This window comes from Lysinibacillus sp. YS11, assembly GCF_002896375.1.
GTDB lineage: Bacteria > Bacillota > Bacilli > Bacillales_A > Planococcaceae > Lysinibacillus > Lysinibacillus capsici.
This window is the reverse complement of sequence record NZ_CP026007.1, coordinates 2,844,133-3,305,505: the sequence shown is the minus strand read 5'-3', so window position 1 is coordinate 3,305,505 and position 461,373 is coordinate 2,844,133. Positions and strand designations below refer to the sequence as shown.

Annotated in this window: 481 protein-coding genes, 1 tRNA gene, 1 other RNA gene, 11 pseudogenes, 4 riboswitches and 7 other annotated features (2 of these 505 cut by a window edge); of the genes and pseudogenes, 401 read left to right on the top strand and 93 right to left on the bottom strand. The window is 37.4% G+C overall.

The features are described from left to right. From LBYS11_RS16555 to LBYS11_RS16545, 3 genes are all read left to right on the top strand, one after another. Positions 1 to 921, top strand: the 3' portion of a protein-coding gene (locus LBYS11_RS16555) for a protein adenylyltransferase SelO (protein ID WP_103118616.1). Its footprint begins 537 nt before the window's first position; 921 of the gene's 1,458 nt are visible here — the last part of the coding sequence; its start codon lies beyond the left edge, outside the window; it ends in the stop codon at positions 919 to 921. 108 nt (positions 922 to 1,029) lie between these two features. Continuing rightward, positions 1,030 to 1,191: a DUF2639 domain-containing protein gene (locus tag LBYS11_RS16550; RefSeq protein ID WP_103118615.1), complete on the top strand. Its 162-nt coding sequence runs from the start codon at positions 1,030 to 1,032 to the stop codon at positions 1,189 to 1,191. Between the two features lie 59 nt (positions 1,192 to 1,250). Then, on the top strand, positions 1,251 to 1,949 hold the full coding sequence (locus LBYS11_RS16545) for a YqjF family protein (protein WP_103118614.1): 699 nt from the start codon (positions 1,251 to 1,253) through the stop codon (positions 1,947 to 1,949). On the opposite strand, the gene LBYS11_RS16540 is transcribed toward LBYS11_RS16545, so the two are convergent. Together LBYS11_RS16540 and LBYS11_RS16535 are read right to left on the bottom strand one after the other, a co-directional pair. Then, positions 1,946 to 2,596 carry a hypothetical protein gene (locus LBYS11_RS16540; protein WP_048393689.1) on the bottom strand — a complete coding sequence of 217 codons (651 nt, stop codon included), beginning with the start codon at positions 2,594 to 2,596 and terminating at the stop codon, positions 1,946 to 1,948. The two genes, LBYS11_RS16545 and LBYS11_RS16540, sit on opposite strands and share 4 nt — an antisense overlap. A 93-nt stretch (positions 2,597 to 2,689) precedes the next feature. Next, a pseudogene (locus LBYS11_RS16535) lies at positions 2,690 to 3,444 on the bottom strand (SDR family NAD(P)-dependent oxidoreductase). Positions 3,445 to 3,665: 221 nt separating this feature from the next. Here LBYS11_RS16535 and LBYS11_RS16530 point away from each other — a divergent pair. Then, positions 3,666 to 3,739: transfer RNA gene (locus LBYS11_RS16530), tRNA-Arg, on the top strand. Positions 3,740 to 3,833: 94 nt separating this feature from the next. On the opposite strand, the gene LBYS11_RS16525 is transcribed toward LBYS11_RS16530, so the two are convergent. The 3 genes from LBYS11_RS16525 to LBYS11_RS16515 form a co-directional block, all read right to left on the bottom strand. Continuing rightward, on the bottom strand, positions 3,834 to 5,009 hold the full coding sequence (locus tag LBYS11_RS16525) for a tyrosine-type recombinase/integrase (RefSeq protein ID WP_103118613.1): 1,176 nt from the start codon (positions 5,007 to 5,009) through the stop codon (positions 3,834 to 3,836). A 1-nt stretch (position 5,010) separates the two neighbouring features. After that, positions 5,011 to 5,499 carry an ImmA/IrrE family metallo-endopeptidase gene (locus LBYS11_RS16520; protein ID WP_103118612.1) on the bottom strand — a complete coding sequence of 163 codons (489 nt, stop codon included), beginning with the start codon at positions 5,497 to 5,499 and terminating at the stop codon, positions 5,011 to 5,013. Between the two features lie 106 nt (positions 5,500 to 5,605). Beyond that, positions 5,606 to 6,007 carry a helix-turn-helix domain-containing protein gene (locus LBYS11_RS16515; protein ID WP_103118611.1) on the bottom strand — a complete coding sequence of 134 codons (402 nt, stop codon included), beginning with the start codon at positions 6,005 to 6,007 and terminating at the stop codon, positions 5,606 to 5,608. Positions 6,008 to 6,160: 153 nt separating this feature from the next. On the opposite strand from LBYS11_RS16515, the gene LBYS11_RS16510 reads away from it, so the two are divergent. From LBYS11_RS16510 to LBYS11_RS16225, 58 genes are all read left to right on the top strand, one after another. Further along, positions 6,161 to 6,397, top strand: coding sequence for a helix-turn-helix transcriptional regulator (locus LBYS11_RS16510; RefSeq protein ID WP_369823915.1), 237 nt, complete (start codon positions 6,161 to 6,163; stop codon positions 6,395 to 6,397). Positions 6,398 to 6,449: 52 nt separating this feature from the next. Continuing rightward, positions 6,450 to 6,728, top strand: a complete 279-nt coding sequence (locus tag LBYS11_RS16505; RefSeq protein ID WP_199768270.1) for a helix-turn-helix transcriptional regulator — start codon at positions 6,450 to 6,452, stop codon at positions 6,726 to 6,728. 207 nt (positions 6,729 to 6,935) lie between these two features. Next, positions 6,936 to 7,748: a BRO-N domain-containing protein gene (locus LBYS11_RS23140; protein ID WP_158651967.1), complete on the top strand. Its 813-nt coding sequence runs from the start codon at positions 6,936 to 6,938 to the stop codon at positions 7,746 to 7,748. Then, positions 7,748 to 7,984 (top strand): hypothetical protein, encoded by a 237-nt coding sequence (locus LBYS11_RS16495; protein ID WP_103118610.1) that lies wholly within the window; start codon positions 7,748 to 7,750, stop codon positions 7,982 to 7,984. Before LBYS11_RS23140 ends, LBYS11_RS16495 begins: the two co-directional genes overlap by 1 nt. Positions 7,985 to 8,000: 16 nt before the next feature. After that, a complete protein-coding gene (locus tag LBYS11_RS16490; RefSeq protein WP_103118609.1) occupies positions 8,001 to 8,357 on the top strand; it encodes a hypothetical protein in 357 nt (118 codons plus the stop codon). Positions 8,358 to 8,537: 180 nt separating this feature from the next. After that, the gene (locus LBYS11_RS16485) at positions 8,538 to 9,056 is read left to right on the top strand and encodes a helix-turn-helix domain-containing protein (protein ID WP_103118608.1); all 519 of its coding nucleotides are present in this window, start codon (positions 8,538 to 8,540) and stop codon (positions 9,054 to 9,056) included. Beyond that, positions 9,053 to 9,295, top strand: coding sequence for a hypothetical protein (locus tag LBYS11_RS16480; RefSeq protein WP_103118607.1), 243 nt, complete (start codon positions 9,053 to 9,055; stop codon positions 9,293 to 9,295). The genes LBYS11_RS16485 and LBYS11_RS16480 overlap by 4 nt, the downstream gene beginning before the upstream one ends. Positions 9,296 to 9,736: 441 nt before the next feature. Then, positions 9,737 to 11,764, top strand: a complete 2,028-nt coding sequence (locus LBYS11_RS16475; protein WP_103118606.1) for a coiled-coil domain-containing protein — start codon at positions 9,737 to 9,739, stop codon at positions 11,762 to 11,764. A 2-nt stretch (positions 11,765 to 11,766) separates the two neighbouring features. Then, positions 11,767 to 12,495 carry a phage recombination protein Bet gene (gene bet / locus LBYS11_RS16470; protein ID WP_103118605.1) on the top strand — a complete coding sequence of 243 codons (729 nt, stop codon included), beginning with the start codon at positions 11,767 to 11,769 and terminating at the stop codon, positions 12,493 to 12,495. Continuing rightward, the gene (locus LBYS11_RS16465; protein ID WP_103118604.1) at positions 12,495 to 13,196 is read left to right on the top strand and encodes an MBL fold metallo-hydrolase; all 702 of its coding nucleotides are present in this window, start codon (positions 12,495 to 12,497) and stop codon (positions 13,194 to 13,196) included. Before bet ends, LBYS11_RS16465 begins: the two co-directional genes overlap by 1 nt. A 234-nt stretch (positions 13,197 to 13,430) precedes the next feature. Next, on the top strand, positions 13,431 to 13,841 hold the full coding sequence (locus LBYS11_RS16460; RefSeq protein ID WP_103118603.1) for a hypothetical protein: 411 nt from the start codon (positions 13,431 to 13,433) through the stop codon (positions 13,839 to 13,841). 15 nt (positions 13,842 to 13,856) lie between these two features. Continuing rightward, positions 13,857 to 14,771, top strand: coding sequence for a DnaD domain-containing protein (locus LBYS11_RS16455; RefSeq protein WP_103118602.1), 915 nt, complete (start codon positions 13,857 to 13,859; stop codon positions 14,769 to 14,771). Next, the gene (zapE, locus tag LBYS11_RS16450; protein WP_103119102.1) at positions 14,752 to 15,531 is read left to right on the top strand and encodes an AFG1/ZapE family ATPase; all 780 of its coding nucleotides are present in this window, start codon (positions 14,752 to 14,754) and stop codon (positions 15,529 to 15,531) included. Before LBYS11_RS16455 ends, zapE begins: the two co-directional genes overlap by 20 nt. 14 nt (positions 15,532 to 15,545) lie before the next feature. Then, positions 15,546 to 15,749, top strand: a complete 204-nt coding sequence (locus LBYS11_RS16445) for a hypothetical protein (RefSeq protein ID WP_158651966.1) — start codon at positions 15,546 to 15,548, stop codon at positions 15,747 to 15,749. A 15-nt stretch (positions 15,750 to 15,764) separates the two neighbouring features. After that, positions 15,765 to 15,950, top strand: coding sequence for a hypothetical protein (locus LBYS11_RS16440; protein ID WP_103118600.1), 186 nt, complete (start codon positions 15,765 to 15,767; stop codon positions 15,948 to 15,950). 3 nt (positions 15,951 to 15,953) lie between these two features. Continuing rightward, complete coding sequence (locus LBYS11_RS16435) at positions 15,954 to 16,166, top strand: hypothetical protein (protein WP_103118599.1); 213 nt, start codon at positions 15,954 to 15,956, stop codon at positions 16,164 to 16,166. Beyond that, positions 16,159 to 16,347, top strand: coding sequence for a hypothetical protein (locus LBYS11_RS16430; protein ID WP_103118598.1), 189 nt, complete (start codon positions 16,159 to 16,161; stop codon positions 16,345 to 16,347). Before LBYS11_RS16435 ends, LBYS11_RS16430 begins: the two co-directional genes overlap by 8 nt. Then, positions 16,344 to 16,748: a YopX family protein gene (locus tag LBYS11_RS16425; protein WP_103118597.1), complete on the top strand. Its 405-nt coding sequence runs from the start codon at positions 16,344 to 16,346 to the stop codon at positions 16,746 to 16,748. The genes LBYS11_RS16430 and LBYS11_RS16425 overlap by 4 nt, the downstream gene beginning before the upstream one ends. Next, positions 16,745 to 17,251: a single-stranded DNA-binding protein gene (gene ssb / locus LBYS11_RS16420; protein WP_103118596.1), complete on the top strand. Its 507-nt coding sequence runs from the start codon at positions 16,745 to 16,747 to the stop codon at positions 17,249 to 17,251. Before LBYS11_RS16425 ends, ssb begins: the two co-directional genes overlap by 4 nt. A 25-nt stretch (positions 17,252 to 17,276) precedes the next feature. Beyond that, positions 17,277 to 17,588, top strand: a complete 312-nt coding sequence (locus LBYS11_RS16415) for a hypothetical protein (RefSeq protein ID WP_103118595.1) — start codon at positions 17,277 to 17,279, stop codon at positions 17,586 to 17,588. Beyond that, entirely contained in the window at positions 17,560 to 18,375 is an 816-nt protein-coding gene (locus LBYS11_RS16410) for a DNA adenine methylase (protein WP_304481696.1), read from the top strand. The genes LBYS11_RS16415 and LBYS11_RS16410 overlap by 29 nt, the downstream gene beginning before the upstream one ends. 9 nt (positions 18,376 to 18,384) lie before the next feature. Continuing rightward, positions 18,385 to 18,810 carry a DUF1064 domain-containing protein gene (locus tag LBYS11_RS16405; RefSeq protein ID WP_103118593.1) on the top strand — a complete coding sequence of 142 codons (426 nt, stop codon included), beginning with the start codon at positions 18,385 to 18,387 and terminating at the stop codon, positions 18,808 to 18,810. A 245-nt stretch (positions 18,811 to 19,055) separates the two neighbouring features. After that, positions 19,056 to 20,297 carry a DNA cytosine methyltransferase gene (locus LBYS11_RS16395; protein ID WP_103118591.1) on the top strand — a complete coding sequence of 414 codons (1,242 nt, stop codon included), beginning with the start codon at positions 19,056 to 19,058 and terminating at the stop codon, positions 20,295 to 20,297. 139 nt (positions 20,298 to 20,436) lie between these two features. Beyond that, positions 20,437 to 20,877 (top strand): hypothetical protein, encoded by a 441-nt coding sequence (locus LBYS11_RS16390; RefSeq protein ID WP_103118590.1) that lies wholly within the window; start codon positions 20,437 to 20,439, stop codon positions 20,875 to 20,877. A 195-nt stretch (positions 20,878 to 21,072) separates the two neighbouring features. Continuing rightward, positions 21,073 to 21,477 carry a hypothetical protein gene (locus tag LBYS11_RS16385; protein ID WP_103118589.1) on the top strand — a complete coding sequence of 135 codons (405 nt, stop codon included), beginning with the start codon at positions 21,073 to 21,075 and terminating at the stop codon, positions 21,475 to 21,477. A 3-nt stretch (positions 21,478 to 21,480) separates the two neighbouring features. Further along, the gene (locus tag LBYS11_RS16380) at positions 21,481 to 22,038 is read left to right on the top strand and encodes a hypothetical protein (protein ID WP_103118588.1); all 558 of its coding nucleotides are present in this window, start codon (positions 21,481 to 21,483) and stop codon (positions 22,036 to 22,038) included. After that, entirely contained in the window at positions 22,038 to 22,613 is a 576-nt protein-coding gene (locus LBYS11_RS16375) for a hypothetical protein (protein WP_103118587.1), read from the top strand. The genes LBYS11_RS16380 and LBYS11_RS16375 overlap by 1 nt, the downstream gene beginning before the upstream one ends. 742 nt (positions 22,614 to 23,355) lie before the next feature. Next, complete coding sequence (locus LBYS11_RS16365) at positions 23,356 to 23,703, top strand: hypothetical protein (protein ID WP_103118585.1); 348 nt, start codon at positions 23,356 to 23,358, stop codon at positions 23,701 to 23,703. A gap of 160 nt (positions 23,704 to 23,863) precedes the next feature. Continuing rightward, positions 23,864 to 24,637 (top strand): phage terminase small subunit, encoded by a 774-nt coding sequence (terS, locus tag LBYS11_RS16360; RefSeq protein WP_103118584.1) that lies wholly within the window; start codon positions 23,864 to 23,866, stop codon positions 24,635 to 24,637. Continuing rightward, positions 24,634 to 25,899, top strand: coding sequence for a PBSX family phage terminase large subunit (locus LBYS11_RS16355; RefSeq protein ID WP_103118583.1), 1,266 nt, complete (start codon positions 24,634 to 24,636; stop codon positions 25,897 to 25,899). Before terS ends, LBYS11_RS16355 begins: the two co-directional genes overlap by 4 nt. A 12-nt stretch (positions 25,900 to 25,911) precedes the next feature. Continuing rightward, on the top strand, positions 25,912 to 27,330 hold the full coding sequence (locus LBYS11_RS16350; RefSeq protein ID WP_103118582.1) for a phage portal protein: 1,419 nt from the start codon (positions 25,912 to 25,914) through the stop codon (positions 27,328 to 27,330). Next, on the top strand, positions 27,327 to 28,343 hold the full coding sequence (locus LBYS11_RS16345; protein ID WP_103118581.1) for a phage head morphogenesis protein: 1,017 nt from the start codon (positions 27,327 to 27,329) through the stop codon (positions 28,341 to 28,343). Before LBYS11_RS16350 ends, LBYS11_RS16345 begins: the two co-directional genes overlap by 4 nt. A gap of 142 nt (positions 28,344 to 28,485) precedes the next feature. Further along, complete coding sequence (locus tag LBYS11_RS16340; protein WP_103118580.1) at positions 28,486 to 28,707, top strand: hypothetical protein; 222 nt, start codon at positions 28,486 to 28,488, stop codon at positions 28,705 to 28,707. A gap of 206 nt (positions 28,708 to 28,913) precedes the next feature. Beyond that, the gene (locus LBYS11_RS16335) at positions 28,914 to 29,591 is read left to right on the top strand and encodes a DUF4355 domain-containing protein (protein WP_103118579.1); all 678 of its coding nucleotides are present in this window, start codon (positions 28,914 to 28,916) and stop codon (positions 29,589 to 29,591) included. A gap of 30 nt (positions 29,592 to 29,621) precedes the next feature. Next, positions 29,622 to 30,485: a phage major capsid protein gene (locus LBYS11_RS16330; RefSeq protein WP_103118578.1), complete on the top strand. Its 864-nt coding sequence runs from the start codon at positions 29,622 to 29,624 to the stop codon at positions 30,483 to 30,485. Positions 30,486 to 30,498: 13 nt separating this feature from the next. Further along, positions 30,499 to 30,654, top strand: a complete 156-nt coding sequence (locus tag LBYS11_RS23135; RefSeq protein ID WP_158651965.1) for a DUF7302 family protein — start codon at positions 30,499 to 30,501, stop codon at positions 30,652 to 30,654. An 8-nt stretch (positions 30,655 to 30,662) separates the two neighbouring features. Then, positions 30,663 to 30,989, top strand: a complete 327-nt coding sequence (locus LBYS11_RS16325) for a head-tail connector protein (RefSeq protein WP_103118577.1) — start codon at positions 30,663 to 30,665, stop codon at positions 30,987 to 30,989. Next, positions 30,976 to 31,296: a phage head closure protein gene (locus LBYS11_RS16320; RefSeq protein ID WP_103118576.1), complete on the top strand. Its 321-nt coding sequence runs from the start codon at positions 30,976 to 30,978 to the stop codon at positions 31,294 to 31,296. Before LBYS11_RS16325 ends, LBYS11_RS16320 begins: the two co-directional genes overlap by 14 nt. A gap of 15 nt (positions 31,297 to 31,311) precedes the next feature. Then, a complete protein-coding gene (locus tag LBYS11_RS23130; protein WP_158651964.1) occupies positions 31,312 to 31,449 on the top strand; it encodes a hypothetical protein in 138 nt (45 codons plus the stop codon). After that, positions 31,442 to 31,867, top strand: coding sequence for an HK97-gp10 family putative phage morphogenesis protein (locus LBYS11_RS16315; protein ID WP_103118575.1), 426 nt, complete (start codon positions 31,442 to 31,444; stop codon positions 31,865 to 31,867). The genes LBYS11_RS23130 and LBYS11_RS16315 overlap by 8 nt, the downstream gene beginning before the upstream one ends. Beyond that, positions 31,864 to 32,286: a DUF3168 domain-containing protein gene (locus LBYS11_RS16310; RefSeq protein WP_066036388.1), complete on the top strand. Its 423-nt coding sequence runs from the start codon at positions 31,864 to 31,866 to the stop codon at positions 32,284 to 32,286. Before LBYS11_RS16315 ends, LBYS11_RS16310 begins: the two co-directional genes overlap by 4 nt. Positions 32,287 to 32,296: 10 nt before the next feature. Then, entirely contained in the window at positions 32,297 to 33,073 is a 777-nt protein-coding gene (locus tag LBYS11_RS23125) for a phage major tail protein, TP901-1 family (RefSeq protein WP_158651963.1), read from the top strand. Positions 33,074 to 33,137: 64 nt separating this feature from the next. After that, complete coding sequence (locus LBYS11_RS16300) at positions 33,138 to 33,641, top strand: tail assembly chaperone (protein WP_103118574.1); 504 nt, start codon at positions 33,138 to 33,140, stop codon at positions 33,639 to 33,641. Positions 33,642 to 33,697: 56 nt separating this feature from the next. After that, positions 33,698 to 33,919, top strand: coding sequence for a hypothetical protein (locus LBYS11_RS16295; protein ID WP_103118573.1), 222 nt, complete (start codon positions 33,698 to 33,700; stop codon positions 33,917 to 33,919). Positions 33,920 to 33,932: 13 nt separating this feature from the next. Then, positions 33,933 to 37,967, top strand: a complete 4,035-nt coding sequence (locus LBYS11_RS16290; RefSeq protein ID WP_103118572.1) for a hypothetical protein — start codon at positions 33,933 to 33,935, stop codon at positions 37,965 to 37,967. Between the two features lie 3 nt (positions 37,968 to 37,970). Beyond that, a complete protein-coding gene (locus LBYS11_RS16285; RefSeq protein WP_103118571.1) occupies positions 37,971 to 38,891 on the top strand; it encodes a phage tail domain-containing protein in 921 nt (306 codons plus the stop codon). A gap of 11 nt (positions 38,892 to 38,902) precedes the next feature. Then, the gene (locus LBYS11_RS16280; RefSeq protein ID WP_103118570.1) at positions 38,903 to 40,741 is read left to right on the top strand and encodes a collagen-like triple helix repeat-containing protein; all 1,839 of its coding nucleotides are present in this window, start codon (positions 38,903 to 38,905) and stop codon (positions 40,739 to 40,741) included. A gap of 23 nt (positions 40,742 to 40,764) precedes the next feature. Beyond that, positions 40,765 to 41,076 (top strand): hypothetical protein, encoded by a 312-nt coding sequence (locus LBYS11_RS16275; RefSeq protein ID WP_103118569.1) that lies wholly within the window; start codon positions 40,765 to 40,767, stop codon positions 41,074 to 41,076. After that, on the top strand, positions 41,073 to 41,252 hold the full coding sequence (locus LBYS11_RS16270; RefSeq protein ID WP_103118568.1) for a hypothetical protein: 180 nt from the start codon (positions 41,073 to 41,075) through the stop codon (positions 41,250 to 41,252). Before LBYS11_RS16275 ends, LBYS11_RS16270 begins: the two co-directional genes overlap by 4 nt. A gap of 162 nt (positions 41,253 to 41,414) precedes the next feature. After that, the gene (locus LBYS11_RS16265) at positions 41,415 to 41,756 is read left to right on the top strand and encodes a hypothetical protein (protein WP_103118567.1); all 342 of its coding nucleotides are present in this window, start codon (positions 41,415 to 41,417) and stop codon (positions 41,754 to 41,756) included. 129 nt (positions 41,757 to 41,885) lie between these two features. Continuing rightward, positions 41,886 to 42,395: a hypothetical protein gene (locus LBYS11_RS16260; protein WP_103118566.1), complete on the top strand. Its 510-nt coding sequence runs from the start codon at positions 41,886 to 41,888 to the stop codon at positions 42,393 to 42,395. 108 nt (positions 42,396 to 42,503) lie between these two features. Further along, positions 42,504 to 44,333 carry a phage tail protein gene (locus LBYS11_RS16255; RefSeq protein ID WP_158651962.1) on the top strand — a complete coding sequence of 610 codons (1,830 nt, stop codon included), beginning with the start codon at positions 42,504 to 42,506 and terminating at the stop codon, positions 44,331 to 44,333. A gap of 25 nt (positions 44,334 to 44,358) precedes the next feature. Then, the gene (locus LBYS11_RS16250) at positions 44,359 to 44,553 is read left to right on the top strand and encodes a hypothetical protein (protein ID WP_103118564.1); all 195 of its coding nucleotides are present in this window, start codon (positions 44,359 to 44,361) and stop codon (positions 44,551 to 44,553) included. A gap of 132 nt (positions 44,554 to 44,685) precedes the next feature. Beyond that, complete coding sequence (locus tag LBYS11_RS16245; RefSeq protein ID WP_103118563.1) at positions 44,686 to 45,093, top strand: phage holin family protein; 408 nt, start codon at positions 44,686 to 44,688, stop codon at positions 45,091 to 45,093. Beyond that, on the top strand, positions 45,090 to 45,800 hold the full coding sequence (locus LBYS11_RS16240) for a peptidoglycan recognition protein family protein (RefSeq protein WP_103118562.1): 711 nt from the start codon (positions 45,090 to 45,092) through the stop codon (positions 45,798 to 45,800). Before LBYS11_RS16245 ends, LBYS11_RS16240 begins: the two co-directional genes overlap by 4 nt. Positions 45,801 to 46,047: 247 nt before the next feature. Beyond that, complete coding sequence (locus LBYS11_RS16235; protein ID WP_103118561.1) at positions 46,048 to 47,010, top strand: hypothetical protein; 963 nt, start codon at positions 46,048 to 46,050, stop codon at positions 47,008 to 47,010. 22 nt (positions 47,011 to 47,032) lie between these two features. After that, positions 47,033 to 47,392, top strand: coding sequence for a hypothetical protein (locus LBYS11_RS16230; protein ID WP_103118560.1), 360 nt, complete (start codon positions 47,033 to 47,035; stop codon positions 47,390 to 47,392). A gap of 73 nt (positions 47,393 to 47,465) precedes the next feature. Continuing rightward, a complete protein-coding gene (locus LBYS11_RS16225; RefSeq protein WP_103118559.1) occupies positions 47,466 to 47,864 on the top strand; it encodes a hypothetical protein in 399 nt (132 codons plus the stop codon). 34 nt (positions 47,865 to 47,898) lie between these two features. Here the strand turns inward: LBYS11_RS16225 and LBYS11_RS16220 are convergent, their stop codons facing one another. Together LBYS11_RS16220 and LBYS11_RS23120 are read right to left on the bottom strand one after the other, a co-directional pair. After that, positions 47,899 to 48,102 carry a hypothetical protein gene (locus LBYS11_RS16220; protein ID WP_103118558.1) on the bottom strand — a complete coding sequence of 68 codons (204 nt, stop codon included), beginning with the start codon at positions 48,100 to 48,102 and terminating at the stop codon, positions 47,899 to 47,901. Between the two features lie 232 nt (positions 48,103 to 48,334). Continuing rightward, a complete protein-coding gene (locus LBYS11_RS23120) occupies positions 48,335 to 48,484 on the bottom strand; it encodes a hypothetical protein (protein ID WP_158651961.1) in 150 nt (49 codons plus the stop codon). A 138-nt stretch (positions 48,485 to 48,622) separates the two neighbouring features. On the opposite strand from LBYS11_RS23120, the gene LBYS11_RS16215 reads away from it, so the two are divergent. The 10 genes from LBYS11_RS16215 to LBYS11_RS16165 all read left to right on the top strand — a co-directional run bounded on the left by LBYS11_RS16215 (position 48,623) and on the right by LBYS11_RS16165 (position 53,893). Next, on the top strand, positions 48,623 to 48,844 hold the full coding sequence (locus LBYS11_RS16215) for a hypothetical protein (RefSeq protein ID WP_103118557.1): 222 nt from the start codon (positions 48,623 to 48,625) through the stop codon (positions 48,842 to 48,844). Positions 48,845 to 48,987: 143 nt separating this feature from the next. Next, a complete protein-coding gene (locus LBYS11_RS16210; protein WP_103118556.1) occupies positions 48,988 to 49,209 on the top strand; it encodes a transcriptional regulator in 222 nt (73 codons plus the stop codon). After that, positions 49,206 to 50,465 (top strand): Y-family DNA polymerase, encoded by a 1,260-nt coding sequence (locus tag LBYS11_RS16205; RefSeq protein ID WP_103118555.1) that lies wholly within the window; start codon positions 49,206 to 49,208, stop codon positions 50,463 to 50,465. Before LBYS11_RS16210 ends, LBYS11_RS16205 begins: the two co-directional genes overlap by 4 nt. 12 nt (positions 50,466 to 50,477) lie before the next feature. Then, on the top strand, positions 50,478 to 50,816 hold the full coding sequence (locus tag LBYS11_RS16200) for a YolD-like family protein (RefSeq protein ID WP_103118554.1): 339 nt from the start codon (positions 50,478 to 50,480) through the stop codon (positions 50,814 to 50,816). Next, positions 50,809 to 51,162: a YhjD family protein gene (locus LBYS11_RS16195; protein WP_103118553.1), complete on the top strand. Its 354-nt coding sequence runs from the start codon at positions 50,809 to 50,811 to the stop codon at positions 51,160 to 51,162. Before LBYS11_RS16200 ends, LBYS11_RS16195 begins: the two co-directional genes overlap by 8 nt. Positions 51,163 to 51,239: 77 nt before the next feature. After that, complete coding sequence (locus LBYS11_RS16190) at positions 51,240 to 52,139, top strand: ATP-dependent DNA ligase (RefSeq protein ID WP_233732129.1); 900 nt, start codon at positions 51,240 to 51,242, stop codon at positions 52,137 to 52,139. A 160-nt stretch (positions 52,140 to 52,299) separates the two neighbouring features. Then, complete coding sequence (locus LBYS11_RS16185) at positions 52,300 to 52,659, top strand: hypothetical protein (RefSeq protein ID WP_103118552.1); 360 nt, start codon at positions 52,300 to 52,302, stop codon at positions 52,657 to 52,659. Then, complete coding sequence (locus tag LBYS11_RS16180; RefSeq protein WP_103118551.1) at positions 52,647 to 52,826, top strand: hypothetical protein; 180 nt, start codon at positions 52,647 to 52,649, stop codon at positions 52,824 to 52,826. The genes LBYS11_RS16185 and LBYS11_RS16180 overlap by 13 nt, the downstream gene beginning before the upstream one ends. A 521-nt stretch (positions 52,827 to 53,347) precedes the next feature. Beyond that, complete coding sequence (locus LBYS11_RS16170; protein ID WP_103118549.1) at positions 53,348 to 53,512, top strand: YvrJ family protein; 165 nt, start codon at positions 53,348 to 53,350, stop codon at positions 53,510 to 53,512. Between the two features lie 51 nt (positions 53,513 to 53,563). Next, positions 53,564 to 53,893 carry a sigma factor-like helix-turn-helix DNA-binding protein gene (locus LBYS11_RS16165; RefSeq protein ID WP_103118548.1) on the top strand — a complete coding sequence of 110 codons (330 nt, stop codon included), beginning with the start codon at positions 53,564 to 53,566 and terminating at the stop codon, positions 53,891 to 53,893. A gap of 354 nt (positions 53,894 to 54,247) precedes the next feature. Here the strand turns inward: LBYS11_RS16165 and LBYS11_RS16160 are convergent, their stop codons facing one another. Next, positions 54,248 to 55,150 (bottom strand): LexA family transcriptional regulator, encoded by a 903-nt coding sequence (locus tag LBYS11_RS16160; RefSeq protein WP_103118547.1) that lies wholly within the window; start codon positions 55,148 to 55,150, stop codon positions 54,248 to 54,250. A gap of 170 nt (positions 55,151 to 55,320) precedes the next feature. Between LBYS11_RS16160 and LBYS11_RS16155 the strand changes: the two genes are divergently transcribed. From LBYS11_RS16155 to LBYS11_RS16145, 3 genes are all read left to right on the top strand, one after another. Next, complete coding sequence (locus tag LBYS11_RS16155; protein ID WP_103118546.1) at positions 55,321 to 55,584, top strand: 6-phosphofructokinase; 264 nt, start codon at positions 55,321 to 55,323, stop codon at positions 55,582 to 55,584. A gap of 22 nt (positions 55,585 to 55,606) precedes the next feature. Next, complete coding sequence (locus LBYS11_RS16150; protein ID WP_103118545.1) at positions 55,607 to 56,398, top strand: Rha family transcriptional regulator; 792 nt, start codon at positions 55,607 to 55,609, stop codon at positions 56,396 to 56,398. A gap of 153 nt (positions 56,399 to 56,551) precedes the next feature. Then, the gene (locus LBYS11_RS16145) at positions 56,552 to 56,770 is read left to right on the top strand and encodes a hypothetical protein (protein ID WP_103118544.1); all 219 of its coding nucleotides are present in this window, start codon (positions 56,552 to 56,554) and stop codon (positions 56,768 to 56,770) included. A 22-nt stretch (positions 56,771 to 56,792) separates the two neighbouring features. On the opposite strand, the gene LBYS11_RS23315 is transcribed toward LBYS11_RS16145, so the two are convergent. The 4 genes from LBYS11_RS23315 to LBYS11_RS16125 form a co-directional block, all read right to left on the bottom strand. After that, positions 56,793 to 57,764 carry an SHOCT domain-containing protein gene (locus LBYS11_RS23315; RefSeq protein ID WP_199768268.1) on the bottom strand — a complete coding sequence of 324 codons (972 nt, stop codon included), beginning with the start codon at positions 57,762 to 57,764 and terminating at the stop codon, positions 56,793 to 56,795. Positions 57,765 to 58,454: 690 nt separating this feature from the next. Then, the gene (locus LBYS11_RS16135; protein ID WP_255409671.1) at positions 58,455 to 58,796 is read right to left on the bottom strand and encodes a tyrosine-type recombinase/integrase; all 342 of its coding nucleotides are present in this window, start codon (positions 58,794 to 58,796) and stop codon (positions 58,455 to 58,457) included. Positions 58,797 to 59,286: 490 nt separating this feature from the next. Continuing rightward, on the bottom strand, positions 59,287 to 59,775 hold the full coding sequence (locus LBYS11_RS16130; protein ID WP_103118542.1) for an ImmA/IrrE family metallo-endopeptidase: 489 nt from the start codon (positions 59,773 to 59,775) through the stop codon (positions 59,287 to 59,289). Positions 59,776 to 59,882: 107 nt separating this feature from the next. Continuing rightward, positions 59,883 to 60,284, bottom strand: coding sequence for a helix-turn-helix domain-containing protein (locus LBYS11_RS16125; protein ID WP_103118541.1), 402 nt, complete (start codon positions 60,282 to 60,284; stop codon positions 59,883 to 59,885). Positions 60,285 to 60,431: 147 nt separating this feature from the next. On the opposite strand from LBYS11_RS16125, the gene LBYS11_RS16120 reads away from it, so the two are divergent. The 23 genes from LBYS11_RS16120 (at position 60,432) to LBYS11_RS16015 (ending at position 78,140) form a co-directional block, all read left to right on the top strand. Beyond that, positions 60,432 to 60,695: a helix-turn-helix domain-containing protein gene (locus LBYS11_RS16120; RefSeq protein ID WP_103118540.1), complete on the top strand. Its 264-nt coding sequence runs from the start codon at positions 60,432 to 60,434 to the stop codon at positions 60,693 to 60,695. Positions 60,696 to 61,486: 791 nt separating this feature from the next. After that, the gene (locus LBYS11_RS16115; protein ID WP_199768267.1) at positions 61,487 to 62,062 is read left to right on the top strand and encodes a replication protein; all 576 of its coding nucleotides are present in this window, start codon (positions 61,487 to 61,489) and stop codon (positions 62,060 to 62,062) included. Further along, complete coding sequence (locus LBYS11_RS16110; protein WP_199768266.1) at positions 61,989 to 62,384, top strand: DnaD domain protein; 396 nt, start codon at positions 61,989 to 61,991, stop codon at positions 62,382 to 62,384. The genes LBYS11_RS16115 and LBYS11_RS16110 overlap by 74 nt, the downstream gene beginning before the upstream one ends. A 323-nt stretch (positions 62,385 to 62,707) precedes the next feature. After that, on the top strand, positions 62,708 to 63,040 hold the full coding sequence (locus LBYS11_RS16105) for a helix-turn-helix domain-containing protein (protein ID WP_103119098.1): 333 nt from the start codon (positions 62,708 to 62,710) through the stop codon (positions 63,038 to 63,040). 543 nt (positions 63,041 to 63,583) lie between these two features. Next, positions 63,584 to 64,033 (top strand): phage tail terminator family protein, encoded by a 450-nt coding sequence (locus tag LBYS11_RS16100; RefSeq protein ID WP_103118538.1) that lies wholly within the window; start codon positions 63,584 to 63,586, stop codon positions 64,031 to 64,033. Beyond that, positions 64,014 to 64,235, top strand: a complete 222-nt coding sequence (locus LBYS11_RS16095; RefSeq protein WP_233732126.1) for a hypothetical protein — start codon at positions 64,014 to 64,016, stop codon at positions 64,233 to 64,235. The genes LBYS11_RS16100 and LBYS11_RS16095 overlap by 20 nt, the downstream gene beginning before the upstream one ends. 1 nt (position 64,236) lies before the next feature. Further along, on the top strand, positions 64,237 to 65,559 hold the full coding sequence (locus LBYS11_RS16090; RefSeq protein WP_103118537.1) for a phage tail sheath subtilisin-like domain-containing protein: 1,323 nt from the start codon (positions 64,237 to 64,239) through the stop codon (positions 65,557 to 65,559). A 13-nt stretch (positions 65,560 to 65,572) separates the two neighbouring features. After that, complete coding sequence (locus tag LBYS11_RS16085; protein ID WP_103118536.1) at positions 65,573 to 66,088, top strand: phage tail tube protein; 516 nt, start codon at positions 65,573 to 65,575, stop codon at positions 66,086 to 66,088. Between the two features lie 67 nt (positions 66,089 to 66,155). Beyond that, a complete protein-coding gene (locus LBYS11_RS16080) occupies positions 66,156 to 66,590 on the top strand; it encodes a phage tail assembly chaperone (RefSeq protein ID WP_103118535.1) in 435 nt (144 codons plus the stop codon). A 605-nt stretch (positions 66,591 to 67,195) separates the two neighbouring features. Beyond that, a complete protein-coding gene (locus LBYS11_RS16075) occupies positions 67,196 to 69,121 on the top strand; it encodes a tape measure protein (RefSeq protein ID WP_103118534.1) in 1,926 nt (641 codons plus the stop codon). Further along, on the top strand, positions 69,114 to 69,797 hold the full coding sequence (locus LBYS11_RS16070; protein ID WP_103118533.1) for a LysM peptidoglycan-binding domain-containing protein: 684 nt from the start codon (positions 69,114 to 69,116) through the stop codon (positions 69,795 to 69,797). The genes LBYS11_RS16075 and LBYS11_RS16070 overlap by 8 nt, the downstream gene beginning before the upstream one ends. Beyond that, on the top strand, positions 69,790 to 70,752 hold the full coding sequence (locus LBYS11_RS16065) for an XkdQ/YqbQ family protein (RefSeq protein ID WP_103118532.1): 963 nt from the start codon (positions 69,790 to 69,792) through the stop codon (positions 70,750 to 70,752). The genes LBYS11_RS16070 and LBYS11_RS16065 overlap by 8 nt, the downstream gene beginning before the upstream one ends. Before the next feature lies 1 nt (position 70,753). After that, positions 70,754 to 71,068, top strand: a complete 315-nt coding sequence (locus LBYS11_RS16060; protein ID WP_103119096.1) for a DUF2577 domain-containing protein — start codon at positions 70,754 to 70,756, stop codon at positions 71,066 to 71,068. Further along, positions 71,068 to 71,478 carry a DUF2634 domain-containing protein gene (locus tag LBYS11_RS16055; RefSeq protein ID WP_103118531.1) on the top strand — a complete coding sequence of 137 codons (411 nt, stop codon included), beginning with the start codon at positions 71,068 to 71,070 and terminating at the stop codon, positions 71,476 to 71,478. Before LBYS11_RS16060 ends, LBYS11_RS16055 begins: the two co-directional genes overlap by 1 nt. After that, the gene (locus LBYS11_RS16050) at positions 71,478 to 72,536 is read left to right on the top strand and encodes a baseplate J/gp47 family protein (RefSeq protein ID WP_103118530.1); all 1,059 of its coding nucleotides are present in this window, start codon (positions 71,478 to 71,480) and stop codon (positions 72,534 to 72,536) included. The genes LBYS11_RS16055 and LBYS11_RS16050 overlap by 1 nt, the downstream gene beginning before the upstream one ends. After that, entirely contained in the window at positions 72,529 to 73,140 is a 612-nt protein-coding gene (locus LBYS11_RS16045) for a putative phage tail protein (RefSeq protein ID WP_103118529.1), read from the top strand. Before LBYS11_RS16050 ends, LBYS11_RS16045 begins: the two co-directional genes overlap by 8 nt. Positions 73,141 to 73,155: 15 nt before the next feature. Further along, positions 73,156 to 75,834, top strand: coding sequence for a phage tail protein (locus LBYS11_RS23790; protein ID WP_233732124.1), 2,679 nt, complete (start codon positions 73,156 to 73,158; stop codon positions 75,832 to 75,834). Next, positions 75,831 to 76,466, top strand: a complete 636-nt coding sequence (locus tag LBYS11_RS16035; RefSeq protein WP_103118528.1) for a hypothetical protein — start codon at positions 75,831 to 75,833, stop codon at positions 76,464 to 76,466. The genes LBYS11_RS23790 and LBYS11_RS16035 overlap by 4 nt, the downstream gene beginning before the upstream one ends. Position 76,467: 1 nt before the next feature. After that, complete coding sequence (locus LBYS11_RS16030; protein WP_103118527.1) at positions 76,468 to 76,749, top strand: hypothetical protein; 282 nt, start codon at positions 76,468 to 76,470, stop codon at positions 76,747 to 76,749. A gap of 1 nt (position 76,750) precedes the next feature. Then, on the top strand, positions 76,751 to 76,918 hold the full coding sequence (locus LBYS11_RS23115; protein WP_158651958.1) for a hypothetical protein: 168 nt from the start codon (positions 76,751 to 76,753) through the stop codon (positions 76,916 to 76,918). 64 nt (positions 76,919 to 76,982) lie between these two features. Beyond that, complete coding sequence (locus LBYS11_RS16025; protein ID WP_103118526.1) at positions 76,983 to 77,183, top strand: hemolysin XhlA family protein; 201 nt, start codon at positions 76,983 to 76,985, stop codon at positions 77,181 to 77,183. 1 nt (position 77,184) lies between these two features. Continuing rightward, entirely contained in the window at positions 77,185 to 77,442 is a 258-nt protein-coding gene (locus LBYS11_RS16020; protein ID WP_103118525.1) for a phage holin, read from the top strand. Beyond that, on the top strand, positions 77,439 to 78,140 hold the full coding sequence (locus LBYS11_RS16015) for a peptidoglycan recognition protein family protein (protein ID WP_103118524.1): 702 nt from the start codon (positions 77,439 to 77,441) through the stop codon (positions 78,138 to 78,140). The genes LBYS11_RS16020 and LBYS11_RS16015 overlap by 4 nt, the downstream gene beginning before the upstream one ends. Before the next feature lie 252 nt (positions 78,141 to 78,392). On the opposite strand, the gene LBYS11_RS16010 is transcribed toward LBYS11_RS16015, so the two are convergent. Further along, entirely contained in the window at positions 78,393 to 78,947 is a 555-nt protein-coding gene (locus tag LBYS11_RS16010; protein WP_103118523.1) for a hypothetical protein, read from the bottom strand. 272 nt (positions 78,948 to 79,219) lie between these two features. Further along, positions 79,220 to 79,390 (bottom strand): hypothetical protein, encoded by a 171-nt coding sequence (locus LBYS11_RS23310; protein ID WP_199768265.1) that lies wholly within the window; start codon positions 79,388 to 79,390, stop codon positions 79,220 to 79,222. A gap of 574 nt (positions 79,391 to 79,964) precedes the next feature. On the opposite strand from LBYS11_RS23310, the gene LBYS11_RS16000 reads away from it, so the two are divergent. From LBYS11_RS16000 to LBYS11_RS15985, 4 genes are all read left to right on the top strand, one after another. Further along, positions 79,965 to 80,486 (top strand): DinB family protein, encoded by a 522-nt coding sequence (locus LBYS11_RS16000; RefSeq protein WP_103118521.1) that lies wholly within the window; start codon positions 79,965 to 79,967, stop codon positions 80,484 to 80,486. A gap of 504 nt (positions 80,487 to 80,990) precedes the next feature. Continuing rightward, complete coding sequence (locus tag LBYS11_RS15995; protein WP_158651957.1) at positions 80,991 to 82,871, top strand: lipoteichoic acid synthase; 1,881 nt, start codon at positions 80,991 to 80,993, stop codon at positions 82,869 to 82,871. Positions 82,872 to 83,194: 323 nt separating this feature from the next. Beyond that, positions 83,195 to 83,407, top strand: a complete 213-nt coding sequence (locus LBYS11_RS15990) for a hypothetical protein (RefSeq protein ID WP_103118519.1) — start codon at positions 83,195 to 83,197, stop codon at positions 83,405 to 83,407. A 240-nt stretch (positions 83,408 to 83,647) separates the two neighbouring features. Beyond that, entirely contained in the window at positions 83,648 to 84,286 is a 639-nt protein-coding gene (locus tag LBYS11_RS15985; RefSeq protein ID WP_103118518.1) for an NAD(P)H-binding protein, read from the top strand. A gap of 664 nt (positions 84,287 to 84,950) precedes the next feature. Here the strand turns inward: LBYS11_RS15985 and LBYS11_RS24145 are convergent. Beyond that, positions 84,951 to 85,148 (bottom strand): YjcZ family sporulation protein, encoded by a 198-nt coding sequence (locus LBYS11_RS24145; protein WP_048395072.1) that lies wholly within the window; start codon positions 85,146 to 85,148, stop codon positions 84,951 to 84,953. Between the two features lie 388 nt (positions 85,149 to 85,536). Here LBYS11_RS24145 and LBYS11_RS15970 point away from each other — a divergent pair, with 388 nt between their 5' ends. Together LBYS11_RS15970 and LBYS11_RS15965 are read left to right on the top strand one after the other, a co-directional pair. Beyond that, on the top strand, positions 85,537 to 86,067 hold the full coding sequence (locus LBYS11_RS15970) for a sigma-70 family RNA polymerase sigma factor (RefSeq protein WP_048395075.1): 531 nt from the start codon (positions 85,537 to 85,539) through the stop codon (positions 86,065 to 86,067). After that, entirely contained in the window at positions 86,068 to 87,063 is a 996-nt protein-coding gene (locus LBYS11_RS15965; protein ID WP_103118517.1) for a DUF4179 domain-containing protein, read from the top strand. A gap of 181 nt (positions 87,064 to 87,244) precedes the next feature. Here LBYS11_RS15965 and LBYS11_RS15960 read toward each other — a convergent pair whose 3' ends face one another. The 3 genes from LBYS11_RS15960 to LBYS11_RS15950 all read right to left on the bottom strand — a co-directional run bounded on the left by LBYS11_RS15960 (position 87,245) and on the right by LBYS11_RS15950 (position 91,416). Continuing rightward, positions 87,245 to 88,735, bottom strand: coding sequence for a serine hydrolase domain-containing protein (locus LBYS11_RS15960; protein ID WP_103118516.1), 1,491 nt, complete (start codon positions 88,733 to 88,735; stop codon positions 87,245 to 87,247). 170 nt (positions 88,736 to 88,905) lie between these two features. Beyond that, the gene (locus LBYS11_RS15955; RefSeq protein ID WP_103118515.1) at positions 88,906 to 90,030 is read right to left on the bottom strand and encodes a hypothetical protein; all 1,125 of its coding nucleotides are present in this window, start codon (positions 90,028 to 90,030) and stop codon (positions 88,906 to 88,908) included. 381 nt (positions 90,031 to 90,411) lie between these two features. Beyond that, positions 90,412 to 91,416: a nucleoid-associated protein gene (locus LBYS11_RS15950; protein WP_048395084.1), complete on the bottom strand. Its 1,005-nt coding sequence runs from the start codon at positions 91,414 to 91,416 to the stop codon at positions 90,412 to 90,414. A 361-nt stretch (positions 91,417 to 91,777) separates the two neighbouring features. On the opposite strand from LBYS11_RS15950, the gene LBYS11_RS15945 reads away from it, so the two are divergent. The 4 genes and pseudogenes from LBYS11_RS15945 (at position 91,778) to LBYS11_RS15930 (ending at position 96,165) form a co-directional block, all read left to right on the top strand. Continuing rightward, complete coding sequence (locus tag LBYS11_RS15945) at positions 91,778 to 93,307, top strand: spore germination protein (protein ID WP_199768264.1); 1,530 nt, start codon at positions 91,778 to 91,780, stop codon at positions 93,305 to 93,307. 21 nt (positions 93,308 to 93,328) lie between these two features. Then, positions 93,329 to 94,425: pseudogene (locus tag LBYS11_RS15940) on the top strand (spore germination protein). Further along, complete coding sequence (locus LBYS11_RS15935) at positions 94,422 to 95,612, top strand: Ger(x)C family spore germination protein (protein ID WP_103118514.1); 1,191 nt, start codon at positions 94,422 to 94,424, stop codon at positions 95,610 to 95,612. Before LBYS11_RS15940 ends, LBYS11_RS15935 begins: the two are co-directional and overlap by 4 nt. A 91-nt stretch (positions 95,613 to 95,703) precedes the next feature. Beyond that, the gene (locus LBYS11_RS15930) at positions 95,704 to 96,165 is read left to right on the top strand and encodes an SAM-dependent methyltransferase (protein WP_103118513.1); all 462 of its coding nucleotides are present in this window, start codon (positions 95,704 to 95,706) and stop codon (positions 96,163 to 96,165) included. A gap of 67 nt (positions 96,166 to 96,232) precedes the next feature. Here LBYS11_RS15930 and LBYS11_RS15925 read toward each other — a convergent pair whose 3' ends face one another. After that, entirely contained in the window at positions 96,233 to 96,928 is a 696-nt protein-coding gene (locus LBYS11_RS15925; RefSeq protein ID WP_048395095.1) for a response regulator transcription factor, read from the bottom strand. A gap of 126 nt (positions 96,929 to 97,054) precedes the next feature. Here LBYS11_RS15925 and LBYS11_RS15920 point away from each other — a divergent pair, with 126 nt between their 5' ends. The 7 genes from LBYS11_RS15920 to LBYS11_RS15895 all read left to right on the top strand — a co-directional run bounded on the left by LBYS11_RS15920 (position 97,055) and on the right by LBYS11_RS15895 (position 102,874). Then, a complete protein-coding gene (locus tag LBYS11_RS15920; RefSeq protein ID WP_103118512.1) occupies positions 97,055 to 98,680 on the top strand; it encodes a flavin-containing monooxygenase in 1,626 nt (541 codons plus the stop codon). Positions 98,681 to 98,700: 20 nt separating this feature from the next. Further along, a complete protein-coding gene (locus tag LBYS11_RS15915) occupies positions 98,701 to 99,432 on the top strand; it encodes an SDR family NAD(P)-dependent oxidoreductase (RefSeq protein ID WP_103118511.1) in 732 nt (243 codons plus the stop codon). Positions 99,433 to 99,463: 31 nt separating this feature from the next. Continuing rightward, the gene (locus tag LBYS11_RS15910; RefSeq protein ID WP_103118510.1) at positions 99,464 to 100,417 is read left to right on the top strand and encodes an alpha/beta hydrolase; all 954 of its coding nucleotides are present in this window, start codon (positions 99,464 to 99,466) and stop codon (positions 100,415 to 100,417) included. 136 nt (positions 100,418 to 100,553) lie between these two features. After that, the gene (locus LBYS11_RS15905; RefSeq protein WP_048395101.1) at positions 100,554 to 100,970 is read left to right on the top strand and encodes a YugN family protein; all 417 of its coding nucleotides are present in this window, start codon (positions 100,554 to 100,556) and stop codon (positions 100,968 to 100,970) included. 151 nt (positions 100,971 to 101,121) lie between these two features. Next, positions 101,122 to 101,283, top strand: coding sequence for a hypothetical protein (locus LBYS11_RS23300; protein ID WP_167444838.1), 162 nt, complete (start codon positions 101,122 to 101,124; stop codon positions 101,281 to 101,283). A gap of 44 nt (positions 101,284 to 101,327) precedes the next feature. After that, entirely contained in the window at positions 101,328 to 102,404 is a 1,077-nt protein-coding gene (locus tag LBYS11_RS15900) for a PQQ-dependent sugar dehydrogenase (RefSeq protein WP_103118509.1), read from the top strand. Between the two features lie 50 nt (positions 102,405 to 102,454). Continuing rightward, positions 102,455 to 102,874: a universal stress protein gene (locus LBYS11_RS15895; RefSeq protein ID WP_054550012.1), complete on the top strand. Its 420-nt coding sequence runs from the start codon at positions 102,455 to 102,457 to the stop codon at positions 102,872 to 102,874. Between the two features lie 61 nt (positions 102,875 to 102,935). Here the strand turns inward: LBYS11_RS15895 and LBYS11_RS15890 are convergent, their stop codons facing one another. The 7 genes from LBYS11_RS15890 to LBYS11_RS15860 all read right to left on the bottom strand — a co-directional run bounded on the left by LBYS11_RS15890 (position 102,936) and on the right by LBYS11_RS15860 (position 110,209). Continuing rightward, positions 102,936 to 103,793 (bottom strand): DUF6612 family protein, encoded by an 858-nt coding sequence (locus LBYS11_RS15890; RefSeq protein WP_048395106.1) that lies wholly within the window; start codon positions 103,791 to 103,793, stop codon positions 102,936 to 102,938. A gap of 246 nt (positions 103,794 to 104,039) precedes the next feature. Beyond that, entirely contained in the window at positions 104,040 to 104,324 is a 285-nt protein-coding gene (gene qoxD, locus LBYS11_RS15885) for a cytochrome aa3 quinol oxidase subunit IV (protein WP_004226585.1), read from the bottom strand. Further along, the gene (qoxC, locus tag LBYS11_RS15880; RefSeq protein WP_016991860.1) at positions 104,324 to 104,923 is read right to left on the bottom strand and encodes a cytochrome aa3 quinol oxidase subunit III; all 600 of its coding nucleotides are present in this window, start codon (positions 104,921 to 104,923) and stop codon (positions 104,324 to 104,326) included. Before qoxC ends, qoxD begins: the two co-directional genes overlap by 1 nt. 1 nt (position 104,924) lies before the next feature. Next, complete coding sequence (gene qoxB / locus LBYS11_RS15875; protein ID WP_048395108.1) at positions 104,925 to 106,868, bottom strand: cytochrome aa3 quinol oxidase subunit I; 1,944 nt, start codon at positions 106,866 to 106,868, stop codon at positions 104,925 to 104,927. A 61-nt stretch (positions 106,869 to 106,929) separates the two neighbouring features. After that, positions 106,930 to 107,835, bottom strand: a complete 906-nt coding sequence (qoxA, locus tag LBYS11_RS15870) for a cytochrome aa3 quinol oxidase subunit II (RefSeq protein WP_103118508.1) — start codon at positions 107,833 to 107,835, stop codon at positions 106,930 to 106,932. An 826-nt stretch (positions 107,836 to 108,661) separates the two neighbouring features. After that, entirely contained in the window at positions 108,662 to 109,504 is an 843-nt protein-coding gene (locus LBYS11_RS15865; RefSeq protein ID WP_103118507.1) for a DUF2785 domain-containing protein, read from the bottom strand. Positions 109,505 to 109,744: 240 nt separating this feature from the next. Beyond that, positions 109,745 to 110,209, bottom strand: a complete 465-nt coding sequence (locus LBYS11_RS15860; protein ID WP_103118506.1) for a hypothetical protein — start codon at positions 110,207 to 110,209, stop codon at positions 109,745 to 109,747. 213 nt (positions 110,210 to 110,422) lie between these two features. Here LBYS11_RS15860 and LBYS11_RS23785 point away from each other — a divergent pair, with 213 nt between their 5' ends. The 18 genes from LBYS11_RS23785 (at position 110,423) to LBYS11_RS15775 (ending at position 132,974) form a co-directional block, all read left to right on the top strand. Then, a complete protein-coding gene (locus LBYS11_RS23785; protein ID WP_233732121.1) occupies positions 110,423 to 110,881 on the top strand; it encodes a CDC27 family protein in 459 nt (152 codons plus the stop codon). A gap of 77 nt (positions 110,882 to 110,958) precedes the next feature. After that, positions 110,959 to 111,405 carry a DUF3196 family protein gene (locus LBYS11_RS23780; protein ID WP_233732118.1) on the top strand — a complete coding sequence of 149 codons (447 nt, stop codon included), beginning with the start codon at positions 110,959 to 110,961 and terminating at the stop codon, positions 111,403 to 111,405. 119 nt (positions 111,406 to 111,524) lie between these two features. Continuing rightward, the gene (tig, locus tag LBYS11_RS15850; protein ID WP_048395116.1) at positions 111,525 to 112,814 is read left to right on the top strand and encodes a trigger factor; all 1,290 of its coding nucleotides are present in this window, start codon (positions 111,525 to 111,527) and stop codon (positions 112,812 to 112,814) included. 682 nt (positions 112,815 to 113,496) lie between these two features. Continuing rightward, positions 113,497 to 114,768 carry an ATP-dependent protease ATP-binding subunit ClpX gene (clpX, locus tag LBYS11_RS15845; protein WP_036075657.1) on the top strand — a complete coding sequence of 424 codons (1,272 nt, stop codon included), beginning with the start codon at positions 113,497 to 113,499 and terminating at the stop codon, positions 114,766 to 114,768. 230 nt (positions 114,769 to 114,998) lie between these two features. Further along, positions 114,999 to 117,323 (top strand): endopeptidase La, encoded by a 2,325-nt coding sequence (gene lon, locus LBYS11_RS15840; RefSeq protein ID WP_048395119.1) that lies wholly within the window; start codon positions 114,999 to 115,001, stop codon positions 117,321 to 117,323. Positions 117,324 to 117,327: 4 nt separating this feature from the next. Next, positions 117,328 to 117,909 (top strand): ribosome biogenesis GTP-binding protein YihA/YsxC, encoded by a 582-nt coding sequence (gene yihA / locus LBYS11_RS15835; protein ID WP_054550015.1) that lies wholly within the window; start codon positions 117,328 to 117,330, stop codon positions 117,907 to 117,909. A 135-nt stretch (positions 117,910 to 118,044) separates the two neighbouring features. After that, entirely contained in the window at positions 118,045 to 118,218 is a 174-nt protein-coding gene (locus tag LBYS11_RS15830) for a YjfB family protein (RefSeq protein ID WP_081011007.1), read from the top strand. 143 nt (positions 118,219 to 118,361) lie between these two features. Next, positions 118,362 to 120,023 carry a hypothetical protein gene (locus tag LBYS11_RS15825; protein WP_103118505.1) on the top strand — a complete coding sequence of 554 codons (1,662 nt, stop codon included), beginning with the start codon at positions 118,362 to 118,364 and terminating at the stop codon, positions 120,021 to 120,023. Between the two features lie 183 nt (positions 120,024 to 120,206). After that, positions 120,207 to 121,655 (top strand): S-layer homology domain-containing protein, encoded by a 1,449-nt coding sequence (locus LBYS11_RS15820; RefSeq protein ID WP_004226619.1) that lies wholly within the window; start codon positions 120,207 to 120,209, stop codon positions 121,653 to 121,655. 18 nt (positions 121,656 to 121,673) lie between these two features. Continuing rightward, positions 121,674 to 124,592 carry a vWA domain-containing protein gene (locus tag LBYS11_RS15815; RefSeq protein WP_103118504.1) on the top strand — a complete coding sequence of 973 codons (2,919 nt, stop codon included), beginning with the start codon at positions 121,674 to 121,676 and terminating at the stop codon, positions 124,590 to 124,592. A 197-nt stretch (positions 124,593 to 124,789) separates the two neighbouring features. After that, positions 124,790 to 126,154: a glutamyl-tRNA reductase gene (gene hemA, locus LBYS11_RS15810; protein WP_048395129.1), complete on the top strand. Its 1,365-nt coding sequence runs from the start codon at positions 124,790 to 124,792 to the stop codon at positions 126,152 to 126,154. A 182-nt stretch (positions 126,155 to 126,336) separates the two neighbouring features. After that, positions 126,337 to 127,164: a cytochrome C assembly family protein gene (locus LBYS11_RS15805; RefSeq protein ID WP_004226624.1), complete on the top strand. Its 828-nt coding sequence runs from the start codon at positions 126,337 to 126,339 to the stop codon at positions 127,162 to 127,164. A gap of 18 nt (positions 127,165 to 127,182) precedes the next feature. Continuing rightward, positions 127,183 to 128,115 (top strand): hydroxymethylbilane synthase, encoded by a 933-nt coding sequence (gene hemC, locus LBYS11_RS15800; protein ID WP_066036512.1) that lies wholly within the window; start codon positions 127,183 to 127,185, stop codon positions 128,113 to 128,115. After that, positions 128,105 to 128,866, top strand: coding sequence for a uroporphyrinogen-III synthase (locus LBYS11_RS15795; RefSeq protein WP_103118503.1), 762 nt, complete (start codon positions 128,105 to 128,107; stop codon positions 128,864 to 128,866). The genes hemC and LBYS11_RS15795 overlap by 11 nt, the downstream gene beginning before the upstream one ends. Then, positions 128,863 to 129,843 carry a porphobilinogen synthase gene (gene hemB / locus LBYS11_RS15790; protein WP_048395134.1) on the top strand — a complete coding sequence of 327 codons (981 nt, stop codon included), beginning with the start codon at positions 128,863 to 128,865 and terminating at the stop codon, positions 129,841 to 129,843. Before LBYS11_RS15795 ends, hemB begins: the two co-directional genes overlap by 4 nt. Beyond that, the gene (gene hemL / locus LBYS11_RS15785; protein WP_048395136.1) at positions 129,844 to 131,136 is read left to right on the top strand and encodes a glutamate-1-semialdehyde 2,1-aminomutase; all 1,293 of its coding nucleotides are present in this window, start codon (positions 129,844 to 129,846) and stop codon (positions 131,134 to 131,136) included. It abuts the gene before it with no gap. 546 nt (positions 131,137 to 131,682) lie between these two features. Then, complete coding sequence (locus tag LBYS11_RS15780; protein ID WP_048395138.1) at positions 131,683 to 132,129, top strand: SRPBCC family protein; 447 nt, start codon at positions 131,683 to 131,685, stop codon at positions 132,127 to 132,129. 170 nt (positions 132,130 to 132,299) lie between these two features. Then, complete coding sequence (locus tag LBYS11_RS15775) at positions 132,300 to 132,974, top strand: valyl-tRNA synthetase (RefSeq protein WP_175400699.1); 675 nt, start codon at positions 132,300 to 132,302, stop codon at positions 132,972 to 132,974. Here the strand turns inward: LBYS11_RS15775 and LBYS11_RS15770 are convergent. Next, positions 132,951 to 133,145 carry a hypothetical protein gene (locus tag LBYS11_RS15770; RefSeq protein ID WP_036124009.1) on the bottom strand — a complete coding sequence of 65 codons (195 nt, stop codon included), beginning with the start codon at positions 133,143 to 133,145 and terminating at the stop codon, positions 132,951 to 132,953. The genes LBYS11_RS15775 and LBYS11_RS15770 overlap by 24 nt on opposite strands. 102 nt (positions 133,146 to 133,247) lie before the next feature. Further along, positions 133,248 to 133,505, top strand: a binding site (T-box leader). 80 nt (positions 133,506 to 133,585) lie between these two features. Between LBYS11_RS15770 and LBYS11_RS15765 the strand changes: the two genes are divergently transcribed. The 22 genes from LBYS11_RS15765 (at position 133,586) to LBYS11_RS15660 (ending at position 152,612) form a co-directional block, all read left to right on the top strand. Beyond that, on the top strand, positions 133,586 to 136,231 hold the full coding sequence (locus tag LBYS11_RS15765) for a valine--tRNA ligase (RefSeq protein ID WP_048395142.1): 2,646 nt from the start codon (positions 133,586 to 133,588) through the stop codon (positions 136,229 to 136,231). Between the two features lie 258 nt (positions 136,232 to 136,489). Beyond that, the gene (locus LBYS11_RS15760) at positions 136,490 to 136,888 is read left to right on the top strand and encodes a hypothetical protein (protein WP_048395144.1); all 399 of its coding nucleotides are present in this window, start codon (positions 136,490 to 136,492) and stop codon (positions 136,886 to 136,888) included. A gap of 134 nt (positions 136,889 to 137,022) precedes the next feature. After that, entirely contained in the window at positions 137,023 to 138,303 is a 1,281-nt protein-coding gene (locus LBYS11_RS15755) for a bifunctional folylpolyglutamate synthase/dihydrofolate synthase (RefSeq protein WP_199768333.1), read from the top strand. Then, positions 138,300 to 139,550: a bifunctional folylpolyglutamate synthase/dihydrofolate synthase gene (locus LBYS11_RS15750; protein ID WP_103118500.1), complete on the top strand. Its 1,251-nt coding sequence runs from the start codon at positions 138,300 to 138,302 to the stop codon at positions 139,548 to 139,550. The genes LBYS11_RS15755 and LBYS11_RS15750 overlap by 4 nt, the downstream gene beginning before the upstream one ends. Positions 139,551 to 139,718: 168 nt before the next feature. After that, positions 139,719 to 140,363 carry a hypothetical protein gene (locus LBYS11_RS15745; protein ID WP_103118499.1) on the top strand — a complete coding sequence of 215 codons (645 nt, stop codon included), beginning with the start codon at positions 139,719 to 139,721 and terminating at the stop codon, positions 140,361 to 140,363. Positions 140,364 to 140,461: 98 nt separating this feature from the next. Next, positions 140,462 to 141,055 carry a Maf family protein gene (locus LBYS11_RS15740; RefSeq protein WP_103118498.1) on the top strand — a complete coding sequence of 198 codons (594 nt, stop codon included), beginning with the start codon at positions 140,462 to 140,464 and terminating at the stop codon, positions 141,053 to 141,055. A 33-nt stretch (positions 141,056 to 141,088) separates the two neighbouring features. Beyond that, positions 141,089 to 141,760, top strand: a complete 672-nt coding sequence (gene radC / locus LBYS11_RS15735; RefSeq protein ID WP_175400705.1) for a RadC family protein — start codon at positions 141,089 to 141,091, stop codon at positions 141,758 to 141,760. A gap of 580 nt (positions 141,761 to 142,340) precedes the next feature. After that, positions 142,341 to 143,360, top strand: a complete 1,020-nt coding sequence (locus LBYS11_RS15730) for a rod shape-determining protein (protein ID WP_048395153.1) — start codon at positions 142,341 to 142,343, stop codon at positions 143,358 to 143,360. Between the two features lie 13 nt (positions 143,361 to 143,373). Beyond that, positions 143,374 to 144,288: a rod shape-determining protein MreC gene (gene mreC / locus LBYS11_RS15725; RefSeq protein WP_048395155.1), complete on the top strand. Its 915-nt coding sequence runs from the start codon at positions 143,374 to 143,376 to the stop codon at positions 144,286 to 144,288. After that, positions 144,288 to 144,812, top strand: coding sequence for a rod shape-determining protein MreD (gene mreD, locus LBYS11_RS15720; RefSeq protein WP_054550026.1), 525 nt, complete (start codon positions 144,288 to 144,290; stop codon positions 144,810 to 144,812). Before mreC ends, mreD begins: the two co-directional genes overlap by 1 nt. 27 nt (positions 144,813 to 144,839) lie before the next feature. Further along, positions 144,840 to 145,508 carry a septum site-determining protein MinC gene (gene minC / locus LBYS11_RS15715; RefSeq protein ID WP_004226657.1) on the top strand — a complete coding sequence of 223 codons (669 nt, stop codon included), beginning with the start codon at positions 144,840 to 144,842 and terminating at the stop codon, positions 145,506 to 145,508. Position 145,509: 1 nt separating this feature from the next. Continuing rightward, the gene (minD, locus tag LBYS11_RS15710; RefSeq protein WP_004226660.1) at positions 145,510 to 146,307 is read left to right on the top strand and encodes a septum site-determining protein MinD; all 798 of its coding nucleotides are present in this window, start codon (positions 145,510 to 145,512) and stop codon (positions 146,305 to 146,307) included. A gap of 93 nt (positions 146,308 to 146,400) precedes the next feature. Then, positions 146,401 to 146,955 carry a peptidoglycan DD-metalloendopeptidase family protein gene (locus LBYS11_RS15705; protein WP_016991889.1) on the top strand — a complete coding sequence of 185 codons (555 nt, stop codon included), beginning with the start codon at positions 146,401 to 146,403 and terminating at the stop codon, positions 146,953 to 146,955. Further along, positions 146,945 to 147,556 (top strand): zinc metalloprotease, encoded by a 612-nt coding sequence (locus LBYS11_RS15700; RefSeq protein WP_048395158.1) that lies wholly within the window; start codon positions 146,945 to 146,947, stop codon positions 147,554 to 147,556. Before LBYS11_RS15705 ends, LBYS11_RS15700 begins: the two co-directional genes overlap by 11 nt. A 45-nt stretch (positions 147,557 to 147,601) precedes the next feature. Continuing rightward, positions 147,602 to 147,679, top strand: a sequence feature (ribosomal protein L21 leader region). A 14-nt stretch (positions 147,680 to 147,693) separates the two neighbouring features. Further along, entirely contained in the window at positions 147,694 to 148,002 is a 309-nt protein-coding gene (rplU, locus tag LBYS11_RS15695) for a 50S ribosomal protein L21 (protein ID WP_004226667.1), read from the top strand. 16 nt (positions 148,003 to 148,018) lie between these two features. Further along, positions 148,019 to 148,375, top strand: a complete 357-nt coding sequence (locus LBYS11_RS15690; RefSeq protein ID WP_016991891.1) for a ribosomal-processing cysteine protease Prp — start codon at positions 148,019 to 148,021, stop codon at positions 148,373 to 148,375. Then, a complete protein-coding gene (rpmA, locus tag LBYS11_RS15685) occupies positions 148,372 to 148,671 on the top strand; it encodes a 50S ribosomal protein L27 (RefSeq protein WP_016991892.1) in 300 nt (99 codons plus the stop codon). Before LBYS11_RS15690 ends, rpmA begins: the two co-directional genes overlap by 4 nt. Positions 148,672 to 148,848: 177 nt before the next feature. After that, on the top strand, positions 148,849 to 149,376 hold the full coding sequence (locus LBYS11_RS15680) for a Spo0B domain-containing protein (RefSeq protein ID WP_048395160.1): 528 nt from the start codon (positions 148,849 to 148,851) through the stop codon (positions 149,374 to 149,376). 5 nt (positions 149,377 to 149,381) lie between these two features. After that, positions 149,382 to 150,671 (top strand): GTPase ObgE, encoded by a 1,290-nt coding sequence (obgE, locus tag LBYS11_RS15675; protein WP_054550027.1) that lies wholly within the window; start codon positions 149,382 to 149,384, stop codon positions 150,669 to 150,671. A gap of 24 nt (positions 150,672 to 150,695) precedes the next feature. Then, positions 150,696 to 151,151: an ACT domain-containing protein gene (locus LBYS11_RS15670; RefSeq protein ID WP_004226679.1), complete on the top strand. Its 456-nt coding sequence runs from the start codon at positions 150,696 to 150,698 to the stop codon at positions 151,149 to 151,151. A 165-nt stretch (positions 151,152 to 151,316) separates the two neighbouring features. Beyond that, positions 151,317 to 152,195, top strand: a complete 879-nt coding sequence (gene pheA / locus LBYS11_RS15665; RefSeq protein WP_048395164.1) for a prephenate dehydratase — start codon at positions 151,317 to 151,319, stop codon at positions 152,193 to 152,195. Between the two features lie 24 nt (positions 152,196 to 152,219). Further along, on the top strand, positions 152,220 to 152,612 hold the full coding sequence (locus LBYS11_RS15660; protein ID WP_048395166.1) for a thiol-disulfide oxidoreductase DCC family protein: 393 nt from the start codon (positions 152,220 to 152,222) through the stop codon (positions 152,610 to 152,612). A gap of 140 nt (positions 152,613 to 152,752) precedes the next feature. On the opposite strand, the gene LBYS11_RS15655 is transcribed toward LBYS11_RS15660, so the two are convergent. Continuing rightward, entirely contained in the window at positions 152,753 to 153,271 is a 519-nt protein-coding gene (locus LBYS11_RS15655) for a transcription repressor NadR (protein WP_103118497.1), read from the bottom strand. 141 nt (positions 153,272 to 153,412) lie between these two features. Between LBYS11_RS15655 and LBYS11_RS24090 the strand changes: the two genes are divergently transcribed. The 7 genes from LBYS11_RS24090 to yajC all read left to right on the top strand — a co-directional run bounded on the left by LBYS11_RS24090 (position 153,413) and on the right by yajC (position 159,857). Then, positions 153,413 to 154,453: a LysM peptidoglycan-binding domain-containing protein gene (locus LBYS11_RS24090; RefSeq protein WP_103118496.1), complete on the top strand. Its 1,041-nt coding sequence runs from the start codon at positions 153,413 to 153,415 to the stop codon at positions 154,451 to 154,453. Beyond that, the gene (locus tag LBYS11_RS15645) at positions 154,443 to 155,321 is read left to right on the top strand and encodes a phosphotransferase (RefSeq protein ID WP_313872351.1); all 879 of its coding nucleotides are present in this window, start codon (positions 154,443 to 154,445) and stop codon (positions 155,319 to 155,321) included. Before LBYS11_RS24090 ends, LBYS11_RS15645 begins: the two co-directional genes overlap by 11 nt. A gap of 111 nt (positions 155,322 to 155,432) precedes the next feature. Continuing rightward, positions 155,433 to 156,053: a Holliday junction branch migration protein RuvA gene (ruvA, locus tag LBYS11_RS15640; RefSeq protein WP_004226690.1), complete on the top strand. Its 621-nt coding sequence runs from the start codon at positions 155,433 to 155,435 to the stop codon at positions 156,051 to 156,053. An 18-nt stretch (positions 156,054 to 156,071) separates the two neighbouring features. Continuing rightward, on the top strand, positions 156,072 to 157,076 hold the full coding sequence (gene ruvB / locus LBYS11_RS15635) for a Holliday junction branch migration DNA helicase RuvB (protein ID WP_004226692.1): 1,005 nt from the start codon (positions 156,072 to 156,074) through the stop codon (positions 157,074 to 157,076). 17 nt (positions 157,077 to 157,093) lie between these two features. Further along, the gene (queA, locus tag LBYS11_RS15630) at positions 157,094 to 158,134 is read left to right on the top strand and encodes a tRNA preQ1(34) S-adenosylmethionine ribosyltransferase-isomerase QueA (RefSeq protein ID WP_048395176.1); all 1,041 of its coding nucleotides are present in this window, start codon (positions 157,094 to 157,096) and stop codon (positions 158,132 to 158,134) included. A gap of 57 nt (positions 158,135 to 158,191) precedes the next feature. Beyond that, on the top strand, positions 158,192 to 159,337 hold the full coding sequence (tgt, locus tag LBYS11_RS15625; protein ID WP_016991901.1) for a tRNA guanosine(34) transglycosylase Tgt: 1,146 nt from the start codon (positions 158,192 to 158,194) through the stop codon (positions 159,335 to 159,337). Between the two features lie 253 nt (positions 159,338 to 159,590). Beyond that, positions 159,591 to 159,857 carry a preprotein translocase subunit YajC gene (yajC, locus tag LBYS11_RS15620; protein WP_004226696.1) on the top strand — a complete coding sequence of 89 codons (267 nt, stop codon included), beginning with the start codon at positions 159,591 to 159,593 and terminating at the stop codon, positions 159,855 to 159,857. A gap of 73 nt (positions 159,858 to 159,930) precedes the next feature. Here yajC and LBYS11_RS15615 read toward each other — a convergent pair whose 3' ends face one another. Beyond that, positions 159,931 to 160,782: a polysaccharide deacetylase family protein gene (locus LBYS11_RS15615; protein ID WP_103118495.1), complete on the bottom strand. Its 852-nt coding sequence runs from the start codon at positions 160,780 to 160,782 to the stop codon at positions 159,931 to 159,933. Between the two features lie 138 nt (positions 160,783 to 160,920). On the opposite strand from LBYS11_RS15615, the gene LBYS11_RS15610 reads away from it, so the two are divergent. Then, the gene (locus tag LBYS11_RS15610; protein WP_004226699.1) at positions 160,921 to 161,556 is read left to right on the top strand and encodes a DUF421 domain-containing protein; all 636 of its coding nucleotides are present in this window, start codon (positions 160,921 to 160,923) and stop codon (positions 161,554 to 161,556) included. Here LBYS11_RS15610 and LBYS11_RS15605 read toward each other — a convergent pair. After that, positions 161,553 to 163,070, bottom strand: a complete 1,518-nt coding sequence (locus LBYS11_RS15605) for a putative polysaccharide biosynthesis protein (RefSeq protein ID WP_004226701.1) — start codon at positions 163,068 to 163,070, stop codon at positions 161,553 to 161,555. The genes LBYS11_RS15610 and LBYS11_RS15605 overlap by 4 nt on opposite strands. A 93-nt stretch (positions 163,071 to 163,163) precedes the next feature. Here LBYS11_RS15605 and LBYS11_RS15600 point away from each other — a divergent pair, with 93 nt between their 5' ends. Both LBYS11_RS15600 and secDF read left to right on the top strand, forming a co-directional pair. After that, complete coding sequence (locus tag LBYS11_RS15600; protein WP_004226703.1) at positions 163,164 to 163,472, top strand: post-transcriptional regulator; 309 nt, start codon at positions 163,164 to 163,166, stop codon at positions 163,470 to 163,472. A gap of 346 nt (positions 163,473 to 163,818) precedes the next feature. Further along, complete coding sequence (gene secDF / locus LBYS11_RS15595) at positions 163,819 to 166,086, top strand: protein translocase subunit SecDF (protein WP_103118494.1); 2,268 nt, start codon at positions 163,819 to 163,821, stop codon at positions 166,084 to 166,086. A 105-nt stretch (positions 166,087 to 166,191) separates the two neighbouring features. On the opposite strand, the gene LBYS11_RS15590 is transcribed toward secDF, so the two are convergent. Further along, the gene (locus LBYS11_RS15590; protein ID WP_103118493.1) at positions 166,192 to 167,880 is read right to left on the bottom strand and encodes a methyl-accepting chemotaxis protein; all 1,689 of its coding nucleotides are present in this window, start codon (positions 167,878 to 167,880) and stop codon (positions 166,192 to 166,194) included. Between the two features lie 320 nt (positions 167,881 to 168,200). Then, positions 168,201 to 168,442, top strand: a binding site (T-box leader). A gap of 98 nt (positions 168,443 to 168,540) precedes the next feature. Here LBYS11_RS15590 and LBYS11_RS15585 point away from each other — a divergent pair. The 8 genes from LBYS11_RS15585 to LBYS11_RS15550 all read left to right on the top strand — a co-directional run bounded on the left by LBYS11_RS15585 (position 168,541) and on the right by LBYS11_RS15550 (position 177,306). Continuing rightward, positions 168,541 to 169,869: a chorismate-binding protein gene (locus LBYS11_RS15585; RefSeq protein WP_103118492.1), complete on the top strand. Its 1,329-nt coding sequence runs from the start codon at positions 168,541 to 168,543 to the stop codon at positions 169,867 to 169,869. Then, complete coding sequence (gene trpD / locus LBYS11_RS15580; RefSeq protein ID WP_103118491.1) at positions 169,869 to 170,897, top strand: anthranilate phosphoribosyltransferase; 1,029 nt, start codon at positions 169,869 to 169,871, stop codon at positions 170,895 to 170,897. Before LBYS11_RS15585 ends, trpD begins: the two co-directional genes overlap by 1 nt. Then, positions 170,897 to 171,688: an indole-3-glycerol phosphate synthase TrpC gene (gene trpC / locus LBYS11_RS15575; RefSeq protein WP_103118490.1), complete on the top strand. Its 792-nt coding sequence runs from the start codon at positions 170,897 to 170,899 to the stop codon at positions 171,686 to 171,688. Before trpD ends, trpC begins: the two co-directional genes overlap by 1 nt. After that, the gene (locus LBYS11_RS15570) at positions 171,685 to 172,299 is read left to right on the top strand and encodes a phosphoribosylanthranilate isomerase (RefSeq protein ID WP_054550039.1); all 615 of its coding nucleotides are present in this window, start codon (positions 171,685 to 171,687) and stop codon (positions 172,297 to 172,299) included. The genes trpC and LBYS11_RS15570 overlap by 4 nt, the downstream gene beginning before the upstream one ends. Beyond that, complete coding sequence (trpB, locus tag LBYS11_RS15565; protein WP_103118489.1) at positions 172,299 to 173,510, top strand: tryptophan synthase subunit beta; 1,212 nt, start codon at positions 172,299 to 172,301, stop codon at positions 173,508 to 173,510. Before LBYS11_RS15570 ends, trpB begins: the two co-directional genes overlap by 1 nt. Next, complete coding sequence (gene trpA / locus LBYS11_RS15560; protein WP_103118488.1) at positions 173,507 to 174,298, top strand: tryptophan synthase subunit alpha; 792 nt, start codon at positions 173,507 to 173,509, stop codon at positions 174,296 to 174,298. Before trpB ends, trpA begins: the two co-directional genes overlap by 4 nt. 141 nt (positions 174,299 to 174,439) lie before the next feature. After that, positions 174,440 to 176,770 carry a single-stranded-DNA-specific exonuclease RecJ gene (gene recJ / locus LBYS11_RS15555; RefSeq protein WP_103118487.1) on the top strand — a complete coding sequence of 777 codons (2,331 nt, stop codon included), beginning with the start codon at positions 174,440 to 174,442 and terminating at the stop codon, positions 176,768 to 176,770. Between the two features lie 23 nt (positions 176,771 to 176,793). Beyond that, the gene (locus LBYS11_RS15550) at positions 176,794 to 177,306 is read left to right on the top strand and encodes an adenine phosphoribosyltransferase (RefSeq protein WP_004226730.1); all 513 of its coding nucleotides are present in this window, start codon (positions 176,794 to 176,796) and stop codon (positions 177,304 to 177,306) included. A gap of 39 nt (positions 177,307 to 177,345) precedes the next feature. Here LBYS11_RS15550 and LBYS11_RS15545 read toward each other — a convergent pair whose 3' ends face one another. Continuing rightward, complete coding sequence (locus LBYS11_RS15545; protein WP_009373748.1) at positions 177,346 to 177,804, bottom strand: MarR family winged helix-turn-helix transcriptional regulator; 459 nt, start codon at positions 177,802 to 177,804, stop codon at positions 177,346 to 177,348. 184 nt (positions 177,805 to 177,988) lie between these two features. Between LBYS11_RS15545 and LBYS11_RS15540 the strand changes: the two genes are divergently transcribed. The 7 genes from LBYS11_RS15540 to LBYS11_RS15505 all read left to right on the top strand — a co-directional run bounded on the left by LBYS11_RS15540 (position 177,989) and on the right by LBYS11_RS15505 (position 186,553). Then, entirely contained in the window at positions 177,989 to 179,239 is a 1,251-nt protein-coding gene (locus LBYS11_RS15540) for an MFS transporter (RefSeq protein ID WP_103118486.1), read from the top strand. Positions 179,240 to 179,352: 113 nt separating this feature from the next. Continuing rightward, entirely contained in the window at positions 179,353 to 180,444 is a 1,092-nt protein-coding gene (locus tag LBYS11_RS15535) for a carbohydrate kinase (protein ID WP_009373750.1), read from the top strand. 4 nt (positions 180,445 to 180,448) lie between these two features. Continuing rightward, positions 180,449 to 181,363 carry a pseudouridine-5'-phosphate glycosidase gene (locus LBYS11_RS15530; RefSeq protein ID WP_048392113.1) on the top strand — a complete coding sequence of 305 codons (915 nt, stop codon included), beginning with the start codon at positions 180,449 to 180,451 and terminating at the stop codon, positions 181,361 to 181,363. 205 nt (positions 181,364 to 181,568) lie between these two features. After that, a complete protein-coding gene (locus tag LBYS11_RS15525; protein ID WP_048392114.1) occupies positions 181,569 to 183,764 on the top strand; it encodes a RelA/SpoT family protein in 2,196 nt (731 codons plus the stop codon). 32 nt (positions 183,765 to 183,796) lie between these two features. Next, a complete protein-coding gene (gene dtd, locus LBYS11_RS15520; RefSeq protein WP_048392115.1) occupies positions 183,797 to 184,237 on the top strand; it encodes a D-aminoacyl-tRNA deacylase in 441 nt (146 codons plus the stop codon). A 71-nt stretch (positions 184,238 to 184,308) separates the two neighbouring features. Continuing rightward, on the top strand, positions 184,309 to 184,524 hold the full coding sequence (locus LBYS11_RS15515) for a DUF2642 domain-containing protein (RefSeq protein WP_004226745.1): 216 nt from the start codon (positions 184,309 to 184,311) through the stop codon (positions 184,522 to 184,524). Between the two features lie 622 nt (positions 184,525 to 185,146). Beyond that, positions 185,147 to 186,553 carry a YfcC family protein gene (locus LBYS11_RS15505; RefSeq protein ID WP_054550044.1) on the top strand — a complete coding sequence of 469 codons (1,407 nt, stop codon included), beginning with the start codon at positions 185,147 to 185,149 and terminating at the stop codon, positions 186,551 to 186,553. Between the two features lie 43 nt (positions 186,554 to 186,596). Here the strand turns inward: LBYS11_RS15505 and LBYS11_RS15500 are convergent, their stop codons facing one another. Continuing rightward, on the bottom strand, positions 186,597 to 188,183 hold the full coding sequence (locus LBYS11_RS15500; protein ID WP_054550045.1) for an N-acetylmuramoyl-L-alanine amidase family protein: 1,587 nt from the start codon (positions 188,181 to 188,183) through the stop codon (positions 186,597 to 186,599). A gap of 164 nt (positions 188,184 to 188,347) precedes the next feature. Continuing rightward, positions 188,348 to 188,590: a binding site (T-box leader), on the top strand. Positions 188,591 to 188,821: 231 nt separating this feature from the next. On the opposite strand from LBYS11_RS15500, the gene hisS reads away from it, so the two are divergent. From hisS to LBYS11_RS15420, 15 genes are all read left to right on the top strand, one after another. After that, positions 188,822 to 190,090 carry a histidine--tRNA ligase gene (gene hisS, locus LBYS11_RS15490; RefSeq protein ID WP_103118485.1) on the top strand — a complete coding sequence of 423 codons (1,269 nt, stop codon included), beginning with the start codon at positions 188,822 to 188,824 and terminating at the stop codon, positions 190,088 to 190,090. A gap of 65 nt (positions 190,091 to 190,155) precedes the next feature. Then, positions 190,156 to 191,925 carry an aspartate--tRNA ligase gene (gene aspS / locus LBYS11_RS15485; RefSeq protein WP_004226768.1) on the top strand — a complete coding sequence of 590 codons (1,770 nt, stop codon included), beginning with the start codon at positions 190,156 to 190,158 and terminating at the stop codon, positions 191,923 to 191,925. Between the two features lie 139 nt (positions 191,926 to 192,064). After that, a non-coding RNA gene (gene ssrS, locus LBYS11_RS15480) (6S RNA) lies at positions 192,065 to 192,264 on the top strand. A 551-nt stretch (positions 192,265 to 192,815) separates the two neighbouring features. Then, positions 192,816 to 193,538 carry a GntR family transcriptional regulator gene (locus LBYS11_RS15475; RefSeq protein WP_004226770.1) on the top strand — a complete coding sequence of 241 codons (723 nt, stop codon included), beginning with the start codon at positions 192,816 to 192,818 and terminating at the stop codon, positions 193,536 to 193,538. Between the two features lie 4 nt (positions 193,539 to 193,542). Next, entirely contained in the window at positions 193,543 to 194,262 is a 720-nt protein-coding gene (locus LBYS11_RS15470) for a sugar isomerase domain-containing protein (protein ID WP_103118484.1), read from the top strand. A gap of 18 nt (positions 194,263 to 194,280) precedes the next feature. Then, on the top strand, positions 194,281 to 194,559 hold the full coding sequence (locus LBYS11_RS15465) for an HPr family phosphocarrier protein (protein ID WP_016991626.1): 279 nt from the start codon (positions 194,281 to 194,283) through the stop codon (positions 194,557 to 194,559). A gap of 87 nt (positions 194,560 to 194,646) precedes the next feature. Further along, complete coding sequence (gene eis / locus LBYS11_RS15460) at positions 194,647 to 195,822, top strand: GNAT family N-acetyltransferase (RefSeq protein ID WP_103118483.1); 1,176 nt, start codon at positions 194,647 to 194,649, stop codon at positions 195,820 to 195,822. Positions 195,823 to 196,048: 226 nt separating this feature from the next. Further along, positions 196,049 to 196,360 (top strand): PTS sugar transporter subunit IIB, encoded by a 312-nt coding sequence (locus tag LBYS11_RS15455; protein WP_103118482.1) that lies wholly within the window; start codon positions 196,049 to 196,051, stop codon positions 196,358 to 196,360. Between the two features lie 18 nt (positions 196,361 to 196,378). Then, positions 196,379 to 196,699, top strand: coding sequence for a PTS lactose/cellobiose transporter subunit IIA (locus tag LBYS11_RS15450; protein ID WP_004226783.1), 321 nt, complete (start codon positions 196,379 to 196,381; stop codon positions 196,697 to 196,699). Between the two features lie 47 nt (positions 196,700 to 196,746). Further along, positions 196,747 to 198,072, top strand: coding sequence for a PTS sugar transporter subunit IIC (locus LBYS11_RS15445; RefSeq protein ID WP_103118481.1), 1,326 nt, complete (start codon positions 196,747 to 196,749; stop codon positions 198,070 to 198,072). 24 nt (positions 198,073 to 198,096) lie between these two features. Next, positions 198,097 to 199,179 (top strand): DUF871 domain-containing protein, encoded by a 1,083-nt coding sequence (locus LBYS11_RS15440; RefSeq protein ID WP_103118480.1) that lies wholly within the window; start codon positions 198,097 to 198,099, stop codon positions 199,177 to 199,179. Positions 199,180 to 199,479: 300 nt separating this feature from the next. Then, the gene (locus LBYS11_RS15435; protein ID WP_048392126.1) at positions 199,480 to 200,241 is read left to right on the top strand and encodes a tRNA threonylcarbamoyladenosine dehydratase; all 762 of its coding nucleotides are present in this window, start codon (positions 199,480 to 199,482) and stop codon (positions 200,239 to 200,241) included. Between the two features lie 141 nt (positions 200,242 to 200,382). Continuing rightward, positions 200,383 to 200,769, top strand: a complete 387-nt coding sequence (locus tag LBYS11_RS15430) for a hypothetical protein (protein WP_103118479.1) — start codon at positions 200,383 to 200,385, stop codon at positions 200,767 to 200,769. Positions 200,770 to 200,978: 209 nt separating this feature from the next. Further along, positions 200,979 to 201,497, top strand: a complete 519-nt coding sequence (locus LBYS11_RS15425; RefSeq protein ID WP_048392128.1) for a hypothetical protein — start codon at positions 200,979 to 200,981, stop codon at positions 201,495 to 201,497. Positions 201,498 to 201,790: 293 nt separating this feature from the next. Continuing rightward, on the top strand, positions 201,791 to 202,507 hold the full coding sequence (locus LBYS11_RS15420) for a hypothetical protein (protein WP_103118478.1): 717 nt from the start codon (positions 201,791 to 201,793) through the stop codon (positions 202,505 to 202,507). 81 nt (positions 202,508 to 202,588) lie between these two features. On the opposite strand, the gene LBYS11_RS15415 is transcribed toward LBYS11_RS15420, so the two are convergent. Beyond that, entirely contained in the window at positions 202,589 to 203,875 is a 1,287-nt protein-coding gene (locus LBYS11_RS15415) for a replication-associated recombination protein A (protein WP_103118477.1), read from the bottom strand. Between the two features lie 203 nt (positions 203,876 to 204,078). On the opposite strand from LBYS11_RS15415, the gene cymR reads away from it, so the two are divergent. The 5 genes from cymR to LBYS11_RS15390 all read left to right on the top strand — a co-directional run bounded on the left by cymR (position 204,079) and on the right by LBYS11_RS15390 (position 209,477). Then, entirely contained in the window at positions 204,079 to 204,498 is a 420-nt protein-coding gene (gene cymR, locus LBYS11_RS15410; RefSeq protein ID WP_004226809.1) for a cysteine metabolism transcriptional regulator CymR, read from the top strand. 275 nt (positions 204,499 to 204,773) lie between these two features. Continuing rightward, positions 204,774 to 205,922, top strand: coding sequence for a cysteine desulfurase family protein (locus tag LBYS11_RS15405; RefSeq protein ID WP_048392131.1), 1,149 nt, complete (start codon positions 204,774 to 204,776; stop codon positions 205,920 to 205,922). 78 nt (positions 205,923 to 206,000) lie between these two features. After that, positions 206,001 to 207,125, top strand: coding sequence for a tRNA 2-thiouridine(34) synthase MnmA (gene mnmA, locus LBYS11_RS15400; RefSeq protein ID WP_048392132.1), 1,125 nt, complete (start codon positions 206,001 to 206,003; stop codon positions 207,123 to 207,125). A 74-nt stretch (positions 207,126 to 207,199) separates the two neighbouring features. Then, entirely contained in the window at positions 207,200 to 207,859 is a 660-nt protein-coding gene (locus LBYS11_RS15395) for a tetratricopeptide repeat protein (protein ID WP_103118476.1), read from the top strand. 172 nt (positions 207,860 to 208,031) lie between these two features. Beyond that, positions 208,032 to 209,477 carry an MDR family MFS transporter gene (locus tag LBYS11_RS15390; protein ID WP_048392134.1) on the top strand — a complete coding sequence of 482 codons (1,446 nt, stop codon included), beginning with the start codon at positions 208,032 to 208,034 and terminating at the stop codon, positions 209,475 to 209,477. An 89-nt stretch (positions 209,478 to 209,566) separates the two neighbouring features. On the opposite strand, the gene LBYS11_RS15385 is transcribed toward LBYS11_RS15390, so the two are convergent. The 4 genes from LBYS11_RS15385 to hisA form a co-directional block, all read right to left on the bottom strand. Continuing rightward, positions 209,567 to 210,316, bottom strand: a complete 750-nt coding sequence (locus LBYS11_RS15385; RefSeq protein WP_048392669.1) for a GTP pyrophosphokinase — start codon at positions 210,314 to 210,316, stop codon at positions 209,567 to 209,569. A gap of 88 nt (positions 210,317 to 210,404) precedes the next feature. Next, positions 210,405 to 210,668 carry a hypothetical protein gene (locus tag LBYS11_RS23770; RefSeq protein WP_233732116.1) on the bottom strand — a complete coding sequence of 88 codons (264 nt, stop codon included), beginning with the start codon at positions 210,666 to 210,668 and terminating at the stop codon, positions 210,405 to 210,407. Between the two features lie 193 nt (positions 210,669 to 210,861). Beyond that, positions 210,862 to 211,149: a hypothetical protein gene (locus LBYS11_RS15375; RefSeq protein ID WP_048392136.1), complete on the bottom strand. Its 288-nt coding sequence runs from the start codon at positions 211,147 to 211,149 to the stop codon at positions 210,862 to 210,864. Then, positions 211,146 to 211,913, bottom strand: a complete 768-nt coding sequence (hisA, locus tag LBYS11_RS15370; RefSeq protein ID WP_103118475.1) for a phosphoribosylformimino-5-aminoimidazole carboxamide ribotide isomerase — start codon at positions 211,911 to 211,913, stop codon at positions 211,146 to 211,148. Before hisA ends, LBYS11_RS15375 begins: the two co-directional genes overlap by 4 nt. Positions 211,914 to 212,102: 189 nt before the next feature. On the opposite strand from hisA, the gene LBYS11_RS15365 reads away from it, so the two are divergent. The 17 genes from LBYS11_RS15365 to LBYS11_RS15285 all read left to right on the top strand — a co-directional run bounded on the left by LBYS11_RS15365 (position 212,103) and on the right by LBYS11_RS15285 (position 230,027). After that, positions 212,103 to 214,535 carry an SF1B family DNA helicase RecD2 gene (locus LBYS11_RS15365; RefSeq protein ID WP_103118474.1) on the top strand — a complete coding sequence of 811 codons (2,433 nt, stop codon included), beginning with the start codon at positions 212,103 to 212,105 and terminating at the stop codon, positions 214,533 to 214,535. Positions 214,536 to 214,658: 123 nt separating this feature from the next. Beyond that, positions 214,659 to 216,092: a 4-hydroxyphenylacetate 3-monooxygenase, oxygenase component gene (gene hpaB / locus LBYS11_RS15360; protein ID WP_103118473.1), complete on the top strand. Its 1,434-nt coding sequence runs from the start codon at positions 214,659 to 214,661 to the stop codon at positions 216,090 to 216,092. 57 nt (positions 216,093 to 216,149) lie between these two features. Beyond that, a riboswitch (M-box (ykoK) riboswitch) is annotated at positions 216,150 to 216,315 on the top strand. A gap of 245 nt (positions 216,316 to 216,560) precedes the next feature. Further along, positions 216,561 to 217,517, top strand: a complete 957-nt coding sequence (corA, locus tag LBYS11_RS15355; RefSeq protein ID WP_103118472.1) for a magnesium/cobalt transporter CorA — start codon at positions 216,561 to 216,563, stop codon at positions 217,515 to 217,517. A gap of 76 nt (positions 217,518 to 217,593) precedes the next feature. Then, positions 217,594 to 217,809 (top strand) — a binding site (T-box leader). A gap of 87 nt (positions 217,810 to 217,896) precedes the next feature. Beyond that, on the top strand, positions 217,897 to 220,557 hold the full coding sequence (alaS, locus tag LBYS11_RS15350; RefSeq protein ID WP_103118471.1) for an alanine--tRNA ligase: 2,661 nt from the start codon (positions 217,897 to 217,899) through the stop codon (positions 220,555 to 220,557). Positions 220,558 to 220,645: 88 nt separating this feature from the next. Beyond that, on the top strand, positions 220,646 to 220,912 hold the full coding sequence (locus LBYS11_RS15345) for an IreB family regulatory phosphoprotein (protein WP_004226839.1): 267 nt from the start codon (positions 220,646 to 220,648) through the stop codon (positions 220,910 to 220,912). Between the two features lie 2 nt (positions 220,913 to 220,914). Then, complete coding sequence (ruvX, locus tag LBYS11_RS15340; protein ID WP_004226840.1) at positions 220,915 to 221,331, top strand: Holliday junction resolvase RuvX; 417 nt, start codon at positions 220,915 to 220,917, stop codon at positions 221,329 to 221,331. An 18-nt stretch (positions 221,332 to 221,349) separates the two neighbouring features. Continuing rightward, positions 221,350 to 221,658: a DUF1292 domain-containing protein gene (locus tag LBYS11_RS15335; protein ID WP_004226842.1), complete on the top strand. Its 309-nt coding sequence runs from the start codon at positions 221,350 to 221,352 to the stop codon at positions 221,656 to 221,658. Between the two features lie 344 nt (positions 221,659 to 222,002). Next, positions 222,003 to 222,530: a DUF1292 domain-containing protein gene (locus tag LBYS11_RS15330; protein ID WP_048392142.1), complete on the top strand. Its 528-nt coding sequence runs from the start codon at positions 222,003 to 222,005 to the stop codon at positions 222,528 to 222,530. Positions 222,531 to 222,679: 149 nt separating this feature from the next. Further along, complete coding sequence (mltG, locus tag LBYS11_RS15325; RefSeq protein ID WP_048392143.1) at positions 222,680 to 223,807, top strand: endolytic transglycosylase MltG; 1,128 nt, start codon at positions 222,680 to 222,682, stop codon at positions 223,805 to 223,807. Between the two features lie 286 nt (positions 223,808 to 224,093). Beyond that, positions 224,094 to 224,726, top strand: a complete 633-nt coding sequence (locus LBYS11_RS15320; protein ID WP_054550064.1) for an O-methyltransferase — start codon at positions 224,094 to 224,096, stop codon at positions 224,724 to 224,726. 5 nt (positions 224,727 to 224,731) lie between these two features. Continuing rightward, positions 224,732 to 225,664 carry a peptidase U32 family protein gene (locus LBYS11_RS15315; protein WP_048392145.1) on the top strand — a complete coding sequence of 311 codons (933 nt, stop codon included), beginning with the start codon at positions 224,732 to 224,734 and terminating at the stop codon, positions 225,662 to 225,664. 14 nt (positions 225,665 to 225,678) lie between these two features. Next, a complete protein-coding gene (locus LBYS11_RS15310; RefSeq protein ID WP_103118470.1) occupies positions 225,679 to 226,959 on the top strand; it encodes a peptidase U32 family protein in 1,281 nt (426 codons plus the stop codon). Continuing rightward, positions 226,959 to 227,597: a uridine kinase gene (udk, locus tag LBYS11_RS15305; protein WP_004226858.1), complete on the top strand. Its 639-nt coding sequence runs from the start codon at positions 226,959 to 226,961 to the stop codon at positions 227,595 to 227,597. The genes LBYS11_RS15310 and udk overlap by 1 nt, the downstream gene beginning before the upstream one ends. A gap of 175 nt (positions 227,598 to 227,772) precedes the next feature. Then, positions 227,773 to 228,261, top strand: coding sequence for a transcription elongation factor GreA (gene greA, locus LBYS11_RS15300; RefSeq protein WP_016994160.1), 489 nt, complete (start codon positions 227,773 to 227,775; stop codon positions 228,259 to 228,261). A gap of 143 nt (positions 228,262 to 228,404) precedes the next feature. Beyond that, on the top strand, positions 228,405 to 229,067 hold the full coding sequence (locus LBYS11_RS15295; RefSeq protein WP_103118469.1) for a YrrS family protein: 663 nt from the start codon (positions 228,405 to 228,407) through the stop codon (positions 229,065 to 229,067). Positions 229,068 to 229,127: 60 nt separating this feature from the next. Continuing rightward, positions 229,128 to 229,820, top strand: coding sequence for a 5'-methylthioadenosine/S-adenosylhomocysteine nucleosidase (gene mtnN, locus LBYS11_RS15290; RefSeq protein ID WP_016994157.1), 693 nt, complete (start codon positions 229,128 to 229,130; stop codon positions 229,818 to 229,820). 51 nt (positions 229,821 to 229,871) lie between these two features. Then, a complete protein-coding gene (locus tag LBYS11_RS15285) occupies positions 229,872 to 230,027 on the top strand; it encodes a hypothetical protein (RefSeq protein ID WP_026023469.1) in 156 nt (51 codons plus the stop codon). Between the two features lie 123 nt (positions 230,028 to 230,150). Here LBYS11_RS15285 and sigK read toward each other — a convergent pair whose 3' ends face one another. Both sigK and pssA read right to left on the bottom strand, forming a co-directional pair. Next, entirely contained in the window at positions 230,151 to 230,858 is a 708-nt protein-coding gene (gene sigK / locus LBYS11_RS15280; protein WP_004226867.1) for an RNA polymerase sporulation sigma factor SigK, read from the bottom strand. An 86-nt stretch (positions 230,859 to 230,944) separates the two neighbouring features. Then, the gene (pssA, locus tag LBYS11_RS15275; RefSeq protein ID WP_048392670.1) at positions 230,945 to 231,445 is read right to left on the bottom strand and encodes a CDP-diacylglycerol--serine O-phosphatidyltransferase; all 501 of its coding nucleotides are present in this window, start codon (positions 231,443 to 231,445) and stop codon (positions 230,945 to 230,947) included. A 136-nt stretch (positions 231,446 to 231,581) separates the two neighbouring features. On the opposite strand from pssA, the gene LBYS11_RS15270 reads away from it, so the two are divergent. The 12 genes from LBYS11_RS15270 (at position 231,582) to LBYS11_RS15215 (ending at position 241,285) form a co-directional block, all read left to right on the top strand. Then, positions 231,582 to 232,364 (top strand): phosphatidylserine decarboxylase, encoded by a 783-nt coding sequence (locus tag LBYS11_RS15270; RefSeq protein WP_048392148.1) that lies wholly within the window; start codon positions 231,582 to 231,584, stop codon positions 232,362 to 232,364. 36 nt (positions 232,365 to 232,400) lie between these two features. Then, positions 232,401 to 232,922: a YqeG family HAD IIIA-type phosphatase gene (locus LBYS11_RS15265; RefSeq protein ID WP_016994153.1), complete on the top strand. Its 522-nt coding sequence runs from the start codon at positions 232,401 to 232,403 to the stop codon at positions 232,920 to 232,922. Beyond that, a complete protein-coding gene (yqeH, locus tag LBYS11_RS15260) occupies positions 232,919 to 234,022 on the top strand; it encodes a ribosome biogenesis GTPase YqeH (protein WP_054550069.1) in 1,104 nt (367 codons plus the stop codon). The genes LBYS11_RS15265 and yqeH overlap by 4 nt, the downstream gene beginning before the upstream one ends. A gap of 32 nt (positions 234,023 to 234,054) precedes the next feature. Beyond that, on the top strand, positions 234,055 to 234,885 hold the full coding sequence (gene aroE, locus LBYS11_RS15255) for a shikimate dehydrogenase (protein ID WP_066036475.1): 831 nt from the start codon (positions 234,055 to 234,057) through the stop codon (positions 234,883 to 234,885). Between the two features lie 5 nt (positions 234,886 to 234,890). Beyond that, positions 234,891 to 235,193, top strand: coding sequence for a ribosome assembly RNA-binding protein YhbY (gene yhbY / locus LBYS11_RS15250; protein ID WP_048392151.1), 303 nt, complete (start codon positions 234,891 to 234,893; stop codon positions 235,191 to 235,193). Positions 235,194 to 235,202: 9 nt separating this feature from the next. Next, positions 235,203 to 235,793 (top strand): nicotinate-nucleotide adenylyltransferase, encoded by a 591-nt coding sequence (locus LBYS11_RS15245; protein WP_103118468.1) that lies wholly within the window; start codon positions 235,203 to 235,205, stop codon positions 235,791 to 235,793. Next, the gene (yqeK, locus tag LBYS11_RS15240) at positions 235,762 to 236,334 is read left to right on the top strand and encodes a bis(5'-nucleosyl)-tetraphosphatase (symmetrical) YqeK (RefSeq protein ID WP_103118467.1); all 573 of its coding nucleotides are present in this window, start codon (positions 235,762 to 235,764) and stop codon (positions 236,332 to 236,334) included. Before LBYS11_RS15245 ends, yqeK begins: the two co-directional genes overlap by 32 nt. Then, a complete protein-coding gene (gene rsfS, locus LBYS11_RS15235) occupies positions 236,331 to 236,675 on the top strand; it encodes a ribosome silencing factor (RefSeq protein ID WP_004226890.1) in 345 nt (114 codons plus the stop codon). Before yqeK ends, rsfS begins: the two co-directional genes overlap by 4 nt. Beyond that, positions 236,676 to 237,413 (top strand): class I SAM-dependent DNA methyltransferase, encoded by a 738-nt coding sequence (locus LBYS11_RS15230; protein ID WP_048392154.1) that lies wholly within the window; start codon positions 236,676 to 236,678, stop codon positions 237,411 to 237,413. Between the two features lie 279 nt (positions 237,414 to 237,692). Then, positions 237,693 to 238,319 (top strand): helix-hairpin-helix domain-containing protein, encoded by a 627-nt coding sequence (locus tag LBYS11_RS15225; RefSeq protein WP_103118466.1) that lies wholly within the window; start codon positions 237,693 to 237,695, stop codon positions 238,317 to 238,319. A 105-nt stretch (positions 238,320 to 238,424) separates the two neighbouring features. Then, complete coding sequence (locus tag LBYS11_RS15220; RefSeq protein ID WP_004226897.1) at positions 238,425 to 238,994, top strand: ComE operon protein 2; 570 nt, start codon at positions 238,425 to 238,427, stop codon at positions 238,992 to 238,994. A 14-nt stretch (positions 238,995 to 239,008) separates the two neighbouring features. Next, the gene (locus LBYS11_RS15215; RefSeq protein WP_103118465.1) at positions 239,009 to 241,285 is read left to right on the top strand and encodes a DNA internalization-related competence protein ComEC/Rec2; all 2,277 of its coding nucleotides are present in this window, start codon (positions 239,009 to 239,011) and stop codon (positions 241,283 to 241,285) included. Positions 241,286 to 241,313: 28 nt separating this feature from the next. Here LBYS11_RS15215 and LBYS11_RS15210 read toward each other — a convergent pair whose 3' ends face one another. Next, positions 241,314 to 241,451 (bottom strand): YqzM family protein, encoded by a 138-nt coding sequence (locus LBYS11_RS15210; RefSeq protein ID WP_004226902.1) that lies wholly within the window; start codon positions 241,449 to 241,451, stop codon positions 241,314 to 241,316. 165 nt (positions 241,452 to 241,616) lie between these two features. Here LBYS11_RS15210 and holA point away from each other — a divergent pair, with 165 nt between their 5' ends. Next, the gene (gene holA, locus LBYS11_RS15205; protein WP_048392157.1) at positions 241,617 to 242,627 is read left to right on the top strand and encodes a DNA polymerase III subunit delta; all 1,011 of its coding nucleotides are present in this window, start codon (positions 241,617 to 241,619) and stop codon (positions 242,625 to 242,627) included. Positions 242,628 to 242,722: 95 nt separating this feature from the next. Here holA and rpsT read toward each other — a convergent pair whose 3' ends face one another. Continuing rightward, positions 242,723 to 242,971: a 30S ribosomal protein S20 gene (gene rpsT, locus LBYS11_RS15200; RefSeq protein ID WP_004226906.1), complete on the bottom strand. Its 249-nt coding sequence runs from the start codon at positions 242,969 to 242,971 to the stop codon at positions 242,723 to 242,725. A 163-nt stretch (positions 242,972 to 243,134) separates the two neighbouring features. Here rpsT and gpr point away from each other — a divergent pair. The 10 genes and pseudogenes from gpr (at position 243,135) to LBYS11_RS15145 (ending at position 255,970) form a co-directional block, all read left to right on the top strand. Continuing rightward, a pseudogene (gene gpr / locus LBYS11_RS15195) lies at positions 243,135 to 244,150 on the top strand (GPR endopeptidase). 120 nt (positions 244,151 to 244,270) lie between these two features. Then, positions 244,271 to 245,125: a stage II sporulation protein P gene (gene spoIIP, locus LBYS11_RS15190; protein WP_225340378.1), complete on the top strand. Its 855-nt coding sequence runs from the start codon at positions 244,271 to 244,273 to the stop codon at positions 245,123 to 245,125. 593 nt (positions 245,126 to 245,718) lie between these two features. Then, positions 245,719 to 247,613 (top strand): annotated as a pseudogene (locus tag LBYS11_RS15185) (acyltransferase family protein). Between the two features lie 518 nt (positions 247,614 to 248,131). Further along, complete coding sequence (gene lepA, locus LBYS11_RS15180; protein WP_004226914.1) at positions 248,132 to 249,958, top strand: translation elongation factor 4; 1,827 nt, start codon at positions 248,132 to 248,134, stop codon at positions 249,956 to 249,958. 783 nt (positions 249,959 to 250,741) lie between these two features. After that, complete coding sequence (locus LBYS11_RS15170) at positions 250,742 to 251,083, top strand: DUF2834 domain-containing protein (RefSeq protein ID WP_081011009.1); 342 nt, start codon at positions 250,742 to 250,744, stop codon at positions 251,081 to 251,083. A 133-nt stretch (positions 251,084 to 251,216) separates the two neighbouring features. After that, complete coding sequence (locus LBYS11_RS15165) at positions 251,217 to 251,852, top strand: AAA family ATPase (RefSeq protein WP_103118463.1); 636 nt, start codon at positions 251,217 to 251,219, stop codon at positions 251,850 to 251,852. Positions 251,853 to 252,163: 311 nt separating this feature from the next. After that, positions 252,164 to 252,880, top strand: coding sequence for a hypothetical protein (locus tag LBYS11_RS15160; protein WP_048392161.1), 717 nt, complete (start codon positions 252,164 to 252,166; stop codon positions 252,878 to 252,880). A gap of 874 nt (positions 252,881 to 253,754) precedes the next feature. Further along, positions 253,755 to 253,994, top strand: a complete 240-nt coding sequence (locus tag LBYS11_RS15155; protein ID WP_036076270.1) for a hypothetical protein — start codon at positions 253,755 to 253,757, stop codon at positions 253,992 to 253,994. Between the two features lie 507 nt (positions 253,995 to 254,501). Further along, on the top strand, positions 254,502 to 254,891 hold the full coding sequence (locus LBYS11_RS15150) for a tautomerase family protein (RefSeq protein ID WP_036076271.1): 390 nt from the start codon (positions 254,502 to 254,504) through the stop codon (positions 254,889 to 254,891). A gap of 215 nt (positions 254,892 to 255,106) precedes the next feature. Then, positions 255,107 to 255,970: a GH25 family lysozyme gene (locus LBYS11_RS15145; protein ID WP_103118462.1), complete on the top strand. Its 864-nt coding sequence runs from the start codon at positions 255,107 to 255,109 to the stop codon at positions 255,968 to 255,970. 131 nt (positions 255,971 to 256,101) lie between these two features. Here LBYS11_RS15145 and LBYS11_RS23995 read toward each other — a convergent pair whose 3' ends face one another. The 3 genes and pseudogenes from LBYS11_RS23995 to LBYS11_RS15135 all read right to left on the bottom strand — a co-directional run bounded on the left by LBYS11_RS23995 (position 256,102) and on the right by LBYS11_RS15135 (position 257,528). Beyond that, entirely contained in the window at positions 256,102 to 256,236 is a 135-nt protein-coding gene (locus LBYS11_RS23995; RefSeq protein WP_004226973.1) for a hypothetical protein, read from the bottom strand. Positions 256,237 to 256,592: 356 nt separating this feature from the next. Next, positions 256,593 to 257,137, bottom strand: a pseudogene (locus LBYS11_RS15140) (GNAT family N-acetyltransferase). A gap of 13 nt (positions 257,138 to 257,150) precedes the next feature. Then, a complete protein-coding gene (locus LBYS11_RS15135; RefSeq protein WP_233732095.1) occupies positions 257,151 to 257,528 on the bottom strand; it encodes a hypothetical protein in 378 nt (125 codons plus the stop codon). A 107-nt stretch (positions 257,529 to 257,635) separates the two neighbouring features. Between LBYS11_RS15135 and LBYS11_RS15130 the strand changes: the two genes are divergently transcribed. From LBYS11_RS15130 to LBYS11_RS15100, 7 genes are all read left to right on the top strand, one after another. Then, positions 257,636 to 258,388, top strand: coding sequence for an SMI1/KNR4 family protein (locus tag LBYS11_RS15130; protein ID WP_103118460.1), 753 nt, complete (start codon positions 257,636 to 257,638; stop codon positions 258,386 to 258,388). A gap of 58 nt (positions 258,389 to 258,446) precedes the next feature. Beyond that, the gene (locus LBYS11_RS15125) at positions 258,447 to 258,785 is read left to right on the top strand and encodes a cupin domain-containing protein (protein WP_103118459.1); all 339 of its coding nucleotides are present in this window, start codon (positions 258,447 to 258,449) and stop codon (positions 258,783 to 258,785) included. An 86-nt stretch (positions 258,786 to 258,871) separates the two neighbouring features. Further along, a complete protein-coding gene (locus LBYS11_RS15120; RefSeq protein ID WP_036076277.1) occupies positions 258,872 to 259,555 on the top strand; it encodes a VOC family protein in 684 nt (227 codons plus the stop codon). 69 nt (positions 259,556 to 259,624) lie between these two features. Then, positions 259,625 to 260,035, top strand: coding sequence for a GNAT family N-acetyltransferase (locus LBYS11_RS15115; RefSeq protein WP_036076278.1), 411 nt, complete (start codon positions 259,625 to 259,627; stop codon positions 260,033 to 260,035). An 18-nt stretch (positions 260,036 to 260,053) separates the two neighbouring features. Next, complete coding sequence (locus tag LBYS11_RS15110; RefSeq protein WP_103118458.1) at positions 260,054 to 261,043, top strand: zinc-dependent alcohol dehydrogenase family protein; 990 nt, start codon at positions 260,054 to 260,056, stop codon at positions 261,041 to 261,043. A 260-nt stretch (positions 261,044 to 261,303) separates the two neighbouring features. Then, complete coding sequence (locus tag LBYS11_RS15105) at positions 261,304 to 262,326, top strand: DUF1835 domain-containing protein (protein ID WP_054550087.1); 1,023 nt, start codon at positions 261,304 to 261,306, stop codon at positions 262,324 to 262,326. Between the two features lie 50 nt (positions 262,327 to 262,376). Then, positions 262,377 to 262,805 (top strand): GatB/YqeY domain-containing protein, encoded by a 429-nt coding sequence (locus LBYS11_RS15100; protein ID WP_048392170.1) that lies wholly within the window; start codon positions 262,377 to 262,379, stop codon positions 262,803 to 262,805. 81 nt (positions 262,806 to 262,886) lie between these two features. Here LBYS11_RS15100 and LBYS11_RS15095 read toward each other — a convergent pair whose 3' ends face one another. From LBYS11_RS15095 to LBYS11_RS15075, 5 genes and pseudogenes are all read right to left on the bottom strand, one after another. Then, positions 262,887 to 264,584, bottom strand: a complete 1,698-nt coding sequence (locus LBYS11_RS15095) for a methyl-accepting chemotaxis protein (protein ID WP_103118457.1) — start codon at positions 264,582 to 264,584, stop codon at positions 262,887 to 262,889. Then, positions 264,568 to 266,211, bottom strand: coding sequence for a pyridoxal phosphate-dependent decarboxylase family protein (locus LBYS11_RS15090; RefSeq protein WP_048392172.1), 1,644 nt, complete (start codon positions 266,209 to 266,211; stop codon positions 264,568 to 264,570). Before LBYS11_RS15090 ends, LBYS11_RS15095 begins: the two co-directional genes overlap by 17 nt. 336 nt (positions 266,212 to 266,547) lie before the next feature. Next, the gene (locus LBYS11_RS15085; RefSeq protein WP_103118456.1) at positions 266,548 to 267,690 is read right to left on the bottom strand and encodes an FAD-dependent monooxygenase; all 1,143 of its coding nucleotides are present in this window, start codon (positions 267,688 to 267,690) and stop codon (positions 266,548 to 266,550) included. A gap of 22 nt (positions 267,691 to 267,712) precedes the next feature. Further along, on the bottom strand, positions 267,713 to 268,300 hold the full coding sequence (locus tag LBYS11_RS15080) for a TetR/AcrR family transcriptional regulator (protein ID WP_048392174.1): 588 nt from the start codon (positions 268,298 to 268,300) through the stop codon (positions 267,713 to 267,715). 132 nt (positions 268,301 to 268,432) lie between these two features. Then, positions 268,433 to 269,139, bottom strand: a pseudogene (locus tag LBYS11_RS15075) (polysaccharide deacetylase family protein). Between the two features lie 142 nt (positions 269,140 to 269,281). Between LBYS11_RS15075 and LBYS11_RS15070 the strand changes: the two are divergent. The 13 genes and pseudogenes from LBYS11_RS15070 (at position 269,282) to LBYS11_RS15010 (ending at position 284,517) form a co-directional block, all read left to right on the top strand. Then, the gene (locus LBYS11_RS15070) at positions 269,282 to 270,481 is read left to right on the top strand and encodes a DHH family phosphoesterase (protein WP_103118455.1); all 1,200 of its coding nucleotides are present in this window, start codon (positions 269,282 to 269,284) and stop codon (positions 270,479 to 270,481) included. 103 nt (positions 270,482 to 270,584) lie between these two features. After that, on the top strand, positions 270,585 to 271,433 hold the full coding sequence (locus LBYS11_RS15065) for a DUF4179 domain-containing protein (protein ID WP_048392177.1): 849 nt from the start codon (positions 270,585 to 270,587) through the stop codon (positions 271,431 to 271,433). A 64-nt stretch (positions 271,434 to 271,497) separates the two neighbouring features. Then, positions 271,498 to 272,681: pseudogene (gene chrA, locus LBYS11_RS15060) on the top strand (chromate efflux transporter). Between the two features lie 172 nt (positions 272,682 to 272,853). After that, positions 272,854 to 273,999: a radical SAM family heme chaperone HemW gene (hemW, locus tag LBYS11_RS15055; RefSeq protein ID WP_103118454.1), complete on the top strand. Its 1,146-nt coding sequence runs from the start codon at positions 272,854 to 272,856 to the stop codon at positions 273,997 to 273,999. A gap of 89 nt (positions 274,000 to 274,088) precedes the next feature. Beyond that, entirely contained in the window at positions 274,089 to 275,117 is a 1,029-nt protein-coding gene (hrcA, locus tag LBYS11_RS15050) for a heat-inducible transcriptional repressor HrcA (RefSeq protein WP_004227036.1), read from the top strand. A gap of 17 nt (positions 275,118 to 275,134) precedes the next feature. Beyond that, positions 275,135 to 275,707: a nucleotide exchange factor GrpE gene (gene grpE, locus LBYS11_RS15045; protein WP_004227038.1), complete on the top strand. Its 573-nt coding sequence runs from the start codon at positions 275,135 to 275,137 to the stop codon at positions 275,705 to 275,707. Between the two features lie 75 nt (positions 275,708 to 275,782). Further along, entirely contained in the window at positions 275,783 to 277,624 is a 1,842-nt protein-coding gene (dnaK, locus tag LBYS11_RS15040; protein WP_048392179.1) for a molecular chaperone DnaK, read from the top strand. Between the two features lie 233 nt (positions 277,625 to 277,857). Continuing rightward, positions 277,858 to 278,976 (top strand): molecular chaperone DnaJ, encoded by a 1,119-nt coding sequence (dnaJ, locus tag LBYS11_RS15035; RefSeq protein ID WP_016995416.1) that lies wholly within the window; start codon positions 277,858 to 277,860, stop codon positions 278,974 to 278,976. A gap of 21 nt (positions 278,977 to 278,997) precedes the next feature. Next, positions 278,998 to 279,939, top strand: a complete 942-nt coding sequence (gene prmA, locus LBYS11_RS15030) for a 50S ribosomal protein L11 methyltransferase (RefSeq protein WP_004227050.1) — start codon at positions 278,998 to 279,000, stop codon at positions 279,937 to 279,939. A gap of 81 nt (positions 279,940 to 280,020) precedes the next feature. Then, complete coding sequence (locus LBYS11_RS15025) at positions 280,021 to 280,758, top strand: 16S rRNA (uracil(1498)-N(3))-methyltransferase (protein WP_054550094.1); 738 nt, start codon at positions 280,021 to 280,023, stop codon at positions 280,756 to 280,758. A 279-nt stretch (positions 280,759 to 281,037) separates the two neighbouring features. Beyond that, positions 281,038 to 281,838 carry a CsxC family protein gene (locus tag LBYS11_RS15020; protein WP_048392182.1) on the top strand — a complete coding sequence of 267 codons (801 nt, stop codon included), beginning with the start codon at positions 281,038 to 281,040 and terminating at the stop codon, positions 281,836 to 281,838. A 310-nt stretch (positions 281,839 to 282,148) separates the two neighbouring features. After that, a complete protein-coding gene (locus tag LBYS11_RS15015) occupies positions 282,149 to 283,624 on the top strand; it encodes a BC_2427 family protein (protein ID WP_233732093.1) in 1,476 nt (491 codons plus the stop codon). A gap of 125 nt (positions 283,625 to 283,749) precedes the next feature. After that, entirely contained in the window at positions 283,750 to 284,517 is a 768-nt protein-coding gene (locus LBYS11_RS15010; protein WP_054550096.1) for a CsxC family protein, read from the top strand. Between the two features lie 217 nt (positions 284,518 to 284,734). Here LBYS11_RS15010 and mtaB read toward each other — a convergent pair whose 3' ends face one another. Further along, positions 284,735 to 286,084 (bottom strand): tRNA (N(6)-L-threonylcarbamoyladenosine(37)-C(2))-methylthiotransferase MtaB, encoded by a 1,350-nt coding sequence (gene mtaB / locus LBYS11_RS15005; RefSeq protein ID WP_048392185.1) that lies wholly within the window; start codon positions 286,082 to 286,084, stop codon positions 284,735 to 284,737. Between the two features lie 313 nt (positions 286,085 to 286,397). On the opposite strand from mtaB, the gene deoC reads away from it, so the two are divergent. The 4 genes from deoC (at position 286,398) to LBYS11_RS14985 (ending at position 288,282) form a co-directional block, all read left to right on the top strand. Then, positions 286,398 to 287,069 carry a deoxyribose-phosphate aldolase gene (deoC, locus tag LBYS11_RS15000; protein ID WP_048392186.1) on the top strand — a complete coding sequence of 224 codons (672 nt, stop codon included), beginning with the start codon at positions 286,398 to 286,400 and terminating at the stop codon, positions 287,067 to 287,069. 135 nt (positions 287,070 to 287,204) lie between these two features. Continuing rightward, complete coding sequence (locus tag LBYS11_RS14995; RefSeq protein WP_004227061.1) at positions 287,205 to 287,432, top strand: spore coat associated protein CotJA; 228 nt, start codon at positions 287,205 to 287,207, stop codon at positions 287,430 to 287,432. After that, a complete protein-coding gene (locus tag LBYS11_RS14990) occupies positions 287,425 to 287,688 on the top strand; it encodes a spore coat protein CotJB (RefSeq protein WP_016994107.1) in 264 nt (87 codons plus the stop codon). Before LBYS11_RS14995 ends, LBYS11_RS14990 begins: the two co-directional genes overlap by 8 nt. 24 nt (positions 287,689 to 287,712) lie before the next feature. Next, positions 287,713 to 288,282 (top strand): manganese catalase family protein, encoded by a 570-nt coding sequence (locus LBYS11_RS14985; protein ID WP_004227065.1) that lies wholly within the window; start codon positions 287,713 to 287,715, stop codon positions 288,280 to 288,282. Between the two features lie 51 nt (positions 288,283 to 288,333). On the opposite strand, the gene LBYS11_RS14980 is transcribed toward LBYS11_RS14985, so the two are convergent. After that, positions 288,334 to 288,990: a potassium channel family protein gene (locus LBYS11_RS14980; protein ID WP_004227067.1), complete on the bottom strand. Its 657-nt coding sequence runs from the start codon at positions 288,988 to 288,990 to the stop codon at positions 288,334 to 288,336. Positions 288,991 to 289,015: 25 nt separating this feature from the next. After that, positions 289,016 to 290,353, bottom strand: a complete 1,338-nt coding sequence (locus LBYS11_RS14975; protein ID WP_103118453.1) for a TrkH family potassium uptake protein — start codon at positions 290,351 to 290,353, stop codon at positions 289,016 to 289,018. 116 nt (positions 290,354 to 290,469) lie between these two features. Then, a riboswitch (cyclic di-AMP (ydaO/yuaA leader) is annotated at positions 290,470 to 290,611 on the bottom strand. Positions 290,612 to 290,863: 252 nt separating this feature from the next. Between LBYS11_RS14975 and rpsU the strand changes: the two genes are divergently transcribed. From rpsU to recO, 13 genes are all read left to right on the top strand, one after another. Next, complete coding sequence (gene rpsU / locus LBYS11_RS14970) at positions 290,864 to 291,037, top strand: 30S ribosomal protein S21 (RefSeq protein ID WP_004227078.1); 174 nt, start codon at positions 290,864 to 290,866, stop codon at positions 291,035 to 291,037. A 312-nt stretch (positions 291,038 to 291,349) separates the two neighbouring features. After that, a complete protein-coding gene (locus LBYS11_RS14965) occupies positions 291,350 to 292,678 on the top strand; it encodes an NfeD family protein (protein WP_048392188.1) in 1,329 nt (442 codons plus the stop codon). Positions 292,679 to 292,681: 3 nt separating this feature from the next. Then, positions 292,682 to 293,686 carry a flotillin-like protein FloA gene (gene floA, locus LBYS11_RS14960; RefSeq protein ID WP_016994103.1) on the top strand — a complete coding sequence of 335 codons (1,005 nt, stop codon included), beginning with the start codon at positions 292,682 to 292,684 and terminating at the stop codon, positions 293,684 to 293,686. Positions 293,687 to 293,711: 25 nt separating this feature from the next. Beyond that, positions 293,712 to 294,188 (top strand): hypothetical protein, encoded by a 477-nt coding sequence (locus LBYS11_RS14955; RefSeq protein WP_054550098.1) that lies wholly within the window; start codon positions 293,712 to 293,714, stop codon positions 294,186 to 294,188. Positions 294,189 to 294,242: 54 nt separating this feature from the next. After that, on the top strand, positions 294,243 to 294,503 hold the full coding sequence (locus LBYS11_RS14950; RefSeq protein WP_048392190.1) for a hypothetical protein: 261 nt from the start codon (positions 294,243 to 294,245) through the stop codon (positions 294,501 to 294,503). Beyond that, positions 294,493 to 295,605 (top strand): sporulation protein YqfD, encoded by a 1,113-nt coding sequence (locus LBYS11_RS14945; protein WP_103118452.1) that lies wholly within the window; start codon positions 294,493 to 294,495, stop codon positions 295,603 to 295,605. The genes LBYS11_RS14950 and LBYS11_RS14945 overlap by 11 nt, the downstream gene beginning before the upstream one ends. A gap of 2 nt (positions 295,606 to 295,607) precedes the next feature. Beyond that, positions 295,608 to 296,564 carry a PhoH family protein gene (locus tag LBYS11_RS14940; RefSeq protein ID WP_016994096.1) on the top strand — a complete coding sequence of 319 codons (957 nt, stop codon included), beginning with the start codon at positions 295,608 to 295,610 and terminating at the stop codon, positions 296,562 to 296,564. A gap of 224 nt (positions 296,565 to 296,788) precedes the next feature. Further along, a complete protein-coding gene (locus tag LBYS11_RS14935) occupies positions 296,789 to 298,909 on the top strand; it encodes an HD family phosphohydrolase (protein ID WP_004227107.1) in 2,121 nt (706 codons plus the stop codon). Between the two features lie 8 nt (positions 298,910 to 298,917). After that, positions 298,918 to 299,391, top strand: a complete 474-nt coding sequence (gene ybeY / locus LBYS11_RS14930; RefSeq protein ID WP_048392192.1) for an rRNA maturation RNase YbeY — start codon at positions 298,918 to 298,920, stop codon at positions 299,389 to 299,391. Then, positions 299,392 to 299,742 carry a diacylglycerol kinase family protein gene (locus tag LBYS11_RS14925; protein WP_048392193.1) on the top strand — a complete coding sequence of 117 codons (351 nt, stop codon included), beginning with the start codon at positions 299,392 to 299,394 and terminating at the stop codon, positions 299,740 to 299,742. It begins immediately after the preceding gene. Positions 299,743 to 299,801: 59 nt separating this feature from the next. Beyond that, the gene (locus LBYS11_RS14920; protein WP_081011012.1) at positions 299,802 to 300,215 is read left to right on the top strand and encodes a cytidine deaminase; all 414 of its coding nucleotides are present in this window, start codon (positions 299,802 to 299,804) and stop codon (positions 300,213 to 300,215) included. Then, the gene (era, locus tag LBYS11_RS14915) at positions 300,202 to 301,119 is read left to right on the top strand and encodes a GTPase Era (protein WP_004227129.1); all 918 of its coding nucleotides are present in this window, start codon (positions 300,202 to 300,204) and stop codon (positions 301,117 to 301,119) included. Before LBYS11_RS14920 ends, era begins: the two co-directional genes overlap by 14 nt. A 218-nt stretch (positions 301,120 to 301,337) precedes the next feature. Further along, positions 301,338 to 302,123 carry a DNA repair protein RecO gene (gene recO / locus LBYS11_RS14910; RefSeq protein ID WP_048392194.1) on the top strand — a complete coding sequence of 262 codons (786 nt, stop codon included), beginning with the start codon at positions 301,338 to 301,340 and terminating at the stop codon, positions 302,121 to 302,123. A gap of 24 nt (positions 302,124 to 302,147) precedes the next feature. Here the strand turns inward: recO and LBYS11_RS14905 are convergent, their stop codons facing one another. After that, positions 302,148 to 303,548, bottom strand: coding sequence for an S-layer homology domain-containing protein (locus LBYS11_RS14905; RefSeq protein ID WP_103118451.1), 1,401 nt, complete (start codon positions 303,546 to 303,548; stop codon positions 302,148 to 302,150). A gap of 826 nt (positions 303,549 to 304,374) precedes the next feature. On the opposite strand from LBYS11_RS14905, the gene LBYS11_RS14900 reads away from it, so the two are divergent. Then, positions 304,375 to 306,105 (top strand): HD-GYP domain-containing protein, encoded by a 1,731-nt coding sequence (locus LBYS11_RS14900; protein WP_233732089.1) that lies wholly within the window; start codon positions 304,375 to 304,377, stop codon positions 306,103 to 306,105. A gap of 44 nt (positions 306,106 to 306,149) precedes the next feature. Here the strand turns inward: LBYS11_RS14900 and LBYS11_RS14895 are convergent, their stop codons facing one another. After that, on the bottom strand, positions 306,150 to 307,535 hold the full coding sequence (locus tag LBYS11_RS14895) for a glycine--tRNA ligase (RefSeq protein ID WP_004227145.1): 1,386 nt from the start codon (positions 307,533 to 307,535) through the stop codon (positions 306,150 to 306,152). A gap of 427 nt (positions 307,536 to 307,962) precedes the next feature. Here LBYS11_RS14895 and LBYS11_RS14890 point away from each other — a divergent pair, with 427 nt between their 5' ends. The 11 genes from LBYS11_RS14890 to LBYS11_RS14840 all read left to right on the top strand — a co-directional run bounded on the left by LBYS11_RS14890 (position 307,963) and on the right by LBYS11_RS14840 (position 317,592). Beyond that, complete coding sequence (locus LBYS11_RS14890; protein WP_004227151.1) at positions 307,963 to 308,595, top strand: transcriptional regulator CcpN; 633 nt, start codon at positions 307,963 to 307,965, stop codon at positions 308,593 to 308,595. Positions 308,596 to 308,610: 15 nt separating this feature from the next. Beyond that, positions 308,611 to 309,423: a pyruvate, water dikinase regulatory protein gene (locus LBYS11_RS14885; protein WP_004227157.1), complete on the top strand. Its 813-nt coding sequence runs from the start codon at positions 308,611 to 308,613 to the stop codon at positions 309,421 to 309,423. A 206-nt stretch (positions 309,424 to 309,629) separates the two neighbouring features. After that, positions 309,630 to 311,462 (top strand): DNA primase, encoded by a 1,833-nt coding sequence (dnaG, locus tag LBYS11_RS14880; protein WP_081011013.1) that lies wholly within the window; start codon positions 309,630 to 309,632, stop codon positions 311,460 to 311,462. A gap of 32 nt (positions 311,463 to 311,494) precedes the next feature. Beyond that, positions 311,495 to 312,622 carry an RNA polymerase sigma factor RpoD gene (rpoD, locus tag LBYS11_RS14875; protein ID WP_004227165.1) on the top strand — a complete coding sequence of 376 codons (1,128 nt, stop codon included), beginning with the start codon at positions 311,495 to 311,497 and terminating at the stop codon, positions 312,620 to 312,622. A 246-nt stretch (positions 312,623 to 312,868) separates the two neighbouring features. After that, the gene (locus tag LBYS11_RS14870) at positions 312,869 to 313,435 is read left to right on the top strand and encodes a hypothetical protein (RefSeq protein ID WP_004227167.1); all 567 of its coding nucleotides are present in this window, start codon (positions 312,869 to 312,871) and stop codon (positions 313,433 to 313,435) included. 462 nt (positions 313,436 to 313,897) lie between these two features. Further along, a complete protein-coding gene (gene cccA, locus LBYS11_RS14865; protein WP_016993532.1) occupies positions 313,898 to 314,260 on the top strand; it encodes a cytochrome c550 in 363 nt (120 codons plus the stop codon). Between the two features lie 162 nt (positions 314,261 to 314,422). Then, complete coding sequence (locus tag LBYS11_RS14860) at positions 314,423 to 315,115, top strand: tRNA (adenine(22)-N(1))-methyltransferase (protein WP_048392198.1); 693 nt, start codon at positions 314,423 to 314,425, stop codon at positions 315,113 to 315,115. A gap of 1 nt (position 315,116) precedes the next feature. Further along, positions 315,117 to 316,238: a Nif3-like dinuclear metal center hexameric protein gene (locus LBYS11_RS14855; RefSeq protein WP_054550102.1), complete on the top strand. Its 1,122-nt coding sequence runs from the start codon at positions 315,117 to 315,119 to the stop codon at positions 316,236 to 316,238. 14 nt (positions 316,239 to 316,252) lie between these two features. After that, the gene (locus LBYS11_RS14850) at positions 316,253 to 316,477 is read left to right on the top strand and encodes a hypothetical protein (RefSeq protein WP_048392200.1); all 225 of its coding nucleotides are present in this window, start codon (positions 316,253 to 316,255) and stop codon (positions 316,475 to 316,477) included. A gap of 112 nt (positions 316,478 to 316,589) precedes the next feature. Further along, on the top strand, positions 316,590 to 316,838 hold the full coding sequence (locus LBYS11_RS14845) for a DUF2164 domain-containing protein (protein WP_048392201.1): 249 nt from the start codon (positions 316,590 to 316,592) through the stop codon (positions 316,836 to 316,838). A gap of 214 nt (positions 316,839 to 317,052) precedes the next feature. Next, positions 317,053 to 317,592, top strand: coding sequence for an NADPH-dependent FMN reductase (locus tag LBYS11_RS14840; protein WP_048392202.1), 540 nt, complete (start codon positions 317,053 to 317,055; stop codon positions 317,590 to 317,592). A gap of 65 nt (positions 317,593 to 317,657) precedes the next feature. Here LBYS11_RS14840 and LBYS11_RS14835 read toward each other — a convergent pair whose 3' ends face one another. Then, positions 317,658 to 317,837 carry a hypothetical protein gene (locus tag LBYS11_RS14835; RefSeq protein ID WP_054550103.1) on the bottom strand — a complete coding sequence of 60 codons (180 nt, stop codon included), beginning with the start codon at positions 317,835 to 317,837 and terminating at the stop codon, positions 317,658 to 317,660. 261 nt (positions 317,838 to 318,098) lie between these two features. Here LBYS11_RS14835 and LBYS11_RS14830 point away from each other — a divergent pair, with 261 nt between their 5' ends. Next, a complete protein-coding gene (locus LBYS11_RS14830; RefSeq protein WP_048392204.1) occupies positions 318,099 to 318,725 on the top strand; it encodes a hypothetical protein in 627 nt (208 codons plus the stop codon). Positions 318,726 to 318,798: 73 nt separating this feature from the next. Here LBYS11_RS14830 and LBYS11_RS14825 read toward each other — a convergent pair whose 3' ends face one another. The 3 genes from LBYS11_RS14825 to LBYS11_RS14815 form a co-directional block, all read right to left on the bottom strand. Continuing rightward, positions 318,799 to 319,335 carry a tubby C-terminal domain-like protein gene (locus LBYS11_RS14825; protein WP_103118450.1) on the bottom strand — a complete coding sequence of 179 codons (537 nt, stop codon included), beginning with the start codon at positions 319,333 to 319,335 and terminating at the stop codon, positions 318,799 to 318,801. 154 nt (positions 319,336 to 319,489) lie between these two features. Then, a complete protein-coding gene (locus tag LBYS11_RS14820; RefSeq protein WP_048392206.1) occupies positions 319,490 to 320,749 on the bottom strand; it encodes a dicarboxylate/amino acid:cation symporter in 1,260 nt (419 codons plus the stop codon). Between the two features lie 262 nt (positions 320,750 to 321,011). Next, the gene (locus LBYS11_RS14815; RefSeq protein WP_048392207.1) at positions 321,012 to 322,061 is read right to left on the bottom strand and encodes a TRAP transporter substrate-binding protein; all 1,050 of its coding nucleotides are present in this window, start codon (positions 322,059 to 322,061) and stop codon (positions 321,012 to 321,014) included. Between the two features lie 150 nt (positions 322,062 to 322,211). On the opposite strand from LBYS11_RS14815, the gene LBYS11_RS14810 reads away from it, so the two are divergent. Together LBYS11_RS14810 and LBYS11_RS14805 are read left to right on the top strand one after the other, a co-directional pair. Beyond that, positions 322,212 to 323,753 (top strand): ATP-binding protein, encoded by a 1,542-nt coding sequence (locus LBYS11_RS14810; protein WP_167444839.1) that lies wholly within the window; start codon positions 322,212 to 322,214, stop codon positions 323,751 to 323,753. 17 nt (positions 323,754 to 323,770) lie between these two features. Next, positions 323,771 to 324,472: a response regulator gene (locus tag LBYS11_RS14805; RefSeq protein ID WP_016993520.1), complete on the top strand. Its 702-nt coding sequence runs from the start codon at positions 323,771 to 323,773 to the stop codon at positions 324,470 to 324,472. A 47-nt stretch (positions 324,473 to 324,519) separates the two neighbouring features. Here the strand turns inward: LBYS11_RS14805 and LBYS11_RS14800 are convergent, their stop codons facing one another. The 4 genes from LBYS11_RS14800 to LBYS11_RS14785 form a co-directional block, all read right to left on the bottom strand. Then, positions 324,520 to 325,488 carry a 4-hydroxy-3-methylbut-2-enyl diphosphate reductase gene (locus LBYS11_RS14800; protein ID WP_048392210.1) on the bottom strand — a complete coding sequence of 323 codons (969 nt, stop codon included), beginning with the start codon at positions 325,486 to 325,488 and terminating at the stop codon, positions 324,520 to 324,522. 76 nt (positions 325,489 to 325,564) lie between these two features. Next, complete coding sequence (vrrA, locus tag LBYS11_RS14795) at positions 325,565 to 326,059, bottom strand: VrrA/YqfQ family protein (RefSeq protein ID WP_004227219.1); 495 nt, start codon at positions 326,057 to 326,059, stop codon at positions 325,565 to 325,567. 161 nt (positions 326,060 to 326,220) lie between these two features. After that, entirely contained in the window at positions 326,221 to 326,928 is a 708-nt protein-coding gene (locus LBYS11_RS14790; RefSeq protein WP_004227221.1) for a response regulator transcription factor, read from the bottom strand. Next, on the bottom strand, positions 326,921 to 329,626 hold the full coding sequence (locus tag LBYS11_RS14785; protein WP_103118449.1) for a sensor histidine kinase: 2,706 nt from the start codon (positions 329,624 to 329,626) through the stop codon (positions 326,921 to 326,923). The genes LBYS11_RS14790 and LBYS11_RS14785 overlap by 8 nt, the downstream gene beginning before the upstream one ends. 373 nt (positions 329,627 to 329,999) lie before the next feature. Between LBYS11_RS14785 and kdpA the strand changes: the two genes are divergently transcribed. From kdpA to kdpC, 3 genes are read left to right on the top strand one after another with little or no spacing between them, the layout of a single operon-like run. Then, entirely contained in the window at positions 330,000 to 331,694 is a 1,695-nt protein-coding gene (gene kdpA, locus LBYS11_RS14780; RefSeq protein ID WP_103118448.1) for a potassium-transporting ATPase subunit KdpA, read from the top strand. 15 nt (positions 331,695 to 331,709) lie between these two features. Beyond that, positions 331,710 to 333,773, top strand: a complete 2,064-nt coding sequence (gene kdpB, locus LBYS11_RS14775) for a potassium-transporting ATPase subunit KdpB (RefSeq protein ID WP_103118447.1) — start codon at positions 331,710 to 331,712, stop codon at positions 333,771 to 333,773. A gap of 11 nt (positions 333,774 to 333,784) precedes the next feature. Continuing rightward, positions 333,785 to 334,429, top strand: coding sequence for a potassium-transporting ATPase subunit KdpC (gene kdpC / locus LBYS11_RS14770; RefSeq protein WP_103118446.1), 645 nt, complete (start codon positions 333,785 to 333,787; stop codon positions 334,427 to 334,429). A gap of 50 nt (positions 334,430 to 334,479) precedes the next feature. Here kdpC and LBYS11_RS14765 read toward each other — a convergent pair whose 3' ends face one another. Then, entirely contained in the window at positions 334,480 to 335,535 is a 1,056-nt protein-coding gene (locus tag LBYS11_RS14765; RefSeq protein WP_048392215.1) for a 2,3-butanediol dehydrogenase, read from the bottom strand. A gap of 293 nt (positions 335,536 to 335,828) precedes the next feature. Here LBYS11_RS14765 and LBYS11_RS14760 point away from each other — a divergent pair, with 293 nt between their 5' ends. Continuing rightward, the gene (locus tag LBYS11_RS14760) at positions 335,829 to 337,130 is read left to right on the top strand and encodes a DEAD/DEAH box helicase (RefSeq protein ID WP_048392216.1); all 1,302 of its coding nucleotides are present in this window, start codon (positions 335,829 to 335,831) and stop codon (positions 337,128 to 337,130) included. Positions 337,131 to 337,142: 12 nt separating this feature from the next. Next, positions 337,143 to 338,036, top strand: a complete 894-nt coding sequence (locus tag LBYS11_RS14755; protein WP_048392217.1) for a deoxyribonuclease IV — start codon at positions 337,143 to 337,145, stop codon at positions 338,034 to 338,036. A 43-nt stretch (positions 338,037 to 338,079) separates the two neighbouring features. On the opposite strand, the gene LBYS11_RS14750 is transcribed toward LBYS11_RS14755, so the two are convergent. Continuing rightward, complete coding sequence (locus LBYS11_RS14750; protein WP_004227236.1) at positions 338,080 to 338,316, bottom strand: Nif11 family protein; 237 nt, start codon at positions 338,314 to 338,316, stop codon at positions 338,080 to 338,082. Between the two features lie 165 nt (positions 338,317 to 338,481). Between LBYS11_RS14750 and LBYS11_RS14745 the strand changes: the two genes are divergently transcribed. Genes LBYS11_RS14745 through LBYS11_RS14735 form a run of 3 tightly spaced genes read left to right on the top strand, consistent with a single transcriptional unit; the run spans position 338,482 to position 340,530 of the window. Next, the gene (locus LBYS11_RS14745; RefSeq protein ID WP_103118445.1) at positions 338,482 to 339,228 is read left to right on the top strand and encodes a metal ABC transporter ATP-binding protein; all 747 of its coding nucleotides are present in this window, start codon (positions 338,482 to 338,484) and stop codon (positions 339,226 to 339,228) included. Between the two features lie 13 nt (positions 339,229 to 339,241). Continuing rightward, complete coding sequence (locus tag LBYS11_RS14740; protein ID WP_048392219.1) at positions 339,242 to 340,105, top strand: metal ABC transporter permease; 864 nt, start codon at positions 339,242 to 339,244, stop codon at positions 340,103 to 340,105. Next, positions 340,102 to 340,530, top strand: a complete 429-nt coding sequence (locus LBYS11_RS14735) for a Fur family transcriptional regulator (RefSeq protein ID WP_103118444.1) — start codon at positions 340,102 to 340,104, stop codon at positions 340,528 to 340,530. The genes LBYS11_RS14740 and LBYS11_RS14735 overlap by 4 nt, the downstream gene beginning before the upstream one ends. A 64-nt stretch (positions 340,531 to 340,594) precedes the next feature. Here the strand turns inward: LBYS11_RS14735 and LBYS11_RS14730 are convergent, their stop codons facing one another. Together LBYS11_RS14730 and serC are read right to left on the bottom strand one after the other, a co-directional pair. Then, entirely contained in the window at positions 340,595 to 340,978 is a 384-nt protein-coding gene (locus LBYS11_RS14730) for a hypothetical protein (protein WP_048392221.1), read from the bottom strand. A gap of 279 nt (positions 340,979 to 341,257) precedes the next feature. Continuing rightward, positions 341,258 to 342,346, bottom strand: a complete 1,089-nt coding sequence (serC, locus tag LBYS11_RS14725; RefSeq protein ID WP_103118443.1) for a 3-phosphoserine/phosphohydroxythreonine transaminase — start codon at positions 342,344 to 342,346, stop codon at positions 341,258 to 341,260. Between the two features lie 395 nt (positions 342,347 to 342,741). On the opposite strand from serC, the gene LBYS11_RS14720 reads away from it, so the two are divergent. Both LBYS11_RS14720 and LBYS11_RS14715 read left to right on the top strand, forming a co-directional pair. Further along, a complete protein-coding gene (locus tag LBYS11_RS14720) occupies positions 342,742 to 343,278 on the top strand; it encodes a hydrolase (protein ID WP_103118442.1) in 537 nt (178 codons plus the stop codon). A gap of 304 nt (positions 343,279 to 343,582) precedes the next feature. Then, complete coding sequence (locus tag LBYS11_RS14715) at positions 343,583 to 344,002, top strand: hypothetical protein (protein WP_233732086.1); 420 nt, start codon at positions 343,583 to 343,585, stop codon at positions 344,000 to 344,002. Between the two features lie 32 nt (positions 344,003 to 344,034). Here the strand turns inward: LBYS11_RS14715 and LBYS11_RS14710 are convergent, their stop codons facing one another. Together LBYS11_RS14710 and LBYS11_RS14705 are read right to left on the bottom strand one after the other, a co-directional pair. After that, the gene (locus LBYS11_RS14710) at positions 344,035 to 344,547 is read right to left on the bottom strand and encodes a PCYCGC motif-containing (lipo)protein (RefSeq protein WP_016993502.1); all 513 of its coding nucleotides are present in this window, start codon (positions 344,545 to 344,547) and stop codon (positions 344,035 to 344,037) included. 79 nt (positions 344,548 to 344,626) lie between these two features. Further along, entirely contained in the window at positions 344,627 to 346,921 is a 2,295-nt protein-coding gene (locus LBYS11_RS14705; RefSeq protein ID WP_103118440.1) for a YhgE/Pip domain-containing protein, read from the bottom strand. Positions 346,922 to 347,116: 195 nt separating this feature from the next. Here LBYS11_RS14705 and LBYS11_RS14700 point away from each other — a divergent pair, with 195 nt between their 5' ends. The 5 genes from LBYS11_RS14700 to cyoE all read left to right on the top strand — a co-directional run bounded on the left by LBYS11_RS14700 (position 347,117) and on the right by cyoE (position 351,044). Beyond that, positions 347,117 to 347,587, top strand: coding sequence for a thioredoxin family protein (locus tag LBYS11_RS14700; protein WP_066036434.1), 471 nt, complete (start codon positions 347,117 to 347,119; stop codon positions 347,585 to 347,587). Between the two features lie 104 nt (positions 347,588 to 347,691). Continuing rightward, on the top strand, positions 347,692 to 348,393 hold the full coding sequence (locus LBYS11_RS14695; protein ID WP_103118439.1) for a tetratricopeptide repeat protein: 702 nt from the start codon (positions 347,692 to 347,694) through the stop codon (positions 348,391 to 348,393). A 137-nt stretch (positions 348,394 to 348,530) separates the two neighbouring features. Continuing rightward, positions 348,531 to 349,088, top strand: coding sequence for a hypothetical protein (locus LBYS11_RS14690; protein WP_066036433.1), 558 nt, complete (start codon positions 348,531 to 348,533; stop codon positions 349,086 to 349,088). Positions 349,089 to 349,126: 38 nt separating this feature from the next. After that, a complete protein-coding gene (locus LBYS11_RS14685) occupies positions 349,127 to 349,780 on the top strand; it encodes an alpha/beta hydrolase (RefSeq protein WP_103118438.1) in 654 nt (217 codons plus the stop codon). Between the two features lie 313 nt (positions 349,781 to 350,093). Next, positions 350,094 to 351,044 carry a heme o synthase gene (gene cyoE / locus LBYS11_RS14680; RefSeq protein ID WP_048392234.1) on the top strand — a complete coding sequence of 317 codons (951 nt, stop codon included), beginning with the start codon at positions 350,094 to 350,096 and terminating at the stop codon, positions 351,042 to 351,044. Between the two features lie 69 nt (positions 351,045 to 351,113). Here cyoE and LBYS11_RS14675 read toward each other — a convergent pair whose 3' ends face one another. The 6 genes from LBYS11_RS14675 to LBYS11_RS14650 all read right to left on the bottom strand — a co-directional run bounded on the left by LBYS11_RS14675 (position 351,114) and on the right by LBYS11_RS14650 (position 355,601). Beyond that, entirely contained in the window at positions 351,114 to 351,848 is a 735-nt protein-coding gene (locus LBYS11_RS14675; RefSeq protein ID WP_048392235.1) for a metallophosphoesterase, read from the bottom strand. A gap of 260 nt (positions 351,849 to 352,108) precedes the next feature. Then, positions 352,109 to 352,558 (bottom strand): helix-turn-helix transcriptional regulator, encoded by a 450-nt coding sequence (locus LBYS11_RS14670; RefSeq protein WP_009370152.1) that lies wholly within the window; start codon positions 352,556 to 352,558, stop codon positions 352,109 to 352,111. Positions 352,559 to 352,696: 138 nt separating this feature from the next. Continuing rightward, on the bottom strand, positions 352,697 to 353,101 hold the full coding sequence (locus LBYS11_RS14665; protein WP_004227282.1) for a hypothetical protein: 405 nt from the start codon (positions 353,099 to 353,101) through the stop codon (positions 352,697 to 352,699). Positions 353,102 to 353,191: 90 nt separating this feature from the next. Continuing rightward, positions 353,192 to 354,526, bottom strand: coding sequence for a hemolysin family protein (locus LBYS11_RS14660; protein ID WP_103118437.1), 1,335 nt, complete (start codon positions 354,524 to 354,526; stop codon positions 353,192 to 353,194). A 32-nt stretch (positions 354,527 to 354,558) separates the two neighbouring features. After that, on the bottom strand, positions 354,559 to 354,900 hold the full coding sequence (locus tag LBYS11_RS14655) for a MerR family transcriptional regulator (protein WP_233732834.1): 342 nt from the start codon (positions 354,898 to 354,900) through the stop codon (positions 354,559 to 354,561). A 215-nt stretch (positions 354,901 to 355,115) separates the two neighbouring features. Further along, positions 355,116 to 355,601, bottom strand: a complete 486-nt coding sequence (locus LBYS11_RS14650; RefSeq protein WP_233732832.1) for a hypothetical protein — start codon at positions 355,599 to 355,601, stop codon at positions 355,116 to 355,118. A 198-nt stretch (positions 355,602 to 355,799) separates the two neighbouring features. On the opposite strand from LBYS11_RS14650, the gene LBYS11_RS23990 reads away from it, so the two are divergent. The 3 genes from LBYS11_RS23990 (at position 355,800) to LBYS11_RS14640 (ending at position 358,773) form a co-directional block, all read left to right on the top strand. Further along, on the top strand, positions 355,800 to 355,928 hold the full coding sequence (locus LBYS11_RS23990; RefSeq protein ID WP_255349862.1) for a hypothetical protein: 129 nt from the start codon (positions 355,800 to 355,802) through the stop codon (positions 355,926 to 355,928). A gap of 85 nt (positions 355,929 to 356,013) precedes the next feature. Beyond that, entirely contained in the window at positions 356,014 to 356,187 is a 174-nt protein-coding gene (locus LBYS11_RS23110) for a hypothetical protein (protein WP_158651956.1), read from the top strand. 498 nt (positions 356,188 to 356,685) lie between these two features. After that, positions 356,686 to 358,773, top strand: a complete 2,088-nt coding sequence (locus LBYS11_RS14640; protein ID WP_103118435.1) for a methyl-accepting chemotaxis protein — start codon at positions 356,686 to 356,688, stop codon at positions 358,771 to 358,773. Positions 358,774 to 358,833: 60 nt separating this feature from the next. Here LBYS11_RS14640 and LBYS11_RS14635 read toward each other — a convergent pair whose 3' ends face one another. From LBYS11_RS14635 to LBYS11_RS14620, 4 genes are all read right to left on the bottom strand, one after another. Further along, positions 358,834 to 359,406, bottom strand: a complete 573-nt coding sequence (locus LBYS11_RS14635) for a 5' nucleotidase, NT5C type (protein WP_048392241.1) — start codon at positions 359,404 to 359,406, stop codon at positions 358,834 to 358,836. Positions 359,407 to 359,418: 12 nt separating this feature from the next. Further along, entirely contained in the window at positions 359,419 to 360,534 is a 1,116-nt protein-coding gene (gene ispG, locus LBYS11_RS14630) for a flavodoxin-dependent (E)-4-hydroxy-3-methylbut-2-enyl-diphosphate synthase (protein ID WP_004230987.1), read from the bottom strand. A gap of 96 nt (positions 360,535 to 360,630) precedes the next feature. Continuing rightward, on the bottom strand, positions 360,631 to 360,975 hold the full coding sequence (locus tag LBYS11_RS14625; RefSeq protein WP_004230996.1) for a hypothetical protein: 345 nt from the start codon (positions 360,973 to 360,975) through the stop codon (positions 360,631 to 360,633). Between the two features lie 52 nt (positions 360,976 to 361,027). Beyond that, on the bottom strand, positions 361,028 to 361,546 hold the full coding sequence (locus tag LBYS11_RS14620; protein WP_103118434.1) for a DUF1189 family protein: 519 nt from the start codon (positions 361,544 to 361,546) through the stop codon (positions 361,028 to 361,030). Between the two features lie 194 nt (positions 361,547 to 361,740). On the opposite strand from LBYS11_RS14620, the gene LBYS11_RS14615 reads away from it, so the two are divergent. From LBYS11_RS14615 to LBYS11_RS14600, 4 genes and pseudogenes are all read left to right on the top strand, one after another. Further along, positions 361,741 to 363,372, top strand: coding sequence for a Na/Pi cotransporter family protein (locus LBYS11_RS14615; protein WP_103118433.1), 1,632 nt, complete (start codon positions 361,741 to 361,743; stop codon positions 363,370 to 363,372). A 62-nt stretch (positions 363,373 to 363,434) separates the two neighbouring features. Further along, positions 363,435 to 363,914, top strand: coding sequence for a DUF456 domain-containing protein (locus tag LBYS11_RS14610; protein WP_004230999.1), 480 nt, complete (start codon positions 363,435 to 363,437; stop codon positions 363,912 to 363,914). 175 nt (positions 363,915 to 364,089) lie between these two features. Beyond that, positions 364,090 to 364,695, top strand: a complete 606-nt coding sequence (locus LBYS11_RS14605; protein ID WP_016995356.1) for a superoxide dismutase — start codon at positions 364,090 to 364,092, stop codon at positions 364,693 to 364,695. Between the two features lie 280 nt (positions 364,696 to 364,975). Then, positions 364,976 to 367,179: pseudogene (locus LBYS11_RS14600) on the top strand (peptidoglycan D,D-transpeptidase FtsI family protein). Positions 367,180 to 367,527: 348 nt separating this feature from the next. On the opposite strand, the gene LBYS11_RS14595 reads toward LBYS11_RS14600, so the two are convergent. Continuing rightward, complete coding sequence (locus LBYS11_RS14595; protein WP_009370174.1) at positions 367,528 to 367,719, bottom strand: hypothetical protein; 192 nt, start codon at positions 367,717 to 367,719, stop codon at positions 367,528 to 367,530. Positions 367,720 to 367,962: 243 nt separating this feature from the next. Between LBYS11_RS14595 and LBYS11_RS14590 the strand changes: the two genes are divergently transcribed. The 9 genes from LBYS11_RS14590 to LBYS11_RS14550 all read left to right on the top strand — a co-directional run bounded on the left by LBYS11_RS14590 (position 367,963) and on the right by LBYS11_RS14550 (position 376,889). Further along, positions 367,963 to 368,937, top strand: a complete 975-nt coding sequence (locus tag LBYS11_RS14590) for a PstS family phosphate ABC transporter substrate-binding protein (protein ID WP_004231003.1) — start codon at positions 367,963 to 367,965, stop codon at positions 368,935 to 368,937. A 64-nt stretch (positions 368,938 to 369,001) separates the two neighbouring features. Next, entirely contained in the window at positions 369,002 to 369,949 is a 948-nt protein-coding gene (gene pstC / locus LBYS11_RS14585) for a phosphate ABC transporter permease subunit PstC (protein ID WP_048392245.1), read from the top strand. Between the two features lies 1 nt (position 369,950). Beyond that, positions 369,951 to 370,829, top strand: coding sequence for a phosphate ABC transporter permease PstA (gene pstA / locus LBYS11_RS14580; RefSeq protein ID WP_048392246.1), 879 nt, complete (start codon positions 369,951 to 369,953; stop codon positions 370,827 to 370,829). 12 nt (positions 370,830 to 370,841) lie between these two features. Beyond that, positions 370,842 to 371,675 (top strand): phosphate ABC transporter ATP-binding protein PstB, encoded by an 834-nt coding sequence (pstB, locus tag LBYS11_RS14575; RefSeq protein WP_048392247.1) that lies wholly within the window; start codon positions 370,842 to 370,844, stop codon positions 371,673 to 371,675. Positions 371,676 to 371,688: 13 nt separating this feature from the next. Next, positions 371,689 to 372,348: a phosphate signaling complex protein PhoU gene (gene phoU / locus LBYS11_RS14570; RefSeq protein WP_048392248.1), complete on the top strand. Its 660-nt coding sequence runs from the start codon at positions 371,689 to 371,691 to the stop codon at positions 372,346 to 372,348. A 177-nt stretch (positions 372,349 to 372,525) separates the two neighbouring features. Beyond that, complete coding sequence (locus LBYS11_RS14565; RefSeq protein WP_048392249.1) at positions 372,526 to 373,398, top strand: vWA domain-containing protein; 873 nt, start codon at positions 372,526 to 372,528, stop codon at positions 373,396 to 373,398. A 77-nt stretch (positions 373,399 to 373,475) separates the two neighbouring features. Continuing rightward, positions 373,476 to 374,546, top strand: coding sequence for a mechanosensitive ion channel family protein (locus tag LBYS11_RS14560; protein ID WP_048392250.1), 1,071 nt, complete (start codon positions 373,476 to 373,478; stop codon positions 374,544 to 374,546). Positions 374,547 to 374,585: 39 nt separating this feature from the next. After that, positions 374,586 to 374,796, top strand: a binding site (T-box leader). A gap of 138 nt (positions 374,797 to 374,934) precedes the next feature. Beyond that, positions 374,935 to 376,320, top strand: coding sequence for an anthranilate synthase component I (trpE, locus tag LBYS11_RS14555; protein ID WP_103118432.1), 1,386 nt, complete (start codon positions 374,935 to 374,937; stop codon positions 376,318 to 376,320). Further along, positions 376,317 to 376,889 (top strand): anthranilate synthase component II, encoded by a 573-nt coding sequence (locus tag LBYS11_RS14550; protein WP_048392252.1) that lies wholly within the window; start codon positions 376,317 to 376,319, stop codon positions 376,887 to 376,889. Before trpE ends, LBYS11_RS14550 begins: the two co-directional genes overlap by 4 nt. A gap of 46 nt (positions 376,890 to 376,935) precedes the next feature. Here the strand turns inward: LBYS11_RS14550 and LBYS11_RS14545 are convergent, their stop codons facing one another. Continuing rightward, entirely contained in the window at positions 376,936 to 377,418 is a 483-nt protein-coding gene (locus LBYS11_RS14545) for a hypothetical protein (protein WP_103118431.1), read from the bottom strand. A gap of 3 nt (positions 377,419 to 377,421) precedes the next feature. Further along, complete coding sequence (locus tag LBYS11_RS14540) at positions 377,422 to 377,874, bottom strand: hypothetical protein (RefSeq protein ID WP_231595624.1); 453 nt, start codon at positions 377,872 to 377,874, stop codon at positions 377,422 to 377,424. Positions 377,875 to 378,023: 149 nt separating this feature from the next. Between LBYS11_RS14540 and rpmG the strand changes: the two genes are divergently transcribed. The 5 genes from rpmG (at position 378,024) to tyrS (ending at position 383,110) form a co-directional block, all read left to right on the top strand. After that, a complete protein-coding gene (gene rpmG, locus LBYS11_RS14535) occupies positions 378,024 to 378,173 on the top strand; it encodes a 50S ribosomal protein L33 (protein ID WP_008408521.1) in 150 nt (49 codons plus the stop codon). A gap of 112 nt (positions 378,174 to 378,285) precedes the next feature. Next, positions 378,286 to 378,879, top strand: a complete 594-nt coding sequence (locus LBYS11_RS14530) for a 5-formyltetrahydrofolate cyclo-ligase (protein WP_048392254.1) — start codon at positions 378,286 to 378,288, stop codon at positions 378,877 to 378,879. Then, the gene (locus tag LBYS11_RS14525) at positions 378,872 to 379,081 is read left to right on the top strand and encodes a YqgQ family protein (RefSeq protein WP_004231021.1); all 210 of its coding nucleotides are present in this window, start codon (positions 378,872 to 378,874) and stop codon (positions 379,079 to 379,081) included. The genes LBYS11_RS14530 and LBYS11_RS14525 overlap by 8 nt, the downstream gene beginning before the upstream one ends. A gap of 280 nt (positions 379,082 to 379,361) precedes the next feature. Then, positions 379,362 to 381,257 (top strand): LTA synthase family protein, encoded by a 1,896-nt coding sequence (locus LBYS11_RS14520; protein WP_048392681.1) that lies wholly within the window; start codon positions 379,362 to 379,364, stop codon positions 381,255 to 381,257. A 255-nt stretch (positions 381,258 to 381,512) separates the two neighbouring features. Beyond that, positions 381,513 to 381,754 (top strand) — a binding site (T-box leader). Positions 381,755 to 381,895: 141 nt separating this feature from the next. Next, positions 381,896 to 383,110, top strand: coding sequence for a tyrosine--tRNA ligase (gene tyrS, locus LBYS11_RS14515; protein WP_103118430.1), 1,215 nt, complete (start codon positions 381,896 to 381,898; stop codon positions 383,108 to 383,110). Positions 383,111 to 383,165: 55 nt separating this feature from the next. On the opposite strand, the gene LBYS11_RS14510 is transcribed toward tyrS, so the two are convergent. Further along, positions 383,166 to 383,345, bottom strand: a complete 180-nt coding sequence (locus LBYS11_RS14510) for a DUF2759 domain-containing protein (protein WP_004231029.1) — start codon at positions 383,343 to 383,345, stop codon at positions 383,166 to 383,168. 169 nt (positions 383,346 to 383,514) lie between these two features. Here LBYS11_RS14510 and LBYS11_RS14505 point away from each other — a divergent pair, with 169 nt between their 5' ends. Beyond that, positions 383,515 to 384,159 carry an MBL fold metallo-hydrolase gene (locus LBYS11_RS14505; RefSeq protein ID WP_103118429.1) on the top strand — a complete coding sequence of 215 codons (645 nt, stop codon included), beginning with the start codon at positions 383,515 to 383,517 and terminating at the stop codon, positions 384,157 to 384,159. A gap of 75 nt (positions 384,160 to 384,234) precedes the next feature. On the opposite strand, the gene LBYS11_RS14500 is transcribed toward LBYS11_RS14505, so the two are convergent. Together LBYS11_RS14500 and LBYS11_RS14495 are read right to left on the bottom strand one after the other, a co-directional pair. Beyond that, on the bottom strand, positions 384,235 to 384,477 hold the full coding sequence (locus LBYS11_RS14500) for a DUF2626 family protein (protein WP_004231035.1): 243 nt from the start codon (positions 384,475 to 384,477) through the stop codon (positions 384,235 to 384,237). A 117-nt stretch (positions 384,478 to 384,594) separates the two neighbouring features. Continuing rightward, complete coding sequence (locus LBYS11_RS14495) at positions 384,595 to 385,305, bottom strand: helix-turn-helix transcriptional regulator (protein ID WP_048392257.1); 711 nt, start codon at positions 385,303 to 385,305, stop codon at positions 384,595 to 384,597. Between the two features lie 327 nt (positions 385,306 to 385,632). Here LBYS11_RS14495 and comGA point away from each other — a divergent pair, with 327 nt between their 5' ends. The 24 genes and pseudogenes from comGA (at position 385,633) to LBYS11_RS14390 (ending at position 408,225) form a co-directional block, all read left to right on the top strand. Then, positions 385,633 to 386,652 carry a competence type IV pilus ATPase ComGA gene (gene comGA / locus LBYS11_RS14490; RefSeq protein WP_103118428.1) on the top strand — a complete coding sequence of 340 codons (1,020 nt, stop codon included), beginning with the start codon at positions 385,633 to 385,635 and terminating at the stop codon, positions 386,650 to 386,652. Beyond that, entirely contained in the window at positions 386,627 to 386,989 is a 363-nt protein-coding gene (locus LBYS11_RS23765) for a hypothetical protein (protein ID WP_233732080.1), read from the top strand. The genes comGA and LBYS11_RS23765 overlap by 26 nt, the downstream gene beginning before the upstream one ends. A gap of 56 nt (positions 386,990 to 387,045) precedes the next feature. Beyond that, on the top strand, positions 387,046 to 387,699 hold the full coding sequence (locus LBYS11_RS23760; RefSeq protein ID WP_233732076.1) for a type II secretion system F family protein: 654 nt from the start codon (positions 387,046 to 387,048) through the stop codon (positions 387,697 to 387,699). 10 nt (positions 387,700 to 387,709) lie between these two features. Then, on the top strand, positions 387,710 to 388,048 hold the full coding sequence (comGC, locus tag LBYS11_RS14480) for a competence type IV pilus major pilin ComGC (protein WP_103118427.1): 339 nt from the start codon (positions 387,710 to 387,712) through the stop codon (positions 388,046 to 388,048). Next, a complete protein-coding gene (gene comGD, locus LBYS11_RS14475) occupies positions 388,048 to 388,485 on the top strand; it encodes a competence type IV pilus minor pilin ComGD (RefSeq protein ID WP_048392261.1) in 438 nt (145 codons plus the stop codon). Before comGC ends, comGD begins: the two co-directional genes overlap by 1 nt. Beyond that, a complete protein-coding gene (locus tag LBYS11_RS14470; protein ID WP_054549142.1) occupies positions 388,478 to 388,795 on the top strand; it encodes a hypothetical protein in 318 nt (105 codons plus the stop codon). The genes comGD and LBYS11_RS14470 overlap by 8 nt, the downstream gene beginning before the upstream one ends. Then, positions 388,788 to 389,213 carry a competence type IV pilus minor pilin ComGF gene (comGF, locus tag LBYS11_RS14465; protein ID WP_054549143.1) on the top strand — a complete coding sequence of 142 codons (426 nt, stop codon included), beginning with the start codon at positions 388,788 to 388,790 and terminating at the stop codon, positions 389,211 to 389,213. Before LBYS11_RS14470 ends, comGF begins: the two co-directional genes overlap by 8 nt. Before the next feature lie 16 nt (positions 389,214 to 389,229). Then, on the top strand, positions 389,230 to 389,391 hold the full coding sequence (locus LBYS11_RS14460) for a hypothetical protein (RefSeq protein ID WP_225340350.1): 162 nt from the start codon (positions 389,230 to 389,232) through the stop codon (positions 389,389 to 389,391). A gap of 20 nt (positions 389,392 to 389,411) precedes the next feature. After that, positions 389,412 to 389,927, top strand: a complete 516-nt coding sequence (locus LBYS11_RS14455) for a shikimate kinase (RefSeq protein ID WP_103118426.1) — start codon at positions 389,412 to 389,414, stop codon at positions 389,925 to 389,927. Positions 389,928 to 390,071: 144 nt separating this feature from the next. After that, a riboswitch (glycine riboswitch) is annotated at positions 390,072 to 390,164 on the top strand. A gap of 248 nt (positions 390,165 to 390,412) precedes the next feature. Then, positions 390,413 to 391,516 carry a glycine cleavage system aminomethyltransferase GcvT gene (gene gcvT, locus LBYS11_RS14450; RefSeq protein ID WP_054549144.1) on the top strand — a complete coding sequence of 368 codons (1,104 nt, stop codon included), beginning with the start codon at positions 390,413 to 390,415 and terminating at the stop codon, positions 391,514 to 391,516. A 25-nt stretch (positions 391,517 to 391,541) separates the two neighbouring features. Next, on the top strand, positions 391,542 to 392,888 hold the full coding sequence (gcvPA, locus tag LBYS11_RS14445; RefSeq protein WP_004231057.1) for an aminomethyl-transferring glycine dehydrogenase subunit GcvPA: 1,347 nt from the start codon (positions 391,542 to 391,544) through the stop codon (positions 392,886 to 392,888). After that, positions 392,881 to 394,344, top strand: a complete 1,464-nt coding sequence (gene gcvPB / locus LBYS11_RS14440; protein WP_048392265.1) for an aminomethyl-transferring glycine dehydrogenase subunit GcvPB — start codon at positions 392,881 to 392,883, stop codon at positions 394,342 to 394,344. The genes gcvPA and gcvPB overlap by 8 nt, the downstream gene beginning before the upstream one ends. A 398-nt stretch (positions 394,345 to 394,742) precedes the next feature. Next, positions 394,743 to 395,510, top strand: a complete 768-nt coding sequence (locus tag LBYS11_RS14435) for a macro domain-containing protein (RefSeq protein WP_048392266.1) — start codon at positions 394,743 to 394,745, stop codon at positions 395,508 to 395,510. Positions 395,511 to 395,540: 30 nt separating this feature from the next. Continuing rightward, positions 395,541 to 396,488, top strand: coding sequence for an ADP-ribosylglycohydrolase family protein (locus LBYS11_RS14430; protein ID WP_048392267.1), 948 nt, complete (start codon positions 395,541 to 395,543; stop codon positions 396,486 to 396,488). A 29-nt stretch (positions 396,489 to 396,517) separates the two neighbouring features. Beyond that, positions 396,518 to 396,676 (top strand): SMI1/KNR4 family protein, encoded by a 159-nt coding sequence (locus tag LBYS11_RS23755; RefSeq protein ID WP_233732072.1) that lies wholly within the window; start codon positions 396,518 to 396,520, stop codon positions 396,674 to 396,676. A 12-nt stretch (positions 396,677 to 396,688) separates the two neighbouring features. Further along, positions 396,689 to 396,901 (top strand): hypothetical protein, encoded by a 213-nt coding sequence (locus tag LBYS11_RS23750; protein ID WP_233732069.1) that lies wholly within the window; start codon positions 396,689 to 396,691, stop codon positions 396,899 to 396,901. A 277-nt stretch (positions 396,902 to 397,178) separates the two neighbouring features. After that, complete coding sequence (comX, locus tag LBYS11_RS14420; protein ID WP_048392269.1) at positions 397,179 to 397,337, top strand: competence pheromone ComX; 159 nt, start codon at positions 397,179 to 397,181, stop codon at positions 397,335 to 397,337. After that, positions 397,328 to 399,667, top strand: a complete 2,340-nt coding sequence (locus LBYS11_RS14415; protein ID WP_103118425.1) for a sensor histidine kinase — start codon at positions 397,328 to 397,330, stop codon at positions 399,665 to 399,667. The genes comX and LBYS11_RS14415 overlap by 10 nt, the downstream gene beginning before the upstream one ends. 264 nt (positions 399,668 to 399,931) lie before the next feature. Further along, complete coding sequence (locus LBYS11_RS14410; protein WP_103118424.1) at positions 399,932 to 402,781, top strand: hypothetical protein; 2,850 nt, start codon at positions 399,932 to 399,934, stop codon at positions 402,779 to 402,781. Between the two features lie 153 nt (positions 402,782 to 402,934). Continuing rightward, complete coding sequence (locus LBYS11_RS14405; RefSeq protein ID WP_233732065.1) at positions 402,935 to 404,041, top strand: hypothetical protein; 1,107 nt, start codon at positions 402,935 to 402,937, stop codon at positions 404,039 to 404,041. Continuing rightward, positions 404,038 to 404,235, top strand: coding sequence for a hypothetical protein (locus tag LBYS11_RS23745; RefSeq protein WP_233732059.1), 198 nt, complete (start codon positions 404,038 to 404,040; stop codon positions 404,233 to 404,235). The genes LBYS11_RS14405 and LBYS11_RS23745 overlap by 4 nt, the downstream gene beginning before the upstream one ends. 300 nt (positions 404,236 to 404,535) lie before the next feature. Continuing rightward, positions 404,536 to 405,755, top strand: a pseudogene (locus LBYS11_RS14400) (MFS transporter). Between the two features lie 19 nt (positions 405,756 to 405,774). Then, entirely contained in the window at positions 405,775 to 407,190 is a 1,416-nt protein-coding gene (locus LBYS11_RS14395) for a M20 family metallopeptidase (protein WP_103118423.1), read from the top strand. A gap of 69 nt (positions 407,191 to 407,259) precedes the next feature. Then, complete coding sequence (locus LBYS11_RS14390) at positions 407,260 to 408,225, top strand: glutaminase (RefSeq protein ID WP_103118422.1); 966 nt, start codon at positions 407,260 to 407,262, stop codon at positions 408,223 to 408,225. 33 nt (positions 408,226 to 408,258) lie between these two features. Here LBYS11_RS14390 and LBYS11_RS14385 read toward each other — a convergent pair whose 3' ends face one another. Then, a complete protein-coding gene (locus LBYS11_RS14385) occupies positions 408,259 to 409,596 on the bottom strand; it encodes an amino acid permease (RefSeq protein WP_048392275.1) in 1,338 nt (445 codons plus the stop codon). 151 nt (positions 409,597 to 409,747) lie between these two features. Then, positions 409,748 to 409,824, bottom strand: a riboswitch (glycine riboswitch). Positions 409,825 to 410,336: 512 nt separating this feature from the next. Then, entirely contained in the window at positions 410,337 to 410,723 is a 387-nt protein-coding gene (locus LBYS11_RS14380) for a rhodanese-like domain-containing protein (RefSeq protein WP_004231073.1), read from the bottom strand. A 263-nt stretch (positions 410,724 to 410,986) separates the two neighbouring features. Here LBYS11_RS14380 and LBYS11_RS14375 point away from each other — a divergent pair, with 263 nt between their 5' ends. From LBYS11_RS14375 to LBYS11_RS14365, 3 genes are all read left to right on the top strand, one after another. After that, positions 410,987 to 411,766 (top strand): lipoate--protein ligase family protein, encoded by a 780-nt coding sequence (locus LBYS11_RS14375; RefSeq protein WP_081010955.1) that lies wholly within the window; start codon positions 410,987 to 410,989, stop codon positions 411,764 to 411,766. A gap of 200 nt (positions 411,767 to 411,966) precedes the next feature. Next, positions 411,967 to 414,537 carry a vitamin B12-dependent ribonucleotide reductase gene (locus LBYS11_RS14370; RefSeq protein WP_066036346.1) on the top strand — a complete coding sequence of 857 codons (2,571 nt, stop codon included), beginning with the start codon at positions 411,967 to 411,969 and terminating at the stop codon, positions 414,535 to 414,537. Between the two features lie 412 nt (positions 414,538 to 414,949). Then, on the top strand, positions 414,950 to 415,102 hold the full coding sequence (locus LBYS11_RS14365) for an IS3 family transposase (RefSeq protein ID WP_081010949.1): 153 nt from the start codon (positions 414,950 to 414,952) through the stop codon (positions 415,100 to 415,102). 87 nt (positions 415,103 to 415,189) lie between these two features. On the opposite strand, the gene LBYS11_RS14360 is transcribed toward LBYS11_RS14365, so the two are convergent. Next, entirely contained in the window at positions 415,190 to 418,150 is a 2,961-nt protein-coding gene (locus LBYS11_RS14360) for an S-layer homology domain-containing protein (protein WP_103118421.1), read from the bottom strand. Positions 418,151 to 418,639: 489 nt separating this feature from the next. Between LBYS11_RS14360 and LBYS11_RS23740 the strand changes: the two genes are divergently transcribed. From LBYS11_RS23740 to LBYS11_RS14315, 8 genes are all read left to right on the top strand, one after another. Further along, positions 418,640 to 418,933 (top strand): hypothetical protein, encoded by a 294-nt coding sequence (locus tag LBYS11_RS23740; RefSeq protein ID WP_233732055.1) that lies wholly within the window; start codon positions 418,640 to 418,642, stop codon positions 418,931 to 418,933. 17 nt (positions 418,934 to 418,950) lie between these two features. Further along, positions 418,951 to 419,115 carry a hypothetical protein gene (locus LBYS11_RS23735; protein ID WP_233732050.1) on the top strand — a complete coding sequence of 55 codons (165 nt, stop codon included), beginning with the start codon at positions 418,951 to 418,953 and terminating at the stop codon, positions 419,113 to 419,115. 10 nt (positions 419,116 to 419,125) lie between these two features. Beyond that, a complete protein-coding gene (locus tag LBYS11_RS23730; protein ID WP_233732048.1) occupies positions 419,126 to 419,263 on the top strand; it encodes a hypothetical protein in 138 nt (45 codons plus the stop codon). Positions 419,264 to 420,226: 963 nt separating this feature from the next. Next, positions 420,227 to 421,153: an alpha/beta hydrolase fold domain-containing protein gene (locus LBYS11_RS14340; protein ID WP_048392280.1), complete on the top strand. Its 927-nt coding sequence runs from the start codon at positions 420,227 to 420,229 to the stop codon at positions 421,151 to 421,153. A 424-nt stretch (positions 421,154 to 421,577) separates the two neighbouring features. Then, a complete protein-coding gene (locus LBYS11_RS14330) occupies positions 421,578 to 422,018 on the top strand; it encodes a LytTR family DNA-binding domain-containing protein (RefSeq protein WP_103118420.1) in 441 nt (146 codons plus the stop codon). 10 nt (positions 422,019 to 422,028) lie between these two features. Then, a complete protein-coding gene (locus tag LBYS11_RS14325; RefSeq protein WP_048392282.1) occupies positions 422,029 to 422,496 on the top strand; it encodes a DUF3021 domain-containing protein in 468 nt (155 codons plus the stop codon). Beyond that, positions 422,489 to 423,211, top strand: coding sequence for an ABC transporter ATP-binding protein (locus LBYS11_RS14320; RefSeq protein ID WP_066036343.1), 723 nt, complete (start codon positions 422,489 to 422,491; stop codon positions 423,209 to 423,211). Before LBYS11_RS14325 ends, LBYS11_RS14320 begins: the two co-directional genes overlap by 8 nt. Further along, the gene (locus LBYS11_RS14315; protein ID WP_103118419.1) at positions 423,208 to 423,942 is read left to right on the top strand and encodes an ABC transporter permease; all 735 of its coding nucleotides are present in this window, start codon (positions 423,208 to 423,210) and stop codon (positions 423,940 to 423,942) included. Before LBYS11_RS14320 ends, LBYS11_RS14315 begins: the two co-directional genes overlap by 4 nt. A 36-nt stretch (positions 423,943 to 423,978) precedes the next feature. Here LBYS11_RS14315 and LBYS11_RS14310 read toward each other — a convergent pair whose 3' ends face one another. After that, positions 423,979 to 424,950 carry a DUF1385 domain-containing protein gene (locus LBYS11_RS14310; RefSeq protein ID WP_199768263.1) on the bottom strand — a complete coding sequence of 324 codons (972 nt, stop codon included), beginning with the start codon at positions 424,948 to 424,950 and terminating at the stop codon, positions 423,979 to 423,981. A gap of 112 nt (positions 424,951 to 425,062) precedes the next feature. Between LBYS11_RS14310 and LBYS11_RS23725 the strand changes: the two genes are divergently transcribed. The 14 genes from LBYS11_RS23725 (at position 425,063) to accC (ending at position 433,764) form a co-directional block, all read left to right on the top strand. Then, positions 425,063 to 425,263: a hypothetical protein gene (locus LBYS11_RS23725; protein ID WP_233732045.1), complete on the top strand. Its 201-nt coding sequence runs from the start codon at positions 425,063 to 425,065 to the stop codon at positions 425,261 to 425,263. Next, positions 425,212 to 425,487, top strand: coding sequence for a hypothetical protein (locus LBYS11_RS23720; RefSeq protein ID WP_233732043.1), 276 nt, complete (start codon positions 425,212 to 425,214; stop codon positions 425,485 to 425,487). The genes LBYS11_RS23725 and LBYS11_RS23720 overlap by 52 nt, the downstream gene beginning before the upstream one ends. Positions 425,488 to 425,609: 122 nt before the next feature. Then, complete coding sequence (gene aroQ, locus LBYS11_RS14300; protein WP_004231111.1) at positions 425,610 to 426,044, top strand: type II 3-dehydroquinate dehydratase; 435 nt, start codon at positions 425,610 to 425,612, stop codon at positions 426,042 to 426,044. 2 nt (positions 426,045 to 426,046) lie between these two features. Then, positions 426,047 to 427,108, top strand: coding sequence for a M24 family metallopeptidase (locus LBYS11_RS14295; RefSeq protein ID WP_081010950.1), 1,062 nt, complete (start codon positions 426,047 to 426,049; stop codon positions 427,106 to 427,108). Positions 427,109 to 427,125: 17 nt separating this feature from the next. Then, on the top strand, positions 427,126 to 427,683 hold the full coding sequence (efp, locus tag LBYS11_RS14290; RefSeq protein ID WP_004231115.1) for an elongation factor P: 558 nt from the start codon (positions 427,126 to 427,128) through the stop codon (positions 427,681 to 427,683). A gap of 194 nt (positions 427,684 to 427,877) precedes the next feature. Continuing rightward, a complete protein-coding gene (locus tag LBYS11_RS14285) occupies positions 427,878 to 428,885 on the top strand; it encodes an NAD(P)H-dependent flavin oxidoreductase (protein WP_048392287.1) in 1,008 nt (335 codons plus the stop codon). A 90-nt stretch (positions 428,886 to 428,975) separates the two neighbouring features. Beyond that, positions 428,976 to 429,185: a hypothetical protein gene (locus tag LBYS11_RS14280; protein WP_012295089.1), complete on the top strand. Its 210-nt coding sequence runs from the start codon at positions 428,976 to 428,978 to the stop codon at positions 429,183 to 429,185. A gap of 5 nt (positions 429,186 to 429,190) precedes the next feature. Beyond that, a complete protein-coding gene (locus LBYS11_RS14275) occupies positions 429,191 to 429,568 on the top strand; it encodes a hypothetical protein (RefSeq protein ID WP_016994741.1) in 378 nt (125 codons plus the stop codon). Between the two features lie 12 nt (positions 429,569 to 429,580). Then, positions 429,581 to 430,492, top strand: coding sequence for a stage III sporulation protein AE (locus tag LBYS11_RS14270; RefSeq protein ID WP_004231121.1), 912 nt, complete (start codon positions 429,581 to 429,583; stop codon positions 430,490 to 430,492). Between the two features lies 1 nt (position 430,493). Beyond that, entirely contained in the window at positions 430,494 to 430,637 is a 144-nt protein-coding gene (locus LBYS11_RS23295; RefSeq protein WP_004231124.1) for a hypothetical protein, read from the top strand. 95 nt (positions 430,638 to 430,732) lie between these two features. Further along, on the top strand, positions 430,733 to 431,119 hold the full coding sequence (locus LBYS11_RS14265) for a hypothetical protein (protein ID WP_233732821.1): 387 nt from the start codon (positions 430,733 to 430,735) through the stop codon (positions 431,117 to 431,119). Then, entirely contained in the window at positions 431,120 to 431,674 is a 555-nt protein-coding gene (locus tag LBYS11_RS14260) for a SpoIIIAH-like family protein (protein ID WP_004231131.1), read from the top strand. Between the two features lie 201 nt (positions 431,675 to 431,875). Continuing rightward, entirely contained in the window at positions 431,876 to 432,382 is a 507-nt protein-coding gene (gene accB, locus LBYS11_RS14255) for an acetyl-CoA carboxylase biotin carboxyl carrier protein (RefSeq protein ID WP_103118417.1), read from the top strand. 14 nt (positions 432,383 to 432,396) lie between these two features. Then, the gene (accC, locus tag LBYS11_RS14250) at positions 432,397 to 433,764 is read left to right on the top strand and encodes an acetyl-CoA carboxylase biotin carboxylase subunit (RefSeq protein WP_004231135.1); all 1,368 of its coding nucleotides are present in this window, start codon (positions 432,397 to 432,399) and stop codon (positions 433,762 to 433,764) included. Positions 433,765 to 433,940: 176 nt separating this feature from the next. On the opposite strand, the gene LBYS11_RS14245 is transcribed toward accC, so the two are convergent. After that, on the bottom strand, positions 433,941 to 434,348 hold the full coding sequence (locus LBYS11_RS14245) for a hypothetical protein (RefSeq protein WP_103118416.1): 408 nt from the start codon (positions 434,346 to 434,348) through the stop codon (positions 433,941 to 433,943). A 103-nt stretch (positions 434,349 to 434,451) separates the two neighbouring features. On the opposite strand from LBYS11_RS14245, the gene LBYS11_RS14240 reads away from it, so the two are divergent. Both LBYS11_RS14240 and LBYS11_RS14235 read left to right on the top strand, forming a co-directional pair. Then, a complete protein-coding gene (locus tag LBYS11_RS14240; protein WP_103118415.1) occupies positions 434,452 to 434,778 on the top strand; it encodes a nucleoside triphosphate pyrophosphohydrolase in 327 nt (108 codons plus the stop codon). Between the two features lie 111 nt (positions 434,779 to 434,889). After that, positions 434,890 to 435,300 carry an Asp23/Gls24 family envelope stress response protein gene (locus tag LBYS11_RS14235; RefSeq protein WP_004231142.1) on the top strand — a complete coding sequence of 137 codons (411 nt, stop codon included), beginning with the start codon at positions 434,890 to 434,892 and terminating at the stop codon, positions 435,298 to 435,300. Positions 435,301 to 435,396: 96 nt separating this feature from the next. On the opposite strand, the gene LBYS11_RS14230 is transcribed toward LBYS11_RS14235, so the two are convergent. After that, positions 435,397 to 436,566 (bottom strand): MFS transporter, encoded by a 1,170-nt coding sequence (locus tag LBYS11_RS14230; RefSeq protein WP_048392291.1) that lies wholly within the window; start codon positions 436,564 to 436,566, stop codon positions 435,397 to 435,399. 124 nt (positions 436,567 to 436,690) lie between these two features. Next, entirely contained in the window at positions 436,691 to 437,593 is a 903-nt protein-coding gene (locus LBYS11_RS14225; protein ID WP_103118414.1) for a MerR family transcriptional regulator, read from the bottom strand. A gap of 384 nt (positions 437,594 to 437,977) precedes the next feature. Here LBYS11_RS14225 and nusB point away from each other — a divergent pair, with 384 nt between their 5' ends. From nusB to LBYS11_RS14145, 15 genes and pseudogenes are all read left to right on the top strand, one after another. Further along, positions 437,978 to 438,361, top strand: a complete 384-nt coding sequence (gene nusB / locus LBYS11_RS14215; RefSeq protein WP_004231146.1) for a transcription antitermination factor NusB — start codon at positions 437,978 to 437,980, stop codon at positions 438,359 to 438,361. Positions 438,362 to 438,392: 31 nt separating this feature from the next. Further along, complete coding sequence (gene folD, locus LBYS11_RS14210) at positions 438,393 to 439,247, top strand: bifunctional methylenetetrahydrofolate dehydrogenase/methenyltetrahydrofolate cyclohydrolase FolD (RefSeq protein WP_054549163.1); 855 nt, start codon at positions 438,393 to 438,395, stop codon at positions 439,245 to 439,247. A gap of 129 nt (positions 439,248 to 439,376) precedes the next feature. Beyond that, positions 439,377 to 440,192, top strand: coding sequence for an undecaprenyl-diphosphate phosphatase (locus LBYS11_RS14205; RefSeq protein WP_048392294.1), 816 nt, complete (start codon positions 439,377 to 439,379; stop codon positions 440,190 to 440,192). Positions 440,193 to 440,422: 230 nt separating this feature from the next. Then, on the top strand, positions 440,423 to 441,781 hold the full coding sequence (gene xseA, locus LBYS11_RS14200; RefSeq protein ID WP_103118413.1) for an exodeoxyribonuclease VII large subunit: 1,359 nt from the start codon (positions 440,423 to 440,425) through the stop codon (positions 441,779 to 441,781). After that, the gene (xseB, locus tag LBYS11_RS14195; RefSeq protein WP_008179899.1) at positions 441,778 to 442,011 is read left to right on the top strand and encodes an exodeoxyribonuclease VII small subunit; all 234 of its coding nucleotides are present in this window, start codon (positions 441,778 to 441,780) and stop codon (positions 442,009 to 442,011) included. The genes xseA and xseB overlap by 4 nt, the downstream gene beginning before the upstream one ends. 3 nt (positions 442,012 to 442,014) lie before the next feature. Beyond that, positions 442,015 to 442,896 (top strand): polyprenyl synthetase family protein, encoded by an 882-nt coding sequence (locus LBYS11_RS14190; RefSeq protein ID WP_103118412.1) that lies wholly within the window; start codon positions 442,015 to 442,017, stop codon positions 442,894 to 442,896. A gap of 163 nt (positions 442,897 to 443,059) precedes the next feature. Next, a pseudogene (gene dxs, locus LBYS11_RS14185) lies at positions 443,060 to 444,960 on the top strand (1-deoxy-D-xylulose-5-phosphate synthase). Then, entirely contained in the window at positions 444,960 to 445,778 is an 819-nt protein-coding gene (locus LBYS11_RS14180; protein WP_054549166.1) for a TlyA family RNA methyltransferase, read from the top strand. Before dxs ends, LBYS11_RS14180 begins: the two are co-directional and overlap by 1 nt. Positions 445,779 to 445,878: 100 nt before the next feature. Beyond that, complete coding sequence (ahrC, locus tag LBYS11_RS14175) at positions 445,879 to 446,328, top strand: transcriptional regulator AhrC/ArgR (RefSeq protein ID WP_004231170.1); 450 nt, start codon at positions 445,879 to 445,881, stop codon at positions 446,326 to 446,328. Between the two features lie 33 nt (positions 446,329 to 446,361). Next, a complete protein-coding gene (recN, locus tag LBYS11_RS14170; RefSeq protein ID WP_054549167.1) occupies positions 446,362 to 448,053 on the top strand; it encodes a DNA repair protein RecN in 1,692 nt (563 codons plus the stop codon). 122 nt (positions 448,054 to 448,175) lie between these two features. After that, positions 448,176 to 449,123 carry a SpoIVB peptidase S55 domain-containing protein gene (locus LBYS11_RS14165; RefSeq protein WP_048392300.1) on the top strand — a complete coding sequence of 316 codons (948 nt, stop codon included), beginning with the start codon at positions 448,176 to 448,178 and terminating at the stop codon, positions 449,121 to 449,123. A 384-nt stretch (positions 449,124 to 449,507) separates the two neighbouring features. After that, positions 449,508 to 450,298: pseudogene (spo0A, locus tag LBYS11_RS14160) on the top strand (sporulation transcription factor Spo0A). A 303-nt stretch (positions 450,299 to 450,601) separates the two neighbouring features. Continuing rightward, the gene (locus LBYS11_RS23715; RefSeq protein ID WP_103118411.1) at positions 450,602 to 450,781 is read left to right on the top strand and encodes a hypothetical protein; all 180 of its coding nucleotides are present in this window, start codon (positions 450,602 to 450,604) and stop codon (positions 450,779 to 450,781) included. 278 nt (positions 450,782 to 451,059) lie between these two features. Next, positions 451,060 to 452,631, top strand: coding sequence for a flagellar assembly protein A (locus LBYS11_RS14150; RefSeq protein WP_048392301.1), 1,572 nt, complete (start codon positions 451,060 to 451,062; stop codon positions 452,629 to 452,631). Continuing rightward, the gene (locus tag LBYS11_RS14145) at positions 452,624 to 453,352 is read left to right on the top strand and encodes a glycerophosphodiester phosphodiesterase (protein WP_103118410.1); all 729 of its coding nucleotides are present in this window, start codon (positions 452,624 to 452,626) and stop codon (positions 453,350 to 453,352) included. The genes LBYS11_RS14150 and LBYS11_RS14145 overlap by 8 nt, the downstream gene beginning before the upstream one ends. Before the next feature lie 47 nt (positions 453,353 to 453,399). Here LBYS11_RS14145 and LBYS11_RS14140 read toward each other — a convergent pair whose 3' ends face one another. Then, positions 453,400 to 453,636: a DUF2627 domain-containing protein gene (locus LBYS11_RS14140; protein WP_004231186.1), complete on the bottom strand. Its 237-nt coding sequence runs from the start codon at positions 453,634 to 453,636 to the stop codon at positions 453,400 to 453,402. 395 nt (positions 453,637 to 454,031) lie between these two features. Between LBYS11_RS14140 and LBYS11_RS14135 the strand changes: the two genes are divergently transcribed. The 6 genes from LBYS11_RS14135 to LBYS11_RS14110 all read left to right on the top strand — a co-directional run. After that, complete coding sequence (locus tag LBYS11_RS14135) at positions 454,032 to 455,126, top strand: Leu/Phe/Val dehydrogenase (protein WP_103118409.1); 1,095 nt, start codon at positions 454,032 to 454,034, stop codon at positions 455,124 to 455,126. A 177-nt stretch (positions 455,127 to 455,303) separates the two neighbouring features. Further along, positions 455,304 to 456,731, top strand: coding sequence for a dihydrolipoyl dehydrogenase (gene lpdA, locus LBYS11_RS14130; RefSeq protein ID WP_103118408.1), 1,428 nt, complete (start codon positions 455,304 to 455,306; stop codon positions 456,729 to 456,731). A gap of 86 nt (positions 456,732 to 456,817) precedes the next feature. Beyond that, entirely contained in the window at positions 456,818 to 457,834 is a 1,017-nt protein-coding gene (locus tag LBYS11_RS14125) for a thiamine pyrophosphate-dependent dehydrogenase E1 component subunit alpha (protein ID WP_048392305.1), read from the top strand. Then, on the top strand, positions 457,834 to 458,817 hold the full coding sequence (locus tag LBYS11_RS14120) for an alpha-ketoacid dehydrogenase subunit beta (protein WP_016993882.1): 984 nt from the start codon (positions 457,834 to 457,836) through the stop codon (positions 458,815 to 458,817). Before LBYS11_RS14125 ends, LBYS11_RS14120 begins: the two co-directional genes overlap by 1 nt. Positions 458,818 to 458,987: 170 nt before the next feature. After that, a complete protein-coding gene (locus LBYS11_RS14115; protein WP_048392306.1) occupies positions 458,988 to 460,331 on the top strand; it encodes a dihydrolipoamide acetyltransferase family protein in 1,344 nt (447 codons plus the stop codon). A gap of 121 nt (positions 460,332 to 460,452) precedes the next feature. Further along, positions 460,453 to 461,373 carry the 5' portion of a methylmalonyl-CoA mutase family protein gene (locus LBYS11_RS14110; protein ID WP_103118407.1) on the top strand. Its footprint extends 783 nt past the window's final position, so the window shows 921 of its 1,704 coding nt (coding positions 1-921); its start codon is at positions 460,453 to 460,455; its stop codon lies off the right edge, out of view.

The following is a 461,373-nucleotide window of genomic DNA, read 5'->3' as shown; positions in this document are numbered from 1 at the left end:
CATTTGCGGGTAGGGACATTTCAATATGCTGCGCAATGGGGGACAGATGAGGAGCTACAGCTTTTAGCTGATTATGCAATAGAACGACATTACTCAGCTAATATTGGCAATCAAAATCGTTATCTTTATTTGTTAAATGAAGTCATAAAGAAACAAGCCTCCCTTATAGCAAAGTGGCAGTTAGTGGGCTTTATCCATGGCGTCATGAACACCGATAATATGACCATTAGCGGTGAAACCATTGATTATGGTCCTTGTGCATTCATGGACATCTATGATCCTGCGACTGTGTTTAGCTCGATTGATCACCAAGGACGCTATGCTTATGGAAATCAGCCCAATATCGGTGGCTGGAATTTAACGCGCTTAGCAGAGTCCTTACTACCTTTAATTGATGATGATCAAGAAAAGGCCATTCAACTGGCACAAGAAACGCTACAACAGTATCCAAAATTATATGTAGAAAATTGGTTGGAAGGAATGCGTGCAAAGCTAGGCATTTTTAATGAGGAGCAAGAGGACATCAAGCTTGTTGAAGAGCTTCTTCAGCTTATGCAGCAATACCAAGCTGATTATACGAATACATTTATCGCCTTAACGTTTGAGCAATTGGAGGATTCGCTATTTAACGCATCAGCTTTTAAGGACTGGCATCACAAATGGCAAGCTCGATTAGCGAGACAGCCGCAAACAAAAGACATGTCACAGCAATTAATGCGTCAACATAATCCAGCTGTTATTCCGCGTAACCACAGGGTAGAAGAAGCTTTGGAAGCGGCTGTAGAACGAGGCGATTATAGTGTGATGAACAACCTACTAAAAGTCCTAGCTCAGCCTTATGCCCATAATAAAGAGCAACAAGAATACGCTTCATTACCTGAACCGACGAATCAACCATATCGTACGTTTTGTGGCACATAAGTAAAAACGAGAGTTATTTATTCTCTCGTTTTTTATTTGTATAAAGGCACTCTACCGTATTCAAACGCATATTCTATGTATGAATAAAGATAAAGGAGAATAGGGTCGGTGCATAAATATTCAAAGGGTTGGTTTGTCAAAGTATTGCGTGCTCATGGAATAATGGTTCATCCTCAATTTAAAAGTCATTTAGGCTTATATAAGGAATCTGAATTACGAAATTTATATTATCGTTATGTCGAAATAAAGTCTGCTGAGCAAAATCAATAGACCGTTTGTTTGAATAACTCCTTTCTAGGAAAAACTAGTGATTAGAAAGGAGTTTTACGATGTGGATGATGACTCAAACATGGCAAGATGTTCTATTTTTACATTGGCCGATAGACCCTCAAGAACTCGAAAAACATGTACCTAAAGAACTGAAGCTTGATCTCTTTGAACAAAATGCCTGGCTTAGTGCTGTCCTTTTTAAAGTTTATCGACATCGGCTACGCTTTCTACCACCTCTTCCTGGGATGAATACCTATTTACAATTGAATGTCCGAACATATGTGGAGTATAACGGCGTGAAAGGCATCTATTTTTTTCATTTAGATGTGACGAATTATTTCCTATCAAAAATCACTGCAATTGGGAGCTTGCCATATCGCCATTCCAACATCCTAGTAAAACAAAGAGGAAATCACTATTCATATACAAGCCATTACAAAGCATGTGACGAAAGATTGAGGGTTATTTATACAATAGGAGACAAGACCAATACTAATTTTGACCGATGGATTGTAGAGCGCTACCATTCATGGGCGAAATGGAAGGATACACTTTTTCGCCTTGATATTCACCACTCTCCATGGGAATTAAAAAGAGCCAACGTAACGATTGAAAGTAATACATTAGCCTCTTTTATGAAGGGGAAACTTCAGGGCATGCAGCCTCGTGCTCATTATGCTAAAAACAAAACGGCGAGAGTTTTTCCTCCAGCAGTTGAGCGTAAAATGGTCATAAATCCATCAAGATTTTTGCATTAAAAGAGGTAACAAAATTGCATAACGATGGCGCTGGCTATCATATCTGACATCGCAAGTGCCTCTGCTTCAATTTCATCAAATACCTCTACATCAGCCTGATAATCTTTTTGTATCATCGTGACAGCTTCATTTTTCGTTAAAGCTAAATGCGTATAAAACATTTTTTGTACGGCCTCTCTAGTTAGGTATGGATTGATTGTATGCAAAAAGAAAGCAATATCATCTGCATTACGATACCATTCCCTCTCTTTAGCTTCCGCTGTGGTAGCGTCACCTTTCGCAGCAGCTGTCACTAATTGAGCCGCAATTACCAGATGCTCTTTAATTAAAGCTGCATAACGATCCGCCACGGAGTCACCATAAAAGGGGCGTAAACAATTCCCTAAATCGGTTGCATTGCGTAGCAAACGCTGCTGCACAAAGGGTAAATCAGGCAAATTAAACACAATGCTAATAATAGTCATCCGTGTCCAATTCACATGCTCCATCCAAAGTAAGCGGTTCATAGCCATAAAGTCTGCTTCGCCTTTACTAATACAGCGTCGGTAATCATTTGACTGTAAAAAGTGACGAATCGGAGCCGTATACTGCGTATAGGGAGCATGATACAGCTGGCTTAATGAAAAACCATTTGAATAGGGGTACAAGGCTTCACTCCTTCTTGTTCTTTCTCCTACAGTAGCATACTCTAAGGAATCTCGGAGTATGAAGAACAAGAAAGAAAAGAAGAGACAACAAAATTACGCCTCATACATCATTTTCTTCGTCATGCCACCATCAACTGTAAGATTAATACCTGTCACAAAGTTATTGATTGGGTTTGTTAAATAGAGACAAGCCTGTGCAATATCTTCAGGCAGACCAACCCTTCCTGACAAATGCTGCGCATGATCGATTGGCCGTAGTGCCTCGTAATCACCTGTTTCAATCCACCCAGGTGAAATACAATTCACTGTAATTTGATCTGGCCCTAAAGATCGTGCTAAAGCATGTGTTAACGCTATGATACCGCCCTTTGTAGCCGCATAAGCTTATAAGCTTCTGTATGAGGCTCTGACATTTCAGCTCGCGTTGAGGCCAGCGAAACAATGGAACCACCCTTTGCATTATGCCGCATCACTTTTGCAGCCTCCCTGGCACAGAAAAAGGTAGCCGTTAAATTCGTCTGCAACAAATCCTGCCACTCATCAAACGTCACCTCATAGGGAGATTGATGCTGAAACTTCCCAGCATTATTAATTAATATATGAATGGTCCCATATTGCTCAACAGCTCGCTGCATTAAATGGATGATATCCTGTTCCTTTGTCACATCCGTTGGAACAAATAATGCAGAGTAGCCTTGAGCAAGCATATCCTTTTCTAACTGTTGACCTAAGCCTGCATTTAAATCAGCAATCACCACTTTTGCACCTTGTTGTGCATATGCGAGCGTAATACCCTTACCAATCCCTTGTGCACCACCTGTAACAATAACGACTAAATCTTTAAACATCCGCATACCTCCTACTTTTTTATCGCCAATAGTGTAGCAAATATTTTGCTATCCGTCCTGTTAAGTGGGTGAGGAAATGGTATAATGGATGCTGTGGCAACATATGATAAAATATATGAGGCAAACCTTGCCTGCATAGTAAAATTAATGTTGACATTATGCTATAAAGTACATATAATAAATATTGTCCTTCCTATGGAATACATAAGAAACGACATCATGTCTCAGTAGCTCAGCTGGATAGAGCAACGGCCTTCTAAGCCGTCGGTCGGGGGTTCGAATCCCTCCTGGGACGTCAAACAAAGCCTTACAGCCACAACGGTTGTAAGGCTTTTTGTTTTTATGCATTAATATGAATAGCCTTAAAATTTGCCCATAATTTGTCCAAATCAATCCTTTTTATTAAAAAGCTTATCAAAGTGAGCACTAGCTCGTTGATCAGTTTCTTCTAATAAATGACCATAAGTATTCATTGTAGTCGTAATACTTGAATGTCCCAAACGAGCTTGAATAACTTTCGGGTGTTCACCTTCATGAATTAATAGGGTAGCCGAAGTATGGCGAAGGTCGTGAAAACGAATAGTCTCCAAATCAGTATTTCTTTTCATGAAACGTTCCCACCACTGACTTATTGAATCAGGTCTATATGGTTTGCCAAATTCGTTAGAGAAAAGGAAATTGTGTTCTTTCCATTCTCGTTCATCACCAGCCTCTTCAAGTTGATATCTTTTAACTGCTGCAAGGGTAACAAGATTGCTCATAATGTTTGGAGGAATAGAAATCGTTCTTTTTCTTTTTCCCTTTGTCTCTTTCAGTACAATACCATCACCTTTAACGTTAACAAGAGCTTGTTCTATTAATAGGGTATTATTTTCAGGATTCAAGTGTTTTTCTTCCAAAGCAACTATCTCACCTTGTCGTGCAGCACTTACAATTGCTAATTCAACTAATAACCTTCTTTCTGGTGAAGCGTTCTTTCTTAAGCGATCAAATAAAATTAAAATTTGATTTTGACTATATGCTTTTCCTTCTTTGTATTTTAGTTTAGGTAAAGGTATGTCTTTGCAAGGGTTGTTTTCGATAATTTCCCAATCTAAAGCAACTGACATTATGCTAGAAAAAGCCTTGTATATATTGTGTACCGTTGATGGTGCGAGAGGTCCAGTATTACCATCTCTTCTTTTATTATTTTTCTGAAGTTCATTAACAAAGAAAATAATATCTACTTTTTTTATTTCTCTTACTTTCATATCTCCAAAAATAGGAAGTATTCGGTTTTCTAGATGATTACAATTATCTCTAAACCCTCTAATACTATAATGTTGTTCAGCATACTCATCTCTCCAGCGAGGATAAAGATCGTTTAAAGTGATAGTGTCCAAATTATTAAAATATACTTCTTTATTTCGCAGTAACTCTTCTTCAAATAAAATTAGCAAACGTTTTGCTTCCTTTTCGCTTTTCGCTTCAACGGTTTTATATTTACGAACACGCTTTTTCCCTCTATAGCCTAAGTCTGCATATAATGAGTATTTGTTTTTCCCAATTTTTTTTACATACCCCATACTAGTAACTCCTTTCTATTAGAGTACAATTGTTAAAAAAATGATTGTTTAAGTAATGATTCAGTCTCTTTTCAGCGAAGTCATATTCAACTTTGAAAAGTAGACAAATTTTAATAATCGCCAATTCTTCATCTATAGGAAGACTAATTTTATTTAACATAAAAGTAGGAACAGAAGCTTGTAACGCAAAATTATTAGCTTTCCATTCCTGATACTCTCTAAATAAAGGGTGAGTTTTTGTTTGATTGCCAGAATGCGAGATTACATGGCCTAATTCATGACAAAATTCTTGCCATTGTTCTTGCTTAGATAATCTTGAATCTATGATTATTATATTGTCGTAACTTACTGAATCTATTGGTAAGTAAATTACGGTGAAGCCAAGCTTCGAGCCAATTATCCGCGGATTTAATTGGGAAGGTTTAGTTACCCCAATACTAGTGTATAAATCGCGAATGTAATCTTCTAAATGAGTATAAACAAACGTCATAACATCCCTCTTTTGCAAACATATGTTCTCTTTATGTTAACAAAAAAATCCACCACTGAAAAGGCGAATTTTTAAATGTCTGGAAAGTCTACATAAGAATGTAAAATCACTTCTTATTTTCTCGTTGCTTTTTCCATACCTCGTAATAAACTTCGAATTGTTCCAAGGCATCAAGTAAATTTTCTGGTTGGTTTTTAAAAAACAAATTCTCTCTAGTTAAGAAGAAATTAATAACTTCTTTTTGGTATGTGCTTAGATTGTTGTAGTCATCATCTGAGATTCCAGCTAATTTATAATCTACAGGGTTAGGATTATCGGTAACTCCTAGTAAATAGTCAGTTGTAACATCGAGTATTTTTGATAATAAAACAAGCATTTCGTTCGAAGGCGTGCTATGTCCATTTTCATAGTTACTAATTGTACCTTTAGTTGTTTGAAGTTTTCCGGCTAACTGTTCTTGCGTAAGTTTTTTGGCTTTCCGAGCAGCCTTTAATCTATGGTTAAACATCATAATCACCTCACTATGTACAAGTAAATTGTACTATCAAATAATGAATATAACTATCTTGAAAATAAAAAGTATAAGAATATCATACTTTTGTGTTGACGTATGAAAATCTTGTTGTTAATATAAAAGTACAAGTTAGTCATACAAAAGGAGGTGAGTGGTTTGAAAAACTTGAACTTGATAAGTGCTAGAAAGAACAAAAACCTTACTCAAGCAGAATTAGCCAAATTATTGAAATGCGTTTCCAAAGCAGCTATATCTAATTGGGAAACAGGTTACTCTAAACCCCGTTTAGAGGTGGCAATGGCAGTATCAAAAATTTTAGAAAAAGATGTAGTCTTTTTATTTGGTTATAATGTACAAGATTCTTGTACTAAAAAACTGGCCTAAATGTCTATATATCATCAGTTGATTTTTATATAACTCGAAAAGAGGTGTTTAGATGGGTTGGAGTATGACCAAACCAAAAAGAAAAAAACGTAATAAAAAGATTAATCCAACTGAGGAATTCAGAAACCTCAAAGGACCTAAACGTGAATGCTTAATTGCTGCGAGAAAAGCTAAAGGGTTAACGCAAGCTCAACTTGGAAAATTAGTTGGATGTTCAACAGCGATGATAGCTCATCTTGAAAATGGCCGTGGAAATCCGAGTTTGGATATTTCGATGGAGTTGGAAAAAGTTTTAGAAACACATTTTTTTGAATTGTTTCCTGATTTATAAAAAACACTTGACATGATATTTATTGATTTTTTCCAATCTGTATACAAATCAGTATAAATAGCTATAAACATTAGAGTTTAAAATTCTAACACTTTATATGAATTTTAAAACTCAACTAAATCGATATAAGTTTATATTTCCTTTTTATAACAAAAATGGATATCAATCAATTCTTATAATGGTAATTACAACAAAGGAGGAATTGAAATGAATCAATTACAAGTTTTCAAAAACGAATTATTCGAAGTTGGTGCAAAAACAGAAGGAGACGCAATTTTATTTAACGTTGAGCAAGTAGCAAGGTGTCTTGGAATTACTACGACTGTTCAAGGAAAAGAATACATTAGATGGGGACGTGTAAATGAGTACCTTCCAAGTTATTTGCCAGATGTGGCAAAAGGTGATTTTATCCCTGAATCATTGGTCTACAAACTAGCTTTCAAAGCTTCAAATGACGTAGCTGAGAAATTCCAAGATTGGTTAGCGATTGAGGTTATCCCATCACTTCGAAAAACAGGTAGTTATTCAATTGATACTACTCAGCTAAGTCCTGAACTACAAATGTTTAATCATCTATACAAGGCAATTGCTTCAACAGAATTGAAACAGCGTGAACAGGATGAAAGGCTTGAAAAAATAGAATATCAGCAAAATCAACTAGAACGAGAACAAGAAAATATTTCTCAAATTGTTTCCCTCGATCTAACGGAGTGGAAGGACAAGGTTAATGTCATTCTTAACAAAATTGCTTTAGCTCGCGGAGGCGGTGAACAATATCGCCTAGTACGAAACGAAAGCTATGAGTTGTTAGAAAAACGGGGTCATTGTCGTTTAAATATTCGTTTGGAGAACCGGAAAAAAGAAGCCCTATCAAACGGAATCATTTCTAAAGCTAAGATTGAAAAGTTTAAAAAGATTGATGTAATTGCTGGTGATCCTAAACTGATTGAAATCTACTTAGCTATCGTGAAAGAGATGGCTATAACTCACAAAATTAAGGTAGAAGGGTTGGGTGCCTAGTGTTAGAACTCATCAGAAAAAATATTTTACTCACAGATCAATTTGCAATAGAAACAGATACAAATATTGATAGTGCTTTATCTGTTGTATCCATAAATACAGTAGATGGAAATGAAGCTGATGGATTCACAGAAAACACAGGTATTACTTTAAGTCTTAACTATGAAGAATTAGATGAAGTCATCTTCATTTTACAACAAGCTAGTGACGCTCTTAAACGCTCAGAAAATCGATAGAGTAGGAGGTTAAAAAATGAATCTAACTATCGACGAATTAAAAGACGCCTTACTCAATGCAGAATTAGTTGACTTTCTTCAAAAAGCATATAAGCAGGGTGTAGAGGATGGACGAGAGATAGAAAAAGCAAAATTCGAAAATTCTCTACCACCAAACTTAAAAAAAGAAGATGTAGCTAAAATATTCAACTGCGAATTACCAACAGTAGAAAAAATAATTCGAATGGATGGTTTTCCAAAATGTCTTGCATTAAGTGCTCGTTATCCTCGGGACAAAGTGTTGGCATGGAAAAACAATAATGTATCATACATGAACTCGCGTCTTGGTATTTACGTGAGTGAAAATGAAAGACTTAGATTATTAAGAGCATAGGAGAGGCCAGGGCAAATGGCCTCAAGATAAATCAAACTACCAATCTAGTAGAAATCTAAGAGGTAGGGGCAAATCTACCTCTTAACCATTATTATACACAAATTACTGAAACTTGATGGTTGCAACCAAGTTAACTTTAGACTGAAATGTGACCTTAATTTAATAGAAAGGGTGGTAAATGTGAATGTCACTGAAAATACTGTTGGGGGAGTAATCAAGGAATTGAGGGGTGGCGAAACTCAATTGAGCCTCGGGTTGGACATAGGTGTTGGAAGGGAACGGCTTTCTCGATATGAAAATGGCCGTGCTAAAGTGCCATCGGATATTAGTAGAACACTGGTTAATCGGTTTGATAATCCGAAGCTTGCTTTAGCAGTGCAGCATGAGTACACAGGAACAGGACCTATTTACTTGAACGGCCCAAACGTAGACCTCCATCGCTGTAGTGTACGTGAGAAAACAATTGAAGAACTCCAAGAAGCCTTAGATGCCATAACTAGTACAAGCTTAGCCAAACCAAGTGATGCAATCGAGCATTATGAGCGAAAAAACATTATGGACATGATCGAAGAGGCGGTTGAGGCAGCTACAGCACTGGCTAACTTTATTGCTGTAACCACAGAGCACCTTGGGATTAGTTACACAGGGGTTTGGATGGACCATTACAAATATCTTCAAAAGGTAGGATTTATTAAATGAATATAGATGAACAAATTGAGCGTGAAATCAGATGTATCGATGATCTAACAGATGTAATCAAACTACATGTAAAAGCAGGTCGTATCAACATAGCAAAACAACTAGAACGAGACCTACATAATTCGTTGAATCAACTAGAAAAACTTCATAAGAAAAAAGAGTTATGGGCAACGGTTGCTGATTTAAACCAGCGAGGAATACTTGTTCAGGTGGTGAAGAAACTTGCGCATCAAGCCTAGAGCGTGGCGACACATGACATTGAAACAGAGGTTAATATATGTACATTTCTTCTGTGATAAGAGGGTGTTGGAGAAGTTAAATGGCAATAAAAAAGCTGCTTAATCGAGCGAAGATTAAACAGCGAGACAACATATACAAATCTATTATATCACAAGTTTTGACGTTTGCGAGAGTTATCTCGCTCTCGTCAAGCAGCTTACAGCACCGTCTCCCTACGGTTATGCTTTGCCACTGTAAGTTGCTTGATGGGATTAGCAATCTATTTAAAAAACCTAGCACAGTACGCCATGACCATTTGCGAGCGACAGCCGATAGGCCCCAGTTGCGACGACAGTTTTGTAAGTAGATTGGTGGTTATCCATCAAAATAAAAAACCACTGCGCGAACAGTGGTCTGCAAAAACAATATTTATATCATTCTACCACAGGAGGGCAAAGGATATGAAGAAAATTGAGTTAGTTGTATTAAAACTACGTGATTTCAAGGGCATTAAATCGCTAGACATTCAATTAGATGGTGGTAACGCACAGATTTTTGGTGATAACGAGGTAGGTAAAACAACAACGTTTGATGCGTTTTTATGGCTACTGTTTGATAAAGACAGCAACAACAAAAAGGATTTTGCTATTAAAACATTAAATGGTGATGGATCCGAACAACATAACCTCGAGCATACAGTCGAAGGAACATTTTTAGTAGATGGAGTACCAATCACTTTAAAGAAAATCTACAAAGAGGTTTGGACTAAAAAACGTGGTGCTGCCAACAAAGAATTTACAGGCCATACCGTAGATTACGCGGTAAATGATGTACCTCTAAATAAGAAAGAGTACACAGCGAAAGTTGCTGAAATCGTTGAAGAAGAAGTGTTCAAACTTTTAACATCACCAACTTATTTTAACCAGATGAAATGGCAGGATAAACGTAAGCTACTTTTAGAAATATGCGGTGATACTTCAGACGAGGAAGTAATCGCATCTAACGCTTCACTAGTAAAACTGAACGACTTATTAAATGGCAAGTCGCTAGAGGATATGAAGAAAATCATTGCCAGCAAGAAAAAGCACATCAATGAAGAACTGGAGAAGATTCCAGTACGTATTGATGAAATCAATAAAATGATGCCAGAAACAATGGTAGATGTTGAAACAATGCGTCAACAGGTGTCTAAGATTGAGGCGAATATTGAGGAATTACAGGAACAAAAAATCCGCGTGAAGAACGGTGCATCAGTACTTGATAAACAGCGCCAGTTACTAGAGTTAGAAATGAAACTTAGTGATATCAAACGTTCATTCGAAGCTGATAGTATGCAAGAAGTGTATAAGGCTCAAGCCAAGTTGCAAGAAGTTCAAGGAAACACTCAGATCATTAATAGCAAACTGCAACAGGCTGATAACAATCGGAAATTTAAAGTAGATGAAGCTAATCGTATACAAGATGAAATCGGACGTTTAACGAAAGAGATGGACCATCTACGTGAGAAGTATTTTGCAGTAGAAAAAGAACAGTTCCATTTTGAAGATAACTGTGAATGTCCAACATGTAAGCAATCTTTACCTATTGAACAAGTAGAGGCTGCTCGTAATGAAGCTCAAGCACAGTTTAATGAATTTAAAACAATTCGCTTGAAAGATATTCAACGTGAAGGTGGCATTCGTAGGGAAAAGGTTGCTGAATTAAATGCACGCTTAACTACCTTAAATAATGAACATGATGTCATTTTAGCAGAAATGAACAAGTATCAAGATGATTTAGTGGTACAAGACAAAGAGTTGAAGAAAGCTCAAAAGGCACTTGAAACAGCACAATCATCAGTGAAGGACGTTACAACGACTGATGAATATAAATCTATTAATTTACAAATAGAAGCATTGCAGGCTGAAATTAAACAGTTAAACGAGCATGCTTACGAGGCAGTTGCTGGTATCGACGAAGAAATTGATAAGCTCAATCTTGAGCGCAAAGAGTGCAATAGCGCTATTGCTCAACACGCAAATATTGAAGCGAGTAAGGAACGCATTATCGAGCTGGAAGATCAGCAAGTAAAACTTGCTCAAGAGTATGAAAAGCTAGAGCAAACAACCTTCTTAATAGAAGAATTTATTCGTACAAAGGTAAACATGCTAACGGAACGCATTAATAGCAAGTTCAAATATGCACGTTTCAAACTGTTTGATACACAAGTAAATGGCGGTTTAAATGAGGTATGTGAAACAACTTTCAAGGGTGTACCATACGGCACAGGCCTTAACAATGCAGCGAAAATCAATGTCGGCCTAGACATCATCAATACACTATCTGCTCATTTCGGTATCCAAGCACCTATTTTCGTGGATAATGCCGAGGCTGTAACCAAGTTTATTGATGTGGATACTCAACTTATTAGTTTAGTAGTTTCAGAGAAGGACAAGCAGTTACGAGTTGAAGTCGAAGGTCAACAACCAATACTTAAGGAGGCAATTTAAAAATGACAAATGCAGTAATGACGTCGCCTATCAAATTTGAAGTAAATGGTGAAGAAGTAAAACTATCAGGCAATACAGTAATGCAGTATCTAGTACGTGGTAACGGAAGTGTAAGTGAACAAGAAGTAGTTATGTTCATGAATCTTTGTAAATTCCAAAAGCTAAATCCATTTTTAAATGAAGCATATTTAATCAAATTTGGTTCAAGTCCAGCACAAATTATTGTATCAAAAGAAGCGTTCATGAAACGTGCGGAGGGTCACGATAAATACGAAGGATTTGAGGCAGGAATCATTGTTGAGCGAGATGGTCAATTAGTCGAAGTTGAGGGTGCTGTGAAGTTAGATAAGGACAAGCTTATTGGTGGATGGTGCAAGGTGTACCGAAAGGACCGAAAAGTGCCTGTTATTACAAAAATAGATTTCAAAGAGTTTAGTAAAAATCAAGCTACGTGGAAAGATATGCCGATGAATATGATTCGTAAATCGGCAATTGTAAATGGTCTACGTGAAGCATTCCCAGAAAGTTTGGGAGCAATGTACACAGAAGAGGATAAGGGTGCACAATCTGTTGAAATGAATGTAGAACAAGAAATAAAGCAAAATGCTAACACTGAGGACCTTGATATTAAATCAGAAGATCCAAGTTTGACGCCTGAACACAAAGAGATTATCGATGCCACTTTTGAAGAAGTGTTTCCAGAAGAACAAAGCGATGGACCAGGGTTCTAATGATTCAAATCAAAACTCTAGCAACTGGCAGTAAGGGAAATTGCTATCACATTACAGATGGTAGCACCCCTCTACTCCTAGAGTGTGGTATCAGCTTCAAACAGATACAGCAAGGCGTTAATTTCGAGACTTCTAACCTTGGTGGCGTATTAGTTACCCATGAACACAAAGATCACTGTAAAGGCGTGGAATCGGTGTTAAATCGGGGGCTTGATGTTTATATGTCACAAGGTACTAGAGAGGCATTATCGCTTGATCATCATCGGATTAAAACGGTTAAAAGCAAAGAACAATTTAGAGTAGGTTCATGGACCATATTGCCGTTTGATGTGCAGCACGATGTAAATGAGCCGTTAGGTTTTTTACTACAGTCAGACAACGGTGGCAAGCTGTTATTTGCTACTGATACCTACTATGTGAAATACCGGTTCAAAGGCTTAACTCACATCATGATTGAGTGTAATTATGATCAACAAACATTAGATGAAAATGTCGAGAGTGGCCGTATTCATCCAGCTATGAAAAAGCGTGTTATGAAGTCTCATTTCAGTTTAGAAAACTTATTAGAGTTTTTTAAAGCTAGTGACTTATCAAAGGTCGAAGAAATACACCTACTGCATTTATCTGATGGCAACAGCAACATAGAGCGCATCTTTAAAGCAGTAGCAAGGGCAACAGGCAAGATGATTTTTATACCGTAGGAGGTTGTGATTTTGAGTAATGTGATTAAAGAAGCAGTTCAGGTAGCTCGAAAGGAATACATTTGTGACGATTGCCAAAAGCCTATCGAGAAGCGTTCTAAATATACTTACCTTTTCGGTTCGGCTTTCAAAGGAGAAAGACCATATAGTATTAGGCTTTGTCAAAAGTGCAAACCGATCACTGAATAAGTCTGTGATTAAAAATTTGAATATTGAAAATATGGAGGGTGAACCATGCAAATATTTCAACAAAACATCTTCGGTGGCGAGGATGAAATTATTTCTACTGTTCCTGTCATTGTATTAAAACATCGTGATAAAGAAGGACGTTACCTTGCAGCAGATATTGATGTAGCAGATTTCAGTGATCCAGATGGTGATATAACGATGGATGATATTCAAGATGCTTTCATCATTGTTCGTAATGATCGTCAAAAGCCAGGGCAACCAGAAATAGATGAAGTAATAGCACATTCGGAGGCACATAAGGCATACATGCATGAAAAATTTGGTGATAGAGCTTTTATCAGCTACGACGTCGCAAAATGGCTTGAAACATATGAGCCAGTCAACATTGATATGCCAGTAGATAAATTTAATGAGGCTGCTTACGCGAACGATTGGGAGCCGATTAAAACGTACTAGGAGGGGTGAGGGCAAATGGCTAAATACAGAAATGTACACACAACGTTTTGGGATGACGGCTTTGTATTGGATCTTACACCAGAGGAGAAATACTTCTATCTGTATTTGATGACGAATGGCAATACAACACAATGTGGCATCTACGAATTGCCATATAGAGTCATAGAAATGCACACAGGATATAACCGAGAAACGGTTCAGAAGCTACTACAAAGGTTCGTAGAGTATGGAAAGATCACTTACAACGAATCAACAAAAGAAATCATGTTAAATAACTGGGCAAAGTACAACTTTATCAACTCACCGAAAGTGAAAAAATGTATCGAAAAAGAGCTGCTTGCTGTGAAGCATATACCTTTTGTAAGAAGCTATGTAACCTCTTTGGAACAGTTAGGATACCGTATCGATACCGTATCAATACTGTTAGAAGAAAAAAGTGAGCCAAAAGTACTTAACACTAGTAATGGCGAGGGTTCGATACCGTATCCATACCATATCAATACCACTTCCATAGACTATAGGGAAGAAGAAGAACAAGAACAAGAAGAAGAACAAGAAAGAGAAGAAGAAAAAGAACAAGAACAAAAGAGTAGTCAGTCGGTTTCTTCTCAATATGATTTTGCTAGATTAGTTGAATTTACAAATCAAAACATTACACCTGTTCTTCCAACAATAGCTGAACACCTTGGTTACATCTTGGATGATTACAAAGATGTGGATCTAATCCTAGCTGCTTTACAAAATGCAGTATTAAACAATGCTCGTAACAAAATTAAATATGCAGAAGGTACGTTAATCAACTGGCGTAAAGACATGATCACTACTTATCAGCAATTGCAGTTGAAAATGAAGGAGGCTCAACGAGATGCAAGGAATAGCCAAAACTATGAACGACATAGTAACGAAGAATATGACGGCTTCTCACTCTAGCGAAATATGCAGTCATTGCGGAAATGAAATCAAGGCGATTCCAGTTGAGGTCCTTGGTAGAACTCGTTGGGTGCAACCTGTATGCCAATGTGAGCAGGACATTAAAAAGGCAGAGGTTGAACGTTTGATACGAGCCAAAGAAGAAAATGAGGTACGCACTTTATTCTCTATCAGTAATATTGGTGATAAATACTTGAATGCTAGTTTTGAAAACTTCCTTATGCGGCAAGGATCTGAAAAAGCTTTTAAGGCAGCTAAATATTACGCTGAACATTTCGAAGAATTTGGCGCTGAATCTCTCTTGTTGTGGGGCGATGTAGGGAATGGTAAAACCCATTTAGCTGCAGCAGTACACAATTATTTAACTGCTCAAGGTAAGGTAATAGTTTTCATATCCATGCCGGAGTTACTAAGCAAAATCAAAGCTACTTTCAATCGCGACAATAACGAGAGTGAACAGCAGATTATGAAAGCATTGATGATATGTGACTTGTTGATTATCGACGACTTAGGGGCAGAAAAAATAAGTGATTGGGTGCTAGAAACTATGTTCCAAATATTTGACGGCCGTAGTCGTAGAAAAAAACCTATTCTAGCAACATCAAATCTCAATCCAAAAGATTTACCAGAGCAAATAGGCAAGAGGATACCTGATAGATTAATCGAAATGTCGCAACCAGTTAAAAATGAGGCTACTAGTTTTCGTAGAGAAATCGCTAAAGGTCGCTTGAGTAAATTCAATGCAATTTTAAATCAGTGAGGGGCAACAGCCCCTTGATGGAGGGTGAAGGGATGGATAAAAAATATCGATACTTTGTATCGTTTTCTCATAATACTGGCTTTGCTAATGCAGAGATAAGACGAACAACACCGATTCAAAACATTGGCGACATTGTTGAGGAAGGTAGAAATCTTGAACGAAAAAATTATTTTCCTGATAAATCGGTTGTAATCATTAGTTTTCAACTATTTGAATGAAGTGGAGGTCTTGGGATGGACTTTTGGAAGCTTGTAAACGATGTAGCAAAGGCAGCTAATGAACTTCACAGAGAGCAACTTGAAAGAGAAATGGACAAGCTTATGAGCGAAATTGAAGCGTTTAACATCGCAAATGCCATCGACATAGCTTTGGAAACTGGCAACCGTGAGGCTTTTAACAAATTAGTGGGGAGTGAATGAGGGATGAAGAAAAAACCACTACCTGAAGCTAGAGAGTTATCGGGTATCGAATTAGCAATGATTGCTATAAATCTAGAAAAACAGAAAGAGGAAATTGAACGACTTCGTAAAGCACTAGAAAAAGTCATGGAAGTTGAAGCACCTATCATGGAAGGTTGGGAAACACCAGCTTACAAAATTGCTCGAGAAGCTTTGGGTGGTGAAGCTCATGAATGAACAATTCCTAATCGACCAGATCATCCTGTATTTAGGGCAGTTCCAGTGCTTTGGAGGCAAACAAAACGAAACTATGGCATATAACCGTTTGGAGCAATTGAGGGTCCTAGTTGGTTTGAAAGATGCCGAAGAGGCTACGGATTATCTCATTATGAAAATGGAAGGGGCTATGGCTGCATGAGTAGAGAGATTAAGTTTCGGGCGTGGGATTCTGAATTAAAAATCATGGTGTATTCAAACGAATTATATGGGCATGTCGAATACAATTGCAATCCAGTAAGGGCTGTAAACATTATTCTGAATGAGGATGACCACGGATTGCAGTATATGCAGTACACAGGCTTAAAGGACGCAAACAGCAAGGAGATTTATGAGGGGGACATTGTAAGAGTAAATAAACTAACTTATGAAACTTCAGGAGTATTACCAGAAAATCTACTTGTTAAGTATTACGGTGGGATGTTTCAGTTCTTCAGAGGCGAAAATGACTGCTTAATGGGCTTGCATTTGCTGTATTTAGATGATGGCGAAGTCATTGGCAACATCTATGAACACAAGCACCTATTGGGGGTAACAGCATGATTAACCGAGTCGTTTTAGTTGGCCGACTTACAAAAGATCCTGAATTACGCTACACACCGAACGGAATTGCATCATGTCGCTTCACAGTGGCAGTTAACAGACCATTCAAAAATGAAGGGGAGCAACAGGCAGATTTCATCCCTTGTATGGCATGGCGTAAACAAGCTGAGAATCTAGCCAACTTCATGAAGAAAGGTAATTTAATAGGTTTGGAAGGGCGAATCCAAACAGGCAGCTATGAGGGGCAGGATGGTAAGCGTGTTTTTACAACAGACGTTGTAACAGACAGCATCCAATTCTTAGAGCCAAGAAACAGCACAGGAGGCGCACAGAGCACACCAAACTATCAATCTAGTACAAATACAGGTGGAACGAATCAAAATCCACCACAGGGCAATTATGGCGGTAATAATAACCAGCCAAGTTATACGAGAGTGGATGAAGATCCATTTGCTAATAGTAAGGGACCGATTGAGGTTAGTGAGGATGATTTACCATTTTAAGGAATAACGGGATTGAGGTGAGCTGATGGAGCAAATCGAATTTGACCTAGGATTACCAGAGGAACCACCGCAGAATAAACAAATCGAACCCAATGGTATGTGTCGTAAATATGGTTATGGACCAGAGAATGCAACATGTAAAACATGTTACTACTTGGAGAAAAAACAACATGAACGTGACTCCAAAACACATTGGTATAAATGTTCTCTGCAAAGGACTGGTAACGGATACGGACCTGATATGAGGCTTAAATATAAAGCTTGTAGGAAGTATGCGGAGAGTATGATTACGAGGAAGGTGAATGAACATGAAAAGAATTCTAAATTACGTGGGTAGCAAGTGGAACTTAGCAGAATGGATAGTAAGTCAAATGCCAGAGCACAATGTGTATCTTGAAACTCACTTTGGTAGTGGTGCCGTGTTATTCAACAAGCAACCCTCAAAAATAGAAACAGTGAACGACATTGATGGCAATATCGTGAATCTATTCAAAGTCATTCGAGAACAACCGGAACAGCTAGCTAAACATATTCAACTCACTCCATATTCAAGACAAGAATACATTTCATCTTTTGAGGCATTACAAGGCCGGTTAAGTGACTTAGAAAGAGCTAGAGTATTCCTTGTTCGTTGTTGGATGGCCCGTGGAGGTAAAACAAGCGACCGTACAGGCTGGCGCCACAATGTAGACTCAACAACATTTAGTGCATTACCTGATTGGCGTAAGCTACCAGATGTCGTTTTAGAAGCAACGGAGCGATTACAAAATGTCCAAATTGAAAATTTAGATGCTGCAACATTAATAGGCCGTTACAACAAAGAGGATTGTTTGATTTACAGTGATCCGCCGTATTTATTAAGCACACGTACAAAACGACACTATGCACATGAAATGACAAATGAGCAACACGAAACATTACTTCTGGCTTTAAATAAGCATCAAGGTTTTGCCATGATTAGTGGCTACAACAGCGATATGTACAATGACATCTTACGAGGTTGGACAAGAATTTCGAAGATGGCCACAACTGAAGCTGCAAAAGAAAAATGTGAAAGTTTGTGGCTCAACCCTCAAATAATTGAGCGTGGATATATACAAGAAACACTTTTTGGAATTGTGTAGGAGGAAAACATGAGCAAAGCAAAATACGGAAACAAAAAAGTCGTACATGATGGAATTACATTCGATTCAGCGATAGAAGCAAGGTATTACGATTACTTGAAACATCAACAAGCACAAGGCGTTGTGACAGCCTTTGAATTACAGCCAAGGTTTGTATTATTGCCCAAGTTCGAAAAGAACGGTAAGAAATATCGTGAGATTGGTTACAATGCGGATTTTACTGTTCATTATGCAGATGGCCATACAGAGGTAGTTGATATTAAGGGAATGGTTACACAGCAATTTGAATTGAGGAAGAAGTTATTTGAATATCGTTATCCGCATGAATTAAAGCTTCTAACGTACTCGAAGATTGATGGTGGTTGGATTACTCATGATGAACTTAAAAAGGCTAGGAAAACACGTAAAGAGGCTAAAGTAGGGTGCTGGAAGTGAACGCGGTTCGCAAGGAAGTTAAACAACGCAGAGCCAGGCTAATCAATCAGCAGGACCACATAGCTTTTCTCAAATGCAAAGGGTGTCCGAAGCGAAAAGCTTATGATCCAAGTAAGAAATGCAGAGGATGCAAGGTTTATAGAGAACTAAGGAGCATCGGAAAAGAGCTTGAGCAGATTAGTCTTTTGCGTAGGTGGGCTAGGTGAGTATTTGAAAGATATTGTGCAGTAAAGGAGGTAGCTAATGTGAAGCAATTAAGCTTATTTAGAGAAATAATTGTAGACAATTTCGCTGGTGGTGGAGGAGCAAGTACAGGTATTGAAATGGCAACAGGAATGAGCGTAGATATTGCAATTAATCATGATCCTGCTGCTATTGAGATGCACAAGTTAAATCATCCAGATACAGAGCATTATTGTGAATCGGTTTGGGATGTAGACCCTAAAGAAGCATGTAGAGGTCGTAAAGTAGGGCTTGCTTGGTTTAGTCCAGATTGTACTCACCATTCAAAAGCAAAAGGTGGCACACCAGTTAAACAAGAAATAAGAGGTCTTGCGTGGGTTACTGTTAGGTGGGCATTAGCAGTTAAGCCTAGAGTAATCATGTTGGAAAATGTAGAGGAATTTAAAGATTGGGGACCAATAGAAAATGGTAAACCTATTAAGGAATTGAAGGGGAAAACATTTCAAAGTTTTGTGAAAGCACTTGAGTCATTAGGCTACGAGGTAGATTTTAGGGAATTGCATGCATGTGATTATGGTGCACCTACTATTCGTAAGCGATTTTTTATGATTGCTAGATGTGATGGTAAAGCTATCGAATGGCCAAATCCAACACACGGAGATCCTCAATCGCCAGCTGTGCAATTAGGAAGATTAAAACCTTGGCGTACAGCAAGTGAAATAATTGATTGGAGTATAGGCGCACCATCTATATTTGAAAGAAAGAAACCACTAGTACCAAACACCCTAAAACGTATTGAAAAGGGTTTGCAGCGCTTTGTAATTGATGCAAAAAAGCCCTTTATGGTTCCAGATGAACATAAAGCAGCCTTTTTAATCAGTTATTATACTGAGCAATCAGAAAAAGAGGTTAGAGGATTGTCATTAAACACACCACTTCACACAATCACAGCTGGTGGTAATAGATTTGGACTTGTGACAGCTTTTTTAACCAAATATTACGGACAAAGCACAGCACAGGGACTAAGTGAACCTTTGCATACAATCACTACTAAAGATCGTTTCGCATTAACAGCAGTTCGCACTAATGGCTACCATGTTATTGACATCGGATTACGTATGTTACAACCGCATGAGTTATTTGCTGGACAAGGCTTTCCAAGTAACTATCAGCACCCAGGTAAGAAAGTAGAGCAGATTAAGAGGGTAGGAAATAGCGTGCCGCCACCCTTTGCTGACGCATTAGTGAGAGCTAATTTACCTGAAATGTGTGCAGGTAGCAGTCGTTATGCAGTTGGAGTATAGAGGTTACTGCACAATATGAGGAATATACGCAGTAAATAAAAAAGCCGCAGCGTTTGCAGACGCTACAGCTCGAATTGGTACATGCCCTTTTAAGACAATCTGGTACAAGCATTATAACACACTTAGGAGGGCAAACCTAATGGGCAAACAAGGGCAAATTAAAGTAACTAAAGAGAATTTACTTCAGTGGATTGAAAATTATCGATGGATGGTTGAAACCATTGAAGAAGCAAGACAGCCAGTTGCAAAGGTTGATAATAACAGTTACATTGGGGCGAAAACGGCTATGTATGGTATTGAGGCAACATTGCCGAAGGCAAGTGGAGGTACAAGTGATCCAGTGTATACAGAAGTACAACGCAGAGTTTATGCACTTAATTATCGCATTAAGGAATATGAGCAAAAGATTGCGGAAGTGCAAGTGCGTATACCACTAGTAACCGGAGACAGGGAGATTGAGGTCCTCCATAGATTGCTGGATGGTGATAGCATGCGTGCTATTGGTAAGCATATGAGATTATCTAGCACTACAATATTTAGGGTTAGAAATGACATTTTGAATCAGATGATAGTGCAATAAAGTAGGAATAATTCTTTAAGGTAACTAACAACCTTGGGAAACTTATTTATATAGGTTTCCCAAGGCTTTTTTATTTTCAGTAATAACATTTTTCGATAACAGAGTAAATTTCATCAATAAATTTTCAAAAGTAACTCTCAGTGGTGTATAATTAGTCTAGGGAAGGTTTATCATATGTTTTAGGAGAGAACAAACATGGCAAAGCTAACTAATTTCGTTTTTTGTGAAAACGATGAAAATTTTAGAAGTCAGAGTGGGGTTTTTAGTCCACTAGATATTGTAGAAGTTAACACTGATGAATTTTCTTTAAATATTGTTTTTACTGTATGTGATTACTCTTTACTAGAGGATAATACTTGTAGAATAATAGTCAAAGATCCTCAAAACAATGATTTCTTTGATACAGACTTCATACATGTTCCTAACGACACACCAGGAAGTGTTGATAACAAAGAAGTGTTTATGGGCTTTACTTTGGGGGTATCATTCAATAACTTACCTTTCAAAGGTTCTGGTTTTTATTCTGTAGAAGTATTATTTAATGAGGAAAAACTTAATACATTCCACATACCTGTAACTTTTTTAAAGGAAGGTGAGTAATATATGGTAGCAACAATAGCGTATAAAAAAGAAAGAACTGTTAACACTTTTATTAAAGCTACTGCTGTTATTGCTTTTTGCAATGTAGTTAGTCTATGCTCACCAGCAGCTACACCACAAAATGTTAAAACTTCAGTTAGTGAAAGTGTAGGAAAGTATAATTCGAGTTTTGATAGTCAGATGACAGCACATGCGCATATTATGTCATCAAAAAACCAACCAAAGTTCGTTGTTTCTCAAAGTCCGTCTATTGTGAAGGGGATGAAAGCCATGGCTGAAAAGAAGAACATCGCTTCTCAAAGTCAACTAGCTTCTAACTTTTCAGATTTTCGCGAGAAAGTTATTAATTACGAAAGAGAAGAACCTTCTGTAGAAATTAATAAGGTGCGTCTCAATGTGCCCTTCCGAGAAGTTAAAAGAACTGTTGTATTATCTTCGAATGGTATAGAGGATAATCTGAATTATGAAAGAGAAGAGCCTTCTTTCCCAGTGAATAAAACAAGAATTAATATTCCTTTTAAGGCAATAGAAAATGTTGAGATGGGAAGTGACCTTTCATAATGTCTTCTCTTTACCATCTAGGAAAGTCAACTGAATTAATTACACAGGGAGATATTTTATTTGATGTTCCTATTATTACAATTGGAATTAATCACATAGAAAGTCTTCCTGATTTTACTTTTGAAAATTTAGAAAAACATTCGGAAGTTCTTGTTGAAACAAAAAATTTGATTGTTATGAGTCAAGCTTGTGACTTAGCAAATGAGCCAGAAAGAGGTAGGAAACCTATTGAATCAGTGATTTGTGCAAGCATCTATCCTATTAATGCTTATTCAAAAAATTTAGTTTCCGAAACCAATTCCGGACGTAGACCAGGATATTTTATCTTACATAAGGAACATGAAGTGTTAGATAAGTCATATATAATTGATTATTCTAAATTACATACCTTGCCTTATGCGTTTTTAGATGCTTTTGCTAAAAAACAAACTAAAAGGTTACGACCAACGAATCCATATTTAGAACAAATTTCTCACCATTTTGGGAATTTCTTTTCAAGAGTAGGGTCTGACTTTGAAAGAAGTAATAAAGAAATTTTGCAAGAGTATGATGATTTAGGAACTTCTAAAAAATAATAATTTAAGAGAGAGGAAAATAGCTTGACTTCATAAGTTTCGTGAAGTCAAGCTATTTTCCTCTTAAATTAATTGACTGATGTCTCATGTAAGTTGTTGCTTACTTGCAGATGTAGAGCATTAAATAAATTATTACTTTTCTTGACATTGGAACAAATGTAACAGAAGGAACAAATGTAATATATGTACGAAAGTTTGTGATAGAAAAAATGTATTGTAAACTCGGAGGTAGGTTCGGTGCGGTAAAGGTTTCCTCCCTTGGTATTTATAAAATCCTAAATATTAGGAAAAGACAGACCGACGACCGACCCGCGCTGAACAAACTTGTTCGGAGCAAGACATACATGGCCGGCCCATATTTTTTAAGAGATATAGGGAACAGGCAAATAAAACTGAAGAAGTGGTTTATATGTGAACTTCGTCCACTTTCCATAATTTCAGTCAAACTTACTACATCAACAAGTGCACGGAAATGCACTCTAAAATTAGAACACAATTCGTTACAAAATAACGTGGTGTCGCTCTACCACGAGTCGGAAAAGAGCACTCGACAATTTACCACAATATTTAAGCTTTCATCTTCGGATGGAGGCTTTTTCTTTTGCTTTGAAAACTGCATCAAACAGCCAAAACACTATGAGTTGAGAGGGCAGAGTTTGGTGTGGTTTTGAGAGTGGAATTTGTAGAAAATTGTTCCAATTTGTTACCTCCCGGCTTATGATTAAGTGGGAGGTGAAGATCAATGAATCTTATAGAAGCTATATCAAATTTATCAGATCAAAGTGCTGATAAAACAGAAAAATTATCATATCTAGTATTAAAAAGTAAGGATATAAATGGTGGGTTGGGTTTTGAAGAAGAAATCAGAGAGATATGGATAAGCAAAGGCTCGTGGGAAATAAGAAAATATACTGAGCAAACAATCCAACCTGATAATGGACAAACCATTAGTAAGAAAAAAAATGTGAGCGAAAGTACCATTAGTGATGAAAGGTTATTAGAACTGATTACCAACGGCAACCTGGATATTCACGAGGTATCTGAATTACTAAAAAATATAATTAAAACTCTTAATTTGCCAAGACTATAAGAAAAACATCCTTCGGGGTGTTTTTATTTTGCCCTGAAAAGTGAGTATCGAGCAGAGTTTTCCTCCCCTTTGATTCGTCGGTACTTACTTTTGAGAGTGAAATATATAGGTCAGGTTCATCGTGAACCAGACATGATTCTGGAGGTGGTGTTTATGAGATATGGCTAGACAAAGAGATCCTAGAAGAGATGAAGCACTTAAGATATTCAAACAACATAATGGCGACATAACCAATCGAGCAATAGCTGAACAATTGAATGTACCAGAGAAAACAATATCAGCGTGGAAAAGTCGTGATAAGTGGAATGTAGTACTACAAACAAATGAATGCAGTACTACAAATGAAACTACAATTAACAATGATGCAGAAGAAGTCATAAACGACAAACCTCCCAAGAAGGATGGGCGAGTGAAGAAGAGGAGTGGTAACCCAAATCCGCAAAATCAATTCACCAAACGGAACAGGGCTGCTATGATTCATGGCTTGCGAAGTAAGTTCCTTTTTGATGAACAAGTTGAAATCATGGAGGCTTTACAAGACTTCGATGTAGTTGACCAGTTATGGTTGCAAATTGAATTGAGCTTTGCTGCTATCATTCGTGCTCAAAAGATTATGTGGGTTGAAGATCCGTTTGACCATCTGAAAGAAATCAGTGGTGAGATGGATGCAGAGGGCATGAGCAAGACAGATTACAAAGTCATCTATGCTCATGAACGCTATGAATCTTACATTAAGGCTCAAACAAGGGCATTTGCTGAACATCGTAACTTGGTTAAGCAGTTTATGGACCTTACAACAGAGGATGATGAACGTAGGCTTAAACTGGAGCAGATGCAGTTGAACATTGATAAGACGAAAGCAGAAATTGAAAAACTTGATAATAAAGAAGATGGACCTATTGAGATTGTCATCAAACGAAAGGGTGAGGATTGATGGAGAAAGAAATTAATCCTCGATTTGACGATTTCCTTTTCGACTGGAGTTGCAAAACTCAACTTTTAGTCGGAGGGTATGGTTCTTCGAAGTCCTATCATGTAGCACTTAAAATACTTTTGAAATTACTTGAAGAAAAACGTACAGCTCTTGTCGTTCGTGAAGTTTACGATACACACAGAGATAGTACGTTTTCTTTGTTTACTGAAATCATTGAGGATTTAGGTTTATCTGGCAAGATAAAGACGAGTTCATCACCTATGACTGTGAAGTTCCCGAATGGCTCTAAGATAATCTTTCGAGGAATGGATAAACCTGAAAAGCTAAAATCTATCAACAACATTTCTCTCATTTGGTTGGAGGAATGTAGTGAAATTAAATATGCAGGTTTTAAGGAATTACTAGGCCGTTTACGACATCCAACATTGGCCCTGTTTATTATTCTTTCCACTAATCCAGTATCAAAAGGGAATTGGGTGTATAAGCATTTCTTTAAAAACGAGTTGGAAGACTACTTTGTCTTAGATGATGAGGAACTTTACAAGCTAAGAACCATCATAGTGAACAACACATATTATCACCACTCAACAGCAGATGATAATTTGTTTTTGCCAGCAAGCTATATCGAACAACTTGATGAAATGGAGTCATATGATCCTGATCTTTATAGAATTGCGCGTAAAGGGCGTTTCGGAGTCAACGGGGTATTAGTGTTGCCACAGTTTGAGACAAAGCCTCATGACGAGGTAATGGCTGAAATAGCCAATATTAGAAAACCAATACGAAAGAACGGCATGGACTTTGGATTTGTTGATTCCTACAATGCACTATTACGCATGGTTGTAGATCATGAGAATAAGTGGCTATACATCTACTGGGAGTATTACAAACGAGGCATGACCGATGATAAAACTGCTGATGAACTTGAGGAAGAAGGGTTAAAGAAATCAATAATTAAAGCTGATAATGCGGAGCCAAAAACAATTGCTTACTACAAGCAGCGAGGCTTTCGTATGTTTGCTTGTAAGAAGCTAACGCGTATTGAGAACACAAAGAAGATGAAACGTTTCAAGCGTATCATTTGTTCAGATGCTTGTGTAAATACAATTCGAGAGTTGAAGGAGCTAACCTTCAAGAAAGATCCTAAAACAGATGAAATCTATGAAGACGAATTTAATATTGATCCACATACATTTTCGGCAATGTGGTATGGGCTGGATGATTACGATGTTGCCAGCGTGAAAGGGGTCAATTCAAAATAAGGGGGTGGTACAGTGAACGAATACATTGCTTATATCGATGCGAAGGGTGTTACACCTCTATTACTTGATAAGCTAGTAGAAGAAACCAAGGCTGAACGAAACAAGCGATTACTCAACTACAATCGATACAAAGCTGAACTGTCAGCAGTACCGATTTTAACACGTAAACCAACCGATTATGCGCAAGGTAATGATCATGTGGTTCGTGTTGATGACAAAGTAAACAATACACTCAATAACCCTTTAGACGCTGAAATAGTAGATACAAAAGTTGGTTACATGTTCGGTAATCCAATTTCATACGTAGTAGACAAACAAGCTCAAGGCCTTGATAAATTATCAGAGGCGATTGAGCTTTTTAATTTGCGTAATTCTGTTGATGATCTTGATAGTGAGTCAGGCAAGAAAACAGCTATTTGTGGCTATTCAGCACGACTGCTTTACATTGATACGGACGGAAATGAACGAGTTACGACAATTGATCCATGGGAAACAATCATTCTTTCTGAAACAGCAGACGTTAGTGAACCAAAATACGCTATTCGATATTTTAAAAGTGCTGAACTTGATGCTGATGGTGAAAAAGTAGAAATTGAGCAGCTGGTCTTTTATGATGCAACAACTGAAAGACTCTACACTCGCACTGATACTGATTCACCTTTTGCTTTGAAAAATGAAAGAAAGCATTTATTCGACTATTGCCCTTTATTCGGAGTTCCAAATAACGAGGAACTACAGGGTGATGCAGACAAGGTGTACAACCTCATCGATGCTTATGATCGAACTTTATCTGATGCTTCAAACGAGATTGAACAGTTTCGGTTGGCTTACCTGGTGCTTAAAGGTATGGGGATGGATGACGAAGACGCCAAGAAGGTTGCTCGAACAGGCATTTTCGAGTTAATGGGTGAGAATGACGACATTAAATATCTAACCAAAGATGTTAACGATCAAATGATCGAGAACCATCTGGATCGCTTAGAAGAGAACATCATGCGCCTAGCTAAGAGTGTAAATTTCAGCGATGAATCGTTTGCTGGTAATGCTAGTGGCGTAGCAATGAAATACAAATTAATGGCACTTGAGAACAAATGTAAGACGATGGAGCGAAAGTTCACGACTGCTCTTCGCTACCAATTCAAAGTGCTATGTAGCGCATGGGCCAAAAAAGGTATTTGCTCAAAGGATGATTACTTGAAAGTTTGGTATGAATACAAACGCAACATCCCTATTGATTTGCTGTCCGAGGCTCAAGCTTCTCAAGCTTTAAAAGGGTTAGTGTCAGAACGTACTCGCCTTTCTAAGTTGTCAATTGTTGATGATGTGGAGTATGAACTTCAAGAAATGCAGAAAGACGCACAATTGTTTGGCAACGAGCTTGAACCATTGAACGAGGATAACGAAGATCCGAAAGAAGTTGATGAGTCATGAATCAACAGGAAATCAATCGTATCTTAGATGATTTAGAAGCTAAAGCTGAGAGGGACATTGAGATTGTTTTTGCGAGACGATTAAAGACTATTCTCGCTCAAATGTTAGAGATGCATCGTAAGTTTGGCAGAAATGGAGAAGCTACTTGGACTGACGTTAACAAATATAATCGCTTCAACCAAGAGATGAAGTTAATTGCTCAACAGTTGAACGCTGATTACAAAGAGATTATTAAGCTCATACAAACTTCGCAGGAGCGTCTTTACATCGAGAGATACTTATTGATGGCTTACCTCTTACAACAGTCTACAGGTGAGGAAATGGGCTTTAAAACACCATCTGCTGAGGTGATTCAAGCAGCGTTAACTAATCCTGTTGAGTTTTTGACGTTGCCAAAGATATTCGAGGCACATAGAAACGAAATAATCAGACGTTTGAACATCGAGATAGCGCAAAGCTTGCAGGCTGGTGAAGGCTACACAGATATGGCGATACGAATTGAACAAGCTATGGGATGGACGAGAAAAAAAGCCATTCTAGTAGCTCGTACTGAAGGTGGCCGTGTGAGATCACAGGTTGATTTAGCTATTGAGGAACAGGCGAGCAAGACAGCGCGGCTAACTAAGGTTTGGATGTCCTCACTTGATACCAGGGTAAGGAAGTCTCATAGAAAGCTAGACGGGCAGAAAGCTGATAAAGATGGTTATTTCCATTACGGATCATGGAAATCCAAAGCTCCTAGGTTGTGGGGTATTGCATCGTTGGATATACAGTGTCGTTGCCACACGATTTACATGGTGAATGGCAAGTTACCAGAATACAGGCGAGGCAGAGACTACATGGATGATACTTACCAAAAGCAATTGGCCACACGTATTGATGCTTATATGTCTGATCAAGGTCTAACTTATAGACAAGCTTTTAACAAAGCGTATAAACAGGTTAAACCGCCGAGTGTAACGGTGCCATTTATGAGTTATGAAGAGTGGAAGAAAAAATTTAGCGCAAATTGAAGTTTGAAAGTTTCTCAAGGGTAATCAAAATTATTTTGTAATTAAGTAAGGAAAGTTATATAAGAATTTTAATCGTGTGGTAAAATAAACCATAATAACGTATTGAAATAACAAAAAAACATTTAATTAGGAGGTGCATTTTATGAATCATAAAAAGAATAATAAATTCCAAATTTTAGCGATATTGCTGATGATATCATTATTGGTTGCGGCTTTTGTTATTTTTTACTCAGGTCATTACATGGTGGGTTCAGCCTTATTTGTGGTTTTTATGCTTATTTTGAATGGTATTAGTAGTTGGAAGAAAATGAAAAATGATGAGTACATTCATATGAAAAATTATAAAAATAACGAGAAATGGTAATTAAACTGCTTATTCTGCTTGTTCAAAACTTGGTTTTTTCTCATGATATTAATCAAAAATTGTTATAAACCTACACAAGTCATTCACTTTGAATGGCTTTTTATTTTTGTCTTTCCTCTCGCAGACGCAATAAAGAACGAGAACAAATACACTATTGAACAGTTTAGGGATTCTTACGGATAACTAAATTGGGCAAGGAGGAAAACATGAAATATTATCAAAATCCATTCAATTTAAGAACTCTATTACCTTTAGATATTCAAATGCTTGCGGGAGAAGGAGATCCTAATCCCGAGCCAACGCCTGAACCTACACCGGAGCCAGCATCAGGAGGAAACGGTCAAGGGGCTACATTGACACTTGAATCAGTTCAATCATTTCTAAACGACAATGATGAGGGTAAGAAATGGCTTCAATCATTTGCTGATACTCGAGTAACTGATGCAATTAAAACGTACGAAACTAAAACTCTTCCAAAGAAATTAGAAGATGAGATTTCCAAGCGTTACCCACCTGAATCGGAGGAAGCAAAACAGTTACGCGATTTAAAAGCACAATTTGAGCAATCTCAAAAAGAAGCAGCGCGTGAAAAGCTATTTAATCAAGCGTTATCTACTGCTACTGAAAAGAGCTTGCCAGCAAAATTAGTAGAGTTCTTTGTTGGTGAGGATGCAGATAAGACAAATGCTAATTTAGGCATCTTAGAAGCTGAATTTATTGCTGCTGTACAAGCAGAAGTTGATAAACGCTTCAAAGACGGAGGAACGCCACCACCACCAAAAGGCGGTCATCCTACTGCATTGACGAGAGAGGCAGTACTGAAAATGACTCCTGAAGAAATCAATGCAAACTGGGATGAAATCGTTAAAAACAAATTACTATAAACCGATTATCGGTAAGGAGGAAATAACAATATGGCAATTACAAACTTTATTCCAATAATCTGGTCAGCTCGCCTATTACACAACTTACAAAAATCTTTAGTATTCGGACAAGCTGGTGTAATCAATCGTGATTACGAAGGTGAAATTAAGGCTTATGGTGACACTGTAAAAATCAATGGTATTGGTGCTGTAACAATCGGTGACTATACTAAAAACTCTAATATGGGTGATCCAGAAGAGCTAACAGATCACACTCGTTCACTACAAATTACTGAATCAAAATTCTTCAATTTCCAAATTGATGATCTTGATAAAATTCAACAAAACCCAAAATTAATGGATGCTGCAATGGCTGAAGCTGCTTATGCACTTTCGAATGTTGCTGATCAATTTATTGCATCACATTATGTACATGCTACGAATACTATTGGTACTGATGCAACACCAATTGAAGTAACAAAAGAAAATGCTTACGAGTATTTAGTGGATCTTTCAACAAAGCTTGATGAATCAAACGTACCAACACAAGGACGTTTTGCTGTTTTACCACCTTGGTTTGAAGGTTTATTGTTAAAAGATGATCGCTTTGTGGGTTCTGGAGCTCTACCGGCTGACGAGCGTTTATTAAATGGTGTAGTAGGACGTGCAGCAGGCTTCTTATTAATGAAATCTAACAATGCTCCTACTGTTGCTGCAGATACTGGAGTGGTTGCAAACTCAAAGATCATTGCAGGACATAATATGGCGTGGACGTATGCTGAGCAAGCCGCACAAGTAGAGGGATACCGTCCAGAAAAACGATTTGCGGATGCAGTGAAAGGACTTCACCTATACGGTGCCAAAGTGACACGTCCTGAAGCTCTAGCAGTGTTATCAGCTAAACGTCCACAATAAGGAGGGGTTTTAAGTGTTTGTTAAAAATTTGAAAACAGAAATTACATGGGCGGTCACTGAGGAACACGGTGCCCGTCTTTTACGTACTGATGAATTTGAAGAGGTGGAAGCACCTAAGAGTAAACGTGCTCCAGCTAAGAAAACGGAATCAGACGAACCAGAAAAGTAGGTGGTCTTATGTGGGAACCAACACAAGAAGAATTAGATCAACTAAAGCAAATGAATAACATAACAGGAGCTAAGCATGATGGATTTTATCGTGCAATGGCTCCTATTTTATTTGATGTAGCGAAAGACCATTGTAATGGAAAGTGGGAACCATCAGAGATGCCACAGGGAGTTAGATTGTTCATTGCTAAAGCCATACAGTTTAATACCCAAACAACTGGTCTAAAAGGGCGTGTAATGGGGACTGTCTCGTATAGTTACGACACCGAGTTTCCTAAAGCAATTTGGACATATCTAAGGCCATATAAGAGGGTGAGATTCCATGCATTACGATGAATTTCCTCATGAGGTTGAAGTAGTTCAGAAACGTAAGGTATCCGATGGTGCAGGTGGCTTTAAAACAGAATGGTTTCCAGTAGATACTATGGAGGCATTTGTGGATACACCAACATCTAAAGAGAGATTATTGGCGCATCAAGTACAAAATCCTCTAGATCGCTTTATGTATTACCCTTATCGCACTGACTTAAAGTCTGATATGCGACTTCGGTATGAAGGTGAAATCTATGCCTTTGCAGGACTTCCTGAAGATCAAGGTGGTCAACATGAAATTATGCGTGTTGCTTTGAAATTAGTGACATAGAAAGGGGATGGACAAATGGCTAGCAGTATCTTTAATACCGCTGTATCTGTAAAAATGGTTGTTGAATCTGGAACACATAAAAGTGAAGTTGAGATTTTTAAAAATAAAGTTACCATTCAAGCTAAAGTCATTGAGATGAAGAAAGATGGTTAGAATTACTTACTCAGGTCGCCAATTAATGAGGGCTGCACAAAGGTTTGAAGAAGGACTGTTGGATAAAGTATCTGACATCGTATATGAGACAGCTAGATTAATAAAATCTCAAGCTCAGGCGCTTGCTCCAGTGGATGATAGTGGCCTTAAAGATTCTATTGAAATGAAAATGCTAGGAAAGTACAACGCTGAGGTTACTGTTGGCGCAAACTATGCAATTTGGGTTGAATTCGGTACTGGTATCTATGCTCAGGGTCCAGGAGGAAGTCGTGCTAAGAAAATCCCTTGGGTATATTACAGCGAAAAGTTAGGACATTGGGTTACTAGTAGTGGTAACAGAGCTCAACCTTTTTGGGGCCCTGCATTTGATGCTGGTGGTGAATACTTTAAAACAGAAATGCGGAGGTTGGGACTATGAGTTATTTTATACTTCCGTTTTATGAAATACAGACAGCAATTTATCAAAAGTTAAAAGCGAGCCCACATTTACAGGCGCTTGGAGTAGAGGTCTATGATACACCTGATGAAAACACACCTTATCCTTACGTAACGATTGGAGAGCCATACAGCAATCCACTTGATACAAAGACAAATAATTGCGAGCAAGTTAGCTTCACGATTCATGCATGGCGAAAAGACAATGATGAATCAACAGGGAAACGAATCCTATATGAAATTCTTAGCGCTTGTCAGCAGGCTTTAATTACACGAAGGTATTCTATAAATGGTTTTACAGTATTAGATGTTACTAGGAACGGGGCGCAAGTGTTTGATGATGTAGAAGTAGGGCTTAAACATGGCGTGTTAACAGTGCGCTACAAAGTACAAATTAATTAGGAGTGATACAATGGCACGTTTAAATGGTAAAGATAGCTTATTGCTAGTACAACCCACTGATAACGCATTAGGTGCAGAGGGTTTTTTAATTGGAGATCAAACCGAACATACACATTCTTATGAGCGTGAGTTAACGGATGAACAAACGAAATTCGGACGTATCTTAGGTCCTGGACAGTTATCTGAATCACTGGATGTTACCTTTTACGGAAATCCTGATGACCCTGGACAAACAGCAGTATTAGAATCAATTCAAAAGGGCACACAACTAAAAATTTGGGAAGTTCAAAAGCATCTCAATAAGAATGGAAAGCACAATTCTTTATTTGCGTACACATACGTAGAATCATTAGAAAAATCAGCGCCCACAGATAATTTCTTGGAAATTTCAGCAACTTTACAGGTTCTGAATACAACTAAGAAAGGTGAATTAAATCCATTACCAGATGATGTACTTAACTTCGGTGATTATGATTTCGAGGCTCCTGGTGAAAAAACTGGTGAGTTCAACGGTGAAGAAACAACAACACCAGTTGCTGTTACAGGTCTATCAGTAAATCCAACAACGTTAACAGTTTCTGAAGGCAGAACTGAAAGTATTGTGGCTAATGTTGTACCTGTTAATGCCACAAATAAATCTGTGACATATACATCAAGTGATGAAGCGATTGCTACTGTGAATGTGCAAGGTGTTGTAACAGGTGTAGCAGAAGGGTCAGCTACAATTACAGCAACAACAGTAGATGGTGGATTTACAGCAACAACAGCAGTGACAGTAACTGTATAAATGAACGAGAGGGCTAATCAGCTCTCTTTTTTAATTGAAAACAAACAGAAAAGGATGATTATAAATGGCTCAATTATTAATTGGTGAAAACACTCTTACAGCGAAGTTTACTTTTGCTTTTAAAAATAAGGCGGATAAAGAATTTAATGATTTAGATGCACACGGTAACCGTCCAGGTGGATTTAATCAGATCTACCAAGGCTTATTGCAATTTGATTTAGATGCTTTACGCGCATTTTGGATGTGTGGACTTGCTCATTTATCTAAACAGCCTAGCAAAGCAGAAATTGAAGCAGCTCTAGAAAAGCGAATCGAAGAGGATGGCGATGTAGAACCATTATTCCAAGAAGCTTTCCGAGAAATTGATGAATCGGGTTTTTTCAAAAAAGCTGTCAAGACATATTGGGAGAACTTAGAGCTATTCGACAAGATTGCATCCGAGGAAGAAAAAGAACAAGCAGAAATGGGAATCGAAATGCTGAAAACAGCGAGAGCCGAATTATTAGAGAACAAACAGATCGAGTTAGCGAAATCCGACAAATCTATCGAGATGCAGCAAGATATTTAAGGGTCTATGATCCAGAGTTAATTCTATCTTGGCGTCCCAGCGAGTTTAGAGCTTTCTTGGAAGGGGCTCAAGATGCTCGTATTGATCATTATCAAACATTGGCTGATGCAGCCATGTTTAATCGTGTAGCAACTAATAAGCCACGCATTAATCCTAAGAGCGACTTGTTTGATGCGGATAAAGTAAGAAAATCCATGAATCAAAAAGAAGTAGATCCAGAAGTTAAGAAACGGAAACATGCAAAAGCGATGGCAGCATTGAAAAACTGGAAGCCATAGAAGGGAGAATGCTATGAACGGAAACTTCACTGCTCAAATAGGGGCTCGTATAACACAGTTTATGGCTCGTATGAGGCAAGTTCGCGAGGCCATTCGCACTTCGGCAAATGATGTACGTGTAGAAATTGGTGCGGATATATCCGAATTTAACCGTCGAATGGCTGAAATTCGAGCTCGTATAGCAGCGCTTGTACGAGATAAAGTAGTCGTCAAAATTGAGGCGCGAATAGAAAACTTCCAAAGAAAAATACAACGTATTGCCACAGATATTCGTGCCTTTGGCGAGCTCATGCAACACACGTTACAAGGTTCAATAATTGCCGTTCTACCGATGATTGCACCACTCCTAGCTAACATAGGTGTAGCTATTGCTAATCTTGGTCCAATGATCGGTACATTAGCTGGTTCCACTTTTGCTTTAGCAGGGGCGTTTGCAAGTGCTGGTGTAGCAGCAGGAGCCTTCGCGGCAGTTGCAATTCCAACAATCAAAAAATTATTTGACGAAAACGCACAATTAAATTCAGCTCAAAAGAATGCCAAAGCTTCTTTTGACAACATGAAATCAACCTATCAGGGACTTGTAAAAGAAACTGAAAAGCCAGTGTTAAATGCTTTTACGAGTGCAATGCAGGCTACAAATACATTACTTACAAAGTTAAGACCATTGTTTATATCCAGTGCTCAAGCAGTATCTAGCTTGATGACACAACTTAACACAGCTATTGGTACGCCACCAATTCAAAAATTCTTGGATTATTTAAACACTACAGGCGCACCGATGTTAAAAACAGTGACTCGTTCAATGGGGAATTTACTTCAAGGCGTATTCTCCATGCTGACTGCATTTGCACCGTTAACAGCCTCAACAGCCAAAGGCTTCGAAGAAATGACAGCACGCTTTGCTGAATGGTCCAATGGTTTATCAGGAAGTTCTAAATTCCAATCCTTCATGGATTATGTGAATACCAATATGCCGAAGATTCGAGCAATCTTCCGAGATGCTACAGCTGGGCTTATTTACTTCTTTGCAGCATTTGGTGGTTCATCGAGTGATATGATGACTGGTTTAGCTAATATGATGGCTCGATTTAAAGAATGGTCGGCGAGTCTATCTCAAAATCAAGGATTCCAAACATTCTTATCCTATGTGCAACAGACAGCGCCTAGTGTCCTGCAATTAATTGGTAACTTGACTAAGTTTCTAGTGAACTTAGGGATCGGTATGGCTCCTGTTGGTGCAGGACTAATGAACATAGTCAATAACATCTTAGAGTTCATGAATAGTGGAATGGAAAGTAATCGAGTTATTGGTGTACTTTTAGCTAGCTTCATTTCAATTGGCGGAGTATTACTAGCTGTAGTTCCGAATGTAATTGCATTCAGAGAGCTTTTCAAAGGATTAGGACCAGCGATTATAGGTGGTATCGGAAAGGCGCTACCATTTATAACAGGATTATTCACTAATTTTGGCGGAACCATGGCTATGATTGGCGCGAAAATTACTAGTGTCGCTAAATTGATAGGAGTTGCATGGGGTTTTATCACCAGTCCAATCGGACTTGTCATTATAGCTATCACAGCATTTATTGCTATTTTGGTTAAAACCTATAAAACAAACGAAGAATTTAGAGCTAAGGTTGACGAAGTATGGAAAGCGATCAAAAGTGTTATTTCCTCGGTTCTAAAAGAAATACAATCAACGATCGTATCTATCTGGAGCAAAATCACAAAGTTCTGGCAGGATAACCAAGAGAGCATTAAACAAATCGTTGATACAGTTTGGAAAGCAATTGGAGTAGTAATCAATTGGGCAATGAGTAATATCATCGCTATCTTCCAAGTAGCATGGCCAATAATTTCTGGAGTAGTAAAAATCGCTTGGAATCTAATTAAATCTGCTGTTGAAATCGGCATCAATTTAGTGATGGGCATTATCCAAACAGTTATGCAATTAATTAACGGTGACTGGAAAGGTGCTTGGGAAACTATTAAACAGACAGCATCAGGCATCTGGAGCTCCATTGAATCATTCTTCCGAAACATTAACCTATTTGAAATTGGTAAAAACATTATCCAAGGGTTGATTAAAGGTATCAACTCAATGTGGGAAAATGTTAAGAAAACTGCTGCAGGTATTGCTGATTTAATTCCTGATTGGTTAAAGAAAAAGTTAGGTATCCATTCCCCTTCAAGGGTTATGGCAAGTGTGGCTAAATGGATTCCTGCGGGTGTAGCAAAAGGAGTATATTCAAACCTTGATTACGTAAAACAATCTGCTGAAGCTATGTCAAAAGCTGCTATACCGAACTTTCAACAAACTGTAAAAGCTACAACCAATATGATGGATACTGCTAAGAAAATCCTTGCATCCAAGACAAGTGAAATTGAAAAGGAAATCAAAACAGTTGAAGCAGAGTATGCGAAGAAAAGAGCAGAGGCTACTAAGAAATCGAACAACAAGATAGCTGAGATCAATGCTAAAGCCAATGACAAAAAGAAAAAGCTAACGGCTGCTCAACAGCGCCAAATCTTGAAATTGCATGATGATGAAAAATCGGCTCTCGATAAGTTCGAAAAAGAAAAAGCTAAAAAGATTGATGCTATTCGCGCTAAGTCAGCAAAAGAGCAGTACGATAAGTTGAAAGAATACGCAGAGCATCAAGTGGGATTAGAAAAATGGTCTACTAAGGAACAAGCTGCTTACTGGCAGTATGCGACTAGTTTGTTCAAAGAAGGTACAGAAGAACGCATCAAAGCTCAAATCGAGTACAACAAATCGATGGCTGAGTTAACAACTGAGCAATTTAATAAAGAAAAAGATTACGTTGAACGTCGTAAGAAATACAACTTGATGTCATTGACTCAAGAGCTTGCTGCATACGAAAAGTATGTCAAAGCGTATAAAGTAGGTAGTGAGGAACGTATCTACTATGAGGACAAAATAGCAGAGACAAAGCAGGCGATTCACGACCGACTGATTGCATTAAACGAAGAATACATTGGCAAGATTAAAGATGTCCAACAGGCTGAAATAGATGGCGTAAAAGAACTTCAAAAAGCTTACCAAGATGCTGAAGATGCACGTACTAAAGAGATTACTAGTGCGATAAGCATCTTTGATGAATTTGAGCGTAAAACAGATGTGTTTGGTTCCAAACTGATTGAAAATTTACGCAGCCAAGTAGACGCAATGCGTGACTGGGCAACAGATCTTCAAATGTTAGCCTCTAAAGGTATTGATAAAGGCTTACTCGCTGAGTTACAAGCTCTTGGTCCTAATGCACAAGCAGAGATTACTGCATTAAATAAACTTTCCACAGGTGAACTAAATGAGTACGAAAATCTTTGGAAAGAAAAAACGCAGATTGCTAGGCAACAAGCTCAGTTTGAATTAACTGGTCAACGAAAAGACATGACAGATCAAATTGAAAAGCTCCAAACAGAAACAAAATCTAAGCTAGAGCAATACCAAACCGAATGGGTTGAACAAGTCAAACAAATTCGTGAAGGTACGAAAAATGAGTTTAACCCAATGATCAGTAGCATGAAAGAGATTGGTATCAATGCTATTGAAGGTTTACGTAATGGACTAGCTAGTCAAGTGCCAGCTTTACAAGCTCAAGCTAATGAGATAGCAAATACCATTGATAAAACGATTCGTAAAGCGTTACAAATAAAATCTCCATCAAGGGTCCTCGAAAAATCAGGAGTATTTTCCGGACAGGGCATTATTCAAGGCCTAGCAAGCACAAAAGGCATGTTAGAAAACACTGTAAGAAGCCTAACGGATATAATGCAAACTGATATTTCAGCAGCATCTATCGGGCTTTCTACAGCTCTAAATGGTGGTATGGATTCACACTTGTTAAACAGCTACGAGCTAACATCCAGCCAAGATCAAATCGGAGTCTTAAAACAGATTGCTGCATTAATTAGCAAATTGGACTTTGTTGTGGAATTAGATGGTGACGTCATTAGTGAATATGTTGATAGAAACCAAAGTAACAGGGTTTCATCCAGAAGAACAACTATTGGTAAAGGGGTGTAGTCAATGGACACATTAATCGAATACAGTACAGGGGCTACACTCTCCCTTGTCAAAGAAGGATACATCACACAAGATATGTTGATTAGACCGATTGACCAGAAAGCATCTAGTGTTGATGTGGATGGGCGACCAGGGGTAGTACGAGAATCAGTCAACCATGGCACAAGAGTTATCATTTTATCGATTATGTTCCTAGCAACTGATGAATTAGATTTTGCTCTAAGACGCGATAAATTGTTTTCAATTTTTAGCGACTTGGAGCCTTTTTATATCTACGAAGGACGGCCAACGTATAAGACTAGTACTTACGAGTTTGAATTACCGGGGCAAACTTGGGGCGAGAATAAACAGTTACCTACCAATATCGAGATATTAAAAGGTAAACGATACAAAGTGATTCGTACCAATATGAATGAGGTTGAACAGAACGGATTGATTGGAAAGGTTGATATAGAATTTGAGACCTATCAATTACCCTATGCTGAATCGGCAGGTACCACGTTAGATGCTTGTACATTTGATCGTGATGTTTGGCAAACAGGCCAAGGATTAGTTGCTGTGGATCCAACGACATTAAAATATGTATTCCAAAACGAAATGTCTTTTCAAATTTACAATGCTGGTGATGTGCCACTAAAAACTAACTTGCGAGATATGCTCTTTGAAATAGAGTTCCGGGGTGCTAGTAATAACCTAAGTATCAGGAATATTACGAACAGCACTCAATGGCAATACAACAGCTCTAGTGGCCCCAATGATGTAATAAAACTCGAAACACCAACACGGTTTACTAAAAACGGTAACAGTATTTTTAAAGATACAAATAAAAAAGTACTAATTTTAAATCCAGGTTGGAACACCATTCAAATTTCAGGTGCATCGCAATTTCTAATATCATTTAAATTCAAATTTTATTACAAGTGAGGAGGGCTACAATGGCACGTATGCGTGTTATCGGTTCATCTTTTGATAAAGGATACCGAGACGATTTAAATTATAATTTCGGGCTGTTAGAAGCCTTAATTGTTGAAGTCAATGGTTTGACCGATAACTTGAGAGAGGAAATGCTTGAAAAGATTTATAACCTACAGCAACAAATTGATATGCTGACTGGTGAGAATATCGGGGAATTACTAGAGCGCCTAAACGATTCCATTCAACAAGCATTAACTGCCGCACAAGAGGCTAGAACAGCTAAAACAGCAACAGAAGAAGCGACAGCTTTAGCTACAACAGCCACAGAGTTAGCAAATGCTAGTTCATTGCTTGCAGAAGAAAAAGCTAATTATGCCAACGAAAAAGCTGTACTCGCTCAAGAGGCAGCAGATAACGCCAATCAAGAGGCTTCTAACTTGTCGCAGTTAAAGATTGATGTTGTACAGGCTACACAAGATGCAAATACAGCTACTGGTAACGCAAATCAAGCGACGCAAGCAGCGCAAACAGCTACTGATGCAATAAATGTAGTTTTACCAAATGTAACAGGGTTAGTGAATCTAAAGGAATGGTCCATAGAAACACAGTACAAAAAGAACAACTTCGTCACTTTAGAAGGTAACGGTTATATGGCCTTACGTGACAATAAAGGTGTTAAACCACCTTCATTTCCTGTCCTGTCAAATGCTGATTGGGCGATGTTTGTTCAAAAGGGAGAGAAAGGTGAGCAGGGTACAGGGGTAAGGATTTTAGGAACTCTGCCAGATGAAAGCTCTCTGCCTCCAATCGGGGAGCCAGGGGATGCTTATTTAATTAATGGGAACTTATATGTTTGGTCAGATACCACAAACGACTGGACTAATGTTGGTACCATCAAAGGTCCTAAAGGAGATACTGGACCTCAAGGACCAGAAGGACCTCAAGGGCTACCAGGTAAGGACGCTGATCTAACTGAAGTTAATCAAGAAATAGCAAATATAAAGCAAACAGTCACTGACAATCAGCAAGTAGTTACTGAACATTTGGGACAAATTGCAACTACTGAAAAGTTAGGGCATATAAAACCAGATGGTGAAACAATCACTGTAGACCCAGTTACAGGCGTAGCAAGTGCGACTGTTGCCAATATTGATACTAAAGCTTACTCAGGCGACCTTAACAACTTGACGGAGAACGGATACTACTCTGTTCCAGCAAACACGCCTAACGCTCCGACTTCTTCGACACCGTGGCTGGTAGAAGTGGCAGTATCTGCTGACGCTACCTATGTAGTCCAAACGGCTCGTCATGGAGGTAGTAATAACTTACGTGAAAACGTGTTTCAGAGGGTAGCAGTGAAAGATGGTTCAGGTCAATTCATATGGGGCACAGTTACCAGTGGTATGTCAGGATACTTAGGTAACTGGAAAATAGTTAGTATGAATATTTCAGATGCTATTGATTCAGAAACACCGTTGACGGGAGCTTCATCTAAAGCAGTTAAACAACTTAATGATTCAAAGGCAAACAAAATACAAGAGACCTCATTTAGTCCTTCCCTTCAAAATGGTTGGCTTGCTTCGAGCACTCCAAAATTATATAAAGATGAATTTGGAGTGGTACATTTAACAGCAGAAATTCACAGTGGAACAACAGCATCTGGTACTACCATGCTTACATTACCAGTTAACTATAGACCAAATAACTTAAGTAATATTGTTTTTATGGGTATTACCTATGCAAATAACAGTGGAACCTCACCAGTTAGCGCTATTAACTTCTTCGTATCAAATGGTGAATTTAAAACGTTATATACGGCACAAAAATATGTCTTAATAGACATATCATTTAGGGTTTAAGTAACTAATAAGGAGGATAAACAGTGTTAAAACAAGTGTATGAAATTGATATTAACGGACATATTGCTGAAATTTATGTAGCTGAATTTGATGAAAGTGGTAATCCAGTGGAGGAGTTAGCTAAGGATAAAATTGTAAAAGACCCACCTCATGGTTTATATCGCGCCAAGTGGAACGGTACAGAATGGGTCGAAGGTGAAACACTAGAAGAAAGAGCTGAACGTGAATCTCAACTATTATTAGAATCTCTAAAGCCTTCTCCATCACAAATAGCTGATTCAGAATTAGAAATTAAGATACTAACCACTCTTACTGAATTGGGGGTTATACAATGACAGAAGAAAAACACCTAGAAGGATTGACGTTAGTACAAAAACGGTTGGTTAAAGCTTATGCTACAAGCGTCATGGGTGAAGTAAGGACGGTTGCAGAAGTTAAACCAACAGAATTACAGCACTATGTAAAGTTGGAAATAGCAGAGCGTGAAATTGCTGTATTAGTAAATGAATAACCGAAGATTTCCATACAGCTGTTGTGGATTACATTTTAGAATACTGAAGGAGTATAAATGCAGTCGTTGACTAGCGCTATTTTTATTTACTACTAAAGAAGGAAACAGTTACTATTTGACGAATTAAGGTAGTAATAAAATGCATAGAGGGGATTTATTATTTTGGGCGATACAGCATATAAGGTTTATTCTAGTTATCTAGATGATAACAGTTATTTTACATTATCTAAAACTTCTAGTTTACATGTAGTTTGTAAAAGTGAAGGTAAATTAATTTACGATGACTATGTTGATGTGAAATTAACTCACAATGAGATGGATGGATATTTAGGAGTAAGTATATTCTGGGATGAATATGAAAATACAGTAGGGGGGTTATTTTCTAATAGATACTATGAATTGAAATTTTACGCATCTGCAGAAAAATTGCATATCAATGGTAAGAATCAATACGGTGCAACAATTAGTATTATTGTGTCATTACCACCAAGATTAAGAATTTAGGATTATTAAGACAGGAGTCTGTTTATTACTTATTTGTTCCATAGAAAACGCAAGCAAAGGCTTAGCGTTATTCTTTTATGATATACTTTTTATTGGAATGCAATATTATTTCTATTAGGGGTGTATCTAATGGTTACAGCAGTTGAATCATTAAAACGTTTAGAAAACACATATTTTTCTATGTCAAAATCACTTGTCAAATTAAAAGAAGCATTATCAACTGGAAGAGATAATGAAATATATTATGAGTTAGGTAACACACTACAGTGGATGATGATTGCAGAAGAGTGGATTTGGAAGAACGATGAAACTTTCTTTCACAAAACAAATAGACATGCAGACGGAAAATTATTGAGAGGATTAAGACATGCTTATAATTTAGTTAAACATGATTATATGTGTATCCAATCTCATACAACTAAAGTAATTCCTAAGTTTTCTTTCCCATTTACCATTCCAGAAGAAGGTATAGAATTTGGAGAAATACAATTTGTTTGGGCGAAGAATGAAGAATTCCAAGGAGATAGTCCAAAACAAAGGGATACCTATCATACCTTCTTAGTTAATGTGAATATTATGGAGACAATCGAACAAGTAAAACCTTATCTTGAAAATGAAATAAGAAAATATATTGGATGATTTTTAAATCGCAAACATTTAACAGTCAAGAGTACTATTTTCATTTGATAATTTAAGTGTTCCATATTGTTCAGTAAACGCTACTCAAATGAGTAGCGTATTTTTATTGTGAAAGAAGGTGATGCGATGCTATCAATCACTAACTATGAAGGTACTCTTACAGAAGCTTTGGTATGCAAAGGTAAGCCAGTTGTAAGAAAAAACATTGATGGAGTATTTGAACTGACCTTAGATGCAAGTGAACGTGATAACCCTCATTCATTTCAACTGATCACAGAGGAAAGTATCATCGATGCTGGAGGCTTTCAATTTAGGATAAAGCAGCTACAACGAAAATCGAGAGGAAATGTGAAGTCAGTTCTTGCACAGCATATCTTTTTTGATAACATCTGGCGCAGGCAAGAGGGCACCAACGGAGGGCATAAAACCTTTAATGAATTTGCCACCTTTGCATTACGTGATACAGGTTGGACCTTCACGAGTGGTTTTAATGAAGATGGCTTTATAGATGCTTTTGGTAATGACAATATCGTAAAATTAGTAAATCAAATATGTGAAGCATTTGAATGTGAATATGAAATCACTTCAAACAGCAACATCCATTTTAGCAAAATGCTTGGCCCAGACAACGATTTCATCTATCAATATGGTGACAATATCGTTGAACTATCTAAATCAGTGAATACGGACAATCTAAGGACGCGTATCAGTGCTAAAGGTAAAGATAATCTAGTTGTACGATACACGTCACCACAGGCTGCTAAATGGGGTATTCGTGATGCCGATGACATGAACGATGAACGTTTTTCAGATTCAGAGAATTTGATGGATAAAGCGCGAAAGTCGTTAAAAGATCAACCAGAAATATCAATTGAGTTGGATTCGATAGAGTTACTGGATAAACAGCTTGGGGAACGTATATGGCTCATTTACGAGCCCTGGGATTATGAAATGCAGACTCGTATTTTAGAGGTCACTCAAGTAATCGATGAAGAAACAGATGATTTTAAGACTGTGGCCGTTGTGATCGGTAATGCTCTACCTCAAACATTATCAGATGAATTAACTGAAACACAGGAAATCTTAAACGAATCAATAAAAGAGTATCGTTCCGCAATTACTCAAACTGACTCACATATACGATTAGAAGTTGAGCGTATAGATCAAAGTATAGCTGCTATTGATATTAAAGCTGACAACATTAACTTGAGCGTGAACAACCGTATTACTAACGAGGTGGCGCAACTCAACATCAGAGCTGACAGCATAACCGCAGAGGTTTCTAAGGTTGAAAGAAAGGCGGATAGTACACAGACGCAGGTATCGTCTTTGTCTATCGAGGTTGGTCAAATATCAACAAGAGTGTCTAATGTTGATTCAAGATTAGGGACAGCTGAAAGTAGTATTACGCAACAGGCATACCAGATTACTCAAAAAGTAAGTAATACTGATTACAACGGTAATACAATAGCCTCATTGATAAATCAAACATCAACAACGATTACGATTCAGGCTTCTAAAATCAGTTTGGTTGGTGCTGTAAGTGTTCTTTCTGATATAAGTGGGAACTTAGGGACGATTTATGCCGGAAGGATAGAAGGTGCCACAATTGACATTAGCACTGATGCTACGGTAGGGAATAATTTATATCTAGGAAAATATGGTGGTGGTTCTAAATCGGTTGTATTCGGTTCAGGTTCCGTTATCCAGTACACAGGTAGTTACCTTGAATTATCATCATCAAACGTAAGACTGAATGGTACTAGCAATGAAATGAATGGTCAGAATACGATTTATGGTTCCTTATATGTACCACAAACAACATCAGTGTCAGGGCTAGCTCGTGCTAATTCATCAGGTATAGGTATCTCGTATTCGAATAAAAGGTTATATGTGCAAGTCAACGGCACGACACAAGGGTATGTCGATTTAACATAATTCAACTTTAAAGGAGATTGATATCATGGATTATCAAGTACAACTAAACAACGGACAAGCAATTAACTTAACGAATGCGGAGTTTGATACATCTGCATTTACGGCTACACTCAATGATCAAAAAATTAATTTTGTAAATATCGGTGGAGCTATCATTAATAAACACATCATAGTTAGTGTGTTACCGACATCAGCTACAGAAACAGAAACGCAAGCATAGGCTTAGCGTTATTTTTTATGGTTTCTTTATGCTGTGAGAGCAATATCGAGATGGGCAACGGTTCATGATACTGAATCTCAATGCGTCTCATGGCTTTTTATTTACACAAAAAAGGGCAAAGGTCGTGGATAAATGGAACAATCATTCAAATTTTTACTTAGCACAGTAGGCGGAGTAGTATCGTGGCTTGTAGGCGGTTGGGGCTTATTAATGACAGTATTACTAATTCTTAATGCAATCGATTTTTTATCAGGTATGGCGGCTAACTGGGGAACGATTAATAGTAAGCGCGGCTATCAAGGAATCATTAAAAAGGGCATGATGTGGGTTTGGATTGTAGTAGCAAATCTAATCTATTTAGTACTACAAGATCAAGGCTTTTCAATCGGACAAATTATTCCTGATGCCGTGGTACTAATGTTTATTTTGAACGAATTAGTGAGCTTAGGAGAAAATTCAGCAAAGCTAGGTGTAGACATGCCAGCGCCAGTAAAAAAGGCTTTAGAAATCTTTAATGCTAAGGAGGAAAAAGCTAAATGACATATGCATTTAAGCAGACCTTATTACCTTCAAGCAAATACTCTATCAAGGCGCCATACAACATGGCGCCTCAATATATTACTGTTCACAACACAGCCAATGATGCTCCAGCTGCTAACGAAATTGCTTACATGATTAATAACAATAATCAAGTATCTTATCATGTTGCTGTAGATGATAAAGAAGTCATTCAAGCTATTCCTTTCAACCGAAGTGCTTGGCATTGTGGAGATGGTGGAGGTAGTTCGGATCCTAAGGCATCAAAGAAAGGCAACCGTATTTCTATTGGAATAGAAATCTGCTACAGCAAAAGTGGTGGTGTTCGTTATGGAATGGCTGAAGAAAATGCAGTTCAGTACATTGCAAAATTATTGAAGCAATATGGCTGGGGCATTGAGCGAGTGAAGAAACATCAGGACTGGAACGGTAAGTATTGTCCGCACCGTATATTGGCAGAAGAACGTTGGACTAGTTTCTTGAAACGGATTGAAGAAGCAATGAAGCCAATGGAAATACAAAAACCAAACGAAAAGGATGATGAAGCAATGAGATTCACAAACGAGACAACTAAAGCTGCTGTACGTGACTACATTAAACAGGCCGTAGATAAACGCAAGATTGATAAAACGTGGCTTGATAAATTCGATGCTGGTATGTTAACAACTGGAGATTTTGAAGGGTTGAAAATCATTATTTCACAAAGATAAAATCTATTAAATAATGAAATGACCAGATATTTTCAAATATCTGGTCTAGATTTTAATTATAAATACATGGTTAAATTGCTAAAAATAAGTAAATAGTGGTATTATGTCTCTAATAAATAAAAAAAAGATACATTTACCCGAATGTATCTTTGGTGTTGCTATAGAAATTATCCTAAATAAGATTATATCATGTTTTTGATGATTTGTCGATTCTATGGCCACCTGTTAAGAAGAGAGGCAGGATAAAATGGCAAAATTCAATAATATTCCAAAGAAATATTTAAATCAATTTGCAAAATTGAATAAGGTTACTTCAAGATCAAAATTCCCTGAAGAAATTGAAGAAGAGTTAATACAGAAAGGGAAAGAAGAAGAGTTGATATATTTAAATGAGCAATTTAAATTTCCAACTAACTATCTATCTATATGCCAAGTCGAATCCAATTTCCCGGAGAAATCCGAAACGCCTGAAAAATTCATTAGTACCCTTGTAAACGAAGGCATAATATTGAATTCACAAATAAACACAGAATGGCAACCTCCTCTAACCCCGCAAATAAAAATTTGTGCAATTAGACATGAAGGTAGTTCTGTATATATTAAATTAGTAGAAGAACGAGTTACTACTAGAAAATCGGGTTATAATTCAATAACAACTTCATATGCATTTCTTACTTCTATGGTTATTCATTTTGGGCCTGAAGAGTTGATTGAACTTCGTTGTTCCCCAAAAGATGCCAAGAAATATATTGAATACATCCTGAAAGTAATGGGATTTGCGGCACCATATAAATTCTTCATGGTACCTAAACTAACAAGGGCTGCTGCAGACGAATTGTGCGCATTGTTATCTGCTGGTGTAGCATCAAAGCAGATTTCCTTACCTTCAACTGTGGGTAGCTTGAAATTTAATGCAAAAAAGAGTATAAATTTAGATAACGATAAGGAATTTAAATCCATAACTGCTGCAATTGAAGAATTAGGTTTACCTACAGACGATACCATGGATATTCAATGCTTTTACTCATATACTGATCAAAAAACCAATATAGTTGTAGAAGTGAAGTTTGAAGTTAATATTAAGTCTAGTTACTTTAAGTTTACAGCTGCGGTTCCAGAAGTGGTTGTGGACCATGTATTAGATACGTTGGTTATCGTCAATAATGGTAATGTTCTGACTACAACAGAAGAGCAAGTTAAACAAGCTTAGTAAATTTTAGGGGGGATTTTGAATGGTTTTATCTTACTTGGATATAAATGAAATTTTAAGTCGATGGGCATCAAAATCTCCACCTGTAATTGATTTTACTGTTGAAAATGTACTATATGCTCTAAATTTGGATGATAGTTATTACGAAAAAGTATATAAGTATTTAATGAGTAAAAATGGCTTCGAGGTAATAGCAAAAAAAATCTTACTTTGTCCTAATAATCATAAATGTGATGAATTCTTACTAAATGAACCAATTGATGATGAGTATTTTGACTGTTATTCTTGTGATGAAAATGATTTTGAGCCTGAAAATTTCTTATTAGCATTCTCATTTACAAATGATTTTATTAAAGATGCTTTAAAAAAAAGAACCAAGTGATCCAGATGAACCAATTGAACCAAGAGTATTCAATGGTTTAGGTAATAATAAGACCATAGCTGAATTAATTAGAATGGGATTATTAAAAGATGAAGGGAGCTCAGTTTTTATCATGGTAAATAATGACAATAGAAAGTTTACAGTGAATAGTTCACCAAACTCTGCAATTAGTTTAGGAGATAACTCTACTAACATAGTAAATAACAACAATAATGGGGTATCAGAAGACTTATTAATGCAATTGTTTAAAGAAATTGATGCTTCCGAATTAAAAAGTGATGAAAAAAGTGAATTGAAAGAATTAGTAGAAGCTGCACAAGATGCAAGTGAAGCTGAGAATCCTAAAAAATCAGTAATTAAAAGCATGATAGATGCATCAAAAGGTATCATAGATACAGTAACTAACTCACCATCTTTAATCGAAGCATATACTAAATGGGTTAGTTTTTTACAAAATCCTCCAACACTTTAATCAGAATTGTAAGGTACAAGAATGACCAAGACAGCTAAACGCCGTCTTGGTCTATTTTGATTTCATTTAATATTTGTTTACGTTCTAAAATTAACTCCATAAACTCGTCTAAATCTTCCTCTAAAGCATGATTTTTAATAAAACTACGTGCCCTTGATCGCGCACTAATATATTTTGAACGCTCTTTGTTCTTCTCCTGCCAACGTTTATTAGCTTCAGTCTGCGAATTTTTCTCCATTTTAACCCTTCCTTTTTTTGAAATACACTACAACATTTAATATGACCAAGATCAAACAAAGTGAGTAAATGACAATCATAGATACATCAAAGAAGCCCGGTTGTTTCCAATTCACCATATTAATCAAAGCGTAAATAGCGAATGCAAAAGCAGCTACATATCCGATATTTTTCATAATACAATGGATGTGATAAGATTATAGGGAAGGAGGGGCTAACCTCCTTCGCTTTGGCTATTTGCGACGTTTCTTCTTGGTAGAGGGGCGTCGCTTTTTATTTTGCTTACCTGTTCGCATGTCTTGAATATTTTTTGCTGAGCCTGTCAGTAAATTAATTACTGTAGCGACTGCGACTAGATAAGCTAAAACCTTATCATAATCCACTTTGTTCACCTCCTTTCTATACTTTAATTATACTAGTACTAGTATATATAGTCAACACAATATTCCATTTATTTTCCTGTAAATTAGGAAGGGATTTAACTTAATATGTAGAAATATCTGTAAAAAGGGGTGTGGATAATGAATTACGATATAATTGTACCAGTTAAATTTCTATTCAAACGTAAGCCTGACAATGTACCAATTATAGGTTTATCAAGCTTGCATTTAACACACGAAGAACATGATGCACTAACAGATGATATGGCTCTAAAACTTTTAAGGGAACAGGGTTACAACGTAATCAGAATGATCCAAAGAGATGAGAATATTATAGCTGTCAATTTCAAAGAAAGAATTTGAAGGTTATCAAATATGATAGCCTTTTTTATTTCCAGAAATTTTATCTTGTCAAAATACAAACATCTGTTCTATTATGTATACAAACAAGTGTTCTTGTATAAATTATAAATGGGGAACATTTCACGTATTAGGAGGAAACATTGATGAGAGAACAACTGGTTAAAGCTATGCAGCGTAATCAATTAGTAAACATGATGTATGTATCTAAAAATGGGTCTATAACAAAAAGGCGAGTTAAGGTTATAAAAATCGTTGGTGATTCATTTCAGGCATTCTGTTTCATGAGACAAACAAAGCGTACATTTTTAATCAGTAGTGTTCTTGCTGTTGTTCCAGTTGTTTATAAGGAGCGTGGCGTTGTATGAACTACGAGAATATGCCGAATCGACCAATCATTTGTATCGATATGAAAAGCTTCTATGCCAGCTGTATCGCCATGCTAGAGGGGTTGGATATACTAAAGGACCCAATTGCAGTTGTCGGCAATTTTAGTCAACCAGGTAGTGTGGTGCTGGCTGCATCACCAGTCATGAAAGAACGATTCAAAATTAAAACAGGGAATCGACGCTACGAAATTCCCAAACATCCTGACATTAAACTATTTGAGCCAAAAATGAGCTTCTTTTTGCAAATGTCAATGACCATCACAAAACTTATCGCTAACTATGTACCTGTGGATGCTATACATGTTTATAGTGTGGATGAAAGCTTTGTTGATTTAACAGGTACTGAAAAATTGTGGGGCACAGCTGAAGAAACTGCCAAAGAAATTCAGCGAGCTATACTTGATCAATTTAATATACAAAGTGCTATAGGTATGGGTCCTAACATGTTAATGGCTAAATTAGCGTTGGATTTAGATGCTAAAAAAACAGGCTTCGCTAAATGGACTTATGAGGACGTACCAACAAAGTTATGGCCTGTAAGACCTTTGTCAGAAATGTGGGGCATAGGTAAGCAGATGGAAGCTAATCTAAATAAGATGGGCATTCAAACGGTTGGTGGATTAGCTAATGCTGATTTAGATGAATTAGAAAAGCAGTTTGGTGTTATGGGCAATCAATTGTATCATCACGCATGGGGAATAGATCTGTCTAAACTCGGTGAACCTTTAGTCAAGAATCCTTCACTAAGCTTTGGAAAAGGGCAAATGCTGATGAGGGACTATCACACTCGTAATGAAATATCAGTAGTACTTTTAGAGATGTGCGAGGATGTGATGAAACGAGCACGGGATGCAGGTTTTGTTGGCCGCACCATCAGTCTTGGCTTATCATACAGTCGTAATGCAATGACAAAAGGATTCCATCGTTCTAAAACAATCAAGGTGCCAACTAATGAAACACTTGAAATGTATAAAGTCTGCATTGAATTACTCGATGAACATTTTGCTGGAGAACCAGCGCGCCAGTTATCTGTCCGTATTTCCAATCTAGATCGCGAGCACAGTATCCAATTAGATTTATTCGATGAGCGAAAACCTCAGAGACAATTAATTGGCCCTACCATGGACGCCATAAGGAATAAATTTGGGGCTACAGCATTATTACGAGCCGTGTCATATACAAGTGCTGGTACAGCTATTGGACGTGATCGCTTACTTGGTGGGCATTTAGCGTAAGGAGTGATTTAGATGATAAAAGACAGAGGTAATATTAAGTGGGCATCCATGATGATGCCTGAACATTTGGATGGACTTAGGGATTACAAAAAAGGCTTCACAGAGCAGCCTAGAGAACTAGCTGATTGGGAACTCGAAGAAATACAACAAACAATTGATCAAGCGTATAGTCAACAACTAGACATTAAATTAGAAGTATGGAAAGACAACAGAATCATACAATGGACTGGAACTATCAAAACAATTAATTTTAATACTAATGAACTCTTACTTGACACACTACTTAAAACAAAACGAATTTCAATTCAAAACATACAGTCAGCTCAATTAGAAGCTGATTATTATGATTAAACCTGACCAACGCCAGCTTTTACACAAATACTTACTAATTGAACTAGCAGTGAGGTCCTTACAGATTGATTATCAAAAAACAGAGCAATTTAAAATGAAAGTTGTATTTCTTCCGCTGATGGATTCCCTTTTAAAAAATTTGCGCCAAGAATATTTTGATCTCAAAAGGCAACTGGCGCAACAAAAGATACGGGTCATAGGATGGACTAATGTAGATGAATATTTCAGTGACGTACAAATAGCAACAGCTGGTAATGATGTTGTACTTAGGTATGCAAACCAAGCGTTGAAGACCCAAGTGGAAAAGTTGTTGATTAATCATATTAATAAGAAGATGAAATTGTAATTGCCATCAATCCCTTGATTTACATGTATTCTTGTCTTAACTAACATGAGATAATGTAGATTAAGGAGGGATATACAATGTTATTTACTCCAATAAAACCAATGTTACTTCAGATGGGTAACAACAATGAAATAGATGACAATCCTGAATGGATTTACGATATAAAATGGGATGGTTGGCGCATCCTTTTGCATAAAGAAGGGGATAGAGTCGAGGCTTTTACCCGTCATGGTAATAATGTGACAGCTAAGTTTCCTGAACTTCAAGAGGTTGGCCGTTCAATTCAGTCACATACAGCAATTATTGACTGTGAAGGTGTAGTTCTTCGAAATGGTGTATCTGTATTTGATGATTTTGCATTCAGGGGCAGACTTTCTAATACGAGTAAGATTCAGCAGGCTACTTTAACTCACCCAGCTACATTCATTGCTTTTGATGTACTAGCGACTGATAAAACTCATACAAACAAGCCATTAGTTGAGCGTAAGGAAATACTGTCGTCGATTATTGAACCATCAAGCAATTTACTTGTCACACCATCAATTGGGGGCAACGGTAGCAATATCTTTCAGTTAACTAAAGAACGTACCATGGAGGGTATTGTAGGTAAGCGAAGTAATTCAACATACAAAACTAATCATAGATCGCATGATTGGTTAAAATATAAACACTTTAAAATCATAGATACTGTTATCTTAGGCTATAAAGAAAATCCATTTACAATGTTGGTGGGTACTCAAATTAACGGTAAGTACAAACCACTCGCAAATGTAGAATTTGGATTAAAGCCAGAAGAAAAAACTGCATTCAGAGAAATAGCTAAACAAATCGTTACCAAAGTAGAACGAGATATGATGTGGGTGGAACCCATACTGTGCTGCAAAGTTCAATATCTTGAGAAAACAAATACTGGGTCACTACGAATTGTATCCTTTAAAGGATTTAATTTTGATAAAGTACCTGAAGAAATATACTAAAAACCAGGAACTCGAATGAGTACCTGGTTATTTTTTTGCTTATATAGAGTTTTGATAGATATTAACTGGAATAATTATGTATTTTTTACAGAGTTTTAGGCATCATGGAAAGCCTATTATTAAGATGTACCAATTAAACAACACAAGGAGGAAATTATTTATGTCAATTAATAATGGAAATACTGATTTTAATTTAAGCGTTTCACAAACAGGCGAGAAGAGTTTAAAAGTATCATGGAGTCGTAGTGGTGGTATTGGTTATAATGGTCGTATCGACGTCCAACGTCCTGGTGATGGTCAAATTGTTTATTCTAAGACATATAACCAAGATGTTAAAAAGGGATCTTTCACATTTGAAGTTCCGTACTTTGGCGAATATAAAGTTCATATTAAGTCTAACAATGGTCAAACATACGACTTTATTTATCGCAATGTATTCTTAAAAGCTGTAAAGGAAAAGAAATACACATACAAAGCAGCGGATGTGAAAAAGTTGAAGATGGTGAAATGTTCCTATTAGGAGTTATCACAGGTATTGGAATGTATGCTGCGATGTTGGGTTCTGTTATTTCTATATACTTTGGTACAAGACAAGCTGCATCAACAAAAATTACATTCCCTAAACCACGAGTAGGTGATACTCTGACGACAACCTATACACCTGTTATAGGGGGGTACAAACAGTAGTCAAGTTTGTTCAAAAACCTTATAAAGATAAATTTGGTAATTCATTTAGTGGTGGTACTTACACTTCAGCGCCAACAGTTGCTAAATATATCACTTATCCAAAATAAATAAAAGAAAAGCACTTAATGATTAATTAAGTGCTTTTGCTTTTTTTAATCGATTAAAATTAAAAGCTATGTCAATAATCAAAATTATAAAAAGTACAATAGAACCATTTAAAGTTATTGAAGGTAGAGGTAATATTACATCTCTAATCAGTATTAACCAAATAGTTGTTGATATTATAACGAATGAATCTAATAAAATAACCATTAAATGTTTATGCTCTTTAAAAATAAAATTAAATACTATTAACCTTACTAAAATTGGTGTGGTTAAGAAGTAAAACGAATAAATCTGTGTTATTTGTTCTGGGCTCACATTATCTCTCCCTTAAATGTAAAAATTTGAAAACAACATTAAGTATACAGTATAATAAAGTTGAGTAAAAGAGAACCTATGTTCTCGTGGAGGTGGTTTGCATGGAGTATGTAGAGTTATCTAAATCAATAATGGAATTGGGCTTTCCAGTTGTTGTTTCTACATTTTTACTTGTTAAATTGGACAAGAGTATGAAAAACATAGAAATTGCTATTGTTAATTTAACAAATGAACTTAAGAACTCAAGATCCAGGAGTAAGGGCTAAACAGAGGCTAAATCAAAAAGGGCAAACATATAGGGCAAGGGGAAATTGGATATGAAAACGAACGCTCGTGAAGTTGATAAATTAGTAGAAGAACATCTAAAAATGTACCCTTACATTAGTAAAGAAAGAGTAGGGGAATTGACTATAGATCAAAGAATAGCAATATGTATTGATGAATTGTTAAGCATATTGCCAGAAAAAGAAGTTGCATTTATAAACTATAGGTACATAAATGGGTGGACAATAGTTAAGGTAGCCCAAGAAATGAATTACAGCCAGCAGATGATTTATGTTATTCGAAAAAAAGTGCTGATGAAAATCTATCTTGGAATAAGTCATTTACTTAATAACGAGGAAAAGTGTGTGATGAAAGAACGTTAGTCATAGAGTTTGTCAAAGAATCAATTTGCCTATTTGGCTATTTTTTTATCATTGTAAAAGAACGTATGTTCTTATCATTGAGTATATCTTTAAAGAAGTTTAAAATGGCATCTAAAAAAATCTGTCTGAGAAAAGGATGTTAGAATACTTTCCTGGTGGTGGAGGATTGTAAATTGATTACGATTTTTGTTTTAAAAAAACTGCTTCAATTAAGGAAGCAGTTAACAAAAGATTGTTGACTTATAACAAAGGATTGTTAGGAGTGATTAAAAAAATTTCTATGATTTCTTAAGACTTTGAGATTCAAACTATCAAGATAGAAGAGGTTAAATATAGTAAACAATAGTAGATTTTTTATTGTTCATTGGGATTGAATTCAACCGAAACTACAGTTCCAATAAATTCTATATCTTTTAAATCGTTTATTATCATAGGAGGGATTTCGGAATTCTCAGCCTGCAAAGTTATACTATCACCTTGTAAAAATACACGTCTAATATAAATTTCTTCTCGATAAACTAGAGCATAAAGTTTTCCAGATTCAATATTATCTATATTTTCACTTTCTTCTGACTCAGTTTCAATTAGTTTTATCAATACTTTGGAACCTTTGTTGATCTTTACATTTATCATACTATCATCGTGATAAATGATATAAATATATTCACCAAAAGGAATTTTATTGGCTGCAATCCATTCATGATAGGCTTCATCTTTAATGGTATCCCAAACTTCAATGCGACTAAGAGGTTTTTCTGTATAGATTTTAATTGTCTTTTCTATACTGTCAGATGGTACTCCAGTAGATAAACCTATATCTTCAAGAAAATCAGGGCGTGCTACAATCATACGATTAAATTTATTTATTATAAAATCTAAGCGATCTTCTATAGGAAGGTTTTTAAGATTTTCATAAATATTTTTCACCTGTTCTAATTGATCTGACTCAGAGAAGAACGAAGCAACTATAGCTGTGTATGTGTCTATCTTGTCAACATAATTAGATATAAGTTCTTGAACTTCTTTAGGTGCTTTTTCTATATAGCCAGCAGTGATTAATTTGTCCGGATCTCCTCCTAAAACTTCAGCTAAAGCTCTATTAACCTTTTCTGACGCAGGGGGTCTTGTACCATTTTTTAATTTGCTTATATAGGATCTATCTATTGGATGATTTTTCTCTTTCATTTGTATAGATATTTCGCCTAAACTCATTTTGCTTTCATCTATATATTTTGAAAGTAAATCTGCATAATTCAAATCGTTCACTCTCCTTAATCATTAATAATAAAGAGTGTTGACATTAAATTCAATAGGTAGACAAGTAAGTCACAAATGGATGTTGACTTATTTGTCACTAGCTGGTACTATTTAGTCAAATGAAAAGAGTGACTTTTTTGTCACTAGTGACTTTGAAAGAGGTGAAAAAGGTGAGTTATCATAAAATAGTTAGTGAATCTATTGCTGAAAAGCAGATGTCTCTAAAGTATATTTCGAAAATGATGAAGAACTATGGGGTTGTTGTAGATCCTTCTTATTTATCCAAACTTAAAAATGGTAAAAAAACGCCAGCAAGTGAAGAAGTTAATAATGCTCTAGCAAAAGTGTTAGACATCGATCCTATGGAATTGAAAGTAGCAGCTTATCGAGAAAAAATCCCAAAAGAAGTTTTAGAAAGATTATTAATTTCTTAGAGAATTGGAGGAAAACTTTTATATGAGTCAATTAAAAGTAGTTTCATTCAACGGTCAATTAGTAACAGATAGTCGAGATGTGGCCGAAATGGTAGGAATAAGACATTCCGATTTATTAGAAAAAATCGGAGGAAGCAAAAAGGTTACAGGATACATTACACATTTAACAAACGGAAAATTCCGTTCGTCTGATTTTTTTATCACACATAACTATACAGATGAAAAAGGAGAAATCCGTCCTTGCTATTTGCTTACACGAAAAGGTTGTGACATGGTAGCCAATAAAATGACTGGAGAAAAGGGTGTTCTATTTACTGCTATGTATGTCACTCGATTTGAGGAAATGGAGCAAGTTTTAAATCATTCTACACAGTTTAACAAAAACGCTGTAGATTTTGAAAAACATCTAATTGGTGTAAAATATGCCACTGAAATATTGCGTGTAGACGAGCCATCAAAAATCAAAATGCTTGAAGCTGCACATAACCAGCACGGCGTGCCAACAAATCATCTACCTGTATATGTTGAAAATGAAGAGTTAAAGAAACCGATTTCCGAATTACTTAAGGAATATAACTTAGGTATAAGCGCAGTTAAGGCAAACAAAATCCTTCTTACCGTTGGAATCCTTGAGATTAAACATCGACCATCATCAAAGGGTGGAAAAAAAGAATTTAAGTCTGTTACAGAAAAAGGAAAATATTATGGCTTGAATGCAATCAGCCCTCAAAACCCAAAAGAAACACAGCCATTGTATTATCCATCTAAGTTTGGTGAGTTAATTCCAATTCTAACAGGCCAAGGTGTATCATAAATGTCTGAAGTAAATAAAAAATCACAATCTAAGCGCCAACTTAGATCGTGATATGAATTTGAGTAACATCTACTCATACATCTTATTGTCTAATAGATTGTAACATATTGATGTTACTTTATGAAGTAGATGTTACTCCCATAGGAGGAGCATATGAATGAAACACAAGACAAACCACGTTCTTTAACATCTTTTACATCAATGTTTGAAGAAATTAGAAACACTCAAGGTATCGATCTATTAAGATACGACTCTCTAGATGAATTCTTAATAGCATTCCTCACAAGTACCGAACAACACTTTAATACAGTACATATACCTAGCGAATTAGTATATGTAAACCAAATATATGAGAAAACGAAAATGGTTTAAACTTAGCAAATCACTTAGGGATTTAGATACCCAATAATTGCTTTTTCTTTGCATCAAATTCTTCCTGAGTTAAGATTCCTACATCTAAGAGTTCTTTTAGTTTAATCAATTCTTCTGTAGGGATTGATGTTGTGGGAGGGGGAGTGACAGTTGCTTGGTTAGTCTCTTCCTCTTCAGCAAGAATTAATAATGAAAGCTTTTCAAGGTCCTTCTTATCACACTTAATGACTAGAGGTACTTTTTCTCCGTTTTCACGCTTTAAGAAAAGTGTGGCTACTGATTTATCTTTCCCGATATTAGCCCCCATGGCTCCAGCTATAGCTCCAGCATTGCCAAATTTACTGCCAATTACTGTCCAACCAACTATACTAGAGGCACTCTTTTGGACATTTTCTACTCGTTCCCATTTCACAAGTTTAAACGTTTCAGCATCATGATAATCAACTGATATCTCCACAGTACCAGGCTTGGCTTGTGCTAACTTATAGCCTGAACCATTTTGTTTTAATTGTTCTTTTCCATTAAGTATTTCTATGTTCATCTTGATTGTTTTCATAACGCGAACAATTTCTCTAGTTTCTGTATCATTCTTTTCACTTGGAGTATCCGAAATGATGCCAAGTTTATCTTGTAGATCTTTTAAGAATCGTTTACCCAAATCATCTGAAAGGATGTTGATTGAAATAGCTTCAGTATTATAGGCAAAGCTTATTTCAGTAGAAGTAATCTTTTTATTGGTAGTAAATTTATGGATATCATTGAAATTAAAGCCGATAAATTTCTTTTGTTTATCAGTAGTTAAAAATCTCTTTGAAGTTAGAACTCCAAGATATTGTTTGAGTCCACCAATACCACGCACAAGAATAGCGACACCTTCTACGATTTCATCATCATCTACTTGTTCACCAATAAGGTTAATCTCTTTTTTGAAATTATTTAAAAGTACCCAACCTTCTGGTTTTAGATATTCTTTTATTTGTTCTACTGCATACATATTTTTATTTCCTCCTTCCTTATAGCTTGTTGGTAATACAATAAAATTGTATCAATATTGGTAAGGGTTGTCAGCACAGCTTATATATTTGCCCAAAATTTGCCCAAACAGAAATAAAACTAGATAAGTAGATAAAAGATTTGTGAACAAGTTTAATATAGAAGCAATTAAAACCGTTATTTTAATAGGCTTATATAAGCTTATATTAATGTATAAATGAGGTACGACAGCCTTCTAAGCCGTCGGTCGGGGGTTCGAATCCCTCCTGGGACGTCAAACAAAGCCTTACAGCCACAACGGTTGTAAGGCTTTTTGTTTTTATGCAAGAATGTATAATTCTTTATTTGGTGCCCAAGAGGTGCCCAATCAATCTTTATCATCAAAAAGTTTATCAAAGTGGGAACTGGCTCGCTGATCCGTTTCTTGTAAAAGATGTCCATAAGTATTCATGATAGTTGTGATATAAGATTGACCTAATCTAGATTGAATGACTTTTGGATGTTCACCAGCATGAGTTAATAGGGTAGCCGAAGTATGTCTTAAATAATGGAACGAATTCTAGGCATATCTAGATTCCTTTTCATAAAACGATCTCACCACTGACTTATTGAATGAGGTCGATAAGGTTTGCCAAACTCATTTGAAAAAAGAAACGTATGCCCTACCCATACTGATTCTCGCTAGCCTCTTCTAGTTGATATTTTTTCCCTGCAGAAGCGTAAATAAATCATTCACAATATCTGAAGGAATAGTAACTACTCGTTTTCTTTTACCTTTTGTTTCTTTTACGATAATCCCATCTCCAGTTAAATTAACTAAAGCTTGTTCTATTAATAAGGTATTGTTTTCTACGTTTAAATGTTTTTCTTCAATGGTAACCAGTTCACCTTGTCGAGCAGCACTTACCACAGCCAGTTCAACTAACAATCGCTTTTTTGCAATCTCTCTATTATTTAACTGTTCAAACAATAATTTAACTTGTTCCTCGCTGTAGGCTTCACCTTCTCCATATTTGAGTTTTGGTAGTTTTATATTTTTACAAGGACTCTCTTCGATTAAAATCCACTCAACAGTTACATTTATAATGCTAGCGAATCACACTTGTAAATATTATGGATAGTGGGAGGGGCTAACTCGCTTTCTTTGCCGTCTAATCTCCGTTTTTTCTTCTGTAAATCACCTACAAAAAACACTACATCTACTTTAATTTGATATCACCAAAAATAGTAAGAATGCGTTTCTCTAAATACGTACAGTTATCATGAAATGATTGTGCACTATAATGTTGTTTAGCATAATTATCTTTCCATCGTGGAAAAAGGTGATTTAATGTAATAGATTCAATATCCTAAAATAAAAATCCTTATTTTGCTTCATTTTTTCTTCAAACAGTATTAATAACAGCATCGCTTCATTTTCGTTTTTGGCTTCTACATTTCTGGTTCTTCTAATACGGCGATATAACCTAAATCTGCGATAAGTATGAATTTATTCTTACTTATTTTTCGTACATATCCCATTGCTAACAGCTCCTTTCAAGAAGAGTACAATTGCTAAAAAAATGATTATTAAAATAATGATTAAGCCTTTTTTGCGCGAAATCGTATTCAACATTAAATAGTAGACAAATTTTATTAATAGCCTTTTCTTCATTTATAGGAAGCTTGATTTTATTTAGCATGAATGTTGGTACACATGCTTGTAGAGCAAAATTATTTGCTTTCCATTCCTGATACTCTCTAAACAAAGGGTGTGTTTTTGTTTGGTTCCCAGAATGTGAGATCACATGGCCCAACTCATGGCAAAATTCTTGCCATTGTTCCCGCTTGGATAAACGTGAGTCTATGTAAATGATGTTGTCATAGCTTACTGAATCGAAAGGTAAGTAAATGACTTTAAAACCAAGTTTAGGACCTATTATTCTTGGATCTAATTGTTTTGGACTGGTCACATTAATGCTAGTGAATAAATCTTTTATGTAATCTTCTAAATGAGTATAAACGAAAGTCATAACATCCCTCTTTTGCAAACATACGTTCTATTTATGTTAACAAAAAAATCCACCAATGAAAAGGTGAATTTTTTAAATGTATGGAAATTGTACTTAAAAATGTAAAATTACTTTTTGTTCTCTTGTTGCTTTTTCCATACTTCGTAATAAACCTCGAATTGTTCTAAAGCATCAAGAATATTTTCCGGTTGGTTCTTGAAAAATAAATTCTCTCTTGTTAAAAAGAAATCAATAACTTCTTTTTGGTATGCACTTAGATTGTAATATGCTTCATCTGTAATGCCAGCTTGTGTATGTAAAGCATTCTTATTTTCAGTTCTACCAAGAAGATAATCTACAGATACATCATAAAAGTCAGCTAATTTACTTAAAGTTTCAAAGTCAGGTTGTGTGGAAGATGTTTCGTAACGAGCATATGTTGATCTATTGATTGTAAGGAGGTCAGTTAATTCTTTTTGAGATAAACCTTTTTCAGTGCGCAATCTTTTTAATATCTCGCCATATTTCATACAGTACGCTCCTTTCTATTCTTTATATTATAGGTGAATTTTTTGCACAATAAATATTTTGTGAAAAAAATACACAAAAAAATAAGTTGACTGTGCAAAAAATGCACTTTATAATTTGTGTAATAAATGCACAAAGGAGGTAATGACATGTTTCATGAAATTATAAAGGGACAACGAAAAGACTTAAATTTATCCCACGAACAAGTTTCTTATATGGTGGGTATTGACCGCTCATATTACACCAAAATAGAGAATGGTCTAAAACCAAGTGTGAAAGTTGCACAAGCCATTGGAAATGTATTAGGTATAGATTGGACCATTTTTTTTGCTGAGAAAAGTGCGGAAAATGCACATATAAAACACAGTAATACAAAGTGGGTTATTATGAAGCAATTACAAAAATTTAATTGAACAGGTAAATATACATTATGTTGTAGTGAAAATGGAAGGTGAAGCAAATCTATTTGACGTTGAGCAATTCGTAAAGTGAAAAGGTAAAGATTATGTTAGTAGGGGACTTACTAAAGTGTATCTTCCAAGTAATTTACCAGATGTGGTAAAAGGTAATTTTTTCTGAAAGCTTGGTGCTTTTAAAGTTATTGCTGAACAGTCCAAAATTGGTTAGTAATTGGGGTTATTCCAGCTATTAGTGAACTGGTTGAAAGACTTGGAAAATTTGAATATCAACAAAAGAAATATAAATGAAAACTAGAAAACATTTCTAAAATTGTTTAACTCAATTCAATCGAATAGAAGGACATGGTTAACGTTATTGTAAACAAAGTTACCTTAGATATAGTAGGGGGTGAACAGTACTTTTGTAGCCATTTAGGACAATGTAAGATACACGTTCTTTGTAACAGTATCTTAAGGAGAATATTAAGAAAGCAGAAGGAGTGATAGCGTGAAAGCTTTAATAAAAGAGAAATTCCAATGGTACTCTCTGTCTGACTAACCTTCTACCTTGATTTTTGGTAGCTTCATAGTATGTGAAGATGTTTATTTCGAAGTTTTTAATGCATGCAATTTTATGGATTATTTGGCTGCTGGATATAGGATATATCAACATACACCATGAGTATTCAGAAATTATTATTTATGTGGAAAAACATTATCATTTTACTTACACAATAAATTCCACTCGTATGCAATAGAAAGGATTAAAAATTTAAAAATTATGATTTAAGGAGATGTGAAGACAAATGGCTAAATACAGACATGTACACACAACATTTTGGGATGATGGCTTTGTATTAGATCTTACGCCAGAGGAGAAATACTTCTATCTGTATTTGATGACAAACAGTAATACAACACAATGTGGCATTTACGAGTTACCTTACAGAGTAATAGAAATGCATACAGGGTACAACCGTGAGACAGTACAAAAGCTATTACAAAGGTTCTTTGAATACGGAAAAATAAATTACAACGAATTAACGAAAGAAATCATGTTAACTAACTGGGCAAAATACAATTTTATAAATTCACCTAAAGTAAAGAAATGTATCGAAAAGGAGCTGCTTGCTGTAAAACATATCCCATTTGTTAAGAGCTATGTTACCTCATTAGAACTGTTCGGATATAGTATCGATAACGTATCAATACTGTTAAATGGATTGAATGAGCAGGAAGAACCCCAGCCTATTAATGATATAGGCTCGATACCATATCAATACTATATCGATACACCTTCTAAAGAGTTTGGGGAAAAAGAAAAACGAAAAGAAAAAGAAAAGAAAAAGAAAAGAAAAACAAAAACAAATAGCAGAAGGTGAAATAATCAGTCATTTGTCAGTTACTGAGGAACAATTAAAATTTCTAATACAATTCTATGATAAAAACATACAAAGAGCTTCTGGTTATATTTGTGAACGTATAGAAGACATGGTACGAAAAAATAATCCAGCGCTTGTTTATGAAGCCATGAAAATTACCGCACTACAACAACCACACAAAGCAATGCAGTATACAGAACGAATTTTAGCAAACTGGCGAAAGGACTTTATAACGAATGTTGAGCAACTAAAGGCCAAGAATGAAAGAGAGAAACAATCTACCCAATATTCTTATCAAAACCTAAATGTCGAAAAGAGATAGTGCCAGAGTGGTTTACCAATCGTAATAATAAAGAAGATTTACCAGCTTCATCTGTTGAATCTAATAACAACACGCTAGATTTTGAAGTGGAGAGACTAAAGATATTAGAAATTCTTGGTAAATAGGGGTGTATGTGCTATAGCTGAAAGCATGATTGGAGTAGGTAAAGATATTAATTGGACGAATAGAATATAAAAATCAAAAGCGCGGTAATTTAATCAGTGGAGGATAAAACTATGTTAAAAGAAAAAACACAACTAAATCGGTACCAACTAGACCAGGCAATTAAGAAATACCATGACAACATGTGTAAGTACATGAGAATGAAGGAAGAATTGGAGTCATTAACAACTGCTGCTTCTACAGTTAAGTATGGTTTTGAGGCAACAATGCCTAAGGCTATTGGAAATAAAAGTGACCCAGTTTATGCTCATGTACAGATGAAAGCTTTACGAGAGGGGCGTATTAACAAGATCCAAAATGAACTGCTATTGGTTCAAAATTTAGCTGATAAAGTAACTGGAGACCTTGAACAGGAAGTACTTTTCTGGTTACTAGAGGGTATGTCATTCCGTTGGATTGGTGCCAAGCTTAATATAAGTCATACTAGTGTTCAGCGAGTGAGGGAAAGAGTTTTAGATATGATGTTGAAGTAACCAAAAAGTAACTTCTTTTCAGAAATCATTAGCTATAATTTAACGGAAATAAGGAACTTTTTTTGTATATTTTCCCCTAAACTAATGCGACTTAATAATATTTGACCTTTAAATTTAATTTTACCTGTCAAATGTTCCAAGTGTGACAGATGTTCCAAACGTTCCAAACATATCATTTTTAGTAATTGTTAGTGTAAACTCGGAAGTAGGACGACGTGATAAGGATTTCCTCCTTGGAATCTTTAAAAACCATAAATTGTTTGGAAAGACTTACCGTCGATCGTCCATTGCCCTATAAGTTTGTTAGTGGCATGACTAGGCCGGCTAGATTTTTCAAGGGATGAGGTATCTTAATTAATCTAAAAGGCTAAAACAAAAAGGAGTGGTTTTAATTGGGGGATTTGTAAAAAAGACAATGGAGAGGGGACCTGTCTTAACATGGACAATTCCTAAAACGTCTGAAAGTGAGTCATTCATGTGTATTTTGATGCAGTAATGCCACATTCGATTGTAAACGAATGAACATGTTGAAGGAGGTTCTCAATGGAAATTAATGATATCCAGAACGGTATATCCGTTAAGCTCCAGGAAGCTTTCGGAGCAGATTATAAAAAATATATTGATGAATTACCGCAGGGGTTTAATACACCTGCTTTTTTAATTCAATTTTTGAGCTTAGAGCATATTCGGCAAATGGGTGGTCGATGGAAAGTAACAACACTTTTTAATGTGAAGTATTACCCTAAAAATGGCATATCCGAGGCTTCTAATATGACATTGAAAGTTCAAAAAGCAATAAAAGAAATAACACTGTTAAACGATTCTTTACTGTGTGGTTCTGGAGCAACTAGCGAAGTAATTGAAGGAATTGGTAATAATTATATTCGTTTCAGTTTCTTCTTACAAGAAGTAGAAGAGAAAGTTTTTATGGGGTCATTAGATCATTATATTAACAAAGAAGAGGTGGTATCAGTTGGCGAAAATAATTCATAAGGTGGTTGAGCCGATGGATAGCAAAGATGTCAAAAAGGTAATTATGTCTAAACTACCTAAATTCACAAAAGAACAACTTGCAAAAAGTCAAAAATATATTTATCGCCGTGATGCACTCAATGCATTACTAGAAGCAGAAAAAACATATTCATTCGCTCAAGTGGATGAAATACTGAAAAAATTCGATAGGGGAGGTAATTAATATGGCGTTAGGTGGAGGGATATTTTTAACACAAAATAAAGTATTACCAGGGACATATCATAATTTTATTAGCTCTACTCGTGCATTTGTAAATCTAAGTGATCGCGGTTACGTTGGTTTGCCAATTGCACTTGATTGGGGCCTAGATGGCGAAGTATTTGCTGTAACACAAGAGGATTTGCAAAAGGATTCTCGCAAAATCTTTGGTTATGAATATACGGATTCAAAATTGAAAGGTATCCGTGATGTATTTAAAAATGCCAACACTGTTTATTTGTACAAACTTGCTGTGGATGCAGAGGCAGCTACTAATAATTTTGCCACAGCTAAGTACAAAGGTGCACGAGGTAATGATATCACGATTATTATTCAGGCTAATGTTGATGAGCCGTCGAAATTCGATGTTAAGACATTACTAGCTAATGTTTTAGTAGATGAACAAATTGCGGTTTCTACTGCTGCAGACTTAATCGCAAATGATTTTGTCGTATTTAAAACGAATGCGACATTAGCTGTTACAGCAGGGACACCATTAGCAGGAGGCTCCAATGGCTTGGCCATTACAGGTGGAGTACATCAAGAAGCACTTGATGCTTTAGAAGCATACGGTTTTAATACTCTCGGCTGTTTATCATCCGAAAGCTCAATTAAATCGCTGTATGTTGAGTATACAAAGCGTATTCGTGACCAAGTCGGTGGTAAGTTCCAACTTGTAGGTCATAAACTTGGCAGCACTGACCATGAAGGTATTATTGACGTACAAAACGATGCTAATGGTACTGATGAAGAAGTGTTCGGTGCCGTATATTGGGCAACTGGCGCACAAGCTGGAGTACTTATAAATAGGTCAAATACTAATAAAAAATACAGTGGTGAATTTACACTTGATATGTCTGAAACCAAGACACAATCACAACTCTCAACTTTATTGAAATCTGGTAAATATGTATTCCATCGTGTAGGTGATGACATTTGCGTACTTGAAGATGTGAATACATTTACGTCATTCACAGTTGATAAAAACGAGGATTTCAGTATGAATCAAGTTATTCGTGTGCTTGATCAACTTGCCATCGATACTGCTCAATTGTTTAACACTCGCTATCTTGGACAGGTGCCAAATGATCAAGATGGCCGTATTTCTTTATGGAACGACATTGGTAGTCATCGCATGGAAATGCAACGTATTAGAGCAATCCAAAATTACAACAAAGACGAACTAACCATTACACAAGGTAATTCCAAGAAAGCTGTTATGGTAAATGAAATCGTGAATCCTACAGTTGCGATGTCACAACTTTACATCACAACAACAGTAGAATAGGGGGAAACAGAAGATGAAACCAAACAAAACATTAATTTCACTGAATCTACAATATTTTGCTGATGCTACCATGCACGCTCGCAATGCCATTCATGGTGCTCAAGGTCGAGCATACGTGACGATTGAAGGAAATAGATACTTATTCGCTCAATTAATTAACATAGAAGCCCGGATGGATAAAACTAAAACCCAAGTACCTATTATGGGGCGCGTATCCAAGGGTAACAAAGCTACTGGTGCAGAGTTTACAGGCAGTGCTACATTCCACTTTAATACTTCAATATTCCGTAAGTTATTAAAGCGTTACAAAGACACAGGGGAGGATATTTATTTTGATATCCAAGTGACGAATGAAGATGGCTCAGCGTCAGTAGGTCGTCAAACAACAATCCTGATTGACTGTAATATGGATGGAGGCATTATCGCTGCATTAGATGCAGATGCGGAGTATCTGGAGGATTCCATTGATTTCACTTTCGAGGATTGGGATATGCCAGAAGAATTTACAACTTTACAAGAAATGTTATAAGAAGAGAGCTCATTATGTGGGCTTTTTTAAATTTAAAATATAAATAATAAGGATATGGTGATTAAATATGTCAAACTTAACTGCATTTTTTGCCCACAATAAAAAGCAAAATGAAAACATTAAGCATGCTATTTCAAAGAAATTCGTGGATGAGCAAGGTAATCCAATTGAATGGGAGTTCGCACCAATTTCGCCAGAACGAGACGCTGAATTAAAATCAGAATCCACTAAGCGTTCTATGATTACGCAAGGAAAGCGTAAGGGACAGTATAATACTGATTTTGACCATTTTAAATACCAACGTTTATTAACTGTTGAATCTATTGTTTATCCTAATTTAAACGATAAAGAGCTGCAGGATTCTTATGGTGTAATGGGTGCAGATGCTTTACTTGGAAAGATGCTAACAATCGGTGAAATGGCAGATGCCTCGGCTGTGGCACAGGAAGTCAATGGGTACCAAGCTGAGCTAGAGGATATGGTCGAAGAAGTAAAAAACTAATAGACGACGGTGATGGTGATGCTAATATAATGCACTGGTGGGTGCAAAAGATGCGTCGTCTTCCGTCTGAATATATGTCTCTATCCTTGACAGACAAAGCCTGTATTATAGCATCTTTACAAGTCAAAATCGAAGAAGATAAGAAGCAAGAGCGCGAGGCAAAACGAGGGTCTAGAAGAAGAAGGAAGCGTTAGGAATTAGCTAATCTTTCTGTATTAATGTTTCTATATAAGAGGGAATATTGATGTAAAGGTGTTTGTTTATCTACTTATGTTATGTCTGTTTTTGCTGTGGTGTGTTGATATAATTCAATAATCAACTCATCCGACAAGGTAATTGGTGAAGTAAAAGATGATGAGCAAATTGAAAGAAGAACAAACTAAAAATGGAAAATATAAAATTCAATAGATTTGTGAATTATTTAAATTAATGGATTTGGAAGTTACTTTGGAGTCTTGAGAATTTAACCATGCAGAATTATGTAGTTGAAGCAACAGAAAGCATACAACTTTACATTGAAAAGTGAAAAGATAAATTATTAAACAATAGCCATAAAAAAGCATCCTTCGAGTAGGGTGCTTTTTTTAATAAAGAGGTGAGAGTTCATGGCTACAATCCGTAAGGCAATTCAAATTGAAGATCGTTTAAGTAAACCAATTAAAGCCATGCATCATATGGTTTCTAGGATGGTCAATCAATTGGAAGTTATGCATGTTGCTTCAGGGCAAATGATGGATACCTCAAGTGTTCAACTAGCTCAAAGAGAATTAGCTAAAACTGCTGAGCAATTTAACATAGTTGAAAACGAAATTCGTAAGGCTGATAATTCTCTACAAAATTTTAGCAACAACATTAGGGATGGAACTATTGCAGTTGATGGGTTATTAAATAAAGTCAAGGAGTTAGTAGGTAAATATTTAGATTTTCAAGTAGTGGGGAGAGTACTCTTGTCCAACGAGACTAATACCACATCTAGGTTAATCAATAATGATTTACAAACTACCGAGCAACCATTTACACAAGCAATGGGAAGTGGAAACCTTCAAGGAGAAGATTTAAACACCGTATTTCAGTCTACGTCAAGTGGTGCCCAAAATACTACGAATTACCTTGGTATTTTAATCGATAAAATACGAGAAATAGGAAGTAGTGGAAAGATTTCTGCAGAGAGTATAAGGAATGCTGTGCTTGGGATGGCTATTGATGGACTATTAGCGAAATTAAGTGAAATTGCAAAAAGCGATCCATTTAAGGAGCTCATGCAAAATGTAACCATTGCTATGGAGAAATTATCTTCAGTTGTCTCCAGTACATTGAATTTTTTTATACCCGATGGGAGTTTAAAGGATAGTTGGTCGTTTATAGTTCCTATAATAAGTACTGTTGCAGCAGCAATGTTGGTATATGAATCTGCTTTACTACTAGTAAAAGCAGCCGAAATGGCCAGTGCGCTTTGGACTGGTCTAAGAACGCTTGCAATTGGGCTATTAACTGCAACTACATGGACGAATGTATCTGCAACATTAGCTGCAACAGCCGCAGCATGGGGCTTAAATGCGGCGATAGCAGCCAATCCAATATTTATTTTAGTAATAGCCATCGTCATTCTTATTGGTCTTTTCTATTTAGCGGTAGCCGCTTTCAATTATTTTGCTGGGACCTCGGTTAGTGCTACAGGAATAATAGCTGGGGCATTCATGTTTTTATATGCTTTTATTTATAATATAATCGCCTTTTTTTGGAATATATTTGCTTCGTTTAATGAATTTCTTGTTAATAGTACGAAAAATTCAACTTACTCTGTAAAACGATTATTTTATAATCTAGCAACTTTGGTTTTAGACCTTGCTATTTCCATGTCACAAGGTTGGGATCAGTTTGCTACAAATTTCGTTAATGCCATCATAGATGCAGTCAATTGGGCCATACAAGCTTGGAATTGGTTTATAAGTTTATTACCAGATAGTGTTGTATCTTACGTTGGTTTAAAAATGGGTACTGAGTTTAGCCATCGTGAGTCCATAACAAGTGATCTAAAAAGTCTTAAAGGAGTTTTAGACAACTGGATTGGTGAAGCTCCTGATAATTATTGGGAAGCTCCTAAAATGGAATTTAAAAATTTAAGTAAGGCTTGGGATACAGGCTACAATTGGGGAGAAAATTTATTTAAATCTGGAGAAGAAAAAAAAGACAATAATCAAGAAGATAAGATAAAAAATGACATTGATAAAGCATTAGCGTTAGGTGACAAACTTGATAAAGGTAATGAGTTAGGTAAGAAAACAGCAGACAATACCGAGAAGGCAACTGAAGGTATTAAAATAATGAATGAGGATTTAAAGTATCTTCGTGATATAGCTGAACGTGAAGCAATCAATCGTTATACAACGGCAGAAATCAAAGTAGATATGAAAAATGAAAACCGTATTAGCAGTGAATTAGATATTGATGGTATTATTGATAGATTTGGTCAACGTGTTGAAGAAGTTTCAGGAATGTTAGCAGAAGGAGGTTCAATTGAAGATGTATAATTTTTTTCTAGACAGTATACAGTTTCCTATTGCACCTTCTGAACTATCTCTGAAGATTAATGGAAGAAACGAAACTACTGTGTTAATGAATGAAGGAGAAGTAAATGTCATAAAAAAAACTGGGCTAACGAATATAGATTTTGAGGTATTACTGCCTAACGTCAAATATCCGTTTTCTGTTTATCCGAGTAGTTTTCAACCAGCGGCATTTTATCTGGATAAACTAAAGAAATTAAAAAACTCCGACAAACCCTTTAAGTTTGTAGTTAATCGTATGATGCCAAATGGCAATCTACTTTTTGACACCGATATGATCGTGACACTTGAAGATTATGAAATACTAGAATCTGCTGAAAACGGCTTTGATGTCAATGTACGAATCCAGTTAAAGCAGTATCGAGATTATGGTAATAAAAAAATCAATTTGAAAGCTGCTACAAAAACCGATAGTAGTACATCTACATCCAAGACGGCAACTAAAGCTGTAGTAGAGCAGAAAAGGCCAACAACAGGCAAAGAAACACCAAAAACACATACTGTAAAATCAGGCGAAACATTGTGGGCCATTGCTAAGAAGTATTTAGGTGATGGCTCTAAATACACTGAATTAGCAAAAATCAATAATATCAGCAATCCTAACGTTATTAGAGCAGGGCAGGTGATAAAACTTGGCTAAATCACAATTGTATATATCGAGTAAAGGGCAACTGTATGAATGTGCTGTAGAGGAAGGAATTGTATGGGAAACACACCGGAAAGGTACACCAGGTAAATTAACGTTCAATGTGATTAAAGATGATGTACTTAGTTTTCATGAGGGTGATGAAGTTCGTTTCAAATATGATGGTCATAAGATATTTTACGGATTTGTTTTTACCAAGAAGCGTACAAATAATAGGGTTATAACTGTTACTTGCTACGATCAGCTGCGCTACTTTAAAAATAAAAACACGTATGAGTATTCCAAAAAGACGGCTGCCCAAGTACTTCAAATGATTGCAAAAGACTTTCGGTTAAAGACTGGCACGGTAGATAATACAAAGCATGTTATCCCTGCTATGGTCGAGGATAACCAAGAGCTTTTTACCATCATGGCAAATGCATTAGCTGAAACAACGCTCAATACTAAAAGGTTATATGTACTGTATGATGACTTCGGAGTTTTGAATTTACGTGAAGCTAGGACACTTAAAACAGATTTGCTGATAGATCAAGAATCAGGTGAGTCATTTGAATACACGACATCCATTGACGAAAATACGTACAACAAAATTAAATTAGTACGCGAGAATAAAAAGACAGGTAGGCGTGATGTCTACATCGTTAAAGATGGAAGCCATATTAATCAATGGGGTGTACTTCAGCTAACTGATAGCCTTGGAGAAAAGGATAACGGCAAAGCTAAAGCTGATGGGATGTTAAAGCTTTATAACCAAAAAACACGAAAGTTACACATCAATAAAGTATTTGGAAATCCAATTATACGAGGTGGTAGTCAAGTAGCTGTTCAGTTGTACGTTGGAGACTTAACTGTGGCCAACTTCATGATGGTTGAAACAGTGAGGCATACCTTCAAAGAGTCTGATCATCGCATGGATTTAAAATTGATTGGTGGTGATTTCATTGCATAGTATGGAGGACATATTAAAAGAAATCCAAAAGCTAGTTTTGGGTGTTATCAATGCTCAAAAGCTCACTACGGTTGTTTATGGCACTGTTTTAAGTATAAACCCATTAGAAGTCCAAATTGATCAAAAGTTGACACTTAGAGAGGAACACCTAAAACTAACTCGCGCTGTAATGGATCATGAGGTAGAAATGAGTGTGAATGGTGGAACTAAGCAGATTTATAAAGTTTATAACGGCCTAAAACAAGGTGACAAAGTGACGATGTTCCGTGTTCATGGAGGACAACAATTTTTAATCATAGATAAAGAGGTGGTTTGATGATTCCACAAAATGGATTTGAAGAAGAATTAACAGCAGATTTTGAGGAAATGGTTCAACCCTCTCGTACCTACAAACTGGATTTAGAACGAAAGCGCATTATCGGCTATGCAGATGGACGAGAAGCCATTGAACAGGCTATATATAAAGCGTTAAGTACAGAGCGCTATGACCATTTAATTTATTCATGGAATTACGGTGCTGAAATAGCAAAACTGTTCGGCCAGCCTATACCCTATGTGTATAGCGAACTAAAAAGTTTGATAACAGAAGCATTAACACAAGATGATCGCATTCATAGTGTTGATGCTTTTTCTTTTAGTCATGTGAAGCATAAAGTACATGTTCAATTAACAGCTCATACGATTGTGGGAGAAATTGAAGTTACAAAAGAGGTGGTGGTTGCATAATGTTTGAGCATCAAAGCTATGAAGTGATTGTTGAACGTATGTTAGAGCGAATCAGTAATGATGTAGATAAACGGGAAGGTGCCATTATCTATGATACAGGAGCAATGACAGCGAAAGAACTTCAAGAGATGTATATAGCGTTAGACAGTATTATTTTAGAGACATTTCCTGAAACAGCATCCCGTCCAAATTTAATAAAAAGAGCAGAAGAATACGGTGTCTATCCTTATAAAGCAACCAATGCCATATTGAAAGGTGTGTTCAGCAAAGATATTCCTATTGGGTCTCGATTTTCACTTGGTGAATTAGATTATATAGCCATCCAGCGAATTGCTCCAGGTGTTTATGAAATGCAATGCGAGACAACAGGCGTGATCGGTAATACACAGTTCGGTGCCTTAATTCCAATTGAATACATTGATGGTCTTGAGACAGCAGAACTAACAGAGCTATTCATACCTGGTGAAGATGAAGAACCTACGGAGGATTTCCGTAGACGTTTTTTCCTCACTCGAAAGCAAATACCGTATGGAGGCAATCGGGATGATTATATCCAAAAAGTTATGAGCATTCATGGTGTTGGAGGTGTTAAGCCATATCGTACTCCAGCAGGTGGAGGTACAGTCGGAATAACCATTATTAATTCAGATTTTAACCCTCCAACAGCTTCATTAATTGAGGAAGTGCAAACGATATTAGATCCAGTTGTGAATAGTGGAGAAGGGCTAGGAGTTGCTCCATATGGTCATCGGGTAACGGTGAGTGGAATTGAAACAGTTACTACTGATATTTATTTAAAATTAGTCATCACCAATGTGACAATAGGGCAACTTCAAAATGAGGTGGAAGATGCAATTAGAGATTATTTCTTTTCACTCAGAAAAGATTGGCAAAATGCAAATTTTATAATTGTTAGGCAGCTACAAATCGAATCTAGATTGTTAGATATTGTTGGAATTAGCGATGTATTGGAATCAACAATTAATGGACAAGATAGTAATTTCAATTTAGCTCACAATCAAGTTCCTGTACTTGGGACGGTGATTTTGGATGCTTGATAATCGAGTCGCACGAAATTTGCCAGATATTTATGATGGCATTAAAGAAACAGATGAACTTACAGAGACAGTAGCCGTTGAATTAGACAACTTGGATGTCGCACGTAAACAAGTAGAAATAGAACAATTTATTATGACAGCCAGTGAAAAGTTCTTACGAATGCGTGAGCGAGGATATGATATTCTTGCCGATCCTTCAACAGAGTCATTAGATTTCCGTAGACGACGATTAATTGTAAGACAGTCAACGAGGTTACCAATTACTCAAAGAAAGGTCCACGAGATACTAACAGAACTAGTAGGGCATTCAAATTTTGAAGAATATTTAGATGCTGAAATTTGTACAACCACTTTTGTTTTTGATGCGACGGATGCCACTTTAAATAGAGAAATTGATTTAACACTTGAACAGATTATTCCATTAAATATGGATTTAAAAGTTGCAAGACGTTTGATGACAAATTTATTCTTGCCAAGTTACCTCTCAACAGGTTCAGAGATAACTTTATACCCAATGAATATCGATAATCTAGAATCTTATACACAAAGTAATAGTTTAGTAGGTGTTCAAACAGCATCTACAATTACTCTTACACCATTTTAAGAAAGGAGTGATATTGTGGCTCAAGCACAATATGGAACACTAATAACCAATATCGGGCTGGCTAAAATAGCAAATGCACAAGTCACCCAGTCGAAAGTAGGTTTAGAAAATATCGCACTAGGTGATGGAAACGGTGCACATTATGTACCCACACAAAACCAAACTGCTCTAGTTAATGAAGTTTGGAGGGGTCCTGTTGCAGACGTATCAATTGATACGAAAAATAATAACAGGATTACTGTTAAGGCAGTTATTCCAGTAACCGTTGGAGGATTTACTATACGTGAAATTGGCGTATTTGATAACGAAGGATTTTTGATTGCAGTTGGCCAATATCCTGAAAAATACAAACCACAATTAATTGAGGGTGTGGCAGAAGAAACCATAATTCATTTTGTTATCGAAACAAATAACGCTAATGTTGTTAAGTTAAATATTGATCCAACTGTAATTATTGCTAGTCAGGAGTATGTAGACAAAAAGTTTAACTATCTCGATTCACGAATTGGTGATACAAGTAAGCTGGAAACAGATTATAAAAAGGATACGGTTGGTGCAGTTAATGAAATTCAACATGAATTAAATGATATAGTGGAAAGTTTGGGTTTTCATGAGCCCATTTCTGAAGTTATAGAGCGTGGAGCGAATGAAATTAATGCACCTGTCAAAACCCTTTGCTCTGTGGTAGGGCTAGAAGGTCGTACGATTACCAACTATGCCCCGTTATTCGATGGTGGTACATGGGTGTTAACAGAGAACACAGCAACGACAACGATAATGGTTGTACGACCGAACAAGTTGTCGGTTACAGTGAACGATATTACAAAGCCGATTGCTACTGCATGGTCCTATATTACGGGTCTTGTACCAGGTAAGACATACATCATGTCTATGATTAGTACATTTAATGCGTATATTGACTATTACACAGCGAACGGGCTTCATTCACGTGTACCTGTGTATATCAACGGCGTGTCCCAATCATTCACAGTACCAACAGACACGTCCATTATAAAAATAGCACTTTCGATTTTAGAACCTGATACTGGGCGTAAAACAGGCACATTTACAGCAGAAAATGTACAGATTAACGAAGGTAATACAGCCCTACCCTTTGTCGCAAATATGCAGGGTATTACAAACCCGACAATAGAAAACATTCGCGATAACTTGATACCTGCGTTCCACATGGGCGGTGCAGTTCACGTACCTGGTTGGATGTATTTAACAGTGATCGACCATACAGTGACGTCATGGGAAGCTACCTCAAACCCCCGCGTACTTGTACCCGTCGTGCCTGGTACAAAATACACGTTTTCTTGTATACGTAACGCCCAGGTAAAGATCACGACCAACAAGGGCAGCCATTTAGACGCCGATCAACTTACAACTTTATTCGAGGAAAGCACGGTACAAAATGGGAACATGAACTGTACGTTTACGGTACCCGCAGGGATTAACTTTATTCGTATTGTATTTATGACAACTGCGGGTGGCTATGTATCTAGTCCTATGATGGTCAAAGGCTCAACACCAGCTGCGTACAAGCCACAGGTACGCGAAGCATTGACCGTGAAAACGACTTTGCATACAGGCGAGTCGTTAAAAGTCGACGTGGCGGGGCAACTAGTCAAAACGAAGAAATACGAAACGATAGAGCTGGGGGACGTCAACGCTAGATATATCGGTATACAAACAGGGCTACACCTCGTAGACATTGCCCTGGGGCTAGTAGGTAACGACATACCTGCTACCTTAATTAAGTTTAATGGTGCTGTTTGTAAGCAACTTAACTACACTACAGGTAATAGCGGCAATGATACCTTTTATCTAGACTCACGTATAGCTACCGTTGACGGCGGCGAACTGCGAATCTCCATAGCGGACACAGAAAGTGGCTGGGGACCTACCTACCAACCGACACCCGCCGAAATTAAGGCGTACTTCATGGGCTGGAAAATGTACGCGGACGGAGCTGGCGGCAGAAATGAACTGTATGAAACCGCGAAGGGCAATAAGTATTGGTACCCTATTTCCCGTGTAAACGATACATTTGATTCTGCCTACCGAACAGTTAGCACAGCACCTACAACATTTGCTAACAACAAAGCAAGCTGGCAACCTTACAAGCTATGTTACTTACTCAAAACGCCTGTATCAGAGGTCGTAGCCACAGCTGGAAGCCTAACACTAGACGAAGGCGAAAACATGCTAGTCGTTAGCGAGGGGCGTATCGTACGTGAAGTAACGAAGCCGTACCATTACAAAACGACAACGCCAGATGGCACCGTGTACAATCGTTACGAGATCAATACACGGACACAAAGCTCACTAGCTTACAATACTGCTAACATTCTACAGGTCTACAAAAACGGAAAACCTGACTACGCCTGGAAAATCGAGTACGTAGCCATTGCAGGGTCTGTACGGGCATTACTCGAAGCCGATCTTTTCGACCCAGCTGCAGTGTACACAGTGACTTACCAACCACTGGAGCCGTACCGAGTATCAGTACCAACGAACGCTATAACAATTGAATATGCAGACAAATTAGGCGGTGTTATACAATCGCTTGTTACTACAGCAGCAAAGTTAGGAGCACAAGCATCAAATATGCAAAATAGCCCAAGTTTCCGTTTCGGTAAAGACGAAGGCGGACTATACATTATCATTGACGAGGATGTGATTACATGACAACAGGTGTGAAAACATATTTAGGTGGCGGCAAGGTAATGAAGTCACAAACATTTACCGCAAGCGGCACGTTTACAGTACCCGCAGGCGTAACTGAAGTGTACCTAACAGGCGGCGGAGCAGGTGGTGGCGGTGGTGCTAGTACAGGTACTTCGGGAATCGCGGCAAGTGGAAGTGCTGGTGGAGTAACTTCGTTCGGTACGTTATTATCGCTGAATGGCGGTGGCGGTGGTATTTCTGGCGATTGGGGTAACGTAGCAGGAGGTCTTGCTGGTGGTCCTGGCGGTCAAAGTGGTCAAGGACCTTATAACGGTTACGTAACTGCGGCTTTTGGGGTAGGTAACGGCGGGAATAGTGGACCCTACCACGGCGGGTACGGCACACAGTATACAAGCGCAGCCCCAAAAAATGGTTGCTATTGTTCTGGTGGAGGGGGTGCCGCGGCATCTAATAACACATCAGTAGCCACGGGCGGCGGTGGCGGTCATTTTGTATACGACCACAAAGTATCAGTGACGCCTTTGGCAAGTATAGCGGTAACTATTGGTATTGGTGGTAACGGCGGCAATGCTGGTGGCTACATTGGAGGCAAAGGCGGAGATGGAATACTAACAGTGAAATGGTGGGAATAACATGAAACGATACGCACAAATATTATGGGGCAAAGCGCATTGGATTTTTGAAGCAGAGACAGTTCCAGAGTTTGCGCCTGATATTGTCATTATTGACATTACAGACAAACCAGAGATACAAGAGGGCTGGGACTACGACGAGGAAACAAGGGATTTTACTGCACCAGTTGTACCTGAGCCAACACCAATAGAACCAACACCAACTTTAGAGGAAATGCAGGCCAAAACATTACTTAATACAGAATATCTAGTTTCAAGAAGTGAATTATTAGGAGGAATGTAGAATGTCAGTCTATGAACTATGTAAATTTTTAATTGATCGCAAACGTTATGAGTATGAGGCTATGTTAAATAAGGTGAATGTTTTTTATGCTAATAACCAATTGAAAGATGATGAATATACAGGGTTACTAACTGTAATGGATGAACAGAAAACGCAAGCAGAGGCTTAGCGTTATTTTTTATGCCTTCACAGGTAGATGTGAGGGCTTTTATATTGATTTCCGAGGTGAACTAATGGATGAACAACGTATTGGGAAGTTAGAACATGATATGAATGATGTGAAAACTCGCTTAGCCGTTGCTGAATCAAATATCAGGGAAATTAGAGAAGATATTGGTGGAATTAAAGATAATACAACTTGGATTTTAAGATTAGTTATTGGTGGACTAGTGGGAGCATTGTTGACCTATATTATAAAAGGAGGAACGATTTAAAATGAAAATTAACTGGAAAATACGTCTAAAACACAAGCCATTTCTTTTTGGGACATTTTCGTTATTACTGTTATTAATTCAACAAATCGGAGCGCTTTTTGGGTATAATACAACGATTTACAATGAACAAGTAACAGATATCTTCAATACTGTGCTTGCCTTGTTAGTTTTACTTGGCGTAGTGAGTGATCCAACAACGCCAGGACTAAATGATAGCGAAAGAGCGATGGGATATAACAAAAAGGATGGTGTGAAATGACATCCACAATTGAAAAACGCTTAATGTCAGGACTACCTAATAAGGCTTTAACGGCAGTAAAATATGTCATTGCCCATGAATCAGGTAATATTAATAACACAGGTCCAAATGCTTTAGAAAATGAAATTGTTTATATGAACCGTAATAAAGCTAATGCTTTTACGTCTCACTGGGTAGGTGGAGGAGGACGTATCGTGCAAATTGCGCCAGTTGGCAGATTACAGTATGGTTGTGGTCCAAAAGGTAATCCACTTAGCTATGCACAAGTTGAATTAGCGAGGACAGCAGATAAAGAACAATTTAAAAAGGACTATGCTGCTTATATTTGGTTGTTACGTGAACTTGCTAAAGAGGCTGGAATACCTGTTGTATTGGATGGAGCAGGCAACGGTATTAAGTCACATCGATGGATTACAGATAATCTTAAAGGCACAACACATAGAGATCCGTATTCGTATTTAGCGAGTATGGGGATTACCGAGGCGCAATTCAAGCTACACATTTTAAATGGTTTGGAGGAAGTAAAAGTGACGCAAATTACAGAAGCGAAAGTTATGCTTAATGATACAAAAACTATTCCGGCAGTGATTATAGATGGTAGGACACACGTTCAAGTACGAGAGCTAGCCGATCTTTTAGGGTTAAAACTCGTTTATAACAATGAGAGCAAAACAACAAAATTGTATGAAGTAAAATAATTGTAATTTTAAAGCCCAAGTACTCATTTGAAAGTGAGTACCTGGGCTTTTTTTGTTTAATATTCCCTTACTTCAAATGAAGCGATTTTAGTGAATTGCATAATTTAAAGGAATAAGCAGGAGTGAAGGTGCTCCTCATCACTTTCACTCCTATTTTATCTTTAGGAAAGGTTGCTGAGGTGATACTTTACGATACATAGTGTATTAAATATAAAACAAGACTGTCCAGAGACAGTCCTGCTAAGAATGTTTTTAAAATAAACTAGAAAAGAAATTTTTCGTAGTGCTAACAATTGAATTAAAAGTAGAGGAAATGAAATTAATAGCAGCACTTATTGCATTTTTTACAGTTTCCACAACAGTAACAAAAACATTTAAAACTTTATCCATAATATCTTGTATAAAGGCACCGACTTTATCAGCAATAGTAAGGATGAGTGTTTGAGCTGCAGGATGCTCTTCACCAAAATCTATCAACGAATCATAGTATTTATTGATCATGTCTTCGGATTTTTTTAAAGCTTCCTCTTTTTTCTTCCGCATATTTTCAAAAAAAGCTGTTTGATTTTTATCATTCTCTAACTGCTTAACATTTTCTTTTAAGTCTAATTCTTCTTGCACATAAAAACTATTAACGTTCTCCTGATATTCTTGTGTTAGTTTTTGTAATTCATCAGGTGCGTCTGATAATGAAGGAGCTTGAAGTCCAATGAACGCTGCTAAAGAAAATTCATTGGTTTGCTCTCCCGTATAAGCATCTCTCATTTGATTCATAATACTACTAAAATTTTTTACTGCTACTGTCATAATTATTCCTCCTAGTAATTTAATTGTTGAAACAACTATAGATTATCAATAAAAGGTTAAAATTAGGTTAAAAAACATAAATTTACTTTTTTGTTTTAATATATAATATACTGGCTATAAGATAAGTTAATTAAAATAATATGTATTTAATAATAGTAGAAACACCACTCCATGATGGGTGGTCTCAATCTTTATATAGGGTTACATGATGTGGAGAAAATTAAAAAAGACCATCTCTAATAGAGTGGTCAAAAATACTAACTTGTCTTACATTATAATGAAGTTGACTTACCTTTTTTCTCATCCATAATAAGATCTTCTTCACGTTGTGGGCGAGGGGCTTCCGTACGCCCATTAGGTTTTTTTGGGTCTGCTCCACTAGTAAATGATTGTTTTGTTGGCTCGTCTGTTGCAAACTCTGTATTTTTTTTGTCTCGTTTCATGTCGACACCTCCTAAAGATATTATTTATCTTATCCAATAAAATATCCCTTGTTTATTTCAGATCATCCCAAGACTATGTAAGGAAAATTTGGTAGGGAATTTCTGATGTTTGGTTTTTGCATAAAATAATTGATTTTTTAGAAAAAATGAATTTTTATGTTAAAATAAACCAAAGAAAACATTTTAGAAAAGTATCGGCGCTTTGATTGGAGGTTGAACAGGTGGATGAGAAGAAGAAGGGGAAATTACAAATCCTCTTAATAATTTTAATGATATTACTTTTGGTTGCAACGTTTGTTTTATTTTTCATAGGTAAATATATGTTGGCATTTATTTTATTTGGAATTTTTATGCTAATACTAAATTTTATTAGTAGCTGGAAAAACCTAGATAATGCAGATTACGTTTATAGGAAAATACATAAGAGTAACCAGAAGTGGTAATTACTAGACATTTAGCTTAGTTACTTGTAGTGCTTATTTGGATATCTGAAAAGAGCAAAGAAGGGATCCTCACTTTATATGAAGAAATAGTGAGTTATAATATTTTTTTCAACAACTACGGAGGTGCTTTTTTGCAAACATTTTTTAAATATAATTGGCTAGTTCGGGAAGATTGGTTTCGTTGGTGTGAAGAGTTGACTGAAGAAGAACTTTTGCAAAACCGAACTGGAGGAATGGGCAGTATATTACACACACTCTTCCATATCATTGATGTTGAATGGAGTTGGATTCGTCTTTTACAGGGGAAAACAGACTTTCAGGAGAGCTTTGATGAATATAATAGCTTGGAAAAGGTTCGTAAATTGGAAGCTGCATTTCATTTAGACGTCGAAAGCTTTGTAAATCAATGGGATGACAGTATGGAAGAGCGTATTCTTCATATTCCATTAGCAAATGGTAGTATGGAGACGCATACATGGGGTGAAGTCATTCGTCATACCATTGCACATGAAATTCACCATATAGGACAATTATCAATTTGGGCAAGGGAAATGGGGAGAGCGCCTGTTTCTGCAAATCTAATCAGAAGAGGTCTTTCTTCATCATTGAAAGATTCAGTAGGTGCTCAAATAAATAAAGAAACGTTTAAATAGAATGAGAGACACTGTAGAAATATATATATGCTAGAAAAATGTTGCAATAATATCCAATTGTTTATTAGCAAAAAGTGAATAGCGTACCAGAGTATCTTCCAATTCATTTGAATGGAAGATTTTTTGATGCCCAAATGAGAAAAATTGCGAGGCAGATTTCATAAAGGCATTTACTTACGGCTTATAATATCCAGTAAATTTTAGTTAAAAACTAATGTTTACTGGGTATTTTTTGGACAATATATAGGTTAATTAGAAATATTTATATGAAGAATAGCTAACAACTTGACAGAATTTTAAATGGGGAGTACTATACATTGGTCGCGAAAAAAGCTATTGTAACGTAACATTTTTTAAAGTGCCATACAGTACTTATCAGTTAAGTTCATATATATCTAGATTTTAATTTAATCAGTAAAAGGTAGGTGCAAAAATGAAAAATCTAGCAAATAAAAAGATAACCTATTACAAAACTTTTTAGGAATTTATATAGTAGCAGTATTAATGTTATGGATTAAAACATACATCTCTCAACTATCACAATTTGACTTAGGTGTAGAAGGAATCATTCAACAATTCCTTTTACTAATAAATCCGCTGGGCTCAGCAATGCTATTTCTAGGATTTTCATTTTTATTTAAAGGAAAAAGAAAATACACATCACTCGTTGTTGTCTACACTTTGATGTCTATTGTTTTATATGCCAATATTGTCTATTACCGATTCTTTAGTGATTTCATTACATTACCTACACTTTCTCAAACGCAGAACTTTGGAGATTTAGGCGGCAGTGTTCTTTCTTTATTAAAGCCTTATGATATCTTGTTCTTTGTGGATGTAATGGTTATGTTTTATCTACGATTCTCTAAAAAAATCCAAAAAGATACCAAACGTTTTGGCTATAAAAAAGGAATGGCAATCATTGCCTTTGCATTAGCGGTATCAATCCTTAATTTAGGACTAGCTGAAACTAATCGTCCTCAATTATTAACACGAGGTTTTGATAGAAACTATATTGTGAAATATCTAGGGATGTATAACTATACGATTTATGACTCAGTTGAAACGATGAAAGCTTCTTCTCAGAGAGCTTTGGCAGATAGTAGTGATATTACTGAAGTAATTAACTATACAAAATCAAACTACGCCAAACCGAATGCCCAATATTTTGGTGCAGCAAAGGGAATGAACGTTATCTATTTACATTTAGAATCATTCCAAAACTTTTTAATCGACTATAAATTAAATGGTGAAGAAGTAACACCATTTTTAAATTCATTAGCAAAAGATAAGAATACATTGTATTTTGATAATTTCTTCCATCAAACAGGTCAAGGGAAAACGTCTGATGCAGAATTTATGCTTGAAAATTCTTTATTTGGATTACCACAAGGATCTGCTTATATTACAAAAGCACAAAATACGTATCAGGCAGCTCCTAGTATTTTAAAAGATTATGGTTATACATCAGCTGTATTCCATGGTAACAACGGAAGCTTCTGGAATAGAAATGTAATTTATAAATCATTTGGCTTCGACAAATTCTTCGATGCTAGTTACTATAACACAGGTACTTCAGAGGACATGGCTGAATATGGTTTGTTAGATAAACCATTCTTTGAACAATCTCAAAATCTTTTAAGCTCCTTACCACAACCTTTTTATACAAAATTAATTACGGTAGGGAATCACTATCCATATAAAATGAATCAAGATTTAGTGACAATTGATAAAGCCAATACGGGAGATGCAAGCGTTGATAATTATTTCCAAACAGCTCGTTATGCAGACGAAGCAATTCAACAGGTCTTCCAGCAATTAAAGGAATCAGGATTATATGATCATTCAATGATTGTTCTTTATGGTGACCATTACGGTATTTCCGATAATCATAATAAAGCGATGGAACAAGTCATTGGAAAAGAGATTACACCATATGAAAGTGCTAATTTACAACGTGTACCATTATTTATACATGTTCCAGGCATACAAGGTGGGATCAACCATAGCTATGGTGGCCAAACAGACCTACTGCCAACGTTATTGCATTTACTAGGAATTGATTCACAACAATTTGTTCAATTTGGTTCAGACTTATTATCAGAAGAGCATGATGAAATTGTACCATTTAGAAATGGCGATTTTGTCAGTCCTACTATTTATTCAATTAATGAAAAATATTATGATAATAAAACAGGCTTACCATTAGACGACAGTCAATTAGAGGAAGCAAAGACGATTAAAAATGAAGTAGATCATAAATTGGCGTTATCTGATAGAGTCGTGAATGGTGACTTATTGAGATTCTATACGCCAACAGGTTATACGCCAGTTGATCCTTCTCAATATAATTACTCTCCTGATGAAAATGTAGAGTCTAAATAATTTAAGGCAGTTCAAGGAATTGTGTACGATATCAAAGTCTATAGGATATCATACCATTACCTTGAATTGCTTTTTTATTGGTCATTTTTGAATAAGTATGGCAATACCAAGGTTTTATATTCTCCTTAAGGTTCAAATAGAAACTTGGACTAACGGAAAAAGCGATTCAAATCCTTTAATAGTAAGGATTTGAATCGCTTTTATTAGTAAGGAGAGGAAAGAACAAACATGATGGCACTCATCATCCTTACTTATTTCTTTTTAAAGAATAATTTATATGAAAAAAGGAAAGAAATAGGTGTAAATTGTAGGAGTTGATTGTGATGGAATTTTATAAGGATATTGTCATTTACTGTTACAGTTGTCGTAAAAGGACTGTGTTTACATGTAAAGATACGCATGAAAAAAAGGGTGTCGATAGTCACTGCAGTGAATGTACAGGTATTTGGTTTGAATGGCAAAACCGAGCTGTCGAGAGAGAAATGGAGAAGTGGATTGCCTATAATAAAGACTTAGTAAATAATATAAACCACTGATCTAGTTAAGCTGAATACACCTAAAAAGTGTAATTATCAAGTTAGTACGATGAGGCGTTGAAGTGCCATTTTCTTTTAAGAGAGTGGTTCTTTTTCTTTTGCTTAGACAAAAGCTCTAGCTAGAATAAACAAAATTACTATTTCTTTATCTCATTTGATAAAGAGAGGTGAATAATAGAATTATTGAATCTAAACCATGATTTGCCCGTATACATATTATTATGATAATTAGGGGGCATCATGGACGTTTATAAAAAGATAGCAATTATCGGTGGAACAGGTAAAGCGGGGCGTTACATTGCTTCTAAAGCATTAGAGAAAGGGTATCACGTGCGGATGCTTGTTAGAAACCCAGAAAAGTTAGTTTTCAGAGACAGTAGGATTGAGGTAATAGAAGGAAATGTACAAAATATCGAGGATCTTCAAAAGCTATTAAAAGATTGTCAAATCGTTATCAATACTTTTGGTCAACCCATGAAAGAAAAACCAATTTATAGTAAAGTAACGGAAAATATATTGGGAGTCATGTCTGATTTACATATGGATCGTTATATTGGGGTAACGGGTGGATCGCTAACCATTGCTGGAGATACAAAGAGTATTATAAATAGAATGGGTGCAAAGATATTTGAAATTATTTATTCAAAAATGATGGTAGATAAGAAAAAAGAATGGCATCTCCTTAGCAATAATCAAGTTATCAAATGGACACTAATTCGGCTTCCATTTATCGTAGAGGGACATGAAGTAGGGTTCATAAAGGAAAATCTTGGAGATATGCCAGGTACAAAAATAACAAATCGGGATACAGCTACATTCATCATTAACCAAATAGAAAATCAAAAGTATGTACAAAAAGCACCGTTTATCTCCAATTAATCTAATTTAAAGGAGAATGCCACTTGGAGAGGGATAGGGTCAGCGCCTCAACTAAATGACTTTATCCCTTTTGAATGCCCAACAAAATTTTCCTTTGCCTCAATCGTATTGGTACAAAAAATCAAATGACATCCTTTTGAGCAGTTTTTTAATTAAAACCTTCTCCAATAAACCTTCCAACTCCTCTCAACAACCAATAAATGATTCTAAATGGGAGGAAAAGTAATTCTGGTATCCAAATTAGTACATCAAGAAATAAGTCAATTAATGAATATTGATCTTTACGTCTCTTATCTCTTCTCTTTTGTTTTTCCTTCCTTGCAACCATTCTCTCACATTACTCGACCCCTTTTACAATGGCTTTTTCTTAAGTAAGTATACGTTTCATGGTTTTAGGTGGTTTCATTTTTAAAAAACTTTATGATGTAAAAGCTGATATGGGGCGTAAATGGAAGTAAAAATGTTGGCTTATTATATTTCTTTAGCGATGTGTATTACCGCAAATGTGGGAAATGGAGAATTTAAAATTAAATAAGGTGAAAGACAAGCAGGTTTAAAAAAGGGTCACTAGGCTGGAAGTGACCCTCTTTGCTGTGGATGTATCGACATTAATGTGAGCTGCTATTAATGAAGATCATCCCTTTTTCATGTTTATCAATAAATATTAATATTCTTTTTGCACGAATGTTGCTCCGACAATAATCAGAAGAATGAATAGCACAACGATTAAAACAAATGTTGAACTATTGTTTTTGCCGCCATAGTCCATGCCACAACAACCCATACTATAACCGCCGCTATAGTCATTACCATAGCCTCCATAACAACAATTGAAATTACCCATGTTTCCAAAGTATCCCATCAAGATCTCTCCTTTCTTCAGTTTATTGTATGAATGCCGTTGAAAGAGAAAAGGGTATTCGTCTAATGAATCGTATTTAGGTAATTTTAAAGAGAATTTTGGGTGAAGGATGAGTATCACTAAACCCTTGATAGGATGAAACTCAAAGGCGCTTGTTACAGCCTGATGATTAGTTGTCAATCCAGTCCATAAGATAAAAAATAATTTTTTGATGCATGATGATGGAGCGGGTTTGAAACAGTAAGTCTATGTTTTTCCGTTTCTATTTTTAGCTACAATGTGTTGCGGAAAGGAATCATTTGTTTTTTTATTTAAATAATGTGAGAGTTTTCTTTCATTTGCTCGTTATTACTTGTAGAGAAGAAAGGAAAGGAGGTTTTCTAACTTCGTGTATTCATTAATTAATCAGCTACAAAAAAAGGATGAACAAGCTTTAAGAGAAGTGATTAACAAATATGGAGGTTATGTTAAAGCCATTGTAGTGAAAGTGTTACAGCCCAATCAAACAGCTATTGAAGAATGTATCAACGATGTATTTCTAACCATTTGGCAAAAGAGTATTCAATTTACTGGCGATGAGATTGATTTTAAAAAATGGATTGGCGTTATTGCAAAATATAAAGCGATTGATACATATAGAAGCCTTCAAAATAAGCCTAAAACAGTCGAGTTACTTTCATCAATTTCAAATAGCAAGGATCTACCAGAAAGAATCGTCGAACAAAAAGTACAAAAAGAGCAACTATTTATCAGTATTTTAAATTTAAGTAAAAACGATCAGGAAATTTTTCTCTTGAAATACTACTTAGGATATTCCAACGGAGAAATCGCTGAGATATTTGGTCTATCTAAATCAGCTGTAGAAAATCGTTTATATCGAGGTAAGTTAAAGTTAACAGAAGAGCTGGGAGGTATCTAAATGAATGAAAAGGACTTCATCGAAATAGATATTGAAGAGATTGAACCAATTGAATTATCTGATTGGGAAAAGATTAATATTGAAAAAAGTGTTTTACGGTCATCTTCAACCAAGAAGTATGTATTTAAAAAATGGAAGTGGGTTAGTATTGTCGCCATGCTCACATTTATTTTTGCTAGTAGCAGCATTTGGCTACCTGTAGTGGCTAATCGAGTACCAATTGTACAGCAACTATTAAATAGCAATGATAATCCCCAATTACAAGTATTTAGTGATAATGCATCAACCATCAATCAAATAGACGAAAGTAACGGAACCTCCATTGAATTAGCTGAGGCTTTTTTCGATGGAACGATTGTATCGGTTAGTTATGAAATGAAACACGAACAATCGATAGATGAACCCCCTCTATTTTGGAAGGGCGATTTAGAAGTCAACGGAAACAAGTTAGACGTACTTAGTCATCAAATCGTTAAAAAGAATGAGGCTACTTGGATTGGTATGTTTACAGCGAGAATTTCAGACAAAGTAATTGATGAAAAGGTAAATGTTCAATGGCGTCCTCAAGATTTTATAGGTATGGAAAATACGACTCTTGTAGAAGGAGCTTGGGACTTTCAGTTAGAACTTACACCAACCCGAGCGTATTCAAGAAAAGTAAATATACCATTTGGTAATGATCAATACCAGCTATTATATAATCAAATAACAGAGGGAAAATATATAACCACTCTTTATTTTGAGGGAAATCTTGACTGGGAGACAGAATTTTTAATGGTAGACATAGAAGATAATCTTGGAAATGTATATGAAAAGGTAGGAGCAACAACTATTAAAAGCGGTTCTGGGCGAGTAAATGGTTATGTTGAGGTTTTTATACCTGATTCTGATATTCGAACGCTAATCATTACGCCAACTATAAGAATTGTTGACGAAAAAACATTAGAGCGGAAAGAGCTTGTTCCGCTCCCAAGTATTAATATTTCTCTAAAATGATATGGTCTGTTCCTACAACTTGTTTTCAAAGGGCTGAAGGAATCAATTCTTACCTTCAAAGATGGATGTGTTAGCAATGAATGATATAGGTCAGCATCTTTACCATTAGCTCATATTACGCAGTGTTCAGTCAAAATAGAGCTATTAATTGTAGCTAAATATCTTTTAAGCTATTAAATTTTTAATTCTTCCTTTTAGTACCAATCATCATAAAGCCTAATAATAAATATAGAAGACTGGCCGAAATGGAGCTATACAACAGGAATGTAATAGAAGTTGGTGCCCAAACTTTAATAAATGTCCAATTTAAGCCGCCAAGTACTATGTTAGGCGTGATAAATAGTGCTGTCAGCATTGTCGCCACAAGTATAGTATGGGCAGATAATAACAATATTCTTTTGTAATTTAGATTTGCCATACTACGTTGTTTTTTATAAAGGCTGCGTATATTTTGAACGAATAGATAACAGAAAATAATGCTGATTGCGATGATGATAGCACATATGATTGTTACAATTTTATCTAGCTTTTGATAGCTGCTGATATGTTGCATGTCAATCGTTTTGCCCTCCCATAAATCCATGACACCTTGTCCAATCGCTGTTGTAGAGCTTGTATTCATATTGGCTAAAATAGCCACGCCGATTTGTTCGTCAGGTTGCAAAATGAAATACGAGGAAAAGATTGGATTCTCACCAGCATGGTAGATATATGACTTTGTGTCCTTTTTCACAACTGCCCAACCGTTTGCATAGTAAGTATTCGTATCAAAAGGCTCCACTGTTAGATCTGGAGTATGCGATTCTTGAATTAAATTGTTACTGATTGAATAGATATCACTGTTTCCTACCTGTAATTTTAACCATCTGGCTATATCATTAGCGTTACTGATGATATAACCAGCGGGGATATTGCCACGATAGATAGGTGGTATGTATCGCTGCTCTCTCATTAGACCTATTTTATAGCCAGAAGCCATATGTGTGGAATGTACTTGGTGAATTCCTACAAAAGATTGATGCATACCAACAGGTTGTAAAATTTTCTGTTGAATATACTGATCGAATGGCTGTTTTGTAACTTGTTCAATGACGAGGCCTAAGACATCATAGTTGATGGTTGCATATTCAAAAGAACTCCCTGGTTGACGATTTAGTGATTGATCCAGCAGTGTTTTAACTGTTAATTCAAGGGCATTATCCGCTGTGCTTTCTGGGATTTGAGTAATGGAATTTGAGGGAATTCCGCTAGTATGAGACAATAGCTGCTGTATTGTCACAGCCTGATCCTCGCCTTTATAGGTTAATGATAACCAAGGGATATACTTTCGGACATCATCTGATCGTTTTAACAAACCTTGTTTTTCTAATTGTAAAATAGCGAGTCCTGTAAATGCCTTAGACGTGGAGCCTAACTCAAAAAGAGTATCAGAGGTAACAGGAGTTTTTGTTTTCGTATCTGCAAAGCCAAAGCCCCGTTGATAGACGGTTTTCCCTTTATCAACAATAATTACTGAAATTCCTGGGATTTTACTAATGGTTTGCTGCTCCTTAATAAACTGATCAATTTTACTAATTGTATTATTTGATGCTGCGTGTCCAAATCTGGGTGTGAACGTAAAAAATAGTAACATTACTGTCATCATCACCGATTTCTTCATGAATAATGTCATGTTGTTTTTCTCCTTAGAACGTAATGTGCTTGTGACAACATGGTTTACTGTAACAAGAAAAATAAGGGTAAACCATCGATTAACATGACTATTTCCGGGATAACATGACAAATTTGTCACTTCAAAAAGGGCCACTCCTAAAACCAATAGGAGAGCCCTTGAAATTTTATTTAATTTGTTTCTGGCTCTGGCGTAAAATCTTGACCGTTAAATGTTAATTTAGATGGTGAGATAAGAATTTCTCTGTTCGCTTCGTAGTAAGGGTCTAAAACTTTATAAAAGGCTTCCCATTGCTCGCCAGCTTTTTCATCTTCACCCTTTTGTTCAAGGGCAACTGCTTCTTCATAGTGTTGTTTTAATTTTGCGTAATCTGCATTACTAATGCTGAATTCGATATCTGCCATATATTCCTCGAAGGGAACTGGTTTAAAGTGTGGGCGAAGTATTTCATAGAATTCATCCCATTTCTTCATAGCCAATTCTTCGTCTTTATCTTTTTCAGCTTTTTGTGCCTCTTCATAGATTGTTTTAAGTTTTGCAAGTTCCTCTTTTGTTAAATCGACGTTCATATCCGCCATATACTCTTCAAAAGTTAAAGGTGGATATAATTCTTGGTAATAAGGTTCAAGAATAGTGAAAATTTTATCAATGTTTTCTGATGCCTCATCCGTTTTATTTTCTTTTACATACTTAATCCAGTTACTATAAAGTGTTTTTAGCTGTTCTTTATCTTGTGCTTTGATAACAATATTTTTTTCAGCGAATGCGGCTTCATTAATAAATTCTTCAAAAGGCTCAGGTTGCCAATTTGCTAATTCGTAAGGTCTTGTGATGTTATCCATCGCCTCATAGATTCGTTCCATTTCCTCATAATTCTCTTCTTTTTCAGCCTTTTTCATGTCAGAAAAGAGTTTCTCTAGTTGGACTAATTCTTCTTTTGTTACTTCTTTAGGTAAGCTTTTTTTATAGACGGCAAAGGTAAAGAAATCTGAGTAATCTTTCACAATACTACCCTCAACTAAAATTTCCTGACCCTCTGCTAGCTTTAACTGCTCAATTTGTTTATCTGAGAAATTGTGTAAACTGATGTAGTAGTTTTTTCCATCTGTTCCTTTAAGGGTAATGCTGCTACCATCAAAATATTTAATGGTACCTGTTATTTTTTGTTCTATTTGAATCGTTACATTATTTGTTGTATCAACAGCTGTTGCACCAGCTTGAAGCGGTGTTAATACAGCCATCCCAAGTGTTAATGCTGAAGCTAATAGCCATGTTTTTTTAGCAGGTTTTTTCATATTTATCAATTCTCCTTTAGGTTAACTTCTGTTACCAATTATTAGACGTTTTACCAATTGAAAAAGTTTTAACTTTTTGAAAAAAATTTTAAGAAATTAAAGAGTGGAGGATTCATGATAAGACACACTGTTTTAGTATCTGTAGTCTTTGAAAAATAGCTATTATTTACAGCACAGACCATGCAAAGGGTTGATTATCGAAGCAAAGATTTACAAGGATTAGTGCGCTTCCAGAGAAAATTCATGGGCACGAACTAAGGCATTATTGCAGCTGATACTGTTTTAAGCTCTTTTTCTCCTTATTGAAGATTTTAGGAGAGACGCTGTCATTCTAATGTTTAATCTCATAAGATAACTTGCATCCGTTTAATCCAAGCTCTTCTACTGTTCATCCTGGAAATAGATTTTATAGAATTTGCGATTCGTTGCCTCATCATAGCCAACTTCAATTAATTCATCTATTTGGTCGATATGTTGAATATTTACTTGGATTTCAATATTGGAATCCAGTTTGATTTTACGTTTGTATTTCTTTTCAGCTTTTTCTAGCGCACTATCAGAAATGATAGTCTCATAGGGTTTGACCGAATTAATGATGATATCTTTTTGAGTAGTGTCCGCTTGCTCAAAAACAGTTTCAATATAATGATTTACTTGAAACTCCTCTTCATTTCTAAAGTAATCCAGTGTTTTATTCAAGAGCCCAAGTTTTTCTGTGCTTGTATAATTTTCTTCCTTTAAAATGAATTTTTTACATTCTGTTAATGCTAAATTGGTTTTATAATAATGTTCATCCGCTGCCTTAATTTTTAAAAATCGTTCTTGCCAATAAACAATATCTTCTTTACGTTTTGTTTTAATATACACGGCAGGAGATTGATCTGGTCCCATATCAACAATAATAGCCATATTATTAATTTTCTTAACGTTAATGCCATCCACTCCGTTCACGATCATTTGATTGTGTTCATTTTTCACATCTAAAAACATTTCTTTTTCATCAATTTTGACAATAGCGATAATCTTTTTAGCCTCATTTAATAGAAAACAATTTTCAAAAAGGCCAATAAACAGTTCTCCGCTTTTGATGTTAGGATGCTGTGACACACTATGTAAGTGTTTGGCAATATTTTGTGAGTGTTCTAGGAAGTTACTTCCCTGTTCGAAAATAGCTCTTGAATACGTAAAAACTTCATTGAGTGCAATATTGCTTTCATGGAAAAATTCATATTGCTGTTCCACATCAATTTTACTAAAAGCGAGCTGTGTAAAGGCTGCTTCTAACATGACCTCAGGTTGTGTAAAAACTTCTTCTCCTAAAATAAGCGTCTCACTCAAAAAATGCAGACTATATTGTGTTAATTTACTTTCACTGACTTCTAGCATAAATTTCACCTTCTAATTTTTCATAGTAGCTAGTATACCATAAGCTAAAGATTGCTTTTATAAGTACCAGTACTCATTTAAGGCTGGTTTTTTTATGGTCACCGAATGTTAGTGTCTTATTATGAAAGAATGTTGAGGATTGGAAGTTTAAAATACTGCTGCTTAGATAAAGATAAAAACATGTAGGGATACTCTGTACAAGTGTACTAAAGAGGGTGATCAATATGTGGGAAAAGATGATTTCCTACATGCCACATTGGCAAGTTTTTTTACAAGGCTTTTTAGCGTTTTTTATTCCATATTTAATTTATAAATTGTTCCATGTTTTTTATTTGTTAATAAGAGCAATGGCAAAATTGAGATGAAAGAAAATAGTGAACAAGTTGAGATGGTACACATACCTATTCAAAAAACGTTAGAGCAATTTACAGGAGATTTTAATAAAGATCTTTTACAAATGAGGAAAGAACTTGGCCATAATTGGGATATTCATTTTAGAGAATTTCAAATAGGAAATACGGATAATCGTGCAGCGATCGTTTTTCTTAAAGGATTATGCGATAAAGAATTAATTGACAAACATATTTTGAAATCATTAATGAATGGACATGCAGAAAAGTCGTCTGTTTTAAGAGGTCATGAATTACAACAATCGATTAGAAATGAAATCCTACCAGTGAGTGAACTGCTAGAGGAATCGAAAGTCATGAAAGCTGTTGGGAAAGTATTAACTGGTTCCACTGTATTAATTGTGGATGGCATACAGAATGTATTTATCATTGGTACGGCACATGGCAAAACTCGAAATCTTGAGGAGCCTGTTTCTGAAGCAATGGTACGTGGACCAAGAGTGGGCTTCACGGAAAAATTAAGTGTGAATACCTCTTTATTAAGACAGCATGGTGAGAATCGAAATTTATCGATTATCGAGATGGAAGTAGGCGAACGTACGAAAAAAGAGTTGGTTTTAGCCTATATAGATGAAATTGTGCAGCCTAATCTTGTCAAAGAGGTGAAGGAACGAATTGAAACAATCCATTTGGATGATGTTGCTGAATCGGGATATATTGAGCAATTGATTGAGGATGATTATCTCAGCCCATTTTCGCAAGTGCAAAGTACCGAGCGTCCTGATCGGGTTATTGCTGCTTTACTAGAGGGACGAGTCGCAATTCTTTTAGATGGAACTCCCTTTGCATTAATTGTGCCAGTCACGTTTAATATGCTACTGCAATCACCAGAGGATTACTATGAACGTTGGTTATCGAGCTCACTTATTCGCTTGCTTCGCTATTTTGCTGCAGGCATCTCTTTATTTGGCCCATCCCTGTACATTGCTTTTGTATCGTTTCATCAAGGCTTAATTCCCACTAAACTAGCGCTGTCCATGATGGCAACAAGGCAGGGGGTACCGTTTCCAGCATTGATTGAAGCCCTCATTATGGAAGTCGCTATTGAGATATTACGAGAAGCAGGACTTCGTCTACCAAAGCCGATTGGTCCGACAATGGGGATCGTTGGAGGACTTGTTATTGGAGAAGCCGCCGTACAGGCAGGAATTGTTAGTCCAATCATGGTCATTGTGGTTGCATTAACAGCAATTTCCTCTTTTGCTATCCCTCAATATAATGCTGGTATCACGCTAAGAATGCTACGTTTTGTGGCGATGTTTTCCGCAGCTTTATTTGGACTATATGGCATCATTCTATTTTTCTTATTCCTTTGCAGTCATTTGGTAAAGCTAAAGAGCTTCGGTGTATCATATTTGAGCCCAACTATTCCGTATCGAGCAGGTGATTGGAAAGATTTTATGGTGCGAATGCCGTTAAAGATGATGAAGCATCGTCCTAGATTGTTAAAGCCAAAAGATTCGGTCCGCAAAGGGGAATAAGAGAAAGGGAGCAAAACAGCCATGAACAGCAGTATGAAAGATAAAATAACGACGTCACAAGCAGTTGTTATTATTATTAACTATATTCTTGCCACTGGGATTCTTACTTTACCTCGTGCATCTGTAGAAAAAGTAAAAACGCCAGATGTTTGGATTAGTGTATTTTTAGGTGGAGTCGTTGCAATGATTGCAGGTGTAATCATTGTGAAGCTAAGCCAGCAATACCCTGACAAAACATTTTATCAATATAATCAAGATATCATAGGGAAGTGGTTAGGCTGGTTTATAAGTGCGTGTGTAATTGCCTACTTTTTTACCATTTCTGCCTTTGAAGTTCGCATCATGGCTGAAGTAACTTCTCTCTTCTTATTAGAAGGAACCCCCACTTGGGCGATTATTTTGCCTTTTTTATGGGTTGGACTTTACTTAATAAGCGGTGGCATCAACACAATCGCTCGCTTATTTGAAATCATTTTTCCTATTACCTTTGTTATTTTTTACTTGTGGCCTTTTTAAGTTTAGGGATTTTTGAAATCGATAATTTGAGACCAGTACTCGGTCTGGGCGTTGTTCCGATGTTAAAGGGAATAAAAACAGCGACACTAGCATTTTTAGGGCCTGAAATTATGCTACTACTTGTGGCATTTATGTACCCCTCAGATAAATCAAAGGCTGTAAAGGTTGTACTGGCGGGTATAGCCATACCCTTGCTCTTTTATGTCATCACGGTTGTGATGGTCATTGGTGCTCTATCCATTGAGGGTGTTTTAACAAGGACTTGGCCAACAATTGAATTAATGCGAAGTTTTGAAATCCCTGGTTTAATTTTTGAACGCTTTGAGTCATTTCTTCTTGTAATTTGGATTATGCAAATCTTTGCTACCTTTACGATTACTTATTATGCCGCTACTTTAGGATTAGCCCAACTGTTTAAGAAAAATATGCATCCCTTCTTATACGGGCTACTTCCGATTATTTACATTATTGCGATGACACCTAAAAATATTAACGATCTATTTACATTTGGCGATAAGATTGGTCATGCTGCATTAATTTTATTTGGTGTAGTACCGATAACCTTACTCCTTATTTCGAAATTGAAAGGAAAGAAAGCATGAAGCGAATTCAGTGTTGTGTACGTTTACTTCTAGTTGCAACGGTAACCTTACTTCTTACTGGCTGTTGGAGTAGTAAAGAGATTGAGGATTTAGGCCTTATTGTAGGTACATCATTGGATTTAGAAACGGGTGATGTTTCCTCTGAAGAGCAACAAGATGCTAGGTATGCAAACAGACAGTTGCTAACAATTACCAATCAATTTGTTACGTCAGAGACTACGGTTTCTGGAACAAAAGAGGGAGCATTGCCAGAAAAAGCGTATAAAAATGTTTCTGAGACAGGTGATGCGGTGTTACCAACTTTACGAAATATGCTGTTAAAGGTTGATAAACGTTCCTTTGCTGAACATTCCAAAGTAATTATTATCGGTGAGGAATTAGCTAGTACTATCAATCTTCAACAAACGTTGGATTTTTTTCTAAGAGAATTAGAAATACGGCCGAGTGGACTGCTCTTTATTGCTCAGGATCAGGCAAGTCAGGCACTTGAAACAAATGAACCAACTAAAATTCCTGCCTTTCAATTAGTAGAAATGATGGAGGGACATGAAAGGACGACAAAAATTTTGCCTCCGATGACCGTAGCCAAACTAGAGGGGAAGCTGTATTCAGACTCTAGCTTTTTATTGCAAAATGTGAGTACGGAAAATGGAGAAGTAAAATTTGCAGGCGCTGCTATCATTGAAGGAAAAACCAAAAAGCTACGAGGATTTTTAAATGAGAGTGACCTAGAAGGAATTGCATGGATGTCTGGCGATGCGAAAGGTGGCCTTGTCAAAGGCTTTGATGAGGAGTCAGGAGCACCTATTGTGTATGAAATTATTTCAGCTAAAAGTAAAATTATTCCACATGTAAAAGGGGATCAAATCTCCTTTACGATAAAAATTCAATCAGAGGGAAGAATTGCTGAACATTGGGTTCTCTCCGATAAAGCATTTGACAATCAATTTTTGAAAAAAGCAGAGAAAGTATTTGAAAAAGAGATAGAGCGATTAGTGAGGAAAGCACTAGATAAAACGCAACATGAATTTCAAACAGATGTTTCTGGGTTTGGCAATAAACTAAGAATCGATTACCCGAAAGTATGGCAAAAAAGAAAAAAAGAATGGGATCAAACGTTTAGTGAGGTTCCTATTATATGTGAAGTGAATGTTTCCATTAAGGATTATGGCACGTCGGGTGATTAACATGGTTAATCATCTTTTTTTCTGTCCATTTAGTCTATACTGAAATGAAAGGACATATAGTAGATATTCGAAAAGATGGGGGATAAAAGACATGCAATATACTATTCAATCAATCGCTACCGTTCGTAACAATCGGCAAATGTTAAAAGATGATCATTGGGGAGAGATTATTTCAACTATTGAACTTGCTGATCATATCCAAGAGGCGTCCTTAAAAGGAATAGAAGATTTTTCTCATCTAGAAATTATTTTTTATTTTGATAAGGTTTCAGACGATCAAATTCAATATGAGACAAGACATCCGAGAAATAATCATGATTATCCAGAGGTTGGCATTTTCGCACAAAGAGGTAAAAATAGACCCAATAAATTAGGAAGTACAATCGTTGCCTTGTTAGAGGTCAAATCAAGAGGATTAATCGTTCAAGGGCTAGACGCCATAGATGGCACACCTATACTAGATATAAAGCCTGTAATGAAAGAATTTTTACCTAAAGAGGATGTTAAACAGCCATCGTGGTCAATAGATTTAATGAAGGCCTACTGGGCGTAATAAAATTGTTAAAGCGAAGACAATTGTGGGTTACTAAAAAAGGGGAGTAGCGTGCTCCCCTGATTTTTTAAAGAATGATTCCTTCTTGATAAAGAATGCTAATGGCATGAGAGCGATTTTTGGCACGCAATTTTTTGATAGCAGATTTTACATATTGTGTAATGGTTAATTCACTTAACTGCATAACATCTGCTATTTCCTTTGTACTATCTCCCTGCGCTACCTGTCTCATTACCTCTAATTCACGCTTGCTCAGAAAGCCCTCTTTTTTGCTATTTCTAGCTTGTATGATAAGCTGTCCAATCATGTTTCCAAAGGTGGTCATGTCATCTAACAGCTTATCATTTATATCGATTTCCTCTTCTAATTGAGTACTACAAATATAGCCAAAAACATATGACCCAATGAAAATAGGGACAATTAAAAACGTATTATTTTGCGAGGGAATAGAATATTTCATACTGATATTTTTTAAATAGTCCATTCCTGTGCAAAATTTAGCCTTCTTATCTTCAATAGCAGCATAAATAATAGGGAAACTACGAATCTCCTCACGAATTTCACCGATATGACTACCACCCGATTCATTTAAAAAAATGATTCCTTCTGCTACAAAGCCTATTGGAGAATACCTCAATAAATAGGCATCCTTGATAGGAAAAGCATCTAAATATACCTGCAAAATGTGTATCAACAGCTCTTCATGGTTGGCATAACTTTGTACTGTGTCGAAACGTTTTTGAATGGTATAAAGATTGGACATGACCTATCCCCTTTTTTAAGTATATACTACGCTTAAAATAAGGAATTTTCAATATTTTCTGTAAGTTGTAGTATTTAAGCTAAGTAAAGCCATATTTCTCTATTTTGGCGTAAGGAGGAGCAACAGGTGAGTAGTCAAAGAATTAAAGAGGTGGATGCAGTTGTTCTAGGTGCTGGGTTTGCAGGTCTGTATATGCTACATCAGTTGAGGAGTAAAGGCTTTTCAACCATTGTATACGAGGCTGGAGATGGTGTAGGTGGTGTTTGGTATTGGAATCGTTATCCTGGTGCTAGATGTGATATTGAAAGCATCTATTATAACTACACATTTTCAAAAGAATTATATGAAGAATGGACTTGGACATCTAGATTTCCAGAGCAAGCGGAAATATTACGCTACTTAAATTACGTAGCCGATCGTTTTCAATTGCGATCAGATATCCAATTTAATACAAGAGTCACTGCAGCTCATTTTGATGAAAAACGACATAAATGGATGATTCATCTAAACGATGGGCAGTACATTTTAACAAGGTACTTTATTACAGGAATAGGCTGTCTATCTGCAGCAAATGTTCCTAACATCCAGGGGTTGCAACAATTTAACGGAAAATGGTATCACACGGGGCATTGGCCACATGAAAAGGTTGATTTTACTGGGAAGCGTGTAGGAATTATTGGGACAGGCTCAAGCGGGATTCAGGCAATACCTGTTATTGCAAAAGAAGCAGAGCAGTTAACGGTGTTTCAACGCACTCCACAATATACGATTCCCGCTCGTAACCATGCATATGAAGAGGACTTTATCAAAGAAACGAAGAAAAATTTTGAAGCGATAAAACGTTCCATGAGAAATTCGGTTTCAGGTACACCTTTTGCACAAAATCAGCAATCTGCAATGGAAGAACCTGATGATAAGAGGCAGGCGGTTTTTGAGAAAGCTTGGGCACAAGGTGGCTTTGCCTTCTCAGCTACTTATCATGACTTGTTAACGAATGAACAGTCCAATGAAAAAGCGGCAGAATTTATTCGCTCCAAAATACGACAGATTGTGAAAGATCCTGTGGTTGCAGAAAAACTATGTCCTAAGTATATGTATGGCACGAAAAGACAGGTTTTAGATAGCGATTATTTTGAAACCTATAATAGGGAGAATGTTTTACTGGTTGATGTCAAAGAATCGCCTATTCAAAAAATAACAGGAGAAGGTATTCAAACGGCGGATAACCATTTTGATTTAGAGATTATCATTTTTGCGACAGGCTATGATGGCATGACAGGGCCATTATTTAAGATTGATATCCGAGGAAGGAATGGCGTGTCATTAAAAGAGAAGTGGAAGGATGGGGCAGCTGTTCAAACCTATCTTGGACTCACAACAGCAGGTTTTCCTAATTTATTTATGATTACGGGACCAGAAAGCCCTTCTGTTCTCGTGAACATGCCGATTGCTATTGAGCAGCATGTCGAATGGATTGCCGATTGCATGCATTATTTGCGTGAGCATGACATTGATCTTGTGGAACCAACGATAGAAGCAGAGGAAGCTTGGAGCACACATTGTCGAGATGTCGCTAATGCAACACTCTACGTCAAAGGTGATTCCTGGTATACGGGAGCCAATATTGAGGGCAAACCTCGAAGTTTTTTAATCTATCTAGGAGGATTTGATTATTACACAAAACATTGTAATGAGGTGGCTCAAAACAATTATGTAGGCTTTAAGTTAATGAAATTAAAATCAATATCATAGTTTGTGAGAGGGGAGCATATATCAATATGGAGCAACAAGTAGTCATTATTACAGGTGCTGGAAGTGGTATAGGAAGAGAGACTGCAAAATTGCTTGCCACTATGGGCAAAGCATTAGTTTTAGTGGATTTTGATGAAAAAAGTGGACAAGACACACTACATGCTGTTAAGGAATATCACCAACAAGCAATTTTTGTCCAAGCTGATGTTTCACAAAGCAATGATGTCAAAAAATATGTGGACGCTGCAAAAGAAACATTTGGCAGGATTGATGCTTTTATCAATAATGCAGGTGTTTTAAGCCCACCTACACTACTGGGAGATTTAGAAGAGGAAACGTTTGATAGAATAATCTCGGTCAATCTTAAAGGGGCGTTTCTCGGCTTAAAGTATGTATTAAAAGAAATGGAGCAACAGCAATCAGGTGTCATTGTGAATACATCCTCAGCAGCTGGTATACAGGGACAACCCTATCTAGGTGGTTATGCGGCAAGTAAGCATGGTGTAATTGGATTAACTAAAACGGCAGCCATGGAATATGGACCTAAAGGGATTCGAGTGAATGCAATTTGTCCCGGTGGCGTGATGACAAACATGACAAAGGGATTGGCATCAAGTCCAGAAGAAAATGGACCATTACGTAGATTAGCAAACCCTACTGAAATCGCAAATGTAATCGCTTTCTTAATTTCGCAGGAAGCTTCTTATGTGAATGGTGCTGTCGTCCCAATTGATGGCGGTTTAACATCGTAAAAACATTTTAAATAAGAGAGGAAGGATTTTAATGGAACATCGTATTGATTCAGAACTAAAAGAAACGTTAGCAATTTTTCCCCCATTAGATTTGGATAATGTACAAGCTACAAGAGAAGGAATGGCAGCCGTTGCTGTACCAGCTCCAATTGAAGAGCACATCATAGTAGAAAATAAAGTCATTCAAGGGCCTGATAATAATGATTCTCTTCGTCTTCGTATTTATAAGTCAAAAGAGCAAAAGGAAATATACCCAGGCCTGCTATGGATTCATGGTGGAGGTTATGTCTTAGGAGCACCAGAGGGTGATGATGTGCTTTGTCAGCGTTTTGTCAATGAAGCGAATTGTGTTGTAGTATCTGTAGACTATCGACTTGCGCCTGAACATCCTTATCCAGCTCCGCTTGAAGATTGCTATACAGCGTTAAAATGGGTAGCAGATCATGCGGATGAATTAGGGATAGATCCTACCCGTTTAGGGATTGCTGGAGCAAGTGCTGGTGGTGGGCTCACAGCTGCACTTGCACTACTTACACGCGATCGAAATTATCCGAAGCTTAGTTTCCAAATGCCGCTCTATCCAATGATTGATGATCGCAATAATACCCCATCTTCATTAGAAATTACGGGACATATGATCTGGAACCACTCACTCAATCAAAAGGGATGGGAAATGTATTTGAATGGAGAAAATGGTAGCGACAATGTAGCACCATATGCTGCCGCAGCTAGAGCGGATGATTTATCAGGTTTACCATTTACTTATACATGTGTTGGTCAACTTGATCCATTTCGTGATGAGACTTTACAATATGTAACCAAGCTATGTCAGGCTGGAGTAGATGTTGAATTCCACTTATACCCAGGCTGCTATCATGGCTTTGAGAGTATTGTTCCTACAGCCGCAGTCAGTCAAAGAGCTGTCACAGAGTATGTAGAAGCTGCTAAATATGTGTTACATCGAAATATTTCAGTGCCTTTATAAAAAATTTACGAAAATCCCGAAACCATAATCTACTCAGGTTTCGGGATTTTTTTGTTCAGCAAAATGATCTCTTAGCTAGTTTGTAATATCGTATTTTAGGTTAAACTTTTATCGAGTGAAAGGAGGAGAAGATAAATTGTTACAATTTGATTCAAAAATCGTTGGAAAAGAGATAGGATTTGGCTATTTACGAGATAAAATTGCCGATCGGGGTTTCACGATCGGCGGGAATTGGGAGTACTATAAAGGAAGCTTTGACTCGGTTTTATGGAAAGAGGCAGGAGAAACTATTTATTTACGTGTCCCTTTTATCGTCACATCAGGAGAGCTTGATAATGAAGATGCTCAAATTCGTTTTCAAAAGCCATTTGTCATTAAGCATGTTGAGAATATTGGTCTAGATTATGATGAGGGCTCCTTACTAGATGCAACTGGTGTTAGTCAATTTCAAACTCCGCTTGATAAAGATGGATACATTCATGATAAAAGTAGATGGATTCAAGCAGGTGAACAAGCTGTGGAAGAAAAAGTACTACCATTTTTCATTCATTAGTTAGATAAATTTAAATAGCTGCTGCAAGAAATTATATGTCTTTTATCCTTATTATTTTGGGAACATATAATCAAAAATATAAATAGAATTGTCGTAAGAATTTTCCAACATTATAATGATATTAGCACGTACTACTATATGAGGTGAGTTTATGGATAAAATAGCTATAGATGATTTTCAGCATTCCTATCAGAAATTGCACCAAGAACGACTCATCCATCGTAAAGAAGCCTTTCTAGAGGTGTTAGAGAAAACAAGAACATTTGGTGAAATAATCCTGTTTGAAAGTATAAAAAGTAAAAGAGGCGTCTAGGTGGCGTCTCTTTCTATTTTTCATAAATGAGAGGATGATTAATCATGGGACGTTACATACCTTTAATACTGCTAACGATGGTTCTATGTGTTGCTTGTACGTCAACGAAGGATAATAACGATAATAGGTTAGAAAGTGAGGAAAATCACGCTATAGATGCCATGAATTCCTCTATCGAAATAATAGCAGATCAATTGCAGACACCTTGGTCGATTCAAAAAAGTGGAGATGTCTTTTATATAGCAGAAAGGCCAGGAAGTATTGTAAAGATTGCGGAAGGGGGCGTTGATAGGCAGCAGATTATCCTGAAAAAGGAGCTATCAACTGCTCCAGAAGCTGGTATGTTGGGATTTGTGTTAGCACCTAATTTTCCTACTAGTCAAGTTGCCTATGCGTATTATACGTATGTCGAGGAAGAGGAACAATTTAATCGAATTGTTACGTTAACGTTTAACGATAATAAGTGGCTCGAACAGAATCTTATTATGGATCGAATAAAGAGTGGTACATACCATCATGGGGGACGTTTGAAAATAGGTCCTGACGGCAAGCTGTATGCAACGGTAGGAGATGCAACACAACCTTCTTTAGCACAGGATGTGGAAGCTTTAGAAGGGAAAATTTTGCGCATCAATTTGGATGGCACCATACCGAATGATAATCCTTTTCCTCAATCCTATATATACAGCTATGGACATCGAAATCCACAAGGCTTAACATGGTCTAATGATGGTACGATGTATGCCAGTGAGCATGGCAATGCAGGAAATGATGAAATTAATATCATTGAGAAGGGGAAGAATTATGGCTGGCCTCTTATTGAAGGAATGGAGAAAGAGCAGGGGATGATAACACCTCTTTTTACATCCGGTTCTTCTAACACATGGGCACCATCAGGCATTGCTATTGTAAATGATCAATTATATGTCGCTGCCTTAAGAGGCACAGCAGTCCTAGCTTTTGATATAAATAAGAACAAACACAATGAATTACTATCAGAATTTGGTAGAATTCGTGATGTCTTTGTGGATGAAAAATTTCTTTATTTTATTAGCAATAATACAGATGGTCGTGGAAATCCGCAACCTCAGGATGATAAACTATATCGAACGCCATTGTGATATAATATTTGAGAAAACATGGAATGGTAGGATGAATGGGGAGGACAAACATGGCAAACTATCTTAAGATCGCAGTAGCAATTGATTTCTCAGAACAATCATTAAAAGCATTGGATCGAGCTAGTCAATTAGCAAAGGAACACAATGCTATTTTGCAATTGGTGAATGTCATTGATACAAAATCGTTTGGAGCAGTTTCAGCATATGACTTAAAATATGCCGAGGAATTGAAGAAGGAAAACATTCTTAAAATGGAAAAGCTAGAAAAAGAGGCATTACAGACAGGAGTCAAAGAGGTCGAATCCATTGTAGAAACAGGTTCACCAAAAGGCATTTTAACACAGTTACCTCAGGTTGATTTAATTGTTTGCGGTGCAACTGGATTAAATCGTATGGAGAAAATGATGTTAGGCTCTGTGGCAGAGAAAGTCGTACGTCATGCGCTTTGTGATGTGTTGATTGTTCGTTAGTTGTTAAAATAGTTGAGAGTAAAAGAACCTGCTTGTGCTAGTAGACAAGCAGGCTCTTTTTTTATTGGAATGTTTGAGCGTTATCAATAATGCTTTGAGGTATATCGATTGTTTTTAGATGATTAAATTCAGTATACGTAACGACTGATTTTGTATTCATTAACAATTCGTCACCTTCTACGGCCATTTTTAAGTCAAAATTCATATCCATTTTGTTCGTATCGAAAGTCTCTTTATCGATGTGTAGTACGTAGTTAATTTTTTCAATTGATAGTTGATCCATTGGATTTTCTTCTAGACCCATTTCTTGCATAGACTTATTAATCTCAGAATCGATTAGTTCTTTGAATTTATCGCCTTTTGCATCTAATGTAAGGACGTATTCATCATCCGTTTGTTCAAATGTAAAGTCCTTAATGAATTTTTTCAATTGTTCTAGCTGTTCCTTCGCATCAGCAGAAGCCGCCGTTTGATCTAATATAGCATCAAAGTTCTCATCAGGGAGCTTTAACCAGCTATCTGTTGTCGAATCCTTCATAAATAAGCCTGCATCTTTTTTCATATACATTTCAATTGGCATGTCCATTGTTTCTTTACCTTCATTCATCATATCAGGCATTGTCATAGATCCTGATAAATGCATTGCAAGTGGATCAACGATGATATCCATCTCCATTTTGGAGTCGATTGAAAACTCCATTGCTTCTTCACCAGACCCAACCTTTGTCACCTGTGTCATATCCATTTTAGCACTTGCACTTTGAATATCAGCCTGGCGATCTACTGCTTTGTCATACACTTGTTCTAAAGTGAGTTTGCTTTTATTAGTTGTGTCTTTCGTAGGCGTAGCGCTTGAATTACAAGCGGCAAGTGTCAACGCTAGTGTTCCGACTGCTAATACTTTAAAAATTTTCTTCATTACTTTCATCTCCTATTCTTGGTAAAAAACACTATCTACTACTATACGCACTAAAAAGGAAAAGTTTCATAAATTGTTAGAAAAGAACTACTTTTTTATTAAAAAAATAACATTACTCCTACTTTTGTAATCTTTAAACGCGATAATTACCAAATGAATAGGGATAAAACAAAAAAGCTGTCATGAACTTATCGTACAAGGACGATAAGTACAGACAGCCTTTTGCTTACACCATAGTGTAATGGATCAATTATAACCCCAGATCATAGCAAATAATGTACCAATGATTGTCACAACACCTACGAATACTGAGTATAAAATTGTTGTATATAACGTTTTTTTATCTTCAGATTCACCGATGTGCATGAATAATACTAATTGTACAGTTGCCTGTGCAAGAGCAGTTACTAGTAAAATTCCAAATGCCATATTAAGAGACATATCAAATTTTACAACTGCTAAAGCTACGATTGTTAGTAATAGTGAGAAGCCGAAGCCCATCACATGTTGTTTTGGGAATAATTCCTTCATCAGCTAATCAGTCCTTTCAAGTAGACGAAGCTGAAGATGAAAATCCAAACAACGTCTAGGAAATGCCAGTACAGTGAGAAGATAAACGCTTTATTAGCCGTTTGTGGGTTTAAGCCACGTTTCGCTACTTGGATTAAAATAGCTACGCCCCAGAAGAAACCAAATGTTACGTGGGCACCGTGCGTTCCAAGTAAAGTCATTAATGACGATAAGAATGCGCTTGTTTGAATCGTCGCACCTTCGTGTACATATGTGACAAATTCATCAATCTCAATAGCTAAGAAGCCAAGGCCTAGTAATAGAGTGATGATAAAGAATGTCATCATCGCTTTTTTACGACCAATACGCATTGCATGAACACCAAGACCAATTGTGAAACTACTTGTTAATAATAAGAATGTTTCCCATAGAACGGGAGTTAATTCGAAAATCTCGGCACCATCTGGTCCACTACCTGTACGTGTATGAAGTGTGAAATACACAGTAAATAAAGTGGCAAATAACACGATTTCGGCGCCAAGGAAAATCCAAAAACCAAAGATTTTTAGACGGTTTTCCTCTGTACTATATTCTAATGGAAGTGAAGAATCGATTTTCATATTATTTATCACCTCTCAAGCTTTTCTCAGTTGCCATTACTTCCTCAACTGAAATGTAACGACCATGATCTTTTTCAAATGAACGATGGATCATGAAGCCAAATACACCAAGCATACTGATGATGGCTGGAATCCATAGATTAAATACAGCGAAGAATGCTGCAAGGAAGAAGAATCCACTCATCCAGAATGGTGTGCCTGTATTATTTGGCATGTGAATTTTTTCGATTGTACCTGCCGTAATATCGCGACCTTCTTTTTTCGCGAACCAGAACTCATCTAAGCGAGTAACGGTAGGCACTACGGCAAAGTTATATTCTGGTACTGGAGAATGAGTAGCCCACTCAAGTGTACGACCATCCCAAACATCTGCCTTTTCATTACGAGGCATATGCTTCCAGCTATAGTAAATATTGTAGACGATTAATGCAAAGCCGACTGCAAGTCCTAGAGCACCAACGAACGATAACATGTTCAATGGACCATAACCAGTAGACTCAGAATAAGTGTACATACGACGAGCATATCCATCTAAACCTAAAATGAATAGTGGGAAGAACGTTACGTTGAAGCTGATGGCAATAAACCAGAAACCAGCTTTCCCTAATTTTTCATTTAGACGGAAACCGAACATTTTTGGCCACCAGTAGTGGTAACCTGCAAGGACACCAAATACTGTACCTGGAATTAATACATAGTGGAAGTGGGCAACTAAGAACATCGTATTATGATATTGGTAGTCAGCACTTGCCATCGCTAGCATTACCCCTGTAACCCCACCAATTGTGAAGATAGGAATAAAGCCAAGTGCATAAAGCATCGGTGTTGTAAATTGAATTTTCCCGTGCCTCATTGTGAGTAGCCAGTTGAATATTTTAACCCCAGTAGGAACGGCGATTGCCATTGTTGTAATAGAGAAAACACTGTTTACCATTACACCATGACCCATTGTATAGAAGTGGTGGGCCCAAACTACGAATGATAGTAGGGAAATGACCACCATACTCATCACCATTGATTTGTAACCGTATAAGTTTTTACGTGCGAATGTTGCAATGATTTCTGAGAAAATACCGAAAGCAGGTAGGATAACGATATAAACCTCAGGATGTCCCCAAACCCAGAAAAGGTTGGCCCAAAGCATATCCATACCACCGTCTTGCATCGCAAAGAATTTTGTGCCGAATTGACGGTCAAACATCATAAGAGCAAGCGCTACAGTTAATACTGGGAACGCGAATACGATAATAATGTTTGTAATTAAAATTGACCAAGAAAACATTGGCATTTTCATTAATGTCATACCAGGAGCACGCATTTTAATGATCGTCGTGATAAAGTTAACACCTGTCATTAAAGTACCAATACCTGATAATTGAAGGGCTAAAGAATAATAGTTATTCCCTACAGTCGGACTAAAATCCGTACTTGCAAGAGGGAAGTAGGCTGTCCAACCAGCGTCTGGTGAACCACCGATAATGAATGATAAGTTTAATAAACCAGCACCTGCTGCAAATAGCCAGAAGCTGACAGCATTTAGACGTGGGAAAGCAACGTCACGTGCACCGATTTGAAGTGGAATGACAATGTTCATTAAGCCGATAACAAATGGCATCGCCATAAATAGAATCATTAATAAACCGTGTGTTGTGAAAATTTCATTATAGTGTTGTGCATCAAGAAGTCCGTTATCTGGAACGGCTGTTTGTGCACGCATTAATAGTGCATCGATACCACCGCGGAATAGCATTAATAAAGCTACTGCGATATACATAATCCCGATTTTTTTATGGTCAACAGTTGATAGCCAGTTTTTGTAGAAATAGCCCCATTTTTTGAAATAAGTAAGGCCTGCTACGATAACCACTGCACCAACTACGATACTAATAGCTGCCGCTAAAATCATCGGTTCTTGCATTGGATGGAATAATTCTTCCATACTCATTGGATGCGCTCCTTTCAGAATTAAAAATTAATGTCTCGATTCGTTCAACGATAAAATCAAATTAATGACCAGAATGTTCATTATTCATGTCTTCTTCAGACATGTCCCCATGATCCATTTCATCCATATTCATGTGTTTGCCATGTTCCATTGGAGCTGGTCTAAAGTCTAAGTGTGTAGATGAGAAGCTTTGGCGACCAACATGTTCTGCCTCTAAAAGCTCATCAAATTTTTCTTCTGTTAATGGTGCCTCTTTCGCTTTAACATCAGCAACCCATTTATCGAAGTCTTCTTGTGTCATAGATTGTGCTTCAAATTCCATTTCTGCAAAGCCACGTCCATTAAAGTTAGAGTTACGTCCCATAAATGAACCAACTTCATCTGCTGCAAGGTGAATTGTTGTTAACATATCACTCATAGCATATTTTTGACCTGCTAATTGAGGAATCCAGAAACTTGTAATTGGACCAAATGAGTAAAGCTTAAATTCGATTGGACGATCCACCGGAATGTTTACATAGTTAACTGTTTCAACACCTTCTTCTGGATAACTAAAGTGCCATTTCCAGTTTGATGATGATGCATAAATCACTAAAGGCTCCTTATCGTCATAACCTGCTGGTTGAGCTTCTACTGTAGATGTTGTTCTTACTGTCACAACAGCTAAAAATGCTACGATAATAATTGGAATTACTGTCCATGTAATTTCAAGCAGATGACTTCCTTCTTCATGAGGAGGCTCATAATCTGCAGCTGCTTTTGATGCACGATATTTTGTAAGCATAAAGGCTAAAAGCACATACACGACTAGCAATATAAAGGCCATTGTAATAATGGATAAGATAATTGTGTTTGATAATGTTTCAGCATTAGGTCCTTTTGGATTGAACACTGTTAATGGTTCACATCCAGCAAGAAGAGCAATCGCACTAAATGCTACTAACATTAAACTTAATTTTTTCTTCATGTTTGACTCCTTTCTATAGAACGGCTATTCATAAAATTCATGTGTTTTTTGTCAGTGTCACATTTACAAATAGTTGATACTGAGGTCACCTCTTTTATCTTGGCGTATCAATCAACAACATAAGAAATTACAATGGCATGGTTCAATATGAAACATAAAATCTAGTGTTGATTGATCTGATGCAAGCGTTAGCAAAATCAATGATTTGCGCAATCGTTTAAATACATACTTGGTTAACTACGATTGTCACAATCTCTCGTTGTTTGCACATTGGATTATACGCCCTGTTTTTAAGAAAAAACATAATTTTGTTATGAAAATGATAGTATAGCGGTATTGAATTTGAACATTTTTTGAACAAAAATCGTTATTTTAGTATTGGTATTTATAGGTTTTATTTATTAAACACTGTGGAAACGTTGAAAATACTGCATTCCTGATGTTTACCTAAGTAAATAATTTAAAATGTGAAAAATGGTATTTCACATTTTAGACGCTGTTTTGTAATAAAATCATTGTCATACCAGACCTATTGGGATTTTTTATTTGCCTTTTATCCAAAAAAGGAGTAGATGCAATGACGTTTTATGGAAACAATAGGTTGAATTTTCAATGAAAGGAATGAGCGAGGAGGGAATAAATGGAGTGAAATATTAATTATGTTAATATAATAACAGGTTTTCTTTAATATCCTTATTTTTACTTCATTTGTTTTATTTGAAAAGTAAAAAGCAAACTAAGCCAGTTCTTAGTTTGCTAGTATTTTAGAAAAAATTTATGTTATCAAGAATTAAGCGGTGTAATTCAGCATTTTTAAAATTACCTGTCAATCACCAAGCTTCAGCCATTTGGCTACTTGTCCATAAATCGTATTTTGAAGCTGTGGAGCTTTATTATTCATTTTCAAAGAAAAATACAGTGTTTTCATAAAGTTTAAGGTACAAGTTCTTCCACTAAAGAAGAGCTCATTATAACCTTGTGTCATTAAATGCATTTCAAATTTATCAAAAGCCTGCTCAACAAATTCCATCAGTGCTTCCTCTGAGTAATTTTGAAGCAATAATGCATCCACTATATTAATTAAACGTTCCTCTTCATCGTTAACAAAGACTGTTTCTTTCCAAGTGACAAGTTTTAATGCATGTAAAATGGATGGTGCATACTGTAAATCGAATTTTGGATGTTTTATTGTTGTTGTAGCTAAATCTGCACCATGTGCAATACTGTGTGCCCATCCTTTTCCCTGAACATATCCTCTCATATCCTGTTCTAATAACAAATAACGGCCAATTTTTTTAAAGAACACTTGTAGGTATTCATCTCTTAAAACAAGTAATTCAGCGTCCTTTGCAAGAAGACCTGCAACTAGTAAAGCAGAAAAAGAACGAGTAAAGACACTATCCTCTGTTTTATCTCCGATATGTAAATATAAAAAATCCTCACCTGTAACTGTATCAAACAAATATTGAAGTTGTTGAGAACTCAATAAATTATCACTTAGTAAATCAACAAAGGTGCGATAAATGAGCTGGTCTCGTAATTCGGCATCAACTGAGCCAATATGGGCTAACATCTCCTGTAATAGCCAATCACTATGTTGGAACATAAATGTCTGACGCTCAGACAGTGTCATTGTAGAAAAAGACTGTAATGTTTCTTTAATATCCATGTAAAAAAGCCCCCAACTTATTTTTGTATTTTATATTATAGCGCCATTTCATTTCGAAGGGATAAATTTGAAACCTTCATTTTAATCAAGCACAGTTAGAATGTCCTCTTTAAAACATAATTTTTACAATATTATTTCCAGAAACTATAGAAAGTTGTTATGATAGAAACGCAATAAAATGGTAAAACTAAAATGTGAACAATAAAAAAGACATACCTATTTAAGTATGTCTTTGTCTAGCTAAATAATGACTGCTGATTTAATGCCAATTGGCCATTCAGTGAGCGTGTGTTGATTTGTCTTTAACTCGACAAGAATATTGGCATTTTTGATTGCATCAATGAGCCATTCACTATAGTGACGATTTGGTTCAGGATGTTGTAAAATCTGCTGCATATCTTTTTTATCAACATGTAGCAGCTTGTAGTTACATTCAATGTTTACTTTTTGAGGAATAATGGAAAGAGACTCGTTTTGATGACCAAGTGCAATAGATCCAGGAATACACCCTTGAATTTTTAAAATATAGGTGCTGGCTTCTTGTGTGTAGACATCTATTTTGGTGCGTGTTAAAAGTTCAAATTCTATCGGCTTATCTTGAAAAGGGCCGTCCGTTGTAGAAATTGAAATGACTTTAATCGATAATGCCTCGAATGCAGATGAGATACAATGATCAAATTCTGTAATTGTATCAAGTAATTGCATGGATTCCACTCCTTGTTAAGAACTTGATTTTCTTGATGCAGACAACAAAGGGGAAGCGTCTGCGAATTGTGATAAATTTTAGACTATTCTAATTATAATACAATTTATTACAAAATATGAATTCAAAAGCAATAATTTTTTGTTAAAAACAAGAAACTGGGATTTTTTTAGTAAATAGCAGAAATGAAAAATTAGAATAATGAGGTGAGAAAAATGACAAAAAGAAAGCGTCATGTCATTAAACATGACAATGTTGTTGTTTTTCCGGGCGCTGTCCAAACATTAATACGTGAAGGACATATGTTTGCTGAAAATTTTCAGTATGAAAAAGCGGTGGCAAGCTTTGAAAAGGCATTTGTGTACGAAGCTGGGGATGAATTTGCTCTTAGTGCTTATGCTTTCGCTTTGTATGAATTAAAGGACTATAGCAAGACAAAGGATGTTTGTGAGCAATTATTTTCAATGGGTACGTCATTTTATGTAGAAATCATGGAATTGTACATTACCGTATGCATGCAGTTAAAAGAATACCATCAAGTAGAGTCATTAATTTCAACGCTACTTGAAGAAAATGTTTTGCCTCAGGATCAAATTGAAAAATTTGAACGCTTAAAAAATTTGAATAGTGAAGTGTCTAAGAATCTAGAAAAAAAGAAAATGCACAACGTTTAATAGAAGAACAAGAATATGACCTTGAGAAATTTAGGGCACTTAGTCCAAATGAGCAATCCATTCGCTTACATCGACTTATGGATACAAATGTAAGACAATTAAAAGAGCCGTTGAAAGAGATTATTGAATGTTCCACGATCCATCCGTTTGTCCAGAGTCTAGCACTTATATTATTAGTAGAACAAGAAGTAGCTATCAATGTTACAGTAGCCAAATTTAATCAAACCAAAGTTGTTAATCCTACTGAATTAGTATTGCCTAACCAGCTACCGCAGTATGGAGAAATAAAAAATATACTAGAAGTGAAGCTAGAACAAGACCCATCGACTTTGGAAATGGTACAATATTTAATGGCAAAGCATGCCATTGTAACGTATCCATTTGAATGGCACCCGTTCGAAGCAGATGATGTTGCCTATAGTTATATTGATTTTGTCTTAGCGATGCTTGGAAATGTACAAGAAATGGACTATGAAATCATTGACTTTTTACAAATGTTAGAAAAGCTAACAGAACTACATTAGGTATGAAATAAGTTGAAACTATACACATCTATGTTATACTAAAATGGTTGTCAAAATCGTAGTTACGAATGAATTGTCTAACATCTTAAACTTGATTATTTATTTGGAGGTATTTATACATGTCAGCAAAATGGGAAAAACAAGAAGGTAATATCGGTACTCTTACAATCGAAGTACCTGCTGCAGAAATCGACGCAGCAATGGACCAAGCGTTCAAAAAAGTTGTAAAACAAATTAACGTACCAGGTTTCCGTAAAGGTAAAATGCCTCGTAAAATGTTTGAACAACGTTTTGGTATCGAATCTCTATACCAAGATGCATTAGAAATCATCGTTCCTGAATCTTATGCAAAAGCAATTGATGAAGCTGGAATTATGCCAGTTGATTACCCAGAAATCGCTGGTACAGAAAACTTTGTACACGGTCAAGATTTCACATTCACTGCACAAGTAACAGTGAAACCAGAACCAAAGCTAGGAGACTATAAAGGTCTAGAAGTATCTAAACTTCCAGTAGAAGTAACGGATGAAGAAGTAGATGCACAAATTCAAGATCAATTAGCTCGTAAAGCAGAGCTTGAAATCAAAGAAGACGAAGCAATCGTAGAAGGTGATACAGCTGTGATCGACTTCGAAGGTTTCGTTGGCGAAGAAGCTTTTGAAGGTGGTAAAGGTGAAGACTATCCACTAGAAATCGGTTCAGGTTCATTCATTCCAGGTTTTGAAGAGCAATTAGTTGGTGTTAAAGCTGGCGAATCTAAAGATGTTGTTGTTACATTCCCAGAAGAATATCATGCAGCTGAATTAGCTGGTAAAGAAGCTACTTTCAAAGTAACTGTGAAAGAAGTTAAAACAAAAGTTCTTCCTGAGTTAAATGATGAATTTGCAAAAGAATTAGATCCAGAAGTTGAAGGCGTTGAAGCTTTACGCGCTAAAATTAAAGAACAAACTGCAGCTCAAAAAGAAACAGAATCAGATGCAGCTCTTCGTGATGAGCTTGTAGAAAAAGCAGCTGAAAATGCGGACTTTGAAGTACCAGCAGGTATGATCAACTCTGAAACTGATCGTATGTTACAAGAATTTGGTCAACGTTTACAAATGCAAGGTATGAATCTAGACCTTTACTACCAATTCTCTGGTCAATCAGAAGAAGACTTACGTGGCCAAATGAAAGAAGAAGCTGAAAGCCGTGTGCGTGTATCATTAACACTTGAAGCAATTGCTGAAGCTGAAAAAATTGAAGCATCTGAAGCTGATATTGAAGCAGAATTAGAAAAAATGGCTGCTCAATTTAACATGACAAAAGATCAAATCACAAGTGCTTTAGGTGGAACAGCAGTACTTGAAAATGACATCAAAATCCAAAAAACAGTTGAATTTTTAGTAGAAAACGCTAAAATTACTGAATAAGATTTTGTGTAATTAGATAGCCCAAAAAAAACAAGGTACGGCATTCATCCGTGCCTTGTTTTATCACATAAACTCTTAGCAATCAGTCCCCTTAACATTTAATTCACTTTATACTTCACTTATACATAGTATTGTTTTAGTTTTTATCTTCATTCAGCAGATGTTTTTGTATCCAAAGTATTATGTCAGGTACAAAAAACTCCCATCTCACATAGATGGCGAGCTGTAAGCCTTTTAACCTTTTTAGTGTGTGTTTAAACCACGACTGAATGAAGATAGTGCCTGCTGGCAGGCGGCAAGGATTTAGATGAAGTCCTGGCGCTATTAGAGTCAAGGCGAAATTGATACGATGCTAAACTTAACTTCATTCAGAAAGGTTCTAACTAAATAAAATTTATTTTTTGAGTGATATACCCTTGGTTGATGAATGTAGTAGATTTATAAATAGAGATCAGTAGTTTGTAGTGTGTCGGAAGTGAATAAATGTAACTTTATAGCAGTATAAGGTGGCGAAGTAAGCAGGTTCCTATAGCATGCTTCGAAAGACAAATGAAGTAAAGTACATGACGATGCGTTATAATCTACACATGCATAATTACTGAGGCGTAAATGATGCAGACAATTTATTTGATAAAGGTTCAATAATCTTGTAAGATTGTTGCTTGAATAGGGGTGAAACATATTGTTCAAATTTAATGATGAAAAAGGCAATTTAAAATGCTCATTCTGTGGAAAACCACAAGAACAAGTGCGTAAATTAGTTGCAGGTCCAGGTGTTTATATTTGTGATGAATGTATCGAGCTTTGTTCAGAGATCGTTGTAGAGGAACTAGGTGTAGAAGAGGAGATCGAATTCCAAGATATCCCAAAACCGAAAGAAATCTTAACGATTTTAGATGAGTATGTAATTGGACAAGAGCGTGCTAAAAAAGCATTGGCAGTCGCAGTTTACAATCACTATAAACGTATCAATACGAATAGTAAAATTGATGATATTGAATTAGCAAAATCGAACATTGTGTTAATCGGCCCAACTGGTAGCGGTAAAACTTTATTAGCTCAAACGTTAGCACGTATTTTAAATGTTCCATTCGCTATTGCGGATGCTACCTCCTTAACTGAAGCAGGTTATGTTGGTGAGGACGTTGAAAATATTTTATTAAAGTTAATCCAATCAGCTGATTATGATATCGAACGCGCTGAAAAAGGGATTATCTATATTGATGAAATTGACAAGGTTGCACGTAAGTCGGAAAATCCATCTATTACACGAGATGTTTCCGGCGAAGGTGTTCAGCAGGCACTCCTAAAAATTCTTGAAGGAACAGTTGCAAGTGTTCCACCACAAGGAGGACGAAAACATCCTCATCAAGAATTCTTACAGATCGATACAACCAATATTCTTTTCATTGTTGGCGGTGCATTTGATGGTATTGAAACCATCATTAAACGACGTCAGGGTGAAAAAGTAATAGGATTCGGTTCAGATCCGAATAAAGTAGATGTAGATGAAGGTTCTATCATGTCCAAGCTGATTCCTGAGGATTTATTGAAATTTGGTTTAATACCAGAGTTCATTGGTCGATTACCTGTACTTGCGAGTCTGGAGCAATTAAACGAAGCAGCACTAGTACAAATTTTAACAGAGCCGAAAAATGCACTAGCCAAGCAATATCAAAAAATGCTTGAATTAGATGGCGTTGAGCTTGAATTTGATGAAGATGCTCTTGTGGCAATTGCTAAGGAAGCAATTGAACGTAAAACAGGTGCGCGTGGTCTTCGTTCAATTATTGAGTCAACAATGCTTGATGTAATGTACGAATTACCTTCACGTGAAGACGTGAAAAAATGTATCATTACAGCAAAAACAATTACGGATAAAGAAAAACCGAAATTGCTTCTTGAAGATGGCACTGAACTCGATGAAGGTAGCGACACTAAAACTTCAGCATAATGAATAGACGTGGCTGTCTACCGTTGTGAGATAGAGAGTAATTAGCTGACTTCGATTGTGCAATATTCGCACATATCGACAGTCAGCTTTTTATTCATTCCTACATAAAGCCAGCTGTAACTTGAAGAAATTTTTGGCTCGCTTCAATATCTAGTGTGAATCAACTTTTTAAACACATACTAGTAGCGCGGGATGTTAACATGAAAATTTTGACGGAGGTGAATGCCCGCATGGTGACAATACAAAAAACAACAAATGTACCATTATTGCCTTTGCGTGGACTTTTAGTATTCCCATCGATGGTGTTACATATTGATGTGGGTAGAAATCGTTCTGTAGCGGCGCTTGAGCAGGCAATGTTAGAGGACCAAATGATTTTATTGGTAACACAAAAAGAAATGCACGATGAACAACCTGAAGAGCAAGATTTGTATTCAGTTGGTACAATTGCTTATGTCAAACAAATGCTTAAATTACCAAATGGCACGTTACGTATCCTTGTAGAAGGAGTTGCTCGTGCAACGTGGAAAAACTATCGTGCGTTAGAGAAGTATACGGTTGTCGATATTGAAATTAAAGAGGAGTCAACGGAAAAAGATGTAGAAACACAAGCATTGATGCGGACATTGTTGACGTATTTTGAAAAATATGCAAAATCCTCCAATAAAATTACAACTGAGACGATCAATACTGTAACGGATATTGAAGAGCCTGGCCGTTTAGCTGATATTATTGCTTCTCATTTGCCGTTTAAAATTGCCGACAAGCAAGAAGTATTGGAAATGCTAAGCGTTAAAAAACGACTAGATCATTTAATTATTCGCTTGCATGATGAACAGGAAGTATTGGATCTAGAAAAGAAGATTAATTCCAAAGTAAAGCAGTCAATGGAGCGTACGCAAAAGGAATATTATTTACGTGAGCAAATGAAAGCTATCCAAACGGAGCTGGGAGATCGCGAAGGGAAAACTGGAGAAGTTGCAGAATTACGGAAGCGTATCGACGAAGCTGGTATGCCAGAAACAACAAAGGAAGCAGCACTGAAAGAATTAGATCGCTATGAAAAAATACCTGGAGCTAGTGCTGAGAGCGGTGTTATTCGCAATTATATTGATTGGCTTATTTCATTACCGTGGACAAATGCTACAGAGGATCGCATGAATATTGCCCATGCTGAAAATATTTTAAACCGAGATCATGATGGATTAGAAAAAGTCAAAGAACGTGTTCTAGAATATTTAGCAGTACGTCAGCTGAAAAATTCACTGCGAGGACCTATTTTATGCTTAGCAGGGCCTCCAGGTGTTGGTAAAACATCATTAGCTCGCTCCATTGCCGAAAGTTTAGATCGAAAATTTATTCGTATTTCTTTAGGTGGTGTTCGAGATGAATCGGAAATTCGCGGACATCGACGTACGTATGTTGGTGCAATGCCAGGACGTATTATTCAAGGAATGAAAAAAGCAGGTACCATTAATCCAGTATTTTTATTAGATGAAATCGATAAAATGTCGAATGATTTTAGAGGTGACCCTGCAGCAGCTATGCTTGAAGTTTTAGATCCTGCACAAAATAATACATTTAGTGATCATTATATTGAGGAACCATATGATCTATCTAATGTGTTATTTATTGCAACTGCCAATGATTTAAGTAGCATCCCAGGACCATTATTAGATCGTATGGAAGTAATTTCTATTGCAGGCTATACTGAAATCGAAAAAGCTCAAATTACAAAAAATCATCTCATACCAAAGCAGCTTAAAGAGCATGGCTTGAAAAAAACGCAAGTGGTAATCAAAGATGAAGCAGTCACTGATATTATACGTTATTATACTCGGGAAGCAGGAGTTCGCGGTTTAGAACGACAAATCGCTACGCTTTGCCGTAAAATTGCCAAAGTAATTGTATCTGGTGAGAAAAAACGCGTAACGGTTAGCTCAAAATCATTACAAGATTTACTTGGTAAACATCGTTTCCGCTATGGACAGGCTGAAAAGGAAAATCAAGTGGGTGTCGCTACTGGACTTGCTTATACAACAGTTGGTGGAGATACATTACAAATTGAAGTTTCTTTAACACCAGGTAAAGGGAAGTTACAACTAACTGGTAAGCTTGGTGAGGTAATGAAGGAATCTGCTCAAACAGCCTTATCCTATGTTCGTACGAAGATGGAACACCTTAATGTGGATGCCGAATTTTTTGATACACATGATATTCATATCCATGTGCCAGAGGGTGCAGTACCTAAAGATGGACCTTCAGCTGGTATTACAATGGCAACAGCTATCGTTTCGGCTATTTTACATCGCCCGATTCGCCGCGAGGTAGGTATGACAGGTGAGATTACCTTGCGTGGCCGTGTATTGCCAATCGGCGGCTTAAAAGAAAAAACATTAAGCGCTCACCGTGCAGGATTAACGACAATCATTTGTCCAAAGGATAATGAACGTGATATAGAGGATATTCCTGATAGTGTACGCGAGCAACTAACATTTAAACTAGTGACATCGGCTGATGAAGTTTTAGCCTATGCGCTGGACGGAGGTTTTTAAAAAAATGAAAGTCCATAATGTCGAAATGGTCATTAGTGCGGTACGACCAGACCAATATCCAGAAGATGGACTGCCAGAATTTGCATTAGCAGGTCGTTCGAATGTAGGAAAGTCTTCCTTCATAAATCGAATGATCGGACGTAAAGCTTTAGCACGTATTTCATCTAAGCCTGGTAAAACACAAACCCTTAACTTTTATAAGATTGAAGAACAGCTATTTTTTGTAGATGTTCCAGGGTATGGTTATGCAAAGGTTTCTAAAACAGAGCGTGAGGCATGGGGAAAAATGATCGAGCGCTATTTTACAGGACGCCAGGAGTTAAAAGCAGTCGTACAAATTATAGATTTGCGACATCCTCCGACAGCTGATGATCGTATGATGTATGATTTTTTAAAGCATTACAATATTCCTTGCATTATCATTGCAACGAAGGCAGATAAAATTCCAAAAGGTAAATGGGATAAACATAAGAAAATTGTCAAAGAGACACTGGAGATGGAAAAAAGTGATCCACTTATTGTCTTCTCATCAGAAACGGGTCTTGGCTTTGAGGAAGCTTGGAAAACAATCGAAAATAAAATGTAATAAAAAACATCTATTGTATCTAAACCGTTAGGACAATAGATGTTTTTGTATTTTCAATCGAGTGGTGTAGAAAATTAGGGAAAATACTTGATGATGAAACTATTTGTCCGATAAATTAGATAGGAGGTGGACTAGATGGATATCGCAGCTTTATCGATGGCAATGAACCAAGCAACACTTATGCAAAATGTATCTTTAGCTGTTACGAAACAGGCAATGGAAATGCAACAGCAAAATACAGAACAGTTAGTTGAAATGTTAGATGCTCCACATCCAACAGCCGGACATACAATTGATATTCAAGTATGAAGTAGGCAAGGTAGCTTGAAGTTAAAAGCTACCTCAACTTTTGTTTTTAGAAATAAATTCAAGAAGGCCTAAAATGTAACTTTTCGAATAAGAAAAACTACCAATAATACGATATACTAATAATTAGTAAGGAGGCAGGTTTTTTGAAAAAATATTTATACATACTGATGATTACGTTACTGATGATAGTTGGTTTTTCCTTTAATCAATCTGCTAAAGCAGCCCAACTAGTGACAGGGACATTTGTTGATGTAACGTTTTCGGAATATACGAAGCCTGATGGTACGATAGAAAAGCAACTTAGTAAAATTACATTGGAAAATGATCGTGGACGAACAGTATCCTTTAATATTAATAAAAATACTAGATTATATATTAATAATACGTCTACAACGATTGAGGGTTTTAAGATGGGGATGGAAGTCGAGGCTGAAATTTCTCTTAGAAGTGTTGTTGAACTTCGCGGTACCTCTCATACACCAACAGAAACAAATGTACCATCAACAGGAAGCAGTAACGGTAAAACAACTGCTGGTGTCGTCACGAGTATTGATCCAAATGGTTTATTTATCATGGTAAAACCAGATGTTGGCGCAGAAACGACATACTATTTAAACAAAGAAACCAATTATCAAAAAGGTTCTTCTGCAACAGATATTAGTGCATTATACGTTGGGGATCGAGTTAAATTAAGTTTCAAAAATAAAACTTCCTCAATCATATCAAAGGTAGCTATCAGTGAAACAGGTACGCTCGTTGAAAACTTATATAAAGGCGAGATACAAGCGGTCAATCCTAATGCCAACAAGCTTACCGTGAAAAATCAGCATGCCTTTGTAAACTGGCAATTTGGCTCTCAAACAACAAATGATCTTTCAACTATGCCTTTTACATCCAAAGTACCAATCTATGTTGGGAATACAAAAGTCGAGAAAGGTCAGCTGAAAAATTATATAGGTAGCGAAGCATACTATGCGACCGTTAAACAATTTGGTAAGGAAGTAATCGAGAAAATTGTCGTATTAAAAAATAATGAAAGAACATATTACGAACCAATGCTGTCTGTTGATACAGATTACCAACTACTGAAACTGAAAACAGCAGGAACAATGTATTTCCATAATGGAACTATTTTAATTCGAAATGGACGATTAATTGAACCTACTGGTCTTATGGCATATGGTACTGCTTTTGTCGTGGCTGATGGTGCTACTCGTGATCACTATGCCCAAGTAATACAAGTTACAAGTGATAGCTTCATGTCACCTAATCTCGCAGGTCATGAATTATATTATGGACGCTTATCTCAAGCAGATGGATATGTAATTGAAATTGACGATGCGATGAAGATTGAATCAAATGTTTTCAAGAAAGCAGATCGTACTGTACTGTCAGTTAGTAATTCAACGAAAGCCATGGTAGATGACGGCAATAAAACATATAGTGTCATGCCAGATATTGAACTTTACTTATCTGAGGGAGATTATGGTTATTTCTATGTGAAGGAAGGCCATGTACAAGCTCTTCATATTTTAGACAAGGCTAAACCTGTTGCCCCTCTAATGCTTGCAGGGAAACTACAGTCTGTAAAATCTACGTATCCTGCAGTCATTAATGTCAAGAGTGTTAGTCAATGGCAAAATGGTCGTTGGTATGAAGCGGGTGAAATGGTTAATATGAATATTGACCAAGCGACACTGATTAAAGCAGGTAAGGTGATTCAAGCTTCTGACTTACAGCCATCTGATCGTTTAGTTGTATTATCAGATCGATTTGTTAAAGCTCATTTTATTTTGGTAGATTAGCATAAATATTAAACTAAAAAATCTGCGAGTCTCATGCGAATATGTTTCATAATCGAAAGATGAAGAAGTTACTTCGAATAGGCTAAATTGTGTATATATTCGCAAGACGAGCAGATTTTTTAGTTATATTAGAAACAAGCTTCATTATGCACGCAAATGCACAGTGAAAGAGAGGAAAAGCGAATGCAAAAAAAATTATCTAAAATAATGTTTCTAGTCCTTGCTGTCTTTTTGATTGGAACAACTATTCCATTCAATGCATCAGCCGCTTCATTAGAAACAACAGGTGCTGTAAAAAACGAATATACATATGAAGAAGCTGTGTTCCTTTCAGGGACACCTGTTATTTTTAAAGGGACAAGTAAAGATATTAAAATTGCTCAAAAAGAATCAAAAGGTAAATTAACTGAAACGTATAGCATGAAATTAACAGCAAGCAATGGCGCAACATTGACAAGAAATATTGCCTATGAATCAGATGTAGTGGATTATGCAGTTCTTGGTCAAAAAACATCCAACGGTGAAGTGAAGAAATACACTGAAAAAATCACAATTGGCGCCATTACTTATTCCTTAGTCGATTATCAATTTTCACAAGGAACAGTTACTGATAATCGTGCAGCCTCTGATTATTACTCAGGAAATATTATTTCTAGAAAAACCTATGCTTTTGAAACAGGAAAAGGAAAAAATGCTGTTCAAAACACAGTAACAATTGAAACAGATAGTCGACATGCAGGCTATGAGAACTTCTGGGGTGCGACAGAAACTCAAATCACGGAATCTGTTTATTCTTATAGTGATGGTAAAACAAGTCATGTGAAAAATCGTTTATCTACAAGTAAATCACGTGTTTTAAATTATGAGGAAAATCTCGGTAGCTTAGGGAGTTTTGAAGGTGGATATGCAGTCGTAAGTGAAAAGGATGTTATTTCTGAATATACATACGACCTATCTTCAGGACAAAAAGGTACACTTGATTTAGATACAGAGTACATGCCGACAATTGAACGTCTTATCATTCCTAAATTCAGAGATTTAACAACCCATTATGCGAAAGAAGCAATTGAAAAACTTTATTCTCTAGGTATTTACTCAGATTCAAGTAACTTCTTTTCTCCTAATACACCAATGAAACGTATTGATTTTACGACGGCTATTGGTAAAGCGGTTGATTTACGTGTGTTTGAAGAAAAGAAATCAAAAAAGACACCTACTACAAGTGTTTTTAAAGACTTGAAGCGTTCTATCAAAGATTACGGTTATATTGAATCAGCGTTAAATAAAGGAATAATCAAAGGTGTATCAGCTGACTACTTTAAGCCAGATAATGCTATTAATCGCGCACAGGCTGCAACTATCTTTGTCCGTGCCTTAGGACTTGAAAATAGAGCACCTGATCCTGGTTACTTAACTAAATTTACAGATGACAAACAGATTCCAAATTATGCGAGAGATGGCATCTATATAGCGAATGAACTTGGCTTAATGATTGGTGATGCTGCTGGTCGTTTTAATCCAAATAAACCACTAACGCGTGCAGAGGCGTCAGTTGTTTTAGAACGATTCTTGAAATATTTAGAGGATGACTTAAAACAAAACTATCGTGATGACATATTGTTCTTTAACTAAAGAAAGGATGGAACAAAAATGACATATGTAAAAAAAGCATTGCTTGCTATGCTTTGCTTCATGCTTCTACTGATGACAGCTACACCTACTGTTACGCAAGCAGCTACAACAATTAGAGATGTTCCAACAAATAGCAATAATTATAAAGCTATTTCATGGGCGGTCGATAATGACCTGATGTCCTTAAATAGTGCAAGTAACTTTTTACCAAATGATCAAGTGACAGATCGCGATCTTGTTCTGATGTTTGCCAAACTAGATCGTAACTATGCTTTATCTTATATTGATAGTGTTGCTTATAATTTCTATAGTGATTTTTATTTACCATTTAATGGTACACATGTAAATACGAATCGAACAAAAGCTGTAACACGTGGCCAATTTGCCCAAATTTACGCGGCTTTTAAAGGCTTAGATTTAGATGAGCCACAGGCAGTTCAATATTTATATTCAAATGATTTATCTACAAGCTCTACAGGCAAAAACACTTTCGCTAGCTTTAATCCATCCACAAAACTAACACGGGGTGATGTTGCTGTATTTTTCTATCGTGCTGTTCAAAATAGCACTTTCGCAGTACAAGGATTAAAACGTAGTCCAGCTGGTCGTGATAATGATAGCATTACGTTACCACCTGGTTTTATGGGATCTAGTAGTGCTGATTTTGAAGAGCCAAAGGATAATTCAAATGATTTTACTGGACCAAATAATGTTAATAATGCATTGCAGAGTATCTTGGTGGAAAAGCCTGATTTAATTGCAAATAATGTGGATACAACACTAGTTACAGTTTCTTTAAAAGCTTGTAATGGTGATCCTATCGCTGATGATAAATCTTATTCATTCCGCGTGAAGGCATCCTACGGAAATATTGTTGATACTTCAGGTGAAGCAGTTGACATTGTCCAATCGGATGGTTCAACGGTATCTGCTATAGTGGTAGCACCAAAATTAACTAAATCAGTACGTGATACAATAACTTTTGAGCTGATTAATAATACGGATCCAGCAATGAAGTGTCTTGTTGGTGAGAAACTAAACGCAGAAGTGCGTTATGCACCACAGCCTGAATTGCGTATTGATTACCAAGTATACGACCCAGCAAATACAGATGATAATGGGAGCGTGATTCCTGAATTTCCAAAAAGTGAAGATATTCCAGAGTTCTTTACGCAAAACTTAATTGATGTTTATAGCCCAGTTCCTCTAAATGCTAATTCAGATAAAAAATTATTTAGTATTGGGCAGCAAACAAATGTGAAGGACGTTTTAGGGAATGTGCAAAACATCTATTTGCGTTACGGTGGATCTGATCCTAAATATCCGGCATTAGGTTATGAAAATGCTATTCTTCAATTTGAAAACTATGATATTTCTGTTCACTTATTTGAGGAACTTTTAAAGACACGTTTTGAGAACTCTGTTACAACGCCAGCTAAAACGGAAATAATGTATTTAATTGCTGACGATGGTCGTCCTATTTATCGCGTTCAGGGCATTGATGATGATATTGCCTCACAGGTAGAGAACATTAATCCAGTCGGCGCCATTATTCAGCTTATGAAAGAAATGCCAGATGAAAAAGATTTAACATTAGAACATTATGATAGTGTTATGAAGATTTATTCGATCTTCACTAACTTAAGTAACTATGACCGCACGGTATTATTAAAATACCAAGGCGGTAAATTACTTGGACAAGTAGAGGCGTTTAAAAAACGAGTAGAGGCCCTCAAGGAAAGTGCGGATGCTGCATCAAGACCATCAGGAAAAGATCGTTATACAAAAGTAATGGTGACTTTAGTGCGTCCTGGTGGAGAGCCTATTACAGATTATCAAGGGACAGTCAAAATTAAGTATGACGGAGTAGAAAAAACAGCTTCATTCATTACGAACACTTCTGATCCATTAAATAATACAGGGAATCCAGGTACTGCTGTAGCCTACTTTGATTCAGTTATATATGGCAAATCTAAAGTGGAAGCAAGACTTGTAAATCCAATAGATCCTCGCTATGCAACGTCCTTGAAGGGTTTAAAAGATAAAACAGTGACGAAAGATATTTTTACGAATCCATACTTCAGTAAAAACTCTTGTTCTTTAGCAACAGAAATTGCCTATGTAGTGGATTATTCTTCTTCCATGAAGGCTGTTGATCCAACAAATTATCGTGGGAAGAAAATGATTGAACTAATCAATCAATTAAAGGCTAAAAATAACATAGTCATTGAAACCAATACAAAAGCGACAGTACTTGGAGAAGGTACAACAGAAAATGTGTTGAAAAAAGATCTTTATAAAGCATCGAAAGATAAGGGTGCAACCGATATTTTTGCAGGCATCGATATTGCTTTAACAAAATTCTCGAACGATTCGAAAACATCCAAAGCGATTGTCGTTGTATCTGATGGTAAAACGAGTAAATCAAAAATGACAAAAGTTATAAATGAAGCGAAAAAGCAAGGTGTCAAAGTATACACAGTAAGTATGGGCAAAAAATCACAAGTAAATGACGCCACTTTAATGCAATTATCTTCAGAAACGGGCGGAACGTACTTCCATGCAATTGATAATTTGCAATTGCATCAAGTCTTCCAGAAGTTAATTGATACAATTTTATGTAAAACGCAAGCTTCAAGCTGTATCAATCCAGAAGATTTATTTGAAGAGACAAGTGTTTCGCTACGAAAAGGTTATATTACAATGAGTGCTCGAGTTGATGGTAACTGTCAAAACGTTGCGAAGATGAATGTACGTTTTAATTCAATCAGTGGAGATGTCCAGTTTGATTTGCAAAAGCGTAGTGATCAAGTGTATATGTTAACAAAAACTGTTCAAACTATGCAGGACTTTAAAGTCAATGATGAGATTGAGTTTATAGCATACGATAAAGATGGAAATATGATTGCAATAAAGACTGTTACAATAACAAATTAATGAGAAAACTGCCTCCGATAATTGGGGCAGTTTTTTAATTTGAAACAACACGTATAATTTGTTACACTTAGTTTATAATAATTCTAATGTAGATGACGAATTGCAGTTCTTCATGACATGTTCACAAATTATTGATGAACTCTTGTCGAACTGTGCTATAATGAGATTTGTGAATTAGAACGTGTGAGGTGTTATTCATGCATACCATCGTAGTAGGCTTGAATTATAAAACAGCGCCTGTTGAAATACGTGAGAAGTTATCATTCATTGAGAGTGAACTGCCACAAGCAATGGAAGCGCTGCAAAAGCAAAAAAGTATATTAGAGAACGTAATTGTTTCGACATGTAATCGTACAGAAATATATGCTGTTGTGGATCAATTGCATACTGGACGTCATTTTGTGAAACAATTTTTAGCCAACTGGTTTGATTTGCCTGTGGAGACATTTTCTTCGTATTTAACGATTCGTGAAGAAGATGAGGCAGTCGAACATTTATTTAAAGTGACAGCTGGAATCGATTCAATGGTTCTAGGTGAAACACAAATTTTAGGGCAAGTAAAAAAAAGCTTTTTAAGTGGACAAGAGATTGGCACAACAGGAACGGTATACAATCAGCTATTTAAACAAGCAGTAACATTTGCAAAGCGTGCTCATAATGAAACAGCGATTGGTGAGAATGCGGTATCCGTTTCCTATGCGGCCGTAGAATTAGCAAAGAAAATTTTTGGCTCATTACAACGCAAGCATGTAGCTATTTTAGGTGCAGGAAAAATGGGGGAACTTGCAATTGAGAACCTTTACGGTAGTGGTGTAGGGAAAGTTACTGTCATTAACCGTACATTTGAAAAAGCAGAAAGCTTAGCAGCTAAATTCCATGGTGAAGCTAAATCAATGAAGGAATTACAATGTTCTTTGTTAGAAGCGGATATTTTAATTACTTCAACAGGTGCTACTGATTATGTTATTGATTACGAGCTAATGCAATTCGTGGAACGTTTACGTAAAGGAAAACCATTATTCATGGTAGATATAGCGGTTCCTCGTGATATTGACCCACGAGTTGGCGACCTACCAAATGTATTCCTATATGATATTGATGATTTACAAGGTATTGTCGAAGCGAACTTAGCAGAGCGTGAACGTGCTGCTGCTGATATTACTAATATGATTGGCGAAGAAGTTGTGCAATTTAAAGACTGGGTAGCTACTCTTGGGGTAGTGCCAGTCATCTCAGCATTACGTAAAAAAGCAAATCGTATTCAACAAGAGACTATGACAAGTATCGAAAATAAAATGCCAGATTTAACGGAACGTGAACGTAAAATTTTAAGCAAACATACAAAATCTATTATCAATCAATTGTTAAAAGAGCCAATCTTGCAAGCTAAAGAAATGGCTAATTCTCCAAAAGCAAATGAACAGTTACGTTTATTCCAACAAATTTTTGGTATAGAGGATGCTGTGGAAGCTGAAGTTCATGAGATGACAAAGCAAGAGCTTGAGCGCAAAGAACGCGCACAGGTATCTCAGACTTCTACTGAACCAAAGTACTCTTTCTAAATTATCTATTGCGCTCACGTAGAAAGCTGTGATTGTACATGGGTGTTACGCGCAATTGGATTTTCTACTGATATTACATGAGGCGTTTTCGTATCTGTATGGTAAACTAAGGATACGAAAACGTTTTTTTGTTTTCTATGCTAAAATAGTTTATTAATTTCACGACAAAGAAGGGATGTCTATTGGCTGATTTGACCATGACGAGGCTCTATGAAGTGATGATCGTCTTGTATGCGATCAGTCTAGTTTTTTACTTTACTGATTATTTTTATAAGCAAGTACGTGCAAGACGCATTGCTTTTTGGCTTGTTTCATTTGTATGGATGATTCAAAGTGCCATTATCATTTTAACGTTTGTGGAAACGAAGCGTTTTCCGATTTTATCCTTGTCTGAGGGAATACTTTTTTATTCCTGGTTACTCGTGACGTTATCCATTATCCTTCATTGCATAGCAAGGGTGGATTTACCTGTGTTTATTATTAATATACTAGGATTTTTATTCGCTAGTATATTTACTTTTATGCCGAAACGTCCTACAGGAGCTGTCGGGGATACTTTAATTTCAGAGATGCTTTTTATTCATATATCATTTGCAATATTGTCTTATGCAGCGTTTACATTAACATTTGTGTTTGCCATTTTGTATCTCGTTCTATATCGATTGCTGAAAAAGAAAAAGTGGTCGCATTTATGGACTAGATTGCCTTCCTTGCAGCAGACAAGCAGCTGGATGAATATTTCATTTTTCATTGGAATTCCGATGTTATTTATAAGTTTAATATTAGGGTTTGAATGGGCACTATTAACATTAGAGAGTCTTTCGATTTTCGATGCGAAAATCATAGGGTCCTTCATTATTTTAATTTTGTATTGTTTTATCCTATATGTGAATCGCAAAAGCAAGCTGACAGGTACAACTTATGCATGGGTACATATTTATGCCTATCTATTAGTTGTTGTAAACTTCTTCTTAGGTAGTAGTTTATCGCGATTCCATTTATGGTATTAGAAGAAAGGTTGGAGACTGTTGAGAAAAATTATTGTAGGTTCTAGGAGAAGTAAATTAGCGCTAACGCAAACAAATTGGTTCATTAATGAATTAAAAGCGGCTGGTGCACCATTCGAATTTGAAGTAAAAGAGATTGTAACAAAAGGTGACCAAATTTTAGATGTACAGCTTTCAAAAGTAGGTGGGAAAGGGTTGTTTGTAAAAGAAATTGAACAAGCCCTTTACGATAAAGAAATTGACTTTGCTGTTCATTCTATGAAAGATATGCCTGCTGTATTGCCAGATGGGCTAGTGATTGGTTGTATTCCTCCACGTGAAGATGCTCGTGATGCATTTATTTCGAAAGGGCATGTTAAATTTGCTGACCTTCCTGCGGGAGCAGTCGTTGGGACAAGTTCTTTACGTCGTAGTGCTCAGCTTTTAACAGTACGTCCTGATATCGAAATTAAATGGATTCGTGGAAATGTTGATACACGCTTAGCTAAGCTTGAAACAGAAGAATATGATGCCATTATTTTAGCAGCGGCTGGTTTGAAACGCCTTGGGTGGAGTGATGATGTAGTCACTGAGTTTTTACCTGTCGAACAATGTCTACCAGCTGTAGCGCAAGGCTCTCTTGGCATTGAATGTCGTGCCGATGATGCGGAGCTTTTAGCCGAATTAGGTAAGTTGACTGATTCATTCACTTGGCAAGAAGCACATGCAGAACGTGCATTTTTAGCTGCAATGGATGGTGGTTGTCAAGTTCCGATTGCTGGTTATGCCACTTCAAATGGGGAAGAAATTACATTAACAGGCCTTGTTGCTGCTCCAGATGCATCTGTTGTATATAAGGAAACAGTAGTTGGCACAGATGCACAAAAAATTGGAGAAGAACTAGCTGCTAGTTTAACAAAACAGGGAGCTTTCGATTTAATTCAGCGTGTAAAGGCAGAGCAAGATGCCCAGTAATTTACCTCTAAAGGGTAAAACCATACTTTTAACAGGCACATCTAAGACAACGACCATTGTGGAAAATATAACAGCTTTAGGTGGACATGCCATCGTAGCCCCATTAATTGAAACTTGTGAACGATTAGATAGCAAGGATCCTGAACTATTGAACCGTGCTAAGCAATACGATTGGTTGATTTTTACTAGTCAAAATGCTGTAGAAGCTTTTGCTAGTAAAATGCTTCGACATCAATTTAATGCAAGTCATTTCAAAGGAAAAATAGCTTCCATTGGAACTAAAACAACAACAGCATTAGAAAATTTAGGATTTCAAGTGAGCTTTATGCCTTCCATATTTAGTGCTGATATTTTCGTTAAAGAATTTCCGAGTGTAGCGGGTGATCAACCTAGATGTCTGTTTATTCGAGGAGAAAAGGCGAAAAGTACGCTGAAGGATGGATTGCCTTTTGAATTAAAAGAATGGACAGTCTATGAAACGATAGAACGACATGATCAAACATCTGTTATTGTCAGTTGCATCCAGCAACATCAAAATGTTACAGTGATTTTTGCTAGTCCTTCAGCAGTTGACGTGTATGCAATGGAAGTTGTGCCACATATTGGCTGGGAAGCAGCTCACATTGCAGCCATCGGCCATATTACGGAAGCAGCTCTTGAACAATACGGTGCTACTGTGGATATTATGCCAAGCGTTTATACAATGCAAGCAGTCATCGAAGAAATTATGAAAGTAGGGGACAAATCATGACAAAACTACAATTTCAAAGACACCGTCGTTTGCGTGCCAATGCAACGATGAGATCAATGGTAAAAGAAACATACTTACATAAAGAGGACCTGATCTATCCTATTTTTGTAATAGAAGGCGAAAATATTAAAAATGAAGTACATTCAATGCCTGGCGTTTTTCAATTTTCATTAGATAAACTAGAGGCAGAGGTGGATGAGGTTGTAGCATTAGGTATTCCTGCAGTTATTTTATTTGGCTTGCCAGCTGAAAAGGATGCGGTTGGAACAGGTGCATTTCATGATCATGGCATTGTGCAAGAAGCGACTCGACTCATTAAAACACGTCATCCTGAGTTGTTAGTCATCGCGGATACATGCTTATGTGAATTTACGGATCATGGACATTGTGGCTTAATTGAGGGCGATCAAATTTTGAATGATCCTTCATTAGATGTTTTAGCTCGCACGGCGATATCACAAGCAAAAGCTGGCGCTGATATCATTGCTCCATCAAATATGATGGATGGCTTTGTAACGGCAATTCGCGCTGGTCTGGATGAAGCTGGTTTTGAACATATCCCGATTATGTCCTATGCAGTCAAATATGCATCCAGTTACTATGGACCTTTCCGTGATGCTGCAGATGGTGCTCCGCAATTTGGTGATCGTAAATCCTACCAAATGGATCCATCAAATCGTCTAGAGGCATTCCGTGAAGCGGAGTCAGATATCGAAGAGGGCGCAGATTTCCTAATTGTCAAGCCTGCCCTTAGCTATTTAGATATTATTCGAGACATGAAAAATAACTATCCATTACCGCTTGTTGCGTATAACGTTTCAGGTGAATATGCAATGATTAAAGCGGCTGCTATAAATGGTTGGATTGAAGAGAAAAAAGTTGTGCTTGAAACATTATTAGGCATGAAACGTGCAGGCTCTGATTTAATCATTACGTATCATGCAAAAGATGCTGCACGTTGGTTGGAGGAGAAATAAATGACACGTTCTTACGAAAAATCAAAACAAGCCTATGCTGAAGCTGTTCAATTAATGCCGGGCGGTGTAAGTAGCCCAGTACGTGCATTTAAATCAGTAAATATGGACCCGATTTTCATGGAATCTGGCCATGGGGCAATCATTAAAGACATTGATGGCAATGAATATATTGATTATGTATTGTCTTGGGGTCCGTTAATTTTAGGACATACACATCCAGAGGTAGTGAAAGCAATTGCAGATACAGCTGCGAAGGGTTCTTCCTTCGGTGCTCCAAGCTATACAGAAAATCGCTTAGCTCAATTAGTATTAGACCGTTTACCAGGAATGGAAATGATTCGCTTTGTTTCTTCTGGAACAGAGGCTACTATGTCTGCATTACGTGTAGCACGTGGTGTGACAGGACGTGATAAGATCTTAAAGTTTGAAGGGTCTTATCATGGTCACGGTGACTCCTTATTGATTAAAGCTGGTTCTGGTGTTGCCACATTAGGCCTACCTGATAGCCCTGGCGTACCTGCAGATATCGCCCGCAATACGTTGACAGTTGCCTATAATGATTTAGAAGGGGCAAAAGTGATTTTTGAGAAATTTGGCACAGAGTTAGCTGCAGTCATTGTGGAGCCAGTAGCAGGAAATATGGGTGTTGTACCTCCACAACCAGGTTTCTTAGAAGGTTTGCGTGCACTTACTTCAGAGCACGGTGCATTATTAATCTTTGACGAAGTCATGACAGGTTTCCGCGTAGATTATGGCTGTGCACAAGGGTATTTTGGGGTAACGCCTGATATGACTACTTTAGGTAAAGTCATCGGAGGTGGTCTCCCTGTAGGCGCATTCGCTGGGAAAAAAGAAATTATGGAGCAAGTAGCACCAGCTGGACCAATTTATCAAGCAGGAACATTATCGGGGAATCCGTTAGCGATGACAGCTGGTTATGAAACGTTATCCCGTTTAGACCATGGTACGTATGATTACTTTAAAAAATTAGGGGATCAGCTTGAGGCTGGTTTCCGTGAAGCAGCAACTAAATATAATATCCCGCACACTGTTAATCGTGCAGGCTCTATGATTGGCTTCTTCTTCACGAATGAAGATGTCATTGATTTTGCTTCTGCTAAAACATCAGATTTACAATTATTCGCTGAATATTTCCGTCTAATGGCAGAGGAAGGTATTTTCTTACCTCCTTCTCAATTTGAGGGACTATTCATCTCAACAGCTCACACGGAAGAGCACATTGCGACAACAGTGGCAGCATTCCATAAAGTATTTGCGCAATTAGCGCAATAAAATTTGATAGAGCATGCTAGAATTATTTCTAGCATGCTCTTCTGCTGTTGAAAAACAAAACCATCACTAGAATTTTTGCGAAAGGGGAAAATGGTTTCCGTTGTAGGCTACTTGCTTTCCTGTGGCTCACCTCTTTAGCTATCCCACGGGATTCAAGCACCTTCCACTTCACCCCATAAAAATGATTCTTAATAGCAAGGTTTTCAAATAAAGTAAAAGTGTTCACTACTCATTTTATGGAGAGGTGTTGTCACTCACGGACGCCTCATGGAAAGGACGCTGGCGGAACGGAAATCAACCCTCGCCTTGCAAGATTGCTTTATATCCCATTGACAATACCTTTTTTAATCGATTAAGCAGAAGGCATTATAGTGCTTGAGGAATACATGAGTAAAAAGGAACAATAGCATATATTTACTAGTAAGTACGCTCAACTATACTGGATGAAGGACCTGCTTTTGTCAAAATTACATCTTTCAGCATAGCCAAATTGTGGGCGATATCGTTTATAATATAGCTATTCATAAAAGAAAGTAGTGAATTGATATGGCAACAGGCACACACACGGTCGAAGTACCCGTAGGGATTGAACATGTATGGGATTTCGTTAGTGATATGGAAAAATGGGCAAAGCTTGTCCCTGGTTATAATGCACATGAAATGATTGATGAGAAACACTCCACTTGGACTTTTAAAGGCAATGTTGGCGTTTTGAAAAAAACAGTTGAAGTAGAAATTACAATCTTAGAATGGATAGCACCATCAAAAGTTACATTTGAATTAAAGGGGCTTTCTGATAACTTCACAGGAAATGGCTATTTCCTCGCAGAAAGTATCGACGCTGAAAATACTAAAATGACAGGATTCTTAGAAGTCATTGCAGGCGGGTTAGCTGGCCCTGTTCTCAATCCGATTTTTAAACCGATCGTACCAAAGGCAACTCAAATGCTAACAGATCGTGTAGCTAATAAAATTAAATTAGTAAATGTTTAATGATACGAACATCCATGGGAATGGCATGCTAGACTATTACTTCTAGCATGCCATTTTTTTAGTAGTATCTATTTTTAACTCTGTTCAAATGGCAACATCCTAGCATACTATCCTTCAAATCGTCATATGATGCAAAGGGAGGGATTATTATCGAATACAAAACTTGGAATATGCGCGAAACATTTTGTTTTCCTGGATATGGCTGCCCAACTGAAATAGCAGCTGTTCAAATTAAGCCACAGTGGCAGGCAATGCAGTTAGAGGATTCTTTGCGACTTATGGGCATCTATCATATCACCGCACACGTTCGCTTTGATTTTCAAGATATGCAAGCATTTGCAGAAAATGAAGATTTAATTACAATTGATGCCCTTGATATTCAAGGAGATACTGGTTATTTTGAGTATGCCGTTCCTTTACATGTGGATTTACCAAAAGAATCAGATGTCAAAGATTTAATGGTCAAGGATATTCGCCCTAGTCTAACAAATCAGATGTGTCAGCTTGAGTGGACAGTCACAAGCGCTTTCAATGAGTATGAACCTGTTGTTGAAAAAGATGTGTTAGACAATCCGCACCTATCAACACATGCTTTCGAACAAGAGGAGACATTGGCTGCAATTGAAGAAAGTGTTCAAGTGAAACAACCTGCCGCAGTAGCAGCAGCTTCACGCCAAGAGAATTCTACAACAGTTGACCAAAAAGCTGTATTAAGAGAATCCTCAAGCCATATTGTTGTACGCGAATCCAGTACTTGGCATGAAGTGCCTTCTATGATTTGGGATCTAACAGAAGAATATACACCGCTTAAAGTTCGTGTTTCAAATGATGTCTTTCAAAAGTAAATAGCAGAGAAGTAGCAGGAGTAATAAGAAGACTAAATCACCTGATGTTGGCACAATAATGACACGGATAAACTGAAAAGCACAAATCGGCACGATGATGGTTCTGCAATAAAAACGAACTTGTCGTAGCCAAGGTGGTAAAAGCCAAGGGTTATACTTGCGTCGTCGCATTTGAATTGTCACTTCCTTTTCTATTTACTTTCCTCTTACTAAAAGATGACTAAATCACTTGAAAAATGACACGATCCTGCGGTACAATAAGGAAAATCAAATACAGATGCTATGATAGGGAAGAGTAAATTTTGACTACATTTTCAGAGAGGAAACGGTAGCTGAGAAGTTTCTATTTGTACGAAATTGAAGGTAGCCCTTGAGCAGCTTTAGTGAACTAATAGTAGTTAAAGCCGGTTAAACACCGTTACCGAATTGAGAGCCAGTAGAATAGGCTGAGAAAATATGTTATTTAATATTTATCTTAACCCTGCTGGAATTAAAGGTGGTACCGCGAACTAAAACTCCTTCGTCCTTTTAGACGAGAGGAGTTTTTTTATTGGGTAAAAAATAAATAGTATTTCTTTACCAACAGTTTTCAAACAATAGGAGGAGTCAATATGACAGAAAACATTTCAATGCCAACTAAATATGACCCACAGTCCATTGAAGCTGGTCGCTATGAATGGTGGTTACAAGGGAAGTTCTTCGAGGCACAGCCTGAAAGTGGGAAAAAGCCCTATTCAATCGTTATTCCACCACCGAACGTAACAGGTAAATTACACCTTGGTCATGCTTGGGATACAACATTACAAGATATTCTCATTCGTATGAAACGCATGCAAGGCTATGATGCCCTATGGTTGCCAGGTATGGACCATGCTGGTATAGCAACACAGGCAAAAGTAGAAGCCAAGCTGCGTGAGGATAATATTACACGTTATGATTTAGGACGTGAAAAATTCCTCGAAAAAACATGGGAATGGAAAGAAGAGTATGCTGGACATATTCGTGATCAATGGGCAAAGCTTGGTCTTGGATTAGATTATACACGTGAACGTTTCACATTAGACAAAGGTCTTTCAGATGCCGTAAAAACAGTTTTTGTTCAGTTATATGAAAAAGGTTTAATTTATCGTGGTGAACGTATTATCAACTGGGACCCAGCAGCAAAAACAGCATTATCTGATATCGAGGTAATTTATCAGGATGTGCAAGGTGCCTTCTATCATATGAAATATCCATTAGCTGATGGCTCTGGCTATGTAGAAGTTGCTACAACACGTCCCGAAACAATGCTTGGTGACTCTGGGGTAGCTGTTCACCCGAACGATGAGCGTTATCAGCACTTAATTGGTAAAAACGTTATTTTACCGATTGTAGGTCGCGAAATTCCAATTGTTGCTGATGAGTACGTTGATATGGAATTTGGTACTGGGGTTGTAAAAATGACACCAGCCCATGATCCGAACGACTTTGAAGTTGGTAATCGTCATAATCTAGAGCGCATTCTAGTAATGAATGAAGACGGCACAATGAATGACCTTGCTGGCAAATATAAAGGAATGGATCGCTTCGAATGCCGCAAGCAAATTGTTGCTGATTTACAAGAAGCAGGTGTGTTAATTCGCATTGAAGAGCATATGCATTCAGTAGGACACTCTGAACGTTCTGGTGCTGTTGTTGAGCCATATCTTTCAGCACAATGGTTCGTTAAAATGCAACCACTTGCTGATGCTTCCCTAGAGCTGCAAAAGGACGAAGAAGGGAAAGTAAACTTTGTTCCTGCTCGTTTTGAAAACACATATTCCCGCTGGATGGAGAATATACGCGATTGGTGTATTTCTCGTCAATTATGGTGGGGCCATCAAATCCCAGCCTGGTACCATAATGAAACAGGCGAAATATACGTAGGTAAAGAAGCCCCAGCAGATGCAGAAAACTGGACGCAAGATGAAGATGTACTAGATACATGGTTCTCTTCAGCACTATGGCCGTTTTCTACTATGGGTTGGCCAGATGAAGCAAATGAAGAATACAAACGTTACTATCCAACAAATACATTAGTAACAGGCTATGATATTATTTTCTTCTGGGTTTCTCGAATGATTTTCCAAGGCCTTGAGTTTACAGATCAACGTCCATTTAAAGATGTGCTAATTCATGGTTTAGTACGTGATGGTGAAGGGCGTAAAATGAGTAAATCACTTGGCAATGGTGTTGATCCAATGGATGTCATTGAACAATACGGTGCAGATTCATTACGCTACTTCTTAGCTACTGGTTCATCACCTGGTCAAGATTTACGCTATACAACTGAAAAAGTTGAAGCAGTATGGAACTTTGCCAATAAGATTTGGAATGCATCACGTTTTGCGCTTATGAATATGGATGGTATGACATATGATGAGATCGATTTAACTGGTGAAAAATCTGTAGCTGACAAATGGATTTTAACGCGCTTAAATGAAACGATTGAACGAGTAACCTCTCTTGCAGAGCGTTATGAATTCGGCGAAGTTGGCCGTGAATTATACAATTTCATTTGGGATGATTTCTGTTCTTGGTATATTGAAATGGCAAAATTACCACTTTACGGTGAGGATGAAGCAGCTAAAAAGACAACTCGATCTATTTTAGCTTACGTACTAGATCAAACAATGCGTCTTTTACATCCATTTATGCCTTTCATTACAGAAGAAATCTGGCAGCACTTACCACACGAAGGTGAATCTATTACAGTGGCAGCATGGCCAACAGTACGCACAGATCTTCATTTTGCTGATGAAGCAGATAATATGAAGCTCCTAATGGATATTATACGTTCAGTACGTAATATTCGTGCGGAAGTAAATACACCGATGAGCAAAAAAGTACCGTTATTTATTTCAGCGAAAGATGCAGCAACAGCAGCTGTACTTAAAGATAATCAAGCATATCTAGAAAAATTCTGTAATCCTGACACTTTAACAATTGGTGAAGGTTTAGAGGCCCCAGGACAATCAATGACTGCTGTTGTGACAGGAGCACAGGTATTCCTGCCTCTTGTTGGACTGATCAATCTTGAGGAAGAAATTGCCCGTCTTGAAAAAGAATTAGAGAAATGGGCAAAAGAAGTAAAGCTTGTTACAGGTAAATTATCGAATGAGAAGTTTGTATCGAAAGCACCGGAAGCGTTAGTCAACGCAGAACGTGAGAAATTAGCAGATTACGAAAGCAAGCATGCAGTTGTGTTAAAACGTTTAGAAGAATTAAAAAATATGTAAAGACGAAGCAATGGATGACGAAAAAGTCATCCATTGCTTTTTTTTATGTAGAGCTAAAGATATACATTGAATTAGGAAAAAATATATAGTATTATTTTAAATAAATTGGTCTAATAGATGATGTGCAGCGCTGAACTAATAGGAAACAAAACCTAATTTCATGTTATTTAGCCGTGAAAAACCAAATCTAAATAGATGGTTTTTTAGATAGACAGTCTTTATTAGTAAAGAAAATAAGAGCCAATGGAGGTGTTGAGAATGTCAGGAAATATTGCAACCATTATTACAAAAGTCAACAAAGCATGTGATGAATTAGACTTTGTAAGCGCGAGAGTATTGATCGAAACGAATCTCTTAAAATTATCCGAAGCAAAGTATTATCGTTTATTGAATACAAGTGGCCGTGTCCTGATTAAGCACATATTAGCAAATAGTAATCCCCAACAGGATAGCACTAAATTATCACGAACAGATTTATTAACGATCCAAAAAATTAATGAATATTGCTCAGATTTTGATATATCGATGCTAAAAAGAACGTTAAAAAATGCTTTTGACTTAGTGCAACGCCCAGATGTTCATCCATTATTAAATAGTGATGCAAAAACCATTTTAAATAATATGGGTGCTTTATTAGGTGCTCACAAAGTACACTAAAATAATATTAATACGAACACGCAGTTGCTAGCTGCGTGTTTTTTGTATTTTGTCATTTTGCTATGTTATTAAACGTTACTTGTACTAAAATAAAGATATTGCAGTAAGAAGGAGTGTTTCTTTTGTTTAACACAATGAACGAATGTACAAAATTTATTTTTACATTAAAAGCAGTTGATCATAAACGTGCGCCACTTGTCCTTATGCGGGAAGTACTAGGACATTTAGATGAACCTCACAACAAGCTAAGAGTAATCCATGTAGCAGGTTCAAATGGTAAAGGTTCTACGGTGAACGCATTAAGAGAAATGCTTCAACATGCAGGCTACACTGTAGGGGCATTTACGTCTCCACATTTAGAGCGAGTTAATGAACGTATGACCATTAACGGCCACCAAATTTCGGATGAGCAATTTCTCTACTATTTCAATAAACTTGCGAAAATTATAGAAGAACACTACAATGGTGAATTTCCAAGCTTTTTTGAGGTAGTTACACTCATTATGTTTCAGTATTTTGCACATGAAGGTGTAGATATAGCGCTTATTGAGACAGGGCTTGGAGGGCGTTTGGATGCGACAAATGTCGTAACACCGCTTTTAGCTATTATTACAACGATCTCGTTAGAGCATACAGCCTTTTTAGGCGACACTTTCGCAAAGGTTGCCGCTGAAAAAGCTGGCATCATCAAGGAAGGCATACCAGTTGTTGTAGGTGTTCATAATGAGGAGGCATTGGCTGTCATTAAAGCCACGGCAGAGGAACGACATGCGACGTGCTATGTTTTAGGTCAAGACTTCATGGTGACAAATAGTTGGCAAAGTACTGACTATCAGCATTTTACATATGAAAAGGACCCTGTCTTGATGAAGGATGTACCATTAAAAATGGCTGGTCAACATCAAATAAATAATGCAAGTTTGGCAATCACAGCCATACTAACATTACGTGAGCAGGGGGCAATTGTCATTACTGATGATTCTATTTGTCAAGGTCTACAATGTGCGCAATGGGCAGGCCGCTTTGAGCAATGGCCGAATCAAATTGTGCTAGATGGTGCTCATAATTCAGAGGGGACAGCTGCTCTGATCCAAACACTAAAAAATGTCTATCCAAGAAACAATTATCACTTTATTTATGCGGCATTAGCAGATAAGGATCATGCTAACAGTATAGAACTAATGGATGCTGTTGCCACCTCGATCACTTTTACACAAATAGATCTACCGAATGCAATGCCTGCTGAAAGCTTAGCGACGTTGTCGACTCATGCAAATAAAACGGTTCATACAGAATGGCTAAAAAGCCTTCAAACACTATTACAAGAACGCCAAAAAGAGGATATTGTTGTCATTACAGGCTCATTATACTTTATAGCACAAGCTCGACAGTGGCTACAGGAGGAAGGACGATGATCCCAAACTTTGATCATTATAAAGAGAAATGGCAGGTTAAAAGTGATGATATCATTAAACCAGGTCTTACAGCGATTGAAGAGGCTTTATCATATTTAGGTAATCCTGAGCAAACTTTGCGTGTTGTCCACTTAGCGGGTACAAATGGCAAAGGCTCTACGTTAACATTTCTAGAGGCAATTGCACAAGAACATGGCTTACGCGTGGGCAAATTTATGTCACCATGTATCGTTGATGTTCATGACCAAATTCAAATAGCTGGTCAACCTATAACCGAGGCTGAAATGGATCAAGTTTTCCAACAGATGCATGAGGCTGGGCTGAGTGGCAAACTAACCGATTTTGAATTGCTGACGGTGGCGGCATTTTTACATTTTGTCAATGGGCAGGTGGATATTGCGCTGATTGAAGCGGGAATGGGTGGTTTATTGGATAGTACAAATGTGGTAACACCTATTGTCTCTATTATCCCAAGTATTGCTTTAGAGCACACAAAGTTTTTAGGGGATACACTTGAAAGCATTGCACACCATAAAGCAGGTATTATTAAACAACAACGTCCAGTTATTATTGGTGATTTGCCTGATGAGGCGAAGCGAGTTGTGGATGCAGTAGCCGTTCGAAAAAAAGCCACTCTATTTGCATTAGGTCAGCATTTTGCCATTAAGCAAACAACTGATGGAGAAAGCTATATGAATGACGTACAGCAGTTCCAAATTGCGAACCTGAATCGTTCTATGAAGGGGACACATCAGGGAAACAATATGGCTCTCGCCATTACAGCATTTTTTGAAGTGGCGTCAGAATTAGACGTGTCTATTGATCAAACAGCTATTCGTCAAGCTGTGCAAAAGGCCTCTATTTTGGGACGCTTTGAAGAAATAATGCCTTTCGTTATATTGGATGGTGCGCATAATCCTGCAAGTGCTGAAAAATTAATAGAAACGATTCAGTGTGAATATCCAAATGAGCAGATAACATTTGTCGTTGGCATACTAGCAGATAAAGATGTTCAGCAGATTCTCGGAATTCTAGAGCAGGTGAGTGATGACTTTTACTTCGTCGATTTTGCTAATTCACGAGCAATGCCAGCCCATCAAATGGTCAAACTTTCTCATGCAACATCGAAAACAACCTTGCTTGACTATGCATCCTTTATACAGGCACAATCACATAGACAGCAGAGAACCATTGTAGCAGGCTCGTTATATTTATTAACAGAGGTTCGTCATAGATTAAAACAATGAAATAACTAGGGCTCTTGATAGGGAGTCCTAGTTTTTTTATGGCTGCAAATTTAGGATTGCAATGAGTTCCGTATCAAAAAATAATAAATTCGCATTTACCCTTTGGAATGTACATATAATATCATATGATGTTGGCATAGATAGGTGGAAGGATGAGGTGATAGTTGAATGAAAATTGTAAGTCATGTGATGAAAAAACAAATATTTCGAGCAATGATTATTGGTGGATTTGTTGGTCTATTAGGTGTAGCAATTTTTCTGGGCGTTTTACAAGCCAGCACACAGTTACCTTTAAAGAAAAATGGTAGTGAAGTGGCAAATAATCAATCACAAACAGAAACGATTCCAACTGCCGGGGAGACAACCAATACATCTAATGCATCGATGTTTTATGCAAGCCAAGCTGGCGTGTATTCAAACTATGAGAGCGCAAGTTCATTTGTTGCTGAGTATCCTGCCTTAAAAGAGAGCGCGATCGTTCAAGTTGATGACAAGTTTTATGTGTGGACAAGCATGGTGACGGAGGAAAGTCAGCTAAAATTTTTACAGGACCCCGCAACCTTTAAAAAGGCATTTAGCGTCAGTGGTGAAAGCTGTAAAGAACCTACCTTGGCAGAACTTCCAACTGCTTTAGCAGATAAAAATGCCGCAAAATTAAATTTTAAGGAAAATGGCAAGGACTCAACGCTACCTGAGGATTGGCAGTCCATTGGCGCAGCGGCCTCTACTATTTCCAGTGATATCAACATCATTCGTCTGCATGTTTTTGCACATTACCAATCTAAAAATACGTGTCTTCAAGTGAAGTTTTAACAATAAATAATAATGAAATCTTCATTATCTTGTTTTTTTGAAAATTTTCAAATTGTGCATTCTTCTGTATCATAAGGATAAGGAGGAATGATCAGATAATGTTAAAAACAAATCATAAGCTTGTCCTTGCTTCTGCTTCCCCTAGGCGCAAGGAATTGCTTAACATGCTAGCACTCCCGTTTGAAGTCTTGACAAGTGAAGTGGAAGAAACAAGTGTACAAGCTCATACAATGCAGGATTATGTAAAAGGAGTAGCTTTATTGAAGACGCGTGATGTAGCTAAAAAAGCAGCTAATGCCACGATTATTGGTGCAGATACAATCGTTGTTTACAATCAAGAGCTACTACATAAACCTAAAACGCGTGAGGAAGCTATTTCTCATTTATTGCGTTTGTCAAATAACAAGCATAGTGTGATGACTGCGGTCGCTATAATCGAACCGAATGGAAAGGAAACGACCTTTGTGGAAGAGACTACAGTTGTTTTCCACCGTCTATCGCAGGATTTAATCGAAGCTTATGTTGATTCAGGAGATCCTTTTGATAAAGCGGGTGGTTATGGCATTCAAACGATTGGTACACTATTAGTTAAAAGAATTGAAGGAGATTATAACAATGTTGTAGGTTTACCACTTGCAACTTTGTTTTCGCAATTGGTGGATCTACAGATAGTCCAATTTGCGAAGGAGTGAATATTTTTGCTAGAAGACGCTTTACCAACTTTGATGATACGTGATGTCAATATAGAGGATCGCCCCCGTGAACGGCTATTACGACAAGGGGCTGAAAGTTTATCGAATCAAGAGCTACTCGCTATTTTATTGAGGACAGGCACAAAGGAAGAATCTGTGCTTGTTCTTGCAAATAGGGTGTTAAATGTTTTTGAACGACTCCATCATTTGAAGCATGCAACCATCGAAGAAATGATGGCTATTAAAGGAATAGGCGAGGTGAAAGCCATTCAATTAATGGCTGCTGTTGAACTTGGTAGAAGACTGGCTCAAAAACATAATGATGAGAAATTCACAATACGTTCTCCACAAGATGCAGCAACTTACTTAATGCCTGATATGACCTCGCTTAATCAGGAGCATTTTGTAGTGCTTTTTTTAAATATAAAAAATCAAATTATTCATAAGCAAACGATTTTCATTGGCAGTTTAAATGCATCCATCGTTCATCCTAGAGAAATATTTCGAGAAGCTGTCAAAAGGTCTGCCGCTTCTATTATATGTGCCCACAACCATCCAAGTGGGGTGCCAACACCGAGCACGGAGGACATTGAAGTAACAAAGCGAATTGTTGAAGCAGGCTATATTATAGGGATAGAGTTAATTGATCACGTCATCATCGGCGACCATCAATATATTAGTTTAAAGGAAAAAGGATATTTTTAACTCTGCATACAATATGCAGAGTTTTTTATGATGAATTCAATTTGTTGTATAGAAGATTCTATTACTATAAATGACCTTAATTATAACCAGTCATAAAATTTTTGTATTTTTTTGTGGTATATTGGCGAACCTTTTTTCTTACATAACGTTAATGTATTCATAGAAAAGCAATTATCTTCACAAAAATTGGTAGCCTGATACACATTGTCTTATGGGAATAAAAATTATATGCTAATCTATACGTACTATTTTTAGTTTAAGAGGGAATTAAAATAGTATCTTTTCTGTGAGATGAAGTATGTGATACTACAAATTCTTGCGTTTTTCCGTTATAATGAACGGTATGAATTTTATCTTTATTCAGGGAGGACTCCCATCAAAATTGGTGGTGAGGTGAATGAGTGTGTAGTTTTTTCATAGGTGTAAACTACCAACTGATGGAGATAAAAAAATTTGACAGGTGTTATGGACGTTGAAAGGAGTCAATTGTGTATTTACACAATTCAATTTCCTATACATTGTCGTCAAATATATTGGATGTCAACGAAAGTATGGCTTATATAGAAAGGGAGTACACAATTTGTTTGGACTAGGAAGCAAAGATGTCGGGATTGACCTCGGCACAGCGAATACATTAGTGTTTATTAAAGGAAAGGGAATCGTATTACGTGAACCTTCAGTTGTAGCAAAAAATACAAAAACAGGGGATATTGTTGCCGTTGGTAATGATGCGAAAAATATGATTGGTCGAACACCTGGCTCAATCGTAGCGATTCGTCCAATGAAAGATGGCGTTATTGCTGACTTCGATATTACAACAGCAATGATTGAGTATTATTTAAAAGAAGCATGTAAAAACTCTGGAGGCAACTGGAAAAAACCAAATGTTATGATTTGTGTACCTTATGGTATTACTTCAGTGGAGCAGCGTGCTGTTATTGATGCTGCACGACAAGCAGGTGCAAAAGAGGCGTTCACAATCGAAGAGCCATTTGCAGCAGCAATCGGTTCAAATCTTCCTGTATGGGATCCTACAGGGTCAATGGTTGTTGATATCGGTGGAGGTACAACAGAAGTTGCCGTTATTTCATTAGGTGGTATTGTAACGAGTGAATCTGTACGTGTTGGTGGTGATGCAATGGATCAATCCATCATTTCGTATATCCGTAAAACGTATAATTTAACAATTGGTGAACGTACAGCGGAAGCCGTAAAAATGGAAATTGGTACGGCATTGGCAGAAGGACCAGAAGCACGAATGGATATTAGAGGACGTGACCTGTTAACAGGTTTACCGAAAACAATTGAAATTTCTTCACAGGAAATTTCTGAATCATTACGTGAAGCGGTTTCCTCTATTATTGACGGTGTTCGTAAAACATTAGAACAAACACCTCCAGAATTATCTGCTGATGTAATGGAGCGCGGTATTGTATTAACTGGTGGTGGGGCACTGCTAACAAACTTAGACAAAGTAATCAGTCAAGAGACAAATATGCCAGTATTCATTGCAGAAGATCCTTTAGACTGTGTAGCGATTGGTACAGGTAAGGCATTAGATCATATCGACTTAATTCGTCAACAACAAGTTAAAGGGTAAGGAGGTTTAGGCAATGCCACACTTTTTTTTCAATAAGAAAGTAATTTTGCTGCTCATAGGCATGGTTTTTCTTGTGGCATTGATTAGCTTCTCATTACGTGATCGGACGAATGCAACTTTACCAGAGCAAATTATTAAAGATACTGTCGGTTTCGCACAATCGCTTGTTGCGAAGCCGGCGAATTATATTAATGGTGTTTTTAATAGTATTGACTCCCTCTTAAACACGTACGAAGAAAATAAACGTTTAAAAGCACGCTTAGAAGATTTTGCAGTTGTACAAGCTGAGGCTACGGATTTAAAATCAGAGAATAACAAGCTTCGAGAGCTTTTGGATAAAACTGAGAGCTTAAAGGCATTTAATCCAATTCAAGCAACAGTGATTGCTAGAAATCCTGACCAGTGGGAAGAGAAAATTATTTTAGATAAAGGGTCTTCTCATGGAGTCAAAAAAAATATGGCAGTTATGACAGCGAAAGGGTTAGTGGGGAAAATTACCCTAGTTACACCTTTCACATCTGAGGTAGAGCTTTTAAATACAAATAATCCAAACTATCGTGTTTCCGCGATGGTGCTAGGAGAAAAAGAAGCATACGGTTTAATCGAGGGCTTTGATGAAGAACGTAATGAACTCATTATGAAGCGAATCGATTCTAGCATGAAGGTGAAAGAAGGCGAGCAAGTAGTTTCTTCAGGTCTTGGTGGTATTTTCCCTAAGGGAGTGCCGATAGGAGAAATTACGGAAGTTAGTACAGATGACTTTGGTTTAACGAAAATGGCGTATGTCAAACCATCTGCTGATTTTTCAATTTTAGAGCATGTTGTGATTGCCAAGCGAACATCCACAAGTATTGATGGATCAGATGGCAATGCAACGAATGAGGATTTATCGAATCCGCAAGAGGCAAGTGAAGAGGAGGCGGAGTGATGGTTCGATTTCTCATCCCCTCTGTAGCGGTTTTACTATTCCTGTTAGAACCAGAATTTGCTATGCTTTCCCCGATTGAAATTAAAGGGGAAGTCTATTTTCTGGTACCGCGTTTTTTAATCTTATACCTTATTTTTATATCCATCTATTACAGCCGTCAACGTGCGGTAATGTATGGACTTTTTTTTGGTGTCTTGTATGATGTGTTTTACATTGATATTATTGGATTATATTCAGTACTTTATCCACTTATATGTTTTTTGGCAGGGTCTATCGTGAAAGTTATACATCAGCACTTAGTTGTAACAACTACAATTTCAGTTATACTAGTAGCGATTTTAGAATTTATTCTCTATCAATTCTTTTTCCTAATCGATTTTACAGCAATTCCTTTAGCGGATTTCTTACGTTCACGACTACTACCAACAATCATTGCGAATGCTTTATTTTTAATGATTCTTGGGTGGGCCTTCAAGTATCTAATTAATGCGCGTGTCTTACAGAGAGCACGTGAGGTTTCTTAACAAAGAACAACGTGAGGTGAGGCATTCATGAAAAAACAGTTAGTTAATATGAAGGGAACGAAGGACGGTTTTGTACTACGCCTAGACGACCAATGTGCGTATGGTGAACTAGTGGAAGAATTAAAGAATAAGGTTTTAGAGGGCGGTATCGATGGTAAAGTTGATGTACAATTATACTTAGGCTATCGATACTGTACTGAAGAACAATTAAATGAACTTATAAAAATTATAGAAGAAACAGAACAGCTTATTGTATCGAAGGTGCAAAGTGAAGTACTGACTGTCCACGAAAGCAACCAGAAGATGTTTGAAAGCCAACAAGATACATATATAGGAGTGGTCAGATCAGGCCAAATTCTGCGTTCATCCGGGGATATTACCATCATAGGAAATGTCAATCCAAACGGTCGTGTTGAGGCTGGAGGTAATGTATATGTCCTAGGTAGACTTAAAGGGATTGCACATGCTGGTATGCAAGGCAATAAAGAAGCAATCATTGCAGCTTCTCGATTTGAAGCCACGCATATCATGATTGCCGATCAAGTTCAGGTAATGTCAGATGAACATGTAAAAGCGATTAATCAAGTAGAAATGACTTGTGCATTTATTGGCTACGATGGACGCATTACGTACGATCAAATTCATGCCTTAAAAAATATTCGACCATTGTTAAATGTGTCTAAGGGAGGAAGCTAGTGTGGGAGAAGCGATCGTCATAACTTCAGGTAAAGGCGGTGTCGGTAAAACAACGACAACGGCTAACCTTGGGACTGCATTGGCTCTACAAGGTAAAAAAGTATGTTTAGTGGATACAGATATTGGCCTACGTAATTTAGATGTGATTTTAGGCCTTGAAAATCGTATTATTTATGACCTAGTCGATGTGGTGGAAGGACGCTGTAAAATTCATCAAGCATTGATTAAGGATAAACGCGTAGATGAGAAACTATTTTTATTACCTGCTGCTCAAACAACAGATAAAAATGCTGTTACCCCTGAGCAAATGAAGAGCTTAGTAGAGGAATTGAAAAGAGACTATGATTATGTATTAATCGATTGCCCAGCGGGAATTGAGCAAGGCTACCGTAACGCTGTTGCTGGTGCAGATCATGCGATTGTTGTCACAACACCTGAAATTTCTGCTGTTCGTGATGCAGATCGTATTATTGGTTTACTGGAGCAGGAAGAGATAACAGCACCTAAACTCATCATTAATCGTATTCGACAACATATGATGAAGAGCGGTGACACACTGGATGTTAATGAAATTACAACTCATTTATCTATTGATTTATTAGGCATTATTATAGACAGTGAAGGTGTCATTTCATCTTCTAATAAAGGTGAACCAATTGTAATGGACCCCTCAAATAAAGCGTCATTAGGCTATCGAAATATTGCCCGTCGTATTCTTGGTGAATCAGTGCCATTAATGGCTATACAAGATGAGCAAAGAGGGATGTTTTCAAAACTTAAAGCCCTTTTCTCAAAATAAATTAAAACCTTTTCGTGCAATTGTACGAGAAGGTTTTTTCTTGTGCATGTTTGGACATGCAATCACATATAGTGAGGAAAAAAGGATGAGGGCTTGTTTAAAAAATGGAAATGGTTTGTCACGATACTTCTTGTGGCGGCGATCATGCTTGTAATTCGTTTAGAGGACCAGGGTGTAGTGGATACACCTGTTCGGAAGCTTGTTACAACCTCTGCTGATTTAACGTATTTAAGTGAGCTCGGGCAAAGCTGGTTCGAAAAAGAAAAAGAGACCATCATGGTTTCTAGTGATGTAGGGCAAGCAGATCTTTTAACATTTGCGAATGCCCAAGTATTTAAAGAAGGCTATCTATTGCAGTATGATGTTGGCTTACCTATCTATGCTGGTCAAAATGGATTAGTCGTTTTTACTGGCCATACAAAGTACACAGGTAAAACCATGACCATCAGTTATGAAGATGGTACAACCGTTTCCTATGGTATGTTAGATAGTTTAGCTCAACTACCATACACATCTATTCAAGCAAATGATTTAATTGGCATGAAAGAAGCGGGTCAACTTTATGTGTCCATCGAAAAGGGAGATGCCCATTATGATTTAGAGCAAATTGTACAATGGCTTGAAACGACGGAGACCAATGAGGATTAAATTACATCTTCTGTGTATCCCTCTCGTATTTGTCATGATTTTTAGTGGCCAATTAGCCTATTACGCGATCATTCTGTTTTCCTTACTGTGGCATGAGGCTGGTCACTTAGTTGCGGCAGTAATGTGTGGAGTGAAGGTGAAATCCTGCGTAATTACACCATACGGGGGAGAAATTCAATTTGAAAATCCAGCGGTTGTGCAAGCTTCGTCACTCCTATGGATTGCATTAGGAGGGCCAATCGCTACGATTATTGGGATTGGCCTCGCTTTTTTTATGCCTGATTTACTCGCTACTAAGCTTATAAATGTACAACTCGTGTTATTGGCTGTCAATATTGTACCCATCATACCGTTAGATGGTGGAAGGATATTGTTAGCCTGCCTATTTTTAAAATATCCAAGAGCTCACGTGATAGAGCTATATTATTGGTTATCATTCATCGTAGCTACTATACTATTACTTGTCACTTTCAAGTTCTTGCCACAATCTATTTTTTTAGCCATCATAAATTTATTCATTTGGTTGCAAGTGTTGAAAGAATGGCGTTATCGAAAATACCGAGTTGCTTTTGAAAAATATGTTATGAATAGATTGACTTGAAAAAATTCGTGTGGTAATATTTTAATGTTATTGTTTGTAGCACCCGTGCTACTACAACCGCTCTGTAAAGGTTTAAGTGTCTAGTAAGATCACCTTATGAAACAGGCGAGTCTGAGTCTAAGAGGAGGTGCAGTAAAATGTACGCAATTATTGAAACTGGTGGTAAACAAGTCAAAGTAGAAGCTGGTCAAGAAATCTATGTTGAAAAGTTAGGCGTAGAAGCTGATGAGGTTGTAACTTTTGATAAAGTTTTATTCGTAGGTGGCGAAAACGTTAAAGTTGGCGCTCCATTCGTAGAAGGCGCTACTGTAACAGCTAAAGTTGTTAAAGAAGGCCGTGCGAAAAAAATCGTTGTTTTCAAATTGAAAGCTAAAAAGAACTACCGTCGTAAACAAGGTCACCGTCAACCTTACACAAAATTAGTTGTTGAAGCAATCAACGCTTAATTGTGAGGTATAGCGAATGATACAAGTTACGATTCATCACGATGAAAATAGACATGTGTCAGCATTCGAATTTTCAGGACATGCTGGTTATGATGAATCTGGTAAGGATTTAGTATGTGCAGGAGCATCAACTATAGCCATTGGTACAGTGAATGCTATTTATGCATTATTACAAATTCAGCCAGAAATCGAACAAGCTGCTGAAGGTGGAGGCTATCTCAAGGTAGATTTACCATCAGACATAGAGCCTGAAGTAGATGCAAAACTACAGTTAATTGTTCAAGTAATGACTGCCCAAGTGTATTCTATGGTGCAAAATTACGGACAATACATCCAAATCAACTACAACCAAGTAGGAGGTGGAACTCGATGAAATTATTATTAGCATTAGACCTTCAACTTTTTGCATCGAAAAAAGGGGTAGGTTCTACTAAAAACGGACGTGACTCTGAGTCTAAACGACTTGGTGCAAAACGTGCTGATGGCCAATTCGTAACAGGTGGTTCAATTCTTTACCGTCAACGCGGTACAAAAATTTACCCAGGTACAAACGTAGGTCGTGGTGGTGACGATACACTATTTGCTAAAGTTGACGGCGTTGTTAAATTTGAACGTTTAGGTCGCGATCGCAAACAAGTATCTGTTTATCCAACAACACAAGAAGCTTAATCTTTTATAAGATAACATAAAGCGGAGGACTGCATTTATTGCAGTCCTTTTTTTGGCTAAATTTCAAAAAAGCCGATTGGACGCAATGACACCAAGGTATAATTGATTAAAGAATTAAGGGAAAAATACAGCAAAACTTGTTATACTAGTAAGGATAACTTTATTGGAGTGAATGGGATGAACAATCAATCACTAACCATTAGTGAAGTATTACGTTTTGCAAATCATGATTATGTGAATCAACTGCAACTGATTCGCATGAATTTAGATTTAGGTAGAATCGAGGAATCGAAAAAACTTATTCAACATTATTCAGAACAATTACGAGTATTTTCTATCCTCAATCGACTACAATTACCACAAACAATTGAATGGCTTCAAACAGCAGGATGGCGTTACCCATCATTAGCTTGGAAGCTAAGCGGTGAGATAAAAAAGCCTGTGACCAATGATATTGATCAGGAAGTTGTAGATTATTTAAACAAAACAGTTATGCATGTTTATGATACATTAGATCCATTTACAGAGCAGATCCTAACGCTTGATGTACGTGTTGACGATCATACATTTGCCGTGACATTCACGCTAAATGGGTTATGGAGTGCTGATGCATTCACCGAAAAAGGTTTGAAACAATTCGACATTCAAACAATTGAGCAGACAACTACACGCTGGCAATATGTCTTGAGTGCAAATAGGGAGTGAACTAAATGTTTGTCGATCACGTAAAGATTTATGTTAAAGGTGGAGATGGCGGAGACGGTATGGTAGCCTTTCGCCGTGAAAAATATGTACCAAATGGTGGTCCAGCTGGTGGAGATGGTGGACACGGTGGTAACGTTGTATTTGAAGTAGAAGAGGGCTTACGAACATTAATGGATTTCCGCTATAAACGCCATTTTAAAGCACCTCGTGGCGAGCATGGGATGAGTAAAGGCATGCATGGTAAAAATGCGGAGGATTTAATTGTTAAAGTACCACCAGGCACAGTGGTTATGAATGAAGAAACAAATGCCGTTATTGCTGACTTAGTCGAGCATGGGCAAAGAGCAGTTATTGCGAAAGCAGGCAGAGGTGGACGAGGTAATTCTCGCTTTGCTACACCTGCCAACCCGGCGCCAGAACTTTCTGAAAAAGGTGAGCCAGGACAAGAATTAAATGTTATATTAGAGTTAAAAGTTTTAGCAGATGTAGGGTTAGTTGGTTTCCCAAGTGTTGGTAAATCAACACTTTTATCTGTTGTTTCCGCGGCTAAGCCAAAAATTGGTGCTTATCATTTCACAACAATTGTACCGAACTTAGGCATGATTGAAACGGATGACCATCGAAGCTTTGCAATGGCTGATTTACCAGGGCTTATTGAAGGAGCACATCAAGGAGTTGGACTAGGTCATCAATTTTTACGACATATCGAACGTACACGCGTTATCGTTCATGTCATTGATATGTCAGGGATGGAAGGCCGCGATCCATATGAAGATTATTTAACAATTAATGAAGAGCTAAAACAATATAATCTTCGTTTAACAGAGCGTCCACAAATTATCGTAGCCAATAAAATGGATATGCCAGATGCAGAAGAGAATTTACAAGCATTCCGTCAGAAGGTTGGAGAAGACGTTCAAATTTTCCCAATTTCTGCTGTTTCACGTCAAGGTTTAAAAGAGCTACTTTTTGCCATTGCCGATCTATTAGAAGTAACGCCTGAATTCCCACTATATGATGATCTAGAGGAGCAATCAGACGCAACCGTAATGTACAAGCATGAGGCAAAAGGTGAAGATTTCGAAATCACACGTGATGATGATGGTACATTTATTATTAGTGGTTATGCAATTGAGCGTTTATTTAAAATGACAGACTTTAGCCGTGAGGATGGTATACGTCGTTTTGCTCGTCAATTGCGTGCAATGGGTGTGGACGAGGCTCTGCGTGAGCGTGGAGCGCAAGATGGCGATACAGTACGCCTACAAGAGTTTGAATTTGAATTTGTCGATTAAGACATGAGTTTTAGGGGGAAGCGTATGAAGAATGTTGCGAATCAGCGATATTATTTAGTTCGTGAGGATGTTTTAACGGATGCAATGCAAAAAACTTTGGAGGCGAAACACTTACTATCAAGTGGTTCAGTATCTTCCATTTGGGATGCGGTAAAGCAGGTGGATTTATCGCGAAGTGCGTTTTACAAATATCGTGATGCGGTTTTTCCTTTTCATTCAATTGTGCAGGAACGCATTTTAACAGTCTTTTTACAGCTTCAAGATAGAAAAGGAACACTTGCCAAGCTTTTAGAAACTGTGACAATTACACATTGTAATGTCTTAACGATTCATCAAACAATCCCTATTCAGGGACGTGCGAATGTTACATTGTCATTAGATGTAACAAGCATGACTTGTGATCTTGATGATCTTATTCAGCAATTAAAACGCTTAGATTTTGTGGAATCAGCGGAAGTGATTAGTTCTGGAGCATTATAATCACAGAGAGTGTTCAATCCTTTAATTTTTGACAAAATGACAAACATCGTGTTGAATAACCCCAATGGGTAAAGATACGATAACAAAGCTCAAATAAGGAGCTGTCCCAAGCGTTTTTCATCACGAGGGACTGCTCCTTATTGTGCCATAAAGGAGGTATTTGCAATGACAAAGCAACAATGGGAAAATCGAATCGCCTATCTAGGACCAGAAGCATCATTTACATACTTAGCGACAAAGGCTACTTTTCCAAATGAGTGGCTCGTACCGTGTGCCACGATTCCAGAATGTATAGAGGCTGTTGCAGAGGGAAAGGTAGATTTAGCTGTCGTGCCGCTAGAAAATGCTCTAGAGGGCTCTGTATCATTAACATTAGATTACTTATTCCATGAGGCAACACTTTATGTAACTGGAGAGTTATTGCTGAAAATTCAGCAGCATTTAATGGTCAATAAAGCGCAGAAGGATGATTGGCAGTCAATCGAAGGTGTTTATTCTCATCCGCATGCACTAGCTCAATGTCATAAATATTTATTTTATCGTTTTAGTCATGTACCATTACATCAAACAACTTCAACTGCAGCAGCAGCAAAATATGTATCAGAGAATCCACAAGAGTGTATAGCGGCAGTCGGTAATGCAGCCGCAGCTGAAAAATATGGTCTTGAAATAGTGGAGCAGAATATCCATGATTTTCATTTTAATCATACACGATTCTTTGTACTGTCTAAGCAAAATAAACGATTGCCACAAGAGCTATCAGATGGGCAAGCGAAAACAACATTTATGATTACCTTACCAACAGATCGTTCAGGTGCATTACATCAGGTGCTTTCTGTTTTTGCATGGCGTCAGCTAAATTTAAGTAAAATCGAATCACGTCCATTAAAAACTGGATTAGGTGATTATTTCTTTATGATTGATGTATTAGCAGATGAAAAGGAACCGATGATGCGTGGGGCAATGGAAGAATTAGCTGCGCTAGGCTGCAAAGTAAAGTCACTGGGTACCTATTTTACTTATGTAACATCAGACGAAGCATAGTAATGTGAAGGAGGAGGAAAGAAGATGGGTGGGATTATTTTATTCGATGGTGTCTGTAATTTTTGTGATAGCACTGTTCAATTTATCATCAAACATGATCAAGCTGGCTATTTTCAATTTGCATCGCTGCAAAGCGAGGCTGGTCAATCGCTTCTCACTCAATATCATATACCAAAGAATATAGATAGTGTAATTCTTATTGAACAAGGGAAAGTGTCTGTTGAATCTACCGCTGCGTTAAACATTTGCCGTAAATTTGATGGATTGTGGCCTTGTTTCTACGCCTTCATTCTTGTACCACCATTTATTCGCAATGCATTATATCGATTATTTGCAAAGCAACGCTATCGTTTGTTTGGAAAAAAAAGTGAATGCTTATTGCCTACGCCTGCTCAACGTCAAAGATTTCTTTCCTGATAGGGAAATACTTGCCTTTAAGAGAACAATAGCTCCGGACGGAAGCCCGCGCTTAACGAGACAATACCAGCATTAAAAACAGAAAGCACCGTTTGAAATCAATTTTTCAGACGGTGCTTTTACTATTCATTGATCTGACACTAAGTAGCCCTTTTTTGTAAAGCTCCCTCAATTAATGTTAAAACTTCAACAGAGGGTGCTGTGATGACATGTAGATGGATGCCGCCAGTGAGAGCAGATAAATAGTTGGCCTGTGTTGCATTCACACGTTCGATAAATTGTTTCACCTCATGGCGGTTGGATACCATGATAGAGGCTGTCAGTTCACCATATATTGGATGTTCGACAATGACATTTTTGACGGTTCCGCCACAGTCTACAATCGTCATTAATTCATCTTCCGTCTGCTCTGATGTATGCAAGCAAGGGAATGTTCGTTCAACGGTTTGCTGTATTTGTTCTTGATGCATATAAAGATAACCTTGGCTTGTGGCAATAATGGGCTCATTTCTTGCCTTTAATAAAGTCATATCATTGACGATTACTTGTCTAGAAACATTGGCGAACTTTGCTAAGTCTGTCCCAGTTATAGGTGCTTTATTTTTTTTTAATTGCGCTAATAGTTGCAGTCGGCGTTCTTCGCCTAACATTTTTTTCATAAGAGATCACCCCTGCTCGTAATAAAGGAATCAGCGTTCCTTATGAATTAGTGTACCATGAAGCTTTTCTAACTTGCTGAAATTTTTGTATCCAAATGAAACATTGAACATATGATACGTAGAGAGGAAGGGAGGAAAAAATTGCGTATTCATATTGTTCAAAAGGGAGATACATTGTGGAAGATTGCGAAAGAGTACGGCATTTCGTTTGAAGATTTGAAGCGGCTCAATGTCCATCTTGCCAACCCAGATTATATTGTTCCAGGCATGGAAATTATATTGCCTGAAAAAATAAACAAAGAGCCGCATAGAGATTCACATAAAGAAATGCCGAAAAAGGAAACACAAGTGCATAAGGAGACACCAAAGGAAAGTCCTAAAAAAGAGGTACAGCGACCAATGCCACCACCACCGCCAATTGTACCGCCACCACCAGCTCCTATGCCAATGCCAGAACCACAAATGATACCGATACCAATACCGATGCCAATGCCAATGCAGATGCCACAACAGCCGATGTGGGTACCGCAGCCTGTGGAAATGAATTGGCACCAGCAATTGGTGATGCCACAAATGGAGCAAAATGTTACAACACCACCTGTACAAATACAGCCACCACCACCGCCAGCACCTACACCGCCACCACCGCCTGTAGCTAAACCAAAGCCAATGCCACAACCAGCACCACATCCACCAATGCATATCATGCCACAAATGCCTGCCGTACCACATTGTTCAAGTTGCCATCAGCCAATCTATCATCAGATGTGGTGGCCGATGCCAATGCAGCCGCAGGTCGAGCATTATACGATGCCACAGCAGCCAATGTCCTATGACATGCCAGATCATAAAGTAGGTGGAATGGAAGACTTTTTAGAGTCCACATCACCATTCTTCCATACGCAAGATCACCAAAAGCCACAAATGGATATGATGCCCGATATGAATATGGGGCAATCCTGTGGTTGTGGCACACAACCAATGATGATGCCTGATATGAACATGGGTCAATCTTGTGGCTGTGGCACACAACCAATGATGATGCCAAATTGGCAAATGGACCCTTGTCATTGCCCGCCACCACCATGTCCGACACATTGTCCACCACCATGCCCATCAGCAGCAGGTCCTTGGATGTCTCCGCATTATTTCCCAGGCGGGATGACGCCTTATCGATGGTGAAAAAGCGTATATTGTAGAAGAAGTAAAGCCAAATATTTGGAAATATAAATATCGATCGAAAAATTATTTTGTCAAACGTGCAAAGCAAGTGGAAATTGCGGAGAAGGTAAGAACCATTCATCGCCAATTAGGACGTATGGAACCTTCTTTGATCCTACCATTAGTTCAGAGCGATGATGAGCAGTTAATTGTGCAAATGTGGCAAGAAGGAAGCCACGGTGCTAACTTTGCGCATAAAAAAGATCGTAAGGAATCTCTTAGACTACTAATCGCTTTACATGACACACATAAAAAGATTGCTTGGCAGCGCGTGCCAGGCTTGCATACCTACTCACAGCTTTTAAAATGGCAAATGCGTCATATGCGTTTTAAAAGTAGAAGAAATGAGTTTCGAACATTTTTAACGAAAGAAGAAATTGATCAAATATTGCATTATAGTGATAAGTCATTACAATTGATTGCATTGGAAGATGCACCTGAAAAAGAGATTACGCTACTGCATGGGGATGTAGTTCATCATAATTTTTTATGGTGCTCCGATGGACAATTACGTTTAATTGATTTTGATTTAGCGCACCTTGGTGAAGCGGATGACGAGTATATTTTATGGTTACATCGTGTGTTACCTGCTGTAGATTATGATCTTGGAAAGATTTTTGCAGAGTTACCTGAGCTGAAACGACTGGATAAAAGAAAGCTTCATCGCTTGAAATACCCAAATGAGTTATTACGAGAATGGCTGTTTGCTATAGATTTACCACTAGAGCAACAGCTAGTATTTTTAGATTATTTAGTACCATTTACAAAACGAGCCCTCACCTATTGGCCAAAACTGTGGTACGATATTGATAGATTTGTCAAGAAATGACCGTCAATTGGCGGTCATTTTTGTCTGCGAACGGAGTTTAGACGCTACTTTTTGTCGAGCATTCGTTCGCTATATGCTATAATCGAAGACGATGATTGTGAGGGATTATAGATGTATGATTATTTAAAAGGACAAATTACTCGTATTACACCTGAATTTATTGTGCTGGAACAACAGGGGATTGGGTGGCAACTTAATACGCCCAATCCATTTGCTTTTCGAACATCTGCCCTTGAGCAACAGATATATGTTCATTTGCATGTGCGAGAGGATGCGCAAGTTTTATATGGCTTCCCTAACCTAGATCAGCGTGAGTTATTCCGTAAGCTTATTTTAGTGTCAGGAATAGGACCAAAGGGCGCTTTAGCGATTTTAGCTACAGGTAATCCACAACAGGTTATTAGCGCAATTGAGCGGGAGGACGAAGCGTTTTTAGTGAAGTTCCCTGGAGTTGGTAAAAAAACAGCACGTCAAATGATCCTCGACTTGAAGGGTAAACTTGGTTCATTATTAGATACACTTGAATTACCTAGTGCAGAAGATGAATTACCTTTGTTTGGTGTGAATGCCTATAAACATGAATTAGAAGAAGCCCTACTTGCCTTAATGGCTCTTGGCTATTCTGAAAAAGAGCTAGAAAAAATTAAACCACAGCTAGAGGATAACGATAAACTTGAAACGACAGATGCCTTTATGAAACAAGCATTGCAACTACTGCTAAAATTAAAATAAGGAAAGGAGGAAAGGTGCATGTCTGAACGTATGATGGCAAGTGAAGCAGGGAGCTATGATGAGCAGTTTGAGTTATCTTTACGTCCTCAAAAATTAGCACAGTATATTGGGCAACATAAAGTAAAGGAAAACTTACAAATATTCATTGAAGCGGCAAAGCTTCGCCAAGAAAGTTTAGATCATGTGTTGTTATATGGACCTCCAGGACTTGGTAAAACGACCTTAGCGGCTGTTATCGCAAATGAGATGAATGTTAACGTACGCATGACAAGTGGCCCTGCGATTGAGCGTCCAGGAGATTTGGCAGCTATTTTAAGTTCACTAGAGCCTGGGGACGTTTTATTTATTGATGAAATTCATCGACTGCCCCGTGCTATTGAAGAAGTATTATATCCAGCAATGGAAGACTTCTGCTTAGATATTGTGGTAGGAAAAGGTCCTGAAGCACGTTCTGTACGACTTGATTTACCTCCCTTTACCCTTGTAGGTGCAACAACAAGAGCGGGTGCTTTATCAGCTCCTCTAAGAGATCGCTTTGGTGTGTTGCTGCGCCTAGAATATTATGATGACCGATCGCTTGCTGAAATTGTTGTGAGAAGTGCACATTTATTTGAGGTAGAAATAGAGCAAGTAGCAGCAATGGAAATGGCGAGACGCTCACGTGGAACACCTCGAATTGCCAATCGTTTATTGAAACGAGTGCGAGATTATGCACAAGTGCTTGGAGATGGTATGATAACGGAGGGTCTTGCACAGCAAGCATTAGAGCTGTTACAAGTAGATCCTAGAGGGCTTGATCATATTGACCATAAACTTGTAACCAATATGATTGAGCGATTCCGAGGAGGCCCAGTAGGCTTAGATACTCTTGCTGCATCAATTGGTGAGGAACGGGTTACGATAGAAGATGTATACGAGCCTTATTTGATGCAAATTGGCCTTATTCAACGTACCCCGAGAGGAAGAGTAGCCACACATTTAGCTTACGAACATTTTGGATATGAGTATCCCCAACAAACATAAAGAAGGAAGTTATTTTCATGCGTGTAGAAGATTTTGATTTTGAATTACCAGAGGAGCTTATTGCCCAAACACCATTAGTGGATCGTACAGCAAGTCGATTAATGGTCGTGACACCGGGCTCAAATAAAGTGGAGCACCACCATTTTGCCCATGTATTAGACGAGCTACATGCTGGAGACTGTCTTGTACTAAATGATACAAGAGTTTTACCTGCTCGTTTAATGGGTGTAAAAGAAGAAACAGGTGCACATATAGAAGTATTGCTACTGAAGCAAATGGCTGGTACAGATGAGTGGGAAACACTTGTAAAACCAGCAAAGCGTGTAAAAGTAGGAACAGTCATCACATTTGGTGACGGTTTATTAACAGCTACATGTACAGGTGAGCTTGAACATGGCGGACGTACATTTGAATTTCAGTATAATGGTATTTTTTATGAAATATTAGAGCAACTTGGTGAAATGCCATTACCTCCCTATATTCGTGAAAAACTAGAGGATAAGGATCGTTATCAAACCGTTTATGCCAAAGAGCGTGGTTCTGCTGCAGCGCCTACAGCTGGGCTGCATTTTACAGAGGAGCTATTAGCTCAAGTGAAGGCTAAAGGCGTAGAGGTTGTCTTTATTACCCTACATGTCGGTCTTGGCACTTTCCGTCCCGTTAGTGTAGACTCGATTGAGAACCATGAAATGCATGCAGAATTCTATAGTGTTACAGAACAAGCAGCAGATACAATTAATCGCGTAAAGCGTAACGGTGGCAAGGTAGTAGCTGTTGGGACAACCTCTACTCGTACATTAGAGACAATTGGTTCTAAATATGAGGGAGAAGTGCGAGCAGAACAAGGTTGGACGTCTATTTTCATCTATCCAGGCTACAATTTTACGGTGGTGGATGGGTTAATCACAAACTTCCATTTACCAAAATCAACACTAGTCATGCTTGTTAGTACGCTAGCTACTCGTGAGACCATTTTAAGTGCTTATCAGCAAGCTGTAGAAGAAAGATATCGCTTCTTTAGTTTTGGTGATGCAATGTTTATACGTCCCAAAAAATAATAGTGGATAAAATCGGAGTACTGTTTTTACTTCAGATAAGAAAGGATTATTTATTTTATGACACAACCAGCAATTCGATATGAACTACTTCATACATGTAAACAAACAGGAGCACGTCTTGGCATCGTCCATACACCACACGGCTCCTTTGAAACACCAGCATTTATGCCTGTTGGCACACAAGCAACGGTGAAGACCATGTCACCAGAAGAATTAAAAGAGATGAATGCCGGTATTATTCTGTCCAATACGTACCATTTATGGCTTCGTCCAGGTAATGATATTGTCAAAGAAGCAGGCGGACTTCATAAATTTATGAACTGGGATCGTCCAATTTTAACGGATTCAGGTGGTTTCCAAGTATTTTCACTTAGTCAATTCCGGAAAATTGAGGAGGAAGGAGTTCATTTCCGTAATCACCTCAATGGAGATAAATTATTTTTGAGCCCGGAAAAGGCAATGGAAATTCAAAATGATTTAGGCTCTGATATTATGATGGCCTTTGATGAATGTCCACCATATCCTGCGACACATGACTATATGCTGAAATCAGTTGATCGAACAACTCGTTGGGCAAAACGCTGTAAGGAAGCACATCAGCGTCCAGAGGAGCAAGGTTTATTTGGCATTATTCAAGGTGGAGAGTACGAAGATTTACGCCGCCGCTCAGCAGAAGCGTTAGTAGAACTAGATTTCCCAGGCTATGCAATTGGTGGATTATCCGTTGGAGAACCAAAAGATGTGATGAACCGCGTTTTAGAATTTACTACGCCAATGATGCCTGAAAATAAACCTCGTTATTTAATGGGTGTTGGCTCACCAGATTCTTTAATTGATGGGGCAATTCGTGGGATCGATATGTTTGACTGTGTACTGCCAACACGTATTGCACGTAATGGAACACTGATGACATCAGAAGGACGTCTAGTAGTGAAAAATGCAAAATATGCACGTGACTTTGGGCCGATTGATCCGAACTGTGACTGCTATACATGTAAAAATTATTCTCGTGCCTATGTTCGTCACCTTATTCGCACGGAAGAAACGTTCGGTATTCGTTTAACATCCTATCATAATCTACACTTCCTATTAAAATTGATGGAGCAAGTACGTGAGGCAATTCGTCAAGATCGCCTTGGTGATTTCCGTGAAGAGTTCTTTGAAAAATACGGCTTTAATGGGCCAGATGCAAAAAACTTTTAAACTAGACGAATAGGATCATTACATGCGCTAAATTAAAAAAGGACATTAGGCATCCCCTAATGTCCATAATCAATAGCAATAGTTTTGCAAATCATTCAAAACTTTGTAAAAAGTGAATATTTCTAGCAAAATATTGTCAATCATAGAAAAAATATTAGTAATTGAGAAAATTTTTGGGCTTGTCCATCGCTTTTTAATGGTGGAATAGTCTATACTAAAAAAGTGAGATTTGGAAAGGGGGCAAGATGCTATTATGGATCAATTATTAGGATTAGCACCAATATTATTAATGTTCGTTGCAATGTGGTTTATCTTAATCCGTCCAGCTAAAAAAAGACAGCAGGAAACACAAAATATGCAAAGTAGTTTGCAACGTGGAGATAAAGTCATTACAATTGGTGGTTTACACGGTGTTATTGATGCAATTGAAGACACAGCAGTGACATTAAAAATTGCTGACAATGTACGAGTGAAATTTGACCGTCAAGCAATTGGACGAATTGTCAATGACAATCAGTAACAAAGAAGAAAAGGCTTACAATAGGCGATAGCTATATTGTAAGTCTTTTTTATACAATATTAGAAGGCAGTGTTTAGATGTTTTTTGCAGTTGTAGTTTTTAATTTATGAATGAATGCCTCACCAGTATCATTGCCATTAATCGTTATTCGGCTTAACGTAAATAGGGAATCGCCTTTTTTCACATGTTTATTTTGTATGACAAAGGCCATCTTAAAGCCAGCTTCCTTGGCTAATTTGATGGTGGAGGGTGAGTAAATCCCATAAGGATAGCTTATTGCTATTGGTTCATATCCTAACTTTTCTTTGATTATTTTTCTTGAATGAATAAAATCATTTCTTACCCTTTCTTCATATTCAACCTGACTCTCTAGTTGCCCATTTACAATACTAGGACCAAATACTGCGCCATTTAGTTTACCATTTTTTGAAGGTAATTTATAATGTAAGTCCCAAGTATGACTCTGGATTGTAATATAATCCCTCATTTCCTTTAATTGATCCCAACTCATCTTTGCTGTTTCATTTGGATAGTAATTGTTTCCATTCATCTCTAGGATTCGGCTTGCAATCACAAAGATTTCTGCATGCATATCATATTTTTTCAATATCGGGTAAGCTTTTTCATAATTACTAAAATACCCATCGTCAAAAGTAATTAACACAGGCTTTTGAGGTAACGGCGCTTGGTCGTTTAAGTAATCATATAATTGCTGAGCAGAAATGGCCTGATAGCCTTCCATTTTAAGTAATTTCATTTGATTTTCGAAGCTTTTGGGTGAAATAACTGTAGTATTGTTTATATTGTCCTCTAAATGATGGTACATAAGAATAGGTATTTCCTGTTCTTGATACCCGTAAATAGGATAAGGTCTAATAAGAAAAAGGATATAAACAAAAACGAAAACGATTATTTTTTTTGTCATGTCCTCACCTTGTTTGCATGTTTATTGTGATAAGCATCTAAGCTCTATGTTAGTGTGTACGAACAAGTAGGGACTATTCCTTGAAAACTGTATAAAAAACAATAAGTAAGGTCACCTTGATAGTATGGGGGTGTTTATATGGAAGAATATTACCATATTATTTTTAGAACTTGCTTTTTGTATGTGTTTATCATCATCGTTTTCCGTTTAATGGGTAAACGAGAAGTAGGTGAATTATCAGTCATCGATTTGGTCGTATTTGTATTAATTGCAGAAGTAGCGGCCTTTGCGCTAGACGATTATAAAAATCCTCTCTTTAATGCCATACTACCTATCATTATTTTGCTCTTTATTCAAATATTAAGTGCCTTTTTGTCATTAAAGTTCAAAAAAATACGTGACCTAGTGGATGGTGACCCTGCTTTATTAGTAAAAGACGGTGTTATTTTAGAGAGTGAGATGAGAAAACACCGCTATAATTTAGATGATTTATGTCAGCAATTACGAGAAAACGGAATTGCATCTGTGACAGATGTAGCCTTTGCGTATTTAGAGCCTTCAGGCAATCTTTCTGTCTATAAAAAAGATGAAAAAGCCTTTGTGTATCCATTGATTATCGACGGTGATATCCAAGAAAGACATTTATTTACCATGCATAAAGATGTGGAATGGCTAATGGGTGAGCTGGCAAAAAATAATATTACTGACAGTGAAACAGTATTTTTTTGTATTTGGGAAGACAATAAGCTGCATATTCAATTAAAGGAATCCTAGACTTTCTTCGCCAATTTTTTAATGTAACGGAAATCTGTAATACGCAACTGATTGGTAAATAATAAAAAGGTAAATAGCAAAAATAATGTCACACCACTACTTAAAATAAATGGTAGTGATAGTATTGGAATAAGGAAATACTGGGCGACGCAAACAGCAATAAAACAACTATAAGGCACGACAAACATTCTGAAGCCAGCACGCAGGTTTTTACGTTGTCTAACTGTTGCAATATGCAAGAATGACGTTAGTAATACCCCAAAGCCAATAGCTACAACGGCTCCTTTTTCTTGGATACCTGGTTGAGAGGCAAGTACAAACATCACGAAAAGTTTACCTAGCCCACCATAGATGGAGTTCATCATGGCAGCTCTTGCCTCACCAATTGCCTGTAAGATGGAGTGTAGAGGACTTTGAATATAATAAAAATAAAAAATAGGTGCTAAAATTTTAACGTACCCACGATTTTCTTCTAAATGGAAAAGCTTCATCGCTAATTCATCTCCATGCACAAAGAAATACGTAGCAGCAAAGCAACCCACTAGCGAAGACAATCTTAGGGACACCGAAATTCGTTCCTGTAATAGCGGGATGTGCTGACGAGCGACGGCATCACTAACAGCTGGAATGAGCACAATCGATAAGGCTGTTGATACAAACGCAGGAAATAACAGTAATGGCACCAAAACACCGGAGATGACACCATATAAAATAGTGGCAGCAGAAGCGGTTAAACCGGCCACAGTTAAAGCTTTTAAAAAGATAATCGGCTCTAAAAACCAAGTGAAAGAACCAAAAAGCTTACTGCCTGCAGAGGGAAGGGCAATACGTAACATTGGTGAGGCAGGATACCCTTCAATTTTAGTTTTTCGTGTCAGTAATTTCTTTTTGGAAACGATATAGTGTAGCCATAAATACAAGAATGCTACAACTTCGGCTAGCAGTGTTATGCCCATTGCCGCCGCAGCCGTGACAGCAGCATTATTGTAATTAGCCACATAGGGTAGCATTAAAGTAATGAAGCTAATACGTACAATTTGTTCGATCATTTGTGCCCATGCTGTCGGTGTAATCTTTGCAACACCTTGTAAATAGGCACGTAATAAGCCAGATCCAACTGATACTGGTACAGCAAAGAGTGCAATCCATAGTGTAAATGTTGTCTGTTCATTATGTAATAGAGTTGTTGAAATATATGGTATTGTTAGTGCAACGAGTGGCATAAAAATGATCATGCCAATGAATGACCAAAGAATGGCTGTACGCATGACACCAAAGATGTTCTCACGTTTATTTTTTGCTAGTAATTCAGCCACTATTTTAGCCACAGCGATAGGTAGTCCTAGTTGAATGAGTGAGATGAAGAAAATAAACGCTGGATAGACGGTCATATAAATACCGACAGCCTCTTCACCAGCAATCCGCATAAATTGCATTCTATAAAAGAAGCCAAAAAGTTTAGATAAAAAAATCACAAACATTAAAAATAATGTACCTCGTACAAAAGAACTCATGCCATCCGTCCCTTCTCAAGCCGCAAAAATTCATTTACACTATTTGTATGCAAGCATGTCTTACGTTACGACTTTGATTGGAGATGATTCAAAATGAGTATGCAATATGAGCAACTATTTGAAAAGATTCGTCCGGCAATTGATAGTAAGATAGCAGAGTTCCAGCATTATCAATATAATGCTATTACAGCCGAAGAACTCTGGCGCTACTGTATTGAAAAAAAATGGCGTAAAAAGAAAGTTGAGCAACTACGTTTACATGAAGTCATTTCTACCATTTTTTCGGTATCACCATCTGATATCGTCTCATTTAATCAAGTAGAGTTTTTACAAAGTAATAATTGGTTTGAAGAAGTCAATACAGACGAGTTACAATTACTGCTTGGTCCAGTCAGAACGTAATCAATGATGTGTCAAATTTTACAATAATTCTAAGAATCCTATACGTGTTGAATTGACACCAAGCGCAACCTGTTTCATAATAAGTGTGTTGCGCTTTTTTTATTTTGAATAAGTTCTTACTTACATAAGTCTTCATTGCTTTTATTGACATTTAGAAGGCTAGTACCTAATAATACTAAGATAAACTTGCGCGTTATGAACGATTGAAATAAGTAAAGCAACCTTTTTGAAGCACAGGTAACACGATTCTAGATGAAAAGGAGGATTAAACGTTTCAAAAGGTATTGCTAGTTACTTGTTTGGCGTGTAAGGACAGCCCTTACACCAATTCGAGGAGGATTTATTGATGAAACTAAAAAGTCGTATAGTTGCATTCCTACTGATTATCGTGCTATTGGCAGCAGGTATTAGTACGACTGTAACCGGCGTCTTAAAGGACATCAAGCTTGGTCTTGACTTACAGGGCGGGTTTGAAGTGCTTTACGAGGTAAATGAATTAAAAGAAGGACAAAAAATTACACCAGAAATTGTCACAGCAACATCCACTGCACTTGGTGAACGTGTAAATACGATGGGGGTTAGTGAACCGAGTATTCAGGTTGAGGACAAAAATCGTATTCGTGTGCAATTAGCTGGTGTTGAGGATCAGGAATCGGCACGTAAGTTATTGTCTACTTCTGCGAATTTAACATTCCGTGATGTTGATGATAATTTATTATTAGATGGAGACGATTTGAAAGCTAACGGTGCTAAAGGCTCTTTTGACCAACAAAATCGTCCGATTGTATCCTTAACTTTAAAAGATGCGAAAAAATTTGCTGATATAACAAGTAAAATTGCAGCAAAACCCGCAGGTCAAAATTTACTGGTTGTATGGTTAGACTTTGAAGAGGGTGTCGATTCCTATAAAGCGGAATCACAAAAAGCAAAGCCTCGCTATGCATCTGCAGCAACAGTTAGTCAAACATTAAATACAACAGATGTTATGATTAGCGGTAATTTCTCTGTTGAAGAAACAAAAAATTTAGCAGATATTTTAAATGCTGGGGCATTGCCTGTAAAGCTAGATGAAATTTATTCAACTTCTGTTGGTGCTCAATTTGGTGATGCAGCACTGAAAAGTACGATTTTTGCTGGTATTGTCGGCGTAGTAGTTATTTTCTTATTTATGCTATTCTACTATCGTTTACCAGGCTTTATTTCCATCATTACACTGGTTGTGTTTACATTCCTAGTATTAGTGGTCTTTGACTGGATTAATGCGGTATTAACACTCCCAGGTATTGCGGCCATTGTCCTGGGTATAGGGATGGCAGTAGATGCCAATATTTTAGCGGCAGAACGTATACGTGAAGAGCTACGAGTGGGTTATTCCGCTAAACAAGCCTTCCAAATTGGTTCTAAACAATCTTTATCAGCCATTGTCGATGCGCAGTTGACAACTTTATTAGCTGCAGCAGTATTGTTCCAATGGGGAACAAGCTCTGTTAAAGGATTTGCTACAACATTAATTATTAGTATTTTATTGAGCTTCTTAACAGCAGTTTGGGGCTCACGTGTCCTATTAGGACTACTTGTAAACAGTGGCTATTTCAACAGTCCTGCATGGTTTGGTATTGCAAAATCTAAACAGCATAGTCTAGATGAAAATATTGGTACATTAGATTTATCAACGAAATTCGATCGATTTGACTTTGTTCACAACCGTAAGAAATTCTATACGTTCTCATTAGCCATTTTAGTGGCTGGTTTAGTGGTTCTTGGCATCTTCCGCCTTAACCTAGGTATCGATTTCTCAAGCGGTACTCGTGTCCAAATTGAATCGAATCAAACATTAACAAAAGAAGAAGTGTCCAAATATCTAGATAGCATTGATTTTTCATCAGAAGATATCATACTCTCTGGTGAGAAAAGTAATACAGCAGTCATTCGCTATAAAGATGACCTTACACAAGCAGAAATTTTAGAATTTAAAAAAGAAGCTGGCGAAAAATATGGTCATGAACCAGCTGTAAGTACTGTATCGCCTACAGTTGGTAAGGAACTTGTAAAAAATGCGATTAAGGCTTTATCTCTTGCAGCAATAGGGATTATCATTTATGTAGCAGTTCGTTTTGAATGGCGCATGGGTATTGGTGCAATTGTTTCATTATTGCATGATGTATTCTTAATTGTTGCCGTCTTTAGCTTCATGCGTTTAGAAGTAGATATTACGTTTATTGCGGCTGTATTAACAATTGTTGGGTATTCCATCAATGATACGATTGTTACCTTTGACCGTATGCGGGAAAACTTAGATCGTTATGATACCATTAATGACCGTGAAGTATTGGCGAATATCGTGAATAAATCGCTACGCCAAACAATGGGTCGTTCGGTTAATACAGTATTAACTGTAATTATCGTTGTTGTAGCCCTATTAATTTTTGGTGCACCATCTATTCAAAACTTCTCTATCGCGTTATTGATTGGTTTGATTACAGGTATGTATTCTTCAATCTGTATCGCAGCTCAAATCTGGTATTCATTAAAAATTCGTGAAATGAAAAAATCAGATGGGAAGCTACGTAAAAAAGAGAAGAAACAATGGGGTACAGACGAGCCTACTGTATAATATAATGAGCAGAGAATGGAAAACATATGGTTTTCTATTCTCTGCTTTTTTCATGCAAAAAAACTGCTGCCTTTTATAAAAAGCAGCAGATTTTTCATATTGTATTTACAATTTAAATTGCTGGATTAAGCCTTGTAGCTGTTGCGCATTTTCACTTAATTCTTCTGCGACAGTATTTACCTGCTGCATGGTCGCAACTTGCTCGTCAAGAGATTCTGCAATCATATGAGAATTCGTTGCTGATTCGTTAGAAACATTGGCAATTTCCGTGACAGAAGCTGCAACCTGCTCTGCACTAGCAGAGATTTCTTCAGATGTGGCAGAAATCTCTTCAATTTGCTCTGTGAATGCAGCAACAGCAGAGGTGATGGAGTAGAAAGCATCTCCAGCCTCATGAATTTTGGCTACGCCGTCCTTTACAGAAGCTAAACCATTGTCTACTGATGCTGCTACATTTTGCGTATCTGTTAGAATTTCTTTTGTAATAGCAACGATTTGATTGGCAGATTGATTCGATTCCTCAGCAAGTTTTCGTACCTCATCCGCAACGACTGCAAAACCTTTCCCATGTTCTCCTGCTCTTGCTGCTTCAATAGCTGCATTTAGTGCCAGTAAATTTGTTTGTTCTGAAATTGCTGTAATCACTGTTGTAATTTGCCCAATTTCTTCTGATTGCTTATTTAGTTTTTGCGTTAATGTTGCAATATCAGAAGTTGCTAATGCGATCATATTCATCTGTTCTTTTGCTGTTGCAATCGTTGCACCACCTGTATGGGCAAGCTGAGTCAGATTTTCTGCATTGTGATGAAGACTTTGAGTCGCCTCTGCAATGCGTTGGACACCTGATGCAGTTTCATCCATTGCCACAGCACTTTGCTGAGAGGCACTAGCAGAAGAAGTGATATGTGTTACATTATTTTGAATTCGTTGAGCAATATTATCGGAAGTTGCAGTTACTTCTTCAGTGCTAGCAGAAAGCTCTTCTGAAACAGCCGATAAATGGGATGCACTATCTTGAATGTTAGTCATTAAACCAGCTAGATTTTGTTTTAATGTATTGACTGCATTGGCAAGTGTACCGATCTCATCTTTTGATTGATGGTCAAGCTCAGCAATTGTTAAATCACCTTGTGCTAATGTATCTGCTGCTCCAATAACCTTGCGTAGGGGCAGGACAATGGAGGCTTTGACCATATGCATAAAATATAAACCAATAATAATACTTGCAAGGAGAAGGCTAATAGCAATGATAATAGCGCGTGAAACGGTTTGATTAACAGATTGATCAACATTTTGAAGCTGTTCATCGTGATAAGCTAATAATTCAGTTGTTAACTTAAAAATGTCCTTATTGTATTTTGTAACATCATTATTGATGATAGAGAGTGCTAGATCCGTGTTGCCACTATTAAACGCTTGTAAAGCTTTCTGTGAATTTGATAGTAACTCTTTTTGCAATTCCGTGATTTGCTGCATAATATTTTTTGTATAATCTGATCGAACAATAGTAGAAAGTTCATGAACTGTTTCAGGTAACAACTTTTCATAGCGCTCTAAATTGGCCTTAGCTGTATCGTCCTTCTTATTTAAAATATAGGAACGTAAAAATAAACCTTGAGAAGCAAGTTGTTGTTGGATTTTATCTGTTAATTGGATTTGCACCATCCGATGCTTCAATACTTCTTCTAAATCATTCTGTGTTGTTTTAAATTGAATAAATGATACGATGCTTGAGATAAAAAGTAAACATGTTAAGGAAATGAATCCTATATTTAATTTTTTGCGAACGGACATAAACTTCCTACTTTCTTTTATTATATGGAAAAAATTGATGTTCTGAAATTACTATAACTTGATATATTTACATGGTCAATAGTCAAGGAATTTTCAATCGTAGGAAATCTTATTCTCCAATAAGTTTTTATAGAAGGATAATATACCTACTTTTGATTCCTCTGATAAAATAGGTATTTCAACTTTTTTCGTCAGAATTGATTGACAATAGTATTGGATTGGCATAGAATTAAGGCTAACTTTTTGTTCGGTCAAGGTAGAAGATCTCGGGAGCGAGGTCAGCCACAGAACAGATGAGCTGAGTTTAGATGAGAATAGCTGAGAAATTGTTGAATAAGAGTAGTAGCCTAAGTGTGTAATAAAGAGAGTCAGTGGCTGGTGTAAACTGATTTACAGCTTATGTGAATGGACTTATGAGAGTCGCTTATAAAAAAGCGAACGTGATTCCCCACGTTATAGGGGTGCTTTCAAGGTATGGTTTACCATAGCCATGATGTAAAGCACAAAAGTGAGAGCATATGCTCTAATATGAGGTGGCAACGCGGTCATAATCGTCCTCTGCAATTAGGAATAATCCTTTTTGCAGAGGGCTTTTTTATTTTCATTCAGCATTCGTCTAGACATTAGCTAAAGGAATCTTTGAAAAAGGAGCAAATAGCTATGCAAATAACGAGTTCAAGAACAAAAATGAAAACGATCAATGGCGATTCTTTAACACCTATTTTGATTTTTAGGCGTTTACAGGGAAAACATAAATTTTTATTGGAAAGTTCTGCCCAACACGAAGGAGCTGGAAGATTTTCCTTCATTGGTGCTAATCCACGAAAAACATATAAAGGTGTGGGCCAAGAAATCCAAGAGGTTTCCTATAAAACAGGAAAAACATACGTGCATCAAGGGGAACTTTTTGTTCTTCTTAAACGCCTCATGCCACGTATTTCCAATACGACGCAATTTCCATTTTCAGGTGGTGCCGTTGGATATATAGGCTTTGGCGGTACAACGATGTTCGTAGATAAAAAAATAGAACTGCCTGATGCTTATTTTCATGTCTATGAAACGATTATTGTCTTCGATCATCAAACAGATGAAGTGACATTGATTCATACAAATATAGATGCAGAAAAGCAGGAACCTGATTTGGAAGAATTGGCTCAACAAATAGTAAACGGGCATATCAGTGACGAAGCATCTTATCGTTATCAACCGCTTGATGCTACAACAAATGAATCATTTGCAACGGTTTTACAGACAATGCAAGCCAACTTACATGATGACATAACAAGGGTAGTTTTGCCGAACCGCCATGTAGCCAACTTTCAAGGTGATACGTTGGCTTTGTATCGACAGCTACGTAAAAAAAAGCCTGCAGCCTATATGTATTATATAGAATTTCAGGATCATGTTGTGTTAGGTACTTCTCCTGAAAGTCTAATCCGAGTAAAAGGTGAAAGCGTTATTGCGACTCCTACAGAGGGAACATATCCGCGAGGGGAAACAAAAATTGAAGAACTAGAAAATGAACGCAAATTATACAACCATGAAAGCATTAGGCAATCACATGCACTTCTTGTTAGGGCTATTCAGCAAGAATTACAGTCGGTTTGTTTCCGAGATTCTGTTCAGGTCATGGAGGCTATGCGTATCCAGCGGTCCAAAAAGGCACTGCACATGACGACTAGGGTGGAAGGAAAGCTTTTACCAATGCTTCATGCCCTGGATGTTTTAGCAGCAACCATATCCCCACTTTCAGCAACGGAGCATCCGTATGCAGCTGGTTATTTTGGTGCTCTCGGCTTTATTGGATTTAATGGTCATTTGGATTTTGCCTTAACAGGTCAATCTATTGTAGTTAAACAGGATACCATGCATTTGCAAGCAACAATAACTGTTACCAAATATACAAATGTGCAAAACGTTTTACATCAAGTGCAAGAGGAAGAACAGGCATTTTTACAGTTACTGGTGAACAATGGGGGGCAAAACTAATGGAAAGATTACAAGGGAAAGTACTGCAGGGAACACATCTCATGTACGAAGAAATGCTACAGGCAGCGCAATGGTTATTTCAGGATGATACTCCTAAAGAAGAAATAGCAAGCTTTTTAACAGCTTTAGCTGCGAAGGGAGAAACTGCACATGAAGTAGCCGCATTAGCAACTATTATGCGATCTTTTGCTCTTGATATAGCCGTAAAAGAAGGTAGCTATATGGATAATTGCGGTACAGGTGGAGATGGTCTTCATACTTTTAATATCAGTACAGCTTCTGCTTTCGTGTTAGCTGGGGCAGGTGTCAAAATTGCCAAGCATGGGAACCGTAAAATCTCTTCCTCCTCTGGTAGCTCAGATGTGCTAGAGGCACTAGGTATTCATACAGCTATTTCCATCCCACAAACAGCCCATTTGCTAGAGCGAGAGGGAATCGCTTTTATTTATGCACCGAATGTTCATCCGAAATTAAAGAGAATTGGTGAAGTTCGCCGTTCATTAGGAAAACCGACAATCTTTAATCTTGTTGGTCCTTTAACAAATCCGGTCCCATTATCCACACAATTTACAGGCATTAATCGACCGAATTTTGTCATGGAATATGCCTCAGTCTTACAAATGCTTGGACGTGAGCGGGCCATTGTCGTCTCAGGACCACAAGGCTTAGACGAGGCTTCATTAGCAGGTCAAAATACATTGGTTTTAGTAGATAAAGGAGATTTAATTCCCTTTTCCCTAAATGCAGAAGATGTCGGTCTTCAAATGGCCCCTTTAGAGGCCATCCGTGGTGGCAATGCAGATGAAAATGCGGTGATTATGCAAAAAATATTGGCTGGGGAACGGAGTCCTTATTTAGATACAGTACTATTAAATGCTGGCATCGGCTTATTTGGCTATGGTCAAGCGGAAACCATCAAAGAGGGTGTAGCTATGGCAAAGGAAAGTATTTTTAGCGGGAGAGCACAACAAAAATTAGAGGCGGTTGTAACATATAGCATGCAAATTAAAGAAGTGGAGGTAGGGTAATGAATATACTCAATAAAATATTACTGCAAAAAAAGATTGAGGTAGGTGCTTTATTAGAGCAGCCAGATCCTTTAGCAAACTTTACAGAAACGCCACGTCGCTCGTTCATTGAATCATTGTGTCAAGCTCATACACTGCAAGTCATCGCGGAAATGAAGCGTGCTTCCCCTTCAAAAGGGTTAATAGCTGGCGGAGCAGACCCAGTTGCTCAAGCAAAAGTCTATGCACTAGCAGGAGCAGCAGCTATTTCGGTCTTAACAGACAAGGAATTTTTTAAAGGCTCCTTTGAAGATTTAGCAGCAGTTGCTGGTGCAGTAGATACACCACTTCTTTGTAAGGATTTTATGATTGATCGAGTGCAGATTCGATTTGCCAAGGCGGCAGGTGCATCCATTATTTTATTAATTGTGGCAGCCTTAACAGACGATGCCTTACGTGATTTATATAGCTATGCAACGGGCTTAGGCCTAGAGGTTTTAGTGGAAGTACACGATTGTGAAGAGCTTGAACGCGCTCTTGCGGTAGATGCAAAGTTAATTGGCGTTAATAATCGTGATTTACGTACCTTTGAAGTAAGCCTAGAGCGTACCAGAGAAATTGCTAATGTGTTTCCATTTGATGAGAATCGAGTATTAATTAGTGAGAGCGGTATATGGACGCAGGACGATGCGAAGCTAGTAGCCTCGATGGGGGCTAGTGGTGTCCTGGTAGGTGAAGCTTTGATGAGGAGTGGAGATGCGGGGCAAGCACTACGAGATTTGCAAGTAAGTAAAGAGGGGGCATCGGTATGACAAAGGTCAAAATTTGTGGTCTACAGGAGCAAGAACATGTCAAAACAGCTGTTCATGCTGGTGCAGATGCTATAGGGTTTGTTTTTGCACCGAGTAAACGCCGTGTATCCATTGAGCAAGCCCAACAGTTAGCGAAGCATGTACCACAAGGCGTTTTAAAAATAGGTGTCTTTGTGAATCCAACGTCAGCCGAATTAAAGGAAGCAGTAGAGCGAGTGCCATTAGATTATGTGCAATATCATGGGGAGGAAACGCCAGCATTTATTCAGGAGCAAGGTTATCCCGCCATAAAGGCATTATCGATACGAGAAAAAGAGGATGTTCAAGCGGCTGCTAGCTATCAGGTAGATTATTATTTATTTGACGCGCCTGGTACAGAGTTTAAAGGCGGGAGTGGTCACACTTTTGATTGGACACTCCTTGAGCAAGTAGGGATTCCCAAAGAAAAATTACTATTAGCGGGTGGTCTCAATGTAGACAATATTGAAGCGGCTATTACGGATGTAGGGCCTTTTATGGTGGATGTTTCAAGTGGTGTAGAAACAGATGGAAGCAAGGATTCTACCAAAATACAAGCTTTTTTACAGGCAGTAAAGAGGGGGAGCAGATGATGGGAATATCAATAGCAAATAGTGTACCGACAAAAGAAGGGCGTTTTGGACAATTTGGTGGTCGGTTTGTGCCCGAAACATTAATGACAGCCTTGCTTGAATTAGAAGCTGCTTATGAGCAAGCATTACTAGACCCTGCATTTACAGAGGAGCTGTCCTATTATTTAGAAGACTATGTTGGCCGCGAAACACCGCTCTATTACGCAGAAAATTTAACGAAGGCGCTAGATGGAGCAAAGATTTATTTAAAGCGTGAAGATTTAAACCATACAGGTGCACATAAAATTAATAATGCGATTGGGCAAGCACTTCTAGCCAAACGCATGGGTAAAAAGAAAATCGTTGCTGAAACAGGAGCTGGGCAGCATGGTGTGGCAACAGCTACTGCATGTGCATTATTAAATCTAGAATGTGTTGTATTTATGGGAGCAGAAGATATAAAACGTCAGCAGTTAAATGTCTTTCGTATGGAGTTGCTTGGCACAAAGGTTCAATCGGTGGAAAGTGGTTCTAAAACATTAAAGGATGCTGTGAACGCTGCCCTACGTTACTGGGTGACAAATGTTGAGGATACCCACTATATTTTAGGCTCTGCCTTAGGTCCTCACCCATTCCCAAAAATTGTTCGGGACTTTCAGCGTGTCATTGGAGTAGAAACAAGAAGGCAAATCGTGCAAAAAGAGGGGCGTTTACCTGATGCAGTTGTTGCCTGTATTGGAGGTGGCAGTAACGCAATCGGTATGTTTCACCCATTCGTTGATGATGAATCAGTTGCCTTATACGGTGTTGAAGCAGCAGGAAGTGGTCTTGAAACTGGGAAGCATGCTGCTGCCATCGCAGGTGGACAATTAGGTGTATTACATGGCGCCTATATGTATTTATTACAGGATGAAAACGGCTTTGTCCAAGAAGCACATTCTATTTCAGCTGGGTTAGATTATCCAGGGAAAGGACCAGAGCATTGTTATTTACATGATATTGGTCGAGCTCAATTTGACTCCATCACAGATGCTGAAGCACTGGAGGCACTACAATTATTAAGCCGAACAGAAGGGATACTGCCTGCACTTGAAAGTTCTCATGCCATTGCTTATACGGCAAAACTTGCAAAGACCATGTCAAAAGATCAGATCATTGTTGTGTGCTTATCTGGTCGAGGAGATAAAGATGTTCACACAGTTCGAGCAGCACTAGGAGGGGATGTAAAATGACAACTTTACAGCAAGCGATCGATCAGGCAAAAGCTGAAGGTCATAAAGCTTTTATACCTTATATCATGGCAGGTGACGGAGGGCTAGAGACCATTAAGCCAACTATTTTAAAACTGCAGCAATTAGAGGTAACTGCTATTGAAGTAGGGATTCCTTTTACAGATCCTGTTGCCGATGGTCCAACAATCGAACGAGCAGGAGAACGTGCACTCAAAGCTGGTGTGACATTAAGAAAAGTGTTGCAAACACTCGCGTCATTTAGAGATGAAATAACAGTGCCTCTCGTAGTCATGACTTATTTCAATCCAGTATTAGCATATGGCTTAAAGTCTTTTGCGCAAGCCTGTGTAGCTGGAGGAGTTAAGGGATTAATTGTACCAGATGTCCCTTTGGAAGAGAGCGAGTTGTTACGTGATGCATTAAATCCATATGGCATTGATGTGGTACAGCTTATCTCATTGACAAGCCCTCCAGAGCGTATAGCACGCATCGCAGCAGCTAGTCAGGGTTTTGTTTATGCAGTGACCGTTAATGGGATCACAGGAGCAAGATCGCGTTTTGCTGATAATTTAGAACAGCATTTTGCAAGCTTACGTCAAGCAAGTCCAATCCCTGTGCTTGCAGGCTTTGGTATTTCAACACCAGAGCAAGTGAAAAAGATGGGGGCTTTGGGAGATGGTGTAATTGTCGGTAGTGCCATTGTGACGGCATTGCATCAAGGAGATTTGGCAACGGTGGAAGCATTAGTAGCCGCCTCGAAAGGTATGTTAGAAAAGTCTACTCTTTAGAAGAGTAGGCTTTTTTGATGATGAAAGAAATGGAAAAGTGACGAATAGAAATTAAAAATCGATGGATAAAACTATCAATCTAACGGATAGTGCGCAACCTATAGAAATTCGGTATAATAGCTTTCGTAAGGAAGTGAGCAGATGATTCTATCGAAAAAAAGATGGCAGGTGGAGCGTCCTGACGCAACACTTGTACAAGCATTACAAAATGACTTACAACTTTCTGCAATTGCAGCAAAAATTTTAGCAGCACGAGGCTGCGAAACAACGGCTGAGGCAGAAAGCTTATTAAATATGACTGAGGCAAATATCCATGACCCATTTCTTATGCATGGTATGGCTGAAGCGGTAGCACGAATTGAACAAGCACTAGAAAATGGTGAGAAAATTTTAGTGTATGGTGATTATGATGCGGATGGTGTGACAAGCACAACCGTTATGTTACATGTTTTACTAGATCTTGGAGCAGACGTCTCCTTTAAAATTCCGAATCGTTTTATCCATGGCTATGGTCCGCATGAAGCCCTATTTCGGGAGGCCTATGAAGATGGTGTACAGTTAATCATTACAGTGGATAATGGTATATCTGGTATTGAGCCTATTCGAGTAGCAAAGGAGCTTGGTATGGATGTCATTGTGACAGATCACCATGAGCCAGGTGAGGAGCTACCACCAGCAGATATTATTCTTCATCCCCGAATACCAGAAGGGCAATATCCATTTGGCGAGCTAGCAGGAGTAGGGGTAGCCTTTAAGCTGGCACATGCTCTTTATGGTGAACTACCAAGCCATCTAATAGAATTTGTGGCGATTGGCACTGTAGCAGATTTGGTTCCGTTGGTGGATGAAAATCGCTATCTCGTGAAGAGGGGCATACAAGAAATGCGTCGTTCCCTTAGTCCATGGGTACAAGCGATGTGTGACATAGCCAGTACAGAGCAGACGAAAATTACAGAAGAAACGATTGGCTTTTATTTTGGTCCACGATTGAATGCTGTTGGTCGTCTAGGTGAAGCAGCTCCTGGTGTCGAATTATTAATGGCGGAGGATAATGCTAAAGCAACCGCATTGGCAAAAAAGCTAAATGCCTGCAATACCGAGCGTAAAGATATTGTGAAAAGTATTACAGATGAAGCCATCGCACTGATTGAAGCAGATGAAAAAATCGGCAATTCCTTAGTTCTTGTTGTTGCTGGCGAGGGCTGGAACGCAGGTGTTGTAGGAATTGTAGCCTCACGTCTTGTTGAACTGTATTACCGTCCAACGATTGTGCTGTCACTCGATCCCGAAAAGGGCATAGCAAAAGGTTCTGCTCGAAGTATTGAAGGTTTTCATCTATATAATGAACTAGCTAAAAATCGAGATATTTTACCGCATTTTGGTGGACATCCTATGGCTGCAGGTATGACCCTATCATTAGAGCATGTGGATGAACTACGTACTCGCTTAGATGCTCAGGCAAGAGCCTGTTTAACAGAGGAGCAATTAACACCTGTAGTGCATATTGATATACCGCTCAGCATAGACGAAATTTCAGCGGATGCTATTGAGGAAATTTCAACACTAGGACCATTTGGCACAGATTTCCCTAAGCCTGTGTATGTGCTAGAGGATGTAGAAATCGCCTCCATGCGTAAAATTGGAGCGGGCGAGAATCATATTAAAATGGAAATAACAAACGGCTATGATAAATTGGATAGTGTTGGTTTTAACAAAGGGCATTTACATGATGAATTAACGTATGGCATCAAAGTTTCCTTTATAGGCGATTTGCAAATTAACGAATGGCAGGGACGTAAAAAAGCCCAATTTATGATCGAGGATGTCCAAACTACAGAATGGCAGTTATTTGATATTCGTGGTATCCGTCAAACAGCTCGATGGCTGAATACGGTACCGAAGGACGTGGCCCGGTTTATCGCCTTTCGTCCAGAAACGATGACCTATTATCAATCATTAATCGGTGCACCTATTACACTGGTTGACCCAGCCCTTTCAAATATTGAACAAAGTGATTACATCGTGCTCTTAGACTTGCCACACAATGTTCAAAAGCTAGAGGACGTTTTACAGAAGACAGCCCCTTCACGTATTTATGCTCATTTTTATATGCCTGACTCGCAATACTTCAGTGGTCTACCTACTCGTGAGCAATTTGCTTGGTATTATAAGTTCTTGAAAAATCGACCAGCCTTTCCGCTTGATATGCATATCGCAGATTTAGCGAAGCATACGGGGTGGCCATTAGATACATTAAAATTTATGACACAGGTGTTTTTTGAGCTTGATTTTGTTAAAATGGAGAGTGGACTGACGACTGTCAACGTGAATGCTCCAAAACAAGCACTAACAGAGGCACCGTCTTACAAACAACGTTCAGAACAGATTGAAATGGAGCAAAAGCTTGTCTATGCTCCTTATATAGAATTAAAACAATGGTTTGATGAACGTTTAACATCAGCGGACGAATAACGTTTCGTAGGAGGAGCAATAACATGGATTTAAAGCAATACGTTACAACGGTTGAAAATTGGCCGAAAGAGGGCATTACCTTCAGAGATATTACAACAATTATGGATAATGGTCCTGCATACAAATATGCAACAGACCAAATCGTAGAATATGCAAAAGAAGTGGGCGCTGAAATTATTGTTGGCCCTGAGGCACGTGGTTTTATTATCGGTTGTCCAGTTGCCTATGCACTTGAAATTGGCTTTGCCCCTGTTCGTAAACCTGGTAAATTACCACGTGAGGTAATTAGTGCAGACTACGGTCTTGAATATGGTAAAGATACGTTAACAATGCATCATGATGCAATTAAGCCTGGTCAAAAAGTTTTAATCTGTGATGATTTACTAGCGACTGGTGGTACAGTTGAAGCAACGGTTCGTTTAGTAGAACAATTAGGTGGTCAGGTAGTAGGCTGTGCATTCCTGATTGAACTTCTAGAATTAAATGGTCGCGAAAAGCTTGGCGATTTAAATATTAAAACACTTATTCAATATTAAGAGCATGGCAAAAAGCGCCCTATACTGTGGGCGCTTTTTTTATACTTCGTCATAGGCTTGAATAATTTTTTGCATTGTTCGCAAGGTATCGTAGAAATCTGCGTATTTTTCGGTTCCAATATCCTCGATAATTCTATCTTGAATGCCTTGCCAAATAGGTGCTGCTTCATGCAGCTTTTCTAAACCTTTTTCAGTGAGCGTTATTTTTTTGGTACGAGCATCATTGGTATCTCGCTTTAACTCAACATAGCCATGTTGCTTTAATAGATTAATATTACGTGTTATAGTGGTTTGATCCAGTTGTAAAATTTCACCTAAACGGCTGATTGAGACAGCTTGTTGAAGGTCGATATGTGCAAGCATTGAATATTGTGTAACTTTTAAACCTGTAGGCTGTAGCAGCTTATCATATAATTGTGTGACAACCCTTGTTTTTTTTCTAAGGTTAGCACAAACACAAATTTGTGTATAATCAATATTTTTAAGTTGATTCTTCATCGACAGTACTCCTTTAAGGGGATTCTACTAATTATAAGTATACACCCAATAACTAGAAATTCCTTCTTGACAGCTTTATGAACGATTACTATGATTATACATGTATATACATATAAATGAAATATGCAGACTTAAACATGTATATACATGTTTTGTAGTCTATCAAAGAAAAGAAGGTGTTGAGGTGAAGCGTGTTCATTATAGTTGGTTTATTTTAATCGTCGCATTTTTCTCGATAATTGTCGCAGGAATTACAATGTCATCATCTGGCGTGTTTATCGACCCTCTTGAAAAAGAATTTCACTGGGATCGTTCAACCATTGCTTTAGCCTTTGCTGTAAGTTTGTTTTTATATGGCATATCTGGACCATTTATGGCTGCATTACTTGAAGTCATTGGCCTAAAGAAAATGATGCTAGGTGCTATGGCAACTTTAGTATTAGGAATGACTTTAACATTTTTGATGAGTGAATCCTGGCAGCTAATCGTTATTTGGGGGGGCATTATTGGTCTTGGAGCAAGTCTTTTTTTAACTGTCCTTAGCCCATATGTTGCGAATCATTGGTTTGTAAAACGCAGAGGATTAGCGGTTGGTATTTTAACGGCAAGTACAGCCACGGGCCAGTTAATTTTATTACCAGTTCTAGCTATCATTATTGAACACTATTCTTGGCGATGGGCTATCACATTAATGCTACTCCTTAGTATCATAATGTTTTTCATGATTGCGCTTTTTATAAAAAATAGACCTCAGGATATGGGGTTAACTCCTTATGGACAAGAGGAGGCTATAGAGGAACAACAAATACAGCAAAAGAAGAATCCAATAGCTATGGCTTTTAAAGGTTTATTTGAGGCGATTAAGGTTAAAGCATTTTGGCTCTTAGCAGGTAGCTTTTTTATTTGTGGGCTATCGACAAGCGGATTAATTGGTACTCATTTTGTTTCTTATTGTATTAGCTTTGGCGTTCCTTTAGTCACTGCCGCATCATTCCTTTCTTTTATGGGCATTTTTAATTTATTAGGTACAACTGCGTCAGGCTGGTTGTCTGATCGCTTCGATAATCGGTGGTTATTGTTTTGGTATTACCTGTTAAGAGGCGCATCTCTATTATTGCTCCCTTATGCACTTGCACAAGGATCATTTGTTTTATTAACGATTTTCACGATCTTTTACGGACTAGATTGGATTGCTACAGTGCCACCAACCATCAGTATTACACGACAAATTTTTGGTATGCAAAAAAGCAGTATTATCTATGGGTGGATATTTGCTTCACATCAAGCAGGAGCGGCGGTTGCAGCGTATGGTGGAGGGTTAATTTATAAATTTTTCAACTCTTATACATGGGCTTTTTTTCTTGCAGGAATGTTTTGTGCAATGGCCAGTTTATTCGTCATCATTGTTAAAAAACAAACACCTCAGCAAGCATAAACAAAAAAAGTTGAACCTCAGTAAGATGAGGTTCAACTTTTTTAATAAAGAATCTTTTGACATAACGCAAACAAAAGTTTATAATATAAACAAATATAATAAAAGGTGATGCTATGAATGAAAGAGAACAGGCGGTGCTTGCTTTAATTCGCCAGAATCCGTTTATGTCTCAGCAAGAAATGGCAGATGCAATGAATCTGTCGCGTCCTGTGCTTGCTAATTTAGTGTCTAGTTTAACGAAGCAAGGAAAAATTGTAGGTCGTGCTTATATATTACCCGAAGAAAATGAAATTATTTGCATCGGTGGAGCTAATTTAGACCGCAAATTCCATGTCAAGGGCAATGTTCAATTTGGAACATCTAACCCTGCCAGTTCTTCCTTTAGTGTAGGTGGCGTTGGTCGAAATATTGCTGAAAACTTAGGCAGATTAAACCACCAAGTGACGTTACTGACAACGGCAGGTAAGGATGCTGATTGGCAAGTGATCCAAGAGGCTTCGGAATCCTTTATGAATCTACGTTATGTAGAGCAGCTTGCAGAGGCTTCCACAGGTTCTTATACTGCCATCATGGATGAACAGGGTGAGCTAGCACTAGCTGTAGCAAATATGGAAGTTTACGACCTTCTGTTACCGAGCTTGTTGAAAAAACATGAAACAATGCTTGTAAACGCGGGCTGTTTTATTTTGGATTTAAACTGTCCAAAAGAAACAGTGGCGTATATCCAGCAAGTAGCCCTTGCTCGTGATATTCCACTTGTCATTGTGCCAGTATCTTCGCCAAAAATGAATCGACTACCTGAAACATTACAAGGCGTAACTTGGTTTATTTGTAACACAGATGAAGCGGAAACGATTGTTGGACATAAAATTGAAAACGCTACCCATTATGAAAAAGCTTTACAACAGCTCCTACAATTAGGTGCGGAGCATGTCATTATCACGGCTGGTAGCAAGGGCGTTTATGCAGCATCTACAACGATTGCCCCTTGTCATGTTGCCGCTAAAGTGATTGACAAAATTGAAGATGTGACAGGAGCAGGAGATGCCTTTGTCAGCGCTGTTATTCACAGTTGGCTGACTGGACAATCTTTTGAGACATGTATTGATGCTGGATTAACCAATGCAAAAAATACATTGGCATCTCCTTATACAGTAAGACCTGAATTATCAGTAGATTTGTTGAAAAATGAAATGGAGGAATAACAACATGAAAGAATTCATCGTATTATCAGAAGAAGTAAAAGCAGGACAAGCAAAAGGTCTACCAATCGTTGCGTTAGAATCAACAATTATTTCACACGGTATGCCATACCCACAAAACGTGCAAACTGCGCGTGAAGTTGAGCAAATTATTCGCGATAATGGTGCAGTCCCAGCAACAATTGCATTAATTGATGGGAAAATTAAAATTGGTCTATCAGATGAAGAACTAGAAATGTTCGGTAATGCTCAAGGTGTTGCAAAAGCTTCACGTCGTGACTTAGGCTACTTACTAGCAACGAAAAAATTAGGTGCTACAACAGTTGCAGCGACAATGATCTGTGCAGAGCTTGCAGGTATTGAAATCTTTGTTACAGGTGGTATTGGTGGTGTACACCGTGGTGCGGAAACAACAATGGATGTCTCTGCTGATTTAGAAGAATTAGCACAAACAAATGTTGCCGTTATCTGTGCGGGTGCAAAATCTATTTTAGACATCGGTCTTACATTAGAATATCTTGAAACAAAAGGTGTGCCAGTGGTTGGTTATGGTACGAATGAATTACCAGCATTCTACACACGTCAAAGTGGATTTGATGTAAACTTCCAATTAGATACGCCAGAAGAAATTGCAGCAATGCTATCTGCGAAATGGCAATTAGGCTTAAAAGGTGGGGCTGTCATCGCAAATCCAATTCCTGAGTCTGAAGCATTAGAGCATGCATTTATTACAAACATTATTGAAAAAGCTTTAGTTGAAGCTGAAGAGAATGGCATTCAAGGTAAAAATGTTACACCATTCTTACTTGGCAAAGTTAAAGAATTAACAGAAGGTAAAAGTCTTGATGCCAACATTGCATTAGTGAAAAACAATGCAGTAGTCGGCGCGAAAATTGCTGTAGCTTACAATCAATTACATTAATCAATTTGTCGAAACAAGGACTCTTTGTGACGTGAAGTCGCAGAGGGTCTTTTTTATTAAAAAGAAGAATATTTTTTCCATTTTTCGAACTGTTCACGAGATTAACTAAACTAAATGATACAGTCTCTTTACAATAGACCACAATATTTTATACAATTAAGTTTATATCTAATCTGAAAAATTTGACGAGCAAGGTGGACATGTTATGGCGAAAGAGCAAATTTTGACTCCTGAGGACGTTTTTGAGTTAGTCAAATCCTACATGAATGATGAAAATGTCGCATTCGTGAAAAAAGCATATGAATTAGCAAGGGATGCCCATATTGAGCAATTCCGTAGCTCTGGTGAACCGTATATTATTCACCCAGTACAAGTAGCAGGTATTCTAGCTGAATTACAAATGGACCCAGAAACTGTAGCGGCAGGTTTTTTACATGATGTTGTCGAAGATACGGATTTTACACGGGATGATTTGGTACGTGAATTTGGCGAAGAGGTGGCCGTGCTTGTTGATGGTGTTACCAAACTAGGGAAAATTAAATATTTATCAAAAGAGGCGCAGCAGGCAGAAAATCATCGGAAAATGTTTGTGGCTATGGCGCAAGATATTCGTGTCATCCTCATTAAGCTAGCAGACCGTCTTCATAATATGCGTACGTTAAAGCATTTACCTGCTGAAAAGCAACGACGCATTTCAAAAGAGACGCTCGAGATTTTTGCACCACTTGCTCATCGTCTTGGAATTTCGACTGTAAAATGGGAGCTTGAAGATACAGCACTGCGCTATTTAAACCCACAACAATATTATCGTATTGTCAGTCTGATGAAGAAAAAACGTGATGAACGTGAAGCTTATTTAGAAAATGTGATGGCTGAGATGAAATCACAACTGAATGAGGTTGAAATTGACGCAGATGTCTATGGTCGACCAAAACATATTTACAGTATCTATCGAAAAATGGTGTTACAAAAGAAACAGTTTAATGAAATTTATGATTTATTAGCCATTCGTGTTCTTGTCGATAGTATTAAAGATTGCTATGCCGTATTAGGGATTGTGCATACACTTTGGAAACCAATGCCAGGACGCTTTAAAGACTATATTGCTATGCCAAAACAAAACCTGTACCAGTCCCTACACACGACTGTTATTGGACCTTATGGTGATCCGTTGGAGGTACAGATTCGTACAAAGGAAATGCACAAAATTGCAGAGTACGGGATTGCGGCGCACTGGGCATATAAAGAAGGTAAAAACGTTGATCATCAAAAGCAGAATGTTGACCAAAAATTAACGTGGTTCCGTGAAATTTTAGAATTTCAAAATGAATCTTCCAACGCAGAAGAATTTATGGAATCCTTAAAATTTGATTTATTTTCTGATATGGTTTATGTCTTTACACCTGAAGGTGATGTCATTGAATTGCCAGCAGGTTCTGTTCCTATTGATTTTGCCTACCGTGTTCATTCCGAAGTGGGAAATCGTACGATTGGAGCGAAAATCAATGGGAAGATGGTACCGCTTGATACACCATTAAAAACGGGCGATATCATTGAAATTTTAACTTCTAAACAATCCTTTGGTCCGAGTCGCGATTGGCTAAAAATAGCTCAATCCTCGCAGGCGAAGAATAAGATAAAGCAATTCTTTAAACGACACCTGCGTGAAGAAAATATTGTCAAAGGTAAAGAAATGATAGAAAAAGAAATCCGTGCTCAGGATTTCGATTTAAAGGAAACGATGTCCTCCGAAAACCTAAAACGGGTATGCGACAAATTTAACTATACGAATGAAGAAGATTTGTATGCTGCAGTTGGTGTAAATGGTATTACTGCGCAACAGGTCGTAAATCGTTTAGCTGAAAAACGTCGTAAAGAACGTGAGCAGGAAGAAGCACTAGAGAAAATTGAACAAAAAATGAAAAATCCAATTCCACAAAAACGTACGGAATCGGGTGTTATTGTAAAGGGTATTGATAATATGCTCATTCGACTTTCTCGCTGCTGTACGCCCGTTCCTGGTGATGATATTGTAGGTTTTATTACGAAGGGTAGAGGTGTTTCTGTCCATCGTGAGGACTGTCCAAATATTCAAATTGAGGATGAACAGGAGCGCTTAATTGAAGTGGAATGGGAGCATGGTGTCATTCCTGAGAAAAAGGAATACCCTGTTGATATTGAAGTTTCAGCTTTTGATAGACCTGGCATTTTAAATGAAATCATGCAAATTGTTAGTGAAACGAAAACGAATATTTTAGCAGTAAGTGGTCGTGCTGACCGTGATAAAATGGCAACAATTCATTTAACAATTTCTATTTCGAATATTTCACATTTGCATAAAGTAGTTGAGCGAATTAAACAAACACCTGATATTTATTCGGTGCAACGTGTCATTAACTAATTGATAGGCAATATAGAATTGGGGTTTAGTACATGAAAGTAGTATTACAGCGCAGTAAAGCTGCCTCTGTAACAGTGGACGGAACTGTTACAGGAGCCATTGATCACGGCTATGTTCTTTTAGTGGGAATCACACATGAAGACACACAAGAGGATGTTGCCTATTTAGCAAAAAAAGTAGCCAATTTACGTCTCTGGGAAGATGCAGATGGAAAAATGAATCATTCGATCTTAGAGCATGGGGGCGCTATTTTATCCGTCTCACAATTTACATTGTATGGGGATGCAAAAAAAGGGAATCGTCCAAGTTTTATCAATGCAGCTAGACCAGAAGCAGCTGAGCCACTGTGGGAGGCTTTTAATCAAGCTTTACGCGAGCAGGGCTTACATGTGGAAACAGGTATTTTTGGTGCCATGATGGATGTAGCACTAATTAATGATGGTCCAGTCACAATTCTTCTAGAGTCAAAATAATGGAACATTTCCTATAATTCCTTCATATACTAAAGAGTATGGTTAGTTTTATAGGAAGGAGTGTCTTAAACATGACGCAGACGAGAAGTATAACAAATCCATATTTATACGAAACTCTTAACATGATGATTGGTCAGGCAGTAGTTGTGCAAACAGAAAAAAATATTCAACAAGGTATTTTATTATCCATACTACCTGACCATATGGTTCTTGAGATAAATCGTACGCCTTTCTTCATTCGGATGGAGGAAATTGTATGGGTTACATTGGAAACTACAAAAAAATGAGAAAATATGAACCTTCAAATCATAATAAATGATAGAAGGTTTTTTTATTTGTTTAGGGCAAATAAAAATACCTAAATAGCAAATTTATTTCGAAGAGATAAAAACTATTAAAACAGTTTCTACTCTTTGAATATTATTTTTTTAAAAAAATATAAACGATATGTAAGAAAGTCCATTTGATTCCTCATGGATAGTTAACCTACGATTTCCATTCTACTTACAACCTTTGATGTCTTTCATCCCAGTAATAAGGGGATCTTTATGAAGTTCATGAATAAAAAGCATTTAAGGACAATCCATACAAACTTTATCATTTCTAACACCGCTGCATATTGCTCCTGCCTTAATAAAAACAATTCGTCATATACGATGAAATTATTATTTTGGAAAACAAAAAATAATGTTGAAAATGCCCATTATTATTTGAGTATGTGTATAAAATTTTCCATGTTTATAGAAGAGGAACAAGAGGTTTAATTAGGAAAGATAGCGTGTGCTTTCAGAAATAATAGAAAATTAATACTTTACAATAAATTTAAACTCATGTATATTTATTTTCAATTAGCGACAAATAGCGACAATATACTGCTAATGTCTAAATCAGAAAAAGGAGCGTGATTTAATGGAAAATGAACAGGGGGTCAAGAAGAAAAGCTGGTTGAAAGTACCTCATACATATACGATTATTTTTGCTATTATTTTTTTAGCAGGTATTGCAAGCTATATTATACCAGCGGGTGAGTTTGAACGTGTAGAGGATGAAGAAGGGCGAATGCTCGTTGTAGATGGAAGCTATCATCATATTGAGAGTGAGCCAGTTTCCTTTTTTGAAATGTTTACAGCGGTTCCAATGGGTCTCGAAAAAGGGGCTCAAATTATTTTCTACATTTTTTTAGTCAGTGGTGTATTTGGTATTATTCGTTCTACAGGTGCTATTGAGGCTGGTGTTTATAAAGGAGTAAAAGCTTTAGAGGGCAGAGAGAAATTACTGATTCCTTTATCGATGATTTTATTCTCTGTTGGTGGTTTTACAATGGGGATGGCGGAAGAAACTATTATTTTCGTACCAATTGGTGTGGCCATTGCACGCGCGATGGGCTTTGATGCTGTAACAGGAACAGCCATGATTACACTTGGTGCCGCCAGTGGATTTTTTGGAGGAATGCTTAATCCCTTTACGGTAGGTGTAGCACAATCCTTAGCGGATGTACCATTATTCTCAGGGATTGGCTTCCGTGCTGTTGTCTATGTTTTTGTATTAAGTTTTGCTATTTTTTATGTATCTCGCTATGCTTTTAAGGTGAAAAAGAATCCTCAAGCAAGCGTTATTTACGATATTGAGCAAAAAGCTAAATCCAATGTTTCAGCGATTGACATTCCTGCATTAACAGGCAAGCATAAATTCGTATTTATTGTCATGGCTTGTGGGATTGGCTTTAATATTTATGGTGTCTTTAACTGGGGCTGGTTCTTAACGCAGCTAACTGCATCCTTTTTAATAATGGGGTTAATTGCAGGATTAATTGGTGGTTTAAAACCTGCTACTATCTTTGATTCCTTTATTGAGGGAGCCAAGGCCGTAACATTTGGTGCTTTAATTGTAGGTTTTGCCCGTGCTATTACAGTTGTTTTAGAGCAGGGGAAAATTATTGATACAATCGTTTATGCAGCATCAGAAACAATTGGACATTTGCCACATGCTATCAGTGCAATCGGCATGTTATTTATCCAAGCTCTTTTGAATTTATTTATTTCATCTGGTAGTGGACAGGCAGCTGCAACAATGCCGATTATGATTCCAATCACTGATTTACTAGGATTAGAGCGACAAGTGGCTGTTTTAGCCTTCCAATATGGGGATTCCTTAACGAACTCTATTATTCCTACTTCGTCTGCATTAATGGCGTATTTAGCTGTTGCAGGTATCCCATATGAAAAGTGGATTAAGTTTATCTGGAAGATGATTCTTGGGTGGGCATTGATTGCCTGTCTGGCGCTAATTGCTGCGGTAGCATTAGGAATATCTTAAATATAAAAAAGCTGTGGATGTTATCATCCGCAGCTTTTTTTGCTTATTCATCTTGTTCATTAAAGTAGTTGAGAATTCCCTGATAAATACCAAGAGTCGCTTGTTCGCGGAATTTAGCTGTTGTAATGACGCGCTCCTCACTGGAATTACTTAAAAAGCCTAACTCAATAAGGACGGCCTTTTGACGATTCTCTCGTAAAACTAAATAATTTCCTTGTTGTGTACCACGGTCTCTTAAATCTAGTTTACTGGAAAGACCATCATGAATTGCTTCAGCAAGCCCTTTTTGATTGCTATTCATATAATAGGATGTGAAGCCGTTAATGGAGCTATCATCTGTCGCATCATAATGAAGGCTAATAAAGGCATCTGCCTCATATTGATGGGCAATCGATACACGCTTACGCAATGCCACATATTCATCCGATTCTCTCGTCATGACAACGTTTGCGCCAGCAGCACTTAACTTGGAAGCAAGCAAAGTAGCCGTTTTTAAAGTAATGCCCTTTTCCTCTGTACCTCGTTGACCAGTTGTGCCATGATCATTTCCACCGTGACCAGCATCAACAACTATCGTTAATCCAGTTAAAGTACCTTTTTTGCGAGGCTCTTCCTTTTCTTTCTGTGGACTTGTCGCTTTATTGGAACTTGTTGTGACCACCCAGTTCGCGACAAAAGCTGTTTTTTCGTCGTCTATTTGTATTTCATAAAAATCATTTTTAACGCCTACTATCGGGTAATTTACACCAGCATCTACACGTTCAACCACTTCTGCTGCTGTTGAGGCATCCGTTCGTAGGTTTGTCCCATTATAAATAATCGTAACAGACTCTAACTCTTTGGAAGTTGATGTTTTTGAGGTACTTTTTACTTTATTAGAGAATGTACCGTAAAAACTATAGACCCAACCTACTTTTTTATCATTGTACTGAATTTGTACCCAATTATGCTCATGTGCGAGGACTTTAAAGGCTTGTCCTTTTGTTGCTGTGCCGATTTTTTTAGCATTCAAATCTGGCTTCTTACGAACATTAAGGGTGTCCACTAAAATGGTGAAGGTTGTATCTTTGTTAGCGGGTGCCGTGGTTGTAGTGGTTACTTCTACAGCATCTTCTTTGGGTTCTGTTTCTTTTTTAGGGTTATCGTTGATCGTGACATAATCCTTCGACACCCATCCTGTTAGTCCATTCCAATCGATTTTTGCCCATTCTCCATTTTCTTCAACGAGGTTTGCTTGGTTACCAGTTGAAAGTTGACCAAGAACAGCTGAAGAGATATCTGGTTCTGTTCGAATATTTAAACGGTCAACTTGTGAAATGACGGTTTTGTCGATCACTTGTTTAGCATTAGTAGGTGCTGTCAGCCAAGAGGCAACCCATCCTTCGTAATTGCCTGCTTTGACTTGGTACCAATCACCTTCTCGACCGATTGAGGTTAAAGGGTCACCTTCTTCTAAAGTCGTAATAATGGGATAAGACAATCCAGGACCCTCTCGCAAATGAAGAATCGTTCCAGCGACTTTTAGATCACTGGTGTCAGCGGAAGCTCTTTGAACAAAGTTCTTATTTGGCATCGCCATCGTTACCATTAGTACGAAGATGATTATACTATGTAAAATTTTTGTCCTCATCAGATTCCTCCTATTCCTTGTGCTATTTTACCATGCTTTTATCATAAAATTCGTGGTAAAATGGTAACAGAATTAGTTATTTTCAACATAGACTGATGAAAAATACAAAAATAGTTGACATTGCTTTGGCTAGTGACTAACATAAAGGGTAATCGAAAAATGATTAATCGCTTATGACCAAGCAAGTAGCGTATACCACTATTGGAAAAGAGAGGGAAAGACTTAGGCTGCAATCTTTCCTACAAAAATGTATAACGTGAATAACACTTGAGAGGCTTTTTTCTGAAAAGCAGTGCCTAGTAGGAAAAAACGGAATCGGCCGTTATCCGATTAAGAGGAGGACACATGTAATCATTTGTGTCAACTAGGGTGGAACCGCGGAAGCTTATACAGCTCTCGTCCCTTGCTATTGCAAGGGACGAGAGCTTTTTTGTTGTTCAAAAAGTAATGAGTTTTTTAAGAGGGATTGTTGTTTTTGCTCAGAAAAGAGGGGAAGGCGCTCTAATTAGTATGAAAAGCGCTCATCAAGGCTGTAACCCGCTCCAACCGGACAAAAATTTGCTCAACCAAAGCATGCATTCGCTCAAAGTGGGACTACAGCTGCTCTATCATAAGCAATCAATATAGGAGGGAATTACATGAGTTTTAAAGTGCCACGAGGGACACAAGATATTTTGCCAGGTCAATCTGAAAAATGGCAAAAAGTTGAAGCGATTATTCGTGATATTTGTCGTGTTTATCGCTATAACGAAATTCGCACACCAATTTTCGAGCAAACGGATCTATTTGCACGTGGTGTTGGGGAAACAACTGATGTTGTACAAAAGGAAATGTATACATTTGAAGATCGTGGAGGGCGTTCATTAACACTACGTCCAGAAAATACGGCTGGTGTCGTACGTGCCTATGTGGAGCATAAAATGTTTGGTGCTCCTGATCAGCCAGTTAAGCTTTCTTATTTAGGACCAATGTTCCGCTATGAGCGCCAACAGGCTGGTCGTTATCGTCAATTTGTACAGTTTGGAGTAGAAGCAATTGGTTCAGCAGATCCTGCGATTGATGCAGAAGTCATTGCTCTTGCTATGGACGTCTACGAATCAGCGGGTTTAAAGGATTTAAAATTAGTGATTAATTCTCTTGGCGATAAAGAAACACGTGATACACATCGTACTGCTTTATTACAGCATTTTGAGCCACATATTCATGAATTTTGCTCAGACTGTCAAAATCGTTTACAAAAGAATCCATTGCGAATTTTAGATTGTAAGGTAGATCGTGAGCATCCATTAATGCAAACGGCTCCAGCGTTAACTGATTTCTTAACAGAAGAGTCAGCTGCTTATTTCGCTCAAGTGAAATCGTACTTAGATACATTGGGTATTTCATATGAGGTCGATCCAAATCTTGTACGAGGACTTGATTATTATAATCACACAACTTTTGAAATTATGTCCACAGCATCAGGCTTTGGTGCTATTACAACATTATGTGGTGGTGGACGCTACAATGGATTAGTGCAAGAAATTGGCGGTCCAGATGTACCAGGTATAGGTTTTGCATTAAGTATTGAGCGTTTGTTGCTGGCACTTGAAGCGGAGGGTGTTGAATTAGACACAGCTTCAGGGCTAGATGTTTACATTATTGCAATGGGCGATGAAGCGAAGCATAAGGCTGTTGAGCTGACAAGCACTTTCCGAGCGAAGGGACTTGCGACAGAGATGGATTATTTAGACCGTAAAATGAAAGCTCAAATGAAATCAGCGGATCGACTAGGTGCAAAATATACGCTTGTTCTTGGCGAAACAGAACTTGAGGAGCAAGCAGCGGCTGTAAAACATATGGAATCTGGGGAGCAGCACAAAGTGGCGTTCTCAGAGCTAGTGAACTATTTAACACAAAAAGCTTAAAAATAGACAGAGGGCATTTCTAGGAAATGCTACATAAATTGAAGATATTTTGGAGGAATTTAACAATGGCTACAAGAACACATGCTAGTAACGAGCTGTCAGAAGCGTTACAAGGCGAAAAAGTCGTATTAAAAGGTTGGGTACAGCGTCGTCGTGACCTTGGTGGTTTAATTTTTATTGATTTGCGTGACCGTACAGGTATTACGCAAGTTGTGTTTAGTCCAGATGTTGCAGAAGCACACGCATTAGCGGATAAAGTGCGTAGTGAATATGTGATCGAAGTGGAAGGCACAGTCATCCTTCGTACAGAGGATCAAATCAACCCGAATGTACCAAACGGTAAAATTGAAGTGGAAGCAACAAAATTAGTCGTAATTAATACGGCAAAAACAACGCCATTCCAAATCGAAGATCGTACAGATGTATCAGAAGATTTACGTTTAAAATATCGTTATCTAGACTTACGTCGTCCCGTAATGTTCGATACTTTCAAAATGCGTTCTGATGTGACACGTACAATTCGTAACTTCCTACAAAATGAAGGATTCTTAGAAGTTGAAACACCAATTTTAACAAAATCAACGCCAGAGGGTGCTCGAGACTATTTAGTTCCTTCACGTGTACATGAAGGTGAATTTTATGCCTTACCACAATCACCTCAATTATTTAAGCAATTATTAATGGTTGCTGGTTTTGAAAAGTACTTCCAAATTGCGCGTTGCTTCCGTGACGAAGATTTACGTGCTGACCGTCAACCAGAGTTTACACAGGTGGACATTGAAACGAGCTTCTTAACACAAGAAGAAGTATTAGAAATGAACGAACGCTTAATTCAAGCGGTTATGAAAGAAGTAAAAGGAATCGACATTCCTGCACCATTCCAGCGCATGAAATACCAAGAAGCAATGGATCGTTATGGTTCAGATAAGCCAGATGTACGTTTTGGATTAGAGCTTGTGGCGTTAAATGATATTTTTGAAGGCTGTAATTTCAAAGTATTTGCTGATACGGTTGCACAAGGAAAACAAGTGAAAAGTATCAATATTAAAGGTGCAGCTGACAAATATTCTCGTAAAGACATGGACGAGTTAACAAAATTCGTTGGGATTTACGGAGCAAAAGGTCTTGCCTGGTTAAAGGTAACAGAAGAAGGCTTAAACGGACCAATTGCGAAATTCTTTGACGAGGCATTAGCAGCAGCTTTAATCGAGCGTATGGGAGCAGAAGTTGGCGATATTCTAGTATTTGTAGCAGATAAAGCCGCTGTTGTAGCAGCTTCATTAGGTGCTCTTCGTACAAAATTAGGACAAGATTTAAATCTGATCGATGAATCACAATTTGCTTTCCTTTGGATTACTGATTGGCCATTATTCGAATACTCTGAGGAAGATGGACGCTACTATGCAGCACACCATCCATTCACACGCCCGTTTGATGAAGATATAGCGTTAATGGACACAGACCCTGCAGCAGTACGTGCACAAGCATATGATATCGTTTTAAACGGCTATGAACTTGGTGGTGGTTCATTACGTATTTACGAACGTGACCTACAAGAGAAGATGTTTGAATTACTTGGCTTCTCAGAAGAAGAAGCACAAGCACAATTTGGCTTCCTATTAGAAGCGTTTGAATACGGCGTACCACCACATGCAGGTCTTGCCTTTGGTCTTGATCGCTTTGTTATGCTATTAGCAGGTCGTACTAATTTACGCGATACAATCGCATTCCCAAAAACAGCTAGTGCAAGCTGCTTGATGACAGAAGCACCAAGCGAAGTATCTCCTGAGCAACTAAGTGAACTAAGCCTGGCTATCAAACCATTTAGAAAATAATGTATAATTCAAAATACCTGGATTACCTAGCAAATACTGTTGGGAATCTAGGTATTTTTTGCGTTTTCGTAAGAAATTATAGATTATTAGAGAAAATCGTTTGAATTATCAGAAAAGTGGTGTTATGATAACTGTAATACGAATCCTGATGTGTTTGTCTAACTGCTAACTCTACTTCACAGTTTTGACCGAACATTATAGAATCGGGAGCCTTCATTTTGTAGTCGCAAACATGCCCCTAACAAAGCGGGACGTTTAAAGTTGCAAAGCGGGCACCCACCTGCAAATTGCGGGTTCAAAACGAATGTTTCTTGGCATTACGGCACAATTGGGATTCGTCCTATACATAGGATTGAGAGGAGCTTATTAATAGCTCCTTTTTTTACATAAAATTAAACAAGAACTAGTAGAGTGTTTTAAGTGAATGTTTAGAAAATATGAAAAATTACTTTTTATTTCTGATGAAGCAGCATATAATTGGTATAGACAACTATACCTTTTGAGAAGCTATATCCGCTAAAGGAAAAGATACATTATATCTTTAGGCAGAGATTACGAGGAAAAATACTTTATTTAAATGATTTTGAAAGCGTTTTAATTGTGGTTGAAACAAAACACAGTGAGGGAAAAGCCTATTGAAAGAAGGCAAATTGGATCAAAATTACGAGACGATGATTAGTCAGTTGAGAATATAATGGTACAATGATTGAGCTCAGATGCTACAATGATAGTGAGAAAGTTACCACATCAAGCGACGTGTATATATGTCCTTTTCACACTGTTATCGTGGATATCATTTAGCTTTGTTTAATCATGCGAAATACAAAAACTGATCTAACGAGGTAAAGTTGTAAGGAGAAATAATAAAGGCGATAAGGAAGGTGCAAGAATTGTTAGAGAAAAATTCTCATATACCTATTTATATACAAATAGAAGAGATTATTAAACAACGAATTTATTTAGAAGAATACAGAATTGGTGAGACTATCCCATCAGAACGAGAGCTTTCTGCACAATTTGATGTAAGTAGAATGACTGTTCGTCAATCCATTACCAATCTAGTAAATAGTGGTCTATTATATCGAGAAAAAGGGAGAGGAACGTATGTTGCAAATCCAAAATTAGAGCAACCGTTAAAAGGCTTAACGAGTTTCACGGAAGATATGCGGGCAAGAGGAATGGAACCAAGCAGTAAGGTATTACGATTTGAGAAAATCATACCACCAGTGGATATTGCAAGAGATTTGATGATAGAGTCTGGCGAAGAAGTATTTTTTGTAGTGCGCATAAGAAATGCAGATGCGCAACCAATGGCAATCGAAAGAACATATATCCCAGTTAAAATTTATCCGGAGTTGGATGAGAAGCAAATAATGGGCTCGCTTTATGCCTTAATCGAAGCAAAGTTCCATCAAAAAATTGGGAATGCGGTACAACAGATGGAGGCAGCCATCGTATCGAAAGAGGATAGTAAGTTTCTACAAATTAATCAAACAGCACCAGTTTTAATTATCAAACGTACAAGTTATTTATCAGATGGTAAGCCCTTTGAGCTTGTGCGCAGTACGTATCGAGCTGATCGTTATAAATTCATAAGTGAAATTAAAAGGTGATTTTATGCATGCATATTTTTCTGAAATCGAAAAGCTTATCCAGGTTGTGAAGGAAAAGGAGGCATCACATATAAGTGATGTGGCTCAAATCATTGTCCAACGTCTCCAAAAAGGTGGGATAATTCAATTATTTGGTTGTGGTCATTCACAGCTATTGGCACAGGAGGCATTTTATCGAGCAGGTGGTTTAGTACCCGTCCGTCCTATATTTATTGAACCATTAGCTTTACATGCTGGAGCATTAGCTTCTTCAATCAATGAGAAAGATTCAACTATTATTGAACAGCATAAGGAACAGTTTGACTTTCGTGAAAATGATGTTTGCATCGTCATTTCAACCTCAGGGAGAAATGCAGCACCTATTGACGCCGCTTTATTAGCAAAGGATTCAGGGATATTTGTGCTATCCCTCCAATCGCTCCACTATAAGGAACAGACTACACGTCATCACAGTGGGTTGCGGCTAGAAGATGTGGTAGATTTTGTAATTAATACCCATATACCGATTGGTGATGGTGTACTAACTATACATGACATACAGTATGCGCCAGCATCTACTGTTATTGGTTCATTACTATTAAATGCTTTGTTCAGTGAAATTATAGAAACACTAGCAAAGTCCTCAATAGAGTTACCGATTTTTGTCAGCAATAATGTTGATTCGGATTGGTCACATAATGAGAAAATGATTGCCAAATATCAACATCGGATTAATTTCACGTGAAAGAGTGGAGGTATGTAAATGAAGAAAATGTATAAAATTACATCTACTGAAGGTATTCATGCTAGACCGGCTGCATTACTCGTAACTGCAGTGACACCATTTCAAAGTGATATTAAATTAACATACGAAGAAAAATCCGTTAATTTAAAGTCTATTATGGGCGTGATGTCATTAGGTGTTAAACCAGGAAGTGTAGTGGAAATTTCAGCAGATGGGCCAGATGTAGCAACATTATTTCAAACTATTACTGAAGTCATGTTGTCTAAAGCAATAGGAGAAGAATGGCAAGAGGGATAAAAGATTCTTGCAGTGGTTATGATTATGCCACTGTAAAAGAATCTTATGATTAATTATCTGAATATTGAGAATTTTAGGGGTGGTTAAATGGATATTCACATCGTCTCGCCTAATGATTATGGGCAGATTCATCGATTGAGAGACTATTGCTTTCCAAATAAGTACTCAGGGGCTCGTCGAGAGGATTTTCATTATTGGATTGAGCAAAGCACGACCTTAGGTGCTTATGATGACAAAAAAATTGTTGGGCAGCTATTAATATTACCGCTAAATATTACAGTGCATGGAGTTTCATTTAAAATGGGAGGCATCGGCTTTGTTGCAACGTATCCTGAGTATCGACAACAGGGTATTATCAAAAGGCTTATGACAGAAGCGCTGCAAAAAATGAGAGACAATGGACAAACGATTTCAGTATTAGCGCCATTTTCTGTGTCCTTCTATCGTTATTTTGGTTGGGAATTATTTTTTGAGAAGCTCCATTATACAATCCCTCAAACTATGTTTCCCTCTTTAGGGAAACAAGTAGACGTCATGAAAAGGATGAGCTTTGAGTGGTTAGATCCTGCGCTCTTTCAGATGATTAAGGATTTTCATAATGCACAGGCAATCATTCGAAATGGTGGCATGGTAAGGGATGAAGGATGGTGGAAAAGACTTGAAAGAAGGAGTCCAGATAGTCACTTTGCTGCCTATTTTCAAGGCAGTAACATAGAAGGCTATATTCGTTATACGATTCGAGATGGGGCATTTACTATCCAAGACTTTGTTGTAGCAAATCTCTTAGCTGAACAAGCTATGTGGCGTTATATGACATCTCATGCAGCAAGTGTCAGTAGCATAACGGGAGTTACTAGTAATCATTATCCTTTTGGCTTTTATTTCAAGGAGCCACAATTCAAAAGGGAAGTCATACAGGATGTGATGATTAGAGTAGTAGATGTTTATGCATTTATGCAGCAGTATCCGTGGAAGGATATTCAAGAAACATTAACGATTCGTATTGAAGATCCATTTTGTCTCTGGAATGAGCATATTTATCAAATAAATAAAAATGGTCAGGTCGTAATAATTGAGACAAGTTCAATCTCTGACAAGCATATGTTAACACTACCAATTAATCTTTTTTCTGCGATGATGGCAGGTTATCTTTCTGTCAAAGAAACAGTTGTCTATGCTAATCAACCTACGGTAGAAAAGGTGATCGAACAGTGGGAATGGGCAATTCCTACTGAAAAGCCAGCATTTTATGAGTATTTCTAGGTATTGAATAATAAGGAAATTTAAAAATTTTTTGGCTTTTTTTCTGGACTATACCAGTTGATTATAATCATTAATTTCACGACAAAATTGATATAGCCCAATTTTGTAAATAACTTGATATAAATAAATTTAATGTAAAATTTATATTGTGGTATATACCAATAGGTGCTATTCTCAAAATAAGTAAGCGATTACACAATCGAAGAAAATAAAAGGAGTGTATCGAATGAAAAACATCATGTTAGTGTGTGTAGCAGGTATGAGTACTAGTTTATTAGTGTCGAAGATGCAAAAAGCGGCGCAAGAGCAAAATATTGAAGCCGATATTTACGCCATTGCTGAAGGAGAGGTGGAAAAGATCTTAGCGACAAAGAAGGCTGATGTTCTTTTATTAGGCCCACAGGTTCGTTATTTGAAAGGTTCATTTGAAACAAAATATAAGGATAAAGGCTTTCCAATCGATGTGATCAATATGGCGGATTACGGCATGATGAACGGTGAAAATGTCCTGAAACAGGCTCTACAACTAATTGGATAAAAGAAGGGGCAATGGGTAATGGAAGATACAGCATTAATGGCGTCCATTATGGGACTGATTGTGCATAGTGGAAATACGAAAAGTGAGTGTATGGAAGCTATTCAGCTAGCAAAAAAGGGGCAAATTGAGGCAGCAAAAGAAAAAATCAAATTAGCGAATGAGTCATTAATTGAAGCGCATCATGCTCAAACGGGGTTACTGTCTCAAGAAGCAAGGGGAGAAAAGGTAGAGGTTTCGATGTTATTAATTCATGCCCAGGATCATTTAATGAATGCTATTACTTTTCGAGATTTAGCACAGGAAATGATTGAGCTATATGAACGAATTCAAGGGGAGTAACATCAAATTTTGATGTTATCAATAAAAAGCAAAGGGAGTGTATGTGAGTGTTCCGTTTTTTAGAAGAAAAGTTTGTACCGGTTGCTGCTAGGGTTGGGAATCAGCGTCATTTAGTTGCCATTCGTGACGGATTTATTACGATTATGCCTTTAACGATTGTGGGATCTTTGGCTGTACTTATTAACAATTTGCCTATTAAATTTTATCAAAATACACTCGATGCCATTTGGAAACATGAGACATGGACTCAATTCGGCGGTAATATTTGGAGTGCTACATTTAATATCATTTCACTGCTACTTGCCTTTACTGTTGCTTATCATCTTGCTAAAAGTTATCAAAAAGATGGTCTGTCTGCTGGAGTAATTAGTTTATCAAGCTACATGACGTTTGGGACTTTCGCGGAAGGCGGATTAACCGGCTTAACAACAGGCACGGGTGGTATATTTATTGCTCTGATTGTAGCACTACTTTCTACAGAATTGTTTTGTAGATTGTCTGGTAATCCTAAACTACTAATTAAAATGCCAACTGGTGTACCACCAGCTGTTTCCAAATCATTTGCTGCGTTACTTCCTGCCATTATTACGATTGGAATATTTGCTTTAGTACGTACAATTATTTCAGCAGGTTTTGATATACCAGATATTGTCGGGTCCTTCTACTCTGCGATTCAAGAGCCATTTATGGGTCTAACAAATACATGGCTTGCTGCTTTAATTTTGGCATTTATACCTACATTTTTATGGACACTTGGCGTACATGGAGCAAATATCATCGAACCATTCATGCAAACGATTAATTTACCAGCTATTAATGAAAATGTTGCAGCAATCTCTGCTGGTAAAGTTGCGCCTTACATTGTCAATAAACCATTCTTTGATGCTTTTATTAATATGGGAGGCTCTGGTACAACAATAGCACTTATTATTGCGATTTTCATATTTGCGAGAAAGAATAAGCAATATAATACAGTTGGGAAATTATCCGCAGCACCTGGGATTTTCAATATCAATGAGCCATTACTTTTTGGGTTACCAATTGTATTAAATCCGGTTTTATTTGTTCCGTTCATTTTGACACCAATGATAAACGTAACAATTGCATTCTTTGCAACGAAATGGGGCTGGGTGCCAGCCGCTACCGTTTCACCGCCTTGGACAACACCGCCGATTATTAATGGCTTTTTAGCAACTCAATCTTGGCGTGGTGCTGTTTTGAGTATGGTCTTAATTATCATTGCTGTTTGTATTTATCTGCCATTTATCTCGATGGCGAACCGTATGGCAAGGCAGAATGAGCAAAAAGCTGCTTTAGCGGCACAGAGTGAGGAATCTGTAGTGGAATCCAGAGGACAAAAAGTGGAAGTATAAGCATCAATTAACGGAGGGTTTGAAGTGAAAAGATTAGGAATCTCGCTATATCCGCAGCATAGTACGCTAGAGGAGATGAAGCGCTATGTTCAGGTGGCTCATGATAATGGCTTTGATCGTATATTCACATGCCTAATGTCCTTAAAACAGGATGAGGAGCGTCAAAAATTACAACAAATCAACGAATTTGCGCAACGCCTCGGCTTTGACATATCCGCTGATATTGCACCAGGTGTTTTTGATGATTTAGGCTTAACTTATAGGGATATTGGCTATTTAAAAGAACATTATTATTTGGCAGCCTTACGTTTAGATATGGGATTTTCAGGTCAAGAAGAAGCGTTGATGTCACTTGATGGAAGTCATCTAAAAATAGAATTAAACATTAGTAATGGTACGAAGTATGTAGATAATATTATCTCTTATCAGCCCAATAAAGAGAACATTATCGGCTGTCATAATTTTTATCCAAAACGATTTACGGGGCTATCTCGTCAGCATTTTTTACAAACGTCACAACACTTTAAAGCGCACAATGTGAGAACAGCAGCAATGATCTCCTCACAACATGGTCAATATGGACCTTGGGAGCAAACAGAGCACGGGTTACCTACATTAGAGGAACACCGTTATCTCCCAATCACTGTACAGGCGAAAGATTTATGGCATACAGGGTTAATTGACGATTGTATTATTGGCAATATGTTTGCTTCTGAGGAAGAACTACGTGCATTAGGACAATTAAATCGTAATAAGCTTGAGTTAAGGGTTGTCCAGTCTGAAGACACAAGCATTTTAGAGGAGACGATTCTTTATAAAGAGCCTCATTTTAATCGGGGTGATGTGTCTGAATACGTGATTCGGAGCACCCAATCCCGTGTGAAATATAAAAATGGAGATTTTCCTGTGCATGATATACGGCCATTAAAAAGAGGAGATGTCACGATTGATAATAATTTAGATGTTCGTTATAAGGGAGAGCTACAGATTGTGCTAAAGGACATTCCGAATACAGGATCGAGTAATGTCGTAGCTAGCATTGTAGAGGAAGAACTATTTTTATTGACATACATTCAACCATGGGCATCATTTGGATTTACAAAGTAAAGAAGAGTGAGAAAGAGATTGAGTCATCAATCTCTTTTTCTTTATGTGGTTGAGCATAATGTTATATAAGATTTACCTGATTAATCAACTAATTTTAATGTACTATTTTACCATATATAGCAGAATTGGATGAAATATTTTTATGGATTATTATTTCAAAGGATTTAAGTAGATAATTTTGACTTTTTCTTTATATTTTTATCTTGAACAATAACATGATAAAATGTAAGATAGGTTTTGATTTTATCTTAGTATATAACTAGGTTTACTAATAAAATTTCATAGATGGAGAGTGTCAGGATGTTACATCAATTTTCACGTAACGAGCTCGCAATAGGAACAGAGGGTCTCGAGAAATTAAAAAATACAACGGTTGCCATTCTTGGTGTGGGTGGTGTCGGTTCATTCGCGGCTGAGGCATGTGCACGAAGCGGAATCGGCCGTATTATTCTAGTCGATAAGGACAATGTAGATATCACAAATGTCAACAGACAACTTGTTGCATACTTATCAACAGTTGGTCAATCAAAATCAGCTGTCATGAAAGAGCGTATTGCAGATATTAACCCAGCATGTGAAGTGATTGACATGCACATGTTTTATACGGAAGAAACCTATGAAGAATTTTTTGCACAAGGCATTGATTATGTAATCGATGCAAGTGATACAGTGATGTATAAAATTCATATAATGAAGGAATGTTTAAAGCGTAATATTCCTATTATTTCAAGCATGGGTGCAGCAAATAAGATGGACCCTACTCGCTTCCAAATTGCAGATATTTCAAAAACACATACAGACCCATTGGCTAAAATCATTCGTACTAAGCTACGTAAAGAAGGTATTCATAAGGGTGTTACGGTTGTATTTTCAGATGAAAGTCCAATTGTCGTACGTCCAGATGTTGTCGAACATGTAGGTAAGCCTGATGCAGCAATTCGAAAAGCAAAGATGCCACCTTCATCTAACGCTTTTGTACCGTCAGTAGCAGGTTTAATTGCAGCAAGCTGGGTAGTCAATACCATCCTAAAAGATGTGAAAATTACGCGCGTACAAGGTTAATACCAAATACGTTGCTTTGGTAATAGTCAAAAAACAGCATAAATGTTCATTTTCGTAGAAGTAGCTGCCTTAATTGTATTTAGAGGTAGCTACTTTTTCTATGTTACAATTAGACCGTTGTAAAAAAGGAGGCCTATACAAATGGAAAAAATTTATCAAATGGAGTATAGAGGTTTAAATCTTTTCGACGAGATTAGCACAGTAGAGTTAGCTATAGATGAAGAAAACCAAACTATACATATTTTTGATGTTGGACAGGTTGTCAGCCCCATTTTTAATTTTGATGTATCAGCCTACGAATTGTCAGATGGTTTTTATAAAATGGCTGATGTTCTGCGACACAAAAAAATCTTAACGAATCAACAATCAGGTAGTGATTTAACATTAAGTGAATGGTTAATTATGAACAATGCTTATTTTTATATACCTCAAAAGCGCATTAAAAAATATGTGCATGGAAGTATTATTGAAATTATCGATCGAGCAAACGAACCATGCTTATTTGATGATTATCTACAAAGGGTATAATTTTACCAAAATAGTTCCTCTTATGTACATAAAATGCTATTAATTCACGAAATTGTCTTATTTTTTTCATGTCCACACTACTTCATATGGTTTATTGCTATAATTTGAATCATCCATTAGATAATCGATCAGTTTGTTTGGGATGCTTGGTGCTACTCAGTGAATAGACAGAAAGCTAAACAGCAAATGACATATGGGAGAGTGGGAAAATGGAAATTCAAGTAATTCGTGATCATTTAGATATTGTTAAACTTCAAGAGAAAATGAATGCCATTGTATTTGACTATTTGGATACATCCAACAACTATCCGAAAGCCATGAGAGAATTGAATCCTTTATATATACAAGTCACTACCTATTATAAGGAATATGTTAATCAGCGGGCAGGGGAATTACCGAAAGCAAATACGTATTGGCATTTATTTATCGATTGTTGTGCAAAATTATGCTACTTTTTAGCTGCATCGACTTATTATTCTTCGAATGCTTTGCAAAAAACGCCTGAAAAAGTAGAGCATTTATTAAAAATAGCAGCCTATTCCTTACCGAGTATTGAGCAGGAAGAGAATGAGCAATTATTAGAAGATATCATGGCTCTTTTAACTGAAGTGCTAGAGGATGAAGAAAAAGCAACAAACATACGCAACGAAGTACTGTCACAAAAAGGTGAAGTGAAGCAATGTCTTCAACAATTTAAATTATTTGTGGAACAAGAACTTCCTGCATAAACCTTAGACAATAATAGACTATCTATTTTCTGAAAATAGCCTATACGTCAAGAATCTACGTAACTTATTGGGATTTAAATCAGTTTTTTCTACAATGTTCGATGTGGAAAGAGAGTGATTTACTTGCCTCTTTTAGTAGCGTGGGTTCTTTTTTATTATGACGAAAGTAAAAAGGCATATTTTCTTGAAAGGTATTTATGTTTTTTTGTCGAATTATAGTTAGAAAATTGGTAATATATGTGCTCACGCTGTAAGAACTTAGCTGAAAGAACTTATTGGAAGGGGGCTAAGCAATGATTGTAAATGGAATAGAAATAGATTTGGCGAATTTGGAAAAGCCGCTTTTATTAGTTAGTGAGGAAGATGAACTTTTATTTCTACAGCTTATCCAACCTACAATTGCACAGGAGCTTATTCAATGTCAATTAGCGCTCTCAACAAGGAAATCTATTTCATTGGTCAAAGATATTTGGTTGGCTATGTATAGAGATCGAGAAAAGCTGTACATCAATAGCGGTCATGCCATGCTTTATCCAATACGTTTAATTCTTTTTGAACTAGTCACACAAGCAGAATATTTCCAACGCTTAGCAAAAAAATCACGTGGCGATGAATGTCTTTCCCTTATCTATGCAGTTATTCTTTTGCAATTTGTCTTGCAATGGTTAAAAGATCGATTTAGTGGAAATAAAGAGGTATATGGTGCATTAAAACGGTTATACAGAGTGTCGGATGATGAATTAAGTAATGAGCCCTCCTGTGAAACAAGAGAACAAAAAATTGCACAAGCAATTGCTGTAAAAGCAATTCGCTTTGAGGTGAGAGAAAACAATCAAGAGTTCGCCAGCTTGCTGTATCAGTCGTATAATTTGATTGTTTTTTTGCATAGTAAGGAAAAAGAAGGAGATGTGGAAGAGTCCATTTTGCCATCACTTCGACATTTGGCAGAACCATTAAATTTGTTTTACCAAGAACGATATACAACAAATAACCCGAGCTTTACAGGATGATTGCTAGAGTAGCCTATCCTGTTGTTATATAAAAAGCAAAGTCATTTCAATTACTTAAGATAGTGACTTTGCTTTGTTTTATTATTTCTTATCTTGAAATGATTTTAGTTTGTCGTAGATGCCAGCCATGCGCTTTTCCTCACCAGCAATAACAGGTTTGTAGAATTCAGTTCCTACAAGTTCGTCTGGCAAATATTGCTGGTCTACCCAACCACCAAAAGTACCGATCGGTGTGTTATGAGGATATTGATAGCCAACGTGTCCTAAATCTTTTGCACCCTCGTAATGAGCATCTCGCAAATGATGAGGTATATCACCTGTTTTGCCTTCATGAATAGCCTTAATGGCAGCATCAATTGCCACAATGGCTGAGTTGGATTTTGAGGCAAGGCACATTTCAATGACAGCACTGGCAAGTGGGATACGTGCCTCTGGTAATCCAAGTCGTTCAGCTGCTTGAATAGCAGCTAATATATGAGGTCCGACTTCGGGATTAGCTAGACCAATATCCTCATAGGCCATAACAAGTAGGCGTCTGCTGACAGCCACTAAATCGCCTGTTTCCAATAAATGCGCTAGATAATACAGAGCAGCATTGGTATCACTGCCACGCACAGACTTTTGCAGGGCTGATAGTAAATTATAAAAATGTGATCCTTTTTTATCGCCATACACACCAATTCGACTAATGAGATGTTCAATGACATGGTCGGCAGCAACCGTTTGTCCATCCACCTCATCACTGGCATAGTAAATGGATTCTAGCAAAGTTAACGCCTTTCGTGCATCTCCGTTTGCTGCGGCTGCAATTTGTTCAATTTGTGATGGTGTTAAGGCAAAATGATATTTACCTAGTCCGCGTCTTTCATCAGCAAGTGCTTTTTCAACTAGTTCTATTAAATTTTCCTTCGTTAAGCGTTTTAGCTGGTAAATTTCGCCACAGCGTGAACGAATCGCTGGATTAACATCATGATAGGGATTTTCTGTCGTGGCACCAATTAATATAATTGATCCATTTTCTACATGTGGTAACAGTGTATCTTGCTGTAATTTATTGAAACGGTGAATTTCATCTAGGAAAAGTATTACTTTCCCTGAAATTCTTGCTTCTTGTACAATATCTTCCACATCTTTTTTGCCAGCTCGTGTGGCATTATGTGCGAAGAAAGGGAGCTTGGAACTTCCTGCAATGGCATTGGCAATGGATGTTTTACCGATACCAGGTTCTCCATATAGCAACATGGAAGGGACATGTTCATTTTGAATCATTTTATAAAGGGCTGTGTTGGGACCAATGAAATCCTGATGACCAACAATCTCATCAAGGGTTAAAGGTCGCATTCGAAAAGCGAGTGGTTCATTGTGCAAAATAACTTCCCCTTTCTGTCGTTGTCATTTTTTGCTTCATACATTTTTTTACGCTAAAATAAAGCACTCATATGGATTTTGAACGATTATGAATCGCTTTAATTAGTATATCATATCCTTCTAGGTGTATTTCCGAGTTCATCAAGAGGAGATTATGATATACTGTTGGTAGTATTTTGACTAGACTAATTGAGGGTGATAAAATGAAAATTTCAACAAAGGGTCGTTATGGGCTTACAATTATGATTGAATTAGCAAAGCATTATGGGGAAGGGCCAATTCCCTTGCGTAAAATTGCGGCGGAAAAGGAGCTTTCAGAGGCATATTTAGAGCAATTAGTATCTCCGCTTCGTAATTCAGGCTTAGTAAAAAGTGTACGTGGTGCTTATGGTGGTTATATGCTAGCAAATCCACCTAGCGAAATTTCAGCAGCCCATGTTATTAGTGTGCTAGAAGGGCCGATTCAACCAGTAGAGGGTATTGAAAATGAAGAAGCCCCGCAACGTGAGTTATGGCTACGTATTCGTGATGCAGTAAAAAACGTGTTAGATACAACGACAATTGAAGATTTAGCACAATATACAGAAGAAAATGTAGTGGAAGGCTACATGTTCTATATTTAAAATAGTTTAAGCTAAAGCGCTACTCCTGCATTCACTTCATCTTTTTGGGAGATTGTGAACTATTCACATCTCAATGGCTATTTTTACGATGAGTGATGTGGGTTTTGTGCTTTTATCTCGATTCAGCAAATGTTTTGTACTAAAATGAACCACTAAGTACGGAAGACTCCCCACTTATAGAGGAGCGAAGAACACTTGTATTATTTTGCAAGCATTAACTGAATCAAGCGAAAGCCTCTGGCGGATGTCACAGAGTTTAAAAAGGAGTTTTCAACATGAATTCATATATCTATCTCGATCATGCGGCCACATCTCCAATGAATGGCCAAGTAATAGAAGCGATGACGACTGCTATGCAAGAGGTATTTGGCAATGCATCGAGTATTCATAAAGCAGGTCGAGAAGCAAGGAAATATCTAGATGATGCACGTGAGCTATTGGCGAAATCAATTGGTGCGCAAGCAGGGGAAATTATTTTCACAAGTGGTGGCACAGAAGCTGACAATATGGCAATTTTAGGAACTGTCTATGCCCGTGCAAATGAAGGAAAACACATCATAACAACGCAAGTAGAGCATCATGCAGTATTACATACATGTGAAAAACTTGAACGTGATGGTTTTGAGGTGACCTATTTACCTGTTGATCAAAAAGGGCGTGTCGCGATTGAGGATGTCCAAAAAGCCCTTCGTGATGATACCATTTTAGTGACAATTATGTATGGAAATAATGAAGTTGGAACGATACAGCCAATTGCTGAGATTGGCGCGCTATTGCGTGAGCATAGTGCCATATTCCATACAGATGCGGTTCAGGCTTATGGCTTAGAATCCATTGATGTAAATGAATTACAGGTGGATTTATTGAGTGTATCTGCTCATAAAATCAACGGTCCAAAAGGTGTTGGATTTCTTTATCAAAAAGCAGGAACACCGTTAGCAAGTTATGCTCTTGGGGGCGCACAAGAGAAAAAACGTCGTGCAGGTACTGAAAATATACCTGCCATTATTGCTTTTGCGACTGCAGTGCAAGTTGCAAATGAGTTGCGTGAAGAAAAGCGTTCACTATACAATCACTTTAAGCAAATTATGCTTGCTGTTTTTTCACAGGAAAAGCTAGCATTCCATGTAAATGGTGATGAGGTGTATTCGTTGCCTCATGTCTTAAATATTAGCTTTGCAGGCATGGAGGTAGAATCATTTTTAGTGAACCTTGATATGGCAGGTATCTATGTTTCGAGTGGTTCGGCATGTACTGCAGGATCGATTGATCCTTCTCATGTGTTAGTAGCAATGTTTGGACAAAGTGCAGAGGAGCTACGAAATTCAATCCGATTCAGCTTTGGGCAGGGTTTAACGGAAAAGGATATACAAGATGCAGCAGAAAAAACGGCTCAAATTGTGAAAAAACTAGCTAAAAAATAATTTGCAAAATACTTATGTTATGTTTCGTTAAAATATTGAAACATAAACTGTAATTAGATAAAAGAAAAGGTGACCACAATGAAAGAAACACGTGACCCCTCTCAAATTCGAGTTGTTGTCGGCATGTCAGGTGGGGTAGATTCATCGGTGGCGGCATACTTGTTAAAACAACAAGGGTATGAAGTAATCGGGATCTTTATGAAAAACTGGGATGATACAGACGAAAACGGTGTTTGTACAGCAACGGAAGATTATGACGATGTAATAAAAGTATGTAATCAAATTGGTATCCCATACTATGCTGTCAATTTCGAGAAACAATATTGGGATAAGGTTTTCACATACTTTTTAGAAGAATATAAAGCAGGGCGTACACCAAATCCTGATGTTATGTGCAATAAAGAAATTAAATTTAAAGCATTTTTAGAGCATGCCATGAACCTTGGTGCTGATTATTTAGCGACAGGTCACTATGCACGAATTGATCGTAGTGGTGATGGTGAAGTTAGAATGTTACGTGGCGTTGATGATAATAAAGATCAAACATACTTTTTAAATCAATTATCGCAAGAGCAATTGGCGCATGTAATGTTCCCAATTGGTGATATAGAGAAAAAAGAAGTACGAAAAATTGCAGAAGAAGCTGGCCTTGCTACGGCAAAGAAAAAAGATTCAACAGGCATTTGCTTTATCGGTGAACGTAATTTCAAAGAGTTCTTAAGTCAATATTTACCAGCACAACCTGGGAAAATGGAAACAATGGATGGCGTTGTAATGGGCCAACACGATGGTTTAATGTACTATACACTTGGTCAACGACACGGGCTTGGTATTGGTGGGGACGGCGAGCCTTGGTTTGTGCTAGGAAAAGATTTAGCGCGTAATGTTCTACTTGTCGGACAAGGCTTTGACAATGAATATTCGTATTCAACATCTTTAACAGCTGTGAAAATGAACTATACTTCGACAAAAAAATTGCCTGGGAAATTTTCTTGCACAGCAAAATTCCGTTATCGTCAAACCGATACACCAGTAGAAGTTGAAATTTTACCAGATGGGCGTGCACACATTACATTTGCAGAACCTGTACGTGCAATTACACCTGGCCAAGCTGTAGTGCTATACAACGGAGAAGAATGTATGGGTGGCGGAACGATTGATGAAGTCTTTAAAAGTAATGAAAAACTAACATATGTTGGATAAATTGCGTTAAGACTGCTTTTATGGCCTCTTGGCTTCCTAAAAGCAGTCTTTCGCTACATAGAGGTGAAGAACAAATGAATTATAATGAACAGGGCATCCAAGCATTTCAAGAAAAACGTTATGAGGATGCTGCTCAACTATTTACAAAAGCAATAGAGGCAGAGCCTGAAAATGCTATTGGGTATGTAAATTTCGGCAATTTATTAGCCGTATTAGAGGATACTGAACGTGCAGAGCGTTTCTTCCAAAAGGCAATCACTGTAGATGAATCAGCAGCTACAGCCTATTACGGTCTAGCGAATTTATATTACAATGCTGAACACTATGCCGAGGCCGTGAAGCTATATGAGCAAGCGCTAAAACATCATATTGAAGGTGCCGATGTCTATTATATGATGGGGAAATGCTTTGAACGGTTGGATAACTCAAAATTGGCATTACCTTATTTACAACGTGCGGTAGAAATTGCTCCAGAGGATACACAGATTCGTTTAGCCTATGCGATAGTACTATGTGCATTAGAAATGTTTGAGGAAGGGAAGAAGGAACTGGATCTCTTGATTGAACAGGATTGGAATAATGCAGATGCACATTATAATTTAGGCGTACTATATGCAGTGTCTACCGAACAAACAGAGGATGCAATGTATCATTTGAAACAAGCCTTTACCTTACAACCTGAATATGACCAAGCACGTTATATTTACGATATGATTGCTCAACGATTTAACTGATAGATAATAAGCAGCGAGTGAATGTTGATTAACATTCTTGCTGCTTTTTTATTGATTTTATCTAGTAATACAGAAAAAATTGTTTATTTTTTCATAAATTGAATCTCTTTCTCTTTTAATTCTAGTTCAAACTTGGTAATGTATGTCATGCAGGAAAGGAAAAGGTGACAGAATGAATAAAGTTTTTATTGCACTATTACTTGTAACAGCACTTGCTGCAATTGAGGGAACTATTGTTAGTACTGCTATTCCGAGTATTACGGCTGATTTATTAGGTGTAGACTTAATAAGCTGGATTTATTCTGCTTATTTACTAGCTTCAGCCATAGCGGCGATTATTTTTGGTAAATTAGCCGATTTATTTGGTCGTAAACGGATGATTATTACTGGTATCATTATTTTTTTAGTTGGTTCTATGTTATGTGGTTTAGCTCAATCCATGGAGCAATTAATTGTTTTTCGAGCAATTCAAGGTATTGGCGCAGGTTCAATTTTACCGATTACATTAACAATGGTTGGTGAATTGTTTAAGACTGAAAAAGAGCGTGCCAAAGGACAAAGCTATTTAAGTATGGTATGGGGCGTTTCTGGTGTAGTAGGTCCGTTATTTGGAGGCTTTATAGTTGACCAAGTATCTTGGCATTTTATTTTCTTCATTAATGTACCGTTTGGTTTAGCCTCTATTTATTTAATTGCTAAACATTATAAAGAACAACTAGAGGCAGTGAAGCGTAAAATTGACTACCTAGGTGCAGTGTTTTTTACAATTGGCATGGTTGCGTTACTGTTTGTTATTATCGAAAACAGTAAAACACAAACCTGGTTATCAGGTCAATCGCTGCTAATGTATGGTGTTGCTCTTGTATTCTTAAGTATTTTTATCTGGGTGGAGTTACGAGCAGAGGAGCCAATTATTCCGTTAACACTATTTAAAAATGGACGACTAATGGTCATTAATGCATTAACTTTAAGCGGTATGTCTATTGTCATTGGTGTAACGGTTTATATTCCTATATTTGCTCAAAGTGTTTTAGGCAAAAATGCAACGCAGGCTGGTTTATTATTGACGCCAATGTCTATTTTTTGGACGGTGAACTCGATTATGGCAGGTTATTTAATCGGTCGTTTAACAAATAAACGCATTATCCAAATGGGTACGATTTTACTTGTTACGGGTACACTATTGTTGGCAAGACTATCTTCAGGTTCTAGTGATTTCAGCGTTTATTTCGCATCATCGTTAATAGGGCTAGGGATGGGCTTTATTATGCCGATGTTGATGATTTCCATACAAAAGGTGGCAGATCCAAAGCAACTTGGTATTTCAATTGGTTTGAACTCTTTTACAAATACATTTAGCCAAGCGATTGGTGCAGCGCTATTTGGTATGATTTTCAACCTGGCAACGAGTGAAAAAATGGCTTCATTAGGAAAAGGTGAAATTCAATTAAATGGTGAATTTGCAAAAGGTGGGTTTAATTTAGAAGAAGTAAACTTTTTAAAGGACACTATTGCGAATGGCGTCAGTTATATATATATAGCTACCTTTATTTTTGCTATTGGTGCTCTTATTTTCTCCTTTTTTGTAGCAACGAAATCTACAAGGAAAGCGCAATAGTGAATAAAAAGTAAAATCCACCTCACATTCTGTGATCAAGCAGCGTGTGAGGTGGGTTTTTCATTTGACGACTAAACCATAGAATAAATTTACTTTTTGAATAGAGTGTCATCAATTATTTGATTGCCAGGTAGTTCCGTTAAGTATTTCGCTAAATGTGCGATGGGGGTACTGTCTAGCAATGAAGGTTCGGCTTCATTTTCTTTTAAAATATTGATTTCCTTATTCAGTCGCTCCATTTTTCGATCTAATTCAGCTGCTTGTAGTGCGGCTTCCTTTAATTCATGTCGAATATGCTCAGGTACTTCTTTGTTATACTTATAATAAATTTTGTGTTCTAAGCTTGCCCAGAAATCCATTGCAATTGTACGAATTTGGATCTCTGTATAGACCTTTTCCATATGGTCTGACATAAAGATAGGAATTTTAATAATAAGATGTAAGCTTTGGTAGCCATTTTCTTTTGGATTGGCTATATAATCCTTCACCTCAACAACTTCCATGTCATGCTGTGCTTGTAACATGGCACTTACCTTGTAAATATCCTCCACAAAGGAACAGGTGATGCGAGCACCAGCTATATCGCGGATATTTTCACGCACAGCCTCTATTGATGGCGGAAGCTCTTTTTTCATCATCTTCGTTAAAATACTTTTAGGTGATTTTACACGTGTAGATACATGCTCAATTGGATTATATTCATGAATTAACTTAAATTCTTCTTGTAATATATTAATTTTCGTTTCCACTTCCTGTAGAGCAAATTTGTAAGCTAAAAAGAAGCGTGTTAATTCAGTTTGAAAAGATTTTAAAGTGTTTACTTCTAGTTCAGTTTTCATCGTTTGTAAATCCTTTCTTTTACGGTTTGTTCAATTTTTATTTTTTGTATAGCTGTGATGGCAACGAGATACTTCCAAATGGAATTTTCTATAGCTCTCCATAAAAGAATGTTTGATGCACAAGTAAACGTAATGATTTGCCCTGCATCTGATTCATTAATAATATACCTTCTATGATGAACTTCAATCCTATCGTCAATGATAAATTTTTATTGATTGAAAGCTTCCATAAATAAACAATTAATATAGGCAAACTAATACGAGCTATATAAAAATTAAACGGACCAAAAGTTATCCACCATGTTCTGTATCCACTATGAAAGCCTACACCATAGGGGATCACGGTGATCATCTCTATAAGAAGAGCGGAAAGCATAAAAATAAGGTAGGAAAAAAATATGTAGTTTAGTCATGGAAGCCCCCTGTGGTTTATGCTATACAATATATAACTCACATGACAATGAAAAGGTTTCAGAAATAGGGGCAAGGAAGAAATGCAGAAGAGGGTTTGAGGTTAAACAAAGGGAACCATTTGTCCCCTTGTTTCAACTAATAATTTCAGCATTTAAGTTATAGCGCTTATTAAACTCATCAACGAAAATTTGTAAATCAATATAGGTTCCAATATAAGGCTCTGTTTCTTGATCGCGTAAGAACCCACATGTTGCCTTTAGTGATTTTGAAAATTCCAATAACATTTGTTCGTTGTCAAGTTGTACATGAATCGCAAGAGAATGATCTTTTTTATTCACTTTAAAATACTTACCATCTATGATTCTCTCTAAATTAGTTTCTTGAAATGGAAAAACATAATCTTTATAAATGAGCTTCACAAGATCCCGCCTTTTTTACAATATTCGACTACATCTGTATAAGGTAAATCGCCACCAAAAATTGAGAGCGCACTTCCAATGGTTACATGAAGTTTTCCGTGGGCTAATTCATTAAATTTTTCTAAGTCTTCGATTGAACGAACGCCACCTGCATAGGTAGTTGGAATAGATGTCCATGCAGCTAAATCCTGTACCAAGCTTTCCTGCATACCACCCTTTTTTCCTTCAACATCGACAGCATGTATTAACAGCTCATCACAAAAGTCTTCAATATAGGCAATCGACGCAGCATTGACTTCGAAATGACTAAATGTAGTCCATTTATCTGTCATGACAAACCACTTTCCGTCACGCATCTTACAACTGAGATCAATGACAAGGTGTTCTTTACCAATTAATTGATTTAAGCGCTTTAAACGCGCTAAATCGAGCTGACCATCATGAAAAATATAGGATGTGACAATGACATGCGAAGCACCTGCGTCTATATACTTTTGAGCATTGTCAGCCGTAATGCCACCACCTATTTGCAAGCCTTGAGGATAGGCTGTTAAAGCGGATAGGGCAGCTTCTTCATTACCAGAGCCTAACATAATAACGTGTCCACCTGTTAAACGATCTTGGGCAAACATTTGTGCATAGTGGCTAGCGTCATGTTGAGAAATAAAGTTTTCTACAACTGCTTGATTTGTATATCCCAAAGTGCTACCTACAATTTGCTTTACTTTGCCATCGTGTAAATCGATGCAAGGTCTAAATTCCAATAATTTCACAATCCTTCCGTGCAACTAATTCATACTAATCATAGCATGGAACGGAGGATAAAGGCAGAGAATTGTCATTTGTCAAAATAATGTAAAAATAACGAAGTGAATATATTTTTGTCTGCGATATTTTCATGTGGCTATGGTAAAATAAAAAGATTGAAAACTATAAGAAAGGACGGACCGAACATGACAGATCATTTAGATTTATTTGAACTCAATAAATTTTTTATACTCGGACGTCCGATCGTCTCTATCTTTCATAATGCGCAAAATATGTATTCGATTGTACGTGTGAAAATTCAAGAGACGAATTTGCAATATGAAGATAAGGAGATTATTGTTGTTGGTTATTTTCCCCCACTACAAATGGATGAACAATATCGATTTACTGGTATTTTAAAACAGCATCCTAAATACGGTGCTCAATTTCAAATTGAGACATTTACAAAAGAGGTACCTGCAACTGAGCAAGGAATTATTCATTATTTATCTAGTGACCTCTTCGTAGGGATCGGGAAAAAAACAGCTGAAACGATTGTTGAAAAACTAGGTGCTAATGCACTCCGTGTTATTTTAGAAGATCCTAGTGCCCTCGATGCTGTTCCGCGTCTATCCGCTGAAAAAAAAGAAGTCATTCACCGCACTATTGAGCAAAACTTAGGCTTAGAGCGGGTCATGATTCAATTGAATGAGTGGGGATTTGGTCCACAGCTTGGGATGAAGATTTATCAAACCTATCGAACAGAAGCCATTGAATTACTGACAGAAAATCCATACCGCTTGATTGAAGATGTGGAAGGGGTGGGTTTCTTTCGAGCCGACGAGCTAGGTGCGAAATTAGGTATAACTGGTAAACATCCTGATCGTGTCAAAGCAGCGATTTTACATATTTTAAATACAGCAGCTTTATCGGATGGACATGTTTATCTAGATGCAGAACAGGTTTTACCGCTCGTTAAGGAAATGCTTGAACAAAGCCAACGACAGGAGATACCATTCGAGGATATTTCTCAAGCCTGTATCAGACTCCGTGAAGAAGGCAAAATTTGTGGTGAAGAGACAAGGTTATATTTGCCATCACTCTATTTTTCAGAGGTAGGGATTGCATCGAAAATCTTATCGCTTATCGAGCGGAATAATAAGGCTGAACATTTTAGTAAAGATGAAATTCGAAAAGCCATTGGAGAAACAGAGGAGCTACTCAATGTTACCTATGCAGAAACACAAGCGAATGCCATCGAACAGGCTTTAAATTCAGCTGTTATGATTTTAACGGGTGGTCCTGGTACGGGGAAAACCACTGTTGTACGGGGAGTCGTAGAAGTTTATGCAAAGCTTCATGGGCTATCCTTAAATCCAAAAGAGTATGCTCAAAAAGAGGAGCCTTTTCCGATTATTCTTTGTGCGCCGACTGGACGTGCTGCTAAACGATTAGCCGAATCAACAGAGCTTCCTGCGATGACCATCCATCGACTGCTCGGTTTTACAGGGCAAGAAAAAGAGGAAGAAACAGAGCGGGAAGTAACAGGTAAGCTGATTATCGTGGATGAAATGTCAATGGTTGATACATGGCTTGCCCATCAATTATTAAAAGCTTTACATGAAGATGTTCAAGTTGTCTTTGTTGGAGACCAGGATCAGCTTCCACCAGTAGGTCCAGGACAGGTGTTAAAGGATTTATTAGCATCCAAGCAGCTACCAACTGTCGAGCTAACAGATGTTTATCGACAAGCAGAAGGCTCAACGATTATTGAACTTGCGCATCAAATAAAAAAAGGAACGATTCCACAAGAGTTAACAGCTAAAACCTCTGATCGTTCGTTTATTAAGGCTTCAGCAGACCAAGTTGCCAACGTTGTAACTCAAGTTGTCAAAAGTGCTGTCGCAAAGGGCCAGGAAATCCGTAATATTCAAGTGTTGGCGCCCATGTACAAAGGACCAGCTGGTATAGATAATTTAAATAAAATGATTCAAGAGCTTATTAACCCAAATGATACTGGCACACGAAAAGAGCTAGTCTTTGGGGATGTCACCTATCGAATAAAGGATAAAGTTCTTCAGCTTGTCAATCAACCTGAAAGCAATGTCTTTAATGGAGATATGGGTGAGGTCATTAGTATTATTAAGGCGAAAGAGACGATCGAAAAACAAGATTTACTGATCGTATCCTTTGATGGCATTGAAGTGACCTATCAACGAAGCGACCTCAATCAATTGACACTAGCTTATTGTTGCTCCATCCATAAATCACAGGGCTCTGAGTTTCAAACGGTCATTATGCCAGTGGTTAGAGGGTATTCCAAAATGTTACGGCGTAATCTTTTATACACAGGTATTACACGTGCTAAAAACTTTTTGATTTTATGTGGTGAACCAGATGTGCTTGCGGATGGTTTACAACGTACAGATGACCTTCAGCGTTTCACCTCTTTACGTGCAAGACTTAACCCAATGGAAATTGAGGAAGAACTTGTGGAAGTCGAGGCAGTGCCAGTAGATAATGAAGGGATGCAGGAGCCTGTTTCCGTTGAACAAAAGCTAACAGTAGAAACAGCCCCTTATATTCATCCAATGATTGGTATGAATGATGTCTCTCCATATGATTTTTTGGATGAATAAAATATATATTCCCGATTAGACTGTCTAATCGGGTTTTTCTAATTGATGTATCGTCACCTAATATTTGGACATTTCATATACTAGATGAGTACAAAAACATAGGGAATGTATAGGGGTGACAGCATGCCAATAATGACAGGGCAACAGTATGTTGAACGAATTGATGCTTTAAAAACGTATATTTCCATAGATGGGAAAGTCGTGACAGGAAAGGTGTCAGAACATCCTGCCTTTAAAGGAATTATCCAGAGTCAAGCGAAACTTTTTGATTTACAACATCAAGAGGCACTTCTTGAAAAAATGACCTATGAATCGCCAACTAGTAAACAGAAAGTTGGCATGTCATTTCTTCAAGTATTGACGCCAGAAGATCTTGTGAAGAGGCGCCAAGCGGCAAGGGAATGGGCATTATCTTCTCAAGGCTTTATGGGGAGAAGCCCTGATTATATGAATACAACATTAATGGCCCTTGCATCAGCGTCAGATTTTTTAAAAGAGAAGCCAAATTGTTTCCCAGAGCATTTGCTGAAGTTCTATGAGTATGCTCGCGAGAATGATATTACGATGACACATACCTTTATCGAACCACAGGTAAATCGCAAGCGCTTTTACTATGAGGATGAAGAAGTAACCATTGCAGCTAAAATCATTGGGAAAACAAGTGAGGGCTTAGTCATTAAAGGGGCAAGATTACTAGCGACACAGGGTGGCATAACAGATGAGCTTCTTGTTTTATCAACAAATGGCTATGATGAAGGAAAAGGTTTCGGGTTTTCTATTCCAAGTAACACGAAAGGCTTAAAGTTTTTATGTCGGCAATCATTTGTAGGGGGAGATTCTACCTTTGATTATCCGTTAAGTGCACGTTTTGAAGAAATGGATGCAATCGTTGTGTTTGAGGATGTAGTTGTCCCGTGGGAACGAGTATTTTATTACGAAAATGTTGAAGTGGCCAATCAATTTATGAATGTTAGTGGCTTCCAAGCGTATACTTTGCATCATGTGCTGTCACGTCAAATTGCTAAGACGGAATTCATCCTAGGGGTTGTACAAATGATTGTGGATTCCATAAATATTGGGGATTACCAACATGTCCATCAAAAAGTGGTAGATGTCATCGTAGCATTAGAAACGATGAAAGCATTGCAATTAAAATCAGAAATTGAGGCACAAAGGGATTCCTTTGGCTTTATCAGACCAGACCAATCCACATTACAGGTCGCTATTCATATCTTCCCGAAAGTATATCCTACCTTTACAGATATCATCCAGCAACTGGGAGCAAGTGGATTAATGTCCATACCGAGTGCAAAAGCTTTTGCAACGGATGATGGGGATCTTGATCATTATCTGCAATCATTTCAAGACAAAGGGGAAGAGCGAGTAAAGAAATTCCGTTTAGCTTGGGATTTAACAATGAGTAGTTTTGGCACAAGACAGACATTGTATGAACGCTTTTTCTTTGGTGATCCTGTACGTTTATCTAGCTTACTCTATCAATCTTATCAACGAGAGCATTTAGTGCAAAGAGTGGAAGACTTTTTGAAAAATGATTGAAAGAAAGTTTGACAGTTGTGAAACTATCCGTTATCATTTACAGGAATAAAAAAATAAGACTCCCTTCGTTAGGTGAGGCTCCTATGCTGGAGATACGCTACTACCCAAAAATGTCGAGAGACGCCAATGGGTCAACAGAAATCATCGAAATAAGGTGTTTTTTAACGTAGCTGGACATATTCCTATGCCGCATAGTGCTAAAACTCAACGTTTGAAGGTAACAAGCATGCAATGTATTTTATTGCTATTTTTTGATATGTGTATTCAACACGCCTTCATTCGTAGAAGGCGTGTTTTTGTTATGGAAGGAAGGTGATGAGAAATGGATAGTAGTCCTGAACCGAATAAGTATCATTTAGGCAAACGGAAACACATAAAAAGTCATCGATTTCTAATCACCGATGCAGACAAAGGGTGATTAAGGATGACCTTTTGTTTCCCTCAATAACAAACACGAGGTGAAATGCAATGATTAAAATCCACTATTATAATAGCAGCAGCAAGACAGTCCAACATGATTTCAAAATGATTGATTTACAACTCCCTATTCATAACGAAGATTTATTATGGGTAGATTTATATGCCTATAGTTATAATGAATTGAATAATATAGCTGATGTATTTGGCTTTCATCCACTAGCGGTTGAAGATTGCTTACATGAAGGCTCACGTCCAAAAATGGATAGTTATGGTGATTATAAATTTTTTGTGCTCCATGCACCAATTTATAATGAGAAAAGTAACAATGAAATTACAACCGTTGAGTTAAATATTTTTATGGGACCAAACTATATTGTGACTGTGCATAAACAAAAGTTGCAATGGCTAGGAAAAATGGAAAATGTTTGTGTCAATAGCCCAAGATTTTTAGAAAAGGGTACAGATTTTTTATTGCATACAATTATTGACGGTATTACAGACGAATACTTCCCAGTATTAGAACGAATTCGCGCACGTATAGATGAACTAGAAGAAGAAATTTATGATTATCAACCAAAAGTGGTGACAGAGGAATTTCTTGCATTGAAGCGGACAATTATTTTAATTCGTCAGGCCATTATGCCACAAAGAAGAATTTTTTCTACAATCAATGGCCAGTGGAAATTTGACATTCAAGAAGAAAATATTCCATTCTATAAAGATTTGAATGACCATCTAGAACGTATTGTCGACTCCACAGAGACATATCGAGATTTAGTGAACAGCACGCTTGATACGTATTTTTCAATTATCAGTGGGAAATCCATTGAAAAGCTGAATTTATTAACGGTCATTTCGACAATTATGTTACCACTATCAGTAATTACTAGTTTTTTTGGAATGAATGTACCTTTACCTTATCAAGATACCCCTTATACAACTATTGCAATTAGCGCCTTCTTAGTTATTTTTACATGGGGCATGTGGATATATTTCAAAAAATGATTGCTTAGTTAGTGTTAGTCATACTAGTACTAATTGACAGCGCAATAGATTTTTTTTATAATTTTCGATAGAAAAAGTAAAAACGATGATGGAAAAAGTACGTATTTGTGTGTGCACAAGAAAGGGATTTCTAGGCTGAAAAAATCCTCACAACAGCAAATGCTGAAAGCTACTCCAGAGTGCAGCTAATCCCTGCCGTTCACTGACGTTACAAGTGCTAAAGAGGTAAGTAAGGTTTTTACTTACAACTAGGGTGGTACCGCGAGACTAATGACAAGTCCTCGTCCCTTTTTGGGGATGAGGGCTTTTTTTATTTTCTTCGGTAAATCGCAGGATTCGTATCGTAATTTTACAATATAAAATAGGAGGAATTTATCCAATGAAAGCAGTAGATATTCGCCGTATGTATTTGGAATTTTTTAAAGAAAAGGGGCATCATCATGAGCCATCAGCACCACTTGTGCCAATAAATGATCCATCACTTCTTTGGATCAACTCAGGTGTTGCAACTTTGAAACCATATTTTGATGGCCGTATTATCCCTGATAATCCACGTATTACAAATGCACAAAAATCGATTCGTACCAACGATATTGAAAACGTTGGGAAAACAGCTCGACACCATACATTCTTTGAAATGTTAGGAAACTTCTCTATTGGTGACTACTTTAAAAAAGAAGCAATTCATTATGCTTGGGAGTTTTTAACAGATAAAAAATGGATGGGCTTTGATCCAGCGTTATTATCCATCACGATTCACCCAGAAGACCAGGAAGCATATGATGTTTGGCATCAGGAAATTGGTATTCCAGAAGAACGTTTAATTCGTTTAGAAGGGAACTTCTGGGATATAGGAGAAGGCCCATCTGGTCCGAACTCAGAGATTTTTTATGATCGCGGCGTAGAATACGGCTCAGATGAAAATGACCCTGAAATGTATCCAGGAGGAGAAAATGAGCGTTACCTAGAAATTTGGAACCTTGTGTTCTCTCAATTTAACCATAATCCTGATGGCACTTACACGCCACTACCAAAGCAAAATATTGATACAGGTATGGGCTTAGAGCGTATTGTGTCCGTCGTGCAAAATGTACCAACAAACTTTGATACTGATTTATTTATGCCAATTATTGAAAAAATTGAGGAGTTTGCCAATCGTAAATATAAACGACCTGGCGAAGTAGACTTAAATGAAATCTTTGGCTCAGATGAAGATATTAATACACCATTTAAAGTGATTGCAGACCATATCCGTACAGTAGCATTTGCTATAGGCGATGGTGCCCTGCCTTCAAATGAAGGCCGTGGCTATGTATTACGTCGCTTACTACGTCGTGCCGTTCGCTATGCTAAACAAATTGGTATTGAAAAACCATTTATGTTTGAACTTGTACCAACTGTGGGTAAAATTATGGAAGACTTCTATCCAGAAGTTACAGAGAAATGCGAATTTATTCAACGTGTCATTAAAAATGAAGAAATTCGTTTCCATGAAACATTAGATGGTGGTTTAGCTATCTTTAATGAAGTAGTGGAATCTCAAAAAGCAGCTGGTCATGATTACATCCCAGGAGCAGATGCTTTCCGTTTATATGATACTTATGGTTTCCCAATCGAGCTAACGGAAGAATATGCAGAGGAAGTAGGCATGAAAGTAGATCATGAAGGTTTTGAGGCAGCGATGGAAGAGCAACGTGAACGCGCGCGTGCTGCACGACAAGATGTTGATTCGATGCAAGTACAGAATGAAGTATTAGCAAACTTAACGGTTGCAAGTGAATTTGTTGGCTATGATACGTTAAATGTTAATACTGAAATCGCTGCAATGATCGTCAATGGTCAAGTTGCGAAAGTCGCTTCGGAAGGTCAGGAAGCATTGGTTATTTTAGCGAAGACACCATTCTACGCTGAAATGGGTGGTCAAATTGCTGATAGTGGTACTATTTCAAATGATAGCTTTACGGCTGTTGTAAAAGATGTTCAAAAAGCACCGAATGGTCAACCGCTTCATACAGTAGTAGTTGAATCTGGGGAAATGCATGTGGAAGATGCAGTGCAAGCAGTGGTCAATCGTGATGACCGCAATTTAATCATTAAAAACCATACGGCAACACATATTATGCAACGTGCATTAAAAGATGTGCTAGGTGATCATGTGAACCAAGCTGGATCATATGTAGGACCTGATCGTTTACGTTTTGATTTCTCTCACTTTGGTCAAGTTACAAAAGAAGAATTACAGCAAATTGAACGTATTGTAAATGAAAAAGTGTGGGATGATATAGAGGTCGTTATTGAAGAAAAAGGTATTGATGAAGCAAAAGCAATGGGTGCTATGGCATTATTCGGTGAAAAATATGGAGATGTTGTACGTGTAGTATCCATCGGAGATTATTCGATTGAGCTATGTGGTGGTATCCATGTTAAACGCTCTTCTGAAATTGGCTTCTTTAAAATTGTTTCAGAGGGTGGTATCGGTGCAGGTACTCGTCGTATTGAAGCTGTTACAGGAAAAGTTGCTTATGAAGCAGTAAAAGAAGAAGAAGCATTATTAAATGATGCAGCGACATTATTAAAAGCAAATGCTAAAGATATTGTCACAAAAGTACAGGCATTACAAGCAGACTACAAAGAATTACAACGTGAAAACGAAGCATTATCTCAAAAAATCGCCAATGCACAGGCAGGGGCAGTTGTTGATGCCGCTCAAACAATTGGAGATGTGACAGTGCTATCTACAAAAGTGGAAGCGAAGGATAACAATCAACTCCGTCAAATGATGGATGACCTGAAAGCAAAAATGCCAAAAGCAGTCATTGTTCTTGGAGCAGTTGATGGTGAAAAAGTTATGCTATGTGCTGGTGTTTCAAAAGAATTAGTTGGTGGCAATTACCATGCAGGGAATATTGTGAAAATGGTTGCGGAAGCATGTGGTGGTAAAGGTGGCGGTCGTCCAGATATGGCGATGGCAGGTGCAAAAGATGCATCAAAACTTGATGAAGCACTACTTTCTGTGTATGATTATGTTAAATCCATTTAATTAATTCACCAAAACATGTTATAATAAAGAGAAATTGGAGATGAGCTTGTTTGCACATCTCCTTATTTCTGAAAGCGAGGTGCTGGTCATGAGTTCATTTGATCAAACGATGAAATTTAATTTTCCAGAAGAATCAATGGAACAGGAAGTCAAGCAGGTAATGTTGAAAGTTCATTCTTCATTAGAGGAAAAGGGATATAACCCTATCAATCAGATTGTTGGTTACTTACTTTCTGGTGATCCGGCGTATATTCCTCGCCATCAGGATGCTCGTAATTTAATTCGCAAGCTTGAGCGTGACGAAATTCTAGAGGAGCTTGTTAAATTTTATATCAAAAAGAATAACGAGGACTAGAAATGAGAATTATGGGATTAGACGTTGGGTCAAAAACTGTGGGTGTTGCTGTAAGTGATGCACTTGGTTGGACCGCCCAAGGTATTGAAACCGTAAAAATTGATGAAGCTAATGGTGAGTTCGGTATTGACCGTATCGCTGAGCTAGTAAAGGAATATACTATAACAGAATTTGTTGTAGGTTTTCCAAAAAACATGAATAATACGGTTGGACCGCGTGGAGAGGCTTCTGAGAACTATAAAAAGCTATTAGAAGAGCATTTCTCACTACCGGTCAAATTATGGGATGAACGTTTAACGACGATGGCTGCTGAACGTATGCTGATCGAAGCGGACGTGAGTCGCAAAAAGCGCAAGCAAGTCATTGATAAAATGGCAGCTGTGATGATTTTACAAGGCTACTTAGATAGCAAAAATTAATTGATGAGGTGACTATGCATGGCACACGAGCATAACCATGAAGAAGAACTACATGTTCAACACATTACAGTGATTGACGAAAACGGAAACGAGCAGCTTTGTGAAGTGATTCACGTTCATGAATCTCCAGAGTTTGGCAAATCATATGTGTTTTACTCAATGGTAGGCGCAGAGGAAGATGAAGATGGCTCAGTTGAAATCTTTGTATCTTCATTTGTACCATCTGAAAATGGTGAAGATGGTGAATTAACACCAATCGAAACTGAAGCAGAGTGGGATATGGTAGAGGACGTTTTAAACGCTTTAGAGGATGAAAACGAAGACTAATCTTCTAACTCAAAGCTTGGAACAAGGATCGCAGCTTGCAGTCCTTGTTCCTTTTTTATTGAAGCTTTTCTAATGTAGAAGGATTGTTAAATTGAAGAATGAATGCATTGTAGATGTGTGAATTTGATCCACAATTGTTGGGAAACGTTCATAAAGTTAGGGGATTCGCTTAGAAATAGAGTGTAACCGCTCCAAGCCCCACTCCAAACATCGAGAACCTGCTCAAAAGTAGAGAAGAAATGCAGGGAAAACTTGTTCAAAATAGGAGAAGCTATTCTAAAGTGTCTAACCTCAAAAAAACGATTTAATAAATGACATCAAATTGTCATAAAGGAGGAAACAGAATGAATGAAGAAACGCAAGAATTTATGATCATTGGGAAAGATGGTAAGGAACAGCAGTGTCGTGTGGTCTTTACCTTTGATGCGGAGGACAAGTCCTATGTGTTATTTTCCCTTCTAGATGAAACCGGTCAAGAAATTCCAGGAGACCTTTCCGCGATGACTTTTGATTATGATGACAATACAGGTGAGATGACAAATTTACAGCCTGTTGAAACAGATGCCGAATGGGAAATGATTAATGAAGTGGTGTTAACATTACTTGATGAATTTGAAGAAGAACCACAGCTAATTACTGTGACAGATGAAGAAGGAAAAGATCAAGTGTGCGAAGTCATTCATACATTTTCATCTGAGCAATTCGGTAAATCGTATGTATTATATGTGCCAGCAACAGATGAACCGATTGATGAGCGTGATATTTTTGCAGCCCAATATATAGCTGGAAATGAAGGCCAGATTGAAGAGTTATACCCGATTGAGTCAGATGAAGAATGGGAATTTGTAGAAGAAGTATTAAACACTTTATAGGATAAACTATTTCTAGAATGCTCAAAAATCTGCTAACGAAAGTTGTTGGCAGATTTTTTACATATGTAATTTCTCCTGAATTGTCGATTTCTGTTTGTCGTGAAAGTTGATTTCTAGTATGATATTGAATAGTGATAGGGGGGAAACCCGTGGATAACGGTTCAAAAAAACAAGAAATGTTTTCAAAAATGCAAGAAAGAAAATCTGAGGTAAAAATGGTGAGAAAAATCGTCGCAATTATTGCCATTGTTTTCGTACTAATAATTGGAGTTGTTGGTTTATTTGGGTACAATTATGTAAAAGGTGCTTTAAAACCATTAGACCCTAATGCAACGAAAACAATTGCAGTAGAAGTACCAATTGGCTCTAGTTTGTCCTCCATTTCAACACTACTAGAGAAAAAAGGTGTCATAAAAGATGCACGTGTTTTTAAATACTATGCAAAATTTAAAAATGAATCACAATTTCAAGCGGGAAATTATGATTTAACACAGGCAATGACATTTGATGAACTCATTGAAAGCTTGAAAACAGGGAAGGTATATCGTAAGCCTGTCTTTACGATGACAGTCCCAGAAGGCTTAACACTTGAACAAATTGGGAAAGTGATTGAAAAGAAAACACCGTACACACAAAAAGAATTTATGGATCTTGTGACGAGTGACACATTTGTTCAGCAAATGATGGCTAATTATCCTGAGCTAGTTACAGAGGCTGTTTTAGCTGACAATATTCGCTATGACTTAGAGGGCTATTTATATCCAGCTACGTATTCTTATTATGAAGAAAAACCATCTTTACAAGCGATTGTAGAAGAGATGATAGCAGCCATGAACAATGTAGTGAAGAACTATAGTGATGTATTAGCTGAAAAACAAATGTCCGTACATCAGCTGTTAACATTTGCGTCATTATTGGAAGAAGAAGCGACTGCTCAAACGGATCGAGAGACTATTGCAAGTGTCTTCTATAATCGAATCAATGAAGGGATGCCACTCCAAACAGACCCAACCGTGCTCTATGCACTGGGTGATCACAAGGATCGTGTTCTATATGAAGATTTAGAAGTGGATAATGCCTATAACACTTACAAAAATAAAGGTCTACCACCTGGTCCAATAGCAGGTGCAGGTAAAACTTCGATTGAGGCATCATTAAATCCAAGTCAAACAGATTATTTCTACTTCCTAGCAGATAAAGAGGGTGTCAACCACTTCTCAAAAACCTATGATGAGCATTTGCAGAAGGTAGAAAAATATTTACGAAAAGAAGAGTAAACGTATAGGAAGAGCAAAAATCATATAGCAAACAGATGGATAGAAGGAAAGAAAAATAGCTTTCCTTCTATTTTCATGCTATTATAAAGTGTGATTTTTGATCAATCCGTTCATTTATGCGGGACAAATATGCGTGGTGGCAATTGTTTGAGCATATCGAAGCAATTGCTCATTTTTGTATGGCAAAGTACCAAGACATCACGTTTGGTCTTTTTCTTTTTGTTGATAAATGATGAAGTACAGACAACGGCAAACGCTCGTTGCCTTTTAAATGAGGGTGGAAACAATGGAATTATCAGATGCATATATACAATCATTTATACAGCCACGTAATGAATTGCTTTTAGAAATGGAAGCATTTGCGGAGGAGCATCACGTACCGATCATGCAGCTGGCAGGTATTGATGCATTAAATCAACTGTTGCGTATTCAAAATCCGTCAAAAATTTTAGAGATAGGTACAGCAATTGGTTACTCTGCTATTCGTATGGCAGAGGCATTGCCTTATGTCCAAATTGTTACAATTGAACGTGATCAAGATCGTGTAGCAAGGGCAAAAGCCTATATTAAACGGTCGACTGTATCCGATCGAATTACGGTCATTGAGGGTGACGCTTTAGAAGTGGATGACGAGGCCATTAACACAACATTCGATGCGGTCTTTATTGATGCTGCGAAGGGACAATACCAACGCTTTTTTGAAAAATATGCACCTTTAGTAAAATCAGGTGGGGTATTGTATATCGATAATATGTACATGCATGGTTTGTCTGATTTAGAGTTGAAGGATGTTCCACGTCGTAAGCGAACAATGATTCGCAATTTAAAAAACTTCACGGATTGGATTATGCAGCACCCAGATTATACAAGTGCTTTTTTACCAGTCGGTGATGGTTTATTACTATGTTTGAAGAGGTGACTACTATGAAAAAACCAGAATTGCTTGTGACACCACAATCATTAGAACATATAAAAGCACTTTTAGCCGCTGGAGCAGATGCTTTTGTTATTGGTGAACAACAATTTGGTCTACGTCTAGCAGGAGAGTTCTCCGTTGAAGAAGTAGAAGAAGCGACAAAGCTTATTCACGAAGCGGGTAAAAAGGTATATGTTGCAGTCAATGCACTTTTCCATAATGAGAAGCTAGAGGCACTTGCTGATTATTTAAAAGAAATGCAACGGATCGGTGTGGACCGTTTAATCTACGGTGATCCAGCGGTTCTCATTATTCGCAGAGAGCAAGGTGTTACGATTCCGTTACATTGGAATCCAGAAACGACAGCTACAAACTGGTTTACGGCTAATTACTGGGGGAAACGTGGTGCAACGCGTGCCGTGTTAGCGCGTGAGCTTTCTCTTGATGAAGTATTAGAAATTAAAGAAAATACCGAAATGGAAATTGAAGTACAAGTACATGGCATGACATGTATGTTCCAATCAAAACGCCCATTACTCGGCCATTATTTCTTATATCAAGATAAAGTAATGGCTATTGAAAATCGCCAGGAAAATCGTAATATGTTCTTACATGATGATGAACGAAATAATAAATATCCAATATATGAAGATGTAAATGGTACACATATTTTCAGTCCAAATGATATGTGTATTATTGATGAACTAGGCGAATTATTTGAAGGTGGCATCGATGCTCTGAAAATTGAAGGTGTACTTCAAACGCCAGATTATGTAGTCGCGGTAACAGAAGCTTATCGAAAAGCGATCGATACGTATTTTGACGAATCAGAAGAGGCATATGAAGAAATAAAAGACGATTTATTAGCAAAAATTGAAGATATTCAACCAGCTATTAGACCATTAGATACGGGCTTTATCTTCAAGGAAACAGTTTACTAGGAGGGGACAATAACATGGCATTAGCGTTAGAGCAAAATGACAAAATCCGTGAGATTGTCAACGGTAAACGTGTCATTACTAAAAAACCAGAGCTACTTGCACCAGCTGGTAGCTTAGAGAAATTAAAAATAGCTGTCCATTACGGAGCAGATGCTGTATTTATCGGTGGGCGAGAGTTTGGTCTACGATCGAATGCGGATAACTTTTCAATTGAAGAGATGCGTGAAGGTGTAGAATTTGCCAATCAATATGGTGCGAAAATATATGTAACAACAAATATTTTTGCCCACAATGAAAATATGGATGGCTTAGAGCGTTATTTAAAGGATATTGAATCAGTGGGCGTAACTGGTATTATTGTAGCAGACCCGCTCATTATTGAAACATGTCGTACAGCAGCACCTAAGCTTGAAATTCACCTTTCTACTCAGCAATCATTGTCCAACTGGAAGGCCGTGCAGTACTGGAAAGAAGAAGGTTTACATCGTGTTGTATTAGCACGTGAAGTGGGCGGAGAAGAAATGAAGCTGATGAAGGAAAAGGTCGACATTGAAATTGAGGCCTTTGTTCATGGAGCAATGTGTATTGCCTACTCTGGTCGTTGCGTTCTTTCTAATCATATGACGGCTCGTGACTCAAACCGAGGGGGATGCTGCCAATCATGCCGTTGGGACTATGATCTATATGAATTAGAAGATGGGGAAGAAAAAGCACTTTTCGATGAGAGTCATGCACCATTTGCGATGAGTCCAAAAGATTTAAAATTAATTGAAGCGATTCCTCATATGATTGAGCTAGGTATCGACTCGTTAAAAGTTGAAGGTCGTATGAAATCCATTCACTATGTAGCGACAGTTGTTTCTGTGTACCGTAAAGTGATTGATGCTTATTGTGCAGATCCTGATAACTTTAAAATTAAACGTGAATGGCTAGAGGAATTAGACAAATGTGCTAACCGTGATACGGCTGAAGCATTCTTCCATGATGCACCTGGCTTTGAGGAGCAGATGTTTGGTGTACATGGTCGTAAAACAACCTATGAATTTGCTGGACTTATTTTAGAGCATGATCCAGAGACAAAAATAGTGACAATGCAACAGCGTAATTATTTTAAACCTGGTGACGAAGTAGAATTCTTTGGTCCTGAAATTGAGAATTTCCGTTTAACAATGGGTGAAATTTGGGACGAGGATGGCAATAGCCTAGATGCAGCTCGTCATCCATTACAAATTGTGAAATTTAAATGTGATTCACCATTGAAGCCGCATAACATGATGCGAAAGGAGAATAACTAATGGCAGTGAAGCGCCCTGTTGTCATCGGAATCGCAGGTGGCTCATGCTCGGGAAAAACGAGTGTGACGCGCGCCATTTATGATGTTTTCCGTGAGCATTCTGTTGTGGTAATTGAACAAGATTTTTATTATAAGGATCAAAGTCATTTAACATTTGAAGAACGTTTAGGAACTAACTATGATCATCCGTTAGCTTTCGATAATGATTTATTAATTGAGCACATAAAAAAGTTGTTAGTGCGCCAACCAATTGAAAAACCTGTGTATGATTACGTCCAGCATACAAGAGCAGAAGAAGTTATACATGTTGAACCAGTAGATGTTATTATACTAGAAGGTATTCTAGTCCTTGAGGATGCTGATTTACGTGATTTAATGGATATTAAATTATTTGTGGATACAGATTCAGATTTACGTATTATTCGCCGTATTATGCGTGATATTAAAGAGCGTGGACGTACAACGGATTCGGTGATTGAGCAGTATTTATCAGCGGTTCGACCGATGCATAATTTATTTATTGAACCAACAAAACGTTATGCTGATATCATTATTCCTGAAGGTGGGGATAATGAGGTGGCGATTGATTTAATGGTAACGAAAATTAAAACTATTCTTGAAACCGACAACGTATTGTAATAAGATAGAGTGGTATTGACAATATTTACATGCATATTTTGAAAAAGCATGCATACTATTAGGTCAAAGCGTAATTTGAAAACGTTTAAAAATAATAAAATTCGATTAAATGCATCTTCCGTGCATTTAGTCGAGTTTTATGTTTTTATATTGAAGAAACAAGGAGTGAAGGACTTTGGCAAATGAAAAACAGTACCCTATGACAGCTGAGGGAAAACGTAAATTAGAAGAAGAATTAGTAAAATTAGAAACTGAAACACGAAAAGAAATCGTTGAACGCATTAAAATAGCACGTGATTTTGGAGATCTTTCTGAAAACGCTGAGTACGATTCTGCTAAAGAAGAACAAGCCTTTTTAGAAGGTCGTATTTCAACATTAAAATCAATGATTCGCAATGCAGTGATTATTTCTGAAGACGAGACAGATAACAGTGTAGTATCACTAGGGAAAACGGTTACATTCGTAGAAATCATCAATGGTAAGCCATCAACAGATGAAGAATCTTATACAATTGTTGGTTCTGCTGAAGCAGATCCTATGGAATTCCGTATTTCGAATGAATCACCGATTGCAAAAGGTCTACTTGGTCGTGCTGAAGGTGAAGAGGTTGTCGTTCAAACACCTGGCGGCGAAATGAAAGTGAAAATTGTCTCAATTAAATAATATGACTATGTACAAGCAGTTAGCCTTTGGCTGACTGCTTGTACCATTTTTAGCGTGATAACTATGTAGTAAAATAATGAGTAGAATTATTTTGCAAGTGCTGTCGAACTTGATAGAATATTGCCTAGAGAGGGGGAGACATTATGAGTGAACGACAAACTCGAAGTGGTCGTCATTTGCAGCCATCTCGTAATAAAAAGCTAGATAAACTATTGAATGTTCTAATTGGTGTTGTGGTTGTCCTCATTATTATCACAGCAACCTATGTGTTTAAATGGCAAGATGATGCAGATCAAGCAGTGAAAGAGGAACCCATTCAAGAAGAACAGAGCGGTGATGATGAAAAAGAAGTAGAAAAAGAACCGACGGATGAAGAAGAAAAAGAAGATCTTGCTGTAGAAGAAGATAAACCTTCCGAAGAAGAATCAGAACCTGAGACATCCCAGGAAGAACAAGGCACAGCAGAAGAATCAGCATCAGATAATCCTATTGTTGAGAAGGTCATCACGAATAAAAATTGGCAACCAACACCTACAACTCAAACAGGTCAGCATGTGTCTTCATATGACGACACGTCTGTAGACTGGGCTGAGAAAGTAGCAACAGTATCTACTGTGACAGGTATTGACCAAAGCAATATGATCATCTGGCGTATGCAAAATAATGGTGGTCCTAATTCATCCATTGCAACTGTTTCGACCAATGATAAATCTCAAATGTATCGTGTAAGCATGGAATGGGTTGATAATGAAGGGTGGAAGCCTGTGAAGCTAGAGCAACTAAATACATTAGAAGGCGCCTATTGACGAAAATCACTCTTTTGATTATTTTTAATAGAGTTGATAAAAGAAGGGAAGTAACAGTACATGAAAATTGCAGTAATTGGCGCAATGGAAGAGGAAGTGGAGCTTCTAAGAGCAGCATTAGACGATGCACATAGCACAACGATTGCAGGTAGTGAGTATACAACAGGAACTTTTGAAGGCAAGGAAGTCGTATTATTAAAAAGCGGTATTGGTAAAGTAAATGCTGCTATGTCTACGACAATTCTTTTACATGAGTTTAAACCAGATGTTGTCATTAATACAGGCTCTGCAGGTGGATATGATGAAGCTCTTGAGGTAGGCGCTGTCGTTATTTCTGATGAAGTTCGTCACCACGATGTGGATGTCACAATCTTTGGCTATGAAATTGGACAAATGGCTGGTATGCCAGCAGCATATAAATCAGATGAGAAATTGATGAAGGTAGCTGAGGAGGCTGTAAAGGCAGTTGGAGAGCACCAGTATGGCGTTGGTTTAATTTGCTCTGGGGATGCTTTTATGAATGATCCTGAACGTGTAGAGGCTGTTCGTCGCCATTTCCCTCAAATGAAAGCTGTAGAGATGGAAGCTGCTGCAGTTGCACAAGTTTGTTATCAATTTGCTACACCTTTTGTAGTCATTCGTGCATTATCAGATATTGCAGGTAAAGAATCGAATATTAGCTTTGATGAATTTTTACCAGTTGCTGCAAAACATTCGACACAAGTCGTATTAAAAGCAATTTCCTCACTATAAACTACACAGAATGGTCAAAATGTGTGGTTTATTCTGTGAGAAAAATCACAGTTGATACAAAAAACAAATGCTACACTGACATTAATAAATCTCTTCATAATAGAATGGGAGGCATTCATGATGTTATTTTTAACAGCAGGTGTAGTCATTATTACAACTTTAATAGGTACGTTGATTTCAGCAGAACTCTCTGAATCAGCACACTAGTATGACGGGAAAGCTCCTTTGCGACATAGTCATGTCGCAGGGGAGCTTTTTATATGCCATGAAATAGGCATATTCTTCCGTCATTGAAGGATTGAATTTTTTTCATAACCATTTTACAATATATTATTCAATAGTTTTTTGGTCTCGTTTATATAGTTGATAGAGTTTAATAAGTGCCCGTTTTTCAATGCGAGATACATAGCTACGTGAAATATTTAAGCGTGCTGCAATTTCCTTTTGCGTAAGTGCATCCTGTTGATTTAAGCCATAACGGAGTGTCACAATTTCGAGCTCACGTTCATCGAGCATATGCAAATAGTGGTATAGTTGTGCTACATGCTCTTTATGCTCTAGCTTCTCTGTGGCACTTTCTTCATCACACTGAAGTAAATCGCGAATTTGCAGTGCGTTCCCATCTTTATCAGTTCCAATCGGCTCAAATAGCGAAACGTCTTTTTGCACTTTCTTTTGGGTGCGTAGATGCATTAAAATCTCATTTTCAATGCAACGAGCTGCATATGTGGCAAGTCTAGTTTTTTTATCAGGGGTATAGCTCTCAACGGCTTTCATTAGTCCAATTGTTCCAATAGAAATATAATCATCGAGTTGCTCATGTTTTGGATGGAATTTTTTAACGACATGTGCGACAAGCCTCATATTACGTTCTATTAGATCAAGACGCGCCTGCTCATCGCCACCTAAAAATCGTTCAATACAAGCAGCTTCCTCTTCTTTTGAAAAGGGTTTATGGAATGTTTGCCCCTTTAAATAGCCAAGCAACGCAGGGATTTCAAGCCATAACTGCAACATCGATGTAAAAATTCCGCTCATTGAATGATTTCATCCTTTCCCCATTTTTCGACAGTATATGTTTAAAAGCCGTGGGAAATGAAAAAAGTGCAACAGCAAATGTGCTGTTACACTTTTTTTAACGTAAATGTACTAATCATGAGTAAAGCTAAAATGGGGAAAAGGAAAAGATAAAATGCCGGATGGAACGTATAAGCTGCGAAATACGTTAAAGTTAAGAACGTACCTGCGGCTGTAATTGGTAAACCTGTGAAATAACCGTTCGCTTCGCTAATATTGAAGCGAGCTAAACGCATCGCGCCACAGACGATAAATAATACGGCCATCATCATGCCGACAAAACCAAAATCAACTAGAACAACTTCATACATTAATAATGCAGGCGCCACACCAAATGATATAATATCACTCATAGAATCTAATTGTTTACCTAATTCTGACACTTGTCCGAGCGCTCTCGCTACCTTACCATCGTAGCGATCAAGAAGAGCTGCTATAAAGATAAACAAGACACTATAGCTATAGTATTCATGTAGAGTGGCCATAATAGCCGCGCCTCCAAAGGACATATTACTAATTGTTATGAAGTTAGCTGCGTGCGATTTCATTTTCTTAACCGTGGTATCCACCAACTTGTGATAAAAAAACAAGGGGGATCACTCCTTTGCACTTAAGATATTGTACCATTATACTTCGAATGCGAAAAAATTGACAGTCTAAATTAATGGATAGGGGTTTTACTGTATGAAAGAAAAACTATATCAACGCTTGATAGAACTAACGAATGGTAAGCAATCTTCCCATCTTTTGCAGACAATAGCAAAAGCGAAGTGGAGTAAACGTATAATACCAAGCTACATGAAGTTATACGATATTAACCTTGAAGAAGTTTCAAAAAAACAACAACAATTTTCATGTTTACATGATTTTTTTACAAGAGAACTTATTGAAGAAGCTCGACCTATTGAAAAAAATCCAACTGTCTATGCCAGCCCAGTGGACGCAAAAGTGGAATCCTTTGGACGTATTGAATGGGATATGACATTTCTTGTGAAGGGTAAGCCTTATGCATTACAAGATTTACTCGGCAATACAGAACGAGCTGCACAATATGCAGACGGACATTTTATTGTTTTTTATTTAAGTCCTGCTGATTACCATCGTATCCATAGCCCGATAGATGGAGAAGTCTTACGACAATATACACTTGGTCAGAAATCTTATCCTGTGAATCAGTTAGGTCTTACATACGGTAAAAAACCAATTTCTCATAATTATCGTTTAGTGACTGAGCTGAAAGCAGCAAATAATCAGCATGTTGCATTTATCAAAGTAGGTGCAACCTTTGTGAATTCCATTGTACTTACCAATACAACAACGAAATGGCAGAAAGGGCAGGAAGTTGGTTATTTCTCATTTGGTTCCACTGTTGTGATGCTGTTTGAAAAGGATACAATTAAATTTACGGATAATGTTGTAAAAGGAAGCCCAATTCGAATGGGTGAAGCCTTTGCAAATATGCTATAATGGTCGAATAATACGTTAAGATTAGGGGTCGCTATTTTGTATAATTTTTTATTACCGAACGAATTTGTGACGAATATTTTTGAAATTACGCCGGAAAAGTTACAAGAATTAGGGATTAGAGGAATCATTACGGATTTAGATAATACGCTTGTTGAATGGGATCGTCCAGATGCAACAGAAGAGCTAATCATTTGGTTACGCATTATGAAAGAATCAGGTATTCGTGTTATTATTGCGTCAAATAACAAGGAAGCTCGTGTAAAGCATTTTGCTGAGCCGTTAGGTATCCCTTATATTCACAAGGCGAAAAAGCCACTTCGTAATGCTTTTTATAATGCACTGATTCAACTAGGCTTACGTCCAAATGAAGTAGTAATGGTAGGAGATCAACTCCTTACGGATGTAATGGGCGCAAATCGCTTAGGCTTACACACAGTGCTCGTGAAGCCTGTTGCACAATCAGATGGGCTTGTAACAAAATTGAATCGTTTCATTGAACGTCGCGTATTTAATGATTTGAAACGAAAAGGAATTATAACTTGGGAGGAACAAGAATGATTGAAATGCCAAATTGTATTGGCTGTGGTACAACAATTCAAACAGAAGATAAAACAGCAGTTGGGTATGCACCCCCATCATCATTAGAAAAGGATGTGGTCATTTGCCAGCGTTGCTTCCGTTTGAAAAATTACAATGAAATTCAACCAGTATCGTTAACAGATGACGATTTTTTACGTATTTTAAATGGTCTTGGCACACAGCAAGGCTTAATCGTAAAAATTGTTGATATATTTGATTTTAATGGAAGCTGGCTACCAGGGCTTCATCGTTTTGTAGGGAAGAATCCTGTCCTATTGATTGCCAACAAAGCTGATTTATTACCAAAGTCTGTGAAGCCAAAAAAAGTTATCAACTGGCTGAAACGTGAAGCAAAGGCTCTTGGACTACAGCCTGTCGATGTCCTATTAGTCAGTGCCCATAAAGGCAAAGGGATGGCAGAAGCAATGGAAGCCATCGATGAATATCGTAAAGGACAAAATGTATATGTTGTTGGCTGTACAAATGTTGGGAAATCTACGTTCATTAACCGAATTATTAAGCAGGCAACAGGTGAGGGTGAAGTGATTACAACCTCACATTTCCCAGGTACTACTTTAGACATGATTGATATTCCATTGGATGATGGTAGTGCATTATATGATACGCCAGGTATTATTAATCATCATCAAATGGCTCATCATATTGATGCCAGTGAATTAAAATATATTATGCCGAAAAAAGAAATTAAGCCGAAAGTGTATCAACAAAATGCTGGGCAAACTCTATTTATTGGTGCATTAGCAAGATTTGATTTTATTCAGGGTGATCGTTCTGCATTTACCATCCATGTGGCAAATGATTTACCAATCCATCGTACAAAGCTTGAGAAGGCCGATGCGTTATATGAAGAGCATAAAGGAGAATTATTGGCACCCCCAACTGCGGACTTTATCGACCAGTTACCGCCATTGGTTCGTCACGAATTTTCCATCAAAGAAGCGAAAACAGATGTAGTATTTTCTGGGCTTGGCTGGATTACCGTTCAACACGCGAATGTAGTAGTAGCAGCTTACGCACCAAAAGGTGTACAAGTTTCAATTCGTCCTTCGCTGATCTAAATGGAGGACATAGTAGAGAGAGGGACTAGGAAATGAAGAAATGGTTTGCAGTTATGGGTGATCCAATTGAACATTCAAAATCACCTGCCATGCACAATGCTTGGTTTGAGGACATGTCAATTGATGCGACATATATTCCTTTACATGTAACGCCTGATCAATTAGAATCTGCTGTTGCTGGTTTGAAGACATTAGGGGCAAGTGGCTGGAACGTGACCATTCCTCATAAAACAGCAATCATTCCGTATCTAGACGAGCTAGATGAGCTGGCACAAAAAATGGGCGCAGTGAATACAGTCGTACGAACAACAGAAGGAAAGCTGAAAGGCTATAATACAGATGGTATTGGATTTGTTCGATCACTGGAAGAAGCCGTTGGGGTTTCTCATAAAGACAAGCCTGTATTACTTGTTGGTGCTGGAGGTGCTGCTCGAGGCATTGCCTTTGCTATGCAGCAACAAGGCTATGGTCATGTAACCATCGCTAATCGTACGGTGACGAATGCACAAATGATTATTGATGAAATGGGTATGGGGCGTGCCATTTCATTACAACAAGCGGAAGAAACGCTAGCTGATTTCAGCATTATTGTGCAAATGACATCAGCTGGCCTTTCCACGGGCAATTTTTCAATGCCATTTTCATTAGATCGGCTGATGAAAGAAGCAATTGTTGCGGATATTGTGTATAATCCATTAATGACGCCTTTTTTACAAGCGGCTGAAGAAAAAGGAGCAACGATTGTCACTGGCTTAGGAATGTTTGTCCATCAAGGAGCCATCGCTTTTGAACACTGGTTAGGAAACTATCCAAATACAAATTCAATGATTGCGCAACTGAAGGCGCAATTAGGAGGAAACTAATTTTTATGTTAACAGGTAAACAAAAACGTTTTTTACGTGCAGAAGCACACCATTTAACACCTATTTTCCAAGTGGGAAAAGGTGGCGTTAATGATGAAATGACAAAGCAAATTCGCGAGGCATTAGAAGTACGTGAATTGATTAAAGTACGTATTTTAGATAACTGTGAAGAGGATAAACATGAAGTCGCAGAAGCATTAGCCACAGGCGCTCATGCGGAGCTTGTCCAATTAATCGGTCTGACAGTTGTTTTATATAAAGAGTCACGCAATCATAAAAAGATTGTATTACCAAAAGTAACGAAATAAGGTGAGACGATGAAAAGGGTCGGTTTACTTGGAGGTACATTTAACCCACCACATTTGGGTCATCTTTTAATGGCAAATGAAGTATTTCATGCGCTAGAACTTGATGAAATCCGCTTTATGCCTAATGCCATCCCACCACATAAGCATGCACGTTTTGATGCTAGTAATGTTGAACGACTTGAAATGGTAAAACGTGCGATTCGTCCATTTCCTTATTTTTCAGTAGAGTCGTATGAGCTTGAGAAGGGTGGCGTATCCTATTCCTATGAGACACTTTCTGCATTGTGTAGAAGAGAGCCGAATGTGAAATTTTACTTTATCATCGGTGGCGATATGATTGATTCGCTACATACATGGCATTGTATAGATGATTTAGTGAAACTTGTTCAGTTTGTCGGAGTAAAGCGTCCAGGGACAGCCGCGGCAACAGAGTACCCTATACGTATGGTGGAAATACCTCAAATCGATTTATCGTCCACACTGATTCGTGAACGCCTGGCTACAGGAGGAACGGTGACATTTCTACTACCGGAAGCTGTAGAGACGTTCATACGAGAGGAAGGTCTTTATGGAACGCGAACAGTATTTAGCGGTGATTAAGCCAAGAATGCCTGAAAAACGTTATATTCATACAGTCGGAGTGATGGAAACGGCCATCAACCTAGCTCATAAATATGGCGAGGACGTAAAAAAAGCTGAAACAGCAGCTATCCTCCATGATATTGCTAAATATGCTGATATTGAGTGGATGGAAAATATCGTTCGTGATGAAAAATTAGATGAAAGACTAATTGGATGGGGTAGTGAATTACTACATGGTCCAGTAGGTGCATATATAGCACAAAGTGAGTTTGGTATCACAGACGAAGAGCTGTTGAATGCTATTCGTTTCCATACAACTGGGCGGGCTAATATGAGCCGTTTAGAAAAAATTATTTTTGTCGCAGATATGATTGAACCGAACCGTCGTTTTGATGGAGTTGATCGTCTGCGCAAAAAAGCACAAAAAAATTTGGATAAGGCGATGAGTGCATGTGTACGCCATACTTTGGCATTTTTAATTGACACAAAGCAGCCGATTTATCCTTTATCTATAGAATGTTATAACGATATGATGAACAGAGAGGATAGTGAAGGATGACTTCAACTTTATTACAAGCAGCGTACAAAGCAATTGACGACAAACATGGTGAGGATATTGTCGTTTTAAATATGCAAGGAATTTCCCTTTTAGCAGATTATTTTATCATTGCTCATGGTAACTCAGATCGCCAAGTGCAAGCCATTGCACGCGAATTACAGGATGTAGCTGAACAACAAGGCTATGAAATTCGCCGTGTCGAAGGATTTGATGGAGCTCGTTGGGTACTAGTTGACCTAGGCGATGTTGTGGCACATGTATTCCATAAGGATGAGCGTGCTTATTATAATTTAGAGCGTCTTTGGGGCGATGCACCGCAACTAGACATGCCAGAGGCCTAAGTGAGTTACGAACGCTTTGCTCATGTCTATGATGAGCTGCAAACGGATATTCCTTACAATCTTTATGTAGATTGGGTTGTACAGCATGCACCAAGCAGCCAGTACCCAAAACTGTTGGATATTGGTTGTGGCACTGGTGTACTTAGTTTGTTATTTGCAAAGTCTGGTTATCAAGTCAGTGGAATCGATTTATCAGAAGAGATGCTATCCATTGCCGCAGAACGCTTTGCTGGTGCAGGCTACCATGCACCATTATACTGTATGTCTATGGTCGAACTAGATGGCTTTGAGGAAATCGATGTTGTCACAATCACAATTGATTCCTTGAATTATGTGGTAGAGGAGCACTCTGTTTATACGACATTAGAACGTATCTATACGTCGTTGCGTGATGGAGGTCAGCTGTTTTTTGATGTTCACTCGTTATTTAAAATGAATGAGATTTTTTTAGATGGTCCGTTCACGTATGATGATGGTGACATTAGTTATATATGGCATACGGAGCCTGCCGACTTTGAACATTCGGTTATTCATCAAATGACCTTTTATGTACGAGATGACGCAAGTGAATTATATGAACGCTTTGATGAGGAGCACGTGCAACGTACTTACACTATCGAGCAGTATATGGCTTGGTTGCATGCCATCGGTTTTAGTCATGTGGAAATTACAGCAGACTTTACAGATGAGGCACCTGACGAGGAAAGTGAACGCATTTTTATTCGTGCGCTGAAATAAAGAAAAGGGAGCTACACTGTGTAATACGCAGTGTGGCTTTTTTGATGGATAGAAAAGCTAAAGTAGTGGATAGAAAGATTAAAGTAGCGGATAGAACACTTGAACAGGCGGATAAAGAGGCTAAATTGTCGGATAAAACTGGATATAACTAAGAAGATAGCTCTCTTCAACAGGTAAATTGAAACTTCTGACGTTTTTTTATCATTTTCAACCACCCATCCATAGTGTAAGATATATATAACTCCATATGATGACCTTTCGCAAGGAAAGGATGGTACTGTGCTACAATCTTTATGGCAAAAGTACAAAAAAAGTATGTTATTCCCCAGCATACTAGTCGTCAGTGGACTTTGTTACTTCTATTTTTCGAGTTCTGACTCTTCACCTCCCCAAGAAGAGCTCATCGAAACAATCCAACCTATTGAAGAAAAAAATTTGAGTGAATCTGCTGAGGAAGCGGTTATGCAGCAGGTATTTGTGGAAATAAAGGGTGCTGTAATGTATCCAGGCGTTTATGAACTTGAGCAAGACCAACGTATAAAAGATGTTGTACAGCTTGCTGGTGGCTATACAGAGAATGCTGACACACAATTTATCAATCATGCCCAAAAGGTACAGGATGAAATGGTAATCTATATTCCTCTCAAAGGCGAACAGCTAGAGGAAGGAGCCTCTTCTCTGTTAACGCTACCTACTGAGACTAATAAGGAGCAAAAGATTAATATCAATAAAGCTGATGTAGCAACGTTAGCAACATTGCCAGGAATCGGTCCTTCTAAAGCACAAAGTATCCTTACGTATCGAGAGGAAAATGGGCAGTTTCAAACCATAGATGACTTAAAAAATGTTAGTGGTATTGGTGATAAAACATTTGAAAAGCTAAAGGATGCGATTACTGTAAAGTAATGCTTTTACAGGATGGTATATTGACGCCCCTTTTCTAAAAGGGCTACACTATAGTAGAAAAGCAAGAGAAAGTTAATTAGTTAGACAATTTTTGGAGGTAGTCATATGGAGCGAATTACTTGGGATCAATTTTTTATGGCACAAAGCCATTTACTCGCATTACGTAGTACATGTACAAGACTAGCTGTAGGAGCAACTGTTGTACGGGACAAACGCATCATTGCAGGTGGTTATAACGGTTCCATTACAGGGGACGAGCATTGTATCGAAAAAGGGTGCTATGTGGTTGATAATCATTGCGTCCGTACCGTGCATGCTGAAATGAATGCCTTACTGCAATGTGCTAAATATGGAACACCGACAAAAGGTGCTGATTTGTATGTAACACATTTTCCATGTTTACCATGTACAAAATCTATCATTCAAGCTGGCATAGAACGTGTGTATTACGCAACAGATTATAAAAATAATCCATATGCACAGGAGTTATTTGCAAAAGCTGGAGTGGAAGTAGTTCATGTACCCTTTGATGAACGTAAAATTGATTTTTTACGAGATGACAAACTAGCTTTGTATACAGAAATGCTGCACGAGCTTCGCGAGAGTGGGGTATCTGCTGAAAAATTGCTCCCATATGAACAGAAGGTGAGTGCATTATTTGGCATCAAGCTTTAAAGCATAGATGGATTATGGTAGCTCTTGCTGTATTGATAGCTGCTATTGCAGTATACAAATCAGCATGGCTACTCATTTTTTTACTGCTACTAGTCCTGTGGCTCACCATAAAAGGTGAGTCACGTTTTCTTGCAATTTTTGTGCTAACTAGTGGTCTACTAACTTATTTTTTCCTTTCTATCAATCATCTGACGGAACCTTCCCCTTTACCGTCAACCTTCCCTATAACTTGGTCAAGTGACTATAAAATAAACGGGCAAAAACTCCGTGGGTTTGCTACAACAACAAATGGCCAAAAACTTTACGTAGTTTATACTTTTTCCTCGGAACAAGAGAAAAATTTCTATGAAAATACCACATTAACTGGAATGACGTATTCTGCAAAAGGTGAACTCGTGACTCCCTCTCCATCTGCACATGCTTATGCCTTTTCCATGTCAAACTATTTAACGAGCAAAGGAGCAACAGGCGTTGTTGAAATCACGAATTGGCATTATGTAGGAAAACGAACCTCCATCTTCACTATTCTTGCCGAAGTAAGACACAATATGAAAAAGCATATAGAGAGGACTTTTCCAAAATCACTTGTAGCAGAGGCTCAAGCACTTTTAATAGGGGTGCAAGATCAGATGGAGGATGAACTGCAGCGTGCCTATCAAAAGCTTGGTATTACCCATTTATTTGCGATTTCTGGGCTACATGTCGCGCTGATGTCTTGGCTCTTTTTTGAAGGATTGCTTAGAATAAGAGTTCGCAAGGAAATGGCTACTGTCGTGCTATTGATCCTCTTACCGGTTTATGGAGTTATTGCAGGGGGAGCACCTTCCGTATGGCGTGCTGTTTCTGTAGTAGAATTGATGATGTTACTGCGCTTTTTTAAGTGGGTTCTTTCGATCGATGATGCATTAGCTATTAGCTTTATAGGCTTTGTTTTGCTTGAGCCAGGTGTTATTTTCCAAATTGGTTTCCAGCTATCCTATTTAGCAACCGCTAGTCTTCTTTATTCTGGTATTATTTTTAAGCAGACAAGAACTTGGCTAGGTCGTTCTTTTTTTATCACATTCGTGTGCCAACTGCTCGTTTACCCACTATTACTCCATCATTTTTATGAATTATCTTTATCCTCGTTTTTTGTCAATATTGTTTTTGTTCCACTGTTTTCCTTTATTATATTACCCTTTAACATGATTGCCTTTGTGCTATCTTATATTTCTTTACCACTTGCTAATGTCCTGTTTGCTGGCTATGAACCACTACGTAATTGGCTGACCGAAGTAATCTTTTATATGCAAGAGCTTCCTTGGCAATTATGGTCACCAGGCAAACCATCTATTTGGCTGAGTTGCGTGGCGATGTTAAGTGTTTTAGTAAGCTTCTATTATTTGGAAATAAAAAGATTCAGGAAAGCTATTTTGATCCTTGTCATCCCTGTTATTTGGATTCATTTGGCACCCATGTTGTATAACGAAACAAAGATTACCTTCTTAAATGTAGGGCAAGGAGATAGTATTGTCATTGAATTGCCTTTTAGACGGGCTGTCTATGTTATAGATACAGGTGGAGTATTGCGCTTTGAGCAGGAATCGTGGAAGAAAGCAGATAGTCCATATGAGGTAGGGAAGCAAGTTGTCGTCCCATTTTTAAAAGGCAAGGGAATACGAACTATCGATATTTTTATTGCTTCGCATGCAGACGCAGATCATATTGAAGGAGCAGAGGAAGTCTTACAAGAGATTAACATGAAGGAAATACACGTTACACCTGGTTCATTGAATGAGCCTTTAATGGATGATTTATTGCGAGAAGCAAATAAGCGACATATTCCTATTAAAGAAAAAATGAAGGGGACTTCGTGGCATGTAGGGGATACAGATTTTTATTACTTATGGCCTGATGACGCCTTGTATGAGGGAAATGATGATTCTCTTGTCCTGTACATGCAGCAAAAGGCGTTTACAGCGTTATTTACAGGGGATTTGGAGCAATATGGCGAACAACAGCTGATCAAGCGTTATGGACCTTTATTGGCCAATCTCACATTGCTGAAGGCAGGGCATCATGGGAGTAAGACATCAAGCACAGAAGAATTTGTCGAGCTGCTACAGCCCCAATTAACGGTTTTTAGTGCAGGTCTCCATAATCGTTATGGTCATCCACATGAAGAAGTAGTACAACGTTTTGTCAGTAGAGATTTAGTGACATGGACAACAGGGGTGAATGGATCAATCGAAATACGTATTCGTGATAATCGCTGGTCCGTTAGCGTAAATGAAAAGGGCCTTGTCCAATGACCAAGGCCCTTCTCCTGCATAAGTCCAATTACTGTGATACAAATTCTACTATAGTTGCAATAATAAACATAAGCGTGAAAACGCCAAATGATACACCGAAGCCAACACCAGAATCGATGGCATCGTTACGTCGACATTGTATGTTTTTTCCTTCAAATGGATTCATTGTTATCCCTCCAATTCTGTTATTTATTATAAGACAACATGGTCATAAAAGCTATATCGAAAAGGTGATTTCCCCGTCTGGCAAGGAATCGACACAATTCGGTCAAAGACACAAAGGACTATGAAATCATGTATACTAATAGTATTGCTAGATGGAGGGGAAATTATGATTTCAACGGTTTGGAATACAATAAAAAAAGGTGAGCTTGCACCAGTATATTTGCTTGTTGGTGAAGAAAGCTATTTTATAGATGAAACCATTAAACGTTTAAAAGAGGCATTGGGTCCAGAAGAAGATCTGGAGATGTCCACATTTGATTTAGAAGAAGTACCAGTAGATGCAGTCATGGATGAAGCAGATACCATTCCTTTTTTCTCAGAACGTAAGCTTATTATTGCTAAAAATGCTTCGTTTTTAAAAGCAACCGAGAAAGGGAAGGAAAAAATCGATCATGATGTGAAACGATTGGAAACATGGTTGTCGAATCCTTCTGATTTTTCCGTAACGGTTTTTATTGCTCCTTATGAAAAATTGGATGAGCGCAAAAAAGTAACTAAAATGATGAAAGAGCATGCATTATTTGTACAAGCAGAAACACCAAAAGAGCAGGATTTAGCCGTATGGATTCAAGGCATTGTCAAAACACAAGGTAATAGCATTACACAAGATGCTATTGAATTGCTTGTTACGATGGTCGGAGCCAACATGCTACAATTACAGATGGAAATTGACAAGCTAACCCTTTATTTAGGTGATGGTGGCGAAATTACAACTTCTTTAGTGGAGGATTTGGTGGCAAAAACATTAGAGCAAGATGCCTTTAAAATGCTTAACGCATATTTGGCAAATGACTCTGTCGGAGCCTTGTCTATCTATCATGATTTATTGCGACAAAAACAAGAACCTATTATGTTAGTGGGCTTGCTAGCATCCAATGTTCGTACCATGTCAAATGTTTTTTATTTATTGAAAAAAGGTTATCACCCTCAACAAATCGCTAAAAATTTAAAAATTCATCCGTATCGCGTCAAACTTATGATTGAGCAACGGCATCGGCCTTCAGAAGAAAATTTGCTTCGGGCATTATATCAATTAGCAGAGGTTGATTTACAGCTAAAATCGTCTGGTGGAAATCGAGAGCGCTATCTAGAGCTATTTTTATTGCGCCAACTATAGGCAAAGAAAGCTGTCCAATAAGGACAGCTTTTTATGTTCTCTATAAAATTAAAAAGATCAGCTACTCCTAATAGAGTATCTGATCCTTTAAACAATTACGCTTTTTTAGCAAGGCGAGACTTTTTACGAGCCGCCGCGTTTTTGTGGATAAGTCCTTTTGAAGCTGCTTTATCTAAAGATTTGAAAGCTGCTTGTAAAAGTTCTTGTTTGTTTTCAGCGTTAGCAGCAACAGCGTTTTCAGCTTTTTTCACTGTAGTACGCATTGCAGATTTAGCTTGAGAATTAGCAATGTTAGCTTTTTCGTTAACTTTTACGCGTTTAATCGCAGATTTAATGTTTGGCATATATTTCACCTCCTAAATTAGGTACGAGATGATATCTTCTCATTGATTTCTTGTGTCAATACAACAAAAATCATTTTAACAAACGCTTGGCCAAATTGCAATAGATAAATGCAAAGAATATTTACTTGACAGTTTGAACAAACTACAGCTTGAGGTGAACTGTATGCAAAATTTTAATTGGCAACGAACAGATTTAATCGATGAATCAGAAGAGGTAGTTGTCCATCAGACCAAAGAGCAAAAAGAAAAGCTTGAACAATCAAGTGGCATTCAAATTGAAGATCGGAATGCTGGTAGAGTAAAAATTACAGATGTTCTTGTAGATGCTGAAGGGGAAAAGCAAATTGGTAAAAAGAAGGGCAGTATATTACCCTTTCTGTCCCAACACTAACATTAGAAGATCAAGAAGGCTTTGCACAACTTGAACAAGAATTGCTTGTAAATTTCAAAAAAATGCATGACGCACTTTCTTGGCAAGAAGACGATAAAATTTTAATAGTCGGTTTAGGAAATCGCACTATTACACCCGATGCAATTGGTCCCTATTTAATTGACCATTTGCATAGTTTAGATGTCATTGATGAAAAATTTGTCATGTATGCTCCTGGTGTAACAGGACAAACAGGTTACGAAACAGGTGAGTTTGTGGCTGCTATTGCTGAACGTCTGCAACCGAAATTAATCATTGTAGTAGATGCACTTGCTACAAGAGCGAGTAATCGACTCTGTAAAACGATTCAATTAACAGATACAGGCATACATCCAGGTTCAGGAGTAGGCAATCAACGGCAAGAGATTTCCTATGAGATGCTTGGCATTCCCGTAACAGCAATAGGGATCCCTACTGTAGTAGATGCACCTGTATTAATTGCGGATGCGGTAGAAACTATGCTACGTTCGATAGCTGCTCGTGTGGCTGAACGCAGTAAACCGTCATCAAAGCTTTCATTATCCTCATGGCAACCAGATATCAACAAGGAACTGGATATGACATTAGTACAACCTATATTTGGAGAATGGGCGACATGGACGAAGGAGGAGCGCCAGCAGCTGTTTGAGGAAACCTTCGCTGGCTCCCACACACAACTGATGGTTACACCAAAAGAAGCAGACTATTGGATTGATCGCTATGCAAAATTAGTGGCTTCTATGCTAATGAATTGGGCAAGTGATTTATAAAATAATGAAGAAACAACGCTTAGAGTAGTCCTTCTAAAACACGCTTATTTATGCGTAAAACAAGAAATTTATTTTCGTTCTAATTAACATCCCCCCTCCATACGATATGGGGAGGAGGGTGTGACTTTGCTAAAAAAACTACAATGGTCATTTGGTATATTATTGTTCTTTTTCGTATTACCTGTCATTGCTGGGCAACTTCCGTTCAACAAGCAAGCATCGACTCCGATCAAACAATCAGAAGATAAGCAAGTCGTGTTTGCTGCTACCAATTTAGCTGAACAAAGTGTACTGGAACAAACGAAAGAACCTGAACCAGATCAAGCCCTAGACCCGGACCCATTTAAAGTGTTAGTGTTATTTACCCATACGCATGAAGCATATGAACCTATGGTGAAAGCAGTGAGTGGTAAGGTAGCGACTTCTCATGAAACGGTCAATATTATGAGCCTGAAGGATAAGATTGTGAATCATTTTAATGTAAATGGTTTAAAGACGGATGTTCTTGATGTAGATATTATGAAAAAATTACAAGAAGAAGGTAAAGGCTATCATGAATCTTATAATGTGATGAGGCCATATTTAAGTAAGCATTTAGAAACAAATAATTATGATTTAATAGTTGATTTACATCGTGACTCATTAAAACATGATCTTACAACGATCTCATATAATGGGGAAAATTATGCGAAAATCGCTATTGTTGTTGGGGCAGAACATGCTAATTACCGCTGGAATACAGCCTATGCTGAAAGTTTATCATCCACACTAAATGCCATCGTTCCAAAAATTTCTAAAGGGGTTATTTCTAAAAGTGGTGATGGGGTTGATGGGCGATATAATCAGGATTTAGCAAAGCAAATGATGATTATTGAGATTGGTGGAATTGGTAATACTGAGGAAGAGGTTAATCGTACGATTGCTGTAATTGGTAAGGCAATATCAAAAGCGTTTGTCAATGATTCAACAAAATAGACCAATCATATTAAAAAGTGGGACTCTTGTGGGCTCACTTTTTTAATATTGTATGATAATAAAATTTCCAGAAATAATTCTCATTAATTGTCTTTCCATTGCTCCATTCTTGTCTTATAATTTTCAAGTTGGCTCTCGAATTTCATGATAAAACGTTAAATGAAGGCATATGCAAATAAAGCAAACTTACTTTTGGAGTATATACCATTTTTGGGAATGCCTCTATAGCAAATATACATATGAATTTTTAGAAGACTAAAAATGATAACGTTTCATTTTTCTCTCAAACTTTTATCGTATTTCAATCGTCAAACATATAAGTGAATAAGCAAAAATAATAGAGAGGGGATGGTTATCAATCCAAAAGGTTCTATTACGTGACAACAGGTTTTATCTTGATGCAGAAGGGAATACCTTCAAAAAGCGATACTCCTTGTAGCATTTGGATGTAACTAACATCATTTAACCAAAGCCGTGTGCGGTTATTACAGATTGTGACAGCGCTTTTAGATTGACTTCTACTTTGTACAGCTAGAAAAAACCAACACATTATACCGAAACGAAATTGAGAGATTATTGAAGGAAGGAATAGTATGTCAGGCAAGTCATTAAATCATCGTTATATTCCTGGACTAGAAGGGATTCGAGCATTGGCTGTATTAGCAGTTATTGCTTATCATTTTAACTTCAGTTGGGCTAGAGGTGGCTTTTTAGGAGTAGATATCTTCTTTGTATTATCGGGCTATTTAATCACCTCTACCATCTTACCTTTAAAGGGCAATCAATTAACAGTCAGCCTAAAGAAATTTTGGGTGGGACGATTTAGAAGGCTACTACCAGCTGCCTACGTTATGATTGTTACATCATTTGTTTGGGCAATGCTCTTTCATAAAGAGCTTCTCCATACTTTGCGCGGGGATGCATTGTCCTCCATTTTTTATTCAAGTAATTGGTGGTTCATTTTTCATAAACTCTCTTATTTTGATAGTTTCGGTTCTCCATCACCTTTAAAAACCTATGGTCATTAGCTATTGAAGAACAATTTTACTTGATATGGCCATTGCTCTTAATGATTGGACTTTTTGTTGTTAAAAAACAAAATAAACTAGCAAATATCATCTTTTGTGGTGCCCTTTGTTCAGCATTCGTAATGGCGTTACTCTATCAGCCAGGCGCTGATCCTAGTCGTGTTTATTATGGAACGGACACACGTTGTTTTGAATTATTAATAGGCTGTTGGCTAGCACTTGTTTGGCCAATGAAACGACTATCTTCTCAAAAATTATCAGCGAACCATGTGAAGAAACTAAATATTATGAGTTTCATTGCACTTACTATTTTTTTAGTAAGCATAGTGTATGTGGATGAATATCAATCCTTTCTTTATAGAGGAGGCATGTTTTTATTTTGCTTGAATGCTGCTGTTTTGATTGCATGTATTTCTCATCCAGTCAGCATACTAGGAAAAATATTAGCATGGAAGCCATTATGTTGGATAGGCTCTCGTTCCTACGGCGTTTATCTATGGCATTATCCTGTCATGGTTTTAGGGACACCCATTCATGAAATTGGTAATCCTTCCTATTGGCGAATATTCCTGCAGCTTTTACTAATCCTGATGATTGCAGAGCTATCCTATCGTTTCATTGAGATGCCCATCCGGAAAGAAGGGTTCCGAGTCTATTGTCAAAAATATCTGATTTGTAATAAAAACAAGTGGGGAAGCCTTACTTTTCCACGAAAAATATCAACGGTTATGGTTCCTCTTTTTCTGCTTGTATTTTTCACAGGCATGACAGGTGTAGTGGGTGAAAGTCAGCAAAACCCATCTAAAACGCTGCCAACAACGGTAAAAATTAATGGCGATGAGCCTACACCCAATCTGAACAAGCAGGACAAACAAGCTGAAGCCTCAACAGACAAGCCTTCTCAAAGTAAGGAAGAGGGAGTAGAGGATGTTCAGGAGATAGAAACGCCTAAGCAAGAAGAAAATAACACCATTATAGAGCCTGAAAAGGATGAGTTTTATCGTGGCATACTAGCCATTGGTGACTCCCTAATGATTGATATTGCACCGAGCTTACATAATATGTATCCGACTATTACAATCGATGGAAAAATAGGCCGTCAAGTTTCGCAAGCTGTAAAACTTGCACCAAATTATGCAAGTTTTAATCAACCTAATCATGCTGTCATTCTACAATTGGGGACAAATGGTTATTTTACGACTGACCAAATGGATGCACTCCTTGAAGCTTTTTCAAATGCCGATATTTATTTAGTGAATACACGTGTGCCGCGATCTTGGGAAGCAAAGGTGAATGAAGCTTTACTGCAAAAAGCACAGGAACATGAGCGAATAACACTAATTGACTGGCATGCAGCAGCAATCAATCACCCTGAATACTTTGCCCCTGACGGTGTACATTTAGAGAAAAAAGGGATAGAAGTTTTAACAAAGCTCATTCAACAATCCTTAAACAAATAAAATAAAAAAGGTCAGTATACACAGTTTTATCTGCGTAGCTGACTTTTTCTATATCTTAGAAAGGGAGCTATTTGCTCTACCTATATTTATTCTATTAGTTGTTCCTGTATGGTAAGCTTGATATTTGACCTGTTCCATTATATGGAAGGTGGTGCGATGTCCATTCTTTCTTTTACTAATCATAGTTTAGGTTTAAAAAAATGGGATTGTGTTCACGCTTTTTAGCAATATGAATGATGATATCTTTTGGAGATAGCGTGCTTTTCTTGGTTGATTAGGCGAAGATTCATCCATCGAATTTCTCCTCATGTCGAGTAGACGCATTTTCATTTCAACTGCTACACATCGAGTACTACTATAGCTGATTTGTCTGCATTTATATACTTAATACTGTAAAATTTAAAAACGACATGAAACACTGAAAGTATTGATATTATAGGCTTTCAAGTCTAGTTGCTGTTGTACTTTGCGTTATGTTCATAGTATAATTCATTATAGTTTAATTAGGAGTGGAAAAGATGAACCGAGAAGCACGTTTAAAACGACAAGAGAATATACGAAATTTCTCTATTATTGCACATATTGACCATGGGAAATCAACGCTTGCTGACCGTATTTTAGAGCAAACAAAATCTTTAACTTCCCGTGAGATGAAGGCACAGCTCCTCGACTCAATGGATTTAGAGCGTGAGCGAGGCATTACAATTAAGTTAAATGCAGTTCAATTAAAGTACGAAGCAAAAGACGGCGAAGTGTATACATTTCATTTAATCGACACACCAGGACACGTCGATTTCACATATGAAGTATCACGTAGTTTAGCTGCTTGTGAGGGTGCCATATTAGTTGTGGACGCAGCACAAGGTATTGAAGCACAAACACTAGCAAATGTTTACTTAGCACTTGACAATGATTTAGAAATTTTACCTGTAATCAATAAAATTGATTTACCTGCAGCTGACCCTGAACGTGTACGTCAAGAAGTAGAAGACGTTATTGGATTAGATGCCTCTGAAGCAGTATTAGCTTCTGCGAAAGCAGGTATTGGTATCGAGGATATTCTAGAGCAAATCGTAGAGAAGGTACCAGCGCCAACTGGTGATCCAGATGCACCACTACAAGCTTTAATTTTTGACTCTGTTTACGATGCCTATAAAGGTGTTATCATTTCGATTCGTGTCATCAATGGTACTGTTAAGCCTGGCGATAAAATTCGCATGATGGCAACAGGTGCGGAATTCGAAGTTATTGAAGTTGGGGTACATACACCAAAAGTTGTGCCACAGGCTGAGTTAACAGTGGGTGATGTAGGTTATTTAACCGCATCTATCAAAAATGTAGGGGACACACGTGTAGGGGATACTGTAACCTATGCAAATCGTCCTGCAGCTGAGCCATTAGCTGGTTATCGCCGTTTGAACCCAATGGTCTACTGTGGTTTGTATCCAATTGATACAGCCAAATACAACGATTTACGTGAAGCGTTAGAAAAGCTAGAGTTAAATGATTCTGCTCTACAATATGAGCCAGAGACATCGCAAGCACTTGGTTTTGGTTTCCGCTGTGGATTCTTAGGATTACTACATATGGAAATTATTCAGGAGCGTATTGAGCGTGAATTTAATATCGACTTAATTACAACAGCACCTTCCGTAATTTACAATGTTCATATGACAGATGGTACTGAGCTGAAAGTCGATAACCCTTCCTTTATGCCAGACCCGCAAAAAATCGATCGTGTCGAGGAACCATATGTGAAAGCAACAATCATGGTACCAAATGATTATGTGGGAGCGGTTATGGAACTTTGTCAAATGAAGCGTGGTAATTTCATGACGATGGATTATATTGATACATCGCGTGTAAGTATTATTTATGAAATGCCATTATCAGAAATTGTCTATGATTTCTTTGACTATTTAAAATCAAATACAAAGGGCTATGCATCATTCGACTATGAACTTATTGGTTACCAGCCATCGAAATTAGTGAAAATGGATATTTTATTAAATGGTGAGCAAGTCGATGCCCTAAGCTTTATCGTACACCGTGACTTTGCCTACGATCGAGGTAAAATCATCGTAGAAAAATTAAAAGAATTAATCCCACGCCAACAATTTGAAGTACCAATTCAAGCAGCAGTTGGACAAAAAATCGTGGCGCGTTCAACAATTAAAGCCATCCGTAAAAACGTATTAGCGAAATGTTATGGTGGAGATATTTCCCGTAAACGAAAACTTCTTGATAAACAAAAAGAAGGTAAAAAACGTATGAAACAAGTAGGCTCAGTCGAAGTCCCTCAAGAGGCATTCATGGCTGTGCTGAAGATGGATGATTCGAAGTAATATTGATATAACAGGGTTTATAGGGGTTTAAGCAAATAGTTTTGTATCAGTTGGGTGGAGAATGCCACCGATTTGCCACTGCATTGAAATTGTGCAAGCAATTTAAAAATCTTTAGCGATGGAATCAAAAATATCGGCAGCATCTCTTGCCATCTTCTGTGTTAAATGGACATAGCAGTCTTCAGTAATTGCTGATCTGCTATGTCCTAATCTTTTTGAACTGTTTTTATTGGTTGTCCATTTTCAATTAGCATAATAATGCCGAGATACTCGTATTTATTGAGTATCTGGGTATTTGGCTACTATCAGCTACTTTTTTTCAGGTAGTTGGCTAATTTACAGTGAATCTTTTCACAGAGTCTCGAATCTCCTACTTTTAATTAAGTTATCTTCTCCTTACTCTTTTTCTTTTCTCTTCAATTTTTCTGAATAATAAATAAACTATTGTAATTATAAGATAAAGTATGACAAAATTTGGTATCACATTCTTATCACTTTTACTGGCTATATATACATATCCCCCTACTACCACCGCTAAAATTAATGGCTTATATATTGAATTCATAATCAATCCACCTTTTCTTAGTGTTAGACATAATTCACAATATTCTCTTGGAATATATAGTTTATATATTAATATTTTAAATGTTAATCTATAATTAATTATCATATATGGAAATATTTATTTAAATTATTTTTTATGAGGTATTATTAAACTGAAAGAGTTTAATTAAGAAGTATATTATTTGTGAAAATCATATAGAGAGGGGAAGTTTAATGTAAATGAGAAAAGTGTACTTGTTATTTGCGATTATCGGCACAGTATTCCCGTATTATTTTTTGGTGCAATTCTTGAACAAAAACGGATTTGATTTAGGGTTATTAGTAGATTTATTATTTGCAAACTCGATATCGACCTTCTTCGCTGTTGACTTTTTTATTTCATGCTTTGTTTTTATAATCTTTATGTTTAATGAGTCAAGAAAGTATAACATTAAAGAAAAGTGGATATGTCTATTAACTTTGTTTACAGTTGGTTTATCGCTGGCATTACCGTTATTTTTGTTTTTCAGAGAGTCATACATAAAGAAAGAAGTGTTGTTAAACTCCAATGAAAGAACGTGAAAATCTTACATTTTCTATGGTGTTGTATTGATTTTGTGTTACATGGATGGCAAACGGAGCAGGTTAGTTTAACAACCGTAAATAATTCTACAGTCCTTATTTAGATAGAGATTACATTAATTAGGGGGAGAAAATGAGTGATTTTAGAGGGATAATCTTAGAAGGCTATTCGAATGCTGGAAAAACATCAGTCTTAAAAGCGTTGAAACAACTTCACGCAAGTGATGATGCCGAACGTAGTGTCATAGTTCTCAGTGAGCATTATTCGCAAGTATTACACAAAGTAAATGGTGAATTAAAGTCGTTAAGTCGAGAGGAACACTTACAGGTCTTAAGAGAAAGAGTCACGATGTTTAAAATGTTAAATAATTGGTCAAGAGAAATTGGACAAACTCAACGTTCAAAAGGCTTATTCTTTATTTTGGAAAGGTTTCATTTAAATCATCGAGTAGCATTTTCTCATTCAATATCAGATGACATTAAGGAATTAGAAGCCCAGTTACTTGGAATGGGAGCAAGATGTACTTTGTTAACTGTATCACCAGAGAATTTAGAGGAAAGAATAAGTAGTAGAAATCCCAATGAATGGGAAGGGAAAACCATGCAAGAAATGAAATTAGCGTGTGAATTATTATTAGACCAACAACAAGAGTATAGGAGTCAAGCTGAAAATTCAATCATACCTACAATTGAAATAAATACTGATAATAAAGATTGGGATTCCTACGCAAAACAGATTCTTATTCAACTAACGGAATGCTTTAATTAAATACACCATAAAAGACCACTCCAAAATGGGTGGTCTTAAATTTTTCCCCATCAAACCAATAGCAAGGCTGGGGAGCGGTCTAATATGAAGTCTAATCATGCATTTCATATAAAAGAAACCCCATATAAAAAACGTTCAGTACCTTTTTATAATTGATTAAATATAAGTGATAGTCTTCCAAAAAATATAAATAGACCTAATTTGGAGAATTGGCTTTTATAATAAATGGAAATAGTTATCCAAATAAACTTTATTTGAGGTATTATTAAAAGAGTTCGAACAAAATTGAACTAGAGGGAGGAGTATGTAATATGAAAATACAAAGCGTTATTATAACAATTGTCGCACTTTTATTTGTAATTATTGCAGGGTGTAGTTCAGAGACAGAAGAAGAGTCTATGGGCGAAGTTGAAAAGGAAATTCATACGCAAGAACTAGTAGAGTCTATGTTCAGTGAGGACAGCCTGGAGGCAGCGAAAGAAAGAATAGAGGAACGGGGCGGCTCAGTTTATATGATTCCACCACCTGAGCATACTGCTATCGGAGAAAATCAATCAACTGTAGTAGAACTTAAAGAGTCGGACATTTTAGACGGAGAAGATTCTAGTTTTGAAAATTATGACAACGTAGGAGAAATACGTCTTGATACGTTAGAGCTGGACTCTACTTTTGAGGAGCAAGATACATATATAAATGTCATGCTTACAGAACTAGGAATGGAGAAAGCTTATTATGCAATGCGTAAAACTTTATTGTGGACAGCCGGTAATCCTCCAGATGGACTCGAAAAACATAGTGATGGCACTCTATCTTTTTATCTAAGTAAATACTCTGAGCTTATAAATTGTCACTTTCAGAGCGCTAACCCTGACGTGAAAGAAAAAATTATCAGAAACATGCAGAACGCTTATAAAAACAATACACCTATAATTGTCTATGGAGAATTTGAGGAGTTTCTAGACGAAGAAGGATACTCTGGCTATCGTCTTATCATACATCGAATAGGCTTTAAAGAGGTCATAAATTAATAAAAGAATTTGATAAAAATCTTGAATTATTCATGGAAATGATGTTTAGAAACCTGCCAATTAAGACCACTCTGTTGTGGGGGACTTCAATGTTTTCTTCCACCTTCATGTCACCGTGTTGAGAGAAGAAACATGACCTATAGAAAAATATAATGAGCATTTCTGCGAGCTTATTGAAAATTGTGTTGGAAAAGGTAATCGGTAATATGATAAATGCATATAAAAAAGAGGAACTTCGGAATAAAATTTGGTGCTTCCTTTGATTCCAAAAAAACCATTATTTAACTCTTCGAAATGGTATAATACATACACAACATAGTAATTAGTCATAATAATGCCCAGTTACTTGTTTTTAATTGAGTACTTGGGCATTTTTTGTTTTGGCTACTATCCTCTGCTTTTTTTTCAGATAGTTTACAGTGAATCTTTTCAAAGGTCTCGAATCTCCTACTTTTAATTAAGTTATTTTTCCTTACTTTTTTCTTTTTCAATTTTTCTAAATAATAAATAAACTATTGAAATTATAATATAAAGTATGACAAAATTTAGAAGCACGCTATTTTCACTTTTACTGGCTATATATACGTATAACCCTATTACCACCGCTAATATGAATGATTTGTATATTGAAATCATATTAATTCCACCTTTTCTCAATATTAGAAATAATTTTATAGTACTTTCATATAATTTTATATTAATATCCCTTTGTAATTGCAATCTCTTTAATTTTCGGAAAAATCAAATTATTCGCAAAGTGCAATTTAAAGATTTTACGAAACGATCCGTAGCTACTTGCTTTGAAATATGGAATTCAAATTCCTAACAATACATTCATCTAGATTATTTCTATTACTACGTAGGAGTTTATGAAATGACTATTAAATGGAACAGAGAAGAAATACTTTTCGATACTCTATATGAAGCTGACACCTGGGCAGATTCAATTGCAAATGAAATATATGGAAGAATTTATAACGGATATGATACACCAGATTACAAAATAGCCTATTCGCTTGCTTTTAGATTAGCTTCTATAAAAGAGTGTAGAGTTTATACAGAAAATAGCATTGAAGGTAGATATAAAGTTTGGGTCATTTTTGAAATTGAATAGTAAAGATGAGGTGCTCATTTAAAATTGAGTAGTTAATTTTTAGTAATTTAAGGTTCTTCCTTTTCATTTATTTAAATGTAGTGGTGTAGAAACTAACGAAGCAACAGTATGTCTTGAGCTTCTCTCACTCTCTCTTTCATTTCCTGGAGCTTTAAGGTATATAGACACCCACAACTTCAAACGTTAGTTTGTCATCAACAATAATATATTTTATATCTATTTCTTTATCAGATTGGAACAACAGAATGTGTACTATTTGGATAACTGTTTCTACCTGAGCTTGCAGCATATTGCAGTTAATTATGGTCACAGTTAAGTAGAGTTATTATTTTGGAATTGTTGGTTTAAATAGTTCACATTTGTTTCATGAATAAATTGGGTGATTGTTTAAATGAAACCAAGCATAGAATTAGCTTGATGGTCATGTTGAAGAATTTTATAATATCGTTAAAGAACAGTATTTGGTAGTTGAGTTTAGATTAGCAAGTCAAGAAAGGTGAGAGGTCGTTGGGACAAATTAAAATTTATGGTGTTAAGGGAAGGTTAAATCCCATTAAGGAAACATTATCGAATATTATCCATTCTTGTATGGTGGACGCACTTGAATATCCATTAGATAAGAAATTTCATCGCTTTTTTCCTATGGACAAAGAGGATTTTTATTTTGCAAGTGAAAGAACTGAATCATATACAATAATAGAAATTAGTATGTTTGAAGGTAGAACGATTCAAGCTAAAAAACAATTAGTAAAGCTACTATTTGAACGCATAAATAACAAATTAAATATTTCACCTCAAGATGTTGAAATTACAATTTTTGAAACGCCTAAACATAATTGGGGAATAAGAGGGTTACCTGGGGATGAATTAGCACTTAATTACAAAGTAAATATTTGATATAAAGCCGCTATTTTTTTAGAGTGAATTCGACTATGTGAAATGTGCTCTGTCTTATTAATTATCTGACCACTAAAAATCGGTAAATGAAGAACCTATAAGGACTAAAATAATCTACATAACTTTATTTAATGAATGATTCTAAATAATGCTTGAAGCAATGGGTTTGTCGCTATTCATAATTTATTTACTATTTTTAGGGAGGAGAAAATTGTATGAGTTATATCATAGACATTTCACATCATCAAGGAGATATTGATTGGTCTGAAGCGGTTAAAGATGTTGATTTGGCTATCATCCGCACACAATATGGTACAAGCACAATTGACCGTAAATACGTTCAAAATATAGAAGCATGTATTAAGTACAAGGTACCTTTTGGTGTTTATATTTATGTTACCTTTAAAAATGGTACTGAGGCATTGGAACAAGCAAAAGACTTCTATAACAGAGCAAAAAACTATAATCCGCTATTTTATGTTGTAGATATCGAAGAAAGCTTTGGTGCTAGTGTCCAAAATATCGTACAAGGCACACAGGTGTTTATTGATTATTTAAAAAGTAAGGCTGTAAAAGTCGGGCTATATACAGGCCATCATTTTTACAAACCTTATCTGATGGATACCGTTAAAAATTATGATTTCCTATGGATTCCTCGCTATAGTGGCTCTAGCTCACCTGGACTAAAGCCAAACTTTGCTTGTGACTTATGGCAGTACACAGACAAAGGGATTGTAGCAGGTATTAAAGGAACTGTAGATTTAAACCAATTAAATGGATCTAAGTCTTTATCCTGGTTCACAGATACTGATAAGAAGAAGGAAATATCATTGTCTCAGTATGAAGAATTACAGAAAGAAAACAAACAACTAAAACAGGAACTTACTGAAATGAAAGAGTTATTAGTTGGGATAAAATCAAATGCTATGGTATCACCAGCACATAAAGAAGATTGGGAGTGGGCCATTGAAGAGGGAGTTATACGAGGCGATGGCAAGTGTATGAATCCTACAGATACACTCACAAGACAACAAATGGCAACGATGCTCAAACGGTTCTATGATAAATTTATTAAATAATAGCATTGTCTCGCCCATAAGTACCTGAGAACTAGCAACAAAATATTTAGCCTAATATTGAGTGTATTCGTCATAAAAGGAATCACTATTTATAGTGATTCCTTTTATAGTGCGACCAACCTGTTTGAAATTTAGTGAAACAATAGGAAAAACTTAGCTAATAAAAAAATGGGGACTCCTACAATTATTACGCCTGCAAAGAAATAACAAAACAACATAAAAACATCGAAAACCGCACCCGCTAAATCATCAATGAATTTTAACATTTCATTCCCCTCCAAACATAATAAGTATTAGCATTTATAATCTCTTTATTGCTTACCAATCATCATACTGATCCAAAGTCTTTTTTAGAGTCTTATCCCACATATCGAGAGTCCCGTAAATTTTTATTAGGATATTTTCATCAGATGGTAACACTTGAAAGCTAAGTGGAAATCATACTGAGTATTCATTGTAATTTGTCATACCCTAAACCACGAACCTTATGTGTAATTCCTAATAACACCCTGTAAATCATTTGGGAAAGTGTTTTATATTGTATGCATAAAGCATGTTATTGACTAAAGATTTGTTTTTTACATAGAGGTTCTTGTGTAATCTGATAGAGCATTTTTTACTTCTATATTTGAAATGGTAGTGTTCGTTTCCATATCATATGGTGACTATTTGCTCCCCAATAGTTTTCAAGGACAAAATCAGGCTGTCCAAATTTCTTCTGCCAGATCATTTGCGCTTGTTTATATCCACTATCTAAACAAAAACTAGGAACCCTTCGATTTTCTAACGTCAGGAGCATTTTCTGTAGTAGCATGGTGCCAATCCCACGATTTTGATAGTCAGGATGAACAAAAACGGTACCGATTTCTAGACAATTGAATAGTTCCTCTTTGATCGTTTGTTGAATGATTTCGTTGGCTGCACCGCATTCGATAGTGCCTATTATGTCATTGGTTTCTTCATTTAAAGCTAACCAGAAAAATCTTTTTTTGCCCTGGCTTTCTAAGTCCATTGCTACATACTGTTTTTTCGTTTCCCATTCATCCTGTTGATCGTCCACTAGCTCGGCAATTCCTTCTTTTTATAAGTTTCCCGAATGACAAGATCAAAGAATTCGTGTAACGCCTGGATGTCCGACTGTTCTGGACGTCTAATAAGTAATTTCATGATTGCTTGCTCCTTATAATGGATGTCGTTGGTGGTTTAGTAGGGATCGAGCTCGTTGCACATCCACATCTAGTAAGTCATTTATATCTTGCTGTACTGCGGTCAATCGATCAAGTGCCAGCTGTAACCAATGATCGGAGGCATCATATTTTTCAGCGTGCCATAACAACTCTCCATAACAAATGGCAGCACGAATAAATGTGATATGGTCATTCAGCAGATTTGCCAAATGGGTGGCTTGTTTGAGACATGCTTCCCCTTGTTTTACCTTGCCATAATCTAAATAGCGAAGTGCTTTCAAAAATTCCGTGTTGGCTTGCTGTATTATCTGTTCATTCGTATGTTGCATGACAGATCGCTCCCATCCGTTATTTTTGTTCACGTTATGCATACTACCAGTCTATTTTAATGATTATAACATGTTCCCCTTATTTGGTTAATGATGGGGTATGTTAAAATGCAAGAAAGACACTTGGTCATCAAAAGGAGAGAATTCCATTGAAAGATTTAGAAAAGAAACTCGATGCAGTATTACAGCAAATGCGTGATTTTATTGATGAGCTTCAGGAGCGGGAGTCAGCCTATCCCATGGTTTTTTATCATCAATCAGAAGAGGATATTAGCCAATTTGTGGATGGTGGGTGGTCATTGCCAGCAGAGTATGTTTATTTTTTGAGACATTATGTTGTTGAAAGGGTTACATGGGCTACAGGTGATTATATTAATCTAAATATCTATGGCGCAAGAGATTTAATACGTGGGCAGGAGGGCTATAATTATAATCCAGTGACAGATGAGATGATTGAGGATTGGCCACATGATTATTTAGTCATTGCCACAGATGAAGGCGATCCCTATTGTCTAGATCTATCAAGAGGTGATACGGCTGTTTTTACCGCTCCCCATGGGACAGGCAATTGGCATTTTTCAATGGCTTATGACAATTTAATTTTGTTCCTTGAAAGTTTACTGATTCCGCCTGGTTTAGAAGAAATGTTGCCTGAAGAAAGTTCTGTAGCGTACTATGAACTAACTATTACTGGGGAAGGAAAAGATAAACTAAAGACATTATTGTTGCTAAAAAAATTATTATCTTATGATTATTCACAAGCGAGAAAGGCTTTAGAACAGCCTCCGCTAGTAATTTATAGGGGAGTTGAAGCAGGTGCCTTAAAGTTAGAAGCCGAGTTACAGGCTATCCGTGCAGATTTTCAAAAAAGGAAAATTAGCTTAGCTGAATTTATTGGATGAGGGAAATTAACAAGAATGATGGATATCCCTCCTCTAAAGCAGGGAAGGAAGTGTAAGGATGAAAATTAACAAAGCATTAGCACAACATTATCAATGGGGAGCACAGTGTGATGGCTGGCATCTTGTACAAAATAGGGAGCTTAGTGTGATACATGAGCGGATGCCTGCTCAAACAGCTGAGGTAAATCATTATCACCATCATGCACAGCAGTTTTTCTTTGTTCTTTCAGGCACAGCTACAATAGAACTGAATGACCAAAGAATTGAGTTAAAGCAACATGAGGGAATTGAAGTACCTCCAAATTTACCACATCAAATGCGAAACGATTCACAAGAAGATGTAGAATTCCTCGTAATATCGCAGCCAAATAGCAGGGGAGATCGAAAGCTTCTCTAACTATACGAAAGTAAACTTCATTCTTTTGCATGAAGCCATTCTAATCAGCTACTTGTATAGTAGGGAGTGTAAAGGGGTGCTTAAAGATGAAGATTACGAAGGTAAAATTATATGTTCATGATATGCAAAAAATGGAGCAATTTTATGTTGATTTGTTAGGTTTTACTTTGTTAGAAAGAACAGCTGACTATTTTACAATAGCCGTGGGAGAAAGCAGGATGACATTTGAAAAGATGCCTTCTAAAATGCCAAAGCAGTATCATTTTGCATTAAATATTCCTAGTAACTTATTTCAACAGGCAAAGATTTGGGCAGAAGAGCATGTAGGCTTGCTGGATTCAGAGGGGCAGGATGAAGTCTATTTTGAGTTTTTAAAAGCATATGCATGCTATTTCTACGATCCAGAAGGCAATATAGTAGAGCTTATTGCAAGACAGGAAATAAATCCGAAACATGCTGAAGTTAATTTTTCTGTAGAGCAAGTGTTACATATTGGAGAAATCAATTTAACGTCAGATGACATTCAAACAATTGCTGAAAAATTAAAGAAGTATGCTATAAACCCTATAGCAAACAAGGAAATTCAACTGGATGGCCTTAATTTTCTAGGAAACTATGAAGACGGAGCCAATATCCTATTAGGACCGAGTGGACGTCTGTGGTATTTTTCTGATAAGAAAGCAGTTATCAGCCCGATTAGTATTGAAATAGACGAAGCTTTACAATTAAATATGGATGAAGAAGGGCAATTAAAGCTTCTGCAACTCTAACATCATAAACTTATTGTTGATTAAATATATGTTATTTTGTATATTTATTCAAAATAAGGAGGGTGTTATATGTATATAATCAAAGAAACAAATCCGACGATAGACTCGTATAAAGCATTGCACCAAACAACTGGCTGGAATGCAAAAGGGCAGTATACGTATGAACAATTATACAAGGCTATTTGTAATAGCTGGTTCAGTACATCTATATATGATGAAGGCAATCTAATTGGCTATGGACGTATTATCTCTGATGGTATCTATCAAACATTTATCTGTGATGTGATGGTGCATCCTGATTATCAACGAAAAGGAGTTGGCACAATGGTGATGGATGCTCTTTTAGAGCAATGTCAGAAAGAAAATATAAAATGGGTTCAATTATTTTGTGCCAAAGGTAAACAACCTTTCTATCAGAAGCTTGGATTTAAGGAACGTGAAATAGATGCTCCTGGTATGATGTTGTTCTATACAGAATGAATAAAGGAGCTAGGATCGTTGAAAGCAAAATGCCTAAAAATTTATGAATTTGGAAATCCGCAAGAGGTTGTAAGGCTAGAGAATAAAACAATCGAGCCTCCTCAAGGTCAAGAAATTCTTGTTCGCATGCTAGCCAGACCGATTAATCCCTCAGATTTAATACCAATATGGGGGAAATATGCTCATAGAATCACTTTACCAACTATCCCTGGCTATGAGGGAGTAGGAATAATAGAAGCTGTTGGACCGCTTGTTTCACCAAAGATTATTGGTCAGCGCGTATTACCGTTACGGGGAGAGGGAACTTGGCAGGAAGTAGTGAAAACGCAAGCAGATTTTGCAGTGACTATTCCTGACACGATGAATGATTTTACAGCAGCACAAATGTATATTAATCCAATTACAGCCTTCGTAACATGCTCAGAGGTACTTAATTTACAATCAAACGATGTCTTATTAGTAAATGCTTGTGGCTCTGCCATTGGACATCTCTATGCTCAACTTGCGAAATTGCTAGGCTATCAACTTATTGCTGTGACACGAAGTAATCAGCATACTGAAGAATTACTGCAACTTGGTGCAGCTTTTGTCATTGATACCTCTCATATGCCACTTTACGAAACCGTTATGGCATTAACAAATGGTAGGGGAGCAGATGCAGCAATTGATTCGATTGGTGGAGAGGCTGGCAATCAGCTTGCCTTCTGCGTAAAGCCCGAGGGTATTTTTTTAGCTATTGGTCTTTTATCGGGTATTCAGGTAAATTGGACAAACATTGTGAAGGAAGCAAAGGTACAAGCGAGGATGTTTCATTTACGCCATTGGCAACGTCAGACGTCAATTGAAAAATGGCAACAAACGATGCAACAACTTATACACCTTGTACAGGAAGGCTCCTTAAAAATGATGAATGTACATGCTCGTTTTCCATTATTAGCTATCCATAAGGCAATCGATGCTGTTGAGGGAACTAAAAAAGGAAAAGTATTTTTAACGAATGTTGATTAAATAACATACTACCGTCGTAGTTGAGCTACTACGTGTAGTATGTTTTTTTATAGGGACATGAGTGTTTTTAGCTCTGGAGAAAATAGTTCATACATTGTCCTGCCCCAAAAAGTGAGCAAGTCGCTAAGTGAGCCTCCGCCCAGATTAAAGAATTCACTAGCAATAGTAGTAACATATCTTTAAAACTAACTAAATTAGTAATTTGAGGTAATAAAGAGGTATGATAAGGTTAGGTGTTTTTAAATAAAGGAGTACAGATAATGGAGAAGATCAACCAACTAAAACAGTCAATACACCGATTGAGTGAAGCTGATGCGAAGTCGATGCTTCTTTCAACTTTAATAAATGAACAGTCAAGAGATAGCATGTTACAGTTTTTATTACAGCAAGCTGAGGAGCGGGATTCTTCAATGGTACAAACGGTGCATATTGTATTCGGTCATTCACCTGGGGGGAGCTTGAAAGCAGCCTTTCGTAATCCTGACTATGCTAAGTCCGAGGAGATTATTGTTGTGCCAGGTAATTTTTCTGTTGGTCCTTTGAAAGATGTACATACAAGGGACGGAATTGAAGCTCGTTTTCAATGGTTGGAACAGCGCTATCTAATAGAAGATGATGGATTGATTATATGTGAGCGGGAGATGAAGGAAGCAATAGAGAAAATTAAAAATATCCCCCCTCATCAGGATATACTGATTTGGACTTGTCAAAATGCTCATGAGCAAATAGGGCTTCGACTCGTTTTGGCGATGCTCGAACAGAAAACAAATGATATCTATGTATTAGACACTTTTCAGTTATTTCATGAGTTATATACTTTACCACAGTTAGCAGAGGATCATTATCCAAGATCGACTGGAGAGGTCAACACAGAGGATTTACTTTACTTTTATGAACATTTCCAAAGATGGCCATTAAAAGAAGCATTGAGGCACTCCCTATGCAAAGAAGGGCTAAATCTGTTAATGGATGATTACGATTGCATACATACATGGAAATATCATGAACTTTGGGGAAATAATAATGAGGATAGAGAGGATGACTTGATCATTACCTGTGCTAAACGTTTACAGGAAGAACAAGAGGAAATTCATTACCAAGTTGCAGCTAGGTTAATTGGAGAGGTACTGGGGCATATGGAAGAATTGAGAGAGGTTGAATGGATTGACTATCGTCTGCGTCAATTAATTCAGCAAGGCATTTTTTCTTATGAAGGTGAGTTAAAGGGAATATTACACTATAAAGTAAAGTTAGCAGATGCAACGAACTATAATCCTTCATGATTTTTATGATATAATTTTTTTGATATAGACGGTTAGAAGGAGTGAGATCATTGTTAAAAACAGAAGTATTTGAACAATTAAAAACGGCAATGAGAGAAAAAGATACGTTAGCGAAGGGTGTATTATCTCTTTTAAAGTCAGCATTAGATTCAGCTGAAAAAGAAAAGGGAGAGGCTTTAACAGCTGACGAAGAAATAGCTATTATTAATCGAGAGGTCAAACAAACAAATCAGGCTTTAGAAGGTGCACAAACGGCTGGGCGAGCAGACCTGATTGAAAAAGAGGAAGCCAAATTGACACTTTTGAGATCCTTTTTACCAAAGCAATTATCAGAAGAAGAAATTGCAGAGAAATTAGTGGCAGCGGGTGTTGGAAAAGGAATGAACATGGGAGAAGCCATGAAAATTGCAAAACCATTGCTGACAGGTCAGGCTGAAGGTGCCGTTATTTCAAAAGTTGTGAAAAATATTATTGCCTAAACTTTTACCATTTTGGTAGGAGAGTTTTTATGGAAAGAAGAATCCGCTATGCCGAAAATGTGCATAGCGGATTTGTTATTTTTATAACTGGAATTTTTGAATGATATTGCGGAGCTGTTGAGCCATTTCAGCTAAGTTATTAGAGGAAGCTGTTATTTCTTCGATACTTGCAGATTGCTCCTCAGAGGCAGCAGCTACGTTTTGAATATTGCCTGAAGCTTGAACAGCTACGACCCCCACTTGTTCAACAGAACTAGCAATACTGCTAACACCTTCATTGATATTGGACATCACGTTATTGACATGGTCCATTTCTCTCGTCAGTGCAGTGACTTGGGTATAAATTTCAGCAAATGCCTCTCCGGATGCATTGAATGTTGTTGAGCTTTCAGCAAGATTACTGCTACTGATAGCCATTGATTTGACGGCTTGTGCAGATTCTTCTTTAATCGTTTCAATGCGTGTACGAATACTGTTAGTTGCCTCTAAAGATTGATCGGCTAATTTACGGACTTCCTCCGCTACAACTGCAAAGCCTTTACCGTGTTCGCCTGCACGCGCTGCCTCAATCGAAGCATTTAATGCAAGTAAATTCGTTTGATCTGTAATTTGGGTAATCAATGTCACAATATCCCCAATTTCATTTGTGTATGTGCTTAAACGTTCTACTACAGCTGCTGACTCTTGAATAGCCTGAGATGTTACGGCCATTTTTTCAGTAGCATCTTGGATTGTGGTGTTGCCTTTTTCTGATATAGCAGATGCTTGGAATGCCTTATCTGTTACATCGGTTACACTTGTCACTACCTCTGACATTTTGTTAGAGATGGTTGTAATATGACTATCCACTTCTTCAATCGAAGAAGTTTGCTTTTCTGAACCCGCTGCAACCTCTTGCATAGAAGAGGTTATTTGCTGAATGGATGCACTTGTCTGTTCAGAACTTGCTGTTAATTCCTCCGACATTGCGGCCACTTGTTCAGCATTTTGAGCGATTTGTTTAATTAACGAACGCAAATCTTCCGTCATGTTTTCAATGCCTGATGAAAGCTGGGCAATTTCATTGGAACCTTTTATTTGGAGAGGTTCAACAGCCAAATCTCCCCGTGCAACTTGACCAACATAACGCGTCATTTTTTTAATAGGCTTCGTAATGCCCACACTAATAAAGTAAGCAACGATCACGCCAAAAATAATAAATATAACTGTAAGAATAATACAGATCCATAGTGTTTCCGTTTGTAGTTCAGCGATGAAGGAGGCATCCATATCTAAACCGAAAATAATATCTGTATCTTTAAATGGGATAAAAATGGATTTATGGATACCATATTCATCCTTATAAATATCACTTGTTTGTGTGTTACCACTAGCTACGGCTTCATGCATTTCTTCACTAAATACATAATCTTGCTGATGATTGTCGGTATTACTTAAAGCGACAATATGCTCCTTTCCATTGGCTTTAGAAAGCACATAGGCATTTTCAATATCATACTTTTTAACTACTGCGTTCAATTGATCCAATACTTTTTTATATTTGTCAGGACTGCCGTTATCCGCTGCTTTGACGTCAGTTTTCTCAATATCTTCAAAAATCGTATTGGATGTAATCTCCAAAGTAGATTCGAATTGTTTAATCACAAAATTGTCGATAATTTGATAAGAAGCTACAAATAACACAACGCTAAAGAGCAAGGAAATAATCGCTATTGGAATGGTGAAACTGGCAATATATTTGTAGAGTAAAGAACTCTTAAATTTAGTGACGATACGCAATGTGGGACGCCTCCAGTACTTTAAGCTTTTGCTGTAAGAAATGAATCATATTAGAGATGTGTTCTGTCTCCGTATAAGGTGAGATAGAGAAAAATTTTGCCGCTGCAACTGGTACTTGTTGTGTTGTATCACTAGTACTAACCGTGCAAACACGCGTTGTGTCACCAAAGAATACTTCGTCTCGACCTTCTCCAATAATTTCAAAGAATGAAGCATTGATACCGTTTATGTGTTCTATTTGGTCTTGTGTATAGTGACCAGCTTGTTCAGCTTGCCAATTCATGCCGTCTGGATATAAACGAAACGCTGTGACTGGCCCAATATTGGATTCATTAACCACCTGTAGCATTGGCGTTTTCGCAGCTAATTGAGCACGGAATGCTAAATTCACACGTACATAATTAGCTAATAGTTGTTGATAGCCTTCCTTACCAAATGCCTGCAATGCAGCAAAAATAGCAATGGAGCTACCCATACGAGAACATTCTAATGTATAGCCAGTATGATAAGAGCCATAACCACGATTGCCTACATATGGCGTATCAAAGTCCTCAATATCTAGTAGCTGTAAACTTTTACCTTCCTTAATCAAGAATAGACTAGTTAAATAAGGTGTTTGTCCAAGCTTTTGGAAATCAAAGCATAGGCTATCCGCAATGGCTAGATGTTGCATACGTTCATGGATTTGTGCTAATCCCTGTAAAACCTCTGACTCGAATTGGAGTGGGTTTTTATTAAAATCATAATCATTGAAGAAGGCATAAAAACCACCTAAAGCCGAATCAGCATGAATATGTACTGGTTGTAAGTTGTATTTCTTCTCAAGGGTTGTTGTGACTTCTTTGATGGCTTGGACATCATCAATACCAAATTGATCAGTAGCACCTGTTGTCGCTACTACATAAACAGGAATACCGCCATTTTCGATGACGTCTGTCATACGTGCACGTAAGTCTTCTACATCCATCGAATGATCTTTACCTGCTTTTACACGCACTAAATGTTTACTGCCGATACCCACGGCTTCTACTGATTTTAAAAGACTGTAATGGGCATTCTCTGAAGCAAAGCAATATAAATTAGTAGGAACACCATCTTCTTTTGCTTGAGGGAATTGTTTTGCAATGGCAAGACGAAGTCCACTAAAAACAGCACCTTGTCCACCCCATGTAGTATAGCCAAAACTTTTCGTATAATCATAGCCTACTAATTTAGACATCATTGCTACTACTTTAACCTCACACTCAGCAGCAGCAGGACCATAAACATCCCATAAATTATTGCCATTCAATAGCGCATTTGTAAACTGTCCTAACACTCCAGGAATACTTGCCATCGGTAAAACATTTGTTACAAAGTTACGTGTATGATAAGGGTGTCCTTGCATTAAATGTGTCAATTCTTTTACAACTTGATCTAGTCCGATCCCAGTTGTTGGCACTTGATGCTCTTGCATAAGCTCTTGATAAAAATTAGCAGATCGCTCTTTCATTGGTCCAAGAGTTGTCTTATTTGGGTTCTTTAATTCATCTAATGAGGAAACAATTTTCTCTAATAGGGACAAAAAATTCTCTCTTTGTTGGATATTTCCATCTTCGCTCTGGAATAATTGTTGGATATTTTGCATATTCATCATCCTTTTGTAGTTCATATTTCCTCTATTTTTACTTTGATAAAAATAGGACATTATACTAAAGGTATAATAGCATATTTTAGCAGAGATGGTGATTATATTTTACTGAAAAAATATTTATAGACATTTCTGAAAAATCTAAGTTTTATTGACAAATTCTAACTATGTTACTGTAGCTTGATTTTTAAAGAAATATCTTAAAATGAAAAAGGATGATGATATTATTATAAGAAAAACTTTAAGAGCTATTACTTTTTATCTATTTGACTAGTTAAAAGAAAAAATCTGCACAAAGAAAGTGCAGATTTTAAGAATTTCGTTATAGTTTGTTTATTTTGTGGTTTCAAAATTATAGACATGCTGTGCTTGTTTTTGAATCATTACTTGGGGTGTTAATTTTAATAACTTATTTCTCAGGCTAATTAAAAAACGATTATTCATCTGAGCCATTTTGCCAATATTCCATGATTGCATAGAGATAGTATTTACTTTTTCTTTTCGATGGGCATTGTAGTTGGCAAATGCTTGAGTGATATTTTCATACTTATTAAGATATTCTGCTAATATTCGTGCGTCTTCGATTGCTTGACATGCCCCTTGCCCCATGTTGGGTGTAACTGCATGCGCAGCATCCCCAATAAAAACGGTACGATGATGATAGAACTTATCCATTGGTACAATATCAAACACATCACGGTGGATCATTTGATGTTCATCCGTATTGTTTAATAAAGTTGGTATTGGAAAATGATATTCTTTAAAATGATTAAATAAATCAGTGGTAGTAAATTTTATATAATTAGCATCATTGGGCTTTGCATTGACAAGAGCATACCAATAGACTTGATCATTTGGTAATGGAACTATCCCAAATCGCCCCTGGGAGCCCCATGTTTCGAAAAATGATTCCTTAATATTGGGTATTCCTTTTGTAGCCATTACGCCACGCCAGCATGTGTAACCAGCATAGCGATACGAACTATCGGGAAATAGTTGCTTGCGAATAGGGGAATGAATCCCATCAGCAGCAATTAAAATGTCGCCAGTCACAGTACTATTGTCTTCGAATGTCACCTGTACGCCTTGCGAATCCTGTATGACATGTGAAAAATTTTTGCCCCAATTAACAGTGTTTGGCCTTAATGCTGACAATAGAATATTATGTAAATCCTTTCTGTGGATGGAATACATGTATTGATAACTAGAAGGAATCGTAAGTTTATTAAGCATCTTTCCTTGCTCTGAAAGGATATGGAAGCCATCACTAGGTTTGCCTCTTTCCTTAATTGTTTGAGCTATCCCGAATGGCTCTAGAGCTTTTAAAGCGTTTGGTGCAATGATAATACCAGCTCCTGCAACAGTTGGTTTTGAAGCCCTTTCATAAACTGATACATCCATGTCCATTTTCTGCAGAGCTACAGCTACACTTAAACCTGCTATTCCACTGCCTACTACAATAATTTTTTTACGCATTCTTATCCTCCATTCTTTTAAATTATTTACTAATGCCTTTCCAAACAATATCTAAATGTTTTTCAAACAAAGCTTCTATATCTTTTTCTTCACTGTGCTGTAAAGACCAAGATAATAATGTGTGGAAATATGTGCTGATGATGGAAGAGGCGATAATAGGTGTTTCGTGCTCACTTTGTAAAGTGCCATTTATTTTTGCTTGTTCAACAATGCTTTCTATACTTTTTTGTAACTTTTGAATACTGTTGTATTCGTTTTCAACTAAATAGGAGGATTTCATAATTTCCATAACAACTAGCTTCATTAACTCACTATGCTCTGTAAGCCTTTTCAATAAATCACCCAATAACACTAAAATGAGCTCTTTAGGGTTTTCTATATAGTGATAATGATTTAATTGTTTTGTTAATTTTTCTAATTGTGATGTACCTAAATAAAGTAAAATGTCATCTTTCCTTGAAAAATAATTGAAAAAAGTACCTTTAGCAATGCCACATACCGAAACAATTTCCTGAACGGTTACAGCCTCATAACCTTTTTCCTTGAATAATTGAATAGCCTGTAGAAAAATTTGCTCTTTTAACTCTTTTTTACGCTCTGCTCTTAGCATTTCTGAAACGGGCTCCTTTATAAAAAAATGACCAAAGTCAAAATATGACTATGGTCAATATAATATTTAATATTACTTTTTGCAATAATATGTCTAGCTTATTCATAAAGTTTTCAAAAACATGAAACAATCTCATGACGCTTTAAATTTGAACAGGTCATCTATTGTGACAAATGTATAGCCCTCATCCGTAAGGGACTGAAGAATTCCTTCTATTGTCTGTAGTTCGTTGTCAGTTTGATCATACATAGGGTGCAATAAAATAATGGAGCCTGGTTGAATGTTTTCCTTTACATAATTTATTTTATCCTCTGTCTTTGTAAAGAACGTGTCAGGCTCTAAGTTCCATGTAATGGTCTCGCGTTGATGTTTATTTAAGTAATAGGGAAAGCCGATTAACTTTTTACCATATGGTGGTCTTACTACGGGTGTTTCTTGATAGCCGATATTGGCAATAAGGGCATCTGTTTTTTCTATTTCATTTTTAATAAAGGAGGGGCTTTTTAATACCATACGTTTATGAGAATACGTATGATTACCAATCTGGTGTCCTGCTTCCACTATTTTTTAGCCTCTTCTGGATGTTCTTCGATATCCTGTCCAATTAGAAAAAAAGTGGCTTTTACTTCGTAGTCCTCTAATAACGACAGAATAGAGCCAGTTTTGTCAGTTGGTCCGTCATCAAATGTCAATGCAATGACCTTTTCTTGAGTTTCAACCCGAGAGGTAATAGGACCAAATAATTGATAGTCACGTGCATTCATTAATTTATAAGCTGAAAATGCTAATGCAAAGATCAAAATAAATCCGATTCCACTATAAGCTAGTTTCCTTTTCATTCACTGTGTCCTCCCTTTCACCCTAAAGATGTATGGTTTTAATGTATGTTATCTGAAAAACAATATCAATGTTGTTACGTATTGAACCTCATTAGCTGTTTGAATACCAAAAAAATACCCATACTACAATCGAGGTGAGAACATGTATAAATTATTATCACATAACGATTTAGACGGAGTAGGGTGTGGGATTTTAGCCAAGCTTGCTTTTAACGATAAGGTGAAGATACGCTACAATTCCATTACAGCACTTGATCGCGAAATCGAATTCTTTTTGGAGAATGATCAACAGAAAACATTTTTGTTTATTACAGATCTTTCTCCAAATGAAGAGAATGAAAAAAGGATTCATGATTATTATCAGGCGACTGGTAATGTGCAATTGTTGGACCATCATAAGACAGCACTCCATTTCAATCAATATGAATGGGGAAAGGTATTAATTGAGGATGAGCAAGGCTTTTTAACGTCAGCTACATCTTTATATTATCAATACCTGGTTATCCATGGACTATTAGAAAAAACAGAAGCCGTTTCTGAATTTGTAGAGTTAGTAAGACAATACGATACATGGGAATGGGAAAAGAACGGCAATTTACAAGCGCAAAGATTAAATGCACTCTTTTTTCTAGTGTCTATTGAAGAATTTGAAGAGAAAATGCTTGAGCGTTTAAAAACAAGTGATCACTTTGACTTCGATGATTTTGAAAAGAAAATTTTAAGCATGGAAGAAGAAAAAACAGAGCGTTACATTCGGCGTAAGAAACGGGAGCTTATTCAAACTACTTTGGGAGAATACTATGCTGGGGTTGTCTATGCAGAATCCTATCTTTCTGAGCTTGGCAATGAATTGGGAAAGGAAAATCAGCATCTTGATTATATTGCGATGATTAATATGGGCAGTAAAAAGATATCCTTTCGAACAATCCATGATCATATTGATGTGTCAGCTATTGCGGCCAAATATGGTGGAGGTGGACATCAAAAGGCTGCTGGCTGCTCATTAACAGAGGAAGCTTACAAGCAGTATGTAGTGGCAACATTCCATATAGAGCCTATTCCAGAGGATGCAAAAAGAAATCGTTATAATGTAAAAGGGTCTACGTTTGGAACTTTCTATAAAAATCAGCAAGATGAAATGTTTATGCTCTATTCAAACGATGAGGTTGATTGGATAATTGAAAAAAATAACATGCTACTGACACAATCCTTTGCGAGCTTTAATGAAGCGGAGTGGTTTTTAAAGCGAAATAAACAAGCATGGCTAGTAAGGGATGATCTCTTTGTGGACTATTTAATGCGTGAAGTCAATAAAGGTCGTCATCTACATAAAGGGATGTAATATCCTTTTATACATAAATGAATCTTCAACATAGAAGGTTATATAATGCATGATTGAGCACTACAATGAATCATAATGATTTTTATAAAAATGAGGTGTACTGTTGTCCAATGATATGATTCGAGTTGTGGATTTGGATAAGGAAAATCGGAGAAGTAAGAAGTGGCTTATTGTTGTGATCCTTTTATTAATGATTGCTAGTGGATCGACGCTGTATTTGTGGTGGGATCAGGATGTGAATTTTGAAGCCTATAAAACGGATGTGGGGAAAACAGCTAGCAATAGCTTAGGACGGTTAACATTAAATGAAGTGATTATAGATGACAATCAAATTTTACTAAATGCAACTTTCGAACCTGGAAAAGAGTTTAAGCCAGACCATCAAGTATTTTTCTTTCCGCAAATTCTTGTCAATGGGCAAGATTATATGGTTCGTAATGGAGGACAGTCCATAGCAAAGTCTGCCAACGTCTATACGATATACAATAGTATTAAAATGGATGATTTTCCGGCTGATGAACAATTAGAATTAGTTATTCGTTATAAAGATTGGAATGTTGAAACACCAATTGAGAAGCCTTGGGAATTTCAGGTAGATGCTTCACAAGAGCAATTACAACAAGATCGTGAAATCTTTTCCATTGATAAAAAAGTGAAGCATGTTGATCAGCAGGAAATAACCATTGACAAAGTTGTCTCCACACCTATTTCCACAACGATTTATTTTCATGCTGAGGAAAGTGTTGTCAATGATGCGTTACACTTTAAAATCCAATCAAAATCTGGACAATCATGGGATTTTGCAGCACCCTATCCATTAAATAAAGAGGGTACAAGGTGGGGAAGTCGTGTAGATGCACTCTATCTAACAGAAAAAAAATACACTTTAATTCCAATCAATAAAGAGGGTAGTAAAGTAGGTTCTGCAATTAAAATAAAGAGAGATGAATAATGAAGTAAATTTTACAAACTCTTAATCTAAAAAAAACTGCTTTCCGTGTAAGATGAAATAAAAGATATGGAAAGTAGTTGAGAGTTTGCGAAGGCTTTGGGAGATTTTTTTTGTTGCTTTAAAATTGGGCTGTACCTCATTCGGAGGCCCAACAGCTCATCTAGGTTATTTTCAACAGGAATATGTACAGAAACGTAAATGGCTTTCTGCACATGATTATGGTCAACTCGTTATGTTAAGTCAATTTTTGCCTGGTCCTGCATCTAGTCAGGTGGGGATGGGGGTTGGTTTACTTAGAGGAGGAGTACTAGGAAGCTTTCTATCATTTCTTGGTTTTACCTTACCATCAGTTCTGATACTTATACTTTTTGCCTATTTCTCCAAGTATACAGAGTTTAAGATGGATTGGATTCATGGTTTGAAGTTAGTAGCAGTGGCGATTGTCGCTCATGCTATTTTTGATATGGGCAAAAAACTACTCTCGACAAAATGGCATTGGTTGATTGCTTTATTGACATTGATAACAGTATTGACATGGCTAAATCCATTGGCACAAATCGTAGCAATATTGATCGCTGCTTGTTTAGGCTTTCAACTACTGAAAAAAGTGTTGAGGGTAATACGTCAAAATTAGTTCATATACCCATCTCAAAAACCACGGGTATTGTTTTACTAGTACTTTTTTTCGTGCTACTCCTAGGTTTACCTATATTAGCCGCTTTATGGCATTATGAGTGGATTTCTATGATAGAGAAGTTTTATCTTGCAGGTGCCTTAGTATTTGGTGGCGGACACGTTGTTTTACCTTTACTGGAAACACAATTTGTTCAAAGTGGTCAAATAAGTACCTCAGATTTTTTAGCTGGCTACGGTATGACACAGGCAGTTCCAGGACCTTTATTTACATTTGCTGCATATATCGGTATGGTCATTGCTGGCGTTCCGGGAGCTATTATTGCTACTTTCGCAATATTTTTACCAGCGTTTTTGCTAGTGGTTGGAGCGCTACCATTTTGGATTAGCCTAAGTCGAATTGCACGACTTAGAGGTGCGATGGCAGGCGCAAATGCGGCAGTCGTTGGCATTCTAGCCGCTGCTTTTGTACATCCCATTGTGACACAAACCATCATCAGCACGTTAGATATTTTCATAGTAGCTGTCTTTTTATGGTGTTTAATTCGATGGAAAATACAGCCTTATTTATTGGTGCTGTTAGGAATTGTTGTGGGCGTCATTTTTTATACATGAAAAATCTGCACTTTCGATTGTTAGATTCTAACTAATAATCGGAGGTGCAGTTTGTTTTGTCATTACGGAATCAATATTCATTAAAAGTACCTGTGAGGTTTCATAGCGTTCCTTCTATCGATTCGTTATAATGTAGAAATGGAAAAGACTTAACGCGAAAGAAGGGATTGCTATGGCACGAGGTGTTTACATTCATATTCCTTTCTGTCATCAAATCTGTAATTATTGTGATTTCAATAAATTTTATTTTAAAAATCAACCAGTGGATGAATATATCGAAGCACTTGGAAAAGAAATGGCCCTGACAACCGAAAAACATCCTGAAAAATTCCGTAACATCGAGACGATTTTTCTTGGTGGCGGAACACCGACAGCTTTATCTCCTGAGCAATTGGACAAACTACTAACGTCTATTCATACGTATATTCCAATGAATAGTGTGACAGAATTTACATCAGAGGCAAATCCAGATGAATTGTCTGCAGCCAAATTGCAGGTGTTGTTCGACGGTGGTGTTAATCGTTTAAGCATGGGTGTACAATCTTTTGACCAGGGATTGCTACAGAAGATTGGACGCACTCATAGTAATGATCATGTCTATGAAACAATCGACTTGGCTAGAAAAATTGGCTTCCGTAATATCAGCATTGATTTAATGTATGGTTTACCTGGGCAAACGATGGCGCAATGGGAGGATTCATTAGCCAAAGCTTTTACTCTTGATTTGCCACATTTCTCTGCCTATTCTCTTATTGTGGAACCCAAAACGATTTTTTATAATCAGTACGCTAAAGGGAAACTGTATTTACCGACAGAAGATTTAGAAGCAGATATGTATGATGTGCTGATGCAACAAATGGCCTTACATGGGCTTCAACAATACGAAATCAGTAATTTTGCAAAGCCAGGGTATCATTCAGAGCATAACAAGATTTATTGGGATAATGATGAATATGCGGGGTTTGGCGCAGGAGCTCATGGGTATTTAGCAGGTATACGCTATTCCAATCACGGTCCATTAAAAAAGTATATGGAAGCTGTTGAGGCAAATGAGCTACCAATTGTCCACGCACATGAAGTATCACAAGTGGAAAAAAGAGAAGAACAAATGTTTTTAGGGCTAAGAAAAACAGAGGGTGTTATGCACTCTATATATGAAGAGAAATTTAAAACACCTATGTCTGCGCATTATGATGTGGTAATAAAAGATCTAGTGTCAAAGGGGCTTTTAGAACAGGATGAGCTTGGTGTTCGCCTGACAAGAAAAGGGCGTTTTGTGGGCAATGAAGTATTTCAACAATTTTTGCTAGAAGATTGAGCTATATCGTTGACATAAAATGTGGGATTTGATAACTTAATAATAGTATTAGCACTCCTCTTAGTTGAGTGCTAACAGAGGTGATAATCATGCTAACAAATCGGCAGTTACAGATATTGCAAGTCATTGTAGACGACTTTATTGTGTCTGCGCAGCCGGTAGGTTCTCGCCAAATCTCCAAAAAACAAGGGATTACATTTAGTCCAGCCACTATTCGAAACGAAATGGCGGATTTAGAGGAATTAGGCTTTTTAGAAAAAACGCATACCTCCTCTGGTCGAGTGCCTTCGGAAAAGGGTTACAGATTTTATGTAGATCATTTGTTGAGTCCTCAAGGTATTAATTCCAAGGACATTCAACAAATTCAATCAATTTTTAATGATCGACTAGTAGAAGTAGAGCATATTATCCGAAAGTCAGCCAACATTTTATCAGAGCTGACATCGTATACTTCCATACTTTTAGGACCTGATGTCCAAAGGCATCGTGTTAAACGGTTTTCAATTGTCCCTCTTTCTAGCGACACAGCAGTAGCGATTATCGTGACGAATAATGGGCATGTAGAAAACCGCATGTTCAATCTACCACCTGACTTTACCGCTTCTGATTTAGAGAAAATGGTAAATATCTTAAATGATCGCCTTATTGGAGTTTCATTAGAAGATCTCCATAAAAGCCTTGAGGCTGAAGTGCTAGCAGTGTTACAGCAACATGTTCGATCAGCGGATGATTTTATTCGCGCACTTATCACAGCAACAATGCATAATTCAGAAAGTAAAATTTTCTATGGTGGAAAAACGAATATGTTCAACCAACCAGAATTCCATGACTTAAATAAAGTCCGGATGATTTTGGACTTAATGGAGACGACTAGCCAAGTGCAGTCACTTTTCCATCCGAATGAATCAGGTATTCATATTCGGATAGGCTCAGAAAATAAACAACTAGAAATGGAAAATTGCAGTGTCATTACCACTACCTATTCTATTGGTGATGATCAACAGGGAGCCATTGCTATTATTGGCCCTACACGTATGGATTATAAGCGTGTTGTGGCTTTATTAGACGTAATGCGCTTGGATTTAACACAAGCCTTTATGAAGAATCGTAGTGAATGATAATGAGGAGGATTCAAGTGACGGAAACAACGGAAAACAAAGATTTAGTACAAGAAGATGTACAAGCTGAAACGACAACTGAGGAAGTAGAGCAAACAGAAGTTCAGGAAGAAGTAGAGTTATCAATTGAAGAACAGTATGAGGCTAAGCTGGCTGAACTACAAGCAAAGCTGGCTGACGAAGAAAATCGTCACCTACGTTTACGTGCTGACTTCGATAATATGCGTCGTCGTAATCAGTTAGACCGTGAGGCAGCTGAAAAGTATCGCGCCCAAAGCTTACTATCTGATCTATTACCAGTCCTTGATAATTTTGAACGTGCTTTACAAGTAGAGACAACTTCTGAAGAGACTGCATCGATCATTAAAGGAATTGAAATGGTGTATCGCTCTTTAATTGAAGCAACAGAAAAAGAAGGTCTGCAAGTGATTAAAGCTGAAGGTGAGCAATTTGATCCAACGATTCACCAAGCTGTTATGCAAGAACAAGATAGTGAAAAAGAAACGGGTATCGTCTTACGCGAACTACAAAAAGGGTATATCTTAAAGGATCGTGTATTACGCCCAACAATGGTATCTGTGAACGAATAGTCTTTGCACTATTTAGTCAATTAAAATTAGTTAGAAAACGCATCCCTTGCGTTGACATAATAGGAGGAAATTTTAATGAGCAAAATTATTGGTATTGACTTAGGAACAACAAACTCTTGCGTTTCTGTACTTGAAGGTGGAGAACCAAAAGTAATTCCAAACCCAGAAGGAAACCGTACAACGCCATCTGTTGTTGCCTTTAAAAATGGTGAACGTCAAGTTGGTGAAGTGGCGAAACGTCAATCAGTAACAAATCCTAACACAATCATTTCTATTAAATCAAAAATGGGTACGGCTGAAAAAGTAACAGTAGAAGATAAAGACTACACGCCACAAGAAGTATCTGCAATGATTCTTCAATATTTAAAAGGCTATGCTGAAGACTACTTAGGGGAAAAAGTGACAAAAGCAGTTATTACAGTTCCTGCTTACTTTAACGATGCACAGCGTCAAGCAACTAAAGATGCTGGTAAAATCGCAGGTCTAGAAGTAGAGCGTATCATCAACGAACCAACTGCTGCAGCTCTTGCTTATGGATTAGATAAACAAGATCAAGATCAAAAAGTATTAGTATTTGACCTTGGAGGCGGTACGTTTGACGTGTCTATCCTTGAGTTAGGTGACGGTGTCTTTGAAGTACTAGCTACAGCTGGTGATAACAAACTAGGTGGAGATGATTTCGATGACGCAATTATCGAATATCTAGTAGCTGAATTCAAAAAAGAAAATGGCATTGACTTATCAAAAGATAAAATGGCGATGCAACGTTTAAAAGATGCAGCTGAAAAAGCGAAAAAAGATTTATCTGGTGTAACATCAACTCAAATCTCTCTACCATTCATTACAGCTGGAGAAGCAGGTCCATTACACTTAGAAATTTCTTTAACGCGTGCGAAATTTGACGAAATTACTTTACCATTAGTAAACCGTACAGTAGGACCAGTGCGTCAAGCATTATCTGATGCAGGTTTGTCAACTTCTGAAATTGACCAAGTTATTTTAGTGGGTGGTTCTACACGTATTCCAGCAGTACAAGAAGCAGTACGTAAAGAAACAGGGAAAGAGCCTCACCGTGGTGTTAACCCTGACGAAGTTGTTGCAATGGGTGCTGCAGTACAAGGTGGCGTATTAACAGGTGATGTGAAAGACGTTGTATTACTTGACGTAACACCTCTTTCACTTGGTATTGAAACAATGGGTGGCGTGTTCACAAAATTAATCGACCGTAACACAACTATTCCTACTTCAAAATCTCAAGTTTTCTCTACAGCAGCTGATAACCAACCAGCAGTAGATATTCATGTTCTACAAGGTGAGCGTTCAATGGCAGCTGACAATAAAACATTAGGTCGCTTCCAATTAGCAGATATTCCACCAGCACCTCGTGGTGTACCTCAAATCGAAGTAACATTCGATATTGATAAAAACGGTATCGTATCTGTAAAAGCAAAAGATCTTGGTACGAACAAAGAGCAAACAATTGTGATTCAATCTGATTCTGGTTTATCAGAGGAAGAAATTGAACGCATGGTAAAAGACGCTGAAGCTAATGCTGAAGCAGATGCTAAACGTAAAGAAGAAGCAGATCTTCGTAACGAAGCAGACCAATTAGTATTCCAAGTGGATAAAACAATTGCTGACCTTGGTGAGCAAATTACAGAAGACGAGAAAAAATCTGTGGAAGATGCTCGTGACGAATTGAAAAAAGCGCTTGAAGCTGGTGAATTAGAAGGTATTAAAGCAGCTAAAGAAAAACTAGAAGGCGTATTACAGCCACTAGTGATGAAAGTTTACGAACAAGCGGCAGCAGCTGCTCAAGCAGCTCAAGGCGGCGATGCAGGTGCAGACACTGGCGCTGGTAAAAAAGATGACGGTGTTGTAGACGCTGAATTCGAAGAAGTAAAAGATGATAAATAAGAAGTAACACAGTAAAGTGAAAAAGCCAAAGACCGCTTGCGGCTTTGGCTTTTGTCATGATGTGAGGTCACTTCACGTAAATGCACCATTTATGGGATAGTTGCATACGTTAGCTGCTAGGAAGTGAGTATCTTCATTTTTGGAACTTATAGAACCTTTAATCGAAAAAATGAGGCAGTTTTTTCAACTGCATGTTACAATAGATTTTATGCAAACAGAGCGGAGTGTGAATCATGGAGAAACGCGATTATTACGAGGTGCTTGGTTTAACAAAATCGGCTACAAAAGATGAGATTAAAAAAGCATACCGTAAATTATCAAAACAATATCACCCTGACCTTAATAAAGAGCCAGGTGCAGATGAAAAATTCAAAGAAATCGCTGAAGCATATGAAGTATTAAGTGACGACCAGAAAAAAGCACGCTACGACCAATTTGGTCATGAGGATCCGAATGCTGGTTTTGGTGGTGGCTTTGGAGGGGGCGGCTTTGGCGGCTTCGAGGATATTTTCAGTTCATTCTTTGGCGGAGGTGGTCGCCGTCAAGATCCAAATGCTCCACGTAAAGGGGATGATCTGCAATATCGTATGAACATCCAATTTGAGGAAGCAATTTTTGGAAAAGAAACAGAAATAGAAATCCCGAAAGATGAAACGTGTGAAACATGTCACGGTTCAGGAGCAAAACCAGGCACGCAACCAGAAACATGTTCGACATGTAAAGGTGCAGGTCAAATCAATCAAGCAGTGGATACACCATTTGGTCGTATGATGAATCGTCGTACATGCTCAACATGTCATGGAACAGGTAAAATTATTAAAGAGAAATGTACGACTTGTCGTGGAGAAGGAAAAGTCCAAAAACGTAAGAAAATTAAAGTGACGATTCCAGCAGGTGTGGATGATGGACAACAAATTCGTGTATCTGGTCAAGGTGAACCAGGTATAAACGGTGGACCTGCAGGGGATTTATATATTATGTTCCGCGTTCAAGGTCACAAGGATTTTGAACGAGATGGAGACGATATTTACTTCGAGTTGAAATTAACATTCCCTCAAGCAGCACTTGGGGATGAAATTGAAGTACCAACAGTCCATGGGAAAGTAAAATTACGTATTCCAGCTGGAACACAGTCAGGTGCTCAATTCCGTCTAAAAGATAAAGGTGTTAAAAATGTTCATGGTTATGGTATGGGTAATCAATATGTGACAGTAAAAGTTATGACACCTGAAAAATTAACGGAAAGACAAAAACAATTACTACGAGAATTTGCAGAAATTAGTGGCGATATCCCTGAAGAACAAGGTAGTTCACTATTCGATAAAATTAAGAAAAAATTCCAAGGTGAATAATTAGAGGAGCTGAAGAGCTACGTGAAGTGGTCAGAATTATCCATTCATACAAAAAATGATGCGGTAGAAGCAATTTCGAATATTTTGCATGAAGCAGGTGCAAGTGGTGTTGTCATCGAAGATTCTGCAGAGTTTGCGAAGCCACGTGAAGATCAATATGGTGAAATTTATGCGCTAAATGAAGATGATTTTCCGAAAGATGGCGTGATTGTTAAAGCTTATTTATCAGAGTCTAGTTTTTTAAATGAAACAGTCGAAGAAATAAAAGCAGCTATCACAAATTTAACGAACTTTAACATTGATATCGGTGAAAATGTGGTATCCATTGTGGAAGTCAATGAAGAAGATTGGGCAACGGCCTGGAAGCAATACTACCATCCTGTTAAGATTTCTGAACGCTTTACTATCGTACCGACATGGGAGGAATACACACCTGTTTCAACAGATGAACTAATTATTGAATTAGACCCTGGTATGGCATTTGGTACAGGTACCCACCCAACAACGGTAATGTGTTTACAAGGACTTGAAAAGGTCATTAAAGAAGGGGATACAGTTGTTGATATCGGTACAGGATCGGGTGTATTGTCTATTGGTGCAGCATTACTTGGTGCCAAAAGTGTGCATGCGCTTGATTTAGATGAGGTAGCTGTACGTTCAGCGCGAGAAAATGTAGCATTAAATAAAGTGGAAGATAAGGTGGCAGTGTTCCATGGTAACTTATTGGATACTGTAAAAGAACCAGCAGATGTAGTAGTCGCTAATATTTTGGCTGAAATCATCATGTCCTTCACAGATGACGCGTATACAATTGTAAAACCAGGTGGATTATATGTCACTTCGGGCATCATCGGTGCAAAACGAGATGATGTGAAAGTAGCACTAGAAGCTTCAGGCTTTGTGATTGAAGAAGTATTATTAATGGAAGATTGGGTAGCCATTATTGCCCGTCGTCCACTATAACATGACTGAGGAAGCGCCAAATCGTGAGCCGTGTGCTTGTGATTTGGCGTTTTCCTTTCTTGCTAGAAAGGACTGTGTGGCATGCAACGTTATTTTATTGAGACAGCTATCGAAAATGCACGTATTAGTGGAGAAGATGCACGGCATATTGAACGAGTGATGCGTATGAAGCAAGGCGACAACATTGTAGTTGTTGCACAAAACACTGCGTATATATGCACAATTGAAGGATTTGAAGGGGATGAGGTTGTCATTGAAGCGACTGGACAAACAATCCCTTCCCCAGAGTTACCCATTCAAGTAACAGTAGCATGTGGTTTACCGAAGGGTGATAAGCTGGAGCTTATTACCCAAAAAGCCACAGAGCTAGGAATGTTTGCTTTATTACCCTTTGAAGCTGAGCGCTCCATTGTGAAATGGGACAAGAAAAAAGGAGCAAAAAAGCAAGAAAGATTACAGAAAATTGCTAAGGAAGCTGCGGAACAAGCTCACCGTACGCATATTCCAACAGTTTTTGAACCTATATCATTTAAACAGCTAGTACAACAAATAGATCATTTCGATGCCGTTTTTATTGCTGATGAAGAGGATGCAAAGGCTGAAAAGCGCACAAGGTTTGCGGAGAAGCTAAAAAACGTGTATGATATGAAGTCGAAATCAATACTTATTATCTTTGGTCCTGAGGGGGGCATTTCTCGTCAAGAATCAGAAGCGCTATTACAAGCAGGCGCTCAAACGATGTCATTAGGACCGAGAATTTTACGAGCAGAAACAGCGCCATTATACGCACTGTCTGCCATATCCTATGAATTTGAATAACAGCTATGTATAATTTATTATCAACATAACTTAGAGAAAGCCACTTAATATTATTAAGTGGTTTTTTTACGTAAATCATATTTGAAGGGGGTCTGCGTTAAATCCCTGCTTAAATGGAGTTTTAGCCCATTGTGTAAGATCAACCGGGAAAATCACAACCTCAAACATTCCAAATAAAATATGTAAAAGAACAAGTTCAATGTCCATACATAGATTTAATTGCGACATACTCTAGCGATAGGAGAGCTCACTAATACTATATTGAAATGAGGGAATTTTTTGAGTGAACAATTTAATCAGATTCAACCTTGTCCAGTAACATCAACTGAACAAATACCCTTAACGAATGAGATTACACCACTAGTTACTACACCACTTACGACGCCAACTATTAAAATTCCAGTTGTACTGGCAGAACCAACACTGCAAATCGTTGTCGAGTCCGATATTACACTTAGTCCTGCAGCGACAGAGATTAAACGAGTGAAAAAGAATGTCTTTCTAAATCAAGTGAAATTGGTACCAGTTAGCTTTGCACGTATTGCTAACACTGATTTCTTTAGAGTAACACGAGCTAAATTATTTGTAGCAGGACATATTCGGAAAAATATCGAATATGCTTCATCAGCATGTAATGGGGCCCTTCAGGATAGAATTGCTGATGTTCCGTTTTCAGGTTTTACAGATCTTATATTTCCGCAAACAGCAGGAGGCGCTACACCAATTTTAGGCATTTCTGAGTTTGCCGAAGCGAACTTCCTTAACGAAAGAACACAAATGGATGCTCGATTAGATAAGGCTTTCTTCCAAAATCTCGTTAAATACAATGAACAACCATTTGGTGAATTAGTAGCAGCCAATTTCTTTGAACTTGATTTTTCACCGATTATGGCAGCTCCTGAAGAAGCATTCAGCACATTACGTGAAAAAATTGTATTAGAACTTACTGTAAAAGTATTGCAAGTACAACAAATCCGTTTGGGCGCTGGAAGTAGTGTAGTAACACCTGTTCTACCAGGGCTTACTCCACCAGCAACACCAATTGTTCCTGATATGATTCCGCCTACTGAGCCTTGTTAATTTTTTTATGTAGTGGAGTAAAAATGGTAACAATAATACTGATATAAAATCAAATATGTTGTTGGGCAGTTGAAAGTTCACTTTTACTCGAACTTTTAACTGCTTTTTTTTGGCAAGATAAGGACATGCGCCTTCCAATTGTATCTCATAGTGGGACTGTGACAAAAGTAAAAATATTGCATAATATGGATTGTAATTAGTATTGTAGATTTTCAATTGTCCTAACATAATCGCATCAGAAGAATTAGCTAATGGATTAAAAATTGATTGTTATGCTTTTTTTGTCAAATCATTATTTGGGAGTGAATGAATGGCAACTCCATGGATTAATTTTAGAGAGATGAAAAAAATATCCTCTAAACAAAATAAATACACTGAGTGGAGGTATCAAACTAAAATAGATGACGAATCTCCATTTGAACAGACTTTTAATGGAAATAATAATCTGCTTGATGAAATAGAAGATAAACCAATTACAGAGGAATCAACTTTAACAGACCATATAATCTCTAATGAAGAGCTCCCCGAACCTATGGAGCCGATTATTGAGGAAGAAAACGAACATCACCCAAATTTTGAGAACTTCAGGGAGGATGCTAGCTTAGCAGAGCTATTAGCATCTAATGAAGATCTACCTATATCTAAAGAAACAAATGTTGAGCAAGAAAACGAACATCCTCTAGATATCGATGATAGTCACACAAAAGTGACCTTATTAGAGCAATTAGCGTCCATACCTATAGAAGCGAATGTTAAGGAGAACGAAGAAAATTTCCGACATATGGATGAGAACCATGTAGAGGAATTAACTTTAGACCAGATAGCATGCAATCAAAGTGTACCCAGTCCAACAAAGGTAGAAATTGACCATCTACTAGATAGTGATGAGAACTCCCTTGAAGAACAAAATTCAACAGCCCAATCAGACAATAATCCAAAATCTTTCAATAGAGCTCTGTCAGAGGCTGAAAATAATATGCATTTGGATGATATAGCAGAAAAGGAGAAAAACAATCCTCCAAATCGTAATAAAGAGATTGCAAAGTCTTTACAAGGAGAAGTATGCACCATTATCCAAAAAAGTCCCTTTTCTACTTATGTAGAAATTAACGATTTTCTTCATGCTCCTATTTATGGTGAAAATGTTCAAAATACAATATTTGATTTTCTTGATTTAAATGATAACCTATCTCCCCAACATCAGACGAAGCTACTCCAAACGATTTCGATTTACCCTGAACAACCAGATTGTCGTTTGGTTAGCTCCAACATTAATCAAATGATTTCTTTAATGAGAACTGATACTAATAAAAAAAATGGTAGTGAGCAGCATCCGTTTAAATCAGTAGTAGTTCCCTTACATAACTCACAAGCAATTAAAAAAGGAGAAATTAACTCCTCTGAGCCTTTTATACATATACGAGTTCCTGTTGTGCTAGGGGAATACAAAATAGAAATATGTATGGAGGAAAAAATTGCTTTTGATAAAGGAATTGAAGAGGTTAAAGAGATCACAAATGAGGTAGTACTATCCGATTGTAGATTTGTACCTATTCATAGATCCCAGTCATTGGGAAATGGAACAAGAACTGTATTAAAGGGGAATTTATTTATAGAAGGCTACATACAGCATAATATTGAGTATAGGGTATCTAATACGCAAAATAAGTCAGCCATTCATCCCAATCGATTGTGTCAAAATATAGTATTAGAATTAATTATCCAAATGTTACAAGTACAAAAAATTAAAGTACTGTTTGACTGGCAAGGTAATGGAGGGTTATAGAAATTTATCCCTTAATTCAAATAAAAAATAAAACTAATATATACGTCCATGTATAGATTTAAATGCTACATATTCTAGCGATAGGAGAGCTCTCTAATACTAAAAAAATGAAATGAGGGAATTTTTTGAGCGATCAATTAGAAAGCCAATTTCAACCTTGTCCTGTAACATCAACTGAACAAATTCCATTAACGAATGAGATTACACCAGTAGTCACTACACCAGTTACAACGCCAACTATCAAAGTTCCAGTTGTATTGGCAGAACCAACACTGCAAATCGTTGTTGAGTCGGATATTACACTTAGCCCTGCTGCTACAGAAATCAAACGAGTGAAAAAGAATGTCTTCCTAAATCAAGTGAAACTTGTACCAGTTAGCTTTGCACGTATTGGTGGCACTGATTTCTTTAGAGTAACAAGAGCTAAATTATTTGTAGCAGGACATATTCGGAAAAATATTGAATATGCTTCATCAGCATGTAATGGGGCACTTCGAGATAGAATTGCTGACGTTCCGTTTTCTGGTTTTACAGATCTTATTTTCCCACAAACACCTGGAGGCGCAACACCAATCTTAGGCATTTCCGAGTTTGCTGAAGCGAACTTCCTTAACGAAAGAACACAAATGGATGCTCGATTAGATAAGGCTTTCTTCCAAAATCTTGTTAAATACAATGAACAACCATTTGGTGAATTAGTAGCTGCCAACTTCTTTGAACTTGATTTTTCACCGATTATGGCGGCTCCTGAAGGGACATTCAGCACATTACGTGAAAAAATTGTCTTAGAACTTACTGTAAAAGTATTGCAAGTGCAACAAATCCGCCTTGGTGCTGGCAGTAGCGTAATAACGCCTGTTCTTTTAGGACTTACACCTCCTCCTAGTCCTTGATAAATGCTAGTTTAGAGGACAGTAGAATATTATAATATATTAACAAAGCTGGTAGTACAGATGGATATTTTGTTTGTACTACTAATTTTCTTATAGGAGCTGTCAATCTTTAAAAGCATCTATCAATATTATGAAAAATCAAAATACAAGTGAATGATTAGCTTCATTAAAAGGAAAAAGGGTTGCCATATAAAATGGGCAACCCTTTTTTCACTATTTATTTCACTGTTTCTAAAACGCGTACAAATTGTCCTTTTGAGTGAGGGTAGCCTGCTTGTGTAATTTTTACTTTTACAAGTTGTCCAATTAGACTTTCTGGACCCTCAAAAACTACTTTTAAGTAATTGTCTGTATAGCCTGTTAGAAGGCCTTCTTCTTCACTGTCATCATGCACAAATTCTTCAGGGATAACTTCTAGCACTTGATCTTCAAAACGAGAAGCATACTCTTTTGCTAGCTGATCGTTTAAAGAGATGAGTCGATGCACACGCTCATTTTTAATGTCTTCATCAATTTGATCTTCCATACGTGCAGCAGGGGTTCCTGTACGAGGAGAGAATGGGAAAACGTGTAGCTCAGAAAATTTATGATCGCGAATAAAGTTATATGTGTCCATAAACTCTTCCTCTGTCTCACCTGGAAAACCAACGATTACATCAGAAGTAACAGCTAAATCAGGTAAAGCCTCATGTAATTTTGTTAAACGTTCACCGAAGAACTCCATTGTATATTTACGACGCATACGTTTTAATACCGTATCAGAACCAGATTGAATAGGGATGTGTAAATGATTCACGACAATCTTTGATTCACGTAGTACTTCAATTACTTCATCTGTTAATTGACTAGCCTCAATAGATGAAATACGAAGACGCTTTAAGCCTGTTACATTGGCCTCTAAATCACGTAGTAATTGAGCAAGATTATAATCTTTTAAATCCTGACCATAGCCACCTGTATGAATACCAGTTAAGACAATTTCAAGATAACCAGCATCTACTAATTGCTGTGCTTGATGTAATACCTCTTGTGGGTCACGAGAACGCATTAAACCACGTGCCCATGGAATAATACAAAATGTACAGAAATTGTTACAGCCTTCTTGGATTTTTAACGAAGCACGTGTACGGTCTGTAAATGCTGGTACATCTAATTCTTCGTATACTCGGTTTTTCATAATATTACGTACAGCATTAATCGGTTGTCGTTCCGCACGATATTGTTCAATATAACCAAGTAATTTCGTACGATCTTGTGTTCCAACAACAATATCAACACCAGGGATTGCCATAATTTCTGCAGGGGATGTTTGTGCATAGCATCCTGTTACACAAATAACTGCATCCGGATTTTGGCGAATTGCTCGACGAATAACCTGACGTGATTTTTTATCTCCAGTATTCGTAACTGTGCATGTATTAATGACGTAAACGTCTGCTTGTTGATCAAATTCTGTTCGATCATAGCCTTCTTCTTTAAACAGCTGCCAAATTGCTTCTGTTTCGTAATGATTTACTTTACAACCTAGAGTATGAAAACTCACGATTTTTGATCGCTCGTTACTCATGATATATATCATCCTTTCAATTCACATTACCTTGTGTTTCCAAACATTTAATAAGTTTTTCGTTGTACATATTTTAGATACGTGATTTATGATAACATAATCCTTATAAAATCAGTACATATAAGATTTTTTTGTGAAATAATTAAGTTATCACTTTCTATATAATCTTTTGAGGACTTCAGATAAACATGACTCGTTCTGGAATGTTTATATTTGGGTGTTCATTATATAGAAAGAAATTAGACGCCATCGCGAAAAAATGATATGATTCGAAGAGGTACGTACATCTTGTTTAATGAAGGAGCGTTTAACAATGGAAAAAAATTTTGCACGTATGATTGATCATACATTATTAAAGGCTGAGGCAACAAAAGAACAAATTGAAAAATTATGTGCTGAAGCTAAACAATTTAACTTTGCTTCTGTTTGTGTAAATCCAACTTGGGTAAAGCGAAGCAGTGAATTATTACAGGGTACAGACGTGTTAGTTTGTACGGTTATCGGCTTCCCACTTGGTGCCAATACACCAGCAGTCAAAGCATTTGAAGCAAAAGACGCCATTGCTAACGGTGCAAAAGAAGTAGATATGGTTATTAATATCGGTGCGTTAAAAGATAAAAACTATGACCTTGTACAAGCAGATATCGCAGCAGTGGTAGAAGCAGCTAAAGATAGCGCACTTGTAAAAGTCATTATTGAATCATGCTTACTAACAGACGAAGAAAAAGTGAAGGCATGTGAGTTAGCTGTAGCAGCGGGTGCTGACTATGTGAAAACATCTACAGGTTTTTCTACTGGTGGAGCAACAGCAGAGGATATCGCGCTTATGCGTAAAACTGTAGGTCCAGAACTTGGTGTAAAAGCATCAGGTGGTGTTCGTAGCTTAGAGGACATGAAAAAAATGGTAGAAGCAGGTGCGACTCGTATTGGGGCTAGCTCTGGTGTAGCTATTATGAATGGTTTAATTGCAGACTCCAACTATTAATATTATCTTTTTATAGAGCCATAAGCTCATGTGTACATTGACATGAGCTTATGGCTTCTTTGTGTTTAATCAGCATAATAATTTTCTATACACATATACTCCACTGATGAATGTAAATACAGAAAGGAGGATGTCATGTTTACACAGTATAAGTCTTGGAGGCCCTATATTAGCCCCTTTGATCCTTGTAAGCCTATAGAAGTTAAGTATTATGCAACACCCCCACAACTATATATGGGTTTTCAACCACCTGGACTTCCACAATTTCCAACCGCCAGAGAAGCGCTAATGGCAGGAACACTATGGCCACAGTTGTTTAGCCCATACCCATTTCCCCTAAAAGGAGGGAGGAAGCATGACTAAAAAGATGCCGCCCGAATTTTATAAGCAATTAGAAGAAATACAAGCAATTGATTTCGTCATTGTTGAATTAAACCTCTATTTAGACACTCATCCACACGATTATGACGCCATTCAGCAATTTAATGAAAATACAGAGAAAAGTATGAAACTTAAAATTGATTTTGAGCAAAAATATGGACCACTCATGAATTTTGGGAGAAGCTATTCGAATTATCCTTTTAACTGGATTGATACACCATGGCCATGGCAAGTCTAAACAAAAGACTAGGAGGAAAAATCTTTGTGGTATTATGAAAAGAAACTCCAGTATCCGGTAAAAGTTAGTACATGTAACCCAATGCTTGCAAAGTTTTTAATTGAACAATATGGAGGAGCGGATGGGGAACTGGCAGCAGCTCTACGCTATATGAATCAGCGCTATACGATTCCTGACAAAGTAGTAGGGTTATTGACCGATATAGCAACAGAGGAATTTTCACATTTAGAAATGATTGCCACGATGATTTATAAGCTAACAAAAGATGCAACACCAGAAATGCTGAAAGAAGCTGGATTGGGTGATCATTATGTAAATCACGATCGGGCTCTATTTTATCAAAACGCCTCGGGGGTACCATTCACAGCAACCTATATTCAAGCAAAGGGTGACCCTATCGCGGATTTGTATGAGGATATAGCAGCCGAAGAAAAGGCACGTGCCACATATCAATGGATTATTGACTTATCAGATGACACGGATTTAAATGATAGCTTGAAGTTTTTACGTGAACGGGAAATTGTTCATTCCCAGCGCTTTAGAGAGGCTGTTGAAATTTTAAAAGATGATAGAGATCAAAAGAAAGTTTTCTAAGACAAAAATGGCAGGCTGTATCAAGGTGAACTTGACACAGCCTTTTTGCGGTTACTGAATATTTGAGAATAAGCTAAGATCTTTTCGATGACCAATCATTACTAATAAATCTTCCTTTTCAATAATTTGCTCAGGAGAAGGGGAGATAATAATTTCACCTTCGCGCACAATCGCAATTACACTGACGTTATATTTTGCGCGCAAGTCTAAATCCCGAAGGTTTTGTCCAGCCATTTTGGAAGGAATCATAATTTCTTCAATGCTGTATTCCTTTGATAATTCGATATAATTCAACATATTTGGGGATAGGAGTTGATTAGCTACACGTTCACCCATATCTCTTTCTGGGTAAATAATCCAATCAGCTCCTACTTTATCTAACACTTGTCCATGTCTTTTACCAAGTGCCTTTGCGATCACTTTTTTGATCCCTAGCTCTTTTAATAAAGAGACGGTTAAAATACTAGATTGCATATCATTACCGATCGCTACGATAACACAATCGAAGTTACCAATACCAATCGATTTTAAGGCTTTTTCTTCTGTTGTATCTGCAACCACAGCGTGAGTCACATAGGGTTCGGCATCCTCTACTCTTTCTTCATTTATATCAATTCCTAATATTTCCTGTCCAGCTTCATGCAATCTGCGAGCGACGCTTGTTCCGAATCTACCTAAGCCAATCACAGCGTATTGTTTAATGGTCATAGCGTTCTGTCTTCCTCTCATTTGGTTATCCAATCATAATATTTCCTTTTGGGTGGCGGAAACTCTCTTTTTTTCTTCGTTTTGCAATGGCAAAAGCAATGGTTAATGGTCCTACTCTTCCTGCGAACATTGTAATAATCAGAAGAAGACGACCAGCAGGTGTTAGCTCTGGAGTTAGGCCCATCGAAAGACCAACAGTACCAAACGCAGAGGTAGCCTCAAATAAGTACATCATAAAGCTATGATGCTGTTCCGTGATACTGAGAATAATCGTCACGACTACAACAATTAATCCTCCACACATTGTAACCGTCAAAGCCTTTAAGATAGTTTCAGTAACAATTCTACGTTTAAAGAGAACGACATCTTCTTTTCCTCGAATTTGTGACCACATAGTAGCTACTAAAACAGCAAAGGTTGTGATTTTAATACCTCCAGCAGTCGACCCAGAGCCTGCCCCAATAAACATGAAAAGAATCATTAAAAATAATGTAGAATGCGTTAAGTCCCCAATAGCCAGTGTATTGGAGCCAGCAGTTCGTGGTGTAACCGCTTGGTAAAGGGAACCTAATACTTTACCCCATTCGGATAATGGTCCAAGAGTTTTTTGGTTGCCATACTCAAACAAAAATATCAAAATGGTTCCGCTAACAGTGAGCAAAAGTGTCGTTACTAAGACTATTTTTGAATGGACAGAAAGCCTTTTAGTTACACGATATTCATACAATTCATTCATCACAATAAAGCCTAATCCACCGATTGTAATAAGAGCACAGATGGTGAAAACAACAAAGGGGTCATCAACATAGGCAGTCATTCCGTTAAAGCCACCCATTAAATCGAAGCCCGCGTTGTTGAAGTTGGATATGGCATGAAAAAATCCAAAATAAAGGGCCTTTCCAATAGGCATTTCAAAAGAAAAACGAATCGATAGAATTAGACCACCGATTATTTCAATACATGCTGTAAAGAGTAATATTCTTTTCACTAATCGAACAAGACCAGCAATGGAGATATTATTAAATGCTTCTTTAAGCAGCAGTCTTTCTTTTAATGAAATTTTCTTTCCAAGCAGTAAAAATAATAATGTGGCAAATGTCATAAATCCTAAACCGCCAATTTGGATTAAGAATAAAAGGACCACTTCGCCAAAAATAGAGAAGGTATCACCTGTATCAACTACAATTAAACCTGTGACACAAGTAGCTGATGTAGCAGTGAATAAAGCATCTAAAAAGGGCAAACCCTTCCCATCCTCAGTAGAAAATGGCATTGTTAAAAGAAACGTACCTATGGCAATGATAAGGGCAAAGCCCAATACAAGAACTTTGGGAGGATTTAATGCTCTTTTAAAATTGTTCATTTAATATTTCCTCAATTCTGAATAGTAAACAACTGTTTGTTAGATGGCATAATAAAAAGACCTACGATTAGAGCATGAAAAGGGTAGAAAGCATGCTAATAATGGTGGTCAATAACGACCTCCTTCGCTTTAGCCGACGAAGTTAGCTGACGGGTAGGATGGCGAAAGAGCTTTCTCATCCCTTCTGCTAAAGCAGAATTAACCCCAAAAGATTGGTTCCTCCGTTCTCAAATAGTTGAGATTTGGCCGATATGAAATTGAATGTGATTATTCTACGCCTTTATTCTATTTTTTGTAAACCCCTTAATTGTTAAGAAAATGTAATTATTTTTATTGTGGGCGAATTGTGTGTGAATAATTCGAGCAAAAATAAAACCAAAAATTCACTTGATAATTTCGCATACTTTCTATTGACCATTATTAGACAATACGATATAATTTTTTAGTACACAACAGAAGGTGATTTGCCTAATTGTGTATTGACGTGTGTTCGGAGGGAGGGAAAGAGAGATGTCAAAAACTGTCGTTCGCAAAAACGAATCGCTTGAAGATGCTCTTCGCCGCTTCAAACGTACTGTATCAAAAAGTGGTACAATTCAAGAAGTTAGAAAGCGCGAGTTCTACGAAAAACCTAGCGTAAAACGTAAAAAGAAATCAGAAGCTGCACGTAAACGTAAGTGGTAATTTAATTTCCCATTAAAAATCCCTACGTTCATAACACGCAATTGTATGATTCACTGAGCAGACAAAGTTATACCTGAAATTAATCACATTTTTGATTAATTTCAGGTATTTTACATTGCTCAACTTTACGTACATATGAAAAAGCCGAATGAAATCACTTTGATTCATTCGGCTTTTTTGCACATACTAAGTGTTAGTAATTGGCATTAGATCGAATGATAAATAATTAATAAATTTTTTAAGATTTGTGAAACTTTTCGCATGATTGACCGTATATACAGAGGAGAGGCATGTTAGAAGGGAGGGAAAAAGATGCGAAAACGGAGAATCCTCAGCTATTTACTAGTGATATGGATGACTTTTTTGTTAGCGTTTCCATTAACTTCGGCTTTTGCCAGTAATAAGGTTTATCATGTTCCGATTCATAATGAAGTAGAGCGAGGACTTCATGCATTTTTAGAACGAGCTTTTAAAGAGGCTGAAGAAAACAATGCAGAGGCGATTATCTTAGAAATACATACGCCTGGCGGTTTTGTGAATGCAGCAAGCGATATCGCCATGCTTATGGATGCAACGCAAATAAAAACGATTGCTTATATTAATAAGGATGCGCACTCAGCAGGAGCGTTTTTAGCCTTACATGCGGATGAGATCTACATGGTTCCAAATGGAACAATCGGTGCAGCGGCAGTTATCGATTCTGCAGGTAATGCAGCCGACCTAAAGGCCAATAGCGCTTGGCTTGCTCAAATGAAAGCAGCAGCAGAAACGTCAGGGCGCGACCCTAAGTATGCATTAGCAATGGCAGATACCAACTATGAACTACCAGAATACCGTGCTGGCGGAAAGAATTTGTTAACCCTATCAGCCTCAGAGGCAGCAAAGGTTAAATATTCTGAAGGGACGGTTAAAGATTTTCAGGAGCTTTTAGAAGTAACCAACTTGAATGGTAGTGATGTTGTTCCCATTGAACCAACCTTTTCTGAAAAGTTAGCTCGTTTTATTACAAATCCCATCATTGTACCTATTCTATTGTCTATCGCTAGCTTAGGACTTGTGATGGAGCTTTATTCGCCAGGATTTGGTGTTCCAGGTATAATGGGCTTATCAGCACTTGGTTTATTTTTCTTTGGACATATGGTGGCCGGCTTTGCGGGATATGAAACATTATTGTTATTTATTGTTGGCTTAGCCCTTTTAATTGCAGAGTTTTTTGTCCCCGGTGGAATTGTTGGTATTTTAGGTGGTGTCTTAATAGTACTAAGTCTGATACTGGCAGGTGCAAATATGATGCAAATGATAGTAGCAATTCTCATTGCGCTTGTGATAGCGATGATAGGAATGGTGATTCTGATGAAATTTTTCGGAAAAAAACTGCATGTCTTAAACAGGCTTGTGTTAATGGATGCAACCACGACAGAAGAAGGGTATGTATCCAATGTGAATCGCACAGAACTGTTAGGAAAAATTGGGAAAACGCTTACACCACTTCGTCCATCTGGAACAATGGTACTTGGTAGTGAACGCATTGATATTGTATCAGAAGGTGGCTATATCGATGCCAATCAACATGTAGAAATTATTAAAGTTGAAGGCTCACGCATTGTTGTGAGACAAACAGATAAAGAGATGGAGGAATAGAAAATGGGTTTTGATTTAGCTTTGATTGGTCCTATTGCTGGACTAGTTATTTTATTCATTGTGCTTGCGGTATTCTTTACCTTTGTACCCGTTGCATTGTGGATTTCTGCATTAGCAGCAGGTGTACGTGTGAGCATTTTTACATTAATTGGGATGCGATTGCGTCGTGTAATCCCTTCTCGAATTGTTAATCCGTTGATTAAAGCACATAAAGCAGGTTTACCTGTAACGATTAATCAGTTAGAGAGTCACTATTTAGCAGGTGGTAATGTTGACCGTGTAGTGAATGCCTTAATTGCGGCTCACCGTGCCAATATTGAGCTGTCATTTGAACGTTGTGCAGCAATCGATTTAGCTGGGCGTGATGTATTAGAAGCTGTTCAAATGTCTGTTAATCCAAAAGTTATTGAAACACCTTTCATTTCAGGTGTAGCAATGAACGGGATTGAGGTAAAAGCAAAGGCTCGTATTACCGTGCGTGCCAACATCGAGCGTTTAGTCGGTGGTGCTGGTGAAGAAACAGTTATTGCCCGTGTAGGGGAAGGGATCGTTTCTACAATTGGTTCGGCTACTAGTCATACAGAAGTATTAGAAAATCCAGATATGATTTCACAAACGGTTTTATCTAAAGGTTTGGATTCAGGAACAGCCTTTGAAATCTTATCCATTGATATTGCGGATGTAGATATCGGTAAAAACATCGGGGCTGAATTACAAATTGAACAAGCACAAGCTGATAAAAACATTGCGCAAGCAAAAGCTGAGGAACGTCGTGCAATGGCTGTAGCAAACGAGCAAGAAATGATTGCACGTGTTCAAGAGATGAAGGCAAAAGTAGTAGAAGCAGAAGCGGAAGTACCACAAGCGATGGCTGAAGCCTTACGTTCTGGTAATCTTGGCATTATGGATTATATGAACTATCGCAATATCCAAGCAGATACAGCGATGCGCGACTCTATCTCAAAAGTAAGCAATGATAAACCTGAAAAAAATGAACCCAATGCTTAATAACGGAAAGGAGCGAAACTAACATATGGAACAGTTAATAATCTTCGCCATAATAGCCATAGTCAGCTCTATTTTCGGAAAATCAAAAAATAAAAAGCCTCAGAAGCAGATGCCTCCTTTTAATAAAGACACCGTGGTGGAGCCTCCAGTTACGGAGAAAGCACCACATCGTACTGGGAAAGCACAGAGTTTTGAAGATTTTGCACGAGAATTTATAGGAGATTGGATTCCAGAAAATGAGAAAGTCGAGGAGCCTAAAAAATTTGTTGAAGAACAAGTGAAAAGGGAAATACCAAGCTATGTTGCTCCAGCTGTCATTCCAGCAGATATCCCTAGCCGTTCTTCTAATCGAGAAGGTCGAGGACGATTAGCTGCTGGAAAAAAAGAAGTGCAATCAGTTGGCACAAATTCGACTTTACAACTACCTCAATCTAAAAATGATCTTATGCAAGCAATCGTGATGGCTGAAATATTAGGGCCACCGAAATCAAAAAGAAAATAACTAGCATGTCCTCCTTTTTCGATGCATATATTGCCGAAGAAGGAGGCATTTTTTATGAAAAAATTATTTCAATTAACGCCACTACTTGAGTTGTTAGAATACGAATCATTAAAAATTATTGGACCCTACCGTTTTATTCATGCAGATGCGACGACCTGTTCGTTTGTCTATGCAGATTATCATATTACTGTCAATGCGGATTCAGTGACAATCAATGCGCTCAAAGAAGAAATGCTACATCTCACTGTTGACAATCTACAGGAGCTTCATATGAAAATGACAAAGAATATGGGTGTGAGCAAAAATGTGGAATAATCGGCCAATTATTATACGTATAAAGCGCCATGAAAATGTTCATCCTTTTATTCAAGCATTGCACGCTCAACATGTCCCATTAAAGCGTGTTGTCTTTCGTGAGCAAGAAGTTTCCTTTGAAACAACGATGCATTATCTACCAAAAATTCGCCGTGTACGAAGACGTTTTCGCTTAAAAATGGCTGTATTTTATGCAGATGAGCTTCAAGTTTTTCGAGCGCAAATTTGGACTTTATTGGGCTTAGCCTTTATGATTGCTATTCCAATTCTTTGTGCACAAATCATATGGCGAGTGGACATAGAAGCCGCAACACCAGAACTAGAGCAGCGTTTAGGTAAGACCTTTCATGAAACCTTTCAATTAGAAACCCCTTTATCTCAAAAAAAGTTACCTTCCAATACGGTTATACGACAAAAGCTGTTAGAGCAACACCGAGAGCTATCATGGGTTCATATTGATAAACATGGCGGACGAGTAATTTTGAGACCACAAGAATCACCTAAACAAACAGAGCAAACAACTGATAAATTAGCCTCCCATATAGTAGCAACGAAAAGTGGTGTCATTACACACTTTAATATACAGCATGGCGAGCGAAAAATTTCAGTAAATGATACAGCCTACGAGGGTGACGTCCTCGTAAGTGGTGTATTAGAAAGTGGCACAGATCAAGTTTTTGTAGGGGCGAAGGGAGAGGTTTATGCAGACTATTGGCTTGAATGTTCATTTAAAATTCCAACAAAAATTACCGTAGAAACCTTGCAGCAAAAGCAATGGCGAGTGTTGATAAAGGGTATACATCAGGAAAAGGCGGATTATGTACAAAGAAAGGATTTACCGAATTGGCTATCTCCCTATGTTTCAATTGTAGAGGAGCAACAGACGAAAACGATGCAAGTAGAGTTGGATGAATCGAAAATTGAGTCATTGCTGATTCCTTTATTGCATGAAAAAGTATTACGTTCGTTACCTGCAAAAACAATCATCAAGAAAGAAAACCTTTTACAGGCAAAGTGGGGGAATGGTACAGTTGAAGGGAAAGTTCTATTTTTAGTCAATGAAAACATTGCAAGTCCAATACAAGGCCTACAAGGAGAATGATTATGTCAGAACAGTTAACTGTATTACAGGTGGATAATCCAAATGAAGCGGTTATGCTACTAGGTATTTCCGATGCAAATATGAAATTAGTTGAAGAAGCACTTAATGTTCATATCATTACGCGTGGTGAACAAATTCAACTTGCGGGTGAAGAAAATGCTAAGGAACAGGCAACATTTCTTCTGCATGCTTTATTGAAGGTCATTCGCAAAGGAATTAATATTGATCAACGTGATGTCACAACAGCTATTGAAATGACACAAAAAGGAACAATCGAGTATTTTGCAGAACTATATGATGAAGAAATAGCACGCACAACGAAAGGTAAGTCAATTCGTGCAAAAACAATTGGTCAACGAGAATACATACAAGCAATCCGTCATAAAGACGTTGTTTTCGGTATTGGTCCAGCCGGTACTGGGAAAACGTATTTAGCGGTAGTCATGGCAACACAGGCACTTAAAAACGGCCATGTTAAGAGAATTATTTTAACTCGCCCTGCTGTTGAAGCTGGAGAGTCTCTAGGCTTTCTTCCAGGAGATTTAAAGGAAAAGGTTGATCCATATCTTCGACCTCTCTATGACGCTTTAAATGACATCTACGGCTCAGAACAAACACAGCGGCTAATTGAACGAGGAACGATTGAAATCGCCCCTTTAGCCTATATGCGTGGCCGTACATTAGATGATGCCTTTGTTATTTTAGATGAAGCACAAAATACAACACATCAACAAATGAAAATGTTCCTAACTCGTCTAGGCTTCGGCTCTAAAATGGTCATCACAGGTGATAAAACGCAAATCGACTTACCCAAAAATACAGAATCTGGCTTGATTGTAGCAGAACGTACATTAAAATATGTTAAATCTATTCATTTCCAAGTACTAGAACAAGGCGATGTCGTACGTCACCCAATCGTAGCCAAAATCATTCAAGCCTACGAAGAACAGCAACTTTAGAATTGCGTAGCAATTCTAAAGTCTGCCCCGAAAGCGAAGCGACAGGGGTAACGAGGTTTAAAACATCCATATAGTTAAAACCTAAACCACGAATTTAATCAAAATATGGAAAAAAATGTGACAGCTATGCGAAGATGCATAGCTGTTTTTTGCTTTCTTATACATTTTTCGAGAAAAATGTATGTTGAATTGGTATGATAGTAGGTAGATAGAGGAGGTGCCAGATGGAGAAACAACTTCGAAAATTTACAGAGCTTATCGGTTTTCGCTACTTTCTTATCATCATTCTCATTTTAACAGGTGGCCTACAATTTGGGTTCATGTATGGCAATGTTAAAGGAGTTACATATGATTTCAAACCATTACAGCTTGCGCCTGAAACCGTACGATCTACTAAAACGATTGAAGACACTTATAAAACACAGCTAGAGCGAGAAAAAGCTGCCAATGCAGTGGATTCAGTCTATCAATTTTCGGAGGATGTCGCCAAGCAAAGAGCAGCGATTGTAACATCATTATTTGATTATGTTTTGGAAGTGAAAAAAGATGTTGCAAATAGTAAGGAACCTATTCCTATTGCAGACCAGGTTACACAGCTTCGAAAAAAATTTGAATCCATTGACGAAGACCAGATGCCGTTAATTTTTACAGATTCTCAGCTAGAAGGTCTATTAGTACAAAGTGAAGATGATTTAACTAGAACAAGTACGCAATTATCTAAATTTGTAGAGGAATATTTACAAAAATCCATCCGACCAGAGAACGTCTTTGTTGCACAAAATGATTTTGAAACAAAGATTCGTGGACAACGAGGATATCCTGATAAAATATTCAATACAGTCGTGTTAATAGGACGTACAAGCATTATTGAAAATGAAACAATTAACGAAGAACAAACAAAGATTCGAAAACAGCAGGCCAAAGAAAGTGTAGAGCCGACACGAATTTTACAAGGTCAGATTATTGTTCAAGAAGGCCAAATTATTGACAATGAGGCTTTTAGACAATTAGAGCTATTAGGGATGGTTAGTAATAAAGCCTCCTTTAAGCCGATAGCAGGGCTTATTATTTTAACGCTACTGCAAATGATGTTTATGTATATTTTATTTGAGCGTTGGGAGACGAACGAACGAAAAAAACGTAATGCACTGTTAGTGACAGTGATTGTTTATAGCTTGTCTATTTTGCTAATGAAATTTATTAGCTTAGTTTCTAGTGGCTTTGATGTGACGATTGCCTTTTTATTCCCGACAGCACTAGCAACGATGCTTGTACGATTGCTAGCAGATGAGCGAGCAGCCGTATTAATTACAGTTATGACGGCTGCTTCAGCAGGGGTAATTTTTCAAGAAGGCTATTCTTCAGTTATGCAAATGGAAATTACGCTGTATATCATATTCGGAGGGTTTGCAAGCCTATTCTTTTTGCGTAGTGTGGAAAAACGCTCACATATTTTACATGCGGTTGGTGTGATTTCCCTTGTAAATATGGCATTTATTGCGTTTTATTTGTTAATGACACAATCATCCTATGGCTTACCAGAATTAGCATTTTACTTAATAGCGGCGATGTTATCAGCCTTGCTTTCAGGGGCATTAACGATGGGACTTTTACCATTCTTTGAATCGGCGTTTAGCTTGCTTTCGTCTTTACGCTTAATTGAGCTATCCAATCCCAACCATCCATTATTAAAAAAATTATTAATGGAAACTCCAGGGACATATCATCATAGTGTGATGGTAGCGAACTTAGCGGAAGCTGCGTGTGAAGAGATTGGTGCCGACGGTTTATTAGCACGTGTAGGTTGTTATTATCATGATATTGGTAAAACCAAACGACCTTCCTTTTTCATCGAAAATCAGATGTCGGGCATCAATCCGCATGATTCTTTACCACCTGAAACAAGTGCAGAGATTATTATCGCCCATACGACAGATGGTGCCAATATGTTAAAACGTTATAAAATGCCTCAAGAGATTATTGATATCGCTTTACAGCATCATGGCACAAGTTTGTTAAAATTCTTCTTGTTTAAAGCAAAGGAAGAAGGAAAAAATATTGATGAGGCAAAGTTCCGATACCCAGGGCCCAAACCACAAACAAAAGAAGCAGCTGTTATAAGTGTTGCGGATAGTGTCGAGGCAGCAGTACGTTCTATGAAAGAGCCAAATGCAGAGAAAATTCAGAAGCTAGTACGAGCGATTATCGATGATCGCGTCCAAGATAATCAGTTTGATGAATGCGATATTTCAATAAAAGAGTTAAAATGTATAGAGAGAGTACTTTGTGAAACGTTGAATGGGATATTCCATTCACGTATTGAATATCCAAAGGCAGATAAGTAGGAGGATCTATGATTTTAACAATTGATTTTACGGATGAAACAAATGAAGTGGGAGCACAGCATATCGAACTTGTTGAAAAGCTATTACAGCATGCTGCAAGTGTAGAAAATATTGAGCCAGAAACAGAGGTTTCGGTGACGTTTGTTACGAACAAGGCAATTCAAGATATTAATCGTGAATATCGTGGCAAAGATCAGCCCACAGATGTTATTTCCTTTGCACTAGAGGAGCTAGGGGAAGGGGAAATGGAAGTTACTTTTGAAGGTATGCCACGTGTATTAGGTGATATCATTATTTCGACTGATCGTGCAAAAGAGCAGGCAGAGGAATATAATCATTCCTTTGAGCGAGAATTAGGCTTTTTAGCTGTACATGGTTTTTTACATTTACTTGGTTATGACCATATGGAGCCAGAAGAAGAGAAAGTGATGTTTGCAAAGCAAGATGAGATTCTCCAAACTTTTGGCTTAGGTCGAGATTAGATGAATTTGCGAAAATACTTGCGATCTTTTGGCTATGCTTTTGAAGGCATCATAACTGCAAGTAAAGAACAAAATTTGAAATCACATATAGTAAGTGCAATCATTGTTATACTGGCTAGTTATTTGACAGGTTTATCTCGTATGGAGTGGTATATTGTGCTACTATTAATAGCACTAATGTTTGCACTGGAAATGATGAATACAGCTATCGAACGGGTAGTCGATTTAGCTTCCCCGGAGATACATCCTCTTGCTAAGCAAGCAAAAGATATTGCAGCAGGTGCAGTGCTTGTATTTGCGCTATTCAGTGCTATAATCGGATTACTCATCTTTCTGCCAAAATGGTTTTAATGGAAATGAGTGTCTTCTAATTGAAAATAAACCATAAATGTGAGGGAGAATTAGTATAGATGACAATGGATATGCATGCATTATTAGAAGAATCAAAAAAGGCACGTGAAAAAGCCTATGTTCCTTATTCAAAATTTAAAGTAGGGGCAGCTCTACTAACAAAAGATGGAGAGGTTATTCACGGTTGTAATATTGAAAATGCAGGCTATAGTATGACAAATTGTGCTGAACGTACAGCGTTTTTTAAGGCAGTATCGGAGGGGATTTACGAATTCGAGGCCATTGCCATTGTAGCTGATACGGACGGACCATGCGCCCCATGTGGAGCATGTCGCCAGGTCATGATGGAGTTTTGTGCTCCAACTATGCCTGTTTATTTAACGAACTTAAAAGGTGATGTGACGGTAACGTCAGTGGGCGAATTACTACCGTTTGCATTTACGACGGAGGATTTAGAGAATGCAGGAAACTAAAAATGGCTATAAATCAGGCTTTATCTCCATCATTGGTCGTCCAAACGTTGGCAAATCGACATTTTTAAATCGTGTCATTGGCCAAAAAATTGCGATCATGAGTGATAAGCCACAAACAACACGAAATAAAGTACAAGGCGTACTAACAACAGATGATAGCCAAATGATTTTTATTGATACACCAGGTATTCACAAGCCAAAACATAAACTAGGCGATTTCATGCTGAAGGTTTCTAAAAACACATTGCGTGAAGTAGACGTTATTATGTTTATGGTTAATGCTGAGCAAAAACTCGGTAAAGGTGATGAATTTATTCTAGAAATGCTAGCAGGAAACCCAACACCTGTCTTTTTGGTCATCAATAAAATTGATGCCATTCATCCAGATGAACTAATGGGAATTATTGAGAGCTATAAAGAGCGCTATGACTTTGCGGAGATTGTACCGATTTCTGCGCTACAAGGCAATAATGTTGAAAATTTATTAGTGACATTGGCGAAGTATTTACCAGAAGGACCTCAGTATTACCCAGCCGATCAAGTGACAGATCATCCTGAACGATTTATCATATCTGAACTTATTCGTGAAAAAGTCCTACATTTAACGCGTGAAGAAATTCCCCATTCTATCGCAGTGGTAATTGATAAAATTCGTCGTGATGAAGAAAATGAGGATAAAATTCATGTAGCGGCTACAATTATTGTGGAGCGTGATTCTCAAAAAGGGATAGTTATTGGAAAACGTGGAGCCTTGCTAAAAGAAGTAGGGACACGTGCGCGAAAGGATATCGAAATGCTTCTAGGGTCTAAAGTTTATTTAGAGCTATGGGTAAAGGTGCAAAAAGATTGGCGTAATAAAGCTACACATTTACGTGATTTTGGATTCCGTGACGATGAATATTAAGTTTTTTCTGGCTTAGCTAATGAATTGTAACGTTCGCGAACATTGCCCGTTGAATCAGGAATAGACGCCAAATTTTGACGTGACGGTTTTAGGTTAACTTCTTCTTGTAGGCACAAAAGGATCTAGAAGTATTTGATCATTTTTATTTTTGAGCTGTCCAAAATTATTTTGGGCAGCTCTCTTTGCATGGATAGTTCTTTTAAGAAAGGAGGGGGATTATGCTTCATAAATGGGAGGGGATTGTATTAAAGGTTCGCGCTTATGGGGAATCTAATAAGATTGTTATTTTGCTAACTCGGGAAGCTGGTAAAGTGGCTACGATGGCTAGAGGGGCAAAAAAACCTTCTAGTAGATTGGCTTCCATCACGCAACCCTTTACCTACGGGATGTTTATGGTACAACATCATACAGGCATGGGAACTTTGCAACAGGGAGAACATTTAAATTCAATGCGACATATTCGTGAGGATATTATGGCTACTGCTTATGCTAGCTATATTATGGAATTAGTGGAGCGAGTTGTGGAAGAAGGAAAGCCAGAGCCATTTGCGTTCGATGTTTTACTACATGCACTACAAGCAATTGAGGATGGCTATGATCCTGAAGCTATTACGCTATTTGTTGAATGGAAAATGTTGCCCTATACAGGTGTACAACCTATTTTACATGCCTGTGCTGCGTGTGGCGCAGTAGATGGGGAATTCGCTTTTTCCTTTGCTCAAGGAGGATTCTTATGCCATCGCTGTTATCAGCATGACCCCTATATCATTCGCTTAACGCCAACACAGCTGAAACTTATCAGGATGTTCTACACTGTTCCTATCGACCAAATTGGAAAAATAGAACTAAAAAAAGAAACAAAATATTTCATTAAAAAAATTATAACAACCATCTATGAAGAACAAACCGGTATTCGGTTTAAGACGAGAAAATTTATAGAGCAACTAGAACGTACCCCTGAACTGCAAATACGCTCGAAAGACAAAATGCCAGATGAATCATAATGTTCATCTGGCATTTCACGTTATTTAAAATTCATCCTCATCCTCTGTCACTAAAAAGGCCCAGTGTCCAGCAATTTTTTTACTTTCAATATAAAGGTATGCTGTTTCATTGTTTTTACCTGTTAAATGGAGAATCGCTAGACCTTCAGCTTTTGGCGTAATATGTAGTTGCCCGTCAAGAATTGTCGCTTTTACAGGCACTGGTTCAAAACCAAAGCTTTCGAGTGCTACATGTGTTGGTTCGAAAGGTAATTCTTGCGCTGTCAGTATTAATTCATCTGTCAAATGATATAAATCAATGCTGCGAACAAAATCATAGGAATACACATCTGCGGCCATCTTTTGTTGTTGCGTCCCATCTGAAAATGTAACAATGTATTGTCCATTTTGCGAGATGGAAAGTGTTTGATCTTGTTGATTAAAGTTATAGAAATTTGAAGCGAGTGGCTGTCCATTCGCGTTTTGAACCGTCACCTCTGTTGGTATGAATGGTAATTTGCTCTCAGACAAATCGAGTGGTAAATTTTCGATATAATCATCTTCTTTTACTTCTTCAAGTGTTACCTTCAGCTTACCATTTACATTTTTGACATGTACTAAATAAAAAATGTCAATAAAGTCCTCTGAATCATCAGTCAATCCAGTAATCACTAATTTACCCGTACCTTCTTTTATAGGGGTAATCGTGATAGACTCTGTCATATCTTCCTCTTCATTCCATGTGAAAATATCCTCTGCTGGCTCAAGACCACCATAAGAAGCAAAAATATAGTCCTGTTTAAATTGACTTGCATAGACGGTTGCATTGCCTAGCAACTTTTCAGCTCGTACAACAAAAGCAGCCAGCTGAGAGCGCTTTACATTGCTTTTTGGGCCGAAAGTCGTTGCAGATGTTCCTTTGGTAATCCCATTTGCAAACAATGCTCTAATATGAGGCTCAAATTCATTCCCCTTTTTAACGTCTGTAAATGGTAATTGCGTGTTACTCGTACTTATTAATCCAAAGCCTTTCGCAATCATTTTAGACATTTGCTCGCGAGTTATATTTTGAGTAGGGTAGAAATAACCATTTGCACCATTAATAATGCCAGCATTTGCTAATGCTGCAATGGCTCCGTAGTTTTCATCGCCAGGTTTGATGTCTTTGAATTGGGGATTTTTTACGTGAACTGTATCTAACTTTAAAATACCTGCTAAAATCTTCGCAGCCTGTGTACGTGTAATAGGATTAGCGGGTTTAAATGTCCCATCCATATAGCCTGAAATAATGCCACGCTCTGCTAATTGAATAATAGCCTTACCTTCTTCATTGGTTGGGTTGATATCAGGAAAAAATGATGCTGCGTGTGCGGGTGGTGCGATAATAATCGCACTTGTTGCTAAAGCAGAAGCCATAGCTAGTTGAAATAAACGTTGAGACTGCAATTAAATTCCTCCAAAAAGTACAATAGAAAATTTTATAGTATATATATTTCTGGTCAGACCTTCCTATGTATCAGTTCAAACTTCCGGACGAATGAATGTTAAAAGGTGATGTGTCTTTAGCCTGTCAATTATTCATTATTTAACAGCTAATACTAACTATAATAACTTATTTATACCAAAAAGATGGAACAACGCATAGAGGGAATTTCATCCATATCATGACTGTTCGGTAATCGATTATACCTTATGTAAAAAGGGGGAGCTAAAACTAATTAACTTGCATAGCGCAGAACTCGCTTCATTTTATCTTTTAAATAAAAAGAAATACCTTTGATTTTATAGGAGGATGCAACTAGATTACCTTTCTTTTTAATGAATAAATTTCAATTTTTACAAAATAAAATTTTTGCGTAAATTTAATTTTATTTGTTATTTTTCTGTCTTTAAATGAATAATATGAAGTCTTATTTATCTATATTTTTATTTATCTATATATTTATAAGTATTTTAATAGGTAAAAAGATTTGTATTTTTGTTTAGTTTTCATTATATAAGTGGTAGAAACTGTTCATTCGAGACCCATATACTAGTTGAAAAGGCATTTTAACCTATGATATTGTAAATGGTATAGATAATGGTAATTATATTTTTTAAATATAATTAAGTCGTTTAATCTCCATCGAAACTGATGTACGCTAGATCACTTTAGACATGCCTATGAAATATAAAAGCCTCTATCAGCAAAACGTATTGTTATACGTTTATCAGAATAGCGCAGTCCTATGGAAGAAGGAGGGAGTCACATAGTGCTTAGTACATTGCGTATGTGGCAAAATATATGCTACGAAAAGTAACCTTAAGTATTCATGAAGTTGAAGCAAATGATATATTAGCAGAAGATATTTTTTCAGAGTATCGTTTATTGGCTAAAAAGGATTTAGTTTTAACGGAGCGAATTATTGCCTTACTTAAACTTCGTAAAGTAGATGAATTATCTGTCTATTTGCCATCTAATTCAGTTCGAGTTGTACATGATTTAAGTGCTCAACGAACAAGAGAATATGAAGATCTATTTGCCCCATTAATTGAAAAAAGAGATCCTGTGGATGATTATAAAGAGACAGTTAGTCAGCTTTTTATGACAACGTTGGAGAATGTCGTGCACGAATTACGCTATGGACAAATTCTTAAAAGCATACAGGATACGGCTTATGTAAGAGGTGTTTTTGAAAAGATTTTGGAAAAAAAACATCGCTATGAGCTACTTATGCGTTTAAAGGAATGGGACGAGTATTCATTTGTCCATTCATTTGATGTGTTTGTATTAGGTACAATTTTTGCTAGATACCTAGGTTTAACAGATATTGAAACATTAGCTAGGGGCTACCTGTTCCATGATATCGGGAAGGTTTTTATACCCCAAGAAATATTAAATCTGAAACGTAAACTCTCTGAAGATGAGTTCGATATTGTAAAGACGCACACAACAAAAGGCTACGAGCTACTCATGGAACATAACGAGGAAGACATTGCCTATTTGGCACGAGATCATCATGAACGCTTTGCGGGAAAGGGCTATCCAAATCAACTTTGTGCGGATGATATGAGTGAGGGTGTACAATTATTACAAATTGTTGATGTATATTCAGCGATGACATCCAAGAGAGTCTATCATGTTGGCTATGGTGCTACAGATGCTTTAGCTGTCTTATACAGAGATCGACATTTATATAATGAGAGCTTTATGCATAAATTTGTAGAATGTTTAGGGATTTATCCAGTAAACTCTGTTGTTATGTTATCCGATAATCGCAGTGCACAAGTAGAACTTGTTTATGATTTATTTCCAACATTACCAAAAGTAAGATTGTTAGATGAGCAAAAATCAATGAATCTTCCTTTGAACTATAGTGTGAGAATTACGAAAATGATCGACTATCGAGCGAATAGCTTTGAAGAGATTTTCAACTTATTTGTAGAGCAATTAATCCGCTGTGACGAAAATAATCTGAGAATTCATTTTAATAAATTAATTGACCATTTACATCCTAAAGAAATTGTCTTAAAAATTTTTCTGCCAGCCTTTCGTATTTTACGTTTACTAACAAGGGAAATCCAAACGGATATGACAAAGTATCGCAATTCTATTGGTATTTTAAAAACGCTACTAGAGGAGCAATTAAACGTTTTATATATGGATTATCAACATGAGCAAACGACCATATTAGTTGTGGAGACATCGTTGCGTGAAAATTTCTTCATTAAGCTTGTTCAAAGTATTTTGTATATTGATAAAATTGTGCCATTCTTTATAAACCCAGGTGATGATCAACGTATTACACAATTGATGGAACATTGTGATGTTAATGTCGCTTACTTTATTGAAGATGAACTAACTTTTGACAAACGGGTTCGTCCAATGCGAGAAGGTACATTCCTTTATTACTCACTAGCGGATATTGAGGAGCTATTAGTGAGCTTAATAGGTTTGAGCATGAAAAAGTTTTCATTCGAGGAAAAAATGCAAGAGCGCTTATTTTCAACATTTAAAGCATAAGAAAGAGGGAGTTGCCTGCTGGCTACCCCCTCTTTTTTAAGTGATTAGAATTGTAGGTGTTTTTCAATATATGCTTTTACTTCAGCAATAGGCATACGAACTTGTGTCATAGAGTCACGATGACGTACTGTTACTTGGCCATCCTCTTTTGAATCAAAATCATATGTGATACAGAATGGTGTACCAATTTCATCTTGACGACGGTAACGTTTACCAATTGATTGTGATTCATCAAAATCAACAGGGAAGGCTTTACGCAGTTCAGCCCAAACATCTGTAGCTTCATCAGATAATTTTTTAGAAAGTGGTAGCACAGCAGCTTTAAATGGAGCCAGAGCAGGGTGGAAACGTAAAACCGTACGTTTATCATCACCTTCTAGTTCCTCTTCATCATAGGCATCACACAGGAAAGCTAATGTTACACGATCAGCGCCTAATGATGGTTCAATACAATAAGGAACATAACGTTCATTTGATACAGGATCAATGTAAGTGAAATCTTCACCAGAGTGCTCCATATGTTGTTTTAAGTCGTAATCTGTACGATCTGCTACACCCCAAAGCTCTCCCCAGCCAAATGGGAATTTGAATTCGATATCTGTTGTAGCGTTAGAGTAGTGAGATAGCTCATCATCCTCATGGTCACGAAGGCGCATCGAATCTTCTTTCATGCCTAGGTTTAGTAACCAATTTTTACAGAATTCTTTCCAATATGCATGCCATTCAAGGTCTTCACCAGGTTTACAGAAGAATTCAAGCTCCATTTGTTCGAATTCACGTGTACGGAATGTGAAGTTACCCGGTGTAATTTCGTTACGGAAAGATTTACCGATTTGTGCGATACCAAATGGTGTACGTTTACGCATAGAACGTTGAACGTTTTTAAAGTTCACGAAAATACCTTGTGCCGTTTCTGGGCGTAAATAAATTTCATTTGTAGAGGATTCCGTTACACCTTGGAATGTTTTAAACATGAGGTTGAATTGGCGAATATCTGTGAAATCTGCCTTTCCGCAATCAGGGCATACTACGTCATATTTAATCATTGTTTCTTTCATTTGGTCGAATGTCATACCATCAACAATGATTTCATCGCCTTTCGCTAATGCAGCGTCTTCGATAATTTTATCTGCACGGTGGCGGGCCTTACATGATTTACAGTCGATCATTGGGTCATTGAAGTTTCCTACGTGACCAGAAGCAACCCAAGCTTTTGGGTTCATCAAAATAGCAGCATCAATACCTACATTGTATTCAGATTCCTGAACAAACTTTTGCCACCATGCTTTTTTAATATTATTTTTTAATTCGACACCTAGTGGACCATAATCCCATGTGTTTGCTAAACCTCCGTAGATTTCAGAACCAGGGAAGACAAAGCCTCGATGCTTCGCTAAAGATACGATGGTTTCCATTGATTTGTTAGCCATAAAATAGCCTCCTTTAAATTTTTAATACGTTGTTTTAGCGGTAAAAACGCCATAGTTTTTTCATTCAGTTGCAACTAAATGAAAATAGCACCCGTCTCCGGGCACATTGTATGCCCAGGGACGAGTGCTAATACCCGCGGTTCCACCCTGATTGTTTTAAACGAGTAGTTTAAAACCTCTTTTCAAAAAGTTAGCTCAGGGAGTGCCTTTTCTCTGTTGCTGTGTAGACTTTCACCATCTTCTACTCGCTATAGAATGGAACAGATACTTTTTTCCCATCATCGCCTGTATAACGCAATTTGCTCGAAAATACTGATAGAGCAAGCGTATGTGTCAATATTGTAGCATGTAGTTCTTTAATTCGCAATAATTATTAAAATAGTATATAATAATTGAGCATAAGTATAACACTATTAGATTTGAGGCGGTGAGTCCAATCGAACTCAATAAACGTCAGGAAGACATATTACAAATTGTGAAAGAAAATGGCCCTATTACGGGGGAACATATTGCCGAACGTCTCAATCTGACAAGAGCAACTCTAAGACCGGATTTAGCAATCCTAACAATGGCAGGATTTCTGGATGCAAGACCAAGGGTTGGTTATTTTTATTCAGGTAAGAAGGCATCTGTTACATTAATAGATAGTATTCACAATTTAAAAGTGAAGGATTTTCATTCAGGGCCAGTAGTTGTCCCTGAAACAATGACGGTTTATGATGCAATTTGCTTTATGTTTTCAGAAGATGTTGGTACACTCTTTGTCGTAGATAAGAATGAGTTTTTGACAGGCGTACTATCTCGCAAAGATTTACTGCGTACAAGTATTGGCACGCAGGATTTAAATAAAATTCCAGTACATATTATTATGACGCGTATGCCAAATATTTCGTACTGTGAAAGATCAGATTCTTTAATTGTTGCAGCGAACAAACTTATTGAACGTGAGGTTGATTCACTACCAGTAGTTGAACCGCAAGAGGGTGGTTTAACGATTGTTGGTCGTCTTACAAAAACAACGATTACACGGGCTTTCTTATCTCTTGCACAAAATGTCTAAATGAAGGAGAGCTGCATGAAAAGACTACGCGTATTTGTTGTATCTGATTCTGTCGGTGAAACTGGTGATCAAGTTGCAAAAGCGGTTATTAGCCAGTTCCGACCGGGTCTTGAAAATACTGTGATTCGTCGATTTCCACATATTCAATCAGAGGAGCTTATCCGTAAAATTGTTTTTCTTGCTTCGCAACAGCGAGCGTTTATTGTTTATACACTTGTTCGCCAAGAAATGCGTAAATTATTACATGATTTATGTGAACAAGAAAAAATTCAGGCTGTGGATATCTTAGGGCCAGCCTTACAATCAATGGCAGCTTTTATGGAAGAAAATCCATTAGAAACGCCTGGTATTGTTCATCTGCTGGATGATGATTATTTCAAAAAAATTGAAGCGATTGAATTTGCGGTAAAATATGATGATGGTAGAGATCCAAGAGGATTATTACAGGCTGATATTGTACTAGTTGGTGTATCACGAACTTCTAAAACACCACTATCACAATATTTAGCCCATAAAAAATATAAAGTGGCGAATGTACCTTTAGTGCCAGAGGTAGAACCACCAGAAGAGCTATTACAGATAGACCCTAAAAAATGCTTTGGATTGATTATTTCCCCTGAGAAGTTAAACTCAATTCGGAAAGAAAGATTAATGTCTCTCGGCTTGAATGATGATGCTATCTATGCACAGCATGAAAGAATTCTTGATGAGATTCAGCATTTTGAAAAAATTGTCGGTAGAATAGGTTGTCAAGTTATCGATGTGACAAATAAAGCTGTTGAAGAGACAGCAAATACGATTATCGAACATATTTTGACCTGTAAATAAGGATAGAATTTTAAACCACCTCGGTTAGCAGAGGCGGTTTTTTTGAGTGGATTTTGAAAATGGTATAGATAAAAACTAATTTTTGTTTTATAATAATAAAATTGTGGTAAAAATATTTATAAGAGAAAAATCCTAATTTTTTGTCGAGAAATAAAGGAATTTTAAAACGAATAGCGAATTGTGTTTCTAGAACGCAAATATTAAAGATGGTGATGGATTTGGCAGGGAAGATTCCAGAAGAAGTAATTGAGCAGATTCGCACACAATCAGATATCGTTGATGTTATTAGTGAATACATGCAGCTTACTAAGCGTGGGCGAAATTGGTTTGGTCTCTGTCCATTTCATGGAGAGCAAACACCGTCTTTTTCTGTATCTACAGACAAGCAAATTTTTCATTGCTTTGGTTGTGGTGCAGGGGGCAATGCCATTACTTTTGTAATGGATATTGAAGGCATTTCTTTTCCTGATGCAGTTGTGAAACTTGGGGAACGTGTTGGCATACACTTAGATGTTGAGCCAAGTTTCCCTGGAGGAACGAAAAAGATATCTAAAGCGGAAGAAAGGATGAAAGAAGCACACGCTTTTGCAGCAGATTTTTTTCATCATTTACTGTTGAATACAGAAGATGGTGAAGAACCTTTAAATTATTTGCTAGAAAGAGGATTTACAAGGGAACTTATCGAATCTAATAACATTGGTTGGTCTCTCCCAAGCTTTGATGCATTAACAATATTGCTTGAAAGAAAAGGTTATAACTTACAAGAAATTGCCGAAAGTGGCTTAATCATCAAAAGAGAGGGAGAAGAGCGTTATTTTGATCGTTTTAGAGGACGTATCATGTTTCCTATTCGAGATGAGAATGGTAAAATTATTGCCTTCTCAGGACGTATCCTTTCATCCAATGGTGAGGAAGCAAAATATTTAAATAGTCCAGAATCACCAATTTTCCAAAAAAGTGAAGTGCTGTATAACCTAGATAAAGCACGAACTTCTATCAGAAAAAATCGTCAAGTAGTATTGATGGAAGGATTTATGGACGTTTTAGCAGCCAACTCTGTAGGTGTCATGAATGTTGTTGCGACAATGGGTACTTCGTTAACAAATCAGCATATCACAAAGCTAAAGCGCTTAGTAGAGCAAATTACGATTTGCTATGATGGTGATAATGCTGGATTTGATGCAGCGAAACGAGCGGCGCAGCTACTGCATACAGAGCGAATGAAAGTTGATATTGCCGTGTTGCCAGAAAAATTAGATCCTGATGAATACATTCACACTTTAGGTGGACAAGCATTTAAGGAACAAATTTTGGAAAAACCTCATGCGTATATTGCTTTTATGATGATGCATGCTAGACGCAATAAGAACTTTCAATTTGAAAATGATACGCTTCAATATATTCAAGAAGTTCTTGAGCAGCTAGTGGGAAGATCTTCACCAGTTGAACGAGATTTGTATATACGACAGCTATCAAATGAAACAAACATCTCGGAAGAAGCCATTTATGCCCAATTCCGAAAACTGGAGGCTAATCAGGTACGTTCTGCTAAAGTAGAAATGCCTACACAGATACCTTCAATGCCAGTCACGCAACAACAAAAGCCTATGGACGCAGCCGAACGTGCCGAACGTTTATTACTGGCTCATATGCTTCATAATATAGATGTAGTGGACAGGGTATTACGTAGTGAGCAAAAAGAGCCATTTGTACGAGATGCCTATATGGCAGTTTTTGTTCGCTTAGTTGGATTTTATGAGGAGTATGGTCATCCTGATTATCAACGTTTTGTGGAAATTTTGGATGACGCTGAATTACGAAAAATTGTCATGGAAGCGGCTTTAGTTGAGCGAGATCCAGATCAAGCAGAGGCAGAGGTTATGGACTCTATCCGTCAGCTTCAAAAATATAGAATTGAGCAAGAAATTTATCAAAAGATGCATGAGTCAAAGGAAGCGGAGAAGATGCATGAGTATGCACGTGCACTTGAAATCGCCCAACAGATTATTCATTTAAGAAAATCGTTATCGGCGATTTAACCCGATTCGGTTGTTTAGAAGGAGGAAGGTTTATGGCGGACAAGTCAGAACGTTCAAAAGAGATAGAAGTAGAAATTACATTAGATGATGCAAAAAAATTCCTACAAGAAAAAGCAAAAACAGAGGGTGAAATTTCAATGAAAGAAATTTCAGAGAAACTAACACCTTATGAATTGGAAAACGAAGAAATTTTCCATTTTGCTGAGGATCTTGAAAAGCATAAAGATATTCAAATCATTGGAAAAGAAGAATTTGAAGAAGAAAGTCTAATGAAAGAAGAAGCGAACGAAGAAACTTTCGACTTAAATGATTTGAGTGTGCCACCAGGTGTTAAAATCAATGACCCTGTACGTATGTATTTAAAAGAAATCGGCCGAGTAGATTTATTATCTGCTGAGCAAGAAATTGCACTTGCTGAACGTATTGAGCAAGGGGACGAGGAAGCGCGTAAACGCCTTGCGGAAGCGAACTTACGTCTAGTTGTATCGATTGCAAAACGCTATGTTGGTCGTGGAATGCTATTCCTTGATTTAATTCAAGAAGGAAATATGGGTCTTATTAAGGCTGTTGAAAAATTTGATTATCGTAAAGGATTTAAGTTCTCGACTTACGCTACATGGTGGATTCGTCAGGCGATTACACGCGCAATCGCTGACCAAGCGCGTACGATTCGTATTCCTGTTCATATGGTCGAAACCATTAATAAATTAATACGTGTACAACGTCAACTTTTACAAGATTTAGGTCGTGAGCCTTCTCCAGAGGAAATTGGAGAAGAAATGGATTTAACACCTGAAAAAGTACGTGAAATTTTAAAAATTGCACAAGAACCAGTATCTCTTGAAACACCAATTGGAGAAGAAGATGATTCCCATTTAGGAGACTTTATCGAGGATTCAGAAGCACAATCTCCTTCCGACCATGCAGCCTATGAACTGTTAAAAGAACAATTAGAAGATGTACTAGATACGTTAACAGACCGTGAGGAAAACGTACTTCGTTTACGTTTTGGGTTAGACGATGGTCGCACACGTACATTAGAAGAGGTTGGGAAAGTCTTTGGCGTAACGCGTGAACGTATTCGTCAAATCGAGGCGAAAGCACTAAGAAAATTACGCCATCCTTCTCGTAGTAAACGTTTAAAAGACTTCTTAGAATAAAATTTAAAATAGCTGGAGCTATCCAAGTAGTGAGAAAATGACTAATTGGTATAGCTCCTTTTTTATAGAATTGAAAAGTCAACAAAAAAGAAATTAGCCCTGCTATTCACCTATCGATGCTATGCAATCATAGATAATTAGAATGAGGGAAATGCTAGATTTGCGACTTTATACAGATGTGTTTTCAAATAGTGTGAGATAAAATTGTAATACAACCATTATTAAGCAATGTTTGGAGCTAACACTATGACAAATCCTCGCAAAAAAATAATCCTTAATGAAATTTTGTTTTGGAAGCAAAATAAACTTTTACCTGAGCACTATTGTGACTTTTTAGCAGCTCTTTATACGGAGGGGGCTGACATAGAGGAGTTAGAACCAGTGCAACATCCTAAACAAGCGGTCTTGCCATCAGAAAAAAGAAAAATGATCCTATTGGTAGTGGGTCTATGTATCGCCATAATGGCTGTTTTGGCACTCTATTTTACAATGCAATCTTTAACATTGATTTTTACAGTAATCGTGGGAGTAGGTGCATGCATCTTATTTATTGCTGCGTGGCAAATGGCTCGAAAAAAACATCTACTAGCTCCCATTTTTCATGTACTAGCGGCCATCCTGTTATTTAGTATGTCGATCCGAATTTGTACTACATATTTTAGTGGAAATAATACGGTTTTATTTTGCTTGATTGCAGCAAATTGTGTTATTTGGCTTTTGTCAGGTATTAAAATGAAACTTCTATATTTCACAGTCTCAGGTGCTTTAGGATTAATAGCACTAGTTGGGTACTATATCATAAATTTATCCTGATTTAGCAAATGGTATTTCTATCGATGTACAAGGAACTCCATCTACTAAATCAGGTTAGAAACTTAATTGAACTTTAGTGTTTATATAAAACCATAATTTGTGACAATTTATCTATAATAGGGTCAGTATCATGTTAAAGTTTTTACCTCAGAAGATTCAAAATCTGTACGCTAATTAAAAACGTACAGATTTTTTAATTTTGGGTATATCAATGAGTGAAAAGGGTATGATAACAGCATAAATATAATGAAAAAGAAATTGTATAAAAGGATAAATTTGACCAATTTTGGATGTTGGCAAGACATATTTTATCCAATAGATACAGAAATGTCGAATTTGTTACAAACAAAGGAAAACTTAGCGAATAGGGCTTTTCGTTTCTTTGTTAATGAAGTACAATATTAGATGTTGACTGATTCTATATTATAATAGAAGTAGACTTAAAATGAGGAGGGGAAACTTATGAAAAACAATCCAGTCGTTCCTTACATCTTAATTCTGGCATTTGGTATTGGTCTTATTTTCTTCATGTCTTTACAAGGTGCAGATAACAAGAAAGAAATTGCTGCTGAACATGAGGGTGGTGGCGAAACTACTACAGAAACAACAGATGCAGAAGCTGATGGTTCAGCACTAGTACAATCTTGTATCGGTTGTCATGGTGGTGACTTAACTGGTAGTATGGGTCCAAATCTACATGGCTTAGATGAAGCACATATCGTAGAAGTTTTAACAAAGGGTATCGAAGGTACTCCAATGCAACCAAACATGAAAACTGAAGAGGAAGCAAAAGCAATCGCTGAATACATTTCTACTTTAGAATAGTAAAACTGACAAGTAGCTGTACTGAAATAGTACAGCTACTTTTTAGATTTAAAGCATGAAGATGGGGTTGTCCACATAGAAATGTGAGACAACTCCATTTGTTTTTTTTCACGACATCATCCATACTATTAATGGACTCTATTGAAGATAGGCGGTATAAAAATGAACGCACAAAAACTTTCAAAGCGATTAGAAGCAGTAGCGAAATTTGTTCCTACAGGAGCAGTCATGGCGGATATTGGTAGTGACCATGCCTATCTACCATGCTATTTAATTCACAAAGGGACTGCCTCATATGCCATAGCAGGGGAAGTTGTAAAAGGACCTTATGAATCGGCGGTAGGACAAGTACAGAAGGAAAACTTAACTGAAAAAATTACAGTACGCCTTGCAGACGGTTTAGCAGCGATAGAAGAAGCTGACCATGTGGATACGGTGACAATAGCTGGCATGGGTGGACCATTAATTGTTTCCATTCTAGAGAAGCATCCAGAAAAGCTTCAAGGTGTCACACGTCTAATCCTACAACCGAATATTCACGCCAAGGTTATCCGTGAGTGGGCTTTAGCACATCAATGGGCGATTCTTGATGAAGAGATTTTAGAGGAAGATGATAAAATCTATGAAATCCTTGTGTTACAAAGAGGGCAAATGGAGCTCTCTACAGCCGAGATTTTGTTTGGACCTAAGCTAAGCCTGCGTAAATCACCAGCATTTACGAAAAAATGGTTGCGTGAAAAAGACAATTGGCAACGTGTACTACAATCCATTGAAGGAGCAGAACAAACACCTGAAATTGAAGAAAAGCGTGCAGAGTTAACGGCTCTGATACATTTAGTAGAAGGAGTTTTGTAAGATGAAAACGGTAAATGGCCAAGAAGTTATTCAAGTGTTCGAAGCATGGTCACCCAAAAAACTAGCTTGTATGGACAATGATCCAATTGGACTAGCGATAGGGACCCTCAACAAACCTGTAAGTAAAGTTTTGGTGACGTTAGATGTCACTGAAGCCGTGGCAAATGAGGCAATAGAAAAAGGCTGTGAGCTGATTATCGCACATCATCCACCAATCTTTAGACGCCTAGCGAATATCCGCACAGATCATCCAGCAGGGCGCTTATATGAAAAGCTCATTAAACACGATATTGCTGTATATGCCGCTCATACAAATTTAGATGTAGCCGAAGGTGGGGTAAATGATTTATTAGCAGATGCCCTACAGCTAAAAAACCGTTCAATATTAGAAGAAACGTATGCTGAGAATTTGTTGAAGCTGGCAGTCTTTATACCAACTGCTAATGCACAAGCATTACGTGAGGCGCTTGCAAAAGCTGGGGCGGGTCGTATTGGCGACTATGAAGCATGTAGTTATACAACGACTGGAGAAGGTCGGTTCCGTGCATTAGCAGGAGCTAATCCGTTCGTTGGCTCTGTTAGTGAATTACATGTGGAGGAAGAAGTAAAGGTAGAAGTTGTTTTTCCTGAATCCATTAAAGGCCGCGTGTTAAAGGCCATGCTTACTAGCCATCCTTATGAGGAGCCTGCCTATGATGTGATACGTCTTGAGCAGCAAACAAATGTGATGGGATTAGGGCGTGTAGGTTACTTAACAAAGGACATGACGTTACAACAATTTGCTGAATTCGTTAAACAGCAACTAGATGTGCCAGCTGTGCGTGTAGTGGGTGATTTACAATCGAAGGTCAGCAAGGTTGCGCTTGTTGGTGGAGATGGTAATAAATATATCTATGCGGCAAAACGTGCAGGAGCTGATGTTTTCTTAACAGGCGATATGTACTTCCATACAGCTCAGGACGCACAAGCCATTGATCTGCAAATAGTAGATCCTGGTCATCATGTAGAAAAGGTAATGATTGCAGGAGTAGCAAAAAAAATGGCTGAACTATGTGAGGATAAAAAATACTTGGTTGAATTCATCCAATCAACGATCCATACAGAACCATTTTTATTTGTATAAGTGAGGGAACTAATATGGCTAATGAAAGACCAGCTGGTAATAAAGCAGGCAAGCTATGGATCATGATTGGTTTATTCATCGTTGTTTTTGGTATTGGTATGACGGTGATGACCAATATGGTCAATGATAAGAAAATCGATGCAATGACACAGCAATGTGAAGATGATGGTGGACAAGCAATTGTAGCAAAGGAGAAAAACTTTTTATCCACTAGCTACTCATTTGAATGTAAACAATGAGATGGGGCTGAACGCTAGCAGTACTAGTGTTTCAGCCTTTTTGAATGCAAGGAATCTATGAACAGTGATAAGATGTAGATAAAATTGATTAACAGAAGTGGAGAGAGTTGTCTTGTTTATTCGTTTATCTAAAGATCAGCAGGAAATGATTCTTGCTGATATTCAACGTTTTTTTTATAATCAGCGTGATGAAGACATTAGTGAATTTGAAGCTGAACGTATGTTAGATTTTATCAAGGAGCATATTGCCCCCTATATTTATAATGCTGCCTTGTCAGATGCCAAGTATGTTGTGGAAAGACAATACGCCTCTATTGAAGAGGAATTAGAGGCATTGGAGCAGCCCATTAAAACAAAATAATCCTCTTTATCCCTCTAGATTAAATATTTGACAGGAAAGAATGGTTGATGATACCTTAATCTTGAATTAGAGATAATTCAATTCTAACTATTCAGAGCTAATTAACGGGTGATGAATAAAGGGATATTTTTCTGACCAAAATGGTTACGAGTGGCGAACACGTACGATAAACCGTGATGGAGTCACAAGAATGGATGATAAGAGGAGGCGTCATATGTTAAAAATCGGTATTATTTTAGGAAGTACGCGAGAAGGTCGTGTAAGCCCACAAGTTGGAGCTTGGGTAAAGGAAGTTGCGGAAAAACGTCGTGATGCGGAATATGAAATAATTGATATCGCTGAATTTAAATTACCATTTTTAGGGGAACCAGGTGGAGATACTTCTGGGGTAGCTGCATGGTCAGAAAAAGTAGCAGCTTGTGACGGCTTTGTCTTTATTGTTGCTGAGTACAATCACTCCATTACAGGTGCATTAAAAAATGCATTAGATTATTTACGAGTTGAATGGAACAATAAAGCTGCTGGTATCGTCTCTTATGGTTCTGTTGGAGGTGCGCGTGCAGCAGAGCATCTACGAGGAATTCTTGGAGAATTGCTAGTTGCAGATGTTCGAGTACATCCAGCATTATCATTATTTACTGATTTTGAAAACGGCTCTGTCTTTAAACCAAAAGAGGTGCAAGCAGATTCAGTTCATCAAATGTTAGATCAGCTTGTGCCATGGTCAACTGCTTTGAAAACAATTCGATCCTAAACTTAAAGCTTTGATTCAGACGGCCGCTTTCAGAAAGCGGTCGTTTTTTGATGAGGTAAAATCCATTAATGTTTGATTTCTTCAAGGACTTTTTCCTTTAAATCATTCTCCATCGAAGATAGTTTTACTGTATTGGTGAGGCGCTCTTTTAGTTCTTTATCTGTCATAATGCCACGTTCCTCTAAGATTTGTACAAGCAGATTTAATGTCAGTATATTTTTAATATCCGCTGCTTTTGATGCCATTTAAAACCCTCCATAATGATAGAATTACTACTTCTTAAGTGTACTACTTTTTGAGAAGCATGACACAGAAAGGACAAAACAAAGCAAATTTATTTCGCGTCCCGGAATATATAGGGAAAAATAAGCGATACAAATTCCATTATGAAAAGTGGAGATACTGTAGGGACACTGCATTTTAATATGAAAAGTATGTGCTGTTTCAAACTAGAAAAGCGAATATTGTAGTAAAAGGGGACATACCTTCCTATCAGGAGGGATTCAATGGGTAAACGGTTTGGGCTTGTCATCGGACTGTTGGTAGTCATTATATCTATGTTGGTCCTATTTGATAGATTTGCAGGAGAGAAAAGGTCAGAAGCAAATAAAGAGGCTCAATCGCTTATAACAAATGAAGAGTTGAGTCTGGCTCGATTGAAGGATAAGCTACTTGAAAAGTATGTCGGCATTGACGTTAAAACGACGGAAGAAAAGGAATTAGTAATCCAAGTTGTAGGCGGAGAAGACTATTTCCAGTCAATTAAAAAAGATATGGAATCCATAGCAAAAAATGCTTTAAAAACGTCTCCCTTAAAGGACTATCCCATAGTTTTTGAAAGATGGGAGTTTACCTCCTTGCTTGATAACAACAAGATAATGGGGGATGATATGAACCTTTTGATGGAAGATTTAATTGCGGGCTTAGAAGCTTTTGACGTATATGAATATTTAGTTATTGAAAATCGAACAACCATTACCATACAAACAACGATAAAGGGCGCTACGCATGAGGCACTTGAGTTAGCTTTAAGGATGGAAGAAGCCATCAAGAAGATTGTACAAGCAAAAGCATCACAAAATGCTTCCTATGTTATTAACATATTAAATGCCCAACGAGAAAAAATAAATTAGCTGTGTAGAAAAATAACATAGGATTAAGGCATCGAGATTTTAATGCTCGATGCCTTTGACATGTTTAAAGCAGCTATGTAGTTATTGCAAAGAGAGCTTGATAAAGAGTTGCTAGGAGTGCAACAAAGCGCATATCATCCGCATGGAAAAGCTTAAACTGTATACCTATCTGTACTAGCTCAGTCTCAATAGAGCTTGCACTCGCAATCTTTTCATCATTGCAATATAAATAAGCAGTAGAGGTAAAATCCTTTTCAAAACGAAATTCTAAATCGTCCATTGTAAATGAATAAGAGGATTCTAATAATTGCACTGTTTTCCGTTGAATGGGTATCAAGCTGCCATCAGGCATAACAATTTGATGGCTGACTCCTTTTGTTAACAGGGTAGATTGTACTTGAAAAAGTGGTGCACCTAAAGTAGTTCGTGTCTCATAACGGTACGGTAATGTTTGCTGTGCAGCTACCAGCAAGACAGCATTCAGTACTTTACCAGCAGAGGTACGCTCCATTTTTTGAAGTACACATACTGTTTCGTTGTGTTCATTCACGATTGGAATATCAGTGAAGCTTTTAAAGCCCTTCGGATAGGTAAGTGTAAAAGTTGTCATAAAGAAACCTCCAGTCATTATTTATACGAGTAGGTAGTCGATGAGGTTTCAAGAAACTAGCTCTACGGTGTTTTTTATCTACTTGCCTCTTTATAAATAAAAGAACAGGCTGCTGAAGTAGCAAATTATTTCCGCTTTCAGCAGCCTGTTCATTTTATGACATTTGGGTATGACCGGATAGAGCACGCTTTTCCTGCTCTGTATCAAATTCTTTTTCCATTTTTGACACGACCACTGTAGCTACACCATTACCAATTAGATTTGTAACTGCACGTGCTTCTGACATGAAACGATCTACGCCGATTAAAAGGGCAATCCCCTCTACTGGGATCATCGGGAAGGCTGCTAATGTTGCTGCAAGTGTAATAAAGCCAGAGCCTGTTACACCAGCTGCCCCTTTAGAAGTAAGCATTAAGATGGCTAATAACGTAATTTGATGCCAAACATCTAAATCCACACCATAGGCTTGCGCAATAAAGATAGCAGCCATTGATAAGTAAATGGATGTTCCATCTAAGTTAAATGAATAGCCTGTAGGAATCACCAGCCCAACCACTTGCTTTGAACAACCATAGTTTTCAAGCTTACGCATCATGGAAGGTAATGCAGATTCAGATGAAGATGTTCCGATAACGATAAAGATTTCATCTTTAATGTACTTGATAAATTTAAAAATACTAAAGCCAAAGTAATGGGTAATCAATCCAATGATCACAACAATAAAAATGAACATTGTAATGTAAACAGATAGCATTAAAAATCCTAAGTTTCCTAATGATTTAAGTCCAAAATTTCCGATTGTATAACTCATGGCACCAAACGCACCAATAGGAGAAATTTTCATCACCATGTTAACGATTTTAAAGAAAATATCTGCAACTTGCTCGAAAAATTTAATAACAGGTTTAGCTGGTTCTCCAATCGCCGCCGCAGCTAGTCCAAATAAAACAGCTGAGAACAAGACTGGTAATAATTCACCATTTGCTAAAGCACCAACTACATTTTCAGGAATAATTTGCATAATAAATGCTCCTAAACCATGCTCTGCAGCCGCCGCGTCTGTATATTGTGAAACATCAGCACCGCTTGCTGCATCTGTATTAAAACCTTTACCTGGTTGAACAATATTGACAACGATTAAGCCAATTGCAAGGGCAAAAGTTGAAACAATTTCAAAATAAATTAAAGCTTTTCCACCAATTTTACCAACCTTTTTGACATCCCCCATGCTACCAATGCCGATTACGACTGTTAAGAAGATAATTGGTGCTATTAACATTTTAATAAGTTTAATAAATATATCCGCCAAGATTTTGAGCTTTGCCCCGAATTCTGGGAATGTTGCTCCGACGATAATCCCTAGTACAATGGCAATCAATACTTGTACTGTTAAGTTTTTAAAATTTATCCGCATATAGTTCTCCCCCTACAACATCTATGAATATTGTGTGAACGCTTTCATGTGGTTATCATAGCTGAAATTTTCCGACAATAGTGTTTATGACCGTAATGGTTGTATTGTTCATTTTGTTCATTCTGAGAGAAAGGGGTATTAAGGCTAGTAATATCAAGGGTTTTAAGCTGTTTTATAGTAGTTGTGAGATTCGTGAATCTATTATAATACAATAGAAAAATCCTTACGTTTTGTAAGGATTTTTCATTAATGAACAAAAGTATTAGGGATCAACGATTTTTTCAATCTCTGCTAAGATTTGATCGTTTTGAATATGGGCTCTATAAAAATCATAAACAGGTGCAAGTTGTTCCTTAAAGCGCTGTCTTTCTTGGGGACTCATTGTATACACATCAAAATCATCTAGCTGTTTCAGCTTGTCCATATCTTGTTCATTCATAAGTTCAGCCTGCTCAAATTGCCAATCGGTTGTTTCTTTCATAGCATCCAACAACTGATGCTGAATTTTGATAGGTAGAGAATTCCAAAAGGTTTCATTCATTAACACAGCATAGCCTAAAATCCCATGCTGAGTGATAGTCATATGCTTTTGTACTTTGTAAAAACCCTTTGAATAGATATTAGAAGCGGTATTTTCTTGTGCGTCTATTGCATGCTTCTCTAAATCCGAAAAGACCTCACTAAAAGAAATAGGTATAGGTGTTGCTTTGACCACTTCAAATTGCTTTTCTAATGTTTTACTTGGCATCGTACGCACTCGTAAGCCCTGTAAATCTTCAAAGTTATGAATAGGCTGCTCAACAGAGGTTAGATGCTTAAACCCATTGTACCAAAAGCCAAGCCCTTTAATATGGAACGGCTCTAGCTCATTAACCAATTGTTCACCAATAGAACCCGTTAGGACTTCCTTTACTTCCTCATTTGTATTAAACAGAAAGGGTAAATCAAGCACCTGCCAATTAGGAACATAAGCTGTCATTTTAGAAAAAGTAGGGATGATCATTTCCACTTCTCCCTTTTGCAATGCCTGAAATTCATTTTCATCATTAAATAAAGAGGAGTTGGAGTAGACATGTACTTTGACCTTCCCGTTTGTTTTTTCTTCTACTAGCTCAGCAAATTTGTTGGCAGCTTGGCCTTTAGGGGTATTTTCAGCGACGACATGACTTAAATGAATTGTTATCTGTGTGTCTAAACCCTTTTGCTCATCATCATAGGGAAGTGGCTTGGCGAATAGTAATCCTTGTTGAACACTGATAGTGAGGATTAACACAAGCACAGTTATAATCGTACCAATAATAAATTTTTTCATTGTATACACCCAATTAATTCGTATTTTCTGATGTTTTTGTTATTCTAACATATGGAGTAAGCTAAAATATAGTAGGAGGGAGGCGGTCAGTTGAAATTTCAGAAGTTATCCATGCAAAGAAAAATTATGTCTCTGACTTTTTTTATTCTCATGCTTTCCTTTAGCATTGGCGGTACTTTTTTGTTAGGTTTTGTCATGAATGAGCAAAAGACCAAACTAAGTGATCAAGCACTCCTTGTAGCAAAAACCGTCTCTCAGCTTCCTGAAATAAAAACATATATTGCTAGTGAAAATTACTATGATGCCGTACAGCATATTAATCCTGTTGTAGAGGAAATCCGTGATATCAATGGGGCAAAATATATTGTTGTTCTTGATATGCAACGACGAAAATATTCCCATCCTAATAGCCAGGAACTTGGTCGAATATCTCAATCTGGAGATTTAAACGCCGCTTTTTCAGAGCATTACTATACGTCGATTGCACGTGGAGAACACGGTAATATGGTTCGTGCGTTTGTTCCGATTATGAACCATGAAGGACAACAAATAGGTGTTACAGTAGTAGGGTACAGTGTTCTTACGGTAGTGGAGTTACTGCAAACAATGCAAACCGAACTAATGGTTACTGTTCTATTATCGTTACTATTTAGTGTATGGGGAGCACGAACATTGGGGCTTCATATGAAAAAGCAAATGTTTGGGTTAGAGCCGCATGAAATTGCCAAAATGTATGTAGAACGTACAGAAACGTTTAATGCCATGCACGAAGGCATCATTGCTATCGATAATGATTTGACCATTACGATTTTTAATGAAAAGGCCTGTGATATCTTAGGCGTTTATGAAAAACCCTCTACATTGATTGGACAGAAAATCTTTCATGTCTTGCCAGATACACGACTTCCTGAAATTTTAGAGCTGGATCAGCCGTTATTTAATCGTGAGCTGTATATTAATAATCATAGTATTATGAGTAATCGAATTCCGATACAGGTTAATGGAGAAACTGTTGGGGCAGTGGCCATGTTTAAAGACCGTACGGAAGTGAAAAAGCTTGCCGAAGAATTAACAGGCGTTAGAGCATTTGTCCAAGCCCTTCGTGTACAAACACATGAACATAAAAATAAACTGCATACGATAGCGGGTCTTTTACAGCTAGGTCATCATGAACAGGCACTTTCTTACTTAACACAAGTGAAGGAAGAGCATGATGAAATCACTAACTTTTTAAACGAACGAATAAAAAATGAAAATATTTCTGGGCTATTGCTCAGTAAAATTTCCTATGCGAAGGAACAAGGAATTCGATTGGAAATTGACCGTGAAAGCCGATTTACATCATTTCCAGCTAATTTGGATCATCATGATTTCGTCATTCTCTTTGGTAATTTGATAGAAAATGCGTTTGATGCATTAAAGGATGTACAGGTCGAGGAGAAGGTGATTCATGTTTCTGTGGATGAAGATGATGACGTATTAGCCATATTAGTAACCGATAATGGTGTTGGCATGACGGAAGAGGTCAAGCAGCACATTTTTGATAATGGTTATTCTACAAAAGAGAAAAACTACCGTGGAATAGGGTTATTTTTAATAAAGGAAATTGTCGAAAAAGGGCAGGGTGACATCGAAGTCATCAGTGAGCCTAACAAAGGAACAAGTTTTTTAATCACCTTTTATTATTCATAATGGATGGAGGGCTAGCAGTGGCACAGATTAGAGTATTATTAATTGAGGATGATCCAATGGTACGAGAGGTAAATCGTCAATTTATTGAAAAGGTAGAGCATTTTCAAGTGGTTGGACAGGCACCTAATGGGTTAGAAGGCATTACGCAAATTTGTCAACTGAAGCCTGATTTAGTTTTTATGGATATTTTTATGCCAGAGCAAGATGGTATTACAAGCTTACGCAAAATACGTGAGCTCGATCTACCAGTAGATGTTATTACCGTGACGGCCGCAAATGATATGGAGACAGTGAAACAGATACTGCATCTAGGTGTTTTTGATTATATTATGAAGCCTTTTTCTTTTGAACGTGTTAAAGGGACACTTGACAATTATTTACGCTTTAACAAGCAAACTCAAACAGAACGAGAGCTCACACAGGGAGAATTAGATCAGTTATTTCATTATCGTGATGGACAAACCATGTTGGATCAATCTGTTACATTGAAATCCGAAAAAAATCTCCCAAAAGGTTTTAATCGTACAACACTTGAAAAAGTTGTGCACTTTTTACAATCGGTGGATGGTGCCTCAGCGGAAGAAGTAGCCAGTGGAATTGGCATTGCCCGCGTAACAGCTAGAAGATATTTAGATTACCTTGAAAAACAAGAGGAAATCACAATGGATGTCCATTATGGTGGCATTGGTCGTCCTATAAACTATTACTTTAGTAAATAAAGAAAATCCTGATTGTCATAATAACAATCAGGATTTTTTGTGATTAACTAATAGGGCATGATTTTATCAACAGGTGTTGGTGTCTTAATCTTTGGCAGAATTTTATCTAGTGTTACTGTACGCTTAATCTCGTGTGTAGATGGATCATTTTCATCAAATTGATCAAGGAAGTTAATAACCTCTTTTACAATTGGTGTTGGCGTAGAAGCACCTGCTGTTACAGCAACGATGTTGATACCTTTTAACCATTCTACTTTTAGCTCTGAAACATCTGCAATTCGATAGGATGGTGTTCCTGCAATTTCTACAGAAACTTGTGTTAAGCGGTTCGAGTTATTGGATTTAGGATCACCTACAACAATAAGTAAATCCGCTTCACCTGCTTGCTGTGCAACAGCCTCTTGACGTACTTGTGTAGCTAAACAGATCTCTTTGTGTACCTCAATATGTGGGAATTTTTCTTTTAAACTATCCATTAAATGGGCGACATCCCATTGGCTCATTGTCGTTTGATTTGTGACAAGTAATTTATCATTCGTTAATTGTAAAGCATCAATATCGTTAGAAGACTGTACTAAGTGGACATGATCTGGGGCAACGCCAATAGCACCCTCTGGTTCGGGATGTCCTTTTTTACCAATATAAATAATGTCATAGCCTTCTGCTGATTTTTCACGAATTAAATCGTGGGTAACTGTTACATCAGGACATGTAGCATCAATGGACACTAAGCCTTTTCGCTTCGCAATCTCACGAATTTCCGGTGAAACACCATGTGCTGTAAAAATGACAGTACCTGTTTCAACTTGTTCAATAATTTCTAGGCGGTTATCACCATCTAACGTGATGATCCCATCCTCTTCAAACGCATCTGTGACGTGTTTATTATGCACAATCATCCCTAAGATGTAGATAGGTCTTGGTAATGTTTTATCAAGTGCGGCGTTACGAGCGATCACCATCGCATCCACAACACCGTAGCAATAGCCACGTGGATTAATTTTTAATACTTGCATGGTGGTTGTGACTCCTTTCAAGCTTACCTATCTACATTATAACGGACAGTGACAGTGAATACAAAGAAACGTTCATTTACATTGGTGGTTGGAAAATACGTGGTTTAGATGGAAGTGGCTCGGGAGGCGTAAATGATGCACTTTGCCTAGATGACCGTCTACTTCCAGCAGCCTTACTATCGCTTCCTGCTGCTTCTGTTGCTCCACCGCCAGCGGAAGGAAGTCCTTGGAATCCTTTATACAATTTTAAAAGTGATGGAATATTTTTCACCATCGGCATAGCTTGTTGGATATAAGGGGTATAGGTTTTGGCTGTATTAAATAAACTGTTGGCTTGCTGTAAAAATGAACCGACTTTCGAAGCTTCTTGCACAGGTGGCATCGGCATTTGCCCTCCAAATGAACCTATTCCATTAGCCATTGGAAAGCCGCCTGGAATTCGTGGTTGAACAGGGAAGCCTCCAGGCGGGAAAAAGGACTGTGGCGACATCTGTGGAGGTGTTTGCATGGGCATGGGCATTCTCATGCCACCCGGATACATTGGGTATGGATAAGGTGGTCGAAATACCATAATGATCTCCTTTCTACTTGTTTTTCATTGATGACATACCTGACTATAGCTATGATATGCAAAGGCTAATAGGAGGGTTCAATAAAGCTACATAAAAGCAAAATGTAATATGGAATTTGTAAAGTAGAAGTCCAAATACAGCTAGACCTTAGGCTCCATATTCATTCATCCTCTTCATGATAGCGAAGCATTCGGTAGCCTACCCGTACATGTGTCTGAATAAGTTTGGGCTGTGCTGGATTAACTTCTATTTTTTTTCGAAGTGTAGCCATAAAAACTCGTAAACTTGGAACATCTGATTGAAGAGCATTTTGCCAGATTTCCTTTAAAATATAATTATGTGTTAGAACTTTCCCAACATTTTTGGATAAAACAATTAAAAGTTTATATTCAATCGGCGTCACATGTATTTCTTTTCCATTTACAAATACTGTATGATCAACATAATTAATTTGAAGATAACCATTTGTGAAAATGGGATTCTCTTTTTCAAGTGGTTGTTCATAGGCCATTCTTCTTAAGGCAACCCGAATTCTTGCTAATAATTCTTCCACACTAAATGGCTTTGTTACATAATCATCTGCACCTGCATCCAAAGCATTAATTTTATCATGTTCTTCTCCACGAGCACTTACGACAATAATTGGTGTTTGATTCCAACTTCTAATTTTAGTGATTAGTTCTACGCCATCTATGTCTGGTAGACCTAAATCTAAAATAAAAACGTCAGGTTTTATGGTAAGAGCCTTTTGAAGAGCACTATTACCATCACGTGCAATGTCGAATTCATAATGGTTTGTCGCTAATGTCATTTTAATTAAATTGGCAATTGCTACATCGTCCTCAACTACTAGAATTCTTTTACTCATCAAATTTCATTACTCCTTTTTTCAGCGAAAAGTTAAAAATCGTTCCTTGCGGTTTATTATCTGAAACGTTTATGCTGCTACCATGTAATTTTAAAATTGTTTGACAGAGTGCTAAGCCTAAACCAAGACCACGTCTACTATCACTGCGTTGTACTTTTCCAGTTGTAAATGGTTCAAACAAGCTACTTTTTAAAGCGTCATCGATTCCAGGCCCATTATCAGAAATACTAAAACTTACGAATCCATCTGATTCTTTCACTATGATCGTAATGGCACTACCTGGTGGGGTGTAAGTCAATGCATTATCGATAATATTAATGAAAACTTGTATGATGAGTCGAGCATCCATTAAAGCAAATAAAAACTCAGGTTTAATTTCATAAGATATTTTATGTGTATTGTTTTGAGGAATAACATGGGAAAGTGCCTCTTGAATAATATCTTCTACTAGTTCAATTTGCATTTCTAACGCAAATTGCCCATCCTCTAACTTAGATACAGCTAGTAAATTTTCAACCATTTGTACAAGCCATTTTGAATTTTTATAAATATCTTCATATAATTTATTTTTTTCAATCTCTGGTATTAATGGTGCATTGTTGAGTAAGATATCTGCATTTCCAGAGATAGCAGTGAGTGGTGTCCTAAGGTCATGAGAGATTGCACGTAAAAGGTTAGCTCGCATCTGTTCCATTTCAGCTTCTCGCGCTACTTCCTCATTAAGTTTCTGTAAATACCATTTATCCAAAGCGAATGAAAAATCATTAATAATGGCGTGCAAAATATTGCGCTCAAATGCAGGCAATGGGGAAACTTTAGATAGGGCAATACCTATAACACCCTTCACATCTCCATTAGAAATAACAGGTATATAATAAGCGTTCACTTCAGGAAAGATGTCTGTAGATACACCTGCTACATGCCTATTATTTGTAACCCAACTAACAACACCACATTCATTTGGATTATCGAAAAGTACAGCTATTTTTTGATTTTCACTACTAGACATTGTTTCAGTACGAAAGAAAGATGATTTCTCAATTACCTGGTTATTTATTTCGAAAAATTGTACAGGCTTTTCTACTAATTTAACAATTTGAGACATGCCTTCAACTATTATTTCTTCAATAGACTTAGCATGTTGAAGCCTACGATTTGTTTCAAGGAGCACCTCCATTCGATAAGATTTACGAATGGCTATAATGGTTTGCTCCTTTATCTTCTTTGTTAAGCTACTCGTAATTACGCCAGAGATAAACATGATAAAAAATGTCATTGGATAGTCACGATGATAAGCATCAAATGAAAATCGAGGCTCTGTAAAAAAGTAATTAAAAAGTAAGACAGCAATAATGGAGTTAATAATACTCATCATCGATCCAGTTGACCAAATAGCAAGGATGAGGACCCCTAAAATGTAAATTGTAATGATGTTTGACTCGCTTATACCAATTGTATATAGATATAAGCCGACAATTGATATGAAGCAAAATACGATAAACATTTTGAACAAATCAAGCCATTCAAATGATAATTTATTACTTATACTAGGAAAATAAAATGGTTCATTTTCTTGATCTGGTACTATGTGTAGGGCTAAGTTCGGAACAAATTCATTCAGGCGGTCACTTATTTTTGTACTTGGTCGCCACCATTTTTTCCTCATACTTGTTCGTCCGATAACAAGTTTCGTGACCCCACTAATTTGAGCATAATTAGCAAGGGCTGCTGCTACGTCGTCTTCTTGAACGATGACGACATGGCCGCCAAGCTGTTCCACAAGTTTAATGTGTTGTTGTAATCGTTCTGAATTTGCACTACTTCCTTCTTGCTCCTGCAGGTTTTGCACATAAAGAGCAGTAAATTTACCGTGTAATGCTTGTGCAAGTCTTGCAGTGGTTCTAATAACTTTTGCATTTGTAGGAGAACTACTGATACCAATTAGTAGGTGTTCTTCAATTTGTACAGGGTGTTTGACAGATTCATGGTTGTTTATTTGTTTATAGTTGATTGTATCCGCTGCTCTACGTAATGCGATTTCTCGTAATGATACTAAATTTTGTTTACGGAAAAAAGAATGCAGTGCTTTTTCCGCTTGTTGTTTTGCATAAACTTTACCTTCTTGTAGGCGTTGTATTAGTTCATCTGGTTCAATGTCTACAACTTTTATTTGAGATGCTTGATCAATTAAGTAATCAGGGATACGCTCTCGTACTTTAATGTCAGTAATTTCTTCTACTAAGTCATGAAGACTTTCAATATGTTGAATATTTACAGTTGTATAAACATGAATCCCCTTTGACAGTAGTTCTTCAACATCTCCAAAACGCTTCTTGTGCCGCATTGTTGGTACATTGGAATGTGCCAATTCATCGATAAGAACAATTTCTGGTTTGCGCTGCAATACGGCATCAATATCTAATTCATAAAAAGCTTTTCCTCTATAGGTTATTTTTTTCGTCGGAATTTGCTCAAGCCCTTCTAGTAAAGCTAACGTATCTGGACGAGGATGTGGTTCTACATAGCCAACCACCACATCTTTACCTAATTTTTGAGCTTGATGTGCTGCATCTAACATTGCGTAAGTTTTACCTACTCCAGCAGCATAACCGAGAAAGATTTTTAAATTCCCTAAAATTTGTTGCTCCTGTTGAAGTCTTGCTAAAAACATCTCAGGAGTTGGACGTGTATTTTCCATCCTCGTTCACCTCATTTGTATTATAGCGTTAACTCCCATTAAGAAAGTATAAAGATTTTGCCTCTTTATGCTTTCTTAATAGAAGAGTAGATTTCCTAACACTACATTAATTTGAAAGTCAGTATGATGAGAACAACCTAAATGAAGGAGGGGTATTTTATTGATGGACTTTTATATGGTTGTATTGTTACTGATAAGCTTCGGAAGTCTTTTGTCATTAACTACATGGTGCTTCAAACTAGTGGATGAGCAATAAGGAGGAGATAGGAATGTGGATTTTTATCGGGATTGTACTTGTATTCTTGTTTGGTTATCTAGGGCATGCATTACTTTGTCCTGAAAATTATTAAAGGCTGTTAGGAGGTAATGCACTATGTGGCAAATAGCCATAGTATTAATTATTTATTTACCGCTCGTTATCTTAACTGGGCATTATCTATATCGGGTAACATTACATCAAAAAACATGGCTTGATCCTATTTTAGACAAAGTTGATGCAGTAATTTATAAATTGTGTGGCATTAAACAAGTAGATATGAATGGTAAAGAATATGTACTTTCATTAATACTTTCAAATGCAATTATGGTTTTTATTGGATATTTTTTGTTGCGCATTCAATCATTCCTATTTTTAAATCCAAATAATATTAGCAATATGGAAGCTACACTTTCATTTAACACAATCATTTCTTTTATAACCAACACAAATCTTCAACATTATAGCGGTGAATCTGGACTCAGTTATTTATCACAGATGCTAGTTATTATCTTCATGATGTTTACATCTGCAGCTACTGGTTATGCAGCTTGTATGGCGTTCTGTCGTCGCCTTGTTGCGAAAACAGATACTATTGGGAATTTCTTTATTGATTTTGTTCGTGTTATTACGCGTATTTTAATGCCTATCTCCATCGTTGTTGCCATTATTTTAGTATCTCAAGGGACACCACAAACCTTAAGTGCAAATAAAACAGTACAAACGATCGAAGGAAAATTACAAGATATTGCACTTGGACCTGTTGCTTCTCTAGAATCGATTAAGCATATAGGTACGAATGGTGGGGGCTTTAACGGAGCCAATTCAACAACACCTTTTGAAAATCCAACCGTTCTCTCAAATATAGTGGAGATGTTATCGATGATGCTTTTGCCGGGCGCTTGTGTAGTTGCCTTTAGTTTGATGATTGCTTATAGAAAAAAGAAAACTATTTTTGGAAAACAAGGTTTAGCTATTTTTGCAGCAATGAGTATATTGTTTCTACTCGGATTAGTGACTGTGTACATAGCAGAGAAGGCTGGTAATCCAATTATAAGTGAACTCGGTATAACACAGGAGCTAGGGAGCATGGAAGGAAAAGAAATGCGTTTTGGAGTAGTACAATCAGCATTATTTACCACTGTCACTACTGCGTTTACAACAGGATCTGTTAACAATATGCACGATACATTGACGCCTCTTGGGGGTCTAGTACCGATGTTTAATATGATGCTAAATGTTGTGTTTGGTGGTAAAGGGGTCGGCCTGATGAACATGATGATGTATGTTCTACTAACAATTTTTATTGCCTGTTTAATGATTGGGCGATCTCCTCAGTTTTTAGGTAAAAAGATTGAAGAGAAAGAAATGAAATTAATTGCTCTATGCATTTTGATTCATCCGGCTATTATTTTGCTATTTTCAGCACTAGCAGTTGTAACACCAACAGGAATAGCAGGCATAACGAATCCAGGTGCTCACGGATTATCACAGGTTTTATATGAATTTGCTTCAGCCTCTGCCAACAACGGCTCAGGGTTCGAAGGGTTAGCAGATAATTCCACATTTTGGAACGTGACAACAGGACTTGCAATGTTCTTTGGACGATATTTAACCATTATCATTCAACTTGCGATTGCGTCACTACTTGCCAAAAAATTTTGGCACAGTGATTCAATAGGAACATTAAAAACGGATAATACTACTTTTACTTTTTTACTAGTGGCTATCGTTTTAATGATTGGTGCCCTAACATTTTTACCAGCTTTAGCACTTGGTCCAATTACAGAGCATTTACAACTTTATTCTTAATGGGGGAGTGAGCATATGGAAACAGTAAGAAAGAGTTTTTTGACAAGTAAGATGCTGAAAAATGCAATGATAGACGCTTTAAAAAAGTTTAGTCCCACTTATATGCTAAAAAATCCTGTTATGTTTGTTGTAGAAGTAGGATTTTTGTTTGTGGTGCTATTAGTTCTTTTCCCAAATATGTTTGGGAGTGTAGTAGAAGAACATGCTCGATTATACAATGGAATAGTTGCTATCCTACTTTTTGTTACAATTCTATTTGCTAATTTTGCAGAGTCAATTGCAGAAGGAAGAGGTAAAGCACAAGTTCAAACTTTAAAAAAAACAAAGACAGTGACACAGGCTCGTGTGTTGCTTCATGATGGTACGGAAATCCTTAAACAGGCCAATGACCTAAAAAAAGGAGATATTGTATTAGTTCAAGCTGGAGAGGTAATTCCAAATGATGGGGAAGTCATTGATGGCATTGCTACTGTGGATGAATCGGCAATAACAGGTGAATCTGCCCCTGTTGTAAAAGAACGAGGTGGAGATTTTTCATCCGTTACGGGTGGTACGACGGTTACGAGTGATTGGTTGATGATTGAAATTACTTCATTGCCTGGCGAATCATTTCTGGATAAAATGATTACGCTAATTGAAGGGGCTAGCCGTAAAAAAACACCAAATGAAATAGCCCTTAATACACTTCTAGTAAGTTTAACAATTATCTTTCTGTTAGTGGTAGTGTCCCTCTATCCAATGACTATGTATTTGAATGTGCCAATTTCTATCGCAACATTAATAGCACTTACAGTTTGTTTAATTCCTACAACGATTGGTGGATTATTATCCGCAATTGGTATTGCAGGTATGGATAGGGTAACACAATTTAACGTCATCGCAATGTCTGGGAGAGCGGTGGAAGCCTGTGGAGATGTGGATACATTAATCTTAGATAAGACTGGCACGATAACATATGGCAATCGAATGGCAGCTGAGTTTCTACCAGTAAAAGGAGTTGCCAGGGAAGAGTTAATGCAAGCTGCATGGCTTAGTTCTCTAACAGATGATACACCTGAGGGAAAATCTATCTTATCGCTTGCTTGCGAATTAGGGGTGAATACGGACGGTGAAAAAAGCATTATCCAGACAAGTAAACATATTCCCTTTACTGCACAAACACGAATGAGTGGCTTGGATAGGGTGGATGGCACAAAAATTCGAAAAGGTGCCTATGATACGATAAAAAGAGAGAGTTTGAAGGCAGGGTACAGTATTCCTTCAAATCTAGAGTTGCTGGTTCAACAAGTATCTACAGTAGGGGGGACGCCTCTGGTCGTAGCACTGAATGATAAAATTTTAGGCGTTATTTATCTAAAGGATATTGTCAAGGCTGGACTAAAGGAACGTTTTGAACAGCTTCGTGAAATGGGGATTAAAACCATTATGTGTACAGGAGATAATCCACTTACAGCAGCAGCGATTGCAAAGGAAGCTGGAGTAGATAGCTTTATCGCAGAAAGCAAACCTGAGGACAAGATTCAAGTCATTAAGGATGAACAGGCACAAGGGAAGGTAGTAGCGATGACTGGTGATGGTACAAATGATGCACCAGCGTTAGCGCAGGCCAATGTTGGGCTTGCAATGAATTCAGGTACAAATGCAGCAAAAGAAGCAGCTAATATGGTTGATTTAGATTCAAATCCAACTAAAATTATTGAAATTGTAGAGATAGGGAAGCAGCTTCTGATGACACGTGGCGCTTTAACAACATTTAGTATCGCTAACGATATAGCAAAATATTTTGCCATCATACCTGCTATGTTGATGGTGGCTGTACCTGAGATGAGCGCATTAAACATAATGAAACTTAATTCTTCAACAAGTGCGATTATTTCTGCCTTAATTTTTAATGCAGTCATTATTCCCTTGTTAATTCCAATTGCAATAAAGGGAGTAACGTATAAACCAATGAGTGCTACAAAACTTTTGAATAAAAATTTATTAGTCTATGGTATAGGTGGTATTATAGCTCCTTTTATTGGGATTAAGTTAATTGACATACTAGTTGGTCCACTATGCCGTAGTTTTGGGCTATAGGAGGAAGGTACATGCGAAAACTATTTATGAACTTAAAGCAAGCAATTCTTATTACAATAACAATGTTTATACTGTGTGGGCTAATCTACCCTTTTGCGGTGACTGCTTTAGCTCAAGGATTACTCCATCATCAAGCAAATGGTAGTTTACTAGAAATCAATGGTAAAGCTGTTGGTTCAAAACTGATCGGTCAATCCTTTTCAGCACCATCATATTTCTGGGGACGTGTTTCAGCCATTCATTATAATGTTTATACTGAGGATGATACGGTACCAGACAAAAATGGTCAGTTAAATTATAGTGGTGTGACTTCTGGAACTTTTAACTATGCACCATCTAATCCAGAATTGAAGAAGCGAATTGAAGCAGATATCAAGAAGTTTCTACATGCAAACCCAACAGTAAAACGCCAAGATATACCTGCAGATTTAATGACAGCTTCTGGCTCAGGGCTGGATCCACATATTAGTGTGAAGGCTGCAAACATTCAAGTGAAGCGCATTGCCCTAGCAAGCGGTCTTTCAGAAGAAGAGATTGAAAAAATCATTGAAGAAAATACGGAGAAACGAACACTAGGAATCTTTGGAGAAAATAAAGTGAACGTTCTAATGGCGAATTTAACTATCATGAAAAAAATGGATAATAGACAAGAATAATAACTATAAAATCAGGTAGAGAAATGCTTTATTCTCTACCTGAACGTATTTTATGCTTGAGAATTTACAAGAATTTTAATATGATTACGTTCCTTCATTAATGCCTCAAAGCCTTCTGTTACCACTTCATCAAGAGCAATTCGTTTCGTAACAAGCTTGTCTGCAGGGAAGTAACCTTGGGTCATCAGCTCCATTACGGCTGGGAAAATATCGCGGTAGGCAATAATTCCTTTGACTGTTCGCTCTGATAGAACGATATTGTTCGGTTGGATAGCAGCTGTAGACTCCCAAATCGACACGATGATTGTTTCACCTTCAAAAGTTGTTGAGTCAATAGCTTGTTGTAATACCACAGGAACGCCCGTTACTTCAAAGGCAACATCTACACCACCATTTGTTAATTCATGTAGACGCGCAACGGCATCTTCCTCTTTAGGATTAATGACGGCTGTTGCACCAAGTTCTAAAGCTTTTGCGGCACGCTCTGCTGAAAGCTCTACAGCATAGATTTCTGATGCGCCCGCTGCACGTAATGCTTCAATGACAAGTAGCCCGATTGGTCCTGTTCCAAAGACGGCAGCTTTGTCACCGGCTTTTAATTTACTTTGACGCACAGCATGTAAAGCGACTGCTGCTGGTTCAACAAGTGCTCCTTGCTCATAAGAAAGCCCTTCTGGCATTTTGTGAACCATTTTTTCATCTACCATTGTATATTCGGAGAATCCACCGCCACCGCCTGAAAGACCGTGAAAACCTAAATGTTTACAAATATTATATTTACCTTTTTTACAGGCAGCACATTCGCCACATGCAAGGATTGGTTCTACTACTACAGGATCACCGATTTTAACAGATGTAACACCATCGCCAATTTCAACTACTTCACCTGAAAATTCATGTCCCATTACAATAGGTGCGATGTCTTTACTTACATAGTGAGGTTGCTCCACTGGAATAAAGATTGGCCCAGCTGCGTATTCATGTAAATCACTGCCACAAATTCCTGTCCAATGTACTTTGATTTTTACTTTTCCAGGTGCGATGACTGGTTCTTCAATGTTTTCTACACGGATGTCTTTTGCTTTATACCATCTTGCTGCTTTCATAATCTACCAACCTCCCATAATATCTTACAGCTCTATCATAACATGTGGGGAATCTGCTAATCATTAGTTCCCTATAAATTGACATAAAAATTACATATTACAAGCGTTTTCGAACATTGTTACAGCGCTTTTATGATTGCATATTCTGCGTATTTCAAGTACCTTTGATAAGGGCTTTGTTACGGTGATAATAAAACATTAAAAATATGTTTATGCTAGTAAGAAATAGGACGTAAATATACCTTAAAGTTCGAATCATGGTACAATGAAAAAGATGTTAGGAGGAACGAATGATGTCAAAATATACTGATTATAATTTTCAGCCATTTTTGCAGGACGCCATTGCAAATCTTGGCTTTACAGAACCGACACCAATTCAAAAAGAAATTATTCCGCTTTTATTAAAAGGGAAAAGTGCTATTGGACAGGCACATACAGGAACAGGGAAAACACATAGTTTTTTAATTCCAATTGTTCAACGTATTGATGTAGAAAAACAGGAAGTACAGGCCGTTATTACTTCTCCTACACGAGAGTTAGCACAGCAAATTTTTGATGCATTAAATCAATTAATAGAAGGAACAGCTATTCAAGCAAAACTATTTATTGGGGGTACGGACAAACAACGCTCCATTGATAAATTAAAAACACAGCCACAAATTGTTGTTGGAACACCAGGACGTATTCGTGACCTTGTTTCAGCACAAGCGTTATTTGTGCATACAGCACCAATTTTAGTTGTCGATGAAGCGGATCTAGCTTTTGATATGGGCTTCATTGAAGAGATTGATGGCTTTGCTTCACAGATGCCCGAAAAGCTTGAAATGTATGTTTTCTCTGCAACAATACCAGAAAAACTTCAGCCATTTTTAAAGAAATATATGGAAGCGCCAGTGCATGTCCATATGAATGATAAACGACCAGTGGCAGAAGGTATCGATTTTGTACTTGTACCAGTGCGCTCAAAATCGCGTAATAAACGTTTATTAGAAGTCATTGAGGGCATTAATCCCTTTTTAGCTGTTATCTTTACCAACACACGTAAGACAGCAGAACACGTTGCTGGCTATTTAAATGAGCATGGTATCCGTTGTGGCCAAATTCACGGTGATTTAAGTCCACGTGATCGTAAAAAAATGATGAAGCAAATCCGTGATCTTGACTACCAATACATTGTAGCAACTGACTTAGCTGCTCGTGGTATTGATATCCAAGGCATTTCTCATGTTATTAACTACGAGATTCCAGAAGACTTAGAATTCTTTATTCACCGCGTTGGTCGAACAGCGCGTGCAGGCAATAAAGGGACAGCCATTACTTTATTTGAGCCATCAGATGAGGATGCAGTAGTTCGCGTAGAAAAAATGGGCATTCCTTTTGTACAAAAAGATGTAAAAGATGGCGAATGGTCAGAGTTAAAAGAGCGTCATGCCCGTAAAAATCGTGTGAAGCAAGAGAATGAAATTGATGTGAAAGCAAAAGCGTTGGTACGTAAGCCTAAAAAGGTAAAACCTGGCTATAAACGTAATATGAAATGGGAAATGGAAAAAATTAAAAAACGTGAACGTCGCTTAAAGGCACGCGGTAAAAAATAAGGGGGCTTTTACATGTTACTTGGCTCACATGTTTCGATGAGCGGGAAAGAAATGCTACTTGGCTCTAGTAAAGAGGCACTGTCATACGGAGCCAATACATTTATGATTTATACTGGAGCACCGCAAAATACACGTCGCAAAGCCATTGCTGACTTAAACATTATGAATGGACTCCTGCATATGAAAGAGCATGGGATGACCAATATTGTTGTACATGCACCTTACATTATTAATATTGGCAATACGGAAAAACCAGAAACATTCCGTCTCGGTGTAGATTTTCTACAATCGGAAATTGAACGTACTGCTGCACTGGAGGCAACGCAAATTGTTTTACACCCTGGTGCCCATGTAGGAGCTGGTGCTGATGCTGGTATTGCTAAAATTATTGAAGGTTTGAATGAGGTATTATCTCAGGACTATCCCGTTCAAATTGCATTAGAAACCATGGCAGGGAAGGGGACAGAATGTGGACGTTCCTTTGAAGAACTTGCTAAAATTATTGATGGTGTAACGAATAACGAGCGACTTTCTATATGCTTTGATACCTGTCATACACATGATGCTGGCTATAATATCGTGGAAGATTTTGATGGTGTATTAAACGAATTTGATAAAATTATAGGCGTGGAACGCATTAAAGTATTGCATATCAATGACTCCAAAAATGTGCGCGGTGCAGGTAAGGATCGTCACGAAAATATTGGCTTTGGTCATATTGGCTTTGATGCCCTTAACTATGTAGTACACCATCCACAATTAATGGATGTTCCTAAAATTTTAGAAACACCCTTTGTCCCTCTCAAGAGTGACGCTAAATCTAAGGTAGCTCCGTATAAAGTGGAAATCGATATGTTACGAAGCGGTACTTTTAAACCTGAGCATATTGAAGCTTTAAAAGGCTAACAGAAATAACCCGAAATCAGGCTAGTTCTGATTTCGGGCTTTTTTATTTTGTAAACAAGGCGATGAGTTGACGAGAGCGCTTTCTTCCTAAAACGGCCTCCACTTCAACAAGAATATCTTTAGGAATCCCTAAAAATAGCCAAGAAAATGAGAATTGCTCCAAATAAGGGCGAAGTTTTTTTACTTCAGAAGTCGTAATGCTAAAGCCTTCTTCACGAGCAATCGCGACAATTTCCTTATCCGTGCTTTGTGCTAATTGCTGTAAAAATTGAATACTCAAAGTCAATCCTCCTTTATTTCATTAATTTTCACGAAATCATTTATACACTTGCAATCAGCATTTCGAAAAAGCATCCATCTTCTTTTCTTTACAAAAACTGCACTTTCCTTTATACTTACAATTTGTAAATCGTAATGATTTTGAATTAGAAAGAAGCGATCATGCATGAAAACAACACTTATTGACATTGAAAATGTGTCATTTCAATATGACTATACGCAAGTTTTAAACAACATTTCTTTTCGTGTAGAAGAGGGAGATTTTTTAGCACTTCTCGGCCCAAATGGTTCGGGAAAATCAACATTATTAAAAATTATTTTAGGTTTGCTGAAACCTTTATCCGGAGAAATAAAATTATTTGGTGAACCAAGTGCAAATTTTAAGCACCGTGAATGGATTGGCTATGTCTCGCAAAAATCCAATGCCTTTAATTCTGGCTTCCCGGCAACCGTGCAAGAGGTCGTGAAAAGTGGATTAACGAAAAAATTAGGGCTTTTTAAAAGACCTGGCCGAGATGCCAAAGACAAAGTTCAAGAAGCTTTAAAGGCAGTTGGCATGGATGCTTATATGAATCGCAACATTGGAGAACTATCTGGTGGACAACAACAACGTGTTTTTATTGCAAGAGCTTTAGTCAGTAATCCCAAATTGCTCATTTTAGATGAGCCAACTGTCGGCATTGATCACGAGAATGTGCAGTCATTTTATGATATGCTGGCGAAATTAAATCGGGAACAAGGAATTACGATGATTCTTGTCACACACGATGTCGATACGGTATCGAATCGCATCAGCCATGTGGCATGTTTGAATCAAACTATTCACTTCCACGGCTATAAAAATGAATTTGATAATATTTCTCAGGATGCGCTAGACGCTTGGTATGGCCATTCCGTGAGAAAGATTCATTAGAAGGAGCAGGCATATGATTGAAGCAATTTTACATTATGAATTTTTACAAAATGCCTTTTTCTCTGGATTATTAATTGGCATACTTGCGCCCCTACTGGGTGTGTTTATTGTTGTACGTAGGCTATCCTTGATTGCGGATGCTTTGTCGCATGTAACACTTGCAGGAATTGCTGGGAGCTTATACATTAGTCAATCAGTAACAGCCTTAGCAATGCTCAATCCTATTTATCTAGGAATACTAGCCTCTGTGAGTGGCTCTGTCTTGATTGAGCGTTTAAGACGTTTGTATAAGCACTATGAGGAGCTTGCCATTCCAATTATCATGTCAGGTGGTATTGGGATTAGCGCCATCTTTATTTCACTTGCCAGTGGTTTTAGCACAGATTTAATGAGTTATTTATTCGGCTCGGTTTCTGCTGTATCTCGTCAAGACTTATGGGTAGTGATTGGCATTGCTGCCATTGTGATTATCTTTTTGTTTTTATTTTTTAAAGAATTATTTGTTTTGTCTTTTGATGAGGAATATGCAAAAGCTAGTGGACTTCCGGCTCGTTGGGTTCATCTTTTATTTATGATTGTAACAGCACTTGTCATTGCGGCAAGTATGCGCATAGTTGGTATTTTACTTGTATCATCTCTGATGACATTGCCTGTTGCAGCAGCAATGCGCTTGGCAAAGGGCTTTAAACAAACCATCATTTTTGCCATTGTTTTTGGAGAAACAGCTGTACTAATTGGTCTAATTAGCGCATTTTATATGGATTTAGCGCCAGGAGGCACGATTGTTGTCACTTCTATTCTGATTTTGTTACTTGTAATCCTAGGGAAGAAAGTAGCGCTTAAAATGGCTGCAAAGCAGGGGGAGGTAGCGCAATGAATATTTCAAGAGCGTGGGAAATATTAAAGGAAAATGGCTATAAAAAAACAGATAAACGGGAGTTAATATTAGATATGTTTGCAGCAACAGATAAATATCTAACAGCCCGTGATTTATTGGATGTTTTAAAAAAAGATTTTCCGGGAATGAGTTTTGATACTATTTATCGTAACCTTGCTACTTTTGTGAAACTTGGGATATTAGAAGAAACAGAGCTATCCGGGGAACGTAATTTCCGTATGCACTGTGAATCTGCGCATCATCACCATCATTTTATCTGTATGGACTGTGGCAACGTCAAAGAGCTTAATCTTTGTCCAATGGAAATGTTAGGTGAAAAATTGCCTGATTATGAAATTGAAAATCATAAGTTTGAAATATATGGTAAATGCCCTGGTTGTAAGCATGACACTCTGTCACATTAAATGTTGACAGAGTTTTTTTCTATGTAAGAAGAGGGTGCCAATAGAAGGCTACCCTCTAAAAGGATTAAGCTACTGCCACTCGACGAATCGCAACAATTTTATTGCAATCTACGATTAAAGGAGAAGCAGCTGCTGCACCTGGCTCAAGGAAGTATGCACAGCAATTTCTTGGATCGAAGGAAATGAAAGTCACACCTAAGAAGCTAATACCTCCAGATAAGAAGATATCTAGTGTAGTAGCTAGCTCTAATTTTCTTAATTGGTGACAAATACAGCCTCTACAGTTGCTGCTCATTCTTGGTGTACATTTTTCTTCTTTTTTACAATGACATTTTTCCTCTTTTTGGCAATGACATTTTTCAACTTTACGTTGACAGCATTTTTCCTCTTTTTTAGGACATTTACAGCCTTGCCAGTTCATATGTGACATATATCTTTTATCTTCCATTGTCTAGACCTCCCTTCCTCTAGTTTCGTAAGGGTAACCCTTACAGTAATAATCTATGTTTGGTGCATAGCTAGAGGCTGGCGATATGTCCGATAGGCTGCTTAAAAATCTATATTTTTCTCAAAAACTTTTGCAATGTGTAAAGCCCTAAGCTGAGATATTGCTATAAACATCTAATCAAGCTAATGGTATGGGGATAGATTTCTTATTTCCTTCTACAAGCGCGAAAAAAAGATGAATCTTTACATTTCTGTAAAGATTCATCTTTTAAATAGAAGTTTATTGATGTTTTTGTTGGAAATCTACCATGAAATCTCTTAAAGCTTCACATGCCTCAAGGGGCACTGCATTATAAGTGGAAGCACGACAACCACCTACAGAACGATGTCCATTTAGCCCAACAAAACCTGCTGCCTTTGCCTCTACAAGGAATAATTTTTCCAGCTCCTCATCTGCAACACGGAATGTAATGTTCATTAAAGAACGGCTTTCTGGTGTGGCATGGCCTTTGTAGAAACCATTACTTTTGTCAATGGCATCATAAATGACTTTAGCCTTTAATTCATTATGTTTCTCAATTTCTGCTACGCCGCCTTTAGCTTCAACCCATTTTAACACCTCGCCTAGCATATAGATCCCAAATGTTGGAGGTGTATTATAAAGTGAATTACTATCAGCATGTGTTGTATACTTTAGCATCGTCGGAATATTTTTATTGGCTTTTTCAAGTAAATCTTTGCGAATAATTACGACCGTTACACCTGAAGGACCAAGGTTTTTTTGAGCACCAGCATAGATGATTCCGAACTTTTCAATATCAACTGGTTTTGATAGGATGTCACTTGACATATCTGCCACTAATGGAACATTTCCTGTATCAGGGTAGTTTTTCCATTGCGTACCATATATCGTATTATTGGATGTGATGTGAACATATGCATCATCTTCATTGAATTGAATATCTTCTAAAGCAGGAATATTGCGGTATTGGTTTTCTTTTGTGCTTGCAGCTTCAACAGGTGTCCCAAATAATTTAGCTTCCTTAAAAGCTTTCTCAGACCATGAGCCTGATAATACATAGCTAGCTTTTTGCTCAGTTGTTAAGAAGTTCATAGGCACCATTGTAAACTGAAGGCTTGCTCCACCCTGTAAGAATAGTACCTCATAGTTTTCAGGAATAGCATAAAGTTTTTTTAATAAAGTAATGGCTTCGTTATGTACTTCATCAAAAATGGCACTACGGTGACTCATTTCCATAATGGACATACCTGAATCACGGAAGTTTACTAATTGCTGTTGAGCATTTTCTAATACTTCTTGTGGTAGAGCAGATGGACCTGCGTTGAAATTGTATGCACGTTGTGTCAAAGTGGTACACTCCTTGTTTGGTTAATAACAGAACTTTACTGGATTATAACCTAATTTTCAAGAGAAAAAATAAAATTCTTAATATTTGAGCAGAATGGAGACAGACTCGCAACAAAATGTACACATTTAAGCAGGTATTTTTCATTAAAAACGAACAAATAGAAAGTTATTTTTGAAATTAAGTGATATTTTCCGTATATTAAATATTTTTTATTACCATAAAAACGATAATGTTCGTGTTTTAATTTACAAGTATTTCCTTATTGGGAGTGTGAAACCTACAGGCTAAAGCAAAACCATTAAAATCGATTGTTAGAGAAAACTCCTTATTACTTTACGAGAGATAAGCAGGTTTTTGTATAGTATTATAAAGAAAAGAAAAAGAGGTGTTCAGGATGTTTACAGTAGAGAAAGCTTGTTTAGTAGTTGTAGATGTGCAAGGAAAGTTAGCAACAATTGTAGATGACAGTGAAATGGTAATTGAAAATGTGGCAAAGCTCGTACAAGCAATGCAGGCACTGGAAGTACCTATTTTATGGCTAGAACAAAATCCAAGTCGTTTAGGCGGAACGGCTCTTGAGATTGCTCAGCATTTAGAAGGGCAACCGATTCCTAAAATTGCCTTTAGTGCGTGCCAAGAAGAGGCATTTGTAGAGGCTATGAAGGAAAATGGACGTACTCAATTCATTGTGACAGGTATTGAAACACATATTTGTGTGTACCAATCGGCGAGACACCTGAAAGAACAAGGATTTGAAGTAGAGGTTGTTGTAGATGCAGTATCTTCTCGAACAAAGGCAAATAAAGAAATTGGGCTTACAAAGATGCATGCGCTTGGTATTTACCCAACTAGCACCGAAATGATCTTGTATGAACTACTACAACGTGCAGATCATGAACATTTTAAAACCATTTTGAAGCTTGTTAAATAACGCAAATTAAAATTGAAACAATTGGTATGTTTATTCCATTCATTGTAATAACAATTTTGCTTTCAAGAGAAATATATACAAAGAAATTGGGTTAGATTGAATAAATGTAGATGTCTAATGGGTCTATAGACACTTATTGGGCATCTTTTTTATTTTAGGGCTAGATTATGTGTGACATTACTCATATAAAAACTTAGCCATTCCATTTGTTGTATACTATAATTAAAAATCGGGAATTCGTTATGGGTAAATAACTTTTAATTAGGATGATGACTATGAAAAAACAGTCATTTGTATGGGAGAAATGGAACAGCTAATATGGCTTGCCAAGCAATCCTCAAAAATCCCTCACACATCTGAGCAGCTTATCTCACAAGGGTTTTTACCTGAGGCAATTGGCCAATATGTGTTCATAACGAAAAATTTCTGGCAGCTTAAAGAGCCTTTATTATGGATTCATTCATTAGAAAATGCCTCTGTAAAAGGTAACTTTTATGCTCACTTGAAAGAGACGAATTCACAGACAGAAGCTGCGATTGAAACAAAAGAAGGGCAATTTGTTGTAGCCATAAATCAAAATGCTGATAAGGAAGACGGGAAAGTAGCTAAAAAAGGTGAAATATCCTATGTTTTAATTGCAGAATTTGTTGGGCTCATCCTTGTCATTGCAGTTATCCTGTATATCATCCTTCGTAAACGAAAGAAAAATCAACTGAAACAATAAAAGCAAAGTCGCGAATGTGCGACTTTGCTTTTTTATGCAGGCATGTCCGTTGGTGTTGGTTTTGCATAGCCCTCTTTATACGTGTCATCAATGAACTGACGAATTTCTTTTAAGCTCTTGCCTTCTTTGTGCAGTTGTGCTGATTGGACAGCAATCTCTAAGCACACTAAACAACGCGTCCCATGATCATCCCAAACAATCGAACCATCCTCACGTTTTTCCTGAATAAAGCAATTTAAATTACTTTTATGGCCAGCAGATTCCCCACAGCCGCAATAGCATGGCATCCATTCGAGAATCTCTGTTGATTGTCCAGCGATTTGATAGACTAAGCGTATATTTTCTTGCTTGCCCTCTAAAAAGGTTGGTAGGACGTCAGCAGAAGCTGTTTCTTCTTGGATATCACCAGATGCCTCTGCATGGTCATGACCTTCATGTGAAGCGTCATTTGCTTTAGGAGTGGTTTCAGCACTGTTTTTATTTTCTCCACAAGCACTTAATAACAGTAACGCCAATACAACAAAAATAGTAATCGATTTCTTCAAAAATAGCGCCTCCTACATGTTTACAATACTTCCATTATAACATCGTTTTCATAAACATTTACAGACGTCTCGTTGAAAATCAGTGAAATATATCTAATCCACGTGTTTTGTTCATGAAATGTTCCATTTTCTCGCTCAATAATTTTTTTAAGAAGAATCCGAACAGGATAAAAATGAACCAGAAACCTAATAGGAAGATGAGGTCCATCCAGACTGTTGACCAAATAATTCCGCCGACAGCTTCACGCATCATTTCAATCGCATACGTAAATGGTAAAAAAGGGTTGATTATTTGGAAGAACCTCGGCAATAACTCGACTGGATAGGTTCCACCAGAGCCTGCAATTTGTAACACAAGCATCACAATCGCTAATGCTTTTCCTACATTACCGAAGACGGATACGAGTGTATAGACAACCGTTACAAATACGAGACTAATAAAAAGTCCAAATAAGATAAAGTAGGCAGGTGCTTGAATGGAGCCGTCTACTAAGAAAATATCTCCAATGGTAATAATGAGAGTTTGAATAAACGAGAAAGTTGCAAATGTTAAGAGTCGACCAAAGTAAATTTCTCGAATACTATAAGATGTATCTCCATGGAGATTCACAGACAATAATGAAATTAACAGTAAACAGCCTACCCAAATAGATAGTACTGTGTAAAACGGTGTCATGGCTGTTCCATAGTTCGCAATAGGGAATACGCGATGTTCCTTTAATTTAATAGGCTCCTCAAAGAAATCACGTTCGGCGTTGACATCATTTTTTAGTAATTGCACAATCTCTGCTAGATCCGCTTCTTCTTCTAAAGTTCGTAGCTTATTCGCTAATTCTTTGATTTTAGCACTTAAAGTTGGAAATTCAGTTTGTATTTTTTGAATAGCTTGATTTGCTGTTCCTAGCGTGTTTTTGGCCTGTGTCAATTTATCTGTTGCCTGAGGTATGAATTGTTTAACATTTGTGAGCATGGTAGAAGCGTTAGTTAAAGTTTGTTTCGCACTGGTAAGGGTAGATCGAATTTGTGGCTCTAGACTTTCGTTATAGTAGGATAAGAATTTTTGTAAATTAGCTGTAGCATTTTGTGCGATTTGCTGAATAGCTGTAATGTCTTGCTTGATAACATCTTTATCAATTGGCTTTAATTGATCCACTTTATTTAGTAAATCGTCTTGTAGAGTCTGTAATTGTTGTAATGAGTTAAGCGCATTTGACGTAGAATCAATGAAGTTTGGTGGATGTTCCAAAGCTTCGCGAATGGCTGTAAGCTGTTCGATGATTGGTTGATTCGCTTCTGCATTACTTTCCTGTAAAGAACCAATAATGGTTGTTAAAGAGTCTTCTAATTGCTTACGAGTAGAAGCATCTGCCTGAATTAATTTTTGCAGTGCCTCAAGTGTTTGAATACTCTTGTTTATGTTGTCTTTAGAAGTTGACAATTGATTTTTAAGTGCCTCTTTTGTTTGCGTAATGGAGGCAGGGTCAAAATTTATACGATTGAGCTTATTGATGATTTCTGTAAAATGTTGGGCAATATTTTGAACAGTTGCGACATCCTTTTTGATGATAGGGGATAGTTCATTAAATAAAGCATCTGCTTCATTCACTAAATGTAAACCCCTTTGAATGGTAGTTAAACCATCTGTCGTTAGTTGTTCCACCTGTGGAACTTGTGTCAGCGCCTGATTAAGTAATTGGTTTGCCTCCTTTCCTTGAGTAGAGGCTTGCGTTAAAAATGAATTAATATCAGGTAAATGCTGTTCGATAGTAAAAACATAATTTTCGAATTTGCGGAAATCAGGGATGTCACGTTCCATTTCAATTCCAATTGTATTAAAAATAGAAAAAAGTGTCCCATTGACGGTGGATACAAATTCATTCGAAACCTGCTGTGTAAGTACGCTCGCTCCTTTACTTGTAATTTTAGGGGCAATAGGATTCTTTTTTTCATTTACATAATAATCAATATGGGCCTTCGTTGGTTGGTCGGTTAAAATAGAGGTTAGTTTTTGCGAAAAATCATTTGGAATGATTATGACTGCAAAGTAATCACCATTTTTTAATTGTTCTTTAGCTTTTTTCTCTGTTTCGAGCTTCCAAGTAAAGCTTTTATTCGTACGTAAAGTCTCAATTACTTCATTCCCGACATTAATTGCTTCATCTCTTACTGTGGTTCCCGTATCTTCATTGACAATCGCGATTTTCATATTAGAGGTGTGGGCGTAAGGGTCCATGGAGGCATAAATATTTAGCCAGGCATAAAGTGATGGAAGAAAAATTAGTCCACCTATAATGACAGCTACGACCCAGTTTGTGACAATATTACGGATATCTTTTGTATAAATTTGAAAAACATGCTGGAACGAGTTTTTCATCATGATCACCCCACATTCAAATTTTCATGAACTCTCACTATGTATGTTCCCAAATATACTTGAAATTATGTTATAAATGTGAAATATCTTCATTTAAAGGCGAATTAGTTTACTAGGTTTTCAAAACAATTTATAATCAATCGCGAATGCACTAAAACTAGGGCTTTTAGTGTAAAAAAGGAGGTCACTACTTTAGTGAAAAAATTATTAATTATTGGTTCAGTGATTGTTGTTTTATTTGCAGCAATTATTGTGCTTACCAACGTCTCAAATCAAAGTAAGTTAGAAATCGCAAAAAAACTTTATGGCGATAAAGAGCTTAAACAAGAAACAATCGATCAAGTAGATGACAAAAACTATCAAAACATTATGTTGCCAGACAAGTTAGAGGAAAAAATAAAAGCTGGTGAGCCTGTCAATGCTTATTTCTTCAGCCCGATTTGTATACACTGTCAAGCTTTCACGCCAGTGTTAATGCCAATTGCAGAAGAGCTAGGTGTTGATATTGCACAATTAAATGTCTATGAATACGATGATCTAACAGACAAGTATAATATTGAAGCAACACCAACATTTATTCGTTTCGAAGATGGTAAAGAAGTAAATCGCTTTGTAGGAGCTCTTAAAGAAGAAGATTTACGAACGTTCTTAAATACGGTTAAATAAATAGAAAAGGAAGAGACTGTATCATAATTATTTAGATACGGTCTCTTTTGTTTTTGTAGTGTATACTAAAAATACTGAATAGTTGTACACTGGAGGAATGATGAATGTCAATGGATGATTATTTTTATAATGGTGAACTAATGAAATGCTACGAATTAGCGAAGCAGGTAACAAACGAAGCGGACAAAGCACTAGCACAAAAGTATATTCGACTATTAGAAGAATATGAATATGATCGTTATCCAAAGCCAAATGGTCATCTCGAAGTACAGCATGTGGAACGCGCTGATGAAAGCTATCCAGAATCAGATCTAGTTGCAGATATACGGTCAATAAAAGATGAAGAGTCATTTGCGAAGCGTATTCAGCAATTGGAGGAAGTCGCAAAAACTGGAACACCCGCAGACAAGGCGCAATCTTTTTTTACACAGGGGGAGCTGTTCCTATTCGCACATCAATACAATGAGAGTGTTCACTGCTTTCAGCAAGCAGTAAAGCAAAATCCGAATAAGGCTGTCTACTGGGGGATCACAGGGCAGACGATGCATCGTTTTGGTTGGATGCCATTTGATGCGCTCGGTTATTTAGAACAAGCGATACAGCTAGATCCAACAAATCCTCGTTGGAAATGGAATAGAGCCCTCGTACTTATTCAATTGGCAAAAGATTTGCAAATGGCTCCATTTATGGCGAATGCAGCACTGACATTGGAGGATGCGCTAGCTTCTTGTGGCGAACAACAGCGATCATTGAAAGAGGCCATTCAAAATACAATAAATAATATGGATAGCTATGTTTTCTCCTAAGATTCTGGGATGTCTCCAACGGATATGGAGACATCCTTTTCACTGAGAAATCAAGTGAGCGGGGTTCGTTGCCATATTTCACAATCATGGTATGATAAGAAAGAAAATGATTTGTAGATATAAAGGACGGATTTTTTATGGCACAAGAAGCGGCAAATAAGTTTATAGAAAACGTATGTAATCATTTAGTTCGCAATATGAATATTACAAAAGTGGAAGAGCATTTTAAAGAAACAATTACTATGCAGCGACAATCAGCCGCAACATCTATGGACTTTTGGGACATGTTGATGATTAATATGCTTTATTTTACTGAGAATGAACAGGCTTGGGAGCAGGAATTTCTAAATATGCTTCAAGCTAAGGAGTGGCTAAAGCCATCAGCTCTTGAAGAGGAATTATTAATGCATCAGATGCGAATTCGTCAACAAGTGGCAGAGCAATTGGATGCTGCAAAGAATTTATTCCATAAGCAATATGAGACAGAAGGCATGACAGAGGAAGCGATTATTTATGACTATGCCTATAGCTCTGCTGGACATTCCATGCGTATGGATTTATTAACCGTGCTTGTATCCACGCCAGAGCAATCAAAAATACTCTTTGATGCAGATCCACAAGAAACGATACGAATTGTCAATGGCTATATTGCCTACCATACAGATGGATTAATTAATAAAACAAAATTACACTAATTTTGTTACAAAGCTTCACGCGAAAGGAATTTGATTAAATGAATACACCATTTACTTTTAACCATACACAACCAACAAATATGGACCCTACGAAGAAGTACCCTGCTATTTTTTTGCTTCATGGCATGGGCAGCAATGAAGATGATTTACCACAATTAGTGCAGGATTTTCAAGAGCAATGTCATATATTTAGCTTACGAGGGCCAATTACGCAACATCCCGGCTATGCTTTTTTTACCATTCAAGAGGTGGGGCAACCGGATCGTGCAATCTTCGATAAAGTGTTGATTGCATTGCAACGATTTATATTAGAGGCCATCGAAGAATATCAAATCGATCCTCATAAAGTATTTGTTTTAGGCTTTAGCCAAGGTGCGGTTTTAGCACAATCACTTGCCTTTGTGATGGGGAATTTAGTGACGGGTATTGTTGCATTAAGTGGCTATACGCCAAAGTTTGTGACGGAGGAATACGCTATTCGTTCTGTAGAACATTTACATGCTTTTATTTCGCACGGTGATTATGATTATGTAATACCTTCTCAATGGGGAATGGAAAGCAAGGAGATCTTTGAACAATTTGGTGCCAAAGTGACATTTAAACAATACCCAGATGGACATGGTGTAACACCTGATAATCTACGTGATCTAGTGGCATTTTTAGCGCAGCAACTTCAGGAAGAAATTCAATAAAAGGAAATCCGAGGCAAAAATTTGTCTCGGTTTTTTTGGCTATCGTAATATAACCTATTCTCAAATTATTTTTCTCCAATAGTGTTTGGAAGAATCGAGGCAAGAAGGTTCAAATTCACGTCAGTCGGTGGTATCATAGTAGATGTTGTGAATGAACGTGCTTTGTTAGATGAAAAACATGTACTTTATGTGAAAAGAGAGACAGAACAGATCTAAAAGGGGTAAAATAATAATTTGATGTGCTAGATGCAAATTTTGTCGCTTTCTATCGATGAAAGCGTGTAGAAATTATGGAGAAAAGGAATTAAGCTGAATGGAACAAAATCTGAAAACGGAGCATAAACCACTATCCTCCGAAAAAACAAGAGGGAAGTCATCACGTTCTTCTATTTTAGCGCAAACCGTCAAGACAGGGATTATCAAATCCAATTTAATACCTATGTGGGCTGGTTTAACGCTAGGCATGTACAAAAATAAAATGACATTTGTAGACAATATACCAGAAATCATTTTTTCAACAATCGGTTCCGCCCTTGTCATTGGAGCTGCGGGGGCCTTTAATAATGTCTATGATCGTGATATTGATGCAATTATGCCTCGTACACAAAGCAGACCAACTGTAACGGGTGAAATGTCAGCAAAATCTACTTTATCATTAGCTGTTGTAATGTTAATTATTGGCGTAGCTGTGTTGGCACTTGCTTCACCTTTAGCAGCGGCATTTGGATTATTAGGTGTATTCCTATATGTAGTCCCTTATACAATGTGGACAAAGCGTCGTACGATATATAATACAGAAATCGGTAGTATTAGTGGTGCGGTGCCACCATTAATAGGTTGGTCTGCTGTATCTACAGATATTACACACCCAGCGATACTTGGTTTATTTTTTGTTATGGTCATTTGGCAAATGCCTCACTTTTATGCTATTGCCATTCGCAAACGTGTAGACTATGAAGCAGCCAGTGTACCCATGCTACCAGTTATCAAAGGGATGCGTCGAACGTATTATCAAACCAATTTCTATTTAATACTATTGATTCTATCAAGCTTTTTATTTGGCTCGCTAAGTGTAGGCATCATGCTTGTGGCATTGATCTTAAGTGTTGCTTGGCTAGTGATGAGTATTTACGGTTATCATAGTAATACAGATCAAGTGAAATGGGCTACCAAAATGTTTGTTTTTTCCCTATTCCATATGACTATACTATTCACAACTGTTATTGTGTACTCGCTAGTAGGAGTTATTTTTAAGTTATATTAATTTTTCAAAAATTGCCCTGAAAAAAATAAAGTTGTGCGAAAACAATTACGAAAATAAAAACCAACAAGTTTACTCGTCACTTGTTGGTTTTTTATTGTCGACAGAAATGATTTGGCGGCTAGGCCACTCGAATGCATGTAACTGTCCGCCAAACACAGCTCCACCATCAATGCCAATAATATTATTTTCTCCGAAATAAACACGATAATCAGTTGGATCATGATGCAGGTTATACGTAGGGGTATGGCCAAAGATTACTGTTTTTTCCCCTTGATAGCCTGCGTGGAATTCCTCACGAATCCAAAGTAAGCGCATGGGGTCAGTTTCGGCTATTGCAGCACCTGGCACAACGCCACCGTGGACGAAAATAGCATCTTCTAACTCAATATATATTTCAAATGTCTCGATTAACTGTAAATGTTCTTCAAGCTTAGGGAGCGTTTTAATAAAGCTAGGCAGAGTATTACATTGGATGGCTTCCTCAAAGTCTGCCAACTGATAGCCATAGCTTGCTAATGTTGCCTCACCACCACAAAGCCCTACCCAATGGTTCCATGGCTTAGCAAGACCTGAACGGCATGCATTGAGCATGATCGCCTCATGATTGCCTAGTAAAACTCGTGCACCTTTTGTCTGTAATTCACTCACTAAATTTAACACACCACTAGAAGAGGGCCCTCTATCAATATAATCACCAAGAAGAAAAAGCTGGTCGTTCATTGGGTCATAGTTTGCTTTTAATAATAATTCTTCCAGTAGCCCTAATTCTCCATGTATGTCACTAATTGCTAGTATACGGTTCATTTACGAGCATCCTTTCTAATAGTACAGCTTTACCCTTAAGTATAGAGAATTATTCTACAAGTTTCGACTTTTCTAGCTTCTCCTAGCTTTTTTCATAGAATTTTTAAAGAAACAATTCTCTTACTACTATGTTTATCATATGAAGGATGTTTTTATAGCTTTATTCATTTGTCTAGAGAAGATGGGTGATGAGAGGAGGGAAATGCTTGAAACGTAACAGCAGAAGCAAATTGCTATGCTCCTACTGTTTGACTTAAAAATTATATCTGTAGTTTTTCCCATGCTTGCTTAGCTATTTGTTCATCAAATGTTGAAATGAGGCGAAAATTATTGCTGTCTAAAATACGATAATGCTGACTGATGACGTTTTGCTGTAGTCGAAAACCACCATACTCCTGAATGTTTTTCCACCATATGTATCCACCCATTGTTTTCTCTTTTGGCTGCAATGTTCCATTATTTGCGATTAAATCTACAACCTCTAATGGATCACCACCAAGCTCATGCTGTAAAATCGTACTGTCTCTACACAATGTGCAAACTGTAACAGTGGTTGTCCAGCCAGCTAGTATACGGCCCTTTTCAATTTGGACAAGTGTTTTTTTTGATAATCCTAGTAAATCACTCATTTGATCCTGTGTGAAAGCTTTTTCTGTACGGATTAATTTCAGTTTTTCTGAAACGAGTGTGATTAATTGTTCACGATTCATCCTAACACCCCTTATTTTCAGATTGTTAAGTTCCATTATACATGAAAGTAAAGAAGCGTGTTTTTCTTTCACCTTGGGAAGTGGCAGAGGTCGCGTAAAATTAAAACAGACTGCCCCTAATGGACAGTCTGTTGGATGTTAGATTTCATATTTTTTCGTATCCGAGATCACCCTGAAGTGGATGCCTTTAATCTGTGCGCTGACTTTATGGCGGAGTGTATCAATATCCACAAGCTCCTCTTTATTTTTGACACACACAGCAATCTCTTGTAAAAGCTTTGTAAAAGATTCTTTAAATAGAGAGCGCATATTATCGAAATCTAAACTACGAAAACTCCCATCAATATCGAAAGCTTCAACTGAATTTAATTGCTTGGAAGCTCCTGCAAACCGATCATCGTAGACTGTGTAATTTTCATCTGTTACCACGATAATAAATAGAACTTCTCCCGTGATTGTTTTTAACTCAATATTTGTTTTGTGTTTTTTTACATCAGTAATAATGTGAATACCATCTGAATGATATAGCTTAAATAATGTCATGTGTATGGCCCCCTGCAACTAAAATCATTTTCTCTATTCATTATATAGTGAAATGGCTAATAATGGAATAAGGAATACTGTTTCCTACTGTTACGATTGAACCTCTGTTTTAAGAGGTGGACTTTTTCGAAGAGGACGAACCTCTATATAATGAATTTGATGACCTTGTTGCTCATAGATGCTAAAAATATAGGAGCCTAGCTCAATATTTTTTGATGCTTTAATGCCGTTATTCACAGTTAAGAACCAACCACCTAATGTTTCCACTTCTTCAGCATCCAGGGTAATGTTTAATAGATTTTCTACATCTTCCACAAGCATTTTTGCATTTAATAAATAGTGATGATCTGTAATTTTTCGAATATCCGCAATTTCATCATCATCAAACTCATCTCGAATTTCACCAACAATTTCTTCTAAAATATCTTCAACCGTTACAAGACCAGATGTACCACCATATTCATCCATTAGGATAGCCATATGGATTCGTTCCTTTTGCATACGTACAAGTAATTCTTGAATGGGCATTGTTTCAATTACGCGAATGACAGGATTTATGAAATCTTCTAGAACTAAGGAGTCGTCTGTAAGTTGTTCAAGTAGACCCTGTGTTAATAGTTCTTTCGCATTGATGAAACCTAATATATTATCTCGGTCCCCATCATAGATCGGGTAACGCGTATATTTTTCAGAAGCGATGTAATGAATAATGTTTGTAAAAGATTCATTTTGTTCAATTCCAATAATTTCTGTTCGGGGAACCATGATTTCACGAGCAATACGTTCATCAAATTCAAAGACGTTATTGACATATTTGAGCTCAGATTTATTGATTTCACCACTCTTAAAGCTTTCAGACAGTAATAATCGCAATTCTTCCTCTGTATGAGATAGCTCATGTTCGCTAGCAGGTTTCATTCCGAATAAGCCAACTAACACGCGTGCAGAACCGTTCAAGAACCAAATAAATGGATACATGATCTTATAGAAAAACATAATGGGTTTTGCAAAAAGAAGTGTAATGGATTCAGCTTTTTGAATGGCAGCTGTTTTTGGGGCTAATTCGCCGACCACTACATGTAAAAATGTAGCAATGGCAAAGGCTGTTCCAATTGTAAAGATCGTCATATATTTATCAGAAATACCGATTATTTCAAATAGCGGGTGAAGCATAAATTCAAAAGTTTTTTCACCAACCATCCCGATACCAAGAGCGGTTACAGTAATCCCTAATTGACACGCCGATAAGTATTCATCTAAGTGTTGAACAACATGTTTAGCAGCAACTGCTTTTTTATTGCCTTCTGCAACCAGCTGATCGAGTCTTGAGGAACGTACTTTTACAATGGCAAATTCTGTTGCCACGAAAAAGCCTGTTAAAGCTAATAGAATGGTAAAAATCGATAGGTTTATTATGGTCTCCAAATAGTCGTTCTGTAAAAACAGAACGTCACCTCCTAATTATGAATGAGTAATAATAAAGATTGCATTAATGCAATACTTTCGGGTGAAACATTTTTCTTAATCGTTTCAATTTTTTTATCATCTTGCTTGTTCATTTGTGCGAGCAGAGATGTAACATCATGCTCTAAATCTTGCATTTTTAAACGAAGCACCTGTACATCGATTTCTTCATAGGGTGTGATGTTTAACTCATGTTGGATTTGTACAAGTGAAAGCCCCTGTTGTTTGCGCTGTTCAATAAATTGAAGCCGTTTAATCATGGCTTGGTCATAGTAGCGATAATTTGCTGCAGAACGTTCTGCATCTAGCAAACCAATATTTGTATAGTAATCAATTGTTCGTTTAGTAATGCCTGTTTTTTCTGCAAGCTCGCCAATCTTTAATTTTTCTGTCCCAATGCAAACACCTCCAAACCATCACGTGATACTTTGATTATAACGTGATGGTTTTAGTTTATTCAAATGATAGCCTTTGATATTTCGAAATTATAAGATTTTTTACAAAAAAAGAACGTTTCTACCATGATTAAATGGTAGAGACGTTCCTAGGTTTAAGGAAGTAAATAAGTATCGTATAGGTGATGGAGTGCTTCCTCACCATTTTTTTGTAAGAGAATTTCATCATTATATGTAAGTGTTATGCTCGTTTGTTGGCTATCAATTTTGTCGTCAATTATTTGACAGGTAACAGTCACAAAGCCTGATTCAGTAAGCTTTTCTTTCATATCGTCACTCCACGCCTGATCAGAAAATAGTGGAGGCTTCCAAGTACCTCTCACATGTAGCTCATTTTTTTCAAGGTCATAATCCCAGCGTATGTCACGTAAAATAGTTTTAAATAGGTCATTAACCGTAAACGATGTATCTTTATAGTTAATGTCTAGAGCACGTATTGCATGGACATCTCGGCTAACTGCACTAGCTGCGGAATTAGCAGCTGAATTGATGCCTGAGGCAGCATCTTTAATTTCTGAAAATCGACCACCACATCCAGAAAGTAGTGCGCAGATGCATGTGATACAAGCAACTTTTGTCATCCATTTCACAAGTAGTCCCTCCAGTCTAGTAAGTTGTTATAACTATCTTAACGAAAAGAAAAATATGAAGAAAGGGCATGAAGGCGGTAGTTTGTGACGGTTTTGCAACGATGCGACCTCCACTTGATTGTTCGGCATTTGAGAATTATATAAGTCTGAATATTTAGTAAAAAAACAAAAGAATGGGAGCGGTTTGTGATGAAAATTAATGATGAAATGCTTGATCGATTAGGAACATATTTTGTTTATCATGCTGTTTATGATACTTATGGGATTACGTTTGAAAACTTTGTGGAGCGTTGGCTACGAGGCATACTTGACATATAATGAGCTGTACTTTGAAAAACTCCTGGAAACAGGAGTTTTTATCTATAAAAAATACATATTTACTCTTAAATGAGATACTTTAATCATGTCTAATGATGCTATAATTAGCTTAATTGGTTACGTATCTATTACTTTCTATCTAAAGGGGATGATGCATATGAATTTATTGGGGAAAATTCTCACAACTGTCATTGGAACAGTAGGTATTCGTAATTCTAACAGCTGTGAATATTTATCAAACAAAAAATTAAATGATTGAAACAGCTCAAAAAATGGCACAAGCAGAAACATCTAATAACGCGTACCAGATTCAAAATTTAATAAACAAGCACTTGATGTCATCTTACAACATATCGTTGTTACTGTGGCGCAAATTGACGAAGTGACAACTGCCTCTCTTTTAATTTAAAAGGAAACGGTAGAGGTAGTGTGGGCAGTGGAAAAATATGACGGCTGTCAGCCAGCAATCCTCAGCAGAAACAGGGGAGCTATTAGCAACGATGGAGCAGCAAAATCCCGCGGTTCAAAAAATATGGCAGAAAGCTTATCAGGTATGACGAACTCCTTACAACAAACACTAGCAAAATTCCATTTTTAGTAGAGAACTAAGGCTTCGTGTCATCTTCTGTACAACGGGATGACATACGGCTAAATTGTATGTTAATTACCATTAAAAATATTTTTCTGAATATTTAGTTATTTATTGACGCATAAATGCTATTATTTATTTAGTTGCTATAGGCAGGAGCTGGTACATATGAAATTACTACATAAAATATTACTGACAACGTTATCTACAATGATGATTGTGTTCATCATTATTTTAAGTGTCAATATTGTAAAAACTAATTCATTAGCAGTGGAGGATGCACGACAGCTTGCTCAATCGCGGGCGTCCGAAAGTGCATATAAAATGCAAATGGAACTTGATTATGCGATGGATACAGCAAGGACAGTAGCCTCTAATCTCCAAGCAATGGTAGCCAATCATAAGGGAGATCGTGATTTAGCAAACGAGATGCTCAAACAATTACTCGAACACAATGACACCTTTCTAGGGGTTTGGACGATTTGGGAGCCAAATGCCTTTGATGGACAAGATGCTCATTTTGCCAATTTGAAAGGGCATGATGCATCAGGTCGTTTCCTTCCATATTGGGCACGCAGCAACAACGATGTGACGCTTGCTCCTCTAGAAGACTATGAAACTAGTGATTATTATGTATTACCTAAAACGTTGAAACAAGAGGTTATTTTAGAGCCGTTAACTTACCCAGTTGACGGTCAGGATGTATTGATGACTTCCACAGCTATACCTATTCAAATAGATGGAAAAGTCGTTGGTCTTGTTGGAATTGATATAAGCTTAGAGACATTGGTTGCCATTAATAATGAAATTGTACTCTATGATACAGGGTATAGTGCCATTGTGTCTCATAAGGGGACATTTGTTTCCCACCCATCTCCTGATTATGTCAATAGACCAGTGACTGAAATGGAAAAATATAAAAATACGGATAAAATTCTGTCTGCTGTTGAACAGGGCAAACCCTATCTAGTAGAGGATTATTCATCCTATTTACAGGAAGCTTCATTTATTGCTGTCTCACCTATCCAAATTGGTCAAACGTCGACACCGTGGGCATTGCAGGTAATTATTCCATCTGATGAGGTAATGGCAGCCGCAAGTGAGGCAATGTGGTTATCAATACTACTAGCTATTATTGGTATTATTGTATTAGTTGGTGCCATTACTTGGATAGCTCAACGGATCGTCAAACCAGTGGTTCAGACAGTGGAACAGGTCAAAACCATTGCTGGTGGAAATTTAGCAGTGGAGCCGTTACAGGTTCGTTCGAAGGATGAAATTGGCGAGCTTGCACATGCAATGAATCATATGACAGACAATATGCGTGAGCTGTTACAAGCAGCTACACATATTTCCAATCAGGTGAATGTATACAGCGGAGATTTACGTGCTTCTACCAATGATATGAGCATCAGTATCGAACAGGTGTTAACAACAACAAGTGAGTTGGCGACAGGTGCTACCGTACAAGCCGAACAGGCGTCTACCACATTAGGCGTTACACAAGAGGTTGAGCATAAATTGCAAGCAATTCAAATGGCAATTGAAGAAATGCTTCAGGATTCTCAGCTTACAACAGCGTCTTCTAAACAAGGTTTAATTCATGCAGGGCAGTCTATTCAAGGGATGGAAGTGATGTCTGAAAAAGTGTCACTGACAGCTATGGTCGTCCAACAGCTCAGCGACCAATCAACAGAAATTAATCGTATTTTACAAGTCATTAATGCTATTGCAGGTCAAACAAATTTATTAGCATTAAATGCGGCGATAGAAGCTGCTCGTGCAGGTGAGCACGGCAAGGGCTTTTCGATTGTGGCAGAGGAAGTACGAAAGCTTGCAGAAGAATCAGCCAAATCAACAAGCCAAATCGCCTCCATTATTGATATGGTTGTGAGGGAAGCAGCAAAGGCTAGTGATGCTATGCAAAGTGTTGTCTTAGCTGTGGAAAACAATACGCAATATATTGATGCCAATAAGCAGGCACTTGATGCGATTTTACGCCATATTGTCGATACAGTAGCGCAAATCGATAATGTGACAGCTGCCTCCAGTGTCATTCAAAGGGAGACGCAGGAGGTTGTACGTGCAGTGGAAAATATGACAGCTGTTAGCCAGCAATCCTCAGCAGGAACAGAGGAGTTATTGGCAACGATGGAACAGCAGAATTTAGCGGTTCATGACATCAATAGCAAAGCCCAACAATTAACAGCTATGACGGACTCTTTACAGGCAGCATTAGCTAAATTTCAATATTAAAATAAAAGAGCTGTAGGCAAGGTGAAATTTTCATCCAACCTTGCCTACAGCTCTTAATACTTATTTGAAAAATTGTGTAATAAATTGATTTGCTTCCTGCCAGTTATAAACCCTTACAACATTATTAGGAACGGCAAGACGATTATAAGGTGTATCAAATAACACAACAGGTATTTTTAATTCCTCTGCCAGCATCACCGCATTATCATGCTTATCCTCAAAGAAAGCTTCTACACGATGTTTTTTTGCAGCGGCTAGTTTATCATGGCTGCCGAGAAGCTCGATATGGTCGTAAGGTATAGCTTGCGATTTAAACCAATTGACAGTGATGTCTGCTACATTTTCACCTCGTGCAGAAATATAATACAGCTCAAAATTATTTTTCCAAGCGCTTAGAATATTTTTTGCATCTTTTGCCACCTCAGAGACTTCGTACATATAAGGTTCATTTTCCTTAAACCAAGTATTAAAGGCACTTCGGTCAATAGGGTGTGGGAAGGCAGATAAAAAATCATATTCACAAACATCATCTAGCGTAATATTTACATTGTACTGTTTATTAATATGTGGAATGAGTGTACTTGGACATGTCACAGTCCCATCAATATCAATACCAAAGCGGGGCTTTTTCATGCTAGCACCTCCTTAGGCATTCGCTTTTTGAGCTTCTTCCGCTGCACGTTTTTCTTCCATTTCTGCTGCTAATTTATCAATTTCTTTCTTCAGTTCTTCCACCATTGTTTCTTCTGGCACTTTTCGGACTGTTTTCCCCTTCATGAATAACAAGCCTTCACCACGGGCACCAGCAATACCGATATCTGCCTCACGCGCTTCTCCAGGACCGTTTACCGCACAGCCTAGAACAGCTACTTTTAACGGTACATTTAATTTTGAAATATATTCTTCTACTTCATTTGCAATAGAAATTAAATCAATTTCAATACGTCCACATGTTGGGCAAGAAATCAGAGTTGCCATATTAGAAGCGAGGCCAAAGGATTTTAATAGTTCTCGTGCTACTTTAACCTCTTCTACAGGGTCAGCGGAAAGGGAGATACGTAATGTGTTTCCTATACCTTTTGATAGGATGGCTCCAAGACCTGCTGCTGATTTTACAGTACCGGCAAATAATGTCCCTGATTCTGTAATCCCTAAATGTAGCGGATAATTAAAGGCTTTAGACGCCTTTTCGTAGGCTTCAATGGCAAGGTTAACGTCAGATGCCTTCATTGATACGATAATATCGTGGAAGTCCAAGTCTTCCAAAATTTTAATATGGTGTAGAGCAGATTCTACCATGCCATCAGCCGTAGGATAACCGTATTTTTCTAAAATATGACGCTCTAATGAACCGGCATTAACACCAATACGAATTGGTATACCTTTTGCTTTGGCTGCATTAACAACAGCTTCCACTTTTTCTTTACGACCAATATTACCTGGATTAATACGTACTTTATCAATACCATTTTCAATGGCTTTTAATGCTAATCTATAATCAAAATGAATATCAGCTACTAATGGAATATGAATACGTTTTTTGATTTCGGCAATCGCGTCCGCTGCACGTTCATCTGGTACAGCAACACGAACAACTTGACAGCCTGCTTCCTCAAGACGAAGAATTTCTGCAACTGTTGCTTCTACATCATGTGTTTTGGTTGTACACATACTTTGAATGAATAATTCATTACTACCACCAATTGTTAAGTTACCGACACGCACAGGACGTGTATTTGAACGGTGACAAATTTCACTCATTAACTTTCTCTCCTTTTCGGGCCACTATTTTCAGCCGTCACTGTCATTTATTTTAGCAGTGTAAGAAAATAAGGACAAGGAAGAAACGCTAACTTTTCATTTTCCGCATTTGTTTTCAAGCTCAAATGAGAGAGGAAGCTTGATATTTTCACCTGGAACTAGTGCTTGTAATTGTAAGTGTGGGTTTAAGTTGTAAAAAAGTTGTAAGCGTTCTGGAAAGGTCATGGGAACTTTAGCAGGGTGTAGAGCAAATAAACTATGAATGGTATCTCCTTCAATCGTTTGTACAGTAATATAATTTGGCTCACGCTGTTGTTCACAAAGTCCGTTTTCTGAGCTCTTTGTGGATAAAGCCGCAAGTGGGATGGACCCTTCTGTTAAATCTACTTTGACGACAAAGGCAATTACGATGATGATAGTTGTTAAGATGAATGCTCGCAAAAAATCCCCTCCTTTTCTACACTATATTGAGAAGAGAGGGGATTCATGCACATTATTTTATATTTGGTTGTTTTGGATATTTTGTAAAGGCCACAATTAATAGAGAAATGGTTAAAAATAAAGATAGTACAGTGATAACAGAACTGCTAACGGGCAGATAGTCTGCTAACATCGAAAGTAACGTAGCCCAAGTGATCGCAAAGGTAGTTGTTCTCCAGATATGGCGATACTCACCCCGACGCTTCATCGCTTTCAAGATAAATAAACCTGCTAAAGCATAAAGGGCAATTTGTGCAAAAATAAGCATTGTTGTCACGACGAAAAGCATTAGGAAGGTGAATGGATATAAGAGCCATTTAATGCCCTCTATGTAATCTGTTAAACCAGTTAAACTATCCATATCGAATGTATCAACGGACATACCTGCTGCAAAACGACCTAAAGAGAATACGGACACAATGGTAATCAGTAGAAAAGTATATTGAATAACCTTTCCAATAGGTAATAAACGATAGGCTGCTAGTTTTTTAGGATGTATAAGACTATCAATAAAAAGCTGTGAGTGTTTCATGCTATATCTCCTCCAATCGATATTTTAACATGTTCAATGAGGACAAGATATGAAAGAAGTATAAATGAGGAGGGTCTTGATGTTAAAATGTTAACATTATGTAAAGAAGTTAAAGGATTTCTTTACTTTTTGTTTGGAATCATTTAATGATTAGAACGAGGGTAGTAGAGATGTAGGAATTGGAGCGAAAACAATTGACAATAGATTGGCAAAGCATTCTCTTTCAGTTTTTAGGCGGACTAGGGGTCTTTTTATTTTCCATTAAATTCATGGGGGATGGGCTTCAAAAATCAGCGGATGATCGGTTACGTGAATGGTTAAATCGCTTTACCACAAACCCTGTTATGGGTGTCCTGGTAGGTATATTTGTAACAATTTGCATACAATCAAGTTCTGCCACAACAGTCATCACTGTAGGGTTAGTGAGTGCTGGTTTTTTAACACTGCGTCAAGCAATCGGCGTCATTATGGGGGCAAATATTGGTACAACTATTACAGCATTTATTATTGGTATTAATATTGGACTCTATTTTTACCCTTTATTGGCAATTGGGGCAGCCTGTTTATTTTTCTTAAAGAAAGCAACGTATCAACATATTGGTCAGATTCTATTTGGCTTTGGCGGTTTATTTTTAGGGCTAGAGTTGATGAGTGCTAGTATGCAGGCGTTACACCAGCTTGCAGATTTTGCATCGTTAACGCTTCATTTAAGCAATCAACCGATATTAGGCATATTTTTAGGAACCATTTTCACATTACTTGTGCAAAGCTCTACCGCAACGGTGGGGGTATTGCAAGGTTTATATGCAGAACAATTAATTGGTTTAAATAGTGCCTTACCGATATTGTTTGGGGAAAATATTGGCACGACCATTACAGCTGTTTTAGCTTCTCTTGGTGCTTCTATTTACGCTAAGCGTGCAGCAGCGGCTCATGTATTATTTAATGTGATTGGAACGATTATTTTCATGTTATTGTTCACACCGTTTATGCAATATGTACAGTGGATCAGTGGCGTATTTCATTTAGAGCCTCGCATGCAGATTGCCATTGCTCATGGCTCATTCAATGTCTTTAATATGATGATCCAACTACCATTTATTGCTGGACTCGCAGCCTTAGTTACAAAGCTATTGCCGGGACATGATGGCCATATCAATGTAACAACTAAGCATTTAGATCCTTCATTCATTGATTCCTCTCCTGCTATTGCGCTAGGTCAAGCTAAAGAAGAGGTATTACGAATGGGTGAACATGCATTGCGTGGGTTAGAAGAAACGTTTTTATATATGAAATCTGGAGAGGTAGAGCATATTCCGACGGTGCTACAGCTAGAAGTCGGGCTTAATCATCTAGACAATGAAATTACTGATTATTTAGTAATGGTGTCTAAGCAGCCTCTTTCCCGTGCAGACTCTGTAAGACATCATACTTTATTGACAAATGTAAGGGATTTTGAACGAATTGGGGATCATTTTGAAAATATATTAGAGCTTTTACAGTACAAGGATCACCACGAGGTAAGCTTAAGTAAATCAGCGCGACAGGACTTAATAGGTATGTTTAGTTTAGCCATAGAGGCAGTGCGTAAAAGTATAGAAGCATTAGATACCGCTAGCTTAAGTTTAGCTCAAGAAGTAACAGAGCTAGAAAGCCTGATTGATGATATGGAAGATAAACTACGTCAAAAGCATATTGCCCGATTAAACACAAATGAGTGTAGTGGGGCTGCAGGAATTGTTTATATGGATATCGTTAGCAACCTAGAGCGTATAGGAGACCATGCAGTAAATATTGCAGATTCTATTTTAGGCATTCGTCATTAATGAAACTTTTCACTTTGTTATTTCGTATGAAAGGCAATGCACGTTAAAAGGAGAGAATCTTTATGGAAGTTGTTGGCTGGATCTTAGTGATTGCCTGCTTTATTATTTCATTTATTGGTTTAGTATATCCAATTATTCCCGGAGTACTGTTTTTAGTCGGTGGGTTTTTGCTCTATGGCTTATTTTTCTCATTCGCAGAGCTAAGCTGGTGGTTTTGGGTCATTGAAATACTATTTGTCGTGTTGTTATTTGGGGCAGATACTGTGGCAAATGCATTTGGTATCAAAAAGTTTGGTGGTTCCAATGCTGGCATGTGGGGGAGCACCATTGGGTTATTAATTGGTCCATTTGTGATTCCTGTGGCAGGGATTTTAATTGGACCATTTTTAGGGGCTGTGATTGCGGAACTAATCGTTGAGAAACGTACATTTAGTGAGGCAGTGAAAAGTGGTGTAGGTTCTTTAATTGGCTTTTTGACATCTACTGTTGTCAAGGCTGTTATTCAAATTGTTATGATTATTGTATTTTTTATCGCCATTTAATGCCTTTCTTTTAAGGTTTAGTGTGTGAGAGAAAAGGGTAAGATAGTAAACATATCGGTATTTCGGTCAAAAGGCTGAAATCTTCAAATTGAAGTATTTTTCGTTGAATGGTTTGACCAATTTTGATAATCTAAGGATGTACTAATTATTTCTTATTTTAGGGAGGAACTTAACAATGGCTTACGAATTACCACAATTAACTTACGCTTATGACGCATTAGAACCACATATCGATGCAAAAACAATGGAAATTCACCATTCTAAACACCACAATACTTATGTAACAAACTTAAACGCAGCAGTAGAAGGTACTGAATTTGCAGAAAAAGACATTAACGACTTAATTGCAAACCTAGATGCTCTTCCAGCTGACAAACAAACTGCTGTACGCAACAACGGTGGCGGACATGCTAACCATACATTATTCTGGGAAGTAATCGCTCCAGGCGGTTCAAATACACCAGTTGGTGAAGTAGCAAAGGCAATCGATGCTAAATTCGGTTCTTTCGATGCTTTCAAAGAAGAATTTGCTAAAGCTGCTACAACTCGCTTTGGTTCAGGTTGGGCTTGGTTAATCGTTGATGGTGACTCAGTTGCTGTTACGTCTACTCCAAACCAAGACTCTCCAGTAATGGAAGGGAAAACACCAGTTTTAGGCTTAGATGTATGGGAACATGCATACTACCTAAACTATCAAAACCGCCGTCCAGATTACATCGGTGCTTTCTGGAACGTAGTAAACTGGGATGTAGTAGAAGCTAAATTCCAAGCTGCAAAATAATAACGAATAATTGGCTGTGCCTAAAGTGAGCAATCACGAAGGCATAGCCTTTTTTTGTTGGATAAAACAGCAAATTAAGGGATAGAATCTGAAAATATCAGGATAATGAAGACGAAATATAAGGAGAGCGTGAAATAGGGCAACCTTTCTCCATAAAGTACCGTCAAATAAATGATGTTTTACATAAGAAATCGAAAGTGCGTGCTTTTCTGTCATACCTTCGAATGGTATACTAGGTATCGTGTATTGAAATGATCAGAAGATGAGGAGGGGAATACATATGCGCAAAGCACCTGGAAAAAATCGCGCGGCGAGTGTTAAAGCAAAACATCATTCTAACTTAACATTTCGTATGAATATCCTTTTCTTTGCAATATTTATCGTATTTTCAATGTTAATTTTTAGACTTGGCTATATGCAAATCGTCAAAGGGGAAGACTATGTACGTATTTTAGAGCGTACAGAAGAAGTTCCTGTCAACACAAGTGTACCAAGGGGACGCATGTATGATCGTTACGGTCGTATTTTAGTGGATAATCACCCGGAAAATGCCATTACGTATACGAAAATGCAAACGACCACAACAGAGGAGATGCTTGATATCGCGAAAAAGCTGGCACAGTTAATTGAACAGCCAACAAAGCGTGTCACATTGCGTGATAAACAGGATTTTTGGATATTACAAAATCACGATGCTGCCTATGAAAAAGTCACAGAGGCAGAAAAAACAAAAATTAATGCACAAGAAAATATTACAACAAGTCAAATTAATGCAGAGATTGATAAACTGGTACGGGAACGTATCACAAACGAAGAACTTTTACAATTAACAGAGGCAGATTTAGAGGTATTAGCGATTTATCGTGAGATGGTGTCTGGCTATAATCTATCTCCTCAAATTATTAAAAGTGAAAATGTATCAGCTGATGAATTTGCTCGTGTATCTGAGCGTTTAACTGAACTACCAGGTGTTAATACAACAACAGACTGGAAACGTGTCAAATTATCATCTTTATCTATTCTTGGACGTACAACGGTCCCAACAAAAGGGATACCAAAAGAGAAGCTCAATTACTATTTAGCACGTGACTACTCACGTAATGACCGTGTGGGAGAAAGTTACATTGAAGCACAATATGAAGAATTACTACAAGGTCAAAAAACAGTCGTCAAAAATATTACCAATAAAAAGGTCAAGTAGTCGATACAGTCACAACCTATGAAGGGGAGCCAGGTAAAGACTTAATTCTTTCATTGGATAGTGAGCTGCAGGCTGAAACGGATAAGATTGTTGAAGAAGAACTGCTTAACTTAAAGGCACTTCCAGGCTCCTATTTATTAGACCGTGCCTTCCTTATTATGATGGATCCAAATACAGGCGATATTTTATCGATGGTAGGTAAGAAAATAGAAAAAAATCCCGAGACAGGGCAAAATGAAGTCATTGACTATGCATATGGATCGTTTACAACAGCCTATGAGGCAGGTTCATCTGTTAAAGCAGCAACAGTCCTCACTGGCTACAATCAGGATGTTATTTCGATGGGTACTTCAATGGGAGACGAGCCGATTATATTAGCTGGCACGGACCCGAAAACGTCTATTTTTAACAGGGCTGGATATATCCCGATGAATGACTTGTTAGCATTAGAACGTTCTTCCAACTCCTATATGTTTAAAATTGCGATGCTGCTTAATGGAACCCCTTATAGTTATGGTATGCCATTACGCTTAAAGGACGATACGTTCTCAAAAATGCGTAATAATTATGCGCAATTTGGTTTAGGTGTGAAAACAGGCATTGATTTACCAAATGAATTTAGCGGAGTGCGTGGTCCATCAGGTCCAACAATGGGTGGTAAAACACTTGACTTGGCGATTGGTCAGTATGATACGTATACACCACTTCAACTTGCACAATATATTTCAACAGTTGCCAATGGTGGCTATCGTATTCAGCCACATGTTGTGAAAGAGGTTCGAGACCCATCACAGGATGGGAAGCAATTAGGGCAGTTAGTAACAGAAGTAGGTCCAACTATTTTGAATCAAATTGATAATCCTAAAGAAGAGATCGATTATGTAAAGCAAGGGCTACGTCGTGTATATACTGGTTCACATGGTACAGCACGAGCACAATTTGCCGATACTCCATATACAGCTGCAGGGAAAACAGGGACAGCAGAGGTAGTGTATTATGGTCCGTTACGTGAGCACTACGGCACAAATACGATTAATTTAACGCATGTTGGCTTTGCCCCATATGAAAATCCTGAAATTGCCTATGCAGTTGTGATCCCATGGGTTAATACAAATTTAGCGCCACACTACTATCAAAATAATGTCATTGCTAGACGTTCTTTAGATAAGTATTTTGAATTAAAAGCAAAATATCAAGCTGAAAAAGTAACTGATAGCAATGTAAAACAGCCAATTTTACCAGCGATTACGGAAGAAAAAATTGGAGAGAATGAGCAGGAATAAAGGGTATTGGATATGCGCTAATACAAAACGGATTTGGAAAAATTATTTTCCAAATCCGTTTTATTTTTACTTTTTTATGAATTTTGAATGATGTTAAGCTAATCCTTAAGCAAATATGGAATGTATAGCTTGTTTTGGCAATAATAAGGTATTGAAATACCAACTGGGTGATTTCTATTCATTTTCAAAAATCCACTATAGCGATCGTTGACACTGTGCGCAATTCATAGGCACTTGTCAAAATTGCTGATGAACTGAATCAGTTGTGAAATTTAAACTTAACTAAGTAGTGAAAGGGGCGTTTGCATAGCAAAACGCCCCTTTCAGATATTCAGATATTTAGTGCCTTTATGCGGATAATTGCTGAATGGCTAATTCAAATTGCTCTCTTGGTTTTACCCCATAAAGTTCTATATTGTTATAGAAATAAGAAGCAAGCATAAAATCAATCGCCTCTTGAAGTGTGTAGTCCCGATGTTCCATTACTAATGATAAATATGTTTTAAAATAATCGACATTTTGTACTTTTGCATGTTTCATGACAAAGGTCAAACTCTCCTTATCATTAAAATAAATATTTCCTGACACAATTGCTTATTATAACACCTTTCCTATAGGAAGCAAGTTTCCCCTATTGTAAATTCATCTTTACAAACGTTTACAAAGCATTACATTCCTTTACATCTCTTTTACGAACCGTTTATACGACTTCAACAATCAGTCATTATAGTAAAGATTGTAAGACAAATAACTATAAAACAGTTCATGACGGAGGCAAATGAGATGAAAAAGTGGAAGTACTTAACGATGACAGCGGTAATGGGTTCTGCATTAATGCTAGGTGCATGTGGTAGCGATTCTGCACAAAACGGAAACAATACAGAAACGAACGCACCAGCAAGCTCAGGACAAGAAGCTGCTGATGAAAAGCTACAAGGGTCTGTAGCTGGAGATGGCTCATCAACAGTAGCACCAATCATTGAGGCAGTTGTTGAAGAGTATGCAGGTACACAACCAGATGTCAAAGTATCAGTGGGGGTTTCTGGTACTGGTGGTGGTTTTGAAAAATTCATCGCAGGTGAAACAGACTTTTCAAATGCATCTCGTAATATAAAAGATGAAGAGAAAGCGAAATTAGAAGAAGCGGGCATTGATTTTACAGAGCTAGCTTTAGCATATGACGGTTTATCAGTAGTCGTGAACCCAGAAAATGATTGGGCGAAGGACTTAACGGTAGAACAACTACAAAAAATTTGGATTGAAGATGGGACAGAGAAAAAATGGTCTGATATTGATCCATCATGGCCAGATGAAAAAATCGTTTACTATTCACCAGGTACTGATTCAGGCACATACGATTACTTTGATGAAGTGATTTTAGATGGAGCAGATCTAGTAAGCTCAGCAACATTATCAGAGGATGATAATATGCTAGTGCAAGGTGTAGCTGGTGATAAAAATGCGATTGGCTTCTTCGGTTATGCTTACTACCTTGAAAATAAAGATAAATTAAACATTGTCAAAGTAAATGGCGTAGAGCCAACAAATGAAACAATTGAAGGTGGCGAATATACACCACTTTCACGTCCATTATTCACATACGTAAAAAATAGTGCAATGAAGGACAATGAAGCAGCATACGACTTCATTAAATTTACACTTGAAAACGCAGGCGATATGGCTGAAGCAGTGGGCTATGTTCGTTTACCTGAAGAAAAATATACTGAAGGCTTAAAAACTTTAGAAGGCTTAAAATAAGAAGACATGCATAGAGGGGAAGAGATGTATGCTCTTTCCCTCACTTATTTGAAAGGAGCTCCCAATGGTTTCTCAAAAGGAAGATAAGACATCATCTGTGCAGCAATTAATTGCAAATTCGCGCAACCAAAAAACAAAGAAAATAGTGGAAAAAGCCATGCCAGCTCTATTATTTTCTGCAGCTATTATTTCGATATTAACAACATTTGGCATTGTTTTCACCCTTATTTTTGAAACGTTTGAATTCTTTAAACGTGTGTCGATTACGGATTTCCTTTTCGGTACTAAATGGTTACCGTTTTCAGGTAACGAACCGTTATTTGGGATACTGCCATTAATCGCTGGTACATTAAAAGTGACACTTATTGCAGTTGTAGTAGCTGTACCATTTGGAATTGCTTCAGCTATCTATTTAAGTGAATATGCAAGTGAGAAAACACGACGTACAGTGAAACCTATTTTAGAGGTATTAGCAGGTGTGCCAACAATTGTTTATGGCTTCTTCGCTTTAACATTTGTCACACCAGTTTTACAAGAAATTGTACCTGGACTCAAACTATTTAATGCATTAAGTCCTGGTATTGTTGTAGGGATTATGATTTTACCAATGATTACATCTCTTTCAGAAGATGCCATGTCATCTGTACCAAATAGTATGCGTGAAGGAGCCTTAGCTCTAGGTGCGACGAAATTTGAAGTAGCAATCAAAGTAGTATTACCAGCTGCGCTTTCAGGGATTGTCGCTTCTGTTGTGTTAGCTATTTCCCGGGCAATTGGAGAAACAATGATTGTATCGCTTGCAGGTGGTTCAACACCGAAATTTGACCTCAATGTGACAGACTCTATTCAAACAATGACTGCATACATTGTACAGGTTTCAACTGGTGATGCGGGTTATGGTACAACCATTTATTACTCAATTTATTCAGTAGGATTTACACTATTTATCTTTACTCTAGTAATGAATTTACTTGCTCACTATATTTCGAAACGCTTCAGGGAGGTTTACTAGCATGCGCTATATGGATGACACAGTCGTCATGAAACGAATGACAAAGCGTATTACAGCAAATAAAGTTTGGAAAACTCTCTTTTTCTTAGCTACTACGTTTGCACTTGTTGCTTTAGCTATTTTACTGTACCGCATTGTGACACAGGGGATTGATTACTTAAATATCGATTTCTTGACGAATTTTGCATCACGATTTGCGGATAAGGCAGGTATCAAAGCTGCTTTAATCGGTTCGCTTTGGTTAATGGCAGTTGTAGCACCAGTATCGATTATTTTAGGAGTTGGTACTGCGATTTATTTAGAGGAGTATGCCAAGAAAAATAAAATAAATGACTTTATTCGCATGAATATATCGAATCTAGCAGGTGTTCCTTCCATTGTTTTTGGATTACTTGGATTAACTATTTTTGTACGTATGATGGGTCTAGGAAAAAGCATTTTAGCTGCTGGCTTTACAATGAGTTTGTTAATTTTACCTGTTATCATTGTAGCGGCTCAAGAGGCTATTCGTGCAGTGCCAAACGAACAACGTGAAGCTTCATATGGCATGGGTGCAACGAAATGGCAAACGATTTTGCGTGTTGTATTGCCAGCTGCCATTCCAGGTATTTTGACAGGAAGTATTTTAGCCTTGTCTCGTGCCATTGGAGAAACAGCTCCACTAGTTGTAATTGGAATTCCAGTTATCCTCCAGTTTTTACCGAATGGTTTACTGAGTCAATTTACAGCATTACCAATGCAAATCTATGATTGGGCAAAACGACCACAAGAAGCCTTTCAATACGTAGCAGCCGCAGGTATTTTAGTGCTTATGACAGTGCTGCTATTAATGAATTCGATTGCCATCTATATCCGAAATAAATTCCAAAAACGTTATTAATGAGGTGACCTTATGGTATTAGATTTTAAAGAGGAAAAAACAATTGTCAAACGGAATCAGGCAACGACTAAGCCTATAGCAGATGTGGCGAAAAATATTGTCTATGATACACGCAATTTAAACTTATGGTATGGTGATCATCATGGTTTAAAAGATGTTAATTTAAGCATCTATGAAAATGAAGTAACGGCTATTATTGGACCATCTGGCTGTGGGAAATCTACGTATCTAAAAACATTAAACCGCATGGTTGAACTTGTACCAATCGTACGTACATCAGGAGAAATTTTATATCGTGAGCGAAATATTTTAGATAAAAACTATACGGTAGAGGAATTAAGAACACGTGTAGGTATGGTATTCCAAAAGCCAAACCCGTTTCCAAAATCCATTTATGATAACATTGCCTATGGACCAAGAATTCATGGCATTAAAAATAAAAAAATTCTCGATGAAATTGTGGAGAAATCATTAAGAGGGGCAGCCATTTGGGACGAGGTAAAAGACCGTTTGAATCAAAATGCTTACGGATTATCAGGTGGTCAGCAACAACGTATTTGTATTGCACGTTGCTTAGCGATTGAGCCTGATGTCATCTTAATGGATGAGCCAACATCTGCCTTAGATCCGATTTCTACGTTGAAAGTGGAAGAGCTGGTTCAAGAACTGAAAAAGGATTATTCCATTGTCATCGTGACACATAATATGCAGCAAGCGGCACGTATTTCTGATCGTACAGCATTCTTCCTAAGTGGAGAGGTTGTCGAATACGATAAAACGGATGTTATTTTCCAAACACCAGCAGATCAACGTACAGAAGACTATATTTCGGGACGTTTCGGCTAAGGAGGAGCAATGAATGATCGTACGTGAACGTTTTGAACAAGAGTTAAAAGAGGTACAGGGGCAATTTCTTGCAATTGCTAATAGCAGTATCCTTGCATTAAAAACAGCTTTTGAAGCATTGGTAGAGCAGGATTTAGAAAAGTCTTTGAAAATTTTGGAGGACGATTTAATCATTAATCGCCTTGAAGAAGAAATTAATGACCATGTGATCCTAATGATTGCCAAGCAACAACCAGTAGCAACAGATTTACGCCGTCTCATGGTTCTCGTAAAGGCAGCTTCAGATATGGAAAGAGTAGGGGACTATGCGGTTAATATAGCTAAAGAAGCAATTCGAATTGGTAAGGAGCCGATGATATTCCCAATAACAAATCTCCAAACCATGTGCAATAAAACAGTAGAAATGCTAGAGAGCATCATGAAGGCCTTTACTGAGGAAGATACGGTACGCGCTAAAGAGATTGCAGAGTTAGATGATTACGTGGACGATTTATACGGGGCAACGATCACCCTTTTACTCCGTGCTGGGGTAGAAAATCCCTCCCATATTTCACAGATTACGCACCTAACATTTATTTGCCGCTATTTAGAGCGTTCTGCTGACCATGCTACAAATATTGCTGAACATCTATTTTACTTAGTAAAAGGCAAACATTATGAATTAAATAATTAAGAAAGAAGAGCTGCGTTTTAGCTCTTTTTTTCATTTGTAGAAAAAAATCTCCTGTGGCAGCAACATTGTCTTTGGCTGTAACGTCTTTATAGCAAGCGTTTTTGTATTGTCAAATTTTTTTTTTGGTTATACTATAGACATTATCCAAAAAATGTGGTGCTTAGGAGGTGCTGCTACATGAAAGATGCAATTGAATCCCTCATCAAGCAATTTGACAAGCAGTTGACAATAGAACAACTTGACTATTTACGTTTTCTCTATGAAAACCTACATATAGAGGAGTTAAGTGAAGGGGAACAACATTATTTTATCGATTATTTTTTCAAGAGTGAGCCATTACGAAATATGGCAGCATTTGCTCTGGAATTGACGGATATCATGCATGAAATCCAAGAGAATATTCCTGCTATTGAGAAGGCAGAACGCTTAGCAAATGGCAAAGAGCAACGCCAGTATTATGAACGAAAATGGTCAGAGCTTAGACGTCAAAAGCTTAAGCAACAGACAACGAAAAGCGGCAATATTTACTATGTACCCTTTCATGATTATCAACAAGACCCTGGCCCGATGATTATTTGTTTAGAACAAACGACAGGAATGGCCGCTTATTCTGAGATTTGTAAAAGTATGATTTTAGCGTTATTTATGAGTGCACATCGAGAAGGCCGTGATTTATACATTGTACCGTATGATCGGCAAATTCATGTCCACTACCGCTTTGAAAATGGTCATTTAAATTTAGCTGATTTTAAAAGTTTTATCGAATATAAGGCAAAGGGAGAGGCAGCCATTTTACCTGTTTTACAATTTGTGAAAGCATTGCTACAGGAAAATCAATTAGGTACAGAAGCAGATGTCATTATTTTTACAGAAGGAGCACCTATTGATGGGCAGCATCTCGTTGGCAAGCAAGCAAAAATGATGCTAAAGGAAATGAAGCAAAAATATCATGCTGAATTTTCGGTAATTGCCATGCATGAACATAACTTTAATAAACAGCAATTTTGGTTTGCTAGTAAGGCTTTTTTTGCAGATGATGCCATACAATAACAAGAACGGGGCTAACCATTACTGAAGGTCGGCTCCTTTTTGCTGGCGATACATAGGTAGTTATAAAGGAGAAATACATGGATTCATTACATTGGTTATTACCTAAATTTACAGTCCCAACCTGGCTAGATGGCTTAATTGCTGTCATTATTTGTTTAGTCGGGTGGCTTATTCAACGATTCATCATCAAAAAAATTATTCATCGTGTTGTGCTATTTTTAAAAGATCGTCAGCGCAATTTCCAAGCAAATGTACTGGCTCAATTTAGTAAAGCAATTGGCTATGCCTTTATGACGACTGTCATTGTGCTAAGCTTATCTTATTTAATAAAAGTCCCTTTATTTACACATCCATCAACAAAGAATTTTGTATTGTCTATTATGGTGTTTTTTGCTTTTAAAGGGATTTACGATGTTTTGAATTTTTATACGAAACAACCATTTGAATTAACAAGCGAAGAGGATCAGAATGTTTTACTACCGTTTTTTCTACGAATCGGTAAAGTACTTATCATGATTTTTGCTATGTTTACGATTGCTTCCTTTTGGGATTTTAATCTGAATGGCTTTTTAACTGGAATCGGCTTAACGGGTGTGGCGATTGCCTTTGGGATTCGCGATACACTAGCGCATGTATTTGGTGGCATGTCCGTAGCTTTAGATAATCCATTCCAAATAGGAGATTGGATTGCGACAGAGGATCAAAAAATTGAAGGAACGATTGAGGATATCAATTTAAGAAGTACGTTAATTCAAACAGGAGACAAAGGACTTGTGTATGTGCCGAACTCCTATTTAGTGAATCGCCCACTTTATAATTTATCTAAACGAGAAAAACGGAAATGTGAGCAATTTTTATATATCGCTGCTGCTAATAATGAGGAAGACATACGTAGCGCTTTAACGGCCATTCATAAGGAAATTTATTTACATGCTAAAACAGAGAAAGACATGATTCATGTATTTATAGATGAATTTCATCATGATTCGTATCGCGTGCTTGTTCGATTCTTTGTTGCCACAAATGATACCGCTGTTATGCTGGAAGTGCGGCAGGATATTTTATTTGCCATTCGTCAAATAATGGAGGAGCTATCGATTACATTAGCTAGCCATCCTGAAGAAGAAAGTCTGCGAAATAAAAAATAAATTGAATTGTAAGATAGTTTGCTTTACAATATTACCAAGAAATCAGCTTTGATGAAGAGTAGTAGCTAGTACAATTTGTTATAGAGAGCTAGTGGTTGGTGAAAACTAGTACAAATGTTTAGTGAATGGACTTCGGAGCTCTAATCCTGAAAAAAGTACGGATTAGCGGATGCCTACGTTACAAGGCTTAGAGAGGGTTTTCCTATCAGGAGACCAATGAAGGTGGCACCACGGCTTTTCCGTCCTTTTGTGATGGAAAGGCCTTTTTATATTTTTTTCTTTAGACGGCAAATGTTTTAGCTGAATGAAGAGAAAGCCTTTAGCAGATTTCTGCTGCTAAAGATAGATGAGGTGTAGATGAGCAGAGCTTAGAGAAGGAGAGAAGAGTATGACAGTTGAGCTTAGAAAGTATGCTATGAAAGTATTACATGGGGATATGATGACCCCGATCTCTGTGTATCAATCACTGAAAGGGCAGCATAAAATGTTGTTCGAATCCTCAGCGAAACATGAGGAAAGTGGGCGATATTCCTTTATCGCCATCAATCCAGTGGCTGAACTAAAAGGAAACAATGAAGAATTCGTGTTTTCAAAAGGAGCAGAAAATGACAAGGCTAGGGGCAATGTGCTTGATCGATTAAAAGAACTAATACCCTTTCATAAAGAAAGCTATCCTTTTGCTTTCTTTGGAGGAGCTATAGGTTTCTTTGGCTATGAAACAGCATTTTACACAGAAAAAATAGGTGACTATTTACAGGATGATTTAGCTATGCCTGATGTTCATGTTTTTTTCTATGATACATTTATTGTTTTTGATCATCTAACACAGGAAATTACACTAGCTTCGATTGATCTATTTCAGGATGGGCGTTCATTAGAGGAGATGGAAGCTGCTATTACAAGGATGGAGCAACAGCTTTGTGCAGGTACGACCTTTGAGGTATTAAAGGTGGATGAGCTACAGTTTAAGCCTATGATTTCAAAGGAACGATTTGTTGCTTTGGTGGAACGTGCTAAGCAGCATATTTTGAGAGGTGATATTTTCCAAATTGTGTTATCGCAACGTTTTTCTGCGCCATTTACAGGTTCGCCGTTCTCGCTCTATCGTCAATTGCGCACGTCTAACCCGTCACCCTATATGTTTTATATGGATTATGGTGACTATATTATTTTAGGAACATCTCCTGAAAGTCTTGTGAAAGTAAAAAATCGAAAAGTGACAACCAACCCAATAGCAGGTACAAAGCCGCGTGGCACGACAATAGAACAGGATGAAGCCATCGCAAATGCGCTATTAGTGGATAGCAAGGAAATAGCTGAACACCGTATGTTAGTGGATTTGGGTCGCAATGATCTTGGACGTATTGCAAAAGTGGGTTCTGTCAAGCTAACCAAATACATGAAAATTGAGCGCTATAAATATGTGATGCATATGGTATCTGAGGTTATTGCCGAATTGCGAGATGACCTCCATGTACTGGATGTACTTCGTGCTTGTTTACCTGCTGGTACAGTGTCAGGGGCACCAAAAATTCGGGCCATGCAATTGATTAATGAATTAGAACCAGTAAAACGTGGGGTGTATGCGGGAGCAGTAGGCTATATTTCGACAACTGGTGATATGGACTTAGCCCTTGCGATTCGCACGATGCTCATTAAGGATCAGAAGGCACATGTACAGGCAGGAGCAGGTATTGTTTATGATTCGATTCCATTGTCAGAATATGAAGAAACACTGAATAAGGCACGTGCCCTATTGGAGGTAAAAAAATGATTTTAATCATAGATAACTACGATTCTTTTACCTATAATTTATTTCAGCAAATCAGTATGCTTGGAAAAAGCGTCAAGGTCGTACGGAATGATACCATTACTATAGAAGAAATTCAAAAACTGTCGCCAGAAGCCATCATTTTATCACCAGGACCAGGAACGCCAAATGAAGCAGGGATAACGATAGAGGTCATCAAGGAACTCTATCAAAAATTCCCTATTTTAGGTATTTGTCTAGGGCACCAATCGATAGGTCAGGCTTTTGGCGCAAATATTGTGCAGGCAAAAAATATTATGCATGGAAAGCTGTCCCCATTACAATACGAGCAAACAGGTTTATTTGCCCAATTAGATGGGGATATCGAGGTTATGCGATATCATTCACTTATTATTGAAGAACAAACTTTACACAAGGATTTTAAAATACTCGCCACAGCGGGTGATGACGGAGAAATCATGGCCATTCAACATAAAGAATATCCACTTTATGGGCTGCAGTTTCATCCTGAATCAATCGGCACAAAAGAAGGTAGTATGATGATGCAAGCCTTTCTAGAAAGTATAGCGTAATAAAAAAGCTGTCGCCTCATATATGAATGGGCGACAGCTTTTTATGTTATTGTTTCTTACCTGTAATTAAATTAGCTATTTCTTCTAAAGTCATGGCAGAATTGACTTCATAGGAGCCGATTTGTAAGCTTCTAGCATATTTAGGGTTAGCGAGTAGTAACTCCATTTCAACACTATTGGTAATAATGCCACCGTCTTCAAGTTTTTGGGCCACACTATAGGGTGTGATACCACTATAGATTTGCAGAGACATCGTTGTTACATCTGTATCTGCTTCTTCATCAGCTTGTTTTGATGCATCTGTTGTAGAAGTTTTTTCAGTCGTATGTACTTGCTTTAATTGATCCTTTAACGAGGCAATTTCCTGATTGGCCTTACTTAATTTGTTTTGTAGTTCTTTTACCTGTTGTTGATTGGAAAATTCCTTAGTAGGAAGACCAATATTTACATCGAAGCGGTTTGCGAGTGCAAGCAATGCCCCAACAAGAAAAATGGCTATACCAAATGCACGAATGGCAGACTTATTCATCAATCAACGCCCCCCGTTTGCAATCACTTGCCGAACTTGCTCTTCTGTTAAATTTGAGCGAATACTAATATCTGCTACAGAAAGACCCTGTTTATTTAATTCAAGTACCTGACTAATAATAATTTGATGAATCGGTTTTGCTGGTGCTGTTGTTTGTCCAACTTTTGAACTCTGTGCAGCCTGTTGAACGGCCTGCATGACTTGGTGCACTTTAGGATCTTGACCTTTTGGAGGGATACTTGATTTTGATTTCACTTGGAACTCAGGCTCTAGTAAAAGTTCTTCCTCCACAATCTTAAGGCGACGTTTTAAATTATTCGTTTCTTGGAAGATGGAGATAGATAATTCTTCGACATCTTGTTCGATTTTTTTCGAGCTATTTTTGAAAAAGAACGAAACGATGATCAGAAAAATGCCGATACTCATTAATACGATGGATAAATCCAATAGTTTCACCTCAATGTAGTATGTAATTATAAGATATTTTACCATATGCAAACTTAATATGAAATGAAGGTAGATTTTTTTCAGTTTATGTTATAATAGGTTAGTCGTATAAATCATGCTCAAATTTAAATTCTTGATATAGAGTGGGAGGGTTAATGATGCGCGTAAATATTACTTTAGCTTGCACAGATTGCGGCGAACGTAACTACATTTCTAAAAAGAACAAGCGTAACAATCCAGAGCGTCTTGAACTTAAAAAATATTGCTCTCGCGAGAAGAAATACACTCTTCACCGTGAAACTAAGTAATCGCTCATTAAGCCAAAACCACAAGTGGTTTTGGCTTTCTACATTTTATCACATCATTCAATGTAACAATTCCAGGAGGATATGAAGTTTTACGATATAGGAGGTAGCCTAGATGGATAAAACAACTTTACGAAACACGGTACGCCAAGCCCTTGCAACTATGACGGATGAAGACTATCATCGTCAATCATTAGCTGTGTTAAACAAGGTGCTACAGGAACCATATATAATAGAAGCAAATACAATTGGCATGACCATTTCAAATAAGCCAGAAGTCGACACAATTCTTATAATTGAGGAATTATGGAAACTAGGTAAAAAGGTCGCAGTTCCTAAATGTCACCCGAAAACAAGGGAAATGTCATTTTATGCCATTGAATCATTTGCACAGCTTGAAACTGTATATATGCATTTGCGTGAGCCCATTCCAGCAAAAAGTGAGTTTGTTGACGCAAATGAGATGGATATCATTGTTGTACCAGGCGTTGTTTTTGATCCATACGGTTATCGAATCGGCTATGGCGGTGGTTATTATGACCGCTATGTATTAAACTATAATAAGGGTAAGCTGATGTCGCTGCTCTTTGATGAGCAAATCATTGATTGTGTTCCTACTGAAGCACATGATTGCCCAGTAGATATCATTGTGACGCCCACAAAACGTATTGACTGTGTTGCACAACGAGGAGCGAATGAAAATGGATAAAATGCTAGATATTTATGAACTCTTGAAAACATATGGTACCTATATTTATACACGTGATCCTATTGGCGATTTGATGTTGATGGAGGATGAAATACGTGAGCTCTATAAAGCGAATGTACTAGATATAAAAGATTATCAAATGGCTCTACTGCTTATTCGACAAGAAACAACAAGACTTCGTATGGAAGAGCATAAAAAGTAATGTTTGAAATATAATGTAATTGGGTATTGTAAAATTAATGTAACATGTATGTAATATTCTTAAAAACAGTGGGTTTCCGCTGTTTTTATGTTTTTACGAAACTTTTTACAATGCAAAACGTATATATAGATATCTGGTGCATAGAAAGAGCAGGGAGAAAAAATTTTCCCTAAGATATGTGTTGATTATCTGTTAAAAAAGGATTAAGATATATTTTGTTTCCGTAACAAAATGTAAATAATTATTATTTTTTTGTAAGGAAGTAGGGAGGATGTTAGGAATGAAATCAATAAAGTGGCCTAAACATTCATTTATGATACTAGCAATTATAGCAACTTGGATCAAAACGGTCATTGTTTACCACACAAGCTTTGAAATGAAAATTGAAAATGCAATGCAACAGTTTATTTTATTTATTAATCCATTAAGCTTCTTGCTATTTACGTATGGTTTATCACTATTCTTTAAATCAGCAAAAGCTAGAAATCGTTATTTGATTACGGTCAGCGTTATTTTGTCCATTGTTTTATACGGAAATGTAGCGTTCTATCGATTCTACAATGATTTTATTACGCTACCAGTATTATTCCAAACAAGTAACTTTAGTGACTTAGGAACATCAGTAGCAGCCATTGTTGAGCCTTGGGATGTATTATATTTCGTTGATGTCGTTATCTTAATCTTAGCGAATAAATTTTTACCAAAAATGAAAGATGCATTTAAAGTGAATATTGAATTCCGTCGTGCATTTTTTGTGCTTGCAATAGCAATGACATTCTTAAATTTAGGATTAGCAGAAACTGAGCGCCCACAATTACTAACACGTAGTTTTGACCGCGAATTATTAGTAAAAAACATTGGTACGTACAATTACCACTTGTATGACATTTATATTCAATCTAAATCATCTGCTCAACGTGCGTTAGCCGATGGTAGTGAACTAGTAGAAGTGAACAACTATATACGTTCTAATCAGGCTGCTGTAAATCCAGAGATGTTTGGGAAATATAAAGGTCGTAACCTGATTGTGGTATCGATGGAGTCATTACAAAACTTTGTCATTAATAATGACATGAATGGTCATGAAATTACGCCATTCTTAAACTCTTTAACAAAAGATAAAGATACGTATTATTTCAGTAACTTCTATCACCAAACAGGGTTAGGAAAAACTTCTGACTCGGAGTTTATTGTTGAAAACTCACTGTTTGGTTTAGGTCGAGGTGCTGTATTCTTCACGCATGGTGGAAATACGTATAATTCAATGGCTGAACGCCTTGGAGAAAATGGATACTTTACAAATGTCATGCACCCTAATAATAAATCATTCTGGAATCGTGACATGATGTATCAATCGTTAAAAATTAATAAATTCTACGATATAGATTCATATACTGTGGAAGAGGGGCAAGCTGTAAACTGGGGAATGAAAGATGTTCCATTCTTAGAGCAATCAGCTGCTTTAATGAAAGATATGCCTCAGCCATTCTACTCTAGACTTATTACTTTAACGAACCATTATCCATTTACATTGGATCCAGAAGATATTATGATTCCTGAATATGATTCAAATTCAGGTACATTAAATCGTTACTTCCAAACAGTACGTTACATGGATGAGGCTTTAAAAGACTTCTTCCAACAGTTAAAAGATCAAGGTGTCTATGATAATTCTATTATTGTGATGTATGGGGATCACTATGGTATTTCTGAGAACCATAATAAAGCAATGGCACAATATTTAGGAAAAGATCAAATTACACCAATGGATAATGCAATGCTTCAAGAAGTACCTTTATTCATCCACATCCCAGGAGCTGGCGATGGAAAAGAAATGACTGAGATTTCAGGACAAATGGATTTACGTCCAACGATCTTACACCTTCTTGGCGTTGAAACGTCAAAAGATATGCAAATGGGTGCAGATTTATTTTCTCCAGAGCATGAGGACTTTGTAGTCTTCCGTGATGGACGTTTTATTACAGATAAATACGTCTATGCTGGTGAAGCTTGCTATGACAAAGCAACTGGCGAAGAAATAGATGGTGAGCCATGTCAGTCTTATGCTGATCGTGCTACAATGGAGCTAGAAAATTCTGATGCCATCATTAATGGAGACTTACTTCGCTTCTATGACGAAAAAACAGGTAATTTAAAGCAGGATTCAGTTAAATAATCAAAGAGAGATCTCGTATAGGGATCTCTCTTTTTATTGCTGATAAAAAAGAATTAGTCTCAAGCACTATTCATAAAATTTTTTTTGTGAATCCTATGCTAAAGAAAGCACTTTTCGCAATGTTTTACAACACTATGCAACGTGAATACACTTTATTGAACATTTCTTTTTATTGACAAATAGCAAGATACGATTATAATAAGTGTAAATATCTGCATAACGAAGATTTGTTTTTCGCATTTCGGAGTATAAGAGTGAAAGGCATCGAAAAGAACGAGTAACTTTAATGGAACTGACAGAGAGTAGCCGGTTGTTGAGAGGCGCAAGGGGATATTAAAGTGAATACATCTTGGAGCTGCGTACCGAAACTATAGTAGGCTACGACGGGGTTGCATCCGTAATCATTGCAAAAGTATCGCTATGGCTGTACTTGTTGAGGAGAGCTATGTGAATAGCTCTCGAAAAAAGGTGGTAACACGTTTATCTACGTCCTTTAGGAATTTCCTAAAGGCGTTTTTTTTATGCCTTCTAAGCAAAAACGTGTAAAGCTATTAAAGCCTTGTAAACAAAATCGGTACCCCATTTACTCTTATAGAACTTGCAATATTAATATTTAATATTACAAGGAGATGTTTCGTATGTTTTTAACACCAAAGGAGCAAATAGCGATTATCAAGAAGGGTGCTAACAAGATCGTTGATGAACAGGATTTATTTGAAAAATTAGAGCGATCGTATAAAGAACAGCGACCTTTAACGATTAAGCTAGGGCTCGATCCGTCCGCACCAGATATTCATTTAGGTCATGCGGTTGTTCTACGGAAAATCAAGCAAATGCAAGATTTAGGCCATCATGCAGTTATTGTTATCGGTGATTTTACAGGACGAATTGGCGATCCTACAGGTAAAGCTAAGGGGCGAACAGCCTTAAATGACGATATAGTGAAGAAAAACGCCCAAACTTATTGTGAGCAAATTTTTAAAGTACTAGATCCGAACAAGACAACGGTTCGTTTTAATAGTGAATGGTTAGCGAAGCTGTCCTTTGAAGAAGTCATCAAGCTAGCAGCCACAACATCTGTTGCTCGACTTCTAGAGCGCGAAGATTTTCAGAAACGTTACCAACAGCACATCCCAATTGGTATACATGAGTTTTTCTACCCACTTATGCAAGCATATGATTCAGTAGAACTTGAGGCAGATATAGAGTTAGGTGGAACGGATCAGACGTTCAATATTTTAATGGGACGCACCTTACAAAAGCATCGAGGATTAGAAAAACAAATTGCTATTTTTATGCCCTTACTAGAGGGGTTAGATGGTATTGAAAAAATGAGTAAGAGTTTAGGTAATTATATTGGCATCAATGAAGCACCTGAGATTATGTTTAAAAAGGTGATGGAAGTACCAGATACTTTAATTATCAAATATTTCGAATTAGCAACAGATGAGCATCCACTACAAGTGCAGGCTATTCAAGATAGACTACAAAAGGGAGAGAATCCCCGCGATTTGAAATTCCTATTAGCAGAAATTATAACGGCTTTATACCATGGATCTACAGCAGTGGAGGAAGCAAGAGCTTATTTTGAAGCAGCATTTCAAAAAAAGGAAATACCGAAAAACATTCCTATACTGCTCTTAGAAATTGATAAGGAAAGAATCGTGGATATCATTCCACAACTAGTGACAATGGGTTTTATTCAAAGTAAGAGTGAGTTTTTGCGGTTAATCAAGCAAAAAGGAGTATCCTTGAATGGAGAAAAAATGGCGATGGATGACATATCACAAGTATTAATGAATAATGATGTTCTACAAATCGGCAAGAAGCGGTTTCTTCAATTCAATAAGTAATAATAGACAAAAAAAGAGCAATCTCCGAAGAGACTGCTCTTTTTCTGTCTGAATTTTAGTGTAATTTTGGTGGGTAACCGCTGTGAACAATCGTCATGATGACGAACCATCCGAATACAGCAGCACTTAATAAGTTGAAAACAACGCTTAATAGGTTCTTTTCTTTAATTGCTTGGAATGTACCAAATACAGCTAAAATCGCTACTAGACCAAAAATAACCATTAATAAGTTCATTAAAAATAGACACTCCTTTCGACATCAGAAAATGAATGTCGCAAACAATATTCCTCCTTAATTGTAAACGTTCTATTTGTTTTTGTCGAGGACTAAAATACTGTAAACTATGAACATTTATCGTCAAATTGTGGCAAAGCCTGTATAATAAGAAGTTGAGGTGATATCTATGATGAACGTACGAAGTTATTCTCTTGGTCCCGTCCAAACGAATTGCTATATCGTATCGAATAAAGAAAAAGAATGTATCGTATTTGATCCAGGTGAAGAGGCGGAGCGTCTAATTAAAACAATCCGTAGCAACGGCTTAAAACCTCTTGCTATCTTTTTAACACATGCCCATTTTGATCATATAGGGGCAGTAGATGCAGTGAGTGAGGTATTTGACGTTCCTGTATGGATTCATGAAAAGGAAGTTAGTTGGCTAGCAGATCCAACGAAGAATGGCTCTAGTAAATATCCTGCATTACCGGATTATAGGGTAGCCGCACCAGCGCAAGATACAATTATCAAAAAAGAACAGCAAATTGAAATAAGTAATTTTGTGTTTCAAGCTGTTTTTACACCTGGGCATTCACCGGGGAGTATTTCTTATATCTTTGAAAATGACGGTTTTGCCATCGTGGGAGATACGTTATTTGAACAAGGTGTAGGACGTACAGATCTATTAGGGGGATCAACCAAAATTTTATTGGAATCTATCCATAATAAACTGTTGACATTACCTGAGGATACTATTATCTATCCTGGACACGGTAATTATACAACGGTAGGCGCAGAAATGGAGACAAATCCTTTTTTAAATGGATTTTAAAACATGGACAATAAACTGTTTTAGCACATAAAAAAGCGTATCTCACCGAAAGTGAGATACGCGATTTTGTTTGTATTAATGACCGCCACCAGGTACGTGAATGAATGTTGTATAGTACGTGAAGCCAGCGAAGAATACAGTTAAATATGCTCCGAAAATGTACATGTACATACGTTCTGAAAGGTTTAAGAAGCCTAATAATAAGAATAAACCTGTATTACCTAAGAATAATAGCGATACCTCGTTCATACCTCCAAGGTAGAACATAACGGCAAAAATACCTGTCCAGAATGCCATAACTTTATACATATTATCCATGAAATTTCCCCTCCTTTTGCCCACGACACAATAATCTCTTACTCATTATAAATGATAGGAAAGGTGTCTGTAAACTGGAACTTCTCCATGTTTGTGACAAACAAATGGATTTTTAATCTAGCTATCGATTTCTGTCACGTTTATTTCATATTTACATAAATCGCAATTATGTATCATACTTTCCATTTGCACAAATTCATTGTTCGTAAACAATGCATCTAATTGCCCTTTTAAATAGGATTCATGTAATGAACAAACAATTTCAGAATAGGCTGTCAGTTGCTCCTGGAATGGACAATTGAAGATGGAGAAGATAACTTTTTTTCCTTGCTCAGTTTGTTGAATCTGTGGAATATAGCCAATTAAAGCGGCATTGTCCGTTAATAGCTGAAGTTTTTCATCGAAGGAAAGAGAATTACTTAATGTCAATTCAGCACTCATATAATTTTTCATTTGCTGGTAGCCGTCTTGGTAGCTAATTTCCTGGCACTTTGTTAATGCAGATGGACCAAAGTCTTCAATTAATTGTATTGTCCATTTTAATAAACGATCTTCATCACGTCTTGGAAAAGTAAGAGATACGCCTTTTTCTGAAGCTTTATAAACACGTCCAGGTCTGCCACCTTTACCTGTTTTTACATAGTCAGCTGTAATAATATTTATTTCTGAAAGCTTCGTTAAATGAAGTCGAGCAACGTTTGGATGGATACCGAATTTATCAGCAATATGTTGTACAGTAACTGTTTTTTTCTCTTGCAATATGTACTCATAAATAGAGTATCTTGTTTCATCCGCTAGTGTACTAGTAATTTTTAATGGATGGATCATGAGCTTCACCTCTTTAATTAATTATAAAAATTATGTTCGTCTACCAAGTGTTAGGAAAATAATCATGTTGATACTATTATATTGTATTATTGAAAAAGATACAGTTCATTTCGGCATAAATATTAATTTTTTCATGTATTTATATTCTTTTTTAGTGGAAAATTGCACTTTATCCACATTTTTATAGCAAAAAACATTATTGGCAGAAAATTAACTTATAAATTTTTATTTTCTGAAAAGGGCTTTTCTCGTGGCGAGTTCCTCCTTATACTAGGAAATAACGAATAGAGCGGTCATATTCGAATGAACTAAAAGAGAGGTGCATATATGCAGGATTTTGAAACAGTTGTTGAACAAAAATGTGAGCAACTTTTACTAAAGGCCTATCATTTTGGAGCATCCGATTTATTGCTAGTTCCAGGAAACATAAAGTATCGGATCTATTTTCGAAAATATGATAAACTTCTCCACGCTGGTGAGCTACCTCATGAACTTGCAGAAAGAATGATCTCTTACTATAAATTTCTTGCAGAATTAGATATTAGTGAGCGTCGTAAACCTCAAAGCGGTGCCTTTCAAAAGGCAATGGAGCAAAATTCTTATTCGTTTCGTGTATCCACACTGCCTTCTGTATTTTTAAAAGAAAGCTTAATTATTCGTTTACTTCTCCAAAATCATGCATTTCCACTAACTTCCCTAAGCTTTTCCAAAAGCGCAGCTTACCAACTCATGGAGCTGGTACAAAACCGACAAGGTCTTCTGTTTTTTACGGGAGCAACCGGCTCTGGCAAGTCTACTTCACTTTATTCCCTCATCCACTACTGTTCCACAGAATTGAATCGACATGTGATTTCTTTAGAAGATCCTGTAGAAAACAGCCAAGCCAATTTACTTCAAATTCAAGTCAACGAGCGAGCAGGCGTTACATATGCTGCAGGATTAAAAGCCATTTTGCGCCATTCACCTGATGTCATTATGATTGGTGAAATTCGCGATAGAGAAACAGCAAATATTGCCATCCAAGCCTCTCTAACAGGGCATTTAGTTGTCTCCACTATTCATGCAAAAGACTCCATTAATTGTCTCTATCGTTTAATGGATTTAGGTGTGTCGATAGAGGAGCTTCGTCAAACGGTTATCGGTATAGTTGCCCAAATGCTTGTTCAAACCTCAGCTATACATGAAGAACGTCGAGCTATCTTTGAGATATTACATGATGACCATCTATCAAGAGCCATCACCGCCATCAAAGATAAGGGCAATTACAAACTTCCTTATGATGTAACATTAATGGGACAAAAAGAATTAGTGGAGAGCCTATATGCAGTTACAAACATACATCGATAAAATTGTTCTTTTTTATAATCGGGCTACGAAATGGCGGGTAAAGGAGCAAGCTCAGCTTTTCAATCGTTTATGTGTATTAATGCAGGAAGGATATTTATTTCCCCAAGCTATTTCCATGCTACTACCTCATCATATTGAAGCACATGAGGACATACAGCAGCAAATTGATGAAAAGCTCAGACAAGGGGTAGGCGTTGCAGGGATATTTGAAACATTACAGCTAGGGAATCATTATTTAATGGCAATTAAGGTGGCGGAAAACAATGGCCACATGATAGAAGCGTTTAAAGGTGTAGCTAAACAGATAACAGTAAGTGAAAAGACTAAAAAAAGTTAATCAAGCTGCTGATCTATCCTGTCACACTGATTATCTTTTTATTGTTATTATTTTTTGTGTTTCGTACATTTTTTTTGCCGAACATTGAAAGAATGGTCGGCAGTCGTACCTCTGAAACAGAAGAGACAAGCATTGCATTGTCCAATCTGTTATTGCATGTTCCAGATGTAGTTATCTCGACCATGTTCATAGTAATAGGTAGCGTATTCCTTTTTCGATTCTATCTTAAACGACAAGCTGTTGCTCATCAACTTACAGTCTTATTAAAAATCCCCTTTATACAACGCTATTTTAGGTTGACTTTGACAAGGCAATTTGCTGCTTATTTAGGAAGCTTACTACAAAGTGGATTTTCATTACAAGCAAGCCTACAGCTATTAGAGGAACAGCAACTACAACCATTTCTTCAAGTTCTTTCACAGCGTATAAAAGATAGAGTCATCTTTGGAGAATCACTCACACAGGCGGTAACGATCATGGCCGTTTTTCAAAAGGATTTTCCGATGTTCGTTGAGCATGGCGAGCACAGCGGATATTTAGGAAAAGAGTTAGTATTGTATAGCGATTTATTAATGGAAAAGCAGAAACAGCTTTTGCAAAAAATATTAGCTTTTGTGCAGCCAAGTTTCTTTATCCTTATAGCTGCTTGTATAATAGCGGCTTATATCAGTTTATTATTACCCATCTATCACATGATTGAATTAGTTTAGGAGGAAGATGATGAAACGTCTTAACCAACAAGCTGGTTTTACTTTAATTGAGATGCTTATAGTTTTGTTAATTATATCCATTCTTATTTTAATTACAATCCCAAATGTTACAAAGCATTTCGCCACAATAGATAAGAAAGGCTGTACGGCTTATATATCCATGGTACAAGGTCAAGTAGAGGCGTATCGTGTAGATTATATGGCTTATCCTACCTTAGAGGATTTAGTGGCGAAGGGCTATTTAAAGGAAAATGAAACAACCTGCCCAAATAAAGAAGAAATAGTGATTACTAATGAGGGAGAGGTACTTCCAGCCAATGTCAACTTGGAAACAGGTACGGATAGCTAATGAATGTTCATAAAAACGGTGGTTTTACAATTCTTGAAATGCTGGTTGTCTTATTTCTTGTTATGAGTTTAACAGCGATTGTTAGTAAATTCTCATTGAAAATAGCAGAAACCAAGGAATTAGAACGATTTTTTACGCAATTACAACTGGATATTCAATATATTCAAACCTATAGTATGAGCCAACGACAATATATAGCCCTGAAAATGGAAGGTTCAACAAATCGTTATACTATTCAAAAAGATATTTATACTCATTTATATGAACGCTCTTTTCCAAAGGGGGTTGAATTTTTGCCAGCGGAGAGTTCAATTCAAACACTTGTCTATAACTATAGCGGCAATGTGATGACAGCAGGCACCATGGCATTTAAAACACCACAGGGCAAGAAAAAAGTAATCATAACATTAGGGCGAGGGAGAGCTAGGATTGAATGAGTCAGGCTATTCTTTTATAGAAACTATTTTAGGTGTGGGTATTTTGATGCTGCTTTGTACCTCGTTAATCCCCATTACCTATACGATGAAAACAAATCTTGCTAATAAAAAAATGGAGCTAATTGCAGCTGAAACAGCATACGAAGGTTTAAAACAGTACCATGCGATTCAAGTAACAGAGGGCTCTCGGACCATTGAACAGGTTGCTTATCATTGGATAGTTGACGAACAACAAGTTTGTGTCCAATTTCAAAATTTACAGGAGTCACGCCAAAAATGTATCCAAGTGACAGGTGAAGTGCATGAATGAGAAAGGCTATACATTAATAGAAGCTATGTTTCAATTAGTCGTTTTTGTGCTTATTTCTCATTTTTTTGTCCTTATAATACTTTGGTTTGCTGAAATGAAATCAACTATGCTAATAGATGAACAAACAAAGTGGGAACTATTTGTTTCTGACTTGAACCTCTCTCTAAAAGAACTTTCCACCTTTTCCATTCGTGAAGATCAAAAAAGAATAACTTTCCAAACAGCTAATACGCTCCATCATATTGATTGCTACTCGAATATTATTCGTGAGCAGGTAAAGGGTGGACATGTTCCTATGCTAATAGGAATCAATAAATGTCAATTTAGCTATTCCGAAAACAAGCTGACGGTAGCTGTTGAAATGGCTAGTGGTATTCAAAAGGAGCGAACCTTTTATGTGCCAATTATTGAAAAATGACAGAGGGGCTATTTTTTTGATCGCAATTGCATTATTATTTTTTGTAACTACTTTTGTTCTTGCGTATTATATGTCTTATGAAATGCAGTATCGAACATATGATGGGCTAGAAAAATTGAATGTTCGAGCTACGATAAATTTATTGGGACAAATTTTGTCAGACAGTGTAGAATCGTAGTTATAAGAAGGTGAATCGAATTGCGAAAAATATATTTAGTTGGTTTTATGGGTAGTGGAAAAAGTGCATTAGGAAGACGTTTAAGCTATTTATTGAAGATGCCATATTATGATATGGATCATGAGATTGTGCGTCAGCAGGGGATGACAATTCCACAGATTTTTGAAAAATACGGTGAGGCCCACTTTCGAGAAATAGAAACAGAATTTTTGAAAAATTTTAGGGACGAGGCCTGTATTATTTCGACTGGTGGTGGCGTTGCCATCAATGCTGAAAATCGAAAAATTATGAGGCGCAGTGGACTGGTGTTTTTTTTAGATGCGTCGTTTGAGGATATTTATAAACGAGTTCAGCATGATCCAAATAGACCCATTGTACAGAGCTCTACAAAAGAGGAGCTAGAAAGTCTGTATCACTACAGAAGGAAGTTTTACCGTGAGGCAGGTCATATTCAGGTACTGACAGAAGGTAGGACGATTCGCCAAATTCTAGAGTATTTAGTATTTCAAGTGAAAAGATTGAAAAACGAACGATAAATAGCTTATTTTTATTTAATGTTCGTGTTTTATTATCTTTTAAAAAATGATTGCCTTTCCAATGCATTTAATGTTAGGATATAGACAAATAAGTAACTAAATGTTCATTGAATACTAAATAGTACCAAGATTTATCTTGGGCGGATGATTGTGCGGGGAGAGAGCGTGTAGACGCCACCGAAGGAGCAAGTAGCAATGGGCTATGAATCTCTCAGGTAAAAGGACTCGTACAAGACGCAACTCTGGAGAGAGCTGTAGTATAACAATAACAGCCACCAAAGGGGAAAGCCGACTGATTGGCAACGGTAAAGCTTGCGAGCCAGTCTGGTGTAACTTTCAGGTGCAAGGACAGAGAATCCCGAAAAGGGGTTCGTCTGTCTTTTTTTATGTCTATAGCCCGTTTTACTCAATTGACTGTAGGAATACAAAAAGCAGACGAACTACTACCAGTAAAAATGTAACTAACAATAAGGGGGCAAAAAAGAATGTCGAATGAATTAAAACGTACACCTCTATTTGAAGAATACGCGAAATATGGTGCAAAAACAGTTGACTTCGGTGGATGGGAATTACCTGTTCAATTCTCTTCTATTAAAGAAGAACATGATGCAGTGCGTAATCGTGCAGGCTTATTTGATGTATCACATATGGGAGAGATTTTAGTAACAGGTCCCGATGCATTAGGTTTTTTACAAAATCTTTTATCAAATGATGTATCAAAAATTGTTGACGGTCAAGCGCAGTACACGGCAATGTGCTACGAAGATGGTGGCGTTGTTGATGATTTATTAACATATAAATTAGCTGACAATCACTATTTATTATGTGTCAATGCAGCTAACATTGAAAAAGACTATGATTGGATGATGGAAAATCAACATCAATATGATGTGACGATTGATAACCAATCGGATGCCTACGCACAAATTGCTCTTCAAGGACCACTAGCAGAAGAAGTTCTTCAATCCCTTACTTCGACTGATGTAAGTGCCATTAAATTTTTCCGCTTCCAAGAGAATGTGGAGGTTGCAGGACATAAAGTATTAGTTTCTCGCAGTGGCTACACAGGTGAAGATGGCTTTGAATTATATGGAGCTCCAGAAGACATCAAAGCGCTTTGGGGTAAAATTTTAGAGGCAGGTCAAGAAAAAGGTGTGGTTCCAGCTGGACTAGGATGTCGTGATACACTTCGTTTTGAAGCGGGGCTACCACTATATGGTCAAGAGCTATCAGCAACAATTTCTCCTCTAGAGGCTGGTATTGGTTTCGCTGTGAAATTAAATAAAGAAGGCTTCATTGGTCATGAAGCATTAGTAGCTCAAAAGGAAAATGGTCTACCACGCAAACTTGTAGGCATTGAAATGATTGATAAAGGCATTCCACGCCATGGCTACAAAGTGTTTAAGGATGGTCAAGAAATCGGTGAAGTGACAACTGGTACACAGCTTCCTTCATCAAAACGTAATGTTGGTCACGCATTAATTGACAGTCAATTCGCAACAATCGGAACTGAACTAGAAATTGAAATTCGCGGTAAACACTTAAAGGTAATAACAGTAGAAACACCGTTTTACAAGCGTTCAAAATAATAGTTGAAAAGAGGGACCTACATTTATGAAACATCGTTATTTACCTATGACGGAGCAAGATCAAAAAGAAATGTTAGACGTAATCGGTGTATCCTCAGTCGATGAGTTATTTGAGGATATTCCTGAGAAAGTCCGTTTTAAAGGCCTTTATGATATTAAAGAAGCAAAATCAGAATCTGCGTTATTAAAAGAGTTAACGGCACTTGCTGCTAAAAATAAGGACACAAATGCCAACGTATCATTTTTAGGTGCAGGTGTATATAACCACTATAAACCAGTGATCGTAGACCATGTTATTTCTCGTTCAGAATTCTATACAGCTTATACACCATATCAGCCAGAGATTTCACAAGGTGAGCTACAAGCCATCTTTGAATTCCAAACGATGATTGCTGAGCTAACGGGAATGGATCTTGCAAACTCTTCTATGTATGACGGTGGTACAGCATTGGCAGAAGCGGGTATGTTGGCAGCTGGTCATACGCGTCGCAAGAAAATTTTAGTGTCAGAAGCAGTGCACCCAGAATATCGCGATGTTGTTGCTACATATGCCTATGGTCAATCCATTGATATCGTGACTATCCCGCAAAAAGATGGTGTGACAGATGTGGATGCATTAAAAGAGTTAATCGATGACAACACAGCAGCTGTTATTGCACAATATCCAAACTTCTTTGGCCAAGTGGAAGATATCCAAGTGATCGGGGATATTGCACATGCTGCAAAAAGCTTACTCGTTGTATCTTCTAACCCATTGGCATTAGGAATTTTAACGCCTCCTGGCAAGCTTGGTGCTGATATTTGTGTAGGTGATGCGCAAGTATTTGGTATTTCTGAAGCTTTCGGCGGCCCACACTGTGGTTTCTTTGCAGTGACAACAAAATTGATGCGTAAGGTACCAGGACGTCTTGTTGGTGAAACAGTGGATGGTGAAGGCCGTCGTGGATACGTATTAACACTACAAGCACGTGAACAACATATCCGTCGTGATAAAGCAACTTCGAATATTTGCTCGAACCAAGCACTACTTGCACTTGCAGCTTCTGTAGCGATGACAGCTCTAGGAAAACAAGGAATTCGTGAAATGGCTACTCAAAATATCGCGAAAACACGTTATGCAAAAAATGCCTTTGAAGCAGCAGGCTTTACAGTAGCATTCCAAGGCGCACACTTCAATGAAATCGTTGTGAAAACGAATAAATGTGTGAAGGAAATCAATAAAGGCTTAATCGAAAAGGGTATTATCGGTGGCTATCCTTTAGGTCAAAATTATGACTCTCTTAAAAATCATGTGCTAATCGCAGTAACTGAATTACGCACGAAAGAAGAAATTGATGCACTTGTTGCAGAAATGGGGGCTCTTAATGCATAACGAAAATCAATCACTCATTTTTGAAATTTCAAAAGAAGGTCGCGTTGGCTATAGCTTAGAAGCACTAGATGTGCCTGAGGTAGACCTAGCAGATTTATTACCTGCAAACTTAGTACGTTCAGAGGCAGCAGAACTACCTGAAGTGTCTGAGCTTGATATTATGCGTCATTATACAGCACTTTCTCGTAGAAACCATGGAGTAGACTCTGGCTTCTATCCGCTTGGCTCTTGTACGATGAAATATAATCCGAAAATTAACGAAACAGTTGCACGTCTTTCTGGCTTTGCAAATGTTCACCCATTACAGGATGAATCAACAGCACAAGGGGCAATGGAGCTTCTTTATGATCTTCAAACTTCTTTAGTGGAAATTACTGGGATGGATGAAGTTACATTACAACCAGCAGCAGGTGCTCATGGTGAATGGACAGCGTTAATGATGATTCGTGCCTTCCATGAAGCAAATGGTGAAGGTCACCGTAACAAGGTAATCGTTCCTGATTCAGCTCACGGTACAAACCCAGCATCTGCGACAGTAGCAGGCTTTGAAACAATCACTGTTAAATCAGATGAAAATGGCTTAGTTGATATCGAAGACCTTCGCAAAGTAGTAGGTTCTGATACAGCAGCTCTAATGTTAACGAATCCGAATACACTAGGGTTATTTGAAGAAAACATTATCGAAATGGCAGAGCTAATTCACTCTGTAGGCGGTAAAGTGTACTATGATGGTGCGAACCTCAATGCTGTAATGAGTAAAGCACGTCCTGGCGATATGGGCTTTGACTGTGTGCATTTAAATCTACACAAAACATTTACAGGCCCACATGGTGGCGGTGGTCCAGGTTCTGGTCCAGTAGGTGTAAAAGCAGATTTAATTCCATTCCTACCAAAACCAGTATTAGTAAGAACTGAAGAAGGCACATACCACTTTGACTACGATCGTCCACAATCAATCGGACGCGTAAAACCTTACTATGGTAACTTTGGTATCAATGTTCGTGCTTATACGTACATTCGTACAATGGGTCCTGATGGCTTAAAAGCTGTTACAGAATATGCTGTATTAAACGCCAACTACATGATGCGTCGCTTAGAGCCATTCTACGATCTTCCATATAACCGTCACTGTAAACATGAATTTGTCTTATCAGGTCGTCGTCAGAAGAAACTAGGCGTTCGTACATTAGACATCGCAAAACGTCTGTTAGACTTTGGCTACCATCCACCAACAACATACTTCCCATTAAATGTGGAAGAGGCGTTGATGATCGAGCCAACTGAAACAGAATCTAAAGAAACGTTAGATGCATTCTGTGATGTAATGATTCAAATTGCGAAAGAAGCAGAAGAAAATCCATCAATCGTTCAAGAAGCACCTCATACAACAGTCGTATCTCGTCTAGACGAAACTCGTGCTGCTCGTACACCAGTGCTTCGTTATCAAAAAGCATAGTCTACAAAACCGTTCACGTTTATGTGAGCGGTTTTTTTTGCATCTTAAATTACAGGCTAAACGAATCTTCAATTGATTATGAAAATCTGAGTATCTTACAAGAGAAGTGCCAAGTAATGCAAAATTAAAAGTTGATGGAAGTTTCGTTGATAAGTATATAAGATTGGTGTTAAAAGACTCTGATCTTGATTTATTTCCATTAAACGATTTAAACTGGGTAGATACCTGTTTTGTTCAGAAAAATTTAAATCTGTGAAAAATTCCATCTTAAAGGGATTCAATTTAAGGACTTAGAGTTAGTGCCTAACTATCTACAATCGAAAGTATAATTAATAAAATCTTTGCACCTTATTAAGCACAAGATAGGGTTAGGTTGGTTCTATTAAGGGGGGAAAGTGATGGAAGAAGATATCAAGTTTGGTAATAGTCTATTATACTATAAATGTGATAATATTGAATTTTTAAAAGGTTATGGTCAATTATATACAGAATTTGATGATGGCGTTGCAACTAGGCAGATCAATATAATAAAAAACGATATGTACTGTTCTTCATCATTGCACGATTGGAACGAAGATATTGGATTTTTATTATATGACGGACATATCGATAGTTTAGATGTAAGCGATAGTGTACCTATTACAAGATTAGATTTTGAGAAAAAATGGCAGGAGGGAATTGTAGCTAACAAATCTCCAATAAACTACTTAAAGGGCGATGCATCTCTTCCTTTAGAAGAACATACACTCATTATTCATGTAGTCAATATTTTAGGAAAATGGGGAAAAGGCTTTGTTTTATCTTTATCAAAGCAATTCCCTATTGCTAAAAATGATTATGTAAAATGGTCGAAGGATAAAGAAACTTTTGGGTTAGGAGAGGTTCAGTTTGTATGTGTAGACCAGCAGAAAGCTACTTTTGTTGCCAATATGCTTGCACAGCATGGTGTGAGGAAAAATGATAAAGATCGTACAACCTATATTGATTATGATGTGCTTCGTTTATGTTTAAGAAAAGTTGCGAGGTTTGCCTTAAAAAATAGATTATCGATACAGATGCCTAAAATTGGTTCAGGTTTAGCTGGAGGAGATTGGAGAGAGATCGAAAAAATAATAAATGAGGAATTGATTTATTATAAAATTAAATGTACTGTTTTTGAATTGTGATAAATTAAATTAAAGTTAGGGGTGGCATCTATGGTAGATACAAAATTGAGGGAGCGGGTGTTTGACACTTTATACGGTGGGATTATCGGTGATCTAATGGGCGTACCTGTTGAGTTTAAACAAAGAGGGACTTTCCATGTGCAAGATGTGATGGGGTACGGTACTTACAATCAGCCACCTGGTACTTGGTCTGATGATACTTCTTTAACACTCTGCCTGGTCGAGAACATTATTGAAAATGGGAATACCAAAACATTAATGAATAAATTTGTACAATACATGGAGCAGGGCTATCTCACACCATTTGGCGAAATGTTTGATATTGGAATTACTACAGCTGAAGCCGTTTCGAACTATAAAAAAGGTGTTCCGCCAGCAAAATGTGGTAAAACGGGCGAATTTGATAATGGCAATGGTACGTTAATGAGAATTGCTCCTTTAGTATTCGTGGTAATGCATGAGTTAGATTTTATTAAAAGAAAAGAATTAGTTCATCAGTATACAGAGATTACTCATGGTCATCCGCGTTCCATAGTAGGGTCCATCATTTACATTGAACTATTATTAAGCTTATACCGAAATAATTCACTAGAAGTGGCCTTAAAAGAGGTCTTTGAACTACTCCAAAATAATTTACAAAATGAAATGAAAGCAGAGTTAAATGCTTATGCAAGGATTTTTCATGAAAACTTTTTAAATACGCCTGAAGACGAGATTCAATCGAGTGGCTATATTGTTCATTCGTTAGAAGCGGCTATTTGGTGTGTAGGTAATTCTACAACATTTAAAGAAGCGATTCTGATGGCAGTTAATTTAGGAGAAGATACGGACACCGTTGCAGCAATTACAGGATCGATCGCGGGAATGTATAAACAGTTGGACAATATTCCGGAAGAATGGTTAGGTAAAATTGTCAGTAAACAAAAGGTTGATGCCTTAATCCTGGCGTTTTATGAATTTTGTGCAGCGCAGACGTAAAAAAGTTTATTGGAAAGGACGGTGACGACATGTTACCTATACATAATAGCTATACAGCTAATCCACCAGCAACAGATCACCAAATTGTACACATAGAACATAGGCTGAATTGCCAACTTCCGAGTGCGTATACACTTGTATTAAAGGAAAGTAACGGTTTATCGTTAATGAATGGCGTAATCATTTAAGGTACAGAGGAAGTGATAGAAAGAAACCAGACTTGGGAAGTGGAGGAATATGCAAAAGGCTATATTGCAATTGGTGATGATAGTGGAGGAATGGTCTTTTTAATGGACATAAAGGCAGAGGATTATCGTGTTTTAGCAGTAGATAGTGGTGATATGAACCCAAAGCATGCAACATTGATTACTTGTGATTTCTACAAGTGGCTACAAGAAGGGTGTCAGTATTAGCAAAAGAGAAAAATGAAAAGCTTCTTCCTACTAGAAGGAAGGAGCTTTTTCATATTGTTTTCTATGTCTACTTTTGGTGAAAAAAATTGAAAATAAAGCAAAATTATTACGTAATCTATTATTTTTTGAATTTTTAGAAAATTATGTTGAATTATTGGAGAGAGGTAGTATAATGAAAATATAGTTACATAAATGGTTAATAATTCCTTATTAAGAGGAATTATTGGCAAAAAATAGTGACTATAAATTAAAAAAATGAAGAAATGAGGCGATTTTAATGATTAACATGATTCAATATTTAGAGCAAAACCCGACGTTGGTGACATTGTTAAAAGAAAAAAAAGCTTCTCTCATTGGTGTAACAGAACTTGAACAAAAAGCAATATTAGATTCTTTTGAAGAAAAGTTAGGTCCTGAGTGGGGACTGTGGAACTAAAATTAAAAATAAAAGAAAAATGGTTTTTGAGTGCTATAAGTATCTATTTAATTTTGGGTGTTTATTTATTATTTATTACTTATAGCACTTCATTTTTAGGTATAAAAATAAAAAAAGAGAATGAACAATGGCTTGTAACAGATTTTTATTATAAAGACTGGGCAGCAGAACGACAAATAACTCATGGAGATAATGTAGTAAAAATCGATGGAAATAAAATAAACGACATTCCATTTATAAAAAGTGAATATATTATCAGGGAAGCAAAGAGTTTAACCATAATGCAACCTAATGGGAATTTGGTTCACATCCAAATAAAACCATTAGCTATTCCTGAGTATTTTTATTTTGTATTTATAGTACCAACGTGTTACTTTTTCTTAACTTTAATGATTTCATTGTATTTATATTTTAAACAAAGAAATACGCCATTATTGGATTTATTGATATTGTTTATATTAACTGTATCATTAGCATATGTAAGCTTAGGTGCCTCTGGTATCTTAAATAATTTTGGAATTATTGTTAATCGCGGTAGTATGCTACTCTGCCTAGTTCTTTTATTACATTTTTTAAAAGAGTATTTTAGCTTTCTGAATATAAAATGGCCGTTGTTAAAAAATATTAAGGTATTATATATACTTCCTCTAACTGTAGTAATTCTAAGTATCTTCGGTATAGTCTTTGACGACATTCATTCTCTAGTTTCAAGTATTATTTTGGGCATATTTTTCTTATTACTAGTAGCCATTCTTAGCATTATGATTATTAGTTATATTATATATAGAGTGCCAAAACTTAAAATACTTATTAGTAGTATTATTATTCCATTTATACCTTTCTTATTTCTATATGCGTTACCTGAGACTTTTTTTCATAGGCAAATTCTTTCGGCAGATATAAGTTCCATATTTCTTTTACTAATTCCATTCAGCTTCATTTTTACACAACTCACTGAACGTATTTTTGATATGGAGTATTTCATTTCTCGATTGCGTTATTATTTTAATTTCTCATTTGGCTTTACGATATGGCTGTTAATCGGTTTATATTTATTTGCAGATTTATCAGTTTCGCGCATGACAGAGATTTTCTTTTTTGCCTTTCTATCGTTAATGGCGTTGTTCTATATTAAAGAGCGGATTGATTATCGTAAGCGGAAAATTTTATTTTCTACAAAAGGCGACTACATCCACCGCTTGTATACGACCGTTGAGAGTATTGGTAGAGTGGTGAAGATTGAGGACTTATTGGAGAAATTTGTACAAGAGGTTGTGGTTCAGCTTGAAATGGAAAGTGTGTATGTGCTCACTTACGATTTTCAAACACATCAAGTTACCTTAACAAATAAATCCAAAGAATACACGCAGCATCAAATAGATGAGGTACTAGTCGAACGATTAGGCTTGGGAGATATTAAAAAGACAGATCATTTCTATATCGCCTTTATTCATCAGGATGTGAACTATAAACGAATCCTTGTTGTGGATCATAATAAAACGATTTATCTCAAGGACGAGGAGCTGCTATGGCTAGAATTATTGCTGCTCTATTTAAATAATTTTATCGAAAACACAAAAATGGTTGAGGAACTTTTAAATCAGTTAAAGCATATGAAAGAAGCTGATAATCGACAGCTACCATGGCTCAATAAATTACTCTGGCTAAGGTTCGAGGAAGAAAAATATCAGTTAGCACAGGAACTTCATGATACGATTTTACAAGAACAACTGCACATTGCAAGGGAAATGGATGTCCTCATGCATACAAAAGAAAAAGAGGAGATCCCATCTAAACTTATAAAGCTTCATGAACATATGATTATCTCTCTGAATGATTTGAGGGGTTACTGCGAAAACTTAAAGCCACCTCTATTAGATACATTGGGCTTAAATGCAGCCCTTGAAAAATTAATACAGAAAATTCATAAACGGGCTAATTTTGTTTTGATATATACGATTGACCGCCTCTATTTAGAGGATGAGCGTTTAAATTTAATGATTTATCGACTGTTCCAAGAATTATTAAACAATGCGTTAAAACATTCCTATGCTAATACAGTTGAAATCCATTTACTGGGCACCGAAGAGGGATTCCAAATTTTGTATAGCGATGATGGTGTTGGTTGTAATATAGATGATATTTTACTTGCCGATTCTATGGGCATACAAGGAATGCAGGAGCGCGTTCAAGCTTTTAATGGGAAATTCGCATTAGATAGCAAAGTAGGAGAAGGGATGACGATTCGTATCCAAGTAAGTGAAACCCAACATACGAATCCCTATACCTATAAGACCCTGACCCGACCAACTTATATGATACGAGGATAACCAGATGAAGCGGAAGCATAAGTGCATATATTTTTTTAACACCTTTTAATCTCTTCGTAGAGGCTACGAATGTGGGTTAGAAGGCTTTTGTTTGAAAAGTATTTATTTATAATCAAAAATGATAAAACGTTATCAAAAAAATATTATTTGGTAAATAGTAAATCAGGAAAAAATACACTTTTTAGAGTATTTACCTAATATTCAAGGAAATTATGGCCATATGACCGATATAATTCAGGAGAAGGATTGAGGAGGTCAATAGATTTGAATAAAAAATTATTTTTAACAGCAGCAGCTATTCCTGTTGCACTTATCGTTCCCACTGTAGCAGGTGCGGCCGAAACAGTTTCAGTCACTGGAGAAAATATTGTCAATGCAACATTAAAAGTAGAAAAATTACCAAATGATACAATCGTCAATGCCTATCAATGGTATTATCTAGAGGAAATTACTGGTGAAGAGGGTTCAACAAATAAGCCCATCTCTGGAGCAACATCTATTTCCTTAAAAGTGCCCGTTGAAGCAGCTGGAAAAAGCATTTTTGTGGAAGCAACTACGACAGACGGTAAAAAATTTAAAAGTGCACCGCGCACTATTCAGCCATTAGAGCTCGATATCACCATTCCAACGTTAGAAGGTCAATCCGCTGGTTTTGTAGCACCGGGAGAAACAGTGAAAGTGGCTGGTATTACTGTAACTGATAAGAATGGTGCAAAATTGCAAAGTGATCAAATTACATATAGTTATCAATGGTTTTATAAATTAGGCGATAACTCCTTTACTATCATAGAGGGAGCTGCAGGTAGTACATATACGATTCCGAAGGATGCCATTGAAAAGGATATTAAAAATATTGCTGTTACTGTCAAAGCAAAAGTGGGTCTTTCTTTTGCGGAATCTAAACTATCTGATACCATCACAGTCTCTAAACAACCCACTGATACTTTAACGAAAGAGATTAAAGCTTTACTGGTCAATGATAATAAATACAATGTATCAAGCTTAGCAGAATTTAGTGCTAAAGTTGCGGAACTAGAAAAAAACTATCAATCCTTATCAGCGGCAGCTAAAGGTAATGTGTCTAATTATGATGTCTTAAAGCGAGCACTTGCTGATGTTGAATTAATAACTAAGTTAAATGAAAAATGGAGCAAAATAGAGACTAGTAATGAAAAAGAAATAAAGGAACTAGAAGAGGCTTATAATAAGCTAGATCTGTTACAGCGTAGCTTAGATGTAGATGAGACCCTATATACGAGCATTAAAAAACTATTAAACGAGCCAAATGATCTTGAAGAGATAAAAGAGGTCAGAAAACTCAATCAAGCTATTATTAATTTATTATCTTATGAGAATTCACTTGTGAAATATGTAGCTTCGGATGTTGATTCCTTACAAGCGAGCGTGAAGACAATCGAAGCGGATATTGAGAAATTATCACAAAGCTACCGAGCCGCTGTTCAAAACCAAGCAATTTTGTCTGAGGCTAAATCGGATATTAAAAAGGTCGAGCAATTCATTAAATCATTTGATAAATTAGCTACAAATAGTACGCCTAATAAACAAGTGACGACTGCTAAATCAATCCGTACAGCCTATGAAAAATTAACGTATAAACAATTAAAATTAGTGCCAGATGTGTATGTGCAGCGTTTGACTACAGCAGAACGTGCAGAAGAAAGCCAAATTATAAATTTAAATAATGTTATAGATAGCTATATTAGCGATGATGTTTATCCGTTCAATCCGTCTGCTGGTTCATGGCAAAGTCATGTCAATAATGTGAATCAAATGATCAAGGAATATAAGAGCTTAACAAAAGCCTCCGCAGCACAAATTAATGGCTACGATAGTCTTGTTACCTTACAGAAAGATTTAAAAGCAGCTGAAAAAGTAATTAAAGATATGGATGCCTATCAAAAATTATCTGCAACAACTGGTGTAACGGAAAGTAAACTTAATTCAAGCTATACAAGTACTTTAAAAGCTTATAATAATCTTACAAATTTACAGCAATCACTTGTATATAATGCTGAAGAATTTTTACTAAACACGCCAAAGATTTCAGTTGATGGCAATGGTAAAGTGCCTACTGATAAAGCAGCAGCAGAGGCGTTAAAGGCGGATATTGCCAAATTTGCGGATGTTACGAAATATTCATTCAATCAATTAGAAACCGCTGTTAATACAGCTTCTGATTCCTATAAAAAATTGTCTTCAGCTGCAAGAAAATACGTGACAAATTATTATTTATTAACAGCAGCAAATAAGGATATTACAGGAGTAAAATCATTCTATAAAAAAATACAGACTGCTAGAGAAGAAACAGATGCTGCGAAAAAGGCTAAAAAAATTGAAACAGTGCAAAAAGCTTATGCGAAATTACCTGCGAATCAGCAGTATTTAGCAAAAGAACAATATGAAGCTTTATTAAAAAATCAAAATATAGATGAAAATGCATCGAAAATTACACAGCTAAATAATGATATTGCCACAATTGTTTCCAATAATCTCTATGTCGTAACGATTGAACGTATTAAAAATCTTTCTACACAATATAGTAGCCTTAGTTCAAGTGAGAAAAAACTGATTACGAACTATGATATTTTAAAAACTGCGCTTGCAGACGTGAAAAAAGTGGAAAGCTTTATGAAGACCTATGAGAAATCCTTTGCTTCAAATCCAAGCACTGTGATCAAGGCATATGAAAAGCTTACATCTAAACAAGTGAGCCTGATTGATGCAGGAACTAGACAATTGATCATTGATAAGCAAAAAGGACAACAGCAAACGAATGAAAATTCATTGTCATTAATTGAATCCATCAATTCACTTCTTGTAAAAGGTGAATATATCGATGGTTTACAGGAGAAAGTAAGTGAAATCCGTAAAGCCTATGATGCTCTGAGTGATGCTGATAAGAAGGTTGTTAAAAATTATTCGAAGCTCACGCAAGCAGAGGGTGATTTGAAGAAGGTTGAAGAGGTGCATGCTATATACGAACCAGCAGGGAGCAGTAATGATGCTGCACGTAAAGCATGGCAAACAGCCTATGGAAAGCTCTCTAAAAGATTAGAGTTACTCTATACAAACATGTATCCAACCGAGCAATAATTATTACTTCCAGATGGCCTCGAATAGTTTTCGAGGCTTTTCTTTATACATAAGATTTGTCTAGTAATTTGATTGTCCGCTATACTATGTACAACAAAGGAATAAATTTTTTACATAAAGATTGTAGTTTCACAAAGAAGGTAGGAACAAAAGATGTATAAAATAGGTGTTGTTGGTCCCATTCAATCCGTTGAAAGAATTATTGCCTTAGCACGAGAAATCGAACAGGATATGGAATTTATTCCGTATATATATGAAGTGGCGACGGAAACAAAGCATCTTGTGGAGACACATAATCAGGCTGTCGATTTCTGGTTGTTTTCTGGTTACATCCCTTATAAGCTTGCCAGTCAAACGAATGTATCCAAAGATAAATTGACCCATATTATTTTTTCCGAAGCGGCTATTTATCGGGGTTTTTTAGAGCAATCCTATCAGCAAAAAAAGTTTATAGAAAATGTTAGTATCGATATTATTCCTTCGCCTTCTCAAATGGCTTCAGAAAGTCTTGCAGAGATTCAGCATAATGTCCATCATATGTATTTAAAGGAATTTGATGTCGCTATTGATCCACAAGAGCTATTTGATTTCCATTATAGTCTTTGGCAGGCGAGCAAAATTGATTTTGCGATTACTTGTTATCCCTCTGTTGATGAAGAGCTGAAGAAACGAGGCGTTCCATCTTATTGGGTTTCCCCGACAAAAACAGAAATTTATCATACAGTTCAGCTTTTTACAGAGAAGATCAAAACGTCCTACTATAAAGAGACACAAATTGGTGCAGTCATGCTTGAAATTAAGGACTTTGATTCATTAAAAGAGCGCATGAAGCAAGGCTATCGTATTCAATATTTAGAATTGCGTACGAAGGAAAATCTACTACAGCTCTGTGAACAGATTGATGGCTCTCTTATTGAAGAGGGGAATGGTAAATATACGATCTTTAGTACAAGAGGTGCGATTGAAGGGCAAATACGATTTTTACAGGAAAAAATGTATCAGTTGTCGATTGAAATGGAGACGAAGGTGACAGCAGGCATTGGCTTTGCTCAAACAGTGTTCAATGCTGAGTTACATGCTCACCGAGGACTAAGACAGACGAAGGAAAACGAGGCTATTGACATCGTGATGATACAGGATGATGGCACCATTATTGAATCGGTAGGGAATGTAGAAGAGCTATCCTATTCCTACCGAGCAGAAGACCCTTATATTTTAGAAAAACTAAAAAAGGGAATATTAGTATTAAAACCTATATGAAAATCCATGCACTTGTACAAAAAATGCATTGGAAGCATTTTACCACAAAGGATTTGGCGTCACAACTGCAAATGAGCGAGAGAAATGCCCAACGAATCGTAGCAGATTTATGTAATGTAGATTTAGCGAGAATTTGTGGGGAAGAATTACAGCATACTCGAGGCAGACCTATTAAAATGTATCAACTTGTCTAAAAACAAAAATGTCCCAAACCAATATATGGTGTGGGACATTTTTTTATGCTTTTTGAAGCCTTAAATACTGATAAATTAATGAATTTAGCGGTTATTTAGGTAAATAATATGGATTTACGAAGACGATTATCTATTAAAAATTTTCAAAAAAATATTGTCTTTTTATTGAACTTTGATTATTATACGAATATATAACGAAAATGTCGGTATATAAAAGGGGATTTACGGACAAGGGGGCAAGCATATTCAAGAATAGTCGTGGCAATAAAGAGAGGATTTCTATATATGGGAGGGATATGAATGACAACAAATGAAATAACGAAGAAATCTAGAAATGTCATCCTTGCACTTTTATTTTTAGGTTGGTCTTTAGGGAATTTAGATCGCTATATTATGAACTACGCAGTAGTTTCGATTACAGGGGATTTGCACCTGGATGCATCTTCAACGGGTATTATTTTAAGCGCTTTCTTTTTAGGCTATGCCATAATGCAAATACCAGGTGGCTGGCTTGCCGATAAGTTTGGCGCAAAACGAGTTTTATTAATGGCTGTTATCACGTGGTCTATTTTTACTGGCCTAACAGCTATTGCTTGGTCTTTAACAGCGATGATTGTGATTCGTTTTTTATTTGGCATTGGTGAGGGTGGTTTTCAGCCATCAAGCTCTAAAATTATTGCTACGATTTTCCCAAAAGAGGAAAGAGGTAGAGCGATGTCCATCATGCTTACTTCTGGTGGCATTGTTTCACTCATCGTCCCTTTGCTAGCTGCTTATTTATTAGGTACGATTGGCTGGCGCATGATGTTTATCATCATTGGGGCAATTGGGGCAATAATTGCCTTTTTATATTGGAAATACATTCAACTCCCGCAAGATGAGGCAGCTACTGCTGGAACAGAAAATACTACGAACAAAGTGAATTTTAAAGAGTTATTGAAAACACCCCTAATGTGGAATTTAATCATTGCTTATTTTTGTATTTATGCAGTGAACTGGGGATTAGTTTCTTGGATTCCAACATATCTTCAAAAAATCGAGGCTTGGATTTAATGTCCATTGGTTGGGCGCAAACAATACCTGCCATTACAACGATAATTGGTGTATATGGTAGTGGCTATATCATTGATAAGCTACCAAAAGGTATGGAGAAAGTGTTAGGCTCCATCTCCTGCGCAGTCATTGGTCTTTTATTGTATTTAATGTTTACTGCCAAAACAGTGACGTTATTTATTGGTTACCAAACAGTCGTTTCGATATTTATTGCGTTTGTCATTACATTACTACCTGTTATTGTACTCAAGAAATTACCTTCTTCTATTACAGGTTCTGCAATGGGAATTGCCAATACAGGGGGACAATTAGCAGGGTTTGTTACACCGATGGCAATTGGATTTATGGTGGATGCCTTTAATGGCTCCTTTGATGCAGCCTTTTGGATGTTAATTGGCTTTGCGCTTATCTGTATTGTGTCGCTTGTCACACTAAACGACCAAAAAGGAACATTGTTAAAAGCATAATGAAATTGGAGGGACAAATATGAGTTATCATGAGAAAATTTCAACGTTAATTGAAGCAAAACAGCAAGCTACAGTAGCATTAAGCGATGCGATTTGGGCTGTGCCCGAGCTTCATTTTCAAGAAAAGAAATCGATGGAATATATGAAACAGGCACTAGAAAAAGAGGGTTTTCAAACAGAAGTCGGTGTTGCGGGTCTTGACACAGCGCTTGTTGGAACTTATGGTTCTGGCAAGCCTGTAATTGCCTTTTTAGGTGAATATGATGCGCTTCCAGGCTTGAGTCAAAAAGGTGGGGCGACACAACATGAGCCTCTTGTGGATGGTGGAAGCGGACATGGCTGTGGTCATAACTTATTAGGTACTGGCGCATTCGCAGCTGCTGTTGCTGTAAAGGATTATTTAGAGCAAAATCATCAGTCAGCAACAATCCGTTTTTACGGTTGCCCTGCAGAGGAGAATGGATCTGGTAAAGCTTATATGGCAAAGGCTGGCCTTTTTGATGATGTTGATATCGCGATCTCTTGGCATCCAGGTACGTTTTCGACTGTGATGACGTGTAGTTCTCTAGCAAACTATGCCGCAACGTTTAAGTTTACGGGCAAAAGTGCTCATGCCGCAGCTGCACCACATCTTGGACGAAGTGCTTTAGATGCTGTTGAGCTTATGAATGTTGGGGTAAACTACTTACGAGAACACATCATTCCAGAAGCACGTGTGCATTATGCCATTACTAATTCTGGCGGAACTTCGCCAAATGTAGTTCAACCATATGCAGAGGTAACGTATCTAGTTAGGGCACCTAAAAAGCAGCAAGTACAGGAAATTTATCAACGCGTTGAGAACATTGCAAAGGGTGCCACAATGATGACAGGGACGTCAGTGGACATCGAGTTTGAAGGTGCTGCTTCGAATCTTATTACAAATAAAACACTTTATGATGTGATGTATCAACAAATACTTGAAATTGGTATGCCAGACTATACAATAGAGGATGAACAGTATGCGCAGGCTATTTTCAATACGTTTACACCAGAAGTACAAGCAGCTTCATTAGTAGGCTTACGTAAAGAAGATGCCAAGCTATTACAAGGAAAAGTGATTGCTGATCATGTTCCAGGCATGCTACCTGAATTTATTATGGGTGGCTCTACAGATGTTGGAGATGTTAGCTGGAACGTACCAACCGTACAGTGTACAACTGTATGCATGGCATTAGGGACACCATTACATACATGGCAGGTAGTGTCTCAGGGAGTGACCCCAATAGCGCATAAAGGAATGCTACAGGCTGCTAAAATTATGGCTTGTACAGCCTTAGCGTTGCTGGATAATCCTCTATACATTGAAAAAGCGAAAAAGGAATGGCAAGAACGTCTAGATGGTGAAACATATCAATCTTTAATTCCAGAGGGAACACAGCCACCTAAGCGCTAACAGGATAGAGTCTTCATAGGAGAACTATGAAGGCTCTGTTTTTGCCTCATTTTGAAAGGAGAACGCGACATGTCAACACAACCCAATCATCAGCATCATCTTCTAGCACAGTGGGTATCACAGTATCGTGCAGCTACCAAAGAAGGGCAATGTGCTAATTATATCCCTGCTTTAGCCAAAAAAGATCCTAATCAATTAGCTGTGGCGATTGTTGGGACTGAAGGCCACGAAATCAAAGCGGGAGATACCGAAGAACTATTTACCCTTCAAAGCGTTTCCAAGGTTATTACCTTTATTTTAGCCTGTATGGATCGAGGCTTACCATATGTTTTAGAAAGAGTAGATGTTGAACCAACAGGAGATACCTTTAACTCAATTATTCGCTTAGAAAGTCATCAGCCAGGTAAACCCTTTAACCCGATGATTAATGCTGGGGCTATTACGGTATCCTCCATGTTGGCTGGTCATTCTCCACAAGAGAAGGTCACAAAGATTCTACAATTTTTAGAACAAATCATAGGCAAGCAATTGAGTATCAATGAAGAAGTATTCCAGTCAGAGTGGCAAACGGCTAATCGTAATCGAGCATTGGCCTACTACTTAATGGATTCAGGGTTTTTAGATTGTCCAGTAGAGGCGGCGCTTGAGGTTTATTTGAAGCAATGTGCAATTGAAGTCAATGTATCAGATTTAGCCATGATTGGCCTAGTTATTGCGAATGATGGCTATCACCCACTGTTAAAGAAACAGCTATTCCCAAAACAAGTGGCAAAATTAGCGAAGGCTTTGATGGTAACGTGTGGTATGTACAATGCCTCAGGGAAGTTTGCAGCATTTATTGGTCTCCCTGCCAAAAGTGGTGTATCAGGTGCGATTCTTGCGGCTGTTCCAGGACATGCAGGCCTACACTCGCCGTTTCCTACTGGCTGTGGTATCGGAATTTACGGCCCAGCGATTGATTCAATAGGAAACAGTGTTGCAGGTGTACAGTTGCTGAAACAGCTAGCAACAGAATGGGATATGACTATTTTTTAATAAGTGAAGATGATTTCAGCGCTTAGTCTGAAGTCATCTTTTTTTCATTTTATAAATAATAAATAAAACGATAAACCAAATTGGTGTTAACAGCAGTGCTGTACGCGTAGCCTCAGAAATAAACATCACTATTAATAAAAAGGCGAAAAACGCAAGCACAACGTAGTTGATAAAAGGTGTCAGTGGTGCTTTGAAGATTGAAGCTTCATGTAAAGCACGTTTTTTTCGTTTGTAGATAATGTGCGAAATGATGATAATGCTCCACACCCATATAAAACAAATTGCACTAATCGTCGTCACAACACTAAAGGCGTTCTCTGGCATCAACTTACTTAACAGAGCACCAGCTGATACAACAATAGTAGAAATAACGAGTGCATTACTTGGTACACTGTTTTTGTTGAGTTTGGCGAATGCTGGAGATGCCTGTTTATTGTTACCAAGATTATAGAGCATCCGACTTGTGGAGAATAACCCACTGTTACCTGCTGAAGCCGCTGAAGTAAGCACAACAAAATTTATAATACCAGCAGCAATCGGTATACCTGCTAATGTAAACACTTGGACAAAGGGGCTGCTTGAAGCAGACATCTCATACCATGGGTTAATACATAAAATGACAAATAATGCCCCTACATAGAAAAGTAAAATGCGAAATGGAATTTTATTAATGGCAGAAGGAATATTTTTTTGAGGATCTGCTGTTTCAGCTGCTGAAACCCCCACTAATTCCACACCAACAAATGCAAAGACAACCATTTGGAAGGCCATTAAAAAGCCGTATATTCCATTTGGGAACATGCCTCCATGTGCCCACAGGTTTTCAACAGATACTGTTCCTGAGCTAGTTTGGAAGCCAGTTACTAGCATAATAAGACCAATAATAATAAGTGCTACAATTGTAATAACTTTAATAATAGCGAACCAAAATTCTAGCTCACCAAAAAGCTTAACAGTTAATAGATTTAGTAGTAATAACAATACGAGGCAACCAATGGCTGGCACCCATTGTGGGATATCAAACCAATATTGTGTATAAACCCCCACCGCAATAATGTCTGCCATCGCAGTCATAATCCAACAGAACCAGTATGTCCAACCTGTGATATAACCTGCCCAAGGCCCTATGTATTCGGATGCGAAATCCGTAAATGAAGTGTAGCCTGCATTGGATAGTAACAATTCACCTAAGGCACGCATCACAAAAAATAGCGCTGTCCCTACAATTAAGTAGGCTAGGATGATCGAAGGCCCTGCTAAGGCAATAGCTTTTCCAGAGCCTAAAAATAAACCAGTCCCAATTGTTCCACCAATGGCAATAAGCTGTACATGGCGATTTTTTAAATCTCGTTTTAATTGTTGCTGTTCCACGTTAATCCCCTCAAAGATGCATAAAAAACTATGACTGGAAAAATAAAAAGAGACTAGTTGTGACACTAGTCTCGGAAAAACGTCAGAATAACAAATACCATTTATTCGCAGATGTCTACATGAAATAGTGTAGCATCGCTTATAAAAGCTGTATTACTCCTCTGTCCTTTTGCCTGAGATAGTGAACCCTTCGGCGACGCAATGTGCGCTCTCTCCAGAACTGCTCCTGCTATAGTTTGATCCATAGCATTCATAGCTTATTAACTTGATAATCAATTATTATTGTAAGATATTATACATCCTAACAGTGCTTCTAAAATTATTCAACAATAAATTTTAACTATTTTCAGAAAAATAGAAGAATAGGGTTCGTAACTGGCATATCTCTAACGAAAAATAGTATTTTTGGTCATACAAAGTGTTTCGTGAAGGAGTTTTTAAATATGAGGTGGTTTATTGGAAGATTGCTTAACGTAGCTTTCGAAGTGCTCAAACATAAGTGAAAACCGCTCCAAAAAGACACCAAAGCGCTCATTTTTATGAGGACCCGAACTCGTTCAAAGTAGATTTTGTATCAAATAAGGGGACTATAATGCGTTTTGTTGCTTTACTTTTTTATTTTGATGACATGAAGCTTGTACAGCATCTTTTGAAATAGATATAATATAGTAGAAACTCTGAATTTTTTAAAAAAGAAGTCGTCTCATAGTACTTTGAGACGACTTTTTTTGATGAGAGCATTAATATTTTTTTGCTTTTATTTTACCTGTCCAAGTTTTGAAACCACCTTGAAGTTGGTAAATTTGGTTATACCCACGTTTTTTAAGAAATAGTGCAGCACGTGAGCTACGGCCTGTATTTTGACAGTATAGATATACTGGTAAATCTGGGCGGATTTCTTTATAACGTTGACGTAGTGTTGTCGAAGGCACATTTCGTGCACCAAGAATGTGACCAGCATCAAATTCTTTTTGCTCACGAACATCGATCAGCTGGGCTTTACGATAGCCTTCTATGAATTGCTCTTGTGTTAGGTTGGTTACGGCTTTTTTGAGTCGTAGTGCATTAATTCCGATATATGCAATTGTGACTACTAAAACGACACCGATTGTGATAAGTATGTCCAAGATTTTCTTACCCCTTTCTATCTTCTCTATTATTATAAAAGATGCGCTAGCGATAGTCCAATGAGTTTGATAAAATTAACTAGGTTGTAGCGAATTCGCTTTTTTCGTTACACAAGCAATCGTTCGCAATTTGAACTGTAGTATAATATTCGTTAAAGTTGACCCACAGGTGGGGCCTGATGGATCATTTTATATTTGTAGGAGATGAGCATATGACAACTTGGTATTTTTTAAATTCAGGGAAATGTAGTCCTTCTTTTAATATGGCACTAGATGAAGCCTTACTTGATTGGCATAGTGAGGGGTTAATTCCACCAGTAATTCGTTTCTACGAGTGGGAGCCTGCGACATTATCCATTGGTTATTTTCAACAAGCTAAGAGAGATATTAATTTAGATGCTGTGCGTGAACAAGGCTTAGGTTTTGTACGTCGACCAACTGGTGGACGAGCTGTCCTACATGAACATGAGCTAACTTATAGTGTCATTGTGACGGAAAGCTATCCGAATATGCCAGAATCTGTGACAGAGGCATATCGTGTGTTAAGTGAGGGAATTTTGCAAGGTTTCCATAACCTAGGTATGGATGCCTATTTTAGTGTACCTGATACAGAGGAGAAAAGAGCGGACCTGAAGAGTCCAAAAAGTGCTGTTTGCTTTGATGCACCAAGTTGGTATGAACTTGTCGTAGAAGGGAAAAAAATAGCTGGAAGTGCTCAAACACGTCAAAAGGGTGTCATTTTACAGCATGGCGCCATTTTATTAGATTTGGATCAAGAGAAATTATTATCCGTATTTAATTTCTCCAGTGAAGAAGCGAAGAATCGTATGCGTAGAAAGCTACCAGAAAAGGCTGTTGCCATCAACAGTCTTGTAAAAGAGCCAGTGACAGTTGAACAATGTGTGACAGCTTTTAGAGATGGCTTTGCAAAATCGTTGCAAATTGAATTAAAACCATTTACACTTTCTGAGGAGCAATTAGAATATGTCCAAGCTTTAGAAGAAAAAAAATATGCTTCAGATGAGTGGAACTTTAAAAAGTAAAAAATGGTATGAAAAAAATATTTTTTAACGTTCAATCCTAGTCATAACAAGTAGTTCTGAATCTATTAAAAAAAGCAAGAGTTGAATTAAAAAACTATATATAGTATCTTTTTTAAAGACATATACACAATATGTAGTGTTTAACGACACAAGATATTGTGTATTTATTTTGTAATGAAGAAAACAAGGGAGGCTAAACGATGGTACTCACAAATCATCAACCCGAAGTAAACAATCAATTTGAACAGTTAAACAAAGATATTGAACAATTCCCGCAGGTACACCCCGTAACATCTGATATGCATATTACACACAAAGGTGTATCAAGACTTGTCATGATCGATCGCTATTCGTTTAAAGACACAGAAAAGAAAACATTGAAAGCCGGCGACTTTGTTGTATTAACGGTAAAAGCTGATCCGAAATTTCCTGCACGTGGTTTAGGGACAATTCAAAAATTGGACATGTCTACAAAAACAGCAGAGATTTTGATTGAAGAGGATTATCGTAGCGCATTAGACGATCCGCAAGAGCAAGAAACGGGTGTGATTACGCGTTCAATTGACGTGTTAGAAAAGCCTCTTGAGATATTTTATGAACAAATTGCAAAACGAAATGCAACGGGCCTTGCCGCTGTTGAAAAAACACCAGAAAAACGTCAAGAATGGTTTGAAAAATTTTATGAGCAATTAGTATCCTTGAAATTCATTCCAGCTGGACGAGTGATTTATGGAGCTGGTTCTGAAACAGATGTAACTTTCTTTAACTGTTACGTGATGCCATTTGTCGCTGACTCTCGTGAAGGTATCAGTGATCATCGTAAGCAAGTAATGGAGATTATGAGCCGTGGTGGCGGTGTAGGAACAAATGGTTCAACATTACGTCCACGCAACACATTAGCTCGTGGTGTAAACGGTAAATCATCTGGTTCTGTTTCCTGGTTAGATGACATTGCTAAATTGACACATCTTGTGGAGCAAGGTGGATCACGTCGTGGCGCACAAATGATTATGCTAGCAGATTGGCATCCAGATATTGTGGAGTTTATTATTTCCAAAATGCAAAATCCACGTATTCTGCGTTACCTGATCGAAAATACAACGGATGAAACAATCATCCGTCTAGCCAAAGAAAAATTAAACTTCAAGCCACTTTCTATGCAAGAAGAAGCGATGTATCAAGGCATCGTGAATTATAAAAACATTGAAGGCTTAGGTGGATTTGATACAGCTATCATTCGTGAGGCTGAAAATAAATTACGTGATGGTGGCACGTACACTGTTCATAACCCAGAGTTTTTAACAGGTGCCAACATTTCTGTGACATTAACAAAAGAATTTATGGAAGCAGTTGAAAAAGATGCTGACTTCGAGCTTCGTTTCCCAGCTGTTGAAGAATATACAAAGGAAGAAATGAGCGTTTACAACACGAAATGGCATGAAGTTGGTGATGTTCGTGAATGGGAGAAAATGGGCTATAAAGTCCGCACATACCGTACAATTAAAGCAAAAGAGTTATGGAATTTAATTAATGTATGTGCAACATACTCGGCAGAGCCAGGTATTTTCTTCATTGACAACGCCAATGACATGACAAATGCAAAGGCATACGGTCAAAGTGTTGTAGCGACGAACCCATGTGGCGAGCAACCACTTGCACCATACTCTGTGTGTAACTTAGCTGCTGTGAATTTAGCACAGTTTGCGAATAAAGAAAATCAATCAGTTGATTACGAAGCACTACGTGAAACAGTTCGTGTTGGTGTTCGTATGCAGGATAATGTGATTGATGCGACACCTTACTTCTTAGAAGAAAACCGTGTACAAGCTCTTGGTGAACGTCGTGTTGGATTAGGCGTTATGGGCTTAGCCGATTTGCTGATTTACTGTGAAAAAGAATACGGTTCAGAAGCAGGTAATGCGTTAGTCGATGAAATCTTTAAAACAATCGCTGAAACTGCGTATGAGGCGTCTACAGAGCTTGCGAAAGAGCGTGGTAGCTTCCCATTCTTAGTAGGTGCTACAGACGAAGAAACAGCTCGTTTACGTAAAGCCTTTACAGAGACAGGCTTTATGCGAAAAATGCCTGCTCATATCAAAGAGCAAATCTTAGCGACTGGAATCCGTAACTCACATTTATTAACGGTTGCACCAACAGGGTCAACAGGAACAATGGTAGGGGTAGCAACAGGTCTTGAGCCATACTTCTCCTTCACGTACTATCGTTCTGGTCGTCTAGGTAAATTCATTGAAGTAAAAGCTGAAATTGTCCAAGAATATCTGAACCATCATCCAGAAGTAAATGAGCAAGAGCTTCCAGAATGGTTCGTTACAGCAATGGAGCTAAAACCAGAAGCGCATGCGGATGTGCAATGTATTATTCAAAAATGGATCGATTCATCTATTTCTAAAACTGTAAACGCACCAAAAGGCTATACAGTACAGCAAGTTGAAAAAGTGTACGAGCGACTATATAAAGGTGGCGCTAAAGGTGGTACGGTCTATGTTGACGGTAGCCGTGATTCACAAGTACTTACACTAAAAGCAGAAGAAAATGATATGGATCAACTTTCATTTGAAGAGGAATTGGTTGAAGAACATACAAAACGTCCAGTCGTATTAGTAGATACGATTCAAGCGTTAGAGTCAACAACTGTTATTGGCTCAGACGTTGGGAATACATGCCCAGTATGCCGTAAAGGCACAGTCGAAGAAATGGGCGGCTGTAATACATGTACAAACTGTGGCGCACAGTTGAAATGCGGTCTGTAATTAATATTTTAAATTAATTTGTTGTGGCTTTGAAATAAAGTTGCGATCTATATAATGGCAATGAAATACCTCTTTAGATATTTTATCTAGAGGGGTATTTTTCATGTCTAACACAAACAGAACATCTAAAATTATAATTGGCTGTATAACAAGAAGAATTTTTTGAGGTGCAAATTACTTCAATTAGGCGACTCTTGTTGAGTTGTAGGGGAATGTTAGTACAATAAAAAGAAGTGTTGTTAGATACATTAAATAAACTAAATGAAATGATTTTGTGCAGCAATTCATTCAAGCCAGGGGTGGCACTATCAACATCATTGGTGATAACATTCAAGCAAAATAAGATTTTCCTAAGCATGTCTGTAAAGCAACGTGTGCAGACAATGCGGCCATGGAGAACTTCTTTGGCTAAATGTATTACAGAGAAGAATTGATCTCCTACGAAGCGTTTAAGAAGAAAATAGAAAAGTATATCGATTACTATAATAATGATCGAATTAAACAAAAATTGGCCGGCATGAGTTCAGTAAAATACCGAACTTATGCCAGCCAATTAGCTGCATAAATAAAACTCTAACTTTAAGGGGTCACTACCAATACAAGCGATCTAACATTTTTCTTTTTTGTCTCAGCCTCTTGTATTTGGCTTTTTCTATTCTGAAAGCTGTTCTTTTCCAACTGTATCTTTTATATAAGAGTGAGAGTTTGCGGCTTCTTCAATTTCCTTGAATGCCCAATGTGTTGCTTTGACATCTGGGAAGCTTGGTTTTGTCACACCGTTTAATGGACCACGTTCAAACATGCGGTTCATCATTACGACTACTTGTGCACGTGTTAAAGCAACATTTGGTGCAAAGCTTCCATTCTCAAGGCCATTGATGATGCCTGCAGTACGGTTTGCTTCAATAATCCACTGTGCCCAATGGCCTTTAGTATCCGTGAACGTAATTGCCACACCTTCTTCAACATAAAGCTGTTTATAGTTGGCTACAACTGCCGCCATTTCAGCACGTGTAATGTTGGCATTTGTATGGAAGTTACCATTGTTATCACCATTCATAATGCCCTGTTCTTTTACAAAGGCAATTGCTCCTGCAGCACTATGGTTTTTGGCTACATCTTTAAACGGTGCTTTCTTTAATGCTTGTCCTTCTGTATAGCCTAAAATACGAGCCATCATGATCGCTACTTGTGCACGTGTAACATTCTTATCAGGACCAAATGTGCCGTTTGGGAATCCTTTAATATAAGCTTCATGCTCGCTTACCTCTGGCTTTTCAAATTGAATAATGGTAAACGTACTAAATTTATCTACAGTGAAGCGTAGACCAAGCTCACCCTTTGCCATTGTGACGACTTTAGGAAAGACCACTTTTTTCTCACCATCTGAGTGTTCAATAAAGACGGCTAGTTGCTCTAAGAATCTTTGACGTGCTACTGCTTCTGTTGGTACCTTTACATCTCTTAGTGGTAGTGTTACTTGTACTGGACGACTTGGCATATTCGTTTCTATTGTCATTGGACGAGCTACCACACCCCAATCGTTACTTTGTAGTGTCTCTCGGACAACTTTTTCTACTTTAGCGCGTTCTTCAATCGCTTGACGCTCGCTTTCTTTCTTTACTGGTACTAAACGGAAGTAGAAGTTATCGTCAATACCTTCCATTGAGCTTTGTGGAATTGCAATATGACCATTTACTGTTGAAATTTCTAGTGATAAACCATTGTCACGTAATGTTTGTAGAGATTGCTTTGGTATTTCTACTGTTACTTTATCCACTTCATCATTCACATCAGGAATGACGATACGTGCAATGTTATTGCCAATTTGTTTTGCTTTTTCTACAGTTTCTAATGCTTGCGATGGTGTGAAGTTGACGAAGTCTGTCATTTCACCATTGGCATGTTTAGTGCGTTCAATTTCCACTGTTGTTTTTTCAAGTGGATGGTTACCATCAATTTCTAATGCTACTTGGATTTTCGTTGTTGTCGAGCTTGGATTAGTTGTTGCAGGGATAGAATTTGGCGTCCATGTATCACCATTGCTACTTGATTTTTGAACCGTAAAATTAATTTTATATGTTTTTGTTGTAAATCCATCTTCTGCTGTGACAACAATTGTTGTTGTACCTGGTAAACTTGTTGCATTCGTCACGACTGCACTCGCTTTATCCTTATCTGCGACAGTCGGAATTACCTTAGGAACCATAGTAGTGTATGACGGTAATTCGACATTGTATATTTCTTTTTGAGATTCGAACTCTGCTACAGTTGAGGCGTTAACAGTTAGATTACTTAATGTTGCATTATTGCTTAAAGTTGGTGTTAAATTTTTAACCGTAAAATTAATTCTATATGTTTTTGTTGTAAACCCATCTTCTGCTGTGACAACAATTGTTGTTGTGCCTGGTAAACTTGTTGCATTTGTCACAACAGCATTCGCTTTATCCTTATCTGCAACAGTCGCCATTACACCTGGAACCGTAGTAGTACCTGCTGGTAATTCTACGTTGTATATTTCCCTTTCAGATTCAAACTCTGCTACAGTTGAAGCATTAACTGTTAAGTCTCTTAATGTTGCATTATTGCTTACAGTTGGTGTTGAATTATTTTCAACATCCTCTAAAGTCTGTTCAATATTGCTATCTAAACTATAAAAATACTCAACTGTTTTAGCTTCACCAGGTTTCATGTTACCAACAGCAAAAGTTAAACCAATCCATGAATCATAAGTTGTTTCAGCTACTTTACCGTCATCATTAAATGCAGTTGGATCAAATGGATTGGAACTATTAATGGATGCGCGTGATTTTGAATCTGTAGACATCAAAATCAATGCATTTCCAGTAATAGGACCCTTCGATAATACAACAGATTTAGCATCATTCGGATAGTTAAATGGAACCGAATTGATAGTATCAAAATTATCATTTTTATCCGCATCAATATCAGGATCTACAGAACGCATATAACGTACATCTAAAAGTTCTCTATCTGTCATATTCGTCATTTTAACTGTAGCTTTAAAGAATTTATCATTTGCTTTGAATGAAACAGTTTGTTCTATTTTTAATGCACCATCAGACGTTACCCCACCCGTTTTTGCTACTAAATTATCTTCTGTCGATAAATCTTCATTAGTGCTCATTAGAATTCCTATAGATCCTAAAGCATTTGCATTTAAAAATACTTTTGTGCTATCATCACTTTCTTTATAACCAACATAAAATCCTTCGTATGGGCTTCCAGGTAAGAAATAATCGCCACTGTTCATTGCTTCCCCACTATCAAACCCATCAGAATCCACTGTAAATCCTAAATTTTGACGTCCAGTAGGATGGAAATCTATTGGGGCTGCACTTTCCGTTCCAAACGAACCACCTTTTGAAATCCCCATCTCAATGTATTTTCCTCCAAGGAAGATATCATCACCAACTTTTTCATGTCTCGCATAGGAAACATTTTCCGGAACTATCAACTCTTCAGTTTGAGATTCTTGTGGTACTATCGTCTCTTCTGCTTGTGATTCTTCTGCTCCTACAGAACTTACAGGAAACAAGCTAAGTAATAACATACAAATTGTCATTATCAATAATCCTTTGCTTTTTTTCATAACTTTTTCTCCTTTCCGAATAGGATAATGCCTCGTTTTATATTTTTTTATAATGAGGATTCATTAACAAAGTTATTATAAATAAACAAACTCTCAAATAACTCTCAAAAAAATAATGAATTTTCCTATTTAGATAGAAGAGTTTTACAAGTCTTTAATAAATACATTTAATCCATACTTATATTTGAATATGTAATCTTTTCGTGTTATTCAATAATTTATCAGATTTTTATCAGTTATTTTAAACATGCTCCTAAATTTTGCCCTTTGTTTTTAAATGAGCAGTTTTACAATTATTAAAACAATCATGACTACTCCTTGTTTTTTTTGAGGGAATAGAGAGAGCCTATCATCTAGCTAGATTTGTAGAACGAGATAATTTTTGGATATTTATGTTAAATCCACTATAATGTATATGGAGCAGGTTAGTTTATTGATTTGCTTAGAATATTTTGAGTTTCATTTATTAAAGCTTAAGGAGACAAGCATATGACGTTATATTCTGTCCTAGTGGCGAACAGTGCTTTACAAACAGTTGATTGTACAGGAATTGCTGAAATAACAGTAAGAGAATTAAAAAAATTATATCCAATTACAGAGAGTACACCAACACAGTCGTGGCATTTGATGGATGATGATGCACGAGTTTTACATGCAGCAGATGAATCAGCTTTTGAAAATTTGAATATATTTGAATGGAATAATCCACCTTATGACTTAGGGCTTTATAATGAAAAACCCTTTGTATACGGCATCGAGGGAAATTGGGGTCCTCAATTTTAGAAGATTTTTTAAGTTATTTGAAGGAACATATACAACCAGAGCAAGGTGCTGAATTAATTAGGTTCTGGGCAGGGGATTATGATAAAAAACTAAAAATCCGTCGTATTACGATGGATGACCTTGAATTGCATCACCTTGAAAGCTTAAAGAACGAGGAATACATACGTGTCGCTTTTGTATAGCTACCTCTGAATGATGGAGCTCCACATAATAGACAAGCAAAAACATAAAGCAATAGATGAAAAGGCAAATCAAGCCCTATTTCCAAATTCAGAAGATGAGGTAGAAATTTTATCAAAAGAAGTAGATGAATTATTTCAGGATAATTAATCTTAACTATCTACATTTAGCAAGACAAAATTGATTAGCCCCATTCATAGAGTGGAAGAGGTTAGAAAATGGGATAGGTATAGTTACTCGCCATTATCAAATCCACCTCGAATAATATAGAGGTAGGTTGGAGGGAACAGATACCTAATCGAAAGCTGTCATTTTGTTTCAAAACGGCAGCTTTCTAAGTGTTGAAAAATAAAACAGTCAATTGAAAGGTAGAAATGGATTTCCGTTGCAAGCTACTTGCTTTCCTGTGGGCGACCGCCAAGCCGCTTCCTCCGCTACCGCTCTGTTTAGTGGCTCGCCTGTCTCTCTATCCCACGGGAGTCAAGTAGCCTTCCACTCCAACCCACCAAAGTGTTACCTTTTTAGCGAAAGTTTTTTAGTAAATTGAAGGTGTTCACTACTCTTTATGAAGTGGTGTTGTCAAGCATCACATCTCCACATTGAAAATAACCCTCTAAGAATATAGATAATGGGCGATTTGATCGCTCCACTACTATGAAAAAAGTAAAGACATTTTGCAGAATAGTTGATTGGAGTGGAGCCAGCGTCACAGATGAGACCCTAGAGCGAACGTAAGTGAGTGAAGCGGCTCATCGGACGCCCCCTGGAAAGGACACTGGCGGAACGGAAATCAACCTCTCACCTTGCAAAGTTACTTTTTCTGCTGTTGACATCATCTTTTTTCAACAACAAAGCTGTCATTTTGTTTCAAAATGGCAGCTTTTTATATACAGCACAATCAATGCTCTTTACATTTAGGGATTACATCAGGAAGGTTTTTTTATTTGATGATAGATTTTAGAAGGAGTATTCTTCAAAATATGGAATTAAAATAAAGTTCGCTAAAAAGATGCATTTTACCATCGTCGAGACTCAGTTTTAGTGGTTTGGCACATCACTTTATTAATCATTACATGTTTGGAAACAGAATGAACAATAAAAGGAGAGAAAAACATGAGTATAGAAATTTTTAATGGAGAACGATCTGTAGAGAGTGTGCAATTTGAAAAATTATTGTTTTCACAAAGTAATAAAAAGAGCTTTTCTAGTATTGAAAATGCTCAACAATTTATTAAGCAAAGAGGAACAGAAAATATTCACCCCTATGTGATTGGGGAGGATGTCAATCTTTTAAGCGCTTTGAAGGAGCAAACATTCGAGGATATGCAGGTTTTTATTTTAAATGACCAAAAGTCTTCATCACAAATGGTGATTCTTTATATTCATGGTGGAGCTTGGACGAATCAACCTTTAAATTTACACTGGTTGTTCATGGATAAAATGGCACAAGCCTTAAATGCAAAAGTTATTGCGCCTATCTATCCAAAAGTCCCTCATTTTAGCTATCAAGATACTTACCCAAAGATGCTCAGCTTATATAAAGAGATTCTAGTATCTATTGAAAGCTCCAATCAATTAACCATTATAGGAGACTCAGCAGGTGGAAATATAGCACTTGGTCTAATTCAACTGTTGAAGCGAGACGGTCTGCCTCAACCACAAGATATTATGTTATTGTCGGCATGTGTTGATATGAGTTTAGAAAATCCACTTATTCAGGAATATGAAGAAAACGATCCCATGTTAGCTAGTGAAGGAATGGAAGTCATAACAAAAATATGGGCAGCTGATAAAGCTCTAAAGGATCCAATAATTAGTCCAATTTATGGCGATTTTCAAGGAGTTGGCAAGATAACTCATTTTATTGGGTCCCACGAAAGCTTATATCCAGATGCAATACAGTTTGATGAAAAGCTAACAGAACAAGGCGTTGCAATCAATACCTTTGTTTATCCTAAGATGAATCATGTGTTTGTTGTGATGCCAATCCCTGAGGCAGTGGATGCGCAACAGAAGATTATCAATATCCTAAGTAAATAATTCACAGAAAAACGTGTTTTGAGCCATTCAAAATACGTTTTTTTTCTATGTACATTTTTAGCAAGGTTTATTTATCTGTAGATGTTTGAAAAATAAAATTTGTGAATTGCAGAAATCGCAGAAGGATTTGTCAAAATTAGTTGGTGTTTCAAAACAATCAATCATTAGAGCTTACCCCCAATATTTTAAAAGCTCCTGAATATGATGGGTGTTTTTACAGCCCTACTAGTAAGTAAAAAAAGATTCTAAGTAAGCTAAGTTGTACGTTTAACCCCTTTGGATAGGCCTATCTAAAGGGTGTTTTTATTGTTCGCCAGAATCTTTGAGATTACCACTTATTCCTTGATAACGACCAGTTGTCGATAATCCATTTACAACATGTATGGAAAAATTTATAGTGAGGCGTAGAAAGGACAGTGATCATATGAAGGTGGAAATATCGATTGACCCTACATATAAAGAACCCAAAGTAATCATTCTCACAGATAAAATGACTGATGACATTGAGCATCTTATGCAAATTATTACTACGACAGCAGAAAGCACTTTATTAGCTTTCTCCCATAAAGGTGTTGAATTGATCGATAGTAAGGAGATCGTGCGTATTTATACAGAGCAAAAAAAGGTTTGTGTCCAAAGCAATCACGGTGTTTATACGGTACGTTTGCGTCTTTATGAGCTGGAGGAAAAGCTCAATCCTGAAATGTTTCTCCGTATTTCAAATGCTGAAATAGTCAATCGCTACATGATCAAGCATATGGACATTAGTAGAACAGGTACAATCGGAGTTGAATTGAAGAATGGCACGAAAACATACGCTTCTAGGCGTTATGTAAGCAAAATTAAGAAGCAATTAGGAATCTGAGGTGATAAATATGCGAAAAGACATTTTAACACGTATTATTGGTGGATTTTTGATCGGTATAGTGATGGGACAAATTGTGCAATTCTTTGTATCAATGGGCATAGGGCAAGGAAAATATGTTTGGGTGGTACCAGAATTTCGTGCTTACTTTACAGATGAAATAAGTGCAATAATTACTCAAATTCTATTAACGGGTGTTATTGGCATTACCTTTGCTCTTGCTGCACTTATTTTTGAAATGGCTAGTTGGGGAATGTTGAAGCAATATTTCGTCCACTTTTTCATAACGGCAATGATTTGGATACCGATTGTAACGCTACTATGGATGCCAAAAACGATGGCTAATATTTTTTCTCTCGTAGCCAGCTTTCTCGGAACTTATATTGTGACATGGGTTTTACAATATAGATTTTCACAACGTGACATAGAAAAAATTAATGCGATTCTTACCAATCGAGGTGAAGAGCAGGATGATTAACATAAGAGATTTAACAAAGCTTTATAAAGAGCGTGTAGTCGTTAATCAATTAAATTTACAAATCCATCAAGGTGAACTTTTCGCTCTTTTAGGACAAAATGGTGCTGGCAAAACAACCACAATCAAAATGTTGTGCGGGCTCCTTTCACCTACAGAGGGGGATGCCACAATAGATGGAAAAAGCATTGTGCAAAATACACAGGCTGTAAAACAAGTTATTAATATTTCTCCTCAAGAAACGGCCGTTGCGCCTAATTTAACGGTATATGAAAATCTATTATTATTCAGTCAGATTTATGGCTACGAAAAAGAAAAAGCACAACAACAAGTATATGACAAAATGGCCTTATTCGGACTGACACCACATCAGCATGACAAGGCTAAGACACTATCTGGCGGCTACCAGCGTCGTTTAAGTGTAGCAATGGCTTTAATGTCAAACCCAAAGGTATTGTTCCTCGATGAACCGACTTTAGGGATGGACATACGGGCAAGGAATGATGTATGGAACATATTGAAGCACTTAAAAGGACATGTCACGATTATTTTGACCTCCCATTATTTAGAAGAGATAGAGGCTTTAGCTGATCGTGTAGGAATTATGCACCATGGGCAAATATGTGCACTAGGCACGATCCAACAATTGATCAGTGAAACAGGCAAGCATTCTTTAGAAGAGGTATTCTTGGAAAAAACAGAGGAGGCGTTATTGTGAGGGTAGCTGCGTTTGCAACAAGGAATCATAAAGAGATTGTCCGCGATCCAATCACTTTATTATTTGGTATAGGCTTACCAATTCTTTTATTGGGCTTATTTTCTGTTATGCAAAAAAATATGCCATTTGCTTTATATGAAATGAATAACCTAACACCGGGCGTTATTGTATTTAGTTTTTCTTTTCTCACACTGTTTTCAGGAATGTTACTAGGAAAAGATAAAAGTTCATCTTTTTTAATGAGGATTTTTGTTTCTCCTTTGTCTGCAGCTGATTACATTTTAGGGTATATGATACCTTTGCTACCAATAGCTCTGCTACAAATTTTTATTTGTTTAGCTACCGCCATGTTTTTAGGGTTGCCATTTAATAAGTCTATCCTCTTTATGATTCTTGTACTTCTAATAATTTCACCACTCTATATTAGCTGTGGATTATTATTTGGGACATTATTTACAGATAAGCAGGTAGGAGGGATATTTGCCATCTTTGTTAATGTGACAACTTGGTTAAGTGGAACATGGTTCGAATTAGATATGATTGGTGGAACATTCCAAAAGATTGCGCAGCTTTTACCTTTCATGCACGCAGTCAATGCAGCTAGGGCTATCTTACATGCAGAGTATGCGAATGTGTTTTATTCACTTATTGTTGTCATTGGTTATACAATAATTTTGACAATTCTCGCTATCTTTATGTTTAAGCAGAAAATGCAAGGCAGTACAAAATGAAAAAAAGGCAGCTCCGACGTTGGGCTGCCTTTTTTATTAATCATGATTTAATGTCGCAGCGATTTCAGGTTGCTGCTCTACTTGGCGTAGCATATTAAAGGAAGCAATCGCTACTTCTACTTGATCGTCCTTCGGTTCACGAGTTGTTAGTAATTGGAGCCATAAGCCAGGGTAGCCAAGGAAGCGTAACACTGGAATATTACGGCAGGCATTTGTCGCTTGTAAGACTTCAAATGAGATCCCTAGAACAACAGGAATTAATAGAATACGATCTAAAATACGAAGCCACAGTGGATCTGTAGGCACAAAGAAATATAAAAACATCCCAACGAACACTGTGAATAATATGAAGCTACTGCCGCAACGATAGTGTAGGCGTGATTGAGCTTGAACATTTTTTACGGTAATGTCTAATCCAGCTTCATAGCAATTTATCACCTTGTGCTCTGCACCATGGTACTGAAATACTCGTTTAATGAGGGGGGTTAACGAGATAAAATATAAATAGGCTAGCAGTAACATTAATTTAATACCGCTTTCCAGTAAAATTTGTCCCGTTTTTCCTTCAATCCATTTTGAGAAAAAATCAGCTATAAAAACAGGAATTAATGTAAAGGCAAATTTTCCAAATAAAAAGGAAAGAATACCTACTACAGCAACGCCCAGTATCATTTGAAGTTTAGAGCCTTCTTCTTTATGATCTTCCTCTTCACCAGGTGTCACATCATAGCGATCCCCAGCAAATTGCATGTGACGAGAACCTAAGCCAGCGGATTCAATTAGCGCGACAACGCCTCGTACAAATGGGATTTTTTTAAGCTTTTGTAACAAAGGTTTTTGTACTTTTTTGAAATGATAATAATCAATGGAATCATCGTTACGACGAATGGCTGTAACAGTATGTTCCTTTCCTCCGAACATCACACCCTCTAATTGTGCTTGTCCCCCGTATACAGGTGAATTGCTCAAGGCTAACACCACTCTCTTTATATATTTCAACTGTACCATTGTACTAAATTTAGTGAAAAACCTCTACCGTTACGCATAGTAAATTTTCTATATGGCTACACTAATCGTACATTTTAGGAAATAATTAGTGTGCATAAAGGAGAGGTATAGGGTGAAAGTAGCGACAATTACAGCACTTGTCAATGCGCTTGTTTTAGCGCTGTGCTTAAAAGGTTTACATTATTTCCATCTCATTAAATGGCATCCGATAGGGTTTTATAAAAAATGGAATTGGTTTGAAGAAAGCTCCAAATTATTTCAATGGACCTTTTTATTTTTCTACTATTTATTATCGGCTTATTTTTATACATGACTATGCGCTATGTATATATCATCCCAGCTGTTTTTTCTTCCCTTTTATTAGGTCTTTTGGTGACCATCTCATTGGAATGGATTGCTTTAGATTTACCATTACAGCTTACGTCTTTTAAAAAACTGTCGATTCCCTTTATGGTGACCGTTATTTGTTTATTACGTTTCTTGCTTGAAACCGCCAATTTCCATCAGAAGGAACATACAGCACAAAAACAAAGTTGAAGGTACAAAATATCCCCTTCGTTTAAGGGGATATTTATGGCACCACTAGTTGAAATTAGTTGCTGAATGCACGGTGTATGATAAAATAAATGGCAAGTACATAGAAAGAGGCGAATAGAAGCGTGAAGTTATTATGTTTGAATGGACCGAACTTAAATCGACTTGGTAAACGAGAGCCACATATTTATGGACATGAAACATTGGATGATGTTCGAGAAAATGTTCAAAATCTTGCGGCTTCTTTAGGTGCTACAGTTGAATTTCGTCAATCCAATCATGAAGGGGTACTAGTAGATTGGGTGCATGAAGCAGAGGACGAAAAATATGATGGTATTATCTTTAATCCTGGTGCATATACCCATACAAGCATCGCATTGCATGATGCGATAGCAGGTATTTCTGTGCCAGTTATCGAAGTACATATTTCCAATATCCACAAACGTGAGGCTTTCCGACATCATTCCTATCTTGCTCCGGCCTGCCTTGGTCAAATTTGTGGACTAGGTACGAAAGGCTATGAACTGGCACTACGTACATTTATCGAGAGGGAGAATTGATTATGTTGAAATTACAAAAGCTACGTAAAGCACTTCAAGAACAAAGCATCGATGGTATTTTAATTACGAATGGGTACAACCGTCGCTATATGACAGGTTTTACAGGGACAGCAGGCGTAGCAATTGTGTCTCAAAATGATGCTGTATTTATTACAGATTTCCGTTATACAGAGCAGGCTGCTGCACAAATTCAGGACTTCCGTATTGTCAAGCATGAAGCCACAATTATTGAAGAAATTGCTACTCAAGTAAATAATATGGGTATCAAATTATTGGGCTTTGAGAAAGATACTGTAAGCTATGGCACTTATGAACTGTATAAATCAAAGATTCAAGCAGATTTAGTGCCGATTTCTGGGCTAATTGAAAAAATTCGCTTGATTAAGACGGAACAAGAGATTAATATTATTAAGGCTGCGTGTGAAATTGCAGATCACGCATTTACACATATTTTAGGCTTCATCAAGCCTGGTAAAACCGAGCTTGAAGTTTCGAATGAATTAGAATTTTTCATGCGTAAACAAGGAGCAACTCAGTCTTCGTTTGACACGATTGTTGCGTCTGGTCTTCGTTCAGCATTACCACACGGCGTTGCAACGAATAAAGTGATTGAAAAAGGCGACTTTGTTACATTAGACTTTGGTGCGCTTTATAATGGCTATATTTCGGATATTACACGTACTGTGGCTGTGGGAGAACCATCTGAAAAATTGGTAGATATGTACAATACAGTCCTTGCTTCTCAACTGTTAGCACTTGAAAAAGTGGGTCCTGGATTAACAGGTATTCAAGCGGACGCGATTGCACGTGACTACTTAAAAGAAAAAGGATATGGCGAAGCATTTGGTCATTCTTTAGGACACGGTATTGGTCTTGAAGTACATGAAGGCCCTGGCTTATCGATGCGTTCTGATACAGTGCTAGAGCCAGGTATGGCCGTGACGATTGAACCAGGTGTTTACTTACCTGGAATCGGTGGTGTCCGTATCGAGGATGATATTTTAATCACAGAAACGGGTAATGAACTACTAACACATTCGTCAAAAGAACTCATTATTTTATAAACTTTGGAGGAACACAAATGATCTCAGTAAACGATTTCCGTACAGGTCTAACAATTATTGTTGATGGCCAATTATACCGCGTGTTAGATTTCCAACACGTAAAACCAGGTAAAGGTGCTGCGTTCGTACGTTCTAAATTGCGTAACCTACGTAACGGCTCAGTGAATGAAAAAACATTCCGCGCTGGTGAAAAAGTTGAAAAGGCACAAATCGATAATCGTAAAATGCAATATTTATATGCACAAGGTGACGAGCATGTATTTATGGACTTGGAATCATATGAGCAAACTGAACTAGCTTCATCTGCTATTGAGTATGAATTAAAATTCCTAAAAGAAAACATGGAAGTGCATATTCAATCTTACCAAGGTGAAATGTTAGGTGTTGAATTACCAAATACTGTTCAATTAGAAGTAACAGAAACAGAACCAGGAATCAAAGGTGATACAGCTTCTGGCGGTACAAAGCCTGCTACTCTTGAAACAGGTCTAATCGTACAAGTACCATTCTTCGTTAACCAAGGTGACGTTTTAATCATTAACACGGATGAGGGTTCTTACGTTTCGCGTGCCTAATGATCAGCCTACTCTTTTCATTAAAGAGTAGGTTTTTATTTTTTTCTTATACATATACTGTCAAATCGTTCATTTAATGTGATAATAGATAGAAGCACTATTTAATTTTTATTGAGGTACTATCAAGTTTCTATCATCAGATAGATGGTCATTACTGGTAGAATTGTTTACAATCAGAGTAAGGAGTGAAAGGTATGCTACAAACAACATTTGATATGCGATATCCAATTATACAAGCACCAATGGCAGGCGTGACATCACCTAAATTTGTGGCGGCTTGTGCTGAGGCAGGCCTATTAGGTTCAATTGGTGCAGGTTACTTAGATGGTGAACAAACAAAGCAGTTTATTCAAGAAGTGAAGAAATTAACGACAAAGCCCTTTGCGGTCAATTTATTTGTGCAAGAAGAACCCAAAATTGATGTCGAGGTTTTACAACAAGCCAGAATGGCACTGCAACCTTTTTACGATGAATTAGGATTATCCCCTGTACAGAGCGTAACATCAAAGGAAGTTTTTGCGGGACAGGTTCAAGCTGTGATTGAAGAAAAGGTAGCAGTTTGTTCATTTACATTTGGGCTGCCATCTCCGGCTGTTCTTAAACAATTAAAAGATCATGGCGTCTATACGATTGGTACTGCTACCACATTAGAGGAAGCCATACTGGTGGAGCAAGCAGGAATGGATGCGGTTGTATTACAAGGGGGAGAGGCTGGCGGTCATCGAGGCTCTTTTACTGACCCTCTGCAATTAATTCCATTACATGACTTACTACAACAAGTAGTGGGAAAAGTTGCGATTCCGATTATAGCTGCGGGAGGCCTTGTAACCAAAGAGGATATTCAAAAGGCACTTGAAAGTGGGGCACAGGCAGTACAAATTGGTACGGCTTTACTAGTAGCAGATGAATGCGAAATTTCGCCACTCTATAAAAATGCTGTATTGGCATCAAAAGAACAACAAACGACGATTACGCTTGCATTTACTGGTAAACCAGCAAGAGGTTTAGCAAATGATTTCACGAAACGTATGGAGGATGCGACAGTAGCACCCTATCCACTACAAAATTATCTAACGACTACCATTCGTAAGGAAAGTGCTGAGCAAGGTAATGCGGAATATTTATCCATGTGGATGGGTGAAAATAGTCACCTCATACAGCAAACGGATACGGTGAAAAACATTGTGAGCAAACTATTATAATTTTTTATCGTAGAAGATCTCTATACATCTGTATAGAGGTCTTTTTTTTTGAAGAGCGACATATATTGCTGTACACGAGGGGGCGTAGGAATGGAATTACAAGACGTATTAAGAGTTGCTGGAGTGGGACTAGTCGTTGCGCTTCTTCATGTTTTCTTTGATCAAACAGGGAAGAAGGAGTTTTCATTTTTCCTCTTTTTCATTGCTTACTTATATATGACAGCAGAATTACTTCGATTTTTACGTCTATTCTTTAATGAGATTTTAACCTTCTTCCAATGGCTTACCTCATCCGGGTAATGTGAATGGAAATTGTCATCGTCGCTGTTGTCATGCTGCTTTTATTATTGCTGATAAAAGAAGTTATACAGCCACTCCATGCGCTAATCAGTGTGATGTTTTCTTTTTTGCTTTTTGGCATGTTGTTCTCGACGCTTTTATTGCCTTTCGCCAAACAATTGTTAGAAACACTTGCGTTTTTACCTTATGCGAAGGCTATTTTAATCAGTGCAAGTATGTTCTATGTCGGGCAGTGGGTGGCATTGCTTTTGGCAGAACATAATTATAAAGTGCTCGGGAACATCGTTTTTGCTGCGGTGAAAATTGTGATTTTGCTGTATTGGTTTAAAGAATTTCTGGCTGTTCTACAGGAGGTGTCGGCCATTTTAAAAAGGCTAAACTAAGGAGCGAAGCCATTGCAGGAGCAAATATTATCGTTTTTAATCGACCCATTCTTTCTCTTGCTCAAGATGACGCTCATGCTTTGCAGCTACGTCATCATCATTTTGATTGTGAACATGCTATTACCAGAGTTTGAAAAAGGGACAAGGATACTTTTTTTTCTTATCGTTTTAGCAACAATCGGTCCTGTTGTTGTCAACTCCTTTACATTAATTGATGAAATTGCACAAGGACTAGCCCATCTATTTACGGCATTTTATCCGATTCTTACATCAAGCTTTTTATTATCCAGTAGTATTACAGCGATTGCTTCCTGGCAGCCTTTTTTACTGTTTTTTGTACAAGTCCTCACCATTATCAGTAGTAAGTGGCTTATTCCTGGCGTGCTTTTGGCCATTGTCTTTGATGTATGCAGTGTCATCGTAAAGGAAATATCCTTTACTCGAATAGCTGAATTAATTCGCTTTACAATTATGAGCATCGTGTCGGCCTCAGTTATTTGCTATGTCTTACTGATGACCGCAAGTGGTGTAGCAGCATTTAGTGTCAATGCGGCTGTAGCAGAGCCCGTCAAAAAATTAATTGAAGAAAATATTCCAGTTGTTGGTTCTTTTATTGTGGATAGTTTTTCGATGTTTCAGCATATGACTCAATTTACATCTTCTCTTACAAGTATTAGCGCTTTTATCGCCGTCATTACGGTGTCTTTTATCCCAACCGTGCAGCTTGTAGTTAGTGCCTATTCTTTGAAAATGCTCGCTGCTATTTTAGAACCGATTGCCTTTGATGATATTTGTAGACTACTAGATCAAGTTAGCAAATCACTATTTACTTTATGTGCTGTATCATTTTTAATTGCTTTTTCATTTATGTTTTCTTGTTTTTTCCTCATTGTGTTCGTACAAGTCATGGCAGGGGGGAGATAGATTGATTCTTTTATTGGCATTGCTGTTTGTCTGTCAGATTTTTGTGTTTCTAACGGATGATAAGGAAATAATTTCACTGACAAAGTTGGTCATCACGTTAGTATTTTTGCAATTGCTATTAAAGATTCCATTTATCAATTCATAGGAAGAAACAAGCGTACATACACTTGAAAAAGAGAAGATGAAAGGAGGCAATGTACAAGTGATGTGGAAAAGACACGAAAAAAAACAACGTCATTGATGGTTTTAATTTTGATAGCTGCCTCCGTGGGAATTTTCATTATTTTACCTATGTATCAAACGAATTCAACAAGCGACAATGGTTCACAGCTCACGAATGAAGAAAAACTTGAGCAAACCCTGAAGGCAATGGAAGGTGTTGGGAAGGTTAAAGTCTACTTTTATTATGGAGAGATGACAGATGATCAGAATGCCAATAAACTATTCAGCCAATATTTTCGAGGGACTGAACAAGGCACGAAAAACGTGACAGGAATGCTCGTTGTTTCAGAGGGTGCTTCCGATATCTTTGTGAAAAATGAAATTCGTGCTGTCGTCAGTCAAGTGATGCAATTACCGATTCATCGAATTATTATCGTTCCAATGGAAAATAAGGAGGAAAAGTAAATGCGCGTACGTAGAAGAACAGTTTGGTTTATGACATTATTAAGTTTAGTAGCAGTCATTTCAGTGTATTATTTGGTAGATCCAGCAAAGCAATTCAATGGTCTTACTATTTTTACAGATGATACACTGCAACAAACAGCTGTCACAGGTGTTACAGATCAGGAGGCAACAAATGATATAACACAAGAAGTATCTTCACCAAGTCACTTATTTGAAGAAATGCGTATGCAGGTTAGTGATGAGAGAAGCCAGCTTCGTGAACAGTTAACACAAAAGATTGCCTCAGAAGAATATTCTGCCGAAGAAAAAAATGAGGCATATAATGAAATGGATGGCCTTATTAAACGTGAATCAGCTGAAGCTATGCTTGAGATGCTCGTAAAATCATTAGGCTACTCTGATGCGTTTGTTCGTGCTGAGGGAGAAAAGGTATCGGTGACAGTGATGGCAGAGGAATTGTCAAAAGCCCAAGCAAACGAAATTATTTATCTGGTAAAAACAGAGATGGAAGGCGCAAATGATGTGCAAGTCAAGTTCAGTGCAAATAATTATTAAAAAAATATAGAAAAAAATAAATTTTTAGTTAATTTATAAAAGGTTGTTATATATCAGCTTCATGAAAAGGCTTTCGCTTAGTAAAGGAAAGCCTTTTATTTTGTTCATATTTACTTAATTTTCATTTAACTATTTCAAATTGATACGAAAAAATATAGAATAGTTATTGTAGTAGATTTTAATTCATAAGGAGAGTTAGAAATGTTCAAAATTCAAGAAATTCGTGAAATTATCAAATTAGTGGATTCTTCTTCTATTGACGAGTTTGTGTATGAAGTAGATGGCGCAAAAGTAAAACTTAAAAAGAATAATGTTGTTGTTACAGAAACTGTAGCACCTAAAAAAGAAGTAGTAGCCCCTGTTGTACAACAATCTGCACCAGCAGAAGCTCCAGCAGTAACACCTGCACCAGTGAAAGAAGAAGCGCCAGCACCAGCTGCAGCGGCACCATCAGTTAACGACCCATCGTTACATAAAATTGTATCTCCAATGGTCGGTACTTTCTATCAAGCACCAAACCCAGATTCTCCTGCTTACGTAAAAGTGGGTGACAAAGTAGGGGACGAAACAATCGTATGTATCGTAGAAGCAATGAAATTATTCAACGAAATCGAAGCAGAAGTGCAAGGGGAAATCGTTGAAATTCTAGTTAAAGATGGCGACTTAGTAGAGTACGGCCAACCATTATTCCTTGTAAAAGCTGAGTAAGGAGTGCAAAACAAATGAAAAAAGTTTTAATTGCAAACCGCGGTGAAATCGCTGTGCGTATCATTCGTGCTTGTAAAGAGTTAGGCATTCAATCGGTTGCTGTGTACTCTGAAGCAGATGCTGACGCATTACATGTGAAGTTAGCAGACGAAGCTTATTGCATCGGACCGAAGCTATCAAAAGATTCTTATCTTAGCTTCCCAGCGCTACTTAGCGTAGCTGAAAAGACAGGTGCTGATGGCATCCACCCAGGATATGGCTTCGTATCAGAAAACGCTGATTTTGCTGAAGCTTGTGAAAACGCTGGCATTAAATTTATCGGTCCATCATCTGATTCTATTAAAATTATGGGCATCAAGGACGTTGCACGTACAACAATGGAAGCAGCAGGCGTTCCACTTGTTCCAGGTACTGGTATTGTACCAGATATCGAAACTGGTAAAGAATGGGCTGCTAAAATTGGTTACCCTGTCATCATCAAAGCAACTGCTGGTGGTGGCGGTAAAGGAATCCGTGTAGCACGTACAGAAGAAGATCTTGTAAAAGGTATTGAAATTACGCAAAAAGAGGCTGCTGCAGCATTCGGTAACCCTGGCGTATATTTAGAGAAATTTATCGAGTACTTCCGTCACTGTGAAATCCAAGTTTTAGCAGATGGCTACGGTAACGTGGTGCATTTAGGCGAACGTGACTGTACGGTTCAACGTCGTATGCAGAAGTTAGTAGAGGAAGCTCCATCTCCAGCCCTATCCTCTGAGCGTCGTGCTGAAATGGGTGCAGCTGCAGTAAAAGCGGCACAAGCATGTAACTATGAAGGTGCTGGCACAATCGAGTTTATCTATGACTATCAAGAGGACAAGTTCTACTTCATGGAAATGAACACTCGTATTCAGGTTGAGCACCCAGTAACAGAAATGATTTCTGGTGTAGATCTTGTACAACAACAATTAAAAATTGCATCTGGTGAGAAGCTTCCATTCACACAAGATGATATAAAATTAAATGGTTGGGCGATTGAATGCCGTATTAACGCAGAAAATGCCTATAAAAACTTCATGCCTTCAGCAGGAACTGTTGATACGTATATAACACCAGGTGGCTATGGTGTACGTATTGATTCTGCTGTCTATGCAGGCTATACAATCCCACCATATTACGATTCAATGGTAGCAAAACTAATTGTTCATGCGGATACACGTGAAGAAGCGATTGCGAAAATGAACCGTGCCTTAAGTGAATTCGAAGTATCTGGTCCTGGAATTAATACAACGATTCCATTCCACCAAGCACTAATGAACAATGATGTCTTCAAATCAGCGCAATTCAATACGAAGTTCCTAGAAGAGAACGATGTATTGGGTGTAGCAGAAAAAGTGAAGTAAGCGTTCGCAAGTTTAAACCTCCTAGCTATTATTAGTTAGGAGGTTTTTTATGTCTAAGCATAACTAGATGGAAGACTTACTTGCAGGTAGGAAGATCAATCATAGAAGAAAGATTGACCGTTATAGAAGCTTAAACCGTTACTAATTGAAGTGTGGTGAAAAAGATTATAAAAGTTCTATTTTATAGATAGAAGATCGTTATCTGGTGTTAACATACCATTCTTTGTTGAATAGTCTCCTATGTTTCTGTAAAGCACAGCTGTCTTTATCGCATGGCCTTCTTTCGCAAATACAAGAAGGAAAATATCTTCCCGTACATCTAATCCACTAATACTACCTTTAAACTGTATGTGCATTGTTTCTTCAATCGCATCTTTCGTTGTATAAGGTCCAAAAATTTGCGCTTTTTCCCAATCAAAATCCGTTAATTTATTTAGTGAAACTATAGTTGTACCATTATTTGCTTTTTCCATTATATTTTTCGCAAGCAATGTATCTTCACTAGCACTATTCCCCAAAAATAAAAAAAACATTGTAAACATGAGGACAACCCCACCGATGCCAAACAACCATTTTTGTAACATACTCTACCTCTACTTTATCTCAAATTAATTCTATATTATAGAAAGAATACTATATAATAGAAGAAAGAAATAGTCATCCCCCTGAAAAGGAGTGAAACAATGGATGCCAATATACAATAAGCTAGTGAGGGATAAAATTTTAGAAGTAATTGAAGCGAAGGGTTTATCCTATCATGCACGCATTTTAGAACCTAGTGAACTGATAAAGGCAATAAAAACTAAAATGATAGAAGAAGCTACAGAATTTTACGAAGCCGAATGTAGAGAAGAAAGTGTAGAAGAGCTTGCAGATATACTGGAGCTCCTTCATATCGCTATCGGTGTGCTAGGTGTAAGCTTTGAGGAGCTAGAAGAGACGCGTGAACACAAGAGAAATGCTCGTGGGGGATTTGAAAAGGGAATTTATTTAATCGATGTAGTGGATCAGTAAAGTCGGTTTTAAATTAAAACGGCTTTCGACAGCCAAACCTTCCTTTTTATAGTATAATAAATGTAAGTACAGCACTTGTTTGTGATGTGTAAGGGAAAGGATGATATTTGTATGGCAGAGAAAGTAGGACAATCTTTCGTACAACCAACACCTTCTGGGAAAGAAGAGCTTGGAAAAATTGAGGTAGCGGCAGAGGTGATCGAGGTTGTGGCTGGGATTGCTGTCAATGAAGTAGAAGGCATTGCTGCAACTCGTGGGAATATTGCGACGGGTGTCGTGGAACGTTTCGGTAAAAAAGTACACAATAAAGGCATTAAATCAGGTGTAACGGAAACTGGTGAAATTGCGATTGATGTATTTTGCTCTGTGAAATATGGATATGCCATTCCTAAAGTAGCAAAAGAAGTTCAAACGCAAATCCGTCAGGCTATTTTTAATATGACGGCACTAGAAACAGCAGAAGTAAATGTGCATATTACAGGTATTCACTTTGAAAAAGAAGAAACAGTAGTGCATGAATAAAAAAGAAAAGGATTGCCCAATGATGATTCGTTCATCAAAGGGCAGTCCTTTTTATATGGATTTCTCTAGGATGTTCATGTGGATGTATCGCTATTTTTATAATTCTATATGCTTTGGCTTTCTCCAGAATAACGCAAGTATGACGCCTAGCACCAATACGATTGTAGCAAAGTAGTATGGATAGTTCAGATTGATATCGAACAATACCCCACCTAGAATTGGGCCAAAAATATTACCAAGACTTGTAAACATAGAGTTCATGCCACCAACAAATCCTTGTTCATTTCCGGCAATTTTCGATAAATACGAAGTAACAGCAGGTCGAATTAAATCGAAGCCTACGAAAATAAAGAATGTCACGAATAAGATGGCAAAATAATGACTCACGATCGTCATGGCGAATGTTAATACTGCTGAAAGGATTAGTGAGTAACGAATAACATTAATCTCACCCATTTTCTTTGTCAGCCAATCAAATAGTATTAATTGAGCTAGTGCCCCAACAATACCACTTCCTGTAATAATTATGGCAATATCCGATGGTGTAAACGCAAATTTGTGATCGACGAATAAGCTAAACAATGATTCGAATGCAGCGAGGCCAAATGATAACACGAAAATAAGAATGAATGGTATGAAGTAGAGTGGACTAAACACACGCTTGACACTACCTAACATGGATTGTGCTACTTCTTCATTGTCTGTAGCACGTGTTGGCTCTTTTAAAAACAGCAATGACAGGATAGCTGCGAACAGACCAAGTACCCCAGCTGCATAAAATGGGACACGTGTACCAATTTCAGCTAAAAAACCACCGATCCCAGGGCCGATAATAAAACCTGTGCTAATGGCTGCACTCATATAGCCAAGTGCCTTAGGGCGCTGTGCCAATGTCGTAATATCAGCTATATAGGCGGTTACAGCTGGCATAATGAAAGCGGCACTCACGCCACCTAACATACGAGAGACAAAAAGAATTTCAACAGAACGACCAAACCCAAATAAAAACTCAGAAAGTCCAAAAATAAAAAGACCTGCAACAATCATAACTTTGCGGCCAATATTATCAACAAGCTTACCTGCAATTGGTGATGCAATTAATTGTGTAATGGCAAAGGCTGCCACCATATAACCAACAACAGAGCCAGAAATATGTAGCTCATTCATGATGGTTGGTAAAACAGGGATGACTAAACCAATCCCTAAAAAGGCAATGAAAAGATTAGATAATAAAATAGCTAAGGTTATATTTTGTTTCTTGCTCATAAACTTCTCCTTCTAATTGTTCGCGATACATGTTTTCAATCTACTAGAATATTTCCATGTAATACGATAAACCCTATAGTAACTATAGGGTCAAAAGATTTGTTTTTATTTTTTAAAATTTTTATCAGTTTGGGAGTTCTGGCTGAGAGTTATACGAATGTGCCACTACTTTTTCGGAGGAATTTTGTGTCTCTTGTTTTTGCCTAATCTTTAATTCTACTATAAATTTCTTTTCTTGTTCCATAGTGAGCGTTGCTGGCATGTATAGCTCATACACTTGCGATTCAAATAGTTCCTGCTGAGCTAGTACATGATTTCTCAACTTTTCATAGAATGAAAAATAAGTATCAGGATCGTAAATAAAGGCAATGCATACATATTTACCGCCAGGAATAATGGTTTGTTGTATGTTTGGTGAAAGCTGCGAAAATGTGCGCTCCGTTAATAGGGGAGTGAAAATAGCATCATAAATGATGTCATTGACATCTTTATAAGGCTCTAGTGGATAAATACAACCATAACGACTGTTTAAGACACTGCCTTCCTTTTCGATGATTTTAATTAAAGTGGCATAGTATGTACTGGTGCTCGATGTCGGTGTTAATTCAGTAGTGGTTACTTGAAGAACGGGCATTGCTTCCTCTATTTGCACATAAATCTCACCGAAAACTGGGATATCAATTTGCTCTTGTAATTGCTTTTTTGTTTTCAGTAAGGTATTTTTTGCTTCGTTTAAACGTGAAATTTTTTCATTGATGCGTAGCTCCTGCTGAGCTAAAAAATCAAGCAATTCCTCTGAGGTTAATCTAAGTGCTTTTTTTATATCATCGAGCGTCACGCCGATATATTTAAGGGACTTTATAATGTCTAAATAGAATAGCTGATTGCCTTTATAATACCGATAATTGGTGAAGGTATCGATATAAGCAGGCTTAAATAAATCAATTTGATCATAATAACGTAATGTCTGAACCGATAAGTTTGAAAGTTTGGCAACCTCACCTATCGTATAATAATGTTCCTTCATAAATGGCCTCCACTAATAAAAGCTAAAAAAGTTTCGAATGGCATCAAAACGAATTTTATGCTTGCATCCACCCAGTAAAATAGGTGAGATGTACGTTCCTTCATTTGTTGATATTGTTCTTCACTGTCAACCATTTTAAATGTTTTTTGCAGCTAAGACATATAGCTTCAGTTTGCATTGTGACACCTCTAACGTTTTTCTTTATTATACCATTACGAACAGGAAACATTCATTTTTGGAATACCACTATTCGATGAGAAGTGGGCTTAAACAAAAAGTTCCTTGAAAAAGGTTCAGATTATTGAAAACTTGCTTGAAATCGTGTTTCTCATGTGATTTTATGCTATTATAAACCTTAATGCCACTTAAGAAGGAGAGCTTTACATGAAACGACATGAAGCACGCGAAAAAGCGTTGCAAGTTTTGTTTCAGCTAGACAATACGGATCTTACAGTTGAAGAAGCAATGGGCCATATTAAAGGTCAACCTACCAATGCCTTCTACGAAAAGATCGTAAATGGAACAGCTGAACATTTGGAGGAAATCGATGCTACATTAGAACAGCATCTTGAAAAGTGGTCACTTGCCCGTCTACCCAAAATTGAAAGAACGGTTTTACGTTTAGCTGTATATGAATTGTTATACATGCCAGAAACACCAAAAAGAGTAGTACTAAACGAAGCAATCGAGTTATGTAAAACATTTGGCGATGATAGTTCATCTAAATTCGTCAATGGTGTACTTTCTAAATTTACAGAACAAGAATAATGTGTTGAATTGGAAGGAGTAACGAAGGTTTATGTCAAGTGCAATTATTAATGGTAAAGAGATTGGTCAAGAAATTCGTAATGCTGTAGCAGAGCGTGTCATTCGTTTAAAAGAGCGAGGATTGACACCTGGTTTAGCGGTTGTGTTAGTTGGAGACAACCAGGCATCAGCTACATATGTGAGAAATAAACAAAAATCTTGTGAAGCGATTGGTATGTTTTCAGAACTCATTAAATTACCCGAAGAGACAACGCAAGAGGAATTACTAGCACAAATTGAGCTTTTAAATCAACGTGAGGATATTCATGGTATTTTAGTTCAATTACCACTCCCAAAACATATTGATGAGGATACAGTCATTGCAACGATTGCTGTCGAGAAGGATGTCGATGGATTCTCACCTGTAAGCGTTGGGAAAATGATGCTTGGCCAAGAAACATTTTTACCTTGTACACCGTTTGGCGTGATGAAGCTTCTTGAGTATTCAGGAATTGAAATCGCAGGAAAGCATGCTGTAATCGTAGGTCGCAGTCATATCGTTGGTAAACCAATGGGACAACTACTTTTACAAAAGGATGCAACGGTAACCTATACACACTCTAAAACGCCAGATTTACCTTCATTTACAAAACAAGCAGATATTTTAATTGCCGCAGTTGGACGTGCAAACTTTATTACAAAAGAGCACGTGAAAGAAGGGGCTGTTGTTATTGATGTAGGCATTAATCGCGATGACAACAATAAATTATGCGGTGACGTAAACTTTGCAGAAGTAGATGGAATTGCGTCTCATATTACGCCTGTACCAGGTGGTGTAGGACCAATGACCATCACAATGTTACTATTCAACACAGTGCAAGCGGCTGAAAATACGCTTGCAAAATAAAAAACCTTTTGAAGAAAGTCATCTCAACATTGTGTGAGGTGACTTTTTTGTTGTGTAAATTCAGAACTTTTCTTCGATTTTGTCGTCTAATGTAACGTTTGGGACATACATACTGAGGAGGAGGTTTTTATGGAAAATATCGATATTATGTTAATTGTCAAGCATATCATTATTGGACTTGTCCAAGGTTTTACAGAGCCAATTCCTGTATCGTCGAGTGGACATGTAATGATTGCTAGCGAAATGCTGGGACTAGGTGAACAAGGTTTTACTTTTGCCATCTTAACCAATACAGCTTCGTTACTTGCTATTATGTATATTTATCGTGAGGATATTGTTCGTCTGATCAGTCATTTTTTTCTTTACTTGAAAACTAGAGAAAAGCGGTATAACGCAGATTTTCGCTTTGCTCTCTATATTGTCATCGGTTCAATTCCTGCTGGCGTTTTAGGGGTGTTATTAAGTGATGTTATTGCAGATAACGTAAGTATGACGACGATTGCGCTCATGCTATTTGTGACAGGGACTGCATTATGGTTAATTCGTAATATGCGTGGCAAGAAGAAAGATGCAGATTTACGTGCTAAAGATGCCATCATTGTAGGGCTGGGGCAAGCAGTTGCTTTAACGCCAGGCATTAGCCGTTCTGGAGCTACGATTATTTCCGCCATAGCAGTAGGGATGAAGCAGGATACAGCCTTACGTTTTTCCTTTATGCTTTATATTCCTGTAAGTTTGGGTGGGGTAGTCCTTGGCATTACAGATTTTTTAGACGAGCCGAATAAAGGTGCCTTAGCTCTTCCATATGCCGCCACTTTCTTGGCAACACTCATTATGACTTATTTTGCGATGCGTTGGTTTATGGGCATTATGAAAAGTGGCAAACTTAGCTACTTTACGTATTATTGTTTTATTGTAGGAACTCTTTTATTACTATTTTATTAAAATATAAAGTCTCATAACGTATGAAGTTATGGGGCTTTGTTTGTTATTTGTCATAATATACGATTTCTAATAGTGAGAACGTGTAGGAATGTGTTATAGTTGTTTTTCGATAGAAGAAAGACAGTCATTTTTTCTATCGAAACTGCATTTTGGCACGTCAACGACTGCAAAAAATGTTATGATAGGTGTAGTTTTGTGAAAAACTTGATTTTAGTAAAGGAGCCGAAAACATGTCCTCTGCTTCTTATTTAACAGTAAAAGCGTTAACAAAATATATTAAACGAAAATTCGATGCAGATCCACATTTGCGTGAAGTGTATGTAAAAGGTGAATTATCAAATGTGAAAATTCATCAATCCGGCCATATTTACTTTACATTAAAGGATGATGGTGCCCGAATAGCTGCGACGATGTTTAAAGCAGCGGCTACCAAATTAGCGTTTGAACCAAAGGAAGGTATGCAAGTATTTATCCGAGGGGATGTAAACGTTTACGAAGGCTATGGAACCTATCAGCTATATGTACAGGAAATGCAACCAGATGGCATTGGTAGCTTATTTGTTGCCTTCAATCAATTAAAAGAGCAATTACAAAAAGAAGGTCTTTTTAAACCTGAGTGGAAGCAACCGATACCAAAATTTCCTGAAAAAATTGGTGTGCTCACGTCAACAACTGGTGCAGCTATACGGGATATTTGTTCAACATTAAAGAGGCGTTACCCACTTGCTGAAATTTTGATTTATCCAACCCTTGTACAAGGAGCTCAGGCTGCACCGAATATTGTGCAAAATATTCAACGTGCTAATCAAGAGGCAAGCTGTGATGTGTTGATTGTCGGGCGAGGAGGAGGCTCCATCGAGGATTTATGGGCTTTTAATGAAGAAATTGTGGCAAGAGCTATTTTTGAAAGCCGAATACCTATTATAAGTGCGGTTGGCCATGAAACAGATACAACGATTGCCGATTATGTAGCCGATTTACGTGCACCTACTCCAACAGCTGCTGCTGAGTTGGCTGTGCCCGATCAAGCGGATCTCTACCAACGCGTGCTTACGCAGAAATCACAGCTACATCAAATGGTTAGGTCGCAACTTATGGCAGAGCGACAACGTCTAAATAAGCTCCAGCAGTCTTATCCATTGTCAATGCCAGAAAGACTTTATCGACCTTTTACAGAAAGATTGGCACAGCTTGAGTCAGGATTACAGGCAGCAATGCAAGTGAGCTTGATGAAAAAAGCTGCACAACTTCAACAATTACATAGTACGGTGGAGCAACATTCACCCAAAAAGGCACTTGCTTTTCATCAGAGAGAGCTTGAAGCGCGCGTTCAACAATTATCACGTGCTACAACGTATTATGTGGCAAAAAAGCAACAACAATTTGAGTCAACCGTTAGAACATTAGAAGCTTTAAATCCACTGTCCATTCTAACAAGAGGATTTACAGTAGCATATAAAGATCAGCAAATGATCAAATCATCCACTGAGGTGCAAAAGCAAGATAAACTGACACTGACTTTCCATGATGGAAAGGTTGTGGCTAATGTGACGAATATCTTGCCAAAGAATGAGGGGGAATTGTTGTGACTGAAAAACAACAAACATTTGCAGAAGCCATGACGGCACTAGAAGAAATCGTTCGCCAGTTAGAACAGGGTGATGTGCCATTGGAAAATGCGATTGATTTATACAAGCAAGGAATGGAGCTATCAAAGTTTTGCCATAGTAAGCTGCAACATGCTGAGGAGCAGCTTGTATCAATTGTCCAAGAGACTGGTGAAACAACAGCATTTGATCCACTAAAGGGAGAGAATTAGGAAATGAATGAGCCATTAAAGTACTTTATTGAAAGCAATACACCACAAATTGAAGAGACGATGTTTGCACTTGTTGAACAAATTGATGCACCAGCAGATTTAAAGGAATCCATGCTTTATTCATTAAAGGCAGGGGGTAAACGAATTCGTCCGCTTTTTGTGTTAGCAGTACTAGAACTTTACCGTGAAAATCTTCAGGACGGTATGATTGTCGGTTCGGTTATTGAAATCATTCACACATATTCTTTAATCCATGATGATCTACCAAGCATGGATAATGATGATTTTAGAAGAGGCAAGCCAACAAATCATAAAGTTTATGGAGAAGCGCTGGCTACGCTTGCTGGTGATGCATTAAACACACTGGCATTTGGCATTTTAGCACGCATGGATATCTCTGCTGAAAAGCGTATTGAGCTTGTCCAGTTGCTAAGCGTTGCAGCAGGTGCAGAAGGCATGGTTGGTGGTCAAGTACTAGATATGGAAGGGGAGCAACGTCAGCTTAATTTAGCTGAATTGGAACAAGTCCATGTCAATAAAACAGGTGCTTTATTGCGTTTTAGTATTGAAGCGGGAGCCGTACTTGCAGATGTATCAGCACAAGACCGTGCTACATTGAAAGAATATGCGCACCATATTGGTTTAGCTTTCCAAATTCAAGACGATATTTTAGATATTGAGGGAACGACTGAAGAACTAGGAAAAACAGCTGGAAAAGATGTCGCTAGTGATAAAAGCACTTATCCAGCACTCTTAACCCTAGAGGGAGCAAAAGAAAAGCTTGCTGAGCATTACCAACATGCCATTAACGCACTCGATCAATTACCAATAGATGTCAGCCTATTACGTGACTTTGCTGCTTATATAGTTCATCGTAAAAACTAAGAGAAAATCAAGGCGTTGAAGGAAAAGAATATGCTAGAATAGGTGGGAACGTTTGCAATATGTAAACAATGAAGTGCTCGTACTTTTAGCATATTGATAACACTGCTATAATGGTGGAAACACAATTGCGGTGAATATTTTATTGAAAAGGTGTGTGAGAAAGGTGGATTTAAATAAAATAACTAGTCCATCCTTTTTAAAAAACTTAAATAAGAAGGAGCTTGAGCAGCTTGCCCAAGAAATTCGTACCTTCTTAATCGAAAAATGTTCTGTCACAGGTGGGCATATCGGGCCGAATTTAGGCGTAGTTGAGTTAACGATGATGCTGCATAAAATGTTTGACAGTCCTAAAGATAAGTTTTTGTGGGATGTTGGCCACCAAGCTTACGTGCATAAAATTTTAACAGGTCGTGCGAGTCAATTTGACACACTACGTCAGTTCAAAGGGCTTTGTGGATTTCCAAAGCGCGTGGAGAGTGAACATGATGAGTGGGAAACAGGTCATAGCTCGACATCTTTATCAGCAGCCATGGGTATGGCAGCAGCACGTGATATAAAAAAGAAAACAACTTTGTTATTCCTATTATTGGTGATGGGGCTTTAACAGGTGGTATGGCACTTGAGGCATTAAATCATATTGGCCATGCAAAAACAAATATGATTGTCATCCTCAATGATAATGAAATGTCGATTGCACCAAATGTTGGTGCATTACACAATGTTTTAGGTCGTTTACGTACAGCCAAGGAGTACTCAAAAGCCAAGGAAGAGCTGGAATCACTTATTAATAAGATTCCTGTATTAGGTGGAAAGCTTGCCTCTACTGTTGAACGCGTAAAGGATAGCTTAAAATATTTAGTAGTATCTGGAGTGTTTTTTGAGGAGCTAGGTTTTAAATATCTTGGTCCAATTGATGGACATGATTTTGAAGCGCTTGAAATGACATTATCACATGCGAAAAAAGTAAAAGGGCCAGTCCTTGTTCATGTTATTACGAAAAAAGGAAAGGGCTATAAACCAGCCGAGGATGATACAATCGGGAATTGGCATGGAACAGGTCCTTATAAAATTGAAAATGGTGCCTTTGTGAAGTCTGAGACTACTGGACCAGCTTGGAGTAGTTTAATTGCTGAGACGGTTCGTAAAATTGCTCATGAAAATGAGCGTGTGGTAACGATTACACCTGCCATGCCTGTAGGTTCAAAGCTACAAGGTATTCAAAAGGACTTCCCAAATCGTTTCTTTGATGTAGGGATTGCGGAGCAGCATGCGGCAACGATGGCTGCAGGATTAGCTACGCAAAAGATGAAGCCATTTTTAGCGATTTATTCTACCTTCCTGCAACGTGCATATGACCAAGTATTGCATGATATTGCTCGCCCGAATTTAAATGTCTTTATTGGTATTGATCGGGCTGGTTTAGTGGGAGCAGATGGGGAAACACATCAAGGTGTATTTGATATTGCTTTCCTTCGTCATATTCCAAACATGACAATCATGATGCCAAAGGATGAGAATGAAGGGCAACATATGGTAAAAACAGCAATTGATTATGATGGTGGTCCTATTGCACTTCGTTATCCACGTGGTAATGGAATTGGTGTGCCATTAGATGATGAGCTTATAGCTTTACCAATTGGTAGCTGGGAAGTTTTACGTGAGGGGAAAGATGCATCTATTTTGACATTTGGAACAACGATTCCAATGGCAATGGCTGCTGCTGAAATGCTTGCGCAACAAGGAATCGATATTGAAGTGGTCAATGCACGCTTTATCAAACCGATGGATGAGGATATGCTACACCGTATATTATCTAGTCAAAAACCGATTTTAACAATTGAAGAAGCTGTTCTACAAGGTGGATTTGGTAGTGGTGTATTAGAGTTTGCTCATGACCACGGCTATTTAAATGCGCTAGTTGATCGAATGGGCATCCCAGATCAATATATTGAGCATGGCAACGTAGATCAGCTACTCGCAGAAATTCATATGACAGCAGAAGATACGGTTGCACGTATGCATGTATTACTTCAACAAAAACAGCAAGTGGGTTTGAATAAATAATGACAAAACAACCAAAAGAACGTGTAGATATTTTACTTGTAGAGCGTGGACTATGTGAAACAAGAGAAAAAGCAAAACGGTCCATTATGGCAGGCCTTGTCTTTTCAAATGAAATACGAATTGATAAGGCAGGCGAGAAAATTGCCGTGGATGCACCGCTACAAGTAAAGGGCTCAGATTTAAAATATGTGAGTCGTGGAGGCCTTAAATTAGAAAAGGCGCTACAAATTTTTGATATGTCTGTAGAAGGGAAGCTAATGCTTGACATTGGCTCCTCTACAGGTGGCTTTACAGATTGTGCCTTACAACATGGTGCAAGACATTGCTATGCACTAGATGTTGGTTCGAACCAATTAGCATGGAAAATTCGCTCTGATGAACGAGTGACAGTAATGGAGAAAACGAATTTTCGTTACACCACGGCAGCTGATTTATCAGAAGGTTTACCTGATTTTGCAACAATCGATGTTAGCTTTATTTCGTTATCACTGATTTTACCAGTATTAAAAACATTATTGCTGCCAGGCGGGGATGTTATGGCATTGGTGAAACCTCAGTTTGAAGCTGGGAAAGATAAAGTAGGTAAAAAAGGAATTGTTCGTGATAAAAAAGTACATTTAGAAGTTTTGGAAAAAACGGCTGCAATGGCAACTGAGGTTGGTTTTGTAGTAAAAGATGCTTCATACTCTCCAATCACAGGTGGAGAAGGAAATATTGAATTTTTATTCCATTTAGTGAATCCTATTGGACAAGAAGTGCTACCTGCATATACAGCTTTTAATGCACTCGTTGAAGAAGCGCATAATTCATTAAAATAACACGTGCTCGCTTATAGAGCCGTGTTTTTTCTTGTGCTTTTTTGTTGAAAATGGTAGTGTGATTATACACATATACAATTATTTATAAGAGGTGATTTCGTTGAATAAGGGACAACGACATATACGGATTCGGGATATTATCGCCAATCATGAAATTGAAACACAAGATGATTTAGTCGATTTTTTAAAAGAAGCAGGCTATAATGTGACACAAGCTACAGTATCACGAGATATTAAAGAGCTTCATTTAGTAAAAGTACCATTACAGGATGGGCGTTATAAATATAGCCTACCCGCAGATCAACGTTTCAATCCAGTCCAAAAATTACATCGTGCATTAGCGGATGCTTTTGTAAGTATTGATGGGGCATCACATTTTTTAGTCATGAAAGCTCTTCCTGGGAATGCGAATGCCATTGCTTCCCTACTTGACCATTTAGATTGGCCGGAAATTTTAGGTACAATTTCTGGAGATGATACCATTTTAATTATTTGTCGAAATGAAAATGAGCGTGAAAATACAAAAAATCGTTTATTAGACATGCTATAAAAAATGGTTAATTTGATTTAGAGGTGACAATTTGTGTTAAGAGAGCTTAGTATTCGAAACTTTGCCATCATTGAGGATTTGACTGTCAGCTTTTTAGAAGGCTTAACAGTTCTCACTGGGGAAACAGGTGCCGGAAAATCTATTATCATTGATGCGGTGCATTTACTTGCAGGAGGACGAGGCAACACTGAATTTATTCGTCATGGCGCAAGAAAAGCAGAATTGGGTGGCTTATTTCAAATTTCGAGTTCAGTTCATCCTGTTCTGAAAAAGTTAGAAGAAGCAGGCATTGAAATAGAAGAAGATACAATTATTTTACGTCGTGATTTGAATGATACCGGTAAAAGTATTTGCCGAGTGAATGGTAAGCTCGTGCCTTTGTCGGTACTAAGAGACATTGGGGCAAGTCTCATAGATATTCATGGCCAACATGAAAATCAAGAGCTAATGGATGAAAAGCAGCACATCAATTTGCTTGATCAGTTTGCAGAAGAAGAGCTGTCGCCGATTCAAAAAAACTATCGCGCCCAATATGATGAATACCGTTTGCTCAAAAAAGACTTAGCTTCTATATCCATTGATGAGCAGTTGATGGCACAACGTATCGATTTGTATCAATTTCAAATTAAAGAGTTGGACGAAGCTAATTTAAAGTTAGGTGAGGAAGACGAGCTTCTAGACGAACGCCGTCGTCTGATGAATTTTAATAAAATTTTTGAACGTTCTAGTGCAGCCTATGAAGCCATTCAGGGCGAAACGAAAGGGCTTGATTGGATCGGAACAGCAATGGGTGCTTTAGAAGATGCTGCAACGGTTGATGAGCAATTCAAAGAATCATCTGAGGCAGTGACAACTGCGTTTTATGCATTACAGGATGCAGCCTATCAGGTCAAAAATGTGTTAGATGAATTGGAATTTGACCCTGCACGTTTAAACGAGGTTGAGCAGCGTTTAGCGTTGTTGCAAACTTTAAAACGCAAATATGGAACGACAGTGGAAGAAATTTTAGCTTATTATGAAAAAATTAAAAACGAGTTAAATGAGCTGTTGAATCGTGATGAGATTTTGCAGGTGAAAGAACGACGTGTGTTAGAGATGGAAGCTGTACTCAATGAGCTGGCTAGTGAACTTTCAACTGTACGTAAAGCTGCAGCTCAACAATTGAGTGAAGCAATTATGGCAGAGCTACGTGAATTACATATGGAAAAAGCAAAATTTATTGTCAATTTCGATGAATTACCCTATTTTGATGCCAATGGGAAAGATCAAATTATCTTCTACATTTCCACAAACGTTGGGGAACCACCAAAGTCTTTACCGAAAATTGCATCAGGTGGAGAATTATCACGAATGATGCTAGCGTTGAAAACCATTTTCTCTTCTTCCAATGGAATTACTTCCATTATCTTTGATGAGGTGGATACAGGTGTCAGTGGTCGTGTTGCGCAGGCGATTGCAGAGAAAATTGCCGCGATTTCTGTTAATTCTCAAGTTTTATGTATTTCACATTTACCTCAAGTTGCAGCGATGGCTGATCATCATTACTTCATTAAAAAAGAAGTCGAGCATGATCGAACGTTTACTTCCTTATCAGAAATTGATCAAGATGCTCGTATAGAGGAAGTTAGCCGTATGATGTCTGGAACGGAAATTACAGCGTTGACACTACAGCATGCGACGGAGCTTTTAAAAATGGCAGATGAACGAAAAAAACAAATGCGTTAACCATTATTCCAGAAACAGTTTCAGCTGTTTCTGGCTTTTTTCATTTTGCGCAAATATTTACCGCTTATAAGAACGTCACAACAACACATAGTAAAAAGACAAAAATGAAAAGGAGGTGTCGTATGAATCGTCATTGGCGTCAATTAGTCATTTTGCCTATGCTCATCTTTTTATTAGTGTTGCCTATACAAGCTTTAGCCGCCAAAAAGCTTATACCAATGGGCGAAGCAATTGGAATTCAACTTCAATTGTCCCATGTATTTGTCGCACACGATGTACTGTTAGCTTCCAATCAGTGGATGAAAGGAGGCGCTGTTATTGAAAAAATAAACGATATACCAGTAAAATCTCTTGCTGATGCCAAGCAGGCTGTGGCAAAAGATGGCCAACAGACATGGACGATCAATAGTGAAGGCCAACAAATTACATTGGAATTACAAAACCAAGAAGCAGAGCATGTCATTTCCTTTTTAAAAGATGAAACAGATGGAGTAGGAACACTGACTTATATTGATCCAGAGACAAAAAATTACGGTGCATTAGGTCATCAAATTGTCGATTCAACCCTACAAGAAGCCCCTGTTTTTAGAGCTGGCTCCATTTTTTTAGCTTCTATTCAGCAAATCCGAAAAAGCACACCAGGCCAACCTGGCTATAAAATCTCCTCCATTGAAAAGCATCAAGAACGTCTAGGTAGTATAGATAAAAATACTATTTATGGTATTTTTGGCCGCTGGGAAGACGGTTATCAACAAAGATTACCCAAAGCGATAGAAATTATGCATGAAAAAGATATAAAAACGGGGAAAGCTGAAATCTATACAGCCATTGAAGGCAGTAAGGTGGAAACCTTTTCAATAGAAATTACCAAAGTGGAAAATGAACGCCTTGAATTTATAGTATCTGACGAGAAGCTCATTGAAAAAACAGGTGGCATTTTGCAGGGAATGAGTGGCAGTCCTATTATCCAAGACGGTCGTTTTGTCGGTGCTGTGACACATATGTTTGTGGAGGAGCCGAAAAAAGGTGCAGCGCTAACAGTAGCGGAAATGTTAAGAAGGTCTTCATAAAAAGTTATGAAAGGTAAAAATCCGTTTAATTTTCCCCAGGCAGGACAAAAGCCGCGGGAAACTACACGGATTTTTTACCTTTATTTCATCGAATCCAACATGTATTTCCGATAATTTCCTGAAGAAGGCATGATATTTAAAAAAACTGTAGTTTTATCTACTAAATTTATCTAAAATAAGTTATAAGAGCATTCGACAAGTCGCGTCATTTAGCGTAACTTGTCGATATTAAAAGAAAGTATCGGACTACATACTCATTTTTGGAAATAGAAAAGGTTTTTAAAACAAAAATGTCGAAAATTCCACAGTGTGCCAAAAACGGCATTTAGGGGTTTAGGTTATCGCTTTGAGGTGTTCAAAGCAAGTCCAGAAGGAGGAATTGAAATGACAAAGGTAAAAGTAGCGATTGCAGATGATAATCGTGAGTTATTAAAAACAATGGAGCAGTATTTTCAAGGACATGCCGAAATAGAAATTATTGCAACTGCTTCAAATGGAAAAGTATGTCTACAAATGCTTGAGGAATTTACACCAGATATTTTACTTCTAGATATAATAATGCCTCATCTTGACGGTTTAGCTGTATTAGAGTCCATGTATCAAAATGAGAAAATGTCATCAATTCAAGTCATTATGCTCACGGCTTTTGGCCAAGAGGATGTCATGAAACAGGCGGTGGATTTAGGAGCTTCTTATTTCATGCTAAAGCCCTTTGAATTCGACCAATTGGTACAAAAGATTTTACATTGTGCTGGACAGAAGGCGACACTTCCGAAAAAGACAAGCGTATTACAACCGACAGTACCTCAAAATTAAATCAGCATCAATTAGACAGTACGATTACAGCCATCATCAAAGAAATCGGTGTACCTGCACATATTAAGGGCTACTCCTATTTGCGTGAAGCCATTCAAATGGTCTTTGAGGATATTGAATTATTAGGATCTGTGACAAAAATTTTATATCCAGAAATCGCTAAAAAATTTAATACGACACCATCCCGCGTGGAACGTGCGATTCGTCACGCCATAGAGGTAGCCTGGAATCGTGGCAATTATGAATCCATTTCGTCAATGTTTGGCTATACAGTCCATCACTTGAAATCCAAACCAACAAATAGCGAATTCATCGCCATGATCGCAGACAAAATTCGTATTGATATGATGGCTAGCTAGTACCGATTTATATCATTAACATATACAGCAATTATACTTCGCATAGTATAGCGCCTTTTTAAATCTATAGTTTAAAGGGGCGCTTTTTTTGTTACTTGAACAAATACTGTGGAAATTTCTGTGGCTGACCTTTAACATTGAAATCGTTAAAAGAACGTCAAATCAGCTAAAAATACGCGATATATACATGTATAGTGGATTTAACGTCATATTCTAAAGATGAAGAGTAAAATCATTTGAGACCTTTCTACAAACTTATAGTAGGTGATTACAATAAAAAGTATAAATTTTCAATTAGAGGGAATGAATTCGCTCGAAATCACACAGATAACAGAAGAGCTATTTGAGGTGCGTTTAGCATTCGATGGTAAAATAAGTATGCAATATATGAATCAACAGCAATTGATACAACTAGGTTCTACTTTCCGAATTGAAAGGAATATCAATACATTGTTAGTTAAAAAGACCTATTTAGACCTATAGTTTAGTGGGAAGCACCCGTGGATACCTGTACTTGGAAGATGATATATTAAAAATAGCCTGATGGAATTACTTTGAATTTATCGGTAATTTTAATAAAAAAACTCAAAAACAAACAATTTATTAGTACTAAATATCTATACCATTTTAGGGTAAATAAAATATTGTCTTATATTTTAATGATTAAGTGGTACTATTTTCTTTCTCGGTAGTGACAATGGTCTCTAAACAAATGTAAGTGGATTGTATATACTTACATATAGAGGGAAGGAGGAGGTAGCTTGATTCTAGTTCGAAATGAAAACTTCGAAATTTCTGAGGAAAATGGCAAGGTATTTATGCTTACTTTTAGCGCAGGTTTCCCATTAAAAGAATTTGATAGCATCCTACGTAGTCATCCACGACTGAAATTATCTAATTTTTCAATTTTAAAAAATGTGTTATCAACCCAGAATACCAATCCTGTTGAAATTGGACGCTGGCTTCCGAACATTGAAGCAGAAGTGGCACGTGATAAGATGTCAGCCTCTGTTTTTATATATGAAACGCATGATTATATTCAAAATAATAAAGAAAAATTAACACAACAAATCCGAGAAACACTCAATGAAAATGGAATTATACATGGCATATTAGATTTTGATATATTGAAGGCTGAACCAGGAAAAGCATTCTTAATTGCTCAAGGTGAGCAACCTATAGCAGGAATAGATGCACAAATTACATACTTACCTAAACCCGAGAGAAAGCCAGTCATTCGTGAAGACGGTAAAGCGGATTACTATGATATGAATTTTATTTCGGAAATTTCAGAAGGCTCTTGGCTAGGTGAAAAGATTCCTGCTACATTAGGTAAACCAGGGAAAAATGTGCTAGGTCAAGAAGTTGCTGCTGTACCTGGACGAGATTATCCTATCAAATATGATACAAAATCTGCCTATGAAGTGGAAGAAGACGGAAAAATCGTCATTCGCTCGAAAATTGCTGGCGTTTTAGATGATGTCAAAGGCATGATTGGTGTAAACAGGCACCTTCCTATAAATGGTGATGTAGGAGTAGAAACAGGTAACCTTGAATTTAATGGTTCACTTAGTATTAAAGGTACAGTAACAAATGGCTATACAGTTATTGCGACTGGAGATATTTCCATTGAAGGGGCTGAGGGTGTAAGCGGTGCCAAGCTTATTAAATCCATTGAGGGTGATGTATATATTCGTGGGGGCATCTTTGGTCTTGGTTCAACAGTGGTAGAAGCAGGTGGCAATATATTTGTTAAACATGTAAATGAAGCAAATTTATTTGCAGCTAATAGTATTCATATTGGTTTTTACGCACTAGGTTCACAACTTTCTGCTCATTCAATATATGTGGATGAACGAAAAGGTAAAATTATTGGGGGACGTGCAGTAGCTAAAAATACGATTGTTACGGCCATTTCAGGAAACCGATTAGAGCGTCGAACAGATTTAATAATAGAAAGTATTAATAAGCAGGAAAATAACACCGTGATGCAGGAAAAAGCAGCACAGCTAAAACAATTGCAAACAGAGATTTCAGCACACGAGAATAGCATGAAAAATTTATTACCTTTTCTCAATCAAATGTCCAAAGAACAATCAGCGTCATTTGAGGTAACAAAACAAGCCTTAACTAAATTAAAGGCTGAAGCGATTACATTAGATCGTGAAATAAAACTATTAATGGATGAAATGCGTCATGTAGGGAAAGAAGAGATTATTGTGACAAAAGAGGCGCACCCTGGAACTTATATTCAAATTGGTAGAAAATCATCTTTATTAAGCAAAATGACGAATGGTAAATTCCTACTAGAATTTGGTGAGTTAAATGTCTAAGGCAGCTTTTATCCCTGTTTTTGCACATCGAGGTGCTTCTGCTTATGCATTAGAGAATACCTTTCAAGCTTTTGAAAAGGCATTAGAGCTAGGTGCTGATGGGATTGAACTAGATATTCAATTCTCAAAAGATGGATTACCTGTAGTGTATCATGATCCACAATTATCGAGGTTAGTAGGCACCAATAAATTGGTGAGCGATTGTACGATGGAGGAGCTTCTGCGCTTTAAACTTGGCAAGCCTTGGAGACGTCTATTTTCGTCCTATAAAATGCCAGCGTTTGAGGCAGTTTTAGCATGGGCAAATATACAGCAGATGCCGTTGAATATTGAATTAAAATCAACGATATTGGACAATAAGAGTGGGCTAATTCATTTTCTTGGAGGCTTGGCTCTGCCAAAAGGTAGTCATGTTTCATCCTTTCACTATGAGCTTTTAGAGATCGTAAAAAAGCATAGACCTGAATTTGAAACGGCCCTTATTGCTACGAAAAAAATAAAATGGGATCTTCTAGCTGATTATAAAGCGGCTGATAGTGTGCATATGCATAAAAGGTACTACAAACCAAGATATTTGGAGGCCTGTGTTACAAGTGAAAAAGCATGTCGTTTTTATGCTATTGATGGCACGGAACCATTTTTAACTAATCCGCACCCTTCTGTTATTGGTTGGATTACGGATTATCCTGATAAAGTTATCACATCTCAGCAGCGGATATAAAAAGAGCTATCCAGTAAGTCTTGCATGACTTATTTGGATAGCTTTTTTTATTTTTTTTGGAAGCGTGGTGCTACTTTTCCGTTTTTTCGATCGCGATGCAGTAAAAATCCAGCGAAAAAACCAAAGCCTATGACGAAGAAAATGACACCAACTACAAATTGCAGCCATAAAAATGGGAATGGTGAAATAAGCTTACCAAATAATGTATCACGCATAAATTTAATGCCACCTGCAGCCATAAGACCTGGAATAAGCATTACAATAAATGCAGCTAAACGGGCCATGTATACCCCTCCTTATTCCTATGATTAATTTTACCTGTGGATGGGGGAATGTCAAGGAAGGGTATAAACCAATATAATATTTTTAGCTAAAAACGTGACAGGACAGAAAGTAGCAATTGTAACTGAATGTTTAGAAAATTCTTACTTAAATAAGAATATGTAATAATAGTTGCGAAATTGTGAATTTGTCAGTATTGTAAAAATAAGTGGAGCAATATTATCCATTACTAAACAATTTCTTCTTTAAGTATTAGGGTCTAAACACCTACTACCGAATAGGAGCTTAGGAGCTCAGAATTTGCTGAGTGAGGACGCTATGAAGATTAGATTGTTAGATAAAACTTGATTGGATGGGCATTTGGGGATGCACTTTCCAAAGCAAAGGGGCGAGTTTCATGGAAATCTTCAAGTATATGGAAAAGTATGATTACGAACAATTGGTATTTTGCCAAGATGAAGCATCAGGGTTAAAAGCGGTTATCGCTATCCATGATACAACACTTGGACCAGCACTAGGTGGAGCACGTATGTGGACGTATGCGTCGGAAGAAAATGCAATTGAAGATGCATTACGTTTAGCACGAGGAATGACTTACAAAAATGCTGCAGCTGGTTTAAACCTTGGCGGTGGAAAAACGGTCATTATTGGTGACCCATTTAAAGATAAAAACGAAGAGATGTTCCGTGCGTTAGGTCGTTTCATTCAAGGATTAAATGGCCGCTATATTACAGCTGAAGATGTAGGTACAACGGTATCAGATATGGATTTAATCCATGAAGAAACAAATTATGTAACAGGAATTTCTCCTGCATTCGGTTCTTCAGGTAACCCATCTCCAGTAACAGCTTATGGTGTTTACCGTGGTATGAAGGCAGCTGCAAAAGAAGCATTCGGTTCAGACTCACTAGAAGGATTAAAAGTTTCTGTACAGGGTCTAGGAAATGTAGCCTACAAGCTTTGCGAGTATTTACATAATGAAGGGGCAAAACTTGTTGTAACAGATATCAATCAGGCAGCTATTGATCGAGTTGTTAATGACTTCGACGCGATTGCAGTGGCACCAGATGAAATCTATGCGCAAGAAGTAGATATCTTCTCACCTTGTGCATTAGGGGCAATTTTAAATGATGAAACAATTCCGCAATTAAAAGCGAAAGTGATTGCTGGATCTGCAAATAACCAATTAAAAGATTCACGTCATGGAGACTACCTACATAAATTAGGTATCGTCTATGCACCAGATTATGTAATCAATGCTGGTGGTGTTATTAACGTTGCGGATGAATTATATGGCTATAATCGTGAACGTGCAATGAAACGCGTTGATGGCATTTATGATAGTATTGAAAAAATCTTTGCTATTTCAAAACGAGATGGCATTCCAACATATGTGGCAGCGAACCGCTTAGCTGAGGAACGTATCGCTCGCGTAGCAAAATCGCGCAGCCAATTTTTAAAAAATGAAAAAAATATTTTACATGGTCGCTAATTTAGACAGTTGATACATGAAGAGAAGTCGCATTGTCGACTTCTTCTATTTTCAACAAGAAATTAGGGCTTTAATGAAGTAAAGCTAAAGTTTTTCTAAAGCACTGACTGTTAAAAAAATCACTTGGTTATTGTTTAATAGAATCCTTTAGCACTTTTCTCAATAGGGGGAATAAACATGGCTCAAAATTATGATGTTGTCATTTTAGGTGGAGGTACAGGTGGATATGTTGCAGCCATCCGAGCTGCTCAGCTAGGCTTAAAAACAGCCATTGTAGAGCGTGAGCGTTTAGGAGGTACATGCTTGCATAAAGGCTGTATTCCAAGTAAAGCGTTACTCCGAAGTGCCGAAGTATATCGTATGGCTAATAAAACAGCTAGCGAATATGGTGTCGATATTGAAGGTGTAACATTACAATTTGACAAAGTTCAAGCTAGGAAACAAGCAATCGTTGAGCAATTAAGCCAAGGTGTGAATACACTGATGAAAAAAGGCAAAATAGATGTTTATCATGGTACAGGGCGAATTTTGGGTCCATCTATTTTCTCACCTATGCCTGGTACAATATCTGTAGAAATGTCCAATGGCGATGAAAATGAAATGCTTGTGCCTACGAATGTTGTCATTGCAACGGGCTCAAAGCCTCGTGGTATGGCAGGGTTATCGATAGATGGGCAATATGTGCTGAATTCAGACCACGCATTACAGTTAGAAAGTTTACCAAAGTCACTGCTAATCGTTGGTGGTGGTGTTATTGGAATTGAGTGGGCATCTATGCTATGCGATTTTGGTGTATATGTAACAGTAGTAGAATATGGTCCATCCATTTTACCAGCTGAAGATGCGGACATCGTTAAAGAAGTGACGAAACAACTTGAGAAACGAGGCGTTCGTATTGTTACGAATGCTCGCTTAGATACAAATACATTCAAAATTGAAAATGATAACGTTTTCATTTCTGCGCAAGTGAATGAAAAAGAAGAAGTTTTTGAGGCTGATAAACTATTACTTTGTGTAGGACGTGAGGCGAATACGCAAGGTATTGGTCTAGAAAATACAGAGATTGAAGTGGAAAATGGCTTTATTAAAGTGAATGGTTCCTATCAAACGAAAGAGTCTCATATGTATGCCATAGGAGATGTGATTGGTGGCTTACAATTAGCGCATGTTGCTTCTCATGAAGGGCTTTCAGCTATTGAGCATATAGCAACAGGGAAAACCGAGACATTGGATGCACTAAAAGTACCGAAATGTGTTTATTCCTATCCAGAGGTTGCTAGCATTGGATTAACAGAAAGTGCTGCTAAAGAACAAGGATTTTCATTAAAGATTGGTAAATTCCCGTTTAAGGCCATTGGTAAAGCATTAGTAAATGGAGAGACAGAAGGCTTTGTCAAAATTATTGCTGATGAAGAAACAGATGATATTTTGGGTATTCATATGGTAGGGCCTCATGTAACAGATTTAATTGGTGAAGCATCCTTAGCAAAAGTGTTAGATGCAACACCATGGGAAATTAGTCAGGCAATTCATCCACATCCATCCTTAAATGAGGTGTTAGTGGAGTCTGCTCTAGCAGTGGATGATCGCGCTATCCATTTTTAATTTTCTGAATTTCATAACTAACATATCCAAATGTGGGGATATAGGATAAGATAGTTATTTCTCTATAATACGAAAGGGGTGTTCGTATGCAAGATGTTCAAATCAAACATGAAGATTTAGGTTTGTCAAATGAAGATGTACTTGCTATGTTCGAAACAATGTTAATGGCCAGAAGACTAGATGAGCGTATGTGGTTGTTAAACCGTTCTGGTAAAATTCCGTTTGTAATTTCCTGTCAAGGTCAAGAGGCGGCACAGGTTGGAGCAGCCTTTGCACTGGATAAAAGTAAGGATTATATTGCACCTTATTATCGTGATATGGGTGTTGTTTTACATTTTGGTATGACACCAAGAGAACTGATGCTATCTGCGTTTGCTAAAGCAGAAGATCCAAACTCAGGGGGTCGTCAAATGCCAGGCCACTTTGGTCAAAAGAAAAATCGTATTTTAACAGGTTCATCTCCTGTTACGACTCAAGTTCCACACGCAGTGGGCGTTGCACTTGCAGGACGTCTACAAAATGAAGATTTTGTTTCTTTCGTTACGCTTGGTGAAGGTTCATCCAACCAAGGAGACTTCCATGAAGGAGCGAACTTTGCAGGTGTGCATAAGCTACCAGTCATTATTATGGTAGAAAACAATCAATATGCGATTTCTGTGCCAGTAGAGCGTCAACTAGGCTGTGCAAAAGTATCTGATCGTGGGATTGGCTATGGAATGCCAGGAGTGACCGTGGATGGGAAAAATCCGTTACAAGTGTATAAAGTGGTGAAAGAGGCTGCAGATCGTGCACGTAATGGGGAAGGTCCAAGCTTAATCGAAACAGTCACTTATCGTTTAACAGCCCATTCTTCAGATGATGATGACCGTCAATACCGTACGGCTGAAGATATTGCAGAAGGCAAAGCGAAGGATCCAATTGTATTATTTGAAAAGTATTTAATGGATACTGGCGTGATGACTGACGCGATACGTACTGAAATCGAAGAGCGTGTTATGGCAGAAGTAAATGAAGCAACTGATTATGCTGAAGCGGCTCCATATGCACAACCAGAGCATGCACTTAAATATGTTTATGCACCAGTGGACGGAGGTGACATGTAATGGCAGTAATGTCTTATATTGATGCGATTACATTAGCAATGAAAGAAGAGATGGAACGTGACGAACGAGTTTTCATTTTAGGAGAGGACGTTGGTCGTAAAGGTGGTGTATTCAAAGCCACTACTGGGCTATACGATCAATTTGGTGAATACCGCGTGCTTGATACACCGCTTGCAGAAAGTGCAATAGCTGGTGTGGGTATCGGTGCTGCGATGTACGGTATGCGTCCGATTGCTGAAATGCAATTTGCTGATTTTATTATGCCAGCTGTCAATCAAATCGTCTCAGAGGCAGCCAAAATTCGTTACCGTTCTAATAATGACTGGACTTGTCCAATGGTCATCCGCGCACCTTTTGGCGGAGGTATTCACGGGGCACTTTATCATTCACAATCCGTTGAAGCACTTTTTGCTGGTACACCTGGTTTGAAAATTGTCATTCCATCAACACCGTATGATGCAAAAGGCTTATTGAAAGCTGCTATTCGTGATGAAGATCCAGTATTATTTTTCGAACATAAACGTGCCTATCGTTTAATTAAAGGGGAAGTACCACTAGATGATTACACATTGCCAATTGGTAAAGCAGATGTAAAACGTGAAGGAGATGACGTGACAGTCATTACCTATGGTTTAGCAGTCCACTTTGCTTTACAAGCGGCAGAACGCCTAGCTGCGGATGGTATTTCCGCTCATATCCTTGACTTGCGTACAGTTTACCCTCTGGATAAAGAAGCGATTATTGAGGCTGCAAGTAAGACAGGTAAAGTATTGCTTGTCACAGAGGATAATAAAGAGGGTAGTATCATGAGTGAGGTTGCTGCAATTATTGCAGAACATTGTTTATTTGAGCTTGATGCACCAATTCAACGTCTAGCGGGACCTGATGTGCCAGCCATGCCATATGCACCAACGATGGAGAAATATTTTATGATTAATCCTGATAAAGTGGAACGTGCTATGCGAGAACTTGCTGCGTTCTAATAGATTACAACAAGGCTGAATGAAAAAATAAAAGCCTCAGACGGAACAACAGATTTTGACTTTGCACATATGAAAGTCAAAATCTGTCTAAATGCCTGTCTACGTTTAATGTTTTTAGCGCTGCATCAGGTACAATGACGCCTAGGCTTAATTGATGGGAGGAATAAAAGATGTCGGTTCAAAATATTACAATGCCACAGCTCGGCGAAAGTGTAACAGAAGGTACAATTGAAAAATGGCTTGTAAAGCCTGGAGATACAGTTAAAAAGTATGATCCATTAGCAGAGGTTGTTACAGATAAAGTAAATGCTGAAATCCCGTCATCATTTGAAGGGGTTATCACGGAGCTACTTGCGCAAGAAGGTCAGACATTACCAGTTGGAGCAGTCGTTTGCTCGATTGAAATAGCGGGAGAAGGTGAATTACCAGCACCGCCACCTGAAAAAAAATCAACGGTAAGTACGGCTATTTTAAATGCAGGTGTTCAAAAGAAACAGGAGGCACCACAGCAGGTAGCAGCTCCAGTATCTGCACCAAAAGAGGCACGTACGGGTAAAGTACGTTATTCACCAGCTGTTCTTCGACTTGCACAGGAGCATGATATAGCTTTAGACCTTGTAACAGGTACTGGCGAGGGTGGTCGTATTACACGAAAAGACCTGTTAAAGCTCATTGAAACAGGTAATATCCCAACGGCAAATGATGTAGCACAAGCAGCTCCAACCGTTCAAACGACATCAGCACCTACAGCAGCTTCTGCACCACAGCAACAAGTGGAAAAAGCAGCTGCACCTGTACAACCTATTCATCCAGGAGATATCGAAATTCCAGTGACGAAGATCCGTCGTGCCATTGCGAATAATATGGTGAAAAGTGTACATGAAGCGCCGCATGCTTGGATGATGATGGAAGTGGATGTAACAGATTTAGTGACTTATCGTGATAGCTTAAAGAATGAATTTAAGCAAAAAGAAGGCTTTAATCTTACATATTTCGCCTTCTTTGTAAAAGCGGTTGCTCAAGCTTTAAAGGAATTCCCAATGCTGAATTCGATGTGGGCGGAAGATAAAATCATTCAAAAACATGACATCAATATTTCGATTGCAGTAGCAACGGATGATGCCTTATTTGTACCTGTTATAAAACACGCAGATGAAAAATCCATTAAAGGAATTGCGAAAGAAATCAATGAACTGGCTATCAAAGTTCGTACAGGAAAATTAGCAATGGATGACATTACTGGTGGTACATTTACAGTGAATAATACAGGTGCATTTGGCTCTGTTCAATCAATGGGCATCATCAATTACCCACAAGCAGCGATCCTGCAAGTGGAAAGTATTGTAAAAAAACCTGTTGTTTTACCAGGTGGAATGTTTGCTGCACGTGATATTGTGAATTTATGTTTATCATTAGATCATCGTGTGCTTGATGGACTTGTCTGTGGTAAATTCCTAAATAGAGTAAAAGAAATACTCGAAAATACAAATAAATCTTCAACGTCAGTCTACTGATGACTTGTCGGAAACCTGCTGTATAAGGGTTTCCGATTTTTTTTATGCTTTTCGAGTCGCAATTTGTCATGTAGAATAACAAATAGAAACTACTAAGGGGGGAAGCTGATTAAGCGTCCGCATGTCAAACAACATGAAAAATATTGAATTTGAAATACCAGCCTATTCAGACTGGCAAGATGCAGCAATCAAAGCTTTAAAAGGGAAACCATTTGAGTCACTATTCACAAAAACAAATGAAGGTGTTACACTACAGCCGCTTTACACGCAAGAAAGTTTAGTAGCTAAGCTTGGAGAAGAGCTTGATTTACAAGTTGCCACAATCCGTTCCCTACAAAATGATCAAGTATTTCAGGTGGCACAACAAATTCACGCTGATTCAAGCGAAGCTTTTTTTGCACAGCTTGAGGATAGTCTAGCTCGAGGCAATGAAGTTATTACAATTGATAGCCGAGTGAGCTTTGCTTGGACAGAAGAAGTATTGGTCAAATTAGCATCATATTTCTCAGAATATTCGTTTAAAATTACTATTGAAAATTCAAAAGACCCATTATTAGCAGTATTCGACAACATTCCAGTAGATCAACAAGAAGCCATTAAAGGTTACATTATTTCAAAAGACCCTATCACTTTGACTGCATTTCCGAACGTGCGCTCAGTCAGTGCAGACACAACGGTTTATCATAATGAAGGTGCTAACGCTGTACAAGAATTAGCCTATGCACTTGCATTAGCAGCCAAATTTGCAGAACAAGAAGAAAGCTTTGAAGCGTTCTCGAAGAAATTCTTTGTATCATTTGCCATTGATACACAATTCTTTACGGAGATTGCAAAGCTACGTGCTTTTAAAGTACTTTGGAAAGCGTTCTCATCCGCTTATGGCGTAACAGATCATATCAAAATCCCTACTGTTGCTGAAACATCATTAAGAAGCTTTTCTAAATTAGATGTGTATGTAAATTTACTACGCTCTTCAAATGAAGCGCTTTCTGGTTTAATCGGTGGTGCTGATCTCTTTACGGTTCATCCACATGACGTGTTA

Bases quoted from the DNA above. Each gene is read 5' to 3' on its own strand.
- LBYS11_RS14640 (WP_103118435.1), top strand. From the start codon at position 356,686: ATGAAATTACTACATAAAATATTACTGACAACGTTATCTACAATGATG.
- LBYS11_RS16205 (WP_103118555.1), top strand. From the start codon at position 49,206: ATGAACTACGAGAATATGCCGAATCGACCAATCATTTGTATCGATATG.
- comGA (WP_103118428.1), top strand. From the start codon at position 385,633: ATGCAGGATTTTGAAACAGTTGTTGAACAAAAATGTGAGCAACTTTTA.
- ssb (WP_103118596.1), top strand. From the start codon at position 16,745: ATGATTAACCGAGTCGTTTTAGTTGGCCGACTTACAAAAGATCCTGAA.
- dtd (WP_048392115.1), top strand. From the start codon at position 183,797: ATGAAAGTAGTATTACAGCGCAGTAAAGCTGCCTCTGTAACAGTGGAC.
- rpoD (WP_004227165.1), top strand. From the start codon at position 311,495: ATGGCGGACAAGTCAGAACGTTCAAAAGAGATAGAAGTAGAAATTACA.
- LBYS11_RS16475 (WP_103118606.1), top strand. From the start codon at position 9,737: ATGAAGAAAATTGAGTTAGTTGTATTAAAACTACGTGATTTCAAGGGC.
- LBYS11_RS15365 (WP_103118474.1), top strand. From the start codon at position 212,103: ATGACAGATCATTTAGATTTATTTGAACTCAATAAATTTTTTATACTC.
- LBYS11_RS16220 (WP_103118558.1), bottom strand. From the start codon at position 48,102: ATGGAGAAAAATTCGCAGACTGAAGCTAATAAACGTTGGCAGGAGAAG.
- cccA (WP_016993532.1), top strand. From the start codon at position 313,898: ATGAAAAACAATCCAGTCGTTCCTTACATCTTAATTCTGGCATTTGGT.
- gcvT (WP_054549144.1), top strand. From the start codon at position 390,413: ATGTCGAATGAATTAAAACGTACACCTCTATTTGAAGAATACGCGAAA.
- mnmA (WP_048392132.1), top strand. From the start codon at position 206,001: ATGAAAGAAACACGTGACCCCTCTCAAATTCGAGTTGTTGTCGGCATG.
- LBYS11_RS14745 (WP_103118445.1), top strand. From the start codon at position 338,482: ATGAAAACAACACTTATTGACATTGAAAATGTGTCATTTCAATATGAC.
- LBYS11_RS14115 (WP_048392306.1), top strand. From the start codon at position 458,988: ATGTCGGTTCAAAATATTACAATGCCACAGCTCGGCGAAAGTGTAACA.
- LBYS11_RS16270 (WP_103118568.1), top strand. From the start codon at position 41,073: ATGACAGAAGAAAAACACCTAGAAGGATTGACGTTAGTACAAAAACGG.
- LBYS11_RS16115 (WP_199768267.1), top strand. From the start codon at position 61,487: ATGGCTAAATACAGACATGTACACACAACATTTTGGGATGATGGCTTT.
- LBYS11_RS14295 (WP_081010950.1), top strand. From the start codon at position 426,047: ATGTTGAAATTACAAAAGCTACGTAAAGCACTTCAAGAACAAAGCATC.
- LBYS11_RS14940 (WP_016994096.1), top strand. From the start codon at position 295,608: ATGTCAGAACAGTTAACTGTATTACAGGTGGATAATCCAAATGAAGCG.
- LBYS11_RS16020 (WP_103118525.1), top strand. From the start codon at position 77,185: ATGAAAATTAACTGGAAAATACGTCTAAAACACAAGCCATTTCTTTTT.
- LBYS11_RS16230 (WP_103118560.1), top strand. From the start codon at position 47,033: ATGGTTTTATCTTACTTGGATATAAATGAAATTTTAAGTCGATGGGCA.
- LBYS11_RS14820 (WP_048392206.1), bottom strand. From the start codon at position 320,749: ATGCGGATAAATTTTAAAAACTTAACAGTACAAGTATTGATTGCCATT.
- LBYS11_RS15670 (WP_004226679.1), top strand. From the start codon at position 150,696: ATGAAGAATGTTGCGAATCAGCGATATTATTTAGTTCGTGAGGATGTT.
- LBYS11_RS14620 (WP_103118434.1), bottom strand. From the start codon at position 361,546: ATGAAACACTCACAGCTTTTTATTGATAGTCTTATACATCCTAAAAAA.
- ruvX (WP_004226840.1), top strand. From the start codon at position 220,915: ATGAGAATTATGGGATTAGACGTTGGGTCAAAAACTGTGGGTGTTGCT.
- LBYS11_RS16365 (WP_103118585.1), top strand. From the start codon at position 23,356: ATGAATCTTATAGAAGCTATATCAAATTTATCAGATCAAAGTGCTGAT.
- LBYS11_RS23130 (WP_158651964.1), top strand. From the start codon at position 31,312: ATGGCTAGCAGTATCTTTAATACCGCTGTATCTGTAAAAATGGTTGTT.
- LBYS11_RS15090 (WP_048392172.1), bottom strand. From the start codon at position 266,211: ATGCAAAATATCCAACAATTATTCCAGAGCGAAGATGGAAATATCCAA.
- LBYS11_RS14975 (WP_103118453.1), bottom strand. From the start codon at position 290,353: ATGAACAATTTTAAAAGAGCATTAAATCCTCCCAAAGTTCTTGTATTG.
- LBYS11_RS16060 (WP_103119096.1), top strand. From the start codon at position 70,754: ATGGAGGACATATTAAAAGAAATCCAAAAGCTAGTTTTGGGTGTTATC.
- LBYS11_RS16070 (WP_103118533.1), top strand. From the start codon at position 69,114: ATGTATAATTTTTTTCTAGACAGTATACAGTTTCCTATTGCACCTTCT.
- LBYS11_RS15390 (WP_048392134.1), top strand. From the start codon at position 208,032: ATGAATAAAGTTTTTATTGCACTATTACTTGTAACAGCACTTGCTGCA.
- LBYS11_RS15210 (WP_004226902.1), bottom strand. From the start codon at position 241,451: ATGAATCCATTTGAAGGAAAAAACATACAATGTCGACGTAACGATGCC.
- LBYS11_RS15965 (WP_103118517.1), top strand. From the start codon at position 86,068: ATGAATGAAAAGGACTTCATCGAAATAGATATTGAAGAGATTGAACCA.
- LBYS11_RS23990 (WP_255349862.1), top strand. From the start codon at position 355,800: ATGAAAATTAATGATGAAATGCTTGATCGATTAGGAACATATTTTGTT.
- hemW (WP_103118454.1), top strand. From the start codon at position 272,854: ATGGCACGAGGTGTTTACATTCATATTCCTTTCTGTCATCAAATCTGT.
- LBYS11_RS16015 (WP_103118524.1), top strand. From the start codon at position 77,439: ATGACATCCACAATTGAAAAACGCTTAATGTCAGGACTACCTAATAAG.
- LBYS11_RS14125 (WP_048392305.1), top strand. From the start codon at position 456,818: ATGCAAGATGTTCAAATCAAACATGAAGATTTAGGTTTGTCAAATGAA.
- LBYS11_RS15770 (WP_036124009.1), bottom strand. From the start codon at position 133,145: ATGCGACGACGCAAGTATAACCCTTGGCTTTTACCACCTTGGCTACGA.
- LBYS11_RS14135 (WP_103118409.1), top strand. From the start codon at position 454,032: ATGGAAATCTTCAAGTATATGGAAAAGTATGATTACGAACAATTGGTA.
- LBYS11_RS15945 (WP_199768264.1), top strand. From the start codon at position 91,778: ATGAAAGAAAATAGTGAACAAGTTGAGATGGTACACATACCTATTCAA.
- LBYS11_RS14815 (WP_048392207.1), bottom strand. From the start codon at position 322,061: ATGAAAAAATTTATTATTGGTACGATTATAACTGTGCTTGTGTTAATC.
- LBYS11_RS15145 (WP_103118462.1), top strand. From the start codon at position 255,107: ATGAGTTATATCATAGACATTTCACATCATCAAGGAGATATTGATTGG.
- LBYS11_RS15385 (WP_048392669.1), bottom strand. From the start codon at position 210,316: ATGAAAACTGAACTAGAAGTAAACACTTTAAAATCTTTTCAAACTGAA.
- kdpA (WP_103118448.1), top strand. From the start codon at position 330,000: ATGTGGCAAATAGCCATAGTATTAATTATTTATTTACCGCTCGTTATC.
- LBYS11_RS14550 (WP_048392252.1), top strand. From the start codon at position 376,317: ATGATTTTAATCATAGATAACTACGATTCTTTTACCTATAATTTATTT.
- LBYS11_RS16525 (WP_103118613.1), bottom strand. From the start codon at position 5,009: ATGGGGTATGTAAAAAAAATTGGGAAAAACAAATACTCATTATATGCA.
- nusB (WP_004231146.1), top strand. From the start codon at position 437,978: ATGAAACGACATGAAGCACGCGAAAAAGCGTTGCAAGTTTTGTTTCAG.
- LBYS11_RS14560 (WP_048392250.1), top strand. From the start codon at position 373,476: ATGGATTCATTACATTGGTTATTACCTAAATTTACAGTCCCAACCTGG.
- LBYS11_RS16180 (WP_103118551.1), top strand. From the start codon at position 52,647: ATGTTCCTATTAGGAGTTATCACAGGTATTGGAATGTATGCTGCGATG.
- LBYS11_RS16410 (WP_304481696.1), top strand. From the start codon at position 17,560: ATGAAAAGAATTCTAAATTACGTGGGTAGCAAGTGGAACTTAGCAGAA.
- LBYS11_RS14500 (WP_004231035.1), bottom strand. From the start codon at position 384,477: ATGGATAATATGTATAAAGTTATGGCATTCTGGACAGGTATTTTTGCC.
- LBYS11_RS15995 (WP_158651957.1), top strand. From the start codon at position 80,991: ATGTTATGGATTAAAACATACATCTCTCAACTATCACAATTTGACTTA.
- LBYS11_RS15160 (WP_048392161.1), top strand. From the start codon at position 252,164: ATGAAAATACAAAGCGTTATTATAACAATTGTCGCACTTTTATTTGTA.
- LBYS11_RS16120 (WP_103118540.1), top strand. From the start codon at position 60,432: ATGTTTCATGAAATTATAAAGGGACAACGAAAAGACTTAAATTTATCC.
- yajC (WP_004226696.1), top strand. From the start codon at position 159,591: ATGGATCAATTATTAGGATTAGCACCAATATTATTAATGTTCGTTGCA.
- LBYS11_RS15310 (WP_103118470.1), top strand. From the start codon at position 225,679: ATGGCATTAGCGTTAGAGCAAAATGACAAAATCCGTGAGATTGTCAAC.
- yqeK (WP_103118467.1), top strand. From the start codon at position 235,762: ATGGAACGCGAACAGTATTTAGCGGTGATTAAGCCAAGAATGCCTGAA.
- LBYS11_RS14965 (WP_048392188.1), top strand. From the start codon at position 291,350: ATGCGAAAACGGAGAATCCTCAGCTATTTACTAGTGATATGGATGACT.
- hpaB (WP_103118473.1), top strand. From the start codon at position 214,659: ATGCCAATAATGACAGGGCAACAGTATGTTGAACGAATTGATGCTTTA.
- LBYS11_RS14835 (WP_054550103.1), bottom strand. From the start codon at position 317,837: ATGGCATCAAAAGCAGCGGATATTAAAAATATACTGACATTAAATCTG.
- LBYS11_RS14675 (WP_048392235.1), bottom strand. From the start codon at position 351,848: ATGAACCGTATACTAGCAATTAGTGACATACATGGAGAATTAGGGCTA.
- LBYS11_RS14950 (WP_048392190.1), top strand. From the start codon at position 294,243: ATGAAAAAATTATTTCAATTAACGCCACTACTTGAGTTGTTAGAATAC.
- LBYS11_RS15700 (WP_048395158.1), top strand. From the start codon at position 146,945: ATGAGGATTAAATTACATCTTCTGTGTATCCCTCTCGTATTTGTCATG.
- LBYS11_RS16260 (WP_103118566.1), top strand. From the start codon at position 41,886: ATGGTTACAGCAGTTGAATCATTAAAACGTTTAGAAAACACATATTTT.
- LBYS11_RS15615 (WP_103118495.1), bottom strand. From the start codon at position 160,782: ATGACAAAAAAAATAATCGTTTTCGTTTTTGTTTATATCCTTTTTCTT.
- LBYS11_RS15405 (WP_048392131.1), top strand. From the start codon at position 204,774: ATGAATTCATATATCTATCTCGATCATGCGGCCACATCTCCAATGAAT.
- ruvB (WP_004226692.1), top strand. From the start codon at position 156,072: ATGTCTGAACGTATGATGGCAAGTGAAGCAGGGAGCTATGATGAGCAG.
- lon (WP_048395119.1), top strand. From the start codon at position 114,999: ATGGTGACAATACAAAAAACAACAAATGTACCATTATTGCCTTTGCGT.
- eis (WP_103118483.1), top strand. From the start codon at position 194,647: ATGGATATTCACATCGTCTCGCCTAATGATTATGGGCAGATTCATCGA.
- LBYS11_RS23140 (WP_158651967.1), top strand. From the start codon at position 6,936: ATGAATCAATTACAAGTTTTCAAAAACGAATTATTCGAAGTTGGTGCA.
- LBYS11_RS15550 (WP_004226730.1), top strand. From the start codon at position 176,794: ATGGATTTAAAGCAATACGTTACAACGGTTGAAAATTGGCCGAAAGAG.
- LBYS11_RS16125 (WP_103118541.1), bottom strand. From the start codon at position 60,284: ATGAAATATGGCGAGATATTAAAAAGATTGCGCACTGAAAAAGGTTTA.
- aroE (WP_066036475.1), top strand. From the start codon at position 234,055: ATGAAGAAATGGTTTGCAGTTATGGGTGATCCAATTGAACATTCAAAA.
- LBYS11_RS15925 (WP_048395095.1), bottom strand. From the start codon at position 96,928: ATGTCCAATCTTTATACCATTCAAAAACGTTTCGACACAGTACAAAGT.
- LBYS11_RS23780 (WP_233732118.1), top strand. From the start codon at position 110,959: ATGGATACAAATGTAAGACAATTAAAAGAGCCGTTGAAAGAGATTATT.
- LBYS11_RS16280 (WP_103118570.1), top strand. From the start codon at position 38,903: ATGGCACGTATGCGTGTTATCGGTTCATCTTTTGATAAAGGATACCGA.
- LBYS11_RS23770 (WP_233732116.1), bottom strand. From the start codon at position 210,668: ATGATCACCGTGATCCCCTATGGTGTAGGCTTTCATAGTGGATACAGA.
- LBYS11_RS16150 (WP_103118545.1), top strand. From the start codon at position 55,607: ATGAGTCAATTAAAAGTAGTTTCATTCAACGGTCAATTAGTAACAGAT.
- LBYS11_RS14705 (WP_103118440.1), bottom strand. From the start codon at position 346,921: ATGAAAAACTCGTTCCAGCATGTTTTTCAAATTTATACAAAAGATATC.
- LBYS11_RS14920 (WP_081011012.1), top strand. From the start codon at position 299,802: ATGACAATGGATATGCATGCATTATTAGAAGAATCAAAAAAGGCACGT.
- LBYS11_RS16330 (WP_103118578.1), top strand. From the start codon at position 29,622: ATGGCAATTACAAACTTTATTCCAATAATCTGGTCAGCTCGCCTATTA.
- recJ (WP_103118487.1), top strand. From the start codon at position 174,440: ATGATTCTATCGAAAAAAAGATGGCAGGTGGAGCGTCCTGACGCAACA.
- LBYS11_RS14330 (WP_103118420.1), top strand. From the start codon at position 421,578: ATGAAGGTGGAAATATCGATTGACCCTACATATAAAGAACCCAAAGTA.
- mtaB (WP_048392185.1), bottom strand. From the start codon at position 286,084: ATGAGTAACGAGCGATCAAAAATCGTGAGTTTTCATACTCTAGGTTGT.
- LBYS11_RS15890 (WP_048395106.1), bottom strand. From the start codon at position 103,793: ATGAAGAAAATTTTTAAAGTATTAGCAGTCGGAACACTAGCGTTGACA.
- LBYS11_RS15155 (WP_036076270.1), top strand. From the start codon at position 253,755: ATGACTATTAAATGGAACAGAGAAGAAATACTTTTCGATACTCTATAT.
- LBYS11_RS14520 (WP_048392681.1), top strand. From the start codon at position 379,362: ATGAAATCAATAAAGTGGCCTAAACATTCATTTATGATACTAGCAATT.
- LBYS11_RS15470 (WP_103118484.1), top strand. From the start codon at position 193,543: ATGCATGCATATTTTTCTGAAATCGAAAAGCTTATCCAGGTTGTGAAG.
- lpdA (WP_103118408.1), top strand. From the start codon at position 455,304: ATGGCTCAAAATTATGATGTTGTCATTTTAGGTGGAGGTACAGGTGGA.
- LBYS11_RS15015 (WP_233732093.1), top strand. From the start codon at position 282,149: ATGGCAACTCCATGGATTAATTTTAGAGAGATGAAAAAAATATCCTCT.
- LBYS11_RS14320 (WP_066036343.1), top strand. From the start codon at position 422,489: ATGATTAACATAAGAGATTTAACAAAGCTTTATAAAGAGCGTGTAGTC.
- LBYS11_RS14695 (WP_103118439.1), top strand. From the start codon at position 347,692: ATGTCAATGGATGATTATTTTTATAATGGTGAACTAATGAAATGCTAC.
- LBYS11_RS14435 (WP_048392266.1), top strand. From the start codon at position 394,743: ATGGAAGAAGATATCAAGTTTGGTAATAGTCTATTATACTATAAATGT.
- secDF (WP_103118494.1), top strand. From the start codon at position 163,819: ATGAAACTAAAAAGTCGTATAGTTGCATTCCTACTGATTATCGTGCTA.
- LBYS11_RS16435 (WP_103118599.1), top strand. From the start codon at position 15,954: ATGAAGAAAAAACCACTACCTGAAGCTAGAGAGTTATCGGGTATCGAA.
- LBYS11_RS14755 (WP_048392217.1), top strand. From the start codon at position 337,143: ATGTTACTTGGCTCACATGTTTCGATGAGCGGGAAAGAAATGCTACTT.
- LBYS11_RS16030 (WP_103118527.1), top strand. From the start codon at position 76,468: ATGAAACGATACGCACAAATATTATGGGGCAAAGCGCATTGGATTTTT.
- rplU (WP_004226667.1), top strand. From the start codon at position 147,694: ATGTACGCAATTATTGAAACTGGTGGTAAACAAGTCAAAGTAGAAGCT.
- pstB (WP_048392247.1), top strand. From the start codon at position 370,842: ATGGTATTAGATTTTAAAGAGGAAAAAACAATTGTCAAACGGAATCAG.
- hrcA (WP_004227036.1), top strand. From the start codon at position 274,089: ATGCTAACAAATCGGCAGTTACAGATATTGCAAGTCATTGTAGACGAC.
- LBYS11_RS16050 (WP_103118530.1), top strand. From the start codon at position 71,478: ATGTTTGAGCATCAAAGCTATGAAGTGATTGTTGAACGTATGTTAGAG.
- LBYS11_RS15450 (WP_004226783.1), top strand. From the start codon at position 196,379: ATGGAAGATACAGCATTAATGGCGTCCATTATGGGACTGATTGTGCAT.
- LBYS11_RS16425 (WP_103118597.1), top strand. From the start codon at position 16,344: ATGAGTAGAGAGATTAAGTTTCGGGCGTGGGATTCTGAATTAAAAATC.
- LBYS11_RS15570 (WP_054550039.1), top strand. From the start codon at position 171,685: ATGACAAAGGTCAAAATTTGTGGTCTACAGGAGCAAGAACATGTCAAA.
- LBYS11_RS15690 (WP_016991891.1), top strand. From the start codon at position 148,019: ATGATACAAGTTACGATTCATCACGATGAAAATAGACATGTGTCAGCA.
- LBYS11_RS15115 (WP_036076278.1), top strand. From the start codon at position 259,625: ATGTATATAATCAAAGAAACAAATCCGACGATAGACTCGTATAAAGCA.
- LBYS11_RS15220 (WP_004226897.1), top strand. From the start codon at position 238,425: ATGGAGCGAATTACTTGGGATCAATTTTTTATGGCACAAAGCCATTTA.
- LBYS11_RS15070 (WP_103118455.1), top strand. From the start codon at position 269,282: ATGTATAAATTATTATCACATAACGATTTAGACGGAGTAGGGTGTGGG.
- comGD (WP_048392261.1), top strand. From the start codon at position 388,048: ATGAATGTTCATAAAAACGGTGGTTTTACAATTCTTGAAATGCTGGTT.
- LBYS11_RS14120 (WP_016993882.1), top strand. From the start codon at position 457,834: ATGGCAGTAATGTCTTATATTGATGCGATTACATTAGCAATGAAAGAA.
- LBYS11_RS14860 (WP_048392198.1), top strand. From the start codon at position 314,423: ATGAACGCACAAAAACTTTCAAAGCGATTAGAAGCAGTAGCGAAATTT.
- LBYS11_RS14565 (WP_048392249.1), top strand. From the start codon at position 372,526: ATGAAAGATGCAATTGAATCCCTCATCAAGCAATTTGACAAGCAGTTG.
- dnaK (WP_048392179.1), top strand. From the start codon at position 275,783: ATGAGCAAAATTATTGGTATTGACTTAGGAACAACAAACTCTTGCGTT.
- LBYS11_RS14885 (WP_004227157.1), top strand. From the start codon at position 308,611: ATGAAAAGACTACGCGTATTTGTTGTATCTGATTCTGTCGGTGAAACT.
- LBYS11_RS15500 (WP_054550045.1), bottom strand. From the start codon at position 188,183: ATGAGGACAAAAATTTTACATAGTATAATCATCTTCGTACTAATGGTA.
- LBYS11_RS16385 (WP_103118589.1), top strand. From the start codon at position 21,073: ATGGCAAAGCTAACTAATTTCGTTTTTTGTGAAAACGATGAAAATTTT.
- LBYS11_RS16520 (WP_103118612.1), bottom strand. From the start codon at position 5,499: ATGACGTTTGTTTATACTCATTTAGAAGATTACATTCGCGATTTATAC.
- LBYS11_RS14230 (WP_048392291.1), bottom strand. From the start codon at position 436,566: ATGAGCAAGAAACAAAATATAACCTTAGCTATTTTATTATCTAATCTT.
- LBYS11_RS14990 (WP_016994107.1), top strand. From the start codon at position 287,425: ATGACTAAAAAGATGCCGCCCGAATTTTATAAGCAATTAGAAGAAATA.
- LBYS11_RS16025 (WP_103118526.1), top strand. From the start codon at position 76,983: ATGGATGAACAACGTATTGGGAAGTTAGAACATGATATGAATGATGTG.
- trpE (WP_103118432.1), top strand. From the start codon at position 374,935: ATGACAGTTGAGCTTAGAAAGTATGCTATGAAAGTATTACATGGGGAT.
- LBYS11_RS15120 (WP_036076277.1), top strand. From the start codon at position 258,872: ATGAAGATTACGAAGGTAAAATTATATGTTCATGATATGCAAAAAATG.
- LBYS11_RS16290 (WP_103118572.1), top strand. From the start codon at position 33,933: ATGAACGGAAACTTCACTGCTCAAATAGGGGCTCGTATAACACAGTTT.
- LBYS11_RS14325 (WP_048392282.1), top strand. From the start codon at position 422,029: ATGCGAAAAGACATTTTAACACGTATTATTGGTGGATTTTTGATCGGT.
- LBYS11_RS14790 (WP_004227221.1), bottom strand. From the start codon at position 326,928: ATGAGTAAAAGAATTCTAGTAGTTGAGGACGATGTAGCAATTGCCAAT.
- LBYS11_RS14430 (WP_048392267.1), top strand. From the start codon at position 395,541: ATGGTAGATACAAAATTGAGGGAGCGGGTGTTTGACACTTTATACGGT.
- terS (WP_103118584.1), top strand. From the start codon at position 23,864: ATGGCTAGACAAAGAGATCCTAGAAGAGATGAAGCACTTAAGATATTC.
- LBYS11_RS15335 (WP_004226842.1), top strand. From the start codon at position 221,350: ATGGCACACGAGCATAACCATGAAGAAGAACTACATGTTCAACACATT.
- LBYS11_RS15105 (WP_054550087.1), top strand. From the start codon at position 261,304: ATGGAGAAGATCAACCAACTAAAACAGTCAATACACCGATTGAGTGAA.
- LBYS11_RS16455 (WP_103118602.1), top strand. From the start codon at position 13,857: ATGGCTAAATACAGAAATGTACACACAACGTTTTGGGATGACGGCTTT.
- LBYS11_RS23785 (WP_233732121.1), top strand. From the start codon at position 110,423: ATGACAAAAAGAAAGCGTCATGTCATTAAACATGACAATGTTGTTGTT.
- tyrS (WP_103118430.1), top strand. From the start codon at position 381,896: ATGTTTTTAACACCAAAGGAGCAAATAGCGATTATCAAGAAGGGTGCT.
- LBYS11_RS14375 (WP_081010955.1), top strand. From the start codon at position 410,987: ATGGCACTAGATGAAGCCTTACTTGATTGGCATAGTGAGGGGTTAATT.
- LBYS11_RS14180 (WP_054549166.1), top strand. From the start codon at position 444,960: ATGACAAAACAACCAAAAGAACGTGTAGATATTTTACTTGTAGAGCGT.
- LBYS11_RS14995 (WP_004227061.1), top strand. From the start codon at position 287,205: ATGTTTACACAGTATAAGTCTTGGAGGCCCTATATTAGCCCCTTTGAT.
- LBYS11_RS16380 (WP_103118588.1), top strand. From the start codon at position 21,481: ATGGTAGCAACAATAGCGTATAAAAAAGAAAGAACTGTTAACACTTTT.
- LBYS11_RS16375 (WP_103118587.1), top strand. From the start codon at position 22,038: ATGTCTTCTCTTTACCATCTAGGAAAGTCAACTGAATTAATTACACAG.
- LBYS11_RS15465 (WP_016991626.1), top strand. From the start codon at position 194,281: ATGAAGAAAATGTATAAAATTACATCTACTGAAGGTATTCATGCTAGA.
- LBYS11_RS14670 (WP_009370152.1), bottom strand. From the start codon at position 352,558: ATGAATCGTGAACAATTAATCACACTCGTTTCAGAAAAACTGAAATTA.
- LBYS11_RS16285 (WP_103118571.1), top strand. From the start codon at position 37,971: ATGGACACATTAATCGAATACAGTACAGGGGCTACACTCTCCCTTGTC.
- LBYS11_RS16505 (WP_199768270.1), top strand. From the start codon at position 6,450: ATGGGTTGGAGTATGACCAAACCAAAAAGAAAAAAACGTAATAAAAAG.
- LBYS11_RS15585 (WP_103118492.1), top strand. From the start codon at position 168,541: ATGCAAATAACGAGTTCAAGAACAAAAATGAAAACGATCAATGGCGAT.
- cymR (WP_004226809.1), top strand. From the start codon at position 204,079: ATGAAAATTTCAACAAAGGGTCGTTATGGGCTTACAATTATGATTGAA.
- LBYS11_RS14190 (WP_103118412.1), top strand. From the start codon at position 442,015: ATGAATGAGCCATTAAAGTACTTTATTGAAAGCAATACACCACAAATT.
- LBYS11_RS15755 (WP_199768333.1), top strand. From the start codon at position 137,023: ATGAACGAATGTACAAAATTTATTTTTACATTAAAAGCAGTTGATCAT.
- LBYS11_RS14870 (WP_004227167.1), top strand. From the start codon at position 312,869: ATGACAAATCCTCGCAAAAAAATAATCCTTAATGAAATTTTGTTTTGG.
- LBYS11_RS15955 (WP_103118515.1), bottom strand. From the start codon at position 90,030: ATGAAAAAACCTGCTAAAAAAACATGGCTATTAGCTTCAGCATTAACA.
- LBYS11_RS14800 (WP_048392210.1), bottom strand. From the start codon at position 325,488: ATGCAAGTATTAAAAATTAATCCACGTGGCTATTGCTACGGTGTTGTG.
- LBYS11_RS15795 (WP_103118503.1), top strand. From the start codon at position 128,105: ATGCCCAGTAATTTACCTCTAAAGGGTAAAACCATACTTTTAACAGGC.
- LBYS11_RS15085 (WP_103118456.1), bottom strand. From the start codon at position 267,690: ATGCGTAAAAAAATTATTGTAGTAGGCAGTGGAATAGCAGGTTTAAGT.
- LBYS11_RS16345 (WP_103118581.1), top strand. From the start codon at position 27,327: ATGAATCAACAGGAAATCAATCGTATCTTAGATGATTTAGAAGCTAAA.
- LBYS11_RS16215 (WP_103118557.1), top strand. From the start codon at position 48,623: ATGAATTACGATATAATTGTACCAGTTAAATTTCTATTCAAACGTAAG.
- LBYS11_RS16145 (WP_103118544.1), top strand. From the start codon at position 56,552: ATGAATGAAACACAAGACAAACCACGTTCTTTAACATCTTTTACATCA.
- LBYS11_RS15455 (WP_103118482.1), top strand. From the start codon at position 196,049: ATGAAAAACATCATGTTAGTGTGTGTAGCAGGTATGAGTACTAGTTTA.
- xseA (WP_103118413.1), top strand. From the start codon at position 440,423: ATGTCCTCTGCTTCTTATTTAACAGTAAAAGCGTTAACAAAATATATT.
- LBYS11_RS15345 (WP_004226839.1), top strand. From the start codon at position 220,646: ATGAGTTCATTTGATCAAACGATGAAATTTAATTTTCCAGAAGAATCA.
- LBYS11_RS15435 (WP_048392126.1), top strand. From the start codon at position 199,480: ATGTTACATCAATTTTCACGTAACGAGCTCGCAATAGGAACAGAGGGT.
- LBYS11_RS16480 (WP_103118607.1), top strand. From the start codon at position 9,053: ATGAATATAGATGAACAAATTGAGCGTGAAATCAGATGTATCGATGAT.
- LBYS11_RS14720 (WP_103118442.1), top strand. From the start codon at position 342,742: ATGTTTACAGTAGAGAAAGCTTGTTTAGTAGTTGTAGATGTGCAAGGA.
- LBYS11_RS14785 (WP_103118449.1), bottom strand. From the start codon at position 329,626: ATGGAAAATACACGTCCAACTCCTGAGATGTTTTTAGCAAGACTTCAA.
- udk (WP_004226858.1), top strand. From the start codon at position 226,959: ATGGCAGTGAAGCGCCCTGTTGTCATCGGAATCGCAGGTGGCTCATGC.
- kdpB (WP_103118447.1), top strand. From the start codon at position 331,710: ATGGAAACAGTAAGAAAGAGTTTTTTGACAAGTAAGATGCTGAAAAAT.
- pstC (WP_048392245.1), top strand. From the start codon at position 369,002: ATGGTTTCTCAAAAGGAAGATAAGACATCATCTGTGCAGCAATTAATT.
- LBYS11_RS16300 (WP_103118574.1), top strand. From the start codon at position 33,138: ATGGCTCAATTATTAATTGGTGAAAACACTCTTACAGCGAAGTTTACT.
- tgt (WP_016991901.1), top strand. From the start codon at position 158,192: ATGACACAACCAGCAATTCGATATGAACTACTTCATACATGTAAACAA.
- ruvA (WP_004226690.1), top strand. From the start codon at position 155,433: ATGTATGATTATTTAAAAGGACAAATTACTCGTATTACACCTGAATTT.
- minC (WP_004226657.1), top strand. From the start codon at position 144,840: ATGAAAAAACAGTTAGTTAATATGAAGGGAACGAAGGACGGTTTTGTA.
- LBYS11_RS14605 (WP_016995356.1), top strand. From the start codon at position 364,090: ATGGCTTACGAATTACCACAATTAACTTACGCTTATGACGCATTAGAA.
- LBYS11_RS16190 (WP_233732129.1), top strand. From the start codon at position 51,240: ATGTTATTTACTCCAATAAAACCAATGTTACTTCAGATGGGTAACAAC.
- LBYS11_RS16055 (WP_103118531.1), top strand. From the start codon at position 71,068: ATGATTCCACAAAATGGATTTGAAGAAGAATTAACAGCAGATTTTGAG.
- accB (WP_103118417.1), top strand. From the start codon at position 431,876: ATGTTCAAAATTCAAGAAATTCGTGAAATTATCAAATTAGTGGATTCT.
- LBYS11_RS16200 (WP_103118554.1), top strand. From the start codon at position 50,478: ATGATAAAAGACAGAGGTAATATTAAGTGGGCATCCATGATGATGCCT.
- LBYS11_RS15765 (WP_048395142.1), top strand. From the start codon at position 133,586: ATGACAGAAAACATTTCAATGCCAACTAAATATGACCCACAGTCCATT.
- LBYS11_RS14980 (WP_004227067.1), bottom strand. From the start codon at position 288,990: ATGACCATTAAACAATACGCTGTGATTGGCTTAGGTAGATTCGGAACA.
- LBYS11_RS14140 (WP_004231186.1), bottom strand. From the start codon at position 453,636: ATGGCCCGTTTAGCTGCATTTATTGTAATGCTTATTCCAGGTCTTATG.
- LBYS11_RS16075 (WP_103118534.1), top strand. From the start codon at position 67,196: ATGGCTACAATCCGTAAGGCAATTCAAATTGAAGATCGTTTAAGTAAA.
- LBYS11_RS16440 (WP_103118600.1), top strand. From the start codon at position 15,765: ATGGACTTTTGGAAGCTTGTAAACGATGTAGCAAAGGCAGCTAATGAA.
- LBYS11_RS15295 (WP_103118469.1), top strand. From the start codon at position 228,405: ATGAGTGAACGACAAACTCGAAGTGGTCGTCATTTGCAGCCATCTCGT.
- LBYS11_RS14530 (WP_048392254.1), top strand. From the start codon at position 378,286: ATGGATAAAACAACTTTACGAAACACGGTACGCCAAGCCCTTGCAACT.
- trpA (WP_103118488.1), top strand. From the start codon at position 173,507: ATGACAACTTTACAGCAAGCGATCGATCAGGCAAAAGCTGAAGGTCAT.
- LBYS11_RS14280 (WP_012295089.1), top strand. From the start codon at position 428,976: ATGGAATTACAAGACGTATTAAGAGTTGCTGGAGTGGGACTAGTCGTT.
- LBYS11_RS16235 (WP_103118561.1), top strand. From the start codon at position 46,048: ATGGCAAAATTCAATAATATTCCAAAGAAATATTTAAATCAATTTGCA.
- LBYS11_RS14205 (WP_048392294.1), top strand. From the start codon at position 439,377: ATGGAAAATATCGATATTATGTTAATTGTCAAGCATATCATTATTGGA.
- gcvPA (WP_004231057.1), top strand. From the start codon at position 391,542: ATGAAACATCGTTATTTACCTATGACGGAGCAAGATCAAAAAGAAATG.
- LBYS11_RS16310 (WP_066036388.1), top strand. From the start codon at position 31,864: ATGAGTTATTTTATACTTCCGTTTTATGAAATACAGACAGCAATTTAT.
- LBYS11_RS14510 (WP_004231029.1), bottom strand. From the start codon at position 383,345: ATGAACTTATTAATGGTTATTTTTGGTCTAGTAGCGATTTTAGCTGTA.
- LBYS11_RS14635 (WP_048392241.1), bottom strand. From the start codon at position 359,406: ATGAAAAAGCCCCGCTTTGGTATTGATATTGATGGGACTGTGACATGT.
- LBYS11_RS14395 (WP_103118423.1), top strand. From the start codon at position 405,775: ATGAGTTATCATGAGAAAATTTCAACGTTAATTGAAGCAAAACAGCAA.
- LBYS11_RS16465 (WP_103118604.1), top strand. From the start codon at position 12,495: ATGATTCAAATCAAAACTCTAGCAACTGGCAGTAAGGGAAATTGCTAT.
- LBYS11_RS23745 (WP_233732059.1), top strand. From the start codon at position 404,038: ATGAAAATCCATGCACTTGTACAAAAAATGCATTGGAAGCATTTTACC.
- LBYS11_RS16415 (WP_103118595.1), top strand. From the start codon at position 17,277: ATGGAGCAAATCGAATTTGACCTAGGATTACCAGAGGAACCACCGCAG.
- radC (WP_175400705.1), top strand. From the start codon at position 141,089: ATGATACGTGATGTCAATATAGAGGATCGCCCCCGTGAACGGCTATTA.
- LBYS11_RS16080 (WP_103118535.1), top strand. From the start codon at position 66,156: ATGTCAAACTTAACTGCATTTTTTGCCCACAATAAAAAGCAAAATGAA.
- LBYS11_RS14370 (WP_066036346.1), top strand. From the start codon at position 411,967: ATGGTACTCACAAATCATCAACCCGAAGTAAACAATCAATTTGAACAG.
- aspS (WP_004226768.1), top strand. From the start codon at position 190,156: ATGGCTACAAGAACACATGCTAGTAACGAGCTGTCAGAAGCGTTACAA.
- comGF (WP_054549143.1), top strand. From the start codon at position 388,788: ATGAATGAGAAAGGCTATACATTAATAGAAGCTATGTTTCAATTAGTC.
- LBYS11_RS15080 (WP_048392174.1), bottom strand. From the start codon at position 268,300: ATGCTAAGAGCAGAGCGTAAAAAAGAGTTAAAAGAGCAAATTTTTCTA.
- comGC (WP_103118427.1), top strand. From the start codon at position 387,710: ATGAAACGTCTTAACCAACAAGCTGGTTTTACTTTAATTGAGATGCTT.
- rpsU (WP_004227078.1), top strand. From the start codon at position 290,864: ATGTCAAAAACTGTCGTTCGCAAAAACGAATCGCTTGAAGATGCTCTT.
- LBYS11_RS14825 (WP_103118450.1), bottom strand. From the start codon at position 319,335: ATGACAACTTTTACACTTACCTATCCGAAGGGCTTTAAAAGCTTCACT.
- LBYS11_RS15320 (WP_054550064.1), top strand. From the start codon at position 224,094: ATGGAATTATCAGATGCATATATACAATCATTTATACAGCCACGTAAT.
- LBYS11_RS16185 (WP_103118552.1), top strand. From the start codon at position 52,300: ATGTCAATTAATAATGGAAATACTGATTTTAATTTAAGCGTTTCACAA.
- LBYS11_RS16340 (WP_103118580.1), top strand. From the start codon at position 28,486: ATGAATCATAAAAAGAATAATAAATTCCAAATTTTAGCGATATTGCTG.
- LBYS11_RS14340 (WP_048392280.1), top strand. From the start codon at position 420,227: ATGAGTATAGAAATTTTTAATGGAGAACGATCTGTAGAGAGTGTGCAA.
- LBYS11_RS15655 (WP_103118497.1), bottom strand. From the start codon at position 153,271: ATGAAAAAAATGTTAGGCGAAGAACGCCGACTGCAACTATTAGCGCAA.
- LBYS11_RS15780 (WP_048395138.1), top strand. From the start codon at position 131,683: ATGGCAACAGGCACACACACGGTCGAAGTACCCGTAGGGATTGAACAT.
- holA (WP_048392157.1), top strand. From the start codon at position 241,617: ATGATTTCAACGGTTTGGAATACAATAAAAAAAGGTGAGCTTGCACCA.
- LBYS11_RS14650 (WP_233732832.1), bottom strand. From the start codon at position 355,601: ATGACAAAAGTTGCTTGTATCACATGCATCTGCGCACTACTTTCTGGA.
- LBYS11_RS14390 (WP_103118422.1), top strand. From the start codon at position 407,260: ATGTCAACACAACCCAATCATCAGCATCATCTTCTAGCACAGTGGGTA.
- LBYS11_RS14730 (WP_048392221.1), bottom strand. From the start codon at position 340,978: ATGGAAGATAAAAGATATATGTCACATATGAACTGGCAAGGCTGTAAA.
- LBYS11_RS15900 (WP_103118509.1), top strand. From the start codon at position 101,328: ATGGGACGTTACATACCTTTAATACTGCTAACGATGGTTCTATGTGTT.
- LBYS11_RS16240 (WP_103118562.1), top strand. From the start codon at position 45,090: ATGACATATGCATTTAAGCAGACCTTATTACCTTCAAGCAAATACTCT.
- gcvPB (WP_048392265.1), top strand. From the start codon at position 392,881: ATGCATAACGAAAATCAATCACTCATTTTTGAAATTTCAAAAGAAGGT.
- LBYS11_RS14145 (WP_103118410.1), top strand. From the start codon at position 452,624: ATGTCTAAGGCAGCTTTTATCCCTGTTTTTGCACATCGAGGTGCTTCT.
- LBYS11_RS15750 (WP_103118500.1), top strand. From the start codon at position 138,300: ATGATCCCAAACTTTGATCATTATAAAGAGAAATGGCAGGTTAAAAGT.
- dnaJ (WP_016995416.1), top strand. From the start codon at position 277,858: ATGGAGAAACGCGATTATTACGAGGTGCTTGGTTTAACAAAATCGGCT.
- LBYS11_RS15330 (WP_048392142.1), top strand. From the start codon at position 222,003: ATGAATGAAGAAACGCAAGAATTTATGATCATTGGGAAAGATGGTAAG.
- LBYS11_RS15600 (WP_004226703.1), top strand. From the start codon at position 163,164: ATGAGTATGCAATATGAGCAACTATTTGAAAAGATTCGTCCGGCAATT.
- LBYS11_RS14685 (WP_103118438.1), top strand. From the start codon at position 349,127: ATGAATACACCATTTACTTTTAACCATACACAACCAACAAATATGGAC.
- mtnN (WP_016994157.1), top strand. From the start codon at position 229,128: ATGAAAATTGCAGTAATTGGCGCAATGGAAGAGGAAGTGGAGCTTCTA.
- trpB (WP_103118489.1), top strand. From the start codon at position 172,299: ATGGGAATATCAATAGCAAATAGTGTACCGACAAAAGAAGGGCGTTTT.
- qoxA (WP_103118508.1), bottom strand. From the start codon at position 107,835: ATGAAGAAAAAATTAAGTTTAATGTTAGTAGCATTTAGTGCGATTGCT.
- mreD (WP_054550026.1), top strand. From the start codon at position 144,288: ATGGTTCGATTTCTCATCCCCTCTGTAGCGGTTTTACTATTCCTGTTA.
- LBYS11_RS23740 (WP_233732055.1), top strand. From the start codon at position 418,640: ATGACGTTATATTCTGTCCTAGTGGCGAACAGTGCTTTACAAACAGTT.
- era (WP_004227129.1), top strand. From the start codon at position 300,202: ATGCAGGAAACTAAAAATGGCTATAAATCAGGCTTTATCTCCATCATT.
- yhbY (WP_048392151.1), top strand. From the start codon at position 234,891: ATGTTAACAGGTAAACAAAAACGTTTTTTACGTGCAGAAGCACACCAT.
- LBYS11_RS23315 (WP_199768268.1), bottom strand. From the start codon at position 57,764: ATGTATGCAGTAGAACAAATAAAAGAATATCTAAAACCAGAAGGTTGG.
- LBYS11_RS16460 (WP_103118603.1), top strand. From the start codon at position 13,431: ATGCAAATATTTCAACAAAACATCTTCGGTGGCGAGGATGAAATTATT.
- LBYS11_RS14715 (WP_233732086.1), top strand. From the start codon at position 343,583: ATGGAACAGCTAATATGGCTTGCCAAGCAATCCTCAAAAATCCCTCAC.
- LBYS11_RS23755 (WP_233732072.1), top strand. From the start codon at position 396,518: ATGTTACCTATACATAATAGCTATACAGCTAATCCACCAGCAACAGAT.
- LBYS11_RS14765 (WP_048392215.1), bottom strand. From the start codon at position 335,535: ATGAAAGCAGCAAGATGGTATAAAGCAAAAGACATCCGTGTAGAAAAC.
- corA (WP_103118472.1), top strand. From the start codon at position 216,561: ATGATTAAAATCCACTATTATAATAGCAGCAGCAAGACAGTCCAACAT.
- LBYS11_RS23310 (WP_199768265.1), bottom strand. From the start codon at position 79,390: ATGAAACGAGACAAAAAAAATACAGAGTTTGCAACAGACGAGCCAACA.
- LBYS11_RS16045 (WP_103118529.1), top strand. From the start codon at position 72,529: ATGCTTGATAATCGAGTCGCACGAAATTTGCCAGATATTTATGATGGC.
- alaS (WP_103118471.1), top strand. From the start codon at position 217,897: ATGAAAGCAGTAGATATTCGCCGTATGTATTTGGAATTTTTTAAAGAA.
- LBYS11_RS15515 (WP_004226745.1), top strand. From the start codon at position 184,309: ATGACGCAGACGAGAAGTATAACAAATCCATATTTATACGAAACTCTT.
- LBYS11_RS16320 (WP_103118576.1), top strand. From the start codon at position 30,976: ATGCATTACGATGAATTTCCTCATGAGGTTGAAGTAGTTCAGAAACGT.
- LBYS11_RS16250 (WP_103118564.1), top strand. From the start codon at position 44,359: ATGGATTATCAAGTACAACTAAACAACGGACAAGCAATTAACTTAACG.
- LBYS11_RS14245 (WP_103118416.1), bottom strand. From the start codon at position 434,348: ATGTTACAAAAATGGTTGTTTGGCATCGGTGGGGTTGTCCTCATGTTT.
- LBYS11_RS14810 (WP_167444839.1), top strand. From the start codon at position 322,212: ATGCTTTCCTTTAGCATTGGCGGTACTTTTTTGTTAGGTTTTGTCATG.
- LBYS11_RS14260 (WP_004231131.1), top strand. From the start codon at position 431,120: ATGCGCGTACGTAGAAGAACAGTTTGGTTTATGACATTATTAAGTTTA.
- LBYS11_RS14935 (WP_004227107.1), top strand. From the start codon at position 296,789: ATGGAGAAACAACTTCGAAAATTTACAGAGCTTATCGGTTTTCGCTAC.
- LBYS11_RS14365 (WP_081010949.1), top strand. From the start codon at position 414,950: ATGTATTACAGAGAAGAATTGATCTCCTACGAAGCGTTTAAGAAGAAA.
- LBYS11_RS15820 (WP_004226619.1), top strand. From the start codon at position 120,207: ATGCAAAAAAAATTATCTAAAATAATGTTTCTAGTCCTTGCTGTCTTT.
- LBYS11_RS24145 (WP_048395072.1), bottom strand. From the start codon at position 85,148: ATGGGATACTTTGGAAACATGGGTAATTTCAATTGTTGTTATGGAGGC.
- LBYS11_RS16100 (WP_103118538.1), top strand. From the start codon at position 63,584: ATGGAAATTAATGATATCCAGAACGGTATATCCGTTAAGCTCCAGGAA.
- vrrA (WP_004227219.1), bottom strand. From the start codon at position 326,059: ATGGTATTTCGACCACCTTATCCATACCCAATGTATCCGGGTGGCATG.
- ybeY (WP_048392192.1), top strand. From the start codon at position 298,918: ATGATTTTAACAATTGATTTTACGGATGAAACAAATGAAGTGGGAGCA.
- LBYS11_RS14265 (WP_233732821.1), top strand. From the start codon at position 430,733: ATGGTTTTAATTTTGATAGCTGCCTCCGTGGGAATTTTCATTATTTTA.
- yqeH (WP_054550069.1), top strand. From the start codon at position 232,919: ATGATTGAAATGCCAAATTGTATTGGCTGTGGTACAACAATTCAAACA.
- LBYS11_RS15960 (WP_103118516.1), bottom strand. From the start codon at position 88,735: ATGACATTATTCATGAAGAAATCGGTGATGATGACAGTAATGTTACTA.
- LBYS11_RS16225 (WP_103118559.1), top strand. From the start codon at position 47,466: ATGGGATTATTAAAAGATGAAGGGAGCTCAGTTTTTATCATGGTAAAT.
- recO (WP_048392194.1), top strand. From the start codon at position 301,338: ATGCTTCATAAATGGGAGGGGATTGTATTAAAGGTTCGCGCTTATGGG.
- LBYS11_RS14665 (WP_004227282.1), bottom strand. From the start codon at position 353,101: ATGACATTATTTAAGCTATATCATTCAGATGGTATTCACATTATTACT.
- LBYS11_RS15425 (WP_048392128.1), top strand. From the start codon at position 200,979: ATGGAAATTCAAGTAATTCGTGATCATTTAGATATTGTTAAACTTCAA.
- LBYS11_RS14610 (WP_004230999.1), top strand. From the start codon at position 363,435: ATGGAAGTTGTTGGCTGGATCTTAGTGATTGCCTGCTTTATTATTTCA.
- rpsT (WP_004226906.1), bottom strand. From the start codon at position 242,971: ATGCCAAACATTAAATCTGCGATTAAACGCGTAAAAGTTAACGAAAAA.
- hisS (WP_103118485.1), top strand. From the start codon at position 188,822: ATGAGTTTTAAAGTGCCACGAGGGACACAAGATATTTTGCCAGGTCAA.
- LBYS11_RS16405 (WP_103118593.1), top strand. From the start codon at position 18,385: ATGAGCAAAGCAAAATACGGAAACAAAAAAGTCGTACATGATGGAATT.
- rsfS (WP_004226890.1), top strand. From the start codon at position 236,331: ATGACTTCAACTTTATTACAAGCAGCGTACAAAGCAATTGACGACAAA.
- LBYS11_RS14225 (WP_103118414.1), bottom strand. From the start codon at position 437,593: ATGAAGGAACATTATTATACGATAGGTGAGGTTGCCAAACTTTCAAAC.
- LBYS11_RS14405 (WP_233732065.1), top strand. From the start codon at position 402,935: ATGTATAAAATAGGTGTTGTTGGTCCCATTCAATCCGTTGAAAGAATT.
- LBYS11_RS14925 (WP_048392193.1), top strand. From the start codon at position 299,392: ATGAATTTGCGAAAATACTTGCGATCTTTTGGCTATGCTTTTGAAGGC.
- qoxD (WP_004226585.1), bottom strand. From the start codon at position 104,324: ATGAAGGAATTATTCCCAAAACAACATGTGATGGGCTTCGGCTTCTCA.
- LBYS11_RS23110 (WP_158651956.1), top strand. From the start codon at position 356,014: ATGTCTAATGATGCTATAATTAGCTTAATTGGTTACGTATCTATTACT.
- LBYS11_RS15950 (WP_048395084.1), bottom strand. From the start codon at position 91,416: ATGCTAGAAGTCAGTGAAAGTAAATTAACACAATATAGTCTGCATTTT.
- LBYS11_RS14850 (WP_048392200.1), top strand. From the start codon at position 316,253: ATGGCTAATGAAAGACCAGCTGGTAATAAAGCAGGCAAGCTATGGATC.
- LBYS11_RS15985 (WP_103118518.1), top strand. From the start codon at position 83,648: ATGGACGTTTATAAAAAGATAGCAATTATCGGTGGAACAGGTAAAGCG.
- LBYS11_RS15860 (WP_103118506.1), bottom strand. From the start codon at position 110,209: ATGCAATTACTTGATACAATTACAGAATTTGATCATTGTATCTCATCT.
- LBYS11_RS14590 (WP_004231003.1), top strand. From the start codon at position 367,963: ATGAAAAAGTGGAAGTACTTAACGATGACAGCGGTAATGGGTTCTGCA.
- LBYS11_RS14955 (WP_054550098.1), top strand. From the start codon at position 293,712: ATGGAACAGTTAATAATCTTCGCCATAATAGCCATAGTCAGCTCTATT.
- pheA (WP_048395164.1), top strand. From the start codon at position 151,317: ATGACAAAGCAACAATGGGAAAATCGAATCGCCTATCTAGGACCAGAA.
- LBYS11_RS23125 (WP_158651963.1), top strand. From the start codon at position 32,297: ATGGCACGTTTAAATGGTAAAGATAGCTTATTGCTAGTACAACCCACT.
- LBYS11_RS14495 (WP_048392257.1), bottom strand. From the start codon at position 385,305: ATGATCCATCCATTAAAAATTACTAGTACACTAGCGGATGAAACAAGA.
- LBYS11_RS16035 (WP_103118528.1), top strand. From the start codon at position 75,831: ATGACAACAGGTGTGAAAACATATTTAGGTGGCGGCAAGGTAATGAAG.
- LBYS11_RS23765 (WP_233732080.1), top strand. From the start codon at position 386,627: ATGCAGTTACAAACATACATCGATAAAATTGTTCTTTTTTATAATCGG.
- LBYS11_RS14945 (WP_103118452.1), top strand. From the start codon at position 294,493: ATGTGGAATAATCGGCCAATTATTATACGTATAAAGCGCCATGAAAAT.
- mreC (WP_048395155.1), top strand. From the start codon at position 143,374: ATGCCACACTTTTTTTTCAATAAGAAAGTAATTTTGCTGCTCATAGGC.
- LBYS11_RS16010 (WP_103118523.1), bottom strand. From the start codon at position 78,947: ATGACAGTAGCAGTAAAAAATTTTAGTAGTATTATGAATCAAATGAGA.
- pssA (WP_048392670.1), bottom strand. From the start codon at position 231,445: ATGAAATCGCACGCAGCTAACTTCATAACAATTAGTAATATGTCCTTT.
- LBYS11_RS16245 (WP_103118563.1), top strand. From the start codon at position 44,686: ATGGAACAATCATTCAAATTTTTACTTAGCACAGTAGGCGGAGTAGTA.
- LBYS11_RS15430 (WP_103118479.1), top strand. From the start codon at position 200,383: ATGGAAAAAATTTATCAAATGGAGTATAGAGGTTTAAATCTTTTCGAC.
- LBYS11_RS23300 (WP_167444838.1), top strand. From the start codon at position 101,122: ATGGATAAAATAGCTATAGATGATTTTCAGCATTCCTATCAGAAATTG.
- LBYS11_RS16170 (WP_103118549.1), top strand. From the start codon at position 53,348: ATGGAGTATGTAGAGTTATCTAAATCAATAATGGAATTGGGCTTTCCA.
- LBYS11_RS14690 (WP_066036433.1), top strand. From the start codon at position 348,531: ATGGCACAAGAAGCGGCAAATAAGTTTATAGAAAACGTATGTAATCAT.
- LBYS11_RS16490 (WP_103118609.1), top strand. From the start codon at position 8,001: ATGAATCTAACTATCGACGAATTAAAAGACGCCTTACTCAATGCAGAA.
- LBYS11_RS14840 (WP_048392202.1), top strand. From the start codon at position 317,053: ATGTTAAAAATCGGTATTATTTTAGGAAGTACGCGAGAAGGTCGTGTA.
- LBYS11_RS15590 (WP_103118493.1), bottom strand. From the start codon at position 167,880: ATGTCCGTTCGCAAAAAATTAAATATAGGATTCATTTCCTTAACATGT.
- LBYS11_RS14740 (WP_048392219.1), top strand. From the start codon at position 339,242: ATGATTGAAGCAATTTTACATTATGAATTTTTACAAAATGCCTTTTTC.
- LBYS11_RS15740 (WP_103118498.1), top strand. From the start codon at position 140,462: ATGTTAAAAACAAATCATAAGCTTGTCCTTGCTTCTGCTTCCCCTAGG.
- tig (WP_048395116.1), top strand. From the start codon at position 111,525: ATGTCAGCAAAATGGGAAAAACAAGAAGGTAATATCGGTACTCTTACA.
- LBYS11_RS14855 (WP_054550102.1), top strand. From the start codon at position 315,117: ATGAAAACGGTAAATGGCCAAGAAGTTATTCAAGTGTTCGAAGCATGG.
- LBYS11_RS16195 (WP_103118553.1), top strand. From the start codon at position 50,809: ATGATTAAACCTGACCAACGCCAGCTTTTACACAAATACTTACTAATT.
- LBYS11_RS14735 (WP_103118444.1), top strand. From the start codon at position 340,102: ATGAATATTTCAAGAGCGTGGGAAATATTAAAGGAAAATGGCTATAAA.
- LBYS11_RS14830 (WP_048392204.1), top strand. From the start codon at position 318,099: ATGGGTAAACGGTTTGGGCTTGTCATCGGACTGTTGGTAGTCATTATA.
- LBYS11_RS15610 (WP_004226699.1), top strand. From the start codon at position 160,921: ATGGAAGAATATTACCATATTATTTTTAGAACTTGCTTTTTGTATGTG.
- LBYS11_RS15505 (WP_054550044.1), top strand. From the start codon at position 185,147: ATGGAAAATGAACAGGGGGTCAAGAAGAAAAGCTGGTTGAAAGTACCT.
- LBYS11_RS14310 (WP_199768263.1), bottom strand. From the start codon at position 424,950: ATGGTACAGTTGAAATATATAAAGAGAGTGGTGTTAGCCTTGAGCAAT.
- hemB (WP_048395134.1), top strand. From the start codon at position 128,863: ATGACAAAACTACAATTTCAAAGACACCGTCGTTTGCGTGCCAATGCA.
- LBYS11_RS14525 (WP_004231021.1), top strand. From the start codon at position 378,872: ATGGATAAAATGCTAGATATTTATGAACTCTTGAAAACATATGGTACC.
- LBYS11_RS23730 (WP_233732048.1), top strand. From the start codon at position 419,126: ATGATGGAGCTCCACATAATAGACAAGCAAAAACATAAAGCAATAGAT.
- LBYS11_RS23715 (WP_103118411.1), top strand. From the start codon at position 450,602: ATGAATTCGCTCGAAATCACACAGATAACAGAAGAGCTATTTGAGGTG.
- LBYS11_RS16325 (WP_103118577.1), top strand. From the start codon at position 30,663: ATGTGGGAACCAACACAAGAAGAATTAGATCAACTAAAGCAAATGAAT.
- LBYS11_RS14285 (WP_048392287.1), top strand. From the start codon at position 427,878: ATGCTACAAACAACATTTGATATGCGATATCCAATTATACAAGCACCA.
- LBYS11_RS16315 (WP_103118575.1), top strand. From the start codon at position 31,442: ATGGTTAGAATTACTTACTCAGGTCGCCAATTAATGAGGGCTGCACAA.
- LBYS11_RS15745 (WP_103118499.1), top strand. From the start codon at position 139,719: ATGAAAATTGTAAGTCATGTGATGAAAAAACAAATATTTCGAGCAATG.
- LBYS11_RS14760 (WP_048392216.1), top strand. From the start codon at position 335,829: ATGTCAAAATATACTGATTATAATTTTCAGCCATTTTTGCAGGACGCC.
- LBYS11_RS16390 (WP_103118590.1), top strand. From the start codon at position 20,437: ATGGGCAAACAAGGGCAAATTAAAGTAACTAAAGAGAATTTACTTCAG.
- LBYS11_RS15125 (WP_103118459.1), top strand. From the start codon at position 258,447: ATGAAAATTAACAAAGCATTAGCACAACATTATCAATGGGGAGCACAG.
- LBYS11_RS15245 (WP_103118468.1), top strand. From the start codon at position 235,203: ATGAAAAGGGTCGGTTTACTTGGAGGTACATTTAACCCACCACATTTG.
- LBYS11_RS15135 (WP_233732095.1), bottom strand. From the start codon at position 257,528: ATGCATAACGTGAACAAAAATAACGGATGGGAGCGATCTGTCATGCAA.
- LBYS11_RS16335 (WP_103118579.1), top strand. From the start codon at position 28,914: ATGAAATATTATCAAAATCCATTCAATTTAAGAACTCTATTACCTTTA.
- deoC (WP_048392186.1), top strand. From the start codon at position 286,398: ATGGAAAAAAATTTTGCACGTATGATTGATCATACATTATTAAAGGCT.
- LBYS11_RS16545 (WP_103118614.1), top strand. From the start codon at position 1,251: ATGTGGATGATGACTCAAACATGGCAAGATGTTCTATTTTTACATTGG.
- efp (WP_004231115.1), top strand. From the start codon at position 427,126: ATGATCTCAGTAAACGATTTCCGTACAGGTCTAACAATTATTGTTGAT.
- LBYS11_RS14165 (WP_048392300.1), top strand. From the start codon at position 448,176: ATGAATCGTCATTGGCGTCAATTAGTCATTTTGCCTATGCTCATCTTT.
- ispG (WP_004230987.1), bottom strand. From the start codon at position 360,534: ATGAGTGAAATTTGTCACCGTTCAAATACACGTCCTGTGCGTGTCGGT.
- qoxB (WP_048395108.1), bottom strand. From the start codon at position 106,868: ATGAGTATGGAAGAATTATTCCATCCAATGCAAGAACCGATGATTTTA.
- dnaG (WP_081011013.1), top strand. From the start codon at position 309,630: ATGGTGATGGATTTGGCAGGGAAGATTCCAGAAGAAGTAATTGAGCAG.
- LBYS11_RS15535 (WP_009373750.1), top strand. From the start codon at position 179,353: ATGAATGAAAGAGAACAGGCGGTGCTTGCTTTAATTCGCCAGAATCCG.
- LBYS11_RS15605 (WP_004226701.1), bottom strand. From the start codon at position 163,070: ATGAGTTCTTTTGTACGAGGTACATTATTTTTAATGTTTGTGATTTTT.
- LBYS11_RS15170 (WP_081011009.1), top strand. From the start codon at position 250,742: ATGAGAAAAGTGTACTTGTTATTTGCGATTATCGGCACAGTATTCCCG.
- LBYS11_RS14505 (WP_103118429.1), top strand. From the start codon at position 383,515: ATGATGAACGTACGAAGTTATTCTCTTGGTCCCGTCCAAACGAATTGC.
- hemL (WP_048395136.1), top strand. From the start codon at position 129,844: ATGACACGTTCTTACGAAAAATCAAAACAAGCCTATGCTGAAGCTGTT.
- LBYS11_RS16165 (WP_103118548.1), top strand. From the start codon at position 53,564: ATGAAAACGAACGCTCGTGAAGTTGATAAATTAGTAGAAGAACATCTA.
- LBYS11_RS16515 (WP_103118611.1), bottom strand. From the start codon at position 6,007: ATGTTTAACCATAGATTAAAGGCTGCTCGGAAAGCCAAAAAACTTACG.
- accC (WP_004231135.1), top strand. From the start codon at position 432,397: ATGAAAAAAGTTTTAATTGCAAACCGCGGTGAAATCGCTGTGCGTATC.
- LBYS11_RS15865 (WP_103118507.1), bottom strand. From the start codon at position 109,504: ATGGATATTAAAGAAACATTACAGTCTTTTTCTACAATGACACTGTCT.
- LBYS11_RS14595 (WP_009370174.1), bottom strand. From the start codon at position 367,719: ATGAAACATGCAAAAGTACAAAATGTCGATTATTTTAAAACATATTTA.
- cyoE (WP_048392234.1), top strand. From the start codon at position 350,094: ATGGAACAAAATCTGAAAACGGAGCATAAACCACTATCCTCCGAAAAA.
- LBYS11_RS15930 (WP_103118513.1), top strand. From the start codon at position 95,704: ATGCAATATACTATTCAATCAATCGCTACCGTTCGTAACAATCGGCAA.
- sigK (WP_004226867.1), bottom strand. From the start codon at position 230,858: ATGAGCGGAATTTTTACATCGATGTTGCAGTTATGGCTTGAAATCCCT.
- LBYS11_RS16430 (WP_103118598.1), top strand. From the start codon at position 16,159: ATGAATGAACAATTCCTAATCGACCAGATCATCCTGTATTTAGGGCAG.
- obgE (WP_054550027.1), top strand. From the start codon at position 149,382: ATGTTTGTCGATCACGTAAAGATTTATGTTAAAGGTGGAGATGGCGGA.
- LBYS11_RS15395 (WP_103118476.1), top strand. From the start codon at position 207,200: ATGAATTATAATGAACAGGGCATCCAAGCATTTCAAGAAAAACGTTAT.
- LBYS11_RS16105 (WP_103119098.1), top strand. From the start codon at position 62,708: ATGAAGGAAGAATTGGAGTCATTAACAACTGCTGCTTCTACAGTTAAG.
- LBYS11_RS15895 (WP_054550012.1), top strand. From the start codon at position 102,455: ATGGCAAACTATCTTAAGATCGCAGTAGCAATTGATTTCTCAGAACAA.
- LBYS11_RS15215 (WP_103118465.1), top strand. From the start codon at position 239,009: ATGGTAGCTCTTGCTGTATTGATAGCTGCTATTGCAGTATACAAATCA.
- phoU (WP_048392248.1), top strand. From the start codon at position 371,689: ATGATCGTACGTGAACGTTTTGAACAAGAGTTAAAAGAGGTACAGGGG.
- LBYS11_RS15270 (WP_048392148.1), top strand. From the start codon at position 231,582: ATGAAAGAAAAACTATATCAACGCTTGATAGAACTAACGAATGGTAAG.
- LBYS11_RS16090 (WP_103118537.1), top strand. From the start codon at position 64,237: ATGGCGTTAGGTGGAGGGATATTTTTAACACAAAATAAAGTATTACCA.
- bet (WP_103118605.1), top strand. From the start codon at position 11,767: ATGACAAATGCAGTAATGACGTCGCCTATCAAATTTGAAGTAAATGGT.
- LBYS11_RS15935 (WP_103118514.1), top strand. From the start codon at position 94,422: ATGAAGCGAATTCAGTGTTGTGTACGTTTACTTCTAGTTGCAACGGTA.
- rpmG (WP_008408521.1), top strand. From the start codon at position 378,024: ATGCGCGTAAATATTACTTTAGCTTGCACAGATTGCGGCGAACGTAAC.
- folD (WP_054549163.1), top strand. From the start codon at position 438,393: ATGTCAAGTGCAATTATTAATGGTAAAGAGATTGGTCAAGAAATTCGT.
- LBYS11_RS14360 (WP_103118421.1), bottom strand. From the start codon at position 418,150: ATGAAAAAAAGCAAAGGATTATTGATAATGACAATTTGTATGTTATTA.
- floA (WP_016994103.1), top strand. From the start codon at position 292,682: ATGGGTTTTGATTTAGCTTTGATTGGTCCTATTGCTGGACTAGTTATT.
- LBYS11_RS23115 (WP_158651958.1), top strand. From the start codon at position 76,751: ATGTCAGTCTATGAACTATGTAAATTTTTAATTGATCGCAAACGTTAT.
- LBYS11_RS14240 (WP_103118415.1), top strand. From the start codon at position 434,452: ATGCCAATATACAATAAGCTAGTGAGGGATAAAATTTTAGAAGTAATT.
- LBYS11_RS15775 (WP_175400699.1), top strand. From the start codon at position 132,300: ATGCGCGAAACATTTTGTTTTCCTGGATATGGCTGCCCAACTGAAATA.
- LBYS11_RS15990 (WP_103118519.1), top strand. From the start codon at position 83,195: ATGGAATTTTATAAGGATATTGTCATTTACTGTTACAGTTGTCGTAAA.
- LBYS11_RS14275 (WP_016994741.1), top strand. From the start codon at position 429,191: ATGGAAATTGTCATCGTCGCTGTTGTCATGCTGCTTTTATTATTGCTG.
- kdpC (WP_103118446.1), top strand. From the start codon at position 333,785: ATGCGAAAACTATTTATGAACTTAAAGCAAGCAATTCTTATTACAATA.
- LBYS11_RS14235 (WP_004231142.1), top strand. From the start codon at position 434,890: ATGGCAGAGAAAGTAGGACAATCTTTCGTACAACCAACACCTTCTGGG.
- LBYS11_RS23995 (WP_004226973.1), bottom strand. From the start codon at position 256,236: ATGTTAAAATTCATTGATGATTTAGCGGGTGCGGTTTTCGATGTTTTT.
- lepA (WP_004226914.1), top strand. From the start codon at position 248,132: ATGAACCGAGAAGCACGTTTAAAACGACAAGAGAATATACGAAATTTC.
- trpC (WP_103118490.1), top strand. From the start codon at position 170,897: ATGAATATACTCAATAAAATATTACTGCAAAAAAAGATTGAGGTAGGT.
- LBYS11_RS15315 (WP_048392145.1), top strand. From the start codon at position 224,732: ATGAAAAAACCAGAATTGCTTGTGACACCACAATCATTAGAACATATA.
- LBYS11_RS15165 (WP_103118463.1), top strand. From the start codon at position 251,217: ATGAGTGATTTTAGAGGGATAATCTTAGAAGGCTATTCGAATGCTGGA.
- LBYS11_RS23720 (WP_233732043.1), top strand. From the start codon at position 425,212: ATGGACCTTTTTATTTTTCTACTATTTATTATCGGCTTATTTTTATAC.
- queA (WP_048395176.1), top strand. From the start codon at position 157,094: ATGCGTGTAGAAGATTTTGATTTTGAATTACCAGAGGAGCTTATTGCC.
- trpD (WP_103118491.1), top strand. From the start codon at position 169,869: ATGGAAAGATTACAAGGGAAAGTACTGCAGGGAACACATCTCATGTAC.
- LBYS11_RS16210 (WP_103118556.1), top strand. From the start codon at position 48,988: ATGAGAGAACAACTGGTTAAAGCTATGCAGCGTAATCAATTAGTAAAC.
- LBYS11_RS14545 (WP_103118431.1), bottom strand. From the start codon at position 377,418: ATGAATAAGTCTGCCATTCGTGCATTTGGTATAGCCATTTTTCTTGTT.
- LBYS11_RS15680 (WP_048395160.1), top strand. From the start codon at position 148,849: ATGAACAATCAATCACTAACCATTAGTGAAGTATTACGTTTTGCAAAT.
- LBYS11_RS15910 (WP_103118510.1), top strand. From the start codon at position 99,464: ATGGAACATCGTATTGATTCAGAACTAAAAGAAACGTTAGCAATTTTT.
- LBYS11_RS16085 (WP_103118536.1), top strand. From the start codon at position 65,573: ATGAAACCAAACAAAACATTAATTTCACTGAATCTACAATATTTTGCT.
- LBYS11_RS15815 (WP_103118504.1), top strand. From the start codon at position 121,674: ATGACATATGTAAAAAAAGCATTGCTTGCTATGCTTTGCTTCATGCTT.
- comX (WP_048392269.1), top strand. From the start codon at position 397,179: ATGATTAACATGATTCAATATTTAGAGCAAAACCCGACGTTGGTGACA.
- rpmA (WP_016991892.1), top strand. From the start codon at position 148,372: ATGAAATTATTATTAGCATTAGACCTTCAACTTTTTGCATCGAAAAAA.
- LBYS11_RS15025 (WP_054550094.1), top strand. From the start codon at position 280,021: ATGCAACGTTATTTTATTGAGACAGCTATCGAAAATGCACGTATTAGT.
- LBYS11_RS15420 (WP_103118478.1), top strand. From the start codon at position 201,791: ATGATTGTAAATGGAATAGAAATAGATTTGGCGAATTTGGAAAAGCCG.
- yihA (WP_054550015.1), top strand. From the start codon at position 117,328: ATGAAAGTCCATAATGTCGAAATGGTCATTAGTGCGGTACGACCAGAC.
- LBYS11_RS15530 (WP_048392113.1), top strand. From the start codon at position 180,449: ATGAAAGAATTCATCGTATTATCAGAAGAAGTAAAAGCAGGACAAGCA.
- pstA (WP_048392246.1), top strand. From the start codon at position 369,951: ATGCGCTATATGGATGACACAGTCGTCATGAAACGAATGACAAAGCGT.
- qoxC (WP_016991860.1), bottom strand. From the start codon at position 104,923: ATGAAAATCGATTCTTCACTTCCATTAGAATATAGTACAGAGGAAAAC.
- LBYS11_RS15545 (WP_009373748.1), bottom strand. From the start codon at position 177,804: ATGAAGAATCAACTTAAAAATATTGATTATACACAAATTTGTGTTTGT.
- LBYS11_RS15525 (WP_048392114.1), top strand. From the start codon at position 181,569: ATGGCGAAAGAGCAAATTTTGACTCCTGAGGACGTTTTTGAGTTAGTC.
- LBYS11_RS15660 (WP_048395166.1), top strand. From the start codon at position 152,220: ATGGGTGGGATTATTTTATTCGATGGTGTCTGTAATTTTTGTGATAGC.
- LBYS11_RS14895 (WP_004227145.1), bottom strand. From the start codon at position 307,535: ATGGCTAACAAATCAATGGAAACCATCGTATCTTTAGCGAAGCATCGA.
- LBYS11_RS15760 (WP_048395144.1), top strand. From the start codon at position 136,490: ATGTCAGGAAATATTGCAACCATTATTACAAAAGTCAACAAAGCATGT.
- zapE (WP_103119102.1), top strand. From the start codon at position 14,752: ATGACGGCTTCTCACTCTAGCGAAATATGCAGTCATTGCGGAAATGAA.
- hemA (WP_048395129.1), top strand. From the start codon at position 124,790: ATGCATACCATCGTAGTAGGCTTGAATTATAAAACAGCGCCTGTTGAA.
- LBYS11_RS15830 (WP_081011007.1), top strand. From the start codon at position 118,045: ATGGATATCGCAGCTTTATCGATGGCAATGAACCAAGCAACACTTATG.
- LBYS11_RS16130 (WP_103118542.1), bottom strand. From the start codon at position 59,775: ATGACTTTCGTTTATACTCATTTAGAAGATTACATAAAAGATTTATTC.